The sequence below is a fragment of the Sphingobacterium sp. BN32 genome, assembly GCF_030503615.1.
Lineage (GTDB): Bacteria > Bacteroidota > Bacteroidia > Sphingobacteriales > Sphingobacteriaceae > Sphingobacterium.
Genome location: NZ_CP129963.1, coordinates 865,074 through 1,326,446 on the forward strand (window position 1 = coordinate 865,074; position 461,373 = coordinate 1,326,446).

At 41.7% G+C, this 461,373-nt stretch carries 347 protein-coding genes, 1 tRNA gene and 1 pseudogene (2 of these 349 running past the window's edge); 229 read left to right on the plus strand and 120 right to left on the minus strand.

Annotated elements, in window-relative coordinates:
• Positions 1–495 carry the 3' portion of a copper homeostasis protein CutC gene (locus QYC40_RS03690; protein WP_301992456.1) on the plus strand. Its footprint begins 252 nt before the window's first position, so only the last 495 of its 747 coding nucleotides appear in the window; its start codon lies off the left edge, out of view; the stop codon is at positions 493–495.
• Positions 496–532: 37 nt separating this feature from the next.
• On the opposite strand, the gene QYC40_RS03695 is transcribed toward QYC40_RS03690, so the two are convergent.
• Both QYC40_RS03695 and QYC40_RS03700 read right to left on the minus strand, forming a co-directional pair.
• The gene (locus QYC40_RS03695; RefSeq protein ID WP_149525346.1) at positions 533–712 is read right to left on the minus strand and encodes a spore protein; all 180 of its coding nucleotides are present in this window, start codon (positions 710–712) and stop codon (positions 533–535) included.
• Positions 713–743: 31 nt separating this feature from the next.
• Positions 744–814, minus strand: a tRNA-Cys gene (locus QYC40_RS03700).
• Positions 815–1,128: 314 nt separating this feature from the next.
• Here QYC40_RS03700 and QYC40_RS03705 point away from each other — a divergent pair.
• Positions 1,129–1,764, plus strand: coding sequence for a porin family protein (locus tag QYC40_RS03705; protein WP_301992457.1), 636 nt, complete (start codon positions 1,129–1,131; stop codon positions 1,762–1,764).
• A 261-nt stretch (positions 1,765–2,025) separates the two neighbouring features.
• Here QYC40_RS03705 and rpsJ read toward each other — a convergent pair whose 3' ends face one another.
• From rpsJ to rpsL, 4 genes are all read right to left on the minus strand, one after another.
• Positions 2,026–2,331, minus strand: a complete 306-nt coding sequence (gene rpsJ / locus QYC40_RS03710; protein ID WP_013667229.1) for a 30S ribosomal protein S10 — start codon at positions 2,329–2,331, stop codon at positions 2,026–2,028.
• 74 nt (positions 2,332–2,405) lie between these two features.
• Positions 2,406–4,529 (minus strand): elongation factor G, encoded by a 2,124-nt coding sequence (gene fusA, locus QYC40_RS03715; RefSeq protein ID WP_301992461.1) that lies wholly within the window; start codon positions 4,527–4,529, stop codon positions 2,406–2,408.
• A gap of 128 nt (positions 4,530–4,657) precedes the next feature.
• A complete protein-coding gene (rpsG, locus tag QYC40_RS03720; protein WP_149525350.1) occupies positions 4,658–5,125 on the minus strand; it encodes a 30S ribosomal protein S7 in 468 nt (155 codons plus the stop codon).
• Positions 5,126–5,144: 19 nt separating this feature from the next.
• Complete coding sequence (gene rpsL / locus QYC40_RS03725) at positions 5,145–5,552, minus strand: 30S ribosomal protein S12 (RefSeq protein ID WP_103907777.1); 408 nt, start codon at positions 5,550–5,552, stop codon at positions 5,145–5,147.
• 370 nt (positions 5,553–5,922) lie between these two features.
• On the opposite strand from rpsL, the gene QYC40_RS03730 reads away from it, so the two are divergent.
• Positions 5,923–7,485, plus strand: a complete 1,563-nt coding sequence (locus QYC40_RS03730) for a discoidin domain-containing protein (RefSeq protein ID WP_301992462.1) — start codon at positions 5,923–5,925, stop codon at positions 7,483–7,485.
• A 182-nt stretch (positions 7,486–7,667) separates the two neighbouring features.
• Here QYC40_RS03730 and rnr read toward each other — a convergent pair whose 3' ends face one another.
• The 3 genes from rnr to fsa form a co-directional block, all read right to left on the minus strand.
• Positions 7,668–9,797, minus strand: coding sequence for a ribonuclease R (gene rnr, locus QYC40_RS03735; RefSeq protein ID WP_301992463.1), 2,130 nt, complete (start codon positions 9,795–9,797; stop codon positions 7,668–7,670).
• Positions 9,798–10,353: 556 nt separating this feature from the next.
• On the minus strand, positions 10,354–10,812 hold the full coding sequence (locus tag QYC40_RS03740) for a Fur family transcriptional regulator (protein WP_301992464.1): 459 nt from the start codon (positions 10,810–10,812) through the stop codon (positions 10,354–10,356).
• Between the two features lie 86 nt (positions 10,813–10,898).
• Positions 10,899–11,558, minus strand: coding sequence for a fructose-6-phosphate aldolase (fsa, locus tag QYC40_RS03745; RefSeq protein WP_301992465.1), 660 nt, complete (start codon positions 11,556–11,558; stop codon positions 10,899–10,901).
• Positions 11,559–11,902: 344 nt separating this feature from the next.
• Between fsa and QYC40_RS03750 the strand changes: the two genes are divergently transcribed.
• On the plus strand, positions 11,903–13,132 hold the full coding sequence (locus QYC40_RS03750; protein WP_301992466.1) for an MFS transporter: 1,230 nt from the start codon (positions 11,903–11,905) through the stop codon (positions 13,130–13,132).
• Here the strand turns inward: QYC40_RS03750 and QYC40_RS03755 are convergent.
• The 4 genes from QYC40_RS03755 to QYC40_RS03770 form a co-directional block, all read right to left on the minus strand.
• On the minus strand, positions 13,099–13,551 hold the full coding sequence (locus QYC40_RS03755) for a retropepsin-like aspartic protease (RefSeq protein ID WP_301992467.1): 453 nt from the start codon (positions 13,549–13,551) through the stop codon (positions 13,099–13,101). The genes QYC40_RS03750 and QYC40_RS03755 overlap by 34 nt on opposite strands.
• A gap of 27 nt (positions 13,552–13,578) precedes the next feature.
• Positions 13,579–14,523 (minus strand): malate dehydrogenase, encoded by a 945-nt coding sequence (locus QYC40_RS03760; protein WP_301992468.1) that lies wholly within the window; start codon positions 14,521–14,523, stop codon positions 13,579–13,581.
• 118 nt (positions 14,524–14,641) lie between these two features.
• On the minus strand, positions 14,642–16,963 hold the full coding sequence (locus QYC40_RS03765; RefSeq protein ID WP_301992470.1) for a BamA/TamA family outer membrane protein: 2,322 nt from the start codon (positions 16,961–16,963) through the stop codon (positions 14,642–14,644).
• Positions 16,929–22,196: a translocation/assembly module TamB gene (locus tag QYC40_RS03770; RefSeq protein ID WP_301992471.1), complete on the minus strand. Its 5,268-nt coding sequence runs from the start codon at positions 22,194–22,196 to the stop codon at positions 16,929–16,931. Before QYC40_RS03770 ends, QYC40_RS03765 begins: the two co-directional genes overlap by 35 nt.
• Positions 22,197–22,418: 222 nt before the next feature.
• Between QYC40_RS03770 and QYC40_RS03775 the strand changes: the two genes are divergently transcribed.
• Positions 22,419–22,844, plus strand: a complete 426-nt coding sequence (locus QYC40_RS03775) for a Dabb family protein (protein ID WP_301992472.1) — start codon at positions 22,419–22,421, stop codon at positions 22,842–22,844.
• A gap of 467 nt (positions 22,845–23,311) precedes the next feature.
• On the opposite strand, the gene QYC40_RS03780 is transcribed toward QYC40_RS03775, so the two are convergent.
• Both QYC40_RS03780 and QYC40_RS03785 read right to left on the minus strand, forming a co-directional pair.
• A complete protein-coding gene (locus tag QYC40_RS03780; RefSeq protein WP_301992473.1) occupies positions 23,312–23,620 on the minus strand; it encodes a DUF4342 domain-containing protein in 309 nt (102 codons plus the stop codon).
• Between the two features lie 154 nt (positions 23,621–23,774).
• A complete protein-coding gene (locus QYC40_RS03785; protein ID WP_301992474.1) occupies positions 23,775–24,560 on the minus strand; it encodes a sulfite exporter TauE/SafE family protein in 786 nt (261 codons plus the stop codon).
• Between the two features lie 188 nt (positions 24,561–24,748).
• On the opposite strand from QYC40_RS03785, the gene QYC40_RS03790 reads away from it, so the two are divergent.
• The 10 genes from QYC40_RS03790 (at position 24,749) to pstB (ending at position 33,430) form a co-directional block, all read left to right on the plus strand.
• Positions 24,749–25,297: a YeeE/YedE family protein gene (locus tag QYC40_RS03790; protein WP_301992476.1), complete on the plus strand. Its 549-nt coding sequence runs from the start codon at positions 24,749–24,751 to the stop codon at positions 25,295–25,297.
• 7 nt (positions 25,298–25,304) lie between these two features.
• Complete coding sequence (locus QYC40_RS03795; RefSeq protein ID WP_301992477.1) at positions 25,305–25,718, plus strand: DUF6691 family protein; 414 nt, start codon at positions 25,305–25,307, stop codon at positions 25,716–25,718.
• A 137-nt stretch (positions 25,719–25,855) separates the two neighbouring features.
• Positions 25,856–27,232: a rhodanese-like domain-containing protein gene (locus tag QYC40_RS03800; RefSeq protein ID WP_301992478.1), complete on the plus strand. Its 1,377-nt coding sequence runs from the start codon at positions 25,856–25,858 to the stop codon at positions 27,230–27,232.
• 10 nt (positions 27,233–27,242) lie between these two features.
• Positions 27,243–27,869 (plus strand): Crp/Fnr family transcriptional regulator, encoded by a 627-nt coding sequence (locus QYC40_RS03805; RefSeq protein ID WP_301992479.1) that lies wholly within the window; start codon positions 27,243–27,245, stop codon positions 27,867–27,869.
• Between the two features lie 134 nt (positions 27,870–28,003).
• Positions 28,004–28,546, plus strand: a complete 543-nt coding sequence (locus QYC40_RS03810) for a TlpA disulfide reductase family protein (protein WP_301992480.1) — start codon at positions 28,004–28,006, stop codon at positions 28,544–28,546.
• Between the two features lie 119 nt (positions 28,547–28,665).
• Positions 28,666–29,811 (plus strand): Sb-PDE family phosphodiesterase, encoded by a 1,146-nt coding sequence (locus QYC40_RS03815; protein ID WP_301992481.1) that lies wholly within the window; start codon positions 28,666–28,668, stop codon positions 29,809–29,811.
• A 331-nt stretch (positions 29,812–30,142) separates the two neighbouring features.
• The gene (locus tag QYC40_RS03820; RefSeq protein WP_301993688.1) at positions 30,143–30,967 is read left to right on the plus strand and encodes a PstS family phosphate ABC transporter substrate-binding protein; all 825 of its coding nucleotides are present in this window, start codon (positions 30,143–30,145) and stop codon (positions 30,965–30,967) included.
• Positions 30,957–31,847: a phosphate ABC transporter permease subunit PstC gene (gene pstC, locus QYC40_RS03825; protein WP_301992482.1), complete on the plus strand. Its 891-nt coding sequence runs from the start codon at positions 30,957–30,959 to the stop codon at positions 31,845–31,847. The genes QYC40_RS03820 and pstC overlap by 11 nt, the downstream gene beginning before the upstream one ends.
• The gene (gene pstA, locus QYC40_RS03830) at positions 31,837–32,694 is read left to right on the plus strand and encodes a phosphate ABC transporter permease PstA (RefSeq protein ID WP_301992483.1); all 858 of its coding nucleotides are present in this window, start codon (positions 31,837–31,839) and stop codon (positions 32,692–32,694) included. Before pstC ends, pstA begins: the two co-directional genes overlap by 11 nt.
• Positions 32,684–33,430, plus strand: coding sequence for a phosphate ABC transporter ATP-binding protein PstB (gene pstB, locus QYC40_RS03835; protein WP_301992484.1), 747 nt, complete (start codon positions 32,684–32,686; stop codon positions 33,428–33,430). The genes pstA and pstB overlap by 11 nt, the downstream gene beginning before the upstream one ends.
• A gap of 69 nt (positions 33,431–33,499) precedes the next feature.
• Here pstB and QYC40_RS03840 read toward each other — a convergent pair whose 3' ends face one another.
• Positions 33,500–35,050: a SulP family inorganic anion transporter gene (locus tag QYC40_RS03840; RefSeq protein WP_301992485.1), complete on the minus strand. Its 1,551-nt coding sequence runs from the start codon at positions 35,048–35,050 to the stop codon at positions 33,500–33,502.
• A 240-nt stretch (positions 35,051–35,290) separates the two neighbouring features.
• Between QYC40_RS03840 and QYC40_RS03845 the strand changes: the two genes are divergently transcribed.
• Positions 35,291–35,737: a hypothetical protein gene (locus tag QYC40_RS03845; protein WP_301992488.1), complete on the plus strand. Its 447-nt coding sequence runs from the start codon at positions 35,291–35,293 to the stop codon at positions 35,735–35,737.
• A 98-nt stretch (positions 35,738–35,835) separates the two neighbouring features.
• Here the strand turns inward: QYC40_RS03845 and QYC40_RS03850 are convergent, their stop codons facing one another.
• Entirely contained in the window at positions 35,836–36,414 is a 579-nt protein-coding gene (locus QYC40_RS03850; RefSeq protein ID WP_301992490.1) for an arylesterase, read from the minus strand.
• 149 nt (positions 36,415–36,563) lie between these two features.
• Here QYC40_RS03850 and QYC40_RS03855 point away from each other — a divergent pair, with 149 nt between their 5' ends.
• The 4 genes from QYC40_RS03855 (at position 36,564) to QYC40_RS03870 (ending at position 42,300) form a co-directional block, all read left to right on the plus strand.
• Positions 36,564–37,232 (plus strand): ABC transporter ATP-binding protein, encoded by a 669-nt coding sequence (locus QYC40_RS03855; protein WP_367652318.1) that lies wholly within the window; start codon positions 36,564–36,566, stop codon positions 37,230–37,232.
• Positions 37,229–39,760, plus strand: a complete 2,532-nt coding sequence (locus tag QYC40_RS03860; RefSeq protein WP_301992492.1) for an ABC transporter permease — start codon at positions 37,229–37,231, stop codon at positions 39,758–39,760. Before QYC40_RS03855 ends, QYC40_RS03860 begins: the two co-directional genes overlap by 4 nt.
• Before the next feature lie 147 nt (positions 39,761–39,907).
• Positions 39,908–42,037, plus strand: a complete 2,130-nt coding sequence (locus tag QYC40_RS03865) for a catalase (RefSeq protein WP_301992493.1) — start codon at positions 39,908–39,910, stop codon at positions 42,035–42,037.
• Positions 42,038–42,114: 77 nt separating this feature from the next.
• Positions 42,115–42,300: a CsbD family protein gene (locus tag QYC40_RS03870; RefSeq protein ID WP_153511941.1), complete on the plus strand. Its 186-nt coding sequence runs from the start codon at positions 42,115–42,117 to the stop codon at positions 42,298–42,300.
• A gap of 111 nt (positions 42,301–42,411) precedes the next feature.
• Here the strand turns inward: QYC40_RS03870 and QYC40_RS03875 are convergent, their stop codons facing one another.
• The 3 genes from QYC40_RS03875 to QYC40_RS03885 all read right to left on the minus strand — a co-directional run bounded on the left by QYC40_RS03875 (position 42,412) and on the right by QYC40_RS03885 (position 46,745).
• Positions 42,412–43,050: a response regulator transcription factor gene (locus QYC40_RS03875; RefSeq protein ID WP_301992495.1), complete on the minus strand. Its 639-nt coding sequence runs from the start codon at positions 43,048–43,050 to the stop codon at positions 42,412–42,414.
• Positions 43,047–45,263, minus strand: coding sequence for an ATP-binding protein (locus QYC40_RS03880; RefSeq protein WP_301992496.1), 2,217 nt, complete (start codon positions 45,261–45,263; stop codon positions 43,047–43,049). The genes QYC40_RS03875 and QYC40_RS03880 overlap by 4 nt, the downstream gene beginning before the upstream one ends.
• Positions 45,264–45,359: 96 nt before the next feature.
• The gene (locus tag QYC40_RS03885; RefSeq protein WP_301992497.1) at positions 45,360–46,745 is read right to left on the minus strand and encodes a WG repeat-containing protein; all 1,386 of its coding nucleotides are present in this window, start codon (positions 46,743–46,745) and stop codon (positions 45,360–45,362) included.
• A gap of 105 nt (positions 46,746–46,850) precedes the next feature.
• Here QYC40_RS03885 and QYC40_RS03890 point away from each other — a divergent pair, with 105 nt between their 5' ends.
• Positions 46,851–48,497, plus strand: a complete 1,647-nt coding sequence (locus tag QYC40_RS03890) for a sulfatase (RefSeq protein WP_301992498.1) — start codon at positions 46,851–46,853, stop codon at positions 48,495–48,497.
• 60 nt (positions 48,498–48,557) lie between these two features.
• On the opposite strand, the gene QYC40_RS03895 is transcribed toward QYC40_RS03890, so the two are convergent.
• The 8 genes from QYC40_RS03895 to QYC40_RS03930 form a co-directional block, all read right to left on the minus strand.
• Positions 48,558–50,501, minus strand: coding sequence for a hypothetical protein (locus QYC40_RS03895; protein ID WP_301992500.1), 1,944 nt, complete (start codon positions 50,499–50,501; stop codon positions 48,558–48,560).
• Between the two features lie 34 nt (positions 50,502–50,535).
• Positions 50,536–52,098, minus strand: a complete 1,563-nt coding sequence (locus QYC40_RS03900) for a DUF4886 domain-containing protein (protein ID WP_301992501.1) — start codon at positions 52,096–52,098, stop codon at positions 50,536–50,538.
• 77 nt (positions 52,099–52,175) lie between these two features.
• On the minus strand, positions 52,176–54,215 hold the full coding sequence (locus tag QYC40_RS03905; RefSeq protein ID WP_301992502.1) for an FAD-dependent oxidoreductase: 2,040 nt from the start codon (positions 54,213–54,215) through the stop codon (positions 52,176–52,178).
• A gap of 9 nt (positions 54,216–54,224) precedes the next feature.
• Complete coding sequence (locus tag QYC40_RS03910) at positions 54,225–55,907, minus strand: RagB/SusD family nutrient uptake outer membrane protein (RefSeq protein ID WP_301992503.1); 1,683 nt, start codon at positions 55,905–55,907, stop codon at positions 54,225–54,227.
• A 10-nt stretch (positions 55,908–55,917) separates the two neighbouring features.
• The gene (locus QYC40_RS03915; RefSeq protein ID WP_301992504.1) at positions 55,918–59,211 is read right to left on the minus strand and encodes a TonB-dependent receptor; all 3,294 of its coding nucleotides are present in this window, start codon (positions 59,209–59,211) and stop codon (positions 55,918–55,920) included.
• 238 nt (positions 59,212–59,449) lie between these two features.
• Positions 59,450–60,643 (minus strand): FecR family protein, encoded by a 1,194-nt coding sequence (locus tag QYC40_RS03920; protein WP_301992506.1) that lies wholly within the window; start codon positions 60,641–60,643, stop codon positions 59,450–59,452.
• 213 nt (positions 60,644–60,856) lie between these two features.
• Positions 60,857–61,396: an RNA polymerase sigma factor gene (locus QYC40_RS03925; protein WP_301992507.1), complete on the minus strand. Its 540-nt coding sequence runs from the start codon at positions 61,394–61,396 to the stop codon at positions 60,857–60,859.
• Between the two features lie 50 nt (positions 61,397–61,446).
• On the minus strand, positions 61,447–62,481 hold the full coding sequence (locus tag QYC40_RS03930) for a Gfo/Idh/MocA family protein (protein ID WP_301992508.1): 1,035 nt from the start codon (positions 62,479–62,481) through the stop codon (positions 61,447–61,449).
• A gap of 439 nt (positions 62,482–62,920) precedes the next feature.
• Here QYC40_RS03930 and QYC40_RS03935 point away from each other — a divergent pair, with 439 nt between their 5' ends.
• The 8 genes from QYC40_RS03935 (at position 62,921) to QYC40_RS03970 (ending at position 75,712) form a co-directional block, all read left to right on the plus strand.
• Positions 62,921–66,097: a TonB-dependent receptor gene (locus tag QYC40_RS03935; RefSeq protein WP_301992510.1), complete on the plus strand. Its 3,177-nt coding sequence runs from the start codon at positions 62,921–62,923 to the stop codon at positions 66,095–66,097.
• A 5-nt stretch (positions 66,098–66,102) separates the two neighbouring features.
• Positions 66,103–67,827 (plus strand): RagB/SusD family nutrient uptake outer membrane protein, encoded by a 1,725-nt coding sequence (locus tag QYC40_RS03940; protein WP_301992511.1) that lies wholly within the window; start codon positions 66,103–66,105, stop codon positions 67,825–67,827.
• A gap of 84 nt (positions 67,828–67,911) precedes the next feature.
• Positions 67,912–69,066 carry a prolyl oligopeptidase family serine peptidase gene (locus QYC40_RS03945; RefSeq protein ID WP_301992512.1) on the plus strand — a complete coding sequence of 385 codons (1,155 nt, stop codon included), beginning with the start codon at positions 67,912–67,914 and terminating at the stop codon, positions 69,064–69,066.
• 84 nt (positions 69,067–69,150) lie between these two features.
• A complete protein-coding gene (locus QYC40_RS03950) occupies positions 69,151–70,857 on the plus strand; it encodes a GMC oxidoreductase (protein WP_301992513.1) in 1,707 nt (568 codons plus the stop codon).
• Entirely contained in the window at positions 70,857–72,386 is a 1,530-nt protein-coding gene (locus QYC40_RS03955) for a PQQ-dependent sugar dehydrogenase (RefSeq protein ID WP_301992514.1), read from the plus strand. Before QYC40_RS03950 ends, QYC40_RS03955 begins: the two co-directional genes overlap by 1 nt.
• A gap of 6 nt (positions 72,387–72,392) precedes the next feature.
• A complete protein-coding gene (locus tag QYC40_RS03960; RefSeq protein WP_301992515.1) occupies positions 72,393–73,625 on the plus strand; it encodes an Nramp family divalent metal transporter in 1,233 nt (410 codons plus the stop codon).
• 9 nt (positions 73,626–73,634) lie between these two features.
• The gene (locus QYC40_RS03965) at positions 73,635–74,648 is read left to right on the plus strand and encodes an NAD(P)-dependent oxidoreductase (protein WP_301992516.1); all 1,014 of its coding nucleotides are present in this window, start codon (positions 73,635–73,637) and stop codon (positions 74,646–74,648) included.
• On the plus strand, positions 74,648–75,712 hold the full coding sequence (locus QYC40_RS03970; protein ID WP_301992517.1) for a dihydrodipicolinate synthase family protein: 1,065 nt from the start codon (positions 74,648–74,650) through the stop codon (positions 75,710–75,712). Before QYC40_RS03965 ends, QYC40_RS03970 begins: the two co-directional genes overlap by 1 nt.
• Before the next feature lie 25 nt (positions 75,713–75,737).
• Here QYC40_RS03970 and QYC40_RS03975 read toward each other — a convergent pair whose 3' ends face one another.
• Entirely contained in the window at positions 75,738–76,928 is a 1,191-nt protein-coding gene (locus QYC40_RS03975) for a M20 family metallopeptidase (RefSeq protein ID WP_301992518.1), read from the minus strand.
• A 201-nt stretch (positions 76,929–77,129) separates the two neighbouring features.
• Here QYC40_RS03975 and QYC40_RS03980 point away from each other — a divergent pair, with 201 nt between their 5' ends.
• The 7 genes from QYC40_RS03980 (at position 77,130) to QYC40_RS04010 (ending at position 85,708) form a co-directional block, all read left to right on the plus strand.
• Positions 77,130–78,599 (plus strand): sodium:solute symporter family protein, encoded by a 1,470-nt coding sequence (locus tag QYC40_RS03980; protein ID WP_301992520.1) that lies wholly within the window; start codon positions 77,130–77,132, stop codon positions 78,597–78,599.
• Between the two features lie 10 nt (positions 78,600–78,609).
• Positions 78,610–79,854: an AGE family epimerase/isomerase gene (locus tag QYC40_RS03985; RefSeq protein ID WP_301992521.1), complete on the plus strand. Its 1,245-nt coding sequence runs from the start codon at positions 78,610–78,612 to the stop codon at positions 79,852–79,854.
• A complete protein-coding gene (locus QYC40_RS03990) occupies positions 79,844–80,851 on the plus strand; it encodes a Gfo/Idh/MocA family protein (RefSeq protein WP_301992522.1) in 1,008 nt (335 codons plus the stop codon). Before QYC40_RS03985 ends, QYC40_RS03990 begins: the two co-directional genes overlap by 11 nt.
• Before the next feature lie 11 nt (positions 80,852–80,862).
• Complete coding sequence (locus QYC40_RS03995) at positions 80,863–82,209, plus strand: Gfo/Idh/MocA family protein (protein ID WP_301992523.1); 1,347 nt, start codon at positions 80,863–80,865, stop codon at positions 82,207–82,209.
• 181 nt (positions 82,210–82,390) lie between these two features.
• Entirely contained in the window at positions 82,391–83,455 is a 1,065-nt protein-coding gene (locus tag QYC40_RS04000; protein ID WP_301992524.1) for a LacI family DNA-binding transcriptional regulator, read from the plus strand.
• 101 nt (positions 83,456–83,556) lie between these two features.
• Entirely contained in the window at positions 83,557–84,327 is a 771-nt protein-coding gene (locus QYC40_RS04005; protein ID WP_301992525.1) for a glucosamine-6-phosphate deaminase, read from the plus strand.
• A 7-nt stretch (positions 84,328–84,334) separates the two neighbouring features.
• Positions 84,335–85,708 (plus strand): putative oxidoreductase C-terminal domain-containing protein, encoded by a 1,374-nt coding sequence (locus tag QYC40_RS04010; protein WP_301992526.1) that lies wholly within the window; start codon positions 84,335–84,337, stop codon positions 85,706–85,708.
• 443 nt (positions 85,709–86,151) lie between these two features.
• On the opposite strand, the gene QYC40_RS04015 is transcribed toward QYC40_RS04010, so the two are convergent.
• Together QYC40_RS04015 and QYC40_RS04020 are read right to left on the minus strand one after the other, a co-directional pair.
• Complete coding sequence (locus tag QYC40_RS04015; RefSeq protein ID WP_301992527.1) at positions 86,152–86,505, minus strand: type II toxin-antitoxin system HigA family antitoxin; 354 nt, start codon at positions 86,503–86,505, stop codon at positions 86,152–86,154.
• A 2-nt stretch (positions 86,506–86,507) separates the two neighbouring features.
• Positions 86,508–86,801, minus strand: a complete 294-nt coding sequence (locus QYC40_RS04020; RefSeq protein WP_149525418.1) for a type II toxin-antitoxin system HigB family toxin — start codon at positions 86,799–86,801, stop codon at positions 86,508–86,510.
• A 451-nt stretch (positions 86,802–87,252) separates the two neighbouring features.
• Between QYC40_RS04020 and QYC40_RS04025 the strand changes: the two genes are divergently transcribed.
• The 11 genes from QYC40_RS04025 (at position 87,253) to QYC40_RS04080 (ending at position 109,443) form a co-directional block, all read left to right on the plus strand.
• Positions 87,253–90,312, plus strand: a complete 3,060-nt coding sequence (locus QYC40_RS04025) for a TonB-dependent receptor (protein ID WP_301992529.1) — start codon at positions 87,253–87,255, stop codon at positions 90,310–90,312.
• A 9-nt stretch (positions 90,313–90,321) separates the two neighbouring features.
• Positions 90,322–91,788 (plus strand): RagB/SusD family nutrient uptake outer membrane protein, encoded by a 1,467-nt coding sequence (locus QYC40_RS04030; protein WP_301992530.1) that lies wholly within the window; start codon positions 90,322–90,324, stop codon positions 91,786–91,788.
• A gap of 4 nt (positions 91,789–91,792) precedes the next feature.
• The gene (locus QYC40_RS04035) at positions 91,793–93,406 is read left to right on the plus strand and encodes an arylsulfatase (RefSeq protein ID WP_301992531.1); all 1,614 of its coding nucleotides are present in this window, start codon (positions 91,793–91,795) and stop codon (positions 93,404–93,406) included.
• A gap of 106 nt (positions 93,407–93,512) precedes the next feature.
• Positions 93,513–94,388: a DUF808 domain-containing protein gene (locus QYC40_RS04040; RefSeq protein WP_301992532.1), complete on the plus strand. Its 876-nt coding sequence runs from the start codon at positions 93,513–93,515 to the stop codon at positions 94,386–94,388.
• 216 nt (positions 94,389–94,604) lie between these two features.
• On the plus strand, positions 94,605–98,180 hold the full coding sequence (locus tag QYC40_RS04045; RefSeq protein ID WP_367652319.1) for an alginate lyase family protein: 3,576 nt from the start codon (positions 94,605–94,607) through the stop codon (positions 98,178–98,180).
• 142 nt (positions 98,181–98,322) lie between these two features.
• Positions 98,323–101,451: a TonB-dependent receptor gene (locus QYC40_RS04055; RefSeq protein ID WP_301992533.1), complete on the plus strand. Its 3,129-nt coding sequence runs from the start codon at positions 98,323–98,325 to the stop codon at positions 101,449–101,451.
• Between the two features lie 11 nt (positions 101,452–101,462).
• Positions 101,463–103,121 (plus strand): RagB/SusD family nutrient uptake outer membrane protein, encoded by a 1,659-nt coding sequence (locus QYC40_RS04060; protein ID WP_301992535.1) that lies wholly within the window; start codon positions 101,463–101,465, stop codon positions 103,119–103,121.
• 1 nt (position 103,122) lies between these two features.
• A complete protein-coding gene (locus QYC40_RS04065; protein ID WP_301992536.1) occupies positions 103,123–103,662 on the plus strand; it encodes a hypothetical protein in 540 nt (179 codons plus the stop codon).
• 124 nt (positions 103,663–103,786) lie between these two features.
• Positions 103,787–108,001: a hybrid sensor histidine kinase/response regulator transcription factor gene (locus QYC40_RS04070; protein WP_301992538.1), complete on the plus strand. Its 4,215-nt coding sequence runs from the start codon at positions 103,787–103,789 to the stop codon at positions 107,999–108,001.
• A gap of 198 nt (positions 108,002–108,199) precedes the next feature.
• Positions 108,200–108,598 (plus strand): transposase, encoded by a 399-nt coding sequence (locus tag QYC40_RS04075; RefSeq protein ID WP_301990012.1) that lies wholly within the window; start codon positions 108,200–108,202, stop codon positions 108,596–108,598.
• A 35-nt stretch (positions 108,599–108,633) separates the two neighbouring features.
• Positions 108,634–109,443 (plus strand): IS3 family transposase, encoded by an 810-nt coding sequence (locus QYC40_RS04080; RefSeq protein WP_301990011.1) that lies wholly within the window; start codon positions 108,634–108,636, stop codon positions 109,441–109,443.
• Between the two features lie 317 nt (positions 109,444–109,760).
• On the opposite strand, the gene QYC40_RS04085 is transcribed toward QYC40_RS04080, so the two are convergent.
• Both QYC40_RS04085 and QYC40_RS04090 read right to left on the minus strand, forming a co-directional pair.
• Positions 109,761–110,918 (minus strand): exo-alpha-sialidase, encoded by a 1,158-nt coding sequence (locus QYC40_RS04085; RefSeq protein WP_301992540.1) that lies wholly within the window; start codon positions 110,916–110,918, stop codon positions 109,761–109,763.
• A 10-nt stretch (positions 110,919–110,928) separates the two neighbouring features.
• Positions 110,929–112,158 carry an ROK family transcriptional regulator gene (locus QYC40_RS04090; RefSeq protein WP_301992541.1) on the minus strand — a complete coding sequence of 410 codons (1,230 nt, stop codon included), beginning with the start codon at positions 112,156–112,158 and terminating at the stop codon, positions 110,929–110,931.
• A 257-nt stretch (positions 112,159–112,415) separates the two neighbouring features.
• Here QYC40_RS04090 and QYC40_RS04095 point away from each other — a divergent pair, with 257 nt between their 5' ends.
• The 17 genes from QYC40_RS04095 to QYC40_RS04175 all read left to right on the plus strand — a co-directional run bounded on the left by QYC40_RS04095 (position 112,416) and on the right by QYC40_RS04175 (position 138,659).
• On the plus strand, positions 112,416–113,711 hold the full coding sequence (locus QYC40_RS04095) for an MFS transporter (RefSeq protein WP_301992542.1): 1,296 nt from the start codon (positions 112,416–112,418) through the stop codon (positions 113,709–113,711).
• Between the two features lie 183 nt (positions 113,712–113,894).
• Positions 113,895–115,757 (plus strand): FAD-dependent oxidoreductase, encoded by a 1,863-nt coding sequence (locus tag QYC40_RS04100; protein ID WP_301992543.1) that lies wholly within the window; start codon positions 113,895–113,897, stop codon positions 115,755–115,757.
• A gap of 19 nt (positions 115,758–115,776) precedes the next feature.
• The gene (locus QYC40_RS04105; RefSeq protein WP_301992544.1) at positions 115,777–118,986 is read left to right on the plus strand and encodes a TonB-dependent receptor; all 3,210 of its coding nucleotides are present in this window, start codon (positions 115,777–115,779) and stop codon (positions 118,984–118,986) included.
• A gap of 9 nt (positions 118,987–118,995) precedes the next feature.
• Complete coding sequence (locus tag QYC40_RS04110) at positions 118,996–120,690, plus strand: RagB/SusD family nutrient uptake outer membrane protein (protein WP_301992546.1); 1,695 nt, start codon at positions 118,996–118,998, stop codon at positions 120,688–120,690.
• Between the two features lie 19 nt (positions 120,691–120,709).
• On the plus strand, positions 120,710–122,386 hold the full coding sequence (locus QYC40_RS04115) for a DUF5018 domain-containing protein (RefSeq protein WP_301992547.1): 1,677 nt from the start codon (positions 120,710–120,712) through the stop codon (positions 122,384–122,386).
• A gap of 65 nt (positions 122,387–122,451) precedes the next feature.
• A complete protein-coding gene (locus QYC40_RS04120) occupies positions 122,452–123,846 on the plus strand; it encodes an alpha amylase family protein (protein ID WP_301992548.1) in 1,395 nt (464 codons plus the stop codon).
• 9 nt (positions 123,847–123,855) lie between these two features.
• Positions 123,856–125,169 (plus strand): alpha amylase family protein, encoded by a 1,314-nt coding sequence (locus tag QYC40_RS04125; protein WP_301992549.1) that lies wholly within the window; start codon positions 123,856–123,858, stop codon positions 125,167–125,169.
• Positions 125,170–125,178: 9 nt separating this feature from the next.
• Positions 125,179–126,357, plus strand: coding sequence for a copper amine oxidase (locus QYC40_RS04130; protein WP_301992550.1), 1,179 nt, complete (start codon positions 125,179–125,181; stop codon positions 126,355–126,357).
• Between the two features lie 75 nt (positions 126,358–126,432).
• Positions 126,433–127,848 carry a DUF5009 domain-containing protein gene (locus QYC40_RS04135; RefSeq protein WP_301992551.1) on the plus strand — a complete coding sequence of 472 codons (1,416 nt, stop codon included), beginning with the start codon at positions 126,433–126,435 and terminating at the stop codon, positions 127,846–127,848.
• A gap of 31 nt (positions 127,849–127,879) precedes the next feature.
• The gene (locus QYC40_RS04140) at positions 127,880–128,557 is read left to right on the plus strand and encodes a GDSL-type esterase/lipase family protein (RefSeq protein ID WP_301992553.1); all 678 of its coding nucleotides are present in this window, start codon (positions 127,880–127,882) and stop codon (positions 128,555–128,557) included.
• Between the two features lies 1 nt (position 128,558).
• On the plus strand, positions 128,559–129,242 hold the full coding sequence (locus QYC40_RS04145; protein WP_301992555.1) for a GDSL-type esterase/lipase family protein: 684 nt from the start codon (positions 128,559–128,561) through the stop codon (positions 129,240–129,242).
• Positions 129,242–130,177, plus strand: coding sequence for a DUF4434 domain-containing protein (locus tag QYC40_RS04150; RefSeq protein ID WP_301992557.1), 936 nt, complete (start codon positions 129,242–129,244; stop codon positions 130,175–130,177). Before QYC40_RS04145 ends, QYC40_RS04150 begins: the two co-directional genes overlap by 1 nt.
• A gap of 9 nt (positions 130,178–130,186) precedes the next feature.
• Positions 130,187–131,362, plus strand: coding sequence for an AGE family epimerase/isomerase (locus QYC40_RS04155; protein ID WP_301992558.1), 1,176 nt, complete (start codon positions 130,187–130,189; stop codon positions 131,360–131,362).
• Between the two features lie 189 nt (positions 131,363–131,551).
• Positions 131,552–132,475 (plus strand): bestrophin family protein, encoded by a 924-nt coding sequence (locus tag QYC40_RS04160; protein WP_301992559.1) that lies wholly within the window; start codon positions 131,552–131,554, stop codon positions 132,473–132,475.
• A 526-nt stretch (positions 132,476–133,001) separates the two neighbouring features.
• Entirely contained in the window at positions 133,002–133,904 is a 903-nt protein-coding gene (locus QYC40_RS04165; protein ID WP_301992560.1) for a dihydrodipicolinate synthase family protein, read from the plus strand.
• 53 nt (positions 133,905–133,957) lie between these two features.
• A complete protein-coding gene (locus QYC40_RS04170; RefSeq protein WP_301992561.1) occupies positions 133,958–137,137 on the plus strand; it encodes a TonB-dependent receptor in 3,180 nt (1,059 codons plus the stop codon).
• A 10-nt stretch (positions 137,138–137,147) separates the two neighbouring features.
• On the plus strand, positions 137,148–138,659 hold the full coding sequence (locus QYC40_RS04175) for a RagB/SusD family nutrient uptake outer membrane protein (RefSeq protein WP_301992562.1): 1,512 nt from the start codon (positions 137,148–137,150) through the stop codon (positions 138,657–138,659).
• A 301-nt stretch (positions 138,660–138,960) separates the two neighbouring features.
• Here the strand turns inward: QYC40_RS04175 and QYC40_RS04180 are convergent, their stop codons facing one another.
• On the minus strand, positions 138,961–139,650 hold the full coding sequence (locus tag QYC40_RS04180) for a FadR/GntR family transcriptional regulator (protein ID WP_301992563.1): 690 nt from the start codon (positions 139,648–139,650) through the stop codon (positions 138,961–138,963).
• A gap of 188 nt (positions 139,651–139,838) precedes the next feature.
• Here QYC40_RS04180 and QYC40_RS04185 point away from each other — a divergent pair, with 188 nt between their 5' ends.
• The 12 genes from QYC40_RS04185 to QYC40_RS04240 all read left to right on the plus strand — a co-directional run bounded on the left by QYC40_RS04185 (position 139,839) and on the right by QYC40_RS04240 (position 153,689).
• Positions 139,839–140,966: a sialidase family protein gene (locus tag QYC40_RS04185; RefSeq protein WP_301992564.1), complete on the plus strand. Its 1,128-nt coding sequence runs from the start codon at positions 139,839–139,841 to the stop codon at positions 140,964–140,966.
• Between the two features lie 38 nt (positions 140,967–141,004).
• Positions 141,005–141,907 (plus strand): succinylglutamate desuccinylase/aspartoacylase family protein, encoded by a 903-nt coding sequence (locus tag QYC40_RS04190; RefSeq protein WP_301992565.1) that lies wholly within the window; start codon positions 141,005–141,007, stop codon positions 141,905–141,907.
• Between the two features lie 2 nt (positions 141,908–141,909).
• Positions 141,910–142,719 (plus strand): SDR family NAD(P)-dependent oxidoreductase, encoded by an 810-nt coding sequence (locus tag QYC40_RS04195; RefSeq protein WP_301992566.1) that lies wholly within the window; start codon positions 141,910–141,912, stop codon positions 142,717–142,719.
• Entirely contained in the window at positions 142,716–143,822 is a 1,107-nt protein-coding gene (locus QYC40_RS04200) for a pyridoxal-phosphate dependent enzyme (RefSeq protein WP_301992569.1), read from the plus strand. Before QYC40_RS04195 ends, QYC40_RS04200 begins: the two co-directional genes overlap by 4 nt.
• Positions 143,823–143,825: 3 nt before the next feature.
• Positions 143,826–144,203 carry a RidA family protein gene (locus tag QYC40_RS04205; RefSeq protein WP_301992571.1) on the plus strand — a complete coding sequence of 126 codons (378 nt, stop codon included), beginning with the start codon at positions 143,826–143,828 and terminating at the stop codon, positions 144,201–144,203.
• A 5-nt stretch (positions 144,204–144,208) separates the two neighbouring features.
• Positions 144,209–145,681: a M81 family metallopeptidase gene (locus tag QYC40_RS04210; protein WP_301992572.1), complete on the plus strand. Its 1,473-nt coding sequence runs from the start codon at positions 144,209–144,211 to the stop codon at positions 145,679–145,681.
• A 1-nt stretch (position 145,682) separates the two neighbouring features.
• Complete coding sequence (locus tag QYC40_RS04215; RefSeq protein WP_301992573.1) at positions 145,683–147,416, plus strand: aldo/keto reductase; 1,734 nt, start codon at positions 145,683–145,685, stop codon at positions 147,414–147,416.
• Entirely contained in the window at positions 147,404–148,207 is an 804-nt protein-coding gene (locus tag QYC40_RS04220) for an SDR family oxidoreductase (RefSeq protein ID WP_301992574.1), read from the plus strand. The genes QYC40_RS04215 and QYC40_RS04220 overlap by 13 nt, the downstream gene beginning before the upstream one ends.
• Before the next feature lie 12 nt (positions 148,208–148,219).
• The gene (locus QYC40_RS04225; protein WP_301992575.1) at positions 148,220–149,326 is read left to right on the plus strand and encodes a hypothetical protein; all 1,107 of its coding nucleotides are present in this window, start codon (positions 148,220–148,222) and stop codon (positions 149,324–149,326) included.
• 1 nt (position 149,327) lies between these two features.
• On the plus strand, positions 149,328–150,626 hold the full coding sequence (locus tag QYC40_RS04230; protein ID WP_301992577.1) for an aspartate aminotransferase family protein: 1,299 nt from the start codon (positions 149,328–149,330) through the stop codon (positions 150,624–150,626).
• Between the two features lie 37 nt (positions 150,627–150,663).
• Entirely contained in the window at positions 150,664–151,917 is a 1,254-nt protein-coding gene (locus tag QYC40_RS04235) for an MFS transporter (RefSeq protein WP_301992578.1), read from the plus strand.
• 98 nt (positions 151,918–152,015) lie between these two features.
• The gene (locus tag QYC40_RS04240) at positions 152,016–153,689 is read left to right on the plus strand and encodes a hypothetical protein (protein WP_301992579.1); all 1,674 of its coding nucleotides are present in this window, start codon (positions 152,016–152,018) and stop codon (positions 153,687–153,689) included.
• A gap of 206 nt (positions 153,690–153,895) precedes the next feature.
• Here the strand turns inward: QYC40_RS04240 and QYC40_RS04245 are convergent, their stop codons facing one another.
• Both QYC40_RS04245 and QYC40_RS04250 read right to left on the minus strand, forming a co-directional pair.
• Positions 153,896–155,026, minus strand: a complete 1,131-nt coding sequence (locus QYC40_RS04245) for a glycerate kinase (RefSeq protein WP_301992580.1) — start codon at positions 155,024–155,026, stop codon at positions 153,896–153,898.
• Positions 155,026–156,006 carry a D-glycerate dehydrogenase gene (locus tag QYC40_RS04250; RefSeq protein ID WP_301992581.1) on the minus strand — a complete coding sequence of 327 codons (981 nt, stop codon included), beginning with the start codon at positions 156,004–156,006 and terminating at the stop codon, positions 155,026–155,028. The genes QYC40_RS04245 and QYC40_RS04250 overlap by 1 nt, the downstream gene beginning before the upstream one ends.
• 359 nt (positions 156,007–156,365) lie before the next feature.
• Between QYC40_RS04250 and QYC40_RS04255 the strand changes: the two genes are divergently transcribed.
• Positions 156,366–156,881, plus strand: a complete 516-nt coding sequence (locus tag QYC40_RS04255) for a ferritin-like domain-containing protein (protein WP_301992582.1) — start codon at positions 156,366–156,368, stop codon at positions 156,879–156,881.
• 378 nt (positions 156,882–157,259) lie between these two features.
• Here QYC40_RS04255 and QYC40_RS04260 read toward each other — a convergent pair whose 3' ends face one another.
• Positions 157,260–157,754: an RNA polymerase sigma factor gene (locus QYC40_RS04260; protein ID WP_301992583.1), complete on the minus strand. Its 495-nt coding sequence runs from the start codon at positions 157,752–157,754 to the stop codon at positions 157,260–157,262.
• Positions 157,755–158,259: 505 nt separating this feature from the next.
• On the opposite strand from QYC40_RS04260, the gene QYC40_RS04265 reads away from it, so the two are divergent.
• From QYC40_RS04265 to ligD, 3 genes are read left to right on the plus strand one after another with little or no spacing between them, the layout of a single operon-like run.
• Positions 158,260–159,339, plus strand: a complete 1,080-nt coding sequence (locus tag QYC40_RS04265; protein ID WP_301992584.1) for an ATP-binding protein — start codon at positions 158,260–158,262, stop codon at positions 159,337–159,339.
• A gap of 3 nt (positions 159,340–159,342) precedes the next feature.
• Positions 159,343–160,002, plus strand: coding sequence for a response regulator transcription factor (locus QYC40_RS04270; protein WP_301992586.1), 660 nt, complete (start codon positions 159,343–159,345; stop codon positions 160,000–160,002).
• A gap of 60 nt (positions 160,003–160,062) precedes the next feature.
• A complete protein-coding gene (ligD, locus tag QYC40_RS04275; protein ID WP_301992587.1) occupies positions 160,063–162,543 on the plus strand; it encodes a DNA ligase D in 2,481 nt (826 codons plus the stop codon).
• On the opposite strand, the gene QYC40_RS04280 is transcribed toward ligD, so the two are convergent.
• Positions 162,540–163,295 carry a Ku protein gene (locus QYC40_RS04280; RefSeq protein WP_301992588.1) on the minus strand — a complete coding sequence of 252 codons (756 nt, stop codon included), beginning with the start codon at positions 163,293–163,295 and terminating at the stop codon, positions 162,540–162,542. The genes ligD and QYC40_RS04280 overlap by 4 nt on opposite strands.
• 127 nt (positions 163,296–163,422) lie before the next feature.
• On the opposite strand from QYC40_RS04280, the gene QYC40_RS04285 reads away from it, so the two are divergent.
• A complete protein-coding gene (locus QYC40_RS04285; RefSeq protein ID WP_301992590.1) occupies positions 163,423–163,917 on the plus strand; it encodes a CinA family protein in 495 nt (164 codons plus the stop codon).
• Here QYC40_RS04285 and QYC40_RS04290 read toward each other — a convergent pair.
• The 8 genes from QYC40_RS04290 to QYC40_RS04325 form a co-directional block, all read right to left on the minus strand.
• The gene (locus QYC40_RS04290) at positions 163,914–164,804 is read right to left on the minus strand and encodes an SDR family oxidoreductase (RefSeq protein ID WP_301992591.1); all 891 of its coding nucleotides are present in this window, start codon (positions 164,802–164,804) and stop codon (positions 163,914–163,916) included. The genes QYC40_RS04285 and QYC40_RS04290 overlap by 4 nt on opposite strands.
• Positions 164,805–164,862: 58 nt before the next feature.
• Complete coding sequence (locus QYC40_RS04295) at positions 164,863–166,065, minus strand: PAS domain-containing sensor histidine kinase (RefSeq protein ID WP_301992593.1); 1,203 nt, start codon at positions 166,063–166,065, stop codon at positions 164,863–164,865.
• Between the two features lie 109 nt (positions 166,066–166,174).
• The gene (locus QYC40_RS04300) at positions 166,175–166,633 is read right to left on the minus strand and encodes a PA2169 family four-helix-bundle protein (RefSeq protein ID WP_301992594.1); all 459 of its coding nucleotides are present in this window, start codon (positions 166,631–166,633) and stop codon (positions 166,175–166,177) included.
• A 90-nt stretch (positions 166,634–166,723) separates the two neighbouring features.
• Positions 166,724–167,764: a DNA topoisomerase IB gene (locus QYC40_RS04305; protein ID WP_301992595.1), complete on the minus strand. Its 1,041-nt coding sequence runs from the start codon at positions 167,762–167,764 to the stop codon at positions 166,724–166,726.
• 266 nt (positions 167,765–168,030) lie between these two features.
• The gene (locus QYC40_RS04310) at positions 168,031–168,627 is read right to left on the minus strand and encodes a hypothetical protein (protein WP_301992596.1); all 597 of its coding nucleotides are present in this window, start codon (positions 168,625–168,627) and stop codon (positions 168,031–168,033) included.
• A 6-nt stretch (positions 168,628–168,633) separates the two neighbouring features.
• Positions 168,634–169,194 carry a biliverdin-producing heme oxygenase gene (locus tag QYC40_RS04315; protein WP_301992598.1) on the minus strand — a complete coding sequence of 187 codons (561 nt, stop codon included), beginning with the start codon at positions 169,192–169,194 and terminating at the stop codon, positions 168,634–168,636.
• Between the two features lie 19 nt (positions 169,195–169,213).
• Complete coding sequence (locus QYC40_RS04320; protein ID WP_301992599.1) at positions 169,214–169,918, minus strand: HmuY family protein; 705 nt, start codon at positions 169,916–169,918, stop codon at positions 169,214–169,216.
• 5 nt (positions 169,919–169,923) lie between these two features.
• Positions 169,924–172,272 (minus strand): TonB-dependent receptor, encoded by a 2,349-nt coding sequence (locus tag QYC40_RS04325; protein WP_301992600.1) that lies wholly within the window; start codon positions 172,270–172,272, stop codon positions 169,924–169,926.
• Positions 172,273–172,590: 318 nt separating this feature from the next.
• On the opposite strand from QYC40_RS04325, the gene QYC40_RS04330 reads away from it, so the two are divergent.
• Genes QYC40_RS04330 through QYC40_RS04340 form a run of 3 tightly spaced genes read left to right on the plus strand, consistent with a single transcriptional unit; the run spans position 172,591 to position 175,288 of the window.
• Complete coding sequence (locus tag QYC40_RS04330) at positions 172,591–173,433, plus strand: hemin ABC transporter substrate-binding protein (RefSeq protein ID WP_301992601.1); 843 nt, start codon at positions 172,591–172,593, stop codon at positions 173,431–173,433.
• Position 173,434: 1 nt separating this feature from the next.
• On the plus strand, positions 173,435–174,469 hold the full coding sequence (locus QYC40_RS04335; RefSeq protein ID WP_301992602.1) for an iron ABC transporter permease: 1,035 nt from the start codon (positions 173,435–173,437) through the stop codon (positions 174,467–174,469).
• 3 nt (positions 174,470–174,472) lie between these two features.
• Complete coding sequence (locus QYC40_RS04340; RefSeq protein ID WP_301992603.1) at positions 174,473–175,288, plus strand: heme ABC transporter ATP-binding protein; 816 nt, start codon at positions 174,473–174,475, stop codon at positions 175,286–175,288.
• Here the strand turns inward: QYC40_RS04340 and QYC40_RS04345 are convergent.
• The 4 genes from QYC40_RS04345 to QYC40_RS04360 all read right to left on the minus strand — a co-directional run bounded on the left by QYC40_RS04345 (position 175,271) and on the right by QYC40_RS04360 (position 179,113).
• Positions 175,271–176,242, minus strand: a complete 972-nt coding sequence (locus tag QYC40_RS04345; RefSeq protein WP_301992604.1) for a helix-turn-helix transcriptional regulator — start codon at positions 176,240–176,242, stop codon at positions 175,271–175,273. The genes QYC40_RS04340 and QYC40_RS04345 overlap by 18 nt on opposite strands.
• Before the next feature lie 86 nt (positions 176,243–176,328).
• Positions 176,329–177,144: a siderophore-interacting protein gene (locus QYC40_RS04350; RefSeq protein WP_301992605.1), complete on the minus strand. Its 816-nt coding sequence runs from the start codon at positions 177,142–177,144 to the stop codon at positions 176,329–176,331.
• Between the two features lie 43 nt (positions 177,145–177,187).
• The gene (locus QYC40_RS04355; RefSeq protein ID WP_301992607.1) at positions 177,188–178,327 is read right to left on the minus strand and encodes an alpha/beta hydrolase; all 1,140 of its coding nucleotides are present in this window, start codon (positions 178,325–178,327) and stop codon (positions 177,188–177,190) included.
• A gap of 126 nt (positions 178,328–178,453) precedes the next feature.
• Complete coding sequence (locus QYC40_RS04360) at positions 178,454–179,113, minus strand: DUF6266 family protein (RefSeq protein ID WP_301992608.1); 660 nt, start codon at positions 179,111–179,113, stop codon at positions 178,454–178,456.
• Between the two features lie 304 nt (positions 179,114–179,417).
• On the opposite strand from QYC40_RS04360, the gene QYC40_RS04365 reads away from it, so the two are divergent.
• The 4 genes from QYC40_RS04365 to QYC40_RS04380 all read left to right on the plus strand — a co-directional run bounded on the left by QYC40_RS04365 (position 179,418) and on the right by QYC40_RS04380 (position 185,348).
• Positions 179,418–182,555 (plus strand): DUF6493 family protein, encoded by a 3,138-nt coding sequence (locus QYC40_RS04365; protein ID WP_301992609.1) that lies wholly within the window; start codon positions 179,418–179,420, stop codon positions 182,553–182,555.
• Positions 182,556–182,559: 4 nt separating this feature from the next.
• A complete protein-coding gene (locus tag QYC40_RS04370) occupies positions 182,560–183,894 on the plus strand; it encodes an SWIM zinc finger family protein (RefSeq protein ID WP_301992610.1) in 1,335 nt (444 codons plus the stop codon).
• Positions 183,895–183,964: 70 nt separating this feature from the next.
• A complete protein-coding gene (locus tag QYC40_RS04375; protein WP_301992611.1) occupies positions 183,965–184,150 on the plus strand; it encodes a hypothetical protein in 186 nt (61 codons plus the stop codon).
• 313 nt (positions 184,151–184,463) lie between these two features.
• The gene (locus QYC40_RS04380) at positions 184,464–185,348 is read left to right on the plus strand and encodes an SMP-30/gluconolactonase/LRE family protein (protein ID WP_301992612.1); all 885 of its coding nucleotides are present in this window, start codon (positions 184,464–184,466) and stop codon (positions 185,346–185,348) included.
• A 14-nt stretch (positions 185,349–185,362) separates the two neighbouring features.
• Here QYC40_RS04380 and QYC40_RS04385 read toward each other — a convergent pair whose 3' ends face one another.
• The 5 genes from QYC40_RS04385 to QYC40_RS04405 form a co-directional block, all read right to left on the minus strand.
• Positions 185,363–186,646, minus strand: coding sequence for a sensor histidine kinase KdpD (locus QYC40_RS04385; RefSeq protein ID WP_301992613.1), 1,284 nt, complete (start codon positions 186,644–186,646; stop codon positions 185,363–185,365).
• Between the two features lie 109 nt (positions 186,647–186,755).
• Positions 186,756–187,070 (minus strand): hypothetical protein, encoded by a 315-nt coding sequence (locus QYC40_RS04390; protein WP_301992614.1) that lies wholly within the window; start codon positions 187,068–187,070, stop codon positions 186,756–186,758.
• A 755-nt stretch (positions 187,071–187,825) separates the two neighbouring features.
• On the minus strand, positions 187,826–189,631 hold the full coding sequence (locus QYC40_RS04395) for a hypothetical protein (protein WP_301992615.1): 1,806 nt from the start codon (positions 189,629–189,631) through the stop codon (positions 187,826–187,828).
• 49 nt (positions 189,632–189,680) lie between these two features.
• The gene (locus QYC40_RS04400) at positions 189,681–189,848 is read right to left on the minus strand and encodes a hypothetical protein (RefSeq protein ID WP_301992616.1); all 168 of its coding nucleotides are present in this window, start codon (positions 189,846–189,848) and stop codon (positions 189,681–189,683) included.
• 378 nt (positions 189,849–190,226) lie between these two features.
• On the minus strand, positions 190,227–193,934 hold the full coding sequence (locus QYC40_RS04405; protein WP_301992617.1) for a two-component regulator propeller domain-containing protein: 3,708 nt from the start codon (positions 193,932–193,934) through the stop codon (positions 190,227–190,229).
• Between the two features lie 322 nt (positions 193,935–194,256).
• On the opposite strand from QYC40_RS04405, the gene QYC40_RS04410 reads away from it, so the two are divergent.
• From QYC40_RS04410 to QYC40_RS04460, 11 genes are all read left to right on the plus strand, one after another.
• On the plus strand, positions 194,257–195,282 hold the full coding sequence (locus QYC40_RS04410; protein WP_301992618.1) for a GntR family transcriptional regulator: 1,026 nt from the start codon (positions 194,257–194,259) through the stop codon (positions 195,280–195,282).
• Between the two features lie 192 nt (positions 195,283–195,474).
• Positions 195,475–196,797 carry a glycoside hydrolase family 28 protein gene (locus tag QYC40_RS04415; RefSeq protein ID WP_301992619.1) on the plus strand — a complete coding sequence of 441 codons (1,323 nt, stop codon included), beginning with the start codon at positions 195,475–195,477 and terminating at the stop codon, positions 196,795–196,797.
• Positions 196,798–196,907: 110 nt separating this feature from the next.
• Positions 196,908–198,671, plus strand: coding sequence for a rhamnogalacturonan lyase (locus QYC40_RS04420; protein ID WP_301992621.1), 1,764 nt, complete (start codon positions 196,908–196,910; stop codon positions 198,669–198,671).
• A 57-nt stretch (positions 198,672–198,728) separates the two neighbouring features.
• On the plus strand, positions 198,729–199,490 hold the full coding sequence (locus QYC40_RS04425; RefSeq protein ID WP_301992622.1) for a rhamnogalacturonan acetylesterase: 762 nt from the start codon (positions 198,729–198,731) through the stop codon (positions 199,488–199,490).
• Positions 199,477–200,268 (plus strand): SGNH/GDSL hydrolase family protein, encoded by a 792-nt coding sequence (locus tag QYC40_RS04430; RefSeq protein ID WP_301992623.1) that lies wholly within the window; start codon positions 199,477–199,479, stop codon positions 200,266–200,268. The genes QYC40_RS04425 and QYC40_RS04430 overlap by 14 nt, the downstream gene beginning before the upstream one ends.
• Positions 200,269–200,272: 4 nt before the next feature.
• Positions 200,273–201,859 carry an arylsulfatase gene (locus QYC40_RS04435; RefSeq protein ID WP_301992624.1) on the plus strand — a complete coding sequence of 529 codons (1,587 nt, stop codon included), beginning with the start codon at positions 200,273–200,275 and terminating at the stop codon, positions 201,857–201,859.
• A 263-nt stretch (positions 201,860–202,122) separates the two neighbouring features.
• Complete coding sequence (locus QYC40_RS04440) at positions 202,123–203,355, plus strand: glycoside hydrolase family 88 protein (RefSeq protein WP_301992625.1); 1,233 nt, start codon at positions 202,123–202,125, stop codon at positions 203,353–203,355.
• 8 nt (positions 203,356–203,363) lie between these two features.
• Complete coding sequence (locus QYC40_RS04445) at positions 203,364–206,318, plus strand: DUF4982 domain-containing protein (RefSeq protein WP_301992626.1); 2,955 nt, start codon at positions 203,364–203,366, stop codon at positions 206,316–206,318.
• A gap of 12 nt (positions 206,319–206,330) precedes the next feature.
• Complete coding sequence (locus QYC40_RS04450) at positions 206,331–209,072, plus strand: glycosyl hydrolase (protein ID WP_301992627.1); 2,742 nt, start codon at positions 206,331–206,333, stop codon at positions 209,070–209,072.
• A gap of 61 nt (positions 209,073–209,133) precedes the next feature.
• On the plus strand, positions 209,134–212,313 hold the full coding sequence (locus tag QYC40_RS04455; RefSeq protein ID WP_301992628.1) for a TonB-dependent receptor: 3,180 nt from the start codon (positions 209,134–209,136) through the stop codon (positions 212,311–212,313).
• A 3-nt stretch (positions 212,314–212,316) separates the two neighbouring features.
• Positions 212,317–213,825 (plus strand): RagB/SusD family nutrient uptake outer membrane protein, encoded by a 1,509-nt coding sequence (locus QYC40_RS04460; RefSeq protein WP_301992629.1) that lies wholly within the window; start codon positions 212,317–212,319, stop codon positions 213,823–213,825.
• A 32-nt stretch (positions 213,826–213,857) separates the two neighbouring features.
• Here QYC40_RS04460 and QYC40_RS04465 read toward each other — a convergent pair whose 3' ends face one another.
• Positions 213,858–213,995, minus strand: a complete 138-nt coding sequence (locus QYC40_RS04465) for a hypothetical protein (protein ID WP_301992630.1) — start codon at positions 213,993–213,995, stop codon at positions 213,858–213,860.
• A 268-nt stretch (positions 213,996–214,263) separates the two neighbouring features.
• On the opposite strand from QYC40_RS04465, the gene QYC40_RS04470 reads away from it, so the two are divergent.
• From QYC40_RS04470 to QYC40_RS04500, 7 genes are read left to right on the plus strand one after another with little or no spacing between them, the layout of a single operon-like run.
• The gene (locus tag QYC40_RS04470) at positions 214,264–215,667 is read left to right on the plus strand and encodes a glycoside hydrolase family 28 protein (protein WP_301992631.1); all 1,404 of its coding nucleotides are present in this window, start codon (positions 214,264–214,266) and stop codon (positions 215,665–215,667) included.
• Positions 215,668–215,669: 2 nt separating this feature from the next.
• Entirely contained in the window at positions 215,670–219,251 is a 3,582-nt protein-coding gene (locus QYC40_RS04475; protein WP_301992632.1) for a DUF4450 domain-containing protein, read from the plus strand.
• Positions 219,252–219,281: 30 nt separating this feature from the next.
• Positions 219,282–221,429: a hypothetical protein gene (locus tag QYC40_RS04480; protein WP_301992634.1), complete on the plus strand. Its 2,148-nt coding sequence runs from the start codon at positions 219,282–219,284 to the stop codon at positions 221,427–221,429.
• A gap of 2 nt (positions 221,430–221,431) precedes the next feature.
• Complete coding sequence (locus QYC40_RS04485; protein ID WP_301992636.1) at positions 221,432–222,568, plus strand: glycoside hydrolase family 88 protein; 1,137 nt, start codon at positions 221,432–221,434, stop codon at positions 222,566–222,568.
• Positions 222,569–222,613: 45 nt separating this feature from the next.
• A complete protein-coding gene (locus QYC40_RS04490; protein ID WP_301992637.1) occupies positions 222,614–225,856 on the plus strand; it encodes a TonB-dependent receptor in 3,243 nt (1,080 codons plus the stop codon).
• Positions 225,857–225,867: 11 nt separating this feature from the next.
• Positions 225,868–227,676: a RagB/SusD family nutrient uptake outer membrane protein gene (locus QYC40_RS04495; RefSeq protein ID WP_301992638.1), complete on the plus strand. Its 1,809-nt coding sequence runs from the start codon at positions 225,868–225,870 to the stop codon at positions 227,674–227,676.
• A 12-nt stretch (positions 227,677–227,688) separates the two neighbouring features.
• Positions 227,689–228,882, plus strand: coding sequence for a glycoside hydrolase family 105 protein (locus QYC40_RS04500; RefSeq protein WP_301992639.1), 1,194 nt, complete (start codon positions 227,689–227,691; stop codon positions 228,880–228,882).
• A 93-nt stretch (positions 228,883–228,975) separates the two neighbouring features.
• On the opposite strand, the gene QYC40_RS04505 is transcribed toward QYC40_RS04500, so the two are convergent.
• Positions 228,976–230,739, minus strand: coding sequence for a hypothetical protein (locus QYC40_RS04505; protein WP_301992640.1), 1,764 nt, complete (start codon positions 230,737–230,739; stop codon positions 228,976–228,978).
• Positions 230,740–230,795: 56 nt separating this feature from the next.
• The gene (locus tag QYC40_RS04510) at positions 230,796–230,969 is read right to left on the minus strand and encodes a hypothetical protein (RefSeq protein WP_301992641.1); all 174 of its coding nucleotides are present in this window, start codon (positions 230,967–230,969) and stop codon (positions 230,796–230,798) included.
• A gap of 528 nt (positions 230,970–231,497) precedes the next feature.
• Between QYC40_RS04510 and QYC40_RS04515 the strand changes: the two genes are divergently transcribed.
• The 17 genes from QYC40_RS04515 to QYC40_RS04595 all read left to right on the plus strand — a co-directional run bounded on the left by QYC40_RS04515 (position 231,498) and on the right by QYC40_RS04595 (position 254,489).
• The gene (locus tag QYC40_RS04515) at positions 231,498–234,110 is read left to right on the plus strand and encodes a glycoside hydrolase family 88 protein (RefSeq protein ID WP_301992642.1); all 2,613 of its coding nucleotides are present in this window, start codon (positions 231,498–231,500) and stop codon (positions 234,108–234,110) included.
• Between the two features lie 21 nt (positions 234,111–234,131).
• Positions 234,132–235,622, plus strand: a complete 1,491-nt coding sequence (locus QYC40_RS04520) for a tagaturonate reductase (protein ID WP_301992643.1) — start codon at positions 234,132–234,134, stop codon at positions 235,620–235,622.
• 4 nt (positions 235,623–235,626) lie between these two features.
• Positions 235,627–237,273: a UxaA family hydrolase gene (locus QYC40_RS04525; RefSeq protein ID WP_301992644.1), complete on the plus strand. Its 1,647-nt coding sequence runs from the start codon at positions 235,627–235,629 to the stop codon at positions 237,271–237,273.
• Positions 237,274–237,283: 10 nt separating this feature from the next.
• On the plus strand, positions 237,284–238,684 hold the full coding sequence (gene uxaC / locus QYC40_RS04530; protein WP_301992645.1) for a glucuronate isomerase: 1,401 nt from the start codon (positions 237,284–237,286) through the stop codon (positions 238,682–238,684).
• A gap of 334 nt (positions 238,685–239,018) precedes the next feature.
• Entirely contained in the window at positions 239,019–240,032 is a 1,014-nt protein-coding gene (locus QYC40_RS04535) for a LacI family DNA-binding transcriptional regulator (RefSeq protein WP_301992646.1), read from the plus strand.
• A gap of 66 nt (positions 240,033–240,098) precedes the next feature.
• On the plus strand, positions 240,099–240,968 hold the full coding sequence (locus QYC40_RS04540; RefSeq protein ID WP_301992647.1) for an AraC family transcriptional regulator: 870 nt from the start codon (positions 240,099–240,101) through the stop codon (positions 240,966–240,968).
• A 199-nt stretch (positions 240,969–241,167) separates the two neighbouring features.
• Positions 241,168–242,670, plus strand: coding sequence for an acyl-CoA dehydrogenase family protein (locus QYC40_RS04545; RefSeq protein WP_301992648.1), 1,503 nt, complete (start codon positions 241,168–241,170; stop codon positions 242,668–242,670).
• Between the two features lie 655 nt (positions 242,671–243,325).
• Positions 243,326–243,763, plus strand: a complete 438-nt coding sequence (locus tag QYC40_RS04550; RefSeq protein WP_301992649.1) for a hypothetical protein — start codon at positions 243,326–243,328, stop codon at positions 243,761–243,763.
• A gap of 53 nt (positions 243,764–243,816) precedes the next feature.
• Complete coding sequence (locus QYC40_RS04555; RefSeq protein ID WP_301992651.1) at positions 243,817–244,488, plus strand: hypothetical protein; 672 nt, start codon at positions 243,817–243,819, stop codon at positions 244,486–244,488.
• 228 nt (positions 244,489–244,716) lie between these two features.
• On the plus strand, positions 244,717–245,853 hold the full coding sequence (locus QYC40_RS04560) for an NAD(P)-binding domain-containing protein (protein WP_301992653.1): 1,137 nt from the start codon (positions 244,717–244,719) through the stop codon (positions 245,851–245,853).
• A gap of 657 nt (positions 245,854–246,510) precedes the next feature.
• The gene (locus QYC40_RS04565) at positions 246,511–247,101 is read left to right on the plus strand and encodes a hypothetical protein (RefSeq protein ID WP_301992654.1); all 591 of its coding nucleotides are present in this window, start codon (positions 246,511–246,513) and stop codon (positions 247,099–247,101) included.
• 421 nt (positions 247,102–247,522) lie between these two features.
• On the plus strand, positions 247,523–247,654 hold the full coding sequence (locus QYC40_RS04570; protein ID WP_301992655.1) for a hypothetical protein: 132 nt from the start codon (positions 247,523–247,525) through the stop codon (positions 247,652–247,654).
• Positions 247,655–247,699: 45 nt separating this feature from the next.
• Positions 247,700–249,607 carry a hypothetical protein gene (locus tag QYC40_RS04575; RefSeq protein WP_301992656.1) on the plus strand — a complete coding sequence of 636 codons (1,908 nt, stop codon included), beginning with the start codon at positions 247,700–247,702 and terminating at the stop codon, positions 249,605–249,607.
• Between the two features lie 184 nt (positions 249,608–249,791).
• Positions 249,792–249,992: a hypothetical protein gene (locus tag QYC40_RS04580; RefSeq protein ID WP_301992657.1), complete on the plus strand. Its 201-nt coding sequence runs from the start codon at positions 249,792–249,794 to the stop codon at positions 249,990–249,992.
• A 10-nt stretch (positions 249,993–250,002) separates the two neighbouring features.
• Positions 250,003–251,952 (plus strand): fimbrillin family protein, encoded by a 1,950-nt coding sequence (locus tag QYC40_RS04585; RefSeq protein ID WP_301992658.1) that lies wholly within the window; start codon positions 250,003–250,005, stop codon positions 251,950–251,952.
• A 389-nt stretch (positions 251,953–252,341) separates the two neighbouring features.
• Positions 252,342–252,533: a hypothetical protein gene (locus QYC40_RS04590; RefSeq protein ID WP_301992659.1), complete on the plus strand. Its 192-nt coding sequence runs from the start codon at positions 252,342–252,344 to the stop codon at positions 252,531–252,533.
• A 9-nt stretch (positions 252,534–252,542) separates the two neighbouring features.
• Positions 252,543–254,489, plus strand: coding sequence for a fimbrillin family protein (locus QYC40_RS04595; RefSeq protein WP_301992660.1), 1,947 nt, complete (start codon positions 252,543–252,545; stop codon positions 254,487–254,489).
• Between the two features lie 120 nt (positions 254,490–254,609).
• Here the strand turns inward: QYC40_RS04595 and QYC40_RS04600 are convergent, their stop codons facing one another.
• Entirely contained in the window at positions 254,610–255,221 is a 612-nt protein-coding gene (locus QYC40_RS04600) for a Crp/Fnr family transcriptional regulator (protein WP_301992661.1), read from the minus strand.
• 269 nt (positions 255,222–255,490) lie between these two features.
• Between QYC40_RS04600 and QYC40_RS04605 the strand changes: the two genes are divergently transcribed.
• The 14 genes from QYC40_RS04605 (at position 255,491) to QYC40_RS04670 (ending at position 269,896) form a co-directional block, all read left to right on the plus strand.
• Positions 255,491–255,967, plus strand: coding sequence for a c-type cytochrome (locus QYC40_RS04605; RefSeq protein WP_301992662.1), 477 nt, complete (start codon positions 255,491–255,493; stop codon positions 255,965–255,967).
• A 38-nt stretch (positions 255,968–256,005) separates the two neighbouring features.
• The gene (nosZ, locus tag QYC40_RS04610; protein ID WP_301992663.1) at positions 256,006–257,994 is read left to right on the plus strand and encodes a Sec-dependent nitrous-oxide reductase; all 1,989 of its coding nucleotides are present in this window, start codon (positions 256,006–256,008) and stop codon (positions 257,992–257,994) included.
• Between the two features lie 11 nt (positions 257,995–258,005).
• Positions 258,006–258,602 carry a hypothetical protein gene (locus tag QYC40_RS04615; RefSeq protein WP_301992664.1) on the plus strand — a complete coding sequence of 199 codons (597 nt, stop codon included), beginning with the start codon at positions 258,006–258,008 and terminating at the stop codon, positions 258,600–258,602.
• 2 nt (positions 258,603–258,604) lie between these two features.
• The gene (locus tag QYC40_RS04620; RefSeq protein ID WP_301992665.1) at positions 258,605–259,054 is read left to right on the plus strand and encodes a nitrous oxide reductase accessory protein NosL; all 450 of its coding nucleotides are present in this window, start codon (positions 258,605–258,607) and stop codon (positions 259,052–259,054) included.
• 43 nt (positions 259,055–259,097) lie between these two features.
• On the plus strand, positions 259,098–260,315 hold the full coding sequence (locus QYC40_RS04625) for a nitrous oxide reductase family maturation protein NosD (RefSeq protein ID WP_301992666.1): 1,218 nt from the start codon (positions 259,098–259,100) through the stop codon (positions 260,313–260,315).
• Positions 260,312–261,049, plus strand: a complete 738-nt coding sequence (locus tag QYC40_RS04630) for an ABC transporter ATP-binding protein (protein WP_301992667.1) — start codon at positions 260,312–260,314, stop codon at positions 261,047–261,049. Before QYC40_RS04625 ends, QYC40_RS04630 begins: the two co-directional genes overlap by 4 nt.
• Positions 261,042–261,809 (plus strand): ABC transporter permease subunit, encoded by a 768-nt coding sequence (locus tag QYC40_RS04635; RefSeq protein ID WP_301992668.1) that lies wholly within the window; start codon positions 261,042–261,044, stop codon positions 261,807–261,809. Before QYC40_RS04630 ends, QYC40_RS04635 begins: the two co-directional genes overlap by 8 nt.
• 30 nt (positions 261,810–261,839) lie before the next feature.
• A complete protein-coding gene (locus QYC40_RS04640) occupies positions 261,840–262,805 on the plus strand; it encodes a DUF542 domain-containing protein (protein WP_301992669.1) in 966 nt (321 codons plus the stop codon).
• A 30-nt stretch (positions 262,806–262,835) separates the two neighbouring features.
• Positions 262,836–263,621 carry a FixH family protein gene (locus tag QYC40_RS04645; RefSeq protein ID WP_301992670.1) on the plus strand — a complete coding sequence of 262 codons (786 nt, stop codon included), beginning with the start codon at positions 262,836–262,838 and terminating at the stop codon, positions 263,619–263,621.
• A gap of 58 nt (positions 263,622–263,679) precedes the next feature.
• Complete coding sequence (locus QYC40_RS04650) at positions 263,680–265,698, plus strand: TonB-dependent siderophore receptor (protein WP_301992671.1); 2,019 nt, start codon at positions 263,680–263,682, stop codon at positions 265,696–265,698.
• Between the two features lie 181 nt (positions 265,699–265,879).
• Positions 265,880–267,994 (plus strand): ribonucleoside triphosphate reductase, encoded by a 2,115-nt coding sequence (locus QYC40_RS04655; protein WP_301992672.1) that lies wholly within the window; start codon positions 265,880–265,882, stop codon positions 267,992–267,994.
• A complete protein-coding gene (nrdD, locus tag QYC40_RS04660) occupies positions 267,978–268,163 on the plus strand; it encodes an anaerobic ribonucleoside-triphosphate reductase (protein ID WP_301992673.1) in 186 nt (61 codons plus the stop codon). Before QYC40_RS04655 ends, nrdD begins: the two co-directional genes overlap by 17 nt.
• Positions 268,144–268,821 (plus strand): anaerobic ribonucleoside-triphosphate reductase activating protein, encoded by a 678-nt coding sequence (locus tag QYC40_RS04665; RefSeq protein ID WP_301992675.1) that lies wholly within the window; start codon positions 268,144–268,146, stop codon positions 268,819–268,821. The genes nrdD and QYC40_RS04665 overlap by 20 nt, the downstream gene beginning before the upstream one ends.
• A 139-nt stretch (positions 268,822–268,960) precedes the next feature.
• Positions 268,961–269,896 carry an AraC family transcriptional regulator gene (locus QYC40_RS04670; protein WP_301992676.1) on the plus strand — a complete coding sequence of 312 codons (936 nt, stop codon included), beginning with the start codon at positions 268,961–268,963 and terminating at the stop codon, positions 269,894–269,896.
• A 19-nt stretch (positions 269,897–269,915) separates the two neighbouring features.
• On the opposite strand, the gene QYC40_RS04675 is transcribed toward QYC40_RS04670, so the two are convergent.
• From QYC40_RS04675 to QYC40_RS04700, 6 genes are all read right to left on the minus strand, one after another.
• Positions 269,916–270,482, minus strand: a complete 567-nt coding sequence (locus QYC40_RS04675; RefSeq protein WP_301992678.1) for an HmuY family protein — start codon at positions 270,480–270,482, stop codon at positions 269,916–269,918.
• A gap of 177 nt (positions 270,483–270,659) precedes the next feature.
• Complete coding sequence (locus QYC40_RS04680; protein ID WP_301992679.1) at positions 270,660–273,896, minus strand: TonB-dependent receptor plug domain-containing protein; 3,237 nt, start codon at positions 273,894–273,896, stop codon at positions 270,660–270,662.
• A 10-nt stretch (positions 273,897–273,906) separates the two neighbouring features.
• The gene (locus tag QYC40_RS04685; RefSeq protein WP_301992680.1) at positions 273,907–274,692 is read right to left on the minus strand and encodes a hypothetical protein; all 786 of its coding nucleotides are present in this window, start codon (positions 274,690–274,692) and stop codon (positions 273,907–273,909) included.
• A gap of 3 nt (positions 274,693–274,695) precedes the next feature.
• On the minus strand, positions 274,696–275,454 hold the full coding sequence (locus QYC40_RS04690; protein WP_301992681.1) for a hypothetical protein: 759 nt from the start codon (positions 275,452–275,454) through the stop codon (positions 274,696–274,698).
• On the minus strand, positions 275,438–276,889 hold the full coding sequence (locus tag QYC40_RS04695) for a S8 family serine peptidase (protein ID WP_301992682.1): 1,452 nt from the start codon (positions 276,887–276,889) through the stop codon (positions 275,438–275,440). The genes QYC40_RS04690 and QYC40_RS04695 overlap by 17 nt, the downstream gene beginning before the upstream one ends.
• Before the next feature lie 23 nt (positions 276,890–276,912).
• Positions 276,913–277,539: an HmuY family protein gene (locus QYC40_RS04700; protein ID WP_301992683.1), complete on the minus strand. Its 627-nt coding sequence runs from the start codon at positions 277,537–277,539 to the stop codon at positions 276,913–276,915.
• 353 nt (positions 277,540–277,892) lie between these two features.
• Between QYC40_RS04700 and QYC40_RS04705 the strand changes: the two genes are divergently transcribed.
• From QYC40_RS04705 to QYC40_RS04720, 4 genes are read left to right on the plus strand one after another with little or no spacing between them, the layout of a single operon-like run.
• The gene (locus QYC40_RS04705) at positions 277,893–281,777 is read left to right on the plus strand and encodes a response regulator (protein WP_301992684.1); all 3,885 of its coding nucleotides are present in this window, start codon (positions 277,893–277,895) and stop codon (positions 281,775–281,777) included.
• A gap of 3 nt (positions 281,778–281,780) precedes the next feature.
• The gene (locus tag QYC40_RS04710) at positions 281,781–282,140 is read left to right on the plus strand and encodes a response regulator transcription factor (RefSeq protein ID WP_301992685.1); all 360 of its coding nucleotides are present in this window, start codon (positions 281,781–281,783) and stop codon (positions 282,138–282,140) included.
• Between the two features lie 7 nt (positions 282,141–282,147).
• Positions 282,148–283,224: a HEAT repeat domain-containing protein gene (locus tag QYC40_RS04715; RefSeq protein WP_301992687.1), complete on the plus strand. Its 1,077-nt coding sequence runs from the start codon at positions 282,148–282,150 to the stop codon at positions 283,222–283,224.
• Entirely contained in the window at positions 283,212–286,616 is a 3,405-nt protein-coding gene (locus tag QYC40_RS04720) for a sulfatase-like hydrolase/transferase (RefSeq protein ID WP_301992688.1), read from the plus strand. The genes QYC40_RS04715 and QYC40_RS04720 overlap by 13 nt, the downstream gene beginning before the upstream one ends.
• A gap of 3 nt (positions 286,617–286,619) precedes the next feature.
• On the opposite strand, the gene QYC40_RS04725 is transcribed toward QYC40_RS04720, so the two are convergent.
• Positions 286,620–287,873, minus strand: a complete 1,254-nt coding sequence (locus tag QYC40_RS04725; RefSeq protein WP_301992689.1) for a YaiO family outer membrane beta-barrel protein — start codon at positions 287,871–287,873, stop codon at positions 286,620–286,622.
• Between the two features lie 150 nt (positions 287,874–288,023).
• On the opposite strand from QYC40_RS04725, the gene QYC40_RS04730 reads away from it, so the two are divergent.
• Complete coding sequence (locus QYC40_RS04730; protein WP_301992690.1) at positions 288,024–289,040, plus strand: ligase-associated DNA damage response exonuclease; 1,017 nt, start codon at positions 288,024–288,026, stop codon at positions 289,038–289,040.
• Entirely contained in the window at positions 289,037–290,617 is a 1,581-nt protein-coding gene (locus tag QYC40_RS04735) for an ATP-dependent DNA ligase (RefSeq protein ID WP_301992691.1), read from the plus strand. Before QYC40_RS04730 ends, QYC40_RS04735 begins: the two co-directional genes overlap by 4 nt.
• A 14-nt stretch (positions 290,618–290,631) precedes the next feature.
• Here QYC40_RS04735 and QYC40_RS04740 read toward each other — a convergent pair whose 3' ends face one another.
• The 5 genes from QYC40_RS04740 to QYC40_RS04760 form a co-directional block, all read right to left on the minus strand.
• A complete protein-coding gene (locus QYC40_RS04740) occupies positions 290,632–291,396 on the minus strand; it encodes a TIGR03915 family putative DNA repair protein (protein WP_301992692.1) in 765 nt (254 codons plus the stop codon).
• Positions 291,393–292,652 carry a putative DNA modification/repair radical SAM protein gene (locus QYC40_RS04745; protein WP_301992693.1) on the minus strand — a complete coding sequence of 420 codons (1,260 nt, stop codon included), beginning with the start codon at positions 292,650–292,652 and terminating at the stop codon, positions 291,393–291,395. The genes QYC40_RS04740 and QYC40_RS04745 overlap by 4 nt, the downstream gene beginning before the upstream one ends.
• Positions 292,653–292,730: 78 nt before the next feature.
• A complete protein-coding gene (locus QYC40_RS04750) occupies positions 292,731–293,237 on the minus strand; it encodes a pyridoxamine 5'-phosphate oxidase family protein (RefSeq protein ID WP_301992694.1) in 507 nt (168 codons plus the stop codon).
• A gap of 47 nt (positions 293,238–293,284) precedes the next feature.
• A complete protein-coding gene (locus QYC40_RS04755; RefSeq protein WP_301992695.1) occupies positions 293,285–293,830 on the minus strand; it encodes a lipocalin family protein in 546 nt (181 codons plus the stop codon).
• 260 nt (positions 293,831–294,090) lie between these two features.
• Entirely contained in the window at positions 294,091–294,825 is a 735-nt protein-coding gene (locus tag QYC40_RS04760) for a siderophore-interacting protein (RefSeq protein ID WP_301992697.1), read from the minus strand.
• Between the two features lie 163 nt (positions 294,826–294,988).
• Here QYC40_RS04760 and QYC40_RS04765 point away from each other — a divergent pair, with 163 nt between their 5' ends.
• Positions 294,989–295,969: an AraC family transcriptional regulator gene (locus QYC40_RS04765; protein WP_301992698.1), complete on the plus strand. Its 981-nt coding sequence runs from the start codon at positions 294,989–294,991 to the stop codon at positions 295,967–295,969.
• 11 nt (positions 295,970–295,980) lie between these two features.
• Here the strand turns inward: QYC40_RS04765 and QYC40_RS04770 are convergent, their stop codons facing one another.
• The 4 genes from QYC40_RS04770 to QYC40_RS04785 are packed head-to-tail and all read right to left on the minus strand — an operon-like array spanning position 295,981 to position 301,141.
• Positions 295,981–296,940: an FAD:protein FMN transferase gene (locus QYC40_RS04770; protein WP_301992699.1), complete on the minus strand. Its 960-nt coding sequence runs from the start codon at positions 296,938–296,940 to the stop codon at positions 295,981–295,983.
• 13 nt (positions 296,941–296,953) lie between these two features.
• The gene (locus QYC40_RS04775) at positions 296,954–299,155 is read right to left on the minus strand and encodes a PepSY domain-containing protein (RefSeq protein WP_301992700.1); all 2,202 of its coding nucleotides are present in this window, start codon (positions 299,153–299,155) and stop codon (positions 296,954–296,956) included.
• A gap of 9 nt (positions 299,156–299,164) precedes the next feature.
• Positions 299,165–299,650 (minus strand): DUF2271 domain-containing protein, encoded by a 486-nt coding sequence (locus QYC40_RS04780; protein ID WP_301992701.1) that lies wholly within the window; start codon positions 299,648–299,650, stop codon positions 299,165–299,167.
• A 6-nt stretch (positions 299,651–299,656) separates the two neighbouring features.
• Entirely contained in the window at positions 299,657–301,141 is a 1,485-nt protein-coding gene (locus QYC40_RS04785) for an ankyrin repeat domain-containing protein (protein WP_301992702.1), read from the minus strand.
• Positions 301,142–301,298: 157 nt separating this feature from the next.
• Here QYC40_RS04785 and QYC40_RS04790 point away from each other — a divergent pair, with 157 nt between their 5' ends.
• Positions 301,299–302,309, plus strand: coding sequence for a helix-turn-helix transcriptional regulator (locus tag QYC40_RS04790; RefSeq protein ID WP_301992703.1), 1,011 nt, complete (start codon positions 301,299–301,301; stop codon positions 302,307–302,309).
• 81 nt (positions 302,310–302,390) lie between these two features.
• Here the strand turns inward: QYC40_RS04790 and QYC40_RS04795 are convergent, their stop codons facing one another.
• Together QYC40_RS04795 and QYC40_RS04800 are read right to left on the minus strand one after the other, a co-directional pair.
• The gene (locus tag QYC40_RS04795; protein WP_301992704.1) at positions 302,391–303,695 is read right to left on the minus strand and encodes a DUF4374 domain-containing protein; all 1,305 of its coding nucleotides are present in this window, start codon (positions 303,693–303,695) and stop codon (positions 302,391–302,393) included.
• Positions 303,696–303,720: 25 nt separating this feature from the next.
• Positions 303,721–306,135 (minus strand): TonB-dependent receptor, encoded by a 2,415-nt coding sequence (locus QYC40_RS04800; protein ID WP_301992706.1) that lies wholly within the window; start codon positions 306,133–306,135, stop codon positions 303,721–303,723.
• Positions 306,136–306,393: 258 nt separating this feature from the next.
• On the opposite strand from QYC40_RS04800, the gene QYC40_RS04805 reads away from it, so the two are divergent.
• The 3 genes from QYC40_RS04805 to QYC40_RS04815 all read left to right on the plus strand — a co-directional run bounded on the left by QYC40_RS04805 (position 306,394) and on the right by QYC40_RS04815 (position 308,355).
• On the plus strand, positions 306,394–306,660 hold the full coding sequence (locus QYC40_RS04805; RefSeq protein WP_206366949.1) for a transposase: 267 nt from the start codon (positions 306,394–306,396) through the stop codon (positions 306,658–306,660).
• A 20-nt stretch (positions 306,661–306,680) separates the two neighbouring features.
• Positions 306,681–307,484 (plus strand): IS3 family transposase, encoded by an 804-nt coding sequence (locus QYC40_RS04810; RefSeq protein ID WP_301991380.1) that lies wholly within the window; start codon positions 306,681–306,683, stop codon positions 307,482–307,484.
• A gap of 265 nt (positions 307,485–307,749) precedes the next feature.
• Positions 307,750–308,355 carry a porin family protein gene (locus QYC40_RS04815; protein WP_301992707.1) on the plus strand — a complete coding sequence of 202 codons (606 nt, stop codon included), beginning with the start codon at positions 307,750–307,752 and terminating at the stop codon, positions 308,353–308,355.
• 346 nt (positions 308,356–308,701) lie between these two features.
• Here the strand turns inward: QYC40_RS04815 and QYC40_RS04820 are convergent, their stop codons facing one another.
• The 3 genes from QYC40_RS04820 to mqnC all read right to left on the minus strand — a co-directional run bounded on the left by QYC40_RS04820 (position 308,702) and on the right by mqnC (position 310,701).
• Positions 308,702–308,875, minus strand: coding sequence for a hypothetical protein (locus tag QYC40_RS04820; RefSeq protein ID WP_260042185.1), 174 nt, complete (start codon positions 308,873–308,875; stop codon positions 308,702–308,704).
• A gap of 130 nt (positions 308,876–309,005) precedes the next feature.
• Entirely contained in the window at positions 309,006–309,566 is a 561-nt protein-coding gene (scpB, locus tag QYC40_RS04825; RefSeq protein ID WP_301992708.1) for an SMC-Scp complex subunit ScpB, read from the minus strand.
• Positions 309,567–309,576: 10 nt separating this feature from the next.
• A complete protein-coding gene (mqnC, locus tag QYC40_RS04830) occupies positions 309,577–310,701 on the minus strand; it encodes a cyclic dehypoxanthinyl futalosine synthase (protein WP_301993691.1) in 1,125 nt (374 codons plus the stop codon).
• Between the two features lie 157 nt (positions 310,702–310,858).
• Here mqnC and QYC40_RS04835 point away from each other — a divergent pair, with 157 nt between their 5' ends.
• Together QYC40_RS04835 and dctA are read left to right on the plus strand one after the other, a co-directional pair.
• Positions 310,859–311,305, plus strand: coding sequence for an SRPBCC domain-containing protein (locus QYC40_RS04835; protein WP_301992709.1), 447 nt, complete (start codon positions 310,859–310,861; stop codon positions 311,303–311,305).
• A 137-nt stretch (positions 311,306–311,442) separates the two neighbouring features.
• On the plus strand, positions 311,443–312,696 hold the full coding sequence (dctA, locus tag QYC40_RS04840; RefSeq protein WP_301992710.1) for a C4-dicarboxylate transporter DctA: 1,254 nt from the start codon (positions 311,443–311,445) through the stop codon (positions 312,694–312,696).
• A gap of 286 nt (positions 312,697–312,982) precedes the next feature.
• On the opposite strand, the gene QYC40_RS04845 is transcribed toward dctA, so the two are convergent.
• Positions 312,983–313,999 carry a helix-turn-helix transcriptional regulator gene (locus QYC40_RS04845; protein ID WP_301992711.1) on the minus strand — a complete coding sequence of 339 codons (1,017 nt, stop codon included), beginning with the start codon at positions 313,997–313,999 and terminating at the stop codon, positions 312,983–312,985.
• Between the two features lie 236 nt (positions 314,000–314,235).
• Between QYC40_RS04845 and QYC40_RS04850 the strand changes: the two genes are divergently transcribed.
• From QYC40_RS04850 to QYC40_RS04915, 14 genes are all read left to right on the plus strand, one after another.
• A complete protein-coding gene (locus QYC40_RS04850; protein ID WP_301992712.1) occupies positions 314,236–316,671 on the plus strand; it encodes a TonB-dependent receptor in 2,436 nt (811 codons plus the stop codon).
• A 13-nt stretch (positions 316,672–316,684) separates the two neighbouring features.
• Positions 316,685–317,473, plus strand: a complete 789-nt coding sequence (locus tag QYC40_RS04855; protein WP_301992714.1) for a class I SAM-dependent methyltransferase — start codon at positions 316,685–316,687, stop codon at positions 317,471–317,473.
• Positions 317,470–318,060, plus strand: coding sequence for a hypothetical protein (locus tag QYC40_RS04860; protein ID WP_301992715.1), 591 nt, complete (start codon positions 317,470–317,472; stop codon positions 318,058–318,060). The genes QYC40_RS04855 and QYC40_RS04860 overlap by 4 nt, the downstream gene beginning before the upstream one ends.
• Positions 318,061–318,073: 13 nt before the next feature.
• Positions 318,074–318,670 carry a hypothetical protein gene (locus QYC40_RS04865; protein ID WP_301992717.1) on the plus strand — a complete coding sequence of 199 codons (597 nt, stop codon included), beginning with the start codon at positions 318,074–318,076 and terminating at the stop codon, positions 318,668–318,670.
• Between the two features lie 73 nt (positions 318,671–318,743).
• Positions 318,744–319,289 carry a hypothetical protein gene (locus QYC40_RS04870; protein ID WP_301992718.1) on the plus strand — a complete coding sequence of 182 codons (546 nt, stop codon included), beginning with the start codon at positions 318,744–318,746 and terminating at the stop codon, positions 319,287–319,289.
• Positions 319,290–319,328: 39 nt separating this feature from the next.
• Positions 319,329–320,612: a leucine-rich repeat domain-containing protein gene (locus tag QYC40_RS04875; RefSeq protein ID WP_301992719.1), complete on the plus strand. Its 1,284-nt coding sequence runs from the start codon at positions 319,329–319,331 to the stop codon at positions 320,610–320,612.
• Positions 320,612–321,280: an OmpW family protein gene (locus tag QYC40_RS04880; protein WP_301992721.1), complete on the plus strand. Its 669-nt coding sequence runs from the start codon at positions 320,612–320,614 to the stop codon at positions 321,278–321,280. The genes QYC40_RS04875 and QYC40_RS04880 overlap by 1 nt, the downstream gene beginning before the upstream one ends.
• Before the next feature lie 95 nt (positions 321,281–321,375).
• Positions 321,376–322,020 carry a hypothetical protein gene (locus tag QYC40_RS04885; RefSeq protein WP_301992722.1) on the plus strand — a complete coding sequence of 215 codons (645 nt, stop codon included), beginning with the start codon at positions 321,376–321,378 and terminating at the stop codon, positions 322,018–322,020.
• Between the two features lie 302 nt (positions 322,021–322,322).
• Positions 322,323–322,646, plus strand: coding sequence for a cupin domain-containing protein (locus QYC40_RS04890; protein ID WP_301992723.1), 324 nt, complete (start codon positions 322,323–322,325; stop codon positions 322,644–322,646).
• Between the two features lie 194 nt (positions 322,647–322,840).
• Positions 322,841–323,224, plus strand: coding sequence for a YkvA family protein (locus QYC40_RS04895; RefSeq protein WP_301992724.1), 384 nt, complete (start codon positions 322,841–322,843; stop codon positions 323,222–323,224).
• A 361-nt stretch (positions 323,225–323,585) separates the two neighbouring features.
• The gene (locus QYC40_RS04900; protein ID WP_301992725.1) at positions 323,586–325,094 is read left to right on the plus strand and encodes a TonB-dependent receptor; all 1,509 of its coding nucleotides are present in this window, start codon (positions 323,586–323,588) and stop codon (positions 325,092–325,094) included.
• Positions 325,095–325,112: 18 nt separating this feature from the next.
• On the plus strand, positions 325,113–326,570 hold the full coding sequence (locus QYC40_RS04905; protein WP_301992726.1) for a RagB/SusD family nutrient uptake outer membrane protein: 1,458 nt from the start codon (positions 325,113–325,115) through the stop codon (positions 326,568–326,570).
• Between the two features lie 11 nt (positions 326,571–326,581).
• Entirely contained in the window at positions 326,582–327,382 is an 801-nt protein-coding gene (locus QYC40_RS04910) for a DUF4843 domain-containing protein (protein WP_301992727.1), read from the plus strand.
• Between the two features lie 11 nt (positions 327,383–327,393).
• The gene (locus QYC40_RS04915) at positions 327,394–328,890 is read left to right on the plus strand and encodes a PKD-like family lipoprotein (protein ID WP_301992728.1); all 1,497 of its coding nucleotides are present in this window, start codon (positions 327,394–327,396) and stop codon (positions 328,888–328,890) included.
• Between the two features lie 84 nt (positions 328,891–328,974).
• Here the strand turns inward: QYC40_RS04915 and QYC40_RS04920 are convergent, their stop codons facing one another.
• From QYC40_RS04920 to QYC40_RS04960, 9 genes are all read right to left on the minus strand, one after another.
• A complete protein-coding gene (locus tag QYC40_RS04920; protein ID WP_301992729.1) occupies positions 328,975–329,805 on the minus strand; it encodes a VOC family protein in 831 nt (276 codons plus the stop codon).
• A 108-nt stretch (positions 329,806–329,913) separates the two neighbouring features.
• Positions 329,914–330,285, minus strand: a complete 372-nt coding sequence (locus tag QYC40_RS04925; protein WP_301992731.1) for a glyoxalase — start codon at positions 330,283–330,285, stop codon at positions 329,914–329,916.
• A gap of 77 nt (positions 330,286–330,362) precedes the next feature.
• Positions 330,363–330,809 (minus strand): VOC family protein, encoded by a 447-nt coding sequence (locus QYC40_RS04930; protein WP_301992732.1) that lies wholly within the window; start codon positions 330,807–330,809, stop codon positions 330,363–330,365.
• Positions 330,810–330,859: 50 nt separating this feature from the next.
• Positions 330,860–331,372 carry an SRPBCC domain-containing protein gene (locus tag QYC40_RS04935; protein ID WP_301992734.1) on the minus strand — a complete coding sequence of 171 codons (513 nt, stop codon included), beginning with the start codon at positions 331,370–331,372 and terminating at the stop codon, positions 330,860–330,862.
• Positions 331,373–331,513: 141 nt separating this feature from the next.
• On the minus strand, positions 331,514–331,924 hold the full coding sequence (locus QYC40_RS04940) for a DUF6157 family protein (RefSeq protein ID WP_301992735.1): 411 nt from the start codon (positions 331,922–331,924) through the stop codon (positions 331,514–331,516).
• A gap of 81 nt (positions 331,925–332,005) precedes the next feature.
• Positions 332,006–332,434, minus strand: a complete 429-nt coding sequence (locus QYC40_RS04945) for a DUF1801 domain-containing protein (protein WP_301992737.1) — start codon at positions 332,432–332,434, stop codon at positions 332,006–332,008.
• Between the two features lies 1 nt (position 332,435).
• Entirely contained in the window at positions 332,436–332,891 is a 456-nt protein-coding gene (locus tag QYC40_RS04950; protein WP_301992738.1) for an SRPBCC domain-containing protein, read from the minus strand.
• A gap of 3 nt (positions 332,892–332,894) precedes the next feature.
• Entirely contained in the window at positions 332,895–333,290 is a 396-nt protein-coding gene (locus QYC40_RS04955; protein WP_301992739.1) for a VOC family protein, read from the minus strand.
• 17 nt (positions 333,291–333,307) lie between these two features.
• The gene (locus QYC40_RS04960) at positions 333,308–333,721 is read right to left on the minus strand and encodes an SRPBCC family protein (protein ID WP_301992740.1); all 414 of its coding nucleotides are present in this window, start codon (positions 333,719–333,721) and stop codon (positions 333,308–333,310) included.
• Between the two features lie 258 nt (positions 333,722–333,979).
• Here QYC40_RS04960 and QYC40_RS04965 point away from each other — a divergent pair, with 258 nt between their 5' ends.
• The 6 genes from QYC40_RS04965 (at position 333,980) to QYC40_RS04990 (ending at position 341,593) form a co-directional block, all read left to right on the plus strand.
• The gene (locus QYC40_RS04965) at positions 333,980–334,435 is read left to right on the plus strand and encodes an SRPBCC domain-containing protein (protein ID WP_301992741.1); all 456 of its coding nucleotides are present in this window, start codon (positions 333,980–333,982) and stop codon (positions 334,433–334,435) included.
• A gap of 11 nt (positions 334,436–334,446) precedes the next feature.
• Positions 334,447–335,385 carry a DUF1801 domain-containing protein gene (locus QYC40_RS04970; protein WP_301992742.1) on the plus strand — a complete coding sequence of 313 codons (939 nt, stop codon included), beginning with the start codon at positions 334,447–334,449 and terminating at the stop codon, positions 335,383–335,385.
• Between the two features lie 517 nt (positions 335,386–335,902).
• Positions 335,903–337,018 carry an aldo/keto reductase gene (locus QYC40_RS04975; protein ID WP_301992743.1) on the plus strand — a complete coding sequence of 372 codons (1,116 nt, stop codon included), beginning with the start codon at positions 335,903–335,905 and terminating at the stop codon, positions 337,016–337,018.
• Between the two features lie 9 nt (positions 337,019–337,027).
• Positions 337,028–337,885 (plus strand): NAD(P)-dependent oxidoreductase, encoded by an 858-nt coding sequence (locus QYC40_RS04980; RefSeq protein WP_301992744.1) that lies wholly within the window; start codon positions 337,028–337,030, stop codon positions 337,883–337,885.
• 58 nt (positions 337,886–337,943) lie between these two features.
• The gene (locus QYC40_RS04985) at positions 337,944–338,684 is read left to right on the plus strand and encodes a dienelactone hydrolase family protein (protein WP_301992747.1); all 741 of its coding nucleotides are present in this window, start codon (positions 337,944–337,946) and stop codon (positions 338,682–338,684) included.
• 446 nt (positions 338,685–339,130) lie between these two features.
• Positions 339,131–341,593 carry a phosphocholine-specific phospholipase C gene (locus tag QYC40_RS04990; RefSeq protein WP_301992748.1) on the plus strand — a complete coding sequence of 821 codons (2,463 nt, stop codon included), beginning with the start codon at positions 339,131–339,133 and terminating at the stop codon, positions 341,591–341,593.
• Positions 341,594–341,681: 88 nt separating this feature from the next.
• On the opposite strand, the gene QYC40_RS04995 is transcribed toward QYC40_RS04990, so the two are convergent.
• From QYC40_RS04995 to QYC40_RS05005, 3 genes are all read right to left on the minus strand, one after another.
• On the minus strand, positions 341,682–342,530 hold the full coding sequence (locus tag QYC40_RS04995; protein WP_301992749.1) for a universal stress protein: 849 nt from the start codon (positions 342,528–342,530) through the stop codon (positions 341,682–341,684).
• 405 nt (positions 342,531–342,935) lie between these two features.
• Positions 342,936–343,172 (minus strand): hypothetical protein, encoded by a 237-nt coding sequence (locus QYC40_RS05000; RefSeq protein WP_301992750.1) that lies wholly within the window; start codon positions 343,170–343,172, stop codon positions 342,936–342,938.
• Positions 343,173–343,175: 3 nt separating this feature from the next.
• On the minus strand, positions 343,176–344,024 hold the full coding sequence (locus tag QYC40_RS05005; protein ID WP_301992751.1) for a universal stress protein: 849 nt from the start codon (positions 344,022–344,024) through the stop codon (positions 343,176–343,178).
• A 212-nt stretch (positions 344,025–344,236) separates the two neighbouring features.
• Here QYC40_RS05005 and QYC40_RS05010 point away from each other — a divergent pair, with 212 nt between their 5' ends.
• Positions 344,237–344,845, plus strand: coding sequence for an RNA polymerase sigma factor (locus tag QYC40_RS05010; RefSeq protein WP_301992752.1), 609 nt, complete (start codon positions 344,237–344,239; stop codon positions 344,843–344,845).
• Positions 344,846–344,858: 13 nt separating this feature from the next.
• Positions 344,859–346,196, plus strand: a complete 1,338-nt coding sequence (locus QYC40_RS05015) for a hypothetical protein (RefSeq protein ID WP_301992753.1) — start codon at positions 344,859–344,861, stop codon at positions 346,194–346,196.
• Between the two features lie 8 nt (positions 346,197–346,204).
• Here the strand turns inward: QYC40_RS05015 and QYC40_RS05020 are convergent, their stop codons facing one another.
• Positions 346,205–346,816 carry an HAD family phosphatase gene (locus tag QYC40_RS05020; protein WP_301992755.1) on the minus strand — a complete coding sequence of 204 codons (612 nt, stop codon included), beginning with the start codon at positions 346,814–346,816 and terminating at the stop codon, positions 346,205–346,207.
• A 51-nt stretch (positions 346,817–346,867) separates the two neighbouring features.
• Positions 346,868–348,058 carry a proline dehydrogenase family protein gene (locus tag QYC40_RS05025; RefSeq protein WP_301992757.1) on the minus strand — a complete coding sequence of 397 codons (1,191 nt, stop codon included), beginning with the start codon at positions 348,056–348,058 and terminating at the stop codon, positions 346,868–346,870.
• A gap of 97 nt (positions 348,059–348,155) precedes the next feature.
• On the opposite strand from QYC40_RS05025, the gene QYC40_RS05030 reads away from it, so the two are divergent.
• The 16 genes from QYC40_RS05030 to QYC40_RS05105 all read left to right on the plus strand — a co-directional run bounded on the left by QYC40_RS05030 (position 348,156) and on the right by QYC40_RS05105 (position 369,601).
• Entirely contained in the window at positions 348,156–348,362 is a 207-nt protein-coding gene (locus QYC40_RS05030) for an RNA-binding S4 domain-containing protein (protein ID WP_301992758.1), read from the plus strand.
• A gap of 35 nt (positions 348,363–348,397) precedes the next feature.
• Positions 348,398–349,462 (plus strand): 3-dehydroquinate synthase, encoded by a 1,065-nt coding sequence (gene aroB, locus QYC40_RS05035; protein ID WP_301992759.1) that lies wholly within the window; start codon positions 348,398–348,400, stop codon positions 349,460–349,462.
• Positions 349,463–349,464: 2 nt separating this feature from the next.
• The gene (locus QYC40_RS05040) at positions 349,465–350,190 is read left to right on the plus strand and encodes a ThuA domain-containing protein (protein WP_301992761.1); all 726 of its coding nucleotides are present in this window, start codon (positions 349,465–349,467) and stop codon (positions 350,188–350,190) included.
• Positions 350,191–350,676: 486 nt separating this feature from the next.
• Positions 350,677–353,940 carry a TonB-dependent receptor gene (locus QYC40_RS05045; protein WP_301992762.1) on the plus strand — a complete coding sequence of 1,088 codons (3,264 nt, stop codon included), beginning with the start codon at positions 350,677–350,679 and terminating at the stop codon, positions 353,938–353,940.
• A gap of 30 nt (positions 353,941–353,970) precedes the next feature.
• On the plus strand, positions 353,971–355,671 hold the full coding sequence (locus QYC40_RS05050) for a RagB/SusD family nutrient uptake outer membrane protein (RefSeq protein WP_301992763.1): 1,701 nt from the start codon (positions 353,971–353,973) through the stop codon (positions 355,669–355,671).
• A 533-nt stretch (positions 355,672–356,204) separates the two neighbouring features.
• Positions 356,205–357,503 carry a D-alanyl-D-alanine carboxypeptidase gene (locus QYC40_RS05055; RefSeq protein WP_301992764.1) on the plus strand — a complete coding sequence of 433 codons (1,299 nt, stop codon included), beginning with the start codon at positions 356,205–356,207 and terminating at the stop codon, positions 357,501–357,503.
• A gap of 40 nt (positions 357,504–357,543) precedes the next feature.
• Positions 357,544–358,863: an MFS transporter gene (locus tag QYC40_RS05060; protein WP_301992765.1), complete on the plus strand. Its 1,320-nt coding sequence runs from the start codon at positions 357,544–357,546 to the stop codon at positions 358,861–358,863.
• Positions 358,863–359,594, plus strand: coding sequence for a (Fe-S)-binding protein (locus QYC40_RS05065; protein WP_301992766.1), 732 nt, complete (start codon positions 358,863–358,865; stop codon positions 359,592–359,594). Before QYC40_RS05060 ends, QYC40_RS05065 begins: the two co-directional genes overlap by 1 nt.
• An 18-nt stretch (positions 359,595–359,612) precedes the next feature.
• Positions 359,613–360,491, plus strand: a complete 879-nt coding sequence (locus QYC40_RS05070; protein WP_301992767.1) for a sugar phosphate isomerase/epimerase — start codon at positions 359,613–359,615, stop codon at positions 360,489–360,491.
• Between the two features lie 5 nt (positions 360,492–360,496).
• A complete protein-coding gene (locus tag QYC40_RS05075; protein ID WP_301992768.1) occupies positions 360,497–361,387 on the plus strand; it encodes a hypothetical protein in 891 nt (296 codons plus the stop codon).
• Positions 361,388–361,486: 99 nt separating this feature from the next.
• Positions 361,487–363,070: a peptide MFS transporter gene (locus QYC40_RS05080; RefSeq protein ID WP_301992769.1), complete on the plus strand. Its 1,584-nt coding sequence runs from the start codon at positions 361,487–361,489 to the stop codon at positions 363,068–363,070.
• A gap of 405 nt (positions 363,071–363,475) precedes the next feature.
• Entirely contained in the window at positions 363,476–365,266 is a 1,791-nt protein-coding gene (locus tag QYC40_RS05085; RefSeq protein WP_301992770.1) for a peptide MFS transporter, read from the plus strand.
• A gap of 22 nt (positions 365,267–365,288) precedes the next feature.
• Positions 365,289–366,821, plus strand: coding sequence for a peptide MFS transporter (locus QYC40_RS05090; protein ID WP_301992771.1), 1,533 nt, complete (start codon positions 365,289–365,291; stop codon positions 366,819–366,821).
• Positions 366,822–366,944: 123 nt separating this feature from the next.
• Positions 366,945–367,676, plus strand: coding sequence for a polyprenol monophosphomannose synthase (locus QYC40_RS05095; protein WP_301992772.1), 732 nt, complete (start codon positions 366,945–366,947; stop codon positions 367,674–367,676).
• Between the two features lie 38 nt (positions 367,677–367,714).
• The gene (gene ruvB / locus QYC40_RS05100; protein WP_301992773.1) at positions 367,715–368,737 is read left to right on the plus strand and encodes a Holliday junction branch migration DNA helicase RuvB; all 1,023 of its coding nucleotides are present in this window, start codon (positions 367,715–367,717) and stop codon (positions 368,735–368,737) included.
• Positions 368,738–368,740: 3 nt separating this feature from the next.
• Complete coding sequence (locus QYC40_RS05105; protein WP_301992774.1) at positions 368,741–369,601, plus strand: hypothetical protein; 861 nt, start codon at positions 368,741–368,743, stop codon at positions 369,599–369,601.
• On the opposite strand, the gene QYC40_RS05110 is transcribed toward QYC40_RS05105, so the two are convergent.
• The 3 genes from QYC40_RS05110 to QYC40_RS05120 form a co-directional block, all read right to left on the minus strand.
• Positions 369,578–370,123: a hypothetical protein gene (locus QYC40_RS05110; protein WP_301992775.1), complete on the minus strand. Its 546-nt coding sequence runs from the start codon at positions 370,121–370,123 to the stop codon at positions 369,578–369,580. The genes QYC40_RS05105 and QYC40_RS05110 overlap by 24 nt on opposite strands.
• 1 nt (position 370,124) lies before the next feature.
• On the minus strand, positions 370,125–372,614 hold the full coding sequence (locus QYC40_RS05115) for a DPP IV N-terminal domain-containing protein (RefSeq protein ID WP_301992776.1): 2,490 nt from the start codon (positions 372,612–372,614) through the stop codon (positions 370,125–370,127).
• Positions 372,615–372,703: 89 nt separating this feature from the next.
• Positions 372,704–374,125, minus strand: coding sequence for an ATP-dependent RecD-like DNA helicase (locus QYC40_RS05120; protein ID WP_301992777.1), 1,422 nt, complete (start codon positions 374,123–374,125; stop codon positions 372,704–372,706).
• 74 nt (positions 374,126–374,199) lie between these two features.
• Between QYC40_RS05120 and QYC40_RS05125 the strand changes: the two genes are divergently transcribed.
• The 3 genes from QYC40_RS05125 to coaD are packed head-to-tail and all read left to right on the plus strand — an operon-like array spanning position 374,200 to position 375,990.
• Complete coding sequence (locus QYC40_RS05125; protein WP_301992778.1) at positions 374,200–374,985, plus strand: DUF3822 family protein; 786 nt, start codon at positions 374,200–374,202, stop codon at positions 374,983–374,985.
• A complete protein-coding gene (rsmD, locus tag QYC40_RS05130) occupies positions 374,976–375,509 on the plus strand; it encodes a 16S rRNA (guanine(966)-N(2))-methyltransferase RsmD (RefSeq protein WP_301992779.1) in 534 nt (177 codons plus the stop codon). Before QYC40_RS05125 ends, rsmD begins: the two co-directional genes overlap by 10 nt.
• Position 375,510: 1 nt before the next feature.
• A complete protein-coding gene (coaD, locus tag QYC40_RS05135) occupies positions 375,511–375,990 on the plus strand; it encodes a pantetheine-phosphate adenylyltransferase (RefSeq protein ID WP_301992780.1) in 480 nt (159 codons plus the stop codon).
• On the opposite strand, the gene QYC40_RS05140 is transcribed toward coaD, so the two are convergent.
• Both QYC40_RS05140 and QYC40_RS05145 read right to left on the minus strand, forming a co-directional pair.
• Positions 375,976–377,286, minus strand: coding sequence for a DEAD/DEAH box helicase (locus QYC40_RS05140; RefSeq protein WP_301992781.1), 1,311 nt, complete (start codon positions 377,284–377,286; stop codon positions 375,976–375,978). The genes coaD and QYC40_RS05140 overlap by 15 nt on opposite strands.
• Positions 377,287–377,811: 525 nt before the next feature.
• Positions 377,812–378,567, minus strand: a complete 756-nt coding sequence (locus tag QYC40_RS05145; RefSeq protein WP_301992782.1) for a head GIN domain-containing protein — start codon at positions 378,565–378,567, stop codon at positions 377,812–377,814.
• Positions 378,568–378,754: 187 nt separating this feature from the next.
• Here QYC40_RS05145 and QYC40_RS05150 point away from each other — a divergent pair, with 187 nt between their 5' ends.
• The 4 genes from QYC40_RS05150 (at position 378,755) to QYC40_RS05165 (ending at position 382,942) form a co-directional block, all read left to right on the plus strand.
• Positions 378,755–379,315: a Crp/Fnr family transcriptional regulator gene (locus QYC40_RS05150; protein WP_301992783.1), complete on the plus strand. Its 561-nt coding sequence runs from the start codon at positions 378,755–378,757 to the stop codon at positions 379,313–379,315.
• A 75-nt stretch (positions 379,316–379,390) separates the two neighbouring features.
• Positions 379,391–380,791, plus strand: coding sequence for a TolC family protein (locus QYC40_RS05155; RefSeq protein WP_301992784.1), 1,401 nt, complete (start codon positions 379,391–379,393; stop codon positions 380,789–380,791).
• A 3-nt stretch (positions 380,792–380,794) separates the two neighbouring features.
• Positions 380,795–381,760 (plus strand): HlyD family secretion protein, encoded by a 966-nt coding sequence (locus QYC40_RS05160; RefSeq protein WP_301992785.1) that lies wholly within the window; start codon positions 380,795–380,797, stop codon positions 381,758–381,760.
• 12 nt (positions 381,761–381,772) lie between these two features.
• Positions 381,773–382,942, plus strand: coding sequence for an ABC transporter permease (locus QYC40_RS05165; protein ID WP_301992786.1), 1,170 nt, complete (start codon positions 381,773–381,775; stop codon positions 382,940–382,942).
• A gap of 137 nt (positions 382,943–383,079) precedes the next feature.
• Here QYC40_RS05165 and QYC40_RS05170 read toward each other — a convergent pair whose 3' ends face one another.
• Together QYC40_RS05170 and QYC40_RS05175 are read right to left on the minus strand one after the other, a co-directional pair.
• Positions 383,080–383,592, minus strand: coding sequence for a GNAT family N-acetyltransferase (locus QYC40_RS05170; protein WP_301992787.1), 513 nt, complete (start codon positions 383,590–383,592; stop codon positions 383,080–383,082).
• Positions 383,593–383,596: 4 nt separating this feature from the next.
• Positions 383,597–385,663: a M48 family metallopeptidase gene (locus QYC40_RS05175; RefSeq protein ID WP_301992788.1), complete on the minus strand. Its 2,067-nt coding sequence runs from the start codon at positions 385,661–385,663 to the stop codon at positions 383,597–383,599.
• Positions 385,664–385,746: 83 nt separating this feature from the next.
• Here QYC40_RS05175 and QYC40_RS05180 point away from each other — a divergent pair, with 83 nt between their 5' ends.
• Both QYC40_RS05180 and QYC40_RS05185 read left to right on the plus strand, forming a co-directional pair.
• Positions 385,747–386,796, plus strand: a complete 1,050-nt coding sequence (locus QYC40_RS05180) for an alpha/beta fold hydrolase (RefSeq protein ID WP_301992789.1) — start codon at positions 385,747–385,749, stop codon at positions 386,794–386,796.
• 129 nt (positions 386,797–386,925) lie between these two features.
• Positions 386,926–387,444 (plus strand): hypothetical protein, encoded by a 519-nt coding sequence (locus QYC40_RS05185; protein ID WP_301992790.1) that lies wholly within the window; start codon positions 386,926–386,928, stop codon positions 387,442–387,444.
• A gap of 189 nt (positions 387,445–387,633) precedes the next feature.
• On the opposite strand, the gene QYC40_RS05190 is transcribed toward QYC40_RS05185, so the two are convergent.
• From QYC40_RS05190 to QYC40_RS05225, 8 genes are all read right to left on the minus strand, one after another.
• Complete coding sequence (locus tag QYC40_RS05190) at positions 387,634–388,755, minus strand: ABC transporter permease (RefSeq protein ID WP_301992791.1); 1,122 nt, start codon at positions 388,753–388,755, stop codon at positions 387,634–387,636.
• Positions 388,752–389,858 (minus strand): ABC transporter permease, encoded by a 1,107-nt coding sequence (locus tag QYC40_RS05195; RefSeq protein ID WP_301992792.1) that lies wholly within the window; start codon positions 389,856–389,858, stop codon positions 388,752–388,754. The genes QYC40_RS05190 and QYC40_RS05195 overlap by 4 nt, the downstream gene beginning before the upstream one ends.
• A gap of 2 nt (positions 389,859–389,860) precedes the next feature.
• Positions 389,861–390,601 carry an ABC transporter ATP-binding protein gene (locus tag QYC40_RS05200; RefSeq protein WP_301992794.1) on the minus strand — a complete coding sequence of 247 codons (741 nt, stop codon included), beginning with the start codon at positions 390,599–390,601 and terminating at the stop codon, positions 389,861–389,863.
• A gap of 1 nt (position 390,602) precedes the next feature.
• Positions 390,603–391,517 (minus strand): ABC transporter ATP-binding protein, encoded by a 915-nt coding sequence (locus tag QYC40_RS05205; RefSeq protein WP_301992795.1) that lies wholly within the window; start codon positions 391,515–391,517, stop codon positions 390,603–390,605.
• Position 391,518: 1 nt separating this feature from the next.
• Positions 391,519–392,427 (minus strand): HlyD family secretion protein, encoded by a 909-nt coding sequence (locus QYC40_RS05210; RefSeq protein ID WP_301992796.1) that lies wholly within the window; start codon positions 392,425–392,427, stop codon positions 391,519–391,521.
• A 7-nt stretch (positions 392,428–392,434) separates the two neighbouring features.
• Positions 392,435–393,715 carry a TolC family protein gene (locus QYC40_RS05215; protein WP_301992797.1) on the minus strand — a complete coding sequence of 427 codons (1,281 nt, stop codon included), beginning with the start codon at positions 393,713–393,715 and terminating at the stop codon, positions 392,435–392,437.
• 50 nt (positions 393,716–393,765) lie between these two features.
• Positions 393,766–394,395, minus strand: coding sequence for a TetR/AcrR family transcriptional regulator (locus QYC40_RS05220; RefSeq protein ID WP_301992798.1), 630 nt, complete (start codon positions 394,393–394,395; stop codon positions 393,766–393,768).
• A 136-nt stretch (positions 394,396–394,531) separates the two neighbouring features.
• Complete coding sequence (locus tag QYC40_RS05225; protein ID WP_301992799.1) at positions 394,532–395,557, minus strand: pirin family protein; 1,026 nt, start codon at positions 395,555–395,557, stop codon at positions 394,532–394,534.
• A gap of 300 nt (positions 395,558–395,857) precedes the next feature.
• Here QYC40_RS05225 and QYC40_RS05230 point away from each other — a divergent pair, with 300 nt between their 5' ends.
• The 3 genes from QYC40_RS05230 (at position 395,858) to QYC40_RS05240 (ending at position 398,144) form a co-directional block, all read left to right on the plus strand.
• Positions 395,858–396,043 carry a hypothetical protein gene (locus QYC40_RS05230; protein ID WP_301992800.1) on the plus strand — a complete coding sequence of 62 codons (186 nt, stop codon included), beginning with the start codon at positions 395,858–395,860 and terminating at the stop codon, positions 396,041–396,043.
• A 143-nt stretch (positions 396,044–396,186) separates the two neighbouring features.
• Complete coding sequence (locus QYC40_RS05235; RefSeq protein WP_301992802.1) at positions 396,187–397,575, plus strand: Gfo/Idh/MocA family protein; 1,389 nt, start codon at positions 396,187–396,189, stop codon at positions 397,573–397,575.
• A 137-nt stretch (positions 397,576–397,712) separates the two neighbouring features.
• Positions 397,713–398,144: a hypothetical protein gene (locus QYC40_RS05240; protein ID WP_301992804.1), complete on the plus strand. Its 432-nt coding sequence runs from the start codon at positions 397,713–397,715 to the stop codon at positions 398,142–398,144.
• Between the two features lie 4 nt (positions 398,145–398,148).
• Here QYC40_RS05240 and QYC40_RS05245 read toward each other — a convergent pair whose 3' ends face one another.
• A complete protein-coding gene (locus tag QYC40_RS05245; protein ID WP_301992805.1) occupies positions 398,149–398,916 on the minus strand; it encodes a methyltransferase domain-containing protein in 768 nt (255 codons plus the stop codon).
• A gap of 76 nt (positions 398,917–398,992) precedes the next feature.
• On the opposite strand from QYC40_RS05245, the gene QYC40_RS05250 reads away from it, so the two are divergent.
• Positions 398,993–399,802, plus strand: a complete 810-nt coding sequence (locus QYC40_RS05250; RefSeq protein ID WP_301992806.1) for an AraC family transcriptional regulator — start codon at positions 398,993–398,995, stop codon at positions 399,800–399,802.
• Here QYC40_RS05250 and QYC40_RS05255 read toward each other — a convergent pair.
• Positions 399,799–402,243 carry a TonB-dependent receptor gene (locus QYC40_RS05255; RefSeq protein ID WP_301992807.1) on the minus strand — a complete coding sequence of 815 codons (2,445 nt, stop codon included), beginning with the start codon at positions 402,241–402,243 and terminating at the stop codon, positions 399,799–399,801. The genes QYC40_RS05250 and QYC40_RS05255 overlap by 4 nt on opposite strands.
• 612 nt (positions 402,244–402,855) lie before the next feature.
• Entirely contained in the window at positions 402,856–405,030 is a 2,175-nt protein-coding gene (locus QYC40_RS05260) for a DPP IV N-terminal domain-containing protein (protein ID WP_301992808.1), read from the minus strand.
• Between the two features lie 255 nt (positions 405,031–405,285).
• Between QYC40_RS05260 and QYC40_RS05265 the strand changes: the two genes are divergently transcribed.
• The 8 genes from QYC40_RS05265 (at position 405,286) to QYC40_RS05300 (ending at position 419,544) form a co-directional block, all read left to right on the plus strand.
• A complete protein-coding gene (locus QYC40_RS05265) occupies positions 405,286–407,544 on the plus strand; it encodes a PQQ-dependent sugar dehydrogenase (protein ID WP_301992810.1) in 2,259 nt (752 codons plus the stop codon).
• 169 nt (positions 407,545–407,713) lie between these two features.
• Positions 407,714–408,283 carry an RNA polymerase sigma factor gene (locus QYC40_RS05270; protein ID WP_301992811.1) on the plus strand — a complete coding sequence of 190 codons (570 nt, stop codon included), beginning with the start codon at positions 407,714–407,716 and terminating at the stop codon, positions 408,281–408,283.
• Positions 408,284–408,361: 78 nt separating this feature from the next.
• Complete coding sequence (locus tag QYC40_RS05275) at positions 408,362–409,519, plus strand: FecR family protein (protein WP_301992812.1); 1,158 nt, start codon at positions 408,362–408,364, stop codon at positions 409,517–409,519.
• 10 nt (positions 409,520–409,529) lie between these two features.
• Positions 409,530–413,039: a SusC/RagA family TonB-linked outer membrane protein gene (locus tag QYC40_RS05280; protein ID WP_301992814.1), complete on the plus strand. Its 3,510-nt coding sequence runs from the start codon at positions 409,530–409,532 to the stop codon at positions 413,037–413,039.
• Between the two features lie 11 nt (positions 413,040–413,050).
• Positions 413,051–414,427, plus strand: coding sequence for a RagB/SusD family nutrient uptake outer membrane protein (locus tag QYC40_RS05285; protein WP_301992815.1), 1,377 nt, complete (start codon positions 413,051–413,053; stop codon positions 414,425–414,427).
• 6 nt (positions 414,428–414,433) lie between these two features.
• Positions 414,434–415,531 (plus strand): redoxin domain-containing protein, encoded by a 1,098-nt coding sequence (locus QYC40_RS05290; protein WP_301992816.1) that lies wholly within the window; start codon positions 414,434–414,436, stop codon positions 415,529–415,531.
• Entirely contained in the window at positions 415,521–416,672 is a 1,152-nt protein-coding gene (locus QYC40_RS05295; RefSeq protein ID WP_301992817.1) for a TlpA disulfide reductase family protein, read from the plus strand. Before QYC40_RS05290 ends, QYC40_RS05295 begins: the two co-directional genes overlap by 11 nt.
• Before the next feature lie 325 nt (positions 416,673–416,997).
• Positions 416,998–419,544: a tetratricopeptide repeat protein gene (locus QYC40_RS05300; protein ID WP_301992818.1), complete on the plus strand. Its 2,547-nt coding sequence runs from the start codon at positions 416,998–417,000 to the stop codon at positions 419,542–419,544.
• 232 nt (positions 419,545–419,776) lie between these two features.
• Here QYC40_RS05300 and QYC40_RS05305 read toward each other — a convergent pair whose 3' ends face one another.
• The 3 genes from QYC40_RS05305 to QYC40_RS05315 are packed head-to-tail and all read right to left on the minus strand — an operon-like array spanning position 419,777 to position 425,740.
• The gene (locus QYC40_RS05305; protein WP_301992819.1) at positions 419,777–421,012 is read right to left on the minus strand and encodes a DUF5689 domain-containing protein; all 1,236 of its coding nucleotides are present in this window, start codon (positions 421,010–421,012) and stop codon (positions 419,777–419,779) included.
• Positions 421,013–421,023: 11 nt separating this feature from the next.
• Positions 421,024–422,478 carry a SusD/RagB family nutrient-binding outer membrane lipoprotein gene (locus QYC40_RS05310; protein ID WP_301992820.1) on the minus strand — a complete coding sequence of 485 codons (1,455 nt, stop codon included), beginning with the start codon at positions 422,476–422,478 and terminating at the stop codon, positions 421,024–421,026.
• 10 nt (positions 422,479–422,488) lie between these two features.
• Positions 422,489–425,740 carry a SusC/RagA family TonB-linked outer membrane protein gene (locus QYC40_RS05315; RefSeq protein WP_301992821.1) on the minus strand — a complete coding sequence of 1,084 codons (3,252 nt, stop codon included), beginning with the start codon at positions 425,738–425,740 and terminating at the stop codon, positions 422,489–422,491.
• A 598-nt stretch (positions 425,741–426,338) separates the two neighbouring features.
• On the opposite strand from QYC40_RS05315, the gene QYC40_RS05320 reads away from it, so the two are divergent.
• The 13 genes from QYC40_RS05320 to QYC40_RS05380 all read left to right on the plus strand — a co-directional run bounded on the left by QYC40_RS05320 (position 426,339) and on the right by QYC40_RS05380 (position 450,901).
• Complete coding sequence (locus tag QYC40_RS05320) at positions 426,339–429,422, plus strand: SusC/RagA family TonB-linked outer membrane protein (RefSeq protein WP_301992822.1); 3,084 nt, start codon at positions 426,339–426,341, stop codon at positions 429,420–429,422.
• A 19-nt stretch (positions 429,423–429,441) separates the two neighbouring features.
• Positions 429,442–431,235, plus strand: a complete 1,794-nt coding sequence (locus QYC40_RS05325; RefSeq protein ID WP_301992823.1) for a RagB/SusD family nutrient uptake outer membrane protein — start codon at positions 429,442–429,444, stop codon at positions 431,233–431,235.
• Between the two features lie 162 nt (positions 431,236–431,397).
• Entirely contained in the window at positions 431,398–434,370 is a 2,973-nt protein-coding gene (locus QYC40_RS05330; RefSeq protein WP_301992824.1) for a SusC/RagA family TonB-linked outer membrane protein, read from the plus strand.
• Positions 434,371–434,400: 30 nt separating this feature from the next.
• Positions 434,401–436,122, plus strand: coding sequence for a RagB/SusD family nutrient uptake outer membrane protein (locus tag QYC40_RS05335; protein ID WP_301992826.1), 1,722 nt, complete (start codon positions 434,401–434,403; stop codon positions 436,120–436,122).
• A 48-nt stretch (positions 436,123–436,170) separates the two neighbouring features.
• Complete coding sequence (locus QYC40_RS05340; protein ID WP_301992829.1) at positions 436,171–437,016, plus strand: ThuA domain-containing protein; 846 nt, start codon at positions 436,171–436,173, stop codon at positions 437,014–437,016.
• A 29-nt stretch (positions 437,017–437,045) separates the two neighbouring features.
• The gene (locus QYC40_RS05345; protein WP_301992830.1) at positions 437,046–438,452 is read left to right on the plus strand and encodes a neutral/alkaline non-lysosomal ceramidase N-terminal domain-containing protein; all 1,407 of its coding nucleotides are present in this window, start codon (positions 437,046–437,048) and stop codon (positions 438,450–438,452) included.
• Between the two features lie 6 nt (positions 438,453–438,458).
• A complete protein-coding gene (locus QYC40_RS05350; protein ID WP_301992831.1) occupies positions 438,459–439,832 on the plus strand; it encodes a neutral/alkaline non-lysosomal ceramidase N-terminal domain-containing protein in 1,374 nt (457 codons plus the stop codon).
• Positions 439,833–439,880: 48 nt separating this feature from the next.
• Positions 439,881–442,022 (plus strand): PVC-type heme-binding CxxCH protein, encoded by a 2,142-nt coding sequence (locus QYC40_RS05355; protein ID WP_301992832.1) that lies wholly within the window; start codon positions 439,881–439,883, stop codon positions 442,020–442,022.
• Between the two features lie 20 nt (positions 442,023–442,042).
• Complete coding sequence (locus tag QYC40_RS05360; RefSeq protein WP_301992833.1) at positions 442,043–442,408, plus strand: high-potential iron-sulfur protein; 366 nt, start codon at positions 442,043–442,045, stop codon at positions 442,406–442,408.
• 1,066 nt (positions 442,409–443,474) lie between these two features.
• The gene (locus tag QYC40_RS05365) at positions 443,475–446,675 is read left to right on the plus strand and encodes a TonB-dependent receptor (RefSeq protein ID WP_301992835.1); all 3,201 of its coding nucleotides are present in this window, start codon (positions 443,475–443,477) and stop codon (positions 446,673–446,675) included.
• A gap of 11 nt (positions 446,676–446,686) precedes the next feature.
• A complete protein-coding gene (locus tag QYC40_RS05370; RefSeq protein ID WP_301992836.1) occupies positions 446,687–448,591 on the plus strand; it encodes a RagB/SusD family nutrient uptake outer membrane protein in 1,905 nt (634 codons plus the stop codon).
• A 23-nt stretch (positions 448,592–448,614) separates the two neighbouring features.
• A complete protein-coding gene (locus QYC40_RS05375; protein ID WP_301992838.1) occupies positions 448,615–449,793 on the plus strand; it encodes a DUF5000 domain-containing lipoprotein in 1,179 nt (392 codons plus the stop codon).
• 19 nt (positions 449,794–449,812) lie between these two features.
• Positions 449,813–450,901: a DUF4998 domain-containing protein gene (locus QYC40_RS05380; protein ID WP_301992839.1), complete on the plus strand. Its 1,089-nt coding sequence runs from the start codon at positions 449,813–449,815 to the stop codon at positions 450,899–450,901.
• Between the two features lie 317 nt (positions 450,902–451,218).
• Here the strand turns inward: QYC40_RS05380 and QYC40_RS05385 are convergent, their stop codons facing one another.
• The gene (locus QYC40_RS05385) at positions 451,219–452,535 is read right to left on the minus strand and encodes a glycoside hydrolase family 88 protein (protein WP_301992840.1); all 1,317 of its coding nucleotides are present in this window, start codon (positions 452,533–452,535) and stop codon (positions 451,219–451,221) included.
• A 102-nt stretch (positions 452,536–452,637) separates the two neighbouring features.
• On the opposite strand from QYC40_RS05385, the gene QYC40_RS05390 reads away from it, so the two are divergent.
• From QYC40_RS05390 to QYC40_RS05405, 4 genes are all read left to right on the plus strand, one after another.
• Positions 452,638–453,612 carry a DUF6443 domain-containing protein gene (locus QYC40_RS05390; RefSeq protein ID WP_301992842.1) on the plus strand — a complete coding sequence of 325 codons (975 nt, stop codon included), beginning with the start codon at positions 452,638–452,640 and terminating at the stop codon, positions 453,610–453,612.
• An 18-nt stretch (positions 453,613–453,630) separates the two neighbouring features.
• Positions 453,631–454,608: a hypothetical protein gene (locus QYC40_RS05395; RefSeq protein WP_301992843.1), complete on the plus strand. Its 978-nt coding sequence runs from the start codon at positions 453,631–453,633 to the stop codon at positions 454,606–454,608.
• Positions 454,609–454,984: 376 nt separating this feature from the next.
• Positions 454,985–456,070 (plus strand): RHS repeat-associated core domain-containing protein, encoded by a 1,086-nt coding sequence (locus QYC40_RS05400; protein WP_301992844.1) that lies wholly within the window; start codon positions 454,985–454,987, stop codon positions 456,068–456,070.
• A gap of 2 nt (positions 456,071–456,072) precedes the next feature.
• The gene (locus tag QYC40_RS05405) at positions 456,073–456,744 is read left to right on the plus strand and encodes a DUF1629 domain-containing protein (protein WP_301992845.1); all 672 of its coding nucleotides are present in this window, start codon (positions 456,073–456,075) and stop codon (positions 456,742–456,744) included.
• A 256-nt stretch (positions 456,745–457,000) separates the two neighbouring features.
• Here QYC40_RS05405 and QYC40_RS05410 read toward each other — a convergent pair.
• Positions 457,001–457,258 (minus strand): annotated as a pseudogene (locus QYC40_RS05410) (transposase); the annotation flags it as partial.
• Positions 457,259–457,317: 59 nt separating this feature from the next.
• Here QYC40_RS05410 and QYC40_RS05415 point away from each other — a divergent pair.
• The 3 genes from QYC40_RS05415 (at position 457,318) to QYC40_RS05425 (ending at position 458,846) form a co-directional block, all read left to right on the plus strand.
• Positions 457,318–457,947 (plus strand): hypothetical protein, encoded by a 630-nt coding sequence (locus QYC40_RS05415; RefSeq protein WP_301992846.1) that lies wholly within the window; start codon positions 457,318–457,320, stop codon positions 457,945–457,947.
• A gap of 7 nt (positions 457,948–457,954) precedes the next feature.
• Positions 457,955–458,170 carry a hypothetical protein gene (locus tag QYC40_RS05420; protein ID WP_301992847.1) on the plus strand — a complete coding sequence of 72 codons (216 nt, stop codon included), beginning with the start codon at positions 457,955–457,957 and terminating at the stop codon, positions 458,168–458,170.
• A 235-nt stretch (positions 458,171–458,405) separates the two neighbouring features.
• On the plus strand, positions 458,406–458,846 hold the full coding sequence (locus QYC40_RS05425; RefSeq protein ID WP_301992848.1) for a JAB domain-containing protein: 441 nt from the start codon (positions 458,406–458,408) through the stop codon (positions 458,844–458,846).
• Between the two features lie 401 nt (positions 458,847–459,247).
• Here the strand turns inward: QYC40_RS05425 and QYC40_RS05430 are convergent, their stop codons facing one another.
• A complete protein-coding gene (locus QYC40_RS05430; protein WP_301992849.1) occupies positions 459,248–459,928 on the minus strand; it encodes a hypothetical protein in 681 nt (226 codons plus the stop codon).
• Positions 459,921–461,373, minus strand: the 3' portion of a protein-coding gene (locus QYC40_RS05435; protein ID WP_301992850.1) for a class I SAM-dependent DNA methyltransferase. Its footprint extends 1,490 nt past the window's final position; 1,453 of the gene's 2,943 nt are visible here — the last part of the coding sequence; its start codon lies beyond the right edge, outside the window; its stop codon occupies positions 459,921–459,923. Before QYC40_RS05435 ends, QYC40_RS05430 begins: the two co-directional genes overlap by 8 nt.

Below are 461,373 nucleotides of genomic sequence, written 5' to 3' on the forward strand. Positions count from 1 at the left end.
GACATTCTTTATTGCAAAGAGGTCGGTTGCGATGGTGTCGTGATCGGCATATTGAAACAGGACGGAGGGATAGATAAGGTTCGCATGCAAGAGCTCGTCGATTTAGCAAAGCCAATGTGTGTCGTTTTCCATCGCGCATTTGATCGATGTGCAAAGCCGCTAAAAAGCCTAGAAGATATTATCGAGTTGGGTTGTGATCGACTCTTAACTTCCGGATTACAAAATTCGGCATGGGAAGGTAGAGAGCTTATAAAATCTTTAGCTGATCAAGCCGACGGTCGGATCGAAATTATGCCGGGTGCAGGAATCGATGAGAGCAACGTGAGAGCGATAATCGAATACACGGGTGTAACGAGTGTACATTCATCTGCGAAGGTCGTGGAGGCTTCTAAAATGGTCTATAATCAAAGGAATGTAGCCGGAATGGACGAAGCTGTCATCAGCAGTTCTTCTAAAAGAGTCGCTGAACTTATAGAACAAATAAAAAGCCTTTAGTTTTCACTAAAGGCTTTAAATATTTTAAAACAAATGCTTATTTAGCGTCAGCAGCTAATTTGTTTAAGATCTCATCATTCTTAGCGATTTGACCCTTTGCAGACATTTTGTTTTTTGAACCTAATTCAATATTACGTCCAAGTTTCAAAAACTGTACTTCAACACGTGAAACAGTTTTATTTCTTCTATCTTTTCTTTTTAAACGTGTAACTCCCATTGTTGTTAATATTTTTTCTAATGTTCAAACGAGGTCGGAAGCGGATTCGAACCGCTGTAGGAGGTTTTGCAGACCTCTGCCTAGCCACTCGGCCATCCGACCCTTTTACCCTTACAGGCATGCAAAAATAGGATTTACTTTTCACATATAAAAACCTTTTTTGCTTTTTATTCTACGAATCGCTGTTTTAATTTCTAACCTTCTGATTTTAATGGTTTTAATGGGTGATATTCCAACAATGCCTATTTCTATAAGGATTCAATAATTGATTATTCAAATTTTAAACACACATAAGGAGCTGATATTTAGGTTTTTATTAAAAATTCGTTTCGTTTTTATTTTTTTGGTCTAAACTTTGTAAGTGTGTTACCATGTCAGCGTAAAGTTGACCTATTGAAAAAGAAAAATTAAAGAATATGAAAAAATTATTACTATCATTCGGAGCTGTGGTATTATTAGCAGCAGGAGCTCAAGCTCAAACTAGCTATGGTTTAAAAGCTGGTGTTAACTTAGGTAAATACTCTAATGTTAGCGATCTTGAAAAAGATTACCAAAAAAATAACGTATCGTTTTACGTAACAGGTTATGCTGACCTTCCGGTTGCTCCACAATTTTCGATTCAACCAGGAGTATCCCTACAAGGTAAAGGCGCGAAATACGAAGCGTCTGGAGATAACGCAAGCGGATCTTTATCACGTAATGTAATGTCTATCGAGGTTCCAGTAAACGCAGTTTATTACATTCCTGCAGGTTCGGGTAATGTATTCTTAGGAGCTGGTCCTTACATTGGTTTCAACATCTCAGGTAAAGATAAATGGGATGGTTCTTTAGGAGAAACTGGTGGTTCTGGCGACAGAAAACTTGAGTTCTCTGGCGATAATAAGGACATGAACTTAATCGATGCAGGTGTTAACTTCCTAGGAGGTTACAAATTAAACAACGGTTTCTTAATTAACGCTGGTTACGGTTTAGGTTTATCTAACTTAAATCCAGGTGACGGCGAGAAAACATCAAACCGCGTATTATCATTCGGAATTGGTTTCCAATTCTAATTGAAAATAATATCTTATGTGAGAAGGCAATCGAAAGATTGCCTTTTTTTATGTTTATTAAGTAGCAATTAGCAGTTGCTAGTTAATAGTTAATCCCAATCCTGATTATCCTTTTATCTTTCCTTTCTTGGTTTAAAACTAATTCACCTTATTTGTTTCCGTCCAAACGCTAAGGTTTCAGATCTTAAATCTTATATCTAAACAAAAAAAATCCCCTTTACTTTTCAATAAAGGGGATTTTTGTTTTCTCAAAGAAATCTATCACACTTTGATTTCAACTTCAACACCTGAAGGTAATTCTAATTTCATTAACGCATCAACAGTTTTAGAGTTTGATGAGTAGATGTCTAACAATCTCTTGTAAGAACATAATTGGAATTGCTCACGTGCTTTTTTGTTAACGTGTGGAGAACGTAAAACTGTATAGATTTTTTTCTCAGTAGGCAATGGAATTGGACCACTAACAACTGCACCTGTAGGTTTTACTGTTTTCACGATTTTCTCAGCTGACTTGTCAACCAAGTTGTAATCGTAAGATTTCAATTTGATTCTGATTCTTTGGCTCATTTTATATTTGTTTTTAAAATGACCCCCGATTAGAGCTATTTATAATCAGGGATCGGTTGTTTTGTATGCTAATATTAGTCTTCTAGACCTTTTACTTTACCTTTTGATTTCGCGATAACTTCTTCAGCTACGTTACGAGGTGCTTCAGCATAGTGGTCAAACTCCATTGTTGAAGTTGCACGACCTGAAGTGATAGTACGTAATTGAGTTACATATCCGAACATCTCTGAAAGTGGTACTAAAGCTTTGATAACTTGTGCACCGTTACGTGAGTCAAGACCTTGCATCTGTCCACGACGACGGTTTAAGTCACCCATTACATCACCCATGTTTTCCTCTGGAGTCAATACTTCAACTTTCATGATAGGCTCCATTAATACTGGAGAACATTTAGGTAATGCTTGGCGGTAAGCCATTTTACCAGCTAATTCGAATGACAATGAATCTGAATCGACTGCGTGGAAAGATCCATCGATCAAACGTACTTTCATTCCTGATAGTGGGTAACCAGCTAATACACCATTGTTCATTGATGATTCAAATCCTTTTTGTACCGAAGGAATGTATTCTTTAGGAATAGCACCACCAACGATCTCATTAACGAATTGAAGAGGTGATTTAACAACATCCCAATCTTCGTCAGCAGGAGAGATAACAACTTTGATATCCGCGAATTTACCACGACCACCTGATTGTTTCTTGTAAACTTCACGGTGCTCAGATGTTCCGTTGATAGACTCTTTGTAAGCTACTTGTGGAGCACCTTGGTTAACCTCTACTTTGAACTCGCGTCTTAAACGGTCGATCAAGATATCTAAGTGAAGCTCACCCATACCTGAGATAACTGTTTGACCAGTTTCTTGATCAGATTTTACTACGAATGTAGGATCTTCCTCAGCTAATTTACCTAAAGCGATACCTAATTTATCTACGTCAGCTTGAGTTTTTGGCTCAATCGCTAAACCAATTACTGGCTCAGGGAAAGTCATTGACTCAAGGATGATTGGGTTTTTCTCGTCACAAAGAGTATCACCAGTTTTGATGTCTTTGAAACCTACAACTGCACCGATATCACCAGCACCGATTCTTTCGATAGGGTTTTGCTTGTTAGCGTGCATTTGGAAGATACGAGAGATACGCTCTTTATTTCCTGAACGAGTGTTCAATACATAAGAACCAGCCTCTAATACACCTGAGTATGCACGTACGAAACATAAACGACCAACGAATGGGTCAGTAGCAATCTTGAAACCTAATGCCGCGAATGGCTCAGATTCAGATGGCTTACGAACGATCTCTTCACCGTTACGTGGGTCAGTACCTTTTACAGCCTCTTGGTCAAGAGGTGAAGGCAATAACTCCATAACGAAGTCAAGCATTGTTTGTACACCTTTATTTTTGAATGATGATCCACAAACCATAGGAACGATTGCGTTGTCTAAAACAGCTTTACGTAAAGCGTCTAAGATTTCGCGCTCTGTCAATGAATCTGGATCTTCGAAGAATTTCTCCATCAAAGATTCATCATATCCAGCAACAGCTTCTAATAATTTCTCACGGTATTCAGCAACTTCGTCTAACATATCGTCAGGAATTGGAACTTCTGTAAAAGTCATACCTTTATCAGCTTCGTTCCAAACGATACCACGGTTGTTGATTAAGTCAACTACACCTTTGAAGTCGTCTTCAGCACCGATAGGTAATTGAAGCGCTACAGCCTCAGAACCTAACATCTCTTTCACTTGTTTTACAACTTTCAAGAAGTCAGCTCCTGAACGGTCCATTTTATTAACGAAACCAATACGAGGAACTTTGTAACCATCCGCTAAACGCCAGTTAGTCTCAGATTGAGGCTCAACACCATCAACAGCTGAGAATAAGAATACTAACCCGTCTAATACACGTAATGAACGGTTTACCTCTACAGTAAAGTCCACGTGTCCCGGAGTATCAATTACGTTTACTTGGTATTTTTTATTACGGTAGTTCCAGAATACAGTAACAGCCGCAGATGTGATCGTTATACCACGCTCTTGCTCTTGCGCCATCCAGTCTGTAGTAGCAGAACCTTCGTGAGTTTCTCCTAATTTGTGGTTAACTCCAGAGTAGAATAAGATACGCTCTGTCGTTGTAGTTTTACCAGCATCGATGTGGGCAGCGATACCAATATTTCTAACTAATTTTAAGTCTTTTGCCATATTAATTTTGCAGTTTGCCTATTGGCGTTTTTTGTTGCTTTGTTCTTAAACAAATACACCGACTCTCGATAATAAATATTCTATTATCTAAAGTCGGTGTAATCATATTTGATTCTTTATTTTCAAAATTAGAATCTGAAGTGTGAGAACGCTTTGTTAGCTTCCGCCATCTTGTGCGTATCTTCTTTCTTCTTTACAGCAGCACCTTCACCTTTAGAAGCTGAAATAATTTCTCCTGCTAATTTCTCAAACATCGTTTTTTCACCACGTTTGCGAGCATAAGAGATTAACCATTTCATTCCTAAAGCGATCTTACGCTCTGGACGAACTTCCATAGGAACTTGGAAGTTAGCACCACCAACACGACGAGATTTAACCTCTACAGCTGGCATAACGTTGTTTAAAGCTTTTTTCCAAGTCTCTAAACCGTTCTCTTGCGTTTTTGATTCTACTAATTCTACAGCATCGTAAAAAATAGAGTACGCGATAGATTTCTTACCGTCGAACATCATGTTATTTACGAAACGTGTTACCTGAACGTCATTAAACTTTGGATCAGGTAAAATGATTCTCTTTTTTGGTTTTGCTTTTCTCATTTTCTTTTCCTCCGTTTAATTATTTCTTACCTTTTGTTGGAGCAGCTGCTTGACCTGGTTTTGGACGTTTTGTTCCGTATTTAGAACGACGTTGGTTACGGCCTGCTACACCTGATGTGTCTAATGCACCACGGATGATGTGGTAGCGAACTCCTGGTAAATCTTTAACACGACCACCACGGATTAACACGATGGAGTGCTCTTGTAGGTTGTGTCCTTCTCCTGGAATGTAAGCATTCACTTCTTTTCCATTCGTTAAACGAACACGAGCTACTTTACGCATTGCTGAGTTTGGTTTTTTAGGGGTAGTAGTGTATACACGCGTACACACACCTCTTCGCTGTGGACATGAATCCAACGCTGGTGACTTACTCTTATCAACCAGAGCTACTCTACCTTTTCTAACTAATTGTTGAATAGTAGGCATTTACCTGTTTTGTGTTTTTAATTTGTGTAAAATTAATTTTTAAGTCTGCAAAGATATAAAGAATATTTGGATTCGTAAAGAGTTGTGCGATAAAGTTTTTAAATAAAACGGATGTTCTGATTGCACCGCCGTTTTCTAGTAGTTTATGATAGTTCGGCAAAGGTATTTTTATATTGTCAATCTTGCTGTACGGAATCTTATAGTGAAATCGATGAAGTGATATTCAATTTCGAACAAACTACAGCAGAAACTCCCTTTAGCTACAAATGGAATACATTTAGCGCAATCTGTCGAAATTGTGACGAAACATATTGTTTAAATAATTTATGTGGTATATAATTGAGAAACAAATTATGAAATTAAACAAATTATGAAAGAATTTGCCCTAAAAGCGATCGCTTTGCTCTTTATAGTTCTTACTGCCTGCTCGAAGGGAGAAAAAGAAACCAACAGTGCGCCGATCGTTCCTGTCGATCAGACTTTTCAATCGGATTACAGGTACAATTTAAACGTTGTCTATTTCGTCCCTAAAGATGTGGTGCCAAATCCGGGCTACGAAGAAAGGATTAGTAAAATCATGATAGCAGGACAAAGTTATTTCCAACATTGGATGGAACATTGGGGACTTGGCGCTAAAACATTCGGTCTGCTAAAAAATAAAGATAACACGCGTATCAAAATCCATTTAGTAAGAGGTGATAAGAATTCGACCGCTTACACCGACGATGCAGCTATAGTAGAACACGTCAATGCATATTTTTTAGCCAACCCGGCGGCATCTGCAAGTGATCATTATTTAGTTTTGACAGCCGTTAATAAAAAGCTCGATCAAGGGGAAGTCGTCCCGCATGAAGTGCCGTTTTATGGAACGGGAAGGTGGTGTTATGCGTTGGATTACCCCGGTATGAGTCAGGATAACCTTGGTAAACCCGGGCTCGTGGGGGAAAAGGCAACAATTTATATCGGAGGATTGCTTCACGAGATGGGGCATGGAATTAACCTTCCACACAATGGACCGACCGCCAGCCAGTATGCTAGCTCCGAATTTGGGATGACCCTAATGGGGGCAGGGAATTATACCTACGGTAAATCACCAACTTTTATAAGCTTATTCGATGCCGCAACCTTGAGCAATTGTCAGGTCTTCAGTAAAGAGGCTAAAGCGTTTTATGGATCCGCAACAATGAAAGTTGATCAAATTTCTGCGGCTGTGGAAGGATCCGAAATTGTTGTAGAAGGAACTTATACTACGAACGTCGTGCCGTCACATGTTACTATACGGAATATTTTGGAGTCCGACCCTGAAGGTTATCAGTCAATCACATTTACGAAAAAGGCCAACGAAGACAATAGCTTTAACGTGAGAATGCCAATTTCAGAGTTTCGGACCAAAGCTAATATGAATTATACGCTCCAAATCTTTCTTCACCACAAGAACGGTTCAAGCTCTTATGTCTTCTATCCTTATAAGTTCGTTAATAATATTCCTGTAATAGATATCGGAACCCGACCGCTAATAGAAAGAAAGAATTGGACGGTTGAAAGTGTCAGTTCTTTTCAAGTAGGTTATCAACCAACACGCGTACTGGATGGAAATGAAAAAACCTACTGGCATACGAGTTGGTCGAACCCTGGTAGCCACCCACATCATATCACTATTAATGTTGGAGAGAATGCGGTCGTAGCAAAAGGTGTTTCGTATTTGACACGTCCCGATAATACCGGGGCGGCGGCAAAAATTAAGGAATTTAAGGTAGAGATTAGTATGGATAATCAGCATTGGGAAGTGGCCTATTTAGGTCGTGGGGCGCTCAACGGACGTCAGTATTTTCCTTTTGCTAACTCAAAGACTTTTAGATATTTTAGAATCGTCACAGTGAATGATTTTAAAGGTGAGAATCATGCCTCTATAGCAGAGCTCGATCTCTATTAGCAGGCGATAATAAGTTGCTCGAAAAAGCTTAAAAAAGATACTTTGAATACGAAGCCCCGTCATTGAAAAATGGCGGGGCTTCGTTTTTTTTTTTTTTCTGTTATGTGAAAGACGATTGGAAAATAATATATCTTTCTATCATGTAGCTCAGCTTTGCATCGCTTTTTGTTTGACCTGCCATGCTAACTAATCAACGTAAAGTCAATCTGTCTTTTCTCAAGATCCACTTTCTTGACTTTGATTTGGACTTCATCGCCTAGTTGATATACTTTTTTCTTTCGTTGGCCGATGATTGCGTAATTTTTCTCGTCTAAGGTGTAAAAATCATCGGTGATATCACGGAGGCGAACCATCCCTTCACACTTGTTTTCTTGGATTTCTACATACATACCCCATTCCGTAACGCCCGAGACGATTCCGGTGTATTCAACGCCAATTTGATCTTGCAGGAACTCCGCTTGTTTATACTTGATAGATGCTCTTTCGGCTTCCGCTGCTTTCTTTTCCTTCAATGAGGAATGCTCGGCCATTTTCTCATAATGTTCTGCATTGATCTTGTTGCCGCCCTCTAAATAGTATTGCAGCAGACGGTGAACCATAACATCTGGGTACCGGCGGATAGGAGAGGTAAAGTGAGTGTAATAATCAAACGCTAAACCATAGTGGGATGTCTTCTTGGTGGTGTAGATCGCTTTTGCCATCGAACGTACGGCAAGGGAGGTAAGCAGGTTCTGTTCCTTCGAACCCTCGATCTTCGTCATTAAGCTGTTTAGCGATTTCGCTGTTTCTTTGTCCGACTTAATAACTAATCGGTGTCCGAAGCGCGATGCAAACTGTGAGAAGTTTGTTAAAGTCTCTGGGTTCGGAACATCATGGAAGCGGTAAACAAATGGAAGTTTGTTTTTACCACGTCCTTGCCTGCCGATAAATTCAGCGACCTTGCGGTTTGCAAGAAGCATGAAGTCCTCGATCAACTTGTGTGCCTCCTTACGTATTTTCGTGTATACCCCAATTGGCTTGCCGTTTTCGTCTAAATGAAATTTCACTTCCTCCGATTCAAAACTGATCGCTCCATTCTTGAACTTGCGGTCGCGAAGGATAAATGCGATCTCATTCAGTTTTAAAATGGCAGGTGCCAACGAATCCTCTTTACCTTCGATGATTTCCTGTGCTTCCTCGTAACTGAAGCGGCGGTCCGAGTGGATTACCGTTCTTCCAAACCATTGGTTGATTACGTTAGCTTTGTCGTCAAGCTCAAAAACGGCCGAGAAACAAAGTTTGTCTTCGTTAGGCCTAAGTGAACATAGGTTGTTAGAAAGTCGCTCAGGGAGCATCGGAATAACTCTGTCAACCAAATAAACCGACGTTCCTCTTTCGAACGCTTCCTTGTCTAATGCGGTGTCCGGAATAACGTAGTGTGATACGTCAGCAATATGAACACCGATTTCGTAATTTCCATTCTCTAGTACTTGGTAAGAGATGGCGTCGTCAAAATCTTTTGCGTCCGCCGGGTCGATGGTGAAGGTTGTGATATTTCGGAAATCTTTGCGTTTTGCGATTTCCTCGGGGGTGATAGCTTCAGGGATGGCGTTCGCTTCTTTTTCAACTTCCTTCGGGAATTCCAACGGGAAACCGAAGTCCGCCAAAATCGCATTCATCTCTGTGTTATTTTCTCCTTTTTTGCCGAGTACATGTTTCACACGGCCAATTGGATTCTTAGCATTCTTTGGCCATTCGACAATCGATACTAAAACTTTCTCACCGTCCTTCGCTCCATTCAAATTGTCGAGCGGGATGAAGATGTCGTGCAACATTTTCCTGTCATCTGGCAGGAAGAATGCATAGCTGTTGGACATGTCAATTGTTCCGGTGAAGTCGGTCTTCGCGCGTTCTAAGATTTCGACAACTTCGCCCTCGCGCTTCCGTCCTTTCTTGCGTTCATAAACATGGACTTTCACACGGTCACCATGTAACGCTTGGCGGAGTTTTCGAGGCGCAACATAGATGTCATTTTCCAGCTCATCTTCTGGTACAATATAAGCCGATCCATCGGCCGTCATATCGACCTTTCCTGTGATATATACATTGAGTTGTCGAAGCTTGAATTTGCCTCGCTCGGGTTGTTCAAACTGACCTGATCGAGTGCCATCATTCAGTATGTCGGCGATAGCAACTTTGGCGTCCGTATCTTTAACATTTAGTTTGGCGGCGACCTGTTTATAGTTGAGTGCTGTGTTTCCTGATTTTTCAAAAACGTCTACGATCAGTTGGGTTAAAACTTCTTTGTAAGGGTTTTCTTTTTTTGATTTCATATGTCTGTGTTGTGTTCCAAAATAAACGGAACGATGTTACTTGTCATAGGGTAGGAGAGGTCCTAAAATTAGTGGGTCATGTAAGGCCACTTGCCCTTCTTGACAATAGAACTAAGGTACGTAAAAACTAGTTCAAATTTCATGCTAGTTTTACGACGGTGGTACACTTCTTTTTCGGTTCGTTTATAATGTAAATTGTAAATTTATTTTAGCAAACCTATTTATCTGAATTATTGTATCTTATCATATTTTTGCTAAAATTAAATTAACGGCATAAATTATATAAATGATTGATTTATAGGTTTTTGTTAAATTTTGATGAGAATAGGCCTCTTTCTAACGCGATTTGCTAAAATTAAAATATGAATGTATTTGTTTTTGTTCGCAACTGTAACTATCTATAAAGTAAAGAAATATAATTTTCAAAGCTAAATATTAGCAAATGATTTTTAGAGGGTGTTTAGCGCGTATTTTGGCTCGACGTTGAGGCGATAGAGGTTTGCCCTCTGATATAGATCAATGGGTGGAAATTACGAAAAAAAGTCGAGTTTCCTGTTTATTTTTCTTTGCACTGCTCGCACAAACCTACAGCATTTACCGCGATCGAGTGCAAGGTGAATCCTTGAGGAAGATTAATTTTCGGGGCGTTCGTTTCGTCTAAACAGAACACCGAATTACATGCGGAACAAATGAAATGAACATGCTGATCATGGTGATGATGCTCGGTGCATTTCGTAGAACAGAGCGCATAAGTTGCTGTACCGTTCAGGTCGAAAACTTTGTGTAGAATACCTTTTTCTTCGAAGCTCGCAAGTATCCGATAGAGGGTAACTCGATCGATCTCAGTGCCCAATATTTTTTCCAATTCGGGTTGGGAAATTGCTGAAGTTTTAGTAGAAATAGTGTCCAAAACACGAAGCCTCGGCTGGGTAATTTTTAATTTATTTGCCTTTAGAATTTGAGCGAATTCTTCCTGTTGATGATCTAAATTTTCCGAGTCCATGTCCACTTTCATAAAGTTAAATTTACGAAATATTTATGTGAATAAAAAAGCCTCCTAACTTGCGGTCGGAGGCTTCAATATTTACTTATAAAGCTTGCTTATTTGCCAGCAGCTTTTGCGTGGTCAGCTAAGAATGTTGCTAATCCGCTGTCCGTCAATGGGTGTTTCAAAAGGGCTGTGATTGCAGATAAAGGACCTGTCATTACGTCAGCTCCAATCTTCGCGCAACCTAAAATATGAGCACTATGACGTACTGATGCTGCTAAGATTTGAGTCTGGAAACCGTAGTTATCATAGATCTCACGGATCTCTTCGATTAGGCCTAGACCATCTACAGAGATATCATCTAAACGACCGATAAACGGAGATACGTAAGTTGCACCTGCTTTTGCAGCTAACAAAGCTTGGCCAGCAGAAAATACCAACGTACAGTTTGTTTTAATTCCTTTTTTACTAAAGTATTTGATCGCTTTTACGCCATCTTTAATCATCGGAACCTTTACAACGATCTTGTTATCCAATGCCGCTAAAGCTTCTCCTTCTTTAATCATACCTTCGTAATCCGTAGAAATTACCTCCGCACTCACGTCGCCATCAACGATTGCACAAATCGCTTTATAATGATTAATTACGTTTTCTTCGCCAGAAATACCTTCTTTAGCCATTAAGGAAGGGTTTGTTGTTACACCGTCTAAAACGCCTAAATCTTGCGCTTCTTTGATTTGCTCTAAATTAGCGGTATCAATAAAAAATTTCATGTTGTAAAGTGTTGAATGATTGTGTTTATTCTTGTCCTAAAATAAGCTAATCGCTTTGTTGCCACAAAGGTAGCTATATTGTTTCAGATTGAAAAGATGAACATACACTAATTGACGCTTATCATTCATCTGTTCGACCAATTGTTTTAGACTGGAAAGAAAGTTTGTCTTAAATCAGAAAAGGACGAATGTGAGTATTAGCGCGTTCGAGTCTAAGTACTAAGTACTAAGTACTAAATACTAGCGATTAGTTTTCGTATGCTATATAAAAACACTACATTTATCGTATTAGGGCAAACTCTTTAGGTTGCTTTGGGTTACATTATATAGGCGACCCGATATTCATGCAGTTATTTAGATCATTAGCATATCCGAACTTTAGACTTCACGTCATTGGTCAAGCGATCTCGCTTTTAGGGACCTGGATGCAACGCATCGCCATTAGTTGGTTGGTCTACCAATTAACGGGCTCTGTTTTCTGGTTAGGGTTCGTCTCTTTTATCTCCTTATTACCTTCTTTAGTGCTCTCACCATTTATCGGAGCCTTCGTCGATCGACATAAGAAATACAGATTAGTATTCATTACACAGATAGGCTTGATGATACAAGCTGGATTGCTGGCCTTATTGGTTTATTTGAAACTCGAATCGGTACTTTATCTGTCAATTTTAGGATTTATTCAAGGCGTGATCAATGCTTTTGATGTATTGGGACGACAATCCTTGCTCGTTTCCCTGGTCGACGATAGGAAGGACTTGCCGAATGCAATTGCATTGAATTCTTCAATATTTAACGCCGCCCGCATGGTAGGGCCTGCAATTGGTGGCGTTTTGTTATCCACGTACGGAGAATTGGCCTGTTTTACGTTGAATTTCATCAGTTTTATTCCTGTTATCATCTGTTTGATGCTGATGAACGTGCAGGAAAAGGTCATCATAATTCCTAATGAAAGTGCTTTTGAAGGGCTTAAGCATGGCTTTGAATACCTGAAGCGTTCGCCACACATTATGTCCCTCATCATCATTTTAACTTTTTCAAGTCTGTTAGTCATCCCTTATACTTCCTTATTACCTGCCGTTGCTCGGGAGCTATTTAATGGCGATGAACGTACTTTTTCTTGGTTTGAGAGTGCTGCAGGATTAGGAGCGATGATCGGGGCAATTAATATGGCACGCTTAAAATCTGGCGATAATCTTCGATACAGGGTTCTTTTCTCCGCTTTAGCGATGGGGATTTCCTTAGCTTTACTGGCATATGCGCAGTATCTACCGGCAGCATTGTTCTTCACCATGGGCGTTTCTTTTGCTATGATGATGCAGAACTCGTCGATTAATACCTATATTCAGACCCACGCAATGCCTGCCTATCGTGCTCGGGCGATGTCCTATTATGTGATGGCTTTCCAGGGAATATTCCCTATTGGTAGTTTATTAACAGGAGCAATAGCAGAGATTGTCGGCATAAAAAACACCCTCTACATTATGGGTGCATGCGGGGTGCTGATATCTGTTGGTTTCTATATTTACCTAAGACTTCATATTCAACGACGCTTGTTTAAAGCTAATTTCCGTTGATTTAGCCGGAGCTCATTTTTCTTATAATCGATAATTGCTCCATAGGCTTTTAAAATATCTCCTCCCAAAACACCTATTACAGGATCTATTCCAATTTGCGTATAAGCATAATTGATTGAGCTCAAATCCAGAACGGCAACTGTGAAATTCCTCACCGACCAATTATGAAGTTTCATTTCCGGAATACTAAGCATAAAGCTTTCCATGGTATTGGTGCCTAATCCAGTAGATAGAATGTCCGTGTTTTGAAAATTATCTTCAGCTAAGCCCGAACTTAATAGCGTTTGTTTGTCCAATACAGTCTTTGAAGCACCCGTGTCGATAACAATCTTAAATGTCTTATCGTAGATCGTCATTTGGGTTATAATATGAAAGCCATCGGCTTGTAGGCCGATGACTTCAAATGGGATTTTATACATGTAAAGTATAGGTTATATGTCTGTTTCTTATTTCTTTAAAATACCCTCATCGTAAAGAACATCATTCATTTTTCGAACTGCGTCGGCGGAAGCATTAAACAGTTCTTGTTCCTTTTCAGAAAGTTCCATAGGGACTATTCTGTCCCAGCCTTTGTTATTAATGATTACTGGTACTCCAATATTAATATCTTCCTGTCCAAATTCACCTTCCAAGAAAACGGACGCTGTGAACAGTTTATTTTGATTTTTTACAATGCTTTCTACCATCGAAGCTGCCGCTGCACCTGGTGCATACCAGGCTGATGTACCGATCAATGCCGTCAATGTAGCCCCACCGACCATAGTTTTCTTAACGATCTCGGCCTCTTCTTCCTCTGTTAAAAAGGATGAAACTTTTACGCTGTTCCATGTAGCATGTTTAATTAATGGGATCATCGTTGTATCGCCATGGCCACCGATCACAATTGCGTTTAAATCATTCGCCGAAGCATTTAATTTATCACTGATTTGATATTTGAAACGTGCCGAGTCTAATGCACCACCCATTCCAATGATTCGATTCTTTGGAAGGCCACTCGTTTTCAATGCTAGATAGGTCATAGTATCCATCGGATTGGAAACAATGAGGATAATGATTTCTGGAGAGTGTTTAATCAGGTTTTCCACGACCGATTTAACGATTCCTGCATTCGTTCCGATAAGCTCTTCACGCGTCATACCAGGTTTACGAGGAATTCCGGAAGTAATAACGGCTACAGCGGAGCCTGCCGTCGCTTGATAATCATTCGTAACACCTTTGATATGCGATTCGAAGCCTAATAAAGCAGCGGTTTGCATCATATCTTGTGCTTTACCTTCTGCGAAGCCTTCTTTAATATCAAGCAGCACAATTTCTTCTGCTACATTGCGTCTTACCAGATTGTCTGCGGTCGTTGCGCCAACTGCGCCTGCACCAACAACGGTTATTTTCATAGTATTGGGGTTTGTATTTACCCTTAAATGTAATAAATTTTATCGTGAATCACTTGTAAAATCCCCTTAAAATTTCGAATAATGCGCTATGTCACAACTTGATTGGTGATTCTTTCCACTAGAATGGATAGCCGATCGCCAGGTTGAATACTAAGTTATCCCGGCGCCAATCACGCTCACGTATATCGATATACTTGAACACCCAACGGTCCCCTTTATCGCGATATGGAACACGGAACGGAATCGCAAAATCTGTCCGTATAACTAAGAAATCTAAATCTACCCGCAATCCGACACCGCCACCAACAGCAAGCTCCGATAAAAATGCTTTACTGAATTTACCGCCCGGTTTGTTCTCATCCTCACGCTGTAACCACACATTTCCGGCATCGACAAAGGCCGCCCAATGGAACATCCCTGCAATTTTTGAACGGTATTCTGTATTTAACTCCAGCTTTAAGTCTCCCGTTTGATCAGCGAAGAAATTGTCCTCTCCGATATTTTCGGGAAGGGACGATCCTGGACCTACTGAACGTGCTCTAAACGCACGTAAACCATTAGGACCACCCGTATAATATTGTTTCAGATAAGGTAGGGAACGGGAGTTACCATAAGAGTAACTTGTTCCAATCATAATGCGGGATGCTAATTGGGAAGATGCCGAAAGCTTCATATAATGACGTAAGTCAGCCTCTGCCTTCACAAATTGTGAATACGCCGTTCCGAATAATTCTTTGATATTGCCTTCTTTGTAGTCTGCCCCTTGTATTAACCCCAATATATTCCCTGACGTATTTAAGCCGGCTTTCGCATAGAAAGTGTGCTTTTTATCCTCCATGGTATTGGTGAAGGTATAGGTATAGTTAGGACCGAATGAGAATTGTGGATCAACGATGTGGCGTAGGGTAGGAACAGTATCCATTTGCGCCCTATATTCATCGGAGATCCCGCGAGGCTGTACATAGATAATCTCTGCAAGCGTTAAATTATGTTCTTTCTGTTCGTTCTCCTTCCATGCATATCCGAAGTTCGTCGTAAAAGAATTTAATGTATAGGCCGTTCTTCTGTTCAGGAATTCATATCCAACCTTTAAGAAGGTTCTAGGGATATATCGTCGTCCTGGTGCCCATTTGTAGGGTGAAAGTAATCTTGGCCAGTTAATTGAAACCTCAGTACCGTAGCGGATATAGCTGGAATTCAAATTAACATTACCACCGGTTTGCGTTTCATATCCACCGAAAACGGAAAGTGTCACCGTTTCAAAACCTTTGAAAGCATTTTTAAAGGTCCAATTGATATTGGCTTCCGTACCATTATATACTGCAGCAGTCTTTGCAATCAATTCTAAGCGCAGAGCTCTTCGCTGCATTGGTGTCAGATAATAATAAACGTCGAGCGTATTGGTTGAGTCCGGACTATCAACAAAATCGTTCTTCACAAACTTAAATGCATTTAAGTTAACCAAGTGGTTGATTGTTTGTTGATGCTCCCAACGATTATATAATTTTCCGGGCTCCAAAAAGATGTGATTTGCCAATACCTTCTTACGAAAGCGATTCTCACGATCGATGATGTAATACTTACCATCGTATTTTTCTGTGCCGCGAGGAATACGTCGTCTGTTTGAACCTGTTGTTTCCCGGTAATTAGGAAAGATATAGATATTGCCAATCTTTTGCGGTGTCTTCGCCTTTTCAGGCGTCTCCGGTTTGATCGTCATGAACATATCCACTTTATTATTCCCTATGGTACTATCCACTTCCACTAAGAAATTGTCGTCGCTAAAGTAGTAATAGCCTTTGTGCTTAAGATCATTATCAATACGTTCTCGCTCTGCTAGGATAACATCTAAGTTGTAATTATTCCCGGGTTTTAAAAAAGTCTGGTCTTTCGAGTCATGAATGGAACGCCCAATTTGTGTTGTACTGTCAATATCAAACTCTGTCTTATTAATCCGATAAATTTTACCAGGAAAGGCATCGTATCGAACCGTAGCAAATTTGCCATCGATCAAAGTATCCGAGGTAACGCGTGCTTGAAAGAAACCGAGGTTCTCCATCTTACCACGTAGGAGGTTCTGATTGTATTCACGATTGACATCGCTTAACAATACCGGTTCTTCACCGTTGCGCTTTAACCATTTGCGCACAAAGTTATTTGTCGAATCCGGACCACCGCCCATATTCCACATCCCTAATTTGAAGTAAATGCCAGCAAACTTCTTATTCGGTTTCGGCATAAGCGACGATTCTAAAAAGGTTTCAAACCCTTCTCGGCGCTCATCTGAAATAGAGTCATGATGAATGACTACATCACCTTCCTTATACAGCTTTTCGTTCTCTGCAACATATTTAGTGGGGTTACAACTGCTAAGCAATAACCCTAAAAAGCAAGGTAATATTAGTTTATTTCTCATTGGATTCCCCTTCCTCTTCTTCATTTTTTATCGCAGCTTTCTTCGGCTCGGTTACTTTGCTGGTATCAGGCAAATTCCTCGTGCTGTCTTTTTGTTCTTGTTGTTTTTTCAATTCCTCTTGTTGTTCGCGCTCGATGCGTTTTCTGTATTCAGGGCTGTGCGTCATTAAACTATCGCGAATAACCATACGAACACTATCACGATAAACTGAATCCGTATCCATACGTTCAACGTCAAATCGTTTTCTAAATCCTCGGCTGTCCGTATTGTAAGCCGCAATCGCTTTCGAGCTCATAAACAATTCTCTAAATCTGTCATAGCTCATGTTGATGATAAAACCGATACCGGTTTCAACAAATTGCCCTTGTAGGGTAGCCTGATATTGATTCTTACGATACACGCGCGCAAAATAGCGACCGTCTTTCGATAACTGATAATCAAGAGAGATATCACCCGCAATATTGGTTGCTTTTTCTCCTGGTCTAGAGTTTCCTTCCACCTCGAAGTTTGAGCCAATCGTAATCTTCAATCGATCATCAAATAACATTTTCGAGATACCGACATTCAAATCCGTACGCGTTTGCGCGGACCCTGTCAAGTAGTCTTCCTCCGAATTTAAGTTGAAATCTAATTCCACCCCTTTAATCAGATCGGATGCTAGATTATTCAATTGACTCGTTAAGAAAGAACTCACGGTACTTCTGGCTAATGATTCCGCGCCACCTCCCGATAAACTCTCAAATGGATTACTAGACATAAAGCGACCTAGCGCAATCAGCGAGAAAACCTGCTTGTTAAGCTCTGCTGGATCTTCACGTATGTTGGCTAAGGCAATATTTACCTTGCTGATGACATCTTGTGAAGCTACTGCATTATTTTCATCCACATCGATATCAAAGTTGATTTGTGGCTTGAACAATTCACCCGTCAAGATCAACTTCACGTTAAAAGGAATACGTTGTTTATAAAGATTCTGACTCTCTGCGCCAATTTGATTTTGAACTAGCTCTAATGTCGCGAATTTGCCAGAATAAAGGGCTGTGATATTCAGTCGGGCATCAAGTGGATCGCCATTCCATGTGATGGTACTACCTTTCTGGAACCTAAAGTCTTTCGATATCGGGCCGAATGAAAAAGTATAATTACCATCTTCTACCGTGAAAGTTCCAGACATTGTAATCTTATCGTTGGCATCAATAGTGGTATTGATCTCAGCGATACCTTGAATATTCAATGCATCCTGTGTTCCTTCATCGAGGATAATTTTGAACTTAGCGTCCGGATCGGTACTTAAGTTCAATGCAATGTCATAGCCCGATAGGGTAGTTGCCGTCGTCATGGAGTCCAGCTTAGCAAATACGTTAGCACGGGCCGTGTCGCTCTTATCCACGAACTTAACCACTCCATCACGCTGCGTTACTCCAGGATCGTCATTCGGTACGATAAAGTTAAAATCCGTACGATCATTAGCCTTCACATTACCGTCGATCCTAGGCTTATTTAAGTCTCCAGTGATACGCAGATTCGATGTGATGTACATTTTTCCGAAAAACATATCGTTGTCTTCACGCGTCGAATTCATGACTTCGAAATCATCGGTTGTCAGGTTCAAATTAAACACAAAGTCCGTATAAGTGGATGTTCTGATCGATCCATTCAAACGAGCAACATTGTTTCTCGAATCTACTAAGTTAAATTGACGGAAAGTAATGCCCTGATCGTTAAAGTAAATCTTCTGATTATCAATCTTCATGTTAGAGTTCAACATCGAGGCATTAATAATCGCGTCGTTGAAGGTCAAATCACCATTTATTCGCGGTGCAGCCGTCGTACCGGTTATTTTCAAAGTTCCTGACAAGTCGCCTTGTGATCCCTTAAGCTGCCCCATACTGAAGGCTTCAATCGTTTTGATGGTCATTGGTTTAAGATCCAAGGTGGCATCGATTTGCATATCGCCTTCCGCAGGGATGATGACATCAGCAATCAATTGAACATCATTTCCATTCTCCGTAATTCGAACGTCCGCGGAGTAAGTGTTCTCTTTGATGTTATTTACCTTCAGCATCACATTACCAATCGTATCTTTTCCGAAGAAGAACTTTTCAATATTCAAGTCGGATACGAAAACAGGATTTGCTTCCAACCGTGAAACCGTTGCTGTACCGTTGATCCCACCGCCTAATGTCAGGTTTTCCGAATTCAACATCCGCGTAATGGTTTCAATACGGAAGTTATTAAAGGTTAAATCGATAGGGGAATTCAGTGTCGAGTCTTTCGATTGAATAATCATCTCCTGACCATCTTTAGAAAGATGGAAATTATTCGCTCGAATGCCTGCGCTTCCGAAGGTCAATAAGTTGTTCGGATTGATGCCCCATTTCTCATAGTTCAGCATCAAGCCGTCTTCTTTTAACGAGAAATTGTAATTATTGGCATCCACCGACATATTAGCACCCAAATGGTACTGTTCTTTATCTTCTTTATCTTTTATCCAAAGACCTAGGTCAACATTGTTTTCTACGACATTCCCACTCAGTACCGTATTGCGCAACTCTACACCACTAACTTTGATATGTTCAATCAAGGCATTATAGTACATTGTGCTGTCGACGGTAATAATATCCATACCGATATTCTCCACCTCCGTACCATCGTACATCACTTTAGGAGCGAGCAGTTTTGCCATCAAGGCTTTATCCTCGCTATTAAATGTTCCGTCTAAGGTTACATCTTGTAACTCCTCTAATGCCGGGAAAAATTCTCGGATAATCCGCGCATTGTTCAAGCGAGCACTAAATTCAAATTGCTGTGGCGAGTAGACAAGCGGAGTTTGATTATTGGAAGGATTGTAATAGGTTCTGATGATATCCTGGACCGATGCGCCTAACTCCGTCAACTTATACTTACCAGCAAGATGCGCATTCAAGAACTCGGAACTTAAAATCAGAATATTTCTACCCGTATCAGCCTGAGCGGTTAACGCTACGGTATCCAACACATAGCGATCATCATTATAGGCGATAGACGAATTGGCGATCTGTAAGGAACCATTTAAATGATCTAAGTCAAATGTCTCGAAGTCGGCGATGATTTTTCCGTGATAACGTAGGTTTTCATCCATCAACTTCAGGTTCTTGAGGTTGATGCTATCGATCATCATCTCGGCGTAAAGCCTAGGATATTGGCCTTGCATATTTGCCTGAATGCTCGCATTTAGTTGAACGTTCGGGTCAGGACTGTGTAAATTAGCCGATATATCCCCGCGATTTGCGGTAAAGTCAAAATCAATATCCCGGTATCCATAGCCCATTGCATCGAAACGCTTTAAGGTTCCGGTCGCATCAGCAATCATCGTCTTAGGATTCAAGCCAGTTCCCTTCACCTGCGCCTGGGCAGCAATATAACCTAAAACGGAATCTTGCTTTAAGAACTCACCCAAATTGAAATTATCTACCGATACAAAAGCATTGTAAGTCGTATCTCTACCCATGTTCAGGGTTCCATTGACTGTAGCATTTCCCTGTTCTGTAACTAACTTTAAATCAGTGTCAAAGCCACGCATTCCACCTTTGAACGTACCAACCAAACTAATATTCCTCGGCAATTGTATACTGTCGGGCAATAGGGAAGGGGCAATCAGTCGGTTCAGGTCGGCACGGCTAGTCGTCAATTTCCGTATATCCAGATCCAGATACATCTTGTTCATATCGGGAAGTCCTTTGATATGCGCTGAGGCGATAAGATGCGTGTTATTCAAGGTTTTAAATTCGACTTTTGGAATTCTCAAATCGTTCAGTTTGCCTAATACTTTTCCATCGATATAGAATTTCTTGTTCATCAAAGGCTTCATGGTTTCCTCTTTCTCGAGGTCAGGAGCCAAATAGCGGATATCGCGCATATCGATTTGCGTCTTCTTCAGGGTCGCTTCAATAGTAACATTGCTCGGGTTTTCCGAAACAGCCGCTAATGAAGGGTAAGAGACTTTGATGTTATCTCGGATGATGGAATTCGGTGTTTCGATCAAGAAATCTTTAACGATTGCCCCGGTGTTTGTATAAACGAAATCACCTTTCAATTGCCTTAGTTCAAATCCTGAATGATCCTTTACAGCAAGATTTGCTAAATTTCCGGAAATGGAATCAGCAGAATAGTAGACATTATCCATCGCACCGGCAAGGTCGGTCAACTTCAAGTTAAAGTAATCCAGTCCCTTCATTCTCGGTTGGTTATCATCTCTAAACCAAACGTTTGTTCTGGCGATGCCAATTTTGTCAACTGATACAATCCAGTTGACAGAACTGCTGTCAGCACTATTAGATTCTGGTTTCGGAGCCGATTTCCCAAGAAATACCTCTGATTCGGAGTCTGTTAATTTTACCTCTTTCAGTTTGACCAACTCTTTGTTTAGATCAATCTGATCTACGTTCGCGATCAGTTCTTTGATGGTAAACTTGGTGTTGATGTTCGATGCCTCGTCATCGTACTGTATATAAATATTCTTCAGGCCAAGTACTTCCGTCGCCAGATTTGGCAAAAGCGAAGTTGCTTCCACACTGGGGTCATTGATCCCAAAGTCGGAGGCATCTGGAGCTTCCTCTTCCGAAACAACCTGCCATTGCTTAATCCTCGCCTGCAAACCGTCGATATTGATCTTCGGCATGTTGAATGTCATATTCTTGGTGAGGTCAAATGTTTTAATGCGAGTATCGAAATGGTTAAGATAAAGATCGGCTGATGTGCCAATCACATCATCTTTGTATACAAATTTAATCCGTTCAAACAGTACCTTATCGATATCGAAAGTTAATGCGGATGTGGAATCCGCTGTTGCTGTACTTTCTTTTTCCGTCGCAAAAGCTCCGACGATATAACTGAAGTTGAAGGTGCTGTCTGGTAGTTTACGATTGATTTTCGCGGTAATCCCTTTCAACTCAAGCTCTTCAATCTCTACCGTGTTCTTCAGTAATTTGAACATGTTGATATCCACGAGCAGCTGCTCGCCGGCGATCAATGTATCCTTAGACTGATCTGCAAAAAAAACATTTTCTAAGACTAGTTTTTTAGGAAAGGTAATATTAATATGGCCGATATCTACCTGCGTACCGATCTTATTTTCCAAGTAGTTCGTGACCTTGCCAACAATATAGTTTTGTACAGCGGGTAACCTGACGAGGAAAATAACCAGTAATAGCAAAGCGATGATGGAACCAATTATCCATAAGAAAGTTTTGATTGCAATACGGCCGAATTTATTCAAAGCTGGAGTTCTCTTGTTTTGTGATTATCTTTTTATACCTAGTATTAACATAATAAAAGGGATTTTGTTTGTTTTACGACAATTAAATAGCCCTAATATCCTTACAAATATAGCTTTTGCGAAGTAATATGTGCTAAAATATTGCTAATCAATCCGCCGGTAGAATATTCTAGTTAATTAGTATATTTATTGTTTATAACATCAATCTAAACATAACCTAATATGCAAAGGAAAACATTTATCGGAAGCCTCCTCGTGGGTGCGGCAGCAACATCCGTTTTGAACAGCTGTGCAGAACCTAAAACTAATCATACAAATATGGATACATCTCTATCAAAAGAAACGATTGTACACTCGGTGTATTTTTGGCTGAAAGAAGGCATCACAGCGGAAGAGGAAAAGGATTTCCTGAATTTCTTTGCGACGCTCGCGAAGATTGAAGGTATCAAAGAATTAAAGTATGGCAAGCCCGCCCCGACAACCCCACGCCCTGTTGTCGACAATTCCTTTTCTTATCTCCTCTTGGTTACCTTCAACAATATGGACGAAATAAATGTGTACGAGACCCATCCGGAGCACCTCGCCGCAATCGAAATCTACAAAAAATACTGGACGAAGGTAGAAGTACGAGATGCGATTCTGATGTAACGAAATGCACACCCTAATCAAACCCAAATCATAGCCCTTTCCGAACGGTTATGATTGGGGTTTGTATTGGGTTTACATTGGGTTTGAAAGGGGTTTGAGTTGTAGTTGTCTTATAGAAATAGTAGTTAGTAGTTAGTACTTAGTATTAAGACCTATGGCGGGAATAGATGTGAGATTTTAGTTGTGAGATTTGTCTTTGAACCAGGAAAGGAAGGATAAACGGATTGGCAGGATCGGGTCTAATTTCTAATGTCTGATATCTAAAATCTCATATCTAACATCTAGGTGTAAGACCATAGGTCGTACTAACTACCAGGAAAGGAAGGATAAAAGGATTGGCAGGATCGGGTCTAATATCTGATATCTAAAATCTCATATCTATTCCCGCCATAGGTCTAAATACTAAGTACTAAGTACTAACTACTATAAACTAAAAGGAGATGCATTTTGCATCTCCTTTTAGTTTATTAATGTACTTCAATGTCTCTTGGACCTTCATGCTGCTCGGGGGCAGCTTCTTTTTCAGCTTCTGTTGGTTTCTCCGAACGTTCTACTGTGATTTTACACTCCGTTAGTAATGCTGCTAGTGCACCTACGGCAGCGAATATAGGTGCTAATACCACACCGATAACGCCTAGAGTCACAGGGAAGCTCATGATTTCTTTTCCTGACTTGTCGGAAATGCTGATCTTTGTAACATTACCTTCTGCAATTAATTCTTTAACTCTTTTTAATAAGTTCTCACCTGTAATAGTGAATGTTTCTTTGATTGACATATCTCTTCTTTTTATTTGATTAACAATTATTTACCTTACTTGTTTAATTTGTTACTCAAAAGTACGTGAACTTCTTAATATGTATAAATAGGAATAGGTCAAAAGAGTATAAAATTCGGTGAATTACACATTTTATTCGGTGAATACGATGGGGCTATTTCAACTCCTGAAAAAGTATCATCATTGCCATGAACAGGACAAAGTAACCGAAGAAGGGTTTAAGCTTAGCACCGTCGACCTTTTGGCTGATCCAACTTCCGAGCAGCATGCCGCCAAGTGCGATTGCTGTTATTTCGAGCAATAGCGGCCAGTGTATCTCCTCTATATTGTTGCTGCTGACGAAACCAAAAAGTGAGTTCAGTGCAATGATCAATAGGGAAGAACCGATGGCAGTCTTTACCGATAATTTATGGAAGATAATTAATGCAGGTATAATTAAAAATCCGCCGCCGGCGCCAACGAGTCCTACTAATAGTCCAATCAATAAGCCTTGAAAGATGACTTTTCCGATTCGATTATTTGTTGGATCGATGTGGTCTGATTTTTCTTTTTTCCAAATCATATTGATGGCAGCGAAAACCATCAGAACTGCAAAAAGTAACATCAGGAGCATGTCTTTATTTAGCATCCAGCCATTAATTTCGATAATATCATTCGGTATAATAGGATGTAAATAACGCCTCGCGATAAAAACGCCGAGAATGGAAGGGATTCCGAAGAATATAGACGTTCTAAAGTCCACTTGTTTTTTCAAAGTATATGGTATAATACCTGCCAAGCTGCTAACTCCGACGATAAATAGGGAGTAGGTTGTTGCCAAATAAGGATCGATGGCAAACAGATATACCATAACCGGGACAGTTAAGATACTACCACCGGCGCCAATCAACCCCAATACCAATCCGATACCTATCGCTGCTATAAATCCTAATATTTCCATTCCTTAAATAATTTGATGGTTCAAAGGTGACAGTTTCGCTTTGCTATTTTGGTTACCTTTGTTACAGAGGAAGATTACTGACCTAGAAATGATGAATGAAGAATCGATGTTAGCTGCGAATCGGTGTAACTTATGTTACCATCGGACTAGCATAGGGGCAGTACCTTTGTAAAAAAATGAAAGGAAATATGGAATTAATTTTAGGACCCTGGCCCTGGTATGTGGGTGGATCTCTTGTCGCGCTAATCATGCTGGCATTAATTTATTTAGGTAAAAGCTTTGGATTTTCATCGAACTTCAGAAATATCTGCTCGGCGCTGGGCGCTGGAAAGTCCTGCAGCTTTTTCGACTTCAATTGGAAGGCGCAAGGTTGGAACCTTCTGTTCCTCGCGGGCTCTATTATAGGGGGATATGTTGCGGCTCATTATCTTTCCGATAATCAGATTCCGGCAATTTCTGAAGATAGCATCGCCCAATTAAAGGCGATGGGATTTGAATCTGCCGGAGCGGCGTACTCACCTTCGGAGATCTTTGAGCTAATGAGTGTTAAGAACGTTCTTATTTTAGCAATTGGCGGACTATTGATCGGTTTCGGAACACGTTATGCCGGCGGCTGTACATCCGGACACGCAATTTCGGGTTTGAGTGATTTGCAATGGCCATCCTTAGTCGCGGTCATCGGATTTTTTATTGGCGGACTGGTTATGGTTCATGTATTATTCCCCTTAATCTTCTAATAAAGTCATGAGAAAAGTATTATTTATCCTTTTAGGAATATTGTTTGGTGTGGTTATGTATAAAGCGGAGGCCGCATCTTGGTTTCGCATTTATGAAATGTTCAATTTCCAATCTTTCCATATGTATGGATTTATCGGAACCGCACTTGTTGTCGGGGTTATTGCTGTGCAGCTTATAAAGCGTTCGCAAGCAAAAGATGCAGATGGGGAAAAGATTGTTATTGCAGATAAAGCCAAATCCATTCCGCGTTACCTAATCGGTGGTATCTTTTTTGGATTAGGCTGGGCTTTAGTAGGAGCCTGTCCGGGGCCAATCTTTGTTTTACTAGGCGCCGGCGTGTATCCTATGCTTATCGTTATCGCATTTGCTTTGCTAGGTACTTATTTCTATGGTTTGTTGAAGAATAAATTACCTCACTAATCTATCTTGCTGTGTAACATTTGTAACTGTCTATGCTGAATTTAAGCTATAGCTTTGTTATATTATGAAAGTTTCTATCGCCCTTCGGTTAATATTGGACGATAGCGACAAGTTTTAAACGAAATATAAATTTAAAGATGTTTTTTCAACAAGTTTACGACAAGACGCTAGCACAAGCTAGTTATTTTATAGGCTGTCAAGCAAAAAAAGTGGCAATCGTTATTGATGCGCAGCGCGATGTTGATGTCTATCTGGAAATCGCAAAGCAAAATAACATGGAGATTACGCATATCGCAGAAACGCATATTCATGCGGACTTCCTTGCCGGATCTCGTGAACTGGCGGAGTTGACAGGGGCGAAGTTATACTTGTCGGATGAAGGCGGTGCGGATTGGCAGTACGAGTTTGCACACGAGGGATTAAAGGATGGGGATGTTATTAAAGTAGGGAACTTGAGCCTAACGGTGATGCATACCCCGGGTCATACGCCTGAAAGTATCAGTTTCATCCTTCGCGACCATCCTGCTTCCGAGGAACCTGTGATGATCTTTACTGGAGATTTTGTCTTTGTTGGTGATATCGGTCGTCCTGATTTGTTAGAGGAAGCAGCAGGCATGATCGGCACCAAGGATATCGGTGCTGAGCAAATGTTTGCATCCTTAAAGAAATTTATCGCATTGCCAGACTACGTTCAAGTATGGCCGGGTCATGGCGCGGGTTCTGCCTGTGGGAAAGCTTTGGGAGCAGTGCCAAGCAGTACCGTTGGATATGAGAAAATTCGTAACTGGGCATTCCAATTCGGCGAAGATTATGAGGGTTTTAAGAACTATCTATTGAGCGATCAACCGGAGGCTCCCACCTATTTTGCAATGATGAAGAAGCTAAACAAGGTGGATAGACCATTATTGGTAGAAGTGCCTACGCATCCTACAATTTCCATTGAGGAGGGTTTGGCGAAGTCGGATAGCATCTTAGTGGATACGCGCAATAAGGTAGAGTTTGCTAAAGGACATGTTAAAGGGGCTATTAACATTCAGAACAATAATTCGCTAGCGAATTGGGCCGGATGGATGTTGCCTTTTGATAAAAACCTAGTGATCGTAGCTGAAGAGGGGCGTCAGGAAGAAATTACGCGCAAGTTAATGCGTATCGGGATGGATCATATCGAAGCATTTGTGACCGATCTATCTACTGTTCCATTGTCAGAGACAAAATTAGTGGATGCTGACACGGTAGAGTCTTGGAAAGACAAGGAGGATACGGTATTGTTTGATGTGCGAGGAAAGACAGAGTTTGAAACCGCTCATATTCCTGGTGCGATTCATAAATTTATTGGTAACTTACCGAAGAAATTGCCGACAGAGTATAAAGACAAGAAGATCATTATACAATGTCAATCGGGTGACCGGGCTACAATTGCAGCATCTTTCTTAGAGAAGAATGGCTTTGAGCAGGTTTATAATTACGCAGGCAGTTTCATTGATTGGAAAAACAAAGGGAAAGAAACAACCTAGCAAACGCTCTATGAGTTTAATAGCAGACGCTTATCAAAATATATTAGAACCCGCCTTAATCGAAGAGATTGAGGCGGTTGCTATTATGCGGACTTTCGAAACTGGGGAAGTCATTATTGATATTGGACAGTATGTACGCTCGATGCCACTTTTGATTGACGGGGCGATTAAGATTGTACGGGAAGACGCAAAAGAAGGGGAGATTCTTCTGTATTATTTGGCGAAAGGAGAGACCTGTACGATGTCGATTGCCTGTTGCGTTGGGACGAAGAAAAGTGAGATCAGAGCACAGGCAGAGATGCCCACATTAGTGGCGATGATCCCTAATCAGTATCTGAATGAATGGCTCGCCAAATACAGTTCCTGGCGCGAGTTTATCTTGAGCAGTTATTCTTCGCGAATGAATGAAATGCTGGGTGCAATTGATAACCTGGCTTTTTCGAATATGGAAATGCGTATCATGAATTATCTGAAAGAAAAGGTACGACTTACGGACAGTCCTATATTAACACTAACCCATCAGGAAATTGCGTCGGACTTGAACAGCTCTAGAGTCGTGGTTTCTCGGATATTGAAAAAGCTGGAAAATGAAGAGCAGATTGTGTTGCTCCGTAACGAGATTAGGGTGCTGGTCTAAATGTACGTCGCAAGTTTTCCTTTGATTGATTCGATAAATCAGTGTTGCTGCTTCAGAGGATGCATGCAAGTTTTTTAAACGATAGTTTTTCCATATTTTAGGGAAGAGTCGTTTTTTATTCTAAAATAAAGTTGATGAATCTGAGATACCCAATTACCCTTTTATTTTTAGTTTTCTCTCTCTTTGCCGCCATGCCGTCAATTGCGCAAGAACAGGAGCCCGTATCGATGGACAGCAGTATTTCGTCTACTGACTTGGCGCTTATTGATCAGGATGGCAAATTGGTTAAGCTGTCGGAGATGAAGGGGAAAGTAGTTGTGCTGAATTTTTGGGCAACTTGGTGCCAGCCCTGCATTGCAGAATTACCTTCGTTAGAAAAGCTTTATTCGTCTTTAGCTTCGGAAAAGGATATTGTTTTTGCCGCGGTGGAGATGGATCAGGATCCGGAGAAAGCTTCAAAATTCTTTAAAAAGCGAAAATATAGTATTCCCTTATATTCTTTAGGAGCTGCGCTTCCGTCCCATATGCAGACAAACTCCATCCCCATGACGATAATCATCGCAAAGAATGGAGAAATGGTGATAAAAAAGATTGGTATGATCAATTTTGAATCGCCGAATCTTCGCAATAATTTGCTTCAGTTAACGAAAGAGCGGAGCGATATTTCTTATCTTTAGTTGAAAAATCTTTCGAAATAAGCTTAGAGGATCGTTTTTTTTAAATAAAATTAAACACAGATTTAATATTCTATTAATAACCTGTCTTTATTTTTGGCTAAAATAAAATAACCTCTATAATGAAATTCACTACAGCCCTAGCAAGTTCGTTGCTGTTAAGCGTTTCTTTTCTTCAGGCACAGACTGATGCTGGTATCATGCGCTTACAAGAGTTCGCATATCCTGCGAAACGTACGATTTTAAACATCCCGAATGTTAATGGCCTACAGGTATTGAAATGTGATTTCCACATGCATACTGTATTTACCGATGGACATGTATGGCCGAATGTTCGTGTTCAAGAGGCTTGGCGTGAAGGATTGGATGCAATTTCCTATACGGAGCACATGGAATACAACCCGCATTCGAAAGATGTGAAAGTGGATCATAACCGTTCGCATGATTTAGCGGTAGAGTTAGCCAAAGAGAATAACATTGTTTTAGTAAAAGGCACGGAGGTTACTCGTAAAACGCCTCCAGGACACTTTAATGCGTTGTTTATTCAAGATGCTTCGACCTTAGTTGAAAATAATGACTCTGCGTTAGACCAGGAAGCAATCGATAAGGCAGCCGCTCAAAAGGCCTTTATTTTTTGGAATCATCCGGGTTGGAAGGCAAGCAGCATAGCAGGCTCGTACGAATGGATTGATTTTGTTGAAAAGATGTATCAAGAGAAGAAACTTCACGGTATTGAAGTAGTGAATGGATTAGGCTTTCATAAAAAAGCGTTGGATTGGGCGTTAGATCGTAATTTGACGATCATTGGAAATACGGATATTCACAACCTTATTGCTCATGATTATAATATTGGACAAGAGGGGGTGCACCGCACGATGACGCTGATCATGTCAAAAGATCGTTCAGCAGCCGGTATCCGTGAAGGGTTGGAAGCTGGACGTACGGTTGTATGGTCAAGTAATTATCTTTTTGGAAAAGAAGAGCATGTTAGAAATCTCATGAATGCCTGTGTTTCTATCAGTGCTCCTTATTATGAGAAGACAAATAAAAGTGCACAAACGACCACGAAGTACTATGAAATTTCAAACAATTCTGATCTGTACTTTGAATTGGAGCTGAAATCGGGGAATGGCAGCAAACGTATTGTTTTATACCCAGAGTCTAAGCAAATCCTTACTGCGGAAGCGGGACAATCGAAACTAACTTACGAAGTCGTGTCGACATTTATCCGTAGCGATAAACACTTGATGTTTGATGTAAAATTATAATTTTCGGCTAACCTCTTACAATTCATAATCGAAGTCATCCAGCTCATGTTGGGTGGCTTTTTTTTGCAAATATCTATTTTCAAAGTTCGAGAAGCATCCTGATGTTGTCTTGTGTCGCGAGGGGAAAATCAAAGGTTTTTGTCTTTCGAGACGTCGCTCGGTACCATTTAATATACTGTTCTCATCAACTTTACAATTTCCTTACATAAATCTGATAATCTACCATTAGGATAATATTGTCTTAACATTGAGGTAATATTGAAACCTCAATTTTGTAGGGATGAAACAAAAGATTATTAACTATTTTTCAAGTTTTTGTGTTATTTCCTTATTGTTTTTCAATTCGTGCAGTACCAATACGAACTCGATAAAGATGAAAGGCTCTGATACTGAGGTGAATTTGGCGGTTAATCTTGCCGAGCAATTCACGGAACTTGATCCCACGTTCAGTATTGCTATTTCAGGCGGTGGTTCTGGTTTAGGAATAACATCTCTTATGAATGGTCAAGCCGATATTGCGAACTCATCGCGCCCTTTATCGGATGAAGAAATTGAGCAGTTTAAAGAAAAAAATATTGAGCTCAAGACAATTGTTTTCGCGGAGGATGCGACGGCATTTGTTGTTCATAAAGATCTGCCTTTGGAAGAGCTTACTGTTGATACACTAGGTTTGATTCTAAGTGGTAAGATCAAGAATTGGAACGAGATTATCGACTTCGACGAGCCTATAAATATCTATGGTAGACAGAGTAGTTCCGGTACGCATTCCTTTATCAAAAAGAAGTTGAAGATTGAGTTTGCCAATACTGCTAAGGAGATGACGGGCAATGCACAAATTATTGAGGGTGTAAAAGCCGATAAGACAGGTATCGGTTATGTGGGGGCAGGCTATGTTGCTCATGATCCGAACAGCAGTCAGAAAGTGAAGATTGTAAAGATTCGCGAGAACGCTGCTGCAATCGCTTATTCTCCGTTGGACCCGGAGGCCATCAATAATAGTAAGTATTATTTCCAACGCCCTCTATACCAATTTGTGTTGGCGAAATCTTGGGAAAAAGTACGTCCATTTATCAATTTCGAACGCGGTGGAATCGGTAGAAAGCTCATTGAAGAGCACGGTTATTATACCTTAGAAAATCAACAACATGAAATATAAAACACGACTGTCTTTAGACCTCTGCTTTAAGTATATTTTTAAAGCAACAGGACTACTGGTTCTGGCATTATTGGGCGGTATTCTCGCCATGTTAGTTTATAATTCTTTTTCTTTTTTCTTAGATGTCAAACCATTGGACTTCATCACAGGGATGGAATGGAATCCAACGGCGAACGATCCTAAATATGGCATGCTTCCTTTGATTCTAAGTACAACGTTGGTAACATTCGGTGCTATGTTGATTGCTATTCCATTAGGTATTGGTACGGCAGCATTTATTGCAGAGTATGCAAGTCCTCGAGTTAAGAATATCTTGAAACCGACTGTTGAAATGCTGGCGGCGATTCCGTCGGTTGTAATTGGTTTCTTAGGTATTGTTGTCGTAAGCCCTGGTATTGCGAGTTTGGCTGACCTATCGAATGGTTTGAATGCTTTAAATGGCGCTATCCTTTTGGCAGTTATGGCTTTGCCTACGATTATTACTGTTGCGGAGGATGCGATTCACGCTGTTCCGAAAACTTATAAGGAAGCTAGCTACGGTGTGGGAGCGACGAAATGGGAAACATTGAGAAAAGTCGTTATCCCTGCTGCTGCACCTGGTATTATTGCTGCGGTTATGTTGGGCGTGGGGCGTGCAATCGGAGAGACAATGACCGTGCTTATGGCAACCGGTAATGCTGCATTGATGCCGACCGGTTTCTTCGACTCGGTGAAGACAATGACGGCGACCATTGCAATCGAGATGGGCGAGGTGCCTTATCAGACGACCCATTATTTCGCGCTTTATGCAATTGCGACAGTTTTATTTATGATGACCCTAGCGGCTAATATGTTAGGCGAGTATTTCATTAACCGTTTTAGAAAATTCCATGCAGTATAGATCATCGAAATTATCTAAGGTTGTAGAGTGGGGTACTCTATTGACTAGTACCATTCTGGTTTGTTTCTTCTTAGTTGTTGTTATTTGGGAAATTGTTTCCAAGGGTGCGGGACAGCTTTCCTGGGAATTTGTTTCGTCGGTTCCAACCGATGGAATGACAAAGGGTGGAATCTTAACTCCGATTATTGGAACGGTCTTATTGACATTAATTACGGCTATATTCTCGATCCCTTTCGGTGTATGTTGTGCGATATATTTGCATGAATATGCGGAGGACAATTGGTTGACCCGAACGATCAGAGCGTCTATTCGTAATCTTTCAGGCGTACCGAGTATCATATACGGATTATTTGGTTTAGCCTTATTTGTACAATCGATGGAGCTTGGAACTTCCTTACTGGCTGCCGGGTTAACTTTAGGATTGCTTTCTTTACCTTATATCATCACCACGACTGAGGAAGCATTGATGCGTATTCCGAACAGTACGCGCGAAGCTGCTCTTGCTGTTGGGGCAACGAAATTCGAGACGATTAAGGATGTGGTTATTCCATCGGCGATGTCGGGGATCTTGACGGGCGTTGTATTGACGTTGAGCCGCGCAGCCGGAGAAACTGCGCCCATCTTATTCACGGGTGCAGCATTTTATATTAACGGCACTACGGGTTTTATCAATCAAGAATTTATGGCTTTGCCATACCATTTATATATGTTATCAACGCAGCATCAGTCTATCGATGAGGTTCGCCCTATTGCTTATGGGACGGCACTAGTACTCGTTGTTGTTGTCTTTTTATTGAACCTTACTGCGTTCTACATTCGTTATAAGTATAGAAAAAATGAAGTCTAAATTATCAGCTGAAAATTTGAATATCAGCTTTGGAGCAAAGCATGTATTAAAGAATGTTAATATTTCATTTGCAGAGAATGAGATTACAGCATTGATTGGACCTTCGGGCTGTGGCAAGAGTACGCTGCTGAGAAGTTTTAACCGGATGCACGACCTGTCTCCGGATGCCAAGATCGACGGAAGTTTGAAATTGGAGGACCTTAATCTTTATTCCAAAGGTGTTCCCGTAACGGAAATTAGAAAACGCATAGGGATGGTCTTTCAAAAGGCAAATCCTTTTCCGAAAAGTATTTATGATAACATTGCTTATGGCTTGAAGATCAATAATCTTCCACATGATAAGGGGGTGATCGAGAAAGCCCTGCGCGAAGCTTTCCTCTGGGAGGAAGTGAAGAATGACTTGAAGATGCCGGCAACCCGCTTGTCCGGTGGTCAGCAGCAACGCTTATGTATTGCCAGAGCTGTTGCTCTACGTCCTGAGGTGATTTTGATGGACGAACCATGCTCCGCTTTGGACCCTGTTAGTACCTTGAAGATAGAAGAGTTAATCACGCATTTAAAGAAAAACTATACGATTGTGATTGTGACGCATAATATGCAGCAGGCACAGCGGATTGCTGATAAAACCGTATTTATGTATTTGGGTGAAGTAAAAGAAGAGGGGCCGACACAACAGATTTTCGGAAATCCTCTGAATGAAATGACTGCTAATTATATTAACGGACAGTTCGGATAGAAGATAAAACTTGATATGCACATTTGATATTGATGCAGGATAACCGACTTGAAAAAGTCGGTTTTTTATTTACTTTTCGGGCATGACTTTATAAGTTGGATCTTCCTGAATATTGACTTCAATGATTCCTTTGGCATTTTCCAACAGCTTAATAGAATCTTTGCTTAAATGTCGCAGTACGACCGTTTTCTGTAGACTAGCATAGCGAGCCGTCAATTTACTAACGGCGTCTATGGCTGACATATCCACTATTCTGGATTCTCGAAAATCGATAATGATACGGTCGGGATCCTGTTCAGCCTCAAACTTATCCATGAAATTAGTGACGGACCCAAAGAAAAGCGGACCGTATATTTCGTAAATCTTATTGCCATATTCGTCGTTTGATTTCCTTGCGCGAATGCGTACAGCACTATCCCAGGCAAAGACGAGCGCAGAAATAATGACGCCGACGAGCACGGCTAATGCTAGGTTGTGTAGCACAACCGTAATCGCTGCGACTAAAATGCCGACAAAGATATCGGATTTTGGCATCTTGCTCAGCATTTTAAAGAAACCCCATTTGAATGTGGTAATGGCGACAATCATCATCACACCCACGAGTGCTGCGAGTGGTATCAATTCGATAAAAGGCGCGCCTACCAAGATGATAATAAGAATAGTTATTGCACCTATAAACGCAGATAGTTTGGTTCTCGCACCTGCATTGATATTAACTAGGGTCTGCGCGACCATAGCGCAGCCTCCCATTCCTGTGAAAAAGCCATTGACAATATTGGCTGTTCCTTGCGCAACAGCTTCCTTGTTTGAAGAGCCTTTTGAATTGGTCAACTCATCCACCATACTAAGCGTTAATAACGACTCGATTAAACCAACGGAAGCCATAATCAACGCATAAGGAAATATGATTTGCAAGGTCTCTAAATTGAAGGGCACAGCGGGTATATGAAATGGAGGGAAGTCTCCGGCGATGCTCGCTATGTCCAGCACCTTTTTCGTATCGATATCCATAAACTGAACAACTGCAAATACAATAAAGATTGCAATCAAAGAAGAAGGTACTGCTTTGGTAATTTTAGGGACTGTTAAAACGATCGCTATAGTCAATGCTGTTAATCCTAACATGGTATAGAGCATAGACCCTGTCATCCAATGCGCTACTCCGTTTTCGACGATTTTGAATTGTTCAAGTTGCGCCATAAAAATAATGATGGCGAGTCCGTTTAGAAATCCAAACATGACGGGTTGCGGAATGAGTCTGACAAACTTGCCAAGTTTAAAAGCACCAACCATAATCTGTAATATTCCCGCTAATGCTACGGTTGCAAATAGATATTCAACGCCATGTGAACTGATTAATGCGATTAAGACAACGATAGTGGCTCCAGCGCCACCGGAGACCATACCGGGTCTGCCCCCAAGTATGGAAGTCACTAAGCCCATGAGGAAGGCTCCATAAAGTCCCGTCAACGGGCTCAAGCCAGCTAAGATTGCAAAGGATAGGGATTCTGGAATCATCGTCATCGCAACGGTTAAACCAGCGAGTATCTCGGTCTTCCAATTGACTTGTCTTAGATCTTGAATCGAGAATTTGAACATGGATGCGTTTTGTTGGGCCATTAAAAACAGACAAAGATAGGTTTTAGGAATTGAAGAGATTTCAATTTCCGAGTATTTTTATTGGTATATGGGTCTGGTTAATTGTTAAATATTATCACACATTCGGATTTTGGCACGGTTGTTTCATTTTTTTAACGTATTTGATTTAAAACTCGCCTTGTGCTTTATTAGGAACATGAAAGTTTTTTGTAGCGTTATACGATTTTATACGTTTATCTAAATAAGAAAAATATATTATTTATGGGTAAATTATTGTTAGTATTAGGTGTGTCGATGATGATTGCGAGCTGCGGTTTGAAAAATTCATCTGATTCTTTTAAGGAAGAAAAGTCATTAAGAGTGGAATTTGTCGGAACAACGACACCGACTATTTCAAATACAAAAGGAAAAGCGACCTTGTTTGCGGTTGCTGCTAACCTGGCGGATGCAGCAGCGACGGAGATAGCCGTTGTTGATTTTGATGCTAAAGCAATTCCATTTAATGTGGATTTTGAGTTGCCAAAGGATTATCTTAATCTGATAGAGCCTAAAGTCAGAAAAGGAGACTCGGTAAACTATTATGTGGCGATAGCATGGGACTCAAATGCTGATGGGAAGATTGAGGATGGTGATGTGATGATCGATTTTGATAAGCAGTTTCCTCATGTGAAGCTTGGGAAACAGACTCAACAGGTCTATGTAAAATAGTTAATTTAGGATTCGTTAATATATAAAGGCCGCCTGATTCAGGAGGCCTTTTTTTTTTGAAAGTTGCTTTTTCTAATCTTGTGCTGTACCTGCTTTTACTACAGAATGCCTTGTAAATGCTTCCATACATTCTCTGCAAGGATAAGCTGGCCCTCTTTTGTAGGGTGAACAGCATCCTGTTGATTCAACTTAGCTATCCCTGCCACATTATCAAGTAAGAAGGGTACTAGGGTCATGTCTTTTTCCTGCGCAAGGGCAGGGAAGATTGCTTCGAATTCTTTAAAATAGGCTTCGCCCATGCTCGGTGGAACTTTCATACCCGCCAATACCAGTTTACAGTTGGGATAGGCTTTGATCACTTTATCGACTATTTCTCCCAGATTCTTCTTTGTTGTCTCGGGCTTGATGCCTCTGAGCCCGTCGTTCGCACCCAACTCCAATACAAAAACATCAATAGGCTCTTTCAGCAACCAATCAATGCGATCTTTTCCTCCAGCACTTGTTTCGCCACTTAAGCCAGCGTTGATACAATTATAATTCAATCCTAATGAATCTATTTTCTGTTGAATCAATGCGGGGAATGCTTCAGTTTGATTTTCTAATCCTAAGCCCGCAGTTAAACTATTACCAAAGAAAACGATGTTCTGTTTTTTCTCAGCAGCTGTTGTTTGCTGCATTACAGTATCCTGTTGTTGCTGAGAGGTTTGTTGGTTTTGGGGATTATTGCAAGCCGCAAGTAAAATTATGGCTGATAGAATTGAAAAAGACGTTTTGATATAGTTCATGGAACTAAATTAACCAAAAAAAGATATACTTTTAGTGATATATGTCTACTATGATCTTAGAATTACAGCATGTTTTCAAAAACTACAGCTTAGAAGGGAAGGATATTCCGGTTTTAAAAGATATTAATATTCAAGTGGAAGATGGATCAACCGTCGCTATCGTTGGCCCGTCAGGAAGCGGAAAGTCCACGCTTTTGGGTTTGTGTGCTGGTCTTGACCAAGCGTCTGAGGGGTCCATTCGTCTGAATGGAATTGAATTAAGCGGGTTGAGTGAGGATAAGCTTGCGCAAATACGCAATGAACATGTTGGATTCGTTTTTCAGAACTTTCAGCTCTTGCCGACGCTTACGGCGTTGGAAAATGTGATGGTTCCGATGGAGTTAAAGGGGATTCGCAACAATCAGTCAGTTGCTATGGAGCTTCTGGAACGTGTTGGTCTTGCTGCTCGAGCTAACCACTATCCATCGCAGCTCTCCGGAGGCGAGCAGCAACGTGTATCGCTTGCCCGTGCTTTCGCAAACAAACCGAAGATTTTATTTGCTGATGAACCTACTGGGAATTTGGATGCAGAAACGAGCCAGATTATCGAGGAGATGCTTTTTGAGCTTAACAGAGCCTCCGGGACGACGCTTATCATCGTGACACATGATCTTGAATTAGCAGCAAAAACACAACAGGTTATTCCCATTAAAGGAGGGCAGATTCAATGAATTGGAGATGGATTTTCTTAATGGCCTGGCGGGACAGTAGAAAGAACAGATCACGTTTATTTCTTTTTATCTCTTCTATTATTCTAGGTATTGCCTCTCTCGTTTCCCTGAACTCTTTCAATCGGAATCTGAAGGTCGATATTGATAATCAGGCGGCAGAGTTGATCGGTGCGGACTTAGCGTTGGAGAGCAATCGGAAGCCGACGGAGGAAGCTTTGGCATTTATCGACTCGCTTAAAGAGGTCAGCTTAGGATTTGCTAAGGAAGAGCGTTTTATGTCTATGCTGCGTATTCCCAAGGCGAATGCCTCCCGCTTTGTTCAGGTCAGGGCACTTGAAGGGCCATATCCTTTTTACGGCGCAGTTGAAACTCATCCGGATCAGGTTTTTAATGACTTCGCGAAACATGCAGGTCTTTATATAGACAATTCACTTTTTTTGCAATACAACGCGTCCTTCGGCGATACGGTTCAGCTAGGATCTAAGAGCTATCCTATTTTGGGAAGCATCACTTCGCAACCTGGTCAGAGTGCTTTTTCGGGCGCAATGGCCCCAAGCTTGTTTATCCCATTGGAACAGCTGAAAGACGCCGGACTACAACAGCAAGGCAGCCGCATTGAATACCATTTCTATTTCAAGTTGCCCAAGAATTTCGCCATCGATAAAAAAATAGAAAACTGGAAGGATAAGCTTAGCACGCTCCAGCTACGGAGTTCGACCATCGCGACGACGAAAGAAAACACCGGACGCTCCTTTGCTGATATGGCTAGTTTTATGGAATTGGTAGGCTTTGTTGCCCTCTTGTTGGGCTGTATCGGTGTATCTTCTGCCGTTCAGATCTACGTCCGTGAAAAGTTGATGTCTGTTGCTATTCTTCGTTGTTTAGGAACGACCGCAAAACAAGCATTCTTTATCTTTCTGATCCAGTTTGCCGCCATCGGTTTGATCGGAGGAATTATCGGCGCTGCCTTAGGCACGGCAATTCAGTACGTCATCCCGCTTGTGATGCAGGATGTTCTTCCGGTACAGTTGACTACCCAGGTTGTATGGCCTGCAATCTTTGAGGGAATCATTATCGGTTTAGTAATTGCGGTATTATTTGCTTTATTACCATTACTTTCCGTTCGGCATATCTCGCCGCTGAACTCCCTGCGCGTTCAGGACGATGAAGAAGGGCTGTTTAAAGATCCTTTAAAGGGGTGGATCTATGCTTTGATTGCTGGCTTCATCGTGATGTTTGCCAGGATTCAAATGGAGAATTGGACGCAGACCTTATTGTTCAGCCTAGGTATAGCACTGACGTTCTTATTACTCTACGGAGTAGCCAAAGGTTTTACCTGGCTGATTCGTAAATTCTTCCCTTCCAGATGGCCGTACCTTTGGCGACAGGGGCTTTCCAATCTTTGGCGCCCGAATAATCAAACCGTAATTCTGATTGTTTCTATCGGCCTAGGCACTACTTTAATCTCAACGCTATACTTCGTTCAGGATATTCTACTAAAGCGCATTGCTGTCTCCGCCGAGCAGAATGAGGCAAATATGCTTATGTTTGATATTCAACCGTCGCAACGTGACTCTCTTCAATCTATGGCGAAGGGCGAAGGATACCCAATTTTGGAGAGTGTTCCTATCGTGACGATGTTTATTGAGCAAGTGAATGGCACATCATTAAAGGACGTATTGAAAGATACGACTATTGAGATTTCTAATCGCGCGTTTCGTGGTGAGATCCGAGCAACTTACCGAGACAGCCTTTCTGCATCGGAAAAGGTGACGAAAGGGAAATGGGTGGGGCGGGTGGCCCCTTCTGATACAGCCTCGGTATCTTTGGACGAACGCTATGCGGAAGGAATTGGGGTAAAAGTCGGAGACGTATTGACCATGAATGTACAGGGAATGCGGTTAGCCGCCAAAGTGAGCAGCTTACGTCAGGTTGATTGGAATCGCTTTCAGTCGAACTTCCGTATGGTCTTTGCGAAGGGCAGTATCGATGATGCGCCTCAATTCTATCTTATGATGACCAAAGTTTCGGGAGAAAGGGAGGCTAGCCAGTTCCAGCAGAAGGTAGTGAATCAATTTCCCAATGTATCGGTAATCGATATGAATGCGATCTTGGTCATCTTAAATAATATTCTCGATAAAATCGGCTTCATCATTCAGTTTATCGGTGGTTTCAGCATCCTGACAGGTATTGTCGTTTTGATTTCATCTGTTCGAATCAGTAAATACCAACGTATTCGTGAGAATGTGTTGCTCCGGACGATAGGAGCGAGTCGGAAACAAATATTTCTGATTACCATTAGTGAATACATGTTCCTCGGTCTATTAGCGGCTGTAACAGGTTTGTTCATCTCGCTTATAGCGAGTAATATTCTAGCTATTTTTGTGTTTGAGAGCGCTTTTGTTCCTGATATCGGGTTTGTTTTGCTTCTAATTTTATTAGTTAGTGCAATGACGGTCATCATTGGGCTTTTAAATAGCCTATCGGTTTTGCGAAGATCACCTTTGGAGGTATTGAGAAGCACTTAGATCAAAATTAGCTAATAAGTTTTTAGGATATTAAGCTGCGCAGCGGAGGCCATTCGATGCGCAGGTAGTTTTTTTTTGATTTCTCTTGAACCTTTTTCATGGTGGATTGTTGTTACAACGTATTCATAAATCTCAATCCACTTTACTATGAAAAAACAGAATAAGTCAAATCCTAAAACAGCTCAGATTGATGCTCATGTTGTTGATAATCAAAATCGAACCATGACCACGAATGATGGGGTTCCTATTCATGACAATAATAATACGTTAAAAGCTGGAGAACGCGGTCCTTCTTTATTGGAAGACTTTATCTATCAGGATAAACTAGCTCATTTTGATCGCGAGCGAATTCCTGAGCGCGTAGTTCATGCGCGTGGTTCCGGAGCACATGGTGTTTTTGAAGCTACGGCAGATATGAGCAAATACACTAGGGCGAAGTTCTTACAAAAAGGAACGATTACCCCTTTATTTACGAGATTTTCTACTGTGGCGGGTTTTAAAGGGTCTACTGATCTCGCACGTGATGTACGCGGATTTTCTGTTAAATTTTACACCGAAGAAGGTAATTACGATCTTGTCGGAAACAATATTCCAGTATTCTTTATTCAGGATGCTATGCAATTCCCGGATGTCGTACATGCGGTAAAACCAGAACCAGACAAAGAAATTCCGCAAGCCGCTTCTGCCCACGATACCTTTTGGGATTTTATTTCATTGATGCCTGAGTCTGCTCATATGTCCTTATGGGTCATGTCCGACCGCGCTATTCCTCGCTCTTTGAGAATGATGGAAGGTTTTGGTGTGCATACCTTCAAGTTTATTAATGACCAAGGTAAAGCAACTTTCGTAAAGTTCCATTGGAAACCAAAGTTGGGAGTTCATCAGGTAGCATGGCAAGAAGCACAAAAGATATCAGGATATGATGCCGATTTTCATCGCCGTGATTTATGGGAGGCTATTGATAATGGCGATTTCCCACAATGGGATTTAGGCGTACAGTTGATTCCGGAAGAAGATGAGATGAAATACTCTTTTGATATTCTCGATCCGACTAAAATAATTCCAGAGGAGCTTGTGCCCGTTCAGATTATAGGAACTATGACCTTGAACCGCAATCCTGAAAATTTCTTCGCGGAAACCGAGCAGATTGCATTTGATCCAGGACGTTTAGTACCGGGGATAGACTTCAGTAACGATCCGCTCTTGCAGGGAAGAGTATTTTCTTATGCTGATACACAGAATTATAGACTGGGCGGTCCGAACTTTCACGAGCTTCCGATTAATAGGCCTGTGAATGGAAAATATAACAACCAAAAAGATGGTTTCCATAGAACTGACGTGTTAAAAGGCAATGTCAGCTATTTCCCAAACAGCTTGGGTGGAGGTTGTCCTTATCATGCCATGTTGAAAGGAGAAAAAGGTTTTGAGTCGCATGCGGAAAAAATAGACGCGAAGAAAATTCGCGGGCGTTCAAGCTCCTTCGCTGATCATTTTACGCAGGCGCGCTTGTTCTTTAACTCACAGTCCGAAGCGGAAAAACAACATATCATCAGCGCCTTTAGTTTTGAGCTGTCAAAGGTGAATTCTGTAGCAGTGCGCAAGCGAGAATTGGCGATCTTGAATCAAATCGATAAGAAATTAGCGAGCGCTGTTGGTAAAAACTTGGGATTAGAACCTCCTCAACAGTTGGATGAACTGACCTTGCAGTTTGCGCGTCAAAATCATCCGAACTACCCGATTAAACCGAATAAGCCCGAAGTCGAGAAATCGCCAGCATTGAGCATGGAAACCAAAGCGGGAGAGGGTAGTATAGCAACAAGAAAGGTCGCTTTCTTGGTGGCTGATGGCGTGAGCAAGAAATCAGTCGACAAGATGAGAAAAGCTTTGAAGGCAGAGAAAGCACAGGCCGTATTGGTCTCAACGAAAGTAGGTGCTTTGAAATATAAAGAGGGTGATACAGAAGAAGTACAGCATTCTTACTTAACGGATGCATCGGTTTGCTTTGACGCATGCTATACGCCGGATGGAGATTCTGTAAACATATTGAAGACAGAGCCGGACTATGTTCAATTTATCAACGAAGGATACAGACATTGCAAAGCTTTGGCATTTGCCAAAGGTGCAGAGTCTTTAATCGATCTCAGCTATATTAAAATGAAAGGACTTGATAAAGGCGTTGTGCTCGAATCTGCAAATAATTTAACAGGCGATTTCATCGAAGTAATGAAAGGACATCGTGTTTGGGAAAGAGAATCAGATAGAAAAGTACCAGTTTAAAAAAAAAGCAAACCTTTTTGATTTAGAACTGTTATCTATATAAATCACATTAATAAACATTAAAAAGGAGAAAGAGTATGAACAAGTTAACATGGAAAGGCCGTTGGAACGAAATCAAAGGAAAAGTAAAGCAAGAATATGCCGATCTTACTGATGATGATCTACTTTACGCAGAAGGAAAAGAAGATGAGTTACTAGGCAAACTTCAAAAGAAAACAGGGAAGACTAAAGAGGAAGTTGAATCTTGGTTAGATAAAATGTAATCGATTTAACTTCTGAGTAGTCAGATATTGAAAAGTGGAAATTTGGATGAAAACGAATAGAAGCTTTTTAAAAAAGAGAAGGGTTGTTCATTATGGACAACCCTTCTTGATTTATGATTTTAGCTCTAAGATTAGCCCATATTCATAGGCCATTTTTATGGCAGAACTCAGATTTGAAGCTTTAAATTTCTCAATTAAATTCTTTCGATGGCTCTCTACCGTGTGGTGACTGATAAACAGTTTGTCTGCAATTTGAATGGTCGTTAATCCCATTGCCGCCTCGACTAAAATTTCTCTTTCACGTCGTGTCAGTTTCGGGACGCTCTTCAACTCGCTCTGATTTTTTTTATCGACAATACTCTTGGTTTGAGAGCACATAAAACGCTTTCCATTCAGAATGTGCTGAATACCCAATAGAATTTCATCAATGGAGGAGTTCTTCTGTATATAGCCTTCTGCACCCTCTTGGAAAGCTGAATTGATAACCGCATATTCGTTATGCACACTAATAATGATAATGTGCATAGCTGGATAGCTTGCTCGTAAAGGACTGATCAGCTCTAAACTATTCGTGTCCGATAGGTTGATATCCAATAATAGAATATCAATCTTTTCATGCTTCAATGCAGCCTGCAACGCCTCAGCGTTGGGATAACATCCTACCACGGTTAAATCTTCCTCTTTCGATAGAATATTTCTTAGACCCTCTAATAATAAAGGGTGGTCATCAGCAATTGCAATGTTTATCATACCTTGTTAGTTTTTGGAAACTGAAACTCTATACTCGTTCCTTGATCGATTTCTGAATTAATTTGCACTGTTCCTTTCAAGAATTCTACCCTCGATTGTATATTATGCAGTCCGGCAGATTGGTTGATTTTAAGGGCTTCCGGATCGAAGCCTATGCCATCATCTTCCACCGTAATCTGATAATTTTTTTCTTCTTCTACCACTTGAACCAGAATCTGCGCTGGCTTGGCATGCTTAATCGCATTATTTACCAATTCCTGAATAATCCGATAAACGATGAGCTGTTTATCGATTGATAATTGATTATCGTAATGTAAAAACTGTACATCCACGTCTAAGGTATCCGTTGACATACGGCTGGCGTAGTCTGATAATGCTTCTTGCAATCCATATTTCTGCAACAGATCAGGCATCAGGTTATGGGCGACACGCCGTAGCTCATCGACTGCTAGATCCAAGTGCCCCATGGTCTTATCCATGGTGTCTTTGTTGTTGTCGGTAATACGATCATTTAATTGGGATAGATGAAGCTTTGTGCCGGATAGTAAGCCGCCTAATCCATCGTGTAAATCGCGTGCCAATCTGCCGCGCTCCAATTCTTGTCCATGTAGCATCGCCGTCAGTGTTGATATTTTGGAGTGCTGACGTTCTTGTTCGAGCGCCAGCTGATGGAGCGCATCATTCTGCTTCATATGTTTTGAACGCTGCTGATAAGCATACAATAGGACCAAAAACAAGAGAAAGATCGTCCCAAAGGAGAGGATAAAGTAGGTGTTTATCTTTTCTCTGAAATTGATTTCCTGTTGATAATTACTGATTTCGGCCGCTCTGTTCTGCGCTTCTAATTTCGACATGCGCAAGGCCTGATTCTGTTTTTCAGTCTCTAATTTCGCTAATTCCAACTCCTTTGATTGGTTGTCTTGGATAAGCTTCATGTTTTCCAGATCTTGCTTCTGCTGAATCCCAAGTGCGGCCATCAAGCTTAACTGCTGCTCCTTTTTCTCGGATTCTAATTGAAGATTCTGAACCTGTTGCTCCTGCCGTCCCTTTTCAAACTGTGCTTCCAATCGCTTGGCTAAATTTAATTGCTCCTGATCATATACGCGCTTGAAAATCTCGATATACTGCTTGTAATAATTGACGGCCTCGTCATATTTCTTCTCTTTCTCGCTGATGTTCGAAAGACTTTCATAGATGCTCATCAAAACATTCTGATCCTGATTGCTTGAGTTATTGATCTCGGAAAGCGAGGCCAATAGATATTCCTTAGCTAGTGCGGGGTTATTTTCCTGCAGGGCCATTTCCGCCATAATTCCGTAAGCCGATGACACATGATTATGCTCATTGCTCTGTTGCCCTTGCTGCTTAGCTAATTCGGCATATTTTTTCGCCTTCGCTCTGTACGATTCGGGATAAGATCGCAGATAAAGATGCGCAAGATTGCTCGATACGAAGGATAGATTCGAGGAAAACGGAATTTGATCTCTATTACTCTGATACGTTTCCAGCGCTTGCAGATAATATTTTTCAGCCAAATTCCGATGTTTCAAGTCCGAATCATCTTTCAGAAACTGTTGCTCGTGAAGATATCCTAAAGACATATACCCATCAAATATCGAAGACGGATCCTTTTGTTTTATCGCCAAGTCCAGGGACAACTTAGAGTACTTTTCCTGCAATTCGGTTTCATTCCAATTGGAATATATGGCCGTCAATTCTTTATAAACGGAAGATTTTCGACCTAACAGCGTATTTGAATTCGTTGATCGATCCAAATATTCTAAAGCGGTAACAAAGCTGCGAACAGCTTCTGCTTCCTTCAATTGCCTTGATTGAATCCACCCTTGCCCATACATAACATAGCCTTTGGTTTCATTATCCAGCGTTCGAGCCATATTCCCCCTCGCTTTCGCGATTTGGATATTCGCCTGCGCCGGGTTTTCAGCAATCTGAAAATTAATGGCTAACACCGTCTGCAGATAAGCAACGTATTTGGCTTCCTTTAGTTTTGCCGCAGATGCGATATTATCGTTCAGTAGTTTAAACGCTTCATCAACCTGATCGTTGAAAAATAAAGCTTGCGCATATTTGCCGGTCAATAAATAACGTTCCGGGCTATTCGGCCAACTTTTTTTATACTGCGTCGCCAAATTACTGAGCAGGTCCTGAGCCAGCGCAAATTGCCCCAGTGAAAACAGAACAGATAAAATCATTATCCGAACGAAGTACTTTGCTAATATGGCATAGGGTTTAAACATGAACCTGTAACAGTATTTATTCTTTTGCGAAGATAGGTCTTTCTTTCAGAATTATTTTCCTTCTACACGCTCGCCTTTCATATTAATAACGTATTGATCTTCACCGTTCGGATCCTCTGCAACGATCGCTTCACCACTCGCGAATGTTCCGGCAGCAGTGTATTTAATGGGAATTACAATTTCACCCAAAGGATTGATGAAACCGAATTTTTCACCTTGCTGCACAGTAATCAATGGCGAATCTTGCGATAGCGAGATATAGTCATAGCCATCTTTGACCAATTTATTCGTTTTTAAGTTGTAGAGCCCCATTCTTCCCTCGTGGTAAACAACGAAATTGGTTTTATTGAGTTCGGTAATCATTTCGTATTGAAACGGAATAATCGTTTTGCCCTGCGTGTCGATTACTCCCCAAAGATCATCTTTCGACACCGCTGCTTTACCATCAATCATCGTCGCAATCTGATCATATTCCGGCTTTAGCAATATTTTCCCTTCCTTATTAATTAAGCCTACCTTTCCATCTTTACTGAAAAGATACTCTCCTGAATTATAATCCACCGCAACATATTCATAAGTCAAGGGAACAACAGGCTTCCCATTGATATCAATTAATCCAAATCTGTTTTCGGAATCGGATGCGATAGCAACGCCATCCCGATAGTAATCGATAAATGTGAATTGTAAACCCGTGATATGTTTGTCATCCTCGTCTGCCAGACCATAAAGCGTGCCTTCATCATTTGAATAGATGAAGCGGTTATCCGCCAGCTGCATGCCTGCTAAGGTACCGATTGAATCCGCGTCATTCGCTTCTTCTTCCTCTAAGTCCAAAAACGTGTAGTCTTTTGGAACTTCAAATTCCGATTGCTCTAGATCAACTTTCGAAACCTGTGTTACAACAAATCCGTTTCCTGCACTGGTAAATTCCAATACCGCGCCTGGAATCAATGATAACATATCAAACTCCCCCCAATAAGCCGAGGGGATAGCCTCTGTATACCAAAAATCAATGATACTTGCCTCAACACCCTCTGCGAAAGACTCGATACGCAACTGAGCGAGTTTACAATCATAACCTGCAATTTTTTTGGTCTTTCCCTCCACAAAGTCAAAACTCATCCCTTCAATCTCTTCCATCGTCATATTTCCAGTGCTTACCACTGTATATTGTTGGGAATCTGGGAATATGATAGAACCTATATTCGACTTTTTGTCTACTAAATAAATTGGGCTTTCCAAAGTACTCGGTGACACTTTGATCAGCTTATCATTAACATAGACTGTTTGGAAAGCTTCTATCTCGGCAAATTCGGCATTCTTTGGCATTTCCGAAGCCACAAATTGGTAGTCTAATTTGAAAAGTTTGTGCATCTGAGCATAAGTAGACCCTAGTGAAAATACACATAGGGAGAGTGAAAGAAATAATGATTTCATAGTTTGCATTTATCTAAAACAAAATTGCCAAATTCTTCCAGATATCCATATCCCTGATTATGGCTAATTTGCTACCTTAGCAGAAATAAATCTAATCCAGCAGCTATGAAAAGTGTCTTTCTATTCTTGTGTTCCGCTATATGTATGTTGTCTATCGGCGCCATACAAGTCAAGGCGCAGGAGAAGAAGCCCAATATCATTTTTATATTTTCCGACGATCATGCCTATCAGGCAATCGGTGCTTACGGAAACAAGCTAGTAAACACGTCGAATATCGATAGGATTGCAAATGAAGGGGCATTATTCGAAAACTTCATGGTCACCAATTCCATCTGCGGGCCATCGCGCGCAAATCTCCTCACCGGAAAGTACAGCCATAAAAATGGCTACCTCGCCAACGAAGGGAAGTTTGATATTAACCAAACCCTGTTCAGCCGATTGATGAAGCAAGGTGATTATCAGACAGCTTGGATAGGGAAGTGGCATCTCGGATCCTTGCCAGGCGATGCCTTTGATGATTGGAAAATCTTACCCGGTCAAGGATACTACTATAACCCAGATTTTATCGATTCCAAGAATGATACCACTCGACATGAGGGCTATGTGACGGATATCATCACCGAGTTTGCGACGGATTGGATGGATAATAGGGATAAGGAAAAGCCATTCTTTCTAGTTGTTGGAGAGAAGGCAACCCACAGAGAATGGCTGCCTGCGATTGAAGATTTAGGGATTTATGATGATGTTGAATTCCCGCTGCCGGAAACATTTTATGATACCTATGAAAACAGGAAAGCCGCGGCCGATCAGGACATGAGCATCGAGAAAAGCATGCGTATTTCGGACGACCTAAAAGTACATGCCAAGTTTGGACTATCGGATGAAGAGGCTGCGGCGAAGCGCAAAAGAATAATACAGCGGCGCTATGGCAATAAAGTGTTGAACGATCGTGAGAAACAGACCGTAGAACGCTTGGTCTATCAGGGAATGTACGAACGCCTGAATAAAGAACAAGCTGCCAAGGTACAAGCATATTACGATGAAATTGCCAAAGATCATGATGCAAAAAAACGATCAGGGAAAGCTCTTACAGAGTGGAAATATCAGCGTTATCTGAAAGATTATCTGGCAACGGCAAATTCGCTGGATCGCAATATCGGAAAGCTATTGGCTTATTTAGATCAGCATGGTTTGGCGGAAAATACCATAGTAATCTATGGCTCCGATCAGGGCTTTTACCTCGGCGAGCACGGCTGGTTCGACAAACGTTTTATTTACCAGGAGTCTTTAAAAACTCCATTCCTCATTCGCTACCCCAAGGTCATTAAACCTGGAACAAGATTTAAACAGCAAGCTTTAAATATAGATTGGGCGCCGACCTTATTGGAAATTGCCGGAGTTTCCGTACCTTCGGATATACAAGGAACATCTTTCCTTAATCTATTGAAAGCGAACGGAAAGAATGTAGTGACGCGTGAAGCAAGCTACTACCATTATTATGAGTTTCCACAACCGCACCATGTTTCTCCGCATTTTGGAATAACGACAGCGCGTTATAAATTGATTCGTTTCTATAAAGGGCAGGATACTTGGGAGCTTTACGATTTAAAGAAGGATCCAAATGAGCTGCACAATATATACGGACAGAAGAAATACGAAAAAACTGTGCAGCAGTTAAAAAACAAATTAAAAGAGTTAGTGATAGAATACGACGATCAAGACGCTGCAAAGATTTTAAATCAAGCAGATTAAGCATACTCACCAACCAAATCAATTAACCTTAAATCCACGAACGAATGTCGTGGATTTTTTTTATTCCGGCGTATAGCTCCAAAGATCGGTATCCTTACGGAAGTACAGTTTATTGTCCTTTCCAAGGATCATCAGGGAGGCATTATCCCTTAGCTTTGTAAGTTTCTTACTTTTCGGGTCGAAGCTGTACATACTATCGGAAAGCGTGAAGTAGATCATGCCATTCGGATGATATACCGCTAGACCGTTGCGCCAAATATGGCTCGGATAGCTCGGATAGCGATAGACAGGAAGCTCATAGACCACTTTCTTTTGATCCGCGTCGTATTCGAAGAGCGTGCCGTCTGCGAATCCCCAGATATGTCCGTTAGGTCCGGAGAACAATCCGGATATAGACCAGTAATCGGCTATACTATCCGTCCATAATACTTGCTTGCGCTCCGGATCCCATTCGAAAATCTTTCCTCTTTTTTCTGTCGGTAGAATACCTAATCCCCCGGAGATGGATGATCCACCAAATACGCGGCCATTATGATTCAGCAGTGAAACAATGGACTGATTAGGAATCACGTTTTCAAACGTCTTGATTTGCTCCGTCGCTGCATCAAGATGGCTTATCGTTCCGCCTAATTCGCCATATGGAGGCACTGTTCCAAAGATCAATTCGTTTCTGTTCGCTAGACTGATCACCGCAAATGGTCGGTCTTGGTCTTGGATCTGTCCGAGATGTTTGGGGTTTCCAGAACCCACTTTCCACGGTTTCGTCAGGTCGTAAGAATAGATATGCGCCTTGGTGTAAATGCCGAAATACAGTTTATTGTTCAGGCTGCTCATACCCTCCGTCTGATGGAGACCCGGGTATTCTTGATGCGCTCCGGTTTTGGGGTCATAGCTTCCGTGCTGCCCTGCAAGATAACCCGCACTCCAAACCTTATCGTCCGGCCCCCAATAAATCGTTTGGATATGGATAGGCGAATTCGGCACATCGAGGGTCAGGCTATCTTTTTGCTTCGTTTTCGGATTGATACGATAGACGATTTGCGCATTGCTGAAAACCTGATATTCCCCCTTGCTGGTCCATGTTCCAGCTTTTCCCGCTCCCTTGATATTGCTAATTGCTATGGGTTCGGCGTTCTTATTTCCTAAATCTAACGCGTATACTTGAGATCGCGACGTATAATAAATCGTATTGGACTTCGGATCTTTGACCACAGATTTCATGTCGAAGGGAGGAAGCGAGCGCAGGATTTCTTTCGATTGTATATCATATACAAAACTCTGCGAGTTTGTATTGCTATTGATAAAGCCAAGGATAAGATCCTTTCCATTCACGTTGTACACAATGTCCATGTCATAGAAAAACTCCTTGAAGTCTTTGACATGAGGTAGCAAAACGGTTTTTTGCTTTGTCTTCGGGTCGAGGAGAATAAACTTGGCATTCGATCCGGTCCCGGCATAAATTTTCTTATCCTTTTTATTGTAGACCAGCCCGCGCACGTAATTCTCGCCGGCGTATATCGGTCCGTCGGAGACTTCTTCAAATCCCGTCTTGGGATGATATTTGAGTACCAAGCCATCCGGATAGGTTCCACCGTAGATTGTGCCATTTTCAGCCGGATGTAAATCCCAAACGACCTTTTGGTTTAGTTCCCCTAAGGGCACTGCGGTAGGCTTTTGATCTCCCAGCTTGTAGGAGTAGATGTGACCATTTCCTGTGGCATATAGGATATTATCCGTCGATACGGTCATATCCCAAGAACCATCAGTACCCGTTAACTCGGATTCTAATATTTTATTTCCGGTACTTAAGTCATAGCCCAATATCCTTCCTGGGATTCCACGAACCACGGTAAAAAGATATTCTTTACCATTTTTATCCTTCATGAAATGGCTTCCTTGCACTGCTTTTGCAAATACTTGAGGACCGTGATTCTTAAACTGAGCTTGGCTAGGCGTGAGGAAGCAGCAGAGGGAGAGAGCTAATAATAATGATGTTGTCTTCATGTAAGTTTAGGGTGTTCTTTAGCGGCAATAGCGCTTATTTATTTGTTAATTCGGTAATGCTTAAAGCATTGATAACGGCAGAAGCATCTGGAGCTCCTTTAGACAGTTCAAAACCGATCAAGAGTTTTCCTTCCTTTGTAGGTTTCAACGCTTTGAAGGAAATGATTTTATCTGCGTTGAAGCTTGAATTCAAGGATTCTTTCTTCTTAACGGATGCTGATTGGATGTAATAATTTACGAGAATCTGTTTGCTGTTTTGTCCAGCATAGATCCGGATTTCATAGGATTTTGAAACATCTAGACCTGCTATCTCGATGAACGGGCTCTTCTGGTTTTCCTGATCTACCTGTACCGTGAAGTAAGATTTGGAAACCTCTGCCGGCATCTTGAATTTCGTCGCAGTACGTTGCGGTCCATTGGCCGCGCGAGCATCGAAGTTCTGCAATAAACGAATAGATACATCGGTATTCTTGTTTTGACTATCGCTCAAGTCAGAAAGTTTGGTATTTGCTCGTTCAAATAAGAAAGAGTTCCATCCCGGCATGACAAGGTCAGCACCGAAGTTAACTCGCACAGTTTCAAATGGTATTTTATCCAATTTTTGGACTTGCTTTGTCGATGGGGTTTCTTTAAAAGGATTTTCCACGGCATTGATAGCTGCTTCACGTGCTATCTCAGCCTGCGCATTGCTCAGGTTGAACGGTTTGAAAGGATTGCTTTCCAAGTCTCCGAACAGACTCTCATACCATGCGCAAGCGGCAGTAAAACGCCCAATCTTTAAATCCAGATGATAGCCTTCTCTGGTGAAGTTATCCTCGATATAGGATGTTCTTCCGTTTTGAATCGCTGTTCCCGAAGGGATGAGGATATCTACCGGAATGATGTTTTTCACTTCTTTTGCCACCTCGACAATCTGCTGGAACATGTATTTCTGGTCACGATTATATTTCTCAAAGTTCTTGGTCGATGCATTCTTTGCATAAGCCCAAGTTTGGTGATACGCATATCGAACAGTGGATATTGGATAATTCGCTTTCACGTATTGGAACAGTGCCGGTAGATCTTTCTGTACGGAGGGCAAATCTCCCGATAGGAGGCTAGCTTGTTGAAAACAGATAATATCCCAATTTTCATCTTTCAATGCCATAAGGATTGAAGTCTTTCGGGTATTGATCTTTGCACCATCAATAAATGTCTTCCGGTAGTCGTAAATGGCTACATCTTCGAGCGCATTTTTAAGATGGAAATCCAATGGAGCGCCGCCGCGAAAAAGATTGCCAATCACTAATGGCTTCCCCGTTTGTTTGGCCAGATCGTGCAGGTAATATTCAACGCCGTCGTCAGAAAAGCTATTTCCAATGACCAATACCTTGTACACTCCATCATCCAAAGGGTCAGCGATCTGGAATCGCTGACCTTCGAATGAAAGGGTGCCAACTTTGTTGACAATAAATTTCGAAGCTTGGTTATTCACGGGCAGCAAATACTGCTTTCCGGACTTTTCCCATTGGCCTATTTGTTTCGGTGTTAGGCTTATCGTGTCACCTAGGAACAGCAAGCTATCTTTTTCTTGTGCTTGAACTGCTTGCGATAGCATGGATATTGAAAGGCTTATACATAAACCTATCCACTGGAGTTTCATATCAAATATTTAAGTTCGTTTAACTTATTGTATTATTTTACTTTTTTCCAAATCACCGCATCGGCAATCACTCTGCCGGAGCTCTGTACAGCTTTCACTTTCACATAGCTCTTTGCGTTCTTATTGATCTGATATTCGCCTAAATCAACCCATTCACCCGATGCCAAGCCAAGGCTTTTAATATCTGATTTATTGATAGTAACCTGCTTTTTAGACTTTCCATCAAAGATTTCAAAGCTTAATTGCGCTGCAAGTGCCTTGTCTTCGGCGATGTAAAAGTAAATACGGTATTTTGCGGTCTCTGCGATGTTCGCATGGAAACTGATAGAAGCATTTTCATCCTTTTGATCTAAAGCATACTTGTTCTTTACATATCCGCCACGGATCGTTTCCCATTTGCCAGTCACCGTAACATGATCCTTATCCAAGTTGTCAACCAAAATTTCAGGCGTACTGCCATCCGCTAGCGGATCCGTTTGCAGTTTGTTGATTAGTTTCTTGACATCAATATCTTGAACAGATTGCTTATTATCAATAGCTTGTGTCGCTGCTGTCGCCGCCGATTGCGCTAATACCATGAATACGGGCTCCATACGGATAGATCCAAAAGCGATATGCGAGGATGACATACATACTGGAACTAATAGATTAGAACACTCTTCTGCCTTTGGGGTGATCGCTTGGTAAGAGATTGGATAGGGTGCAGGTACGGGTTTCTGAACATCCCCCTCATTTTTTACCATGCCGTTCACGACCAACCGTTGTATATTATGAGAGTCCATTTGGTAAGCAGCCATGCCAATTGGGTCGTCGATTACTTCCTCGCCTTCACAGTGTTTTTGTGTCATCACTTTGCGACCGATCATGCGGCGCGCTTCGCGCACATATAATTGGTTGGAGAAACCATTGGTCTCCTTGAACTCATCTTTACAAAAGCCCCAAGATTTCATCTCCGCGCGGATATGTGCCGGAACGCGCTCATCGTGACTTAAGAAATAGAGCAAGCCCTTGGTATAGTCCTCATGCTTCTTCCAAATCGCTTCTCTTGTTTTAAAATCACCTTCCGGATAATCGTAATTCTCGCCGATCATGTCGGTTGAGAAAGCGCCAAAGTTGTTGAAGTCGGTCTTGCCATTAGGCATGTACTTAATCAAAAAGCCGCCTGTATGTCTGTATTCTTTCTGTCCATTCGGAAGATCAACGATATCCAAGTTGCTGAAGATTGTTGTCCATTTCTCTTTAGCGATCTGTCTTAATAGCAATTCAAATTGCTCTGGATTGTAGTTGTCCGGTTTGCTAAATGGAATCTGATTGTCCTTGTCTTGCGTTAGGGTCAAGCGGAAGTTGTAAGCCTGAATCTTTTTATCCGCGGAGCCATGTGCTGCGAGTTTCTCGTTCGAGATACCCCACAGTAAGCCGCTTTCCGGTTTACCAGGAATCTTGTAAGGGTCGATGCCATCAGGGAATTGGTGGATTTCTTGCAATTGTACCCCATTCTGGCTTTCGCCATATTGAGAAATTGCCTCGCGACCCACGGCATAGCTAACACCCGCTTTCGCCATCAGATCACCTTCATAGGTGCAGTCGATAAACATCTTCGCTTTAATACGCAGTTGTTGATTTGAAGCATCGTTCTTACGAACGACAATTTCTTTAATCGTATTTCCCTCTTTAATGACCTCTTCCAGCAGATAATTTTTCTCTATATCCAGCTTAGCAGCTTGAATATAATCGTTGAAGACTTTACTGGCCACATGCGGCTCGAATGTCCATTGTTCAAAGCGATTATATTCTGCGCCTAATCGACGGTAGAAATCACGCGCTAATCCGGTAATGGCGAACTTGTTCCCGATGTCTGTTGCACCTAGACCGCCGGTCGTAAGACCACCCAAGTAGTTGCGAGGCTCAATAACAAGGGCTTTCTTGCCTAATTTATTCGCCGTGTATCCGGCGATAATTCCGGCAGAGCTACCGCCGTAAATACAGATGTCGACCTCTACAGTCTTACTTCCAGCTTGAGCAAAGCTGGACATACTGAAGACCATAAAGCATATCAATAATAGCTTTTTCATAGGTAAATATTAGTAGTTCTTATTTTGTGTAAGGTTAGGGTTAGTTTCCGTTTCAATGCGCGGGATAGGCCATACATAGTCTCTTTCAGCATTAAAATTACGCTTCTCGATAACACGCATCTGTGCCCTGTTGGCCACCTGGCTATAGTTCGGCGTTCCGTTTTCATCGATAGTCGGTGCATTGGATAACCATCCGGTACGAATACGGCCTAGCAGGTCGCCCGGCATCACCTGATGCGCAATATTCCATCTGCGGATATCAAATAGGCGAAGACCCTCTGCCGCTAATTCATATTTTCTCTCTTTACGCACGATCGAACGCATCTGTGCCTGCGACTTTCCGGCACTGATTGCCGGCATCCCCACAGAAGGACGCTGTCTTACCTGATTGATAGCTTCATAAACCGAATTATCAATCTGATTCAGCTCAGTCTTCGCCTCCACGTAGTTCAATAGCACTTCAGCATATCGGAATAAAATGGCATTCAACTCCGAATTGGAACGGTCGATAAAATCCGCAGGATCAGCATATTTACGCCATAGATATCCCGAGAATGTCGCGAATGCGTTTGTTGCATCGGTGTTCGCAATGCGCTTAGGCGTCGCTTCTCGATAATCCCAGGTCATCGTACTATCCGGATGCGTTTCAAAGATAACGCCGAGCGAAAGTGTCTGCGGTAATACCACTGTCTGCGTCAGTCGGGGGTCGCGATTCTTGAATGGTTTATTGGGGTCAAATAACGGTGATTTATCGATATTCAAACCGTCTATACATTCGTAAGAATCCACTAAGGATTGAACCGGTATTTTATTCGAAAAGCCCTGCATCAATCTCGAGTAGAACTGCGAGGAGATACCATGCGTCGCTAGACCTCGCTTATATTGAATTGCCCAAATAATCTCTTTGGAGGACTCGCCAGCATATTTAAACAGCTGCTCAAAATTATTGTGCAGTTGATACTGATTCAATTCCATCACCGCCTTTGCTGCATCGGCAGCTTCCTGATATTTCTTGTTGAAAAGAGCTGACCTTGATTTTAAAGCCAAGGCAGCGCCACGTGTCGCGCGTCCTAGATTATTGCCCGTAGCGGTTGTTGGAAGCGAGCCCACGATAGCATCGATTTCCGACATAATAAAGTCGTTCACCGCTTCTTTGGATTCTCTCGTCACGTTCTTCGAATCGGCAAGGGAAATCGTTGTGGTCAGCAATGGAACACCACCGAATAGCTCGTTGAGGAAGAAGTAGTAATATGCTCGTAGAAATCTTACTTCGCTTATTCTGCTGTTCAGGGTTTCCGCAGGAACAACTCCATTCAAACCCTCGACTTTATCCAAGATGGTATTGCAGCGCTGTATCCCCACATACAGTAAGTTCCAGAAATCAGAAGTGAATTCATTGTTTGCGTCGGCATTTCCTAAACCCAGAATTTGTAAGGCATTCGTGTTTCTTTCCCAACCAATATCGGATGCGTAGTCTATCGTCAAAGGGAAAGGCATAGGTGTTGCCTTTGGCGCTTGATATAGCGCATTGTATGCGCCCGTAATCGCCATATTGAGTTCCTGTTCATTGGAGATAAAAGTCTCCGTAGAAGGGCTATCCAAAGGATATTTAATCAGGTAATCTTCACTACAGGAGTAAAGCGAAATACTGAGTAGCAGTCCTAGTGTATATGATAATGTTTTTCTTTTCATGATTCTTTAATTAAAACTTGGCACTTAATCCAAAACTGTAAACTTTCATTTGCGGATACCATCCACCGGTACTGATCGGACCTTCCGGATCATATCCTTTCCAGAAGTTGGTTTTCGTAAATAGGTTCTGTCCGGACGCGAAAATGCGTAAAGCACGCAATGGCATATTTGCTGAGGCAGGAAGTGGCACAGTATATCCTAAAGTCACATTCTTCAATCTGAGGTACGCCGCATTCTTCATCCAGAAAGTAGAGTTTTGAATGTTGTTATTCTCGTTAAAGGCGAAGCGAGGGAATGCCGCGTTCGGGTTCTCCGGAGTCCAACGATCTTTGTGTTGTTCTTGTATTGTTCCGCCCTGATAAAAAGGCATAATTCCTTGTCCATACAGGTATCCATCTGCTTTTCCTACACCTTGGAAGAATAAGGCAAGGTCGATTCCCCGATAGGAAGCACCTAAATTTGCGCTGTAAGTATAGCGTGGAATCGGGCTTCCCATAATAATCTCATCGGCTGCATCAATCTTGCCGTCGCCGTTCTGATCTTTGTATTTGAGATCGCCTGGCGCGATGTTACCAATTTGTTTTGCTGAAGTTGCTATGTCTTCCGCCGAACTGAAATAACCGATTGCTTCATAGCCATATAGCGACCCGATTGGATGCCCTTCATGGTTTACGGTCAGACCTGTACGCAACACGCCGCGCATGTCCAAAACTTTATTCTGCACATCCGAAAGGTTGACTGCAACGTTGTATTTAAAGTCGCCGATTGCATTGTTGTAAGCAACAGAGACGTCCCAACCTTTATTTTCAACGACCCCAGCATTTTGGAATGGTGGCGTAGTGAAACCCAAATATCTGGAGATGTCTAACTGTAGTAAAATCCCGGAGGTTTTTCTATAAAAATAATCTGCTGTGATATTCAGATTTCTCCATAAGGTCAAATCAAGCCCTACATTACTTACATTGGTCGTTTCCCATTGAATATCCGGATTTGCCATCGTCGTCAATGCCGCACCGGTACTGATGTTCTCTCCAAAAGCATAGTTGGTGGAACCAATATTGAAATACGAAGCAAATGAATATAGACCTGTGATATTTTGATTACCTAATTTACCCCATGAACCGCGGATCTTCATGTCGGAAACAACCGAGCTCAGGGATTCCATAAAAGGCTCCTGGCTAACGCGCCATCCGGCAGAGAAAGAAGGGAAGAAAGAAAACTTATTCCCTACAGCAAATCTTGACGACCCATCATAGCGAGCGTTAGCTTCGAAAAGATATTTCCCCTGAAAGTCATAGTTTAAGCGTCCGAATACCGAACGTAGCGACCACTCTGAGGAGTTTCCGCGCGCTAAATTATTTTCTTGATTTCCAGCATTCAACTCCTGCAATTCAGGAATCAAGAAAATCTCGCGATAGCCTGATAAGAAATTATCGCGTTGGTCTTCCTGCTGGAAACCGGCCATCACATTGAAGTTGTGGTCTGAAGCCAGTGTTTTCTCATAAGAAACCACTGCGCGGATGTTGTTGTACCAATATTGTTCATAGCTTTCCGTCAAGCTATTTTTTTGAGGCGTCAAATAGGCCTTGTCGCCATTCCAATAATAAGACTGTATGGTGTTGAAAAATTTCTTTTTGTGACTAATTTCGTATTTGGGAGAATAAACCAAATTAACAGTCATCCCATCGATTGGCTTATATTTCAAATCGATATTGAATACCGAGTTCATCGGATCCTCCAGATTCAATCCGCCATCTCTAGCTTTTGCAATCGGGTTATCGCCGTTCCATCCTTCGCCATATTGCCCTGTCGATAGCATCCCCGCTTGATTTGCCGGGATACGACGCATCCAATGAAAGACTTCGCCCGTACCACTTGCCGGCTCTTTCAATTCCGATTTGGTGAAGAAAAAGTCTAAGGCTGCACTGATCTTATTGGAGATCTGCAGATCACTGTTTAATCGAAAGTTATAGCGTCTGAAGTTGGTGTTTTCCAGTATACCGTCCTGATCAAAGAAACCTAAGGATCCCAAAACTTTTACCTTTTCCGATCCACCCTGCGCGGCGATATAGTGGTTCTGCATGAAAGCATTATCTTTCATGGTCAGACTTTGCCAATCAGTATTCGGGAAGCGGTCTGGATTGCTTCCCATACCAGCCGTATAATCATTGATCATCTGCTCGGTAAAGATTGGGCTCTTGCCGGTATTGGTATAAGCTTCATTCAATAGGTTCATATGATCCAAGCCACTAACCATGTCCGTCATTTCCGTTGGTGATTGCCAGCCCGCATAGTTATTATAATCTACTGTGACGCCTTCGTTCTTTGCTCGTTTGGTAGTGACTAAAATTACGCCGTTTGCCGCTCGAGAACCGTAGATTGCAGCCGAAGAGGCATCTTTTAGAACCGAGATATTTTCAATATCATTGGTATTCACATTGTTGATATTTCCTTCGACCCCATCGATCAATACCAATGGGTTGGCATTGCCTAAAGTTCCGATACCGCGAATACGCAAGCCCCCTTGGTCGCGACCTGGCTGCCCAGAGCCTTGTGTTACTGTCAAACCCGGCGCCGCACCTTGTAAAGCGGTAGATGCCTGTCCAACCGGTTGTTTTGTTAATTGTTCACTCTTGACAACGGCTACTGCTCCTGTTAAATTTACTTTCTTTTGCGTACCATAACCTACCACAACAACCTCATCCAAGTCGCTCACCTGCGGAGTCAAGCTGATGTTGAGCACCTGCGAAGCCGAAGTTACCTGTCGTTCCGCTGTCGCATAACCCACCAAGCTAAAGCGCAGCGTAGTAGGGAAGGAGCTAATGCTGATCTGGAAATTACCGCTCGCATCCGTGCTCGCACCTTGTTTGCTTGTGACATCCACGATGCTTACGGCCTCCAAAGCCGAACCGTCCTCCGCCTTCACAACGCCACGAAGGGTTTGCTGCACGGGAGCAGCATTTGTAATACTGCTGCTTGGCGTGGAAACTCGTCTAGCGGGTCTATTGACTTTATTGATAAGAATCGTTTTATCCTCGATGGTATATTCGTAAGGAAGATCCTTCAACAGCGTGTTAAGGAACTGCGTGACACTCGCATTGGAAATATTGATATCCATTGGCTTGAGTGATTTCAACTCTTTCAAATCATACAGGACCACAAAGTTGGTTTTGTCTTCAAGGTATTTAAATGCACTTTCGACTTTTGCGGCTTTCTTTTTATAGGAAAGCTGTTGAGAAAATGACTTCGCTTGCAGTTGGAAGCTTCCAATAACAAGGAAGATGCATAGGATTTTAAAAATCATAATTTGATATCGAATACGGGATAAAAAAGTATTGATAAAACGAATTGGATAAGGATTTATCAATCCTTGATAGTTTTTCATAATATTGTAATCTATAATGTTTTAAGTTTGGTTATTATTCCCAATAATTTTACTAGACATTATTTGGGGAGATGGGCCAACATCTCCCTTCTTTGCTAGTCTTCCGACTATCGCTATGGCGGACTTGCATTCGTTTTCATAGACATACTTGAGGTTATTATATTGGTTGTTTGTTATTTGCGTAGGCTACGGTAAGCTTCCTGTCTGCTGTCAACTTCGTCTGTATGTTGAAATTGTTTTCCAGAAACTTTTGAAAGGTGGATAATTTAAGTCCTCGGCTCATTCTGCCTCCCATTTCGATAGAAGGGATGTCGTTTTGGTAAACAATTTCCACATCATACCAGCGGCTGATATTGCGCATACATTCCTGTAAACTCATGCCATGCAGATCGATAATCCCTTCCTTCCAAGCGATTGCCGCATCCGCATCGACCGATCGGGTGGCCAAAGCATTGGAGCTGGTATTGAACAGGGCTTGCTGATTGGGTTTCAGAACCATTTGCTGTTCGTTTGCACTCACCCGCAAAGAACCCCCTTTTAGCGTCGTTTTAATTATTTTCTCATCCGAGTAGGCATTGATATTGAATTCCGTACCGAGAACACGTATTTCCTGCTCTCCAGTACGGACGATAAAGGGCAGGTTCTTGTTCTTTTGAACTTCAAAATAAGCCTCACCTTTCAGATTAATTGTTCGGTTCTGCTTGGCGAAGTCCGTCTGATAGCTGATCTCGCTCCCCGCGTTTAACCAGACCTTAGAGCCGTCCGATAATTCCAGATTATACTGTCCGCCATAGGGAGTGACGATTCTGATGGTTTTACTGCTTTGTATTCCGGCAAGTGCAACATCGCCGTCTTGATAGCTGATACTGTTATCGCCAATAATTAAACCATGCTCGCCATCTTTCAGAAGATGTTCTTCACCGTCGATGATAATCGTTGCTTTATTGCTGCCGGGTTCGATGTCGTCTAGCGGGGCTAATTGTGCCAGTTCCGGAACTTCTGCTTGCTGGAGCCCTTGGTAAGTGAAAAACCCAGCAAGGATAAGCGACGCTGCAGCTGCCCAATACCACAAAGGCTTGATCCTTCGCTGTGCTATAGGTTCTGCCTCCTGAATATCTAGGGCAATACGTCGACGAAGATTCGCATGTACCGACGAAATCCGGTTGTCGACAAACTCAGTTGGTAGCTCTGCTGTATTCTGATCGATAATTTCGCGTACCGAAGCGCCGAACGACGCATCATCGCAAGTATCGACCAAATGCAAAAGCTCTTCAAATTCTGATTTGGAAACCTTATCGTTTATATGTCGGTTAAGAAGGAACGTGATCCTTTCTTTATTCGTGTCATTCATCAAGATAATCTAAGTTTTGGTTGCTTACTTATCTTTATATACGAACGACTAGAGCGAATGCACTATTGAGAAATGAATTATTTTTAAATGATTCGAGACAGTCCCCAATGAAAGCTTTTTCAAACCCATATCAAAGCCCTTTCGAAAGAGGTTTGATACGGCTGATAAAGGGTTATGCATTGGGTTTGAAAGGGCTTTAAGCCGACGAAGCCTTCACGCGCCCTCGTATTTCGACTGTATATAATTTTTGATATCTTTCATGGCGCTGACCAGCTGATTGCTGACAGTATTTACAGAAATGCCGAGCATTTTGGCGACTTCCTTATAACTTTTGTTTTCAATATTGCATAGCGTCAGGATCTCCTTTCGTTTGGGCGAAAGGAGTTGTATCGCTTCGTTTAGGATCCGTTGTTTTTCTTTGTCGAAAATCGATTCCTCCGTGTGTAAATAAAAGCCGATGGAGGATGACCATAGCTCTTCTTGCAAGGCTTTGTCGCGGCTCGCTTTTCTGAAATGGTCGATTGCCAGGTTGTCCGATATACGGCAGAGAAGGGTTTTCAGACCCCGATCTACTTCCAGCTGCGCCCGCATATTCCAGATCTTCAGGAAAACTTCCTGGAGAATTTCTTCCACAATTTCCGGGCTCTTGATCAGTTTGAAAATTCGATTATAGAGATGCGGTGCATATTCAAAATATAACTGATCAAAAGCCGTCACGTCCCCCTTTTGCAGGGCGGTGATGAGTTGTGCCATATTTATTTCTTTTTGCATTGCCAATTTCGATAAACCTGTTTCCTAATGATTTATAAATAGATACGTTTTCCTTCCTTTGCGCTTTGATAAATAGCAGAGATAAGTTCGACCGATTTTCTGCCTTCGGCGCCGTCGATAAATGGGGCACGCGTGTTTTCGATAGCGTCTATAAAATCTTCAATCTGTAGCTGATGCGCATAGTGTCCGATAGCCATCGGATCGCTAACACCGCCTGAAACTGCGGCCGTCTTTTCATGGTTTTCGTCGGACTCCTGATCCTGAAAATCCCAAAGCGTCAGGCTGTTTTCTTCAAGGATAGCCGAACCTTTGCTGCCGATGATTTCTACACGCTTAGCCGTGCCAGGATAGGCTGCGGTCGAGCATTCAATTGTTCCCAAAGCGCCGCTTTTGAACTGTATTTGTGCTACAACCGTATCCTCGACTTCGATGTCCTGATGCAATCTGTTTGCTGCGAGCGCGGTAACATGTTCTACATCACCCATATACCATAAAAGCATATCGACGGCATGTATACCTTGGTTCATCAGGGCGCCGCCGCCATCGAGTTCCCATGTTCCTCGCCATGCTGCAGATGCATAATATGCCGGACTGCGGTGCCATTTTACATAGGCTGACCCAATGACCAGGTCGCCAAAGCCACCTTCGTCGAGCTGTTTTTCGATCTTGATGCTATTTGGATAGAAGCGAGTAGGGAAGATGGTGCCGACTTGAAGCGATTGCTGCTCGGCCAAGGAAATGATGCGATCGCATCGTTCTGTCGTTATTTCTAGCGGTTTTTCGATGAGGCAATGTTTTCCCGCGCGCAACGCTTTCTCGGCGGCTTCCAAATGGGCGCCGGATGCCGTACATATACTTATAATATCGATGTTTGGATCTTCTAAAAGTTCGTCAATGGAATGGTATGCTTTGCAAGCATATGTTTCTGCGAAGGCTTCCGCTTTTTCTTTCGTTCGGTTATATACGGCGAGCAGCGTAGCGTTGTGAATAGCCGCTATAGCTTTGGCATGTATCGCTGCAATGGCGCCGGTTCCTATGATTGCAAATCCAAAAGTCTTTTGATCCATCTTATCATATTTTTAGGTTACTCGAAAATTCAGCATTCTGCTGATGTTCACTTAGGTAAATTGTTTCACTGATTTCGGACGAGTATCATCATTTTCTGGAGGGGATTTTCCTGATCAACGGAACTTGTTACATTTTCCGTTAACGTACCCCTGTGTGATGACGTTAGATTATTGTCTAGTCAGCGATTTAGGTCGAAAGATAGAAAAATTTAAAGAAATTTCTTGTGATCAATTTTGATTTGCCCTATATTGGTCGAAATCATAATCCTAAAATCAAAATAAGATAACATATTCGTCGGGTCATTTTGTGCCTAAATGCATGAAAAACCTTGTATTGTTCGGCGGACTGTAAACGTTAACGGTAAAATGGAAATTGTAACAAACGTTCTAATTTCTGACCGATTTTAAGAGTGAATCAATAACCAAATTAAACACTTATATGATATCAATTAGACCCTTAATGCTAATAGTTTTCCTCCTTTTGTTTGAGGTAACTGCTAGAGCACAAGAGCGGAGTTCTGTGACTGGTACGGTTCGGAATTCGCAAGGAGTACCTTTGATGGGCGTTAGTGTGTCCAACATCGGCAAGAGTGGGGAGACTCAAACAGATGATAAAGGCGCTTTTCGCTTAGATGTTAATTCCCTAAACGATTCTTTACGCTTCTCTTTTATCGGATTCAGTCCCTTGCGCGTGGCAATTAACGGCCGCACGACGGTGAATGTGACCCTGCAGGATGATGCAACCGATTTGGATGAAGTTGTAGTCGTGGGATATGGTACCCAAAGAAAAGGACAGCTGACGGCATCTGTGGATGTTATTTCGAGCAAACAATTAGCCGATCGTCCAGCTACAAATGTTGCAGATCTTATTAAAGGGGCATCGCCTAACGTGAATATCGGTATGGGGATGCGCGGTGGAGAACCTGGTGCAGCGAGCTCATGGAACATTCGTGGCGTGGGGTCGATTGCAGGTGGAAGTGCACCCTTAATTCTTGTCGATGGGGTCGAGATGGATCTAAATGCGATCGATCCGGAAACTGTTGATAACGTGTCCATCTTAAAAGATGCGTCTGCATCAGCGGTTTATGGTTCTAGAGCACCTTTCGGTGTGGTATTGATTACCACCAAGAAAGGAAAGATGGAACAGGGAGCGAAGTTTGATTATTCCAATAATTTGTCCTTATCATCTCCTTTACATTTGCCGAGTTTCATCGACTCCTATACCTGGGCAACTGCGTATAATCAGGCGAATGCAAACGCCGGTTTAACCGCCGTTTACAATGAAGAGCAGATGAAACGCATCAAAGGATATATAGACGGTACTTTCCCTTATGAATATGATCCGGAAAATCCAATTGACAACGTATTTGCTGGTCGCCGAAATGGTAATGCCAATAACGACTGGCCGCATATTCTAATGGGGAAAAACTCCTTCAGTCAAAAACATAATATCAATGTTTCCGGTGGTAGCGGAAAGACACATTACTTCTTATCGGCAGGATATAATAAACAGAATGGTACATACGCATTCGGGAATGATTATTTTAAACGCTATAATTTGATGTCCAATGTTTCTACCCAAGTGGCGGATTGGTTCAGGATCAACTCTAGTTTAAAATGGGCAAATACAGCAACTAATTTCCCTATGGGCGAAACGACTGTGGGTCGCGAGCATACTTTCCGGGAGATGCTCATGTTTGCACCAATGATGCCGTATTATAACATCAATGGATCGATTCAAAGCCCCTTAGTACGTTTGTTACAAGATTCGGGTCGCGATAAGAAGAGCAATAACGATTTCCTCGCTACGATTGGAGGGGAAATTGAACCCATCAAAGGTTGGGTGACCTCGGTCAATTACAACTATAACATTAAGAATACGAAGACGAGTCTGAATCCTAAACCCGTAATGGTGGAACTTGGAAATGGCGCTTTTGGAAATATCGGAAAACCGAATGCATCGTATACTGCTGGTTACTATGAGTATGTATATAAAGTATTGAATGCGGTGACCTCGTATGAAAAGCAAATGGACGATCATTATTTCAAGGGTATGCTAGGTTTCGAGCAAGAGGAAAATGTGTACTCTGGTTTGAACGCTACAGGTACTGCTCCTGTCGTTGATGACTACCCATCTATTTCAACCTCATTGGGCGGTATTTTGGCCGACGATAATATGAGCCATTGGGCTACTCGTGGAGCTTTCGGTCGTTTGAATTATAACTATCAAGAGAAATATCTGGTAGAGCTTGCCGGAAGATATAATGGTTCATCGAAATTTCCGAAGGATATTCGATTTGCATTTTTCCCTTCGGCATCCTTGGGATATGTAATTTCAAAAGAGGATTTTTTCGAGCCTCTAAGAGATAAGATCAATAATTTAAAAGTTAGAGCGTCTTACGGTTCACTAGGTAATCAGAACATTGCGAACAACTTATATGTTTCTAAAATTGGTATCGTTCCGGAACTTGACTGGATTATCAATGAGTCAAGACCACAATCTTCGCGTATTCCGGCAATCATTTCTGATGAAATAACCTGGGAGACGATTACGACCCTAAATTTAGGTGTTGATATGTCTTTGCTTAATTCTCGTCTAGGATTTTCTTTCGATTGGTACAATCGCGAGACTGATAAAATGTTGGGAAAAGCATTCGACCTGCCTTTCATCTTAGGGGCAGCCGTTCCTCAAACCAACAATGCGAAGCTCCGTACTCGTGGATTCGAGCTTGTAGCGACCTGGAACGATAAATTGGACAATGGAATCGGATACAATTTCAAAGTAACATTGGGCGATAGCCGCACTCAGGTTTTAGAGTATTTAAATACAACGGGTCAGATTGATACCTGGTACATCGGTAAGAATTATGGAGAGATTTGGGGATTTGAAACCGATGGTATCATCCAAACGCAAGGAGAGGCAATGGCAGATCAATCAAAATACCATGCGAAATGGGGGCCAGGCGATATCAGGTACAAGGACCTGAATGGCGACGGAATCATCAATGATGGAACGCGTACTTTAGAAAATCATGGAGACTTGAAAGTGCTTGGAAATTCACTTCCACGCTATAACTATGGTATCACCGCAGGCATGAATTGGAAAGGCTTTGACTTCAATATGTTCTGGCAGGGTGTTGGTCGCCGTGATTTTTCGCCTGAAAACACCACACCGTTATTCTGGGGGATGACTACAGCATGGGGCAACTCGGGTCTATATAAAGACTCACCAGCATTAGACTATTGGCGGCCTGCTGATGAGACCAATATCTTGGGTCCTAATACAGATGCTTATTTGCCAAAACCATACTTCACTACGGAAACCAATAAAAATAGACTTCCGCAATCCAAGTATATGTTGAATGCAGCATATCTGCGTTTGAAAAATGTTCAACTTGGATATACCTTACCTGAATCGTTAATCGGTAAAATGTTCAGTCGCGCAAGAGTGTATTTCTCAGGAGAAAATTTACTGACGTTCTCTAGTATGCCAAAAGTATTCGACCCTGAAACAGCAGTAGCATCAGACAGTCGAGAAGGTGGCTATTTGACGAGCGGCGTGATCTATCCAATGAGTAGTACATTATCATTCGGTTTAAACCTTACCCTAAAGTAATGATTATGAAAAATTTTCTTAAACGATCGAGTATATTATTATTGAGTTGTGCGGCACTGATTTCCTGCAACGACGATTTTCTTGAAAGACTGCCTTTAGATGAAGTGGCAGCAGAAAAATATTTTACAAAGCCCTTGGATTTGGAGATCTATATGAATCAGTTTTACAATGCTTCTTACTTTCCAAAATATCCAAATTATGGAGCGGACTTTAACAGTGATAACATGGTTGCCGCTGTTCCCGATATCCGCTTACAAGGCACAAGAACAGTATCTCCTACCGGGAATATGGGCTATGCGAATGTGCGTAGTTTAAATTACTTTTTTAAAGAATATAAAAAGCTCGAGGGAAATCACAGTTTCGATAGCTACAAACAATACGTCGGTGAAGCCTACTATTTTAAAGCAGTTACCTATTTCAACTTATTGAAGCTATATGGTGATATTCCATGGGTGGATAATGTGTATGGTACATCATCTCCGGAACTCTATAGCCCTCGTTCACCACGAGAATTTGTAGCCGATCGGATTATCGGCTGTTTGGACTCGGCAGCGATGTATTTGAGCAGTGATAAAACGAATGGCTACAGCCGAATCAATAAATGGATAGCCTTACTGATGCAAAGCCGCGTCGCCCTATATGAGGGAACTTGGCAGAAATATCATAATGGTACTGTATTCGGCGTAGCAAACGCTAATCCTAATAAGTATTTTGAAATTGCTGTAAAAGCGAGTGAAGCGGTTATGAATTCGGGTCTCTATAGTGTTTACAATAGCGGTAAACCTAAAAGCGACTATTATGATTTATTCACAAAAAGGGATTATACAGGGAACTCCGAAGTATTGTTTTGGCGTCGTTATGATAATGATTTGTCTAGAGGGGATGCTGACTTCACTAACGACAGAAACTTCAGAATGGCTCAGCCGGTAGGCCGTTCGATGGCAAAGGAGGTTGTTGATCAATACCTGATGATCGATGGCAAGCCAATTACCGGAAATAGCCTATTCGGCGGGTATAGCACGATTACCCAAGAATTCCAAAATCGCGATCCAAGATTGGCACAGACGATTGCTACACCAGACCAAGTTTGGAAAATAGCGGCTGACGGTAAGACGCAAAACTGGTCGGTAATTTATAGTTCTTTAAATTCAAGAACAGATTTGGAAGCTCCGACAGGTTATATTATTCAGAAAGGTTATGATCCACATGTAATCTATCATGTACAGCAATATGAGGAAACACCGTCCATTCTTTTCCGTTATGCGGAGGTTCTGTTGAATTATATTGAGGCAAAAGCAGAGTTAGGCATTGCTACACAGGCGGATATTGATAAAACAATCAAGCCCTTGCGCGATCGCGTTGGGATGCCAAATTTAGTAATTGGAAGCATTGCCAATGACGCGAAGTGGGAGTTTCCTACTTTAACTCCTTTGTTGAATGAGATTAGACGCGAGCGTCGTATCGAGTTGGTCGGCGAAGGTTTTCGTTGGGATGATATCGCACGTTGGGCTGCGGCGGATGAGGTAATCGTCGGCAAGCGCCCGCATGGATTCTTAGCGAGTCAGATTAAGGTGAATCCTTTTCCAGTTGACCAGAACGGTTTCCTTGATCCTTACCAGAAGGCAATTCCTAATGGTTATGGTTTCAAGTTAGGTAGAGATTATTTAAGCCCTATTCCGGAGAATGAACTTGTCTTAAACGACAAGTTAACACAGAACCCAGGATGGTAAAGATTTTCGTTTAATATAGGTTTGAATGTCCAAAGCGGTGGTAAGTGCCAGCTTGCCACCTCACTTTGGTCTTAAGCTAAAAGAATGAGCACATTGAAAAAGACGATTCCATATTGCTACTGTTGCGCTTTGCTATTTATGGCTATGCTGCAGCCTCTTTTCGCGCAGAACAAGAAGGATAAAAAGGCTGTATGGGCAGAAATAAGTTCGTATTTCCATGCTCCTGCTGCTTTCGAGAATCAATATGGCGATTACAAATCAGTGCTCATCGATGAAGAAGGAAAGGAAATCCAGAGCAAATCAGCTTGGGCAAAGCAAAGAGAAAAGATTAAAGCGAAGTGGATGAATCAGATGGGGCAATGGCCTGCATTCTTAGAAGATCAAAAGCTTCAGTTTTTAGACACGACCGTTCGAGAAGGGTATACGGAATATGTGGTGGCTTTTGACTGGTTGCCCAATCGGAAAACTCAGGGATACTTATTGGTCCCCCATACAAAAGGTAAGAAAGCAGCGGTATTGACCGTGTTTTACGAGCCTGAAACTGCTATCGGTCGTGGCAAAGCCGAGCGAGATTTTGCCTTGCAATTATGCAAGCAAGGTTTCATTACCTTATCTATCGGTACTGCCGAAACAACGAACAATAAAACCTACTCCTTATACTATCCATCGATAGACAAGGCAGAAATACAGCCGCTCTCTGCACTGGCATACGCTGCTGCAAATGCATGGTATGTGTTGGCAAATTATAAGGAAGTAGATTCCAAAAGGATTGGTATTATGGGGCATTCTTACGGCGGCAAATGGGCGATGTTTGGCTCTTGCTTATTCGATAAGTTTGCTTGCGCAGTATGGTCAGATCCGGGGATCGTATTTGATGAAACCAAAGGTTCGGGTGTAAATTACTGGGAACCTTGGTATTTGGGGTATTATCCACCGCCTTGGCAAAATGCGTGGAGACAGACCGGAATGATTGATGGCGCAAAAGGCTTATATCCTAAGCTGATGAAATCAAAGCAAGACCTGCACGAGTTGCATGCTTTAATGGCTCCGCGCCCATTCCTGGTATCCGGTGGTTCGTCGGATCCTATCGATAGATGGATTCCATTGAATCACACGATTAAGTTGAACAAATTATTGGGATATGAAAATAGAGTCGCGATGACCAATAGACCGGAGCATTCGCCGAATGCCGAATCTAACCGTCAAGCCAATCTATTTTTTGAATATTTCTTGAAGTAAGGGGGATAAAATGGCTAGATTTAAGATAGAAAAGCACGATCGAAAGGATCGAATCGTAAGTATCTACAACCTTAAATAAACGACATGGACCTAAACAGCGAATTTGATGTAATTGTTATTGGCTCAGGAATCAGTGGTGGATGGGCAGTGAAGGAATTTACCGAAAAGGGATTTAAGACGCTCTTGATCGAAAGAGGGCGTATGGTTAAGCATATAAAAGATTATCCAACGGCGAATATGGATCCTTGGGAATTTGAACACCGAGGGCAGAAGACCAAAGCCGACGTTGCAGAGAATAAGCTGATCAGTAAGCACTATGCCTATGGCGAGGCGACAAAGCATTTTTATATTAAAGACGAGGATCAAGAGTATATTCAAGAGAAGCCTTTCGACTGGATCCGCGGATTTCAGATTGGCGGTAAATCGCTATTGTGGGCAAGACAAACGCAACGTTGGAGCGACTTTGAATTCAATGCACCAAAGAAATATGACTATGCAATAGATTGGCCGATTCGCTATGCGGATCTAGCACCCTGGTACTCGCACGTAGAAAAGTTCGTCGGCATCTCGGGTAATCGGGACGGTATTGAAAATATGCCGGACTCGGAGGTCGTTGGGGCCTTTGAGATGAACCAAGTGGAGAAAGCTATCGCAGATTCCATTGATCGGAACTTTACAGACCGTAAAGCGATCATTGGTCGTTCTGCGAACCTAGCGGTGATTAAGGACGAGCAGAAGAAGCAGGGCAGAGGGCAATGTATGGCGAGATCGCTTTGCGAGCGTGGTTGTCCTTTTGGGGGCTATTTCAGTTCTAATTCGTCGACTATCCCTTATGCCGAGAAAACAGGCAATCTGACCATCGTAACGGATAGCATCGCTGAGTCGATTATCTATGATGATAAGACCGGAAAAGCTTCGGCTGTACAGGTTATTGATGCGAACAGCAGAGAGAAGAAAATATACAGAGCGAAGGTGATCTTTCTGAATGCAGCGACATTGAATTCGAACCTAATCCTATTGAATTCCAAATCCGAGCGTTTTCCGAATGGCTTGGGGAATGATAATGGGCTGTTAGGGCGATATATTGCCTTCCACAATTATAGAGGCAGGATTACAGCCGATATTGATGGCTTTGAAGATTCTTATTATTTCGGGCGCCGGCCAACACAGGTTTTTATCCCGGCATTTAAGAATATTCACAGCGATGCGGAGACATTTAAGGGCTCTTACCTGATTGCTTATTCTGCGAATCGCGATGGCTGGGGTCGCAATCCGGGTTTGGATACTCTGGGGGCTAGCTTTAAAGATGCCATATTGGAACCGGGAGGCTGGAAGATTTCTATGATGATGCAAGGGGAAGTGTTGCCGATTTATGAGAATCATGTACGCTTAAGTCCTGATAAAAAGGATAAATATGGCCTTCCACAACTTATTACATCCATTGGGTATTCGGATAATGATGTGGCAATGATGGAGGACTTCTTTAAAGAAGGGACTTCCATTCTGGAGAAGGCCGGTTGTAAAAATATTAAGAAGCTAGATCAGCATATCGCTTTCGGGCGGCAGCCGGGTTTGGAGGTTCATGATGTGGGCGGTGTTCGTATGGGCGAGGATCCTAAGGATTCCTTGTTGAACAAATACAACCAGTTGCATCATTGCAAGAATGTATTTGTGACCGACGGGGCATGTATGTCCAGTGTTGGTAATCAGAACCCTTCGCTAACCTTCATGGCATTGACTGCCAGAGCTGTTGATTATGCAGCGGATCAATTGAAAAACGGATATTTATAATGATATTTCAACCTAAACCATTTATTAAAATTTTAATTTTCTCTTGCCTCTTCTTCACAGCATGCAGGCAAACGGATCATAACTTCACCGTCAAGGATATCCCTGTGGAATATCTTAAACTTGATAACAGCTACGTAGAAGTAAGTACCGTGGCAGAAGGTTTGTCTGTCCCATGGGGGATGGACTATGTAGACAATAAGATTCTATTTACCGAGATTGCAGGGAAAGTGAAAGAGCTGAATCTCACGACGGGTGAGGTGAGAACGCTCTTGGAGATCGAGGATGTGTTCACTAGAACGACGCCCGGCTTATTGGATATTACCATCCAAAAGAATACGAAAGATGACCCTTATGTCTTTTTAAACTATACGAAAAAGCGGGACTCTTTGGTGGTTTCAACCCTTATGCGCTATCAATACAATGGTTCTGAACTCATTAATCCAACGGAAATATTAAGCGTCGCAGGTGCCAATGGGCATAACGGAACGCGCCTTTTGATCGATAAGAACAATATTCTTTATTGGGCAACCGGGGATGTCGCGGATAACAATATGGCGCAGGATTCGACTACCCTAAATGGCAAGGTACTGCGCATGAATCTAGATGGCACTGTGCCGGCGGACAATCCTATTCCGAACAGCTTGGTATATGCCTGGGGATTCAGAAATATTCAAGGGATGACTTTAGATAAGGATGGCAATCTCTTCACTGCAGAGCATGGCGATGCTATCGAAGATGAAGTCAATTGGGTTCGACCTTTGCACAACTATGGTTGGCCTCTAATTGAAGGTAAGCACGATACGGATGAGGAGCTAGCGATTACGGCAAAGACTAAAATGACTGAGCCTATCCGATCATGGACTCCAGTGATCGCTCCGGCAGGTATGGCATATTATAACCACGATGAGATTTCGGACTGGAAGAATTCTTTGTTGCTCGTGACCCTTAAGAGTCAACGCCTTCGTGTGCTTAATCTGAATGAAGACCAACATAGCATCAAAGAAGAGCATATTTATTTTGGCAAACATTTCGGCCGTATGCGTGCTGTTTTGGTACTTCCAAATGGCGATGTGTTACTTTCCACGAGTAATAGAGATTGGAACCCTCAGCCAGGTTTTCCAAAGGAGAATGACGACCGTATCATACGCCTTCGAATTACCGATCAGAAACCACAGTCGTTTTTACAAGAGGATCCTAAAGTTACGGCTGCAGCGGGCAATAACAATGCTGCGGTATTGTATAAGAATTATTGCGCATCCTGCCATAAAGAGGATGGCAAAGGCGTCGCAAACTCCTTCCCGCCGCTCGTGAACTCTAAGCGTATAAACGACCTGACAGCGTTTACTAAGTTATTGCTGGAAGGGACAAAAGAAAAGAAACCAATTAATGGCGTAAGCTATGAGCAAAATATGGCAAGCTACTCATTCTTAAAGGATGAGGAACTCGCAGCGATAATCAATTATGTGAAAACCGAGTTTGGAGATCAGAAAACAACGACTCCGGCGGCCGTAAAAGCACTTAGAAAATAAATAAGAATGAATAAAAACTGGTTATTAAAAGGCCTATCCATATTAGGTCCGGGGATTGTAACAGCCGCTCTTGTTTTTGGGCCTAGTAAGATGACGATTACTTCCAAAATGGGAGCAGACTATGGCTTTGAGCTCATCTGGGTTATCATTCTTGCCATATTCTTCATGCTCATATTTACGAATATGAGCGCTAGAATCGGGCAATATAACACAGACTCGCTATTAACGTTGATTCGCAAAAAGATAGGGAAGTTCGGAAGTATCTTTATCGGTGCAGGAATTTTTCTTGTCGCCATCTCCTTTCAAGCGGGGAATTCCACAGGCGTTGGGATTGCGATGGGGGAAGCTACAGATACTGATGCAAAGATCTGGATCATCGTATTCAACTTGGCGGGTATCTTATTACTGTTCTTCAGATCCTTTTATCAGGTATTGGAAAAAGTGATGCTGGGGCTAGTGATCCTGATGCTTTTCAGTTTTGTGTTGACATTGCTATTGATTCAGCCTTCGTTCAGCCATATTGCTGATGGTTTGATTCCGCATATTCCTAGCGGTTCGACTGGTTTGATCGTAGCCTTTATTGCTTCTTGTTTTTCATTAGTAGGGGCATTTTACCAATCCTATTTGGTTCAGGAAAAGAGGAAAGCGAATGGTTCTGTTGCAGGCGAGCCACTCTCGGAAGATAAGCATGCACAACTAAGTAGCACCATCGGGATATTGATCTTAGGGATCATGAGTGCAGTCGTGTTAATCTGCGCGGCGTCCGTACTTCATCCAAAAGGATTGAAAGTTAACTCGGCATCAGAAATGGCGATGGCATTAGAGCCGCTATTTGGATCGAACGCTAGCCACCTGTTTCTGATAGGATTATTCGGCGCTTCGTTCTCCTCACTGATTGGGAATGCCGCCCTTGGAGGTTCTATGCTAGGAGACGCTATTGGCTTGAAAGGAAACTTGAACAATAAATACGTCAAGATGCTGATTGCGATTGTCATGGTTTTCGGAGCAATCATTTCCTTATTGTTTAGCAAGCTTCCACTAGAGCTTATTGTACTAGCGCAAAGTGTCACGATATTCTTGGTGCCATTTACCGGAATAGCGATTTATTGGATTGCCAACAGTGAAGATATCATGGGCGAGCATAAGAATAATATGTTTCAGAAGATAGTTGGCCTATTGGGTCTACTGTTGGTAATTGGCTTAGCGGTATTGAATTTTAAAGTATTAGTATTATCATAAATGTTTGTTATGGATTTAAAAAAATTGGAAGAAAAATACGCTGTACCTTCTAAAGAATTAGTGGAAGACGTAAAGCAGATTGAGGGTGATATCATGCTATTGGGCATAGCAGGCAAGATGGGGGTTAGCATGGGCAAGCTTTTAGTAGATGCGTTGAAATTAGCAGGTAAAGACAATAAAGTTTATGGAGTATCCCGTTTCTCAGATCCGAAGGCGAAGAGCCAGGTCGAAGAGAGCGGAATTATCGCCATCGCATGTGATTTGTTGAACGACGAACAGCTGTTTAATTTGCCGGATGTCGCCAATGTAATTTACCTGGCAGGCCATAAATTCGGCACTGTCGGTAATGAGGATTTCACTTGGGCGATGAATACTTATCTGCCGGGCCGTGTTTCTGAGAAATTCAAAAACGCAAAAATCGTTGCTTTCTCCTCAGGCAATATACTTCCTTTTGTGAAATTAAATGAGGGTGGTGTTGACGAGGATGCTGTTCCGGAACCTATCGGAGAGTATGCGCAATCTTGCTTAGGGCGCGAGCGTGTATTCCAATATTTCGCTAAGAAGAACAGTACAGCCATGCTAATTTATCGTTTAAATTACGCTGTTGACTTCCGTTATGGAGTGATTATGGAGATCGGTAAGTCCGTTTGGAATGGAAAGCCTATCGATTTGCGCACGGAGAATGTGAATGTGATCTGGCAAGGTGATGCCAATGAAATCGCTATCCGTTCGTTATTGCATTGTGAATCCCCGGCGAAGATATTAAACGTGACGGGTCCTGAAACCCTATCGACCAAATGGGTCGCTAAGGAATTCGCTAAGCTATTTGGCAAGGAAGCTAAGTTTGTTCATGAAGCTGAAGGAACTGCTTTATTGAATAATGCTTCCGAGTGCCATCGTTTATTTGGCTATCCAAAGGTTACAATCAGAGAAGTGATCGAGCTTAATGCTACTTGGATTCAAAATGGAGGCGAAGAGTTCGGCAAACCGACGCACTTCCAGGAAAGAGGAGGACAATTCTAATGAAAAAGCTGACAAAAGAATTAAAGGATTTCTTAATGGAAGGGCAGGTCTTTCCTGCGCATCCATTAGCATTGAATGAAGACCGTACTTTGGACGAAGCAAGCCAGCGCCGCCTAACGCGGTATTATATGGAGTCTGGCGCGGGCGGAGTTGCGGTAGCTGTGCACTCTACGCAGTTCGAGATTCGCGATCCTAATATCAATTTATTCCGCAAGGTATTGGAACTCGCTGCGGAGGAAATTGATAAAGCAAATCTAGATCGTCCTTTCCTTAAAATCGCAGGTATCTGCGGTCCTACAGAGCAAGCACTCGAGGAAGCAGCAATCGCTGTGGAATTAGGGTATGACATCGGATTGCTAAGTATGGGAGGGCTACAGGGCTGGACGGAGGAAGCCATCTTGGAGCGCGTGCGCAAAGTGGCACAGGTTATTCCGGTATTCGGGTTCTACTTACAGCCTTCAGTGGGCGGCCGTATCTTCTCTTACGAGTTTTGGCGCTCCTTTGTCGAGATCGAAGGCGTCGAGGCTATCAAATGTGCATCTTTCAATAGATACCAGACCTTAGACGTGATGCGCGCATTGGCAAGCTCATCGCGTGCTGATGACGTCGCTATGTACACAGGAAATGATGACAATATCGTCGCCGACCTATTGACAACATATGATTTCCAGGTAGATGGATTGAGCAAGTCGATCGACTTCCGCGGTGGGCTATTGGGCCACTGGGCAGTATGGACAAAAAAGGCAGTAGATTTAATGCAGCAGGTTAAACAGGCGAAAGCTTCCAAAGATTATCATCATTTAAACGCTTTATTGAGCAAAGGTGTGAAAGTTACAGACAGCAATGCGGCATTCTTCGATCCTGCACATGATTTCCATGGCTGTATTCCAGGTATCCATGAGGTACTGCGTCGTCAAGGCCTATTGAAGGGCATCTGGTGTCTAAATCCCGATGAAGTATTGTCAGAAGGGCAGGCCGAGGAGATCTCTCGTGTCTACGATAATTATCCGGAATTGAATGATGACGCGTTCGTCAAATCATTCCTAGCGAAAGATAAGGCTTAGTCCTATTATAGGAGCAGTTTCCGTCTTACAAATCCTGCAAAACGGAAACTGCACCTTTAAACATAAACTCAACCGATCTTTCATAAATTGTTTCGTCGATATCGAAAGTCGGCGTGTGTAATTCCGAAACAATTCCCTTTTCTTCATTTCTCGTTCCTACAAAATAGAATAAAGCAGGATACTGCTGCGCGTAATAAGCGAAGTCTTCCGATGCCATCCAGGTCGGAACGGATAAGCAATTTTCAGCACCGTATAGATTGGTCGCAAGCTGCTGTATTTCGGTTGTGAGTTCAGGGTCATTATATAAGGTTGGATAGCCTCGCTTTATTTCGATCTTTGCCGAAGCACCATAAGCATCTACGGTCTGAACGATCATATTCTCAATTTTCGCTAGTGCCGATGCTCTCCATTGTTCGTCGGTCGTCCGGAAAGTCCCCGCTAAATGCACCGTCGAAGGAATTACATTCGCTGCGCCATCCGCAATTACTTTTCCAAAGGATAGAACAGATGGAATCCTGGGGTCAGCATAGCGGGAAACGACTTGTTGCAAAGCAACTAATAACTGCGCCGAGATAATAACCGGATCAATATTCAGCTGCGGTTGAGCGCCATGCCCACCTCGCCCCATAATATCAATATAGATCTCATCACTGGATGCCATCGCATATCCCGACTTAAAACCGAAAGTCCCCAATGGCAACTGTGGCGACACATGTTGCCCAATTACTTTTTGAACATGATAGCGATCCAGAATACCGGACGCCACGATCGCCGACGCTCCGCCTGGAATTCTTTCCTCTGCCGCTTGGAAGATCAAAACCACATTTCCATTCAAAGTGTGCTTAATCTCATTCAGCAAATAAGCAACACCCAACAGGTTCGAACTATGAAAGTCATGACCGCATGCATGCATCACGCCTTTATTTAAAGAAGCATACCCATGCTGGTTCTCTTCCGTAATGGGCAATGCGTCAATATCGGCTCGTAGTGCGACACTTTTTTCGGACGAACCATTCCCACGAATAAACCCAATAAGTCCCGTAGGGGAAACCTGTTCATAGGGAATACCCATTTCATCAAGCACTGAAGCGATATATTTTGTTGTCTCTTTTTCCTCAAAAGACAGCTCCGGATGCTGATGTAGGTGTCGGCGCCATTGAACGACTTTTTCTAGGATATGCTTATCCTGCTTTTGAATATATTCAATAGGGGTCATGCTTTTTGTACTTTTCTGATTTTCAATATTGTAGATGAGCTTGTAAATACCTATCTTGTATTTCGAAGCCAAAGTAAATTTAAAAATAAATTCAAAAATATCTTGCAAGCTTTTCAAATTAATCTTATATTCGGGTACGTACACAGTAAGACAGCGCTGTCGCACGCATCTACAATTATAATTTAAATTATTATCAGCCTTATGCAGCCCATTGATTATATCGTCATTGTCGTGTTTTTCATTCTCTTGATTGGGATCGGTATCTACAGTTACTTCAAGGTATCTTCATCCGCCGACTTCTTTACCGCAGGAGGGAAGCTCCCTTGGTGGTTGTCGGGAATATCACATCACGTCTCCGGCTATAGCGGCGCAGTTTTCGTGGCGTATGCGTCTATCGCCTACACCCACGGATTTGTAATGTACGTTTGGTGGGCTTTGACGATTGCAATTGCCATGATCGGAACAATCGTCTTTATTGCACCCCGATGGGCAAGGCTGCGAACAAAAACCGGTATACAATCGCCAACAGAGTACTTAGCGACTCGGTACAACCTGCCAGTTCAACAATTAATGGCTTGGTGCGGAGTAATTGTTAAGTTATTTGATGTTGGAGCTAAATGGGCAGCAGTAGGGATCTTATTAAACGCGTTCATGGGCGTTCCTATCGTTACAGGTATTATTCTTTCCGGGGTAGTGACCTTATTCTATGTGACCTTAGGAGGCCTGTGGGCCGATGTACTAAACGACTTCATGTCATTTCTCATCCAGGTAGCTTCCGGCTTAGTCATGTTTTTCGTAGTCTTAATGCACTTGGGCGACGGGGCATCCGGCGTGTTTACCATGTGGGATCGTCTGCCGCCGGAAAATAGCAATTTTTTCAACTCGCCCTATACGGTAGGCTTTGCGATGGCATTTTTAGTGATCAACTTCTTCAGCTACAGTGGCGGAACCTGGAACCTCGCGACGCGCTTTATTTCATCCCCGTCGGGCAAAGACGCCAAAAAGGCGGCCATCCTTTCCGCAATCCTTTACCTTGTTTGGCCATTAATCCTTTTCTACCCGATGTTCGCTGCGCCTATATTCTTCCCGAATTTAGAAAAACCGGAGACGTCCTATTCCTTAATGGCAATGGAGTTTCTACCTCCGGGGCTTCTAGGCTTGTTAGTTGCATCGTTATTCTCGACAACATTATCAATGACCTCATCGGATGCAAATACCATCTCTTCCGTGATTACACGTGATATACTGCCCGTAATGATTAAGAAAGTGAAGACATTTGATAAGAAGAAAATGTTGCTCACGGCACGTATCACGACCTTTAGTTTTCTGGTTTTAACCATCATTATCGCCTTCAACGCACAGACATTCGGTGGTGTTATTGGTCTTATTATATCCTGGTTCGCAGCATTATTAGGCCCTATTTCCATCCCGATGATTCTCGGTCTTTTGCCCTATTTCAGACACAGCGGGAGTACAGCGGCACTGCTCTCTATCATCGGAGGTTTAGCAACCTTCGTCATCCTAAAGCTCATCGGAGGTACAGGATTGGCGGTCGAGTTAGCCGGACCACTGATTACGTCGCTGGTACTTTATATCGGCTACGCATTTGTGGTTAAAAGCCCGGTACCTGAGAAGACGGAGAAACTCTTAGAAGCTATCAACGAAGAATAATACTATAAAAATGAATAGCATACAGATAAATAGGCAGACGGCGTTCAACAATGGAACGCTAAATGAGATGCTCGAACAGTATAAAAAGTACCTGTTCGAAGACTACCTGCCTTTTATCAATGAATACCTATATGATCAGGAACATGGCGGCTACTTTTGGAATACCAGCTACCATGGCGAACAACGTAGCAGTCATAAGCGCACTTGGTATGATGCGAGAGGCACCTGGGTCTATTCCTATCTGTACAAAGTATTAGATTCGAATCCGCTGTATTTGGAGCGTGCAAAACAAACGCTGAAGCTTCTGTATCGGGCAAAAGATACACAGGCACATTTCTGGCCTTGGTCTTACGACAGGGAAGGAAATGACCTGAAAGAAAGAGAAGGGGATATCTACGGAAATCTCTTCGTCGCAGAAGCGCTGGCCGCTTATTCTGATGCCAGTGGCGAACAAGATGCCTGGCTCGAAGCAAAAAATATCCTACAAGAAGCTTTTGCGCTTTATCAAACCAAAGAATATCGTTATCTTTTGGAGTATTCACCTACGAAAGATTATCCCGAAGCAGAGGAGATATTGGGGCATTACATGATTGTATTGCACTTATGTACAACCCTGCTGCGTCTTCAAGACGATGCGGAACTCGAAGAGATTTCAGATTATTGTTTGGAAGCCCTGCTTCAGAAGCACTATGATGCAGAATTGAATCTCATGGCCGAGCTGCGAAGCAAAACGGGCAGCGCGCTTGGCGAAACTTTAGACCAGTTTGTCTACATCGGTCATGCAATTGAAACCTTGTGGATGATTATGGACGAGGCGAAGCGCCGACAGGATCAGGAACTCTTCGATCTTGCCGCCTCTCGCTTTAAATTTCATGTAGAGGTAGCGAAGGACGACCTGTTTGGTGGTTTCTTTCACTGCTTGGATCATGCGAAGGAAAATAGGTTCCTCCTAGACAAAGTCCTTTGGGCACAAGAGGAAGTTATGGTCGGATGCCTGCTTTTAATGGAGGAGCGTGCTGACGCATGGGCATACGATACTTTTCAGAACACACTGCAGTATTTGCAGCAACATTTTATACTTAATCATTTGCGCTATCGCCCTTGGAAAATCAACGGAAATAGGCAGATGAATCGACAAGAGGAGGGAACAAGGATAGAAAACTATCATCATCCGCGGCATTTAATGTACGGCATTTTAACCTTCCAACAGCTGATAAACAGAAATACCTTAAACTTAAATAGCTATGAAAAATGATGTTAGTAGAAGAGGTTTCATAAAAACTACCGCAATGGCCTCGCTCGGAATCGGCATGCTCGGTCCAAATACCAAATTCTTTGAAGGTCTTTCCACTGTACAAAAAGGAAAGCGCGTCGGAATTATCGGATTAGATACGTCGCATGCGACGGCATTCACCAAATCCTTAAATGGAGAAAATCCTGACCCAAGATTTAAAGGGTATAAGGTGGTGGCGGCTGTAGCACAAGGTAGTAAGGATATTCCATCCTCTATCGAGCGCGTTCCGAAATACATCGAAGAGGTAAAGAAGTATGGTGTTGAGATCGTTAAAGATATTAATGCACTATTGAAAAAGGTAGACGTGGTTTTATTAGAAAGCAACGACGGCAGGGTGCATTTAGAGCAAGCCATACCGGTTATCAAAGCTAAAAAAACCTTGTTCATCGATAAACCAATCGCGGCTTCTTACAAAGATGCGAAACAGATATTTGACTTAGCGAAACAAAATAATGTTCCGGTATTCTCCACTTCATCGTTGCGCTACATGGAAAAAGTAGTCGAAATAAAGGGAGGCAGCGTTGGTAAGGTGTTAGGTGCTGATACGTTCAGTCCGGCAGCTTTAGAACCAAACCACCCTGACTTCTTCTGGTATGGAATCCACGGCATAGAAATCCTATTTGCATTGATGGGTACCGGATGTGAAAGCGTAACACGCGTGCATACCCAAGGAACAGACGTCGTAGTCGGAAAATGGAAAGATGGTCGCATCGGCACATTCCGCGGCTTGCGTGTTGGAAAGCATGATTATGGCGGTACTGTTTTTGGCGAAAAAGGAAATACGACCCTGGGGCAGTTCAAAGGCTATGATTCCCTCTTATTGGAAATTATCGCATTCTTTGAAACCGGAAAACCACCCGTATCCGCTGAGGAAACTTTAGAGATCTGCGCGTTTATTGAAGCGGCAGACGAAAGCAAGCGCCAGCAAGGTAAACCTGTATCATTAGTAACATCATAAACCTAAATAAGATGGAAGAATCTCGTAGAAATTTTATCAAGAAAGCAGTCATTGGCACAACAGCCATGACCTTTGGAGGCATATTGCCGTCATTCTCGGCAAAAAGCTATAAAAATATTATAGGAGCAAACGAACGTATCAATATTGCGATGATGGGCGTCAATGCACGTGGTAAGGCGCTGGCAAATAACTTTGCCCTGCAACCCAACTCACAGATTACCTACATTTGCGATGTCGATTCAGGAGCAATCAATCGCTGTATGCCGGAAGTCATGAAACGTCAAAAACATCAGCCGAAGACCGAAGGCGATTTCCGTCGAGCCTTGGAAGATAAAGACGTGGATGCACTAGTGGTTGCGGCGCCGGATCATTGGCATGCCCCTGCCGCCATTCTTGCTTCGTCGGCAGGAAAGCACGTGTACTTGGAAAAACCATGTAGTCATAACCCACATGAGGGCGAGCTGCTGATTGAAGCCGTAAAGAAATACAAAAACGTAATCCAAATGGGTAACCAACGCCGTTCTTGGCCAAATGTTGCGGCAGGAATTCGTGAAGTGCATAATGGCGCCATCGGAAAACCATATTTCGCGAAAACATGGTACACAAACAATAGGGCGCCGATTGGAATAGGAAAAGAAGTCGCCGTACCGAACTGGTTAAACTTCGATTTGTGGCAAGGTCCCGCACCGCGCCGCGCTTATAAAGACAATATTCTTCACTATAACTGGCACTGGTTCTGGCATTGGGGAACTGGCGAGGCCTTGAACAACGGAACACACTTTGTCGATTTAGCACGCTGGGGACTACAGGTTGAATATCCAACGCGTGTGACCTCTGTTGGTGGCCGCTTTGCACACAAGGATGATTGGCAAACACCAGACACACAAACCATCGGTTTAGAATTTGGAAACAACAGTATGATTACCTGGGAAGGCAGAAGCTGCAATGGAATGAAAACCGACGGAGCGACGGTGGGTGTAGTGTTCTATGGCGAGAAGGGTTCTTTGCAGATCAACGGCGATAATGCCTACCAAATTTTCGACTTGAACAGTAAATTGCTGAAGGAAGTTCGTGATACAACAAAAGTCGAAGCGACTAGTTTAACGAATCCATCACAGCAATTAGATGCTATTCATATTCAGAATTTTTTCTCAGCAATTAAAGACGGTTCTGCCTTAAATTCAGATATTATTGGCGGACATCAAAGTACGCTGCTTGTGCAGTTGGGCAATATCGCACAACGTACCGGCCAAGCACTTGATATCGATCCGAAAACAGGGAAAATACTTAATAATAAGGATGCTATGAACAAATATTGGAAGCGTGAATATCAAAAAGGATGGGAGCCACGCGTCTAATAGGCGGGCAGTATGTTGAAGTCAGAAAGCTGAAGTTAAGCCTCATCAGGCTAATTTGATATACAATCGCTATGCGGTAAGCTACTAATTAGCATAAAAAATGTTTTTTAAGTTAATATGTTTTACTGGTTATTTAGCTATATTGTCGATCAAATCATAGGAACGGGTACATTGGATATATATGGAAAAAAAGCAAAAAGAGTTAAACGGGGTTAAGGAAATCGCTAGAAGAGCGAAAGTGTCCATTGCAACTGTCGATAGGGTACTTCATAATCGACCGGGGGTTTCGGAAAAAACAAAACAGAAAATCCTCGAGATTATCAAAGAGTTGGATTATAAACCCAATATCCTTGCCCGGCGACTGGCATCGTCGAAAACGATGCACCTCTATACGCTGATTCCAGAAAAATCCAAGGAAACTGACTACTGGGATGTGCCATTGCAGGGGATTTTTCAAGCAGAGAACGAGATTAAGCTCTATAACGTGAAGGTATCGAAGTTTTTCTACGACATGAACGATAAGCAATCGTTTATCGAGCAGACCAAGAACATTTTGAAGCAAACGGATATCGATGGACTACTTTTAGCGCCAGCTTTTGTTGACGAGGCAGTGGCCTTTACTGAAGAATGCAAACGCAGGAATATCCCATTTGTCTTTATCAACTCGGACATCCCGCAACAGAAGAGCTTGAGCTATTTTGGCCCAAACCTATTCCATAGCGGACAGACTGCGGCACACCTGATTCAATACCTGACGAAGGAAACCGATCAGATTCTACTCTTGAATATTGCGAAAGACATTGATTCCGATCACCACATCTTACGTAAGCAGGAGGGCTTTATGAACTATTTCAACGAGAACAACCCGCGAAATATCATTAAAGAAAATCTATACGACACCAACTACGCTGCGGTCAAGAAAGCCTTAGCCAAAATCGTCAAGTCAAACCCTGATTTGCATCTTATATTCGTTACGAATTCCAGGGTCGCCCTTGTTGCAAAATTTCTGCAGGAGATAGGAAAGAATGATATTTTGCTCATAGGATATGACTTTTTGCCGAACAATATAGCATACTTAAATCAAGGGATGATTGATTTTCTGATCTGTGAGAAACCACAGGAGCAGGCATACCGCGGAATCAAGGCGTTGTATCGTTTTCTGATGTTTGAAGAGGATCAGGAAAAAGAATATTTCATGCCGATTGATATTATACATCGCGAAAACCAACAATTTTATAAGAATTAGGAAGTCCGATGGCAAAGCAGTAAAAACCTTGCTGCTTTGCTTTCCCATCGGGTACCTACACTAATAAGAATAAAACCGTTAATCTAAATTTATCTAAACCTATGGATGTTAAAGAACTAGAAGTGGGTACACTAAAAGTGTACACTTTTGAAAATAGAGAGGAGCTAGGTTTGTATGCCGGAAAAAAAGCGGCAGCACGAATTAAGGAACTACAGAAAACGCCCGATAGGATTGTACGCATGATATTTGCTTCAGCCCCCTCGCAGCTGGAAACCCTGGCTTGTCTACGTACGGACGAGGGGATAGACTGGTCTCGCGTAGTTGCTTTCCATATGGATGAATATGTCGGCATCGAAAAGGCACATCCGCAAAGCTTCGCTAGCTTTTTAGAACAAAATCTTTTCAATCAAGTAAATATCGGGCAAGTTCATTTCATCAATGGCATCGCCGCCGATCCGCAAGCTGAATGCGAACGCTATGAAGCACTGTTGAAAGAAGCGCCGATTGATATCGTATGCTTGGGAATAGGTGAAAACGCACATATTGCATTCAATGAACCCCATTTAGCAGATTTCGCTGATCCGCACTATGTAAAATTGGTCGACTTGGATCTGACCAGTCGCCAACAGCAGGTCAACGACGGATGCTTCCTCACTTTGGAAGAAGTGCCAACGCATGCCATTACGCTGACCGTACCGGCTTTATTTGCTGGAGAAAGTTTGTTCTGTATGGTGCCCGGTAGTACTAAAGCGGCAGCAGTGCATGCGACCCTCACTGGAGAAATTACAACGGAAATACCATCTAGTATTTTGCGGACACATCCACAGGTATCCCTGTTCATCGATAAGGATAGTGCCGCGCATTTAAACTAATTTCAAAATGAAAAAATTAGCTATCGCCTTGCTTGTCATTGCTACTTTAAATTCCTGTAAAAGCGAAAAAGAAACATCATCGGACAAACTAACGCTGATGACACTAGATCCCGGTCATTTCCACGCGTCTCTGATCCAAAAGAGCATGTTGCCGGGCATAGACTCCGTATGCTATGTCTATGCACCTAAGTCATTAGGCGTTTCAGCACACTTGGCCTTGCTGAACGGGTATAATATTCGTGAGGAAAGCCCAACAAGTTGGAAGGTCGAATCCTATATCAATGCTGATTTTTTGGAGAAAATGCTGGAAGAGAAGCCTGGAAACATTGTGGTGTTGGCAGGTAACAATAAGCGTAAGACAGACTATATTCATAAATCTGTTTCTGCTGCGCTGAATGTGCTTTCGGACAAGCCGATGGCGATCAATAAAGACGGATTCAACCTGCTGATTGACGCCTTTGATGTCGCGAAAGAGAAGAAAGTGATGCTTTATGATATCATGACCGAGCGTTATAATATTTTTTCCATTCTGCAAAAGGAATTAATACACAATGCCGACTTATTTGGAACATTGGAGAAGGGTACCCTAGAGAATCCGGCCATCATCAAGAATTCGGTACATCACTTCTATAAGGAGGTTTCCGGCAAGCCTTTGATTCGCCCAGATTGGTATTATGATGTAGAGCAGGAGGGGGAAGGCATTGTGGATGTCACGACACATTCCATCGACTTGATTCAATGGCAACTCTTTCCAGAAAACGTATTTGATTACAAAGCAGACGTTGAAGTTCTAAACGCAAATCGCTATCCTACGAAAATTAGCTTAGCACAGTTCAAGCAATCTACTGGCGACGCCGCATTTCCTAGCTTCCTGCAAAAGGATGTCAAAAACGATACGCTAAATGTATATGCGAATGGCGAGATAAATTATTCCCTAAAGGGAGTACACAGCAAGGTGGCGGTACAATGGAATTATCAGGCTCCCGAGGGATCCGGTGATACCCATCTTTCCCAAATTCGCGGAACCCGCTCTATTGTTTCCATAAAACAGGGCAAAGAGCAGAATTATAAACCACGTTTATACATTGAACCGGCTGCAGCTACCGGATTTACAGAAGATGACAAAAAAGCAATAACGGCGGGTTTTGAGACCATAGCAAGTAAATACAAGGGGTTAATGCTCAAACCAGAAGGTAAAGGCTATGTGATTGAGGTGCCGGCAGATTTATTGGAAGGACATGAAGAGCATTTTGCCCATGTCGCTAACAAGTTCTTCGATTATGTTCGCACGGGGGAGATGCCAGAATGGGAGAAATCCTATATGCTTACGAAATACTATATAACAACAGAAGCTTTGGCAAAAGCCAAAACATTAAGATAAACGATGTAATTCGATTCTAAACCTAAAAATAAAGCGGTCCCCTCAGGATCGCTTATTTTTTTTAGTCGACAATCTGACGAGCCTTAGTCTGCTTAAAGCCCTTTCATAACCCTTTCAAAACCCTTTATAACCCAAATCAGAACCGCTCGGGATTGGGTTTGATTAGGGTCAATAAGGGTTGAAGTTTGGGAGTGGCTTGACGTAGGTATTTAGATGGTTTGTCTGAACCAGGAAAGGAAGGATTCAAGGAAGGTGTTGTTTTGAAAAGGAAAGGGTGTAAAGTTTGTTTTGAACCAAGAAAGGAAGGATTTGAGGATGAACAGGATCGGGTCTAACTACTAAGTACTAACTACTAAATACTATTTCTGGGAAAGGAAGGATTTGAGGATGAACAGGATCGGGTCTAACTACTAAGTACTAACTACTATTTCTGAAAAAGTACTTTAAGGCTTTAATTGATACTCTTGGATTAAGAAATCAGATGGGATTTTCAATAATTTCGAGAGATGCCGTATCATAGACAAGGTGAGTGGTCGTTTATAATTCAGGATCTTGCTAACGGTGCTTTTGTTTCCTAATTGAGATGCCGAATATCCGAATTCTTTCATTCGGATTTTAATCATTTCAATAGGGTCAATTTCTGTAATAGGGTATTTTTTGACTTCGTAATTTGAAATCAAGGTAACCAAAAGCATCTTTTCTTTATGTTCAACCGTACCGCGCTTTGAATATTTGATTTCTTCAAATCGTTTAAGGGCATCTTTATATTCACTATCATTTTCTAATAAATACCACATAACTAAATGTTCTTTGCATCTATTTTATCATATTCTGCATGGGTTCCAATAAAGCGAACGTCCACATAACCGTCTTTATAGGCGACTTCAATAATTAATCGGAATTTATTGCCAACAATTTTGAAACGAGCCCTATCTGCACTGATAATCTTTGCTGTTGGAAAATCGTCAATGATGTCCTGGCTTTTCAACCATTGTGCACTTCTGACTAGAATAATCCAAGCGTCAATCCCTTTTCTGCTGCTCGCATGTTTCTTTTTGAAACGATCTAGAAGTTCCAATTTCAGGATAATCATAACGCAGAGTAAAAATAAGTAAAAGTTTCCAAATTGGAAACTTTTATACAACAGTTCTAATATTAATATTCCTGACTGTTTCTCTGTTTTGTAATTTATAACTCTGTAAATCAGCTGTATATATATTGTTTTAAAAATAATCTACTAAAATAGTAGACTTTATTTTCTATTCCTGTTATATTTGTCAAAAGTTATTCAATTGGCGTTGGTAACAGCAAGTAAATTATTTATTAAACTAAATCATTCTCAATGAAAAACAATCTATCTAAACAAGCATTTTTTCCTTTCAAACAATCTCATCTTTCTGCGCATTTTGGTATGCGAATGTGTCTTTAGTTCATTCCCTAAAAAGAAAAAAGGGAAGCAACGCTTCCCTCGAATTCAATAATGAAACAAGTTTTCAATTGGCGTTGGCACTTGTAAGTATTCACTATTAAACTAAAGCAAACATATGAAAAATATTGGAGTACTTCGGTATTTCAGTTTATTGCTATGGGCGTTCAGCTTGTTCAATGTCTCGCTGCACGCGCAGGATAAACCCAAACCTATCATCAACGCATCTTTAGAAGGTGTTGTTCTTGATTCCTTGACCCGACAACCTATTGAAGGGGTCACCATACAGCTTGATGCAGTCACCCACGCGGTGAAAACCGATCAAGAAGGACGCTTTCAATTTGTTACCGGACAGAAGCTGCCCTTTACGATCAAAGTCAGCTTCCTCGGTTATAAGACGAAGAATTTAGTAATCGAAGTATCACCTACAGAAATCCTGTTAAGTCCAGCTTCGGAAGATCTGGATGAGGTTGTCGTTGTCGGCTATGGCACACAGCGACGCCGTGATCTGACAGGGGCAGTAGCTTCCGTTCCGGAAAGCTTTTTGAAACAAAAAGTAAGCTCTGTCGATCAGTCGCTAAAAGGTGCTATCTCTGGCGTACAAGTTACGCAGACCTCCGGGCAACCCGGCGCAGGCGTTAGTATCCGTGTTCGGGGCGGAGCATCCATTCAAGGAGGCAATGAACCGCTTTATGTAATCGATGGTTTTCCAGTGTACAATCAGTCGGAAAGTACTGGTGTTAACAGCGGGACGCCGATCAACCCCTTAGCGAGTATTAATCCTAGCGATATCGAAAGCATCGAAGTGCTGAAGGATGCGGCGGCAACCGCGATCTATGGCTCTCGCGGTGCGAATGGTGTGGTAATCATCAGTACGAAGAAGGGAAGGGCAGGTCGCGTACAGCTTAACTACGATGGAAGTAAAGGTTGGCAATCTGTCGTTAAACAAATCGATGTGTTGGATGCGCCATCCTTTGCCCGCCTACGGAATGAAACACTGTATGATACCAACCCGAGCAGAGGGAAATACCAATATTTATCGGAAGAGCAGATTAGCCAACTCGGCGAGGGTACCAATTGGCAAAACGAAGCTTTCCGAGTGGGAGCGGTGCAGAACCATCAGCTATCATTAACGGGTGGAGCAGAAAGAATTCAGTATTATTTAGGCGCCAATTACCTGGATCAGGAAGGCGTGGTGGTCAATACAGACTTCCGTCGACTGGGTTTTCGTTCCAACCTGCATGCTAAGCCATTCGAGCGGTTGGATGTTTCCGCCAATCTAACCATTAATAAAACGAATTCGCAGATCGCTCCGACGGGCATTATCAATTCCTTATTGATTATGCCGCCAACAGCAACGATCTATGAGGCGGATGGTTCATATACGCTACGGAATCCATTCGAGAACATTTTTGCGAATCCTATCGCAACACTACTGGAAACCAGTAATCAATCGAATAATCTGCGCGTGCTTGGAACTGCCTATGCGCAGTACGAGTTGTTAAAAGGTCTGTCTGCTAAAGTATTATTTGGAGTAGACCTGAGCAATAGAAATGATAAATTTTATCTACCGTCATATATTTTTGAGGGGGCAGGAACCAAAGGGACAGCCAACTTGGGGAACTTAGAGAATCAAGCTTGGTTGAACGAAAATACCCTAACATACAATAAGAGCTTTGGGAAGCATGACCTGAACGTGCTGCTTGGTTTTACGCAACAGGAAAGCAGAACGAACTTGTTTAATGCCGGCGCTTCAAGCTTTGTGACCGATGAACTTCTTTATAACAGCCTGCAAAGCGGGTCGGTCTTAATCCGCCCTAACTCGGATGCCTACGACTGGGTATTGCACTCCCTATTGAGCCGCGTAAATTACAATTATGCCAATAAATATTATGTTTCCGCAAGCATCCGTCGCGACGGCAGTTCGCGTTTCGGAAGTGATAATAAATGGGGTAATTTTCCATCCCTAGCCTTTTCATGGCGGGCGAGCAAAGAAGATTTCTTTGCCGGCCTATTGCCGACGATCAATGATCTGAAAGTTCGCGCTAGCTTCGGGGCAACAGGAAATCAGGAGATCGGTCAGTACCAGTCCCTCGCGACACTCTATGCGTTGAACTATTACTTTGGTAATGCGGTGCAGACAGGATTCGCCTCGCAACGTGTGCCGAATACCGAGTTAGGCTGGGAAACAACCTATCAATATGATGCGGGTATAGATTTGACTTTCCTGCAAAATCGCATACAACTATCTGCCGATTATTATTACAAGCGCACAAAAGATTTGCTGCTCAGCGTGGAAATTCCTTGGACCTCGGGCTACGCAACTTCTTTGCAGAACTTCGGCTCGGTAAGCAACAAGGGCGTGGAGCTGAGCCTCAAGAGCAAAAACATACAGGGAGCATTTAATTGGGATTCGGATCTTAATATTTCTTTCAACCGAAACAAGGTGTTGTCGATTGGCGATGGATCGGATCGCTACATCAGCGGGAATTACCTGATCGCTGTGGGAAAGCCATTAGGCACATTCTATGGAACCGTAACGGATGGTATTCTGCAAGTGGGTGAAGAATCTACTAAGGGAGTTTATACAGGAAATGCAAGCCCTAAGACTGGCGATCGTCTATATAAAGATATTGATGGCGACGGCAAGTTCACTACAGCAAGTGATCGCGCGATCATTGGAAATGCACAACCTGATTTTATCTTCGGCTTCAGCAATAATTTATCCTATCAAGGTTTTGACCTGAGCTTCTTGATACAAGGTACGGTCGGTAATCAGATTTTGAATATCAATAGGCAGAACCTGGAGATGTTTACCGGGCAGCAGAACGCATCGCTTGATGCTTTAGATCGTTGGACTCCGGATAATCCTTCGCAGGTCTATCCTCGGGCAAAGCTTGATCCTGCACCCATCTTCTCCGATCAATTTGTCGAGTCGGGAACATTCATTCGTTTGGCGAACCTACGATTTGCTTATTCCTTACCTAAAACTTGGCTGAGTTCAGCCCATCTTGATCAGGCACAAGTTTACTTTGTCGGACAAAACTTATTGACCTTGACGAACTATCGCGGCTTTGACCCGGAGGTAACCTCGGGCAGCAATGTACAGATTGGAACCGATGCTGGAATCTATCCTGTGGCGAAGACCTTGTCGCTTGGGCTTTCATTAACCTTTTAATATCCTGTCATGAGAAAAAGATATCTACCTATTATCCTATTGTTTTCCCTGCTTGCTTCTGCTTGCTCGAAGTTGGACGAGCAGCCTCGTGCTATTCTCGTGAATGAGCAGTTCTATCTCGACGAAGCACAGGCTGTTGCAGCGGTTACCGGAACCTATAGAAAACTATATGAGTCGGGGCAATCCCTGTATAATGGCTTGTTTCAGATTGGCGTAGAGATGGCAACCGACGACTATGAGGCGGGTCCGCGTGCGCGGAATGCTCATGTAAGAGCCATCAGTAATTTAACGCATGATGCTTCGAATGATCGCATGGAACAATTATGGAAGCAAAGTTATGATGCCATCAATGCTTCTAATCTTAATATCGTTGCGATAGAAAAGATTCCAGCCGATAAGATCGACGCGACGATTCAGAAGCGTTTAATATTGGAAGCGAGATTTTTGCGCGCCTTGCATTACTTCAATTTAGTGCGTTGGTTTGGCGATGTTCCGTTGCAGTTGCAGCCCATAGCAAATCTAAGTAAAGAGGAGTTGCAGGTGACGAAAAGTACGGAGGCGCAGGTCTACACACAAATTATCGCTGATTTGCAGGCAGCAGAGGCTTTACCAAATTATAAAGCTTATAGCGATACAGACAGAGGGCGCGCGAGTTCTGGTGCTGCAAAAAGCTTGTTGGCAAAGGTTTATTTGACGCAGAAAGACTATGCGAAGGCGAAAGCTAAGGCTGCAGAGGTGGTTGAGCAGGAGGGCTATGAGCTATTTGAGGACTTTGCCGATGTGTTCCATGTAGAGAAGAAGAATGGCAAGGAGCATATTTTCTCGGCGCAGTTTAAGGGGAATGTAGGCTATCAGGGCAATGCTCTGGCAGGGCGCTCAGCACCTGCTGATATCCCCGGGATCAATGGCGATTATGCGGATGCACTACATGTGCAGGGGGGCTTGTACGAGGCGTTCGAAAAAACGGACGCACGCCTTGCTGTGACTTTTACGCTCGGAAAAGTATCGCCAGTCGACGGTAAGTATTATGCCCTTCCCACGCCGCAGTTCAATAAGTATTACGATGAATCGGTTATAGGCAATCAAAACCAATCTTCGAAAAACTTGCCCATTATCCGGTACGCGGAAGTGCTGTTGATCTATGCGGAGGCAGAAAATGAATTAAATGGACCTACTGCTATTGCAAAAGACGCCTTGAACGCGTTACGTAGGCGCGCGAAGGCTAGTTTGCTGACGACTAGCATTAATAAAGATGCTTTTCGGGAGGCGGTTTTTGAAGAACGACGTAAAGAGCTGGTCTATGAGTATCAGCGTTGGTTTGACCTAGTGAGGCGCGGTGCGGACTACTACGTCGCCAAGCTGAAAGCCGCGGGTAAGAATAATGCTTCTGCTCGACATCTGCATTTTCCTACGCCACAACGTGAATTAAACCTTAACCCTAATTTGAAACAACATCCAGATTGGACAAATCATTAACATTATGAACAGAAAGAACATTTTCCTAAACACAGTGCTGATTCTTCTTTCGCTATCGGTATGGGCGCAAGATAAAAGACCAAATATTATATTGATCCTGGCAGATGATCTCGGTTATTCGGATCTGGGATCATACGGGTCGGAAATACCGACCCCTAATTTAGATCGCCTAGCGAAAGAAGGGCTTCGTCTTCGCGAGTTTTATAACAACTCCATCTGTGCGCCCACCAGAGCATCGCTGTTGACCGGACAATATCAACATAAGGCGGGCGTCGGTTACTTTTCAAATGACCTGGGACTCCCGGCATACCAAGGCTATCTGAACAAGGAGTCCTTAACCATTGCTGAGGTGCTTAAAGAGAATGGCTACATCACGCTAACCTCAGGTAAATGGCATGTGTCGGGGAAAGGACAAAGTTATCCTTGGGAACGGGGATTTGACTACGTCTATCCTCGCGATGATAAGAATGCAAACTCCGGAGCCCCGGGCTTGCGAACCCCTGAAACAGATGCGGAGGGCTATCCAACGCAAGCAACCTTTTCGACCAACTTGATCACACGGAATGCTATAAGTTTCTTGGATAGTATCAAGAGTCGACAAGAGCCTTTCTTTCTGTACCTAGCCCACACGGCTCCCCATTGGCCGCTGGTAGCTCCAAAGGAAGATATCGCCCGTTTTAAAGGTAAATATGATATGGGCTGGTCGATTCTTAGGGAGCAAAGGCTAAAGAGACAACGGGAAATTGGTTTGATACCGGCAGGACTGACCCCATCGGTTGCTGATCGCGACCTGTATGATTGGGAGAAACTGACCGGGGAACAACGGGCTGGTTGGGCTAAGAAAATGGAAATATTCGCAGCGATGGTTTATCGCTTGGATCAAAGCATCGGAGAGCTCTTAGACCGCTTGGAAAAGAACGGACAACTGGATAATACGCTTATTGTCTTCCTTTCTGACAATGGTGCACCTGCTGAAGATTTGGTTCGCTGGCATCAAGGGTCTGATAGAAATAAGGGGGCTATTGGAACAGTGACTTCGTATGAATCGCAGAGTAAGAATTGGTCCTATGCGAGCAACACGCCGTTTAAGGCTTTCAAAGACTACATGTATGAAGGTGGAATCAATACGCCATTTATCGCTTGGTTCCCGGGACGAATTCAGCAGGGGAATATCAAGCAAGGAACCGGACATATTATCGACTTGGCACCTACATTTTATGAACTGGCGAAGGCGAAGTATCCGGAAGCTTATAAAGACACGAAAGTGAATGCGCTTGCTGGTAAGAGTTTGCTACCCTTGCTTACGAGCGACAGCCAACAGGTGCAGCGGCAGGAAGGTTTGTTTTGGGAGCGAGCGGGGAATAGAGCCGCGAGGGTAGGAAAGTGGAAGTTGGTTTCGACCTGGCCTTCGCAAACTTGTGAGCTGTATGATTTGGAGACTGACCCAACCGAGACCAAAAATGTAGCGGCTAAGCATGAGCAAGTCGTGTCGCGCTTGGCACAAGCTTATGCGAATTGGGCAAAAGAGACAGGCGTTGTGGATTTTGCTGAGCTTGAAAGTAGAGAGCCGGCATCTATGAAAGAGTTCCGGAAAAGTAAAGTGCAAGAAGTGGAATAGGGCTTAAGTAAGCAGGTTGAACTAGATAAATACCGTCCTTTGTTATTTTATTTCAAACATTTCTAAATTAATTCTATTTTAGAAATGTAAAAGATAATTAATAACTATGGCATCAGGCATATTTGCAATATTGGATGATATCGCTGCATTAATGGACGACGTGGCGGTAGCCAGCAAGTTGGCAACACGTAAGACGGCGGGTATTTTAGGAGACGATTTAGCTGTTAATGCAGAAAAGGCAACAGGTTTCTTAGCAACGCGAGAAATCCCGGTGCTATGGGCAATCACCAAGGGCTCTTTTATCAATAAGCTGATCATTGTGCCAATTGCCTTGATTCTGAATGCCATATTCCCGATAGCGATTAAGTATATCTTGATCCTCGGTGGTTTTTACCTTGCTTATGAGGGTGTGGAAAAGATAGTGCACTACCTGTTTCATCGCAAGAAAGAGGGGCACGAGGTTATCCAAAAGAATGTGGAGCAGGGTGAGATTGCGGAGAACGCGAAGATAAAATCGGCTATTACAACTGACTTCATCTTGTCGGTAGAGATTGTGATCATCGCCTTAGGAACGGTATTAGACCAATCATTGCCGATTCAGATTCTGACCGTTTCAGTAGTCGCTATCATTGCAACAGTCGGTGTGTATGGAATTGTGGCGCTGATTGTCCGCATGGACGATATGGGTTATAGCCTGATCAAGCGTTCTAACGATAAAGGATTTGCCGCTAAGTTCGGGCATGCGCTAGTGAAATTATTACCCTTTGTGATTAAATCCTTAGGCGTTATCGGAACGATTGCTTTATTGATGGTATCGGGAGATATCTTCGTTCATAATATCGACTATTTGCACCATATGTTGCCTAGCCTGCCGGGCATTGTTAAATCTATTGCTGCAGCAATTGTTGGTGGTCTGCTTGCTTTAGGCTTGGTGACTGTCGGCAAAGCATTATTCGGCAAGAAAGATAAAGCACACGCATAAGAATTAGTAGATTACTAAACATAGAATAATAAAATGAAGAGAGAGTTCTTTTAAAAAGAGCTCTCTCTTTATTTTTTGTAGAATAGCCGTTTTATCGGGTTTAAATATTGTTTGTAAAGCTTTATGAACAAATACTCCCCCTTTTAAACCGATATGAACACCTGAAAATTCCGTTCAGCATGCATCTTCGTTCTACTGATTTAGAACCTATTTAATATGCTGAGAAAAACTTATCTATCGTTTATTCTATTAATCGGGCTTTCCATTGTTGGGAATCTGCAGGCTCAGACGAGTCAGCGGCTCATCAAGGATTGGGAGTTTTTGCGCTCTGATCTTGGGGGGATATGGGAAGGGAATCGTCCTGTTCCTGCCGGTGCGCCGGAGTCTGTACCTATATGGTCCAAAGTGCAATTGCCACATACCTACAATGCTACCGATGCGGTGAATCCACATGAGAATTATTATCAGGGTCCGGCATGGTATAGAACCAACCTTTCAATTAATAATCCTTATGCCGACGGACGTGTTATTTTACATTTCGAAGGGGCTGGACAGAAGAGTAAGGTCTATGTCTATGATCAGTTGGTGACAGAACATGTGGGTGGATATGATGAGTGGTATGCGGATATTACAGATGCGGTAGCCAAGTTTAAAGCGTCGGAAGATGCCAAGCGCTTCAATGGCAAAGTGCCTGTATTGATTCGAACAGATAACTCGCGAGATCTGGAGATGATACCTTCAGACCTTTCGGACTTTACGTTGTTTGGAGGGCTGTATCGTTATGTCAACTTAGTATACGCTCCGAAGTTATCGGTAAAACATATCTTCTCGGAAATCAACCTTGAGACTAATTTAAAGGGTGCTAAGGTGACACTCAAAGGGCGCTTTTGGAATCCTGTGGGTGTAAAGGAAGCGACTTTGCAAACAAAGATCTTTGATCCGAAAGGGAAGCAAATTATTAATAAGAAACAAACTGTTTCGATTTCAAATGATGGTAATTTCAATCTTGACGCTCTTGCTGTATCCAATCCTAATCTATGGAGTCCCAACCAGCCGAATCTTTATCGTGTGGAGATTTCGGCAATCGTAGGAAAGGATACAGCTATTTTAAAAGAGCATATTGGATTCCGTTCTTTTGAATTTGTTGCATCGGGTCCATTTCATTTGAATGGAGAGCGATTATTGCTACGTGGTACGCATCGGCATGAGGATCATGCAGGCGTGGGGCAAGCGATGACCGAGGAGCAGATATGGCAAGAGATGCGGATGATGAAGGCGATGGGAGTAAACTTCATACGACTAGGACATTATCAGCAGTCTAGGATCGTTTTGGAAGCCTGCGACCAGCTGGGGATATTGGTTTGGGAAGAGATTCCATGGTGTAGAGGCGGATTGGGCGGACCTGTCTATCAGGAGCAAGCTCGCCGTATGCTGACCAATATGATTGAGCAGCATTATAATCATCCATCTGTTATTATTTGGGGCCTTGGAAACGAGAATGATTGGCCTGGCGACTTTAATGAGTTCGACCAGCAGAAGATAAGAACCTTTATGACCGAGCTACATCAGCTTTCTCATAAACTTGATGACTCCAGAAAGACGGCAATTCGCCGTTGCGACTTCTGTAAGGATATTGTAGATGTCTATTCGCCTTCCATTTGGGCAGGTTGGTATCGTGGGGTATATACCGATTACAAAACTGCGAGTAGAACGGAATTCGAGCGTGTTAACCACTTCCTGCATGTAGAATGGGGAGGCGATAGCCATGCGCGCAGACATTCAGAGACACCGGATGAGGGGCTTTCGGAAGTGATGCGCAGTACTTCGGCCGATGAGCGCGCAGGCGATGCCTCGCTGTTCGGCGGGCCGGCGAGAGTATCAAAAGATGGCGATTGGAGTGAGAGCTATATCGTGAACCTCATTGATTGGCACCTGAAGGAACAAGAAACCATGCCTTGGTTAACCGGTACGGCATATTGGCCGTTCAAGGATTTCACGACGCCGGTTCGTCCGGAGAATCCAGTGCCTTATATGAATCAAAAGGGCGTGGTCGAAAGAAACTTGAATAAGAAGGAGTCCTATTATGTTTTCCAATCCTATTGGACGGAGGAACCTATGGTTCGTATCTATGGTCACAGCTGGCCAACACGTTGGGGTGATGAAGGACAGGAAAGAATGGTTAAAGTATATTCGAATGCGGAAGAGGTCGAGCTATTTCACAATGGTAAAAGCCTTGGGAAGAAAAAACGTAACTCACAAGACTTCCCTGCTGCAGGCCTTCGTTGGATGGTAAAGTTTGAAAAGGGGAAGAATGAACTGAAAGCGATTGCTAAGAAGGGGAAAGTTGTAATATCGGACGAGCTGGTTCAGGAATACCAAACAGAGAAATGGGGTAAGCCGGCAAGCATAAGTTTGAATGCTATCGAAACCAAAGGCGACACAGTATTGTTGGAAGCTAAGTTTTTAGATGCTAAGGGAGTTCCTGTGCTAGATAGTCGTGAGTATTTGGAGTTTGCATCCGCGGGTGATGGTTATCTGATCATCGATCAGGGTACATCAGATGGCAGCAGTCGCTTGCAGGCTTATAATGGACGTGCGCTGATCCGTTTTGTGCGCACTGGAAAGCATGCTGTCGTATCGGTGAAAGGAGATTACATCAAGTCTACACTTATAAATATTACAGGTGAAGATAGAGATATGATCAGCACTGTCGTCAATAGCCTTCGCCCGGAGGTTCTGACTGCTGCTGAAAATGCCTTATCGGAACCAATCAAGACGATTACTTCGGCTACTAGCGAACGTAGCTTGGGGACTAAGAATGACTTCTACTCGGAAGGCGACTACTGGTGGCCAAATGCAGCGGATAAGGATGGGCCGTATATTCGTAAAGATGGCATGAGCAATCCGGATAACTTTGTTGCTCATCGGGAGCTCGTAATGCGATACGGCGATATCATCAGTGATCTGGTATCCGGATGGTTGCTGACCAAGGACGATCGCTATGCGCAGCGAGCTATTGCACATGCAAAAGCATGGTTTGTAGACAAGGATACCCGCATGAATCCTTCCATGAATTATGCGCAAGCAATCAAAGGAGTAGCATCCGGACGAGGCATCGGTTTAATTGATGGGATTCACTTTGTTGAAGTAGCGCGCTCGCTAGAGCATTTAAAAACTGCTGGCAAGCTCAACGAGAAAGACGGAAAGGCGATTGAAGAATGGTTTGCATCCTATCTGAATTGGATGAATACTCATCCTTATGGTCTGGAGGAAAAGGCAACAAAGAATAACCATGCTTCCTGTTGGTTATTGCAAGCAGCAGCCTTCGCTCGCTATACAAACAATCAAGCGATGCTAGACTCTTGCGTTCAACGGTATCAGGAGGTGATATTACCCAATCAGATGGCTAGCAAAGGCAGTTTTCCTTTGGAAATCGAAAGAACTAAGCCTTATGGCTATTCGCTATTCAACTTAGATATCTTTGCGGGCATCACGCGTATTCTTCAGAAGCATAATCCGCAAACAGCAGCGATTACCGTAGATGGTAAGAACCTAGAAAAGGGGATTGATTTTATGTTTCCTTATGTTGTTGACAAGACGAAATGGCCATACGAAAAAGATGTGATGTACTGGGATAATTGGCCAATCGCACATCCTTTTCTGTTGTTCGGAGCATTAGATTTCCAACGTGAAGACCTGTTGAACGCCTGGTTGAAACTACCATTGGATTACAGTGAATTAGAAGTTCGTAGAAATTCGCCTATGAGGCATCCATTGATCTGGATTCTCTAGAAATAGGCGTAGGATTGCAAATAAAGCAATTTCTACCCCTCTTTGAGCAATTTCTACCCCTCATAAATATTAACCAATCAAGACATTTGTCTTACCGGGTCTGCTCGGGAACTTATTTTATCCAAATTAAAACCTATCAGTTATGATGAGATCATGCATCCACCTCAGTAGGAGCTGCTGTATCATAATTGGACTTATTTTTCTTGTTCAATTATCATATGCGCAAGCTCTGCGAACTATTCAAGGAGTGGTACGTCTGCAAGACGGAACTGCTGCTGCCAATGTCAGTGTATCCATTAAAAACAGTCAACAAGGAACTTCAACAAACGAAGCTGGGGAGTTTCGTTTGCAAGCCTCGAATGCCGCTGTTTTACAGTTCAGGCTTCTTGGTTATCAAACTCAGGAGGTCACTGTCGGAACACAGTCTTCCATCAATGTTGTCTTAGTTGAGAATCAAGAGAACCTCGATGAGGTTGTCGTGGTGGGCTATGGCACACAAAAGAAAGTTAATTTAAGCGGTGCGGTGAGCCAAGTTGCCGGGGAAGAGCTTGTCGACCGTCCGAATGTAAACCTTACGTCCGCCTTGCAGGGCGTATTGCCGGGAGTCGCCGTAACACGCAGTAGCGGTAATCCGGGGGATGAAGGTAGTGGTATCCGCGTTCGTGGATTTAGCTCCGCGAATAGTATGTCGGCATTGGTATTAGTCGATGGTATCGAGATGGATCTGAACTTAATCAATCCGGATGATGTAGAGTCTATCTCCGTCCTTAAAGATGCTTCAGCATCGGCAATCTATGGGGCAAGAGCCGCAGGAGGCGTTATCTTAGTGACGACGAAGAAAGGAAAAGCGGGCAAGCCCGTAGTGAATTACAACAACTACTATGGTATTAACATCGCAGCTCGTCGTCCGGAGCGTTTAGACTCCTGGGATGAGCAATTATTGATCGACGAGGCACGATTAAATGCAACGGGAAATCCAGAGTTCACGGAGGAGCAGCGCGAATGGTTGATGAATCCGAACTTCTCTTACAGACCTAACCCAACACAGGATCGCTGGGAGTTTTTCGGAAATAATAACTGGATTAAGGAGGGGATGAATAAGTACAGCGATATGCATAATCACAACCTGTCCCTAGGCGGGGGTGGCGAAAAAGTAACATATAATGTTTCCGGAGGATACTATAATCGTAGCGGTGTGCTACGCTATGGTCCCGACGATAACTCACGTTATACCCTTCGCACCAACCTCTCGGCGGAAGTAAACAAATACGTGCAATTAGATATCGCCGCAAATTATGTAGGATCTGAAGTTAATCAGAATGCTTATGGAACGCAGCAGATTATCAACAGAATGTACAGAAGTAGAACGCGCCAAAGCCTGTATGTTCCAGCAGAAGATATTACAGGGCAGCCGTTCAATGGCGACTTGCAGATCAACCCGATCGACATCCAGCAAAACGGAGGGCTCTACAGACGTCTTTACGAATCTTTTACGGGCAGAGCCAATTTAAAGATCAAGAATATTGTAGAGGGGCTTACCGTCGATATTATAGGTTCTAGAAACCAAGACTATTACAATATGCAGCGTGATCGTCGGACCATTATTTGGTATGGCCGTACGACAAACACCATCCGTTCTAAAGTAAACGACCCGAACTCGACAGAGCGCGCTAAAAACAGAGGCTTCCTAAACAATCTGCAGGCGGTAGCAACCTATAACTTCAAGGTTGCGGAAGATCATAATTTTACCCTGCTGGGCGGTACGTCCTTCGAGGAATATCGCAAGGATGAATTAATCGCCGGTGCGCAGTCATTGATCACCAATGATTTCTATAGCTTAAACTATGGTAATCCAGCGACAAAGACCAATGGCGATGAAATCCAGACATGGGCTATGGGATCTTACTTCGGTCGTTTGAACTATAACTACAAAGAGCGCTATCTATTAGAAGCATCATTTCGATATGACGGTAGTTCGCGATTAGCGCCAGAGAACCGTTGGGAAATGTTTCCTTCTTTCTCGGCAGCATGGCGACTAGATCAGGAAGAATTCATGAAAGGTCAAACCTTCTTCGACTTGTTGAAGATCAGAGGATCTTGGGGGCAATTGGGTAATGGCGCTTCCCTAGGATTGTACGATTATATCCCCTTGTTGTCTTCAGGTTTGCGCGAAAGTGCTAATGACAACCCTTATCTCGTGTTCAATGATGTTCGCGAGCAATACTTATTCCAGAAGCAGTTAGCATCTCCACAAAAGACCTGGGAGGTAGTGCAACAAAGCAACATCGGTCTAGACCTAGCGATCCTTAAGAATCGCCTTTCCTTTACGGGAGACTACTACGTTAAGCGCAATAAGAATATGCTGGCGGCATTGAACTTACCATCTATTATTGGAATAGATGTACCATTTTTCAACGTGGGTGAGTTAAAGAGCTGGGGATGGGAATTTGATGTAAAGTGGAAAGATAAAATCAACGAGTTCCGATATTCCGTAGGATTCAATCTATCAGATAATCAGAACGAACTGGTGCGCTTCGATGGTCGAAACATCATCAACGAAGGTGTTGTTGATTTATTGGAAGGATATCCAATGAACACCGTATGGGGTTATAAAACAGATGGTTATTTCCAAACCAAAGAAGAATATGATGCTTATAAACAACAAGTGAGCACGCCTTTCTTCCCGAACAATGCTGGTGCAGGAGATGTGAAATACTTGGATGTGAATGGCGATGGCGTTATTTCCGCGGGCGAAGGGACACCAAATAGTCCTGGAGACTTAGTAAACTATGGCACTTCAAACGGCCGTTACTTCTACGGCTTCAATATGGGCTTCCAATACAAAGGATTTGACTTCAGTGCCATGCTACAAGGAGTTGCCAAGCGCGTGTTTGTGATCTCTACAGAAACCTTATCACCGATGTTAGGTACTGCTGATCTGCCATGGACTATACATATGGACCGTTGGTCGCCGGAGAACCCGGATGCCACTTTCCCTCGCATGTACCAAACCAGCTCGCATAACTACCGCCCGTCTGATAAATGGATCCAAAACGGTGCGTACCTACGATTGAAAAATATTCAATTAGGCTATACATTGCCATTAAAGACAGAGGCAATCCGCAAGTTGAGAGTATTCTTCTCCGGACAAGATCTATGGGAAACCACGAAAGTAATGGAGGTCTTCGACCCGGAGGTTCCTAACAACGTAGGAGCGACCACCTATCCGTTTTTCCGTACCGTTTCTTTTGGCCTTAATCTGACCCTATAATCTCCTGTCACATGAAAGCATTAAATTCTATTATAACCCATTTCGCTCTTGCTGCAGCCTTAAGTATGACTGCCAGCTGTAGCTTAGACCGATTCCCGGAAACCACATTCTCCGACCAGGAGTTTTGGAATACCGAATCTGATTTAAAATTTGCCGCAAACCGCCTATACCAACAATTGGAAGGCTTTGAGCTGGATAATCGTGGCGATGACAATGTTAACCAAACGGTCAACCTGATCAGTAATGGTGCATGGAGCATCCCCAGCACCAGTTCGGATTGGTCACAGCCCTATGAAATGATATTCACGGCAAACAATATCCTGATCAAAGGCGAGAAGGCGGGTGTAGCCGAGGGAATTAAGAACAGATACTTTGCGGAAGCAAAGTTCTTCCGTGCATATGCCTATTTCCAACTGCTTCAGCGCTATGGCGATGTTCCATTCTTAACGAAGACGCTAGACTTTAATTCGCCCGAATTGAACATGGCAAGAACCCCTAAAGCAGAAATTGCAAAACAGCTTTATCTGGATCTCGATTATGCAAAAGACTGGCTTCCGACCGCAAAGTCTATTCCGGCTGCCGACTACGGCCGCGTGAGCAAGAGTGCTGCACAAGCACTAAAGGCACGCATAGGTCTGTTTCTAGGTACTTATGCCAAGTACCATGGCGGATCTGATGCACAGACCCATTTACAGCAAGCCGTTGATGGAGCTAGCTATGTCATGGGGCAGGGACATCAACTGTTCTCAGACTACGCTAAATTATTCAATCAAGAAGGTGAAGGACCGGCGAACAGCGAGAATATCTTAGTAAAAATCTACGGTGTCAATGCATCCAATGTTATCTTAGCCCACAACTACTCGCGCGATTTAGAAAATGGTCGCGTGGCGGTAACCCGTAACCTCATTCGCCAGTATCTCTATACCGATGGTCTGCCAGCCTATAACGAGCGGAATGAACTCCGACCTGTAAGATCTACCTTCTACATTGCTGAAGGTGCTGAGCCAAGCTATAATGCGGTTCTCGATAACCGTGACCCACGTCTTGGATTGACGGTATTTCGTAACGGAGAGCAGGCCTACAAGGGGCCTTGGGTGCCAACGACAACCTTGGGCGCTAGAACTGCTTATGCTACCAAAAAGGGATTCAATATACCAGATTGGCAAACCTCTGGTTCTGGAACGACTGATAGAATCCTGATTCGCTATGCTGAAGTGTTATTAACCTATGCCGAAGCAAAATACGAACTGAACGGATCCATCTCAGACGATGATTTAGACAAGAGTATCAATCTATTGCGCAAAAGAGTAGGGATGAACGTGAAACTTTCCAATGCATTTGCAGCAGCCAATCAATTGAGCATGCTTGAGGAAATCCGACGGGAAAGAAATGTCGAGTTAGCACTTGAGGGCTTTCGTTATCCCGATTTGATTCGTTGGAAGCTGGCAGAAAACGCATTGACGCAAAATATCCTCGGCGCAAAATACAACGCTACAGATTGGGTTGGAGCAGATATCAAGAATTTGAACTTAAATGCCGACCAGATTCTGATCGTTGAGGATAAAAGCACGCGTAGATTTAACCCCGCAAAAGATTATCTATACCCGGTTCCATTGAATGAGATTTCGTTAAGTGGCGGTGCAGTAGTTCAAAACCCTAATTGGAAATAACATGAAAAAGAAAATCAATCATATCAGAAATAAGGCTGCGCAAGTGTTGCTATTTTTCCTGGCGATGACAAGTCTGTTTGCTTGTAAAGAGGATCGGGAAGTATTGGCGGGTTTGCCAGAATATGAACATCATTACTACATCGTTTACATGCCGAACAATAACTCGGCGGTAACCGTTAAGCGTTCGCAGACGGCTTTACTCGAACTTCCTGTTCAATTTTACTCCGAATTTGAACGTAATTACGATGCTGTTGCGCAATATGTAGTCAGTGTAGAGGGAATCAATAACCCGGCGGAATTGGGGAAAGACTTTGAAGTTGTAGATGCCTCGGGAAACAAGATTAGTCCGATAGCCGGCAAATATCAAATGGTATTTCCCGGCGCGAAGAAAGCACAGGCTAAGATTTACATCAAATTACTAAATAACACGGCTGCTACCGGACGTCGTTCCGTTGCGATTAATCTTGTTGATAATATTCAAGAGCAATTCCGGGTCGATGTTTTCTCTACCGCGTTCAAACGTACTGTTAATATAGATTAATGGTTTTAATAGGTTAAAGCTGTACCAACCCGAGCAATTGGGTTGGTACTATTTGTTTTAGGATAAACGTAAATTTGAATATTCGCACGAAAATTCCTATTATGTTGTACCAAATAAGCCTAGTATGAGACGGATTCTGTGTTCCCTGGTATTCTTTTGTTCCTTGCTATCACTGTCGTATGCGCAGGATGCTCGCTTTTTCCACTTGTCTACCAAGGACGGATTATCGCAGAGTACGGTTTTTTCCATCCTTCAAGACCATCAGGACTTCATTTGGATCGGTACCCGCGACGGTCTTAATCGTTACGATGCCAATAAATTTAGAATCTACAGAACGGCCCTATCGGATAGCAGCTCGCTGTCGGATAGTTACATAACCAGTCTTTTCGAGGACTCCAAAAAGCGGCTGTGGGTCGGTACAGCCATCGGGCTGAATCTATATTTTAGAGATACCGACGATTTCAAACGCATAGCCATCGGCAGCAATCCTTCGGTCGAACCTCTTATTTATGCCGTTACAGAGGATAAGAAGGGCTATATCTGGGTCAGTAGTAATCAGGGCTTGTATCGAATTCATATGACAGCGGATGATATCAGAGTACAACTGGCTTTCAATGGTCGAAATATCAGTAATCAATCCTTTCCCAACAACGCCGGAAATATACAGCAACTTTATCAGGATCAGCAGAACAGACTTTGGGTAAGTACGAACGGCGGACTTTATGTATTCTCGGCGGGCGGACAAACCGGCTTAAATAAACTCATCTACAGCTTTCAACGTAAAGCAGGGCAGCTTAACAATGAGGAAGTACGCTTTGTGTATGAGATGAAACCGGGGGTATTCTGGATTGGCACAAAAGAGGGCGGAATAAACGTTTTCCATGAGGCATCGAAATCATTTTCTTATTTAACGACTAAAAGTCCCTTAAATGAGGGGGCAACATTGAGCAGCAACGATGTCCGCAGCCTAATAAAAGATAAAAGAGGCGGCTATTGGATAGGCACGATCAATGGTTTGAATTATTACGAGGAAGGTAAGGGCTTCAAAAACTATCTCAAGAAGGAAAACGACATGAGTTCGCTCGCCGATAATTCGATTAGGCCTATTTTTCAAGACCGCAGAGGTTCGATCTGGATAGGAACCTATTATGGCGGAATCAGTGTTTATGATCGCGACCTGCCGATCTTCCAGCATTACAGCAAGGATGGCCGCCCCGCGAGTCTTTCCTATAATGTAGTCAGTGGAATAGTGCAAGATAAGCAGGGTGGCTATTGGATAGGTACGGAAGGCGGAGGACTGGATTATATGAATCCGGAGAAAAAGGTTATCCGGCATTATAGCCATCAGCAGAACCAAGCGTCTTCTTTGAGCAATAATCATGTAAAGCATATTTTTATCGATAGCAAAGCCAACGTATGGATTGGAACCTATTCCGGCGGATTGAACATTCTTAAGCCTGATCAGCAGGGATTTGAACATATTAGGCATGATCCCAACGATGCGAGCTCACTTTCCAGTAATAATGTCTACAGCATTAAGGAGGACCATCAAGGTCACCTTTGGATAGGCACTTACGGAGGGGGATTGAATCTGAAGAAAGCAGGAACAACAGGCTATTACGAGCAATATATGCCCGGTAAGCGCGCGCCCTACAATCTCTCATCAGAAATGGTACGTACCGTCTTCATCGATTCGAGAAAGAATGTCTGGGCCGGCACCGAGAATGGACTGAATGTGAAGTGGGCAGGTAAAGAGGCTTTTGATGTTTTCTTCCCAAAGGTAGGAGATATACATTCCATAAGTGGCTCCATTATCCTCAGTATTTTTGAGGACAGTAAAGGAAGGTTATGGATCGGAACTTCCAAAGAAGGCTTAAACTTGTTTGACTATGAGAAGAAGCAGTTTAAACGCTATTCGCAGAAAGATGGATTGCCGGGAAATAATATTGTCGGTATTTTGGAGGATGCCAATAAACTATGGATAAGCACCAACAACGGTATCTGCTCCTTCAATCCGGAGAAGGGAGAGTTTGCTCCATTCAATATGAAGGACGGATTGTTGGGTAATGAATTCTCCATCGGGGCAGCGTTTAAAAGCAGTGATGGTGAGATACTATTCGGAGGGACACATGGTATTACCTCGTTTTATCCTCGCCAAATCGGGAGCAGCGGATATCGTCCGAAAGTGACCTTCACGGATCTTAGAATTCATAATCAACCCATCGATCCGCAACCCGGGACATTGTTGCCAATCCAGTTGGCGGTGAACCCTAAACTTGAATTGCCCCACAACAAGAATACTTTCAGTATCGACTTTGCCACGTTAAACTACGTTACACCGGAGAAGAATAAATATGCATACAAGCTCGAGGGATTAGAGGAGGACTGGAATTATGTCGATATCCCTACAGCAACATACACCAACCTATCGCCTGGAAAGTATACGCTGTTGATCAAAGGGGCGAGCAACGATGCAGTGTGGTCGCAAGAAATAAATAGATTGGAGTTGACTATTTTACCACCTTGGTGGTTAACCTGGTGGGCAATCAGCATTTATGTATTATTGGGCTTAGCCGTATTTTACATCATCATACGGTTTGTCAAATCCAAAAGTGAGCTGAAATATCAATTGGAGCTCGTCAATCTGGAAACCGCGCACGAAAAGAAAGTCGCAGAAATGAAGGCGAACTTCTTTACGAATGTATCACATGAATTGCGGACGCCGCTGATGCTAATTCTAAGCCCCCTACAACAGATATTGTCCAACACTGCGGACAATGATAGCAATAAGCCGACGCTGCGTGTGATGAAGAAAAATGCACAGCGCTTATTGCTGCTTGTAAATGAGCTGTTGGATGTTAGAAAAAGCGAATTAGGATTACTAAAATTAAAAGTTGCTCAATATGATCTGCATGCGGTTATTCTTGATGTGCTCGAATCCTTTAAAAATGATTTTGAAAGCAAGAAAATAAGCGTTCAATTGGAGGTTGAGGACGAATTACCGAATGTTTGGATGGATATCAATCAGATGGAGAAAGTCTGTTTCAATATACTTGCCAACGCATTGAGGTTTACACCGGAGGGCGGCGAGATCAAATTATCCCTGTCGCAAATCGAAGCGCAGGATAGATATCCGGAGGGGATGCTGCAACTTTGTGTTAGAGATTCCGGACCAGGCATTCCGAAGCATGAATTGGAGACGGTATTTGAATTTTTCTATCAAGGCGATCAAAACCTATACAGCAAGAAATATAGCAGCGGGATCGGCCTCTCTCTGGCAAAAGATATTGTATTGCTGCATCAGGGAGAAATCTTTGTAGAAAGTCAAAGCGAAGAAGACGGACAACCCTCGTTCAGCAGTTTTTATATCTGTATTCCACTAGGAAATGCTCATTTAAAAGCAGAGGAAATGTTGCAGGATATTCCTCAGAACCAATCCTCGCCAAACAAAGAGCTAACCAATACAATGGCACAAACTGCCACTTTGCAAGCCGACGAAGTGAGCGAGATTGCTGAGCATATTCCGTTAAAGGAAAGGAAAATGGTGCTCTTGGTAGACGACAATGAAGAAATACTACAGTTTCTTTATCGGCAATTAAACAAGAACTATCAGGTGTTATTGGCGAGAGATGGCGAGCAAGCATGGAGGCAGGTCTCGGAAAATTTACCTGATCTCGTTATATCCGATGTCATGATGCCAAACGTCGATGGTATCAGTCTTGCAAAAATGATGAAATCGAACGCGACGACATCGCATATTCCTGTAATTCTACTCACGGCGCTTTCGTCAAGCGAGGATATGAAAACAGGAATGCACGCCGGCTCCGATGATTACCTCACCAAGCCCGTAAACATTGAAATTCTGGCGCTGAAAATTCAGAACATACTCTTCACACAGCAGAGCTTCAGGAAACACTTCGTCAAAGAATATCTATTAAAAGATAAAAAGGAGGAAGAGGAAACTGCGAACGAAGAAGTGAGTTTCCTCAATAAACTCGTCAGCTTTATCGAAGAACATCTAGCCGAAGAAGAACTCAATGTAATGCAGCTCGCCAATCAGATTGGAATGAGCAGACCCGTGCTCTACAGAAAGGTGAAACAGCTGACCGGCCTCAGCATCATCGAAATGATCAATGCCGTTAGACTTCGAACCGCCAGCACACTGCTCGGAAATAAAGACCTCAGTATTGCTGAAGTAGCGTATTCGGTAGGTTTCTCCGACCCCAAATGGTTCAGTAAGACCTTCAAAGCTTTTTACGGAGTTACTCCCTCACAGTTTATTAATCTGGAAGTGGAGGAGAAAGTGAAGTTAATGAATGCGAGTAAATTGGTTAAGTAGTAGTTAGTATTAGACATAAGATATAAGATTTTAGACATTAGACCGTTTTGTCTAAGATGGGAAAGGAAGGAAAGTTTGTTTTTTGGTGTAAACAAGAAGGGGAACGTAGTGTTAAAAATAAGCTTAAGATGCAGCCTAGAAAGGAACGCTATAGTTGTCCATCCCTGAAATAGGTTGACCACAAAATGGAGGTACTAAATGCAAACAAATTTGCGGTTAATCAGGAAATCACGGGTTTATTCTGATGATTTTAAGCGGGAAATAGTTTCCCTATTTGAGAGTGGGAAGTTGAGTGTTCTACAGTTAGAGCGGCTTTATGGAATAAGTAATCCCACGATCTATAATTGGATCTATAAATTTTCTAACTTTAATGAGAAAGGACAACGTATAATGGAGATGAAATCAAGTAGCACCCACAAAGTAAAAGCCATGGAACAGCGTATCCGTGAACTGGAGCGGATGATCGGCCAGAAGCAGATCAAGATCGATTTCTTGGAGAAGATGATCGACATCGCTGGAGAGGATCTTAAGGTCGATATCAGAAAAAATTTCAACACCCCACCATCGGATGGTTCCGGGAACACGCAGGAAAAATAGATTATTCCCTCAATCAGCTTTATAGAACCGTTGGTATGAGCAAACAGGCGGTGCATCAGCGCGCTGTTCGCCATTCCCGTTATCAGGTTCAATTCGCTGAGCTGATCGAAAAAGCGGATAAAGTGCGTAAGGAACATCCCGGTTGTGGGGTGGAAAAACTGTATTATATGCTCCGTCCGGATTTTGTGGGGAGAGATCGTTTCATAGAGACCATGATGTCTTTAGGATATCGATTGAAGGTCAAGAAGAACTATCGCAGGACGACTCGCGGGCTTTCCACAGCCTACCCTAATCTGATCAATGGCTTGGTTGTAGGGACTCCCAATCAGGTTTGGCAATCGGACATCACCTACTTCTACGTGGGCGATAGGTTCTACTATGGAGTGTTCATTATCGACGTTTACACCAAAAAGATCGTTGGATATCAAGTATCCAATCATATGCAGTCAACAGCTAATCTTAAGGCACTACGAATGGCCCTTAAGAATAACGGGGCACCCCAATATCATCATTCAGACCGAGGTGCCCAATATCATGCGACAGCTTATCTGCAGCTGTTGAAAGAGAATAATTGCAGGGTGAGCATGGGCAAGAGTGCCCAGGACAATGCATACGCTGAGCGGATCAATGGAACCATCAAGAATGAGTATCTGGATTATTGGAAGCCCAAGACGTTCGAAAGCTTAAAAAAAATGGTCAATAGAGCTGTCAAACAGTACAATAAACGAAGACTGCACAACTCATTACATAGGATGTCGCCAGAGAGTTTCGAAGAAAAGTGGTTTAGGGAGATATTGTCTCCTAAACCACTAATAACTATATTTGATCAAGTTGATAAATTGTAAAAACGGTCAACACTATTCAGGGACAGACAAGTGTCTAAAATCTAATGTCTAACGTCTAATATCTAACCCCGATACATTAAATAGTATCCATTCCCCATTCACACCCATACCATAGCCCTTCCAGAGCGGGTTTGATACGGTTATGAAAGGGTTATGAAAGGGGTTTAAAAGGGTTTTAAGTTGAACGAGACTTATTCCTTTTTTGATTCAAAGCAATAGCTGATACCAATTAGATTCTCACGAATGCAGAAAAAAGAACAGCAGATATGCCTGGCAAATCTGCTGTTATCAAGATCTTGAATTATAGCGTGGAAAGTTTATTTAATATTTTCTTTCACGAAGACAATCTCTTTGTAGTTATTCTTTTCGAAGAGTATTCCGAGTTGATTTTTGTTGATCAGTACAAGATCTGAGTAGGCGGAATAATCGCCTTTCATATCTTCTGGCGCTTTGGCGACGATTTTGTTGAAATACCAAGTTTTACCCTTGTCTTTGGATAGTCTGAGGGTTAGGTTATTGCGTCGGGTTTGATCGGCGGCATTGAGATGGGCGAGGATAAAGTTCTTACCTTTTTTCCAGGAAAGTACGGATGCTTGATTGATAGGGTCGGGCAGGATGGGGTCAGCGACTGAGGAAGTCCATGTTTTTCCGCCGTCTATCGATCGCGATACGATACGCAACTTTGGATTGAGTTGTTGATTCCTGGAACTCATATAGACTTCGTTTTCATCGACCTGCGCGGCCATAGACTCATTCGTTCCGGCATAGGGCACATTTTCACTGAGTTGATATGTTTTTCCATGATCATCGGAGTAGAAGGCATGCGCATTCCAATCTTTCCCTTGCGGATCTGGTGCTCCGGCACTGTGATTTGCCGCGATATATAGGCGTCCCTTATTCGGACCGCTAACGAATTGGAAAGCGTGTCCGGGTGTATTAGCGTAAGTTCGCCAATCTTCCTTAAAGTTATATGCAGGGTTGATTTCGGGTTGTTTCGGGCGATGTGTAGAAGCCGTGATATTGATTGCTTCCGACCATGATTTTCCGCCATCGATGGAACTGATGTACCAGTTTTCTCTTAGCCCTTTTCCTTTTCGTACTTCACCCTCATGGTTGTTCCCCGTATTATAGAAAAGGAAGATTCGGCCATTCTTAAAATTCGGATCTAATAGATCGACCACAGCAGCAGGATTGCCGGCCTGCAGATTTTCATAATCTACAATTACTTGCAAGGCGCCCCAGGTTTTACCTTGATCTTTACTGATTTTACAAACGATATCGACGTTTCCATAATCGCCGGCATGGTCAACGCGTCCTTCGGCTATAGCCATCAAGTCGCCGTTCTTATTTTTTACGATGGCAGGAATTCGATAGCTGGCATATCCATCTTCGCCAGATTTGAATACAGTTGTTTCTTGGGCTATACTGCCAACATAGCAGGCTAGTGCAAGTAAGCTGAGGTAGATTTTTTTCATAGGAGGAAGGCTACTCTGTTATTTCCAACAATCGGTCGCGCAATAATAAGCAGGCACCATAGGCTGCTAATTTTTCGCCGTTGGAAGACAGAGTGATTTTTGTATCTCTGTTTACGATTGAAAGTGAATATTTGTTGATGGCATTCTTCACCGGCAGGCTCAAATATTCGCCCGACTTAGCAAGGGAGCCACCGATAATAATCAATTCCGGATTGAAAATATTGATCAGCGAAGCGATTCCACGACCTAATTTATCGCCAATATAGTTTATAGATTCAATCGCGAGGTTATCATCTTTTTTAGCAGCGAGAATAATGTCATTCAGTCGGATATCCTGTATATCGCTAAATTTCTTGGTTAGCGTGCTTGTTGCTCCTGCATTGATTTCTTCAATTATTTTCGTGCGCAGCGCACGGCCGGAAGCTTCAGTTTCTAAACATCCTTTTTTACCGCACTTACAGATGATTTCATTATCAAAGATCGGAATATGACCAAACTCGCCGGAGAATCCGGATTTGCCGTAGTATAGTTGTCCGTTGATCATAATCCCTAGACCAATTCCGTTATCAATATTGATGTAAAGGGCATCTTTCTCAGTGCCCAATATTCCGCTGGAAAATTCGGCATAGGACAATGCTTTGGTATCATTTTCCAGGTAAGATGGAATGCCCAATTCCTTTTCGAAGTAAGTTGACAAAGGATCTTCGTAGAAATTGAAGTAACTATAGGAATAACCTGTTCTATAGTTGATTCGACCGGATAAGTTGATACCAACACCCAGAATATGCTCTTTGTTGACGGATTGCTTATCGATAAACTCAGTGATATTAGCACAGATCACCTGCAAAGATTCTTCGTTGTTTTCCAGTTGGAAGGGGATATCCTCTTTTTTAGCGACCAGATCTTTCTTCAAATTGATCATGGCAATACTGAGGTTTTCCGTTCCAACCTGCACACCAATAAAATATGCCGCGTTAGCAACTAAGCCATAAGAGTTTGGTTTTCTACCCACGCTTGCTGATGTCTTGCCGTAGTCTTTGACCAACTGATCGTTGATGAGTTCTGTGACGCACTCATTTATCTTGGGGATGCTGACATTGAATTCTTTGCTCAATTCAGCAATGGTTGCGGTTTCATTCTGTGCGAAATAAGACAATATCTGCTTTTTAAGCCTAATGTTTTTATAGGCTACACCCGAATTGGCGCCGAGCTGCCTTTCGTTTAGAAAATTTAAGGTCATGATAATTTACCTATCTGTTATTAAGGGGTAATTGTATTATACTGCGATATTAGTAAAAATATTGATATTATTAAATAATTTTAAAAACAAGTTTTAGGTTTTAATATTTTTTTAATATAATTGGACGATTTTATGAACAATGGGCATAAAACATCTACCCATGAAAATCATTAGATAAAGGTAGCGTATTATTGGCGCTATCTTTATTAATGATGGCTTAATATACCAAAAATATCGAAAACCTTAATTATACTACCGTGAAAGAACAAACCAACAACAAAGTAGCGCATCCATTGACCTGGATTCCATCAACCTGGTTCGCTATGGGGCTGCCTTTTGTTGCCTTATCGACAGCCGCTACCTTGATGTATAAAAACCTAGGGGTTTCAGATGCTAAAATTGCTTTTTGGACCTCCTTGATCATGATGCCATGGACGTTAAAGCCGCTTTGGGGGCCTTTTTTAGAGCTTTACAAGACCAAGAAATTTTTTGTTTTTGTAACACAGATCTTGACGGGATTGTTGTTCGGTTTGGTAGGAATCTCCTTGCAATTAGATGCTTTCTTCAGTGTGTCAATCGGGATATTAGCCATTATCGCTATTAGCGGTGCAACCCATGATACAGCTGCTGATGGAGTCTATCTAAATGAGCTCAGTGCAACGCTGCAGGCGAAGTACGTAGGGTGGCAAGGCGCGTTTTATAATATTGCCAAAGTGTTTTCAGGGGGCGCGTTAGTGTATCTTGCAGGACAACTGGAGAAAAATATCGGTGTTGTGAATGCCTGGATGATTGTCATGTTTGCCTATGGATTGATTATGATTCTGTTGGGGATTTATAATATGCGTGCTATTCCTTCCGGACAGCCGGCTGCTCAAACAAGCTCATTAAAGGAAGGTTTTTCAACGTTAAAAGACGTGATTATTTCATTCTTTCAGAAGAAATATATCTGGTTTAGTTTAGCATTCATCGTATTCTATCGTTTTGCTGAGGGACAGGCGATTAAGATTATCCCCTTATTTTTCAAAGCCTCACGCGAGGAGGGAGGTTTGGGTTTAAGTACCTCGGAGATAGGCTTGTTGTATGGGGTTTTCGGCGCGATAGCATTTGTTTTAGGATCTATTCTGGCTGGAAATTATGTCGCAAAGAATGGACTGAATAGAAAGACCTTATTAGTGCTTTGTGCATTTTTCAACATCCCATTTGCAGCTTATGCATTCTTGGCGATCGCGATGCCAACGAATCTTTACCTCATCGCTGGAGCGGTTATCGTCGAATATTTTGGATACGGGTTCGGGTTTGTAGGCCTGATATTATTTATGATGCAAAATATCGCTCCGGGAAAATATAAGATGGCTCACTACGCTTTTGGAAGTGGTTTAATGAATTTAGGCTTTATGATTCCATCGATGATTAGTGGTTATTTGAGTGATCATCTAGGGTATAAAGAGTTTTTTATCTGGGTATTAATTGCAACGATTCCGGCATTTATCGTCAGTTGGTTAGTGCCGCTACGCAAGCCAGATGATAACGAAAGCTTAGAATCTGATCAATAGTTGTCTCGCTATCTATTTGTATAAAATATATTAATGACCAGTATGTTTTTAAAATAATTTAAAAATATATTGGTCATTATTGTTTTTATTTATAATTTAGTTCCATAATAGAACCTATTATATGATCTACCTAATTATGAGGGCTTCGATTTAATCCCGCATAGTTAAGACAACAAACCCTATATGAAGAAGATTTACTTACTGTGCTTTATTCTTTTCTTGTTGAGTTCCCAGCTTATTTCACAAATAAAGACTGATATCTTAATAATTGGTGGCGGTGCTAGTGGCACGATGGCTGCCATCCAAGCGGCGCGTATGGGCGTGAAGTCCGTTGTTGTTGAAGAAACAGTCTGGCTTGGTGGCATGTTGACCTCAGCGGGTGTTTCGGCTATCGATGGTAATCATAAGATGCCTTCCGGTTTGTGGGGAGAATTTAGAGAAAAGTTATATCAGCATTATGGTGGGCCAGAAGCGGTGGAAACCGGATGGGTTAGTAATACCCTTTTCGAGCCATCGATTGGTAACAAGATACTTCAAGAGATGGTCGCGAAAGAGCCAAACATTCAGGTCCTATTCGAGACACACTGGGCGAATCCACGCAAAACCGCTAACGGATGGATTATCGATCTAAAGACCAGCAATGGTAAATCGACCAAGGTAGAAGCAAAAGTTTTAGTCGATGCGACCGAGTTAGGAGATGTTATGGCGGCCTTAAAAGTTCCGTATTACTTGGGTATGGATAGCCAAAGCTTAACAAAAGAAAGCTTTGCATTGCCCGAAGGCAATGATATCGTCCAGGACTTGACTTATGTGATCACCTTGAAGGATTTCGGAAAAGGGGCTGATAAAACAATTAAAAAACCAAAAAACTACGATCCGGCTGAGTTTGCAGGATGTTGTGATGTGTCAGATCCTGCGACGCACTTGAAAGATAATAACGATTGCTATAAAATGCTTACTTACGGCGCCCTGCCGAATAATAAGTTCATGATTAACTGGCCGAAGAAGGGAAATGATATTTATCTGAATATAGTCGAAAAAAGTCCGGCTGAACGTGCTAAAATGTTGGAAGAAGCGAAGCAGATGACCTTGCGCTTCGTCTACTATATTCAAAAAGAAATCGGCTTCAAACATCTAGGCATAGCCTATGATGAATATCCAACCAAAGATGGCTTTCCAATGATTCCCTACCATCGGGAGTCCAGACGGTTGAAAGCGAAATCGTTGTTTGCGCTTCAGCATATTATGACGCCATTTGATACGGAAGAAGCATACTATAAGACGGGAATTGCGGTTGGTGATTATACGATCGACCATCATCATTACAAATATGGAAATGCGCCGGAGATCGATTTTGTTAAGATTCGCGTACCTTCTTATAATGTTCCGATGGGCTCCTTACTTCCTGCTGACTTTGACGGGTTAATCGTTTCGGAGAAAAGTATCGGTGTCAGTAATATCGTCAATGGGGCGACGCGATTGCAGCCTGTTGTATTAGGCATTGGGCAAGCATCAGGTGCCCTGGCAGCGGTTTCAGTAAAACAAGGAAAACAACCTTCGGAAGTTTCCATTAGAGATGTGCAAGCTGCGTTATTAGATCATCAGGCTTACATCATGCCGTACATTGATGTGCCATCTACTGATCCTCACTTCAAAATACTTCAAAAAATCGGTGCTACAGGCCTATTGAAAGGTGTTGGTGTGCCATACAAATGGGCTAATCAAACCTGGTTTTATCCGGAAAGTGAGGTTAGTCAGTACGAATTGATGCAGGGCCTTCGCAACTATTTTCCAGCGTTGAACAATAATTGGGACGCTTCTGGCGAGAGTCTCAACCTAAGCGGAATGCGCGCGATGCTAAATTTTGTGAACAAGGATGTTTCGGAGGATGCGCTTCGAGGTATCTTAAAGGGAGAGGGGATTGATGTCATCAACAATACTAGCAAGCTGAATAGAAGAGCCGTAGCGGTGATTTTAGATAAGGTCTTAAACCTGTTTGATCAAGAGATTGACTATGCAGGAAATTTGAAAAACAAACAATTTTAATAAACTAGTTAATTAAATTATGAATCATCTAAAAAAGAGTAAATCTTTGATTTTTAAGATGTTCTGTTTGATGTTCTTACTGATGCAAACGGCTGCTTCCTATGCGCAGTCTATTGTTCGCGGTTTGATCAAAGATGAACAGAACGCTCCGATCGCTGGGGCTACTGTGAAAGTAAAGGGTAAGAGTCAAACAGTGATGTCTGACGAACGGGGAGCTTTTGAGGTTCAAGTGGACGCATTGCCGGTTACCCTTCAAGTTCAGTTTCTTGGCTATCAGTCAAGAGAGGTGTTAATCAATAACGCATCGAACAACAACATTACCTTATCTTCTGAGGATAATGCGTTAGAAGAGGTGATGGTCGTTGCTTACGGAACGCAAAAGAAAGGGACGATGGTAGGATCCGTTGCTCAGATTAAAGGGGATGAGCTGAAGCGTACTCCAACACAAAATATTACAAATACATTGGCGGGTCGCTTGCCAGGATTAACGGCTGTACAGCAGTCAGGCCGTCCGGGAGCGGATGGTTCTTCGCTTTATGTTCGGGGTATTGGAACCTATGGTTCGAATAGAAGCCCATTAGTGATCATCGATGATGTGGAAAGACCTTCATCGACATTAGCGTATTTAGACCCTAATGAAATTGAATCGATTTCCGTATTGAAAGATGCTGTTGCAACAGCGGCCTACGGTGTGCAAGCAGCCAACGGTATTATCATCGTTAAGACTAAATCTGGTAAAGAGTCACCTGCGAAAGTATCGTATGATTTTTCTTACAGCATTGGCCAAAATACCCGCTTTCCAGAATTCCTGGATGGACCAGATTATATGACCTGGTACAATAAAGGTATTGAAGTTGATAATGATTTCTTAATTAATACAGGGCAGGCACCTGCGGCGCTGGTTTATTCGCAAGACCTAATAGATGCCGTTCGTAATGGTACAAATACCAACCCGCTATTTGGAAATACTGACTGGGTCGGCATGTTAGTAGGCAATAATTCACAATCGCAGCATCATTCAGCTACGATTTCGGGAGGAAATTCAAATACGCAATATTTTGCGGCAATTAACCATATGGATCAAGATGGGGTTGTGGATAATACGAACTTTAAACGTTATAACGTTCGTACAAACTTAAACAGCCGCTTAACAGACTATTTATCGGTTGGATTGAATGTTGGCTTGCGTAATCAAGTTACCAATACGCCGGGTATTTCTCCGGATAATACGGCTTATATGAATCCATTCTATCAAGCGGTTCGTACGTTGCCAAACTTGCCGATGTTTGCGCCGAATGGTCTGCCGACTTCGTACAACTCCAATGCGGGCTATGTGAATCCATTGGCAGCAGTGGAACGCTCAGGTTATCAAAAATATAATGGGAATGTGTTCCAAGGGCAAGCCAATGTTACCCTTCGCGTTCCGGGCGTGGAAGGATTACAGGCGAAAGTGCAAGCAGCATATGATTATTCGAATCAGGAAAGCAAAACTTGGTTAACTCCATATGAGACCATGGGACGCGGTAGAGATCAGGTTAGCGGAGATTACGTTGCCCTTTCCACTTTACCAGGTATTACAAAAAGCACATTGCGCCAGGGTTACTCTGCCAGCTATAGAAAGACGCTTCAGGCGAGTATGAACTATGATAAAGTCATTGCTACAGATCATAATCTATCCGTATTAGCACTCTACGAATTTTCCGGACAAAAAGGCAATTTGTTCTCAACAGGTGCAGCAAACTTTCCTATTGATATCATCCAGGAAATTGATTATGGCTCGAAAGATCCTTTAGACTATGTTATGCCTACAGGTTCTTCCGATGCAGAGCAAGCTCGCGCTGGTTTTGTAGCACGTGTTAACTATGCTTATAAGAGTAAATACTTGTTAGAAGCGGCTGCACGTTGGGATGCTTCAGCAAACTTTGCACCTGAGAATCGTTGGAAATCTTTTCCAGGCGTAGGTTTAGGTTGGGTTGTTTCTAACGAAGACTTTTTTGCAGACTTGAAAGGAATCAACTACTTGAAGTTGAAAACCTCGTATGGTAAATCGGGTAATGACCGCGCACAAGTAGGGACATTCCCTTATTTAGCGACATTCGTTCAAAATACAGCGCCTGTCGTTGTGATTGACGGCAAGCCGGTAACTGCTATTTACACCTCGAATATTCCGAATCCAGCATTGAAATGGGAAGAGTCGACCATGTTTAACGTAGGTTTTGAGTCATTCTTTTTCGATAACAAGCTAGGTTTCGATTTTGAATGGTTCTATCGTTATACAACCGGGATTTTAGGAAGTGTCGGTAGTTTGTATCCAGCCTCTATCGGGGGATATTTTCCAAGTTTGGCGAACATTGGCGAGATGGACAACCGCGGATTTGACGCACAGATTAAGTATAATGACACCTATGGCGACTTCCGTTTAGGGTTGACGGGTAATATTAACTGGTCGAAAAACAGATACCTAAAATATGAAGAACCGGATGGTACGCCTTCTTATTTAAGCGTGATTGGTCGTTCTGTCGGCGAAAAGACAGGTTTTGTTGTTGACGGTATGATTCAAACCTGGGAGGAAGCAAATAATGCGATGTCGCCGAGCTCAGGCATTATCGCGCCAGGTTCATTTAAGTTTAGAGACTTGAATGGTGATGGTCGCTTGACCCGTGCGGAGGATATGACTTTCATCGGTCGTTCAAACGTCCCTGAATTAACATTCGGATTGAACATCGATATGGCCTATAAAGGTTTTGATTTCTCAGCTTTATTCCAAGGCGCTGCTTTGGCGGATGTAACCCTAGCGGGAACTTATGAAGGTTCTTCTGGTACGACAGGTGTTGATGACAATACGCCATTTACGAGAACATTCTACGGTTTTGGTAACTCACCTTATTTCTTAGTAGAGAACTCCTGGACACCAGACAATCCAAATGCTGAATTTCCACGCTTAAGCTCTTATAAAGCGACAGGTATGTCGGCACATAATGCCAACAAGAACTCGGCATGGATTCGTAAAGGAGATTACTTACGCTTGAAGTCGGTGCAGTTAGGTTATACTTTGCCTAAAACATTAACGGAGAAAGCGAAGATCGAAAATGTTCGTCTGTTTGTAACAGGTTCCAATTTATTTACTTGGGATTATTTGAAATATTTAGATCCAGAGATGCCAAATGTGAACAATGGTTTCTATCCACAACAACGAATTTATTCATTTGGTCTTAACGTCACTTTTTAATCATTGATCATGAGAAATTTAAAAGTATTAAAATATAGCGCGATGGCATTGTTTTCTTCAGCATTCATTAGTTTGAATAGCTGTAGCATTGACGTCATCCCACAAGATAGATATGTCGAAGAGAATATTTGGGCGGATCCTTCGACCATCGAATTATACATCAATGGGATGTATGCGGAAGTGAAAAAGTTCCAGTTCGGTTTGTTTCCCAATTTAGGTTATGATAATGCGATGGATGCCTTAGCCGACGGGATGAAGTTTACTTCGAATACGCCGGGCAACGGTACAGTGAATATTTTGATATCCAATGCGAATCAGTTTTCACCGGCAAGTGTAGGACTGAACTATTGGGGCTCGGGATATGATCGGATTCGTCGTGTAAATGAATTTATTGGCGGTCTGAAAACCAAGTCGCAATTAAGCGAGGAAGACAAGGTAAAATATGAGGCAGAAGCACGTTTTATCAGGGCCTATGCTTATTTCTGGTTAGCGAAACTACATGGATCTGTTGTTATTTTTAATGACATACAGCAATATGCTACCAAGGATAACCCACGGTCTAGTGAAGAAGCGGTTTACGACTTTATCATTGAAGATCTAGATTTCGCGGCAGCAAATTTACCAAACAGCAATAAAAGTGGGCGTGCTGGAAAAGGAGCAGCTTATGCGCTTCAATCGCGTGTAGCTTTATTCGCAGGTTCAATCGCAAGGAACGATAAGAAGCAGTTTAATTCAGACCCTTTAACAGGGATTAATGAAGCGAAAGCGAACGCATATTTTACGAAATCTGCGCAAGCTGCACAAGCGACTATCGACCTGGGGCTGTATGAGCTAGATGCGAACTTCCAGTCTATTTTTACAAATAAGAATACGAAAGAGGCAATTCTTCGTGTTGATTTCGTTGCTCCAACAGTTACCCATCAATATGATTTAGGATATGCTCCGCCAAAAGATGCGTTGGGAAATACCTTAGTTTACGGAGTGCCTACTGCGGAATTAGTGAATGAGTTTGAGATGAAGGACGGTAGTAAGTTTTCATGGGATAACCCTGCACATGCCGCAGCACCATATGCGAATCGCGAGCCTCGTTTCTATGCGAGTATTCTTTATAATGGTGCTACTTGGAAGGGTAGAACAATTAATACAAGTATCGCCGATGTAAACGAAGGCTTTATACCATTTGGTCAACAGGGAGATCCGAAGCGTACGGTTACCGGTTACTACGCGCGAAAAATGTTGGATCCTAACAATACAACTTTTGTCGTAAATAAGAGTACCCAAAGTTGGATTGAACTTCGTTTTGCTGAGGTTTATTTGAACTTAGCGGAAGCAAAAGCGCAGCTTGGAGAATTTGCGGCTGCTTCTACGGCATTAACGACCCTGCGTGAAAAACGTGGCTTACCGGCTGCTTCGCTGCCAAATCTTTCTAAAGCCATGGAGGTAATAGAACATGAGCGTACGGTAGAATTAGCTTTTGAAGGACATCGTTTTTGGGATTTGCGTCGTTGGAGAAAAGCGCACATCCAGCTTAACGGCAAAAAGATGACAGGACATAAGCCAACACCGAATGGAACAAGCTTTACTTATGAAGTGGTACCTGCCGATGCAAGTGATCGCAGTTTCACAGGCAAGTTATACTATTTGCCAATCCCTGAGGGTGAAGTACAAGTCAATTTAGGATTAACACAAATTCAAGGTTGGTAATCTTTAACCAATAAAAATTATGAAAAAGATTATAAAATATACACTGGCAGGCCTTTTACTAGCACTGACATTCGGTTCTTGTCAAAAGCCAGATTATGTGGAGCCCAACAATAAGTCAGAAATCGCTGATTTTTATGCAACCTTAGAGGGTTCCGGGCGCGAAAGATTATTCAATAGTCGTATTAGCAATGATACAGTCTACGTCAATATAGACTATTATTATCCAATTAATTCGGACAATGAGGTGGACTTGTCGAAGGTGCTTTTGAAGGCTTCCATACCGGTAGATTCGCGTATTGAACCCTCACTAGAAGGTATTTCGGATTTAACAAAACCTATTAATATTTCAGTTATTGCGGGAGATGGGTCTTCGAAACAATATGTAATTGTTGCGAACAAAAAAGGGAATACGGATATCGTGAGAGCGAGCATTAATTTTGAAGATCAAACAGGTGTTCCTCAAGAAGTCGATGCAATCATTGTTGGGAATGTAGTGAACTTCTCCATAGTTCCAGGTACGCAGATGATAAATCCGAAGCTGACTTATTCCTTAAATAAACATGCACAGGGTTCCATTACCAATGGGTCTACTATCAGTCTGGCTAACACTTTGCCATTCACGGTGACTTCTGCTGGCGATGCCAAGCGTACTTACAGCCTAAAAGCTGTGGATGCGGTGAAGCTTCCTAAAGGAATTCGTGCAAACAGTGCTAAGATTATGTTTGCAAAGAAATTAAACGCTGATTTAGGGATTACAGTAAACAACATGACCAATAGCTTAGCGGTTGTTGGTAAACATTTGGTGTTGAACATTAGAGGTGAAAATTCCGTTTACATCAATGCCTTTACAGGCGAGCGGTTGGGAACGATCGATCTAGGCGATAAAAAGGGAAGTCTAAAGAACTTCAATAATACGTCTGACGATGCCGGTAATTTGTTCCTGAACAATTTGGTTCCTAATGACGGCAATGTATTCAAGCTGTACAGAGCAACATCAGTTAATGCTCCATTGCAGCCATATATTCAATGGGATGCTGCTGGTAAGAAGTTAGGAAGAAGAGTTTCCATTATTGGAGATGTGACGAAGAATGCGTTGATTACGGCTCCTTTCCACGGCGAAGGCGACAAAACCTTTGCTCGTTGGCAAGTAAAGAATGGCGCGCTGGTTTCTAACACGCCTACCATCGTTACGATAAGTGATTACCAATGGTCTAACAATAACATTGACATCATTTATACAAATCCATTGGATCCAACAAACGAGTACTATGGCGTAGGTTATTCCGACAATAGACTTGCTCGTTTCAACGGAGTGACTAACTCAGTTGCTGCAACTTTGGAAAGACTGGAGCCTAATTTTATCGCGAATTCTGTAGACTTCGTCAATTTCAACAATGGAAAATATGTTGCTTACAACCATGTCAACAGTTTTGATTGGGGATCGGCAGATCAGGTTTTCTTGATTGATACAGAGGGAGGGTTCTCAGGAAACCCATCGTTGGCAACAACACCTGGCTTGGTTTGGGCGGCGCCGAAAGGTACTTACGGTCGTAGCGGTACAAACCAACCATCCAATGCAAATGGTACAGGCGATGTTATTATGGCTGTATCGGATAATGGATTCTATCTATACTTATACTTTATGTTCACCAACGGTTATGTAGTGGGCGTTCAGTATGACTGTGTGGATTTATAAGAAAACGGATTATTTATCTTTTAGCAGCAATGAACACATTGCTGCTAATTAAAAGGAATTGAAGTATGAAATGGAAATCAATGTTCGCAGCCTTAGCAATTCTTGCTTTTGGTTCATGTTCCAAGGATTCTGGCGGAGGAGCTCCGATAGAAAAACCAGATCCTGAGACCCCAGCACCCAATGAAACCGGCAAGCAGGTCTTAGTTTGGGTCGATGCTAGATCGAACGTGTTTGGCACTTATGGGAAGTTCAATAGTAAAGAAGAAATCGTTAAAATCCTTGACATTTTAAAAGACTGCGGGGTGACAGGTTTAGTAATTGACGTTAAGCCGAGTTCGGGCTATACAATGTACAATAGTGCCTACGCCAAAGAGTTCACGAGTTTAGATGGGAAATCGAAGCCAACGGATTATGTTGAGTTTTTAATCAAAGAAGCTAAAAAGCGTGAAATGAAGGCTTACCTATCTATTGTGACCTTTGTAGAGGGAGATGGAAGCAGAAAGATTGGCCATGCGTTTGACAATGCAGATTATAAAGAGAAATATGAGTCTATCGTCGTAAAAAATACGCAAGGGCAGCTGGGTAGAATTTCGGAAACAGGGAAGAATATTTTTGTCAACCCTGCGCAACCCGATGTTCAAAACAGGGTGCTGAATATGATTAAGGAGATCGCAGGTAAATTCGATCTTGACGGTCTAATGCTCGATTACGCACGTTATACGGATATCAATGCTGACTTCTCAGAGTATAGCAAACAACAGTTTATTGCCTTCATGAAGGAAAAATATAACGATACGCAAGCCGAAAAGATGAACTTTCCAACAGATATCGTGAGCTCTTGGAAGGAACAGTCTGGACAATTATTGCCCAACACAACAGGTAAGTACTATAAGCAATGGTTGGTTTACAGAACCGGAGTAATTCAGGACTTTGTTAAGAAAGCTCGACAAGCTGTTAAATCAGTGAAGCCAGAAGCAAAGTTCGGTGCATACGTAGGGGCTTGGTATACGACTTATTACCAGGTTGGCGTGAATTGGGCAAGCAAGGATTATGATCCTTTCCAAGATTTTGAGTTACGCTTCGACTGGGCATATCCAGGTTACGGTGCGACGGGCTATTTTGAAGAGCTGGACATGTTGATGACTGGAAACTACTTTACACAGATTCGTTTAGCAGATAATCCGGCAACTGCAAGCTTGAAATATCATTGGTGGAGTATTGAAGGATCGCTAAATGGGATAGACTATATCACTAAGAAAAAAGCGCCGATATACGGAAGTATAGATGTTGGCAATGTGAATTACGCGAATAAGCAAGAAATCAGTAAGGCTATTAAATATATTCTTTCGAGAACATCCGGAGGAGTGATGCTTTTCGATGTTGTTCATATGTATGCACCAGAATATAATATGCTAAAGCAAGAATTATTTGATGCCGTTAAAGAAGGCGTAAAGAATTAAGAAGAAAACATGAGATTAGTAAGTATAGCTTTTATTTTATCCATATTATTTAGTTCCTGTGGAATCAAAAAGCAACAGGCGAGCAAGGAGAAGCCGTTTATCGATCGGAATATCCTGTGGTTTGATGCTACGGCAAACTTTGATCGATTCTGTCATAAGGACTCCATTGTTTATTATTTAAAGAAATCCAAAGAAGTTGGTGTAACGGATATTGTTGTCGATGTTAAGCCTATTACTGGCGAAGTTCTATATCCAAGTAAGATAGCCCCTGTAATGACTTCATGGGGCGAATCAAAGATTAAGAAAGATCTCTCCTGGGATATGTTGAGCTATTTTATTGAGCAAGGCCATCAATTAGGATTAAAGATTCATGCATCGACAAATGTCTTTGTTGCGGGGCATAATTACTTCGATAGAGGAGTAGTTTATGAGGATGCAAGTAAATCACATTGGCGCACGACATCCTATTTGCCGACAGGTTTTAAACTGATTACCGATCAGAAGAATAAATACTCCGCAATGATTAATCCTGTGTTGGAGGAAGTTCGTCAGTACGAACTTTCGATTCTAAAGGAATTGGTTGCTATGTATCCAAAGTTAGATGGGATTATTCTTGATCGCGTGAGATTTGATAATCTGAATGCTGATTTCTCCGATGCAAGTAGAAACGCTTTTGAGGATTATTTAGGTAAGCCATTGGCGAAATTTCCTGCTGATATCTATGAATATCATGGTGAAAAGCGCGTTGATGGTGCTTATTTCAAGGAATGGCTTACATGGAGAGCTAAGATAATTCATGACTTTATTTACGAAGCTCGCGAAGAGTTGAAGAACATCAACCCTAATATTGTATTTGGTGACTATACTGGCTCCTGGTATCCGCTTTATTATGATGTAGGTGTCAATTTCGCAAGCAAGAAATATGACCCCTCTAAAGAATTTGCATGGGCATCGCCTGAATATAAGAACTATGCCTACGCAGATGCACTTGATCTGTTTACTACCGGGAACTACTATTTTGAAGTTGATAAGGCTGAGATCAAAAAGAAAACAGATGAAAAGCAATTAGAGTCGGGACTGACAGTGGCGCAGGAAGATTGGTATACCGTTGAAGGATCTGCTGAACTGGTTAACCGTGTCACTATGGGGGATACCCCAGTTTATGCTGGACTCTATGTTGAACAGTACAAAGGTCATCCGGAGCAATTTGTCAAAGCGCTGAAAATGTGTAGAGCGAAGTCTGAAGGTTCTATGATTTTTGATATCGTCCATGTAATCAATTATGGATGGTGGGACTATTTAAAAGAAGGATTAAAAAAATAAAACATTCATATGCTAAGAAAATTTATCGCATTACTTGCTATTCCGTTCTTGTTCCAGCAGGCAACTGTTGCACAAGAAAACTTATCCGAAATTTCCAAAACGCTAAGAGCTGCTAAGGAAGGGGAGACTGTTATCCTTAAGAATTTCTTAAAACCAGATTTTAAGAAGATAGCATTCAAGCAAACTGTTACTCCAGGTCCGCAGTTTCTCATTTCTGATGATCCAGAATATATCCGTATTCCGGAAGCTATTGCTATGCAAGAGCAGGTTGCGCCAGGGGCAGTTAGACTATATGTCTACAACGTCAATGGCGTAAAAGAGCCGAGGCAAATTCCAAGAAAGATTAACGCAGTGATTAAGAACTTGGGTAAAGAAGATATGCATTTAAGGATGCTGAAGTTTTCTTCTCAGGAGCCAAGCACTAACTATTTCAAAATCGGAAAGCAAGGTTTGGAAGACTACTTCAAATCAGAAGAGGTGAATATGGTGAAAGTGATCAAACCGGGTCAAGTCGTTCCTATTGATGATCAAATGGAGAAGCGAATTGCAAAATATGATGAATTGGTACATGGTATCTATGAATTTGTTGTAGATCAACCTGCGCTAATTTCTGTAGTTCAAACTTCACCGGATCGCAATACAGCGGAAGCATTTTCAAAGATCGATACGATCATTCCGTTCAGCCATGTGAATGCAGGTCGCGGGATATTCCCCGTATCAAATTATAAGATTTTAAGTGCTGATACCTTAGATACCAAACAAGGCGTTCAACAACTAATTATCGCCGATGGAGAAGATGATCCGTGGATTACCGGAACGATTGGAGCGGACAAGCAACCAGCAAAGAATGCAGGAAATTACGGTGTATTGTATGACACGAACATCAAGTGGAAAAGCACAGATGGCAAAGGACTAGCCCTAATAACCTGGAATAGTCGTTCTGCCGATAACCAATGGTGCGGTGGTATGGGACTAACAATGGAGGTATTTGATGCGCAGGGCAAAAAGTCTGTTAATCAATATCCGTCAAATCAATTAGTGACGAGAGCAGCACCAGAAGCTATTTTGATTAAAATCTATAAGCCAGATCCAAAAAAAGAGATACAGGAGATCAACTTTACATATTCTCCTCCAGGAGCATCTTGCTTACCAACACCAATAATTCTAGTGCCAATAGATTTAAAATAACATACAGGTATATCAACTAAATCGGTACTGTTGCTGCGTCGCAGCAGCAGTACTTCATAGGAATTACGAGTTAATATGGTGAATACGTCCCATAAAAAGTATAGAAATCTCAGTATAGATCTGTTAAGAGGCTTGGCAATTGTCGGGATGGTCTTAGCTGCGGTTATCCCATGGACAGCGGAGTTTCCAGGATGGATGTATCACGCTCAGGTTGGTCCACCGGACTTTAAATTTAACCCTAATCGGCCAGGCATTACTTGGGTAGATTTGGTATTTCCTTTTTTTCTATTTTCAATGGGAGCCGCATTTCCATTTGCCTTAAAGAAGTCTTTAGAGGCAGGGCAATACGCATCTATTACAAAGATTGTACTTCGGAGGGGATTGCTACTATTGGTCTTTGCGATCGCATTAGCCTACCTAACGCCAGATAATTTAACGGGAAACAGCATTGTAAACTATCTATCCGCCTTAGCCGCTTTTGCTGCCTTTTTCTTGGTATTCATGCGCTTTGAAGGAACTGCCGTTAAAAAATACGGATTGCAAGCACTGGGTATAATAATTCTTGTCGCCTTAACATATTATCATAGTGAGATACTTGGCAATACTTTTCAAAAGGAAAAGAGCAATATCATCATACTTGTTCTAGCGAACATGGCGGTGTTTGGGACATTGCTATGGATGCTTTCGGCAAATAATATCTATTTAAGAATTGCCATATTGCTATGTTTTATGGGCGTTTGGTTTACAAAAGATATTGCTGGGAGCTGGACATCTGCGATCTGGAACTTTCATCCCAAATTACATTGGTTCTACAACTTTGCATACTTAAAATATCTGTGCATCGTATTGCCGGGCTCTATTTTAGGCGATCTAATCTGGAAGAATAAGGCTGTTTTTCAAACGGAGTTTTCGGCGTATGAACGGAGATCAACATTTGTATTAGCAATACTTGCGTTCCTATTCGTGGTATTTCACGTGCTATGCTTATACAAACGTTGGATTGCTCTAGACCTACTAGGACATCTGGTATTCGCAGTTCTTTTCTATCTATTCTTGAAGGATAAAAAAGATGAGAAAATCGTTTTCTACAAACAGCTAGTTCTCTGTGGTTTTATGTTTTCGACCGTAGGGCTGTTCTTCGAGCCGCTCGATGGCGGTATCAAAAAGGACCCATCCTCATTTAGCTATTGGTTTATCACAAGTGGATTAGCATTCTTATTTTACTTAACCTGTGATTATCTAGTTACTTTCTGTAAAGACAATATGCTTGTAAATTCCCTGGTTAGATGCGGTCAAAACCCCATGATAGCATATAGTGTTTCAGCATTCTTTATCACGCCAGTTTTGGGACTCTTGCACATCCTTCCTTGGTTAGATCAGCTGGCAGGTAGCAGTCCATATTTGGGTCTTATTAAAACTACAGTTTTTATAACACTGATGATCGCAATTACTGCTTACTGTACAAAGAAACTATGGTTTTGGCGTTCATAAATAAATAATATACACATTAACGAAATAAGAAATGAAGTTAAGATATCTCAGTTTACTCCTGCTAGGTTTGTTTAGTAAAAACTTAAGTGCCCAGGTAGCCATCGACAGCAATTATGTGTTCTCTGGTTATACTGAACGCTTAGCCTTGTTTAACAAAATGCCGATAAAGAAAGGTGCGGTAATCTTTCTGGGGGATAGCTTGACCGAAGCAGGTCGTTGGGAAGATATTGCGCCAGAATTGCCAATCTTAAACCGTGGGATAAGTGGTGACATCTCTTTCGGGGTTGTCGCTCGATTGGATGAGATTATTCGTCATAAGCCTAAGAAGCTATTTGTCATGATTGGTGTCAATGATCTGAAAAGAAATGTGCCGGTTGCTAATATTTTGGAAAATTACACGAAGATCATAAAGAAAGTTCAGGCAGAATCTCCTAAAACGAACATCTATTTGAGCAGTCTTTTGCCTATAAATGATGCGAAACTGATAGAAGCATTCAAACAGGTTAAGAATGACGATATTCTGAAGATCAATGCAGAGTTGAAGCAAATTGCCACGAAAAACAGGAATGTGACTTTCGTAGACTTGTATCCCGTAATTGCGGATGAAAAAGGACAGCTCAAAGCAGCTATGACTCCGGATGGAATACACCTCGAAGTTGCAGCTTATATTCCTTATATCAACTATCTAAAATCTAAAAAACATCTATAATATGAGAGCTAGTTTTTTATTGCTGACGATCCTGTTATGTTTCAATAAGGGATTTGCGCAGGAGAAAAGAGATTTGAGTCGTGATAGCTCATATAACAACTGGTATTATGAGTCTCGCGAGAAACTATATCAAGGTCTGAAAAACACTAAAACGGATATTGTTTTCTTTGGCAATAGCATCACAGAGCGCGGCCCCTGGCAAGAGCTTATTGCGGGAAAAAAGAGAATTGGAAACCGTGGAATTGGTGGGGATAATACCTTCGGGATGAAAGCACGTATTGCCGATGTTGTTAAGACTAAGCCGAGCAAGATATTTTTGATGATGGGAATAAACGATATTGGTCGTGGATTGCCCACAGAATGGTCCCTTAAGAATTATGAAGAGGTCATTTTGTCAATCAAAAAGCACAGCCCTAAAACAAAGATCTACGTGCAGAGTACTTTGCCATTGAATGAAGAATTATTAAAATATGATTATCTAAAAGGCAAAGCTCAGTTGATCAGAAACTTAAATGCAGGAATTCAAAGGCTTGCAACAACCTATCAGTTAACTTATGTTGAATTGGGTGATGTGCTTGGAGCGAATGATATGCTAAACAAAAACTATACTTCAGATGGAATACATATCAATACGGATGGTTATATCCGTTGGGTGGACTATCTGAAAGCTAAGAAATATTTATAATGAGAATTACAGGAACTTTTATCGACGAAATTAGCCATGATATTCCCCATCAAAATTGGGGAAGAGCGGAATGGGATCAGGATTTTGCCCATATGAAATCCATTGGTATTGATACGGTGATTATGATTCGCAGTGGCTATCGTCGTTTCATCACTTACCCGTCTCCATGGTTGCAGAAGGAGTATGGCTGCTATGCGCCTAGTGAAGATCTCGTAGAGATGTTTCTTCAATTAGCAGAAAAGCATGGCTTAAAATTCTATTTCGGACTTTACGACAGCGGTCTATACTGGGATTCTGGAAATATGCAGCATGAAATCGACGCTAACCGATATGTCATTGATGAGGTATGGTCAAAATATGGACATTATTCGAGTTTTGGCGGTTGGTATCTGAGTATGGAAATCAGCAGGAAAACGAAAGGGGCAGCGACCGCGTTCCGCGTATTAGGTGAACAATGTAAGGGGGTGAGTAATAATCTACCAACTTTGATTTCCCCTTGGATCGACGGAAAAAAAGCTGTTATGGCCTCTTCGGCATCTCTTTCAAAGGCTGATGTTGTTTCGCTGCAAGAACATGAACGCGAATGGGATGAAATATTTCATGAAATCCATCATGCAGTAGATGCCGTAGCTTTTCAAGATGGTCACATCGACTATCATGAGCTTGAAGACTTTTTCACCGTAAATAAGAAACTTGCAGATCGCTACGGAATGCAATGCTGGACGAATGCTGAATCGTTCGATAGAGACATGCCGATAAAATTCCTGCCGATAAAATTTGAAAAACTAAGACTAAAGTTAGAAGCCGCGCGTAAAGCTGGATACGATAAAGCAATTACGTTCGAGTTCTCGCATTTTATGAGCCCACAGTCTGCGTACTTACAGGCTGGACATTTATTTAACCGCTATAAAGAATATTTAGAAAAATTGAAATAAGCAAAAGATATGATGGATTTTGTGAATAAATATAAACAGGAATTGCTGCAGAATGTCCTCCCGTTTTGGACGAAGAACTCGAACGATAAGGAATACGGGGGTTTTTTCACCTGTTTAGACCGTGAGGGGGGAGTGTTTGATACGGATAAATTTATGTGGTTGCAGGGTCGCCAAATCTGGACGATGGCAACCATGTACAACGAAGTTGAAGCTAAGGCAGAATGGAAGGAGATGGCGCTTCAGGGAGCAGAATTTATCCTAAAGAATGGTCGCGATGAAAATGGCGACTGGTATTTTGCTTTAGACCGCTACGGGAAACCTTTAGTTCAACCTTATAATATATTCTCTGATTGTTTCGCAACAATGGGTTTGGCTGCGCTTTACAAAATCGAGAAAAATGATCAATACGCTGACGTTGCTGTCAGTACGTTTAACCGCATTCTCGAACGTAGAGATAATCCAAAAGGAAAATACAATAAACAGTATCCAAACTCGCGCTCATTAAAAGGATTTTCATTGCCGATGATTCTAAGCAATCTAGCGCTTGAGTTGGAACATATCATTGACAAGCAAACCGTTGATCAGCTAATTGACGAGGTGATGCATGAAGTCATGGACGTTTTCTACCAGAAGGATACCGGATTGATTATGGAGAGCGTGAATCTTGACGGTTCTTTTTCCGATACGTTCGAAGGAAGGTTAGTCAATCCAGGTCACATCATTGAAGCCATGTGGTTTATGATGGATCTTGCTATCCGAAGAGAAGATGCTGATTTAATGAACCGTTGTATTGATATCGCTATTCGAGCGTTGAACTATGGCTGGGACCAACAATACGGCGGTATCTTGTATTTCAAAGATATTTTAGATAAGCCTTTGCTACAGCTGGAATGGGACCAAAAGCTATGGTGGGTGCATTTAGAAGCGCTCGTATGTATGGCGAAAGGATATGCCTATACCGGCAGAAAAGATTGTAAGGAATGGTTCGAAAAGCTAGACGAATATTCTTTTAGCAGATTTAGCGACCCAACCTATGGAGAGTGGTATGGCTATTTAAATAGACAAGGCGAACCTTTGTTGACATTAAAAGGCGGGAAATGGAAAGGCTGTTTCCATGTGCCTAGAGCATTGTATAAGATATACAGCACACTGGAGCAAACAGAAAATGCCTTGTTCGTGCGATAATTTTCACTCACATAAGTTTAATTAGTTTTCAATGAAATCCCCGAGCTACCATCGGGGATTTTTTTTTCTGAAAGTGTCTGTTTTCAAATGCCCTCAAAACCTGCTCTTATCGTATCCCTAACTGTATTTTCCATCAAAAAGATGGTATATTTGGTTTTATCAAATCACATTACCGAGGAGAGGAGAGTTATGATCATACGTAAAAAGGAAAATTGGTTCAGAATGTTGTTTATTTGGGAAGGTTCTGTTCTTCCGCATGTATTGCCTCGTCTTCTTTTACTGTTTTGTCTGTCGGTGGCCATTGTCTATTTTCATGGAACATTATTAAGCTATAAAGTACCGCTAGACGCAACACCATTTACTTTATTTGGGTTTGTATTAGCCTTATTCCTCGGCTTCCGTAATAATGCAAGTTATGAGCGATTTTGGGAGGGTAGAAAACTTTGGGGCTCCTTATTAAATGTTTCCAGAGCACTGACGCGTCAGGTTGCGACATTAACCAACGGTAAGATCAGCCAAAATGAATTACTAACCTTCGTTCGTATAAACTCTGCCTTTAATTACGCACTCAAACACCAGCTACGTGGTACCGATGCCAGCAGCGATCTTGAATCCCGATTATCTCCGGAGCTGTTCGCAATTGCGAAAGCGTCAAAGTATAAGCCAGCAGTAATCATGCAGTTTATGGGGGAATGTATACAAGATCTAAAGCGAAGAGAGATAATCGACAGTATTCAGCAAGCTCGAATAGACCAAAATCTCGATAAGCTCTCCGATATTCTAGGCGGCTGTGAAAGAATCGCTTCAACGCCAATTCCGTTCAGTTATTCCGTGTTGCTTCACCGTACCGTTTATATTTATTGCTTCTTACTTCCTTTTGGATTGGTCGACAGCTTAAGCTGGTTTACCCCCTTTATTGTTTCATTTATCGCTTATACATTCGTTGCCTTTGAAGCCATTGCCGATGAAATCGAAGAGCCTTTTGGAAATGAAGCCAACGACCTTGCCCTAAGTACAATGAGCAAAATGATTGAAGAAACCTGTTTGGAAATGTCAGGAAAGCCTGTCGATAGAAACAATTCTCTTGATGTGCGTGTAAATGTGATACATTAGGAGGAGAAGCTTCCAGCAAGTTCTCTATCACATAGATTATTGTTGATAATTTACCATTCTTCTTCTTTTATTTTTCCAACTATATGGAAGCTTAGCTGCTTTTCGGAAGCTTCTCTAAAGATTTTTACCTTGCTTGGTATTCACGCATGCCATGTTTTGTCGATATTAACAATCAGATCGTTGAACTAACGATGATCATCGCCGTTACATAGTTTTAACGATTCTATCGAAGAGGAGGAAGTGATACGGTGCCTAGCCCTGGAAACCGCTGCCCTCCGGAAAAGAAACAAAGAGCGAAATAATTCGTCCTACAAGAAACTTTGAAAACCTCATCAGGCAAGTTTAATCCTGTTCCGAGTTTGCGTTATTGATTGCTTATACGCTTGCCGACTTGTCTTCACTACAACCGGAATACTCACCGAATTATTTTCTATTTCATTTTTTTATTTGAAAAGCTTCTTTATATTTACATATGTAATACATATTAACGTATTGCGATAGCCAATAAAATTAAAAATACTTATAAATGAATAATCAAACGCAATTTAGTGGCTTATGGCCAGCACTATTTACGCCTGTAGGTGCCAACGAACGACCTAATTTCGACCAGTTGGAAAAGTTATGTGATACATTAGTAAGAGAAAATGTAGATGGACTTTATGTCTTAGGTTCCACGGGTCAAGGCATTTTGTTTAGTGACGAGGACAGAAAACAAGTGCTAGAAACGGTAATTGCAACTGTAAATGCTCGAATTCCGGTCATGGTACAGGTCGGAACCTTGGCAACTAGAGATGCATGTAAATTGGCAGAGCATGCTGCTACTGTCGGCGCGTCGGCGGTGTCATCGGTAGGCCCAATCTATTTCGGCGGTGGAGCGAAGATGGCCATACAGCATTATTCGGAGATTGCCAAAGCAGGTCAACTGCCATTCTTTCCATACCAGCTAGGAAACAATTCTATCCCTGGAAACTTCGAGGATTTCATCGCTGCAGTATTAGAAATACCATTTATTGAAGGGATGAAGCTGACGACTGGAAATATGTTGGAAATCAGTCGAATCCATAACATCGCTGGAGATAAGCTCAAACTTTTCAGCGGTGCCGATGAATTGATCTGTCAAGCTGCGCTTTCAGGAACGGTAGGCGCGATCGGCACATTTTACAACTTGTGGGGTGCCGAGTGCAAACACGTATTGAACAGTTTTAAATCAGGCGATTTTGAGCTGGCAAGACGATTTATGCTGGAATTCCAACGTATAATCGAATATGTTCTTCCAAATATCTGGACCTTCCTGAGAGTGGCTATGAAACAGAAATATCAGATTGATATCGGTGATACCGTCGCTCCATTAGCAAAAGGGCAAGCGGATTGGAACGAAGCAGAAGTCGCCAAAATCCTAGATCAACTGGCACATACGTTAAAAGAATAACCTTGATAACCTAAAGAAATAACCAATAAGAAATAAACTCAAAAAAATGAATTATGAAAATCAATGAGAAGTTTTACAAATCAACACTCACATTTTTCCTCTTCATTCTCGCAAATTTCGCGTTTGCTCAATCTCCTATTAAGGGGCGAGTGACCGATGAAAGTGGCGCTCCATTGTCAGGCGTCACAGTAACTGAGAAAGGGACGACGAATGCAACGGCAACGGACGACGGCGGAGCATACACGTTAACCGTACGTTCAAACGCTGCGATTTTAGTTTTCAACTATATTGGAAAGCAGCTGAAAGAGTTGCCCGTTGCTGGTCAGACGACGATCAATGCGACACTAGTTGCTGATGATAATAAAGTGGACGAAGTCGTGGTGATTGGCTATGGAACACAATCTAGGGAAACATTAACCACCTCGGTTTCTAAACTAGACAAAAAGGTATTGGAGAATGTTCCTTTTGCTAACGTTGCTAGTGCCTTGCAAGGGACCTTACCAGGAGTGCGCGTTCAAAGCACTTCGGGTCAACCGGGAGCTGCACCAAGAGTAATCGTTAGAGGGGGAACATCCATTAACAATCCCAATGGTGCAACGCCTCTATATATTGTGGATGGAATCCTGCGTTCCGATATCAACAACATTAACTCCAATGATATCGAATCATTACAGGTATTGAAAGATGCTGCATCTACCGCCATTTACGGGGCTCGCGGTGCTAATGGCGTCGTCCTGATTACAACAAAATCCGGCAAGGAAGGTCGTGTTCAGGTGGATTACGGCTATGACCGTGGATTCTCTAATCTACAGGAGAAATTTGCCTTGTTGGGCGGCCGTGACTACATCTATTTTCAACGTTTGGGAATTGCGGCTAGAGCAAATCAAGACCCAAGTCAACTAACAAAATTAGGCTTGGCAACGAGCGGTGGTGCGGGTAACGACTTGACAAAGAACACAGCGTTCACAACTCAATACTTGTCCGAGGCAAATAAGCATAAGTTGAACGAAGGATGGGAGAGTATGCCAGATCCGATCGATCCCTCAAGAACGATCATTTTTAAAAGCACGGACTATCAAGACGTGTTATTTAACACTGGTCATACCAACAATCATAACTTGAGCTTTGCAGGGGGCAGTGAGAAAGCAAGATTCAACCTGGGCATGGGATATCTGGATAATGGTGGGATTGCACTGGATACCGATTACAAAAGACTTTCTGTAAATCTCAATGGAGAAGTACAGGCCGCGGAAAATGTAACGGTATTTGGTCGATTGCTGTATTCTAATATGCGGAACAAAGCGGTATTTGGGACAGAGAATAATATGTTCGGACGTTCTTTAGCATTAACGCCGGTAGCGAAGTATACTTTCGAGGATGGAACATTAGCGCCGGGTATCGGTAGCTCAATCGGGAATCCAGAGTATTACTTAGAACGGATTGATTCTAAAAACAGCAATGATAATCTAACGATCTCTGTTGGTGCCAAGTGGGACATCCTTCCTGGACTTAATTTCGCTCCTCAGTTTTCGCTATATCAGGTGACTACCGATAACCGCTTCTTTCAACAATCCTATTACAATGGGGTGAGTACTTTTGTAGACTCGCGCGACGCGAGTGCAGGGTTCACAAAATTGCAGCAACATCAAGCAGACGGGGTATTCTCATACAATAAAAGCTTCCTCGATAAGCATGAGATTGAAGCTAAACTTGGATTCTCATTCTATCAAACAACAAACTCGAGCATTGCCGCTGCAGGAAGGAAAGCAGCGACCGATCTTATTCCTACACTAAATGGAGCGGCAGAAGCCGTTTCGGTCGGAGGAACAGAAACGCAAATGCGTATAATTGGTTATTTCACAAGAATAAATTACAATTATTTACAAAAATATTTACTCTCTTTCAATCTTCGCTATGACGGAGCGTCGAACCTAGGGAATAAGAAATGGGGCTTTTTCCCAGGGATTTCCGCAGGTTGGAATGTGCATAATGAGCCATTCTGGGCGGATATTAAAAACACCATGTCGCAATTTAAGTTAAGAGCAAGTTATGGTGTCAATGGCAACATCGGTGCCTTAGGTCCATATGATGCGCAAGGGCAATACAGTGTAGGACAGCGCTACGCTGGTTCGGCTGCTATTATGAATAATACGCTTGCTAATCCGGAATTGACCTGGGAAGAATCCAAAACCTTGAATTTCGGTGCTGATATGGGATTCCTGAACGGGCGATTGAACTTAATGGTCGATGTGTACCGAAGAGTTACCGATAATTTGTTAACAAGTATGTCTCTTCCGCATTCAACCGGATTTGCAAGCATTCTTACCAATTTGGGAAGTTTAGAAAATAAAGGCGTCGAGCTAGAGCTTACCGCTAGAGTCCTCCCAGACAATTCTCCACTACGTTGGGACATTTCTCTAAATTCTGCAAAGGTCAAAAACAAAATCCTAAGTCTACCGTCAAATGGTGTGGAATTTAACCGTATCGGTGGAGACTATGTTTATGTGCCGTCAAAAGGTGACTACGCGTGGGTAGGAGGATTGCAAGAAGGGGGTAAACCGGGAGACCTCTATGCCTACCATCAACTTGGCATCTATGCAACCGATGAGGAAGCAGCAAAAGGACCTAAAGATTTAATCGTGCCGCTTTCCGATAAGACGAAATTTGGAGGTGATGTAAATTGGGAAGATATTGACGGTAATGGCGAAATCGATTCTAGAGACAGAGTGTTCGTCGGAAATATCTATCCAACTTGGACCGGTGGTTTCACCAACTCTTTCGCTTACAAAAATGTAGGCCTGTCGGTACGCATGGATTACACAACCGGCCATACGATCTACAACTACACCCTGGCAACAAGCATCGGTCAGTTTCAAGGAGAAAATGGACTTTCAACCTTAATGCTTGATTCATGGCAAAAACAAGGTGATGTAACGGATATTCCGCGCGCATACTGGGCAGACCAACAAGCAAGAAGTAATATCTTCAGAGGAAACTCTTATTACTATGAAAAAGGTGATTATCTATCCATTAGAGAGGTAACCTTGAGTTACACCTTGCCCGAGTCGATCATTGCTCCACTAAAAATAAGTCAATTAAGATTTAATGTTACCGGCTCTAACCTCCATTACTTTACCAAGTACAGAGGATTGAATCCGGAAGAGGGGGGGACAGATAACGGACGTTATCCAATTCCGAGAACAATTGTTATTGGTGCTAATTTGACATTTTAAAATGAAGACCATGAAAATGAAAGTAAAAAATCTATTAACATATAGTGCCGTGCTATTGATTTCAATGGCATCTTGTACCAAAGACTTAGAGCTGGATCCCATAAGCCAAATTTCCAACCAATCGTTTTGGAAATCTGAGGGAGATGTGACCGGCGCATTAAATGGCATGTACGTCAGACTTCGCACGCAGGCAATAGGAAACCTTTTTGCTTGGGGCGAAATGAGGTCCGAAACGATGGATCGAAGTCTGGCCGGTTCAGCAGGACTGCAAGTATTCTATTACAATGAATTAGATCGTGCCAATGTTGGATTAGCGGCAGGAAACGGAATGGTAAATTCCACTTGGCAGGGCATGTACACCGTTATTCACGACGCCAATCTATTGTTAAAATATGCACCGGATATTACGTATTCATCAGATGCTGTTAAGAACCAAATTCTGGCTGAAGCCCATGCAATGCGCGCATATGCCTACTTTGTATTGACCAAAACCTGGGGAGCCTTGCCTATCGTGACGGACCCTACGGAAGGATATAAGCCAGACGTCATTATGAAAGAGCGCTCCTCCAAAGAGGATGTGATGAAGCTTATAAAGTCGGATATTGAAACATCATTGAGTTTGTTTCCGACCGCTAATTTCAAAACGGGCAGAAATATGTGGTCTAAACCTGCTGTCCATGCATTAAAAGCTGACGTTAGCCTTTGGACTGGAAAAACAATGGGAGGCGGGGCTTCAGATTTTCAGGTAGCCTTAACTTCAATCGCCGAAATCGAGAAGGCAGACGTGGCTCTCTTACCGAACTACGCCTCTATATTTGATTATGATAATAAAGGGAATAAGGAAATCCTGATGGCTGTTCGATTCCAGGACCTTGAAGCTGGAGATAATATGTTCGCCAACCTTTATATGTCAGGCGCCTATATGACTTCTGCGGCTGATCAGGCAACCAAAGATAAATTGGGCGTGCTTGGAGGTTTGCCAATTATGTCAATGAGCAAGCTTGCGAGAGATCAATTTTCTTTGGATGATCAACGTCGCGACGCGACATTTATTGAAGTCAGCATTCCTAAAGCGGGGGGCGGAACGGAAGTTTTCGCTTCGGTAATTTCGAAATTCAGTGGAACGGTAATCGGTGGAAATAGACGTTTTATCGATGATATCGTTTTATATAGATTTGGCGATGTGCTACTGATGAAAGCCGAAGCGCAGAATGCGCTTGGACAGGATCCAACAGAGGCCATAAATAAGGTTCGCAATAGAGCGTATGGCGCGAATTACGCAAAGCATATCTATGTACATACGAGTGCGGCCAATGCGGACGAAGCAATTTTGAAGGAACGATTGTTAGAACTTGCAGTTGAAGGGAAACGCTGGTGGGATTTAGTCAGATTCAACAAAGCGTTTGACCTTGTGCCATCCTTGCAAAATAAGAAAGGGAAAAATCATTTGTTATTGTTCCCAATTTCCGAAACAACATTAAGCTTGGAGCCAAAAATACAGCAAAACGAAGGGTATTTGTAAAATACACGAGGCTTGTAATGGAAGAGGGCTGTCCTTTGGACAGCCCCTTTTATTTCTGAACGCATCTATTTTTGAGGACCGCTAGACAAACTCAAGGCACTCCTCCTTTCTTTCTCCCGAACAGGTACAAGTCTTGCACAACTCAAAACCCTTTCAAACCCAATGTAAACCCAATACAAACCCAATGCAAACCCCAATCAAAAGCGCTCGGAAAGGGCTATGATATGGGTTTGATTAGAATAAGGAATGTGAATCTCTGCTTCGAGACTTCGTGAGGGGCAGCGCTATTGTTTGAGCGGTACTATTTTATCTGTTCGAAATACTGAATCAGGTGCTTATACATCGCTTGTCTAAACTCTTCAACAGTACCCGTTTTTAAGATCCGGATTAACACTTTATGTGAAACATAATCCTCGGTTTGTTCCTGGCTACGAATGTGCAGCGTGTTTTTCATGTAGTCAAATACCGGCATTAAAATGCGTTGGAAACGTTCAATTGTATGATTTCCAGATATTTTATATAAGGTGCTGTGGAACTCGATATCTAATTTTAATATTTCATTGATCGTCTTGGCGCCCGCTTCTTTTTCCACGATTTCTTCCAGTTTCTTGATGCTCTCATCCGTCTTTCGGACATAGAGAATGTCGACAATCCCCATTTCAATAACTAAGCGTAGTTCGAAAAAATCTTGCATCGTGTCCTGATTTAACAGACGCGGATTCATCACAACGTTCATGTTCTGCAAAACGTCTGGCTCGGTCATCACCATGCCTCTATTTTTTTTCGATTCAATGATTCCTAAGGTTTTGAAACGTGTCAAGGCTTCGCGCATCGCCGTCCGGCTTACGCCCATTGCTTCTGCTAATTCTATTTCTTTGGGAATTGAATCTCCAGGTAAGAAGTTTTCATTTCGAAAATAATCGTGCAAGTTCATTTCAATTCGATCTACTTGCGTCATGTTTTCAATTGGTTTTATTCCCTGTAATTTCATGTTTGACTGATATTAATTTATTGGGTTCAAATATAAGTAATACTTATTTTAATGCGGATGTTTTTTTATAGATATCAAGTTACAATATTTAAAGGAATTTTTTAACAAAAGACTTGCTATATAATAAAATATTACCTAGTTTAGATGTATATATGTAGTACATATTAACAATAACCAAATAGATCATTATGAAAAAACATTTCTTCGCCATTTGCTTGGCCGTATGCTCCTTGAGTTTTATCGATGCTCCCCATGCACAAGCGCAGCAGGTTCCTCATTTAAAGAACAATGTGGTGCTTAAGTTATCTCCAAGTTCATCAAATCCTCGCAATAGCGAAGGCTCGTTTGTAACCTTGAAAGATGGAAGCATTTTATTTATTTATTCTCATTACACTTCGGGAAGTGGAGGAGATCATGATCCCGCTCATTTAGCGAGTAGAATTTCTAAAGATGGCGGAAAAACATGGACATCTTCTGATCAGCGTGTATTGGATAATGAAGGCGGGATGAACGTCATGTCTGTTTCGTTATTGCGCTTAAAGAATGGCGAAATTGCGCTGTTCTACTTAAGAAAAAACTCAACCGACGATTGTATTCCTTACGTTCGCTTTTCAAAAGATGAGGCAAAGACTTGGTCAGAGCCAATTGCTTGTATTCAAGATAAAAAAGGATATTTCGTGTTAAATAACGATCGTGTTATCCAATTGAAGAATGGTCGTTTATTGATGGCTGTTGCTTGGCACAAGAATCTGAATTCTGAGATGTCTGGAAATGGCAATCTATTTAGTTACTACTCGGATGACAATGGTCGGACCTGGAAGTCAGGTTCGGAGGCCTTAGGACCAAAAGGAATTATTACGCAAGAACCGGGTGTTGTGGAATTAAAAAATGGCGATATCATGATGTTCATTCGTGCTACCGGGGGTAAACAACTGGTTTCCTATTCGAAAGATAAGGGGCAAACTTGGTCTGCTGCGGTTCCATATAATCTAAATTCACCATTATCGCCAGCCAGTATCGAAAGGATTCCGAGCACTGGAGATTTATTTGCTATCTGGAACAATAACGACGGCTCCAATCCGGCAACAAAAGGAGAACGCACGCCTTTGACCATTGCTATTTCTAAAGACGATGGTAAAACTTGGCAGAAGGTGAAGAACATTGAAATTGATCCGGATGGTTGGTATTGTTATATGGGTATACACTTCGATAAACAGAATGTGCTGCTTTCCTATTGTGCCGGCAGCCAGCAAGCGCGCTCACACTTGAATGTGACGGATATTGCGCTGCTTAGTTTAAAGGATATTTATAAATAATAGATCGAGATTTCCTTTAGCATATATTTTAAAAAGAGATGGCAGATACAGCAGGGATTTGGGAAATAAGATCTGCAGAAGCAGGACCGCGGGTTCTAGTTTTGGCAGGTGTACATGGAGATGAATACGAGCCAATGATTGCAGCTTCTCAGCTAAAAAGTCAAATTGGTTCTGATTTAAATAGAGGTAGTTTAACCATAATTCCGATCGTCAACAAGAGCGCCTTTTCCATTGGCGCTCGTTGTGGCGAGGATGGATTAGATCTGGCAAGGAATTGCCCAGGGGATCCGGAGAGTTCGATTACTCTTCAACATGCAGCAAGCGTAGCCGAGCATATTAAGAATGCTGATTATTTGATTGATATGCATACAGGCGGTCAACTGTTCGATCTGTATCCCTTAGCGGGCTATATGTTGCATGAGAATGAGACCGTGTTGGAAAAACAACGCCAAATGGCGAGAGCTTTTGGTCTCCCCTTAATCTGGGGGACTGATCCTTTGCCCGAGGGAAGAACACTTTCTATTGCTCGCGATCATCATATTCCAGCTATATATGTTGAATTCGGAGGACCTGGTCCTATTAGGAACGAAGTAGTCAGCGCCTATATCCAAGGCTGTCTGAATATTCTTTCCGACTTAAGGATGTTGGATCGAGAAACTACACACGACAGCGAAGCAAAATATTTTGTTGAAGATAACACAGTGGGAGCGGGCTATTTGCAAGGAAAAATGGCATCGCCATTAGATGGCATTTTTGAGGCTAGTGTGTCTGTTGGTGAGCATATAAAAAATGGTGATCGCTGGGGTATTGTTTATGATGCGGAGACTTTAACCGCTCAGGACATATTTGCTGATACGGATGGATTAGTATTGTTTGTCAGAGCCATCCCTAGGGTTAAGCAAGGCGATTCTCTAGGCGGGGTATTAAAGATTAATAATTAGTTATGGAAAAAAGGGTAGTCATCATAACAGGGGCAGCCGGAGGAATTGGGCGAGCTTTGGTGCAGCGTTTTTTAGAAGAGGGCTATGCTTTAGCGTTAGTCGATCGATCGAAAGACGAAATCCTTCAGTCTAACCCATGTCTGGAAAGCGACGCTGCTTCATACCTCATTTTGGACGGAGACTTATCCGACGATAATTTCTTAAGATTCATCGTAGCAACCGTCTTCGACAAATGGGGGAAGATAGACGTGCTGGTTAATAATGCGATATGGCGGAAGGCAGAAAGTCTTGCTGAAAGTAGCTTGGAAGACTGGAATAGAACAATGGCGGTTGGCATAACAGCGCCAGCATTTCTCTCCAAGTATGTTGCCGAAGCGCTTCTACCTAAAAGACTAGCCTGCTGTATTATCAACCTGTCCAGCGTAATGTCTTCGTTCGTTTCGGGTTATGCTTCCGCTTATACGGTGTGCAAGGGGGCGATCGAAAGCTTGACTTACGAACTAGCCACCTTGTATGGGCCACGCGGTTTTCGCGCCGTAGCGGTACGCCCAGGTGCCGTAGCGACAGCCTTGTCTTCAGACTACGAGGGGCCTCAAGGCGAAAATATCAGCGATACTATCCAACGCGAGGTAGAAAATAGAACTGCATTATCTAGATCAGCGCAGGCCTCTGAAATAGCGGAAGCTATTATTTGGTTAAGTTCCGATAAAGCAAGCTTCATCACAGGGACTTGTTTAACAATCGATGGCGGTTTAGAGCATAATTTCAATCCCTACCATATCAAAAAACTATTAAAGCCAAATCAGTTTTGAAGAGTATCTGGAAATACAAAGAATTAATACCGCAGGTAAATGAGGATTGCCATGTGAACTTGGGTGAAGGCAATACGCCTTTATTGAAGTCGAAGCGAATCGGTAAACTATTAGGATTAGAAAACCTGTATTTTAAACTAGAGAATCTAAATCCTAGTGGATCCTACAAAGACCGCTTTGCAGCAATGGCAATTGCCTATGCAAAGGAAAATGGAAAGAAAGCAATATTAGCAACTTCGAGTGGAAATACGGGTGCTGCGCTTGCCGCTTATAGTGCTGCCGCAGGACTGAAATGCATCATTTGCCTTGTCGATGGTGCGCCCTTTGGAAAAGTTCAACAAATGGGTGTTTATGGTGCAGAGCTGCTGATGATTGAGGATTTCGGTATAAACGATCAATGTACCGTCGATGTAATGGACACGTTAAATGAGCTCGCTTTGAAGCATGATAGCTCATTGGAAATAAGCGCTTATAAGTTTTCTCCGATCGGGATGGAAGGTGTACAGACGATTGCATTTGAGATCGCAGAGGAACTGCAGCAGGTAGATCGAGTTTTTGTACCGTCAGGTGGCGGCGGATTGTTTCTTTCTATTGTCCGTGGTTTTTCGAAATGGAAGGCGTCAAGGAATGCGCAAGTGAGTCCAACGCTCTTTTGTGTACAACCTCAAGGCAATGATACCATCGCCTCTGTGCTTAGCGGAGACAGAGCGACCCCGACAGCATTAGCAAATAGTGCTACGAAGATTAGTGGTTTGCAGGTGTCGTCATTGCTTGACGTCGCTGCCATTGTAGAAGCGGGCAAAACGTCTGAATTGCAAGGGACATTGGTCGAAGATGCGGATGTTTTTGAATGTCAACAGCTGTTAGCACAACTTGAGGGGATCTATTGCGAGCCGGCAGGAGCTGTCGCATTGGCTGGATTGAAAGAGGCACTACGAGCTGGAAAAGTTAAATCAGCGGATCATATTGTCTGTATCGTCACGGGAAATGGATTTAAAGATCAGCAGGCGCTCTCAAAAATATACACGGAAAACGACTGCCTATATGTCAATCAGTCGATGAATACAAAAGAAGAAATCATTAAAAAGATAGAAAAAGAATAAGTCATGGAAAAGGAATTTGTTTTTGGAGAGGGCGTACCACAGAGTCATTTGCCGTTTTCTCCGGGGGTTAAGTGCGGTCAGTTTTTGTTTATTTCTGGACAAGCGTCCGTTGATATGGAAGGGAAGATAGTAAATGACACTTTTGAAAATGAGTGTAGACGTTCATTTGATAATTTAAAACGTATTGTCGAAGCTGCAGGACTAACGATGGCAGACATCGTTCAGGTTCGTAACTATGTGGCGGATGAAAAGGACTTGTTGAAGTTCAACGAAATCTATAGAGAGTATTTTTCTGCCCCATTTCCTGCAAGAACAACGTTAATAGGTTGTTTAGGAACAATTTTAAAGTTTGAAGTAGATGCAACTGCTTTCATAAAATAGACTTTATGAAAAAGAGGATTGCAATCGTTGGTCTTTATCATGAGTCAAATACATTCAGCTCAATCCCTACTTTATGGGAAAACTTTGCAGATGGGCATATTTTCAGAAATACGGAGATCATTGAACGCTTTGAAAATGCTCATCATGAAATCGCAGGTTTTCTTCAAGAAATCAATAACGACGATGTTGAGCTTATCCCGCTGATAGTTGCGGATGCCATCCCATCTGGTAAAATCAATAAAGATGTGGTTTTAAAACTGACTGAAGAGTTATGTCAGGCCGTAGCATCAGCTTTGCCACTGGATGGAATATATTGTGTGGCTCATGGTGCAGCTACGGGCGAAGAGATTAGAGATGTTGATGGTTATTGGCTGTCAGAAATTCGAGCTCTTGTCGGCAATAATGTATCGATGATCGCAAGCCTGGATCCACATGCGAATGTAAGCCAGAAGATGGCGAGCGCAACGGATGCCATGATCGCATATAGCACGAATCCGCACCTGGATCAGAAGGAGACAGGAGGGAAGGTCGCTGGATTAATGAAGAAGATATTAGCTGAAGGTCTTGAGATCAAACAGGAACTGCTCATGTTTCCCGCTTCCTTAAGCTTAGAACAACAGGAAACTGCGGTGGAACCCTGCTTGTCCTTGTACAATAAGGTCGCTGGCTTAATGAACAATCTACCGGTTATTTCCCACAGTATTATTCTGGGTTTTCCGTATGCTGATGTGGAGGAAATGGGGACTTCATTAATCTTGATCACAGAACGTGATTTCGATACTAGTCAACTTCAGCAAGACATTGTGGAACTATTTGAGAGCTACTACGAGCAATTTGTTGGAAAGCGTGTATTGATTGAGGATGTGCTAGAAAATGATAAAAGTTTAGAGAAGCCTGTGTTGTTGCTGGATATGGGCGATAATGTGGGTGCTGGGGCACTTGGAAATAGCTCCTTTCTATTTCATGCTCTAGAAAAGAACAACTGCTCCTCTAGCATCATCGTAATCTATGATCCCATGAAAGTTGATCATCTTAAAACTTTCTCTGTTGGCAGTAAAACCGAACTCTCTCTTAATGACGATACTGGGGGAAACCCTCTAAAGCGATATGTTGTAGAAATATTGGAAATAAGAGATGGTGAGTTTAGCGAAAGCACGCCTCGGCATGGAGGACAGACTTCCTATGATATGGGGAAAGTTGTGCTCGCCAGAACTGAATTGGGAAACTACATTGTATTTACTAGCAAGCGAGTTCCTCCATTTAGCAGCCAGCAACTTCAGCTTTTCGATATCGACTTATCACAATTAAACTGGATCGTCGCTAAAGGAGTAAATGCTCCGATCGCTGCCTATCAAAATATCTGCCCCAATTATTTCAAGATCCAAACGCCCGGCGAGAGTAATGCAGATGCAACGCAATACCATTATCAATATCGAAGGCGCCCGATGATACCATTCGAATCTTTAACAAGTAAATAACATGGATGCAAAGAAGGATATAACGATTTTAACTGATTTTTATACGGAAGGGCCTGTCATCGATAGTAATGGAAATATCTACGTAACGAACCTGTTGGGCAAAGAAATCTTGAAATACGACGGTGACAATGAATTTTCCGTATGGGCAACATGTACCAGTCCAAACGGCCAGTTTATCTCGAGTAATCAGGAACACTTTATCTGTAATAGTTTGGAGGGCAGTATCGAGCGCTTCGACCAGCATGGTAATCACATGGAGACCTACTTTCAAGGTCAGGTTGATGGACACCTTGTTGCATGTCCGAACGACCTTTGGATTGGCGATCAAGGGATGTATTTTACCGACTCTGTGCGATACGCCGGCGCCGTTCTATTTATCGATAAGTCTCGAGAAACAAGCGTCATTGCCAATCAGTTGGATTACCCCAATGGAATTGTCTTTGATAAAAAAAGAAACTGCCTTTATGTGGCAGAAAGTTATAAGAATAGAATAATCAAAATCAACCTCAACCAACCCAACCATCCGGTGAGTACCTTAGTGAAACTGCCTTCGCATCCATCTGCTGATGAAGCAAGGAATCTACCGGATGGTCTTTTTTTAGAAGAGGATGGAAAGCTTTGGATTGCACATTACGGAATGAGGCAATATCACTGCTATGATATTGAAGAGCAACGCTTAGATAGCTTCGATAGTCAGATTACACGCTGCAGCAACATATACGTAAATGATGACTGTATCGTTTTAACGGGAGGAGAAGGGGAACCTGGTCCTGGTCGAGTTCGTATTATTCAGCGAGGGAAGTCCGCCGCCGACGAAACGCAGAAAATATCAAAGTTAACCTTAGGAACGGTAGCACTAGGATTACCTTATGTCGTTTTTGACGACAATCTGCCTGTCGCTAAATCTTCTGCTTCGGATATTATTCAGAAAGCGTATCAAGCAGGAATTACTGCATTTGATACTGCTCGCGAATATGGCACGGCAGAATCATTATTAGGTAATCTAATTGAACAAGATCAGCTTAGGGATGCGGTAATTATTTCAAAGTTTAAATGGTCGAATGAAGCTTGTCATGATGATGAAAAAGCTTTAGTAGAAGCCCTTGCAAGTGTTCGAGCGTCCCTACAGCAGCTCAAGTTATCAAAATTGCCCATCTGTCTTTTTCATATGGTTTCTTCCTTTGATGTTCAATCAGTAAAAGGGATTTTGCCGAAGGTATTCGCGCGTCTTAAAGAATTGAATCTAATAGAGAAGGCGGGCGTATCCGTTGACCACCCTCTAGAAATCCGTCATTTCATCGATGATGATATCTACAGTGCTTTCCAGATACCGATTAACATTTTAGATCATCGTCTAACGTCTACAAATCTTTGGAAGGAACTCGTGGATCGCAAGAAGACGATTTTCGTCCGCAGTATTTACCTGAAAGGACTTCTCCTTCAAGATCCGGATCATTTGACCGGAAATTTAGTGGAAGCGAAGCCATTCTTAAAATCGCTCAGTGCCATAGCTGTAGATGCGCATATGTCCATCAGTCAACTTTGTTTCTCTTACATCAGAGACATGGAAGGAGTGACAAGTGTACTAATTGGACCGGATAAAGAAGAACAATTGATGGAAAATATATCCCTAGAAAACGGACCTGAGATTCCAAAGGATACATTGAATAAAATAACAACACTGTTTGCAGAAGTGCCTGAACACCTATTAACGCCGAGACTATGGAAAATGTAACAATGAATCGCTTTTTCTTAAATAATAAGGTTGTACTGATTACAGGAGGGACTGGTTTGTTTGGGAAGCCGATGTCTCATGCATTGGCGCAAGCCGGGGCAAGCCTCGTAATTGCCTCGCGAAATCTACCATCTTGCCAACAATACGCTAATAAGTTAAATGAACAAGGCTATGAGGCTGTGGCATTTCACTTAGATCTGGCCCAACAGGCATCGATAAATAAGTTGGTAGACGAGGTGATCGCACGATTTGGAAGAATCGACGTCCTGATTAATAACGCGGTAACTCGTGAGGGTTTTAAGAACCTCGCAGATATAAGTAAAGAAGAATGGGAACAATCGCAGGCGATCAATAGCACAGGTCTCATGCTTTTAACGCAGGCTGTTATTGCTACGATGCAAAAGCTTGGAACGGGTAATATCATTAATATTGGATCTATACAGGGGGCTGTGGGGCCCAATTTTCCTGTATACGGTCAGACCGGTATGACAAGCCCGATCAACTATACCTACGATAAGTGGGCGATGGTTGGCTTTACAAAATGGATAGCAAATTACTATGGCAAGTTTGGAATCCGTTGCAACTGCCTAAGTCCTGGAGGCTATGGGCCAGGCGTAGCGTCCTCCTTTGGCGAAAATGAGTTTGTCGACAACTATAAAAGATTGACTCCGTTAGGACGTTTCGCTAATGACGAGGATATTGCCGGACCAATCGTTTTCCTTGCTTCTGAGGCCTCTTCTTTCATCACTGGCCATAACCTGTTAGTTGACGGTGGATGGACAAGTTGGTAAACTATTACTCCTATGACAAAATCTATAATTACACTTATGATGCTACTTACGATGCTTTTGCACATTGAAAAGAGTGCAGGTCAAACTGTGCTGCCGTCCTCAACAGATTTTATTAGTCCTTTACCTGACGCTCGAGGGTTTGCAGGTATGTTCGCTGCAAAGGTCGGCGATGAGCTGATTGCAGCAGGGGGAGCGAACTTTCTGGACAAGATGCCTTGGGAAGGTGGGAAAAAAGCATGGCACAACCATATTTTCGTTTATTCATTTGCCAAAAAGAAATGGGAGAAGCTTAGTCTCCAACTTCCTAAAAACTTAGCCTATGGTGTTACGGTGCCGTATCGTGACGGGGCGATTCTTTTCGGAGGATCAGAACAAGACAATGTACCTTCTGCGGCTGTATACTATTTGCATAAAGAAAACAAAGAATGGAAGTTGGATACTTGGGCTGATATGCCGATTGCAATGGTGAATATGTGCGGAGAAAGGATTGGCGACTACGTCGTGCTCGCTGCGGGATCCAGTAAATTAGATGGAATGCCAACCGACCAAGTCCTGCTCTTCAATTTAAAGACAAAGGGTTGGTCAAACTTGCCTACTTTCCCAGGAGCCAAGCGGATAAATGCCGTCAGTGCAAAGCTGGACGGGGAGTTTTATCTCTTTTCCGGGATCGAGCTAGTTGCAGAGAATGATAGGAAAATTAAACGAAATATTCTGCAAGATGCTTATCGAATTAACCTGAACGATGCATCGCGAGATATTGAAAAAGCAAAGTGGGAAAAACTAGCCGACATGCCTCAAGGAATGGCCGCAGGCCCATTGTCTGCAGCCCATGACCTTAAAACTAAGGATATTCTGTTATTTGGTGGACTAGATCAGCAGACGGCGCAATATGCTGATCCCGCGACACATCCAGGATTCCTTCCTCAGGTGCTTAAATATGACACAAAAGCTGATAAATGGTCAATCATTGGCGACTTAGCAAAGGAACAAATACGATTGACGCTGCCTTCCGTTCAAGATGGGAGTTATTACTATCTGATCTCAGGAGAGGTAGGTCCGGGGGTAAGAACCAACAGCATACTAGCAATAGACTTAAAAAAACTTAAATCTAAGAAATAACATGAACCAATTTACGGAATCTAAAAAGCTCCTTGAGCGTGCTTCGAAAGTATTAGCGGGCGGTGTATCTTCAGAGTTTAGAAAATATAATCACCCGCATGCGATATTCTATAAAGAAGGAAAAGGCTCTAAAATAATCGATGTCGACGGGAATGAGTATCTAGACTTCACTCTTAGTCAAGGACCACTGATCTTGGGCCATTCGCATCCTCGGGTATTAGAGGCAGTGAATAGTTATTCTGATCAAGGGCAGCTTTACGCTGGCCAGCATATACAGGAAGTCATCTTAGCCGAAAAGATATGCGAGTTAATACCTTCAGCAGAATTGATCCGCTTTTGTCTCGATGGGTCGGAGGCCGTACAAACTGCTTTCCGCGTTGCTAGGGCAAAAACGGGAAGGAATAAGTTCTTAAGATTCGAAGGGCATTATCATGGCTGGCTAGACAATGTGGCTTGGGGAATTTCGACGCCGAGTATCGAAGATTTAGGCGATCGCTCAAAACCTACGGCTCATGCCTGGTCTAAAGGAATTTCCCCGGAAAGTAGAGACGAATTTATCATTCTTCCTTGGAATGACTTAGCGCTCCTTGAAGAAACCGTTAAGCAGCATCATCATGAACTTGCTGCCATCATTACGGAACCTGTAATGTGCAATAATGGCTGTATCGCTCCAAAGCCAGGCTTTTTAGAAGGTATCCGAAAGCTTTGCGACGACTATGGAATTGCTTTTATTCTCGACGAGGTAATCACCGGCTTCCGCTTAGGTCTAGGGGGGGCTCAAGCACATTATAAGGTTACTCCAGATCTTTCCATCTTTGCGAAAGCAATGGGTAGTGGCTATCCAATCAGCGCAATAGTCGGCAAAACTTCCTGGATGGATTGTATCTCCAATTCTCAGGTAATCCATGCTGGAACGATGAATTCCAGTAACCCGACGATAGCAGCAGCATTAGCAACAATAACGGTATTAGCGGAAGAGAATCCTTATGAACGGATGTTTCATTTGGGCAAGACGTTAATGAAAGGTATTGAAGATGCAGCGCAGAAATATAAACAGAACTTAAAAGTATTTGGTTTGGGACCAATGTTCGTTACGCTCTTTACAGATTTGGATGAACTGACCGACTATCGTGATACGCTGCGAGCAGATAAAGTAAAGCTCGGAAGATTTATTGCGGCACTTCAGGATCAAGGGATTCGCGTAATCGGAAGGGGATTATGGTATATCAGTGCCGTGCATACTGAAGAAGAAATCGATCAAGCTATTCGTGCCGTTGATCAAGCCTTAGCAGAAATGTAGAGCATATACCTAATACTTAACCAAATAAACATTCATTATGAGCTTCACCTTAACAGCCAAAAGTCCTCCCAGTAAATTCCGTGCCTGGTTAATAGTCGGTCTATTATTTATCATCGCGATGCTAAACTATATCGATCGGACGATGATTACGACGATGCGGACGTCTATCGTTGATTCCATCCCGATGAGCGATGCTGAGTTTGGATTACTAACGGCGGTATTTCTGTGGGTCTATGGTATTTTCAGCCCTTTTGCAGGCTACCTAGCCGATCGATACAGCCGCAGCCGTGTTATCCTCTTTAGTTTATTTGTATGGTCTTTGGTTACTTGGATGACCTCCTATGCATCAACTTTTAATGAGCTTTTGATTACGCGAGCATTAATGGGTATCAGTGAAGCTTGTTATATCCCAGCCGCATTAGCGCTGATCATGGATTACCATAAAGGACCGACCCGATCCTTAGCGACGGGTGTGCATATGGCCGGTATTATGTTAGGGCAGAGTCTAGGCTTTGTTGGCGGCTGGTTAGCGGAAAATCATACTTGGAACTACGCATTTACGATCTTCGGGATTTTTGGGATGTGCTATGCCGTGGCAATGTTATTTTTGATAAAAGATGTTCCTAGGAGCGAATCGGAAGTCGATACGGTTGAAAAACCTAAAGCAGGATTCTTGGAATCCTTAAAAGTATTGCTAGGTAACAGATCCTTCCTCTTTATCGTGGCATTTTTTGGATTTATTAGTATTGTAGGCTGGCTGATCGTCGGCTGGCTCCCTACATATTTCCAAGAGAAGTTCAATCTTACGCAAACGCAAGCTGGGGTTTATTCGACAGGGTATGTCTTTACGGCTGCCATATTTGGTGTATTGGCAGGCGGAGTTTTAGCCGATATTTGGAGCAGAAAGAATAGCAAAGCGAGAATCTACATTCCGTTTATAGGACTGTGTCTTGCGGCGCCTGCAATCTTTATGGCCAATTATTCCTATGTGCTGTCGATTTCGATACTCTGCTTTATCATATACTCATTTTGCAAGTCATTCGTTGACACGAACACGATGCCTATTCTTAGTATGGTCGTTGAAGAAAAGTATCGGGCGACAGGATATGGCATCCTAAATTTCTGCGGAACATTGGTCGGTGGACTAGGGCTTTATTTTGGAGGCGCACTACGTGACTCCAATATTGACCTGCATACCATATTTCAATTCGCGTCGGGAATGATTATTCTTTCGGCATTGTCCCTTTTGTTTATCCGACCGAATCCAAAACTTTTAAACCAGGGAAAGTAGGCGGTAAGCACAGGACAGTTCCCTCGTTTCAATTAACTATTATTGTATTACAAGCTCCAAGAGAGCACTGAGATTAACCCTCTCAAAAGCATTTAATAATGACAATCAACCTAAACCACAAGGCCCTATTAACGTCTTTTTTTGCTGTTCTTTTCTTTGTAGGATTCACGTCCTTTCAAGAACCCAAAGAACAGCAAAAGGCGAAGGGTTTTCGTATTATTCATAACAACGATGGCACCGATGCTCTGGCCAACATGTGGTTTAACCGCAAGGGCAACCTCTCGCGTGCAGATATCAACCGCTATGTCGACATCGTAGCCGATAGCAAGGTCGTAACCACCTACATGATGTGCACCGGTAGCGACTTTGTTTACTATCGATCCAAATACGAGCGCACCTTTGGCGATGACCTCAATGGCACGCTATCCTGCAACAAAAGCACTGCCGAGCGCGACGCTTTTAAACATTACTACAACAACTTCCTTAGTCTTGAAAAAGAAGGCACAGATATTATCGATGCTTCCTTAACCCGCGCCAAGCAACGCGGAATGGAAGCTTTCATCAGCTTTCGGGTCAACGACCTGCATTTCGCAGATACCGCAAGCAATTGTCGGGTATCCTATCCAGACTTCTGGTATAACAATCCACAATATTATACCGGCGACCCCACACAAGGGATGAATAGCGCCCAGGCATTAGATTTCACACACAAGGAAGTTCGCCAGCATAAGTTAAATCTTATCCGCGAGCAGCTAGAGAAATATCCGCAGATCGATGGTTATGATCTAGACTTTATGCGTTTTATCGTGCTATTTAAAACAGGGGAGGGACCTGCAAAATCACATCTGATCACCTCCTTCGTTAAATCCGTACGCCAAATGGTAGACTCCGTTTCGGCAGTGCGGAAAAAGGATATCCTGCTTTCCGTTCGTGTCCCGATAACGGTAGAAGGATGCTTGGAAAAAGGCATTGACATTCGCGAATGGCATCGCCAAGGATTGGTCGATTTTATTTCCATTGGCGCACATTGGCGAGGTGAAACCGCGACGCCAATCGCGAAATTTAAGAAAGACCTTTTCCAAGGCTTCAAAAGGACCATACCGGTATACGGCTCTATCGACGATGGAGGGTATCAACCACGCGAATTCTTTTCTGAAGGCATGTATCGCGGAATGGCATCACATATCCTGGGACAAGGCGGCGATGGCTTATACTTGTTTAACTTCTACTTTGAAAACGACGCAAAAGTAGACTACTCCAAAGCGCTAAATGCGAGTGGATTGGTAAGTAGAACAAGATCCCAGCGCTTATTGACCGACCTGGGGGACCCGACACTGTTAGCCAGTAGAAATAAGATTTATTGTGCTTCCGACGGCGTGACGAACGCTTATGGCGTGTTGCAAATTGCCGATTTGCCGATGGCTTGTGGTAATGGCAAGAAAAGTAATATCGGAATCTTTGTAGGAGACCATCCGAATAATAAGAACCTTCAATCCCGCCTTCTTTTTATCCGTACGGACAAAAAAGCAAGAATGGACCTGACGGTAAACAATAAAGAAGTAAAACCGTTAGACAGCAGTTTAGCCGTTCAATACGACCGCATTAAAGGTCTGCAGGATGGAGAAGAAGTATATGTTTATGAAATTCCGCAGAATGCCTTACAGCAAGGCGAAAATCAGATAAGCGTAGTCTCAAAAGCTGGAATATTTATCGTGAAGCGTTTAGAGGTTGCATTGAACTACGGCGATGTGCAACAGCATGGATATTTTTAATAAAGATCGTTTTTGTTTCAATCATGTGATGTTTTGTCGGCTGCAAACTTATAGTTTGCGGCCGATGTTTTTTGATTTAGACAGTAGATGTTAGACGTTAGATATTAGAGGCGTCTTTGAACCAAGAAAGGAAGGATTTAAGGGTTAGCAGGATCGGGTCTAATATTTAATGTCTGATGTCTAAAATCTAATGTCTAATATCTAAATCAATAACTCAACAATAAACCCAATTGTTTTGCTGTTCTTGTTAAATTTTCCGCTGTATGTTTTATCGCAATGTCCAAATCCTCCGGGCGGTTTCCGATCGCAAGTAAAGCTAAAAAATGCTCCTGCAGCTCTTTGTCAATCTGCAGTGGGATATTCCCGGCCAAGCCGATAATAGGTTTTTTGTATTTCTTTGCGAGTTGCGCTAAAACGACTGGTGCTTTTCCTTCCAAAGATTGCGAGTCTATACTCCCTTCGCCGGTAATGACCCAATCGGCTTCTTTTAACTGTTCTTCAATCTGTGTAAGTTCGAAAAAATAAGCCGCGCCTTTCTTCATTTCGGCATTCAAGAATACCTTAAAAGCAGCGCCCAGACCTCCGGCGGCTCCGCCGCCAATTACAGCATCTAACGACTTGCCGATGTTCACATCTGTTAGCTCATCGAGATGCGTCAGAAACGCTTCCAAGGTCTTCACATCCTTAGGGCTAGCTCCTTTTTGAGGACCAAATACGGCAGCTGCGCCATCTTCGCCCAATAATTTATTCTCCACATCGCAAAGCACTGTGAAGCGTGCATCTTTGACCGTATTTTTCAACTTATCGAGCGATAAGCTTTTTAAATCCTTATAGTTCTTTGCTGTTCCCTCTGTTCTTTTACCATTTTTATCCAGAAACTCCATTCCCAAGGCTTGCAACATTCCAATTCCGCCGTCCACAGTTGCTGAACCACCCAAGCAGATGACAAAATCCAAAATACCATGTTCCAAATTATGTTTGATCAGCTCGCCTAGGCCAAAGCTGCTCGATTCCACGGGACTCCGCAACTTGCCGGAAATCGATTTAAAACCCGATGTTTCGGCTACTTCGATAATGGCGGTCTTGCCCTTATTTATCAAAGCATAATTGGCCTCGGTATTTTGCAAGTAAGCACCTTTCACAGCGCGCTTTTGCATCTTGCCCTTCAAATATTTGCTGAGCAAGTAGGAGGTATGATCACCGCCATCAGCAATGGGAAACTTGATGAGTTCCGCTTTAATGTTGCTAGCCTTAAGCCCGGTTTCAATTGCTGTTGCGACCTCCTCTGCTGTAAGCGCACCTTTAAAGCTATTCGGCGCAATCAATATTTTCTTCATCAGGATTTATTGTACACTTCTGGGTTTAAACAGGTCGGCATTGGTTTACCTTCGATAAAGGCGATGATGTTTTCCGCTGCGGTTCTTGCCATGCCTCCTCGTGCTTCCACCGTTGCAGACCCGATATGAGGTAATACACAGACGCGCTCTAGCTTCAATAAGGGATTGTCTGGCAGCATGGGTTCCGGGTCCGAAACATCCAAGCCAGCGCCCCAAATGCGTTCCGACTGCAAAGCTTCGTACAGGTCGTCTTCATTGATAAATCCACCGCGCGCTGTATTGACCAGTATCGTATTCGGCTTCATCTGCTTAAAAACTGTGGCATCAAACTTACCCTTATATTCAGGTGAGTAGTTGGCGTGTATAGAAAGCACATCCGATTGCTGCAGCAACTCCTCAAAGGAAACATATTTTGCGTCAAGCTGCTTCTCCAAATCGGGATGTTGACTCCGGTTATGGTAGATGACATTCATGCCGTATGCCGCCTTACACTTCAAAGCCATCTCTACACCAATGCGGCCCAATCCAAATATCCCAAGTGTCTTGCCATACAGCTCTTGGCCTAGATTAGCAATCGGGTTAAAATACTTAAATCGGACGCCGAGACGTACTTGATTGGTATGAAAGGACGCTAATCTTGATACCATCAGCATCAATAAGAAAGCCACATCCGATGTTGCTTTGCTCAGCACATCGGGCGTGTTGGACACCGGGATGCCCCTCCTGGTTGCCTCCTCCAAATCAACCTGGTCATAACCCACCGAGAACAAGGAAACGGCTTTGACTGATGGGCATAAGTCGAAAAACTTCTTATCTATCTTATAGGCTCCGATATTAAGGATAGCGTCGCATTGCTGACAATAGCTAATCCATTCGTCATAGCTGATTTCCGGATTCTCAGGCATCAATAAGTCGATATCCGCATCTGCTAATATCTTCATGCCTTCCTGGGGAATTAATTTGTTGATAAAGATCTTCATCGTTATATGTTTTGGACGTTGGCTAGATTAACGGAATGTACGAAAAATTGAGGACAATGTGCCGTTAAAGGCGGAAAAAACTTTCATAATTCCATTAAAAATCGCCAAAAAAAGTCAGGAAAAAAGTTTTTTAAACAAAGATTGATTGGGTCAGGAGAAGAAGTTCTTTGATCATGGTACGATAAGGCTTTCGCTCGAATGAAACTAAGTATTCTACTTGCTCTATTACGCACTTTTTACCCTGTAAATAAGTAATAGTACCTGATTCAAAATTCGAGTTAACCAATACGCTTAAAACCTGTTCAGTAGGTAACAATAATTAAAACTCTTCGTGAACAAAAAAAATGAAAGGAAAAACTATGAGTAAGAAAACGAATCAAAATGGTGAAAAAATGCCTAATGCGCATTTACATGAGTTGATGGTCGACGAATTGAAAGACATTTACAATGCCGAAAGACAACTGCTGGCAGGTTTAAAGAAATTGATTTCTACAGCGGAAGGAGAAGAGTTGAAAAAAGCTTTTAAAGAACATTTAGAAGAGACCGAAGGTCAAATCGACAAGCTCAAGCAAGTGTTTCAGCTACTCGATCTTCCGGCACGTGGTAAGAAATGTAAGGCCATGGAGGGATTATTGAATGAAGCGGATGAAATTATGAGTGAGTTTGAAGGAAGTGAAGCGTTAGACGCGGCATTGGTCGCAGCAGCACAAAAAGTTGAACACTACGAGATTGCCACGTACGGATCACTCGCCACCTACGCAAAACTAATGCAACATGATGACGTAGCGGCGATTTTTGCCGAGATTCTTGAACAAGAAAAAAATGCTGACGAAAAACTAACCCAAGTCGCCATGTCCAAAGCAAACAAAAAATAGTGAAGGAATACCTAGGGAGAACCAACCTAGGACAGATAATACATCCTTTTTAATTTATTCAAACCCCTATCAAACCCGCTTCAAGACGGTTATGATAGGGGTTTGTATTGGGTTTATATTGGGTTTGAAAGGGCTTTACATTGGGTTTGAGTGGTACCAGTCTCGTGTTTCTTTTAGACATTAGATATTAGATATAAGACATCAGACCCGATCCTAATTATTATTTCACCTTTCCTTTCCTGATCAAGATAATTTCCTTTCTAAATATAAAGTTCAAAGACAGCGTATCGCTAAAAAGCAAGGGCGCCTAGTCAGCGCCCTCTAATTGTCTTACGTGTAATATCTTACGTCTAATGTCTTATGTCTAAAATCTAACATCTAAACCGAATACACCCGCAACTTTCGCTTCAGAACTTTTCTAATCGTATGGATTCTCGTTTTGATGGTGCCTTCTTTGATATTCATATGGTCGGCGATTTCGTAGTATTTGTAGCCTTCGAGGTACATGCTGATAATCTTATAATTCTCTTCAGACAGGGTATGTAAAGCGTCTTGTACATCCTTAACGACGAAGTCCGATTCTGCTTTGTTTTTTATTCTGTTATTGGCTGATTGGGTGTAGGTAATTTCCTTTTCAGCAATACGGTGGATGGCTTCGCGACGGTATTTGTTGAGATAGATGTTTTTCATTATCACATAAAGCCAAGAAACTAGCTTTGGGTGATTAACAAATTTTTCTAATGACTTTAGCGAACGAATAAACGTTTCCTGCACTAGATCTTCTTTTTCGAAGGGATCATTGGTGAAATTGTTAGCTAGCCGTTTCAGTATCGGCGAGTTTTCCAAGATAGTGGTGTTTAAGGTCGTTTTCATATCTAGTAGTCTTATAGTGTTTAATTGATGTACATATATAACGTATTGATTTATAGTATGTTTTATGGTGTTTGGCGCCTAATTTAAAACGGGTATAAATACTTGTAGTCCGAAAAAATACTGATTTGAGCTCTAAAACGAAATGCAAGAATTATTAATAGCGATTAAGCCGATTGAGGAATGCTTTTGACCTGATTTTAAATTGGATAGCAAAATAATAATGCTCATTTCCACGTTTAAATAGACTTAAGCTTTTTTATTCGGCTGAGATTATAACAACATTTTGCGTTAAATACGTGAAATAGGTTTATTAATACGGAAAACGTTTCTCTAGAGCCTTGGAGTGTAGATTCTAAAGGATAATTTTCTGTAATTTTAAGAGTTTTAGTAGGATAATGATTTTCTTATCTTATAAAAATTACCAACAAAAGGGAATGTCGTGAATCACCCTTATCTACCAATTTAAAGTATTAAAATTGTATAACGCACTATACTACACTTTAAAATGCTACCGCTGGAGGAAAACAATTTGAACAGTGATTTCAATATGAAGCAATACTCGCTCTTTGATGAGGAGTCGCAAAAAACAATGTTGAATATTGATCTATTCTTTAAAGATGGGCCTTTCGCCTATGTCTTTCTGGATAAGTTTTTTCAGGTTTTTCGCGTCAATGATCGTTTTCTAAAGCTCTTTGGTCAACAGCATCTGCAAATCCTGGGGCGTCATATTTTTGAGTTCTTGGATGGCGAAGATGCGCTAAAACTCAAAGCTGTATTTGAGAACCGAGATTCTTTATACGATCCGCTTATCCTTTCTTTAAATTTTATACAGAAGGATAATAGCTTTTTGCCTGTGGATACCTATGTCAAGAAGTTTACGAATCAGTTCGATGAGGACCAGTACTGTTTGCTGATGTTCGATCGAGGTTTTTATCCGGACCCGAATTGGATCGAGGGGAAGAAAGAGCTATACAAAACCATCATTGAGACACAAGAGCAGGAGCGTATTCGCATCGGGCAGCAATTACATGATAGTGTCGCACAAATACTCTACGCCATACGTCTAAACCTACAGCATATTGCTTCGGAGAACGACGCGCTGGCGAATGAGATCGCTCCGATAAAAAAGATGTTGAACGATGCCATCTTTCAGGTCCGTAATATCTCTGTAGATCTTGTGCCATCGGTTCTTCATGATTTCGGCCTCAAAGCCGCCATACTATCGATGTGCGAGCGGGTTTCTACTTCCGATTTCCAAGTGAAATGCTATATCTGTGAAGATCAAGAGGGGTTAGACAAAGATTTTTTGCTGGTCGTTTACCGCGTCATTCAAGAACTCTTGAACAATACAATGAAACATTCCTCCGCTAGTCAGGTTATTGTTAAGACAAGGTGTGATACGGAACAAGTCAATATTGAAGTTACCGACAATGGGGTTGGGTTTCAATCCAAGTTGGAAGAAAGTTTAAGAAATGGTATTGGTTTGCAAAGCATTAAAAGCCGGGTAGAGCGGTATCAAGGTACGCTAGAAATTCGGGATCTTGAACAAGGAACCCAGGTGAAAGTGACATTAAAAATTAAATAGAGAATGGCAGAGGTGAAGATATTATTAGCGGAAGATCATTTGGTCGTTAGAAACGGGATCAAGTTATTACTCGACTCGCAACAAGACTTCCAGGTTATCGGCGACGTCAATAATGGGAGAGAGGTTTTAAATTTACTGGCCGCTGGATTAACAGTTGATGTCATCATAACAGATATCGGTATGGAAGATATCGACGGGCTGCAATTGATTCGGGAGGTTAGCGAGCGCTATCCTCAGATAAAAGTGCTTGTTTTGACCATGTTAGATTGTGATCAACATGTGGCTAAAGCATTTGAATATGGCGCTAAGGGCTATCTGATCAAGAACGTTGGTTCGGAAGAAATGGTGTTTGCTATTCAGCATGTGATGCGGGGTGGTCGATACTTATGCGAGGAGCTGTCTATGGGTTTTATTGAGAAAGCCATCGTTCGAAACAACAATCAGCCGGTCAATTTAGACCCTAGCGAGCTTGATTTGACTTCCAGAGAGCTGGAAGTGTTAGAGCTTTTAGGTGAGGGTTATACTAATTTAGAAATCTCGAAGAAGCTATTCCTGAGCAAAAGAACGGTTGAAGGGCATAGACAGAATTTGATCGATAAGACGAAGTCGAAAAATACGCCAGCTTTGATCAAGTTTGCCGTGCAGAACGGTTTGATTCACTAATATTCTTGATTTAGCGTTTAGCACAAACTATCGCGCCATTGCCTTGTTCTTTATTCAGCTATGGCAGATTTAAAGAAATATCAAGAAAAGCGCGACTTTTCGGTTACCAGCGAACCGGAAGGGCGGACAAAAAGTTCGAAAACTAAAGCAAAGCGATTGACCTTTGTTGTGCAAAGGCATCATGCAAGCCGTTTACATTATGATTTCCGTTTGGAGTTAGACGGTGTTCTAAAAAGCTGGGCTGTGCCGAAAGGACCTTCTTTAAATCCGAAAGACAAGCGCCTTGCCGTTCAAGTTGAGGATCATCCCGTTAGCTATGCAAGTTTTGAGGGAAGTATCCCCAAGGGCAACTATGGCGCCGGTACGGTTTCTATATTCGACGAGGGTACCTATGATTTTGTCGAGAGTAAAAATGCGAAAACTTTCTTGGATGACCTGGAAAAGGGTTCTATCAAATTTCATCTTCATGGCAAACGACTGAAGGGCGAATTTGCATTGGTGCGTATGCATACCGGTGAAGGCAACAATTGGTTGTTGATTAAGCATAAGGATGAATATGCAACCGATAAATCCTATGATGCGGAAAAGCTGATCGATAAGCAGATTGTAGAGCAAGGCAAAGCTTTTAAAAAGGAAAGCAGTTCGGCAGGAAAAACGCAGGCTAAGCCCGCTGCTGCCAAGACAAAGCCTGCTACACATAAGCCTAAGCCGATGCTGGCAAAACTAGCAGCCGACTTGCCCGATGGCGACGAATGGCTATATGAGAAAAAGTTCGACGGTTTCCGATCGATCGCTGTTTGCTCGGCAGGCAAGACAAAATTGCTTTCCCGAAATTCTAACAGCTTGGATAACAAATTTCCCAGCCTTGTCAAGGAGTTGAATAAAATAAAGCGGGATTGCGTATTGGATGGGGAAATCGTGATTGAAGATAAAAGTAGGCAGGCGCACTTTCAGTTATTGCAGTCGGGAGAACCCATACCTAGAAATTTAGAACTTCATTATTACGTTTTCGACATATTGGAGTTAGATGATATCGATCTTCGAGCTTACGACTTACTGGAAAGAAAGGAGATTTTAGCGCTGTTGCTTAAGAAGGCTAACCTTTCGAATATCCTATTCGTAGATAGTCTGAACACGGACAGGGAGCAGAGCATACAGGAGGCGGAATCGCAGCGTTGGGAAGGGCTGATAGCCAAACGTAAAGACAGTAGCTATCTGGAAGATAAGCGCAGCAGTTCCTGGTTGAAATACAAGTTAAGAAACACGCAAGAAACGGTGATCTGTGGTTTTACGGAGCCGCAGAGTTCGCGAGTAGGATTTGGAGCCTTGGTTTTAGGAGCTTATGATCGTGGAAAGTTAAAGTATATCGGCAATTGCGGAACAGGATTTAACGATGCTTTGCTTAAAGATTTACATAAAGAGTTTTCCAGGCTTAGGACCGACACAAAACCCTTTGACAAGACGGTGAAGGTGGCGAATGAACGATTGGTGACCTGGTTGGAGCCAACTTTAGTTTGCGATGTTTACTATTCGGAATGGACAAAGGATAAGCATTTAAGACATCCGGTATTCAAAGGTTTGCGAACAGATAAGGCGGCGGAAGACACGAAACTGGAAATTGTTGAAGCAAAAGAGATGGAAAAGGAACGTATCATAAAGTTCGGTAGGAAGGAAGTGAAGCTGAGCAATCAGGATAAGATATATTGGCCGGATGAGGGCATTCGAAAAGGGGATATGATTGCCTATTATGAAGAAATGGGCGACTATATACTTCCTTATGTTAAAGATAGGCCGATCTCGATGAATCGTTTTCCGAATGGGATCAAAGGCAAGAGCTTTTTTCAGAAAGATGTGGAGCCCGATCAGCTTCCTTCCTGGATTAAGATAGCGCCCATGTACTCGAAAAGCAATAACAGCACGATAGATTATTTGCTGTGCAATGATTTGGCGAGCTTACTCTTTATCGCTAATCTCGGTTCTATTGAAATCAATCCTTGGTTATCGACGTATAAGAAGCCCGATAAGCCCAAGTTTGCGGTGTTGGACTTAGATCCTAACGGCGCGGACTTCGACGAACTGAAGGCTGTCGCGAGAACTTCTAAGCAGGTGTTTGACAAAGCGGGAGTCCCGGCATTTATAAAAACCTCTGGTTCGACGGGTTTCCATATTTTCCTGCATGTCAACGAGCGCTATGATTATGAAGTCGTTCGCGATTTCATCCAATTTGTCGCGCAGCTTGTCCAAGATCAGCATCCCGATACGACCAGTTTGGTTCGCGATCCGAAGAAACGAGAAGGGATGATTTACCTGGACTTCTTGCAAAATCGACAGGGTCAAACTATTGCGGCGCCATATTCATTACGTCCGAAGCCGATGGCGACGGTAAGTACACCGATTTCTTGGGAAGAGCTGGAGGAGGATATACAAATTGCCGACTTTACTATCGATACAGTGCCCGAGCGGGTAAAAGCTATTGCTGACCCTTGGGCAGATCTGATGAACAGTAAAGTCGACATTAAAAAAGCACTCAGCAATTTTTAAGCAAGGCTGGCTTTGAGTTTTTCCAGTAGATCGGATGCTTTGGTGTTTTCGACATTGATCTTTCGGATGGTCGCCCGCTTTCCTTTGCTTTTCTGTTGTATAATCTTCAGCAATTCCTTGCTATATTCGTTTTTGTAAGCAGAGATGTCGAAGGGTCTGCTATTGGCTTTGATCAGTTGCATCGCCATATCCATCTCTTCTTTTTTAATCTTTACCGACCCGCTATCTTTCAAATCTTCCGTGCTGCGAATTTCTTCTTCAAAACGAAGTTTGTTGAGCACCAGAATATTGTTTGAAGGTTTGATGATGGCCAGGTTTTCTACATTGCGCATCACGAAGGTTCCCAGGCCTGCCGTTTTGCCTTTCTCCAGTGCTTTTAGCAACAGTTGATAGGCCTTTTCTCCAGATTTTTGTGGCTCCAGGTAGTAGGGTGTATCAAAATAAACCGAGTCTACTTCCTGAATCTTAACGAAGGACTGTAGGTTGATCATTTTGTTTTTTTCGGGCATGGCATCCTCGAAATCTGCATCTTCCAGCACCACATACTTGTCTTTAAGCAGGTAGCCTTTAACAATATTTTCCCAAGCGACTTCTTTTCCGGTTTTCTCATTGACACGCTTGTATTTGATATTTGCTTGATCCTTTCGATCCAACATATCTAGATCCAAGCTGCTGGATTGTGTTGCACTATAAATTTTAATCGGAATATTCACCAGGCCGAAGCCGATTGCTCCTGTCCAAATTGCTCTCATAAAATTGATTGTTTGTCTATATAACAACTAAGCGGCTGATAGGTTCATTCGGCCGTTATTTGTTTTTCTACAACGATTTATCATCCGGCTTGTTTAATGCTATGGATATGAAATATGAAGATATATTATGGTACGTATAGATCATCAGTTATTGAATAAAGTAGCGGCTGAATTAGTGAAAAGACGCTGGACGTTGGCAACGGTGGAGAGTATGACGGCAGGTTTTTTATCGAGTATTTGGAGCCTGCAGGTCGATGCGGGCGATATTTTGAAGGGCAGTATCGTATGTTTCGAAGAATCTGTGAAGACACAGCTGCTGCGGGTACCGCAGTACTTGATCGATACCTATACCGCCGAGTCTATGGAAGTTACTAAGGCTTTGATTCCTGGTTTAAAGAAGCGTATGCCTGCAGATGTGCATATCGCTTTGACCGGAGTTGCGTATGAGGGAACAAGAAAGCATCCGACAGCTGAGGTAGGTGATGTTTTTATCGCAATTGATATTCATGGAATTCTTGTTTCGCGAGTCTATTCTCTGCCTTCCCGGAACGCTGCGGATACTTATGTAAAAGCGTTTAACGCATCATTATCTTTATTGGATGAGTTTCTTGCGATTGTCTAGATCGTAATCCTACCACCAGTAGCCGGTATGGTGGCACCCGATACATAGGATGCAGCAGCGGACGCCAAGAAGACATAGACTGGCGCAATTTCCGCCGGCTGTCCGGGTCGTCCGATCGGCGTATTGTCGCCAAAATGCTCATGGTCTGGAATTGTGCTCGGTATCAGTGGTGTCCACACGGGGCCTGGGGCTACTGCGTTGACTCGGATTCCGTTGCCTTCTTCTAAAAACTTCTGTGCAAGATTGGACGTAAAGTTCTGGATAGCAGCTTTGCTGGCGGCATAGGGCAGTAGGGTAGGATTCGGGTCATATGCATTGACGGAGGTGGTGTTGATAATACTTCCTCCTTCGCGGATATGTTTCTGCGCGTATTTCGTTAGGTAAAACATGGCACTTAGGTTAACCTCAAAGGTCTTGTTCCATTCTTCTGCCGTAATCTCTTGCAGGTTCTTATAACTCATTTGATAAGCTGCGTTATTTATTAGGATATCGATTTTTTTATAGCGTTCAACAGCGATATCAATGATCTTCTTGCAGGTTTCTTCCGAACGGATGTCACCTTTGAATAGAATGGCCTCTCTACCGGCCTGCTTCACGTAGCTTTCCGTATCTTTTGCATCCTCATCTTCGATATCATCTTTATAGCAGATCATGATATCGGCGCCTTCTCTGGCCATAGCAATGGCAACGGCTTTGCCAATTCCCGAGTCAGCACCCGTAATGATAGCAACCTTGCCTGTCAAAAGTCCTGACCCTTCGTAGCTCTGTTCGCCATGGTCCGGTCTAGGATCCATCTTCTTCGTTTCGCCAGGAGGTTCTTGTGTCTGTTTTTTAAACGGCGGACTTGGGTATAAATCTTTAGGATTTCCTTCTTTTGTTGTTTCCATTTTCTAATGTTTTTGATCTAAGTAGAGAACAACAAAGCAATGGAATCGTTCAATGAAATTAGGATTGATTGGGGAAGAAAAGACGAACTTCTGTTCCAACGTTTATTTTGCTGGAGATATTTATTTGTCCGTCAAGACGTTTTATGACGCGCTTCGCTATGAAAAGCCCAATGCCAGATCCCCTATGTTTACTCGAGTTTGATCCCCGCTGAAAGTTGTAGTAAATTTCATCGATTTCCTGCTCTGGTATGCCAATTCCATTATCCTTGATGTGATAAACGACACCCTTACTGGTTTTTTCGGAGTAAATTTGAACGGAGGGTTCTCGAACTGATGAGGAATATTTGATGGCGTTGCTAATAATATTGCTGAATAGCTGGAATATGCCGCCCTGATCGCCCAATACCGGCAAAAGAAGACCTGTTTCAATCCTTGTGTTTGGAGCATCATGTAACAGTATAGCGTCTTCACACCAAAACTTGATCTTGTCTGCAACGTGGATTAAAGTTTTTTCAGGAGAGTATGCGCGCGCTTGGCTTAGCTGAACGGTTTTATCGATGATTGTGTTCAAGCTGACCATTGCTTGATCAATGATATCATACCATTGTGTTCTTTTATCTGAATCTACTTTGTTATCTTCCCTCAGGGTGTCAATGGCAAGACGAGCGATTGCAATGGGGTTCTTTGCGTCATGGGCCAAGCTATTGGTGATTTCCTCCAAATCGTTATTGATTGAAAGCTGTTGCTCTTGCTTTTTGAGCATTTGAAGAGCTCTGTTCTTTGCCGTGACGTCAATGGAGGTATGCAGAATCGCGAAAGTTTCATTGTTGGAATCGACCAAAGCTTTGTATTCGAAGTCGAAATGCCGCGTATGGGTGAAATCCCCATCAAGAATGTCTGCCGGTGTATCCATCGCTTTATAGCTAATACCGGTTTGCCATACATTTTCTAGGATTCTTGAAAATCCCTCTTCTTTAAAATTAGGAAAAGCCTCAGAGAATGGTTTGCCTATAATTGACGGATTACTGCACCACATCGCAATCATAGCTTCATTGGCAAAAGCGATATTTAAGTCGCTGCTATCGTAAATTGCAGTAGCTAAGGGGGAATGGTTCAGTACGTCAATTAATAATTTAAGAGAAGGCTGTTCTGGCATGTAGAAGTAGCTGCTGTTTTGTTGATGTATCTCTAAAAGTACTGATTCTAGATTAGAAATCGCACATCTAAAAGTAAATCCCCAAATATTCATCTGGGGATTCATGGGATGTTTGTTGTAATAAAATTGCGTTTAATATTTCTTGGCTTCCAACATGACCAGAGAGTCTTTCGCTAGAAAGCGCAATCTGGTCAAGTGGAAATGTCTTAGTGTCTTATGAGTTATCTCGGAGCTCTTTGATGTGATCATGTGCGCCTAACTGGATGGTAAGTTGTGTTTGCAAAAGATCGACTATCTCAGGGAAGTCGGATAAGGACTCGTTGATTAAATCTTTGTATTCTTTTTTGAATTCATCTTCGCCTTTTTCGCAACTTGCCAGCACGGACTCTGAAGTAGATGGAGCGACCAATGATTTAAGGTCCATCCACGCTCTAAATAGCTTACCGCTTACCATCGTGCCATTATCAACAGTTTCTTCGAATTGCGTGATAAATGGCGCTAGCTCTGACTTAAATTGTTCAGATTGCCGTTTGTAATCGCCAAACAAGGCGTATAGATTCTCCAGGTTTTCCGACTCAACAATATCTTGTGCTTTTTGATAACCAGCAATACGCTCATTGTTGATTTCAATGGCATCTCTTAATATCTCTATCTTTCTATCTAGCGTTTCCATAATGATCTATTTTGATGGAAGAACATTTGACTTAGGGTGCTAGTTTGTTGAAGTTGTAAAACAGGTATTTATATCATTCTTAGGAGCATTTTACTTGTCGGTTAATTGTAACATGCGAAGAAGCTTTTTCGTGATATGTTTTTCCTTTTCCTTTGCCGCGGAAGGTACTTTTCTAATCCATTTGTCCAAGAGTCCTTCTTCATAGCTTTCGATGAGTCGAGGATCTATATAATGGTTTTTGGCGATGGTTTTGGTATTACCTAGCAACTTCGCGACATGCTCTATTGCCCCGTTCAATATTTCTTTGCGTTCCTTTTTTGTTTCCGGAGCAGCAGATTCTGAAAGATAATCTAGAAATGAAAAACAAGCGTTCCAGGTTCGAAATGTCTTGCAAGTGACCTCCTCCTGATAGAAAGTTTTCAAATAATGATTAAGCTGAGCAGAATCGAGCGAATATGATCGCCCATTCTTATCTAAATATTGAAATAGTCGTTGTCCGGGTATTTCCTTTACAGATCGTAGAATGTTGTATAGTTTTTTCCCTTTTAATACCTTTTGCTGTTTGATACCTTTCTTTCCAATAAATTTGAAAAATACTTTATTGTCTTGAAAGTCTGCATGTTTATTCTTAAGCGTGGTTAAACCGTAGGATCCGTTTTGCTTGCTATACTGCTCATTACCAATTCGAATCGACGTCTGGTCCATTATTTCTAAAGCTAAGGCGACTACTTTGCGTTCATCTAATTCTTTCCGTCGTAAATCTCGTTGGATTTGTTTGCGGAGAAGTGGAAGCCCCTTGCCAAACACGATGAGGTTGGCAAATTTATTGTCTTTGCGCAAAGAAGACCAGGTAGTATGGTATTTATATTGTTTGCGGCCGCGGACATCTATCCCAGTCGCCTGAATATGACCGTTTGGGCTTGCGCATATCCACACATCCTCCCATGCTGGAGGAATGACTAAACTGGCGATCCGCTTAAGCTTCTTTTCATCACTTACCGTCTTTCCCTTCGTATCTACATAGGTAAATTTCTTTCCCTTTCTCAAGCGTTTTATCCCATTCTTGTTGCAATCCACATAACGTAGTCCGTGGCTCTTCAATTCTTTTGCTGATTGAACATCCTCCTGCATCTTCTTATATTTTAATGATATCCTTGTTATAACATCTCATAATGAAATTCGTTCTCCGTTGGACAATTTCTTATTGGAATTTGCGTAATATGCTATAATGCAAATTATGGCGGGGAAGGAGAGGGGTGCATTGGACAAGCCACAATATCTCTAATCCAGCATCAGAAGAAAAGGAAAGCTCATAATGCCAGTTGAAAATATAAACTTCCATAAAAAAAGGACCACCTTTTCAGATGATCCCTCTTCACTATCCTATAATTTTAACTTTATTTAATGAATTTCTTCACATTGATATTATATGCTGCAGTCCCCTGTGCAGCAGTGATTTTTCCAGCGTTGATGACATAAAGCTCCTCTGCCTCATAATTTAATACTTTGCCTTTGTACATGACGATGTAACGATTTGGAGTTGGATAAACTGCATGGTTATTCTTAAAGTCATAGATGATCCAAGTAGCGCCTTTCGCAGGTGCTCCGGCACTCGACGCATCAATGGTAAACTCATTTGTCGCAGTGATCTTCACAGCCAAGATATCTTTCAATGTAAGTTTTTCAACGGAAGTATTTTCCATATCGAAGTAGCCCATTGAGTAGACATCATCTCGTGAGTTCTTTAAATTGGAACCATACATTCCGGATAAGTTCACCATGCTTTTTGCACTATCCTGAACGGAGTTTGTTTTGAAGTCAAAGAATACTTTTTTGTTGGGAGGCACCGTGATAGATGCTAATTCCGTCTTCGCTTCACTGTCGTTGAGTTTAGGAATAACCACGTCGTTATCATCCGAACAAGAGGTCATTGACGTCCAGGAAAACCCCACAATAGCAAATAAAAGGAAGGTAGATTTAAAGGTTTTAATCATGATGTTTTATGCATTTATGGTATTTGTGAATGTATTAGAGAATTGTTCGAAGGTGTTATGTGCACTGGCAATAGCTTCTTCGATGTCTTTTTCTTCGGCAACTTCTGTATTGATGATCTTTGTGAATTCTGCCCATTTCTCGGCAGACTCCTCGCCATAACCTTGGAAGAAGTTAAATCCGGTTTCTATCCCTTGCTTTTGAAGCATCTTGACGATGTATGGACCACCCATGATTGAGCCTTCCAATACATACAAGGCGCCAATAGCTTGGTTTTTGTTTTCAATCACCGGAAGAAAGGCCTGTGGAAGGTCAACTAAATCTGCACCTAAGACTGCGATATCTTTCGCGATATCTTTCGCACTTCTACGAACGCTGAAGTATGATTCCAATGACGCTGGAATATTGTTAGCAATCTGCTGTTCTAATGTTTCAAAGTATGAAAAGAAAAACTTTAATAAATCTGCGTAGTCTGAATTATTCTCGATTGCTTTTAAACGGTAAACTACTTGTTTCTCTAAGTTTTGGTGACCGTTTTTCGTTGCTGCTTTGATTCTTTCGCTTAACATAATTATTGTATTTAAAAATTTATTGTGTTCTTAGATTTTTACTGCCGTCTTCCTGTACGAAATATCGAAAGGTATAGTATGGCGCTTGCCAGTTCAGGTCTGTAACCACAGGCGGATTGTTTTTGTAGACATTGATAAGCTGTAGCTTCGCATACTTGCCGTTAGAGAGTCTTAGTACATAAGTCCTGTTCGGTGCGACTTGCACCAGGTGAGATGTCATATTGTAGTTATACCAACCGGCAGAGCCTTCATCAATTATCATCCCGATGTTGTAAAGTGTGCTACTATCGAATTCCGCGTCGCTAGGCGCAGTAGTAACACTCTGATAGTCCTGCTTCAGCAATATCATCTTATGCTTTGAGCCATTTCCCGTAAAAGGGACGCCTGACTGTTCGCCGTTGTTGATGTAGATATTGCTATTGTAATAATTGCTGAAAGCTAAGTCCCAATCGGCTTTCTTAAAGTGATTAGCGGAGTCCTGCGCGGTCTTTAGCCAGGTTTGCTTTTTATCGGAAAAGCGGAACAGGAAGGTATGGAAGTCACGCTTCTCTTTTCCTGGTCCAGTAGCGCCTACCGAAGCATCTACGTCTCCAGCAAGATTTTCAACTACGATGCTCACCCCATCTTCTAAGGGGAGTGACGGCCCTTCATTCGATTTACTACATGCTGTCAACGTCAAGAGCGATAGCATTAGGACTATAGTATGTTGTTTTTTATAGTTCATTGTTATTATTTTTTGATTATCCGATAGGATAGACCCACAGTGCTAAGTCTTCCCATTTGTCCTGGAATCATGTAATTGATATAGTTCGTAACATTATCCATGTTCACGCGAATGGATAGGGGGAATGCATTGAACTTCTTTTCTATCCCGAAATAGTAGATCACATGATCGTCTACAAAACTGTCATAACGATCAATAAAGCGGTTACCATTCATATCCATGAAGGGATATTTTCCGCGAAATATAGCACGCGCACTGAACGTGATATTCCAAGGCTTGTATTGATAGATTAAACCAACATTAAACTGATGCCTTGAGCGGTTCTCCAATCCCCAGTAGTCAGCAACCGTTGCGGTGTAAGAGTTCCCAGTTTTCGGGTCATGAATATTCTGACTATACGGCCATACGCCTGCCTGTATGCTATCTTTTACCGAGAGGTCTTTAGCGATCAGGTATTGGTATCCGGCAGATACATTCAAGCCTTCAAATAATTGCATCCGCATATTTGCTTCGATGCCCTTGTTGATAGCGCTAGGAAGATTTTGAAAGGAATACACCGCCATGTTGCGTTGTCCCGTAGCGACCTGTATGCTATTGATCTGATTGCGGAGCTTATGATAGAACACATTTAACTCGATATGGCTATTTTTGAAAGGTGAATAGCTGAACCCGCTGTTCAATGACATGTTCTTTTCAGCGTCCAGGGGTTGATCCAATTGCTTCAGCACAGCGCTTCTTATTTCGGACAGTTCACCTGCCTTATCCATCTGATCTAAGGTTTCACGTAAAACCTCATTGCCAAGTACATAATAGTTTGCGGAAGGATTATAAAAGACCTGATATCTTGTTCGGAAGTCGGGGGCTTTGAATCCGGATGCTATCCCTACTTTCCATTTTAAGCCTTCGCTTAAAGCTAGGGTAGCACCCAAGCTAGGGCTCAGTTGCGAGCCATAATTTACCGTATGGTCAAAGCGTAATCCTGCAGTAAGAAGCGTATATTTTCCAAGGTTGTAATTCCCTTGTCCATAGGCAGAGGCAGTCAGTTGATGGCGATTGTCGAAACCTGCATCCAGATTCATTTGCTCAAGCTGTGCCATAGCGCCAAGCGTTAGGTTAAATCCTTCGCGATGATAAGCTGCTTGATGCTCTATCTTATGCACAGCCTGTTGAAATTCATCGCTCGCCAGAGTCGCCAAGCCTTGCTGCGCACTAACATCAATATCCGATCGATAGTGTGAAAAATAATAGTTCGTCATGCTTTTCCACTGCGTATTCCAACGCTTGTCGTAAGTCAATGACGCGTTCATATCGATCTCACGTTGCTGGTCGGAAATCTCATAATCGCTGGAATACTTGCGCATCATGTTTGAGCTTCGCGTATTGGCACGTAAGCTCAGGCTTAGGAAGTCGTTAGCTTCATTTAGCTGATGTCGTACTTTCCCTTGCAGAGCGAAATTAGTGTATGGAGGAATCGTAGTTCCTGCCTCCATATATCGTCTATTATTGTTGAATCCATCTGTTCGGTAGTAATTGGTTGACAGTAATACATAGCCTTTGTTTTGGTTGAAGTTGCTTTCCGCTTCGGCGGTAATATCCGTCATGTTATAGCTGCCATAGCTGGCTTGCACATGCAATTGCGGCTGTGTATTTCCGAAGCGAGTAATGATATTGATGGCACCACCAAGGGCATCATTGCCATATAGACAGGAGGACGCGCCTTTAATGATCTCAATACGTTCGATATTGGAAACCTGTATTCTCGATAAATCCATATTGCCAGACTGCCTACCTAACAATGGTTGTCCGTCGATAAGAATCATGATGTATTGGCTCGACAGGCCTTGCATTTGCACACCTACAGAGCGGCTGCCGCCAGCAGTATTATTGACAATGGCCATTCCGGTTTGCTCGCGGAGAACTTCATCCAAGCGTCGGCTACCGAGCAATTCGAGGGTTCGACGATCGATGATGGTGACTGGCATTGCAGCATTTCGAGGATCGATGAGGGTTGGTCTTCTCATCACAGTTCCGATGACGGATACCTCTTCAATTTGCTGATCCGCTTTCGATAGGCGGAACTGGAAATCCTGCGTGTTGTAATCAAGGATAATAGTCCCCGTATCGGTTTGATAGCCGATAGCCGAGATGTAATATTTATAAACTCCAACGTATTGAGGGCGGGTTTCGAAATATCCTTTCCTATTTGTTTGTGCTTGAATTTGATCGGGTTGAAATTGTAGGGAAGCATTCGCGATAGGCAATCCCAAACTGTCGACTACATAGCCCTTTATCTTTGCTTTTTGTTGTGCAAAAACTGGAATGGTCGCATGTTGGAAAAGTACTGCCAAAAGCATAAAAGTGTATTTAAATTCTATTCGCAAACTATTTATATTGTTTCTAAATAATGATGCAATATTCACCAATATTCCCGACAATATCTTTATTCAATACGTAGTTAGATTTGTTCAAATTGTACGTTTTTTTGTGCCATTCAGATTTTTAAGGCGAATGATAATTTTATTGAAAGAATAGTAAAGCAATGATTATTAGCATTTTATAAAAATAAACTCGAGTCCATCACATTGTTGATTTTGTATATTTTGCGCAATCTGATTATTTGGAAACATTATAAATAAGTGTTCTATTTGTGCTCAATATTAGTACAACATAACATGAAAACTTATCCATTATTACGAACCCTTTTCCTCTTGTTGACCTTTGTGTCCGTCAGTTTTTCAAGTTTAGCAAACGCCCCCAAACGTATCATTTCACTTAGTGGTGCTATCACCGAAGTGTTGGATGGACTTGGTGTTGGCAAGCAAATAATCGCGGTCGATCTGACGAGCGACTATCCCGCCTACATTTCCCAATTGCCGAAAGTTAGCAAGAATAGAAGCGTTACTATTGAGGCTCTTAGTTCCTTCCGACCAGACTTAGTTTTGGCATTAAAGGGCGAGTTATCGGCCGATATCCAAGTGCAGTTGCAGAAGTTGAAGATTCCTTTTGTATTGGTGACGCAGGAGTTCTCGTCCGGCGGACTGCAAAGCTTTATCAAAACCATTGCAAAAGCTGTTGATCAGGAACAGAACGGTATAGCTTTAGCCAGTAAGTTAAGCCAAGATCTTTCCAATTTAGCGAAGAAAACGAAGCACTCTTCTCAAAAAATCCTATTCATCTATGCTCGTGGGGCAGGCCATATGAGCGTTGCTGGACAAAACACGTCCATCGATGCGGTGATTAAAGAAGCCGGATTCCAAAACGCCATGAAGGGCTTTATAGGTTTCAAAACGTATAACACAGAGGCATTAGTCGCTGCCAATCCAGATGTTATCCTCTTGTTCAGTTTTGGGATTTCAAGCCTGGGGGGCAGTGAGGGGATTCTGAAGATGCCGGGTGTGAAGTTAACCAATGCCGGCAAGAATCAGAAAATCGTCGCTATGGACGCCACATTATTGAATAATTACAGCCTTCGATTGCCAGAAGCTATTGCCAAACTACAAGACCTTGTGCTATAGCATGAAATATAAATTTATATACCTTTCGCTGTCCGCTTTGCTCTTCTGCATTATCATCTTCTCGCTCGGAGCAGGTGCCATGCAAATACCTTTCAAAGAGGTGATCCTGTTATTGTGGAAGAGCGTAGGGGGCGGAAGTTTCAGTGAAGACGACGAACTATTAAAGAATATCTTAATGGAGATTCGTATTCCGCGAATTCTCTTTTGCACGCTGATTGGCGCGATATTGGGGATAACCGGAACTGCCATACAGGGTATTTTCCGCAATCCCCTGGCCGAGCCGGGGTTGGTCGGAATTTCATCCGGAGCATCCTTTTTTGCGGCATTGACCATCGTCTTTGAAGCCAGTTTAATCGCATTGATCGGTAATTCCCTAAACCTATATTTAATTTCAATTTCAGCCTTCATCGGTGCTTCCCTCGCTGTAGTTCTTGTTTATCGCATTTCCATCGTGGAGGGTAAATCGAACATCGCGACGATGATTCTTGCCGGTATTGCGATCAATGCATTAGCGGGGGCTGCAACAGGCTTGATGAGCTATATGGCAAGCGAGCAACAACTAAGGAACATCACATTCTGGTCCTTAGGAAGTATGGCTGGCGCGACTTGGGAGTCCGTCAATATTCTTCTAATCTTCGCCGTCGTATCTGTAATTCCCTTGTTATTTTTTGGCAAGGCGCTCAATCTATTTGCCCTAGGCGAGTCGCAGGCCGAAATGATGGGATTAAATACCAAAAGACTCAAGGTATTGATCATCATTTGTTCCACGCTAGCCGTTGGGGTTTCAGTTGCCTTTGGCGGAATCATCGCGTTCGTTGGCTTGCTCGTGCCGCATACCCTTCGCTTAATCGGATCTGTCGACAATCGTTTTTTATTGCCCACCTCATTGCTCGGCGGGGCGATCGTATTGAACCTTGCCGATCTGATTGCAAGAACCATCATACAGCCTCTAGAACTCCCTATCGGAGTCATTACGGCATTAATTGGAGCGCCGGTATTTTTAGGAATTTTATTAAGAGAAAAAAGAAAGTTATAGCTTATGATACATATCCAAGGACTGAACTATGCTGTTAAGAATCGCACGATTATCAAGGATCTGAATATCTTTATCGATAAGGGCGAGTTTGTAAGTATTATCGGTGCCAATGGTGCTGGAAAAAGTACCTTATTGAAGCTGATTGCTGGAGAACTGAAGAGCAATAGCGGACAGGTTGTTTTGCGAAATAAGGATGTAGCAGATATGACGATGAAAGAGATGGCGATGTTCCGCGCCTACCTGCATCAGAGCAACGTCATGGACATTCCCTTCACTGTGGAAGAAGTTGTCGCCATGGGCAGATATCAGAAGCAAGCTTGTGCGAATGAAAAAGTAATCCTGGAAGAGTGTATTCAGATCTGTAATCTGATGCATATTCGCGATCGTTCTATCCGCGAGTTATCTGGCGGTGAGCAACAGCGCGTACATCTGGCGCGCATTCTTGCGCAGCTTTGGGACGCGGAAGAGGGTATTTTGCTCCTCGACGAACCAATTTCGAGTATGGATATTCAGTATCAACACCAAACTTTGGCTATCGCCAAAGCATTCTGCAAAGTCGGATTCACCGTGATGGCGGTATTGCACGACCTGAATATGGTTGCACAGTATAGCGATCGCGTAATCATGATGAAAGGAGGAAGGGTATGGTGGTATGGCAGTCCGAATGAAGTATTCAAACAGCAGCACATCTATACCATCTTCGGAATAGACAGTCTGGTGCAGATCAATCCTAAAAATCTATGCACCGAGATTCAAGCCATACCGATCGAATATGACCTGCAAGAATTCAATTCTGTGATGCTAGCCGCTGTTATTTGATCGAAAGATATCGCTCGGTAAGATTCCGTAATATTTTTTGAAGGCATGTGTAAAGCTTGCCTGATGCTTAAAGCCTACGAGCGTCGCGATCTCATACATATTCTTTTCCTCGTCGAGGATGAGGCGTTTTGCCTCTTCCATCCGAAGACGGGTGATAAAATTATAGATGGTTGTTCCGAAATAGCGCTTGAAACCATTACGCAGTTTAAACTCATTTAGGAGGACAATCTTGGAGAGTTGACGATGTGTCGGCGGATCAACAAACTGTTGTGTCAAGATTCGCTTCGCCTCTTCAAGCTTCAAGATATCCTCCGTTCTAATCTCTTCGGTATCTTTCGCTGCCGCCAATCCAAATTGTTCAAACTGATACATGATCAGCTCCAAGACCTTTGCATTGGTAAAAATCTGCTTTAACTCGTTTTTTTCCTTTGTTTTTGCAAGCTCTTCAATGGTATGTAGCATCTCCATGGTCGCCGGTAAATCCTGATCGAATATGGAAACAGCGTTTCTTTGCCCCATGCGCTGCTTGAACTGTTCATGAAGCGGGTTGTAGATCGTCACCAAATTATGGTAGAAGCTAGGCGTCATGACCAATAGAATGTATAAACATTTCTGCTTCTCCGGAACATTATGTTCCTCATTCAGGGTCGGTAAATAGCGGATATTATGTTTGCTGAAGGTCGGTTTATTATGCTGGTTCATGCTGATAATAAACTGACTAACAATCGCTTCACTATCAATCTCAGCTTGTATGCTCGCGGCTTCACTGAAGAACATTTCTGCCTGAATAATAAATATGCCCCGACTTAAGATTTGATAAGAGCTGATGTTAATAGGGTATTTGCTGATGCTGATGTTTTTTTCAGATAAAGCATTGGGTGCAGTTGTTTCTTCAGAGAGTTCCTCCCAAAACAACCACTCATTATGTTCCTTTATCTTCGCCCTAATTATCATTTTGCCTAGCAAAGATAACAGTTATTTATAATTAATCTAAATAAATAATAAGCTTGTTACTAATCTTTAATTCAATCCCTAATTCGTTAATCCGCTTTCTCCCTTCGTCTTTCCGTAGCCGATTGATCCTCAGCATCTCCGGCTTTCCAATAGGAGAATGCATAGAACTGTTTGTTTGTCCAGTTCAGTTCTTCACGGAAGTATTGACGCAGGATTTTTACCGTATTATATTCGCAGGCGACATAAGCGAAGCTGCTTCCATTGATCGGGACGGCTACTTCTTTTGCGAGCTCGGACAGTACGCTGCCAAGCTCCGGATGTGGATTCAAAAGCCATTGAATGTCAAAACCCGGATGCTGAACCTCGGGATGAATATCCTTTTCCGTAGCCACCTCAATTAAACAAGAGCCTTTAGCGGTCGGAGGCAGGCTCTCGAGGATGCAGCATAGGACAGGAATGGCGGTCGCATCGCCAATCAGAAAATACCAGTCGGACTCCTGATAATGTATCGTCGGTCTTATTTTCATGGCTACGCCCAATTGCTGTCCGACCTTCGCCTTAGCGGCCCAAGCCGATGCTGGCCCATTATCCCCATGATTTACAAAATCAATTGTTATTTCTTTTGTTACCGGATCGATTGCGCGATGGGTATAAGTGCGGACTATTGGTTTCAACTCCTCTGAAGGGTGAACCCAGTCGCCTTTCGCCTGATCAAACTCGGGGAAATGAACATCCGAAACGCCTGCTGGCGGAATGAAAATCTTGTTATTCGCTCCTAATGTACATTTATCAAAGTCTATGTCCTCATCCGCTTGAAGCTTGATGCGAATATAATGGGGGGTCAGTTTTTCTTTACGACTGACACGGAAAACATAACGGGAAATTTTGGGCTGCTGCATCATAGAAAGGATCGGGATTTATTATCATGTTAAATATTATTTTCACTTATTTGCTATTCATCTGTAGGCTCCAATAGTCGAAGAAAGCAGGGAAGGCCAATTGCCAATGGGCTGCTCCATGTTTACCATGTTCGTTGATATCCATGAAAATCGTTCCTTGATAATTCTTGGTCAGAAACTCCACATATTTCTCCAGCTCTTTCTTCATGTCGTTTTCTTTCGTGTTTCTATCAAAGCGCTTTTCCTTGCCACCTACATAGAAATAGAAAGTTTGGCTTTTATACTCCTCGGCACGCTTAAGCAATTGTTGCAAGGTTTTGAGATACAGCGGTTCTTCATCCATCCAGATGGAAGGGGAAAAAGACCCGATCGTCCCAAACACTTCCGGATATAGTATGCCTGCATAGATGCTGATGAGTCCTCCAATGGAGCTGCCTAGCATCGCCGTATGCTTGCGATCGTTGAGCGTGCGATAATGCGCATCAATATAGGGTTTCAGCTCATGTACGATGTCGTCTAAATACAATTGACCCTTCGGATTTTTGATTTCATCCGTTGCCGAAAGCATATATTCTTCTGCCCGAAGATCATAGTTTGCCGCATGATAAATAGCGACGACGATTGCGTCATGCTCCGACGCATCAATCGTGTCGTCTACCTTCCACTCCACAGGACCGGAACGGCCGACGGAAGTGGCTTCATCAAAAAGATGCTGACCGTCATGCATATAAATAACCGGATAGCGCTTATCCGATTGTTTATAACCTTTCGGCAAGTAAATCAATACCTTTCTGTGCACATCTAAGTTCGGAAAATAGAAATGCTCATCCAATATATTGACCTGCTCGCTCGCTGTGCTCGCTGGATAGTCATCACGCCATCCTTCAATCGTCATTTCCAATTCAGACTCCTTCGAGTGGTTGAGCCATACCGCGGGAGCAAGCTGCCCGTTTGCATCCGCAAAAAGCGTTTTAAAACTTCCTCGCGATAACTTGAGCTCATGCTCGCCTGCTTTGACTTCCTCCAAGGTGTAACTTATAGAGCCGCCTTTCTCGGGTATTGTGCCAATCAAGACCTGCTCCTCCGACCAATTATTGAAGGTCCCTGTCAGGTATAGTTTTTCGCCAACGTGCTTTTCATCCAAATTGATGATCCGTAAGTGTAAGGGGAAGTAGTGTTTCGTCATTCTCTTTAAGTTTTAGCAGCGTAAAGGCCATGGACTAGCTGTATAACTGCTTAATTTAGAGAGTTTAGACCATATTAACTAAAAATTACGCTACTTTATGACGAAACCCTGATAATGAATCCCGCTCTACATCTCGATAGGACCGACATATCGGCTATTGGTGCTCCGAATTGGTATTTCAACGGAGGCAAAGGCGATATAAATATGGTGGGTGATGGTCGAATCATAGCTTAATATCGTCAATGTCTGTTCATTTTCTTGCATATTATTGCCAGCACCAAGCCCTTGCACATTCCAATTGTCCAGGTCGCTTGGAATAATCAAGATGTACGCACGCATTTGATGTCCCCTTAAACGAAGTGCTACATCATCATCGAGCTCCCAACGAAGTGTCAACTGTTTACTGCCGCGGTTTAAAGAAAAAGAAATCTCCTTAATCGGATCGGGCATATCCCGGCTGAATGCTAAATTGTTCCAATCGATGAATGCCTCCGCTTTCTGGCTCTTAACGGCATTTCGAAGGTTATACGACATCGCACGATTGTAAGCCGTGCCATTGCCGGCACCAAATTGAAAGCCGAACTTCACAAACTGCAGCATACAAATAACATACTGCTGTACAAGTTTAAATTTGATCCGGGTCATTTGAACAATCTCGGAACGCTTCTTCTCAATGCGCCGAGCAGGAGCCGATCGCACATAACCTATACCATTACGCTCGTAAAATACAACATTCCCAACCTTGCCGGAGACGCATCCGTTTACCCCGTTTTTAGCTCTTGCCATGTTTCTATTTGTTTTAAAATATTTCCTTTAAATTAATCAATCTAGATAAATTCAGGTTTAACGAATTGTCAAACCTTTATTAACCCATATCATACCCGGTCGGGAGCGGGTTTACATGGGTTTTGAAAGGGCTTTGAAAGGGTTTTGCAAGGGGAGTGATTAGAAGGAGGGTGGACGAAGCATCGTTTGGTACTGCCACATTCTTGTAGCTAATTGAGGTTATAATAATGTTAAGGATCTGAAAATGCTTGGCATTACCTCTTTTAATTTATATTTTAATGTGTTTTATAAACTTAGGAATTATATGTTTAAGCACCTAAAATATATTGATGGTACGTCGGATAAATTCTGGGAAATACAGACCTCGGGGGATAGCCATACGGTTACTTATGGTCGGAACGGGACCGACGGGCAATCAAAAACGAAAACTTTCGATACCGAAGAAGCCTGTTTGGCCGATGCGGAAAAATTAATTCGCGAGAAAACGAAGAAAGGTTATTCTGAAGATGGGACTGTGGAGGTGCAAAAAGCGGTGCAGAAGGATGGGAAGTCTGTTGCGAAGACGTCTTCGCAGCAGCGAAAAGAAGAGGTTATGGAAGCCTTTCGCCATTTGATAAGACATCCGCAAAACGAAGCGGTGTTGCCGTTTTTGCAGGAATACGCGAAGGGCAATTTAGAATTGCTGAAAAAGGAAATTCGCGGTGCTAAGCGTTTTTATGCTTCTTATGTTAACTTGGATAAGGAGCCGGAGTATAAGAAGCATAACAGCTATTCTTGGGGTCAACGTGGAACGAAGCAGCAGATACGTATAATCAATCTTTTGGCATTGGGTACCTTCAGTTTAACGGATACGAATTCATCGCCTGAGTTTGTCGAGTTGCTGAATACGCCAAAGGATCCACAGGTTGCGGCGGTGTTAGAATGGGCACAGCACGATTGGTTATCGGATTACTTAGCGCAGCAATTGCAACGCAACGGGTGGCTGAACATTAGTTACGATAATTTGCGGGAGTGGGAGCGTCGAGGAATGATGCAGTTCAATCCGGAGCTGTATGTGAGTGTGGTGGCTTACTTTCCCCGAGCAGTGAATGATAGCGCGCATATCGACCGATATATAGATGAATTCTGTGCGGACGACATTTCGGTAAAGCGCGATATACCATTGGTTTTTGAATATCCGTCAAACATCAACGCAGTCGCTTACAAGTGGGACTACAATAGTAACGATATGCAATTGCTTTGGCATGTGGTTTTTCAAAAGCTGTTGGCGCAAGGCAAAATGGAGCGTGACTTTTTGATCCATAAGTCCTTGGAGATTCAAACTAAAAGCTGGAACAATTCACAGAAGAGCGTTTTCCGAGAACTACTCCTTCTCACAGGTTTAGATGAGGCAGAACTTATAAAATATCAGCATACAATTTTTCCGATGTTTCATGTCGAAGAGTCTGCTCCGATAAACTTTGCGATTAATTTGTTGAAGCCTGTCTTAGCGCATCCGGATTTCGATCGAGGAGAATTTCTAAGCTGGATAAGCCCTATTTTCATGCGTGCGGATTTGAAAGGCGCTGTGAAGACTTTAATGATTCAATTGGATAAGGTATTAAAGGATTATCCACAATTTAAGGAACAGGTCAGTCTATTGGCTGCCGATACGTTTATGATACCTGACTTGCAATTGCAAGATCGGGCGACTAAATTTATTCTGAAACATCAAGAAAAACCTTCGGATGAGTTAACAGAAAAACTCACGATGTATGCCAGTCAGATGTTAGGTTCCAATGCACAAGATTTGAAGCCTCTCATGGGCGACGCTGACGAATTTTATAGCGAGGAGGAGATATTATCGACTTTGACCGGCGGGGAAGCGGGCAGCTATGTCTATTCACCCGACCCGACGGTAAAGCTTCAGGAGGAAATCACCCTTCCGTCGGAATGGAATGATATTCTATTTCAATTGGGGCAGGTGCTGCATTCCAAGGATCCTATTGAAATGGAGATTTTGATGAATGCTTGGACGCTGCAGTTAGCAGACTTCCCTGCGGATTATAAGCAACAATTAACGCCTTATTTGAAGCAACTACGCGATACCTATTCGGAATCTCATTGGTATCAGATATTTTCCCATATATTCTATAGCTATCAAGAGAATAGCGAAAAAATATATGTTTACAAAAATAGATATGCAAAGACGCTTTCTTTAGTCAATCTAATGAATGATCAGATGCAGATGTGGCAGGAGCGTTGGCGAGATGGAATCCATTTGGAGGCATTGAGCCTACCAACACATAAACCGTTTTGGGTTGCGCCGCATGCCTTGGTCGATCGGATCATTGCGCATGAAAAAGCGGGGGTTCCGTTGAACTTAATCGATTTGTCTATTGCACTGAGTAGAGCCCCGAAAGAACAATTAGTGGGGATTGAAGAAAAAATTGACAGGATAGAGGATAAGGAGATCGTTTCGATATTAAAGTATGCTTTTGGTTTGAGTGATCAAATCAGCGTCAAAAAGGCGAATTGGTTTGGGAAGATAATGGAGGGTAATTCAGAAGAGAAGAATTTACTGCTAGGAATATGGGCGACGATTGCTCGCATCAACTATCCTGACGGTGTTTTTTCAGTATTTGAAAACTCTAGCCTTGCCAACGCGCCCACTGTGATCAAGCCATTTGACCCTAAACTGTCCATCCAACCACACTTTGTTCAGCAATATAACTATCAGGAGAAAGTTCATGAGCCATATTTAGTGGGCAATGAATTAATCATTGAATTTCCTGTATTTAAAGCTTATCCAAAAACCTTACTCGCTGGTTTAGATATTTTTTCGCGTGGTTCGAATCAGTACCTTGGTTATTACGCCAGCGATTTGGATGTTCGATACGTGCACAGCTTATTGCCCCAAAATACGGATAGCCTGGCGATTTTGTATACCTATGCCTATAACCGAATGGCAATTTGGGGAACAAAAGACACGAAAGCATTTTTGGAAGAGATGCTGTATCCGTTTTATGTTATTCGGGATCACTCGGCACTCTATGTGGCCAGCAGTTTTTTCAATGCCGATAAAACCGTGCGTGCGGTCTGCGTCGAATTATTTATACAAACTGTCGAGCAGAATCGTTTTCCTGTGGATCTCGTGGCGAATTATTTGCTGTTTTTAATGAACGGCGAGTACGGACCGATCGGGCGTTTGGCAGATGTGCTGGAACAAAGCAAGGATATATCGGCCAAACATAACCAGGCCTTATTGGCATTGTTGCTAGCAACTTTGAGCGGTTTGGAGATCAAAGAAAAAATGCCTACCAACTTGAAGAAGCTATTCGATCTTTTTTACGATTTGCAGCAGAAAAGCAATTTGGAGTTAACGGAGAACTTGAAGGTTTCCTTTAGGCGATTTGAGGCTTATAAGTCCCTTCAACCTTTACTGAAAAAGATATTAAAGTAAGATTATGGCAACTGTAGATTTTGATATAGCCTACAAGGGCAGTTCGGTGCTTTCGCAGCAATCTGGAATTCAGCGCTTGGTGCTATCGCATCAGGCAGAGATAAAGGAGGTAAATGAGGTTCCTTGTTTTTTCTGGGGAAGTCTAACCGATCCCTTGACCACCGCAAAATGCCTGACGGCCTTATCGAAGGTGGTACGGTCTAGTTTCGGGCCGATTCCTGCAAGTCTTCGCGATCCTATTGTCTCTGCCGGTACTGACCAGATTCGTTTCGAGGGATTTTCCTCCTGCAATGGTGTTTATGCACGTTTAGACTTGTTGGAAGATGCAATCGATGGTGAATTTCTTGCAAGTGGAACCACCAACGTCGATTTTAATGAACCGATGTTGAATGCATTGAACGCAGTGAAGAAAACTGAGAAGATGGTTTTAGGGGTAGGGAGCAAGGAGGTGTCGATCAGTACCGATAAGGGCAAAGTGGTAGAGAAGAAGGTGAGATTACCGGAACGTTGGATTAAGGGATTGACGTCCGTGCAGCTATACTTAGCGGGTATGGAGGAGAAGTTCCGGTTGAACAAAGTGCAGGTCGTCCAACTTTTTCAGAGCATTCCACGCGGTAATGTAAAAGGGGAGTTTTTTCTGCATCAGCGTGCGAGTCGTTTTGTATTGAGTCCAATCGCCGGTAAAGACTCCGTTCGGATCGGCGGTATACAACGCCTACGTTTGTTGGAAGGGATTTTGCCCTATATAGACAGCATGACGGCCTACCAGGAGGTCGGCGGGGAGAGCTGTTCTGTCGTAGCCGATTTTAAGAATATGCGTTTAACATTGGCCCTTTCGCCGGATAGTTATCGTGGTTTTTCGGGTGAAGGAAATGTTTTAGAAAATATGATACAGGCTGTTCCGGATGAATGGGTAATGGGTGTCAATTCGCTGTTGAAATCTAATGAGCTGTTTGATCCTACGATGCTTTCTATAGAGCATGATGTGGATTTTGCGACGATGGATAGTTTGACGGCATCGTTGTCCTCGGTAGGTCTTCTAGGTTATGATCTTCATAGCCATCAGCATTATTATCGCCGATTGCCTTTTAAGATGGAACGAATTCTATCTTTAAATCCGCGATTGAAAAATGCAAAGAAGCTGCTCGCTACAGAAGGGGTAGAGATCTTAAAGAATACGGGAGACTATGTTGAGGCGCGTGTTTCGGGAACCGATGTAACCCATACGGTGATCATCCAAGGAGAGCAGAGTCGCTGCACTTGTAATTGGTTTACGAATCACCAGGGCAAGCGCGGTCTTTGCAAGCATATCCTCGCCGTTAAGATAATTAGTAATTAAAAGAGAACATTTTTCTGCTTTTGCTTGTTTTATAGTTGACATCGATGGTTGAACTAAAAATCAAAAGCAGATGAGTACACATAATAACCAAGGGCGCTCCAAGGCGCCGGCAAATCATGCTACGCAAAGTAAACAGTTCCAAAATAAGGATCATTTGGATAGCCGAGAGCATGAAGAAAATGAATTCAAGGGCGAAGATATTACGCACAATAAGAAGGAAAAGAAAAGCGAGAACAAGCAGCAGAGGGACGAGTAGTAATAATAGTATAAAGGCGGTAATTTTTGATAGATTACCGCCTTTACTATGATTAATATAGGCTGAGACTCGTTACTCATATTTTTCCCGGGGATACAGGACTTTCTTTGACGACTTTGCCGTCAATTTACCATTGTATTGTTTTCATACCATACGACAGTTGGAAGTTTCACGCATTCGATTAATTTTCTTATTTTCAGTCTACAATCAAGCTAAACTACATATGAGACGACTAACGCTAATTTCTATACTTTCTCTTTTTATGTCTTATAATTTTGCGCAGACCACAAAAATAGAAGTTTTAAAACCGGAGATGCAGAAGATAATAGATGCGAAAGCTATTATCGAAAATCTAGGTGAGGGCTTGCAGTGGGCGGAGGGGCCGGTTTGGAATAAGCGTGGAAATTATCTTTTGTTTAGTGATCCTCGACTGAATACGATTTACAGATGGGATAAGGAAGGAGGATTAAGGCCTTTTATAAAGCCTTCCGGCTATGAAGGAACGGACTGGTATAGCGATGAACCTGGCACGAATGGTCTCCTGATCAATAAGGAAGGCGAATTAATTGCCTGCGATCATGGCAATCGTCGAATTACGAAAATCGACCTTTCAACGAACGCTAAATCAGCTGTTGTTGACAAATGGGAAGGAAAGCGATTCAATTCTCCAAATGATATTTGCGAACATCCCTTGGGATATTATTTTTTTACAGATCCTCCCTATGGACTTCCTGGACGTTTGAATGATACGAGCAACAGGGAAATCGTGCAGAACGGTGTTTATCGAGTTAATAAAAAGGACAATTCGGTTGAGCAAGTAATCAGCGATCTTGCGAGACCGAATGGAATCGCGGTTACTCCTGATGGAAGCAAGTTGTATGTTGCACTAAGTGATGACTCGAAACCCTACCTGATGGTATACACATTGGAGAAAGCGAACATCAAAGGAAAGGGCAAAGTTTTTATTGATTTTGAAAAGGCATTTCCTACGGAAAAACTGCGCGCAGATGGAATCAAGGTTGATAAAAAGGGAAATGTATATGCCGCTGCCGGCGATGGCGTTGTCGTTATTGGGCCTGATGGGACAGCAATTGGAAGAATTCGCTCGGGTATTCGCACGGCAAACTGTGCATTTGGTGCCGATGGATATCTTTACATGACCGCTAGCGATCGCTTGCTTCGTGTAAAACTGAAATAAACCCCAACTGATGCTTATTTCGGAAATTGAATTAGAAAAGTCGTTCCTACCTTCTGTTGACTTTGGACTTTAATTACCCCGTTATTAGCCTCTACCAATTCTTTCACGAGGAATAGCCCCAAACCAGTTCCTTTTTCACCAAACGTACCGTAGCTAGGTTCTGCGACCTGCTGAAAAAGGTTTTTCATCTTGGCTTCCGACAAACCTTTCCCCTCGTCGCTGATAGCGATCTCCAGCATGGAATTGTATTCCTTGGTCGTTATCGAAATATTTGTCCCAGGCTGACTAAATTTAATTGCATTATCGAGTAAGTTACGCAGGACAATACTTATCTGTATCGGATCGGCATCAATACTCGCTGAAGGATGGATGTCAGATATGATGTTGATACCTTTTTCCGAACGACGAACTTCAAATGATTCGACGGCATTGACAATCAAATCATGCAAATGAATCTTGTCTTTTTTTGTTTGTATTCCGCCCATGTTTATTCTACTCCACTCTAACAGGTTGTCTAAATTTGATCTTAGACTTTTAAGCTGTTTATTGATTAGCAGAATCGAATTCTCACGATTCTCGGTATCAGACTTATCGTTCGTAATATAATCCATCAACATGGAGGTAGCCTGAAGGGGCGAGTGTATATCGTGCGCAATTACTGCGAGCAGATGCTTTAAATCGTTGTTAAGTTGTAAGATCTTCAGACTTTGTTCCTTAATATGTTCTTGATATTTGTTTTGAATGGATTGGTGATAAATTACCAATGCAGCCAGAAACAAGAGCCCTAAGATCGAGTTGAGTATCAAACGGTCTCTACCTACATCTTCCATGAAAGGGAAATCGTAGATATGGAACTTTGGAATGATTACCGCCAGAGAGACCAATATAAAAACAGTGATTTTAGTCCGCTTTTGTTTAAATACCAGTAGGCCGATGGTGAGGACGATTATTAAATAATATTCTGTTAAATTAGGTGATATAAAATTAACTGAGATTAGAACAAATACAAAAACGATAAGAATCCAACTTTTTGCAATTTGGTGTTTTTGTAGGCGGTTTAATCGGAAACTGTATAGGATGCTGACGACGCAAATAAAATTGAGGATGCCAACTAATGGGAAATGGACAATATTGTAAATTCCATAGATGAAAATAATGATGGTAGTGAACAAAGCGATCGTATTGACCATTTTTATTTCTTTGCGCAAGAGAAAGCTAAAATCATCGGATACACCCGTCAATATGATTCGTTTATACACGCGATTAACCTGAGCGATAACTTTTCGTAAAAAGTTCATAAAATATATTTGCTAATGAATTGGATTTCCACTCTCGTGTGATTGTAGCTATTGAGCTACAAAACTATCTATTTTAATTTATGTTTATTCATTTTAGCATGTATTTGAATCAAAAATGACATAAAGCACTGAAATTAAAGCTTGCTTCGCCTTTGCTGTTATTCTTGAAAAATGTAGTGAACAATTCTACTAAAATTGCCATGAAGTTGGGAGTCCGTGGGGGCTGCAACGCCATCTGCTGAGATCGAACTGTAGTTCCTGCACTGTTGCCGTCATTGATGGATCCCGTTTTGTTACTTTGTATTAGAAAAGTAACATTGCTACCGTCTTTTCGCTTAACGGAATTAATGACCTTTCTCTTGTATATACCAGACTGGTCGAGTTCGGCTGCCAAAGCAGTCGTGCTAGTTAATGTCTTTGGCATAACAACAACGGTTGAACAGTATATCAAGTAGCGAAGCTCCTGTCTTTTGAAGAATTTAGATAAACCACTCCCAAGCGTCTGATTGCTTAATTCTTTACTTATTTTTTTGTCGCCAAGCATGTCGTTTTTACAGATAACTCCTTGCCAGTGATCTTACTAATCCTGTTAAATATGTTCTCTATCGTTATATTTTTCTCTTTCATGTTAATTTTAGCAAAGGTTGATTCGTAAGGAAAATGACAACAAAGTCATCAATAGGATGTCCATTATTTGCGTAATATGTAAGCTTTTCATAAGTATCGCTATACAATTTAGGGAATAGGTGTCCTTTGAATAATAATTATTATTCATAAATTAGTGGTGGATTATGGTTATTTTACTATTAATAATTCCAGAGCAAAGGAGTCGCAGACCTTTGCTCTTCTTTTTTATAATGATGGCAAGGTAGTATTTAGTAGTTAGTATTTAGTAGTTAGTATTTAGACCTATGGTGGACTATCCTCTGATCCTTAAATCCTTCCTTTCTTGGTTCAAAGACAATACATCCTTCCTTTCTTGGTTCAAAGACAATCCATCTTTCTTTTTTTGGTTTAAAACAAACGAGCAAAAACAAACGAGCAAAAACAAACGAACAAAAGCAAAGGCGCCTAATCGGCGCCCTGCTCTAATATCTGACGTCTAATATCTAAAATCTACAGCCGCCCTAGGTCTAAATACTAACTACTAAATAGACTAACTACTAAATAGACTAACAACTATTTTCTTACACAGCGAATAGGAGTAAGCGTAGTTGCTGACATATTGTGGTTAGACATCATGACGCCCTGAAAGCTACCATTTAATGACTGGGCAAAAGTTTCTTGAGTTTTTGTTCGCCAATAACCGTGCGTTTGTCCATAATTTACAGGGTCTCCAGGATTGAAATCAATCGTTGGCCCACCTATGCTTGTTTTATAGCCTATGGGTGAAAAAGATAAAAAGCCATTAGGATAAGCCGGAGCGCCAAGTGCTAAGGTGCCTGGGTTGATCTTTAAATACCAACGGTAATTACTAAGTTCCGGTTGTTCCTTATTTTGCAGATTATGAAGTTCATCGATCTGTGTTGTGGTTGGTAGATCCCATGTTCCTTCCGGGTAAACCAGTTCACATATATTTTTTCCTGTAGTGCCGATGCTGTATATATCGTTTGTGAAATAATCACCGGCCGGTACCGCAGTCCTTGTATTGTAAACTGGATTATCGTAGCGGAATTTATAGGCTTGTCTTAATCCAATCGAGGTGTTGGCCGCGGTAGCATCGCGCCATAAATCTGCTCTAGCCCATTTTGTGTTTCCGACGGTAACCGGCGATTCGACAAGCTTAATGGATAGGAGATAGCTTTTTCCGGGACGCGCAACAAATCCAGGAAAACTAAATGTTTTATTGCTGAACATTCGCTCTACCGCAGTTGTTTGAGGCGTCACAGAATTCGTATTATCTTCGTTTACACGTTGACTTGTCAATATAATGGAATCTATCGTTACAGTAAAACTTCGCGTTTCAAGCCCGTTGGTTGGTGTGTAAAAGGTGTATCGTTTCTTTGTATTCAAGTTTAAAACAGAGTCGGTTCCAACAGGTACCACGTATGCGGAGCTATTATGGTTATAAACCCTTGTCAAGCTACTTATTGATTGCGATATACTGGATAGTGAACTATCGCGTAGCGAGAAGCTCGCTGTTGCCATTCCACTGTCGTCGGTGAAACGAAGACTAGCATAAGTAACAGGCGCAAACATGCCTCGCGAATTCAATTCAACAATAATTTTTGAGGTCTTACGCGTCAATACAAGATTATTAATGGGGTTGGTTCCATTAACAACATTACTAGTTGTAATAAGGCCTTTGGAATAAGCAAAGTCATGACGGTAGCTCGTACTATTCGATGTCGGGTAAATTGGAATTGTGTACGTCGGTGTAGGTGTGTTTGCATATTCAGGTATATCTCTCGTATTGTTGTAGGTATAGGCATACCAAACATATTTGGTATTCCGATTTGCTGGGATCGATACGGCAGCCGATCCGACTATGCCTTGGGCCTGCCCGACGTAGGTGCCTGGTGCACCGCTTCCATTGTCTGTATATAGGACGACACGATAGGTTACACCGCTTTCCAGATTAACAAGAACTCTAGCAGCTTTGTTTTCGGCATTGGAAGAAGTTTTAGTCGAGGATCCGATGATTACCTTTCGCTTATATTCCTCTGGAATATCTTCAGAAATCGTCATGATCGCATCTACATCGCCTAAGCTCACAATTTCACTTTGTGCTGATACTTTTTTCACTTGTTGCAACCTGTTTCCGGATGCGCTTGCATCACCGTTACTGTGATGGTCAGCGATATCTGGCGTATCTTCAATCGAAGCTAATGAAAAGACGATTGTAGTTTCATTTTTTGCAACATACGGAATTTCGGTCTCGCTTTCAGGGCCTGTTTTTTTACAATTGCTTAAGGATAGGATGAGTGCTAGGCCAAAGAGAAAACTCAGTGGTCGATTAACACCAAATAGGTAATTCCTTTTCATGGGGGCGTTTTTAAATTTTTTTGTGTGTGTTTGAGAGTGACGCAAATGGTTACATATCGTAAGTCTTAAAACTTCCGGTCGGCGTGTTATCCCATTCTTCGATTTTTGGCTCATTGCTAGTCCCGCCGGTATTGACCGTGGCTGAACTCGTTGCGATGGACTCCTCCATTTCAATAATTGTTAATTCAATTATTGGCTGAACATATTTTACCTTCATCTCTATATGTTTTATCAGGTAGTTAAAATAATTAGTGCTCGTGTGTGATATTGGTACAAAAATAGAGAAATAGGGCCTTTAAAGAATGTGACGACGGTCACATTTAAGATTCTTTTAATGATTTTTGTAGTAATTCGATAATTCTTTGTAGATATTTATTGCTTACGCAATTAACTTTCTTAAAAAAGTAAAGTAATACAAAATAGACGTTGAGGCTACATTTTTAATCGTTTTATAAAAAACAATCGGTTGATATTTTCAAATTTTCATTGAAAATAGCTCCTTTTTTAATGAAATTGAATTTAAATTATAACGAAAAATGTATAGGTTCGATTAATAAGTTAATTGGAGGGGGTAATAATTTTACTTCAGTAGTTACTAAGAGTGACTCTTGGCATATTCACTTGGCGAGTATCCGAATTTGGCTTTGAAGGTTTTTCTAAAGTACTCAGGATCGGAGAATCCAACCTGATAGCCGACTTCGCTCACCATCCATTTTTGCTCCTTCAATAGCTGCTGTGCTCTCTTTAATCTGAGCTCTTTAATAACATCTGCTAAGCCCATTCCGGTGAGGGATTTAATTTTTCGATATAACTGAGCTCGACTCAGACCAATGGATTCTCCGATATGCTCGATTTTCAGTTCGGAGTTGCTCATGTTGCTTTCAATGAAAGAAAAGACTTTTTGTAACAGTATTTCGTCCGGCGACTGCGTCGATGTTTGACTGGGTTCCAGGCTGATGCGTTGTTGAAACAGTTCCTGTTGTCGAAGTCTTAGTATAAGTTGGTTTTTTACTTTTAGTGATAGTATTGGCAATTGGAACGGTTTAATAATATAATCATCCGCACCGATTGCCAAGCCCTCGATTTCCTGTTCTTGTAGGGACCGAGCCGTTAACAATAAAACAGGTATATGCCGCAACAGCGTGTCGGATTTTATCTGTTGTGTAAAGCTAAGCCCATCTACTTTGGGCATCATGACGTCCGAGATAATCAGGTCGGGCATCACCTTCTGCGCAGTAGTAAATCCTTCCTCACCATCATACGCTTGAAATACAATATAACTGTTACGGAAATAATCAGCTAAATAGTTATTCATTTCTATGTTGTCCTCTACAATCAGAATGCTGCATTTGCGAGGTAATATGTCGCTTGATGGTTCCAGGGAACTTGCAGCTGGCAGCATTTGATCTTCTCTACCTTTGCTAGAATCTATGGTTTGCTCTTCGAACATATCCTCCGTAAGTGGTTTCGGTAATCGAATTTTGAAAGCAGTAAGCGGTTGTCGTTCTGAATGCGATCGGCTTTCGACACTGATTTGCCCGCCTAGTAAACTTGTCAGATACTTGCTGTAAGTTAATCCTAATCCGGTTCCTCCGGCGCTTTTATGTTTCCCTTGTCTAAATGGTTCGAAAATACTTTCCAGTTCATCCTGTGCAATGCTTGGGCCGTTATTTAAAACGTCGATGTCTACATGATTATCATTGTTTTTTAAACGTACCTTTACAATGCCTTTCGGCGGCGTAAATTTCAATGCATTGGAGATTAAATTGATCAAAATTTTCTCAAGCTTATCGGCGTCAAGTTGTATGATCAATTTGGACTGGGACGGATGGTAGATAAGGTTGATGTCTTTCTTTCGTGCTTCAAGCTTAAACGATTCAATTACATTGCTTGTCAATCTATTGACGTCGGTAGGTTCGACAGTTATCTTTTCCTGCCCCGACTCCAGCCGTCGGAAATCGAGCAATTGATTTACCGTTCGTAGGAGCCGGCGACCATTGTTTTCCATCATCTCAAGCTGTTCTGTGGGCTTTTTATCCCTAGAAGCAGAAGCCCAATTTTTCAACTGCTCAATTGGTGAAAGGATCAAGGTCAATGGCGTCTTGATCTCGTGGGAGATATTCGTAAAGAACTGCAATTTGTTTTCTTGCATTTCTAGCTCCTTCTCATAAATTATGGCTTCATAGGCTAATTTAGATTTTAATCTTGTGTAACGCGTGCTATAGTAGTAAAAAATATAAAGCAGGAAGAGCCCTATCGCAAAATAGAACAAGTAGGCCAGGGGAGAGGCCCACCAAGGGGGTAAAACGTCGATTTGAAGCGTTGATGCTTTTTCTGTCCAAACGCCATCACTGTTCGACGCTTTTACTAACAGCTTGTATTTTCCGGGAGGCAAGTTAGAATAGCTAGCCTCTCGTTTGTTTGAGCTGGTATAGATCCAGTCCGAATCGAAGCCTTCCAGCATATAAGCATATTTGTTTCCGTTGGGATTCGTGAAGTGTAAAGCCGCAAATGCCACTCTAAATGTTTTGTCCGCATGGGTTAACTTGATGCGCTCGGTTAAATGGATTGGGCGTTCTAAGACAATTCTATCATTTATTTTCTTGTTGACTTCTACCGCTTCGTTTAAAATGTTGAGCTCTGTGAATACAATTTTTGGCGGCTCCGGATTCGTTCGAACGCTATCGGGGGAGAAGTGGCAAACCCCTAAATTGCTGCCGAAATATAAACGGTTCGCTGATTTGCTGTTAAATATAGCGCCCTCGATGTTATCTGTACTCAGCAAGCCATCGGTATCTGAGAAGGTGCGTACTTGCATCTTTCCTTTTTCTATCCTCGAGATCCCTTGCTTGTGGCTAACCCAAACAAATCCTTGTCTATCCTGCGTCACGCCTGCAATTGTTCCAGACGGCCACAGGTTGGAAATACGGCTCAGCGTTTCAATACGTTCGTTTTTGGTATGATAAAGGTCAAGGCCATTTCCGGTGCCTATCCAAATATCGTTTTGACTGTCTTGAAATAATGCGTAAATCCTGTTGTCGCTAAGGGTGTTTGTTTTCTTTTCTTCGTGACGCAGATGTCTGATAATTTGAAGTTTTCCTGCTGCGTTTTCTTTTACTATAAAAATTCCATTGCCTTCGGAAGCCAGCCAGATACGTCCTTGTTGATCCTGTAATATTGTCCAAAAGTGGGGTTCTGCTAAAAACTCATTGAATTTATAATATCGGAATGACTGATCTTTTCGAGTCCATTTAACTACACCTTTCCAAGTGGCTAACCATATGTTCTTGTCCTGATCTTCCATGATGCCATAGACAGGATTGCTCTTGATGGAGCTGTGATGTAATCGTTCGATTTGATCAGTAACTGGATTATATCGATCTAAGCCCCCTTGATTACCTATCCAAATGATTCCCTGAGAATCACAGAATACTTTTTTGATATAATTGTTTTGTAGGGTATTGGGGTTGCTGCTCTCGGATTTGAACTGCAGAAACTCCCCCGTCTTTTTAACGACTGTAATTCCCTTGCTTCTAGTACCGACCCATAAATTTCCCTGTTTGTCCTCCGTTAAGGAGCGTATCGTGTTCTCGGCAAGCGATTTTTTGCTTCCGGGGTTATACATAAGGGCATGAAATGGTGTAGCCTCTAGATACGCTCTGTTGATGCCGTGGGAGTAGGATCCTAACCAAAGCACATGCTGATCGTCGAGATAAACGTCACTGATGTAAGCATCATTAATAGCCCAGGGGTTAGCAGGGTCTTCAATATAGAACTTTTGTGCCCCTGTTGGCAGATATGTCTCAACCAAAGCCGTTTTATTGTTGTCCAGATGCCACTGGGTCTGTTGAAATTGGAATTTTACGTTATAACGGTGATCCCGCCTATTAATCTTGCCGAGGAGTTCCGACGGACCCTTCTCGTACGGGACGCGCGTGAAATCGTCGGTTTGGTAATTGTATTTACTCAGGGTTTTATCCTCAAAGGTGGCGACCCACAAATCGCCTTTGCTATCGACCAGAATATTATGAATTCTATTGTTAGCAATTGTATTCGGTTTCAGTGCATCATATCGGTAGATTTTGATCTGATAACCGTCGTATCGGCACAAGCCCGACCAAGTTCCGAACCACATAAAGCCATATTTATCCTTTGCTATTCCATGTATTGTGTTGTGAGGAAGTCCATTTTCGGAAGTAATATGGTCAAATTTTAAAGAAAGAAACTGAGCATTTGCGCTTCGGGTTATTCCAATTTGACAGAATAGCCAGGTCACACACAGCATATTTAGGATCTTTCTCACAGGTAAAATGTAGGTTTCAGTCTATAGAACTCTAAACTATGAAAAATATAGGAAATTGGATATTGTTTCTCTTGCCTTATTTCTGTTACGGAGCTTGGAATTTATTCGATATTGCCTTTTTTAGCATTAAATCAATTGTTTTTGATTCAATTTTCAGGGGAATCTGATTCAATTTTACGGTATCAGAGAAGAAGGCTCGCACTACCTTTGAGTTATACGAATTGAGGTAAACCACCAATTACTACCTCAGGATCGTCCATGTTAAACCTATATTCTTAATGTTATGGAGACTCTATTTTTAGCCCCTAACACCCGTGCTTCAATGCATAGTGATTTAATCAAATTTATTAAAATCAACGCATTTTCTGCGACACCCAAATATGTGCAGTTGGCAGATGCAGTGATCGATGCTATACGTTCCGGCATAGTTGAGGTTGGTGATTCTTTACCTTCAATCAATGATCTGAGCTATTTTTTACAGATAGCACGCGAGACGGTTGAGAAGGGGTATCGTAAGCTACGGAAGGAGGGCGTAATTGCTTCGACACCCGGCAAAGGATACAATGTATGCATGCGTCCCTTTATCCGCAGGCGAATTGCGGTTTTTCTGAACAAATTAAGCGTTCATAAGAAAATCGTATATGATGCGCTGGCGAAGGAAATTGGCGATCAAGCCTCTATAGATCTTTTCGTTTACAATAGCGATATTTCGCACTTAAAATCTTTAATCATGGGCTTGTCGCAAGACTACGATCATTTTGTGGTTTTCCCTTACTTCAAAGAAGGACGTGATAAAGCTGCCGAAGTGATTTCCCTCATTCCAACGGAGAAATTAGTATTGCTAGGTCGCGATGTTGAAGGCTTGACGGGCAATTTTCCAATTATTTGTGAAAGCTATGAAAACGATATTTACGATGCGTTGGAGAGCATTCGCGAACCACTATCTAAATATGATACAATAAAACTTGTTTTTCCTGATCATTCCGATTATCCGAAAGCCATCATCAAAGGATTCTATCGGTTTTGTCATGAATATGCTTTCGAGCATTTGCTGGTAGACGAGGTGGCAGAGGAGGAGATTGCTAAAAGTACCTGTTATATACTTTTAGCGGATAATGATTTGGTCGCTCTTTTAGAGAAGGTGCAGTTGAGTGGCTTGGCAGTGGGTTCTGAAATCGGCATCATCTCCTATAATGAAACGCCACTAAAGCAATTTATTCTTGATGGTATTACCACCATTTCTACAGATTTCAATCTCATGGGAGAGTATGCCGCCGCCAGTATATTAAACAATAGTCAGGCACGTCTAGAGGTTCCATTCTACACCGTGCTTCGACCTTCCGTTTAATTTTAATAATCCGTTTTTCGGGTTAACCATGCAACCTCGCCTGTTTATAGCCTCTACCGGCAGGACGGGGCGGGTTGCTTTGATCCATGAAACTTCTGTAGTTTAGAATCAATTAATCATATAAACTATTTGCCTTCTGCTGGCGCATAAAAGCATTTCAAAATTTAAACTGCACTTCTAATAAAACAATTCATGAGAAAGCACCTGATCAATTATACTTGTTTACTTTTCTTGTTGCTCGGCGGCAATAAATTAAATGCTCAGAACAAATTTCCGGATGGTTCTGCTATTCCTGCTTGGTTCAATGATTACAAAGAAACAGATGTTAATCAATTGGGAAAGCAGTTTAAGATTACCGACTACGGTCTTGTTAATGATAGTACGATTTTACAGACAGAAAAGATTCAAGCCGTGATCGACGAGGCGGCAAAGCAAGGAGGGGTTGTGGTAATTCCCAAAGGTATTTACCTCAGCGGTTCCCTGTTTTTCAAACCTAAAACTCATCTCCACCTAGAAGAAGGAGCCGTATTGAAAGGAAGTGACGATATCAGCCATTTTAAGCTACTAACGACGAGGATTGAAGGGCAAACGGTTAAATACTTTGCTGCGCTTGTCAACGCCGATAGAGTCGATGGCTTCACCGTGTCCGGCAAAGGAATGATTGATGGAAATGGTCTTCGTTATTGGAAAGCCTTTTGGTTGAGAAGAGGATTTAACCCCTCTTGTACCAATATGGACGAGATGCGACCTCGACTACTGTACGTGTCTAATAGTGATGATGTGCAGATATCAGGCATCAAGTTGAAGAACTCTCCCTTCTGGACCACACATTTCTATAAATGCAATTACCTAAAGATGTTCGATCTAACGATCACCGCTCCTGCAAAGCCTGTCAAAGCGCCGAGCTCTGATGCGATTGATCTGGATGTATGTAATCATGTTTTAATCAAGAACTGTTACCTCTCAGTGAACGATGATGCCATTGCGTTGAAAGGTGGGAAAGGACCTAAGGCACCTGAAGATCCAGATAACGGCGCAAATTATAACATCATCATTGAAGATAACAAATTTGGTTTCTGTCACAGCGCTTTGACCTGCGGAAGTGAGTCTATTCATAGTTATAATATCATCTTTAGAAATAACGTACTGGACCATGCTCGAAAAATGCTTCAATTGAAGATGCGTCCGGATACCCCTCAGGAGTATGAAAAAATATTAATCGAAAATATCTCCGGAACGACCAATAGTGTTTTGTTCATCAAACCTTGGAATCAGTTTTTTGACTTAAAAGGCGAGAAAGGAATCAAAAAATCTTATGCTCACGATATTACGATAAAGAATATAGACTTGCAATGCGATATCTTTTTTGATGTGGTAAACTCAGATCAATATGAATTAAGAGATTTCCATTTTGAAAACTTTAAAATAACGGCCAAACAAGGGGCATTGCATAAAGACTACATTAAAAATCTGACATTGAAGAATGTCAATATCAACGGGAAAATGATTAAATAATAGATTATAGGTTGAAATGCAGAGTGGCGATGCTTCAGTTTTCATTAATAAGGTTTCTTACAACATTGACAATTTGCCTTTCCATAAGCACGTTGCTTGCCCAACGACAAATGGAATGGTTAGATAGAGGGTTTGTAGGTTTGAAAACAAGCAGTCACTCTGCTTTCTTATCATGGCGGCTGTTGGCTTCTGATGCTTCAGACCTCCGCTTCTTAATCTATAGAAAAGTTTCTGGCAAGCAAAAGGAGCGGCTCACCGATACTGCCTTATGCCAGGGAACAAACTACACGGACTCATCATGTATCGCAGATCGCGATATCGAATACCTGCTATATTCAATTAAAGGTGAAAAAGAAGTTCTTGAAGCCACTTTTGTGATTAAAGGCAGCCAAGAGATTAGGAATTACTTTGAGATTCCTTTGAAAGTTCCTGAGGGTTATACTGCTGCTGATGCTTCGGTGGGCGATTTAGATGGCGACGGGCAATATGAACTTATCGTTCATCAGGTCGGTAAAGGTCATGATAACGCTCATCTTGGCTTAACGGATGAGCCGGTATTTCAAGCTTATCGTTTAGATGGGAAATTTCTTTGGGAGATCAACTTGGGCAAAAATATCAGAGAGGGAGCACATTATACACAATTCATGGTTTATGACTTGAATGGGGATGGAAAGGCGGAATTCGTGTGTAAAACAGCGGATGGAACGGTTGACGGCATTGGAAGAACTCTTGGGAATAAGGACGCTGATTACAGGGATAAGGACCCTAAATCAACAACCTATGGGAAGATATTGCACGGTCCGGAATATTTGACTGTTTTCGATGGCCTAACTGGAAAGGCAATCTCCACAGTGGAATACATTCCTGGGAGGGGTGAACCGCAAAGTTGGGGAGATCAGAAAGCGAATCGGGCAGACCGCTATTTAGCGGCCATAGCGTATCTGGACGGAAAGAAACCGAGCTTGATTATGTGCAGGGGATATTATGACCGCACGGCGCTAGTTGCATGGGATTTCGACGGTAAGAAATTGACTAAACGATGGGTTTTTGATACCGAGAATGCAGATCATCACTATGAAGGTCAAGGGTTTCATAATCTCGCGGTTGCTGACGTGGATGAGGATGGTCGTGATGAAATTATTTATGGCTCAATGACCGTTGATGATGATGGGAAGGGCCTTTATAGTTCAGGTTTAGGCCATGGCGATGCGTTGCATGTCACAGATTTGGATCCCGATCGAGAGGGCTTGGAAATTTTTGCGATACACGAGCATAAGGGATCGAGCAAAGGAGTAGGCGTATCACTTCGAGATGCCCGAAATGGAGAGCTGTTATTTTCAGCGTCAATCGATGAAGATGTAACTAGAGGGGTTGCGGCATCCATCGATCCGAACCATCGCGGGGCCTATATGTGGTGGCTAGCACGAGATTCGGCTTATAACATGCAGGGAATAGCGGTCGGTCCGAGACCTAGGTTTGTCAATTTCTTGATTTGGTGGGATGGCGATTTGAGCCGCGAGCTTTTGGATGATACTCAAATCGCAAAGTATAACGAAGGAGTCATTTTCAAAGCGGAAGGCGTAAGCTCTATCAATGGAACTAAACGCACGCCAAACCTGAGCGTAGATTTATTCGGCGATTGGCGAGAAGAACTAATCCTGCGATCGATAGATAATAAATCGCTCCGGATCTATATGAGCAGTATTCCAACTTCGTTTCGTATGACAACACTAATGCATGATCCGGTATACAGGCTGGGTATTGCTTGGCAAAATGTTGCATACAATCAACCTCCCCATACAGGATTTTACCTAGGGCCAGAAATGAAACAAGTGCCTAAACCGTACTTGAATCTTGTGAGACATAGAGATTGATTTGTTTGATGATATGATGTTATATTTATTTGTAAATCAATGTTATATATGGTTAATATGAAATTATTGTTTATTGCCGTGGCAGCCATGTTTCTTGTACAAAATCGGCCTGCAAAATTATTCATTATAGGCGATTCTACAGTACGTAATTCAAATGAAACCTATTGGGGATGGGGCAGTATTCTTCAGGAGTTTTTAGATAGTGCAAAGGTAAAGGTTGACAACCAAGCTATGGCCGGAAGAAGCACCAGAACCTTTAGAATGGAAGGGAGATGGAAAAAAGTATTGGATGAATTGCAAGCTGGTGATTACGTGATGATACAGTTTGGTCATAACGAAGGTAGCAAACCTGATACGACTCGTCAGGGATATCGTGGTGTTCTTCGAGGAATCGGAAAAGATTCGCTTGTGTTGACATGGCCCAACAAGGAAAAAGAAGTCGTATATAGCTATGGCGAATATTTGCGTCGCTTTGTGAAAGAGGCGAAAGCAAAGGGAGCTATTCCTATTATCTTATCGATGATACCTCGTAATAAGTGGACGGCTGCCGGCAAAATAGAACGTGCCGATTTAGATTTTGGAAAATGGGCGAAAGAAATTGCGCGCGAACAGCAAGTTGATTTCATTGATTTAAATGAACTCACAGCAAGTTACTATGATATGATTGGACCGAACGCAGTTAAACAACTTTATTTTCCGGGCGATCATACGCATACCAATTACGCCGGTGCGCGATATAATGCCTATAGTGTTCTTCAAGGAATAGAAAAATTGCAAAATTCTTTATCTCAAAGTGTTAAATCATATGAACAAAAGTAAAACTATCGCCGTTCTTGTCGCGCTATGTGGCGTGTTGACCCTAAGTAGCTTCCTTATAAAGCAGGAAAAACAGCGTATCTACATCATCGGGGATTCAACAGTAAGGAATGGACAAGGAAATGGCAGTAACGGACAGTGGGGTTGGGGAAGCTTTCTTGCGGACTATATAGACAATGAAGCGGTGGAAGTGTATAATAAGGCTTTGGGTGGAACAAGTTCGAGAACATATTTTACCAACAGATCGCTCTGGCAAACAATCTTGGATAGCTTGCGTCCGGGAGATATCGTATTGATGCAATTTGGCCATAATGACTCCAGCCCAGTTGTTGATTCCACAAGAGCGCGAGGTACCATTCCGGGTAATTCCAACGATTATCAAGAAGTCAATAATCCCTTGCTAAAGCAGAAAGAGATGGTATATAGCTATGGCTTTTATTTACGACAGTTTGTAAAAAATATTCAAAACCGGGGAGCTCGCGCCATTATTTGTTCGCCAATTCCAAGAAATAAATGGGAGGCTGGCGAGGTTGTCAGAAGTGAATATGCGAAGTGGGCAGAAGAGGCCGCAACGCAGTCCTCGGCGGAATTTATCCCACTTCAGGATTTGGTTATTGCAGCATATCAACAACAGGGAAAAGACTATGTCAGCAAGCACTACTTCGATGCGAAAGATGCTACCCATACGCTAAAAGAGGGTGCAGTTCTCAATGCGAAGCTTATTGCCGAGTATTTTTCGAACAAGCCTGAGTTAGGGCTAGCTCAATGGATTAAGAAATAAAACCATGAAAAAGTTTACACATGTTTTCGGAACAGCATTAGCAATTCTAATTTCTTCAGCTACGCTGGCACAACAACGACCGAATATTATCGTGATTTTGGTTGATGATATGGGGTATTCTGATTTGGGATGTTTCGGATCTGAAATTCAAACGCCACATTTGGATAGTTTGGCAAAAGAAGGAACTATCATGACGAATTTTTATAATGCAGCGCGCTGCTGTCCTTCCAGAGCTTCTTTGCTGACCGGGCGATTTCCGCATCAGGCTGGTGTGGGTGATATGATGAACAAGCGCTCGTTTCCAGCCTACCAAGGTTTTCTCAACAGAGAGTCAATTACTTTAGCTGAATTGCTAAAATCGTCTGGTTATGCCACTTATATGACCGGTAAATGGCATGTTGGACAAGATTCGATAAATTGGCCGTTGGAACGAGGATTTGACAGATATTACGGGCTGATTGACGGGGCAAACAGTTATTTTGCAAATAGACCATACCGTAGAAATCAAAAGCTCAGTATCGTGTTGGATCGGGAAAAAGTAGAAGTACCTGCAAAATATTATAGTACCGACGCTTACACCAGCCATATGATTAGCTTTTTGGAAACTCATTTTTCCGAACATCAAGAACAACCGTTTTTCGCCTATTTGGCTTATCAAACTCCGCACTGGCCGCTGCATGCCAGACCAGAGGAAATACTGAAGTATAAGGGAAAGTATATGGAAGGTTGGGAGAAAATGCGCCAGCGTCGCTTTGCCAAGCAGAAAGAACTAGGCGTTGTTCCAAAGAGCGCCAGCTTGCCGGAGATCGACGAAGCGATTCCGGTATGGGATAAGTTGACTTGGGAGCAAAAAGTCCAATGGGACGAACGTATGGCGGTCTATGCGGCCATGCTCGACCGACTAGATCAACAAATAGGACGACTGGTTAGTTTTTTGAAAGGAAATCAACAATTCGAAAATACAATCATTCTTTTCCTGTCGGATAATGGAGCAAGTCATGAAACTATCGATCACGATGGATTCACGCAAGAGATACAGTTGGCAAATAATTTTCCTGCCAGCCATCCTGAATCGTTTACTGCCTACGGCAAAATGGGGGCTGCCGTATCAAACACGCCCTATCGCTCCTATAAGCATTGGGTATATGAGGGGGGGAATTCAACGAGCTTCATAGCCTTTGGGCCAAATCATATTCCAAAGGGAGCTATTGTAGAAACGCCGGCGCATATCGTTGATATAATGCCAAGTCTTCAACAATGGGCAAATGCTCCTTATCCTAAATGGTATAATGACCATCAAATTGGAGCGATGGAAGGAAAAGCCTTATCAGAACTTTGGGGAAGTAGCGGCGTAGAAGAGCGAGCGATTTGCTTCGAACATGAAGGAAATAAAGCCATCCGAAGAGGACGATGGAAATTGGTGCAAGCTTATCCGGATAAGAATTGGCAATTATACGATCTGCATATGGACCGTGCGGAAAGGGATGATTTAAGCGACAGGCACCCTAAGGTAGTTCAGTCCTTATTAAAAGTGTATATGGATTGGGAAAAACGTGTAGGCGTAATCCCCTATGAGCAGCTCAGCAAATAAATAGGGATACCTAAATCCTGATTGCTGATATTTTTTGAGTGACTCTTTAAATTAATTTGTGATTGTAAGATGTTGAATTTCAATCTTCTATAGGTATTGTAACGAGTAAGATACAGGACACGGCAGGTTGCTATGAAATCTCAAATCTCTTAATATAGCTGTATAGCCAATATCGTAAACCGTTGCGCTTTCAGACTTCTTGTAAAATAGTTTAGCAACAGCATGGCATGCTGTTGCTAAACTAGGAAATAAACATTATCCATATGTTATTTTCTTATGAAGTTGGAGCGCTTCCAGATCGAATTCAAATGAAGAAAATAATTAAAAAGTACAATTCTTCCCGCCTTAATGGTCTGCTTATAGCATGTTTCGCCGCCTTAGCCCTCATTTTTGTCGCATGTACCGCGCAACGAACCGGCGCTGACAAAGAAACAGATAGAAAAGAAGATGTATTAAGAGTTCTACGTCAGACGAATGCCTACTTTATGGACAAATGGCCAGATACCAAAGAACCTATTTACACAACGAGGTGGCGTCCTAGTAATATTTGGACTAGAGCGGTGTATTACGAAGGTCTGATGGCGCTATATGCAATCGATCCTAAAATCGAATATTATCGCTACGCTGATGATTGGGCAAACCAACATCAATGGAATATGCGCAATGGTGTAGAAACTCGAAATGCCGACGATCAGGCTTGTGGACAAATCTATCTTGATTTATATCAGATTGATAAACAGCCGATCAAGATAAAAGCAATTAAAGAAAATATTGATGGCATTATAGCGAGTGGAAAAGTGGATGATTGGACGTGGATCGACGCTATACAAATGGCAATGCCCATCTTCGCAAAGTTTGGAAGCATGTATAATGATCCGAAGTATTACGATTTTATGCATCGAATGTATCTCTACTCCAGGAATGAAGAGGGGGGCGGACTATATAACAGGGAAGATAAATTATGGTGGCGTGATAAGGATTTTGTGCCTCCCTATAAGGAGCCGAATGGCGAAGACTGTTACTGGTCGCGGGGAAATGGTTGGGTAGTTGCTGCGCTGGTGCGTGTTTTAAACCTGCTTCCAGACGAGCATCCCAATAGAGCGTTTTATGTGCAGGATTTTAAAGATATGATGCATGCGCTTTTAAAAGTGCAACGTAAGGATGGTTTTTGGAATGTGAGCCTCCATGATCCGAACAACTTCGGCGGACCTGAAACTTCAGGAACTGCGCTCTTTGTGTATGGGATGGCTTGGGGAATGAATCAGGCTATCCTTGATGAGGCACAATTCGCCGAACCGACGGAGCGAGCTTGGAAAGGAATGGTTCAAGATGCGGTGCACCCATCGGGCTTTTTAGGATTTCTGCAAGGAACGGGGAAAGAACCAAAAGATGGACAACCGGTTCGTTTTAGCTCCGTTCCAGACTTTGAAGATTATGGACTTGGATGCTTTTTACTCGCTGGTACGGAATATTATAATTACCTATCAAAAAACTAATAATTGATATGAAAAACCTGTTTCTTATCGTGCTGATGCTAATCGGATGGTCACCAGAAATTACAGTTCTTGCGCAAAGCAATGTAACCTGGAGTTTCAATGCCGATTGGAAGTTAATGCTGGGAGAACAGGAAGATGCCTATCGACAAAACTTGGATGACAGTGATTGGAAATCAATAACCCTTCCGTATGCATGGAATGAAGGAGATGCTTTCTCGAAGCCAATTCACGAACATAGCACCGGTATTGCCTGGTATAGAAAGTCATTTGAACTGCCCGATAATGTACCGCTAGAGAAAGTTTTTTTGGAATTCGAAGGGCTACGTTTTGCTGCAGAGTTCTATTTAAATGGCGAATGGATAGCACGTCATGAGAACGGCGTTATGGCCGTTGGTTTGGATATTAGCAAGTACTTAAAAAAGGGCAAAAATGTTCTTGCTATTCGAACCGATAACCGTTGGGACTATAAGGAGAAAGCCAGCAATTCGGTATTTCAATGGAACGATAAGAATTTCAATGCCAATTATGGTGGGATACCGAAAAACGTATGGATTCACTTTAAAAACGAACTCTATCAAACCTTGCCTTTGTATTCCAACCTAAAGACCACAGGAACATATATATATGCCAAGGATATCGATGTAGCCAAAAGGAAACTAAATCTTCATGTGGAAACGGAAGTGGCCAACGAAAGTAGCGCTGTAAAAAGTGGTAATTGGGAGATTAGGGTATTTGATGCCGAAAGCAAGCTCGTGAAAACTTTCAATAAGAAATTTTCATTAGCAGCAGGATCGAAAACTATGCTATCCACGCAGGCTCTTTTAATGCAGGTTAACTTTTGGAACTGGGGTTATGGCTACCTCTATACAGTAGAGTCGAGCCTTAGCATAGATAATAAGCAAGTTGACAGCAGAAAGATAAAGACCGGTTTTCGAAAAACTGCCTTTAAAAACGGCATGCTTTATCTCAACGATCAGGTAATTATGGCGAAAGGGTATGCCCAGCGAACAAGCAACGAATGGCCGGGCGTTGGACTTTCTGTCGCGCCTTGGCTTAGCGATTTTAGCAATCAACTAATGGTGGAAAGCAATGCCAATATGGTACGCTGGATGCATGTCAGTCCCTGGAAGCAAGATGTAGAATCTTGCGATCGCGTAGGACTGATGCAAATGCTTCCCGCAGGCGACGCCGAGAAGGATGTTGAAGGACGTCGCTGGGAACAGCGTACTGAGCTGATGCGTGATGTCATTATCTACTATAGAAATAATCCTAGTGTGATACTTTATGAATGTGGAAATGAGTCCATCAGTGAACAGCATATGGCTGAAATGAAAGCTATCCGTGATCAGTATGATCCCTACGGGGGCAGAGCCATCGGATCTCGTGAAATGTTGGATAGCAAGCTTGCAGAATACGGAGGAGAAATGCTCTATATCAACAAAAGTGCGAAACATCCGATGATCGCGACGGAATATATGCGTGATGAAGCACTAAGAAAATATTGGGACGAACATACTTATCCTTTCCATAAGGAAGGAGAAGGGCCGTTGTATAAAGGCAATGACGCGAGCGATTATAATCGTAATCAAGATCAGTTTGCCATAGAGGCAGTACGCCGTTGGTATGAATACTGGCGTGTTAGGCCCGGAACTGGAAAACGCGTTAGTTCAGGTGGTTTGAATATTATATTCTCCGATTCAAATACGGATTATCGTGGTGAAGAAAATTACCGAAGAAGTGGTGAAGTAGACGCGATGCGTATTCCAAAAGATGCGTTTTTTGCCCATCAAGTTATGTGGAATGGCTGGGTAGATCCGGATCCTAAGGGAATACACATCGTTGGACATTGGAATTACGATATTGGAACAGTCAAAGATGTGCTGGTAGTTAGTGCAGGGGATAAGGTGGAGCTTTTCTTGAACAATAAGAAACTTGGAGCTGCGGAGCAATCTAACCGTTTTCTATTTACTTTTCCTGCAGTTCGATTTGAGCCTGGTGAATTAAAAGCGGTATCATACGATAGCCAAGGTAATAAACTCAACGAACAGATTCTTAAAACAGCAGGAATTCCGACACAAGTCAAATTAAAGCTGATTCATGGAGCGAACGGGATATATGCTGATGGCCATGATATGGTAATGGTGGAAGTAGAAGTGTTGGATGCGAACGGACAACGTTGCCCGACCGTGAGCCCAATCGTCGACTTCTCCTTTGAAGGTCCAATCGATTGGATTGGTGGTATTGCACAAGGACCAAACAATTGTATAGGATCAACCGCTTTACCGGCAGAGGCAGGCATCAACAGAGTCCTGCTTAGAACACAGTATGGAAAACCTGGCACAGTCCACATCAAAGCGATGTCAAATGGTTTGAAAGCCGATTCTCTTAATTTTCGAATAAACAATATTGAACAACAGGGGACTTATTTCCAGAAAGCATCCTCCGAGAACTTACCGTCCTATCAAGGACGTGGGGCGGGCTTAGATATAGGTGCCTTGAAAGTCGTCAGAACCTCATTGCCTATTGCATCCGTTACTTCCGGGGCGAACCAAACACAGGCAAAAGCCTCTTTCGATGATAACGAATTGACAGATTGGGTAAATGATGGAAAGATAGAAAATGCATGGATATCCTACAGACTAGAAAAGAAAGCCCTAATTGATGAGATCGATATGAAACTGAATAACTTCCGTTCTAAAGTATTTCCATTAGCGATCTATGTAGATGATCAGAAGGTGTTCGACGGTACAACCAGCACAAGTTTGGGATATTGGAATGTCAAGTTTCCAGCAGTTGAGGGCTCTACGGTTAAAATCCAGTTAAAAGGCAATACAGAAGGAAAGTCAGAAAACAAACATGCCGAAATCGGAGGAAAGAAACTCGATGACGGAGTTGCGCGAAATGACGCAGGAAGTACCGGCACATTGAGCATAATTGAAATAGACCTATATAAAAGACATTAAAGTTTAGCGAGCATGAAAAGATATTGGATATGGAGTATGGTTTCTATTGCGTTAATGCAGTCTCCTGCTGAAGCTCAAACCACTTGGCCACAAGTGCAGAAAGAAATGAAGCCTTGGACTCGGTGGTGGTGGCCAGGGTCTGCGGTGGATAAGAAAAACTTATCTGCGGAGCTAACGAAGCTAGCAGATGCAGGTTTCGGCGGAGTTGAAGTCACTCCGATCTACGGCGCAAAAGGATTTGAGAAAAAATACATTTCTTTCTTAAGTCCGCAATGGCTCGAAATGTTGAATTACAGCAGTCAGAAAGCGAAATCCTTGGGAATGGGACTCGATATGAACCTGGGTACCGGATGGCCTTTTGGTGGTCCTCAAGTTGAGGTTGAATATGCGGCTACAAAGCTATTGCTCGAAGAGCTGAACCTTCGTAAAGGCGAAGAAATAGTTCTTCCGTTGCGAAGCCAGGATGCAAATCAAACTTATACAAAGGCGCAAGCGATCAGCGGCTATGATCGTAATGCACGTAAAATTGATCTGAGTAGCTTGCTAAATCAAAAAACAGGGACATGGAAGGCTCCGGAAGACATGAAAGTGATGATTATGTTCTCAGGCAGAACCGGACAGAAGGTAAAACGCGCAGCGCCAGGTGGCGAAGGTTTGACACTCGACCATCTGGGTAAAGCATCCGTAGCATCATATTTTGATTTTTTCAAAAAGAAGCTCAAAGACCAACCCAGGTCTGTTAGATCGTTCTTCAACGATAGCTATGAGGTGTATGGCGCTGATTGGACAGACGATTTTTTAGTAGAATTTAAACGTAGAAAAGGTTATGCCCTAGAAGACTATTTATTGGAATTTGCAGGGAAAACCGACGATAAAGAGAAAGAAGGACGCTTGAAATCCGATTATCGCGAAGTTGTAAGTTGGATTCTCCGCGACAATTTCCTCTTGCCGTTTACGGAATTTTCAAACGAGCAGGGTGCAATCTCTAAGAATCAAGCTCATGGCTCACCAGGGAACCTATTGGATCTGTATGCCAGCACCGATATCCCCGAATGTGAAACGTTCGGATCTAGTGCTTTCGATATTCCTGGGTTAAAAAGAGATTCCGCAGATGTTAGAAACGTCGATCCTGATCCGATGATGTTCAAGTTTGCGAGTTCGGCAACAAATACACAAGGGAAGAAACTTACATCTTCCGAGACCTTTACTTGGTTGACTGAGCACTTCAAAACCGCCTTGTCTCAAACAAAACCGGAGGTTGAAGCTTTGTTTCTTTCGGGGGTGAATCACGTGTTCTATCATGGCACAACATATAGCCCAGAAGAAGTGAAATTTCCAGGCTGGTTGTTCTATGCATCAGTAAACTTCGTAACACAAAATTCCTTTTGGCCACATCTAATCGGATTAAACCAATATATCACTCGTGTTCAATCCGTATTGCAGACAACGGAAGCAGATAATGAACTCCTAATTTACTGGCCGATCTACGATATATGGCAAGAACCTGATAAAGCATTTAAGCAGCTAAGTGTTCATCATGTGGATCATTGGCTATGGCCAACGCAATTCTATAAGGAAAGCGTTCTTCTGCAGAAGCGAGGATATGGATTTGATTTCATTTCTGACGAACAAATAGAGCGAACGGAAACAAATCAAGGTAAATTAATCACGCATGCAGGAGCGAATCCTTATCAAGCGATCTTCATTCCAGACACGCAATATTTTTCCGAAGCGACGCTAGCGAAACTTTTGAAGTTAGCGGAAGAGGGTGCCACATTGATATTCCAATCGGCACCGAAGGATATTCCTGGATTTCATCAGACAGCAGAAAGAAAAGAGAAATTACAGGATGCATGGAAGCGAATAGGTTTTAAAATAGATGAGCCGAACCAGTATAAGAAATATGGAAAAGGCAAAATATATTTGACGAAGGACATTGTTTCCGCATTAGAAACGGAGCAAATCTTTGGGGAGAGCCTGACGAGAGCAGGATTGAAATTCCATAGGCGCGTCGATAAAAATGCACATTACTACTACATCGTCAACCATGGTTCTAAAACTATAGATCAATCGATAAAACTAAATGCGACTGGCAAAACGGTGACATTGTTGGATCCTCAAACCGGGAGAATAGCAGATCTGCCAATGAAAGATGGACAAGTTCGTTTTCAATTAGCGCCAGGCTATGCCTGGGTTGTGACGGTTTCCGATGAGCCAGCACAGGCAACAAAATATCATTATGTGGATCAGGAAAAAACATTAAATGTCTTCACTCAGCCATGGAACTTAAATTTTATTAGCGGTGGCCCTGTCCTTCCGTCTAACAAAAAGCTGAATAAGTTAGGTTATTGGACGGATTTGCAGGGCGCAGATTATCAAAGCTTCTCTGGATCCGCAGCCTATGAAACCCAAATAACGCTCAACAAAGAAACCAATAAAGCGTACAGACTGAAGCTCGAGAACTTATCAGAAAGTGCAAAAGTCATGATCAATGGAAAAGAAGCTGGTATTTTATGGGCGAATCCCTTTGAACTTGACGTGACGGAGTTTTTAACTAATGGCAAAAACCAAATACGCATTGAAGTGGCCAATTTAATGGCTAATCGGGTCCGCGATATGGACAGGAAAGGAATGGTCTGGCGAAACTACCATGAAATAAACTTTGTGAATATAGACTATAAACCTTTTGATGCAGGAAAATGGACAGTAGCAAATTCCGGACTCAAAGGACCTGTAACCTTAATTGCATACTAGTAAATCAAGCAAATAAAATATCAATCTAAGTAACCAAATAATAAACTAAAACAGATAAGCCATGAATTTAAAGTATTGGATGAGTACTTGCATCGTTTTCTGGATGATAAGCCTAAGCAACTTATATGCCCAGCAAACAATACAAGGTACCGTAGTGAATAGCCAACAGCAACCACTGCCAGGAGTGACCGTCAAAGTCGAGGGAGATGACGCCCGTTCTGTACCCACGAATGGCGAAGGTGTATTCCAAATCAATGCAAAGCTGGGGGAGACTTTGCTTTTTTCTTCCGTAGACTATGAAAGTCAAAAAGTCACAGTTCAAAATCAAACGGCCTTGCGGGTTGTCATGCAGGCGAAAGACGAACAATTAGACGAAGTCGTTGTCATTGGATATGGAACGCAGCGGAGAACAAATGTGACTGCGCCCGTTTCGAAATTTAACGCCGAGGGATTGGCAGAACGCCCAATCGCCCGCGTTGATCAAGCTTTAGCCGGACAAATGTCAGGTGTTCGAGTGAAACAAACCACAGGGGTACCTGGAAAGGGACTTAGCGTGCAGGTCAGAGGTTCAGGCTCTATAACAGCCGGCTCGGAACCGCTTTACGTGGTCGATGGCTTCCCGTTGGCAACAGCCTCACAAAATGGATCCGGAAACTACGGCTCCGGAAACCCTTTGGATAATATGAATCCCAATGATATAGAGTCTATTGAGGTGTTAAAAGACGCTTCTGCAGCAGCAATCTACGGTTCGAGAGCAGCAAATGGTGTTGTCTTGATTACCACTAGACGCGGTAAAACTGGGCAAGCGAAACTAAATTTCAACACCTATTTAGGAAGTTCATCAGCATATAAGAAATTAGATATGCTAAGCGGTGAAGAATGGATCGACCGCGCAAAGGAAATGATAGACGCTGCATGGGTAGCGTCAGGTGCGGGAAGAACAGCTTCCCAAACCAACGATGAACGTCGAACAATCTTGAAGCTGCCTAGCGGAACGTATAATACTTCGTTAATGTATGATGATCGCTGGCTGCAACAAGGACATCCAGGATTATATATGATCAACTGGCAGGATGAAGCCTATCGAAAAGGTTTAGTGCAGAATTATCAGTTGTCTGCTTCGGGGGGAACAGATTTCGTTAATTACTACGTGTCAGGAAACTATATGGATCAGAAGGGTATTATACAAGGCCTCAGCTACAAAAACTACAGCATGCGTGCAAATGTTGATGTTAAAGCTTCTAAAAAATTTACCGTAGGATTGAACATTTCTCCAACCTACTCCATCATGAATGACCCGGGGGTAGAGGGGAAAGATAATATCATCCACCAGATTTATTCCATGACGCCTGTTCAGGATCAACCCGCAGGTTCAGTAAATGTGTTCGATACGGAACGTTATCCTTGGAGTACTTCAACAAATGATCCTATCGCTAAATTAAACTATAACATCGGCGAAAGTAAAATAGCGAGAATTATCGCCAGCACTTATGCACAATATCAAATTATTGATGGTCTGACTTTCAAAACGACTTTAAACATCGACCATGCCGATCGCCAAGGTTTTAGTTATAGCCCATATACCATTGCCGGAACTTTGGCAAACCGCTTAGCTAACCCAAACTTAGCAACCTACGGACAAAACAGTTCGTATAGACGTCAAACTATCGTCAATGAGAATACATTGAATTATTCTTACGAAACAGGAAAGCATAGTTTGCAGGCCTTATTGGGTCATGCGTATAACTATGATCGCTTCGATAGCAATAGCATCACATCACAAGGCGGATACACGACAAGCGCAATTAAGACACTGAATGGCGCTGTTGGAACGACTTCGGGTACCAGTGCTACTAAAAACTTAATGCTTTCGTATTTCGGTCGTGTGCAATATGCCTACGATCAAAAATACTTGGTTTCGGCGAGTGTTCGCCGTGACGGATCTTCGCGCTTCGGATTGAATACTAAATGGGGCTGGTTTCCATCAGTTTCTGTCGGATGGCGAGCGTCAGAAGAGTCTTTCTTGAAAGACATCGAAAATATATCAGAATTAAAACTGCGTGCTAGTTATGGAGAATCAGGAAACAACAATATTTCGGACTATTCTGGCCGCGCCTTGTTGGGGAACTATAACTATTCCTGGAATGGTACATCCGCAGCAGGTCAGGCGCCTAGTAATATCATCAACCCGGATATCACCTGGGAAAAGTCAAGAACAGTGAATGTAGGTGTGGATTTCGGCTTCTGGAAATCACGCTTGACAGGTTCATTTGATTACTACACGAGAACAAGTAGTAGCTTACTATTGAACGTTCCGACGATGTTAGCAACAGGATTTAGCTCTTTATTGGATAATGCTGGAGAAGTGAGAAGTAAAGGATGGGATTTGGAAATCCGTACGCAAAACGTTCAGAAATCAAATTTCAATTGGTCAACTTCATTCAACTTGAGTCGTAACAGCAATGAAGTAACCAAGTTGGTTGGCGATCAGCAGCAATTGTTAATCCCTTCATCGTTCGACATTCAACATAGTATCTTACAAGTTGGTCAACCAATGTACAGCATTTATGTCGTTCAGCAAGATGGAATCCTATCGCAAGCAGATATTGATGCCGGCGCTGCTATGTATGGAACACAATCTGCAGGAGATCCGCGATACGTCGATGCGAACGGTGATGGCGTCATTGATGCAGACGACCGCGTATTAGTAGGACACCCAAACCCTGATTTCGTATGGGGTATCACCAATGATCTTCGCTATAAAAACTTCGATTTGAGCTTCTTATTTCAGGGTCAATGGGGCGGCAGCTTGTACTCGCTTTTAGGTAGAGCATTAGGCCGTACTGGGCAAGGTACAGTGGATAACGCTTTGGGATTCTATCGCGATCGTTGGAGATCTGAGGAAGATCCAGGCGAAGGTCGAGTAGGAAAGGCATATTCTACTTTTGGTCGTATCAAAAACACCGATTGGTTGTATTCTTCAGACTATTGGAGACTAAGACAGGTAACTTTGGGCTACAACTTCAAAGATCTACGTATTGCTGGATCGACTATTTTACCTAACGGTCGTCTTTATTTATCCCTAGAAAACTATTGGGGTGGCGATAAATACGATGGAGGGGTTAACCCGGAAGCTGCAAACACCAATTTAAGTGGGAGCTCCACTTATACGGAAGCAGGTGACTATGGTGGCCTAGCATTACCGAAAACAATAACCTTTGGTATTAACTTGACATTTTAAGCAATGAAGAAATTATTTTATATACTATTAGGCGCCAGCCTTTTGAGTTCTTGCGATATGGAATTGGATCAACAACCAATATCCGCTGCGACATCAGAGACTTTTTTCCAAACAGCCCATGACTTTAATCAAGGTCTTAATGCGGTATATGCGGTAACCCGCGGATATCCCGATAGGTTGTTGAACCTTTCAGAAACACGCTCGGACAACCTCTACGCAGTTTCTGACGGTGGAGTACGCGACTGGGAAGGAATCAATAGTTTTCACAGAACAATTGCTTCTAACCCCTATGTGGTAGACGCATGGCAAAGCAATTACACCGGTATTTTCAGAGCCAACAACTACCTTGAACAGCTGCAAAGTAAAGGTGAAGCTGTGATTTCTGATCAAGCCATTCGCAACAGAATGGAAGGTGAAGTTCGTTTCTTACGTGCCTTCTTTTACTTCGACTTATTGCGATACTTCGGAAAGTTACCTATCATCGATAAAGTGGTTTCCAATAATGAAGCCATGGCGATACCAAGAAGCGCACCTGCGGATGTCTATAACTTAATCATTAGTGACTTGGAGCGTGCAATTGAAACCCTTCCGGCACCAAGTGGATATGCCACGGCAGATAAAGGCAGAGCAAATAAGTTCTCTGCAAAAATGCTTCTAGGACTGGTGTATATGACACGCTCGGGTCCAGCATTAGATGTTGAAGGAGCAGGCTTGGGAAGCAATGAATGGAGCAAAGCATTGACGCAATTCAATGATATCATCCAAAGCAACGAATTTGCCTTCTTAAACAGCTACTCTTCAATTTTTAGCTATGATAACGAAAGAAACAAAGAAGTTATTTTTAATATAGAATATTCTAGCGGTAGTACTCCAATTGTAGGAAGTACCTTTCCATGGGTGTTGGTTCCTGATACCTGGTTTCAATCTCTTGGTTTCGGAACGCAGGGCGGTTTAATGATCCGACCGGTGGCAGAAGACTTACTGGCGAAATATTCTGCCGAGGATGTTAGAAAGAGTTTTAGCATCCAAAGTGGATATACTTATGGAAATGTTGTAGAACCTCGCTCGTTTATCAAAAAATTTGTAGATATCACAAAAGTTCCGAAAACCAGCCGAACAGACTGGCCAATCAACTTTATTGTTTATCGGTATACGGACCTGCTATTACTGAAGGCTGAGTGTATCTTGAATGGAGCAGCAGGCAATGCAGCTACCGAAGTAGATGCCGTCGTCAATCAAGTGCGTGCGAGAGCTGGCCTTAAAACGACATTATCCGGGGTAACAAAGGCACAACTTCTGGAAGAACGTCGGCGAGAGCTGCTGGGCGAAGGTACGCGATGGTTCGATTTGATTCGCTCGGGACAAGTTGAATCCATCATGAAAGCATGGATCGCCAAGGAGGATGTTCAGAACCAAATGGAGGACTTCAAGAAAGAATACATCCTTTACCCGGTACCTCAATCTGAGCTCGACACCAAACCTGGACTGTATCAACAGAATCCAGGATACTAATTCAGTTGCATCCAATTACATTTTTATAAATACTAGCTTAATTTGTAAGGGCTGCCCGAGATAATCGGGCAGCCTTTTTTTGATTTGACCTGTTTCGTAAGGAGATCAAAAACTTTCATCGCTGTTGCTGTTTCGACAAAGGCAGCAGCGATAAGCGCATTCTCTTTCATCCTAATTGCGAATGATTGTTTCTGACATATTTGCGATCCGAAGCTTTGCCTTATTGTTCTTTGTTATCCTGGGTAATCCTCTAAAACTTTATCAATTATTGATCAAGTTAATTTGTGTAATGTCTTGAAAAATAGTGGAATAAGTTAAAATCACAGGATAGAGCAAGACACACTCAGTATGTTCAATTTTATATCTTGTATGTCTAGAATGTGCTAAATAGGCTATTCTAACCTATGTTTTATAAACCTTACATGCAAACCTATACTGATGAAGAAGTCTTTACTACTCGGTCTATTATTATTTTCATGCATTGGGATTTCGTTCTCACAAGAAAAAGCATGGACCTCCTCAAAGCAACCCCTAGAAGAGGTTGAAATATTAAAGAAGAAAATTAGAAAGCCTGAATTTGCAAACCGTGATTTTCTGATTACAGATTTCGGAGCAATTGCTGACGGGCAGACTAAGAATACGGCTGTTTTAAGGAAGGCGATCGAAGCCTGTAGCGAGGCAGGAGGGGGACGTGTTGTGGTTCCTCAAGGAACATTCCTTACAGGCGCTATCTATTTGGAGAGTAACGTCAATTTACATTTACAGAAAGGCTCAACCTTATTATTTAGCCGTGATAGCTCCGATTATCCCCTGGTATTCACGCGTTGGGAAGGAATGGAATGTATGAATTATTCCCCGTTTATCTATGCTTATGAAGAAACAAATATTGCTATCACTGGTGATGGTTTGTTAGACGGCAATGCCGATAACAATCATTGGTGGTACTGGTGTGGTGCTAGAAAATATGGATGGCACGAGGGCCGTCCTGGTGAACAGAAGCCGGCTCGCGCCCTTCTTCATCAACAAATGGCGCAGCAAGTAGACCCTAGAAAGCGAGTGTTTGGCGATGGACATTTCCTGAGACCGAATTTCATTCAGCCCTATCGATGCAGCAATGTATGGATTGAAGGAGTTAAAATGATCAACTCGCCGATGTGGAACCTCAATCCCGTACTCTGCAATAATGTATTGATCGAGAATGTTAAAGTGGTAAGCCATGGACCTAACAATGATGGCTGCGACCCAGAAGCGTGTAGCAATGTATGGATCACCGGTTGCTTCTTCGACACTGGCGATGACTGTATCGCCATTAAATCCGGCCGAGATGAGGATGGACGAAACATCGGACGCCCGGCAGAGAACCATATTATTGAAAACTGCAGCATGCACGAAGGTCATGGTGGCGTAGTGATCGGTAGTGAGATCGCTGGTGGAGCAAGAAACATTTATGCGCTAAACAATGTGATGGATAGCCCCAATTTAGACCGCGCGCTCCGAATCAAAACCAGTTCCAGTCGAGGTGGTATCATTGAAAACGTCTTTTTCTACAATACCAAAGTCGGACAATACAGAGAAGCTGCCGTTCGTTTCAATATGTTTTATGAAAAACCAGGGGATCATATACCAACCATACGCAATATCTGGGTAGAGAATCTTGAAGTTACAAAAGGGGGCAAATATGCCATTTTATCGAGGGCATATCCTGAATCTCCTGTGACGAACTTCACCATGATCAACTGTAAAATCGACGGGGTAGAACTACCTTATCAGGTTGATCATCTGAAAAATGTAAAACTTAAGAATGTCAGAATCAACGGAAAACCTTTAAATGAATTGAAATAGCTATGCAGCACTGGAAGTATTGGTTAGGGCTAGTTCTGATGGGTTATTCATCGATCGCTTTCGCACAACAAGAAAGAACGAAGGGTCAGATACGCTCATTGCACTACACAGCAGATGGAGGAGATTTCCTCTTAAAGCAGGGGAAGAGTAGATTCAATAGAGCGCTCTATGGCGACAATCGCGCTTCGCGCGTCGAAGCTGGCGATTTACCTGAATTTGCACTATACCTGCCTGGCATGGGCGGCAATCTGCAATTCGTCTTGCAGCGTGGCAAAGAACGTAAGAAACTCAACGATGCGGATCATATTGAAACGCGCTATCGGGCAGGTGCAATGCTGTACATCATTAAAGACAAATTATTAGGCAACGGCGAACTTACACTTTATCTACTCGCACAGGCCGATGAAGAAGGCTTAGTGCTCCGGATAAGTGGTAAAAATATACAGGAAAATGCCGGACTCTACGCAGTCTATGGAGGAGCAAGTGGTAATCGATTTAGCCGGAATGGCGATATCGGCGCAGATCCGGAGTCCGGATTTTATTTATTACCGGAATACGCCAGCAAGAATATTATTAATATAAAAGGCAATGCATTCGATTTGCAATATGTTGGTCGCAAAAAAGAAGAACAGCATACGCAGGGTAGTTTTTCAAGCGGCGCAATCGTTAAACTAAGCAATGCCACAGTTTTAGATAATTTAGTACGATTGACGGATGCTGACCCTACAGGAAGTCCAATCGTATACGGCTTTTTTGCCAATCTTAATACCTCACACTGGCTGGAGATTTCGAAGGGCAAATGGTCCAAGGAGAAGTCAAACAGTGAATTGATCAAGCTGTTTGAGAAAGCTGAAGCAAAACGTCAAGCCTTGCTGCAGCGTGTTCAGCTACAAACGCCGGATCCCTATTTGAATACGCTTGCTGGCGCTTTGCTGAACGCAGCAGACGGAATCTGGGAATTCCCGACCTATCTACATGGAGCAGTGGCATGGCGCATGCCGCTAAACGCCTGGCGTGGCGCATATGTCGCCGATGTTTTGGGTTGGCACGACCGTGCAAGAGCGCATTTTGATGCCTACGCGAATTCTCAGGTCACGGAGCCCGCTCAAGGTCCAGTTGTCATGGATACGGCATTGCATCTAGCACGACATATAGAAGAGATTGGAACAGCAATGTTCTCCAGCGGTTATATTTCGAGAAATCCGAACAACAATACCATTGCGCATCATTACGATATGAACCTGGTCTTTATCGACCAGTTATTGACGCATTTTGATCACACTGGCGATAAAGCTTACATCGAAAAAATGTGGCCAACACTGGAGCGTCATCTAGCCTGGGAGAAACGTAATTTCGACCGCGATAGAGATGCCTTGTATGATGCCTACTGCGCGATATGGGCGAGTGACGGTTTACAGTATTCTGGAGGAGGAGTAACCCATACGACTGCCTATAACCTACGATCAAACCGAATGGCGGCTAAACTAGCATCAATCATCGGGAGAGATCCTGAACCTTATCAAAAAGAGGCAGACGCTATTGAAAAGGCACTGTATAGCAGATTGTGGCTGAAGGAAAAAGGACACTTCGCAGAATTTCAGGATGCTTTGGGAAATAAATTGCTACACGATAGTCCCGGCTTATGGACAGTTTATCATGCTGCGGATGCGCGCTTTATGAATCCTTTCGAGCACTATCAACAGACACAATATGTTCACAACCATATCCCGAGGATACCGATTGAGGTGGATGGGTTTGATAATCAAAACTTATATACTTTATCTACCAGCAATTGGCAGCCCTATACCTGGTCGGTAAATAACGTCGCGTTAGCCGAAAACCTCCATGCGGCACTAGCATTCTGGCAAGCAGGACGCCGAGAAGACGCGTACGCTTTATGGCGAAGCAATTTGCTGGAAAGCATGTACTTCGGCAAGAGTCCGGGAAACTTTCACCAGCTATCGCATTATGATGCTTTCCGAGCTGAGCTTTATCGTGATTTCGCCGATCCCATCGCTATGGCTGCAAGAACATTAGTAGAAGGTCTTTTCGGCGTGCAACCAAAGTTGCTAGATGAGGAAATTATTATTCGACCAGGCTTTCCTGTCGAATGGGAAGAGGCAAGTATCAAACTTCCACAATGGTCCTATAACTATCGTAAGAATGACAATGAATTAAAATTGGATTTTAAGCATAGTTACGATATCGAAACAAATTTGAATCTGCAGATCCCCTCGGCTTTTCAACAGGTGCAGTCGGTACATGTCAATGGGGAAAAGGTCGATTGGAAATATAAAGAAGATGCGGTTAATCAGCCAATCCTTATCATTAATACAGCAAAAGGCAGAGATTTTGAAGTTTCCATTACAGGAACTGGAAAATGGGAGATGCCAGCCGATAGCAATCATCAAATCGCTTTTACGGATTCATGGAATCTTCCTTATTTGGAGCTACAAGAAACTGCAGAAATTAAGGATCCCCAACAAATCATAAAAAGCCACGAAGGTAAACTCATTACTTTTAATCCTAGAACTAGGAAAGGAACCTTCTTCGTTCGAAGGAATGCTGATGAATCAAAAGTATGGCTTGCTGTGAATGTTGATTTAATTCGACCTATTCAACAGGAATGGATAAAACGGGACGACCATTATTTGCTAAAATTAACGAATCGTAGTGTAAAGCCTCAACAAATAAAAGTCTCCTCAGGAACATGGAAAGAACATCTAAACCTAGAAGCGAATCAAAGCAAAGCTGTTAAAATACCTCTAGAACAATTGTCAAGAGGCACAAATGCGATTGAATTGTCTTTGGGTAATTCGACTTGGACTACTCATCTTACGGATTGGGATCTGCCCGCTAAAGGAAAGATCCTGGTTTGGGACATGGGAAAACATTACAATGCTCGAGCACAAGAGATATTTCAGCAAAAATACCTCAGTCCAAGGCCCGAAGGTCCAACCTTGCAGCTGCCTTGGCAAGGAATCGGAAATTGGTGCTATCCATTAACAACAGCAAAGATCGATGATACTGGTCTGATGAGAGCAAGGAATCAAGGCCAACTAACAATCCTCGATATCCCATTCTTAATTGCAAACGACCAAAAGAATATTCTCTTTACCAGTCAGTGGGATAATTACCCGACGAAAGCAACATTTCCGGTAAACGTAAAAGCAAAAAAAGCATATGTATTGCTGACAGGATCTACCAATCCCATGCAATCGCAAATGGAGAACGCGGTCTTGTCCGTCCAATATACGGACGGAACTTGCGATAGTCTTATTCTCAAAAATCCAAGCAATTACTGGCCAATAGAACAAGACTATCTCGACGACAACAAGGCTTTTGATCTGCCGGACGATGAAATTCCATATCGTATCAAGTTACAAGACGCCCAAGTTTTTAAAGCTGGAACTTTAGCTGAATATGGATCAATCAAGGGCTTCAGTACCCGCGCAATTGAGGGGGGGGCAGCCAGCTTATTAGACCTCCCCCTAAACCCGGACAAGCAGGTAAGCTCAGTTCAATTGAGAGCACATACAAACGATGTGGTGGTCGGACTCATGGCTATAAGCTTCCTGCAATAAATACGCTAGATTTCAATAAACCAATAAATCATGATAAAAAAGCTTAAAATCCACTGCATCGTGATGGCGCTATGTTTCTTTGCGCCGCCATTAATAGCGCAGACTAAGATTGATAGAAAAGCCGTAGTAGAACGCCATCAGGTTCAAAATACAAGTATGGACACGCTGTCTTCACTAACGGTTGGCAACGGACAGTTTGCTTATACCGTTGATGCTACGGGCATGCAGTCATTTCCCAGATATTACCAAAAGGGTGTTTCCCTAGGGACGCAGAGTGAATGGGGTTGGAATACTTTCCCAAATACAGGTCATTATAAGTTTGAAGAAACATTAAAAGCTTACGACTTTAACAAAGACGGAAGAAACGCGCTTTACAGCATTCAAAACAAGGAGGGGCGTGCTAAGGAGGCTACAGAATATTATCGCATTAACCCACATCGCATTCAATTGGGGAATGTGGGCTTACAGATCACATTGAAAAATGGAAAGACCGCCGTAGTGGATGATATCAAACAAATTAAGCAGATCCTCAATCCTTGGACAGGGATCATCGAAAGCCATTTTACAGTTGAAGGAACCCCAGTAACGGTGCTTACTGCCGGAGATTCCAAATTCGATCAGGTGGCCGTACAGGTGAAATCGACCTTGGTCAGACAAGGTAGAATTAAGGTTTTCGTTCGTTATCCATTTCCTACAAGCAGCTTCTTAGATGAGGCAACGTATTACGAACATCCCGAAAAACATCAGTCGAGCATTATCGCGCAGGATGAAACATCGGCGGTATTATCCCATAAGCTGTCCAGCATTGAATATTTTACCCGTCTAAATTACACAGATGGAAAGATTAGCTCCGCAGCGAAGCATGAATTTCATTATCAACCTTCTGGAAAATCCGACCAGTTCGACTTTACATTTACCTTCAGCAAAAATAAAGCAACAGAAAATGAGGCCAAACTTTATCAACAGGTAGCAAGCCGCAGTAAAGAATCATGGCTAACATTTTGGCAAAGTGGTGCTGCCGTAGATTTCGAAGGCAGTACAGATCCAAGAGCACAGGAGTTAGAACGGCGGGTCGTACTGTCACAATATCTAACCAAGGTGCAATGCACGGGTGATAACCCACCTCAGGAAACGGGATTAACTTTCAACAGTTGGTATGGAAAACCGCATACGGAAATGCATTGGTGGCATTCTGTGCACTTTGGCTTATGGGGCAGACCCGAGTATTTAGAGAAATCGTTGGGCTATTATTTCAATACGCTGGAAAAAGCAAGAGCCCTTGCGCAAAGACAAGGGTATAAAGGAGTTCGTTGGATCAAGATGACCGATCATGAAGGGAATGAAAGCCCATCCTCGGTAGCGGCTTTCTTAATCTGGCAACAACCACATTTGATTTATTTAGCCGAAATGGCGTATCGCCATAAGCAGGACCCCGAAATCATTAAAAAATACAGCAATCTTGTCTTTGAAACTGCTACGTTCATGGCCGATTTTGCCGAATACGATAAGGCCAATGATCGATATAATCTCGGACTTGGCGTCATCCCTTCACAAGAAGTTTTCCGCGCTGCAGAAACACGAAATCCTAATTACGAATTAGCCTATTGGGATTGGGGCTTGCGCATTGCGCAGGAGTGGAAGAAGAGATCGGGGCAACCCATTGATAAGGACTGGCAAAAGGTAATTGACAAGCTCGCCAAATTGCCGCAACAGGATCAAATTTATCTCGCGACAGAAACAGCAACAGACTCCTATACCAATCCGAAATGGAGAACCGACCATCCCACCGTACTGGCAGCCCTAGGTATGGTTCCTGAATCACCAAAACTGGACAAACAAATTTTAAAGAACACACTCGATACGGTTTGGAAAACCTGGTTCTGGGATGAAACATGGGGTTGGGATTTCCCAATGGTCGCGATGTCTGCCGCAAGGCTCAAATTGCCGAATAAGGCGCTGGATGCTCTATTTATGAATATTCAGACCAATACCTATTTAAAAAATGGCCATAACTATCAGGATGGACGACTTCGTATCTACCTCCCTGGAAATGGTGGAGTATTAGCAGCAGTAGCTATGATGGTTGCCGGATGGGATGGAGAGGAACAGGAATTTCCGGGATTCCCGAATGATGGAACTTGGAAAATTAAGGCCGAAGGATTTAAGAAAATGCCATAAAAATGAAGAAGAACTTGATTGTCAGCGCTTGTATGATTGGCTTATTAAGCCTAGGCGCAAATGCACAAACCTTTACAACAAAGAAAAAAGTATTAGAACAAATGCGCACTGCGAACAGCTATTTCATGAAGAAATGGCCCGACCCGCATAAACGGATTATCACTAATAAGGAACGAGCAGCAAACATCTGGACTCGTGGGGTTTATTACGAAGGATTAATGGCGCTGTATCAGATGGACCCTCAAAAAGCCTATTACGACTATGCGGTGACTTGGGGCGAAAAACATAACTGGAAGCCTGTTAGAGGTGAAGTATATACAAGGCATGCCGATAATCAAAATTGTGGTATGACCTATATCGATCTTTATCGGCTCGATCCTAAGCCAGAACGGATTGCAGCGATTAAAGAAAATATAGACTCGCTAATCCGAAGCGACAGATATACCGATTGGACCTGGATAGACGCGATACAAATGGCGATGCCCATTTTTGTCAAGCTAGGGGTAACCTATAAAGATAGCAAGTATTTCGACGCCATGTACAAAATGTATCATCACATTAAGTATGTAGAAGGAGGAACAGGACTCTATAATCGCAAAGATAAGATATGGTGGCGCGATAAGGACTTTCTGCCGCCCTATAAAGAACCTAATGGAGAGGATTGCTATTGGTCGCGAGGGAACGGTTGGGTTTTGGCGGCCCTAGCCTTAGTGCTGAAAGAACTGCCGGAAACAGACCCGCATTATGCTGAATATAAACAAGACTTTATGGATTTGGCAATGGCCGTAGCTCCATTACAACGGAAAGATGGCTTTTGGAATGTCAGTCTTCATGATCCGAATCACTACGGAGGGAAAGAGGCTACGGGTACTGCGCTCTTCGTTTATGGAATGACCTGGGGGGTAAATGAGGGAATATTAGATAAGAAGAAATTCCTCCCTACCATTGAAAAAGGCTGGATGGCCATCAGCAATGAGTCTATTCAACCCAACGGTTTCCTGGGCTATGTACAATCCACTGGTAAAGAGCCTAAAGATGGGCAGCCTGTCTTGAAAGACAAAATGCCGGATTTCGAAGACTACGGCCTGGGCTGTGTGTTATTGGCAGGAACAGAAATACACCGACTGCTCGAAAAGTAAAACCTATTGAAAAGAAAATAATAACTAACCAAAATTATAAACAATATGAAATATAAGTCGACCAACCAGAGACTGTCCAAAATGCTGGGCTTGTCTTTAATGTTCCTTATGCTGTCATTCTCAACTGCGCAGGCGCAGCAGAATACCTTGCAGGGGCATATTTTGGATGCTCAGAACAAGCCTATACAGGGTGCGAGCGTTCAAGTAAAGGGAAAGCAGGCCAGCGCTCAAACGGATGCCACAGGGAAGTTTGAAATAGTGGCCCAAACGGGAGACCTGTTAATGATATCGTATGTCGGCTACGAATCGAGCGAATATACCGTCACGTCCACAACAGACATTCGGATCCAACTTGCCGCTGATGAACGGAACCTCGATGAGGTGGTAGTCATCGGATATGGAACAAGTCGTAAAAAGGACTTAACAGGTGCCGTTGGTTCGATTAAAGGAACAGAAATACAGCAGATCCCTGTTTCAACAGCTGCGCAGGCGATTACTGGAAAGATTGCCGGTGTGAACGTGGTTACACAAAGTGGTGCACCAGGAGCAGGGGTGAACATTCTCGTGCGTGGTGGTACATCGATTACAGGTTCTACTACGCCTCTTTATGTCGTCGACGGTTTTGTTATGGACGATGCCCTGACAAAAATTGATATCCAAGATATCGAGAATATTGATATCCTTAAAGACGCATCGGCTACAGCAATCTATGGCGCCCGCGGAGCCAATGGTGTTGTTTTGATTACAACCAAATCAGGTGCAGCCGGTCGTACTTCGTTGGATTATAACGGTTATGCCAGTTTTGAAGGCTTGAGCAAGAAGCTCAATCTTTTATCCGTAGAAGACTATGTCAAATACCAATATGAATTTCAAACCCTCGCGGGGAATCAACGCGCCTACGCACAGATGTATGGTGGCGACCCAGCGGCTCCGGATTTCGCATCAAGCGCTTACCAACGAATCCATAGCGATTATGCAAACCGTGCCGGAATCGACTGGCAAGAGGAAGTTTTTGGAGGTCAGGCAGTGTTGCAGAACCACAATATCAATTTATCTGGCGGAAATGAGAAAACCAAGTTTATGGTTTCCTACAACCATACCGGACAGGATGGAATCTTAGCAAAATCTGGCTTCAAACGTAATAGCGTAAGGGCAAAGATAGATCATCAATTGAGTAAAGCTATTTCATTGAATTTTAGTTCCATGTTGCAGGATGCGCAGACCGAAGGCGGGGGTTCCTTAGGAGGAATGTTAAAGATGTCAATTTTGCAACCGGCAACGGGGGGTGTCCGTTTTACAGATGAAGAACTTCTTTACTCTGATATCGCAGAGGAATTACAGGCGATAAACTCACAATATGATGTTTACAATCCAATTATCATGAATGATGCTCTAAATCGTTTGCGAGCAGCGCGATTAGCGAACGTAAATGCCGGTGTGAGCATAAAATTTTTGAGAGACTTCACTTTCCGCAGTTCTGGAACTTACCAATGGGAGCAAACAAGAAATGATTTTTGGGATGATGGAAGGACGATGAATGCGCGAAATAATCGTGGTCCTTATGGCTCTATCCGCAATGCGGAAGGCTACGAATGGCAATGGACAAATACAGTATCTTGGTTAAAGGATCTTGATAAGCATCATTTGAATCTTTTGGCTGGACACGAGGTTCGTTACGAGGAAAGTCAGGGATTAGGCCATAGCTATTACGAATTTCCAGCGAGTAACTTTGGATTAAAAGACGTCAGCTTAGCAGGACGCACCGATCGTGGAGAATCTGATGCGAGCCGCTACGGTTTGGTATCCGGTTTCTTCCGCGCGATCTATAATTTCGATGATCGATTCTTAATTACAGGTACAGTGCGATCGGATGGCGTCTCAACTTTCAATAAGGACAACCAATGGGGCGCATTTCCATCGGCATCCGCTGCGTGGAATATCCACAATGAGAGCTTTATGAAGGATCAATCCTTTATCAATCAATTAAAATTGAGAGCGGGCTACGGTACAACGGGTAATGATCGAATTGGCAGTACACGCTATGCCACACTTTACGGATCTACTGTCGTTGCGATGGATAATTCGGTGCTCGTAGGGGTCAAGCCATCCGGCACCTTAGGCAACCCAAATTTGCGATGGGAGAAAACACAGACAACAAATTTAGCTTTAGATGCGAGTTTCTTCAATAGCCGTTTGATGTTCACGGCTGATGTTTATCAGAATGAATCTAAAAACCTATTATTAGAAGCAAATATCCCGACATCGACCGGCTATAGCAAACAATTTCAAAATGTAGCGGCCTTGCAGAACAGAGGAGTCGAATTAAGCCTGTCCAGCGTCAATATCAAGAAAGATGACTTCCAATGGAGAAGCAGCCTGAACCTGACATTCAACCGCTCCAAGGTTAAAAGTTTGTTCGGAAGCGTCGGAACGGAACGCATGATAACTTCTTATGAATCTAGAGTTAGCTTCTTGACGGAAGTAGGAGGCCCGGTTAGCACCTTCTACGGATATCGTTACGATGGCGTATATACAACCGACGATTTTGATCAACAAGCCGACGGATCTTATAAGCTGAAAAATGGCGTTGCCTCCTTGAAAGGAAAGAATCGAGCAAGTATCAAGCCCGGGGATGTGAAATATCTTCCAATCGCAGGACAGACAGACGCGAACGGCAATCCTGTTTGGTCAGCAGATGACCGTACAGAAATCGGAAGAGCAGAGCCTAAATTCTTCGGCGGTCTAAATAACGAATTTGCTTACAAGGGTTTTGATTTAAGTATTTTCTTAAATTTTGCCTATGGCCATCAAGTATTTAATATGAACACCCAACGTTTTATGGGACCGTATCTGCCGAATCAGAATTCAATAGGAATAATGAACGATCGATTCACGCTGATCGACCCCAATACAGGTTTGGAAACAAAGAATCTGAATCGTTTGGCCGAATTGAATCCGAATCAAGCCGAAAAACGGCAGGTATGGAGCCTGAACTCGCCAAACAATATTGCGATTTCCGATCCAATAGATTATTACCTAGAGGACGCATCGTTCTTGCGTATCAATAACATTACGCTAGGATACACGCTGCCTAAAACACTAACCCAACAAGCCAAGATTCAACGTCTCCGTGTGTATTTAACGCTGAATAACATCCATACTTTCACAAACTATTCCGGATATGATCCTGAGGTTGCTGCTAGCGGATCTTTACTGACCCGCGGCGTCGATAACTCGGCATATCCACGAACCAAAAGTGTGGTTGCAGGATTGAATCTATCATTCTAATGAACGTCATCATGAAAAAAATAACCATCATATTAGGATTTGCAATTGCCCTTAGCAGTACTTCCTGCAAGGATTTCTTAGAATTGCCATCAGAAAAGGACTTCGATAGCTCAACGATATTCGAAGATCCGGGAAAAGTGGAAATGGCCATATTGGGAGCTTATACCAGTACTTTCAATGCAGAATTATTTTACCAGTTTGGAATGGGTACAGACGAGTGTATTTCTACAGAGGGGGAAACCAATTCGAAGAACCAAGTGTCGAATTATGTGTATAGCCCAGCCATTTCGCCGAATTCTACTTATAGTGCGATGTATGCCGGCGTTGAACAGGCCAATGTATTAATTAAGAACATTCCTTTAATGTCAGTGACAGACGAGGCGACGAAAAAGAAATTAAACGGTATCCTCGGTGAAGCCTACGCTATCCGCGCAAGCAACATGCTGAATGTCGTTCGATATTTCGGCGATGCACCTTATCCGACGATTCCTGTGGTCGACATGCCGAACTTCTCATCCTCTCGTGTTAGCCGAGACACTATTATTGACGGCTGTGTTGAAGATTTGCAAAAGGCAATTGCGTTGCTACCTTGGAAAGGCGAGTCGGGCTTGCCGGTAGAACGTATCTCAAAAAATGCCGCTTATGGTTTGTTGGCAAGAGTTGCTCTCTACGGCGCAGGATATTCCTTACGCTGGGATTTATACTCTTATGCCCCGGCATCGGTGAAATTGGCAAAGCGCTCGGACGCAAACCGTATTAAGGAGCTTTACACTATAGCGCGCGACGCTTGTAAAGCAATAGTCGATCGCGGCGAGAATACGCTAGTAAGCTATGAAAGCATTTTTAGGGATTTAGTAAACGGACGATACAATAAGGAGAGCATGTATGAATATGGGCAAAAGACAGCGGACAGGAACGAACTGCGCTTAGGTTATACCAACGGTATTTTTGCACATACGAATTCATTTTATAATAAATCACAGCCGGCGATGGCGGCATTTCCGACGTATTACTTTGAATTCGCCGATGGCGACACCCGCCGGGATGTAACGATTGCAAGCTACTCTTTAAGTGCCGATAGTTTACATCAAATGAATACCTACGCAAGTAATAGTATTGGAAAGTTTCGAATAAACTGGAAGGGGGATGTGGGAGTATCAGCAGCGCAGCGTGATATTAACTGGATACATTTGCGTTACGCGGATGTTCTGCTAATGTATGCGGAAGCGGAAAACGAATTAGCGAATGGCCCAACGCCTGTCGCAAAAGAGATGTATGAGAAAGTCCGCCTGCGGGCCTTTAATCAGGATCGTGCCAAAATAGGGCAGACACCATCCGATTACCAATCCTTCCTCGAGGCCATTATCCAGGAACGCAAATTGGAGTTGGGTTTCGAAGGATGGAGAAGAACTGATCTAATCCGATGGGGCGTGCTGACGGAAAAACTCACAGCAGCGAAAAAGGACCTGATTGATTTGGCTAACCATAGCGGGAAGTACGCGTCGGTGCCGCGATTCCGCGCTTATTTGAAAACGCCGGCAAAAGTCTTCAACGACCCGCTGACTGCTTTGTCCTTTGAAGGATTTGTGACGGAGCCGGATGCTGCCAAAAAAGCAGCCCTTGCAGCAAATAAATATACGCTCCTAGATATGTATAGTGCGAATTCAGCATTCTATGCCAATGCATTACAAGCGAATGCAACTTGGGTTCAAAATATATTTAGAGGCTTAGAAAAGAATAAGGTGGAATTATTGCCATTAAGTACCGCAACAATGGACGCAAATCCGGGACTGCAGGGGCAACAGCATCCACTGTATTAAAGCTGTATGAAAATGAGACTTAATATAAGACGGAAAACATTAATAGGCAATTTGTTGGCTTGCTTATTAATCATTCCCTTTCTACATGCATCTGCTCAAAGATCGAATAGTCCCCTCTATGAGCAGATCGCGCTGTCGGAAATGAAGCGTTTCCCCGAATTGTGGCAACTGGATCACGGTAAGCGCCTGTATTTTGCTTATTCCCAAGGATTAGGGGCGCTCGCCTTCTATAAACTGTATGAAAAAACGAAGAATGAAGTTTACTTCAATTATGTAGAGACCTGGATGGATAGCCTGATTGGCAATCGGGGCGAGATCTACTTATACAAGCCGGAGGACTTCCATCTCGATTTTATCAATCCTGGAAAGTTGCTGTTTCTCCTTTATGAGAAAACAAAGAAGGATAAATATGCGCTGGCAATAGAGAAACTCATGGATCAGTTAAGAAAACAGCCAAGGACAGCAGACGGGTTATTTTGGCATAAGGATATTTATCCACATCAGGTTTGGCTTGATGGATTGTACATGGCCGCTCCATTTTTGACATCCTATGCTAAATACAAAAATGAACCAAAATATTACGAAGAAGCGCTAAATCAGATATTAGGTGCTGCAAAGCACTTATATGATCGGAAAACGGGCTTATATTATCATGCCTGGGATGCCCTGAAAGTGCAACCTTGGGCAAATCCAAAAACAGGGCAGTCACCTAACTTTTGGGGGCGAAGTATCGGTTGGTGGTTTATGGCGCTCGTCGATGTGTTAGACGACTTGCCGAAGGATAATCCGCGACGCGATGAAGTACGAACAATCATCGATAAATTGGCTACTGTGTTACCAAAATATCAAGACAATGAAGGGCTTTTTTGGCAAGTCTTAGATAAACCGAATATTGGAAAAAACTATCAGGAAGCGTCCGTTAACAGCATGTTTTTGTATGCTTATGCCAAAGCGGTAAACAAGGGGTACATAGAAAAAGGATATCGGCAAGTTGTGGACAAGTTATTGGCAGGTTTACAGAAAAAGTTACTCGTATTAAATGCCGATGGCCTGTGGGATCTACATCAATGTAATGCTGTCGCTGGATTAGGTGGAAGTGGAAATCGCGATGGAAGTTTTGAATATTATGTAAATGAACGAATTCGCTCGAATGATATTAAAGCGACTGCACCTTTAATCATGGGATTGATGGAAATGGATAAATAGTAATTAGCGAGTGCATAGAATTTAATAAAAAAAAGAGGCCAAACTTTTGACGTTTTGGCCTCTTTGTCATGAATGTAAGATCTTAAAAATCGCTTATTTTCTAACGCAACGTACGCTGGCTAAATTAGAAGAGGTCATCGATTGGTAAACCATTGAAGTGTTATACGACAATACTGCAAAATTGGTTGCACTTTTTGTTCTCCAATAGCCTTTCGTGTTTTGGTAGTTCGCGCTATTGGGAAAAAAGTTTGTCGTGGTGCCGGTGCTAGATGTTTTGTAGCCAACCGGAGCGAAAATCAGGTTTTCATGCGGATGACCCGGAGCACCTTCGGTAGCTACCGAAGGTCTGATAAACATATACCAATTATTTCCTTCTATACCAATATACTTGGGCAGTAAGTTTGATAATTCGTTGATTTGCGTTGCAGTAGGCAAATCCCAGGTACCTTCTGGATAGATAAGTTCGCAAATGTTTCTTCCATTCGTTCCGAGTGTATAAATATCAGATGTAAAATAATCCGTTGTAGGAACACCTGCTGTTGTTCTATATAATGGATTGTCATAACGCATCTTATATTGCCAAAGACCCTCCGGTGTGATTTTACCATTAGCATCCCTCCAAGTATTACCTCGCGCCCATTTGGTCGTGCCTATCGTAATCGCTGATTCAACTAATTTGATCGAAACAAAATAGCTTTTGCCCGGCATAGCCACAAAGGTTGGGAATTCAAATGCTCTATTATAAAATTGGCGTTCAACATATCCGATAGATCCATCAGCATCTGCCAAACGTTGACTGGTAACTTTCAGTGTATCAATTGATACGACCAATTTGCGTGAAGTGGTACCATCCGTAGGGGTGTAGAAAGTATATCTCCGTTTGGTATTTGCATCCAATACCGTATCAGTATCCACCGGAACTTGATAGGCAGCATTATGATGAACCCAGACGTTTTTGGAAGCCACTAAAGGGTCTACGCCTTGTAAAGTAGCGTCTGCTAATCTAAAGTTTCCAGATATGACCCCGCTATTATCCTTAAATTTTATATTGGCATGTGTAATGGGTGCAAACATGCCACGCGAATTGACTTCGACGATAATACGTGATGTTTTGCGGGCTAAGACCATTCCGCTAATGATGTTTTGACCATCCACAACATTATCAGTCGTGATAACACCAGTTGCATAAGCAAAATCCTTACGTGTCGCAGAGCTATTTCCTGTAGGATCCAACGGTACGGTACCTACTGCTTGATTGAAAACCGGAATAGAACTCGTATTATTATTTGTATAGGCATACCAACGGTATCTGGTATTTCTGTTTGCAGGAATAGAAACCGCGGTTGAACCAACTTTGCCTTCAGCTTGTCCTACGTAAGTTACCTGTTTGCCGCTAGCGTCCGCTGTATAAAGCACAACGCGGTAGGTTGTTCCTGGCGCTAAGTCAATAGGTAAGCCAGCAGCCTTGTTGCCAGTTGATGAAGAGGATCTTGCTCTTGAAGAACTTATTATTTTCTTATTTTCTTGATATTGAGCTGGTAAATCCTCCGAAATAGTCATCACAGCATCAAACCCACCCAAACTGACAATTTCACTTTGAGCGGCTACTTTTCTTAGTTGCTGACGAGCAGGCCCTGACAATTTCGGATCGCCTGAACCTTTACTTTGTTCAACAGTGTCCATGTCCTCGATGGCATCAAGAGGAAAGACAATGACCGTCTCGTTTTTTGCTACATAGGGTTCCTCAATCGCTGTCTCGGAACTTGATTTTTTACAATTCGTTAATAACAGTAGGAATGCGACACTCAGGGTCAACAAAGAGGATTTGCGTCCGTCTAGTAATGAAAGATTATTCATTGGCGTTATTAATAGATTTTTTAGTGTTATTAGTGTGTTTTTAATACTCCTTGAATTTACATGTCGTAATTCTTAAAACTTCCGCTTGGCGTGTTGTCCCAATCTTCAATTTTTGGAGTATTGCCAGAATTGCCCGTATTGACTGTAGCAGAACTGGTTGCAATGGATTCTTCCATCTCAACAGTTGTACAGGCAATTGTTGGTTGAACATATTTTAGCTTAGAATACATCAATTGTGTTGCTATTTAAAGTTATTAGTGTGACCGTGTGATTTATTGCAAAAATAGATAAAATGCTCGTTTATAGGGGCTAGTGTTGTTCAACACAGGCAGGGTTTTCTTTTTTTGTAGATTACTGCAAATCATTTTGTAGGATATAATTTCTTATTTTGAGGAACATTTGAGAAGCATTGTAATGCCGTTCTTGGCTTTTGTTGCTATTTTGTTAATAGCATAGCATAAAAGAGGCCCCCATTTTAATTATTTAGCAATGGTTTATTGCAAATTTTACTAGACTTTAAATTATCCTATAAGGAAACATTTGTTTTGGTTGTGTAAAATTTCATAAGAACGGATAATTTTTATTTGTAACTGTTCACAACTACCCCTGTTTCTTCTCTTTTACAGGATTGGCAAAATCGATTCGGAAAATATACGCAAACGATGTCGGCATCGTTTGCGTGCATTTTTCTAGTAATCAATCGTATAAATTAGGAACTTGAGTTTAGAAGATAGAAATAAACCTATTACAAGTCACCTATGCAACACAGAGTAGTTTTTTTGATTTCAATTGCGCTATTGTTTTTCGGCCTGTGCAGTTTCGTGATACAGGAGCGAAAAAGAACAATTTGGATGATGGGTGATAGTACCATGGCGATAAAAGCAGAAAATAAACATCCGGAGACCGGTTGGGGAGAAGCATTTGCCCACCTATTCAATGATCATATTCGCATAGAGAATCATGCGAAGAACGGAAAAAGTACACAATCCTTTATTCGAGAGGGACGCTGGAATAAGGTTTATGATGGAATTCAAGCAGGTGACTATGTCTTTATCCAATTCGGGCATAATGATCAAAAAATAACGAAACCTAATCCGGAGCGCTTTATACCGCAATACAAGGCCAATTTAGCATTATTCGTAGAAGGGGTAAGGAAGAAGAAAGGCATTCCAATTCTGCTGACACCAATCGCTCGCCGCCATTTTAAAAACGGGGAACTAGTGGAAACGCATGGAAGTTATCCCGCTGCGGTTATCCGCGTGGCTGATAGTTTGGGGGTCCAATATATTGATATGACGGCAAAGACTTCGCGGTTATTAAGAAGCCTCGGTGATGGTTCGTCTAAGCATCTGTTTCTACACCTCGACGAAGGACATCCAAACTACCCGCAAGGAGTGGAAGATAATACGCACCTAAATCAGGACGGCGCTATGCAGTTGGCGAATATTGTTGCGGAGTCGCTCCGCGAGCAGAATATCCCTTTAGCAAAAGATTTGAAACCGGCTAGCTCATCGGCTACGCTGCCATTGTCGGAGCAAATGGCTCGTTCGGCTATGGCGAAGTTATTCCAAGAAAAGAGTTTCACCGATTCGGTGAAAGGGCCAAAGTGGACTTACGATGTCGGAGTGCTGCTAGAGGGAATTACCGAAGTTTGGAGAAACACTGCCGATGTACAATATTTCACTTATGTACAGGATTGGATGGATCGATTTGTTCAGGAGGATGGTAGCATCCGTAATTATCGAATGGATGAATACAATATAGATCATGTAAAGAACGGACGTTCGTTACTGATGCTGTATGAAGTAACCGGAAAGAAGAAGTATTTGCAGGCTAGTCATGCCTTATTTAATCAGTTAAAGACGCATCCTCGCACCAAGGAAGGTGGCTTCTGGCATAAGCATATTTATCCTTATCAAATGTGGTTGGATGGTCTTTATATGGCACAGCCTTTTTATGTTCAGTACGCGGGTATTATGGGCATGCCGGAGATTTATGAAGATGCTGTTAATCAGTTTTCCTATATGGAAAAACATGCTCGGGATTCGCGTACGGGATTGCTTTATCATGGTTGGGACGAGTCGCGAAAAGAACGTTGGGCAAATCCGCAAACTGGTACTTCTGCACATTTTTGGGGGCGGGGAATGGGCTGGTTTGCCATGGCCTTAGTCGATGTGCTGGATCATTTCCCGCTAGAACATCCCCGTAGGAAAGAACTTGTCGCAATTCTGCAAAGGACGATGGAGGCTGTTTGCAAAGTACAGGATCCGAAAACTGGCGTATGGTATGATATCGTCGACTTACCAAACCGCCCCGGCAACTATCTTGAAGCTTCGGCGTCTAGTATGTTTGTATATGCGATGGCAAAGTCGATTCGAAAAGGCTATCTATCGAATTCTTATCAAAAGAATCTCGAGCGTGCCTATCAAGGTTTACTGAACGAATTTGTTCGTCCTTCGGGCATCGATCGCGTTGATTTGATTAAGGTGGTTGCGGTTTCCGGTTTAGGGGGAAAAAAATATAGAGACGGAAGTTTCGACTATTATATGAGCGAACCTGTCGTTGCCAATGATCCGAAAGGGGTCGGGGCTTTCCTGTTGGCTTCAGCAGAAATGGAAGCATTCCATGCGGATAAGAAACAAAAGACTTTTCAAGTTCTGTTGGATAACTACTACAATAACGAATATAAGAAGGCTGTAGACGGCTCTATGCGCCCATACCATTACTTGTGGGACGGGCAGGACAATAATGGGTTTTCGTTTTTGGGAAGGGTTTTCGAAGAACATGGCGCCGAGCTAAAGACCCTTCGACAGGCCGGGACAAAGCATAACCTGAAAGACGCATCGATCTATATTATCGTAGACCCCGATACGGAAAAAGAAACGGAGTATCCGGATTACATAGATGAGCAACATGCCGCTGAGATTGCGCAATGGGTAAAACAAGGTGGCGTTCTATTGCTTTTGTTGAACGATCAGGGTAATTGCGAATTGGAGAAAACAAATCTGCTAGCGCAAAAGTTCGGCTTATCGTTTCAACTGGATAGCAAGAATCGCGTCAAAGGGAGAAACTTTGAAGAAGGAGCGATAATCATCCCGGAGGGAAATGAAGTTTTCAAGACAAGCAGGAAAATCTACGTCAAAGAGCTGAGTACGATTCGTTTGGAAGCTCCGGCAAAAGCTTTGCTGACGCATCAGGCTGATGTGGTTATGGCAACAGCAAAATATGGAAAAGGAACCGTCTTTGCCCTTGGCGACCCTTGGTTATATAATGAATATGTAGACGGGCGCAAGCTTCCCGCAGAATTTCAGAATTTTCAGGCAGCACAGGAATTAGTTTCCTGGCTAAAACAGCAGATAAAGAAAGATTAAACCACACTATTGGATGTCCATATGATACTAAGTAAAAACATACTCAGCAAGTTAAATCCGGAAAACGTGAGCCTGCCGGCTGCTGAGAGCTTTGATTATCCGGAGAAAGTAATACAATTTGGAACAGGTGTATTGCTGCGCGGGTTACCGGATTTTATTATTCATCAGGCAAATCAAGCAGGAGAATTTAAAGGGCGCATCCTCGTCGTTCAATCAACGGGGGCGGGCGCAGTAGATAGTTTTGCAAAGCAGGATAATTTATATACGCTGGCGATCAATGGTTTGGACGCTGGTGAAATTCGCGAAGACTACCTGATAATCAATGCGATTTCCAGAGTTTGTGCAGCTTCCGTACAATGGGAAGAGATTTTGAAAAGCGCAGAGAGTGAGGATATGCAAATCTTAATTTCCAATACAACAGAGGTTGGGATTGTAGCCAGCGATGACACTATCCAAGACATGCCGCCATCTTCCTTCCCGGGTAAAGTTTGTGCTTACTTGCAGCATCGCTATCAACATTTTAAAGGAGATCCCTCTAAAGGGATGGTAATTCTACCAACAGAGTTGATCGACAACAACGGTTCGCAATTAAAGAAGTATGTGTTGGAGGTCGCGGAACGATCGGGACTAGCGGCGGACTTTTTAACCTGGTTGGCTACAGCAAATGACTTTTGCGACACCTTAGTTGATCGTATCGTGCCAGGGAAATTAAATGCCCAACAGCAAATAAAGGCACAGCATTCTTTAGGCTATGTGGATGATTTGATGATTATGGCAGAGCCTTATTACCTGTGGGCAATCAGCTGTAATAATGAACGAACAGCGAATAAACTGAGCTTTGTGAAACAGCATGCAAGTGTACATTTGGTGCCTTCCATCAAAAATTTCAAAGAAATTAAGCTGCGCTTGCTGAATGGTACCCATACCTTCAGCTGTGCCGCAGCGATTATCGCCGGCTTTACGACCGTAACGGAAGCGATGGCTAACGATAGTTTTCGGCGTTTTGTATACCGTCTGACTCAGGAAATTATTTCCTGTATGGATGACCCGGGATTAGATAAGAAAGAACTGGAACGCTTCGCCAGCCAAGTATTAGATCGCTTCGCGAATCCTTTCCTGGAACATCGCTGGGAGAGCATTTCATTGAACTATACTACCAAAATGCGGATGCGGAACGTCCCACTCTTGTTAAAGAGCAAAGAATTGGCAGGATGTCCATTGTCGAGCATGAGTTTAGGCTTTGCTGCCTATCTGCTCTTGATGCGCAGTAAGGAATCTGCCGGACAATATATACAAGACGCTTATGGTCCAAGCATCACCCTTCAAGATGATCAAGCTGCGAAACTATTCATCTATAGTCAGCAGGGGCATGAGGGATTGGTGAAATTGCTGGAAGATCGGGAGATCTGGGGAGCAAATTTGATGGATATTCCTGATTTCGCAGAACAAGTGCAGCGAGATAAGCATGCCATCGCGCAGAATGGATTTTTAAAAGCATTTGAAGAAAAGTAAGATCATGCAACAACGAATTATACAATTGGACCCACTCGATAATGTGCTGGTCGCTTTACAGGACTTATCGGCGGGTGAGTCAGTCCTTTTTCAGGGCGAAACGTTTGAATTAAAAGAAGAAATTCCAGCCAAGCATAAATTTTTTATGCGCGATATGGCGGCAGGGGAATCGATTATCATGTATGGCGTCTTAGTTGGCAAAACCCAATATGCGGTTTCTTCGGGCGAGCGCATGAGCACTGATAATACAAAGCACGCAACCGATGGCTATGCGTACAGAGCTTTTGACTATCAATGGCAGGCACCTAACGCAGAGCGGTTCAAAGATAGGACATTTAAAGGCTATGTTCGCGCGGACGGACGAGTGGGAACGGCAAACTATTGGCTATTTATCCCTACGGTTTTCTGCGAAAACCGAAATCTCGATTTGATTAAAGAGGTAATGCATGCGGAACTCGGATACTCCGTTAGTGCGCCCTTTCGGAATTATACACAGGCATTAAAAGAGGCTTATTTGAAAGGCGACACATTGATGAATGCATCCTTTGATGAGCTGGCGCAAGCAAAACCAGATACGCATCGTTTGTTTCCGAATATCGATGGAATCAAATTCCTAACCCATCAGGGCGGTTGTGGTGGAACACGGCAGGACGCAGTGATACTTGGGAAACTTTTAGCGGCGTATGCTGATCATCCCAATGTGGCCGGCATCACCATCTTAAGTTTGGGCTGTCAGAATCTGCAATTGAAGGAACTATTGGATGAAATAAAAGCTCGTAATCCACATTTTGACAAGCCTTTGTTCAGTTTTGAGCATCAGGAAGGCTATACGGAAGAAGAGATGGTTCGCTTGGCGATTGCAAAGACTTTCCAGGGCTTAGTTGCAGCCAATCAGTTCGAACGGGAAGAGGTGAGCTTGGACAAACTGGTTTTAGGCGTAAAGTGCGGAGGCTCGGATGGCTTCAGCGGTATTTCGGCAAACCCGGCGGTAGGTTATGCGGCAGACTTGTTAGTAGCCTTAGGCGGTAAAGTATTGCTTGCAGAATTTCCGGAGCTTTGCGGTGCGGAGCAGAATCTGATCGATCGGACGATAGAGCCTGATGCAGCGAAGAAATTCATCCGTTTAATGCAAGCTTATAGCCAATCGGCTGAGCGTGTCGGCTCTGGATTTCATATGAATCCATCGCCAGGGAACATCCGCGATGGATTGATTACCGATGCGATCAAAAGTATGGGAGCCGTGAAAAAAGGCGGTACCGCGCCGATTGTCGATGTATTAGATTATACCGAGCCGGCTCAAAAAGCTGGGTTGAGCCTGGTCTGTACGCCGGGCAACGACGTCGAAGCAACGACCGGCAAGGCAGCCTCGGGCGCCACGTTAATCTTGTTTACTACGGGATTGGGAACACCTACAGGCAATGCCGTATGTCCGGTAATCAAGGTTTCCTCAAACACTGCTTTGGCAAAGCGGATGCCCGATATTATCGATATCAATACCGGGCCAGTGATTGAGGGAGAGAAGAGCATTGAGCAAATGGGGGAGGAAATACTAGAATATTGCATACAGGCAGCAAGCGGGGTGATTATTCCAAAAGCTGTGCAGTTAAACCAAGACGATTTTATTCCATGGAAACGTGGAGTCAGTTTATAAAACAACGAGAATGAAAGCATTTTTAGACCAAGATTTTTTGCTTCAGAGTGAGACCGCTAAGAAGCTCTATCATGACTACGCCAAACCTTTAGGAATTATCGATTACCACAATCATCTTATTCCTGAGCAAATTGCAAATAACAAGCAATTTGAAAACTTAAGTCAGGTATGGTTAAATGGTGATCACTATAAGTGGCGCGCCATGCGAACGCACGGGGTCAACGAACATTACATAACAGGGGATGCTTCCGATCGGGAGAAGTTTCGTAAATGGGCAGAAACTGTCCCTTACAGCATGCGTAATCCGCTGTATAATTGGACCCATTTAGAATTGCAACGATACTTCGGTATTACAGAATTATTAAATGCTGATTCTGCCGATCGTATTTTCGATCAGACCGCCGAACAGTTGAAAGACTCGAGTCATTCCGTACGTGGATTGCTGAAAATGATGAATGTTGAAGTCTTATGTACAACAGATGACCCGCTGGATAATTTGGAATATCACCAGGCATTTGCGAAAGAAAAGGAGAGTTTCCAAATGCTTCCGGCATTCAGGCCGGACAAGGCAATGCAAGCCGAAAATGTAGATGCTTTGAACGCCTATATCAATCAGTTAGAGGTTGTTGCAGATGTTTCAATTACTGATCTTCAAAGTTATTTAGATGCTCTGAAAGCACGTCATGATTATTTTGCGGAAAACGGTGGCAGCATTTCTGATCATGGTTTAGAGCAGGTATATGCTGCTGATTTTACGGAATCGGAGCTGCGTAATATCTTTTCGAAGATTCGCCAAAATTCCGCATTGAGCGAGGAGGAGGTCGTAAAATTCAAATCCGCTATGCTGCTGTATTTTGCGCAATGGGATCATGAAAAGGGATGGGTGCAGCAATATCATCTAGGCGCGCTAAGAAATAACAATGCGCGCATGTTGGAGCAGAACGGACCGGACACCGGTTGGGATTCAATCGGCGATTTCGTTCAAGGGAAAGCCCTGTCTAAGTTCTTCAATAAACTGGATGCCAAGGATCAATTGGCAAAGACGATTATCTACAATCTGAACCCCGCAGACAATGAGCTTTTTGCGACGATGATCGGGAATTTCAATGATGGTTCCGTGCGTGGAAAAATGCAGTTTGGCTCGGCTTGGTGGTTCTTGGATCAGAAAGATGGGATGACCAAACAAATCAACGCCTTATCAAACATGGGCTTATTGAGTTGTATGGTCGGTATGTTGACCGACTCGCGCAGCTTTTTGTCTTTCCCTAGGCATGAGTATTTCCGTCGTTTGCTTTGTGATATTTTCGCGAACGATATAGAGAATGGCGAGTTGCCAAACGACTTAGCATGGGTCGGAAAGATAGTTTCAGACATTTGTTATCATAATGCAAAGCAATACTTTGATTTTTAAATCGCCACGATAAACATTTCAATCATCCTAAACCAAACTTCTTTATCATAGTTTGGAGGAACGAGCAAAGAAGCTATCTGAGAAGATAGCTTCTTTGCTTATTCGAGACTTCGTCTACTCTAATCCCTTTTAAACCCAATGTAAACCCAATGCTAACCCCTTTCAAACCCAATGTAAACCCAATACAAACCCCAATTAAAACCGCTTGGTATGGGGAATGCAAGGGGGCTGAATGGGTTTATAATTGTTGCTCATTTCTTCTTTGTCGGTCTTACAGCTATTCTTCCTCGCTGTAGCGAAGTATATCTCGATATAATTATCTAAATTTATCATCATGACCCAAGACCATTATACCTTAAAAGATATAGCTAAGATTTTGAACTTGTCGCCGTCGACGGTTTCTCGCGCTCTGCGCGACAGCCACGAGATCAGTGAGGAGACAAAGCGTATAGTTTTGGAGTTTGCTACAAAGGTTAATTATCGGGCAAACCCTTTAGCGCGTGGTCTGAAAGAGCGTAAGAGCTATAGCATCGGTATCGTGGTTAGTGAGATCGCGAACAACTTTTTTTCGCAGGTCATTGATGGCATTGAGTCGGTTGCTTACGATAAGAATTACCAGGTTGTGATTTCACAGACCAACGAGTCTGCTGATCGCGAACGATTTCATGTAGAGCATTTTTTCTCCCGATCGATGGATGGGCTATTGATGGCAATGTCGTCAGAAAGTGCAGATAATACCTATCTCGAGGGGATCATAGAGCGGGGTATGCCGATTGTTTTCTTCGATCGTGTTCCTGCAAATCTGCCGAGCCATCGCGTGATCACGGATAATAAAAGAGGGGCGTTTGAAGCTGTACAGTTTCTGGTAAAGAAGGGCTGTAAGCGGATCGCTTTATTAAGTTCATCGAAGAAGTTGTCGAATAGCAAAGAGCGTCTGGAGGGGTTTAAGTTGGGTTTGATAGCGCAGCATTTGGAATTTGATGAGCAGCTGGTTCAATATTGTGAATATGGTGGATTGAAGCAATCCGAAATTGATAGAGCAATTGACAATTTAGCAGAACTTGACTATGATGGCATTTTCCTTTCGGGTGATAAATTGACTACCGGCTATTTGCAGGCGCTGCGGAAGAATGCAAAGCTGGCGAAGAAGCCTATCGAGATTGTCGGATTCACAAATTCGAATTTAGTGGATATCTTTTCGCCACGCATCACCGCCATTCGACAATCGGCTTTTGAAATGGGGAAACAAGCAGCAGCGCTGTTAATCGAACAGATCGAACAAAGAGGAAGAGAAACGTCATTTAAAACCCTGGTCTTACCCGTTGAATTAATCGAGGGGAAAGAGTAGCTAGGCTTTCTTTAGCTTTAAATTGGTTTATTTAAATTTGAAGGATTATAACGATATAAGAGGCTGATGGATAAGAATAAAATCAATGCGGATGAGTTTGTAGCGAAGTTTATGGAAGATGGACTTAAACATCTGACCTATATTCAGACGCCTATTAAAATATTTGCACTCGGTGATATTGCACCTTATTTGAAGATCCCGATTCCACCTATATTCTTTGGGTATAATTTATTAATACATATTACAGAAGGATATTTCACACACCAAATCGAATCGACGACATTCAAGGTTCAGGCGCCGGCGGTTGTTATCTGTAATTATGGGACCATATCAGCGATACATTCGGTGGATAAACTTGCTCAGGGCCATTGTATCTTAATTAAGGAGCAAGCAATGACTTCCTTATTTCGCGAGCAGGAGATTCTTAATATTTTTACCATATCCCCTTTGCTCAATCTTAGTAAGACTGATAGTAGTGATTTGGATAGTTTACTGCGACTTTTGAATAAGGAAATATACACTGAAAGTCCTTATAAGGAGTATTATGAAAGTATTTTTAAGACGGCTTTGTTGAAGATCATCAAGCTTTCGGATGCAAATGAAACGCTGGGAAGAAGAGAAGAGATTGCTATCGCGTTTAAACAATTAGTGCATCTTCATTTCAGCGAGCAGAAATCGGTAAAATTTTATGCTGATAAGTTAGCTGTTTCATTGAATTACCTAAATCGTTGCGTGTCAGCAGTGTTTAAGAAGTCTTCAAAGCAACTGATTCTGGAAGTTGCTATTATCCATAGTCAGCTGCTGCTGTTGGAAACGAATAAGACGGTAGCAACGATAGCCTATGAGCTGGAGTTTGATGATCCTTCCTATTTTACACGAATCTTCAAAAAAATAGTGGGCATATCGCCAAGTGAATACCGGAAAACAGGCAGTTAGTCATAGTCCAGTCTATGCACGATTTGTCCTATTTATTATCCTAATATACATAGTGATTAAAATGACTTCTATCTAATTTTACATATGTCAAATATTGTATATTTCGACGCGACACATCTATTGAGAAATAAACCTAGCAGTCGAATGAGCCTTAATCAGGTAGATACAATAAGTATTAAATGTAAAATTGAATTGAAACATGTCTAACGTTATTAGTCAACAAGATTACACAACCTATATTAGTTCATTCAGAGCTCATCTAAAACAGCTTTTTAGAGAAGAATATGATTATAATGCGATCAGTTTAAATCGCGACTTGCCAGCGGATTTTTTAGCGAAAATCATGGAGAAGAAACCTCTTTCTGTTGCTATCCCCGAGCTGCATGGCGGCCGAGGGGTGCAGGTGAAAGAATGCCTTGGGGTCCTATCGGCAGCGTCGTATGAGTCGCTTGCTTTGTCACTGATGTTCGGGATTAACATTGCTTTGTTTTTAGAACCATTAGCGAAATATGGCACTTACCCGGTTCAGGAACGTATTTTCAAACAGTTCTTAGAGAATAACGCTATGGGCGGTTTGATGATTACCGAGAAAGCTTACGGTAGTGATGCGCTGAATATGAAAACAGCGTATCAACAACTAGGTGAATCTTACCAAATTAAAGGTGAGAAACACTGGCAAGGGCTTAGTGGTGCGGCAGATTTCTGGTTGGTGACTGCTAGAAAACAAGCAGAAAATGGAGATCTATCGCGTGATATCGATTTCTTCGTTACCGAAAATAATAACCCCGCGCAACATATTCCAATGGTCGAGCGCTACGATAATCTAGGGCTTTATGCGATTCCTTACGGAATCAACGCAATTGATGTGGTCGTTCCGGAAGAGCAGAAGTTGGTTCCGGAGAGTACAGGCATCAAATTGATGTTGGATATGCTTCACCGCAGTCGTCTTCAGTTCCCGGGTATGGGACTGGGCTTTATCAAGCGTCTGCTTGATGAGTCGTTACAACACTGTCAGCAACGCATCGTTGGGGGTGCACCTTTAATCAATATCGATTCGGTCAAATATCAATTGGCAAGAATTCAGGCTGCTTTCACGATTTGTTCGGGTATGTGTGCCTTTAGCGTAAAGAGTAGTGGGATAGAGCACGATCTAGCGACGATGAGTATTGAAGCAAACTCGCTGAAAGCTTTGGTAACGGATATGATGCAAGAGTCTGCTCAGATAAGCCTTCAATTGGCTGGTGCTAATGGTTACCGTTTGAATCACTTGGCAGGTAGAGCGGTCGTTGATAGTAGACCTTTCCAAATTTTTGAAGGTTCGAATGAGATGTTATATGCGCAGATTGCAGAGGCGGTCTTAAAACTGATGAGAAAAGCCAAGGAGACGCACTTCTTGACTTTCTTGAAATCTTATGATCGCACGAATATCAGCGTGGATTATTTCAAGTCGCAGGTTGATTTCAATTTGGATGGCGGTTTGAACCAAAGAGATCTGGTAACCTTAGGGCGCATGATTTCACGGATGATCTGTTTCCAATTTGTGTTAGAAATGAACGGTTTTAATGAGCAGCTAGTAGAGTTGACTCGCCAACATATGCTGATGGATTTGACCATGTTAAATGGACAGTTTATGAGCAAAAACCATGCGGATCCAATTGTAGGTTACGAAGAGAATGCAGATTGGATGAATTTTATTTCGTAGAAACTTCCGCATTTAATTATTACAATAAAATACAGCATTTTATTTTGATTGCTTAATTGTGAGATAAAGAGGCTAAGTTGGAACATTACTTAGCCTCTTTTTTCTGAAAATATTTGTTTCCATAGGCCAATCGAAACGTTCGTTCCCTCCGCTGTTTCGTGCCTCCTGTTTGATTTTAAGATGATCATGATACCCATAAAAGTGAAAATGCTAGAAACTTATTTCCTGCTTTTTTATCGGTATTTCATGAAATAAAGAAAAGTCAGTCGACCTTGAGTAATCCCCTTATTCAATTGTGGCTATAATTTTACAAATGAAAATTAATAGCTTATTGCTATTTCGAATAAAAATTACATAAAAGTGAAATATAAAACTTTATTATTTCATTAATACACTTTTTGTTATTCGGGTTATTCCGTACGCATTTTATTTGTTGCTGTATTAAATTATGTTCTCGTTGTGACAAAATTGCTAAAGGTCAAATGTTTGGCTAAGTGTTTCATTTGCACTTAATTTGATGGTGATTATTTCGTCGAGCTCCAAGTGCACGATGGGATTTAAGAAGTTTATTTCATCACAATAAAACAATTAGAAACGGTGTGAACAAAAGGGTATTGTTTACATCGATAATGTACCACAAAATATTGAGAGTATTATGTTAAAAAGAATTCTAATCATTGGATTCTGTATCGGATTAATGGGCTGCGATGATGATGCAATCGTTTATCCGCCAGAGGTTAAGGAGACGATTGCCGCAGAGTTGAAAAATACGGTTTGGAAACCAACGTATGCAGCATCGAATGAGTCGGGCACTCACAAACAAGAAGGTTTAAGCCAAGCTTACATTCAGGAAATTAAATTCGTGGATAAGGTTGTGGAGCTAACTGAACGTTCAGGCGCGGTAAAACGTTATGGCTATGATGTTAGTAACGCGAATAATTCAGCTGCCATTCCGGATCCGATTCAATTGAACGTGAAAACTAACTATGCAAATTTGTATCTCACTTTACCGAGAGACTATTCAGACATGGAGATGTTCTTGAAAGTAAAAGAAAAAGAATCGCTCTTTTACGAAGCGCGATATAAGAAATAGAGAAAAGCAAACTACCTACGAGAATAACAAATCAATAATAATTTTTAATACAGATGAAAAATTCATTTTTACTTAGTGTTTTATCCTTGCTAACCTTCGTTTCTACGGCATTCGCAAATAACCCGTTAGAAGATAAATTACCTGTTTCAAAATACCAATTCAATGGTTTATCGAACTATTGGTTTTTCGGTGCAAACGTGGGAGCAAATATCTTCTTTGGAGATCATGATAAGCAATATGATTTCGGGAAGCGTATTGGTCCAGCATTCGAAATATACGGTGGTAAATGGTTTAACGACGCATTCGGAGGCCGTGTGGCACTTTCTGGAGGACGTATGAAAGGCTTAACTCAAGATGTGAGTCTTTCGAATGGGGTAGAGTACGATCCTTCTCAATGGTTGAGTGAGCAAAGATTTACATACTTCAACTTAAGAGCTGATGTGATGTTTAACTGGTCGAATGATATTTCAGGTTTTGATGCGAACCGTATTTATACCATGATCCCTTATGCGGGAGTTGGTGTATCTACTTCTTTCGATGAGCCTGCAGTGACTAGATTCTCGCCACATGTAGGGTTTTTACAAACAATCCGTATGTCAGATAAATTAGATTTTAACATTGATATCCGCGGAAATCTTCTTGGTGATGGTTTCGATAGAGAATACGGTGGTCGTAACTTCGAAGGAACATTAACAACCGCAATTGGCGTTAATTTCAAATTGTAAGGTAATTCAGAATATTCTTATTCCTCTATAATCTAAAGTCCCTGAGTTCTGCGAACTTGGGGACTTTTGTATTTATAACAGTTTCCAGATGCTGCTGTTCCGTGAAGCGCTCAGCGGGATGTCATCAAATCACTTAATTATCCTACAAAATTATGTGAACAATCAATCATTTCGTACTTTGTAGATATTCAGCAATATCCATTACATTCAGATTGAACAACAGCAGCTATGGAAAATCAAGCGATTACATTCGATTCAGCAAGTCCGCAGTCTAGCGCTGTTCGGCCGGAATTATTTTACAAGGTTGATATCGTAGTGATTGGTGCCGGGCAGGCTGGTTTATCGGCAGCCTACCACTTAAAGCGCGAAGGTATCGAGCCGGGGAAAGGCTTCGTGATCCTCGATGATGAGTTTGGACCGGGTGGTGCTTGGCAACATCGTTGGGATTCCCTAACACTGAGCAATGTTAATGGTATAAATGATTTACCCGGTTTAGGTTTTGCAGATGCTGTTAATACCCAGGATAAGGAACTGCAAGCCAATGTCGCTATTCCTAAATATTATGAGCTGTATGAGAAAACGTTTGAGCTGCCCGTTATTCGTCCGGTTCAGGTTACGGATGTGATTGACAGGAATGGTCGCTTTCTTATCCGAACGAACGGCGTACAGTTCAACGCGCGTGGTATTATCAATGCGACCGGCACCTGGAAAACCCCTAATTGTCCGAAATATCCGGGCTGGGAGAAGTTTAGAGGACGTCAATTACATACCGGTGAATATAAGAATGCCGAGGAGTTCATTGGCAAACATGTGATTATCGTAGGAGGTGGAATATCGGCTGTGCAATTGCTTGGAGAAATCTCTAAAGTGACAGAAACTACATGGGTTACTCGCAGGCCACCGGATTTTAGGCATTATGAGTTTACGCCGGAGCATGGAAGGGAAGCTGTGGCAATGGTGGAAGACCGCGTACGAGAGGGACTGCCACCGAAATCTGTTGTTTCTGTTACGGGGCTGCCGATAACGCCTGCAATTGAAGATATGCTTGAGCACGGAATATTAGATCGAAAGCCCATGTTCAAGGAAATCACCGAAACGGGGGTAAGATGGGAAGATGGGACAACGATGGAGGTGGATGTTATTTTTTGGAATACGGGATTTCGTCATTCCCTAGATCACTTGGCAGGCTTGAAACTTCTTAACGAAAAGGGCGGGATCGCTATGAGTGGTCAGTTGCTAACACAAGTCGCTGCGGACCCGCGTATTCACCTAACCGGGTATGGGCCTTCCTCATCTACGATCGGGGCAAACCGTGCCGGGAGAGCTGCTGCAAAGGAGTTGATTGCGTATCTTAATTTACGTTAGCCTTTCTTAATATTTCCTTTTTTAATCTTTCTATTAGTTAAAATTACCACATTTCAATAATGGCGTAATAGCTACATAAATTTGTTTTTTAGGCTATTTGTTTTCTCAATATTTCATTTCATAGTTTTGATTCTCTAATTTAGACGTTTGTTGATCTAGTTTATTCACACTAACAACAATCGATTATCAAATTTAAGTTTCAAATAATTCGGAGTAGTCGTTTTTGAAGTCGAATCATATTTTTCGAAAAGTATTTGATAGTTTATTTTAAGTTTTAAATCTCCTGAAAGTAAAAGTATGGGCATTGCAAAGATTTGGAATAAGATTACTAATCATCATTTACCTGCAGACTTAGATGGATTAGACCTTATCAAGGCACGAGTTTTAAATCAATATTCTTTTTTGATTGCATTTTTCTTTTTTATCGATTCGATAAGAGATTTTTTAGCAGGATATAGACTAACCTCCTTTTTTCTTTTCGTTGTTGGGATTACGTTTCTCCTGTTGTTTTTCTACACTAAAGTTCGATTCAACGATTTTTTCGTTTTTGCGGTGATGTTGTTGTGCTGTATACTGGTCTTGTTTTTTTCGTCTTTGATAGGTTTTGAAAGTGGTATATCCTTTTATTATTTTGCCATTCTCTTAGCCATAGTCTTTTTGTTTAACGAACGCAAGAATTATGCTTATGGTCTAATTTTATTCGGCGTAATTCTATCTTTCTTTTACCTCGGACAGGAATATGAGAACCCAATCTTCAGCAATAGTTTCGAGACTGCTCCTGAATTGGTCAAGACAATTCGTATACATACATTTGTTCAGATTCTTATATTCACAGCGTTTAATGCTTATCTCTTGATTTCGAAAAATAGAGAAATATCTAACTTATTCGCACAAAAGGAGCGGAGTGAGCTAATAATTGATCAATTGAACGAAAAGATTACGGATACCGATAACTCTGAACCGTTAGAGAAGCTAGTCAACTTAGCAATGAATGATAGCGCGTCTTTCTTGCCAGTTTTTAAAGATATTTTTCCAGACTTCTATGGTAATCTTGCTGCAATTAATCCCAATATGACTATAGAGGAGTTCAAATTCTGTGCTTTGTTACGTCTTGGCTTTACTACAAAAGATATTGCCACCTTTACGCATCTTGCGGTACGCAGCGTGCAGACTAAGAAAAATAGGTTGAGAAAATCTTTTAATATTCCTTCTGAAGAAGACCTGTATACCTGGGTCGAAAGCATTTAATTCCAATTTTACCTGAACGTCAGCTTTAAGGCTCCGCTCATGGTCGACAAGCATTATTTTTCGCTGTCATCTCTTATTCTGCATTCCATTTCCTGAATAGTCATTTACGTTATTCAGGGATATAAATTAGTGTATTCATGAAAAATTTCTAATGGGTATCATAAATTCCTTGTTTTAATATTTTATTTCGTTCTGTTTAAATATTTGAAAATTAGCCTGTTATAAATAGGTTGATTTTCGGTGTACCTCTGTGGTATCTTGCAGTTGTATTCGTGTAGTACTGTGTTTTTAAGCTGAAAGTTGAGAAATTCCGAAGTTTGGACAAGGTTAACCTTAGATTAAATAATTAACAAATTACAAGATGAATGCAAAAGAATTAAGTAAAAAGAGGTATAAATCCCCTCAGATAATAAAGGACATCGTGTTATTAGAAAATAGCGTAGCAACGAGTTCTGCTACGGTATCACCGGGTGGGGGTAAAGGGAATCCCAACCCATGGATTGTGGGCGAAAGCGAGGAAATGTTACAGCAGGAATGGGAGTTTTACGACTAGGGTATGATATATTGTGCACCCCTTTCGACTAATAAGACATCTAGGATGTTTTATTTTTTGTTGATGGTTTTGACCTCTGCTTCCTTACTCACGGCCTGCTCTAAAGAGAATTTAAAAAATCGGAATCTGTCTGATAAGCTGATATTTTCTGTGGGTGGGATTTCGATCGAGAAGGCTATAGCATTTAAAGATAATCCTAAAAGCATACTTGGCAACAGTTTTCGTTCAGAAATACAAAGTGAAAATTCTACATCTCGAAGTTACGATGTCGGAGAATTCACAATGGATGTTTCTGGCGCGCTTGAACCTCTATCTAGTTTGGAAGGAGAACCTGGCATGCTGTATAGAAATTCTCAATCCAAGATTGCTAGCACAAACGCTAGGACGGCATTAGTGCCTATGCTAAACGGCATAAAGTATCGTATTTTATTAGTGAATCCTATTTCAAATAGCATTGAATATTCAGGACTGGCGACGTCGGGGGAGCTATTGGAAATTGATGTAGTGAAAGGTGCCGATTATAAATGGATTGCTTATTCATACAACACTGAAGATGTTATTGAAGAACCACAGCATAGTCAAATGACAATTGATTCGAGAACAGACGCGCCCTTACTTTACGCAAGTGGGATGGTTAGATCAGCGGTCGTTGGCAGCGAACCGATTGTGATTAACTTTCAACACCAGCTCGCTCAAGTGCAGGTGGAAATCGATACCAAGGGGCTCTTCGGCGGTGTGGAGGAACTCGATGCCATGTTTGCCGGAGATTATATAAAGGTTGGGAAATTCAACATCTTAAATGGAACATTTGATCCGAATATGATCAGTGTGGATGTAGGTAATTTGTTGTTTCACAACCCGGATTCCACCTCAAATCGAGTGAAGCTTGCGAAATATTATACTGCAGACACCCAAATATCGAGCTTTAGATTACAATTTTCGAACCTTTCCATTCGATTAATAAATGATAAGGTTGAATCGCTAAGCGCGAAATTTCCCTCGGGAGGACTCCTAGAATTTGGACCGTACGCTGGGTCGAGTAAAGGCAAAATCATAAAAGGATTATTAGAAATGTGGAAAATATTTCCGAAGAAGCGGATTTTACATGTAGAAGGAAATGCTGCTTACAGTTATGCTGCATCCAACCCTCTAAAGGCCTCAGGTGCATTTTTACGAAATCCATTAAATTTTGGTTTGAAAAGTGAGTTCCTGCGTATTGAGGGATTTGAACATGAAGTCGTGGGCTCTGCAAGGAACACGCTTAAAAATCGATTAGCTGATCCCGCCAATTATCCAGATATCATCATAGCAGGGATGTTTAGCGGATTTCTAACCGATGATTACAACGCGATGGCAGAATATATCAATCGTGGGGGTGTGGTATTTCTAATGATTGAAAATTCAAATCAGTATGTGGACGCCTTTATGAAAAATATTTTAGGCCCATCGGTCTCTACAGCCAATTACGATAGCGGTGGTGCTATATATACCCTCACAACCGAAGACGCTGATGTATTAAATTGGCGATTTGGCGATGTGCGAGGAAAAAACTGGGGTCAGGATTTTTCTGCAACATTGTACGTGAAAGATATTCCGGAAGGCCTTGTAATTCCTTATACATCAGATTCAAGAAATTATGCGCCAAGGGTTGGGACGACGATGTTTCGGCACAAAACGAAACACCTATTTTTCGTTGGAGATACCGGGTTCTTATCCTGTGAACTTCGAAGCGGACAATACCCGGGCTATTTATTGGAGCCATTCGTCGTATCTACTGACGGGAAAGATCTGCCATTGCCACACAAGGCCTATGGAAATACAACCGCATTAGGGGCCTTGGACTATTATAAAGTCGGGGCGACATATGAAGCACATAATTCCATGATATTTGGCAATGTTTTTTCATTGCTGGTTGCAACCTCGCATTATAACGGTATCAATAAAGTCAAGTAACTGAAAACCATGTTGGTAGAAATAGCGCTTTTTATAGCTGCGCTATTTCTGCTTCATTTTTTGTTGTGTAGTATATATGTTGTATTGATCAAAAGTAGCCGTGTTGTACCCAGTTTCCAATTGTTCTTTACTGATTTCATTAACCTTGCAAATCTTATCCTATGAACAAATATTTATTAATGTAATGCGAACAATACCTAAAAAGCAATGGTGCAAAATGGCGTATGCCGCTCCAACAATTACTTTGAATGAGATTGAAATGGAAACTTCAATTGCTGCAAGCTCAGCGACCGTTTCTCCGGGGGGCGGAACTGGAAACAGCAATCCTTGGATAACAGAGGAAGTTGAAGAAGTGAGAAACAACGAGTGGGAATTATTTGGTTAGCGATATGGACATGATGACTACAGCTTTAATAAATAGCATATCTAGGACTTGTTATTTATTTCTGACGCTGCTATTTAGCGGTTCATTATTCTTCTCCTGTTCCAAGGATCAATTCATAGACACCTCTCAAACGGCGAAACTGAGTATAGTCGTAAGCGGGGTGATTGATGCGCTAGATGAACAGAGCTTGCCAAGAGCGATGAATGGAGGGCTCGAGGGAATGATTTCGTCGACGGCAGGTCAAGTAAACTCCATTAAAATCGATGAATTTACTATTGATATTACTGCTCGGAAAACATCGGATATCGAAGAATTAAAGCTTCCTAATAAGTTGGGCAGCACGCAAAAAAAGCAATCGGGCAACGAGCTGTCAAAAGCAGCGACGGTTGGAATGGAAGATGGTATTCAATATCGAATCCTGCTGTATAATACGTCGACAAATAAATTTGAACGATCGGAAATCGCGACATCCGGAACAGCATTGGAAATCGATGTGTATAAGGGGCAAGAGTATGAATGGTATGCCTATTCTTATAATACGGCTGATCATATCGAGGCTCCGGACATCAATAACCCACAAGTAATTAGTAAAACGGACAGTCCTTTGTTGTATGCAAGTGGAAAAGTCACGGCGACAGATATCGGATCCACGCCAATCCATATCAATTTCCAACATCAATTGGCGCAGATTAAAGTGGAGGTTGATACCAGAGCGGTGTATGGAGATATTCACGATTTAACCGCAGTTTTTAATGCGAATTATATTAAAACGGGCAGCTTCAATATTCGTTCAGGTGCTTTTGAGGGGAGCCTGACGGATGTTGCAGTAGGTGAACTTAACTTCATTACAACAGATATTAACAATAACCGCGTCAAAGTTGCTAAGTATTATACGGCCGATGTGCTGCTAAATGCTTATCAGGTAAAATTCAATAAGCTAGATATTAAACTTCCAAACGGGGCGATAGCATCTCTAGCTTCAAAATTCCCCAATGGCGGTATGACGACATTTGATAATTACGTAGGTTCTAGTAAAGGTAAAATTCTGACAGGGAATCTTAAAATGTGGACTGTATTTCCTCGAAAATCCATACTTCATGTCGAAGCCTACGAACTTTATGGAACAGCTGCTTACTACACGAAAGTTGCTTCAGGTGCCTTTATAGAGAATCCTCTAAATTTTGGGCCTAGCAGTAATTATTTCAGGATTGAAGGATTTACACATACAATGATCAATGCTGCAGCAGGAAAACTTGCTGAAGCGCTAGCGAATCCCTTGAACTATCCAGACATTATTATAGCATGCATGGAGTCGAAATTCAACGATACCGATTATACCGCGCTTAGAAGGTATATAGACAAGGGCGGGGCCGTATTCCTAATGATTGAACAAGCTGGCACAACGAACAACCAAGCAGCTTTGAACTTCTTCCATGATCTCTTTGGTACGGGTGTTTCCCTAGCCGAATACGATGCTGGAGGAGCTGTATACACAATAACGGATCAATATCAAGAATACCTGACTTGGCCATTTGGTGATGCTCGAGGATCGAACTGGGGGCAGCACGATTCAAAGACGCTGTACGTTAGTGGGCTACCGCCTAGTGATGTTGAAATTTATAGTACCACTTCAAGAAACTTTGAACCACAAGATGGCGCAACGATGTTCAGACATAAAACGAAGAATTTCGTTTTTGTTGGAGATACCTATTTTTTAGCCAATTCTTCTAGGAACTTTCAGTGGGGCTATAACTATAAAAAACCATTTGTTACCTCCGGTACAAATTCCAGTGACTTTCCTATTGCCCATACAAAATATGGCGCAAAAAGTAGCGTAGGTTCCTTAGACCACCCGACGTCAGCAGGATCATGGCAGGTCGAAAACTCCATGATCTTCGGAAATATCTTCTCGCAACTTGTTGCAACCTCCCATTATATGGGGATAGACAAAACTCCTTAGTCTATCGTGTGTTAGTGTGTAGCTAGCGTAGGACCTAATCCTGCGCTAGCTTTTGTTTTTTGACTTTCGTCAGGTCGTTAAACAGCGATTTTTTGGGTGTAAAACGCCGCAAAAATACCATTAAAGACAGGATAAAATCTATTTCTGCGCCATTTCCTCAATCATTTCTAGTTTTGGGAGGGACATAACCTCAATATGGGCGCTCAATTAACACATTGACTTACAATTTTATAGCGTTTTGATTTTTTACATGTCCACCGATAACGTATATCTGACGTATATACTATCGTATATCCTGAGTATTGAAGTATTCTTCCATATTTCCACCAATATTGACATTTGACCAGATTTATCAATTGCATAAATCGTTTACAAATTTTTCAAATACGATGGATAACCGTAAAATTTTTACTAGTAACTATGTTCCACCACGCTTAACGAGCGAAGAGCTGGAATTGGAGGGCGGAATTGCCGCGGTCTCTGCGGCAATTCGACCTGGGGGAGGGACGGATAATGCAAGTCCTTGGGTAACCGAAGAAACTGAAGAGACCATTAATAAAGATTGGGGAATTACTGACTGAACCAAGAAGATGAATTCAATATTTAAGATTTTGGTTACATCCAGGATGTTCCAAATTTGGATGGTGATTCTAGTAATGCCGATCATGCTTGGTTCCTGTCGGAAAGATAGCGCGAGTAGTTCAGGCGGTGAACCTAAATTAGTGATCAATGTTGGCGGTATTGTTGCACCAGTACAGCCTAACCCGATAAAAGCATCGTCTGCCATTGAACTTGAAGGTATCTCAGCTTCCAATACCAATGTCAAACCATCAATGAAGGTAGGTCAGTTTTCAATGGATCTACAGGCTTCTAAGGAAGATATGGATCTGAACCTTAGGCAACCGAACATGTTGAGCAGCACTCCGCGATCTGTTTCAAATAACGGTGCATTAAAGAGTGCCGTCGTGAAGATGAGTGCGGGTGTCAAATACCGCGTGCTACTTGTTAATACCCTGACACAGCAGGTGGAGATGGACTTTGTAGCAACCGCAGGTGAAATGCTAGAAATTGCTGTTGTAGAAGGTAGAACCTATCAATGGTGCGCCTATTCTTATAATTCAAGCGATGAGGCTGATCTAGGATCCGTAAATCTTGTGGCTCCAACTATATATTCCAAACCAGATAAGCCGCTGTTATTTGCCACTGGCCAAATAACCACGGTGCTAGGCACGACTCCAATCTCGATAAACTTTCAACATCAGATGGCGCAATTAAAAGTAGAAGTGGACACAAAGGGGATGTTCGGGGATATCGTAGATATTTCCGCCTCTTTTGCGGCGAATACAATTAAGGGTGGCGAGTTCAACTTATTGACGGGAGCATTCCAAGGCAACTTGTATACCGAAGAGCGCGTTGGTCTACTTAACTTCAAGAATAAGGATACGAGTTCGAATCAGGTAAAAGTGGCAAGTTTTTATACGGCAGATGTCAACTGCAATTCCTTTGAGGTTCAATTTGCAGATTTGAATGTAAAATTGATCAACGGCAATACGGAGTCTTTAGCGGGTAAATTTCCGGACGGTGGATCAGTTACTTTTGGAACCTATAACGGTTCAAGTAAAGGAAAGGTGTTAAATGGAGTGATGAAGATGTGGAAGGTATTTCCAAGAAAGACAATTTTGCACATCGAGGGAAATGCCGCCTTTAGTTATGGCGCTTCGGTTCCAACCTTGGCCTCGGGTGCATTCTTAAGAAACTCCTATAATTTTGGGCCTCAAAGTAACTATATGCGTATTGAGGGGTTTGACCACGTCGTCATTTCCCCGGTTGCAAACAGTTTAAGGGATAAATTAGCAAACCCTGCAACTTATCCAGATGTAGTCATTGCCGGCATGTTTGCTGGATTTAACGCGGCTGATTATGATGCCTTATACAATTACATCGAAAGAGGGGGAGTTGTCTTTTTAATGATCGAAACGGAAACGCCGAACGTCGAAAATTTTATGACGAAAATATTCGGCACTCCAATCGACGCAGTAATTCATGATGCCGCCGGAGCCGTTTATAAAATGACGACAGAAGATGCCGATGTGTTGAACTATTGTTTCGGCGACGTTCGAGGCGTTTATTGGGGGGAGGATGGCTCGCATAGTCTATATCTGAACGGTATTCCAGCATCATCCGTAATCAGTTATACCGGTTCATCCCGAAACTTTGCTGCGGCAACAGGATTGACCATGTTTAGACATAAAACAAAGCATTTCTTCTATGTAGGTGATACCAGTTTTTTGTCATGTAATAAACTAAATGGCGAGACAAGCAGCTATATATACTTTCCTTTCGCCACAACGACCGATGGCCATGATTTTCCAGTTCCTAAATCGAAGTTTGGGGAGCTCGCAGCACCTGGTTCGCCCGATTATCCACAATTCAACTATGTTAATTATGCCAAGGTATATAATGCTGTTATTTTTGGAAATGTATTCGCTCGATTGGTTGCGACGTCCCATTATATGGGGATCAATCGTAACCCGTAGACAATACGCTATTCGCTGTAGCTTGCGAAGGCTTAGTCATAAGGTACTTTTAGTTTTATAAAAATAGAGAGACTACTCGCAAGGGTAGTCTCTCTTTGATTAGGGTTTGCAGACGGACTGCTAGTTCAGCCCATCGGCAGGGACAAATACCTTCCCTTTAATAATTTGCAAGATTTCTTTTCTTTCCATCTGCTTCATGGTCCGGATAATCGTTTCCACACGCAAGCCTGTCATATTCGCAAGCTGTTGCCGCGTCAACATAAGCCGATGGCATTCCTGACATATGAGTCGTCGGTCTTCGTTCAATTTATGAATTAGCTTGAGCAAGATATCCTCTGGCCGGAAATTGCAGACGAGACTCGTTAGGAATTGTTTAAAATGGAGATCCTTAGCGATTTTTTGAGCAAAGAATTGGTAGAAGCAACTGTACTCCTTCAGTATTTCTTTAAATCCGTCCTTGCTAACTTTAATTAGGGTAGTGGGGGAGTCGGCGACAGCAGTAATTCCGTGAAGCCCGTCATCAAAAATTGCAACTTCACCAAATCCATCATTCGCACAGGCCACCTTGTGTAATACCTCTCGGCCATCGTCTAAGAAATTACTTAAACGTACGCGACCGGTAAGGATCTGATAGTAATAATTACTATTACTATTCTCGTGGTAGATTACTTCTCCAGCATCAACATTCTTTTTGACCGCTCCTTTTTCCAAAAGTATTTCGATTGGAATCATAGTCTAAATGTTTTAGAAATAATAAATATTAACCAAAACTATTAACAGCTACCTGTTTATCCGCTGATATGTGTCAACTCAAAATGTGATTAAAATCACAATTTCTAGCAATGCCCTCATAAATAAGGTGCTATGGTATTTTTTACCGCTTCTTGATAGAAGTCGTTTTCTAAATATGATTGAACGCATAAAATCACTGCTATTTGTCAAGATACCTTTGTAATAACAATAATACATGATCTCTTCGGAGTAAGGAAAACTGACAAACTATGAAAAAACTAATGGTATTCTGTTTGATCGCGGTGTCAATCTACGCCTGTTCTTCAAACAACAACGACAACAAAAACGCGGAGTCTACTTCAGAGGTAAGTGCTCCTGCGAGCAACGATGCGAGTGCTTACGACGAGCATCGTGGAGAGGGAAAATTTACTAACGTGGAAATCGGCGAGAAGTTAGATCCCGCAATGGCCGCGAAAGGCAAGCTCGTTGCTGATGTTAAATGTGCATCATGCCACAAACTGACAGACGAGCGACTAGTAGGACCAGGATGGAAGGGCGTCACAGAACGTAGAAAAGCAGAATGGGTGATGAACTTTGTAACAAATCCTGATCCGATGTTAGACAAAGACCCAGCATTACAAGCGCAATTAGAATTGTGTTTAGTGCGCATGCCTAATCAGAATATTACTGATGAGGAAGCACGTCAAGTCTATGAATATATGCGCGAAAATGATGGTGTCAAATAATAGATAGCACATTTTATTAACCCCAAATTCATAATATAATGGAATTTAAAAAGTATGTATTAGCAGGGTTGGCAGCGGCGACGCTGATGTCAACTTTCCAGTCCTGTAAGCCGAAAGGCGCAAGCGAAGCCGTAAGTGGCAATGCTGCCGAGAAAGCTTACGTAGCCCCCGGGAAACTCGATGAATTTTACAACTTCGTGTCTGGAGGTTTCAGTGGACAGTTAGCAGTTTATGGTTTGCCGTCGGGTAGACTATTACGCGTAATTCCGGTCTTTTCTTTGGACCCGGAAAAAGGATGGGGATTTAGTGAGGAAACCAAACCAATGTTGGAAACATCACATGGAAATGTGCCTTGGGATGACTTGCACCACGTGCAGATCTCAAAAACCGATGGTGAATATGACGGTAAGTGGGTATTCGTAAATGCGAATAATACACCACGTATCGCTCGTGTAGATTTAACAACTTTCCGTACAGCGGAGATCCTAGAATTGCCGAATAGCGGCGGTAACCACTCATCGCCATTTATTACCGAGAATACAGAGTATGTTGTAGCGGGTACTCGTTTCTCTGTTCCACCGGATGATAGAGATTGTGATGTGCCGATCAATTCTTACAAAAAGAATTTCCGTGGTACGTTGAGCTTTGTGAGCGTGAATAAAGACAACGGTAACATGGATTTAGCATTCCAGATTGAAACCCCTGGTGTAAACTACGATTTAAGCCGCGCCGGTAAAGGGAAATCGCATGGATGGTTCTTCTTCTCTACCTACAATACGGAACAGGCAAATACCCTATTGGAAGTAAATGCTTCGAAAAATGACAAGGACTTTATTCTTGCCGTGAACTGGAAAAAAGCAGAAGAGTATTTGAAAGCAGGTAAAGGTAGAAAGGTTTCTAATTTAAAATATGCGCATAACGTTTATGACGAGAAATCGCATACGGCAAAATCTGAATTCAAAACAGAAACTATTGTCTTAAATGCGGAAGAATTAGAAGGTCTTTGTTACTACATCCCATGTCCTAAATCTCCACACGGAGTCGATGTAGATCCTACAGGTGAGTACATCGTAGGTTCTGGTAAACTAGCGGCTTTGATCCCTGTATTCTCTTTTGACAAAATGCAGAAAGCTATCGCCGGTAAAAAATTCGACGGCCAATTCGGTGGGATTCCAATTATCAAATACGAAGAAGCCTTGTATGGAGAGGTTGAAAAACCAGGTTTAGGTCCATTACACACAGAATTCGACGGTAAGGGAAATGCGATTACTTCATTCTTCGTATCATCTGAATTAGTGAAATGGAACATCAAAGACCTAAAGGTTATCGATCGTGTTCCAACTTACTACTCAACAGGTCACTTAATGATTCCAGGTGGAGATACCAAAACTCCAGATGCGAAATACGTAGTAGCTTACAACAAGATCACAAAAGACCGTTATTTGCCAACAGGTCCTGAGTTATCTCAAAGTGCGCAGTTATTTGACATCTCTGGCGATAAGATGCAGCTGATTCTGGACTTCCCAACTATTGGTGAGCCGCATCATGCGCAAGCGATGCGTGCAGATAAGATTAAAGAGCGTTCATTGAAAATCTATAAGATTGAAGAAAACTCACATCCTTTTGCTGCTAAAGGAGAGAAAGAAGCTCGTGTAGAACGCAAAGGCAACCAAGTTCATGTTTACTTAACAGCTATTCGTTCGCACTTTGCTCCGGATAATATTGAAGGTATTCAATTGGGCGATGAGGTTTATTTCCACGTAACAAACATTGAACAAGACTGGGATATGCCACACGGCTTTGCTGTTAAAGGCGCTAGAAACGGAGAATTATTAATCATGCCGGGAGAGACCCAAACTTTAAAATGGGTTCCTGATCGCGTTGGTGTATTCCCATTCTATTGTACCGACTTCTGTAGTGCTTTGCACCAGGAAATGCAAGGATATATCCGCATCTCTAAAAAAGGTAGCAATGTGCCAGTTACTTATAGCGTAGGTACTAATTTGCCTGCAGATAGTGCAAACTAAAAAAACTAAAGATGAAAACTAACTACAACATGTCACCTTTGCACCGCGTCCTCATCGGACTCTGCGGGGTGGCTTTAGTAGCAGTCATCTTCTTACCTATTTGGCGTATTGAGCTGGATGCAGCTCAATACCCCGAAGGGTTAGAACTGCAAATTTATAGTAATAAGCTAGCAGGGGAAGTTGAGATTATCAACGGATTGAACCACTATATCGGTATGAAGACGCTGCATGCAGCTGACTTTATCGAATTCACAGTGCTGCCGTACATCATCGCTGCCTTTGCTGCCTTATTCCTTTTTGTTGCCATTCGCAACAAGAGAAAAGCCTTGTATTTCCTATTCTTTGCCTTCCTTCTTTTTGGGGTGGTGGCAATGGTTGATTTTTATGTCTGGGAGTACAATTATGGGCATAATCTGGATCCTAATGCGCCTATTAAAGTGCCAGGGATGTCCTATCAACCTCCATTAATCGGCTATAAGCAATTACTGAACTTTGGAGCCTATTCAATCCCTGATATCGGAGGTTGGATATTTATCCTAGTTGGTGTCATCGTCGCTTATTGTTCAGTCCAGGAATGGAGAAAATCAAAAAACACAAAACTAGATTGATTATGAAGAGCTGTAAGATTTTATTGCTATGCCTGAGTAGCGTGATGTTGCTGATGTTTGGATTGCAAGCTTGTCAAGGTAACAATGAACCTAAGCCGATTAAGTATGGATCGGATCAGTGTGCATATTGTAAGATGACAGTGAGCGACCCTCGTTTCGGCACACAGCTACTGACTAAGAAAGGACGGGCTTATAACTTTGACGATGTTCAATGTATGGTCGCTTTCGTCAAAGAAAATCAAGTGAAGAAGGAAGATGTTGCGGTATTTTTCTTACCGGATTATTCAACAAATAAGTTGTTGCCGGCGGAGAAGATGTTCTACTTAAAAAGTGAAAAACTAAAAAGTCCGATGCGCGGAGATATTGCTGCTTTTAGCGATAGCGCAGATTTGGAAAAAACAAAAGCCTCGGTAGGTGGGACTACCATGACATGGGACGATTTGTGGAAATAGTTTGAACGCGATGAGAAGTTTTGCCTTAAATATATTTAGTACAATGTTTGTTTATTTGATGGTAGCAGCGAGTTCTCATGCTGCTACCATTGAAATAGGCGTTGGAAAACCTGTAAAAAGGATAAAGGAAGGGATCGCGCTAGCCAAAGAGGGCGATACTCTATTAGTGCATGCGGGCGTATATAAAGAAGGTAATATTGTCATTGATAAACCCCTTACTTTCTTAGGAAAAGGAAATCCGACCTTAGATGGACAAAAGAAATTTGAACCCTTGTCGATCAAATCCCATGGTGTTCTGGTACAGGGATTTACGTTCAAATCCTCTGGGCACTCCTCTTTGGATGATATCGCTGGGGTAAAAATTTATAACACGTATGATGTCAGAATTATAGATAACATTTTAGATGATAATTTCTTCGGAGTCTATTCGCAGAACTGTAAGCGATTAGAAATCCGCGGCAATAAGATTCGCGCTTATGGAAAAGCCGAGCAACTTATTGGCAACGGCATTCATGGGTGGAAGTCAGACAGCCTGGACATCCGAGAAAACGAGATCATTGGCCATCGAGATGGCGTTTATCTAGAATTCGTTACGCATACACATGTATTGAACAACCTATCCCAAGATAATCTTCGCTACGGTCTGCATTTCATGTTTTCACATGATAATAGTTACGTAGGGAACACCTTCCGTTCGAATGGGGCGGGAGTAGCCGTGATGTACACGAAGAATGTGCACATGGAAAATAACAGATTTGAAGAAAACTGGGGAGATGCGGCCTACGGCCTTCTCCTAAAAGATATATCCGATAGCCAAATTATCAATAACCATTTCGAAAGAAACACTACCGGAATTTTTATGGAAGGATCCAATCGGATCCAACTTGAACAAAACAATTTTAAGGACAACGGTTGGGCAATCAAAGTACAGGCAAGCTGCATGGACAATAGGTTTAAAGACAATAATTTCATGCAGAATACCTTTGATGTTGCTACAAATGGTGCCTTATCGCTTAACTATTTCGAGAATAACTTTTGGGACAAATACGAAGGATACGACCTGGATAAAGATGGAATTGGCGATATCCCTTTTCGCCCTGTTAGTTTGTTTTCGATGCTAGTAGAGCGCTATCCCTCGGCCATGCTGCTTTTTAGGAGCTTTATGGTCACCTTATTTGATCGTACAGAGAAGTTATTACCAAGTTTAACTCCCGAGAGCCTCAAAGATGAAAAGCCTCGAATGAAATCGATGAAAGTATGATTCAGATTCAACATATCACAAAGGAGTTTGGAAAGCTCAAAGCCCTAAATGATGTCAATCTCCAACTGGAAGGTGGAGAATGTATCGCTTTGATCGGACCAAATGGAAGCGGAAAGACCACCTTAATCAAGATGATTTTAGGAATGGTGGTTCCCAGTGCTGGCAATATCTTGTTCGAAGGGCAAAATATCCAACAAAAGTGGATTTATCGCAATGAGATTGGCTACATGCCGCAGATTGGGCAGTACCCGGAGAATATGACGATTGCGCAGGTCCTGGATATGATGAAAGATATCCGCAAGATGCCGGAAAGCCAATTGGATTTAGAGCTATACCATGCGTTCAATTTGCCTTCACTGCTGGGAAAGCGAATGGGAACTTTGTCCGGTGGGACGCGTCAAAAAGTAAGCGCATGTTTAGCTTTTATGTTTTGTCCAAAAGCATTAATCCTGGATGAACCGACAGCCGGTCTTGATCCGCTATCTACCGAGATTCTAAAAGAGAAAATCCAGAAAGAGAAGAATAAAAATAAGCTGATCATCATCAGTTCACATGTGCTTAGTGATCTGGACGATATGGTTTCGCAGATAATTTATCTGCAAGATGGTCAACTGATCTTTCATAAATCATTGCAACAATTGAAAGAAGATACAGGAACTCAAAAATTATCGAAAGCGATCGCTCAGATAATGACTGTTCCAAATCACCCTAACAAAGGAGCTGTCCATGAATAAAATTGTTCGATATGTATTCGTTGACCTATTGAGGAATAAAACTATCCTAATCTATACGCTATTGTTACTTGTGTTGTCGATCAGCGTCTACAGTATGGAGGATAACTACGAAAAGGGCTTGGTCAGCTTACTGAATATAGTGCTTTTTGTTGTTCCTTTGGTGAACATTGTGTTTACGAGTATTTACTTATATAATAGCGCAGAATTTATAAACCTGCTAGTGAGTCAGCCTCTTAAGCGTACTCATATTTGGCTTAGTATGTTCATCGGACTGGCAAGTGCGCTGACACTGTCATTTATCATTGGCGTTGCATTGCCGACGTTTATTTATGCGTTCAGCATTTCCGGACTAACATTAATAGGTTGCGGAATACTATTGTCGTTGATTTTCGTCTCAATTGCCATGTGGACATCCGTATTGATTAGAGATAAATCGAAGGGAATTGGCCTTGCTATCTTATTATGGCTTTATTTTGGGTTACTATTTGACGCTTTGGTGCTCTTTATGCTGTTCCAATTTTCCGACTATCCGATCGAGAATCTAATGGTCGCCCTGTCGATGTTCAACCCGATCGATATTAGCCGCATTCTGATTCTTCTAGAACTTGATTTATCGGCGATGATGGGCTATACAGGTGCTATTTTCAGAGATTTTTTCGGAACAGCGTTAGGCATGGGAATCACGCTGTTCATCATGATATTATGGTGTGCTCTTCCTGTGGGACTATCCCTTCGTGTTTTCAAGAAAAAAGATCTTTAAGATGATATTCGGTATTAAAAATTAGGTGCCATGATTATTTCAACTACACTTGAGGTTTTTGAGTTAGAAACTCAGGAAAGACAAAAAACTATCTTTGAATATTTTGACGCGCTTTCTGAGGGCGAATCATTCATCATCAGACATGATCATGACCCCAAGCCTCTGTATTTCCAATTTTTATCAGGAAAAGGCGATGGATTTCTATGGGAATATCTGGAATCGGGTCCTCAATTTTGGCAGGTTCGGATAGGAAAGACTCATGCTGTGAAGACAGAAGAAACCATTGGAGAAATTGCGGCGAAGGACATTCGCAATGCAGCACTTTTAACCAATCTGGGTGTTGATTACTGTTGTAACGGAAAGCAGACAGTCGGCGAATGTGCAGCTTCCATCGGCCTGACCGAAGGGGAACTTCGTGATAAATTAGCGCAAGCAGCAAAGATTGAGGCGCCATCAGACTATCTAACGTTTGAGAACTGGGAATTGGATTTTCTCGCTGCCTATATCAAAAATGTGCACCATTATTATATACGTGAGCATTTTCCGATTATCAGCAATTTAGCGAACCGAGTTGCGATGGTACATGCAAGTGAACAACCGGAGTTAGTCGATTATGCAAAAGAGGTTGACACATTTTTGAATGAAATTTACGCGCATATAGAAATAGAAGAAAAGCTGTTATTTCCCGGCGCCAATAATTTAAGCATGCTAACGGTGGAACATGCTTGTCAATTAGTCCAATACCTTCGTTATGAACATGGTGATTTAGGTGTCGAATTGCAGCAATTACGCCGCATAATAAAGCATTATCTGCCACCCGAGGGGGCCTGCTATTCCTATATCTCACTGCATGCGCATCTTGAAGCGTTGGAGCGTGACCTGTGTCAGCATATACATTTAGAAATCAATATTTTATTTCCGAAACTCTTAAAAATTTACGATTCCTCGTCGAATTCAACAAACATTTTTGAGACCGAAGGCTTATGCAGCATTTAAAGCGATTATTAACACAAAATAAACAATACGATGAAAAAGATAAACTTTCTCCTTTCCCTTTGCTTGACGCTCTTATTTATGAGCTCTTGTTCCAAAGACGATCCAAGCGTGGAGATCGAAACAGATAAGCTAATTATTGCTAAGGCTACGCTGAGCAATGATGAAGAAATCACCCTAATGGGCGACCACGAGCTAACTGTTGGCTATCAGAAGGTATATATTCAGCTTACCAAGGATGGCAGACTGCAAACCTCTTCCAACATCACTTTCTCACCAATTATGGATATGGGCAGCATGACGCATGGCGCTCCATCGAGTGCTTTGAGCTATGCCAACCAAACGAATAGTTATGAGGGCTATGTGGTATTTACGATGCCATCTAGCGATTCGGGTTCATGGGAGTTGAAATTTAATGTGAATGGCGAAGAGATCAGTATCCCAATTCGGGTGAAAGCAGCGGCGACTGGCAATTTGCCCGTAAAGAGTTTTACAGCATCCAATAATAAGGGATATGTCATCGCTTTAGTTGATCCTGCAACACCCAAGATAGGGGTGAATGAGTTAGAGCTGATGATTTTTCTAAAAGAGACGATGTTTTCATTTCCGGAACAAAACGGATTAACATTGGATTTTGATCCGCAAATGACTTCTATGAATCATGGCTCACCTAATAATGTTTCGCCGGTTGCTTCTGGCAATGGTCGTTACAAAGGCAAGGTCAATTTTACGATGACAGGAGATTGGAGATTGTTCTTCGATATCAAAGAAGGAAATACCGAGTTGGCGAAAGATGTATATCTCGATGTTCTCTTCTAACTATTAATGATCTGCGCCAATGCTTTGGCGCAGCATGGTTGTCCCCAATTTACAACTTATGAACGGCATACGATATATATTAGTTTTAAGCGCTATCGCCATGACTTTCACTGCGATGGCTCAACATCATAAGGAGCAAGACTCACTTAAACATGTAGAAATTGAAGAAGTCGTGGTCACGAGTCAAGTTGGTGTCAATAAGCAACTTGAAAAGGAACAACGTGCTTCCAAACAAGCCAATATTGATCAGCTGCTGGATAAGGTAGCCGGCGTACAGATGATCCGTCGCGGTGCCTACGCCTGGGAACCAACCATACGTAGTCTAAATGCCGCGCAGACCAATCTAAGTATCGACGGAATGGCAATTTTTGGGGCTTGTACAGATCGGATGGATCCCATTAGTTCATATATCGAGCCTAGCAACCTTCAACAGATTAATGTCAATCTAGAACCCTCTTTTAATAACTACGGTGCGGGTGTTGCCGGAGGTATTAATTTTAAATTGGCGACTCCCGAATTGACGAATCTTCCTAAATTAAGCGGTTTGCTCGGAACAGGTTTCGAAACGAATGCTGAGGCTATTCAAACTTTAGCCTCCCTACAGTACAGTACAGACCGCTATGGTATCCTGATCAATGGGATATTCAGAAAAGCGCATGAGTATCGGGCAGCGAATATGCAAGTGGTACCACATTCGCAGTTCCAAAAATGGAATGGATCGCTGGCGTTCAAATATAAAATAAACGATAGAAACCAGCTTACCGCACAATATCTTGCTGACTATGGACAAAATATTGGATACCCAGCTTTGACGATGGATGTTGCATATGCAAATGCCAATATCGCTTCATTAAGCCATGTGTACTCGATGAAAGCGACAGGCATGGATCTTCGAAGTAAAATATATTTTAATCACATCGACCATGCAATGGACGATACGAAACGTCCGGCAGAAAGTGTCGCGATGCATATGGATATGCCTGGTGTTTCATGGACAGGCGGGTTCTACAGCGAAACGGGGTATCAGCAGGGGAAACATTATTTGCAAGCGCGAGTAAGCGGCTATGTGAATCGATTGACCGCAAACATGACGATGTATCCGACCCAAGGCAGCCCGATGTTCATGTATACTATTCCCGATGCGCAACGTAATCATATCGACTTAGCTATCGCCGACAAGCTTGCTGTTTCCGAACAGTGGGGAGTGGACTTCTTAGGGAATTATAGCTATTCACATTCACAACTGTACAGTGAAGCAGGAAAGGCACAACTTTCAGGAATGAAGGATGGAAATCTTAACCGTAGCAATCACCTGGCAAGCGTCAGTTTGATGGGGCACTATCAACCCAGTGCTCACTGGCATTGGATGGCGAAGATGGGTTATGCAACTCGAAGCGCGAGCTTACAGGAGTATTATGGCTTTTATTTGTTCAATCGTTTAGATAATTACGATTACCTCGGTAATATGGACCTTAAAACCGAGAAAGCTTTGCAGGCTAGCTTAGGCATGAGCTATCAATTGGCTTGGCTACGTATAGAAGCTACTGCCTACAACTATTTCTTCAAAGATTACATAGCAGGAGCCATCAATAACGATTTTCAAGTAATGACGATTGGTGCCACTGGTGTAAAACAATATGCCAATCTATCTTCGGCAAATATCATAGGTGCGGAATTTGCGCTTCGTTTGAAACCGTTTAAATTCTTAGAATGGATGAGCACGGTTGCTTATTCTGAGGGCAAAGATAACAGAGACAATTCGCTTCCGCTGATAGCGCCATTTACGAATAACAATAGCCTCCTAGTAAACTATAAGGGTTGGGCGGGACAGGTCGAACTAGCGTATTACGCTGCTCAAAATAAAGTAAGCCCTGAAGTTTACGGCGATACGCATACCCCTTCCGCAACCTTATTGAACGCAGGATTGCGCAAAACATTTTCGTTAAAGCAACATCGGCTCACTAGTAATTTCCGCGTGGAGAATATTTTCGATCGCTATTATTATCGTCATCAAGATATTATGAAAATTGCGCGCCCCGGTCGCAACTTTGTCGCACAAATAAGCCTGTCGTTTTAAGCATTTTCAATAATGCGGCTCACCCCGCATTTCAAGCTAACTTCTTTCTTAATCAGCTTATTGAACTCTGAAAATTTTCAGAAAAAAAATGAATAAGTGTTTAGCGTCATTTTAATTCTAGGTAGTTCTAGGTAGCTTTAGATAAACCCAAATTCTTGCTTTTAAAACTCAAAATTGTGATATGAAAGACGTAATTAAACGAGACGGAACCTTAGAGAAATTTCAGCCTTTTAAAATAGAAGATGCAATCAAGAAAGCCTTTCAGTCCGTGTCGATTCCATACGACGAAGAGATTATGGAATCTATACTTGCTGAGATCGGGCAATCCGCGCTCGTCGACGTGGAAGATATACAGGATCTGATTGAAAAAAAGCTTTATGTGGGTGGTCATTTTCAAGTAATGCGCTCCTTTATGCTCTTCCGACATACAAGGAAGTTGCAACGCGAGCATATCGATCGATTTATCGATTCCAGCACTTATGTCGACAGCAGCCATGCAGTAGAGGAATATATTTATCAGAATGATTGGCGAATCCAAGCGAATGCGAATAACTCTTTTTCAAATGCGGGCTTGGTTAATAACACCGCCGGAAAGATTATCGCCAATTATTGGTTAGACAAAGTTTACAATAGAATAGAAGGACATGCGCATCGTAATGCGGATATTCATATTCACGATTTAGACTGCCTTACAGGTTATTGCGCTGGTTGGAGCCTGCGGGTATTGCTTGATGAAGGGTTTAATGGGGTTCGTGGTCGTGTAGATAGCAGGCCACCGTCTCATTTCCGAGAAGCGCTAGGTCAAATGGCTAATTTTTTAGGGATTTTGCAAAGTGAATGGGCGGGAGCACAGGCTTTTAGTTCATTCGACACCTATCTGGCACCCTATGTATTCAAAGACAGATTGAGTCAGATTGATGTGAAAAAAGCGATTCGAAGTTTTGTGTATAATTTAAATGTGCCTGCTCGATGGGGTCAATCACCATTTACGAATATCACGTTGGATTGGAATGTTCCTCAAGACTTACAAGATCAGATTCCTACGAAATCAGGCACGCATTTATTCCGCGGCTTGGAAAACGAAGAGCTAAATGCCCTTGCCGCCGAGCGGGGTGCAAGTAATTTAGAAGATTTGACTTATAAGCATTTTCAAGCGGAGATGAATATGATCAATAAAGCCTATTACGAAGTGATGACGGAGGGCGATGCGAATGGGCAGCCTTTCACATTTCCTATCCCGACGGTCAATATTACCGAAGACTTTGATTGGGAGGGTGAGAATGTGGATGTTCTGTTCGAGAATACAGCGAAGATTGGTTCTTCCTATTTTCAGAATTTCATCGGAAGCCAATATATAGTGGATGAGGCAGGCGAGCGGGTCGAAAATCCGGATGCCTATAAGCCAAACGCCGTTCGCAGTATGTGCTGCCGTTTGCAGCTTGACTTGCGCGAGCTGTTGAAGCGCGGGAATGGGCTGTTCGGAAGTGCCGAAATGACCGGAAGTATAGGCGTGGTCACCATCAATATGGCAAGGCTGGGTTACCTGTACAAAGGCAAACCGAAGGAATTATATGCACGTTTGAATGAGCTGATGGAAATCGGAAAATCCACTTTGGAGAAGAAGCGCAAATTTGTACAGGAGATGTATGATAATGGCCTGTATCCATATACCAAACGATATCTTCCACACTTTCGCAATCATTTCTCGACCATTGGTGTCAATGGTATGAATGAGATGATTCGTAATTATACTGAAGACCAAGAGGATATCGTATCTCCTTGGGGCAAGGAGTTTGCTAGCAACGTCTTAGATTTTATCCGAAACAGACTTCGTGAGTTCCAGGAAAGTACGGGCAACCTGTATAACCTTGAGGCGACACCAGCTGAAGGAACGACCTATCGATTTGCTAAAGAAGATAGGAAACGCTTTGAAGATATTTTGCAAGCAGGAACGCATCCACAGATTTATTACACCAATAGTTCACAGTTGCCAGCCGATCAAACGGATGATCCGTTTGAAGCCTTGCTTTTGCAAGATGATCTGCAATGTAAATATACAGGCGGTACAGTATTGCATCTCTACATGCGCGAGCGCATAAGTACATCCGATGCATGTAAGGAATTCGTAAAAACGGTATTAACAAATTTTAAATTACCATATATCACAGTGACTCCAGTGTTTAGTGTATGCCCTAAACATGGTTACTTGAACGGGCAACATGAATACTGTCCGCAATGCGACGAAGAAATTATCAATAAACATAAATTAGATGTCACACATGAAAACTTTGAATGATGAAAGACAGCAGGTGTTGCAACAACATCAGCAAGAACGCAGTAAATGTTTGGTTTACACGCGCGTAATGGGCTACCACCGTCCTGTGGAAAGCTTTAACATCGGTAAGCAAGGGGAACATAAGGAGCGAACCTTATTCTGTGAGCAATATGGCAAATCCGCTGTTTGATATCACTCCCTTTACCTTACTCGATTACCCCGGTAAAGCAGCCTGCATCTTTTGGTTTGTGGGCTGCAATATGCGGTGCCAGTATTGTTACAACCCTGATATTGTATTCGGAAAAGGCAAAATTAGTGTGGCAGATGCAGTTGGTTTTTTGCAGGCACGGAAAGGACTTTTGCAAGCTGTCGTGCTCAGTGGGGGCGAGTGTAGCATCCATAAGGATGTCAGAACCATTGCGCAAAAGGCAAAGGATTTAGGGTACTTAGTCAAAATCGATACGAACGGTACGAGCCCCAAGACATTAACTAGCCTTATCACCGAAGGCCTTGTTGATTATGTCGCTTTGGATTTAAAAGCTTTAGCGGACGATTTTACCGCTATAACGGCGTCTAAGACTTTCCGAGGATTTGAGGAGTCTTATCATATCCTGCAAGCTTCCAATACCGCTTTCGAGGTGAGATCTACTGTTCATTCTGCACTGCACAGCCTTGCAGATATCGAAGCGATGATTGCGTATCTCTACGATCGAAACTATCGTGGGACTTATTATCTGCAAGTCGCATTGAATAATGTGAAAACTATAACAAAACTTCCTGATTCTACTTACAACATAACGAATTTAAAGTTCGAAGACACAAAATTACCTGTTGTCATCCGTGGCTGATCTTCTTAGAAAATCATTAGAATGCTAATTATTTAGAATGATTATAAATAATATTCACTATCTTAGTAGCGAATATTATTAAGTATAGAGAAATTAGATTCGGTCGGGTGAAATGATTGTTAAGAGTAGGATAATTGAGATGAACAAATGTTTGTTCGAGCAAGAGGTTTTAGATGTATATGTTCCGGAGAATCCTATCGTTGAGTGTAGAACGGAAATCAATAATGACCTTATACATATGGAGAATTTCCAACTTTCCACGAGTGGAATGTTTATTCTTCAAGCCAAGATGAATTTCGCTAAGCCGGTCCATTTCCAAACAGAGATTGTTGGGGATGCGGTAACAAGTCAATTCATCTTTTATCGGCCATCGGCCTCTCCGAATCCGATGGAAATGAGCCGCCACAATATTCGCTATATCCCATCCTTTAAATCCACTCAGGAAGTGAAGGATGGTATAGATTATCATTTCTTTATCGCTGTATTATCGAAGGAATACTATCTGAATTTAATCCATCGAGATTCGTTGCTGCATCAGGAGTTTATCCGTGAACTCAATGAAGGAAATCAGGCTTCCTACGTTAAAGAGGATTATATGGCGACTTTCGAGATGCAACAAACTATTGCGGAGCTGGTAGAGTGTAAAAAGATGGGCGAAATCCGTAGACTACATACGGAGTCGCATATTTTAGAACTCTTGATGTATCAGTTTGAGCAATATTTTTATCGGAATAGCCAGCCAGATTTTACTTTTAGCGAAGAAGATATCCTCCGATTGGAGAAAGCGCGACTGATTCTAGAAAGCCGCATCAGCAATCCCCCCACGCAGCGGGAGCTGGCATGCGAGGTGATGACTAGCGAAAGTAAACTTCGCAAAGATTTCCGCCGTTATTATTCCATGACAATCAATAATTACTTGACACAAATACGCATGGCAAAGGCGAAATCTTATTTGTTGGATGAGCGCTTGCCGGTTTATGAGGTCGCCGCATTGACAGGTTATAGTCATCAAAATAACTTTACGAATGCCTTCAAGAAGTACTATGGCTTTCCACCAATAGAGTTGAAGCCCTAATATTTCCTGCGATTATTTTTTACTCGAGTTCAGCGAATTGGAAAGTCAAGAATGTGGTTTTATCTGACGATGTTGGATAAGCTGGAGCCCCTTCATAGATACTGATCATTTTGATCTTGTAATACTTGCCATTCCCCGTTCTGAGAAATATAGTTTTTCCTTTAATAGGTTCTACCACATGCGTTTGAACATCGTATGTATACCATCCATTTTCATAATTAGCAATGTTGCCGGATTCTGCTTCGCTGTAACTAAGTGAGGGTTTTCTATCGATTTTGTCGTAGTCGACATTCAAAACTTTCATCCAGGTTCCGACTTTGCTATTACTTACTATCAGTGTGTTCGCAAGACCGGTAAAGGCGATATCCCAATCTCCGTCAGCTTTGGCTTCCGCATTCTTTTGCAGGCTGAAATATATCGGCTTTGCAATTCCGCTGGGTTGCCCCGTGCTGAAATGTCCATTATTTAAGTCTCTTACAAATATGTCCTGTGGTTTATCCGGCTCGGAGCGAGGCTCTTCGTTTTTTGAGCAGCTACTCAGTATGAAGAGTAGTAAGGCAAGGAAGTAAACTGTTTCTTTAATCATCAACATCGTCATATCAATTTTTATTGTATTTCTATTAGCGGTCTTATTCGCTACATTGGGCACCCTAGCTTTTCATGCCAACTATTCGATATGTGCGTCATATCCTTTTGCTGCAAACTAGCGATGAAAGCTTGAGGGTGCTTTTTGTAGTTATCTTAATTAAAAACGAACCTATTATTAAAATGTGAATCGCATGAACATACCGTACGTCCTGACGGGAAGCATGGCTGCATATTCAAAGGATCCGCCGTTTCTGTTATTATATGATCCGTCTGGATTTAAGTTGTAGGGTAAGCTTTTATAAACATAGCCTAAGTTCCTTCCAACAAATCCGATCTGCGCAGACTCCATGCGGAACCATCTTTTTGCTAGCTGGTTCGGCACAGTGTAGCCGACATTGATTTCGCGAATGGCGATATAGCTATTTTCGAAGATGGAGCGCTCGCGCACGCCTGCTCGCTCATGGAATCCGGCGTAGTAGTCGCTCGCTGCCATTGGCTGCAATAGGTATTCGCCATTGGCATCTTTTCCAATCAATTGCTGGGCTTCAGCGAAGCTGAGTCCGGATACGTCTTTGCCCAAAAGCTGAATATGTTCATCAAAAACACCCTGAGGGATAATCCCATCGAAACTAGATTTATAAACCGTCTGTTGTATTCCAGTTTCTGGGTCGATCTGTTGCACAGGAAGTTTTCGCTCAACTCCACCAAGCGCTTCTGAACGTCCAAATCGAGTTTCGGATAATACAGCGCGTTGATACAATAAAGCATGGGTACCAGAGTAAATATCTCCGCCCATTTTGAAGTCTAACAGCGCACCTACTTGTATGTTTTTGAAGGCTATTTTGTTATCAAAGCCGGAAATCCATTTGGCAGTGCTGTTTCCGATTTCTTTTGCCTCGCCCGATGGAACGTATTCCATATGCGAGTTCAGCAAGACTTCACCATTCCCATTTGTTTTAGCGGCATAGCCAGATAACAAAGTCCCGAAGTTTCCATTTACACTTCCGACAAGACTCACGTCGTTTTGACTTCCTAATTGGGTCAAACTATTGGTCGACGAACTGTTGATCTCTAGGAATTTGTTTCTATTTGCAGCAAAGTTGATTGTACTGGTCCATTGAAAATCTTTATTTCGAAACGGAACTGCCGTCAGTTGTAATTCCCATCCTCTGTTTCGCACTTTGGCGTGTACATCACGTAGAGGGCGATTAAACTTATCTAATGGGCTCACAATATCGTATAAGTAGTTATCGATGGTTCTATTATACCAGGTGACATGGAAAGCGAGTCGGTTGGTGAACCAACTAAAGTCCGTACCTAGTTCATATTCTTTGGCATATTCATAGGAGAAGCCAGTTTGATAGTTTCTAAGACCCCATGATCCAGCGTTGGTATAATAAGGTTTGTATACCGTTTTTAAACCAGGGTAGGGAAGTTCGAGATCATCTGTAACGGCAGATTGATAATGAAATAAGCCCGTTACATTTCCACTATGTCCATAATTTGCTCTTACTTTGGCGAAGTCTAGTGCTTTTTCGGGCAAGTTCAGCCAGTTTTGTAATGCTGAAGTGTATAAGTAAGCAGCTCCTATGGTAGGATAAAGCTGGGTCAAACTTCCAAGTTTATCTAGGTTGCTAAGTGTCTTGATGTGGTCTACCCGTGTCCCCGCGTTGATAAATAAATTCTGTCCATATTGATAGTTCAACATCAAATGGGCAGCATGAATACTTTTAGTATTCGCATGTTTAATGTTGAAATCGCTTGCTAGCGTGAATGTCGCTGGATTCAGATATTGTGTAATTACTTCTTTTTCTGATCCGAGCCTTAATCGATGTGGGTTGTTTGACATCGGTACATAGGACAATCCGCTGATCCCACCTTCGGTTTGCCAATAATCGTAGCCTAAGCTTGCTTGAATCTGATGTTGTGCGAAGACTTTATGGTAGTCTAATTCTGCTTTGGCCATCCAATCTTTGCTATATTCATTTGCGCTATTATTATAAGCGCGTTCTTGGTGATATAAGCTTTCATTACCTAACATGCGTTCGAAAAAGCCATTAGCATGCTCCTTCGTTTTAATGCCATAGTCGGCGTAGTTTGCTGCTAATTTTATATCTAATTCTGGTAGTATATGCCAATCTGTATTAACAAACAAACGAATGCTTTCCGCTGTTTTTTTGGCTTGCTGGCCATACAAGTACCATGCTGTTTCGCTCTCCAAAGGATCGTTATTGCTTGCTGCTGCAAAATCAACAGGGTACTCAATAAACGTGCGTCCTAGGGATGCAAACTTTTGAGCACCAATGCTTGGCGCATTTCTTGCCACACTGTAATTATAAATTGCTCCGAGCTCGGTTTGTACTTTGCTTGACCAGGTTTGGATCCCTTTAAACATCAGGTTGTTTTTATCTAAGGTGTTACGCTTGTAAGTTCCTTTGTTAAAGTCTGCCCCGTAGGATAGCCTTAGTTTCGTTTTCCCTTTGAAATAATTGATCGCTAATTGTCCAATTTGTGAATTCGATTGTTCGAAAGAATCGTAATAATTATCGCTGGCGGTGGAGAGCCAGGCTAAGCGAGCGTCGTTAATTTGTTGGACATCATCGTTGCTAAGTAAGGACGGCATGCCATATACTTGTCCAATACTACCTCCTACATTAGCATCAATAGATAGACCTTGCTTCATATGATGCCCTTTGGTATTGATTTCAATGACGCCATTCATTCCTCTCGAGCCATATTTTTGAGCGGCAGCTGCACTTTTTAAAACTTGAATGTTTTCAATATCATAGACATTCAGTTCTTTTAAGGTGTTTCCCCAATCTTGTCCTCCATATTGGTTGGCGCCTGAGGTCTCATTTTCGATAGGCATGCCATCTAAGATAAAAAGCGGCTGGTTGCCACCGACGAGAGATTTCATCCCACGAATTACCATGTTGCTTCCCGATGTGACACCACCTGCGGTAGCATTCATTTGTAATCCGGGTACTCGTCCGCGAAGGCTATTGATGGGATTCGCTTCAAAAGAGTTTATTAATTCAGCCCCATCAATCGTGTTGGTTTCATAGACCTTGTCGTAGTTTTGATGCGCTAGGACATACACCTCGCTGATCTTCTCAGATGATTTTGCAAGTTCAACGCGTAAGGCATCCGCTGTCTTAATCCACAGCGTCTTGGTCTCAAACCCTGCTTTTTTGAAGATCAAGCTGCATGGGAGTTGCTTTACGCTAATTTGAAACCATCCTTTATTGTTACTGTTCCCAAGTAATTGATTGCTGATGTTCATAATCTGAACCTGGCTCAGCGGGTCGGCATTTTCATTCAGCACACGACCGGTTATCGTTTGCTGAGCCAAGGCATCGGTCAATAATAAAACTAGAAACAGGGGTATTGCAATGAAAATTTTTTTTAACATGATAAAGTTGTTATTCAGTGTACAGGAAGTGTCGTTGGGATTTTAGCTGCCCATGACTATTACTTGAGGTCGGAACATCATATTTGATGTGATCATAACGATAGCTGATATCCTCGACAAGTGGTTTCTCTACACTATTGCTAATATTAGTTGCATTTTGATAAACCCTCATTAGGTTTCTCCCAGTCTTCAGGCTCGCTATTTCTTTGAATACCTGTTGTAGGGGATAGACTAATAATATGGGTAACATCGTATCCTCATTGTGGATGTATGGATTAGCATATTGATCGTAACGGAATTCGTATCCTATCTTTTTAGGCAAAAGCGTTGCACGCACGACTGTGCCATTTCCGTCAGTAAATAAGTTGAGTGTATCGATTTGCGTTGGTTTCGGTCCAGGGACGATCATGCGCGTTGTCTGAATAATCTGTATCTGATTTGGAAGGTATTTAAGCTGGGTGTTGCTTAGTTCGGGTCCGGATACTGCGGTCAATCGATTCTGTTCATCATAAGACGCTTGATATTCATTAAAGGATTTCACCTTGTCAGATCCATTATCATAAGATAACTCAAAGATGTCCGTTCCGTTGTAAACGACTTGTTTTAATCTTTTTTGCCCATCGTAAGTGTAACGTTCGAACAATTCGTTGTTTTCAGATCTAACTTCTTGTAATCTGAACTCCTTGCTGATGTTTAAGCGGTCATGCTGTTCGAAAGTAACCTGTTTATTGCACGATGTTAAACAGATAATCGACATCATCCATACGGATGCGCGTAGAAATATGGTAGTTCTCATAGCTTATTCGTCCCTATAATTAATTTTAACTTGCTCGAAATCGGCGTTTACAGCATCGTACATGGCCATGTCGATTGGAAATCCGAGTTTATTGTACTTCACATGGAAATCATCAAACTTGCGTTTAGTACCGTCAGTCTTACTCGATACGGGGATTTGTATGCTATCTTTTAGACTATTACGATTCAGGAACTTTAAGTGATCCATGATTTCAATTGTACTTCCTGATCCCATGTGTCCAGAGCCGGACCAGCCGATTTTCTTCCCTGCTATGGCTAAGGCAAGTTCGCCACCCGGAACTGTAAGTAGTTTATTTTCGCGTTCCGGCCATTGATATCTTATGTTTTTATCAGCCTTGGCTACGGTATTGTAATCTTTGGCTAAAATGACTCCTACTTTGAAGCCTCGTGTGTTGTAGGTAGAAAGGGAGTCTGGTAAGTTGCTTTTATTCTTCGCGTCATAATGAGCTTCAGCGATTAGTTGAAGTTGACTGATGTTCGCATGGCGCTCACCGCGGTAGATCTTTGCTACCTGATATTGATCGTTGTATTCGAAGCTATACTTGATCATATATAGATTTTCAAGATCCAATACATAATCAACTACGGTTTGCTTCTGCTTAAGATGCTTGATGTTGACTTCGCTATCTTTTTGGCAAGAACTTAAGGAGAATGCCGCAAGAAGGAATGCCATGCCCGCGCTGATCATCTTTTTATGCTTTGGCTTTGCCAAAGGATTTGAAGTTCTATTTGGCTTGTTCATATGCTTTTTTAAAATTTGGTATTCCATATCCCATTTTGTTGTCTGGATTATCGCTTTGACTGGCCGTTTGTTGCAACAGTTCTTTGATTTCTTTTGCATTTTTAGTTGGCAAAGCTTCCCATAGGCAGGCAATCAAGCCCGCAAGAATAGGGGGCGTGTTTGAAGTGCTATAAGAGTCGCCCCATCCATAAACGACAGGTATTTCCTGTGCCAATACAGCTAATTCAGGCTTTATCCTTCCGTCGGCAGTGGGTTTATTTAGGACATTCCACAAGGGTTTATTTCGCTTGTTGATATTGCCGGCAGTGATAATGTGCTTGGCATCTGCTGGAGGGAGTACGAAGGTGATGCCATTGGATTCCTGAGGAAACATCTGAACTGTCAGAATTCCTTTTTTGAAAGCTTGATCAGCTACCTTACTGCTGATAGAATTCCCATCAGCTTGTTGAGCTTTCAAGTCAAATTGTGGCTGATTGAATTTGACGCCATATACACAGGATGAACTGATGATGTCAACACCCAAGCTATCGGCGCGTTCAACACCAGCGACCCAACTGGTTTCATAAAAGGGCTCTTGACTTCCGTTCTGATCTGTACGTAGCAGGATGTAATCTGCTTTCGGTGATAAGCCTACGAACTTTTGCGGATTGATGGCTCCGAGCATCGCTAAGAGGTTGTTCCCATTGGTTGTGGTCGTACTGATATCGCTGCGGTTATAAAGCAAATCATAGCTGTCTTTGATTTTATTCTCTGATAATAAATGGAGGAGTTCTGGCTTCTCGTCTAAGTAGCCAAAACCTTCACTAAGTATGGCGATGGTTTTTCCTTTGCCATAGAACTGCTTCTCGTGCAATATGTTGGCTTCGTATTGTTGCAATAAACCATATGTTTTGCCGTAATTGACAGCATTTACCTTTAATGTGTCTAAGGTGTTGCTGGACGCAATCGCAGTAAAGGTCGTTTCATTTTTAATTGGGGGTACAACAGGCTCCTGGTGAGGGAGATGCACACCAATTGGTTTTATAGACGATACGAAGGATAGTGATTTAATCTTTTCTAAGTTGTCTTTGTGCTCTGGTAAATGAATAACGGCATAGTTCAACCATTTTGAGCTGTTTAACAGTTTGCCCTCGCTTACTTTCAATAGTTCGTTCAGGTACTTGCTGCTGAGGGGTAAGTCTGTAGAGTCTATAGCAATCTGTTGAGACTTTCGACGTCGTATCGCTTTCTCACTAAGGTATTGAGATGGATTTTGAAGCGTGAATTTACCATCGTTTTTATCTTTGAAATAAACAATAAGGGCTTCTTTATAAGTTGCTTCTGCTGGTTTTTGATCGATGTAAGTACCATATGGTGAAATATCCTTACGGCATGCGCTAAGTTGTGCTAGCAGGCACAGACTTAAAACAATAGACCAGTTTCTTTTAAATTTCATATGATTGGTTTGTTGTAAGTAGATTAATGGAATCTTTGTCCTTTCTCTATGTATTGATATCGGAAGGTGAAGAATCCTGCACGCGTGCTGATGGATTCGTAAGTTTCACCCTTCAGATTGGGCATATCACGATAGAAACTTAAGATCTGTAGTTTTACAAATCCTTTTTTATCGGCAGTTTGAATAAACATTGTTTTTTCAGGATAGGGCATGTAGAAATTGTTTTCGTCCATATAATACCATGTTTTTCCGCCGCTGCGATAGCCCAATGCGAAGTCGGTTCTGCCATCGTCTTGTTTTAAATCGCTTAAGTTTGGGATATCTTTGATGTTTTGGTAAGCTGTATGCACAATGATCGCTTTTGCATTTCCGGTGCGAACAGGGTTTAACATGGTTCCACCATTAATCTTCAGTTGTGCATGTTCGAAGCAAATGTCCCAGTTATCAGCTCCAGGCTTCTTAACCACTTCGCCTGTACTAAACTTAAAGTAGGGCTTGGTCATATAGTCCGCCTTAAGATTTCTGATGACTTTTTCCCCTTGAATGGGATCAGGAGGGACTGTTGGTTTGTCTTCCTTTTTGCATGAACCAAAGAGGAGGAGACAGCATAGAAAGGCTTTGGAAAGCCTCGATAGATAGTAAATGCTCATCTTTCTTGTTTGTAATGATTCTAAATTACCGCAAATGTACGTCGAGCGAAAAAATATCTACCTATGCATAATGGCATTTAGGTTATGCGTAATGATATATCGATTTCAAAAGAAATAGGGATGTCGTTATTTTAATCATTAGTTTAATATTCTTCTACAAGATTTAAAACTATTCTAATAAGGGTTTGTCAGCACTTAGATTGCGGGCAATGAAACAATAGATAAGTTTTAAGTTGCTAAAAGAGAATTTTAAAACTATTCTGCAAGTTTGGCTGTTTTAATCAAAAATACGCTATTGTGCCGCGATATATAGCTATCTTGTGGCGCATTAATTACTACCTATAGAAAGCAACATGAAGTCTCAGTGTACTCCGGCAAATGAGTCAGAGCGCTTGGATATGTTATACTCTTTCGGCTTAATGGGTCTTGGCAAAATGCCAGAACTCAATGTTTTTGCCGAATTGGCGTGCAAGATAACTGCATGTCCATCTTCCATCATAGCGATAATGGAAGAAGATATACAACGTATTCAAAGCTGTTTTGGCATTAACTTAGAAACTGTAGAAAGGAGGAATACCGTCTGTCAATATACCATGATGAGCGAAGTGCCGCTCATGATTGAAGACACTTTCCAAGATCCTCGGACGAAAGATAATCCATTAATTCAAGCTTCTGGAATACGTTTTTATGCCGGCGTCCCACTTTTAGACGATCGAGGCTTGGCTCTCGGAACTTTGTGCGTTATAGATTTTGTTAGCAAAACTATTTCCGAGGAGCAGCTTTCGGAACTTGCAAAGTTAGGGGAGGCGATTGTTTCGATACTCTTAGCTAAGCGTAAATCCACGCAGGCCAACTATTTCAAACAAATACTAGCGGTCACACAAAATATGATCTGTGTTTTGGATGACAACTTTCTAATCAAAGAAATAAATCCGGCTTTTTCTGAATTAATGGCATTTTCGGCCCGTGAAGCAGTGGGACAGAGTTTTTTAGAGGTATTACAGGCTAATGATGCTATTCGAGAGGCGCTGCGGACTACGGTAGAAACTGGGAAAGAAGTACAAGTACAGACGCGAACCGAAACCCCAACAGAGGAAGAAACTTTCATCAATTGGAATCTTAAATATAATCCAGATAGTAAAGAGGTCTTTGCATTTGGTCGTGATATCAGTAAAGAAAATGCCGAGAAGGTGAAACTGTTGGTTTCTGAGCGTAGGTTCAGAAATTTCTTCGAAAACGGGATTGGTCTGATGAGTATGCACGATCTAGACGGCAATATTCTTCGAGTCAATGAAATGGGAAGAAATGTCCTAGGTTATTCTGCAGATGAAGTTCAAGGGCTTAACCTCGTTGATTTAGTACCTTTAGAAAACCGATCGCTCATTAAGCCATATCTGGAACGGATAAAGCATAAGGGTGAAGATAGTGGAATGATGGTGCTTTGTCGGAAAGATGGCGAGTGGATTTATTGGTTGTATAATAATATCTTGGAGATAGATGCCGATGGCAGTGCGTATGTTGTGAGTTCAGCTTTGAATATGAACGAGCGCATCATGCTAGAGAAAGATCTTCAGCATACCAAACAAATTCTAGAGCAAAGTAGTCAAGTTGCGCAAGTTGGGGGTTGGGAAGTTGATCTTGCTAAGAATGAAATTTATTGGTCGGGCCCGACGCGCGATATTCATGGTGTATCAGATGATTTTAATCCCACGCTTGAGAATGTTTTCTCGTTCTTCGACGATGAAGATAGCGAAATGATAGCGGAGCTCTTTACATCGGCTGTTTTATCTGGTCAACCTTATGATATCGAAACCCGACTTCAAAAAGCAACGGGCGAACAGATCTGGATTCGAATTAAGGGAGTCCCTGAGATGGAAGACGGGAGATGTACGCGGGTTTTCGGGATTATACAAGATGTTGATGAAGCAAAGCGCCTGTATCTGGAGCTGGAGCGTAAAGAATCAATGTTGCAAACGTTCGTTGATTATGTGCCGGCCTCTGTAGCGATGTTTGATCAGGATTTGAATTATCTAACCATTAGTAAGCAGTGGAAGGAAGAATTCCATTATGTAGAAAATCACGTGCCTAATCGAAATCTTTACGATGTGTTTCCCAATATTCCCGAACGGCGAAAGGAAATATATCGTAACGCATTGGAAGGAATTCCTTACAAGAATACTGACGAGATCGTTATGCGCGAAGAATATGAACATGCGCAACACTATAATTGGGAAGTAAGACCCTGGAGACTACCTGATGGAACCATTGGAGGGATCATCATCTTCTCGCAAAATATCTCCGAATTAGTCGCTAAAAATGAAGAGCTTAAAAATGCCAAAAAGCTAGCCGATATTGGGAGCAAGGCCAAGTCGGAATTTTTAGCGAATATGAGCCATGAGATTCGTACGCCTTTGAACGGAGTTATCGGATTTTCCGATCTTTTATTGAAGACTCCACTAAATGATCTTCAAAAGCAATATTTGAAATATGTTAATGAGTCAGGAAATAATCTATTATCGATTATCAACGACATATTGGATTTCTCAAAAATTGAATCCGGTAAATTAGAATTCTATATCGATCATTACAATCCTTATGAACTCGTCAATCAGGTTATTCATGTTATTCTATATCAGGCACAGAATAAGGGCATCGAGCTGCTTTTAAACATCGAGCAGGGGCTACCTGATCTGATCTATATTGATGAGTCAAGAATTAAGCAGGTTTTAATTAATCTCTTAGGCAATGCCGTGAAATTTACCGAGACGGGGGAGATTGAGCTTCGCGTCGAAAGAACCAACATTGAGCAGGATAAAGTGAGACTTCGATTCTCTGTCCGCGATACGGGGATTGGTATATCTGAAGAAAAACAGCATCGTATTTTCGATGCCTTTACGCAAGAGGATAGCTCGGTCAGCAAGCGTTTCGGTGGTACCGGGCTGGGTCTGACTATTTCAAATAATATTTTGCGCTACATGGGCAGTGAGCTTTCGCTTGTCAGCAAAGTCGATGAAGGATCGACCTTCTCTTTTGAAATTGAAGTGCCCTATGAATATACCGAAGAACAGAATGATGACCTTTCGGTTGAGACTGTACTTATTGTTGATGATAATGTAAATAATCGTGTAATCCTGGAGCATATGCTCGCCTATAAGGGCGTAGCGACAACTTCTGTGGGGAATGGATTTGAAGCTATACAGCTTTATCTCGACGGGAAACGGTTTGATGCTATTTTAATGGATTACCGCATGCCGATCTTGAATGGTTTAGAAACCATCGCGAAAATCAAAGAATTCTTGCTCCAACAAGGTGAGCCTATTCCACTTTTAGTGTCGCATTGCTCCTCGGAAGACCAGGAAGTCATGACACAGTTCCGTCAAGAGCAGAATTCCTATTGCCTGACAAAACCTATTATTTCCGAAGAACTATATAGGGTCTTGCGACAATCCTATACCACAGAAAGCCCGTCGATTGAAGAATATGAAACTAGCAATCACTTGGAAAAGGCGTTTCGGGTGCTCGTCGCGGACGACAATCCAGTAAATATGGCGCTGAATCTACGACTTGTGGAAGGGGTTTTACCACAATGTGAGACCGCTAGTGTAGAGAATGGTCTGCTTGCAGTTGAAGCTTGCCAAGCATCTATATTTGATTTGATTCTGATGGATATACAGATGCCATTGATGGATGGAATTGAAGCTACGCAACGTATTAGGACGCTTAGCGGCTATGAACAGGTTCCGATTATAGGAATTACTGCGGGGAATGTTATTGGCGAGAAGGAAAAGTGTTTAGAGGTTGGGATGACTGATTTTCTGACAAAGCCAATTAAAGCTGGGGATTTCATGGCGATGGTGACCAAAGCGATGCAGTCCTTAGAAGCAGAATTAGTTAATGAGATGGATATTTCGGCACATTTTGACGAGAGGGTCATGGATGAATCCACCGACCATGATGCCGACTTTAAACAAGAGTTTATTGGGATTGTGTTGGGAGAGTTGGAGTTACAGAAAGAACGGTTGAACCTCGCTCGCCATGAAAACGATGTCCCTCAGATCAAAAAACTGCTGCATAAGCTACGCGGAACATCCAGTACGGCCGGATTAACCTTATTGAATAGCATGACTGTTGACATGGAAGCAAAATTTGTAAATGGAAATCTTCCATTTGACGAAATATCGAATTTGATCAATGAAATTGAATTATTACAGAAAGTATTAATAAACTTAAAAGCGTAAAAGATGGTTGTGTTATTAGCCGAAGATGATGAATTGATTCTTAAAACTATTGAGCATAAACTAAAAAAAGAAGGATTTGAAGTCATTCTAACGCGGAATGGACAAGAGGCTATTGAATTGATTAGAACCCAACAAATGGATTTAATCATAAGCGATATTATGATGCCTTTTGCTTCTGGAATAGAGATTCTCGCAGAAGTAAAGCAATTAGAGCGACCAATTCCCATCATGATGCTCTCAAGTATGGGGCAGGAGGATATTGTAATTGAGGCTTTCCAATTGGGAGCTTCTGATTATATGATCAAGCCTTTCAGCCCTAATGAATTGATTCTGCGTATTAATAAATTGTTGAACAGACCGTAGGAGGAAGATGGAGTCGGTACTCACGCTACACGAACTGATGATCGGAATCTTAACTATTTTGATTCTCGTATTTTTGTTGATTCTTACACTCTTGATTTTTAACTTTCGCGCCTATAAGATCGTGGAAAGCAAGCAACTGTGGAAGAAGTTGGTGGATGAGTATCTTGCTAATGTGATCATAGAAAGTTCAGTAAATGAACTTGATATAGAAAAAGATATCAACCATTACTTAAAGTATCCTGAGTTTAGGCGTTATTTCCTTAATCGATTGGTGGAGTCTGAACGTAAGTTTTCCGGTGTTGCTGCTGAGATCTTAAAACGTGTGTTCTATCACTACCGTTTGAATGAAGAAGCTTATGCTTTGTTGCGCAAAAAGAAAGCATATTTGATAGCCCGGGGAATTCAGGTATTAACGCTGATGAAAGCAGCAGAAGCTCTTCCAGAAATAAAGTCCATGTTAAATCATAAACATGTCCGAGTACGACAAGAAGCCCAATACGCCACTGTTTATTTCGAAGGATTTGGAGGATTATCTTTTTTGGATGATTTTGATGGGGTGTTGTCAGATTGGCAACAGCTACGCATTATCAGCTTTATCAAAAAATTGCCTAAAGACGCTATTCCACAATTGTTGAGCTGGCTATATAGCGATAATCCCTCTGTTATCATTTTTTCACTAAAGCTTGTTCAGAAATTCAAATTATTGGAACTACACACAGATTTAATTCAGATATTAAGCTTTCCCGACCCTGACGTACAGCTCGAAGTGATACGAAGCATGTTCAGTCTTGACGTTTATGATACATCAGAACAGCTTATAAATCGTTTTCCATTGATGGAAGAAGCGCAACAGCAGGAGATAATCAAAGGTTTGGGCTATACCCGAGCACGGGATCAGATTGACTTCTTAAAGAAGGAGTTGACAAGTTATCCAACGGAGGCTGGGAGGGTGAATATTGCTGATGCACTTCTTTCTATGGGGGAATTTAACTACTTAAATAACTTGAAGTTATCTCTACAGGACGGAGATCCGAATTTATTAGTCATTAACCACGTATTAGATAATAAGCGATGGACGAAATAGCAAAGATTATATATGAGATTTTTGTCTGGCTATTCTTGCTCTATTCCATGGGAATATTCAGTGTATATACTTGGATAGCCATATTTTCCTATGGTGCGGTCACTCGTTATAAGTACGGTAATATCTATACAGATTATTCCTTGATCGCAAGCAATCCGAATGCCCCGAGTTTTAGTCTAATCGCACCAGCCTACAACGAAGGCAAAACCATCGTAGAGAACGTCAGGTCGCTACTCTCTATCTATTATAATAAATTAGAAATTATAATTGTCAACGATGGATCTAAAGATGATTCCATCGACAAACTTGTTGAAGCATATCATTTAGAAAAAGTGAGCTATGCCATCAGCGGGAATTTGAAAACTCAAGAAGTTGTTCAAGTTTATAAAAGTAAAAACCCTGCCTTCAAGAAGTTAATTGTAGTCGATAAAAAAAATGGGGGCAAAGCCGATGCACTCAATGTTGGGATCAACATTTCTAAGAGCGATTATATAGTCTGTATCGATGTAGACTGCATAATCGAACAAGAGGCAATACTAAAACTTGCTAAACCTTTTTTGGAGCAGGAGGATAAGCGACTTATTGCCTGTGGAGGTGTAATTCGCTTAGCGAATAATTGCAGAATTGAAAACGGGAAAGTGGTCGAGGTCAATCTGCCAAAAAGCTGGTTGGGTAGAAGTCAGGCGCTGGAGTACATTAGAGCATTTGTATTAGGTCGGATGGCATGGTCAAGAGCAAGCGGTTTAATTCTCATTTCAGGGGCTTTTGGAGCCTTCGACAAGGAGATTGTGTTGGCTTGTGGAGGATATGATCACAGCACCGTTGGAGAGGATATGGAGCTCGTAGTTCGTATGAGACGCTACATGATAGAGCAGGGGCTTCCGCATCAGGTAATCAATATCCCGGATCCATTATGCTGGACGGAAGTGCCGGAAAACAAAGAGATCTTAAAAAAGCAAAGAAACCGCTGGATGAGGGGCACGATGGAAACATTGTGGACACATCGCAAACTGATGTTCAACCCCAAATATGGTAAATTGGGGATGATCAGCCTTCCATATTGGTTTCTCTTCGAGTTCTTAGGCCCTTTTGTCGAGTTTACAGGCTATATTATCTTTATTCTTTTCGCTTTATTTGGAATAATAAATTGGACATTTTTCTTTGCCTTATTCCTCCTTGTTGTTTTTTCCAGTGTACTATATTCGGTTTATGCGATCTCGCTGGATTTGGTTAGTCATCAAGTTTATTCTAAGCGAAAGGATCTAACCACGCTGATTGCCACAGCCGTCTTAGAGCCGTTTTATTTCCATCCCATGGTTGTACGCGCTGGAATTGCAGGTATGATCGATTACTTCCGAAAAAAGAATGGGTGGGGAGAAATGACAAGACAAGGATTCGCACAAGAGAAGGATGAAAGCTTCAAGGAAAAGGCTACGCGCTATAGCAAATGGTTGATGGAGCAATTTAGTCCTGTGGCACTCGTTTATCTCGTATTTGTTTTGTTTGCAAGCGTGGCAGAATGGCTCATCTACGGAAACAGCGTTCAGCAGTTTAAAACAATGGAATCATTCGCTGTTTTGTTTGCTAACAACACCTTAGCGGCACTCGTTTTTCTATTGCCCTTAGCTTTAGCTTACCTAATCATTTCTCTATTCAACGAGCGTTTAGCGAACTGGATACTACCCATTATTACCTCCGCTGCCATTATCATACAATTAGTTTTAGCCTTTTATTTTATTGAGTCGAGAAACTTGTTGGGAACTGATCTGTTTTTCTACTCTTCCGACGAACTCATCGGAATACTTCGTGCAAGTAACGTCCTTAACTGGTTGAATGTGTTTGTTTTAATATGTGGTCTAATAGCGGTTGTTGCGAGTGTAAAGTTCCTGATTAGCAAAATAAAAGGATCATCTCTCCAGGCGCTATCTGTACTAGGGGCTGGAGTAATTGCATCGATTTATTTATCTGTATTTGGTGTCGTCACGAGCCGTTCAGAAGATGATTTCATGCAAACGGCAGAACGAAGCAAAATAGGCTTCTTTCTTTATAGCAATGCCGGTTTATTAACGGATCATATTGGAGATCGTGTATTTGCCAATGCTATTGAGCCCTCCTTTGATTCATGGAACGCGGAATACCCCTTTTTAAAAAATGAACAAACTCACGACGTGCTGGGGCAATACTTTCATCATGCGGATAAGACGCCTAACTTGGTTTTGCTTTTAGTTGAAGGCTTAGGAAATGCTTACAGCAGCGCGAATGGCTACATCGGCGATTTTACGCCTTTCCTCAGTCAACTAAAAGATAGCTCCTTAGTTTGGGACAATAATTTGAGTTCCTCCGGGAGAACATTTTCTGTTTTGCCGACAGTCTTAGGTTCTCTGCCGTTTGGAGCATCAGGCTTTCTTGAACAAAAAGATTATCCCAAACATTTTAACCTGCTGAATGTGATGGCTTTTAATGGTTTTAAAACGGGGTTTATTTATGGCGGAGATGCTGATTTCGATTATATGGCTAAGTACCTAAAAGCTAATAGCATCGATGAACTAATCGATGAGTCCAACTTTCCAAAAAGCTACCGACGCCTTCCCAGCAATAATGGTGAAAGTTGGGGGTTTGAGGATCAAGCTGTATTATCGCAGCTGAGTGCTTTAGCACGCACACAAGCTGCGCCTTATTTTCATATAGCATTGACGCTCTCCACGCATAATCCTTTTCTGATCAACGACGTGTCTAGGTATGAAGCACTTTTTGAATCGCGCCTGAAGCAGCTTAAACTATCGAAAGCCAAGCATAATATGGCCCTGGAAAATAAAAAACAGCTTACATCGATAATGAATCTGGATGACGCCCTTCGTCAATTCTTTGCTACCTATCGCCTGCGCGAAGAATTCAAAAACACCATCTTTATCATTACTGGCGATCATGCGATGCCGGAGATACCCTTGCAAACGAAAATCAATCGCTATCACGTTCCTTTGGTTATTTACTCGCCACTATTGAAAACTAAACGTAGGTTTCAACATACAGTAAGCCACTTCGATATTGCTCCGTCTATTCTTGCTTTTTACCGTGAAAACTATCAGTTGAAAACACCTGAGCAGGTGACCTGGATAGGAAGGGGGCTGGACATCGGGGCTTCGCAACCAAGTATCGGTGTTCCGATGATGCAGAGCAAATCGCAGTTGATAGACTTCGTATATGACGATATGCATATCAACGACAACAGGATGTTTAAGTTGGACAGTAAATTAAATGAAGAACCTTTTGGCGATGCAAGTGCAGATCAAGCCATGAAAAAACGATTTGATACTTTCCGCGAGATGAACAAGCAGTTTATCAAATCGTCTTCTCTATTGCCAGATTCAGTGTACAAGAAATTCTTTCAGTAGCTTTTAAAATCTACGTTTATAGCCGACAGTGATGTCTATCTGGTTGTCTTTAACCTCCGGGAGATACTCTACATTATAGTATGTTCCAGAGATAGAAAATAAGTTTTTCTCCTTGACGCTCAAGTTGTATTCCAAACCAGTTTTAAAGGTTTTTAGCTTGTAGCTATCGCCTACTAATAAGTTTTCTCTATTTTCTTCGGGGCTGATACCAGTACCAACGATGAATCCAAAATAGTCGTCTGCACCCTTGGTATAATAACGTACTGTACCTGCATACGAATGGGAGATGTTGCTATCGCCAGGAGTCAGATACGTTCTAGCGTTGAACCAAAAGTTCTTATAATATTTACCCACAGAAGCAGTATACATCCAGACATTTTCCGTGAATTTCAATTGTCTGTAACCTAGCTCGGCTTCAAAACTTGCGGGCAAATTAGCATATAAGGATGCTCCCGTTCTAAACTTAGGGAAAAGACCTTCGCTATTGGAGTAGCCTGTTCCTAAATACATATAGAATATTTTAGATAAACGGGGATAAGCTTCAAGTTCAAACTGTGTTCCGCTACTGCCAAACTTGTTCGCTAAGTTCGTTCTAAAGATGAAAGATCCAATAGATGTGCGCCTCTTATAGCTTAATCCTACAATGTGCCAATCATCGGCAAACTGCTTGTCGAAGTGCATCCAGTTATACGTGACACCTACCTCGTTGCCACCCACTTGCTCGCGGATTGAGTTGACTAACTCCCGGGCGCCGCTATTTTTCGGGTCCACAGCGAGGAGTTCATTTAACTGTTCATTAGCCTCGGTATAACGTTTGGATGCATTGAATATCTTGGCTTTCAATAATAATAAGTCAGTAGACTTTGGATGAGAAGAAAGACCACGGTTCACTACACGGAGCGCTTCTTCATTTTGGTCTTCCCAATATTCCATCGATCCATACGCCAAATGAAAATCCTCATCGGTCGTATTCTGTAATTCTAGTTGCTTAAATATCATTCTTGCCGAATCTGGCTGATCCATCCAAGTGTATAGCCTGCCTAAAAAAACACCGATATCGGTATAATCTGGACTTTTTTGTAGCGCCTGTTTTGCTAGTCCCACAGCTGCAGGATAATTCTTGTTGTCAAACGCTTCGGTACGCGCTCGTAAGAATAGTTCATCCGAATTCAGCGTTCCATCTTGTGCGAAAAGGATAGTAGATTGAAGAGTGCATAGCAGGGCTAAGGCAAGAATGCCAATTAGTGTTGATTTCATAAGTAGATACTTCTGTAGATGAAACAAAGTTACTTGTTTTTACGGCTTTAAATAAAGAAAAGCCGATTTATTTGTTGCACCTTCCATTTGTTAACAGGATGGCACGATTGCTATTGCAAACAATTACGTAGGGTTACTCGTTCATTTGATATGCAGATTATCGAATTTCGACCACAAGGCATTTACTGTATACCTGGTAAGTTTTATATAGACCCATGGCTTCCTGTAGATAGAGCGGTTATTACACATGGGCATGCTGATCATGCTCGCCCTGGAATGGGAAGCTATTTATGCCATCGATTTACCACGCCCATTCTCAAAATACGAATTGGAGAAGCTATACAGGTTCAGGACGTAGATTATAACGAACCTGTATCCATCAATGGAGTCGAAGTTTCCTTGCACCCGGCGGGACATATTATTGGTTCGGCTCAAGTAAGATTAGCATATAAAGGTAAAGTCGTGGTTGTTTCGGGTGATTATAAGTTGCAAGATGACGGACTAAGTACGCCTTTTGAACTTGTGCCTTGTCATGAGTTTATCACGGAAAGCACCTTTGGACTCCCAATTTATCAATGGGAAACGGTGGAAAATCTCAATAAGCAATTGCAGAATTGGATTATTAGAAACCAATCCTATGGAAAGACTTCGGTGTTTGTCGGATATTCATTAGGAAAAGCACAGCGCATTATGAGAGCGGTGCAGGACATGGCGCCCATTCATGTGCATAGCTCTATCGCGCGATTAAATAAAGCGTACGAAAGCGTGGGCATCGTATTGCCCGAATATCAAACCGTGGATCTTCGCGAAGATCTGAAGTATGTAGATAAAAATATTGTCATCCTGCCGCCTTCGCTTGTTGGAACCCATGTTATCAAGCGCATTCCGCATATGGCTTACGCTATTTGCTCGGGCTGGATGTCGGTGCGTGGAGCAAGGCGATGGCGAAGTGCAGACGCTGGTTTCGCGGTAAGTGACCATGCCGATTGGAATGATTTATTACGTGTTACTCGGGAAACCGGTGCCGAGAAGGTTTATGTGACGCATGGGCAAACCGCAGTATTCAGCAAGTACCTCAATGAAAATGGAATCCTTGCAGAAGAAGTAAAAACCGATTTTGGGGTGGAAAAAGAAGAGGCATTGATGAATGAAAATGAAGCCATATGAAAGAATTTGCTCAACTGATCAACAGCTTGGACAGTACCAATAAGACATCGCTTAAAACGGAAGCGATCGTGCAATATTTGGAGCATGCCGAGAACCGGGATAAACTCTGGTTTTTGAGCCTGTTCACAGGGCGGCGCCCAAAGCGACAGGTCAGTACAGCGCTAATGCGCGAGTGGGTTAAAGAAATCGTGGATATCCCAGATTGGCTTTTCATGGAGTCCTATTCATCCGTCGGGGATCTTGCAGAGACTATTTCTTTATTGTTGCCCAATCCCACCGGCAGTGTTGATTTGGCATTGTCCGAATGGATGGATAGAATTCTAGATCTGCACGATAAAAGCGATGAGGAAAAGAAAGCTTTTGTGCTTCATGCCTGGCAGGGTCTGCCGCATCAGGAACGCTTTATTTTTAATAAACTGTTAGGAGGTAGCTTCCGCGTTGGTATTTCAGCGAAAAGTCTAATCAATGCGATTGCACTTTATAGTGGGCTCGATGCCTCTGCCGTTGCTCATAGCATTATGGGAGAGTGGTTGATAGATGATGTAGATTTTGATTTGCTCATCAAAGGACAGTATGTCAATACCAATCTTTCGAAACCCTATCCATTTTGCCTCGCTTACCCCTTAGAAAATCTTGAAAAAACTATTGTTGATCCGCAAGAATGGCAGGCAGAGTATAAATGGGATGGCATTCGTGGACAAATAATTAAAAGGGCGGATGAAATTTTTATCTGGTCGCGAGGGGAGGAACTTGTGACCGATCAATTCCCGGAATTAGTGCGGGAATTTAGTAACTGGCATGGAGATTTCGTTCTGGATGGTGAGATTTTAGCCATCCTCGATGGAGAAGTTTTAAACTTTACGTTTCTGCAGAAGCGACTGAATCGGAAGTCAGTCACAGATAAAATGCAACGGGATATTCCCGTTAGCATGTTGCTCTACGATTTATTAGAGTTAAATCAAGAAGATCTTCGACACACAGCGATGGCATCGCGACGGGAGAGACTAGAACAGCTATTCCAAGAGAATCAATCCAGTTCCATTAGACTATCCCCCTTGATCGAATTTCAAGATCTTGATACCCTGCATGCCCTGCGTGCTTCTGCGCGGGAGAACAATAGTGAAGGCCTGATGTTAAAACATAAGAATTCTATTTATCACGCCGGAAGGAAGCGTGGCGATTGGTGGAAATGGAAAATTGACCCCCTATCCATCGATGCCGTGTTAATTTATGCGCAAAAGGGTAGTGGACGACGTAGTGGATACTATACGGATTACACATTTGCGGTGCGTGACGGGGACAAACTGGTCAGCATCGCCAAAGCCTATTCCGGGCTGACGGATAAGGAAATTCAGGAAGTAAGTCGTTTTATAAATAAAAACGCGATTGAAAAGTTCGGACCCGTACGAACGGTCAAGCCCGAGTTGGTATTCGAAATTGCCTTTGAAGGAATTGGATGGAGTTCGAGACATAAATCAGGGATAGCCTTGCGATTCCCTCGTATTGCTCGCTGGCGCAGAGACAAGACCGTAGAAGAAATTGACGAGTTGGAAGAAGTAAAGAAATTGATCAAATAGTAGTCGAATTTAGACTAATCCTGTTTTTCGACTAAATATTTCCAATAACGCTTCGGGACGTGCTGTACATGCAGCTTAATATTCTTACGTGCTACGATATTAGTTGCTTTAAAATAAGCTTTCCATAGCTGCTGATAATGTGTTTCTTGTTGATCCAATTCGATCTGAATCGCCAAGTCTCCATTGCTGTTGGAAGCATCGGAAAGTGTTACTTCTTGTATATCCCGCAAATCGTAGAGATAACCGTAACGACGTTTCACATCGTAGATTAACCAACGCTGATCGGCAAATCGCTTTTTAAAGAAGGAAATAATCAGCGGCAAGACATTAAAGTCAGGTTCAATAACGGTACTATATAAATCATCTGCAGATTTGCTGAAGCGGATGAAAGCTTTCATTCGATGTCTCTCTCTCCCCATTTTTTTAATCGATTGGGAAAAAGCCAGAGCGTCCGCATCGGCATAGTTCTTTAAGATATTGGGATTATTTGTGAAGATACTCCGCATTAATTTGAATCCGATACGCCATGCATGTACATCTTCCGAAAGAAAGTTTCGATAAAAATCATGAACACGATCTTTCGCTATATGCTTTTCCAACCCCTTTAAAATCCGCTTAGCACGTTCATGATCTGTGTTGATATAAACTTTCGTAGCAAATAAACTTGATTCCAACTTCTCTTGAATCATGGGTACTGCCTCCAGTTCTCTATCTTGAAAGGAATGGAAAAATGCAGTTAGATAACCTAGGTAGCTGCCATCAAAAATATAGTAGGTCATGCAAACAAACTTAATTGATTATTCGGAGTCTTCGGGAGATATTTGCTCGTTCCGGTAGCTAATATTGAGCTTTTCACAGACGCCATTTGCAGGTCGCCCCAATTTCGTGTGGAGTCAGCATAGCGCATAAAATACTTTGCACGATTGAAAGCGATGCCAATTTTTTTCAAATGATGCTCATAGAGCTTTCCAAACTTCCTCGCCTGTATAATTTTCAGTGCCGAGCCCCGACCTACACCAGGAATACGCAAAATCATGGCATAGTCTGCTGTATTAACGTCGATTGGAAAGAGTTGAGGATTGCGCAAAGCCCAGCTTAATTTCGGATCAATATCTAAATCCAAATCTTGATGGTTCGGATTGAGAATCTCATCCAGCTTGAAATTGTAAAACCTTAAAAGCCAATCAGTCTGATAGAGTCTATTCTCTCGAATCAGCGGAGGAGCAGTCCCGACCTGCGGCAGTATGCTATGATCTTGATTGATGGGAATATAGCCGCTGTAGTAGACGCGCTTAAGGTGATAGGTTTTGTAAAACTCGGATGAGATTTTCATGATGTCATAATCCGTCTCTGAAGTCGCCCCAACCACCATTTGCGTACTTTGCCCTGCCGGAACAAACGTAGGCACATGCTTCATCAACTTTTTTTCTTCAGCAAGCATGATCTTTTGCTGATCAACGAATTGCAGCGGTTTCCGTACAGACTCATGATCTTTTTCCGGCGCTAGTTGTTTTAGTCCCTCCTCCGTAGGAATCTCTAGATTTACACTCATCCGATCCACATAAAGTCCTGCCTCCTTGATAAGCTCTTCACTCGCGCCGGGAATTGTTTTCAGATGTATATAGCCGAAGAAACGTTCCTCTGTTCTCAACTTTTTTACAATACGCATCAAGCGCTCCATCGTGAAGTCTGCCGATTTAAAGATGCCCGAACTTAAAAAAAGACCCTCAATATAATTTCTTCGGTAGAAATTCATCGTTAGTTGAACGACCTCATTCACTGAAAATGCAGCTCGCTGAATATCGTTGCTGCGGCGACTGACGCAGAATGCGCAATCGTATATACAATAGTTGGTAAGCAAAATCTTTAAAAGGGAAACGCAGCGCCCATCTTCTGTATAGGTATGACAAATACCCGAACGAGATGAGTCACCGATTCCGCCCTCATTTTTCCTCTTCCCGCCGCTGGAACTACAACTGACGTCATATTTCGCTGCGTCTGCTAATATCGATAGCTTTTCCTCTGCTGTAATCATAATTATAATAGATGATTACAACAAAAATACTAAAAATATTAGTAAAAGAAAAGAGCTTCTTCAAAAGTTTTATTTTGCTTAAAGGGATAGCTTTCCATCTCTGCCGACGTCGAAATTGTTACCCGTTACTGCGTTGGCAGCTACTTTCAACAAGGTAACTAGTTTGCTCGACTTTTGGTCCCAATAATAAGCGTCATTAGGAACAACCTTTAGCACCTGAATGTTGGGGTCATCTTTTCCTTTTTCGAACCAACCCTCCATCATCTTGTTCCAGTACTTTTCAATGCGTGCTTCATCTCTAGAAATTTCAGCATGCCCATTGATAGTCAAAAACTCATAGTCTTTAGGTTGTGCATAGATTAACGAAACTTGTCGGTCGTCTTGGAGATGCTGATAAGTTTCACTTTGTTTCGAAAACAGATACCATATATTGCCCTGCTCATCAACCTCCTGTCGGCTCATTGGCACAGCATGCGGTTGCTTTTCGTCTTTTTTAAAGCTGCACAGCATCCCAATATCAATCTTATCGACCATCTCTCTTAATTTATCGATTGCTTCTTTGTTATTTAAGTTTTCAGTACTCATAGTGTAGATTTTTGCCCGAGGGCGCCTAATATTTTATTTATGTTATCTTATTTTTGTTCCGTCCAAACAAGTCTGTTCATATCGTAGCCTGCGTCCATCGCTTTCTTTACAAAGGCCTCCTTTACACGTTCAGGCATAGTCTTATTACGAGACAAGAACCAAATATAGTCTGTGCTTTCGCCGAAAACCAGAACATTCTCGTAGGCAGGATCCATAGCGACCACATTATAGCCGGAATAAAAAGGACCAAAGAATGAAACTTTTAAAGCTCCTTTGGTCGGGTCGCCAACGAAATCCGCTTTCCCTTCAGATTCTTTCCACTCTCCCTTTTTTGTGTCATAACCTTTATTCAAGACTTTAATCGTTCCATCCTCATTCAGTGAATATTCGGCCGTCACTTGATTCATATCTTTTTCGTGCTTAAAATCAAAGCGTGCGATTTCATACCACTTTCCTGCGTAAGATTTTATGTCGAAATTGTCGACAACATTTACTCCAGGAGGTACTTTGACGGTTTTACATGAACTAATTAAAAATGGGGCGATCAGTATTGCGGAGCCCAACGCTATTTTAAGACAGGTCTTATAATTCATATTGTGATGTTTCTTAATGAAACAACTCATTGTGCATAATAGTTTGCTACGACGGTAAAATTTGGAATTGGTTGGATAGGCTGGCTAGTAGGTTGAGAGATCTGGATTGCCTGCATTTATATAGTTAAAACCTTAATCCTGCCCGATCCCAGAATTAAATTACTAATAAGACTAAACGTCAATTCAGGACCAGGCAAGTTTAAGGAAAACTAATAGAGCAAATTGTCTTTTTCAATTCGCTGTTTAAACAAAAAGTAATTCTAGAGGCCGATTTTCCCCTCGGCCCAGTAGGGATAAGTTTGTATTTGTTTGTTGCTATATCCTTTTCGTATCAGTTCCTTGCGAAAGCGCGCTATGGTGTCGGTATTGCCCGACAAGTAAAATGCGATATAGGAGGGTAGGATATTATTGTTGTCAATCCATTCAGCATACTGCCGAAAAGCCTCTTCCAGCGCGCTCGGACATAGTGGGACATAGCTGCTATCCTCCCAATTAATCCACTCGAGCCAACTACTATGTTTTCGCTGAATTTCAATAAAACAAAAGCATGGGCGCGATTTCAGCTTTGAAGCATTGCTAATGCTTTGCATTAGCCCGATGGATGTTTCATCACCAATAACCACATGTGCACTCGCATATTTGACAAAAGACATTTTGCGACCCGGGCCCAATAATTTTACCTGATGACCAATGCGCAGTTGTTCGGCCCAACGGCTGCCGGGACCTTTGTCGTGCAAATAAAAAAGTATATCGCAAATTCCTTCTTCTCTGTTGAAATACGAAGGGGTATAATGTCGAAATTCTGTCTCATTTACTCTAATTTCTACAACATTTCCCGCAACAAAATCTGTCTTAACCCCCGAAAAATCGCCTTCGAAGCGTACGTATTTAAGGGTAGGGGCAAGGTATTCTATTTCTGTGACTCGAGAGGCATGGTAACTGCCGCTAAAAAATTTTTCCATGGCGTCTGCCATCCATTGAGGGATTCTAGGCATATCGTCTAATTTTTTAATTCTTACTTTCGTTAGTTTTCTTATTAATACTAAAAATCATTGTGAATTAATCTTATATTTATACAAATGTAACCTAAACAAAAATCAATAAGGTTTGGATAAGGGAATAAAAGGTCTAAATAAGGGATAACCTAAATACTAAAGAATGAATCTCAAGGTTTATGATAGCGAGACGGGAAATTTAACATTTAATAAAGAATTTATTAATCAAAAATTAGTTGGAAAGCAGGAACTAATGGAAGATATAGTCAACTTGAATCAGCTGGTAGATCAGGGGTATTATCGCGAACTATCTTTTGAGGGCGTACATATTGGTTATGGGTATTTATCACATAGGAAACGGATCAGGTTTAGTTTTGAAAGTGATTTCGAAACGATCGAGATGCATTTCGCATTGCAAGGGCATAGCGCTGCCCAGGTAAATTTGGAACATGGAACAGTTGAATACGTAAATTTCGACCATAATATCATTTATGGCAATTGTTTATCCGGAAATATGTTATGGGATAGCCCAGAGTTGCAAGTATTTGAAATTAACTTTACACCCTCATTTTTCAAACGGTTTTTACCGGAGGGGAGTGAAGTCTTCGATCAGTTTAGAAATCGAATCGAGCAACGTAAATCGACTTTATTCGGACAAAGGAATGCACGCATCAGTGCTAAAATGTTTCAAATTATTCAGGATATCTTAACTTGCAAACGTCAAGGTGTCTTTAAGCGAATGTTTTTAGAATCCAAAGTCATTGAGTTACTGATGCTGCAGTTCGAACAGTTTTCAAAAGAAGAAACTTTCAATAGCGCCTTAAGTCGAAGTACCGTCGAACGGATCTATGCTGCAAGAGATATTATTGTCAACCGTATTGATGCCGATTTGACATTAATGGATCTGGCACATCAAGTCGGGACCAATGAATGTACGTTGAAGAAAGGTTTTAAAGAGGTTTTTGGTACCACTGTTTTCGCTTTTTGGCGTGATGCGAAAATGGATCGGGCTATAGAATTGTTAGAGGGGGGAGAGTTGCGTATTGCAGAACTTGCGGAACTATTAGGCTACAAGAATCAGAAACATTTCTCAACAGCCTTTAAGTCAAGGTTTGGAATTAGTCCCAGCCAATTTAAAGGGTAGAGCAGTTTGAATTATCGATATATCCTTTTATTGTCAGCAATAATGATGAACTTATATTTCGGGAATTGCTTAGCCAATTTTCTACCTTCTTTAACGCCCAATACCATCATGGAGGTGGAAAGGCCGTTGGCAAACTCTGCCGATGGACCATAAACCGTCACACTTACGACTCCAGTCGCAGGATAACCCGTTTTGGGATCGATGATGTGGGAATATCGCACATCATCAAATTCTACATATTTCTCATAGCTACCCGAGGTGGCGACCGCATGTTCATGAAACTTTAGCACTTTAATCATCTTATGCGATCTGAAGGGATTCAATACGCCGATAGACCAAGCTTTGCCATTTACTTGTTGACCCCAAGAAGCTATATCGCCCGATGCATTGATCATGCCTGCTTGCACGCCTAGGTCTTGCATCAGCTGTCTACCTCGATCGGCTGCATAGCCTTTTCCGATAGAGCCAAAGCCAATTTTCATATTTGGTTTCTTAAGGAATATGGTTGAATGGACGCTGTCGATTTCGATATATTGATAGCCTACATGAGCAATGGATTTTTGTATTTCAACTGCGCTTGGCTTTTCTTCCATACTGCCGTCAAATCGCCAAACTTTGTCAAGTGCTGCAATGCTGATGTCGAATGCGCCATCGCTTATTTTCGAAAAATATAAGGCTCTTTGGGTCAGTTCTAACAGTTCCCGGTCCACTTGTACGGCTTTAATTCCAGCGTTCCGATTAACTTCAGCAATTTGCGTATGCGAGCGCCATTCCGAAATCAAATTCTCAATGCGCTCGATCTCAGCGACGGCTTGATCAATGCGGCTATTTGCGATACTGCTGTCCTGATCGACCAGGGTTATCTCAAATTGGGAGCCCATCAAGGTCATCGCGCGACGAATCTGCACCTGTGCAAAGCTAATCGGTAGTCCGGTAACAATAAAAATAATGCATAATAGGGCTCGCTGCATGATCTAGCTCATATTAATAACAGTCGTGAAGAATTTGTTTGCTGTCGTGATAGAACGTTAGGGGTTGACCATTTCTTTCTTTTACAATGTGGTTTAAGACATTCTCTACATCGCGAAGCATTGCAAGGGATCCACAAATCATAATACAGCCATTATTGCGTAGAAGGTTTGCAAATCGTTCAGCATCCTTCTCAATTAATTCCATAACATATTGCCCAGGAATTTTGCGGGAGTAAGCGAATTGATAATCAATCAATTTCTTTTTCTGCATATTTGATTCTGCAAACTTTTGATATTCCTTAACCCAATCGTTTTCATGACGAAAACCCCCGTATAGGTAGAGTGGGATTTGCCTATTGTTTTCATCAATCATCCCTAGAAACGGCGCAATACCGGTCCCGTTAAATATCATGGCTACCTCCTTAGCTTTCTTTGGAAAGTTAAAGTCCTTATTTGGCATCATACGCGCTTTAATAACCTGCTCTGATTGCAGGTCATGTAGAAAACCCGAACCTAATCCGAACTCATGTTTCTTCACGATCAATTGCAGCAAATTATTGCATCGACCGATGGAATATAAACGCTCGCGCTGATCGTTCGCAGGATAGATGGCCAACAGGTCACCTGAACTAAAACTCACCCGAGAGAGAGGTCTCAAGGTGACGCGGAAGGTGCTATTATCTGGAGTAACAGCCGTTTTTTCAATCACTTTCCACTTATGCAATTTCTTCTGTTTCTCCGCATAGACCGAGGCTGCTGTCGCTAAGGCTAGCAATGATTTCTCACTATAATTGTTGATCCAGATCAGAAAATCGTCTATGGAGCGATCATTAACAACATGGGCTGGGAGATAGGGACTTGCCCATTCCTGAACAGAAAGTGCTTTATCGACTTCTAATGCAAATGCACAGAAGTCGGCATAGGCTTTAGATCCGAAACCTACGACGCTGTATTCTACCTGTTGTTTTTGTGGAAACTGCTGCAATAGCTCGAAAAATTTACCAGCGTTGGACGGAGGATCTCCAAGTCCATAGGTGGAAGTAAAAACGAGTAGCTGCCTAGCTTCGGGGTAAGTCTGGTATTGATTTAGACCCGTAATAAATGACTTCTCGCCGGCGGCAAGTAGTTGTTGGTGAACCTTATTCGCATAAAACAACGTGCTACCATTCTCCGATCCATATAGAACAATAATCTGTGCCTGTTCCGCTTTATATTTGTTCTTGATCTTGGTTTTGCTTCTTTTTAGCGTGATGACAAAACCTGTATAGATAAAGGCCAGAATGTTGATGGAGGCGATGCCTAATATAAATGCCCAAATCATGTTGGTTCTACCGGTATGCATATCGAGATTCCAGCTTTCCCATCCTTTTTGCTTCGGAAATAAGGTCTGCTCGGTAATAGCGCCACTGATTTGGTTGACACTGATGGATTGATCTTTCAACTTGATGATGAAAAACTCATCAGGATCGTCTGGAATAAATGGAAAGTCAATTTGTTCCACATCTTTCAACAATGTTTTTTGAAAGATTGGAAAATCTTTTGTTGCTACTATTTGTTCATCTTCCGTCTCTTCTATAGGTATATTTACCTCTTGGTTTTCACCTTGGAAACTTGCTAATCGTAATAGAAATAGGCAAGTCCCTGTAAATGCAATCAGTAGAATGGGAATAAGCATCCAGCGTCCGGTGACAACATGGAAATACTGCGCAAAGAAGTCGTTTTGGATTTTTGCAAAAAAGTGAAGAATCCCTTTCTGGCGTTTAAGAATCAGCGCAATACCGCTGATGCTGATCAGGATCAATAGGAATGAAACAATGGCTACGATGGTACGTCCGGTTTCTTTAAGAAATAAGGAACGGTGTAGCGCAGTAGTCCATTGTATAAAAGCACTTTGCTGAACAATAGGGGCGATCTTCTCGCCACTATTGACATCGATATAGCCTTTTATCGATTCGCCATCCGCGTCGATAGCATCGATGCTGACGAACCCTCGGTGGTCTACCGAGATGGAAATGATCTCCGGGTAAATCTCCTGCAGCGTTGGAATAACCTGCGCGAGATTTACCGTTTCAAAATTATCGACTTGGAGATCGGGAGTTTTTTCATATATGGCATTTACCGATAGGATAACTCCTGTAAGCGATAAAATAATCAGGAAAATTGAAGAAATAATCGCTAGGGCAAGATGTGCATATCGCCAAAGGGATAATACCATATCAAATTATTATTGAACTTTACTTAGTTTAACGAATCGTAAATAACCTGTTCCAGCTGCACGCTCAGTGATACCCTGCGTCGTTAAAGGGATTTCGATATCCTTTACATGGTACTTCTGTTCTTCTACAGCGGTTTCAAAGCGCAACTTATAACCTTTATTTAATTTGCTATCCTCGATACTAATGGTTTTGATTGCTCTGTCACCACCACCGATAGAAGCACTCGTTACAGCACTTAATTTCTCTTTTGATTTTGTTTGAAACTTGTACCATTCTTTTAACGTATTGTACCATTGCTTGTCAGGACCAAGTACAGCAAGTGTTTTCTCATAGCCACCGTTCGGGTTGATTAATGAGATAACAACATAGGCCGCTTCACCTTGGTAGCTGTTCATCTGCAACATACATTTGTATTTGCTCGATTGTGCTGAGGAAGTCCCCATGCCAAGCAGAACGAAGAATAGAACCGTAAATACTTTATATAGTTTATTCATTTTTTGTTATTTAAGAAGATCTAAAGCCGCGTTATTTTCTTTAATGAAGTCGTTTTCGCTTGCTAAGTCAAATGGCGTTTCATCAAACTCTGTTTTCAAGTCTTTCTTCGCACCAAGCTCTACAAGTTTCTTCAAGAATACATCATCTTTCGCGATCAAAGCTGCCTTGTGTAATGCCGTCATCCCGTCTTTATCTTGTGCATTGATATCCACGTTCAATTCTGCTGCTTTATTGATCAAGTCCATATTCTCTTTCGTAATCGCAATGTGGTATAGGGTACTGCCGTTTTCCTGTGGTTTAGCTACGTCTAGTCCCGCTGCTTTTAAGATTTGCAATTTCTCCGTAAAGGGGTCGGATTTCTGCGCTGCGGATGCAGGAGATGGACGGAACGAGTTAAACCAATGGAATGCCAGGTTGTTACCATCTTTATCCAATACATTAATGTCTGCTTTATTTTTCAATAAGGCTTGAACGATTTCTGGCGCACCAGTTGTCACGGCCTTCGTTAATGCGGATTCACCTTTTTCGTTCCTCGCATTAATATCTTTTGTTTTTGATATTAATAATTCCACAGCAGCTAAATCACGGCCAGCAGCGGCACCCATTAACGGTGTATTTCCCTCTCTGTCTGCAATGTTAGGATCTACTCCTTTGGCTAAGAAATAGTTGATTACAGCCATGTCAGGGCGACGAACCAATGAGTTAAGAATCGTCGCACCGTCTTTATTCGTAGTTTTCGGATTCAGTTTTAAATCCTCTACTAAATATTGATACGTATCTAGGCCGTTTGATTTTTGTCTGGATCCCATTGCAGCGAAGAATAACGCGTTGCCCGTAGGTTGTACGCCTTTTGCAATTAACTTCTGAATTAATGCTTTATTACCAAAGCGCGAAGCGTAATCTGTAGCAGTAGCACCATTAGCGTCCTTATCCTTAATTGACAGACCCTTTGTCGTTAAGTAATCAGCAATCTTTAAGTCCTCATCCATGGCGATAGCTAACAATAAGATATTTGCACCGTCATCATAGGTTTGTTTTGGATCGACACCAGCTTTAAATAGCGATTCGTAGATGGCGAAATTGGTTGTTCCAGAGCTAGCCGCAGATCCTGCAATAGAGGCACCGTGGCTATCCTGATACTTAACATCAGATCCTTTAGCAATTAGATAATCAACTAATTCAGCATTTCCGGAACCTACTGCCCAATGAAGATAACTTCTGCTATGGTGCGTTTTTTTATCGATGCCATTTCCTTCTTGTTCAATCATGTACTTTAATACATCTGTGGATGCGCCGTTAACAATAGCAATAGATACAGGATCCCATGAACCCGCATTGGGTTGCGACGGGCTATTCCCTTTCTCAATCTCTGCTTTCACAGTATTAAGGTCAGGTTTTGTTTTCCAGAAATCATGATTTAATAGGCTGCTTTGTTGTGCACTTGCACAAAGTCCAAAAAATAGGAAGGCAGGTAATAATAGCTTTTTCATTTTTGTTTTTTTTATCTGTCTACGCTTATTATTTCATAGTAAAGAATGGGAGTATCAACTCCGGGAGCAAATCTAGTAAATTTTAAGTACTTTAATTAGATTAAATCTAAATTAATTACTTTTGTTGATATTAATTGATTGAATTTTTTTAGTTCTTATGCACCTCTATTCTAGAATTCCAGAACTCGACTCTGTAACCTACGATTTGGAAATTCCTGATGGATTTTGTCAAAACGCTAAAATACAGCATGAGAATATTGCTTTCGAACGCTTTCATGTGGCGTCCATACATTTAAAACAGCTATATTCATCAGGTTTCTTCCTCGAAGAATGTAAACTTAAAACCACGCAGATCCTTTCGGAAGAATTTTCAGCGACCGGCGATCATGTCCGTTTTTTCTTTTATTTAAATGGGAAGACATCAGTGCAAAATGGCGCTGGACTGCAAAATTACGCACACCGGATAGGGATGTTGCTCCATAACTATTTAAACGAGCAAGGCGGAGGAGGAAAGATAAATATTGAGCCAGATAATGAATTGAACTACATTGTTCTGAAGATGTCCCGCGAATACTATCTCAAGCTAACAGAAGGGGAGACTTGGTTAAGAAACGATAGATTTCACCAATATGTAGAATCCGGAGTTCCGGAAAACCGTCCCAACGAGTCGTTTATGCTGGACTTACAGATGCTGAAGGTGATCGAAGAAATCTTTCATGGCCCCGAACGCTTTCCCTATAACACCTACATGTATATCGCGATAAAGTTGAAGGAGTTGCTTTTTTTAGTGCATCAAAGTCGTAATTACGCGCAAATCAATCAGATCGACGCACCGTTTCGGGAGACACTGTTAAAGATAAAGTCTTATTTGGAAGCGAATCTAGAAAGACCACCAAATGCGCATGAACTAGCTTTTCATTTTCGGTACAACGAAAAGAACCTGAAAAGAGATTTCAAGAACTTGTTCGGTACGTCAATTTATGCATATATTGTGAAGTGCAGAATGGAGCTTGCCCGTAGTTTACTCGGAAATAATTATAACGTCAATGAGCTGTCAACGCGACTGGGCTATCGAAGTGTATCGCACTTTATCAAGGTGTTTAAGCAGCATTTCGGATATACACCGAACGAACTGATGAAGCGGGAAAACTGGAATAGCCCGCACTAGCGCTTCCATGTTATGCTGTGATAGAAAGAACGCAGGCCGAAGCCCGCGTTCCGAGGGTATATGGATAGAATGGTTAATACCTTATTTGCTTAGTTTTCCGATCGCAGTAATTTCGCTTGCTTCGACTTCTAATCCTTTGCTGGCTGTACCGCTTGCTGCATCGATAATATAAATCGCCGGGTTTTTGCCCGTTTCTGTTACGGGTATATAAAGTTTTCCATCCTCCGCGATTGCTAAACCAAATGTTGGATTAGCATTGAAATCTGGAAGCCCCTTCACCCATTGGAAAGTTTTGGTAACAGCGTTTAAAATGGCGATGTCATTGGGTTGTGCTGGTCCCTTTTGCGTGGTAGTGCCCGGACGTACATATGTTAATGCAAAATAGTCACCATCAATATGATACACTCTTTGGAATTTTATTTTCGGATCAGCAGAACCTGCCGCCGTTACGGCGCTTTCTAGGTTCCAATAATAAGATTTATCAAATGTTTTGCTTCCGGCATTGATACGGATAACCCCGGCAGGTTTTGTTGATCGAGAGTCGTTCGCAGGCGAAAAAACATAAACATTATTTTTGCCATCCTGAGCAATAGAAGAATAATATTGCGATCGAAAGCGACCAGACGCATATCCAATACGATCATCTCCGTAGATATGCTTTATATTCAGATCCTTATCATACGAAGCAATCCACACCGAATCGGGGTAATTGGACTGCCCAGTCGAAGCACCGCCGCCCCCTGTATTTGAATTAATAACAGAAGGTACTAATGCCGTTAAGAACTCTTTCGGTCCAAACGGTACTACGCCGGATAGCGTCGCATATTCTCCGTTGCCGGTCAGATTCGTCGTGTTCTTTGTGATCGTAGTAACGGCATTGCCGTTTGCGGGATCGATGAAATTGAAAGTCGAATAAATGTTCTTGGTATCATCCGCTACTTTGACGCCACCTACGATGGATAGCACTTTGTCTTGGAAAGGACCATAGGTAGTAAATCTTGATTTTATTTGGAACTCACTTCCGCTCTTTACAATTTTTCCATCGGGACCTAGCGCAACGCCAATCCCAATGCCTGGATCACCTTTTTGGTATTTTAAGCCGATAGCAACTTTAGGAGTAGGGAATACCCAAGCCGTATAAGCATCAGCCTCCAAACCTTTCCCCTTGATAGTGGTTGTGCCTTTCGTTACATCGGGAACCGCAAGTAGATAAGATGCCTCACCTTGTGTTGCAGCGATAAAGAATTCAACTTTCTCGGACTCACGTGGCTGGTCCTTAGGTACTTCTTCATCAGAACAGCTTGCGAAGCTTGTTCCGATGGCTAATGCGCAGATGGCAAAAAATAATCTGCTATTTGTTTGTTTCTTAAATTGAGTTTGGAACATAATGATATGATTGTTGTTGAAAAAATTACATGATAAAATAGCGTAGCTTGACGTTGAAGCTTCTTCCTGGCTTTTGTAAGCTATAATTATCGTATAGGCGTTGGTCGGTAATATTTCGTCCTTCTAAGCTGATATTGTAGCGTCCTGATTTCATCGCGTAGGAGGCAATGATATCATGAGACAAGGTCTTCTCGATGCTGCTTTTCTCGCCTGATTCGCCTAAACTAGGCCAACGTAAAAAAAAGGAATGCACATATTGCAAGTGATACCCCAGTGTGAATAGATTGGCCTTTCCACCTAAGTGCGGAATGCGTATTTCCGCTTCGCCATTGGCGTAGAAGTAAGGCTGGTTTGGCATACGATCGTTATAGGTTTGCGACAATTGCGCATTCTCATATTTATCGTATTTTTCTTTGTTGATTAAGCTTTGATAAGTGAGCGTTCCGCCCGCACTGAAGAAACGCTTGTAGTAATAGCGTCCTTCAAAATTTACGCCTATGTTTCGCACCCTTCCATGGTTAACACTGCTGGCCTCGCCGGTACGAGGAACGATTTGTCGCTGAATAAAATCGGTAACATTCCGGTACAAGCCGCTGGCATCAAAATAGACAGCATGGTTTTTTGCAAAATCCTTCTGATAAGATACACCAAGATTGAAATTCTCACTTACTTCGGGTCGTAGCGAGGCGTTGGCACGTTCAAGCACAGCATCGCCCATGAGTTCCATAGCAGAGGGCATACGCAATGCTTTTTCAACCGAAAACTTGTATTGGAAGTCATTCTGTAAATAGCTGCTCGCTAAGCCATAGCCAAAAGCGTCAGATTTTGCTGTCATCCGTTTGTATGTTGGGAAAGACTCACTCTCGCCAACATTGACCATGCCTGTTGTACTTTGTATAAAATGCTTTCCGAAGACAGTACTAACCCACTTTTTATTGTAGTTGTACTTATAGGATACACCGACGACATTTTTATAGTTGCTTGAATTGTCCTTAGGCAAGGTGAACTGATCTTTGATGATGTTCTTATCCGCATTTTTACGTCTATAAGTAGACCAATTATCGTTCAATGCAAAGCTATGTTGTTCGTTGATTTTGTAAATTAAATTCAGTGAGGAGTTGGCATTATTGTTATAAAATTCCGCCATCGAGTTGACGCCTTCACCGACCGTCTTTTTTTGGACGAAATGGCCATACCAATTGTACTCACGCGTTGCAGTATCCGTATTTTGGTTATAATTACGATTATAGTTTCCGGTCAGCGTAATATCAAAACCTGTAGTTAATAGGTTTTTTTTCGTATAAATCAGTGAGGGCATGACGGTTGTTCCCTTTCTGGACTTTTCACCGTAGACAATCTTCATGATATTGGAATTTTGGATATCAGAATAATCCTTTCCCAAAGTAATTCCGACAAGGAATTGGTCCGCCCATTTTTTATTTACAAACCCAGTTTTTAGCACTGCGGTTTCGTTATGGTAGTTGTTATGGAAAGCTTTAGTCCACACACTGTCCTTGGAAATAATGCTGGTTTCGAAATCACGCACTTGCGTATAGACAGGATAGTTGTTATCTGAATAGTTTTGGAAAGCATTTAATAAAATCGTAAATCCAGACCTTGTCGTATGCCCTAAATTGATGTTAGTCTTATGTGTATTAAATGATCCGTATGCGTAAGATACCTCAGCGTAGGATTTGTTGTTTTTGTTACTGATGATATTGATTGCGCCACCTAATGCGTCGGCACCCAATTCGATAGGTACTACGCCGTTGTAAATTTCTATTCGCTCCGCGAGATTGATGGGGATGTTGTTTAATTGAAAAGCAGATCCCATACCCTCCACTGGAACACCGTCGATAAAAATTTTAACATGGCGTCCGGAAAAGCCATTCAGACTGATGGAACTGCGTGAACCGAGACCTCCATTCTGCCTAACTTTTATTCCCGACGCTCGATTTAATACGTCAGTTAATTCGACTGGGCTGTTATGGAATTTCTTAGCATCTAAAACTGCGACATTGAACGGGCTTTCTTTAACGTTTTTTATCGCCGATTTGCCCTCAACGACAACCTCCGCAATTTTCGTCTGTTCATGTGCCTCCAAATAGATGGGTGCTTGTTCGTTATTGCCACTCTTCAAATGTATCGTTCTTTTGATCGGTTTATAACCTGTTAATGAAATCTGAAGGGTCTGCTGTCCTGATTTGCATTTTAGCGTATAAAAGCCTTGTTGGTCGGTTGTGGTCGATTGCTTGCTGCCTCGGATAATAACCAAGGCATTTTCTATTGCATTGTGCTCCTTGTCGAACACCTGCCCGCTAACACTTATTGCTGTTGACTGGCTTCTGTCTTGCCCCCATACACTGTTGGAAGCGCAAAGTGATATGAATAAAAGAATAATATAGATTCGGCCGCATGTTTTTACCCAATGTTTATGCATTTACTTTCTTATTTAGATTAATTATAAATAATATCTCAAAGATATATTTTAAACTATTAGTGTATTATCGATTTTAGGGGTAGATTTTAGCGAAAATGGGGTGCGTTCTACAAAACTAATAAAGCCGATGTTATCTACTTTTTAATAACTCGAATTTTGAGGTAATTTTAAAAGTAGGATTATATTCGAATTAATATGTAACCCTCCCGAAAAGTCGGACTGTTTGAAATGCGAAAATTCGTAACTTAGAACAGTACAATGAAAAAGACAAGAATCAGCGAGAGCCAGATCGTTTCGGCGATCAAGCAACATGAATCAGGTAAATCCACTTCTGATATCTGCCGGGAGTTGGGTGTCCACCAAGCCACATTTTACAACTGGAAGAAGAAGTATTCCGGGATGGACAGCCAAGAGCTGCGACGTATGAAGGAACTTGAGGAAGAGAACCGCCGTCTCAAACAGATGTATGCGGACCTTGCCCTAGATCATAAGATCCTCAAGGACGTACTATCAAAAAAGTTCTGAGGCCCTGCCAGCGCAAGGATATGGCTGCTTATGTGATTTCGACGCACCGGATCAGCATCAGCAGGGCCTGCAAGATTGTCAATCTTCCCAAGTCAATGTATTATTACAGGAACAAGAAGGATGACAGCGAAACGATAGCGAAGCTCCGAGAGCTGGCCGATCGGTATCCAACCGAAGGACAGGACCTTTACTATTCACGGATCCGACACGAAGGACTGAAGTGGAATTACAAACGAATACGCAGGGTGTATCAACTCTTGGGGATGAACCGTCGCAGAAAGACCAGAAGACGACTTCCGGCCCGGGTAAAGCAACCATTGTCGATTCCAGAAAAGCCGCTTAGAACATGGTCTTTGGACTTCATGAGCGATGTACTGACCAATAAGCGCAAGTTCAGGACACTGAACATCATTGATGACTTTAACAGGCGGGCAATAGCTATTGAGGTTGCACATAGTATGCCAGCAAGCAAAGTAACCTATCTATTGGAGCGCATCATAAAAGAGCAGGGAAAACCTTCATGTTTCCGTACGGATAATGGTCCAGAATTTATCAGCAGGGAATTTCGAGATTGGTGTGCTGGCAAAGAAATAGAGATACAGTATATCCAACCAGGCAGGCCTATGCAAAACGCTTACATTGAACGTTTCAACCGCACATTTCGGGAAAGTATCCTCGATGCCTACCTCTTTGAAGACACTCTACAAGTACAGATACTTGCAGAAGAATGGATACAAGATTACAACTACAAAAGACCACACGAGTCATTGGGAGGGAAAACCCCAATGGAATACGATGCCCTGCCGGCGGCATGTTATCAATAGGTCAACTTTAAAAAAGATTGACCTATTGATAACAACTATATTTAAATTTGAAAACTCGCCTGGATGCCAGTCCGAAAATAGGGAGGGTTACAAATAGAGTCGAAATCGATTGACATTATAGGAAAATTTTATAGATGCTATTATAAATATTGTGTACATCCTAAGTAATTAGTATTATCTTTATGAAGACGCTTCTACTTAAGTAAGCGAGGCCCTAGACTGTCGACCAACAGCGATCAGTCATTATGAAATTTAACAAACCAATATGAAAAAATTCTTCTCAACGATGGCTTTGGTGTTAGCCATGACAACTGGCCTTTTGGCTCAAAACAATTTTGGAATCCGCGCGGGTTATAATTTAGCAAATCAGTTTGTACGTGAAGGAGACCATTCTGCCACTACCAAGGTGGCTTCCCGATTTCATGTCACAGGTTATTATGATGTCCGCGTATCTCCAGGTTTCTCCATACAGCCTGGGCTTTCATTGGAAGGTAAAGGGGCTAAGTCCAAGATTCCAGAAGGGACTTTCATCGACAAATTTCTTTATTTACAAGTACCAGTGAATTTCTTAGGCAGAGTGGAAACCCGGAGCGGGGATTTCTTTTACGGAGGGGGACCTTATTTAGCGTATGGCGTAAGTGCAAAAGTGACTAGCGGTAGACAAGGTATTGATATAAACTGGGGAAGCGGCGTAGACGAGCTTAATCCTTTCGACCTCGGTCTGGGCGCTATGCTCGGCTATAGATTTATGAATGGTTTCGTGCTGAGTGCGTCAAGTACGGCAGGTCTCATCAATATCTCCAATACAAGCACGAAATACTTAAATCGCGTAACCTCTATCAGCGTAGGCTACGAGTTTGGAAGAAAGTAGTGGTAAGTATTTAGTAGTTAGTATTTAGTAGTTAGTATTTAGACCTATGGCGGCCGATAAGGGTCGCCATTTTTTTGTGGGTTTTCTTGAGGATGATATGATTGACTTTCAACTAGGAAAGGAAGGGTTTTAGGATGGGCAGGATCGGATTTATTGTCCTTTCCTGATTCGAACAAATTTAACCCAATGCGAAGCTAGGCATCTAATCTCTTACATCTCACCTCTAAAATCTAAAAAAAAGCCTGGAATTTCTTCCAAGCTTGCTCAATTTCTTTTATCCTTTATAAGGCCACACATAGCCCTCCCAACTTGATGTATTGGTAAAAGTGATTCAGATTAACCGCGATTAAAAATCGTCGTCTTCATCGTCGTCGAAGTCATCGTATCCTCCGCCGATAGCATCGATATCGTCTAATTCGAAATCGTCTTCATCGCCATCGAAGTCATCAGAATCATCATCTGGACCGTTGAAGTTGAATACTCTTTCTTCAACCATTACATCATTTTCAATTACTTGCATTGTCGCCATTTTGTTAATTATGATATTGTACTTTGTATCTTTTGTATGGTAAAATTATAGAAGATAATTCAATTCAAAAATATTTTTTTGAAATTATTTCCTACTGTATAATCTTTAACATTTACAAATTTTATTCAACAATTTCACCAATGCTATTCTCCTCAGCCACAATGTCTTTCAGTTGCGGAAGCTCTTTTGTGCTCCGCAATCCAAAATGCTGCATAAACTCGAAACTTGTGGCGTATAGAAGCGGTTTTCCGATAGAATCAGCTTTCCCAACAATGCTGATCATGCCCTTATCTAGGAGGCGCTGAATGGTATAATCACAGTTGACACCACGTATCTGTTCGACCTCTAATTTTGTAATTGGCTGACGATAAGCAATGATGGCTAAGGTTTCAAGACCAGCCTGCGAAAGCTTCCTTTTTTCCTTATGCAATTGTAATTGGTTAATCGCAGGATGATAGACGGCTTTCGTTAGAAACTGATATTGTTCATTGATCATATGCAACTCGAAAACCAGATCCTCCGCAGCATATTTTTGCTTTATTTTCCCAACAAATTCGTCAAGTTCTTCCTTCGTAATCTCTATTGCCAAAGCCTCCTGCAGCACCAAGCGCAAATCATGAAGATTAATGCCCTCTGCGGATGCAAAAATGATGGCCTCAATATTTGATAGAATATCTTTCAATGTGACGTTATTAATAGTTAATCACTTGCTCTTCCATATTCACCGGCAGTTCACGGTATTGGTAAGTCTGCGTTCTTAGTTGAGGTTCAAAACCAGCCTCAGCGATTGCATCCTGAATAGATTTCGATGTAAATCGATGCGGAGCACCAGCAGCAGAAACTACATTCTCCTCAATCATAATAGAACCAAAGTCGTTCGCACCGGCATGCAGACATAGCTGTGCCGTCTGCTTACCAACGGTTAACCAAGAAGCTTGAATATTTTTTACGTTTGGTAGCATGATACGACTTAGCGCGATCATGCGCACATATTCGTCCGATGTTACATTGTTCGTAATCCCTCTAAGGCGCTTCAACAGCGTACCATCGTCTTGGAATGGCCATGGGATAAAGGCGATAAAACCATAGTGGTCTTCCGGTTTTTCATCCTGGACCTCTCTGATCCATACCAGATGCTCAAAACGTTCTTCTATAGTTTCGATATGACCGAACATCATTGTTGCAGATGTCGGTAGATTTATTTTATGCGCTGCACGCATAACGTCTAACCATTCCTGGCCGCCACACTTACCTTTGGAAATCAAGCGGCGAACGCGATCGTTCAATATCTCCGCTCCAGCACCCGGTAATGAGTCTAGCCCCGCCTCTTTCATTGCTGTCAGTACATCTAAATGACTCATGTTTTCCAATTTAGCAACATGAGCAATTTCTGGCGGACCGAGAGAGTGAAGTTTCAGGGTAGGGTATAGCTCTTTCAGTTTTTTAAATAAATCGGTGTAGAACGCCAATCCTAAATCCGGATGGTGCCCACCTTGTAGCAATAACTGATCGCCACCATATTTAAAAGTCTCTTCTATTTTTTGCTTATAGGTTTCTATATCCGTGATATAACTTTCGTCGTGTCCCGGTCTACGGAAGAAATTACAGAATTTGCAGTTCGCAATACAAACATTCGTCGTGTTTACATTACGATCGATTTGCCAAGTGACTTTGCCCGAAGGAACTTGAATTTTACGAAGTTCATTCGCAACGAAAGCTAAATCGGCCGTAGGCGCATGGTGATAGAGAAAAACTCCCTCTTCTTTCGAGAGGAATTCAAAATTCAATGCGCGTTCAAGTAAGCTATTTACATTCATCACTAACAAAGATACGGAGTTTTTTACAAATCGAAAGGCCAGACGAGGCGAAGGAAAGACCAAGCTGTATGACAATTTTTTTACAGGACTTTAACCCACGCTTAATAAATTGTTGGAGAGTAATGCTTATATTTAAAACAACACAAAGGAGGATCCTATGCGCCAGCAAACTATTCACATTGAACGAACTTATCCTATCGCCCTAGCAGATTTATGGCAAGCCATCACCAATAAAGAAAATATGAAGGAATGGTTTTTTGAGATCCCCAATTTTACGATGGAAATTGGTGGTGAATTTGAATTTTACCGCCATAATAAGCGCGAAGATTCGCTTCATCACTGCCAGGTGCTCGATGTGATTCCGAATGAGCTTTTTAAGTTTACCTGGCGCCATCCCAAACAGAGCAAGGGTACTTCTATCATCACCTGGCGCTTGATTCCTCGCGGAGGTGCGACAACTTTGCACCTGACGCATGAAGGGCTTGAGAACTTCCACGACGCCGGTGAACAGTTCAGTCAGGTACGCTTTGAAAATGGTTGGAATTACCTGTTGAACGAATCACTCAATAAATATGTTGATAAGCTGACGGTTTCTAATCAATAGTTTCGGCAAAAACTTACTAAAGCCGTATCTCTTCTTCCAATTATTTGCAAATAAGTTTGCAATACTCTTTCTTTTTTGCTTTAAATTTAGACTTTTGTAGATTCTAAACCTTAATTGAGTAAGCCACAAAAGTAATTATGAAGAAGATCCTTTCGAGCTTGTACGTCCAAGTCATCCTCGCTATTATCATCGGTATTCTTATCGGTATTTTTTATCCAGATTTTGCAGTCAAGATGAAACCTCTAGGCGACGGTTTTATCAAACTAATCAAGATGGTCATTGCACCGCTGATTTTTGCGTCTATCGTAATCGGTATTGCCGGTATGAAAGATGTGAAGAAAGTTGGAAAGATTGGCCTCACAGCGATTATCTATTTCGAAATCATGACCACAATAGCCTTGCTCATTGGTTTAGTCTTTGTCAACTGGATTCAACCGGGTACCGGCATGAACGTTAACCCATCCGAACTGGATCCGACAGCGGTCTCCGAATATGTATCGAAATCTAAAGAACATAAAACGACGATGGATTTTATCATCAGCATTATTCCAGATAACGTCGTTGCTGCAGTTGCTTCTGATAATTTGCTGCAAGTGCTCTTGTTTGCTGTGTTATTCGGGGTAGGACTAACGAAAATAGGCAAGAAGGCCTCGGAGCCTGTATTGAATGTATTAGACTCCTTTCTAAAAGGGCTATTTGCAGTGATCAAAATCATCATGTATTTGGCGCCGATTGGTGCCATGGGGGCTATGGGCTTTACCATCGGTAAGTACGGTGTCGAAGCTCTATCCTCGCTCGGCTTATTGATGATCAGCTTTTACCTCACCTGTATTATATTTATCATATTCATTATCGGTGCTGTATTGCACTTCTACGTGGGCGTCAATATCTTCAAGTTTCTGAAATATATCAAAGAAGAGATTTTAATAGTATTAGGGACTTCATCATCCGAGTCAGCACTTCCTGGCATTATGAAAAAGTTGGAGGATGCGGGCTGTTCAAAGCCTATTGTCGGACTCGTTATCCCGACGGGTTACTCCTTTAATTTGGACGGGACCTGTATCTACCTCACAATGGCTGCGGTATTTATCTCGCAGGCTTTGAACATGCACTTGAGTTTAGAGCAAGAAATAACACTGCTTCTTGTGCTTTTGTTAACATCAAAGGGTGCCGCAGGTGTCACCGGAAGCGGTTTTGTCACATTGGCTGCGACCTTGCCCGTTGTCGGACATATACCCGTGGAGGCCGTCGGAATAGTACTTGGAATCGATCGATTTATGAGTGAAGCGCGTGCAATTACTAACCTGATTGGAAACGGTGCTGCAACACTTGTCGTGGCGAAATATGAAAAAGGCCTTGATAAAGAATTGTTGCGAGAAAAACTGGGCTAGAGGTAGATTATTGGTAAAAAAAATGATTTCAAAAGGAAGAAATCAAGGGGTTATACTTTCGTACAACCCCTCTTTATAAAGTTATTTCTTTTTTTTGTTAGCATCTCTGCTATCTTAAAAATAACCTTATTTGTATTATTATAACGCCGTAATTTTCGGAATATTGTGTGGATGTTAATTTTTTATTAAACTTTCATCCTGAAATGGCCGTAGACCTTGAAAGAGCGGCTGCCGAATCTGGGCAGCAAGAGAAAATAAGAGATATCTGTACGTTCATTCCGCAGATTTAACCGATCATTCCTGTAGGCAGAAAACCAAAATGCTTTTTGAATGCTGCAGAAAAATGTGATGGGTTTTTATATCCCAGTTCAATAGCCACATCGCGCATTTGCATATTTTGCTTCCTGATCATCTGGTTTGCTTTTTCCATCCTGTACTTTACAACGTAATCATGGATTGTACACCGAACAAGCGCTTTAAACCCTTTCTTTAACTTAAACTCATTTACACCGACCATCCGTGCTAGTTCCCTAATTGTTGGTGGAGTATTGTAGCACTCTTCCAAAATTGCTTGGGCAATTCGGATCTTTTTTTCATCGTCTTCATGCAATACCTGCCGAGGAAGAGATTTTTCAACCATGTCATGATATTGTTCGAACTGCAATAGCAACAACTCCTGCAATTTAATTTCCAGGCAGAGTCTGTGAAAACTACCCTTGCGGGTACAGCTTCTTAGTTTATTGATTATACTATCCATTTCAAAATTCATCGGAAGATAGTTTGGAGACAGGCTGGCACTGATACCGCCTTTAACTCGCTGCGCAAATTCATTACATAAACTGTTTGTCTTGCCGATAAGTCTAAAATAGAAGTCCTTGCTCATGAAAATGCAGAAAGAATCGTACTCACAATTTCTGCGCAGCAGATACTCTTCAACAAAATCGGCACTGTATTGTAGGTTGTGCCTGCCATAAGCACAGCCTGATATCTCATTGGTTTCTACATGATCCTCTTTCTCGGCCTTGAACAGGAAATTCATTACCACACAATCGTCCATAGCTGCGATTTTCAAAACAGAATCTTCCCAAAGTTGGAGCCTGTAGTCGTGAATCACGAGTCCATCCGTCCTGAGTTGTCTGATAATCGGGTCACTGCCAAAATAAGGAAGGTCTGCTGATAACGAAGCTTGACTTATAATACTCTCTGCAGTAGATTCTTCCGGCACTTCTGTTTTCAGCAAAAAATAGTATTCGGAAAAAGTTTCAAGTTTTATTGGGCTCAATAATGCATGTACTGTCATCATCCATGATTCTTAAAATTAATCTTCAAAGCATCAACTTTATTTCACTCCTATACTATTTAAATCAATCAACGAGTAGTAAATATTCCCGTTTTGGGTAATAATACTCCCGTTTTGGGTATCGAGGAAAGAGCGTCTTTTATAGCTTTGTGTAAATATAATGTTTATTTATACTAATTCTAAATAACAATGAAACAAACAGGATATCAATGCTAAGTAGACGATTGTTAACAATGGTTATGGTTGCCATACTTAGTGTTTGCTGTTTCCATTTTGGAGCTAAGGCACAGACAGATAAAAAAGATATGAGGATAGAAGGCTATGTAACGGATAATAAAGGCAATGTAATCGAGGGGGTTTCGCTATTTCTGAAAGGATCGCCATCCGAGGGGATAATTACCGATTCCAATGGCTTTTTCTCCCTTTTGTGTAAGGAGGGGATTCATATTCTGGTTTTCAGCCACAGCGCTTATCGACAGTTGGAAAAGGAAATAGACGTACGGGCAAATGAATTTGGAAAACGAATTTACAAGATCACACTAGTCGAAAAGAGCGTACAGCTAGAAGAAGTGGCAATAACAGGATGGACTATTTCCACAGCGCCTTCTCTTGAAGCGATCAAACGGCAGCACAAGCTGATAGCAGGTGGAACCTCAGTTGCCGTGATGACTCCGGAGGTGCAACGCTTGGAAACCATTAAAGACGCATTAAAGTATGAACCCGGCGTCGTGATACAAGAATTCTTTGGAGCCAATGATCAACCAAGGTTAAGTATCCGCGGTTCCGGCATCCAGAGCAATCCGCAGCGACGAGGGGTTTACCTCTTACAGGATGGTATTCCGGTCAACTTTGCTGACGGTTCCTTTATCATCGGGGTTATGGATCCTGCCATTTCCGAAACGGTAGAAGTGTTCAAAGGTGCAAATGCGCTACGCTACGGAGCCGCTACATTGGGTGGTGCCGTCAATTTTAATTCCCACAGCGGTAGGTATTCGCGTGGAATACAGCTTAAAACTGAAGGAGGATCCTTCGGCTATGGACAAGGGAACGTAATGATGGGCGATCATTGGAACAAATCCGATGCTTTCCTTTCCGTATCGGGAAGCCGTCAGGATGGTTTCCGCCAACATAACCGTAACAAAAAGCTCAATATTGCAGGTAATTATGGTTATCGCTTTTCCGGAAGTATAGACAGCCGCCTATATGTAAATTATTCCTATATCATTTTTGATGTACCTGGGCCCTTGACCATGGCCATGCTGAAAGAAGATCCTAGACAGATCAACAGAGGAATTGAACTTCCTTACTACATGGGGCCGAATATAGAAAGGGATAGACCTGAACGCGAGGCAGAAGTATTGCGTATTGCTAACCGTACGGCCTTTCGCTTATCATCACAAACAGATTTGACAGTATCAGCCTATTACCAGCTGATTAATGACAGGTTTGTTTTTCCCATCGTATTATCCACACAACGTTCAACAGGAAATGATGCCGGTATAAGTATACAGGCAGTCCATCGCCTGGAGAAGGGAACCTTCAGGGCAGGCTTTTTAGAAAGCCATGGCGATATTGATCGCAGAGGGCATATTAATTTGAATGGGATGGACTCCTATATGTTCAGTAAGGATAAGCTGAATGCTGTCAACTTGAGTTTTTACAGCGAATATCATCACCGTTTTAGCGACAGATTGCACGTTATAGGAAACATACAAGCCGTAAACAATGAACGAAATAGTGAGGATGTATTTCCTGATCCGGAATTGCGCCCCTGGTACAGCCATTTTTCGCATATGTATCGTTATTTCCATTCGTTCAGCCAATCGCTGAATCAGCAGTACAGGGCTATCAACCCAAGGGTTGGAGCAATTTACAATGCTGGGAGCAATAGAGACTTCCAGATTTTCGGGAATGTGAGCGCCAGCTACGAACCTCCCACATTCGACGAGTTGGTCGGAACCAAAGTCACTGAGAACATCAATACCAGTCCTAAGGAATTCTTTGCCATAAAGTTGGATAAACAATCGGCAACCACTGCCGAGATTGGCACACGGTACGAAGGAGCACTTTTTGGATGGAATATTTCCCTCTATCGTTCCTGGATCAAAGATGAACTGTTAGAGATAAAGGATTTTGTGCTTGGCGTTAAAGAAACCAAGAACTATCCGAATACTATCCACCAAGGGATAGAGTTTGGAGCGATGGCCATTCCTTTTCAGGGACTTTTAAAGACAAATGATAAGATATCGGTGAAAGCCATGTACACCTACAGCGATTTCTATTTCAGCTCAGGGGATTACAAAGGCAAAAAACTCGCAGGTGTACCAGCTCATTACCTGACTGCATCGATCGAATATAATAATCCCGGCAAGCTGTTCTTTTCTTTAAATGCGGAGAGTCAACCAACGAAAAGCCCGATAGATCATAGCAATACCGTGTATCAGCCTGCTTTTACCATTTTCGGAATGAGGGCAGGAGTTGAGGGATGGAGGAATTTCTCTTTCTACGTAGAGTGCAAAAACATGTTGAATAAATATTATGCGTCAAGCTACGTGATCAGTGATCAGATACTGTTGCCCGCGATCCCATTTCCCGAATTTACGGTGGATAATGTGGCGTTTTTTATGCCGGGTCAAACACGAGCCTTATACGCTGGACTAACCTATAAATTCTAAACAACAATTAACAATGGCAATAGAAGAAAAACTAAACGAAAAACAGGGTCACTGGATCCTTGCAAAAGCGGGCAAGAAGGTGCTACGCCCCGGAGGTCGAGAGCTGACCATGCGATTGATGAACAACATGGACATCAATCCGTCGGACGATGTTGTAGAATTTGCTCCTGGACTGGGGTTTACTGCAAACGTCGCTTGTGCCAAAAAGCCTAATAGTTATACAGGTGTAGACAACAATAAGCAAGCGTCCGAGCTGGCGAGCAAAAATGTCAATTACCATAAGATGTCCATGATCATTGCCGATGCCTCCAATACGACATTGCCGGACAACTATGCTACAAAAGTGTATGGAGAAGCCATGCTCACTATGCAAACCTTGGAGCATAAAAAGGAAATCATTCGTGAAGCTGCTCGTATCCTGAAACCGGGAGGTTTTTATGGTATTCATGAGCTTGGGCTGCAACCAGACGACATCAGCGAAGAGATCAAGCAAAGTGTTTATAAAGATCTAAGTGCAAATATCAGGGTTCACGCCCGCCCACTTACCGCCAAAGAGTGGTGCCAATTGCTAACAGATGAAGGGTTTGAGATCGTAAAAATAGACTCAAATGCTATGGCACTACTGGAACCAAAAAGGGTGCTGCAGGACGAAGGATTGTTCAGAACACTTAAAATCATGTTCAATGTGTTAAGCAACGGCGACCTGCGAAAACGGATACTGCAAATGCGCCGTACGTTTAGTAAGCACAAAGAGGATATTAATGCCGTGGCTATTGTTGCGCGTAAGAAAACAGCAATATGAGAAATGCTCTGATTATCCTACTGTTTTCGTTTGCCATGGCTTCCTGTATGAAAGACGACTACGATTCTCCTCATTTGAGCGATCCTAGCCTCCTGCCAAACCGTGCAGACTATCTCACGGATAACTACGGTACTCGGGAATTGGCTAGAGAAATTTATGAGGCATATCTCGATTATCAGGATGACAGCGTAAGCATAAAAATGATGATGTATGATAACAAAACCCGAACTCAGCCCTTATTGACCTTTACGGAAAGTAAATGGCCTATACGTACGCAGTGGCTGGCAAACGGATCGTTAGATTTTGGCTTTCGAAAATTTCAGACCGAAATGATGCCCCTGAAAATGACAACGAACATTAATATGCTGTTGCAATTGAACGCGACAAAGGATACCATATTTCTGCGTGGGAGGGATGGCAGGGTTCGTACCGAAGCAACGTCAGAACAACCGATTGGAACCCCCTTACCTCAAAGCGACGATGCGGAACTTGAAGGTTATTATGTACGCAAAAGCAAAAAGCTATATGTGCTGTTTGATTTGATGCTGCCGATTGCAATGAAAGCGCATATAACGGGAACTAAATAATATTGGAATAAGAATGAATATAAAAACAATAAACCGAAAGATAGCCCTGATACCCCTTTTACTCGGGTTGGCAGGAATTATATTTTTTAGCTCCTGCAGTAAGAATGATGACGATGTTGGCGGAGATACACTGATCAAACGGTACGGACTGACTGGTAAATATCGTTTTCAAGTTACACCGACGATGATGGAGCTTTTTCCAGTTACTACCGGAAGCATCGATGGGACGGTAACTGACGAAGGCAATGGAGTATTACGACTTCGTTTCAGCAAATTCCGGGCAAATCCTATGCCCTTTGATATGACTGTTGATGCACAGTTTACCGTGGCAGAGACAGCAAAGGGGCTTAGAATACATAACGTTGAAGGTACAGGCTATTTTGATGCCGACCCACCTGTAGGAGGTGTTGAAAAGGGCGAAAACCCAGGTTTTGAGATTTCCGAAGAAGCCTTGCAGCAAGGTTTGCACAGCAATGGTAAAGCAAAACTCACGGGGCTGTTTGAAAAAAATCCAGATGGTTCCGGCAGTATGCAATACGATCTGAAGCTAGATCCCGGTGTAGCCTTGCCTGTCGTTGTTATGATAAAATCCATACAGAAACTCAATTAATTAAACGCAGTCTGTACAAACTGTTCGTCTGCAGTAGTCAACCATTTATTAATAATTTTTTAAATATAGTTTTATGAACATAACCCAAAATCAGCACGATCCAAAAACGACCGTTGCACTTACTGGTATTTATCAAGTGAAAGTCGCTTTTGAACCAAATAGCTTTACGGCAACCCTAGCCAGTTACATTTTAAAACCTGATGGTGATCATCATATTAAACTAAGTGATGTGGGCAGCGGTATCACTAAAATAGAATTTTCCGATGCCAGTGGAAATACCAGCGGTTTTGAATCGGGCTCGCCGCCATCAAGTTATGGGGATTTCGCTCATGCTACAACGAAACATTACTGGAAAAACAGCATGCCCTTGGCATTGGCTTTCCAGGATGTGACCTTTAAGTTCGATCAAGTGACTGGTGAAATTACTAACGGCAATGGCGTACTTGCTATTGGCAGACGCAATGGAAACGGTTCAATACCGCCATTTATTAATGCTAATCAAAATTCTAATAACAGCGCTGCAATTATCACTACAAAAGGCAATTCCGCTTCAGCATTTTCGATTCGTATTAAATTGGGATTTCAGTTGGATTTCTCCCTGTTGCTGACTAAAATCTAAATGACGCTTTCATCTTTAAGAACGACTACAGTGGACAAAATGAGTGGCATATTGGTTTTTTTAGCTTTACTACTGGTTTCCTGTGAAAGGGAGGAGTTCCCTCCGAACGCCTCTTTTTTTGTCATTTCGGATACCGATAGCCGTACGCTGATTTATAAAGGTGTAAAGGCTGGAGAATTCGCTAATGCGGCTGAAAAAGCAGACTGGAAAGGCGTTCGCAAGTTGATTATAAGTGGGCATGTGAACAATAAAGACATCGGTGTCATAAAGCGTTATCTGTCTGAAGCATTAAATGGCGATTTAAGAGAGGTCGATTTACAGGATGCAGAGATCTTTGAAGGCCAACTGATCAATTCCCCATTTACGAATAAAAATCTGGAACATCTTACCTATCCGCGAAAGATAAAAAGTACGGGTAACTATGTGACAACAAGTTCGAATGCAATCGACGGCGCATACTGGGTTCGGGAGGTAATTATTCCGAATGAAGTAGAAATTATCGGTGCATTTATATTTGAATCGGTAAGCAGGCGTTTTTGGACAACAGGAAGTACGCAGACAGTTCAGGTTGATCTGCCCTATATGAGCAAAGAAAAATATCAATTGCCCAATATGGTAAAAGAAATTGGTGAATTTGCCTACAGGTATTATCCCTATGAAGATTTGCAGTTGCCGGAATCTGTGGAGATTATAAAACGTGGATGTTTTACGAATACTAAATTGACCAGTTTTACCTTTCCTCCAAAGGTAACGGCATTGCCCGATGAATGCTTTTTGCAGAGCTACAATCTAAAAACTATTGTTTTACCTGCAGGTTTAACATCGATAGGTTATTTCGCCTTCGCCGGGACAAAAATCGAGGAACTTATATTGCCCGATGGCGTTACGCAGGTAGGCGAAGGCTTTCTTTCTGCAAAACGATTGAAGAAGATTAAATGGCCTAAGAACCTAACAAAATTAGGAGATCGCAGTATGCGACAAAGCAGTTTTGAAAATCTGCATATTCCCGAACAAGTTACATCACTTGGAGAAAGTTGTTTTTACGAAAGTAGCACTAAGCGTTTATGGTTGCATAAAAACATTAGCGAGCTAGGGCGTGGTTTTATTAATGGCATGGATAAACTAGAGGAAGTGCATGTCGCCTGGACAATTCCTCCGGAAAACAACCAGCTCTTTAACGATGTGCTGATAAGCCCCCTAGGCCAACAAATTAATAAAAGCCACGATTTTGATAAGGTAAAACTCTATGTGCCTCGAGGTACTGCACATACGTATAGAAATGCACAGGGATGGAAAAGGTTCAAACAGATCATAGAAGAATAATGCAGACGCTAGTAAAATACGGGATTCTGTCCATAGGACTTTATTTAAGTACGGCAGTACATGCGCAGGAAGCTAATCGTCGAACATTTTCTATTAAGCTTTACAGCGGCTATTCTGTCAGCAACGAAACTAGTTTCCTCCATCAGGTAGGCGGCCACTTTCAATTGGATAATTCTCTTGTAACTGGATTTGGGATGGCATGGTTCCTTACTTCCAATTGGTCGGCAGAAGTTTCGGCATCTGCGAGCAGATACCGAGTCAACATGACCGGAGGAGATTACAGCAGTATGCAGATCCTACGGGATGAAATCCCCTTGGGCAATGTCATGCTTGTACCGGTAAGTCTTTCAATAAAATACCATATCACTAGATGGGAAAGAATTACACCTTACCTAGCTGTAGGCCGGACGTTTTTGCTTTTTGATGATCAGCACCCAGGCTGGGCTGTTGATGCGGTAGAGTACCACAGTCGTGCAGGGTTGCTTTTCGGAATGGGCATAGATTATTATCTAACAAACCGATGGTTTTTACAATTAGACGGCAAACATTTCTTGGCAAACCGCGCTGAGGTGAATGCCGATTTAACCAAATCGGTCGGCTGGAAGCTCAATGGCCAGCTCAAGCTGGATCCTAGCCATTTGACGTTGGCCATAGGCTACCGTTTTTAATTTTTGAAATGGGCAAAGACGGAAGGAAACTTCACTAAAAAAATATCAAACAGAATAATTAAACAAATCAGTATTAATAATTAAAATTAAAAGTCATGAATAGAAGGCAATTCAGCAATAGTTTAATAATAGGTGTGTTCTCCCTTGCAACATTCGGATTGAATGCTTGCAGTAAAGACGACGATCCGGTACCAGTGCTACCTAAGACAGAAGAAGAGATTTATCTTGAACTTAAAGAAGAGTTGAAGACTACGATGAAATTTAACACGAGTTATAAATCTGTGTTCTACAGTCCTTTGAATAATCCAGAATTTAAAAGTGCTGCAGATTTTAACAGGTCTCTACGAACCTCCGAAGATCATAACGAAAATACGCAATGGATGGCCCCTTCTTTATTGATAAACAATAAAGGAAATCTAGTTTTCTCAAATGGCGGCGACTTCTATTTCTATGAGAAATATACATTGAAAAAAGACGGGGATATCGTAAGTATCAAAGGCGGTCATGAAGACGCGTGGCAGTTTTCAAAAGACGGAAAAGTCAGCAAATCCACGGAAATGAAATTTGCATTTCACGCAACCTATAATCTCAAAACCGGTGAAAGCTTAGGTATTTATGAAGCATGGGTGAATGATGCTATTTTTATGGTGATGGCCTATGAGTGGGTACAGGATAAAAGTATATTGAAGCCTATTGGCCGAACTACATATGTAGACCCTAGCACTTTCATCTTTCAATAATCCACATTAGACGGATGCTGCTAATTGCAGCGATCAGGGACATAGTATGGGTTTTTATTGTTAAATTGAGGAATCAGCATCTTGCCTTTCAATGATTTATCCCAAATCATAAGGCATTATAGATGACTATGTTGTTAGATAACCGAGCTGAACCACATAATAAAGTAGCAGAAATATTGGAGAGCGCTGTGCACTTTTACGATGTGGGGATCGAGATTATAAGAGTAATTAACCTGTGTAGTACCAGGATTCCTATTGCTACACAGGTTAACTTGAATTAATATAAATCAAAAAGAATAAAAATGACAACTAAAGAAACAGGTTTAGTTTTTTCTCCAAGGGAACGAATCGACTATTCAAAAAACAGTGTGGTCAGCCAACAGATCACCAAAAGTAAGACCGGCAACATCACGCTCTTTGCCTTTGATCAAGGGCAGCAGTTGAGCGAGCATTCTGCACCCTTTGATGCTGTCCTTCAGGTATTGGACGGTACCGCTTTGATTCACATTGCCGAAGAGCCCCACGAAGTACATGAAGGTGAAATGATTATCCTACCGGCCAATATTCCACATGCGGTTTATGCCACTACCGCATTTAAAATGATCTTAACCATGATACGTGGTTAAATACAATGACAAAACTGTTCTCCCAAAAGATTAGCTAAACTCTACCTAGCTGCATATCTATACCGGCTTATAAACGAAGTGCTGGCCTTGCTGAAAACATTAATTAATAGTATTTCAATCCTTTTAATAATTTTTATCCCTATTAAACCGTTTATTAGAAACACTGTCTTATTGATAAAATGACGAAAGAACAAATGAAGAAAAACTATTTTAGCAGAGCACTTCTGTTATTCAATACCTTTAAAAATCGTAAACTAACGAGAGAGGAGATCGATTTGGCAGAGGATAAAGCTCAAAACCTAGGGGAGAAGAGCAGCGATTTTGGTCTTTTAATATCGATGATCAAAGATACATTTGCTGGTCGATATAAAATGAATAAGTGGAATATGTCGGTCATTGTAGCAACTATTGTCTACGTTGTATCCCCTTTAGATGCCATACCGGACATAATCCCGGTATTAGGTTGGTTGGATGATGCTTCGATCGTAGGTTTCGCGATTTCAAAACTAGCGGATGAAATACTTCGCTACAAGAAGTTTAAACGGATGAAACCGGTACAATTGCCGGTTACTGAATAGGCGTTGTGGGAAATGAAGTTTGGGAGCTGTCTGAAGAAGACAGCTCCTTTTTATTTGAATAGTATTTAGTAGTTAGTACTTAGTATTAAGACCTAGGGTGGGTTGTTAGATGCTATTGTCTTTCAAAAGAAGAAAAGTTTGTCTTGAACCAGGAAAGGAAGGATTTAAGGATAAACAGGATCGGGTCTAAAATCTTATGCCTAATGTCTAAAATCTAACAACCCGCCATAGGTCTTAATACTAATTACTAAGTACTAACTCTCCCAGAAACACACTCTACAAAGATATTCCCGACGTTCGGCAACGAGGCCTTTACATAATCAATGCTGGCAACGGCATCAATTATGCAGGTACCGCAATAATGACCTTCGCTAAGGTCTTTGCAAAAAAACATGCTTTATCGGCAAGCGGTGTATTCGAGTTAAATAGTTCAAAGAATTCTTCTAACAGCACCACGCTTGCGGGTTTTGCAGACGATAGGTTCGTGAGTCCTGCACTCGCATTGAACTATAAAGATGACACACGATATAGTTACACCAACGTTCCTGAGCGTCGTATTGGTTTTATGGGAACTGCAAATTATATATTCGACGAACGTTTTTATCTAGACCTTTCTCTCCGGACAGACGGGTCTTCGAAGTATGGAAGAAATAAGCGCTATGGCAATTTTTGGGCGTCGGGCGTAGGTTATAATCTTCATAAAGAAGATTTCCTCAGGGATAATAAGGTTATCAACCTGTTGCGTGTTTATTACAATATGGGTATTAGCGGCACAGATAATTTAGAAGCATCGCTGACCAATACGATTTATAGCGCAGGTTTCAACAGCCTCTATAATGAACAAATGGGTTTTTATTATGTATCCGAGGGTAACCCTAATTTAAGATGGCCTCAAATTAAGTCTTACAGCGCGGGTATCAATTCTGCGTTGCTCAACAACCGTTTAAATATTCGACTAGAAGCATATAAAAGATTGACGCATAATATGGCAACACCTATTAGCGTCGCTCCTTCTGTTGGAATAGCGAACTCGACTTACACAGAAAACTTGGGTAAGGTGGAGAATAAAGGCTTCGAGGCTCAGATTGATGTGAAGCCCTACGAATCGAGTGATAAGACATTCAACGTGATACTCCGTTTCCAAGGAGCCTATAATAAGAGTAAGCTATTAGAAATCTCCGAAGAATTGAAAGCTCTGAACGATATTTCCAATAAAAGCAATACAGGATATCAGGGTGTCAATGCGAAGGTAGTTCCGCAAAGTGTTTACTATGAGGAAGGCCAGTCGCTTCAAACCATAAAGGGCGTGCGTTCCTTGGGTATCGATCCGGCAACCGGACGTGAAGTATTTTTGACCTTAGATAACAAATTGACCTATGTTTGGAGCCCTAATGATATACAAATCATTGGAAACAAGGAACCGAAGCTATTCGGTAATATCTCTGGATTCATCAATTACAGAAACTTTAGTCTGGAGGCGTATTTCAATTATACCATTGGCGGTCAACTTTACAATCAGACGTTGGTGTCTAAGATAGAGAACGTGAAGGTCTGGGATAATGCCGATAAACGTGTTCTTTATGAACGATGGAAAGAACCCGGCGATCAAACACTCTATAAAGGAATCACCGACGTGAGTACCACTCAACTATCATCGAGATTCGTTCAAACAGAAAATTATATCCGATTAGGATCTGTCAACTTCAATTATACGATGGGACAGCAAGTTACCCAGAAATTAGGTTTACAGCGTGTTAGGTTCAATTTTTCTGCAAATGATGTATTTCGATTTAGCACTGTCAGGATGGAGCGCGGCTTAAGCTATCCTTTCTCGCGCAGTTACAACTTAGGTTTGCTCGTACAGTATTAACTTTTACCCTTTAAGAAAATGAAAAATATTAATATAAAACTCATTACTCTGCTGTTTTCTGTATTTGCGCTTGCATTTGGGTCATGTTCCAAGTGGTTGGATGTAACGCCGGAAGATAACGTTTATGCTGATGATGCCTTTAAAGATCTGAAGGGCTTCGAATCTGGGTTGGCCGGAGTCTACAACTCGATGACGACGAGTAATCTGTATGGAGCAGAATTGAAGTATAACTTTGCGGACGCCTTAGCGGGCTATTGGCAAATCAGCAATTCATCGAATAGTAACTATTACGTTTCGAATTATGATTTTGCTGAGCAGGGCGTTCAAAATCGCATCAACAATATTTGGGCGGAACTTTACAAGTCTATCCATCAGGTAAATATTATGTTCGATTACTTGGATAATCTAAAGGGAGGTAAAGAAAAGAATCTAGTTAGAGGCGAATTACTCGGACTACGTGCGTTTCTTCACTTAGAGGTTTTCAAATGGTTTGGGCCCGTGGTAAAAGTGGAAGGCATTAACTCGAAAGCGGTGCCTTACTATACAACATCGAGTAAGAAACCTCAACCATTTTTAATTACAGCAACGTTTTTCGAACAGGCTGAGAAGGATCTGCTCGAAGCAATAGACCTGTTAGCCGAGGATCCAATAAGTGAAATTGGTCGTGTGGGGAATGGTAATTCGAACAGCTCATCCTTAAACTATTCCTACTTATTAAACTACCGTGGTGCGCGTTCTAACATTTATGCGGTTCGTGCAATGCTCGCACGATTGTATGAGCTGAAAGGCGATAATTTAAAAGCAGGAGAGACCGCTAAATTACTGATTGATGAGCTGAAGGCAAACCCGAAGATTGATATCGCGCTGATGACGGAGAAGGATGTGAATAATACGGTGTCGGATAAAGACATCCGCTTTAGTAAAGAGAACTTGTTTGCAATTATCAAAAATGAGAGCCATACAAGCAATCTTCCATACTTCGGCACCGGCAGAACGCTGATTCCCGCATATGCAGGATTTCTCCAAAACTTATATACCAAGGGGTCGGGAGCATCTTCAGATTACCGCCTGATACAATGGAAAATCTCTGGCGCATTCAGTAAGTTTTTAAATCCGGATGCTATTTCCAACGCATCTGTCAGAAGAAATGAACTGAAGTTGATCAGTCTGCCTGAACTCTATTTCATGACTATAGAAGCTAATCTGGGAGTCAATCCTGCACTGAGCGTGCAGTTGTTAAACGAACTCCGTGCAAAGCGTGGCTTATCGGCAATTACTTATGATAATAGCGCTAAGCTATTGAATATTTATATCGATGAAGTGCGTAGAGAGTTTATCGGGGAAGGGTTCCTGTTCACTTTCTATAAACGCATGTTTCATTCGATCTATAAACCATCGGGTGAAGTTGCTCCATCGCTTAATATTTTCAAATTGCCTGTACCGTTAGATGAGGAAACTTTTAATAAAAGCAATTAAAAATGACTGTAATGAAAAATTTAAATAAACACATTAAGCTGGTCATATTCGTTGTTTTCCTGCTGTTGTTGCAGTCTTGCAAGGAAAACGCTGACTTCGTCAGATTCAATGCGGATGACGCCTACGTCTATTTCTCTCTGAAGAATACTAACCTCGGCTTCAAAGAAGAGCTTTATATGGATTCGCTCTCTTATTCATTTGCTCTGGAAAAGGAAGAGGAGCGCGACATTAAAACATTGACAATTCCCTTAAAGATTGCCGGAATCCCGGAAGATCGGGATAGAGAAGTTTCTTTCGATATTGTAAAATCCGAAAGTACGATTGACTTATCCAAAGTCAGCTTAGGGCGAGGGATTATACCTGCCAATAAGGTCGATGGAACATTGGAAATTACATTGACAAATTACCCCGCATTGCGCGAAGCCAATTCTGCACTGAAACTTCTCCTACATGAGAATCATGAATTTAAAATCGGCAATGAGTATAATAAATCCATGAAGATTATTGTTTCGGATCAGTTGACGGAGCCTAAATGGTGGAAAACATGGTCGAGATACTTCGGCCCCTACTATCAGGAGGTGTATCAAAAATGGATGGAACTCTATTATCTGGGCGCAGACCCTAGTCCGGAATTCTATAATCCTGTGCAATTCCCAGGGCCATATTATTATTGGGATAGGATGCCCGAGAATGCAAGTAGAGGCATGCATCCAGTGACATTCCTCTATATCAGCAGACTAAAAACCTATTTTCAGGAGCATATCATTTATCCAAATGCTGATCCCACCTTGCCAAGGATTCTTTTACCTTAATAACAAACACTATGAAATTCAGTAAAATATCAATCGTTATAACTTTATTTCTATTAATCTTTTCCGGCTGTAGTAAAGATTTAGGGAATTACGATTATCAATCGTTGAACAAGGTAGATTCGGTACTTTTAAGACCAGGAGTGCCTTTGGCGTCGAATGTATTTTCTGTCATTGTCGGAGAAACGCTAAAGATATCACCACTTGTATTCGGTTCTAAAGACAATAAAGACCAATATGACTTCCTTTGGGTAATTGGAAAGGATACAGTTGGTCAGGAGAAAGACCTGGACTTTAACACGGAAGGCGTAAAGCCAGGCACACTATTGTCCAATCTATTTATTACCGATAAAAATACCAACGCTACATATAACATTCATTTCACGGTCAATCTTTCAGCCAGCGTAACACGCGGATACTATTTGCTAGCCGAAGATGCGGATGAGAATGCTTATTTGTTTTTCAAAGGAAATGACCTGACGAGCCATTTCTTTCATATTAACAATTTTGATGGCTATGTCTTTGGGAAAAAGCCGCTAAATTTACAATTAGAACACTACGCAACCTCAGCCACAAATGGTATCTTCTCCAGTATCACCGTTGCCACCAGGGAAGGCGAATACCCTATCATCGTAGGCGATACGAAAAGCAGCCTGGCGACGCTATTATTTAGCCGCGATAATCCTTTGAGTGTCGATCCGCTTCCTTCAGGGTTTAACCCATCACGAGTGAAATTCGAGGGAACGGGTGGAACAGCAATCATAGATGGGAAAGTACGAGTCTTAAATAGGAATGTTATTGGAATGGATGTGTATGATGACCCCTTGGATTACGACTTCCGGGACGGCGACTACTATATCAATGAGATGAGCTTCAGTGGGTTGTTTCTGATGGGCTATGATTATAAAAATGAGCGATTGCGAGTGTTCGCAAGTCCTGCCGATGGAAACTCGAATTCTTATGAGACCGATTTGGGTTATTTGATACAGGGTAACTTCAAAGGCCATGAGGTTGTTGGTGGTGTGGAAGATTATGTCACTTGGGTAAATAATTTTGTGCTAACAAAAAACGGAGACGAACTGGCTATTCATCGATTTGACTACTCTGCAAACTCTACTAACGGGTATATGCCGGAGAGTTATTTGTTGGTAGGAAGAAAGCGTATTCCTGAAGCGCAAAATGCCGTTGGTTTTAGGTATAGGACAGGTTCCGGATTCTGGTATTTTGCCAAAGGCAGGAAGCTATATCGATTCTCAAATTCAGGACTCGATGTGCAAGAGGTGCTCTCGCTTCCAGACGATGGAACAGGTGATATCACGGCTTGGAATTTTGATTATAATATGGCCGGACAATTTAGCCATATTGTGATCGCAACATTCAATCCGAATGCTAGCAAACCTTATAAAGGATCCGTTTATACCTATGGAATTAATGGCGCTCGACCCCTCAATATCGAAAAAGAGGTGACCTATAAAGTCGTCGATCTTAAATGTGGCTATCTCCCATACTAGTTTGATAACTATAGAACCACTTACAGAAAATAAAAGCCCATCAAGTGCTTAGGCTTGATGGGCTTAATCATAAAAAGAATTTCTTTACCCCGCATGCAGCAAATCATCGATCACGATCTTCTTCATTTTCATCAATGCAGCACCTGCATTTGGATTAACCTCCAATAGTTTGCTAATATTTTCAGGTACAATTTGCCATGATACGCCAAAAGGATCCTTACACCATCCACATTGACTTTCCTTTCCGTCCTTTGTGAATGCATTCCAATAATAATCGATCTCTTCCTGATCTTTACAGGTAATACTGATCGAAACAGCTTCATTAAATGTGAAATCTTGCGGATAACCGCTATCCATCGCTGCAAGCGTCAACCCGTTGGCAATAAACTGAGCATGCATAATCTGCCCCTTCACATCGCCCTCGGGATAGGGGCGAGCGCCCTGTTGCTCAAAATTTTTGAAAACATGTTTGTAAAACGCCAGGGCATCGGCACATTTACCTTGCTGCTCTCCACAGAACATCAACGTTGGGATAACGGCCTGCCCATTTACATCTTCCAAATTTCCCAGGTACAACTGCCAGCCAATACCGTATTTATCGGTTATCCAACCATAATACGGGCTCCAAGGGTAAGAATCAAGTGCCATTAAAACAGTGCCACCCTTGCTAAGCTGTTCCCAAATCCTATCAATCGTTTCGCGATCCTCCAGAACCTGCATAAAGGAAATTGCATTATTGGGTTTAAAATGCGGTCCACCGTTAATTCCGATGAAGTCTACTCCCATAATAGATCCTTCTACCACAATAGGGCTGTTCTTGTAAACTGTACTGTTCGGAAAAACTTCCGAGTAAAACTCAAAAGCTTCCAACGCGTTATTGTCAAACCAAAGGGAGGGTATTAGCTGATTTTTCATGATCGCCTTTTTAATTTTTCTGTAAAATTGATTAAGTAATATGATTTCTTGGAGAATCAAAGTGTCGGCTGTTTTACTTCTATTTTTAATAGGTAGGGTTATAATCGCTTAAGCTTTTTGTCGCAATAGAATAATGTTTCCTGCAGGGTCTTTAATCCAATGCGCATTCGAAGGCAATTGCTCTAAGCTGTCATCCTGTTCGACATTATTGGCAGACAAATATTCCATCGCCGCCTGAATCGAATCGGTCTCCAACTCAAACCAAAGGTCTTTTTGTGAGAGATCCTCAATGCCATCGATCCAAAGCGTCATGTCATTAATGTTTACTTTGCAGGTTTTAGCAACTTGCGGATGGTTAAGTTCTACCTCTTCAGTCTCTAAAAGCAAGATGTCGCGGTAAAAATGTACCATTTCATGATACTTTGCTAAGGGCACCTTCATAGCCATATTCTTCCCAGGTTGAAATTGTGGCTGCTGCATGATCTGTTAGATTTAATAAAGATTAAAAATGCGATATCAAATTGTACGATATCGCATTTCTTATCATTCCATAGAAATTAACCCATTTTCTTATTTCCTTCAAAATGGATCATCCAGCAAATACCGAACTTATCCTGGAAGGAAGAAAAAAGCTCCGCGAAAAATGTTTCGCCCAATTCCATCTCTAATACTTTAGCATCTTGCGCAAGCCCCGCATGAAGCTTTCTTGCTTCATCAGCATCTTTCGCATCAAGCATGATATATGTCGCATTTCCATTGCTAAGTTTCATTCCGAAACCTTCGACAACATCAGCTCCCATCAACATCGTTGCATCGTTCAACGCTATTGAAGTATGCATTACTTTTCCTTTTGCGCTCTCCGGAAGCTCTGGCGAACCAGGTTCCGAAGGCATATCGTCATAAAAATATGTTCCTGTCACTGGAGAATTGAATACCTGTGAATAGAAATCAAATGCTTCTTTACAAGTGCCATCAAAATTTAAATAAGCATGAATCTTTGCCATAATTTTTCGTGTTAAGTGTTTTTAATATGTTTTAATTGATGTTTTTCTTTTTAAGTTGAGGTATCGGGATTTTCATCCAACCAGTCTATTAAATTCTGTTGTCCCATTTCATACCCTTCTTTAAAGCCCATGTCTAAGATAGCGCGTAAATCTTCCGGGCTTTTAAACGTAATTACATTGCTAACCTCGGTTTGATCTCCCAATGAAGTAAACTTCGTTTCCCAGATTGAAGTAGGGTGTTCATTGCTGATATTACCATTCTCATCCGAAAACGCATCTAATACCTTGTAGCTAATCTGAGGGTTTATCTGTTGATATTCGGCAACAGACCACATTTTTTCACCTTCAGGACCCACCATAGCATATAGCCATTTGCCACCTTTTTTAAACTCTTGCGACTTAGTTTCCGATTTCCAGGGCTTGGGTGCCCACCATTGATCAAGTATGTTTGCATCAGTAAATGCACGCCAAACAGTCTCTAATTTTGCCGGGTATACTCGTTTAATTAGCAAGCTGTTATTTGCTTCGTCAATATGGAATTGATAATCTTTTGAATTTTCCATAGCATATTAGTTTATGTGATTGTGAATGCTTTTTTGTCAGACTTTCTGACGCTCTCTAAGCATTCATTATCGAGTTAGAATCAATTAACAATACTAAGTTAGCGAGGAAATAATCAAACCAACTTGGCTTATGACAAGTTTTTACTTTTTCGTACTTCGCATGGCTGGAATTTTCTTAATTGACTCATCATCAAGTAGTTTTTGATATTCATCACTTGCGGAATCAATAAGTTTCATTTTTCCTTCTTCATTAAAATAGATGCCCCAACCATAGGTTTTTGTCAGTGGGCTTGTGCGCAAGCATGCCTGACCTTTGGAGAAAAATACCTCTCTTTCTTTCTCATGTTCCGATGCCACGATATCCTTCCGAATCGCATGCGTATTAAAGATGACCTCGTCGGAATCCAATTCTAAAGGATTTTCATTGATCATCTGGAAATGATAATTCGCTACCGTAAGCTTCTCCGGATTCTCTTTTGGAATGGTTCCCTGATCAACTTTACAATCCTCTGCTACGGTAATTAAGCTGTTATAGTAGTTCGTGCTATGCATAATAATTCGGCTAAAGTTTAGTGTTCATATTCAAATTTAGAAGTGGCTAATGACAGCTGTATGTCAACAGGAAGATCAATATTAATTTTTTATGCGTTGATATTTTTGACTGGTAAACTGAATGGAATCTTTCATCATATCCTCAAGTACATACAAATCGATATCGCTCAACTTCTTGACATAAATGCAGGCCTTGCCCATCTTATATTTCCCCAAGGATGTTAAGAGCTCGTCCTGATGCTTTCCACCCGTATAGACGTATAAAGATATAGCCGCTTTTCTTGGCGAAAAGCCCAATAGCGGTGCGTCTCCCTCATGTCCGGAATCATATTGATAATGATATTGCCCAAAGCCAACGATCGAAGGGCCAAACATCTTAGCTCGCTCGCCCGTAGCTTTTTCCATCAGCGAAATCAGCGTATAGCTGTCGTCTCTTTTCTGTTCATTGTCGACACTTTCGATGAACGACACGACATCTTCATCGGTAAAACTTGTCTTAACTTTTGCCATGCTAACTTCGTTCGCAAATGTCTTTTAATATTTTCAGTGCCTTAGGCCACATCGCGGCAAACATTTCCTTATGTTCATCGCTATCAACTTCCAGGGAACATAGAAGCTCGGTTTGCTCGCCTACCGCTTTGAAGCGATAGATTTCCAGCGAGTTCTTCCAGGGCTCAACATGCTCGCCCTCATAAAGCTCTCCTTTATCCGATAGAATACCGACATGCCGAATGATTACGATTTCTCCCGGAATATTAGTTTCCACACGAGCAATCATGCCCATGTCTTTTTGATCTTCTTCCGTCGACACAAAAAATATTTTAGATCCTGAGCTCCAATCACCTTGGAAGGTCGATGTTGGCGAGAAAGGTTTGGTCCATTCCTCATAGCTCTTTTTGGAAAGCATCAGATTGTGCACCTTGCTTGGCGATGCATCAATCACTTCTTTAAAATATAATGTTTTCATAGTTTATTGCATTCTGCCGATGCCAAATACAGCACCCGCGGGGTCTTCAACGATAATAAAATTGTACTTACCATCCTTTCCTTTGTTCGAGTGGATTAATTTTCCCCCTAATGCCAACACCTTGTCTAATCTCTCGTCGACATCTGGGGCAAAGATGTACATAATCCATTGCGAAGGGATATCCCTATTTACGCCACGTTTATAACAAATACCGCCTGCTACCTCATTATCCTCTCGCAGCATCGCATAATCATGATATTCGCCATCCGCATCTTGCATTTTTATGGGATGTTCCTTCCATCCGGCAACTTCTTTATAAAACTCTTTCAGGCTATCCGCCTGTTCCGACGTATAGTCTGCCCAAACAATTTGTCCAACTTTGTACGCTCTGTCTTTCATCGAAGGTATCTGTTAAATTACTTTTCTACGTGATTTTTAAAACTGTCTAGGATAGCTTGCCAGCCCTCTCTTTGCATTTCCTCAGGGTTCATCTGTTCAGCATCGAAATCTACACTGATCAGGGTATTGTTGCCCTGCTCTGTAAACTTAAGATCTGCGGTTCGTTCATCCGCCATCACGTAAGAAATGGAGTTCAGCGGCGTCACTTCGGTATAAGTCCCTTCAAAATCAAATTCAAAGCTGCCATCCTTCGCTGCCATTTTGTTCTTGAATTTACCTCCGACTCTTAAATCGTTTTCCGAAGAAGGACAGTGCCAATCCGGGGATGCTTGATTCCACTGTTTAATATCTTCAGGATTATTATATGCCTCCCAAACTTGTTGAATAGGGGCGTTGACCAAGGTTTCGATATGAATCTTTTTGCTGCTCATAATTTTTGATTTTGTTTATACGAAGTTATCGCTCTTTGTACGATATCCGCTTGCCCTATGACAAGAATATCATTTGACGGCATCGAGCTTTTTACCTTTTTAGTTAGTGCTGCTTTTGTTCTCGCTAAATTGCAAAATAATAAGTCAGCATGTATTAACTAAACGAATATTTTTCGATAATGATTTTGTTAATCATAAATTATTTCTTCATTTGTGTAGGATTACGCGTGTAATCAAAAAGCCTAATAAGATTACTTTATGGAAAATATTCTCACAGCAAAAGCATCTATACAAATTCAAAAGCCTGTACACGAAGTCTTCGAAGCTATTGTTCAGCCGGAGGGGATGAGTAAATATTTTATTGAAAGCTCTACCGGACCACTGGAGAACGGAAAGACCGTGACCTGGAAATTCCCCGAATTTGAAGATACCTTTCCGGTAACTGCGAAACATATAGAAAAAGATCGATATATATCTTTTGATTGGAGTGGGGGTGCTGAAGGGATGCTGGTGGAGATACATCTTCAATCGCTTCCAGATGGGTCGACCGTCGTTCGTGTGGTAGAGGGCTCGATGAATAACGATGAAGAAGGAGTTAAGCAAGCGATTGGACAGTCGGAAGGTTGGGCAAATTTCCTGGCTTGTTTAAAAGCGAGTTTAGAATACGGCATCAACCTGCGCAAAGGGGCGTTCGACTTTATGCGTCCTCAATAATTCGATAGCTTATGAGCAAGTCATTTTCAACTATAAACGAATATATTCAAACCGTAGATCCTGTTAGACAGGCATTACTACAGGAATTGCGACAGCTTATTTTGAAGCATGCACCTGAAGGAACTAGTGAAACGATAAACTACGGGATGCCAACCTTTCGTTATCATGGCAATTTAATCCATTTTGCATTGTTCAAAAACCATTTAGGGCTTTATCCAGGCTCGGATGCAATCGAAGAGTTTGCCCCCTTGCTATCAGCTTATAAGACTTCCAAAGGTGCCATACAATTGCCATTAGATAAACCATTGCCAGATGAGCTAATCAAAGCATTGCTAGATTTTAACGCCGAAAAACTAAAAGATAAAACGGCACCGAACTGGCATAAGAACTATGCGCGTTGGGAAGAATGCGTAGAATTGATGCATCAGTTGATCGTTAAGACTGCTGAACCTTTGCAGAAAGAATTCAAATGGGGAACTGATATCTATACATTCCAAAAGAAAAATGTGATCGGATGGGGCGGTTTCAAAGATTTCTTCTCCCTATGGTTTTATAACGGAGTTTTCTTAGCGGATCAAGAGAAAGTTCTGATTAGTGCTTCAGAAGGAAAAACGAAAGCCCTTCGGCAGTGGCGCTTTACCGATGTGAAGGATATGGACGAGAAAAAAATCCTCGCTTATATCAACGAATCTATTCAAACGATCAAAGACGGAAAAGAGATCAAGATAGAGAAAAGTGCGCCAAAAGCCATTGAAGGTTTATTAAAAGATGCATTGGAAAATGATGCTAATGTTGATCTGGCCTTCAAAAAGCTTACTCCCGGCAAACAAAAAGAATACATCGAGTATATCGAAGAAGCTAAGCAAGAGAAGACCAAACTGGCTCGTATAGAAAAAATAAAACCCCTCATACTGGGCGGAAAAGGTCTGCACGACAAGTACAAAAAATAGAGAAATTGCTTAAGCTTGTTTCTCAAGAATGGAATGACTTGTCTTTGAACTAGGAAAGGAAGGGGGCAAGGATAGACCTTCTTTTACTTAAAGTCCTTTCAAAACCCTTTCACTCCCCTTTAACAACCGTATCATAGCCGCTGTCAATGGGCTATTAAATGGTTATGAAAGGGCTATGATTGGTATATTAGTAGAAGATGCTAAATACAACTCGTTATAGAGATTTGATATAAGATTAGAGGCATCAGATGTTGACCGTCGTTTTTGAATCAGGAAAAAAAAGATTTAAGGAAAAACAGAATCGGGATCTAATCTATTTTCTAATGTTTAAAATCTATAGCCCGCCCTAGGCCTTTATACTAAGTACTAACTACTAGATACTGGTTTTGAACCAAGAAAAAAAGGATTTAAAGGTAAACAGGATTGGGGTCTATTATCGATTTTCTAATGTCTAACATCTAAAAACCCAACAAAAAGTGCGACAAACTGTTGTCTATATAGAACAGTTTAAGGTTTTATGCAAAGAAGAACATTTATTCAACAGGGTAGTTTGTTGGCCATGTCGTTAGCAACCTTGGGGAAATCGAGCGCTTTTGCGGAGATCTATGCACAAAATCAACATAATCAAAAGCAAAATTTCATGGGAAAATTCGGACCGAAAGATAAAATAGGAATGGGCGGTGTTGCAATTGGCAACGGATTTCAGGAAAATCCGGATATCGAATGTTTGGAAAGTATGGAAGCAGCATGGGATGCTGGTGTCCGTTATTTTGATACCTCGCCGTGGTATGGTTTGGGGATTAGTGAGCGAAGGATGGGCATGTTCTTGAAGGATAAGCCTAAGGAAGATTATATCATCTCTACAAAAGTTGGGCGGATATTGAAGCCACACGACAATTTTAAGCAGAAAGGTTTGATGTGGAATGGGCGAATGAATTTTGATTATACCTACGATTACTCGGCTGAAGGGACCCGTAAAAGTGTGGAGGATAGCTTGCAAAGGTTGGGTCTCCCGGCAATCGATATCGTGTTTATACATGACCTCTCACCCGACAATGGCGATATGGGCAATGATTGGGTAAAATATTATGATATTGCAAAGTCAGGAGCGATGAAAGAATTGACGAAAATGCGTGAGGAAGGCATCATAAAAGCCTGGGGGTTTGGTGTCAATACAATCGACCCTATACTTCGGGCAATTGAAGATTCGGACCCGGATATCTTTCTTTCGGCCTGCCAATATTCGTTGATTCATCATATCGACGATCTGGATAAGGTATTCCCGAAAGTTGCTGAACGTGATATGTCGATCGTGGTTGGAGCGCCTTTATGTGCTGGTTTTTTAGCTGGGAAGAATAGATACCTGTATGGTAAGGAGATTCCCGAATTTGCTGCGAAGAAATTAGTGCAATTGAAAGCGGTCGCCCAACGCCATGACGTTGATCTGCTGGCGGCATCGCTACAATTCTGCGCAGCTCCCGATGTGGTTTCTGCCGTCATCCCAGGAGCCCACAGCGTAGCTCAAGTTAAGGAAAATGTAGCTGCTTTTAAGAAAGAGATCCCCTCAGCATTTTGGGAGGACTTGAAAAAAGAAAAGCTCATCGCTACGCATGCTCCGGTTCCAAATGCGTAACTTAGGCTTATGAACCATAAAGAACGAATAGGATTTATCGGATTGGGAAACATGGGGCATCCCATGGCTAAGAATCTCGAAAATGCGGGTTTCCCATTGTCCGTTTACAACAGAAGTCCGGAAAAGGCTGCCGATTTTGCTGCCAAATCACAGATATGTACAGATATTCCCACGCTCGTTTCGGAAAGCGATATCGTTTTCACGATGCTGAGTAACGACGATGCCGTGCATGCTGTTTATGAAACGATATTGCAACTACCTATCGAGGGAAAGCTGTTTGTAGATATGAGTACCATTTCTCAGGACTGCTCGACAGAGATTGCCAAGCTATTGGCAAGCAATGGAGCAGGTTTTGTCGATGCGCCCGTTGCCGGCAGTACACAGCCTGCGAAAGACGGGACATTGATTTTTATGGTAGGCAGTGCGAACGGATATTTATTGAAAGTGAAGCCCTACCTGGACGTTATGGGCAAGGAGACGCTGCACCTAGGCGATAATGGGAAGGGTATTGCAGCGAAGCTTTGCATTAATTATTACCTGTCGATCCTGTATCAGGGTATGGCAGAAACAGTACTTTTCGCCGAGAAGATGGGTATCGCTGCTGAGGACATGATGCGAATAATCAATGAGAGTGCAAGCGGCAGTGGTGCCAGCCGAGTAAAGACAGCATCACTGATAAACAATGAATTTCCCCCGGCTTTTGCTTTAGACTTTATGTTGAAGGACGTTAAATTGGCGGCGAATGCTGGAGCAGATTTTCCAATGACCGATACGCTGCTGAAAACCTATCAGGGCGCGCATGATAAAGGTCTTGGCGAAAAGGACGTCATGGCGGTAATTGAGTATCTCCGGAAACAAAGTTATTAAGATAAGGATATCCGCTTGTTGAGGGGGGAATTGAGTTAGTCACGCTAAAAACAGATATATGAAATATGCAACAATCGTATGCTTATTCGGGATGCTTTGCAGCATGAACGGAAATGCGCAGGAACTGAAGTCGATAGATTATCAGGATGCTGATCAAAAGCTGAAAGGGATGATTACTTCCAATGCCGGCAGTGCTAAACCTGGCGTGGTGATTCTGCCCGCCTGGAAGGGGATAGATCAGGAAGCAAAAACAGCAGCGCTCGAATTGGAGAAGCAGGGCTATATTGCATTTATCGCCGATATCTATGGCGTTGGCAATACACCCGCTGATAACCAGGCTGCATCGGGTTTATCTTCCAAATATAAAAACGATTATAAGCTCTATCAACGACGGATTCAAGCCGCATTAAATGAGATTAAGAAACATGGTGCCGGAAAAGTTGCTGTAATCGGATATTGTTTTGGCGGTACGGGTGCCTTAGAGACTGCTCGCGGAGGACTACCGGTAGAGGGGGTTGTCTGCATCCACGGCGGACTAGCGAAAGCTGCAGATCGTCCGAATGCTGCAATTCGTGCGAAAGTATTAGTGGAACATCCTGCGGATGATGCTAGCGTTAAAAAAGAGGATATGGAGCAGCTAATCAACGAAATGAATGAGGGAAAAGCCGATTGGCAGATTATTACATACGCCAATTCTAAGCATACTTTCACTAATCCCGAATCACCGGATTATAATGAAGTTATGGCCAAACGAGCTTGGAACCATACCTTGTTGTTCTTGCAAGAGTTGTTGAAGTAATCATTTCAATAAATTTTCCTTCCTTTTGGTTTAATCTGTTTTTTCATTAGGATATACCAAAGGGAAGTAGCTACCCAGCTATAAAATAACAGCCATTCGCATGATAAGTCAAGATTACACTTCCTTGATATGACAATGCAGAAGATGAAGAATAACCAAAAGAGTGAGCAAAAGAATAGGAATATCTTCATAATATATTGATTTGTAGTAAAATACCTGTAGTTAATTTAAAAGTAAATATTAAAGCATAAAAGTGAAAATTATAATTAAATAATTTTTCAAATCTTTTTTGTTTTAATTTATTGTAAACCAATTTACATTGACCGCATTAAATTGTGATGGCTTTCATGTTAATTCTTTGTTTAGTCCTGATTGCTTCATGAAATAATCTCTATATTGTTCAAAAATTAATCTATTGTTTGAAATCTTCCTAAAAACAGTACTTTATGGACTCTAGAAGAGACTTTTTAAAAAAAGCTTCCTTATTAGCTGGTGCTACAGCAGCGACACAGTTTATGCCTGACTCGATTCAGCGCGCTTTGGCCATCGATGCACCTGCGGGTTCAACCTATCTTGATGCTGAGCACGTCGTTTTCTTGATGCAGGAAAACCGCTCTTTCGATCATAGTTACGGAACATTAAAAGGCGTACGCGGGTTCAATGATCCTCGCACAATTTGCAACCAAGGGATGCCTATTTGGCTGCAGAAAAACGCACAAGGAAAATATTATCAACCTTTTCATCTAGACATTGAAAAAACAAAATCTACCTGGATGGGGTCGCTGCCACATGGTTGGCGCGACATGGTATATGCCCGAAACGATGGGAAGATGAATACCTGGCTGGAAGCCAAAAAGGCCGGTAATCCGGATTATCAACACATGCCCTTAACCTTGGGGTATTATAATCGTCAGGATTTGCCATTTTACTATGCCTTCGCGGACGCATTCACGGTTTGCGATCAGCACTTCTGCTCTTCATTGACCGGCACAAGTGCTAACCGTTCGTATTTTTGGTCTGGCACTGTTCGGGAAGAAGCGCGCAATCCCGAGTCGGCGGCACATGTAGACAACGGACAGATCAACTACCGTGATGTGGCTTGGAAAACTTATCCGGAACGACTACAGGAAGCTGGGATCGATTGGCGCGTTTATCAGAATGAACTCAGTGTACCGGTAGGATTTGAAGGCGAAGAGGAGGATTGGCTTGCCAACTTCACAGACAATAACCTGGAGTTTCATAAGCAATATCAGGTGAAGTTCCATCCGGCATATTATGAATATATAAAGAAAGAAATTCCTAAGATCGAACATCAGCTGATGACGAGCCGCTTTGCAAGCGAGGAGGCTTATAAAAAGGTGCTGGATCGATTAGAAGGATATAAAAAAGACGTAGTGCGTTATTCTCCGGAGAATTTTGCAAAGCTCAGCAAGCAGGAACAGGAAATACACAAGCGCGCATTCACAACGAATACGGGTGATCCAGACTATCACAGCTTAACAGATATTACTTACTCGGACAACGGTAAAGAAAGAACGGTAAAAGTGCCAAAAGGAGATTTGTTTTATCAGTTCCGAAAAGACGTAGAAGAGAATAAATTACCGACAGTTTCCTGGTTAGTGGCACCTTGTCGTTTCTCAGATCATCCCGGATCGCCATGGTTTGGCGCCTGGTACGTTTCGGAGACCTTAGATATTTTGACGAAGAATCCTGAGGTATGGAAGAAGACAATTTTCATCCTAACATACGACGAAAATGATGGTTATTTCGATCATATTCCACCATTTGTTCCGGCGTTGCATACGCGTCCGGAGACGGGTGCTGTGCCGAAAGGAATGGAGACGGCAGATGAATTCGTGACGAACGAGCAGGAGAAGAAAAGATCGGGAAATAAAGATAGCACGCTTGATTCGCCAATCGGATTAGGTTTCCGCGTACCATTGGTAATCGCTTCGCCATGGAGCAAAGGTGGCTGGGTGAATTCTGAAGTATGCGATCATACCTCGACGCTACAGTTCTTAGAACATTTTATTGAGAAAAAGACAGGCAAAAAGGTTTTGGAGTCGAATATAAGCGCATGGCGACGTTTGGTTTGTGGCGATTTGACATCAGTATTCCGTAAACCCGAAGATTCGAAGCGTCCTACCATCGATTTTGTTGATCGCGATGCAGAGGTTAGCCGAATCTATAAGGCGCAGGCGAAAGGCTTGCCCGAAGATTTTGATGTAATGGACAGCTTAGAAGATGCGAAAAGTATTTCTTTTAAAAAGGGAAACAATGGGCTGCAGCTTGCGGAAGCAGGAACGAAGCAGGCCTGTGCAATTCCATATGATATGGATGTGAACTTCGTTGTCGACCGCGATAAACAAACATTGACGATAAGCTTCCAAGTGGGTGGAAAGTTGCCTGCACAAAAGGTTGTTGGTGTTCCATTCTTTGCGAAATCGGCTGTTCCTTTCGGGGAGCAGTCGGAACTTGATCGCGTTTTTAATTTTGCTGTCAAACCAAGTGAGTCGATCCATTACAAATGGGCTTTTGATAAGTTTGTGGGTGATAAGATCGATATGGAGGTTTATGGGCCAAATGGCTTCTATCGCCGTTTCGCATTCAGCAAAAAGAATGTGCCGGCGGCAGTCACGGTGGTCGCTGCGGATCACCATCGTGGTCTGCAATTGAAGACTAGTCCGTCATCAATCGGATTGTCTATTGAGCATGCCGCCTATGGACACGCTGCGAAGCAAGTTACCAAAGGTAAAACTTCCGCGCACACTTGGGATCTAACGCGTTCTTCCGGCTGGTATCATTTGGAAGTTACAAGCAAGGAGGATGATCAGCTGTTATTGATTTATGCCGGGCATCAGGAAAACGGAAAGCCAAGTATAACCGATCCGATTATGGGCGGTAAATAATAGGAAAACTATCAGACGGATAAATAAGAAGAGCCCTCGATCAAAGGGCTCTTCTTATTTATGTCGTTTCTTATGAAAATAGGGTATACTAATCTACTTTTTTGAAAAAAGTAGGAACTTTTAAATTATTCGCGATCACCTTTGGAAGGCTTCTTGAAAACAAGTTACGGAAAAAACTCTTTCGTGTGTAAGAGACCAGTAACACATCAACATCTTCGTCTTCAACCAACCTTTCGACTGCATATGTAATCGGTATGTTTACATCCAGGCGATTGACCATTTCGTAATCGTGGTAAGTTACCTCATTGCTGCCCAACGCTTTCATCACCTTCTCTTTCCAAAAAGTTATATCTTCGCTATTGGGTCTTCGTGGAGCTTCATTGATATGTAGCAGGGATACTTTCAGACTTGGACTGGTTCGTGCAATGAACTCATCTAATATATCGATGTCGTTGTCTTTAAAATTGGTTAAAACACCGATTTTTTCTAATCTAAACTCGCCGTAATTTGCCGGAACAGCCAGCACGCCAATCGGTGAATGGCGTATCAGCTCGTACGTATTGCTACCGATAGCGACATTGACCAATCCACTGGCGCCTTTTGTGCCCGTCACAATAAACTTAATCGAGTTTTCATCAATTAGACTGAGAACGATATCATTCAGGTTGCCTTCCATGCAAGCTGCTGTGCTATCAATATCTGGATAGGCTTCTTTAAAGCGATTGTAGAAAATTTCCATATCGTCTTCCGCGGCAGCGATATTGTGTTTGCTTACTTCATCTTTAAACTCTTGTGTGGCAAGCAATCGTGAGAACGTTTGATAGACATGGAGAATCTGAATATTCCAGTCATACTTCTTCGCTAATTCTGCAGCGTACTGGGCAGCAACCCATGCATTCTCTGAAAAATCGGTAGGGACGAGTAAGGCATGTTTCATGATGGGAAAATTAAAAGGTTATTATCAAATATACCCAAATCGTTGGCTGGAAGCAAATTAACGGGATGGGAAATGTGGTTATATTGCCACTTAAAATGGTTTTCTTGTTAAAAATTGTTAAGGTGAAGCGTCAAAAATACGATAGGGGAGATCGCCTCGTTATTATTATAGCAAAAGCGCACAGCAAGTGAGTAATAAGAGTAAGTAATTTCATAATTAGGTTAATAATTGGTTTGTTAAAAATCCTGAGGCCCCCAACCTCAGGATTTTTTATTTGTGAATATTTTCCAACAAACCACGATCATAAATTTTGCACGCTAATGTCTAAAATCTAAAATCTAATATCTCAATTCTCCCCTCTACTTCCCTCCCTAGGTCTAAATACTAACTACTAAATACTTACTACTACTTCAGCATCATGGCTTCTTTATGGTTCAACACCTGTTGGTAGGTTGGATCACCATGTAGAAATAGGCTTTCATGAAAAGGAGCGGGAATCAAAACCTTAGCTTCGAACTTATCGAGCGGGATAAAGAATAACACGCCGTGTGAAACCGATTTATCATCGATTATCTGTGTGTATTTGCTGGCCTTGTCTCCAAGCTTTTTCTCTTTCTCTAGTTTCTTTATCAATAGTTGCATATCTTATTTTTCCTCATGGAATACTAAAATAGGAACTTTGGAGTGAAATGCTAGGTTATTGCTAATGCTATTGTTAAACATACGATCGAAAAAGCTCCTATTGCGTTTCACAACAGCCAAGATGTCAATATTGTTTTCCAATAGGTACGTTGTGATGGTATTTTCTATGCTTTCTACTTCGTCGAGTAATACATAATTGATGTCTTCGTTAGGAAACTCATGTCGCCAGTTTTCTGTCTGCAATAAAACATCAGCGATTTTTGAGTTGTGAAGGATGTTTAAGCAATCCAGTCTGGCATTGACTGCTCTTGCCATGATTATTGCTTCACGGAGTGCTGGTTTATCTTTTTCGCGGAAGAGCGTAGTGAATACCACACGTTTGATACCTTGGTATTTTGCATGAGGAGGCACCGCTAATACTGGGTTTTGTATGTTTTTGATCACATTGACGGTATTCGATCCAATGATTTTGGATAGGAAACCACTTTCTCCGTGGGTACCCATCACGACCAGGTGTATTTTCTCGCGATCCACAATCTTTCTCACCACTGAAGCCACAGGTCCTTCCTCAAATAGGAAAACTAGCTCTACATCGGAAGCATCCTCCGCTTCGGCAATCTTCCGCATGCCCTGGGTTTTCTTTTTATACGTTTCGAATTGGTTCAGCTCGATGGATTGATAAACCTCTCCAATTAATTCAGGCTGACCGGCATGTGTCGCGGATAATACGGGCTCTACATACGTGTATAACACATATATCTTTGCATCGATCGACTTGGCGATGTGCAAAGCATAGACGAATGCATTTGTTGCAATGTCTGAAAAATCGGTTGGGAATAATAGGGCTCTCATGGTCTTTCTTTTTTGTGTCACTTAAATTTACCAAATATTAAGCAGATTGATAATGATAGCAGTCATTATTTCAGTTTATCCTGTAGCATTTTGCTAAGATTTTACGTACTCCTAATAAAATAAGTAATTTTGAGGTAATGTTATGGAATAAGGCTAATTAAACGATTTTAGGAAGAGAAGAAATTATGTCAGTATTGGAGCTTAGATAACCAGTGGGAATTTTAAATAAATACCTTGGAAATAGCACCCCATTGAACCTTAGAGTTGCTTTGGATAAGTGTGCTGTGTCTAACTCAGAGAAGGGCAAAGCTTACTTGTACAAGAAGTATTATGGCTATGTGATGGCTATTGTATTTCGTTACATGAAGCATGAGATGGAAGCAGAGGAACTGACGAATGAGTGTTTCGTAAAGATATTTTCTAAGATCGAAAGTTTTAGCGTTCATGAGGATGACACCATTCTGGAGAAGACCTTTAAAGCCTGGATCGGGCGGATTGCTGTAAATACCTCAATTGATGCACTTCGCGTTCGCAAGCAGATGTATATGCTCGACGATCTGAACGGTAGTGACACCTTACACTTTTCGGTCGAAGCGGATACCCGTTTAGAGTACAACGACATTATTGCGCTAATTCGCGAACTGCCGGATATCCAACGAACGATATTCAATATGTATGAAATTGAAGGCTACTCACATGATGAGATCGCCAGAGAATTAAGCATACCAGAGAGCACATCAAGAACTTATTTGACAAGAGCGAAGCAAAAGCTAAGGAAGCTTTATGCAACGCGTATTGATTTAGAAAGAATACAATCCTGATTCGTAGAGAAAAATGGAAAGCAACAAGAATAAAGACATTATTGATCACATTGTTAGGTCGTTAAGGGATAAGGAGGAGCTACCTTATCGCGAAGGTGCTTGGGAGAAATTCCAAAGCACCCAATTTGCACCTAAGCGTACAAAGGCCGCCTATTACTATTGGGCTGCTAGTGCAGCTGCCGCCCTTTTAATTGCGTTTTTTGCAGTTAATAGATGGTCAGAAGCGCCTATGGGAGATCATACGCTTACATCGAACGATTCTAATCCGACCGAGCAAACGACGGACCTGCCGGAATTAAATGATTCGCCGGCTGAAACGCCTCATGATTTGTCGGCAGCAAACTCCCTTAGCTCAGGGGTGATAACTGCCCAATCTACAGGGAATTTAATAGGTTCCAATTCATCAATTACGAACAAGTATCCTGTTGGAGATTTGCAGTTAGGAAGTTTACAGGCTGCGCATGTTGCTTTTGCGCCCTCCATGATGAATATTCCTACTTTGAAGGCCGAAGGCGTTGAAGTAAGAAGTATCGTAAATTTAACGAATACTAAACCTGTTCGTTCAGGAAATATAGAACATAGTATGGCTTATCAAGCTGGCCAATTTGCCATGCAAGCAGATGGGAAAGAGCCGAAGATAGGGCAGAAGAAATTTAGTTTTTCCGAAAAGTTCGATTTAGGATTATTCGTTTCTCCGAGTTCGACAAACGAGCAGATGAACTTTGGAGGCGGTATGCTATTGGGCTATAACATCAGTAAAAATTTGAGCGTTCGCACAGGATTGGCTTATAATCAATATGAAGTTGGCTTAATGAAAGACCCGATTGGAGCCCCTGAGACACAGATCCTCGCGACCTCAGATGTCTTGGAACATGATGCTAAATATAGCATGGTCGCTACCCAAGCAAGCCGTACGATGGTTTTGCCGAATGTGAATGCAGTTAGTGGGAATGTTCAGGCTTTTGAAATTCCTTTAGAGGTGAAATATAAAACCAATGCGGGATTATATGCATCTACAGGTATGACCTATGCTGTGGTACTCAATCAGAATCGTTATACCCACTTTATTGAAAATGCAAATGCTGATTTGTTCGAAAAAGGCTTGCCTACCACGTCGAAAGAAATGAATGATGCTGTACAGCCTGTGACGCGTAAGGTGAAAACTGACGAAGAAAATGTGAATACCAATAACTTCGGTGGCTTCGTGAACTTTTCTATTGGAAAAGAGATGCGCGTGAATAAGCGGTTGAACCTGTCAGTCGAGCCTTATGTAAAACTACCTGTAGGTAGCTTTAAACGAGCGGATATGAATTATACAAACGGCGGTATCCGAATTATTACGAACTTTTAAGTCGAAGTCTATAGTTGATCGATTCTAACCCAGGACATTCCTGCAGCGATGGCGCCTTGAACCCCAGGGTCGCCGTCCTCGAATACTAAACAGTCTTTGGGATCTACCTGTAAATGTTCTGCCGCCAATAGGAAGGGTTGAGGTGATGGCTTTCCAAACTCCGTGTCTCCTGCGCAAACTAATGTTTCATATTTCCCTTTCACATCAATAACATCTAAGGTGATATTTAATGTTGAGCGTGTCCCGCCAGATACAACACCTATTTTCTTAATGCCATGGTAGTCCAATAACACTTGGCGAACGAAGTCTACGGGTTGGGTTTGTTGGATAAAGTCTTGAATGAATATGGCAGATTTCCTTTTGGCAAAAACTCCATAATCTAATGCTACATGATAGCGCTTACTAATCTCTTCAGCAACGGCAATGGTTGGCCATCCAGCAGTTTCGTCGATCAAGTCGGGGTCTAAATCAACACCATATTCTTTAGAAACAGCAACATAAGCCGCTTTGTGCGCGTAGATATTGTCGGCTAATGTGCCGTCGACATCAAACAATAAAGCTTTGAAGGGAGAGGAGAGTTCTTTTAGTTTAAGGTATTTGTGCAACGATTGTTCATTCATGGCACAAAGGTAAGAAAGTCTCCGCAATTGGGAGACTTTCTTCAAGTTGAATTATCTTGATGCTTTACGGCGTTTAAGCTCTTTCATAATTAAGCTTAACTCGCGTCCGGTCTGTCCTCCAACCGAGGTGTTTTCTTGCGCACGACGGAATAGATAAGGCATTACAGATTTCACAGGGCCGTATGGCATGTATTTAGCGACATTGTATCCCGATGCACCTAAATTGAACGACAGGTTATCCGACATTCCTAGCAATTGTGCGAAGAACACATGCGGGTGGTTATGTGGGATATTACGTTTTTCTAGTTCTTCCGTTAGGATTCGACACGATTCTTCGTTGTGCGTACCTGCCATGAAGCCGATACGATCGATATGATCCAACATAAAGTAGATCGCGTCGTTGTAGTCTGTATCGGAAGCCGGTTTGTTGGGTTGAATTGGCGATTGATAGCCATTTTCTTTAGCTCTTTCACGCTCAATTTCCATATAAGCTCCACGTACGATTTTAGCACCCAAGAAGAAGTTTTGCGTCTCGGCGTATGCAAAATCAGCCTTCAATGAAGCTAACTTGTCGTGTCTGTATAATTGATAGGTGTTATAAACAATCGGTTTTTGCTGATTGTATTTTTCCATCATCTCTCTAGCGATATCGTCGATAGTGTCTTGGATCCAAGAGTGCTCCGCATCGATAAGTACAGGGATATCCGCCTCATAACAGGCTTTGCAAATTTGATCACAACGATCGTACAATCGCTCGTACTCTGCTTTTTCCTCGCTTGTTAAAGGCTGTTTAGCATCAATTTTCGCGAATAAATCAAATCGACCAAGTCCCGTAGGCTTGAATACACAGAAAGAAATCAACGGATTTGTTTTTGCAGAAACAACGGTTCTAAGGATCTCTTTGCAAGTTTCGTCGAAACTAGCTTCCGAATCTTCGCCTTCCACGGAATAATCTAGGATCGTCGTGACATTCCCTTTACCTAGATCTTGGATGGCTTGATAACAGTCGTCGATACTTTCGCCACCACAGAATTGTTTATAAATTGTGTTTTTAATGATTCCTGTTATTGGAAGTCCAATATTCAGGGAGAAATTGGTAATGGGAGTACCAATTTTAATCAAGGTATTGCTTGCTACCATTTTGAACAACCAATAAGCCTTGTTTAAATCTTTGTCACTTTTGTTTTTAAAAGCGATTTCGGTATTGTTAAAGTCAAGCTTTGTAGGCGTTGATATATCCATGATACTATATTTTATATATTCTGCAAAAGTAGTTAATTAATTGTAGATTATTTTAATGTGAAGGTTGTAAAAAGTTGGCAATTGCATATTTTTGTTTATGCAAACGTTTACATTAAAAGGGGAGTTCATTCAGATGATCCAATTATTGAAAGTCATGAATTGGGTTGAACATGGTGCTATGGCTCAATGGGTCGTAGAAGAGGGCTTGGTTAAATACAATGGCGAGGTCGATCTGAGAAAGCGCTTGAAAGTGAAAGTAGGAGATGTCGTCGAATTTGATGGTAATAAAGTAAAGATAATTTAACGTTAAAAATCCTATCTTTAGGCTGAAATTACATTATGAAAAAGATAACAAGCTTAGGTTATGACGTGGTGTTTGAAGATGATTTGAACGAACTACAGTCTTTTTTGATTGATCATGACTACTCCCAACTATTAATACTTGTAGACCGTAATACCAATGATCACTGCTTGCCAGTGTTACAGGCGTCCATTCCAGACATCTTGGATTATGACATTATCGAAGTAGATCCCGGCGAAGAAAACAAGAATATCGATTTCTGTATCGGTGTATGGAAGACCATGCTTGATTTCGGCGCTGATCGCAAAGCTTTGATGTTGAATCTCGGGGGCGGCGTTGTTACAGATATGGGTGGATTTGCTGCAGCAACTTACAAGCGTGGGATAGACTTTATTAATGTGCCGACAACATTGCTATCGCAGGTTGATGCTTCAGTAGGAGGAAAGACAGGTATTGATCTAGACAACGTAAAGAATATCATCGGAACTTTCACGCAGCCTCAAGCTGTATTTATCTCTACAGCATTTTTGAAAACCTTAGATGAAAGACAGATACGTTCCGGTTTTGCAGAAATCATCAAGCATGGCTTAATTCAAGATAAAGATCTATACAATAAATGTAAATCTCTAACCTTGCCAGTCGTGCCGAATGAGATTATATTCGAGTCAGTACAGATTAAGAATAAGGTAATTACGGAAGATCCAACAGAAAAAGGATTGCGTAAAATCTTAAACTTCGGACACACGATAGGGCATGCAATTGAAGGATATTCTTTAGTGAATGATCAGTCCCCGCTACTACATGGCGAAGCTATTGCTATCGGGATGATCTGCGAAGCGTACTTATCCCGCCGAGTAAATAATCTTGATGAGACCGAATTGGAGGATATTTCGCACTATTTGAACGCTATCTACCCGTCCTACTCAATCGATCCATCAATATATCCTGTACTGATAGACTTGATGCGCAATGACAAGAAGAACGAGAATAACCAATTAGGCTTCGCCTTGTTGAGAAATATTGGCAACTGCGATTACAATAAATATATCGATGAAGATCTAATAATTGAAAGTTTAGATTACTATAGAAACTTAACCAATTAAGGATGAAAAAGTATGCGGTATTCATAGTGGTATTATTCACTACGATCTTCGGGTTATCCGGCATCAGTTATGCTGCAGCCAAAAAGGTCCTGATTTTTACGAAGACCGCAGGCTATCGACATGATAATATTGAGAAAGGTGTAGAAGTTTTAAAGAAACTTTATAACGATATTGGTATCCAAACGGTGCATTCGGAGGATGCAGATCTATTCTTATCAGATTCTCTAGCGACCTTTGATGCCGTACTTTTCTTCAGTACCACAGGTACGATCTTTAATAAAGAGCAGAAAGAGGCATTTCAGAAATACATGCGTTCCGGCAAAGGCTTTATGGGCATCCATGCTGCTACGGATACTGAATTCGATTGGCCTTGGTATAATCAGCTGGTTGGCGCTTATTTCTTGAGCCATCCAAAAGTACAAGAGGCGAAACTCCAGGTCTTAAATCGAATACACCCTGCAACCAAGCATCTAAACAAGATATGGCTGCACAAGGATGAATGGTATGATTTCAAAGACGTTCAACCAGGTCTCAATGTCTTAATGAATCTGGACGAGGGCTCTTACGAAGGTGGCAAAATGGGCACGGTGCATCCTATAGCTTGGTTTCGAAAGTTTGAAGGGGCTAGAATGTTTTATACTGGATTAGGACATACTAAAGAATCTTTTGATAGTATGGCTTTTCAAAAGCATGTCGTTGGAGGAATGCGCTATGTGCTAGGCATGTAAGAAACAAGTAGAAAATACTAAAGGAGGCTCAATCAGCCTCCTTTTTTTATCTGTAAAAAAAATGTTGCAAAAATATTTTTTTTATTCAAGGCTTTCCGTAACTTGTAATATAAAACCTAATAATTGAGGAGGGGCGGATAGGATTCACCAATTTGAAAGTCCGCATCGTAGTGAGGCCATTTATAAACATTCATAGCTAATTTAAACGAACAAACATGAAACACGCTTACACCCTTTACCTTCGCAAAAGTACTTAGTGTAATTCCCACACGATTTGCATTTTTATCCTAGCTAACGTATTTCGATGGCATGGGACACTATTGCGCAAAATTTTGGGAATCGACCAAGATATCATAACCTAATAAAGTCTTTCTTTCGTATCAAGGATTTATTGTAATTATTAGGGCATTCTTTAATTAAAAATATTTGCATATGTAACCATTACCCAACTCAAAAAAAACAACAAAACAACTAATATATTAAACTATGGGAAAATCAATTAAATCCATTAGTGGCTCCTATCTTCCTAAAGGGCTACTAAGGGGTGGTTTCCTGCTTTCTTTGGGACTTTTGTCAATCAGCAATATGGCTGTTGCCGAAGGCAACCTTTGGAATAGGATATCAACCCATCCACTACATGCGGTACAATCTACCGTAAAAGGCCGTGTATTAGATGCTAATACGAAAGAGCCTATTGCCGGAGCTACTGTTAAAGTGGTCGGCAAATCGACTGCCACTTCCACCGATGATGCTGGTAATTTTGAGATTAGCGCTTCAGCAAACGATGTGCTTGAAGTATCCTATATTGGGTATCTGAAGGCTTCCTCGGTGATCACTTCGGCTTCTCAAAACATTACGATCGAAATGGCTGTTGACAAAACGACCTTCGAAGAGGTCGTGGTAACGGGCTATGGTGCTCAGCGCAAGAAAGACTTGACGGGTTCTGTTGCTGTCGTAAATGTCAGTCAATTAAAATCTCAACCAGCAGCAACTGCAGTAGAAGCCCTGCAAGGGCGAGCAACAGGGGTACAGATTGTAAATGATGGTGCTCCGGGCTCGACTCCTCAAATCCGTATTCGCGGTTACAGTACGATCAACAACAATGAGCCTTTATATGTTATCGATGGTGTTCCGTATGAAGGAAAGCTAAGCTGGTTCAACCAGAACGATATCGAGACCATGCAGGTACTGAAAGATGCTTCTGCGGCATCCATCTATGGTGCGCGTGCGAATAATGGTGTTGTAATTATTACAACAAAATCGGGAAAAGCAGGTAAAACCTTGGTCAATGTTGATGCTTATGCTGGCGTCGGCGTGCCGAATAGAGGGGCATTTCCAAAAATGCTAAGCCCGCAGCAAGTAGTCGATATGAAGAATACCCTGTTCAAAACGAATAACGTAGTGCCCGATTATCTATTGGCTGGTGCAAAAAATAAGGATATCACGGCGGCAGACGTGGACATGGCTAAATATTATTATAACATAAAAGATGCAAACAACTTCTACCAAATAACGAAGGCCAACAAAGAGGGAACCAATTGGTTCGATGAATTGTCGCAGAACGCGCCTATACAATCTTATCAAATTGGAGCAACTGGCGGTAGCGAAAATGCTACCTACGCATTCTCCGGTGGCTATTTGGATCAAAAAGGTACGGTTATCCACACCGGCTTCAGACGTTATAACGGACGCACAAATACCCAATTCTCGGCATTAAATAAGAAACTACGTTTCGGTGAGAACTTACAATATAGTTATACCGAAGGTTATGGCTTCGGGGTAAACCCGAATACTGCCGGAGGGTATATCGGTGAAGGTTCGGTAATGGGTTTTGCATATCGTATTCAGAATGTTGTTCCGGTATATGATGAAGGTGGAAACTTCGCAGGTACGAAAGGCGGATGGGGTAATGGTCAGAATCCTGTAGCGATGTCCTACCGCGCGAAAGATAATATGAATCGTCAGAACTTTTTCTTCGGAAATGCCTTTGCAGAATACGATATAATCCAGGGATTGACTGCAAGGACTAGTTTCGGTATCCGTTATGAAAATTATAATGGCTTGAGCTACAACTATCCGAACCCTGAATTCACGGAAGGATCGTTCAACAACGGTATGAGCGAATACCATGGCTATACCACCGAATGGACTTGGACCAATACTTTAAACTACAAACCAAATCTTGGCGAAGACCATAGCTTAAATGTGCTCGTTGGTACGGAAGCAATCAGCAATCGCAATAGAGGTATCAGCGGCTCTAGAAATGGTTATTTCATTTTGAACAGTTTGGACTATTTCTACCTAGATGCTGGTAGTACAAATATCAATAATGGTGGCTCAGGTTCGGTTGGCTCTATGTTCTCCTTAATGGGTAAGGCTGATTACTCGTACAAAGACCGCTACCTATTGAGCGCTACAGTTCGTCGCGACGGTTCGTCTAACTTCGGTGAAAACAATCTATATGGGGTATTCCCAGGTATCAGCGGTGCATGGCGTATTTCGCAAGAGGAATTCGCGCAGGGCGCAGAATGGTTAACTGATTTGAAACTACGTGCAGGATACGGGGTAACAGGTAACCAACGCATCAGTGCATACGAATACTTAGCACGCTATAGAGCTTCTTTAACCCAGTCATCTTATCCGATTAATAATGAGGTGGTGACAGGTATTTGGAAAAGTAACTACCAAAATCCGGATATCAAATGGGAGCAAGTAAAATCATTGAACTTGGGTATTGACTTTGCTGTTCTTCAAGGCGACTTAGACGGTTCCATCGATTGGTACAATAAAGCAACAGAAGACATGTTGTTCCGCGTTCCTCTGCCTGCAACTTCAGTAGGTCGTGCAACTTCGCCATATCAAAATATTGGCGAAATGCGCAATCGCGGTATCGAGGCAAGCTTAGGATATCACTATGGCCGCCGTCAGGAAAAACCTTTCACTTTAGATGTTACCGGTACGATATCAACCTATAAGAACGAGGTCGTATCCTTAGCGCCTTCTATTACGCAAGTTAACTATGGGGCATTCCGCAGTATGCAGACCTCCTTACTCAAAACAGGGGAAGAGTTCGGTGCTTTCTACGGTTACCAAGCTGATGGAGTTTATAACGACGATGCAGAGCTTAAAAACTCTCCAATATATCCAGGAGCGCGCTTGGGCGGTGCAAAATACAAAGATATCAACGGCGATGGCAAGATTGATCCTGCCGACCGTACGATCATCGGTAGCCCGCACCCTGATTTCGTCTACTCTTTAAATCTTGCAGCAGCTTACAAGGACTTTGATTTAACCTTATTCTTCTACGGTTCTCAAGGTAATGACCTTTACGAAGCAACGCGTTACTTCACAGATTTCGGTGTTTTCAATGGACAGTACAGCACACGTTTATTAGATGCTTGGAGCCCGAACAATACAGGTAGCGAAGTTCCATCAATCATCGGTCAGGGCGATCTTAATGAAATGGAGGTAGCTACTTCATCACTATACATCCAGGATGGTAGTTTCCTAAAGCTTAAAAACTTACAGATCGGTTATAATTTAAACACAACCAAATTGTTTGGACAGAATACGTCGTTCAATAAAATGCGTATCTATTTTGGAGCAACAAATCTATTCACGATTACGAAGTACACAGGTCTAGATCCAGAGATTTCAGCTACACCATCGGATTACCCGGCATTGGGTGTTGACTTTGGGGTTTATCCGCAATCTAGACAGTACACTTTAGGCGTGAGCTTAGGATTCTAGGATTTTTATTATTTCAAAAGAACAAATATTATGAAACGTTATAAACTATATACCTATCTAATCGCTGGCGCCTTAGCGCTGAGCTCATGTGGGAAGGACTTCTTGAAGAAGCTACCCCAAGGGGAGCTTTCTGAGCCACAGGTAGGAAATAAAGAAGGAGTTGAAGGTTCCCTTTTAGGAGCCTACAGCATATTAAATGGTAATGTAAGTGGAACCTGGGGCAATTATGCATCTGCGCCTAGCCAATGGCTTTTTGGCGAGGTCGCTTCTGATAATGCGCATAAAGGATCAGAAGGTGGTGACCAACCTTACATGGCTAATATTGAAAGTTATAAAGCAACGAGCGTCAATGATAACTTGAGCACCATGTGGCAAGTTTATTATGAAGGGGTATTGCGCTGTAACAATACATTGAAACTGCTCGCTGCCGATCAAAGCGGTAAGAAAGAGATTACTGAAGAGCGAGCAAAGCAAATTCAGGGGGAAACCAAAATGCTGCGTGCGCATTATTATTTCTATTTATGGCGCATCTTCAAAAAGGTTCCATACCTGGATGAAAATACCACCGCCGATGAAGCATTGAAGATTGGTAACGACGTTGATGTGCTTCCGAAAATCGAAGAAGACTTGCGCTTTGCCGTTGCTAACTTGAGTGAGCAGAAATATAATAACGATGCCGGACGCATGAATAAGCGTGCTGCGCAGGCTTATCTTGGCAAAGTGCTTTTGTATAATAAAAAGTATCCAGAAGCGCTCACCTTGTTTAATGCGGTGATGGCAGGAACAGATTTGACAAGTATGCCTTTCTGGAATAACTTCGATGTAACCAAAGAAAACGGGCCAGAAGCGCTTGTCGTTTCTAAGCATGCGATCAATTCTAACGGTAATGCAGAGAATGGTAATGTCGGCGATATGCTTTCAGGTTTGTCAGGAACTGCGCCAGTAAACTGCTGTGGATTTTATCAACCAACGATTGATCTTGTCAATGCCTACAAGGTAGACGCAAATGGTCTTCCCTTGTTAGATAACTACAGAACCAACCCTTACGTTTCTGACTTCGGTTTGCCAGCAGGCCAAAAAGAAGGCTATGAGTTAAACGTCGATTTGTCGTTTGACCCTCGTTTAGACTATACCGTTGGTCGTCGAGGCGTACAATACCTTGATTGGGGTGTTATGCCAGGCGACTCTTGGATTAGAGAAGCTGTAACGGGTGGTCCGTTCGTAGGAATCAAAACAATGATACCAAAGTCGCTTTTTGCTGCACAAGCAGCACCAGGCGAGCCATATATCACAGGTTTAGATGTTAACATCATTCGTTTAGCAGATGTGTATTTAATGGCTGCAGAATGCGAAATCGAAGCAGGAAGCTTAGCGAATGCATTGAAATTAGTCAATGCGGTTAGAACACGCGCAGCATCCTTAGCGCCGAAGAAAACTGAATCTGGCGTAAATGCAGCGAAATATAATGTTAAACCTTATCCATCCTTCCCCGATAAGAATTTCGCCCTTAAAGCGGTGCGTTTCGAGCGTCGCCTAGAGTTAGCGATGGAAGGACACCGATTCTTCGACTTAGTGCGCTGGGGAATCGCAAAATCGACGCTGGAAAGCTATTCAGCATTCGAAGGCAATATCATCCCGACCTACAAAAACTTGGTGTTCAATGCGAACAACGAGTATTGGCCGATACCGCAAGAAGAGCTTGATAGAAATAGCAATTTGAAGCCTAATTAAATGAAAAGCTGCCTGAAAAGGCAGCTTTTTCATTTAATTAGGCTTCAGTATTTAGTATTTAGTAGTTAGTATTAAGACCTAGGGTGGGAATATACGTTAGATATAAGGTGTGAGATTTTTGTTTTGAATACCAAGATAGGAAAGATGTAAGGATATGCAGGATTTTTGTCTTGAACCAGGAAAGGAAGGATGAAAAGATTAACATGATCCTGTCAATCCTTAAATCCTTGTTTTCTTGGTTCAAGACAAAACTCATCCTTCTTTTTCAAAGTTTAAAGACAAACTTTCCTTCCTTTCCTGTCAAAATCTTATATCTAATATCTTATATCTAACGTCTAAACCCGACCTAGGTCTAATTACTAACTACTAACTACTAAATACTACCCAATTCAAACCCCAATCAAACCCGCTCAGAAGCGGGTTTGATTGGGGTTTGAATTGGGTTTACAATGGGTTATCAAGGGTTGTGTCTAATCTTAGGTATCACTTTAATCTATTTCTCTTATATTTACCGATTATTGAAAATCAACCTTATGAAAAGAATCGTTGCGACTTGTTGTACATTACTGGTCTCTATCGCTGTTTTTGCACAGAACTATAGTGAGCTCAGTGGGCTTTTTCAGAACTCTACGGTGCTGAACAAGCATTATGTGGGTTTCAGTTTATACGACTTGTCGAGCAAGCAATTTGTTTATGGGCAGAATGAGGATAAGCATTTCACGCCGGCGTCCAACACCAAAGTCTTTACGCTTTATACGGCATTGAAGCTGATAGGAGACTCTATTCCAGGCTTAGCCTATGTGGAGCGCGGCGACTCTTTAATATTTTGGGGGACGGGCGATCCGACGTTCTTGCATGCGAAGTTTAAGGATGCTAAGGTTTTCAACTTTCTGAAAGATTCTAAGAAGCAGTTATATTATGCGGCGACAAAATCGCAGGAGCCTTTCTACAGAAATGGTTGGTCGGTAGAGGATTATGAGTATTATTATCAACCGGAGGTTTCGGTACTTCCGATGTATGGCAATGTGATCTTATTTAAAGAGCAGGCCGGAAAACTAGAACTTACGCCGCGGTATTTCGATCGATATCTTAGTTATAAGCAGGACACGACGTCTAGGTTCTTGATACACCGAGATTATGGTTCGAATGTGATGGACTATAATTCCGTTCCATTGCCAAAGGGATATATCAATGAGAAACCTTTTCATGTTACGGATTCGTTGCTGATCAATTTGCTTCAGGACACGCTGAAGAAGTCTGTTGCTTTGCTGCATGCTCCTTTGGCATCAGATGCGAAAATTATATACTCGGTAAAAACGAGAGATGTGGTACGCGAGATGATGCTGCCGAGCGATAATTTTCTGGCCGAGCAATTGAACATGGTTGCGTCGTTCGTAAAAAACAGAGCTTTCCATACCAAAAGTCTGCGGCAGCATATGCAAGATGAGTTTTATCGTTTCTTTCCCGATACGATCGAGTTGAGGGATGGTAGCGGGCTGTCTTCATATAATAAGATTACGCCTCGGAGTATGGTAACCTTATTGAACTGGATTCATTCCGACATTCCGAACGAAGCCGATAAGTTTTATCTTTTTCCTGCAGGCGGCCTTGAGGGTACTTTAAAGAATGTTTATCCAACGCCGGGAGGGAAGCCTTATGTTTGGGCAAAAACAGGCACAATCAATTCGGTTCATTGCCAGAGTGGCTATATCGTCACGAAAAAGGGTACTCGTTTTGCTTTCTCATTTCTAAACAATAACTTTCTCGGGAGTGCCAGCCCGGTTCGTAAAGAAATGGTGAAAATAGTTAATTATATCTACGAAAACTATTAGTCGTAATTCAATACATTTGGGTATATTCGCTTAGCATTTTATGAAAATTATCAAGAAAAACGATAAGCGATTAATTCGTTCATGGTCCATGTATGATTGGGCTAATTCAGCTTACAATTTGGTTATCACTTCAACCATTTTTCCTGTTTATTATACAACGATTACAAGTAATAAAGAAACTGGCAATGATGTCGTTTCTTTTTTTGGTATTGAGCTTGTCAACACGGCATTATCGAATTTTGCCTTGTCTATCGCATATCTCTTAATGGCGATATCGCTGCCTTTTATTTCGGCCTATTCCGATGCAGCGGGGAAGCGAAAGTTCTTTATGAAATTGTTTACTTATATAGGCGCAATCGCCTGTATGGGTTTGTTTTTCTTCAAAATCGAAACCCTAGAGTTGGGTATTATATTCTTTGCGCTCGCCGCCATGGGATACATTGGCGGGGTGGCCTTCAATAACTCGTATTTGCCGGTTATCGCGACGCCCGATCAGCAAGATAGGGTGAGTGCTCAGGGATTTGCCTATGGCTATGTAGGCTGCGTAACTTTGCAGCTGATCTGCTTTGTTTTTGTGTTCAAGCCCGATTGGTTCGGCATAACCGACCCCTCTTTACCTGCCAGAATATCCTTTTTCTTGGTAGGTCTTTGGTGGATTTCCTTCGCACAGATACCTTTCCGATTTTTGCCTAGAAATAAGCCTACGATAGAGAACGAGAAGTTATCCTTCTTTGTCAAAGCGAAAAAGGAGTTTATGTCTGTATTGGGGAAAATTCGTCAGATTCCTGCGATCAAGCGCTTCTTGCCGGCTTATTTTTTTTATGCCATGGGCGTGCAGACGATTATGATCGTTGCTGCCGCATTCGGTGAAAAAGTATTGAATTTGGGCGCAACGAAGCTTATCGCTTCTATTTTACTGATCCAGTTGGTTGCTATCGGTGGAGCCTTTATTATGTCGGGTTTGGCGAAGCGATTTGGGAACATTAAGGTATTGATTTTTGTTGTTACGATTTGGATCTTCATCTGCATCGCTGCATACTTCCTGAGCAACGAATACCAATTCTATGGAATGGCATTTTTAGTAGGCTTATTGATGGGAGGGATACAGTCCCTTTCCCGATCGACCTATTCCAAGCTTATCCCTACTGATGTTGAGGATACTACCGCATTTTTCAGTTTCTACGATGTTTCCGAAAAGCTAGCGATTGTGATCGGACTGTTCACTTTTGGGATGATCGAGCAGCTTACGCATAATATTCGTTATTCAGCACTTTGTATGTCTGTATTTTTTATTATTGGGCTATTGTTGTTGTTTCGTGTTTTAAAATTTAATAAATTACAGATTATTCAACGCTATTAATGCATAAAGTCGAGCTATTTATACCTTGTTTTATTGATCAACTTTATCCGGAAACAGCCTTCAATACCATTAAGTTATTGGAGAAGGCTGGCTGTGATGTGATATATAATACAGAGCAAACCTGTTGTGGTCAACCTGCCTATAACGCAGGGTTTTGGGATGATGCGAAGTCTATTGGCCAAAAGTTTCTAAACGATTTTACGGAAGAACATCCTATTGTTTCGCCATCAGCCTCTTGTACGGGGATGGTGCGTGAGGGATATGATGATCTTTTCACGAATACAACGGACCATAACCGTTGTCGCGGTATTCAGCGCAATATTTTCGAAATATCGGACTTTCTGGTCAATGTGATGAAGAAGGAGTATTTCGGTGCCGAGCTGGTGGGTAGGGCGGTTTATCATGATTCCTGCTCCGCGCTTCGCGAGTGTAAAATAAAAGAAGAGCCACGGGTCTTGCTTAGCCACGTTGGCGGGTTGGAGATTGTCGAGATGCGCGATCAGGAGACCTGCTGCGGTTTTGGCGGTACTTTTGCGGTGAAGTTCGAAGGGATTTCATCGGCGATGGCAGAACAGAAGGTGAAAAATGCCTTGGCTGTCAACGCGGAATACATCATATCGACCGATGCATCTTGCTTGCTGCAATTGCAAGCTTACATTGATAAACATCAGTTAGCGATCAAGACGATACATCTGGTAGATGTACTGACGTCTGGATGGGCTAACATTTAAAACACTAATATTTAAACTATGAACTCAAGAAGAGAATTTTTAAGAAATCTAGGGTTAGTTGCAGCTGGGGTAACCATTGCACCTTCTTTGGATGTTTTTGCAGCGAAGAAAAGCTGGTTTGATATTTCTTTGGCTGAATGGTCATTGCATAAGAAATTGTTTAAGGGTGATCTGAAAAACATCGACTTCCCTGAGTATACAGCGAAGAATTTTGGTATTTACGGAGTTGAATATGTAAATCAATTCTTTAAGGATAAGGCGCAGGACATGACCTACTTAAAGGATTTGAACAATAGAGCAAAAGACAATGGCGTAAAGAACGTATTGATCATGATTGATGGCGAAGGTTCTTTAGGCGATCGCGATGAGAACAAGCGTCTAAAAGCTGTAGAGAATCATCATAAATGGATTGATGCTGCAAATTTCTTAGGATGCCGTGCAATTCGCGTCAATGCGGCGGGTGAGGGAACGAAGGAAGAGGTTAAGGACCAAGTGGTAAAAAGTCTTTCTTCATTAGCAGATTATGGTAAGAAAGGAAAAATCAATGTTATCGTTGAGAACCACGGCGGCATTTCATCGCATGGCGACTGGTTGGCTGATGTGTTGAAAACGGTAAACAAAAAGAACTGCGGTAGTCTTCCAGACTTTGGCAACTTCTATGAATACGACCGTTATCAAGGGGTTACCGATTTGATGCCGTATGCAAAAGGAGTGAGCGCGAAGTCGCATGCTTTTGATGCAAAGGGCAATGAAACAGGTATTGACTATGCTAAGATGATGGATATCGTGAAGAAGGCTGGATATAGAGGCTACGTGGGAATTGAGTTTGAAGGCGATAAAATCAGTGAAGACGAGGGTATCAAATTAACGAAAGCCTTGTTGGAGCGTTTTAAATAGACGTGGTGAAGAAGTATTTGCATAAAATACTGATACTAATTTTAATAAGCTGTGCTACAGTTGCTCAAGGGCAATCTAAAGAAGCGAAGCTTCAAGTATGGCAAGACAGTTTAGCAGGTCTGGGGCGCGCTATGTTCTCCAGACTTTCTGAACCTGAGCGGATGCAGAAGAACTTTACCTTTGTGAAGACCCTAGTTTCTGCATTGAAAGAAAACAACTCCTATCAGTTTGCTTTTCCAAAGCTCAAGATGATTTCTATTCTGAACTCTCCGGATCAGAATTTCCGTATTTTTTCATGGAATTTACCTTTAGATGATGGATCCTATCTTTATTATGGTGCCATTCAATTCGCAAGCAGTAACGGCGAGTTGGAGTTGATTCCGTTATTAGATAAGACTTTTGAGATCAAGGATCCTTCGAAAGCGATGGTCAAGGCCGATAATTGGTATGGCGCGCAGTATTATGACATCCGGAAATTGGGGGCGAACGCTTATGTTCTACTGGGTTGGAAGGGGCATCATGCTGATTACACGCAGAAAGTGATCGATATTGTGGAATTGCAGGGACCTAAACAGGTTGTCTTTGGTAAAAATGTTTTTACAGACGATCGGACTTTATCGCGAAAGATATTTAAATATACGCGTCAGGCGAGTATGTATTTGCTGTTTAATCCAAAGGCGAACCGTTACGAATTTGATCATTTAGTGCCTGCGGATCCCAAATTAGAAGGCAATTTTAAGTATTATGGGCCCGATTTATCCTATGATGCCTATTATTTGGACAAAGGCTCACTTCGTTTCGTATCTGACGTGGAAGTATCCAATGCCACTCGTGGGGATGAAGATAGCTTCTTGGCACCAAATCGGAGGGAGATCAAAAAGGAAAGCGGTTTTTAAATCCTATGGAGATTGTGAATAAAAATTTGTTTATTTGCTTTTTCAATAAAATTATGTTCTGTAGATAATCACACATAAAACTAAATTAAACGATAATATATGAATCAAGAGAGAGACGCAGATTTAGTCCAGCACCTTGCCAAACAAGGAGTTGACGACAAGATGGTTATGGGCCATCCAGCCAGTCTTTTTGTACTCTTCTTTACTGAGATGTGGGAGCGTTTCAGTTATTATGGGATGCGTGCATTGTTAACTGTATTTTTAATTACAGAGATCGCAAAAGGCGGTTGGGGTTGGACTAATGCTGAGGCCATGAATTTATATGCATGGTATACAGGACTAGTATATTTAACGCCATTGATCGGTGGTATGATTGCCGATAAATTAACGGGGTATAGAAAGGCGATTATCTTAGGTGCATTGATCATGACGCTGGGTCATGCTTCGATGGCATTAGAGACCTTCAATAACTCATATTTCTACATCGGATTGGTATTGATGATCTTAGGAAATGGTTTATTCAAACCAAATATTTCCTCAATGGTAGGTCAACTATATCCGGATAGTAGCTCTAAGAAAGATGCAGGTTATACTATTTTCTACATGGGTATCAACTCGGGAGCTTTCCTAGGGATGTTATTATGTGGTTATATTGGTGAGAAAGTAGGTTGGCATTATGGTTTTGGACTTGCTGGGGTATTTATGTTCTTCGGTATGATTCAGTTCTATTTTGCACAAAGAATATTTGGTATCATCGGTGAAAAACCGGGTACTAAACATAATCCAGAGGATAAATTAGTAAGCGTTCAAGAAGAAGATCATACACCTGCAAACGTGGTGAGAGATCGTCTGATCGTTGTTGCTGTATTGATGATTGCGAGTATCTTCTTTTTCTTTGCGTTTGAACAAGCGGGTGGTTCAATGACCATTTTTGCAAAAGATTATACGCAACGGGTGCTCTCAGGTAATTCTGGTGAGATCTTTAAGTGGGTCGATGCCGCTTTAACGATCTTCCCGATCATGATCGTGACCTATGTACTCTTCAAATTATCGCAAAAGATTGTCGCTAAATACCCGCTAACGGTATTATTTACAGCTATATCATTCGCCATTATTTGGGGATTGGGTATATGGAAGGTTTACAGAGAATTTAGCTTAGACCAGACTGAAGTAACGGTTTCCTGGTTCCAAATTTTGAACTCTTTCTTTATTATTACGTTAGCTTCCTCATTCAGTAAGCTATGGGAAAAGGTGTGGAATCCATCAGGACCGGTGAAGTTTGCCTTCGGATTGCTATTAGTAGGCGTGGGTTTCTTGGCTTTGGCCTATGGATCGATGTCTATCCCTCAGGGGGCAAAAACAGCATCGGTTAGTATGATTTGGTTAATTTTAGCCTATTTCTTCCATACAACTGGAGAGCTTTGTCTGTCGCCGGTTGGTTTATCTTATGTAAGTAAACTGTCGCCTAAGAAGTTCGCGGGACTATTATTTGGTCTTTGGTTTACAGCTTCGGCTATTGCAAACTTTATTGCAGGTAAAACAGGATCGTACATTGACTATATCGTTCAGACGTATTCGATGACGACTTTCTTTCTGATCATTGCCGCATTACCAGCGGGAGCAGCTTTATTATTATTGTTGTTCAATGGTAAATTGAAGAAGATGATGCACGGTATCAACTAAAGATATCTCGTTAATAGGAAAGCCGGTTTGTTTTACAGACCGGCTTTTTTTGTGAAAGCGTCTGATTTCAAAGATCTTTAAAGCCTTTCATTCCTTTTGTCGCTTCACTGGAAACATGAAAGTTTTTCTGAACATGTTTGTTTTCAAGGACCATTCTTATCCTCATTTTTGTTGCTGTTTCATTGGAAATATGGAATTTTTGCATGGAATTATCCAATTAATCAAATAATAGTTCGCTTAAATTATTACTTTTACACGTTTGAATAAAATTGATGTTTGGGAGCATCCTTTTTATTTCTTGCGATTGTGATCTTCTGTCATGCGTTTCGCTCGATGGGAGTATTGGCGGAGGCTATGGCCATTGTTGTTTGAACAATCGTATATTAATCTAAATAGTAATTTTTGATGAATCGAGAATCAGAAGCTTCATTTTCGGAAGAACTAGTGAAGCAGGGGATTGATGGCAGTCTAGTTTTAGGGCATCCATCGGGTCTTTTTGTGTTGTTTTTTACGGAAATGTGGGAGCGTTTTTCCTTTTACGGGATGCGCGTATTATTAATTAACTTCCTTACGAGTGCGGTTATTTCCGGGAGTCCGTTCTCCGGTTGGGGCTGGGATCCAGTACAGGCAGGAGCATTATATGGTACTTATGCCATGTTATTGTATATCACGCCCATCTTCGGGGGGATAGTTGCCGACAAGTATCTGGGATATCGCTACGCTGTCGTCGTCGGTGCCGCGATTATGACCTTGGGTCACCTCTTCATGGCATTTGACACGCCATTGTTTCTATATCTGGGTTTAGGTGCCTTAGTCCTTGGTACCGGCTTCTTCAAACCTAATATGACTTCTATACTTTCCGAGATGTATAAGAAATTCCCACAGAAGAAGGATGGAGCATACACTATTTTCTATATGGGTGTAAACTCTGGTGCTTTCTTCGGGATGATGCTATGTGGATATTTGGGAGAGAAAGTAGGCTGGCATTGGGGATTTGGTCTTGCGGGTATCTTCATGTTCTTAGGGACACTGCAGTTTTGGTTCGCAAAACCCATCTTTGGTAAGGTCGGCGATCCACCAAGTAAAGAGTTGGCTGCTGAGAAGGCTGCTGTTGTTAATACAGACTTGCCGGAGGATAAACCTAATCCTTTTACCAAAGTAGATTCTATTCTAATCTTTGTGATGACTGTTTTAGGATTGGCGTTCGCTTTCAACGATCCGCTTTCGAAGATTGCTGGTGTCGATGTGCTTTCGAACTTTCAAATTGGATCGATGGCAGGACAGAATGTGGCAATCCTGATTGCGCTAGCATTGTTTTTGTTTGTGGTAATCTCCAGGTTAACTAGATATACCAAAGTTGTTCGAGATCGCTTGATAGCCGTTATTATATTCGCCTTTTTCGTGGTGTTTTTCTGGATGTCATTTGAACAAGGCGCATCGTCCTTGGTGATTTTTGCCCGCGAGAATGTGGATAGAAGTCTTTCTGGTAGCTCGTTGACCATCTTTAATATCATCAATACCTTACTTACTGTTGTTCCTTTGGCTTTAGTGACTTATGTAGTCGTGCTATTGACAAAGAAAACCTATGGCAAGGCGCCACTGTCTAACGTTGTGCAGTTTATTTGTTTTGCCGGTGTTTGGGCTGTTGCGCTATGGATGTTGTATAACGAGTTTACGGCGGAGTCTTCGGAGATTACGGTTTCCTGGTTCTCCATTATGAACTCATTCTTCATTATCACCTTTGCAAACTTTGTTTCTAAAATTTGGGATTCTAAATATAATCCGCCAGCGACCTTTAAATATGGCTTTGGTCTAATCATTATGGCAATTGGATTCGGGTTGCTCGCATTCGGTGCTTATGGTATTCAGGATGGTATCAAGGTATCCATGGTATGGCTGATATTGGCTTACATGTTCCATACTTTGGGCGAGCTATGCCTATCGCCGGTGGGCTTATCCTACGTTTCCAAGCTGGTGCCTGCAAGAATGATCGGATTTATGTTCGGTATGTGGTATCTGGCGATTGCAATCGGTAATAAGTTGGCAGCCATCTTAGGTGGACAGATTGAGGTTATTACCAAACAATATTCTTTAAGTACATTTTTCTTGATCTTTACGATTGTTCCAATAGTAGCTGGGTTATTGGTGATGATGCTTCATCCGGTAATCAAGAAATTAATGCATGGCGTAAAATAATTTAAATACAATAATTAGCATTATGGCTACAGGAACACACAATACGCTTGAAGAAATTCAAGACTTTAAAGGGAAGTATCCAAAGCAGATCTGGAGATTGTTCTTCTCGGAGATGTGGGAGCGGTTCTGTTTTTACGGAATGCGCGGTATGTTGGTTTTTTTCATGATTACCCAACTTAATTTCGGGGAGAAAGAAGCTAACTTACAGTATGGAGCAACGCAGGCATTTGTATATGCCTTTACATTTATCGGCGGGCTTTTCGCAGATAAGATTCTCGGGTTTCGGAAATCGCTGTTCTTCGGCGGATTATTGATGATTATCGGTTCAGTATTATTATCGATCGATACCCATCAGTTTTTCTTCTTCGGGTTGGCATTTATTATTATCGGAACGGGCTTTTTCAAGCCTAACATCTCGACAATGGTAGGGGAGCTGTATAAAGATGGCGATAGCCGTCGTGATGCGGGTTTCTCTTTATTTTATGCGGGTATTAACCTAGGTGCTTTCCTAGGGGGATATATCTGCGTGGCTATCGGAAAAGGTTACATGCTGAGCTCGGTAATCGATGAGGCACATCGTTGGAATGTCGCATTTGGTTTGGCGGCTGTCGGAATGTTGATCAGCTTGATCAATTTCCAGTTTACCAAGCATGAGCTAGGACCTATTGGCTTGCAACCCGGGCATCCCGATGCCATTGTCAAGTCTAAGCCTTTGCCGAAATGGGTTGAATATGCGGTTTACATCGGAACCTTGCTGTTAGTGCCATTGATTCAGGTCATGGTTTCAAAAACAGAGTATACAGATTACTTTATGTACACGATCGGCCCCTTGACTTTGATCTATCTGTTTTTTGAGATGTCAAAAGTGGAGAAAAAGGAACGTCATAAGCTAATCGCTGCCCTGATCTTTATTTTATTCTCGATTGTATTCTGGGGAATATATGAGCAGAGTGGGGGGTCCTTAAGCATCTTTGCTGCCAAGAATTTAAATGATTCAGTATTAGGTGGAGCATTCCGTTTAGATCCAAATGGAGTTAATAATTCCGGAGGAGCCTTCTTCATTATCATTTTAGCGCCTGTATTTGGCCTACTTTGGTTGTGGATGGCAAAGCGCAAGATCGAGCCAAATACGGTTATTAAGTTTGGTTTAGGGTTCTTGTTCTTAGGCTTGGGATTCTATGTGCTGTATGCTACTCGCTTTTTCGCAGTTGACGGAATGACATCTTTAGACATCTTTACGCTGGCCCTATTAGTCATCACGGTTGGGGAGTTATGTTTGTCTCCCATCGGATTGTCGATTATGACGAAGTTATCGCCTGCGAAGTTGCAAGGTATTATGATGGGGATGTGGTTCCTTGCGAGTGCCTACGGACAATATGTGGCCGGATTAATCGGCGCAAATATGGCCGAAGCAAGAGAAGGCGATTCGCTTATGGATAAATTAATCACTTACACGGAGGGCTATAAGCAACTCGGATTGTATTCTTTGATCGCAGGAGTGATCTTAATAGCACTATCACCGATGATCAAAAAGTTGATGCATGGGGTAAATTAATCCTTAAGATCTTATATATAAGCCGGTTTGTAGTAACAAATCGGCTTTTTTGATTTTTATGCCTTGCTAGAAAGGGTTAATAGTTCGGCTAAATTATTACCTTTACATTTCAAAAAGTATACAGTGTCAGACAGTATTGTTATTATTCCGACTTACAACGAGAAGGAGAATATAGAAAGAATTATCAGAAAAGTGTTTTCATTGGAGATTCCATTTCACATTCTAGTGGTGGATGACGGCTCTCCCGATGGTACTGCTCAAATTGTAAAAAGCTTACAACAAGAGTTTCCCGGCGAACTGCACTTGGAAGAAAGAAGAGGTAAGTTAGGATTAGGAACAGCATACATTCACGGCTTTAAGTGGTCTTTGCAGCGGAACTATGAGTTCATCTTCGAAATGGATGCAGACTTTAGCCATAATCCGGATGATTTGATGAGATTGCGTGCCGCCTGCTTAAACGATGGCGCTGATATGGCCATCGGCTCAAGATATATTAAAGGTGTCAATGTTGTGAACTGGCCAATGAAGCGTGTTTTGATGTCCTACTTCGCTTCTGGATACGTGCGCATGATTACGCGCATTGATATTCGCGATGCAACTGCGGGTTTCGTATGTTTTAGAAGAAAAGTACTAGAGACAATTAACTTAGATAAGATTAAGTTCGTCGGTTATGCTTTCCAGATTGAGATGAAGTTTACAGCGATCAAATATGGGTTCAACGTCGTTGAAATTCCTATCATTTTTACTGATCGAACCCTTGGTACTTCGAAGATGAGTACTAAGATTTTTAAAGAGGCATTTTTCGGAGTGATCCAGATGAAAATTGCTAGTTTTTTCAAAAATTACAATAAATAACGAATTTTTCTGTTTTATTGAGTAGAGTTGTCCAATATATGAACGAAAACCTTGACCCAAATCCCGAAAGATTGACCCCCACAGATAAAGACTTGGAGCGCGTATTGCGGCCCCAGACTTTTGATGACTTTACGGGGCAAGCTAAGATTTTGGAGAACCTTTCGATATTTGTTAGAGCGGCAAAGCTTCGCGGAGAAGCTTTAGACCATGTTTTGCTACATGGCCCTCCAGGACTTGGTAAGACAACCCTGTCGCATATCATTGCAAATGAGATGGGCGTGGGGATTAAGATTACCTCCGGACCTGTATTGGATAAGCCTGGAGATCTTGCAGGACTACTGACAAATCTTGATGAAGGTGATATCTTATTCATTGACGAGATACACCGGTTAAGCCCCCTAGTTGAAGAATATCTGTATTCTGCCATGGAGGACTTCAAGATTGACATCATGCTGGAGACAGGACCTAATGCACGTTCTGTTCAGATTTCCTTGAATCCATTTACCTTAGTCGGTGCAACGACGCGTTCAGGTTTGCTTACAGCGCCATTACGTGCTCGCTTCGGTATCAACTCAAGGTTGCAATATTATGATGCGAAATTGTTGACGGATATTATCATGCGCTCAGCAATGATTCTTAATGTTCCGATATCCGAGGAAGGAGCATTCGAGATTGCGCGGCGCAGTCGTGGTACACCACGTATCGCAAATGCATTGTTGCGCAGAACGCGTGACTTTGCGCAGATCAAAGGGAATGGTTCTATCGATATGGCCATCGCTCAGTTCGCACTGAACGCATTAAATGTAGATGAGCACGGTCTTGATGAGATGGACAACAAAATATTGAGCACAATTATTGATAAATTTAAAGGTGGTCCGGTGGGCGTGAAGACGATAGCGACGGCAGTTGGAGAGGATGAAGGCACCATTGAAGAAGTATATGAGCCCTTTTTAATACAAGAGGGATACCTAATGCGAACCTCTAGAGGTAGAGAGTGTACAGAGCTTGCATTTAAACATTTAGGAAAAACAAATCATTACAAAGGAAATACATTGTTTTAAGTTATGCAGTTGAAAAAAATACTAAGCCTAGGTCTCATCTCGATTCCGTTTCTAATAAATGCCCAAACGCTAAAATGTCCTCCTGTAGATCGTTACGGAAATGCTAATCAGAAGTTTGATCTAACAGTTGGCGCTGGTCCTACGTTTCTTTATGGTGATATCAACCATAAAACAAATACCGGTTATGCGGGCGTGTTGAAGTTTGATTATAAACTTTACAAAGGCCTATATATCGGCCTTGAAGGACAGTTAGGACGATTAACGGCCAGAGGCAATGACAATGTATTAGAGCCGGATTGGGATCCGCGTTTTGTAGAAAATCAGTTCTATGTAACTGGATTGTTTAATGCGACAGTTTACCCGTACCGCTTTTTTGTCAATGAGCGCGATTTGTTCAGAGCAACGGGAATTGAGAAATATGTGTTGAACGGCTTCTATGTCGGAATAGGAGCGGGCGCAATCTTCAATAATTACGCTAAAATAGAACGTGGTACATCCTTTAGATTTAGAGCATCTGATGGAACTGAAATTGTTCAGGAAATTCATGAGGGTATCGTGAATGGTCCTTACGAGTTAGTTGAGCGCTATGATGAAGCTGGTAATTTAGTTGCTGAAAAGCAATTCAAAAATAAAACAAGAGACTTCTTGTTCCCGGTTGTTAGTGCAGGTTTAGCGGTGCCATTAAATAAGTATAGCAGTTATTACAGAGCGGGATATTACAGCCTCGTTGTGAATACACAATTCACGTTCTCACGAGGCGAAGATGTCGACGGATATGATCCTGTGGCAGCTGACGGAACTACCGCGAGCAAATATAACGACATGTATAACTTTACCTCTTTAGGCGTTCGTTATACGTTTTAATATTCGGTTACCTCGGCTTTTCAGCGCCGGGGTAGCATCTTTTTCTAAAGCCAATTCTATGCGCAAGCGCAGCTCATTGGCTATCCAATCATGTTTCTTGTTGAGATCAGCTAAGATATCCATTACATTGACTTGAACGGCGACAGGACAGTCACTATCATCCAGTATGTTGAAGGACTTTTCTAAGATACACTCTTCCTGATCCTCATTAATCGTGATCTTATCGTTTTGCTTAGACAGCATCCACATCACTAGCTTGCTGTAGCTTCTTAAAACACTCCAATTGCTCGTATTGCAATAGATGCGGATAATTTCCGAAGCGTAATCTGCGAAGAATGCTGTTTTCTTTAAAAAGAAATGCTCCACATACCAGGCAGATCGGAAAGCCAGACGATAATCTGCTGTTTGTTCGCTCCATTCGATCAATTGCGGAACGGAGAATGATTCGATGGTCTGCTCAGTAATGCCAGCAGCACTATTGTTCAATAGTGCTGCTAACATTTCCTCTTTGTTTATTTTCATATTATCTTCTTACCGGGCGATCTCTATTAATCTCCGTCATATCGACTTCGTTAATCTTTGACTCGCCTAATAGGTGTTCGCTAAAATAATCGGCCATACGCCAGAAGAAGTATTCTGTCATCTCTCCAAAAGCATGGCGTTGTCCTGGAAGTAACACAAAATCAAAGCGTTTGTTTGCTTTAATTAACGCGTCAACCATACGGATTGAATTCGCCGGGTGCACGTTATTGTCAATATCTCCAGTGACGATTAATAGCTTACCTTTTAGATTCTTCGCTAAATCCGAATTACGTTCAATCTGATAGTTAAATGTTGTATCTCCCTTGGTAGATACAGTTTCTTTCACCCCATGGTGTCGCTCGCTCCACCAACGGTTGTAAATATTGTTTTCGTGGTTACCCGCACCCGAAACAGCAACCTTAAAGAAATCTGGATAGACTAACATTGCCGCTGTCGACATAAATCCACCTCCGGAGTGACCTGTAATCCCCACACGGTCGATATCGATAAAGCTGTATTTGTTTGCCAGTTGCTCCGCAACTACCTTTTTATCTTCCAAACCATAATCTCTCAAGTTGCCATAACCATAAGTATGATACCATTTCGAACGTGAAGGATGTCCACCACGGTTACCAACAGACACAACGATGAAGCCCATTTGTGCCAGTCGGTCGATACGATCCATGCTTCTTCCGAAGCTCTTGTTCACAGCCTCAGTTTGCGGTCCTGGGTAAACATATTCAATAATAGGGTAGGTCTTAGTCGAATCAAAGTCAAAAGGCTTGTACATCACGCCGTATAGGTCCGTAACGCCATCTCCAGCTTTTACTTTGAACGGTTCAGGGAATTTATAGCCGGCAGCGAATAACTGTGACAGATCCGACTCCTCTAATTTCATGATCAACTGCCCATTGGAATTGTATAAATTGCTAAGCGGCGCCGTATTCACACGTGAGAAGTTGTCTACGAAGTAGTTTCCACTTTCGCTGGCAGCAACCTGGTGGTCAAAATCGCCAGGTGTCAGCAAGCTAATTCTTCCGCCGTTCTTATTTACGGAGTAGAAATACGTGTAATATGGATCGGAATCTTTCTCCTTACCGTTTGCTTTAAATAGCAAATTGCCGGTTCCCTCTTGATAAGCCGTAAGCTCATCACAGTGGAAATCCCCTTTAGTAATCTGATGGATTAGTTTTCCAGAGATGTCATATAAGTAGAAATGACCCCAACCATCACGTTGTGACCAATGGATAAATTGCTTGCCATTGTTAACAATATAAGGCTTCTTGACGTCCAGGTAAACATTAGAGCGCTCTTCCACTAAAGTTCTCACCTTACCATTAACATCCACAGCGACGATATCAATGCGTTTTAAATCTCTGCTTGAACGCGCAATATAGAACTCATTATCATCACCATGCCAGTAGTTGATAAAATATTTTCCTTTAAAGCTTTCCTTGCTGCGATCCTTATTCCACAGGCTAATCGTCTGGTTTTTGAATGCTTGCACATCTACACGCTTAGGCTTCAGGTCGGCAGCGTCGAAGATAAACAAATCAGTCTCGGTAGAGTCTAATTCGCCAGGCATAAGATACTTGTAAGTCTCTAAAGTCGGGCGCTTTCCACCTACATTATTGATTACCCATAAAGCGCTTAAGTTTCTGTTATCCTTACGTGTTATGGCGAAGTGCTTTCCGTTTGGCGACCAGTTTAACCAAACCGCATTACGCTTTTTCTTTTCTTCGTCTTCCGACTTTTTATCACCAGTAGTTACGCTGTACGGCTCACCGCCCCAACTATAATACTGCACACCATCTGTTGTGATCTGGTGTTCCACAATAGTCGAGTCTTTCTCATCTTTGATTGCCTTTTGGTAGTTCGCGTAATCCATCCAATACAGATTGTAATCCTTGCTAAAGAATACTTTCGTCGTGTCTGGATTGAAGCTTCCCCATGATAGACGATCCTTTTTCTCCGTCGTATCGCTAATTTCCTTCAGATTATTGTTAGAAAGGTTGTACTCAAAAAAGAAAACCTTCTTCTTTATTGTATCGCTTTTATTGGTCAGCTTTTTAATCTCTTCTTTCGATTTTACCGTGTCTTTAGAACTCTGCACTTCAAAGCGGACAATATTGTCGCTGTTATCTTTAAAACGTAGATTTTGAATCGCTAGATGTTGCGCATCGAATGGATTTCTGACAATGGAAGTGATTCTAGCCGCCATCTCTGAGCGGTCGAACATCTCTTTTTTAGAGCGAGCCTTCGGGTCAACAATATACCAGTTCTTTCCCTGCGGGCTACTGTACTCATACCAGAATTTGTCGGAGAAGTTAATCCAGTTCGGGGAAACTTCTGTAGAGAAAATCATTGTTCTTAAGCGTGCCGGTGAAAACTTGGCTGCTTGTTGGTAATTTGGTTTCGCGAGGGTGCTCTTTTCCTGGGCGAAAAGTATCCCTGTGCAAATAAATAATAGGCTTAAATAAACTTTTTTCATTTAATAATTATAGAAATTGAAGAAACAGCGAAAATATCTCTTTTTCCAGTCAAAAATGCATTCTATCTGTATCATTTTCGATAGGCAGATTAGGAATAGAACTTTTCGTTAAAATTCACCAGAAATAGCTCTTGTGTTGCCCGAGTGATTGCCGTGTACAACCAGCGTAAAAACTCGGTATTCAGCATCTCATCGATCATATAACCTTGGTCTACAAATACCAAGGGCCATTGTCCACCCTGCGCTTTATGGCAGGTAATAGCATACGCAAATTTGATTTGCAGGGCATTATAATACGGATCCTTCTTGATGGCTTCCAATCGGTCTTTTTTGTATGGAATGTCCGCATAGTCTGCCGCAATTCGTTCGTATAACTCTTTCTGCTGCTCGTAAGGCAGGTTTGGCGAGTCCACATACAGACTGTCTAATAAAACTCGGCAACGGATCGCGTCGCCCTCGTTATTATCCATAAACTCTAGATAAAGATCGGCGAAGCGGAAACCATGCATATCATGCACATTGCTGACCTTTTTGATGACAGCCATATCGCCATTGGCGATAAATCCTGTATTCGTTTCATCGTTATCCTGAAGCCAATAATAGTTGTTCCGTACCACCATGATCAGGTCGCCGCCTGTAATCTCTTCCTCACGAAAGAGAATCTGATTTCGGATATGACGATTGTACAGGTTGGCCGACTTGTTCGAGCGACAGATGACCATACAGTTTTCCAATCCAAACTTGTCGTAAGCATAATGTAGCCCTTCGATCAGCCGGTCTCCATTCATCCGGAAGATATCGCGGTAGCTGCTAGTTACAAACTGTGGGTAGCTGTACTCTGGCGCTTCCTCTTCCAAACGTATCTCATTCCTGATCTTGGTGGCATTAAAAAGAATTCCAGAATTTTTATCCTGTCGAACAACATCAGTGAGCTCGTAGTGCATTACCTGCAAGCCGAAAACATCCGAAAGATAAGCAGGAATCAATGCGGGACTCTCTTCCAGACCCACAGGAGGAAGCTGGGCAATATCGCCCACAAACATGATGGAGCAATTTTCGCCAGACTGTACATATTGCAATAAATCTGCCAATAAGCCGTTGGAAAACATAGAGATGCCCTCGTTTGATATCATCGATGCTTCATCTACAATAAACAGCGTGTTCTCGTGTATATTGTCGCCTAGTTCGAAATCCATCTGAATGCTTGCGGCTGATTTCTTTCTGTAAATTTTCTTGTGAATCGTTAAGGCTTTCCTACCCGAATAGGCAGACATCACTTTAGCGGCGCGCCCCGTCGGAGCCAACAAAACCGATCGTTTCTGCAGCCTTGGCAAGGCATTCACCAATGCGCCGATAATCGAAGTCTTTCCCGTACCGGCATATCCCTTCAAAACGAAGCAACTATCTTCAGCGAAGGTATGTAAGAATTCCTCCAACAGCTGGAATACTTCCAGCTGCTGTTGAGTAGGTTGATGCGAGAACTGTTGACGTAGGATATTTTGAATGTGCACATTCCAAAGTTATCTAAAAGGTTGGTCAATCCAATTTTAAAAACTATTTTTGTGTTCCTAGCAAAGGCGAAATAATGAATTATACTGCAGCAGATTTTCATCTACACTTTATCGCAAAATACACCCTAATAGTCAAAGCAAACTTCGTGTATGATATTCTATATGTAATTGACCAAGAAGGGCAATTGCTCGTTTACATGAAGTATGATAGCAACAAGCCTTCTGAAGAAGCACTGAAGCTATTGAGCTTGCCTTTTCAGCAAGTGTATGTGAGTTTACCACAAAGCAACCTAACCTTTATCCCGGCGGATCTTTACCAAGAGGACGACCAGGAGCTTTATCAGGACTTTATGGAAAACCCGAATCAAGCAATTGAAGTCGCAGATTTGGACTACCTGCAGATCAAAGCCGTGTTCCAGTATGATGTGCTTTTAGCACAGCGTTGGAAATCCTTATTTTCTGAAGCACACCTAATTCCTGAGTTCAAACTGAACCTGATGCAGGTAAGGCCCCATGTTCCCTTAAAAGGAGAGGTATTAGGCGTTGTGTTCAATGATACAAGCACAGACTTGTTTTTATTCATAAACGGACAGTTCCAGTTCTTCAATAACTTTGAAGTAATTACAGAAGACGACTTAAGCTATTTCATCTTAAACCTATTTCAGACCTTCGGCATTCAAGACAAGGTAACCAAAGCGATTGTCAGTGCGGTAGACCTGGAACCTTCTTTCCAACATAAGTTGCAGCAATTAGCAGACGAGGTATTGATTATTAAATCCAATACCAGCGTAAAAACTAACGATGAAGTACCGTCGGAAGTTACTAGCAGTTATCTATTAGATTTACCCTTATGCGTATAATAGGAGGGAAAGCTGCGGGCTTAAGGATTAATCCGCCAACAAGCTTGCCAGTACGACCTACGACAGATATTGCCAAAGAGGCACTATTCAATATTCTCAATAATCGTATCGACTTTGACGAGATCGAATGCTTAGACCTATTTGCCGGCACGGGAAATATTTCTTTTGAATTAGCATCCAGAGGCGCCACGTCGGTAGATTCCATCGATCAGCATGCGAAATGCATTCTCTACATTGCTGAGACTGCCAAAAAGCTTAATCTTACGCAGATCAAAACACGTCGTGCCGATGTATTCAAATACATCAAATCGGCTAAGAAATCTTATGATTTTATATTTGCCGATCCCCCTTATGATATCGGGCAACTCCCTCAATTGGCACAGATGATCTTAGAAAATGATCTATTGAAACCCGGTGGGCTATTGGTTGTGGAGCACCCAAGTGCTAGAAAATTAGTAGAAAGTCCGTATTTTGTAGAAACAAGAGTCTACGGAAACTCTTCTTTTAGCTTTTATACCAAGTAATATGAAAATTGCAGTCTTTCCAGGGTCTTTTGATCCCTATACATTAGCACATCATGATCTAGTCGAACGCGCTTTGCCGATGTTCGATAAAATATATGTCGCCATTGGAGTTAATAGTTCTAAAGTGGGGCTAATGGATGTCGACACAAAAATGGACGCTATAAAAGAGCTTTATGCTTCCAATCCAAAGATCGAAGTGACAACTTACAAAGGCCTTACGGTAGATTATTGCAAGGAAGTTAATGCGCAGGTTATTTTACGTGGTCTTCGCAATACGACAGACCTTGACTATGAAAACATCATCGCGCAAAACAACCTATTGCTTAACCCGAGTGTGGAAAGTTATTTCTTGGTGAGTAGGAGCGGGTTAGCGCATATTTCCTCAACCATTGTGAGAGATATATGGCGAAATAACGGGGACATAAAGCCCTTAGTTCCCGCTCAAATTCTAATACATATTGAAAAGTTAGACCGTAAATAGTCTAACTTTTTTACCTTTTATCTTCGTGTTGTTTCCAGCCTTGGCAATCGCCGATGCTTTATCGCTTGCCACAGCCACATAAGACTCAAATTCCTTCAGATTAATAATTCCCACGTCTTCTTTCTCCATTTTAGCCAATGAGTGCAAGAACCCAACAATATCTACCTTATTAATCTTATCTTTTTTACCCGCCGAGATACGTAGGGTCTTGAATGCCGGAGCATCAGGAAGTGGATAGAACTCGTCTAGTTGCAGGACCTGCGCATCTTCAAAATATTCCGGAAAGCGATCTTCAGGCGTAAAGATTCCATAAACTGATCCAGAACTCTGATTCCTGCCCGTACGTCCATTTCTATGGATAAATTCCTCCTCCTTGTATGGAAACTGGTAATGAATAACATGCTTCATTTCCGGAATATCCAAACCTCGCGAACCTAAATCCGTCGTAACGAGGATATGCTCACTGCCGTTCTTAATTTTGATGATCGCCAATTCGCGGTCGTATTGATCCAATCCGCCATGGTAATTGATACATTCAACGCCTTTACCGATCAGTAAGCGCTGAATGTGGTCTACCGCCTCGCGATGGTTGCAGAAAATCAAAATCTTCTCCGTACCGATCTTGCAAATCAGCTTGAAGAGGGATTCCAGCTTCATCTTGCTGCTAGCTTCAACTTGGTAATAACTCAAATTAGGCGTCAATACGCTGTCCGCAAGAAAGTTTAAGGATACGGGATTGTTCAGCTTCAAGAAAGGCGGGTACTCCTTAATTGCCGTAGCGGAAGTCATAATCTGATTTTTGATATTCGGGCAAGCCTTCAAGATAAGATCCAACTGATCATGGAAACCCAGTTCCAAAGATTTATCAAACTCATCTAAAACTAAGATTTTAACATCTTTCAACAGATCCGGATTGCGGTCGATATGATAAATGATACGACCCGGCGTACCAACGATCAAATTGGGAACTATTTCCAGTTTTTTGCGTTCAGCACGTGTATCGCTGCCACCATAAACACAAACTAAGGTAATATCCTTCGTTAATGCTTTAATTACTTGTTCGATTTGCAAAGCCAGCTCACGCGTAGGAACAATGACTAGGGCCGAGGTGCCTTTCTGTTTTGCTTTTTCCATTAGCTTCAACATTAATAATGCGAAGGCTAAGGTTTTCCCACTTCCCGTAGGTGACAAAAGCATGAAGTCTCTATGGTAGTCAAAAGCCGCCAGAGATTCCTCCTGCATGGCATTTAACTTCTCGATGCCTAAGTTTTTTAAATATTGTTCTAATGCTAGCATACCGCAAAAGTATCAAAATTTGTTTAGAATAGTATTTAGTAGTTAGTAGTTAGTAGTTAGTAGTTAGACCTATGGTGGGAAATTAGAGATTAGATATCAGACATTAGATTTTAGAGTCTGGTGTCTTTGAACCAGGAAAGGAAGGATTTAGGGATTAGCAGGATCGGGCGTGTTGTGTTGAACCGGGAAAGGAGGAAGTGCATGCTTGCCATAGGTCTTAATACTAACTACTAACTACTAACTACTAAATACTTACTACCACTCAAACCCATTGTAAACCCAATACAAACCCCTTTCATAACCCAATCAAACCCGCTAGGAAAGGGCTATGAAAGGGGAGTGAATTGCTTATCATATGGGAGTAATTCGAAGAAGGTAGTAGCGTGTCTTTTAAAAAATGAGAAAATTTATAGGTTCAATAACTTTGGCACACAAATTGTTTATTACTTAGTATTCATAATTTAGGTTAATAATTGGTTAGTTAAAGCTTGTAATCTCCCCGATTACAAGCTTTTCTTTTTTATCTTAATTTGCGTTATGGATAGTTCCGCCGCTAGATTTTTCGAAGTTTGTTGTTTTTGGGTGTCCTGCATAGTTGACTGTTCCTCCTGAAGAAGCTTCTGCTTTCAAGGTTTCGCTAACATGTATGCTGATTTTCGCTCCGGTGCTTGCATCTGCGGATACAGTTTTTGCATCTACCTTTGCTGCATTCACGTTTGCATTCGTGCTTGCATCGATGGATGCGATTCCAGTTAGGCCTGTTAATACGACCGATGCTGCTGAGGATGCTTCAATATCCAGTTCGTTTACTTTGATCGAGCCGATAGCTAGTTTTGAAGCCGAGCTTGCATCGATGGATAGTTTACCGGTAGAAATATGCTTTGTTTTTAGGACTCCTGCTGAGGAGAGTGCTATATCTAACGTACGAACTTCTAATGGAACGTTAATCTCTAAACTACCTGCTGAGGAAATTTCAATATGATGTAAATTCGGATTGATGTAAACCGTCGCTTTTAGATTTCTAGAATTTTGAATGTTACTATTTCGCTTTGCGCGAATAATTAATATGCCATCCTCTATTTTGGTCTCGACTCTGTTTATTTGATAGTGATTTTCAGCCTCTAACACGACTTCATTCTTGTCGGATTTGACGATTTTTGCTTGAATGCCTGTTGAGACAGCAATTCCGGACGGATTGATTCCAAGTTTTCTGACTTCGGATTGTTGAGCGTGGACAAGAGTAGTAAGCAGGATCAATGCCAAGGTTAATAATTTTCTCATAATCACTTATACTTTATTAATATTATTGCAATTTAAGAATTGGTTATTGCAATTTCTTGTAGATTTTTGTCTAAATTATTTAAAGTATCACTTTACCGAATCAACAGGGATTTCTCGCCTGAAGGTTTGTTAAGACAGATAAAAAAGCATAATTTCAACCGATTATTAATCGCACCACTAAAGACCGATGAAATTAATAGAGCATTTTAGAAAGTATTATCAAATTGATGATGAGCTAGAGCAAAAGTTAGACATGATTATTGAAACCAAGGAGTTCAATAAAGGAGATGTTATTTTCGAGCCTGGCACCTATCTGAAACATATTTATTTTATCGAGGCGGGATTCACTCGAATCTTTTATTATAAAAATAAGAAAGACATTACCCACTTGTTTTTTGGTTCCAATTCGTTCAGTACGGGTATCGAAAGTGTTTTTTATCGGAAACCTGCTTTCTTCGGTTTTCAGGCGCTAGCGCCTTCCACCATAAGTTCTATGCCATTTGCTGTTATTGAAGAACTTGCGGAAACGAATATAACGATGAATAAAATAATTCAGAAAGTCCTGTTGGACAATCTGATTCATTTTTCGAACCGTTTCTACAATACGCAATTTGAAACGGCCCACGAACGTTACAATTCGCTTATCCATGAGAACCCGGAGCTATTTCAAAATGCCACACTGGGTCATATTGCCTCTTATCTCGGGATTTCACAACAAACCCTATCAGTAATACGCGGACAGAAATAGATTTCATTTTTTAAGATATCTGAAAAATCTTTCAACAAACTTGTTAGACCTTTGTGTTGTTAATCAAAAAACACAATGAAAGAAATGGAGTTAACAATGAAAGGTATTTTTCTCGGTTGTGCTATCACACTCTCGGCTGCGTATTCTGCGACTGCGCAAGAGGGCTTGGTATCATTCAAGGAGCCGGTAGAGAAAGCCATCAACTACAACAAATCCATTAAAAATGCGAAGTTAGAAAACGAAAAGGTAGCCCTGGATCGAGAGATGGTGAAAGGGAAGCTGCTGCCTACGGTTTCTGCGAATGCTATGTATGGATATGTGAATAGCTTGATCGACCTCGATCTACCGACACAGACCTTGCCAATCACGGGAATTAATTTGTTTGAGGGCAGTCAGAAAGCAAGAGTATCCACACAACTGGGGCTTGCTGGCGTGACTGCTACTCAAGTAATTTTCTCGGGTTTGCAAATTACTAATGGACAGAAGGCATTAGAGCAGAAGTATAAAGCTCAGCAATACCTCAGCGAGGCGAGCTACGATGTGGTCGCTCAAGATGTTGTCATGAGCTTTGACCAACTAATGCTGTTAAAGGAAGTCGATCTGTTGATTGCGGATTCGGAAAAACGCTTGAACAAGGAACACCTGAAGGTGATTCAAGCGATTGACAACGGATTAGCAATTCCTTATGATCGCGACAAATTGAAATTGGCGATCCTTGAGTTGGAGAGCAAAAAAGCGGAAGTAGAGAGCAATCGAGAACTGTTGTATTTCAAATTAGAAGAATTGACAGGCATGCCGGTCGACGAGTTGAAGGCTATACAGTTCGAATTGTCGGAGATTCTTTTGGATAAAGAAACTGCTACGGAGATGAACCGAAAAGAGTTACTGGCATTGGAGGCATCGCAAAAGGCGTATGAATACGTTTTGAAGAAAGAGAAAGGGGCGAAGTTACCGCAGGTGTTTGCTTTTGGAAATGTGTCATATTTTAATGCTTTCGGTACGAACATGAATGTTAAAGATTTGCCTGTAGTAGGCGATTTAAAGTTATCGAGCAATCATCTGCGCATGGCGCCAAGCTATGCAGTTGGGGTCGGTGCGAAGTGGACGATTTTTGAGGGAAAGACGCATCAGTCTTCGATAGACAAAGCGAAGCTTGATATGCAGATCAATGAGAACAAGCTTGCTGATACGAAGGAAAAGCTGTCATTGTTGCAAAGAAAAACGCTTGTTGATTACGATTTGTCGATGAAGAAAATTCAGGTCAACCAACAACAAGTGGATATTGCGAAAAACAACCTACATTTAGCGTCTAGACAATTTGAAGAGGGCTTGACCGATGTGACTGAGCGTCTGGAAGCAGAAAATGAGTACTACAAACAAACGTTAAACTATTACAATCAAATCTTAAACCAACGTACTGCTGCTTTAGAGCTGCTTAAGGCAAATGGCAATCTGTACGAAACAATAACTCGATAAATCATGAAAAAACTAACATATATCATCGCTTCGCTTGTTTTTTTGCAAAGCTGCTCGAATAAAGAAGGGGGCAAACAAGTAAAGTTAGAGGGAAAGATAGAACGTGATCAATTAGCTGTAACGACAAAAATACCGGGTAAGATTCAACGAATTTTGGTTGAGGAGGGACAGCAAGTCCAAAAAGGAGATACCCTAGTGATCCTGGAGTTTCCGGAAGTAGACGCTAAGTCGATACAAGCACAAGGTGCGCTTGATGCGGCGCAGGCTCAATATGAGATGGCGCTAAAAGGAGCGACCGACGGGCAGATGAAGCAGTTGAACGCGAAAGTTGCTGGTTTGAAAGAGCAATTTGACTTTGCGCAGAAATCGCTGGACCGCATGAACAACCTGTTGAAGGATTCATTGGTGGCACAACAGAAATATGACGAGGTGTATGCAAAATACCAGGGTGCGAAGAACCAATATTTAGCTGCACAAGCTGAAGTTGCCGACGTACAGCATGGCGCTCGCGTAGAGCAACAAAGAATGGCATTGGGACAGAAAGAACGTGCGATGGGCGCTGTAAGCGAGGTCAATGTAGCAGCAAAAGAACGTTATATTCTGGCTCCTCAAGACATGACGATCGAGAACATCAACCTGCGCGTTGGCGAGTTGGCATTGGCTGGATATAGTTTGGTTTCGGGCTATGTTGTAGACGGTACTTATTTCCGTGTCACTGTGCCGGAAAGCAAAGTTAAAGACTTTCAAAAAGGAGCAGAGAAGACTTTAGTATTCCCTTATTTGAATGATAAGGAGATAAAAGCTCGCGTAGAAACGATCAAATCGTTGAGCTCTTATGCAAATATCAGCACCGCCTATCCTGATTTCGAAGAACAGGAGACGCTTTTCGAGATCCGCTTAAAGCCAGTTGATTTACAAGGTAGCCGAGAATTATTGACGAAAGCGAGTTTTGTTGTTAAACAAGACTAGGGAGGAGGGGTAATGAAGAACTTTTTAAGTTTATTGAAACGCGAGTTTAGGCTCTTCTTTCAAAATAAAGTACTGATGGTGTTGTTTTTAGGAGCACCAATTATGTATGGCGTTTTGATCGGCGGGGTTTATAAAAAGGGTAAAGTGACGAACCTACCAATTATTGTGGTCGATGAGGACAGAAGTCCTTTGAGCAAGCAGTTGATTGATATGTTCAATGAGAGCGAGGTGATCTATGTCGCTGATGTATTAAACGATGCATTTAAGGCAAAGGAGCGTGCGCTTGAAACGGAATCAACGGTTGTTGTGCAGATTCCGAGGAATTTTTCATCGAACATCAATTACAATAGAAATACTGAATTGACAATGTTCGTGAATGCTTCGAACACCTTGACTTCGAACTATGCGATGATGGCAGCGAATGTCGCTGCAGGAACGATGAAGGCGGGGATACAGATTAAGGCGCAACAGAAGAAAGGTGTGCCTGAGTTTGTCGCAACGCAACAATATGAACCCTTCAAAACGACCATCATCAAACAGAATATCCGCAGTGGAAATTATCTGTACTTTATGCTGCCGGGGGTGTTATTCACGGTTTTGCAACAGGTTATGATGCTGGGTTTAGCATTAAGCTTTGCTTCGGAATTTGAGAAAGGCACGTTTGGAGAGCTGGTTGGTCGTTGTAAAAATGTATTCGGGTTGATCCTAGTGAAAATTTTGCCTTACATATTGATGTCGATCTTCATCTTCTTATTGTACTATGGCTTCTCGGTTTATTACCGCATGCCTTTGCATTTAGAAGGTTTTGCGTTCTATGGCTACACTTTGCTATTCCTGCTGGCGGTTGCTTTTATCGGTATTTTGGTCAGCATCGCTATACCAAGCCAATTGAAGGCTACGGAGATTCTGATGGTTATTGCGACGCCTAGCTTTATCCTGAGCGGTTTTACTTGGCCATTAAGTCAAATGCCGGATTGGATTGTTGCCATTGCCAAGGGAATTCCATTGACGCATTATCTGCAGATTTTCAGAACCATGGTCATTGAACAGGGAACTGCTGCAAACGTAAGCAGCTCGGTATGGGGATTAGCAATTATTGCGGGAGTTACCTTATTGCTATCCGTAATTTTATTGCAGTTGAAAATTAAAAAAGTGACGACAAAAGTTTCAGAAGATATTTAAAAATCCGAATTACTGCGCACAGGGAATAACTATAGCCATAATCCTTGTAATGGTGATTAGTTTACTTACATTTCTTTCATTTATGTTCCCTGTGTTCAGTAATTCGGATTGTTTTTTACGCTTAGCTAGCCGATAGCCTATCTTCTGTTTGAGGCATCAATGCGATAGATCAGGCTTGGATCTTCGTTTTGGAAATCACTAAAATAGTCTACCAATTTGAAGTTACATTTTTCAAGTACATGGATCGACGCTGTATTGCTAGGACGAACCAAGGCGTAAATATCCTTTTTCTTAAGCTGATCAAAACCATAGGCTATAGATGTCTTCGCCAACTCAGTGGCATATCCTTTTCCCCAGAACTTTGGCCCTAAGCGATATCCTAAATTGGTTTGTTGCTTGTCTTGGTATAATTTATTGGATAAACCACCAAAACCTATTATCTCTGGCCTGTTGAGCTCTCTAACCATCCAAATGCCATAATTACTGATGTTCCAGTGAAGTAGAATATTATGAAAGACTTCATGTGCGGTCGCAATTGTCATAGGCCCATGCGGATTATGCAGATTGGTTTGTGGATCAGCGTTGATGGCAAAGTATTCTTGAAAATCATCTTTGCAGGGCCGATGGTAGGATAACCTCTTCGATTTCATGGACTCAATTTGTTTCTACGGTTGATTGCAGCATAATCTCTTTCTGTATGTCCAATATACGCTTCTTTAGCTGAAAGTAATTGTCATTTAACAAGTAGTAGTATTGATCCAAACCTAAGCCTAGAAGCTCTAAATTCTCGTTGATGTAGGCGGCTCCGTCGAAATAGTCGAAGGTATTGCTTATAAAGCGATTTAATTTACCCTCGACCTCTGTATCCAATGTGTTGCTATTGGCTTTGTGTATCGCTATTAGGTTCTTCAACTCTTCCTTGAAAGCGAGTTCTGCTTTCTTCACTTCCACGGTATGGTAAGCAATTTCAGAATGCGAATGGTTTTGATAAAAGAAGTTGGTCTTTTGTACCAAATCGAAGTAAAGGTCCATTTGTCCGCTATAGGTTTGCTCGGCGGACATAAAATTTCCATAAGCATCTTTAAGTTTTGATGCCAAAGGCTGTTCTTGAACGCAATAGTAAAAGTAGTCGAAGACATCACGATTATAACCTTCTATAATTGCTTTAAGCTCAGCAGACTCTCCCTGCAGTTTCTCTATAACTTCGCTGGTTTCCGTACGCTTGTACTTGATGCCATCGTAATCGAACGTTTCGATATCGATGGTTTTGTTCTCTATTTGGCGCAACGTTTCGATGTCAGTCAGGTAAGAATTTAGAAGAAATGTGTCGTTTACTCGCGCAGGACCAAACAAGGTTTCAATGTTCTGCTGTTCGCCATTTTCCATTGATAACTCATCTGCCTTGAAAAATGGATTGTTGAATGTATAGTAGTCATTGAAAATAGCATCGAAAGACTCGCTGTCAAACCATGCTTTAAATTCCTTTGCAAACTCTTCACTAGCCATCCGGCTGGGTTCTTCTGTATAATTTCCCTGTGAAAAGATCATTCTGGTAAACCATTCTGAAGAGCGCGATTGGTTCTGTAGGATCTGGAGCGCAGGTTCATCGATTGTGTTGCTGAGCTTGATATTGAGCTTGTCAACAGCGGCTATACGATCTGTTTCTGCAGGATGTGATGCCCATTGGTTTGTAATGACGAGCTTGGATTTATCAAATTTGTTGAACTCGGCCATGCTGATTTGCGGAATTCCATTGACTTCCGGATAAGCGAACTTGTTACTTAGGTAATGCGTCGCTGCCCGTTGATCGGCATAGATATCCGCGCTGATGCGGTTTTTTTGCATTTGGGCGCCATAAAAATTGAATACATTGTTAAGACAATAATTAGAGAAATTGGATCGCAGGAGGGATGTTTCTACGGCCTTGGAGCCTGCGACTTGAGCAGAGATCGCATCGGCATGGAATTCCATTTCTCTCGATAATGCCATGTAATTTTTATTGATCACCTCGTATTGTTTTTGAAGAATCTTCTGCATAACGCCAATGATTGTTTTTGGAAGCCACTGAAAGGCTGCCGCGTAATAGCTGGTGTTATACCATTTTTCACTGAGCCTGTTGAGCGACTCATTGTTATAAAGCATGTTGTAGATTGCATGATTGGCATGATACACGTAACTGCCGACGCGCATGCTCCGTTGTGAAAAATGGCCAAATTCATGTGCTAAAACCCCTTTCAGTTCTTGATATGTTACAGAATTGATTAGACCCATGCCGACAATTAGGTTTTTACGAACAGGGAAGAACATGCTCCAGAAACTCGAGTTGTAAAAAACAGAAGCATTGACTTCGCTAGACAGGTAAACTTTTTTGGGTGATTGTGTTTCAACTTGTTCTACGATTTCCTCAATCAGTGCGAAGAGCTTAGGCTCGGTATCTTGATCGACTTCAAGCAGATGGCTGGTATTCATCCCTTCGAACGAAAAGATAAACTTAATCAAGAACACAAAGACGAACAGCGAAGAGACAATTAAGCTAATCGCTAAGAACAAGAGTATGAAGTGGGGGAATTTTAAAATTAGCACATAGGCGACATAGATTATGGCGGCGCAGAGCCCTATAGTAAATAGTACGAGCAGTAAATAGATGAGTCCAAAACCGACGATGGAATACAAGGTTTTATTTGCTTGATGCTTGAACTCTGGGGAGATTTCAACTTTCATTGGTTAAATTTATTTCGATTCTAAAATAAAAAATTATATCAATAGTACTTTGTATATTCCCTATTTTTAAGGTTAATTAAGCTATGCGTCTACAGCTAATTTCTTTTTTCCTGCTTCTCACGCCATCGTTGTTTGGCCAAACACCGGACTCCCTTCTATATGAACAATATAAGAAGGATCGCGTGCGCTATGCTGAGTTTGAGAGTAAACATCGGAGTTTCGTTAAAGGGAAGTTTACGACCTTGTCTTTTCTTCATTGGGGGCATGCATCCGAGAACACATTCATTTGGCTTCATGGCAGTTTTTTAGATGCTTATGATTTCGAACCGTTCGCAAATAAGTTAGTAGAGCTAGACTATCAGGTTATCTCTGTTGATCATTATGGTCATGGGAAGACTGGGTTTCCAGATACGGATTTAAGTTTCGAGGACTTTGCAGATGATTTGTCAGCGTTGTTAGACAGTTTGTCCGTCGAGAAAGCGGTCATTGGAGGGTTTTCTAGGGGGGGATATCTGGCTACTAGTTTTTATAGTTTTTATCCGAATCGCGTTAAGGCGCTTGTATTGGAGGAAGGAGGTTCAGCGAAGTTCTATGGGCATTTCTATAAACAGAACAAACAAGAGCAGGGAAAGATATTGAGTGAATTTAACGTCCCTGAGGATGTTAGAGAATTGTATTTTGGCGAAACGGATACGGAGTTTGAACAGTACAAGCAGCTGTATGAGCCGGGTGGCGCCGCATCGCAATTCCAACTCTTAGGATTGATCAAGAAAAAGGGCGCTAAATACATTACTTATCAAGGACTGGATACGTACTACCAATTAAAAGATTCGTTGCAAGCAGCACAAGCTTTGCTGGTACCCGAGCGCATCTCTAGGTACGGGAGATCTATCGTAGAGCAGGAACCTTTGGAAATATATCGAAAACTGACAGTGCCGCTTTTATTATTAGAGGCGACTAAACAACCCGATGCCTTCCCGCAGGAGGAAGAAAACGAGCTATTGCTAAAGCGGCATCCGCAATGGATTACCCATGTGAAATTTCCGAATGCTTCACATAATATTCACTATGAAAGTGCTGAGGACTTTATAGCGGTATTAATTCCTTTTCTTTCGGTAATTATTAATAAATGATTCAGATTTTATTTATTATTTTAATAATTGAATAAAAATCGTGTGAATATAACTATCTTTGGGTGCTCAGAAGATTGAGGTGTCTACAAACCTTAATCCTTGTTAACCATATTATTAGAGGAAGAGAATATGAAATTAGTAGCGTTAAAGCCGTCTTCGATTATTGAATTGCTTTTCGTCGTGGCTATCTTACTAAACATTGCCAATTACCAGTTGATTCAACGTACTTTGATTCCTCTTGAATGCGTTGCTTATTACTTCGTTATAGGAATATTTGTTTATTTACTCTTTTCGTCCTTGTGTAAATTTCAGTGGATGGGCCGCTTTGAGCTGTTCATGTATTTCATCAGCATATTCGGAACCTACTTAACCTTTCTTTGTTTAATGGTGAATGTTTTGTTCTCCGGATCAAAAGTACAGGTCAAGAATTATAAGATGCAACGAATTACCAATAGGCTAGTCGGTCGAGATTTTCATACGCAAAGACAGCAAGTGGGGCTGGTCACTTTTGAGAATGGAAGAAACAAACGCGTTTATCATGAGCAAATCGTGGGAGCAGAGAATGAGATAATCGACTCTATAGCGGTGCATTTATCTGAGGGGCTCTTTAATTTTCCAATCATTCGAAAGATTGAAACCATCGATTAGTATTGATCTTGATAGAACTTCATAAAAAAACTCCTAAAGCGGGGAGCTCTAGGAGTTTTAACTAACCAATTATTAACCTAAATTATGAAATTTAATAAGATAATATCAAGTTCTGTGCCGAAGTTCTTCTGAATATTCCATTTAACATTTGTTAACAATTAAATGAAGACTCTCCGCTTTATTTAAATTTTAGGTAGTCTTTTTGTATTTGATCAAAGCCCATCCGTTCAAAATGAGGGCGAAAATGATGATGATGACAAAATGCCATCGTATATCCATTAGTCCACTCCCTTTTAGGACTAGCATTCTTGTCACGTCGATGAAATAGGTGACAGGACTGCAGTATGCGATCAGTTTTGCCCAATCGGGCATACTGTCAATTGGCGTGAATAAGCCGCTCATAAGCATAAAGATCATGATAAAGAAGAAGGCGACGGACATGGCTTGCTGTTGGGTATTGGCCATAGTGGATATCAGAAGCCCCATTCCGAGCAAGGCAATAAGGTAGATAGCTAAGAATAAATATAGCAGCAGTAAATTGCCGAGCGGCACAATACCATAAACCAAGCGTGCTATGACGAAAAGTCCGACGCTAAAAATAAAGAGGCCAATAAACCAGAAAGGAATAAGCTTGCCCAGAATGAACTGATATTTTTTAATCGGTGTTACGTTTATTTGTTCTATTGTTCCCACTTCTTTCTCTTTGACGATGTTTAAAGCGCACATATAGGCGCATATCATCGTGACGAGAATAACTAAAATGGCAGGAACCATGAACATGTTATAGTTCAAGTGTGGGTTGTACCAGAACGAACTGCTAATCGATATCTGCCCGGGACTGATCTGCTCTGCAGAGGGTATCCACTTAAAACGTATTTCTTGATTGAAATCAGTAAGTATCTGTCCAATGTAGGAACCACCTAAGCCGGCTTTTACTCCATTGATGGCATTGATTGCGACAAAGAGATCTTGCTTGTTTTCCCGAATCAGATTTCGTTCAAAGCCGATCGGGATTTCTATGATCAGGTCGGCTTGATCGGCTTCTATCTGTTTAAGGGCATCCTTGTAAGAACTACCATAGCCCACGGCTCGAAAGTACCCGGAGGATATGATTTTATGATACAACTGTTGCGACATGGTCGAGTGATCATGATCGACGAAGCTGATATTGATATTCTTTACTTCATAATCTGCAGCGAGTGGTAAGATCAGGAGCTGGATAATTGGCGCAATAAATATTAATGGTAACAATGCCTTATTCCTAAAGATTTGCTTAAACTCCTTCTTGAGTAAAAATAGTAGGGTTCTCATTGCAGTCGAGTTTTGAATTTTTTAAAACTTAGAAATAAGAGCAGCAATGCCATGCCGAGCAGGATTAACGTCTCTTTCCAAATCGCTGTTATGCCTAAGCCTTTGATCATAATAGACTTCACGATAATATAATACCACTTGGATGGGAGGAAATTACTGATGAGCTGCAAGGGAACTGGCATGTTTTCAATAGGAAACATAAAGCCCGTGAACAACATCGTAGGAACCAGCATACCCATCATAGCGATCAGCATAGCAGCCTGCTGATTTGCGGTGCTATTGGATATCAAGAGTCCCAGCGCAAGCGCTGTAATGATTAGTAAGGTGCTTTCAGCTATCAGCAAGAGTAAGTTGCCCTGTATAGGCATGTCCAATAAAGTCACGCTTAAAGTGAGGATAACAGCAAGATTGACGAGGGAAAGCGCAAGGTAGGGGACAGCCTTCGCGATGATCAGCAGGAACGGGTTTACCGGCGACACCAGCAGTATTTCCATCGTGCCTTGCTCTTTTTCTTTAACGATGGATATCGACGTCATCAGCACGCAGACCAGCATGAGAACCAATGCCATGACGCCAGGGACAAAGGTCGGGGCACCTTTCAATTCCGGATTGTAAAGCATCCTGGTTTGCGGAATAATCTGTAGCGGAATATTCGAACTTGCTAATAAGTTTTGCTGATAACTCATGATGATTGCATTCGCGTATCCTTGGAGTGTACTTGCTGTGTTAGGATCGGAAGCATCAAATTTGAATTGAATAGAGGCCTTCTTGAAGTGCGTTAGATCTTCTTCAAAATTAGAGGGTATAATCATTAACATCTTGATCTTTCCTTCCTGAAAGGCTGCTTCTATTTGAGATTCTGAAGAGATGCTGTTCTGCAGGCTGAAATACCGACTTGCAGCGAATCGGTTGATGATCTGTTGTGAAGTCTGGTCTTTGGCTTGATCGAATATGGCGATCTTCGCATTTCGAATCTCGTTAGAGAGTGCGAATCCGAACAAAACAATCTGGACGATTGGCAATCCGAATAGCATGAGTAAGGTTTTGCTATCTCGGAAAACATGAAAGAATTCCTTGCGGATGAATGTTATAAACTGATTCATGGTTAATCTCCTTTACGTTGTGCTCCGCGAGCTAGCTCGAAGAAAACGTCCTCCATCGAACTGGCGTTGAAACTCTTTTTAAGGTTGTCGGGCGTGTCTAATGCCTTAATGACACCATCGACCATAATGGACACGCGGTGGCAATACTCCGCTTCGTCCATGTAATGCGTCGTCACAAAGACTGTGATGCCACGGTCGGAAGCATCATAGATTAGATCCCAAAACTGTCGTCTAGTAAGTGGATCTACACCGCCCGTAGGTTCGTCTAAGAATACAATTTCCGGGTTATGGATCGTCGCAACAGAGAAGGCTAGCTTCTGTTTCCAGCCTAATGGAAGTGTACCGACAAGCTTTTTGGCGACATCATTCAATCCTAAGTTGCTGATCAGCTGCGCACCACGCTCTTTAATTGCTTTGTTCGATAGGCCATAGATGCCCGCAAAGAACTCGATATTCTCAGTTACTGTCAGGTCTTCATATAGCGAGAACTTCTGACTCATATAGCCGATTCGCTGCTTAATGCGCTCAGTTTCTTTGTAAACATCAAAACCAGCAATACTAGCCTCTCCCGAAGAAGGGACCGAAAGACCGCATAGCATCTTCATAGCGGTGGTTTTACCAGCGCCATTTGCACCCAAGAAGCCGAATATCTCTCCTTTGTAGACATCGAAGGTTATTGCATTCGTTGCGATGAAATCGCCAAATCGCTTGGTTAGCTTATTGGTGCTTATTACCTTTTCCATGTTAATGCATTAATCGAATAAAACAATCTTCTATCGTTGGCTCGATCTCTTTTAACGTTAGGTCATGATGCCCCTGCTGTTTCAGATAGCTTTCCAGTAATGAATAGTCTAATGTTTGATTCTTTTTCCAGGTGATATGATGATACTCTCCAAAGGAATTGCAGGAGCTTACTTCCGGACAAGCACATAGATCCCGAATCAGCTTAATCATATTTTCTGATTTAACAGCGTATAGCGGGCTAGGATAGGAGTCTCGTATGTCTTGAGGAGTATCAATCGAAAGAATGCTTCCACTTTGCATCAGCGCAATACGTTCGCATAGGTTAGCTTCATCCATGTAGGGTGTAGAAACCAAGATACTGATACCCTGTGACTTTAGATGCTTAAGCATATCCCAGAACTCTTTGCGAGAAACAGCATCGACGCCCGTCGTCGGTTCGTCTAAAAAGAGTACACGAGGTTTATGAATCAATGCGCAGCATAGCGCCAGCTTCTGTTTCATACCGCCGGAGAGCTTTCCTGCCCGACGATCTTTAAACGGTTCAATCTGCACGTAGATATCTTTTATCAGATCATAATGATCGGCAACCTTGTGTCCAAACACAGAGGCGAAGAAGGTCAGATTCTCCTCGACCGTTAAATCCTGATATAAAGAGAATTTGCCGGGCATATAGCCCACCTGCTTACGGATTTGCTTATAATCTTTGATGATATCCATGCCATCAACAGTCGCTGAGCCCGAATCAGGAAGTAAGAGCGTGGTCAGGATTCGGAAAATGGTGGTCTTTCCAGCACCGTCAGGACCTATCAATCCAAAGAGTTCGCCTTCCTTGACCTCAAAGCTTACCGAGTTAACCGCCGTCAGTTCCCCTTTATTAAAGGTCTTATGTATCTTATCTAGAGTTACAGCAGACATGTTAATTCAACTTTATTTCACCATACATCCCGATCTTATAGCTACCATCGTTCTTCACCAGAACCTTCACAGCATAAACCTGATTAGCCCGTTCGTTCTTGCTTTGAATAGTCTTTGGCGTGAATTCCGCTTTGTCGTTTATCCATGTAATTGTACCTTTCGTTTCCTTGAAACCGCCATTGCCATCATCCGTAAATACTTTAACCTGCTGATTGAGTTTGATTAAAGGAAGTTGATCACCACTGATATAAACTCGTAGGATCAGGCTCGAGAGGTCTGCTATCTTGTATAGCGGTTTACCAATGCTTGCCATCTCATTTGCTTCGGCGTATTTCGTTAATACGGTACCAGCAATAGGATTAACAATCTTGCTTTTCTGAAGCTGATCCTCAATCTGAAGCATCTGAACTTCAATTGGCTGCACGTCTTTGTCTATACTAGAAACCGAGAGGTCCAATGTAGATCGCTGTGCTGCAATCTGCTTACTGATTAAATCAATCTGCGCATTGATGTCGTCTAATTGCTTTGCCGGAACAGCATCATCTTTTAATAGATTTTGAATCCTCACGCGCTCGCGTTGGGCAGTATGGAGTTGAGATTGTAGAGCAGCTAACTGTGTATTTACGCTGGGTTTCTTCCCCAATACTGCCTTAGCCTGACTTTCAAGCTGTCTTTTCTTTAGATACAATTGCACGCTGTCAATGTAGCCTACAAGTTGTCCGGCCGCCAATTGTTGGCCTTCTTGTATGTCAAATGTCTTCAGTGTTCCGTTAGCTTCTGCGGAAATAATTGTTTCGACAGCTTCGAATGTTCCGGTGGCATCAAATTCGGGCTCTTTCTTTTTACAAGATGGAAAGAGAAGGAAGCCGATTAGGCAGCTGATCATTAGTGGAGTATGTGTACTTTTCATAAGTTCTTTAATTGCCTGTGGTTATTTTTTGATTGTATTGCGATAGTTGGAGCTGTATCTGATGCAGTACCATGTTCTGACGCGCTTGGTCTTCTTCCGTCACTGCGGTCATGTAATCATAGGTACTTGCCACGCCATTCTTTAATTGTGCAGCAGTTGCTTTCTTTACCAGCTCGCGTAATTGGACAATCTCATTGTCCGTATCGATCAGCTTCCGATATTTATTCGTCTCTTCCTTTTGTTGCAAGAGCGTTATGTCGACGTTGAAGAGAAAGGTCTCTTTTTGTTTTTCCAACAACTGTCTGCTGATATCAATATTTTTTTTATCGTTCTTGTAGGTGTACAAGCTCGATAGGTTCCAGTTCAGGCGCAGCCCTGCAATGTAGTATCCCTGCATATCAGGATTAAGCATATTAAGTCCGGGTCTGCCTACGCCGCCCTGCACAAAAGCACTAAATCTCGGCAAACTCCTATTGTATAATAACTGATTTTGAATGGCAATAGCATCGTCCTGATCTTGAAACAATGATAATTCAGGGCGATTGATCGCGTTGTCATTTACAGTTCCTGAGCTAGCGATAAGTTCGACGTCTTCAGATAGCGGCTTTCCAATAAAGTAAGCCAACATCTGTAGATAAGCATTTTTAGCTGCTTGTTGTTCCGTTTCCCGTTGTTCGACCTTGAGGAGCTCAGCCTGTAACTTACTGAGGTTACTTCGGGTTGAAGTACCATTTCTTACCGCCGATTCAATCTGTTGTATACCATTTTCTATGTCAGACTTCATCAGGTTAGTTTGTTTTATTTGAGCATCAAGCAACAGAATACCAAAGAATAGCTGTGTTATTCGATCGCGGAGTTTGTATAGTTCCACTTCAATCTTCTGTGATTCGACCTTATTATTAGCTTCTATCAACTTATGCTGATCTTTGACAAGAAACATATCCGATAAAGCCTGATTCACTTCTGCGTAGGCTTTGTATTGATCCTTAGAAAGGCTTGGGATACTCATCGAAGGGATAGCAATAGGCACCTTAGTCACATCTGACTGATAAGTAGCTGAGCCATTGATGGAGACTTGCGGGAGGTATGCCTTGTTGGCATTATCTATCGAAAAATCTTTAGATTGCTGTAGTAGTCCCAATTGATTAATCAATGGAAAGTTTCGCTTGGCCATTTCAAAGCAGGAATCTATTTGTAAACGGCGTATTTCTTGAGCAAGGACTGTGGATGACACAAAACTCAGCAAGGCTGCGATGCTAAGTGATCTTAAGGCAATTATTCGATTCATTGTTTATAATTGTTTAATCATTTGATTAAATAAAGTGCAAAAGAAAAGACCTAGGGTCTAATCATATTTTTTACCCACTGCGGGATTAAAGCTTTCCTTTCATTCATCATGTCTTGGAATTGTTTCTCTTTAGTTCCTGTGACATTTTCGAAAATAGGCTTCGCGATGAAAGGGAAGATGATAAAACCCATGAGGTTCAATAATAACTGTAAAGGATTCACATCGCTAATCTCATTGCGCTCTTTTTTCTCTAGAAATTGCTTATAAAATACCGACTGCAAGACCATGTTCTTAATAGGGATTTTATTGGCAAAGCTCTCCGGATTGTTTCGTACAGCGGATATAATGAACAACGGAATATCAGGCTCATTGCTAAGGAAATCGATGTATCGACTTGCTAATGCCTCTATTTTCTCTTCGAAACTACTGCTCTCATCATGGAAAACAATCCCTAAGGTGTTCATAAAATTAAAGAGTGTTTCAAAGCTGATGATCTCAAACAATTTCTCTTTACTTTTGAAGTAGTAATTCAGCAGCGCTAAATTAAGTCCGGCTTCCTCCGCGATGTCGCGCGTTCTGGTCGCGGCATAGCCTTTCTGATGGAACATCTTACGAGCGGCTTCCTTAATAATACTTTCTGTCGAGCTATCTAATTCTTTCTTCGGTCTACCTTTTGCCATGCTGATTTCTCTAGTTGAATAGTAAAGGTAAGACAGCTGGTTTACATTTCAAAATTTAATTAATCATTTGATTAAATATATAAACTGAAAAAGGGAAAACACTATAGCGTTTTCCCTTTCTTCTTTATTGAAAACTTTACGCGGTTGGTTTGTCTATTTCCTTTCCGAAGTTATAGCTAGCAAATCGTCCGGAGTCTTTCGGATTCACAAGGTCAGTTTCCTTGTCACCCCAAGGCCATCCACCAAATTCAGTGACTTGGTACTCGCGGAATGCATCCTGCAATTCTTGCTGCGTATTCATTACGAAAGGACCATATGCTGCTACCGGCTCATTAATCGGCTCACCTTCTAAGATTAAGAATTGCGCTCTGCTATCGCCATTTTTAATGATGATTTCCTCGCCACCATCTAAATCTGCCAAGTGATTGCTCTGCATTTTATAGCTGTCCAGTTCGATGATGCCAGCGCCATCGTAGAATAATACAAACCTATTCATCGTGCTGGATACTGCCGGAAGTACAAACTCAGTATTCGGATCCATGTCCACTAATGCAACGCCTACATGGTTCTTAGGATCTGCCGCCCAAGAATGGGTCAACGCTCCACTATCTTTTGTTCCGGCATATTCTCCCAAAATAACCTTAACAGTTACTCTCTTTCCATCGCCTTGTTCAAGCACAGCGGTTGGAATCTTCTCAGCCCAAAGCATTTTATAATTCGGATCGGTCAATTTGTTTTTACCCGGTAGGTTCAACCAAATCTGAAATAAGCGCAAAGGGTTTGGTTTATCTTCATGAATCAATGGGAACATTTCTGCGTGAAGCACGCCCGAGCCTGCACTCATCAACTGCACGTCGCCTTGTCCATAGCGACCTTTAGATCCTTTGGAGTCAAAGTGGTCGGCATAACCTTCCGGAATAATGGTAATAATCTCAAATCCTCTGTGCGGATGGTGCGGGAACCCAGGGATAGTCTCCCCATGATACATGCGCCACTCGTTTTTATTATCAAAGTCACTTCCAATATTACGACCGGCTAAGGAAACCTTAGGTCCGAACTTTCCATTGCCCTCCGGGTATTTATCAAAGTGATAAGCACCCATAATATATGGATCGCGAATTGGTAATCTGCCTTCGATTTTGCTAATATTCTTTACTTTCATGATATTCTCCTTTTTTCTAATGTACTGTACAAATCTAACGCCATCGCAGGTCGAAATGGCATGGAGTTACCCTTCGGTAACTAGTTAACTGATGGTAACCACTGCCTTTGCGAGCTGTGGAAGGCACCTGTTCTAGTTAACTCATTGGCGGTTCGACAATGACTATTGCCATTATGACAGCTTCCTTTGTCCTACTTTATGAAAAAACTAAATACCGTCAGTTTTGTTTAATAAGAAACATAGATAATGAAGCGTGTATACTAGCCTTCCTTTTCGGGAAGTAGTGAAAGGAAAACAATTATGGAAGAGAACAAAGAATATAACGAAAACGAACCATTGCAGGAGCAGAAAGTGCCTGAGGTGGTAAAAGAGGAAAAAGATGATGCACCTGCCGGACGCAATATTTGGCGATCCATTATCATTGCTATTATCATTATGGCAATTGTATATTTTATCTATGTACAGATGCGCGATGGTGCCTGGTAGAATAAAATAAACAGAACTTTCATCGGGACGGCTTGATATTCAATACATTTGATTATATTTAATCAAGCCTATAATAACAATATGAACATAGTGCAGTGATAATAACCAAATCCTGCGCTTTTATGAACTTAAACCATTACCCGATGAAAGATAATTTTTCAAGAAGGCAATTTATTGCGGCTTCCAGTCTATTGCTAGGTGCTGCCGCACTTCCGGCATCCGCTGCAGCGAACACTCAGGATTTACTGAATACTTGGCATCCCAATTCTAGAGGCGCAAAGTTACGCGTCGCATTGATTGGCACTGGATCTAGAGGTGCAGGGATGTGGGGCCGAGACCTTCAACGGAATTATTCCAATGAACTCAATTTTGTAGGCTTATGTGATAAGAATAAAGGCCGCCTAGCCTTTGCCAAGCAGTATATTGGCACAGATTGCCCAACTTACACGGACTTTGAGAAAATGATGAAGGAAAGTAAGCCCGACTTACTTATTGTCTGTACCATGGATTCGACGCATCATAATTTTATCATTCGTGGGATGGAATTGGGCGCCAATGTTCTGACCGAAAAACCAATGACCACCGATGAGAAGAAGGTGCAAGCTATTATTGATGCCGAAAAACGAACCGGAAAGCAATGTCGCGTTACATTCAATTATCGCTACTCGCCGCATCGAGCAAAGATTTGGGAATTATTGCAGGCAGAGGAGATTGGCGAACTCACGTCCGTGGATTTTCATTGGTATCTCGATACCTCTCATGGCGCGGATTATTTCAGACGTTGGCATCGCAAAACCGAAAATAGCGGATCGCTGTGGGTACATAAGGCCACGCACCATTTTGACTTACTGAACTGGTGGATCGAGAGCGACCCGGAAACTGTATTCGCATCCGGATCTTTAGATTTCTACGGCAAGAACGGGAAATTCCGGGCAGATAACTGCCGCGAATGTCCCCATACCAGCAATTGCGACTTCTATTGGGATGTGACCAAAAATAAATATTACAAAGACCTTTATGTAGATAATGAGCAATACGACGGCTACAAGCGTGACGGATGTGTCTTCAAAGAAGATATCAATATCTATGATAAAATGGCTGCCACTATCAAATACAAAAATGGGGTCCAGGTATCTTATTCGCTCACCAGCTATTCCCCCTACGAAGGCTATCGGATCGCGTTCAACGGGACGAAAGGTCGTATAGATGCCTGGATCGAGGAGTCCAACAAATCCAATAATGCGGACTACGATGAAATAGTACTCTGTAAGAACTTTGGCAAGCGAGAATATATCCGTATTCCACATGGTACCTCAGGACATGGTGGCGGTGATAAACTGCTGCAAGATCAAGTCTTCCTTCCGAATGTTCCCGACCCATTGAAGCAATCGGCAGGGGCGAGGGATGGCGCATTATCTTGTCTGATCGGAATCGCCGCGAGAAAAAGCATCGAAACAAAGGGCGTAGTAGCAATCAGTGAACTCACCGATATTGTCTTACAAGCCAAAAAGCCCTATCAACGAATGGTTTAATTAGTATAGTTTATTAACTACAAAATAAACCAATCAATTCAAAAGTAATGCTTATCATTTTGTATTGCTTGAAATAACCTTACTATTGTTAATCCCTTTGAGGGAAATCGACAAGGTTATCTCAAGCAATTCTACTTATGAATAAGATTCTCGCCGCGTTTTTTATATTCAGTCTGCTATTTATTTCTTGTAAAAAAGAAGAGCCTATTATTCCTGTGAAGACTTCCAATATTACGGGTACTTGGAAGTTGAGCCATTCTCATTTGATCATCGATAAGGATACCCTTACACAAATTGACGAAGATGAAAATCGAATCACCTTTCGCGCAAGCGAATTGTATAGCTGGTCTGGCTATGAAGATGTGATCGTCGATGGGCAGGAAGTACGGAAAATGGTGACAAAAAAAGGTACCTACAAATTTTTAGAGGGTTTGTCATTATTCGAGCTCAAAGAATTTGACGGAACAACCTTCACCTTCTCCTGTGTAGAATCGACTGGAAGCTCATTCGTTATCAAACTTCAAGAGGAGGGAATGGCAGTTCAATTCCATTTCTTGAAAGAAAGCTAACAGCTTAGCTTTTTACAGCATACATTAAGATCCGTTTGAATGGGTATATCGCAGGGAATCGTTTGAAATGATCCTCAATACGTGCAAGGAACGTCTGTCTTAATAGCGCTTGTGCTTTATCGTCCAGTTTTTCCATATAAGGAATTAATGTCGATCCAGATATAAAATCATACAAATCTTTTGCGTTGTCTGCAATAATCGGGTAGGTGCGAACGCTAATATTGATATCGCTTAATCCATTCTCAAAGAGTATCTGCGCGTATTCATCTATGCTAAGAAGCGGCGATTCTCTTCTGAAACCGTCTAATTCTTTTTGGAAGGGTTCTTCCTGAACTAGTTTATTCAGTAATTTATTCAAGGTATTGTCTTTCTGCAAGGGCATCTGCACCGCCAACTGCCCGTCTTTATTCAGCTTAGAAATCAAGGCAGGAAACAACTTTTCATGATCGTCGACCCATTGTAATGCTGCATTACTAAAGATCAAATCCCAACGGCTTTCATCAGCGAGAAAGGATGCTATATCTTGTTGTTTAAAGCTTAATCTATCATTCGATAATTCCTTCGCTTCAGAAAGCATTTCCGAAGATGAATCAATCCCTAAAAAACTGGTCTGCTTAAACTTCTGAGATAGTAAAAAGGTTTGTTCGCCGGTCCCACAACCTAGATCTACCGCCTTTGACTGATGATCATCTATGAGCATGGCCGACAGATCATAAAACGGCTTATATCGAATTTCTTTATACTGATTGTAAACTTCCGGATTCCAAGGCATAATAAATTTTTGTTTAATTCGAACTAAAGACGTGCCATGATTTAAATAAAACACGCATATATCGTACTTTTAAGCTATGATCAACAAGGCAATCGCTGTAAAAGATAAAACGGACCCTGCAAAATTAATTAAAGTAGCGCTCTTCGATCAAAAGAAGCGTATTACGAAGCCACACAAGCATAATGGTTACCTGGAGTTCGTGCTATTGGAGCAGACGCAGGGAAAACACTATATCGACGGTCAGGAAATCCAAATTAAGGCGCCCTGTTTATTGATTATCCGTAAAGACAATGTACACCATTGGGAATTCGACGAACCGGTTCAAGGTTATGTTCTCTTGTTGAAGCGTGAATTTGTGGAGAATTCCTTGGATTTAGAAATCCGACGCCTCATCGATGAATTAGCGGGATTAAATACCATTAATTTTACAGACGTTTTTACGCTACATTCGCTGTTTTCCTTACTATCGGCAGAAGAGCATCGAACAGTACAGGAAGCATTGCTAAAGGCAATCCTGGCGAAATCTGTGCAGCAAGCAGGAGCAGGAAAAACTTTAAAAATTAAATCGAAAAACTTGTTTCTACAGTTGACGCAGGTGTTAAACAAAGAAAAGCAGATATTGAATAATGTTGCATATTATGCAAACCTGTTACATACCAGCCCGCAAAATCTGAATGCTGCTTGTCAGAGACATGCAGATAAATCCGCTTCAGAGGTTTTATCTGGTTATATCATTTCGGAAGCGAAGAGATTGCTTTTCTATACGAACAAAACCGTAGCTGAAGTAGCCTTTCAACTCGGCTTTGCCGATCAATCCAATTTCTCTAAATACTTCAAACGAGCCGTAGGACTCACCCCACAAAACTATCGCAAGTCGACAGCTTAAAATTCCTTTTCGCCGAATTCGCTTTTCGGTAGTTTAAGCACCTGATTCAGGCGTTGTAGATTAATGTTCAGGTTTAATAAGAACACATTCTTCTCGTAGATATAATTTGTTGTGGTATAAAAATCAGGTGCAGAGGTCGTAATTCGTTGCTCATTAACGCCCCAATTCCCCAATTCGATAAATTGCCATTGCAATTGTGCAGTCATCGCGCCTTTCCAGAAGGATTTACTCAGGTTAAAGTTGGGCGTAAGAAAGCGCGAGTCCATCCCTTGGACGGTAGGTCTTTCCGATAAATAATTCACTTGCAGCCCTGTACTCCAGCTTTTTGGAAGGCTAGCCTGCAATCCGGCGTTGATGCTATAAACCCAATCTTGATTGCTGCGAACATGATCGTAATCCAAAACCTTTCCTGAGATTTTATAATTATAGAGATTGATGCCTCCATTTATTTGCAGCCATTGGAATAGCTTGCCTTCGCCACCAAGCTCAACACCAATGCGGTTCGCATAATCTGCATTGGTGAATACGCGATGCAAGATGGTATCCGCATAGACCGAATTTACCCGTTGAATAGGGTTTTTACTATGTTGAAAGTAGGCATTCATAAACAAAGAACCTTTGTTCAGTTTTTTTACCAAGCCGGTCTCCGCTTGGCTAATGAATTCTGGCAGTAGCTCCGGATCGCCCTGTTCCAAAGTCTCCGAGTGTTCACGCTCGGGGATCGGGTTTAGCTCAAAGTTGTTATTTCTTTGTACACGACGCGACGCCGCCATCTTCCATGACCAACCTTTGCCCAAGTCACGCATCAAATTAATCGAAGGGTATAGCTGATGAATCGAGTAGGGGAAAGACTGCTGTGTATGTAGCAAGGTCAAATCTCTTTGATAGTACTCATAGCGCAAACCCAGGGAAAGGCTGAGCTTATCATACTTCTGATCATATTGTGAATAAACAGCATGAACCGTATTGGTCGCTTGCATCTTTCCGGAGAAGTCGGTTATCAAACTCAGTTCCTTCTCATTTCGTTCTGCAGCATAATATTCAAAATTCCCATCCTGCTCGTCTCTTCGCAATTGGTAACCACTATTAATCTTTGCATTGCCGACGTTCCATTGGTGATTGGCTGACAGGCGAAGACCTTTTAATGGGTTTGTGTACCTGTTGTAGGTACGCTGTATGGTATCGATTTGATTCTCTATATTGCTATTCTTGGTCGAACCATAGATGTCTGCATATTCATAAATTGCACCGAGTTGTAGGCTATGTGCCGTATTGATTTTCCAATTATATGCCAGATCTAGCAAATAAAATTTACCCTGCTTATTTTGTAAGTTAGGGTTAAAGTAATCTAACGTCGATATGGTTTCGCCGGTCGAACGTCTAATGCTTCGATTATTATAATGAATATCGGCAACACGGTCTTGGAATCTACGCGACGCTAATGCGCCCAGGCTAAGCTGATGTTGCTCGTTCAGTTCATAGTTTGCATTCAGGCGCAATCCATAATTGTACTTGTCAAAGCTGCGCTCACCTTTGGATGGAAAAAAGGTCTGTTTATCAGCAATAATCGTATTGACATCGCCGTCTCTGAATCCGGCATTATCGTTTCGCAGATAATTCGCCGAAGCGCTAAGGTCTAATTTCTCTTTTCTATATTGAAACGCGATATCTGCACCATAACGTTGTTGCTTTTTAACATTATCGTAATCGTCGATACTCGGTAATCCTGCTTGTACATTCATTACCCAAGCAAAACCTGATGCAGCAGCTTTCTTCGTTTTTATATTGATAATACCGCCTTTACCATCTGGATCATATTGGGCCGAGGGACTACTTATATATTCCACTTCACTGACATCATTTGCCGCTATCTGTGTCAGGATGGTAGCCGGATCAACAAGCGAAGGCTTGCCATTCACTAAAATTAGCATACCGGAATTTCCACGAACAGAAATATTTCCCGCAGCATCGACTGTCGCAGCAGGAAGGTTTTTTACGATGTCTAGCGCTGTTCCACCTACCGCATTCTTGTATTGACTTGCTTGATAAACCTGTCGGTCTGCGCTATGTTTCTGTGCTGCCGTTTGCCCCTGTATATGCACAGTTTCCAGAGTTTCACTCTCAGCAGATAATAGAATAGGGTTAAGGTTTATCTGATTTTGAATGCTGAGATCAATCGCTAATTGCCTTTGCTTATAGCCCAATGATTTGATCTGCAGAAAATAATGCTGCGCCTTTAAATTGGAAAACACAAAGCTTCCGTTCGCATCTGATATTTGTCCTTCGACAATCTCATTCTTGCCATCTACCACAGCAATACTGACGTATGATAGTGGCTCTTTTGACAAAGAGTCTTGAATAATTCCGCTTAGCTTTTTATTTTGAGCATGGGCAATAGTCGAAAGCAAGAATAGGCTAAATAGCAGTAATGTTTTTTGCACAGGATTAAGTCTTTTCTACAAAAATAGAAAAGTATAGCTGCGCAGTATAGGGAATTTTAGAATGTACTATTTTATTTTCAAATAAACCGATATTTGTAGTAGTTAGTATTTAGTAGTTAGTATTTAGACCTAGGGCGGGAATAGATGATAGATATTAGATGTGAGATATAAGAGTATGGGCGCTTGTCTGAACCTGTAGTTTAAACAGAAAGGAAGTTGGTCTGAACCGGGAAAGGAAGGATAAAAGGATTGGCAAGATCGGCAGGATCGGGTCTAAATACTAAGTACTAACTACTTTATACTGTCTCTGAACCAGGAAAGAAAGGATAAAAGGATTGGCAAGATCGGCAGGATCGGGTCTAAATACTAAGTACTAACTACTAATTACTATTACATCTAACATCTAATCAATAACTCGCTCCCTTATTTGACTCCTTTTACAACCCAATCACACCCGTTCCAGAGCGGTTATGATTGGGTTATGAAAGGGCTTTGTATTGGGTTTACATTGGGTTTGAGCGGAACAAGGTATCAAGCATTTCCGATGATGGAATGACACAAAAAAAAGGCTACCCACAATCAGTGGATAGCCTTTTGTAAATGTTTATTTGTCTACTTCTTTAAATATTGATTGAAGTATTTAGCGATTTTATCGTACATATGGATTCTATCTTTTCCCATGACGTTGTGTTCGTGTGTAGGATAAAGGAAGTAATCCACTTGTTTTCCGGCTTCTATACATTTCTGTACGAACTCCATGCTATGTTGTTGTACAACTACAGGGTCCTGTGCACCATGGATAATCAGTAAGTGACCGTTTAACTTATCTGCTTTGTTTAGCATCGAAGTTTTTTCGTAGCCTTCAGGATTCTCTTGCGGAGTATCCATATAGCGTTCGCCATACATGATTTCGTAGTATTTCCAGTCCATTACTGGTCCGCCGGCTACCGCAGCTTTGAAGATATCGTTGTGTTTGGTCATCAGCGAGCTGGTCATGAAACCACCAAAGCTCCAGCCGAAGATTCCCATGTTTTCTGTATCGACGTATGGTAGCGATTTCAGGTAGTTGATACCTACCAATTGGTCTGCCATTTCGGCCTCGCCTAGGTTGCGGTGTGTAACTCTAGTAAAATCGCGTCCTCGTGCATCTGAACCTCTGTTATCTAAAGTAAAGACGATATAGCCGTTTTGTGCCATATACATATCAAAATAACCAAGTCCGCCTAACCAACGGTCGGTTACCAGTTGCGCATGTGATCCACCATATAGGTAGACCATCACCGGATATTTCTTATTTTGATCGAAATTCAATGGGTAAGTGATACGCGCGTTTAAAGGCGTCTTTCCATCGGGAGAAGTGAATGATTTGAATTCGATTTTTGGAAGGTCTACTTTTCCGGTAAAAGGATTGCTCGCTTGAAGAATCGAGCTGGCTTTATTTCCTTTTGTATTGATAACCTGAATCTTATTTGGAGTACTTAAATTACTGTACTGATCCAATACATACTGTCCGCTGCTGCTTACCGACGCATTATGTACGCCATTCGTTTCCGTTAATTGTATCGTTTTGCCAGATTTGATATCTACTTCAAACAAGTGGCGTTCCATACCATTGTTGGTTGCTGCAACGTAATAGGCTTTAATTCCCTTGCTGTCAAAGCCTTGGAAATTAGTTAATACGACATCTTTAAAACCAAGATTCCGCAGTAGCTTTCCTTCCGTATCGTATAGATATAGGGAATTGAACCCGTCTTTATCGGTTTGATATAAGAACTGTTTCGGATTGTTTGTTAGGAAGATTAATGGTTGTTGAGGTTCAACCCATGTTGTTGACGATTCTTCAAAAAGGGTTTTTACAAATGCACCAGTTTGTGCATTGTATTTATTCAGCTTTAAATGATCTTGACCACGGTTCAAGACGCCAACATACACAAACTCGTTGCTTGGATCCCAGGTCACGATCGTTAAGTACTGTTCCTTGGGTTCGCCCGTTTGCAATTGTATATTTTTTCCAGTTTCCGTGTTGAATATTTGTAAGGTTACTTCCTCACTCTTCATTCCTGCCATTGGGTAGCGGATATCTTTTACGGTCGCAACACGCGTATCCCATTGCGGTAAGGGGTATTTCGTTACCATGCTTTCATCCTTTCGGTAGTACAATAAAAGCTTATCATTTGGCGACCACCACATGCCTTTGTCGATACCGAACTCGTTACGGTGAACTTTGTCCGTTCCATTTACGATACCATCAACAGTGTCTTTCGTTACGATTACCTTTGTGCCATTTTGATCGATGATCTCAATATTATTGCCATTCAGGTAGGCGGTTTTCGATTGGGAATTGTTCGTTGTCGCTGATTCTAAATCGTTAGGAAAGCCTGCTGCCACTTTCGCTTGTTTTTTAGCAAGGTTGTATTGTATGTTGTAGGATTTTTTCTCTCCCGCGACATCGAAAGCAATCGTGCTTGCATCGACCCAGTTGTAAGAGGTTGGGAATCGGCGCAATTCAATCTTATCCGATGGAATGACAGCAGCGATCGCGTTTTGTAAATCGGCTTTGCTTATAATTTGTTTTGCTTGCCAGTTGCTTTTGGCCTCGCGAATTAATAGGTTTTGATAAGTACTATCTAAACTCGAAAATGCATCGGTGTTCTTGACCCATTTAGAACCGGTAATAGTCTTAGGAGCGAATTTACTAGGACCAAAGACGGTTTCGTCAATGGTTAGGCTTCGCTGTCCGTAGGCTACCGATGAGCTTAATAGAAATAGTATCAGTAGTTTTCTCATTTTAATTTTATTTATGCTGACGAAATTAGGGATAAGTTTTTGGAAATGGGAACGGAAAATTTAAATGGCGGGGGATGAGATGTATACTTTAACGATTAGATTATTGTTATGAAATTAACCGCCTGTAATTCTCTTTAATCCTTGTCATTTTCTTTTCTAAAATATCTATATTTAAAAAAATAAACTCGAGCTATTCGTCTAGTCTCGAGTTTATAGAATTTAGTCAACAACCTAAACACTTATAAACTCTAGAAAATGACATCCCATTTCTTTAAAATTCTTGTGCTATTTTTTTGTGTAGCGAGTTTTGTTTCTTGTCAACAAAAGCGTGCTGGAGATCCTAGGATCTTAGTCTTTACCAAATCGGATAAGGACAGCTTGCGGGCAAATTCCGATGCCGCTGCTACGATAATGAAACTAGGAGAGGAGCATAAATTTGATGTAGATACTACTTCAGATGCGGCTTGGTTTATCGAAGATTCGCTAAAAAACTATGCTGCGGTAGTCCTGCTAAACACATCGGGCAATATTTTGGATAAATATCAGGAAACTGCCTTTGAGCGCTATATTCAAGCAGGTGGCGGTGTGGTTGCCATCGAGTCAATAAAAAACACTGAGATTGACTGGGGTTGGTATCAGCGTTTATTTTCTTCAAAATATACGGATGCTTTATCACAACAGGAAGTAGACGGAGGTCGCGCTGTTTCTTTAGAAAAGAAGGACGCATACTCGAACTCTCTATTCTCCGATAAAAATTACAAAGGACAATTCATTAAAGGATTGGAGTATGCCATTGGTAAGAATTACGTTCTGGATTATAAAAAAGCAAAAGCGAAGCCCGTTCCTGCAGATGCGGATTTTACAAAGGTCACGATGGCGAAGGGCGATCTTTTTGAGCCTACGGAGATGGCAATTCTTCCTGACCTGTCTATTTTGATTGCACAGCGCCGTGGTGAACTGTTATTGCTCGATCAAAAGACAAGTAAAGTGGAGCAAGTTGGTTTTTTGGATGTCTATCACGAAACAGGAAACCCAAAAGTTAATGCAGAAGAGGGCTTTATGGGCTTGACCTTAGACCCCGATTTTAAAAAGAATAATTATATCTATGCTTTTTATAGTCCCAAAGATACGTCAGTGAACCGTCTTTCCAGATTCGTCTTTAAGAATAAGAAATTGGATATGAGTTCTGAAAAAGTTATTCTTCAGTTTTACTCCCAGCGTTATATTTGTTGCCATACAGGTGGGTCATTGGCCTTTGGCAAAGATCGATTACTGTACCTTTCTACGGGAGACAATTCAACTCCATTTAACGAAGAAGGACAGAAATATGTTAGTGATGGTTACTCTCCTAAAGATTCACGCGTAGGGCATGAGCAATATGATGTGCAGAGAACATCCGGCAACAGCAACGATCTCCGTGGTAAGATTCTTAGAATCCGAATGAATGAAGATGGTAGTTATTCAATCCCCGAAGGAAATTTATTCAAAAAGGATCAGGCGAATACACGACCTGAGATCTACGTGATGGGAAATCGAAATCCGTATCGTATTTCGGTGGATGCCAAGACGGGTTATCTCTATTGGGGGGAAGTGGGGCCGGATGCGAGCAAAGATTCTGTAGGTCGCGGGCCGCGGGGGTATGATGAAATCAACCAAGCGCGAACAGCAGGATTCTTCGGCTGGCCGTATTTCATTGGAAAAAACTATGCATATCATGCACATGACTATGAGACCGGGGCAAAGGGAGCTGCGTTTGATCCCAATAAGCCAATCAATGAGTCAAGAAATAATACCGGATTAAAAGAATTACCTGCAGCACAGCCAGCGTTCATTTGGTATCCATACGCTGATTCGCCGGAATTTCCACAACTCGGAAATGGTGGACGGAATGCGGAGGCGGGACCTGTTTATTACTCCGCAATGTTTCCGAAGGAAACGCGTTACCCTGATTATTACGATGGCAAGCTATTTATTTACGATTGGATCAGAGGTTGGGTGATGTTAGTTTCAATGCAGCCAAACGGTGATTTTGACAAGATGGAGCCTTTCATCACCAACATGAAATTAGCTTCCCCAATCGATATGGAGGTAGGACCTGATGGGAAGATCTATGTATTAGAGTATGGCAGTGGTTGGTTTAGCAAGAACCTGGACGCCGCCGTTGCACGATTTGACTATCAGGAAGGTTCATCCAAAGGTTCTCAAAATGGAACCTCGCCTGCTGGGGATGCTGCAAACCCTGTGGGGCATCAGCTAGCGAATATTCCTCGCGGACAGAGCTTAATTGAAGCTTCAGATTGTAAATCTTGTCACGCAATAGATAAGAAGTCTGTTGGACCATCTTATAAAGAGGTTGCAAAATTTTATAAAGAAAATAAGGACGCCGAATCTATCCTGATTAAAAAGATAAAGAATGGCGGAAGTGGGGTGTGGGGTAAGGTCGCCATGGCTGCGCATCCCAACCTTAAGGAAGAAGATGTTAAAGAGATGGTTGATTGGATCTTAAAGCAATAATTTCCGTCTATTAACTACTGGTCTTATCGGTACTGAAGATATTTTTTAGATGACTACACAAAACTTTCATCTCGCAATGCGAAGATGAAAGTTTTGTTTTCGTTCGTTGTTTTCCTAGTTTTGAAGAGAATCATTTAATCACACCAATTTTAATTGCGATAAGATTCCAATGAAGGAAAGTAAGATTCGGGAAGAGGATTTGGCTAATCTCGTGCGGGAGGGGAATGTTATGGCGTTTGAGATCGCCTTCAAGCAGTACAGAGAAATCTTATTTAAGCATGCTTTTTATGTAGTTAGGGACATGGATGAAGCGGAGGATGTGATTCAGGAGGTCTTTACCACACTTTGGGAAAAGCGAGCATCAATTCCTATAGACGCAAAGCTTTCTAGTTTTCTTTATCGGATGACTCGAAATAGGGTATTGAATAAGCTCAGTCATCAGAAGGTGATGGATAATTATATTCAGCACGTTCTTGTCGAGCAGTCTGAACAAACTAGCAATAGCGATTTAGATCTCATTGGGAAAGAGTTGGCCGCAATTATCGAATCCGAGATCAATAAACTTCCTACTCGCATGCGCGAGGTTTTTAATTTAAGTCGCAATGAGGGGCTCAGTCATAAGGAAATTGCGGAGTTGCTGCAAATTTCGGAAGGAACATCTAAACTTCAGGTTTCCAAAGCTTTAGCAATTCTTAGACAACGTGTTCTTAAAGCCGTTATTATCCTGTTAGCAGGTTAACATAATTTTTTTCATTTTCTTATATATCCTTCGGCTGGGTTAGCTGTCTTTATGATACTAGGCAATTAAAAAATAACCATGCTACCTGAAGAGATAAAAAATTTAATTGGCAAATATCAAGCGCGTACAATATCCGAGACTGAGCAAGAACGGCTTTTTCGCTGGTATAACGAGCAAGCTAGATCTGCGACTAGCATCGACAATGCCGAAATGCAGATTCGTCTGCAAAGGATCGCCGGGCAATTACCTGCGTTGAAATCGAAACCGGTTCGTCAAATTTCTTGGGTAAAATGGGCAGCTGCAGCGGTTATCACCCTGGCGGTAGGCCTGGCGATTTATACTTCTCAACAAAGGGACCATCCACTAGACATTGTTGTTCAGGCTGACTCAACGCAAGCAGCAGAGTTGGTATTGGCAAACGGGAAAGTTATTTCCCTTGATGAAGTCGGGCAAGGAGATACCCTTGATGCTGACGGCAGCAAGCTATATAAGACAAGTGACGGTTACATCGCTTATAGTTTTGATGGCGATTTAAATGAAGCGAGCCAAAATTACAGCTTCCGAACACCCGTGGGTACCGAGACCAAAATATTATTACCGGACGGTACGCGGGTTTGGTTAAATGCAGCATCGGAATTGAGCTTTCAAAAGCAATGGGCTGTTGAAAACCGCGAAGTGTATTTGAAGGGCGAGGCTTACTTTGAAGTTAGTAAACAAAGAAATCCGCAGGGTCGTTCTTATACGCCGTTTAAGGTGTATTCTGCCGGCCAGGCTGTCGAAGTGCTGGGTACGAAGTTCCGCATACAGAATTATCAAGAGGAACTTTGGAGCACAACAAGCTTGTTCGAAGGGTCGGTGAAGCTAGAGATATTAGCGTCCGACAATCAAGTTGATAAAGCGGTGATCTTAAAACCGGGCCAACAAAGTTTGTATAACCACAAAAGCAGACTATTAGATTTCAAAAATATCAGTCAGGATGTGCCGCAAAGTTGGCGGGATGGATACTTCAGTTTTCAAGGTGAGAACTTAAGGGAAGTCTGTGCGCAATTGGCGCGTTGGTATCCCTTTACTTTTGATATTGATGCTAATCTTCCTAAGGGCGAGTATCATGGAGATATTCCTAAAACGTATTCGCTCAATGAGGTGTTGGATATCCTCATTCATGATAACATGAATTATCAATTTTCTAATAAAGATAACCAAATAAAAGTACGCTTAAACCGAGTAAAGAAATAACCAATTTTTTATGAAGCATTTTACTAATTACAAAACCTGGGGAGGTTTAGACTATCTCTTTGTCAAAAAAGCAGCAATGGTATTGCTCATTGCAGGCTTGTTTCAAAGCAATTTAGCATTAGCATTTGGGCAGGATTTAAAGGTTCATGCCAAGCAAGAACGATTGAGCCAAATATTTGAAAAGCTCAAGAAGGAAAATGGATATCATTTTTTCTGGGAAGGGAAAGACTTCTCCAATATGCTAGTCAATGTTTCCGTTGTTGGCAATATCGAGGAAGTATTGGCTGCATTGTTTAAAGACTTGCCCGTTGAATACCGATTGCACAAGAAAACGGTGATAATTCGTGTCGACAATGCGAAGCTATCCCAAGCGGCAAGCGCTCAACAACAGCTGGTGAGAGGTCGTGTTATCGATGAAGAAGGCAATCCTATGGTAGGCGCCACAGTGCGCTATAGCCATTCGGGGACCTATCATACCCTCGCGACAGGTTCAAAAGGAGAATTCGAGTTTCCTTCAAGCTCGTTCCCTGTCCATATCATGATTACGAACTTGGGTTTTAGACCCCAAGAGTATAGTATAGCATCCGCTAACGATGCGAATCTGATACAGTTGCTTAGAAATAACGAAGTGATTGAGGATGTCGATATTGTATATACGGGTTATCAGGCTCTTAAAAAGGAAAGTTCCTCCGGCTCTAGCAGTGGGCTTTCAAAGGAATTCATTTTGGAACGGAATAACAACTCCTTAGATCGTATTCTAGAGAATGCAATTCCAGGTCTGAACACTTATACCACGCCCGATGGAAAGACGGATATGCGTGTACGTGGGGGTAGCTCATTGCGCGCGGGGACTAATCCATTGATCGTCGTGGATGGTTTTCCTAGCGAAATTATGCCTGATGTCAATGAAATTGAAAACATTACGGTGTTAAAGGATGCGGCTGCTGCCGCAATTTGGGGCTCGCAGGCTGCAAACGGTGTAATCGTTATTACAACGAGCAAGGGGAAAGCGGGAAAACCGGTAATCCAATATTCAGGAAATTTGCGTGTAGAATCAAGACCGGATTATACGGCATTGCAAAGAGCAAGTGCCGCGGATGTTATTGATTATGAGAAAGAGCAATATGATAAAGGGTATATCATGGCGCCTATTTTTGATAATTCTTCCACGGGATATTCTCAATCCATAGGAATTTTCAACGATTATGATCGGAAAGACATTGATTTAGCAGAACGCGATAAGCGATTGGGGCTATTAGCAGGCTTAGATAATCAGTCGCAAGTAAATGATCTATTGTTGCGTCAAGCAATCAATCAGAAGCACTTTCTATCCATCAGCGGCGGTTCCGACCGTTTCTCTTACTATTCGGGATTTAACTTCGCGCAGGATTTAGCGGGGACAAAAGGTACTCAAGCGAAGAGCACATTAGTGACTAACAGACTGTCATACCAGCTTGCCAATTTCCTTACGCTAAGAAGCAATATATCCATGGATTATAATTGGGGAAATCAGGGGATAAATAATCTTGCGGGCGAAATTCGGGCATTGCAACCTTATCAAATGTTACTGGATGAACATGGAAATCCCATCAACAATTACTTCGGATACAACAAGGTTGAAAACGACCGTTTATTAGGTTTAGGTTATTTGGATCATGGCGTCAATTTATTAACAGATAATGACTTGGCAAACAATAAATCTACCGGTTTTGGCATTCGTAGTATTTTCGGGATGGATTGGAAGCTGATGAAAGGCTTGCGACTGACGAATGATTTGGTTTATGAACGTTTGAACGGCAGACAGCGAAATCTTTACAATCAAGATTCTTATTTTACGAGAAGCTTAGTCAATAGATTTACTGCATATGATGACGCTGCAAAAGGCTATGTAAAACATATTCCATACGGTGATATCCTCGATTTAAACTATACTAACGCTAAGCGTATGGCGTCGCGTAATCAATTAAACTATGAAAATACTTTTGCGGAGCGTCATTATTTGAATGTAATTGCTGGGGCGGATATTAGTAAGCGAATTACCGATAATGGAAGCCAACGAATGTTGGGTTTCAATGATGAGTTATACAGTTCGCAGGATATTGATGCGAAAAAACTGGCATTGGGTGTTAAAGACTGGGAAGACCGAACACAGCGCTATGTTGCAGCAGACTATAACAAATTAGCTTATTTGGAAAACAGAGAGTATTCGTTCTATTCCTCTTTGGCCTATACCTATGATCATCGCTATACCTTTACGGGTAGTTATAGAAATGATTATTCGAATTTATTCGGTGCAGACCCTAAGCTAAGGAGAACCCCTTTATGGAGTATCGGTGGTAAATGGTTAGTACACAACGAAGCTTTCTTTAACAATGAATGGATTTCGGAATTGAGCCTTCGTTCGACTATCGGTGTTACGGGTAACTTCGACCGTAACAATTCCACAACGACATTTCTTACGGCTACACGCTTTTTCAATAATATTGCTAATGATTTTGTTGCGAGACTTCAAACTCCTCCAAATCCGAAGCTGCGCTGGGAGAGCTCGCGTACCTTTAATGCGGGCTTAGATCTAGGCCTCTTAGCGAATCGTTTTGTAATCAATTTAGATTATTACAATAAATTCAGCTACGATTTACTTGGCAGTCAGGAGTTAGATCCTACCGTTGGTTTAACGAATGCCTACGTGAATGCTGCAGAGCTATCGAATAAGGGTGTTGAGCTTGGTATTCAGGCTAATATTCTTCAAAACCGTCCGTTCGAATGGTCGAGCCAATTGAATTTTGCTTACAATAAAAGCAAAGTGATCTCTAATAAAATTACCGATACGAATCCTAGGCTAAATCGTCCGAAGGATGTAGTCCCATTCTTGGAGGGATATGAGCGGGAGTCGCTATGGAGTTACCGCTGGGCTGGATTGGACGAGAAGGGAAGACCACAGACTTATGGAGCTGACGGGGAGAAGGTACTTGTGCCAGTAGAAGAGTCTTTAGAGTTAAATGGTACAACAAGACCACGTTATAGCGGATCATTTAATAACACTTTGAGATATAAGGGATTTAACCTATCCATCTTTACTGTATTTAACTTCGGACAAGTTGCTCGCATGGAAATGCCAGACATGTATGGTTATGTTTGGGATAGCTCTTATAATAATAAAATTGCCAAACGTTGGAGACAACCGGGCGATGAGCACAAAACAGATATCCCGGCCATCCCTGTGATGGAAGATTTTTATGAACTTGCCGATGACTACACCCGATTGGCGACACTTTCCAGCAACTCGGTTTTCGATGCTTCTTTCTTAAGAGTAAGAGAAATTCAACTAGGTTATACTTTGAGCGATTCTCAATTCTTGAAAAGCCTTCCTTTCAAATCCGTTCGCGCAGTGTTGCAAGTGAATAATGTGTTTCTCTGGAAAGCTAATAAATCGGGTCTCGATCCGGAGGCTGTTGTTAATAGGATGTACTATTTACCAGAGCCCATGGTTTATACATTTGGACTTAACCTAACTCTTTAATTTAACTTAAGATGAAAAGAATATATTTAGCATTTGTACTTCTGGCGGCGTCTTTAAGTAGTTGCCAAAAATACCTGGATATCCGTCCTAAAGGAAAGTTTATTCCTCAGACTATCCAAGATTATGAGGAGTTGTCATCAAATCCATCCTATGCTGGAAATGGCAATGCCTATTTAGAGCGTCTTTCTGACGGTATCTATCTCCCGCAGGCTGTTGTCAATAGCGGCATGAATGGCGTAGGTTCTAAAACTTATATATGGGCGCCGGAATATTACTTAGAGACAGAGAGCGACCGTACATGGAATGATAATTATAACAATATTTTCAACGCCAATATCATCTTGCAAGATATTGATGGCGTTGAAGATGGTACGCAAGAGCGTAAGAACCTGGTGAAAGGGAATGCACTTTGCAATAGAGCGCAGGCCTACATGAATCTTATACTTTTTTATGCGCCTACTTACAATGAAAGTACAGCGGCTTCTGAGCTAGGAGTACCCTTAGTGAAGATTCCGGACCTGGAAGCCAAATCGAGCAGAGCTACAGTAAAAGAAGTATATGATCAAATTATTAGTGACCTAACGACCGCGTTGCCTCTTCTTCCAGACAAACCGAAGAATGTATATCGCCAAAGTAAAGGCGTTGCGAACGGACTTCTTGCTCGCCTGTATCTTAATATGGGACAGTATGAAAAGGCATTGTCTCATGCAAATGAAGCATTGAAAACAAACAATACCATTTTTGATTTCAATGAATACAGATTTATTAATCCAGATCGTCCGGCTTTAGGGATTGCTAATCGTGCGCTCGCTCAAGTGCATCCGGAGATGATATCTTATATGACCACTTCATTTGGTAGCATTTTGACGGGTAGTTTCATCGATCCCGATTTGTTAAATCAATTCGATCCGAAAGATCTTCGCCTTAAATTTGGTTGGTCAAAAACGGACCGCACCGGTGTTCCGGTTAAGGAGCCTTATCCACAATATATCAATACTGACCTGAACTATAATATCGCCGTTCCAGAGATGATGTTGATTGCTGCAGAGTGCCAAGCGCGATTGAATCAAAAGGATCAGGCACTAAAGCTGCTGAATACCTTAAGGGCAAAACGTTTTACGAAGGAGGATTTCAAAGCAGTTGAAGCAGCCACAGCAGAAGATGCATTAAAATTAGTGATTAGAGAGCGCAGAATAGAGTTGTTTGGTAAAGGTTTGCGTTGGTTCGACATGAAGCGATTGGACAAAGATACTCGTTTTGCAAAAACCTATAAGCGTGCTAATGCCGGACAAACTTATACCTTGGCTCCAGGATCCTCGCATTTCGTTGCTCAGATTCCAGGTTTGGTCATGAAATTAAATCCTAATATTGTTCCAAATCCTAGATAAGCTGATATGATAAAATCTAGGTTAGTTTTGTTTTGGATATGTATTTATTTGATTCCGCTCGCTGTAATCGCACAGGGAAATTATCAAATTAATGGACAGGTTATTAGTGATAAGAATATTACTCGAGCCTATCTATATACCTTCGATAAGGGTCGAAAATTATTGGACTCTGCCGAGGTTAAGAGCAATGCTTTTCAGTTTAGCGGACAAGTGGGTAAGCCCCTTGCGGCGAGTATTGGATTTAAAGGATCTAAGCGATCCGTTCATTTCATTTTAGAATCCGCACAAATGCAGGTGCGAGTACAAGAGGACTGGAATCAACCAAGCACCGTAATCGGGGGAACTCAGAATGCCATCAAGAAAGGTTATGAGCTCGACGTGGCGAGTTTTCAGGATAGTATGCGGTCGCTTGGTGCGGCCTATGAGCATGCAGACGAAGAGGGTAAAGTAAAGTTAGGGACACAAATGCAAGTTTGGAATCAGAAGGTCGATTCTGTACGTAAGGATTACTTAATTGCTCATCCGTCTTCCTTCGCGGTATTGGATATTTACAGACCTTATTTACCAACGCTAAATTATGTGGAGCTTCAGGAATTAGTTGATCGATTCGATAAGGGTTTGGCCTATTCGCTAGTCTATCAGGAATTATTAGGGATTTATGAGCGTAAAAAGGAGCGAAATCTAGTAGGTAAGCAAGCGCCTGCGATCCACAGTAAAACAATTGAGGGAAAGGTTTTCAATTTATCCTCGTTGAAAGGAAAGACGGTGCTGATTGATTTCTGGGCTTCATGGTGTGCGCCGTGTCGTATTGCAAATCGAAAACTTGTACCTACCTATGAGAAATATCGTTCAAAGGGTTTTGAGATCGTGTCGGTTTCGATGGATGACAAGTATCATTTGTGGAAGGCTGCAGTGGAAAAAGATGGTATTCCTTGGATACAGATAGCAGACTTAATTGATTTAAAATCGAATAAGGCGGCTGCAGCCTATCACGTTGAGCAATTGCCGACATTATTTTTGATGGATGAGAACGGCGTCGTGATTAAACAAAACATGAATCACGAAGAACTTTTAGAATTTTTAAAATTAAAATATGATGAATAAGCAATCTATAATATGCGGTATGTTGGGCTTAGCACTTTTTACCAGTGCGCATGGTCAGGAAAAATCGGTAGAAATTAGCGGACAAATTAAGGGGGTTGGGAATGCCGAGATTAGAGTCTTAGATCCCGTGAGAGGTGAGATCAAGCGTTTTAATGCTTCGCAAGATAATTTTAAAATCCATCTGCCTGTATATACAAACGACCAACGATTCTATACTTTACATTTACCTTCATTAGGGGATATGGGTCCATCGATGAAGACCCCAGCATTATTTTTTATGGTCGACAATGATCCCATCGATATACAGGCGCATATCGAAGACGGGAGTCTGAAGACGGATACGATCATAGGGGCGAATGATTTGAATGCATTTAATTCGACCTATAAGCAATTGAAGAGCACTGGAAAGCTTATGCAGGCTAGTGAGGAGTATAATAAAGCGTTCAATGCTTATAACAATGTGGCGCAAACAGAAGAGAATTTGCAAGCATTGAAGGCAGTGGGCGAGAAAATTGAAGCAATTTATACCGAGCAGGGGGAGGAAATCACTGAACTAATCGCATCGAATCCGAAGTCTTTAACGATTGCTACCTTAGCGAGTCAATATACGGCGCCGGATATGACAGTAGATGCGATTGCTGAATTTCTTTCTCAATTCGATCAGGGTGTCGTAGCGCAAAGCTTCTACTTGAAAGAGCTGCAAACCAAGTTAGCAAAAGTGAGTCAATTGGAAGTAGGGCAACAGGCGCCAGATTTTTCAATAAAGGGAATCGATCAGAAAACTATCAAATTGAGCGATTTCAAAGGTAAATATGTTTTGTTAGACTTTTGGGCTTCCTGGTGCGGTCCTTGTCGGCGTGAAATGCCTCATGTGAAAGCCGCTTATGAGCAGTTCAAAGGAAATAACTTTCAAGTGTTTGCAGTTTCGATTGATCGGGATGCTGCAGCTTGGAAAAAAGCGCTAGCAGAGGATAAAATGCCATTTGTTCATGCGCTGGATGCTAAAGGAAAAGAAAGCGTAAGTGATTTATATATGGTTAAAGCGATTCCGACAAACTTTTTGTTGGATGCAAAGGGTAAGATTATCGCAAAGAATTTGAGAGGGGAGGAGCTGAGCAAGTTTCTAGCGACACAGCTGTAAGGTTTTTTAAATGCAATTTTGTATTTGACTGAGAAAGGAAGGATGAGCGCATCCTTCCTTTCTTGGTTTGAATCTAATTGGTTGTTAGGGTGTATTTCTTTCCTCAATCAAAATGCATTGGTAAAGCCAAACTTGCTGTTATGGAAAGTAGCATTCAGTTAAATGTAAACTGTAAAAAGCAAAAGGGGTTACTGATCGATATTGGCTGACTTTTTGCTAAAATTACTCGTTCAGTGATTGATAATGCAAGTTTTTATATCTCGATGACATTGGATATCTTAAAGCTTATTATCTTCACTTATTTGATGGTTTCAAAATATATTGGATGTATAAAATGACAATGCGGGTGAATCGAAAGATTAATTATGATTATAAAAGCTGTATTTTAACAGGTGTCCTCTCCATGTTAATTTTAGGGGGCTACGCTCAGGAAGACAAAAAGCAACAGCATAAGAATGAGCAAGTAGGGGGGCAAGTGGACCGAACTCAACCTCGTGTGATGGATTCTATTGAAGTCGTACGGGAATATCGTCCAGTTCTTGCTGATGCGGTAAAGATTCGTAGAACGCCGGATATGAAGATCGATCGGGCAACGCTTGCGCAGGAATTGCGTGAGATTGCAGCGAGCATGTATTTTTCACGAAATAATTATAAACAGCCGTATCATAGTCCGCTTCCTCAGCGTTATCCCAATGCTTCGCGCGACAATATTGATAATAACCGGATTGGTATCATTGCATATTTAGCGGGTGAATATGAGAGAGCGGCGTCTATTTTGAAAAAAGTGGAACCAACAGACGCATTTTACCAGAGTTCATTAATAGGGCTAGGCAATATCGCGCTCAAAAGTGGTGATAAGCAAGCTGCTTTGGTAGCCTTTCAGAAAGCTGCCGAATTAAACTATGACCAAGAGGTAAAGGCTGACGGTCTATTCAATTATGGTAAAATTTTATATGAATTAGATTCTGTCCGCGACGCTTTACAGCCTTTGCAAGAATACATAGGATTAAATTTTAAAGATCAGGATACAGAACAAGGTAAAGAAACTACAGAGTCGAGAATTAGGGAGGTTTTAACAGGTACCAGCAATTTTCAGGCAGGGGTTTATTTGCTGGAATCCTTCAAGAATAGGGAAGAGAAGGCCGAAATGATCTATCAGAAGGTGACCTATTATCGAGGAATGGAGTTTTATAACGAGCGGGCTTTTGAAAACAGTATCTCTATGTTTATGCGTTCCGAGAAGGTTCCTTTCGATCCGGAGATGGCCGCATTAGCTACCTATTGGAAAGCAGAGGCGATGTATGAGGTTCGTAAATACGGCGAAGCAGTCGACAATTTCTCCAAGTTTCTTCAACTACCGGCCGCCCGAAATACGAGTGTTTACAATTATGCAAATTATGCCTTAGCGTATGCTGCCTTTCGTATCAATCGATATAGTGTTGCGGCGCAATATTTTGAACGTTTTTTGGCGTCGGAGGAAGGCTCTTTGGACAAGAAAATACGTCACGATGTGATAGCTCGTCTTGGTGACTCTTATCTGTCAACCCGAAATTATGGGCGTGCAAATGAGTTTTATAGTCAATTGATTAAAGAGAAAGCTCCAAATGAGGATTACGCCCTCTTTCAGCAGGGTATTATCAAAGGGCTTCAAGGTGACAATGAGGGTAAGCTCAATACGTTGCGTGCAGTGGTCGAGAAATTTCCGAATTCAAATTACGCCGATGATGTAGCTTTTGAGATCCCCTATTTGTCTTTTACAACCGGTGATTACGAGTCCGCCATCGCGGGGCTTCAGCAAATGATTAAACGTTATCCGCGAAGTAGTTATGTCCCTAGAGCATTGATGACAATCGGTCTTGTTCAATACAACAACAATGATAATGAGGCAGCTATGGCTACTTTCCAAAAAGTAGTAAAGGATTATTCAACGACGAGTGAGGCGGCGCAAGCGATGCTATCTATTGAAAATATCTATCTCGACCAAGGGGATGCAACAAGCTACATCCATTATGCTACGAGTAATAATATTGCAGATTTAAGTGTTTCGGAACAAGATAACTTAGCGTTTCAGGCCGGTCGTACTTTATTTTCTCGTGGGCAATATGGACCGGCTGTGGAAGCAATAAATGCTTATTTCGACAAGTTTCCTAAGCCGAGACAAGAGAAATATGCACGATACATTAGAGGGGTGAGCTTATATCACACAGGACATCCTCGTGAAGCTTTGCACGACTTGAATATTATTTTGAACGATTGGACGAGTGAGTATACCGAGCAAACCTTGATGACGGTCGCAGCATTGTATCTAAGTCTGAAAGAATATAACGAAGCGATTGTGCATCTTAAAAAGTTAGAACTTAATTCCGACTATAAGAAGAATTATGGCTACGCAGTGACGAATTTAATGATCTGTTATTACGAGATTGGTGATTTTGAGCAGATGGAGAATTATGTTGAACTGATCAAGAATTACGATAAAGCGTCGGATGCAGAGATCGCTGCAGCGCACCTTTATAGTGCGAAAGCCGCTATAGCGAAAAAAGACAAAGCTACTGCGCTAAAAGAGCTGAATGTAGCTGCATTGAAAAGCAAGTCAGCCGCAAGTGCCGAGGCAAGGTATAACGTAGCGATGATGCAGTACGAAAATAAGGAATACAGTAAGGCACAGAAGTCCGCATTTGATGTCATTGAGAATATGGATGAGCAGGATTATTGGGTTGCAAAGTGTTTTATTTTGCTAGCAGATACTTATGCTCGAAAAGGGGATGTTGTGCAGGCGAGAAGTACCTTAGAGAGTGTGATTGAGAATTATGAGGGTGACGATGATATATTACCAACTGCAAAAGCTCGTTTGCAAAAATTAAAGAAGTAGAAAGGATTCTTTAAATTCGCCGACAACGCAGGATCACGCTTGGCGAAGAGATGCTCGAAATGAGCTTAGTTTCAAGCTTAGTAGGTAGTGCTTTATTAATCCAATTTCAATCTACTCACGTTATTGCTCAGTAAGGTTGATTGTCCTTTTAAAGGAATGGAAGCTAGCCCAATAAAAAGTAGGGCTAGCTTCCATTGTTTTATTTTGATCTAGTTCATTCTAGATCCTCGCGTTAATTTTGATAAACGGCTATGTCGTCTATGGTTATCCTTTTTTCTGAGTTGTCTTTTCGTATTCTAAATCTTATGCCGCCTTTTAAATTTAGTTGCTGATCAAAAATATATTTATTATTAAGCTCGGAGATGACTAAATCGTCACCAATTTGAGTCCAAGTCTTTCCTGAATCTTGCGAATACTCTGCGTGTAGAACGATTGGGAATACATTATCAGTTGCTGTCGCTGCACCGTATATAAATGTTAGTCTAGATGCACCAAATGGCAAGTTGAAGTTCATTGTCACGGAGCTTTCTTTGGCTCCCTGACTCATCATTCCGTACGATCCGGAAATATTTAGGAAACCACTAGATGTTAGGCTTCGCGAGTTTTCCAAATACCACTCACCGCTTAAGTATTTCTCATATGCGGAAGTAAATGATGTTTTTCTAGTTCCCACCACTTTTTCCCATCCTTCAGGGAAGTTTGCATATAGCTCCTTTGGTCGATATGGTTCCAAATCTTGTGCCGCATAGTCGCTTTTGCTTCGAAGCATCAGGTATGGATTTTCTTGGTTATCGTTTAGAAGAATACCTGTGTAATCGGCATAGCTAGGGACGGTCAAAGAGGCGAAACTAGCTTCCGGACGTGTTATTAAGCGTAATTCATTCGACCAATCGCTGAGGTTCACTGTTCCGGAAAAACGTCCATCCGGGGCGATGGCACTCTTGACGGATACTAGGGTGCTTTCGAATTCTTCTTTATTGTTAAAGAGGTCTGAAAATGTAGTTGCAGAGAAGTTGATTTTCTGAGCATTTTCTGTCGACACTTTTGTAATATCGGAAGCTTTTAATCCTAGGATCTGCGTTAATCCATCCTTCTTGTCGAGTATTTTGCCACTCACATTGACGATAACTGAATCCCCCATTTGAAAGTTTTTACTGTCGGCACCCAATTCTAAAGCGATTCCTCTTAGGATTTTTCTCTTGAAACTTTGTAGGATCACTAAGCCATCCGGCTCATTCTTGTTCGCAGGGTCTGAAATAACCACGCCGGTAATCGATGTTGCCCCCTGCATATTGCTTTCGCTGAGCGTAATTGCGGATCCCTTGAAAAGAGCACGAAGGTCGTTTAGTGAAATAATAGGACTTGCAACCCCCGTAATTTTTATTTCTTTTTCACATGCTGTGAGTATCATGATCAGGCAAATCCCAACCAGTAGCGTCATTTTTTGAAAAATATATATTGGTTTCATAATTTCTTCGTTTAGGGTTTTTGCCACCACATTAATGTTTGTAAGTTGTCTTCTCCTTGTTTACTTAGCACATCATTATAGTTCTGCAAATTCGTTGCTTGAACGGTAAGAGGATAAAACAGGCGTGTCGGCATTATTCCATCATTTAGGAGTCCTTGCCCCTTGGTTAATTTGGGATATCCGGTTCTTCTGTACTCAATCCAAGACTGCATATCTGTCATGAAAAGCGCTAGATATTTTTGCCAAAAGATTTTTTCCATTTTTTGTTCGACGGTTTCATTTTCATTCCATGCGATTGCTGGACTTGTGAGGTAGGATCCTGTTGTTTTTCCCCAATAGGAGATCCTGCTATTGATTCCCTGTTCATAGTAGTGTGCAACGGTCTGTTTCGTTTCCCATCCTTTTAGTGCAATCTCCGCGAGGATGAATTGCAGTTCAGCATAATTCAAGATATTTCCCATCATCGGGCTGGAAACTAAGCTCCGTGGTAGGAGCGAGCGACCTTCAGGTGTGGCGCCAAAAATATAACCGCTTGGTATTCCTTCGTAGATGCCGTCAATTTTTGTTGCCCATTCGCCGATACATGGGTCGTTGGTCTTATCAAGCTTTTCAACGAAAAAGCTACACATTTTCGGATAGTTCCAAGATGGCTCGCGCAGGGTTACCCAAGGAGATACTCGCGGGCTGACGCCGGTCCATCTGAGGATAGCAGAATCATCATTGGACATCATAACCGGATAGCTGGCATTATTTGGAGTTGCTATCTCTTTAAGTTTTGGGATTACGACGTCTGCGACTTCTTCTTTATGGGCAATACGGAGCAACAGTCGTAAATAAAGTGAGTTTCCAAATTTTCTCCACTTCGCCACATCACCTGCGTATATCGGATCATGACCTACTGAAATATTTTTAGCACCGTTTAAAAGGGTATTGGCTTCCTCCAACATCTTGAACATTCCGAGGTATATCGTTTTTTGATCATCAAACGTTGGTGTATATACCCCTTCTTTACCTTTATTTGAGTCGGTAAATGGGGTGGATCCGTAAGTATCGGTCAGCATGGAATGAACCCATGCTTGTAATATTAATGAAACTCCCATGTATGCTTTGCTATTGGCATCCGCGGTGTTTTCTGCGGCCAAATTGTACATGTCTTTGATATTGGTAAGTTGTGTGTACCAGGTATTCCAAGGAGCATCGGATATATTACGACGGATATCATATCGGAATATCCGATCGACTTCGACCAGGGTGTTCACAGTGACTTGCATAAGTTCATTTGTGATCACTCGGCTTCGCTCCATGTTGTTGCTCACAGTTTCAATTAAAGCCCGTTCTAGTAGGTTTTGGGGTAATACTTTTGCTGATGTATTGGGATTTGTATTGAGCTCAGAGAATTCCTTCGTACATCCCGCAAAAGATACAGTAAGTAATATCGCTAATCCAATTTTTAATTTCTTTTTCATGTTTAGGAGTTTATATACCAACAGTTAAATTAATACCGAAGCTTCGAGTGGAAGGGAATTGACCTATTTCAAATCCTCGATTAATATCCGAACCACTCAGTGTTCCGAACTCGGGGTCGAAGCCCGGCCATTTCGAGATGATGAGCAGGTCACGGCCATATAGGCCGATGGTGGCACGTTGAAGCTTTAGCTTTTTAAGTGTTGCACGATTGAAACTGTAGTCAATTCTAGCTTCGCGAAGTTTGATAAAGTCAGTAGAAAAGACTGAGCCTTCTACATTGCTGACACCAAAGTGATTATCATAGTATGTCGATAAGTCTTCGGCAATTACGGTGTTTGGACTGTAGGAACCATCGCTATTAAGCATCACACCGTCTCCAATAATTCCATTGTAGCGTCCAGGTAGTGTTGAGCGAGTTTTGCCCTGCACAGCCATTTTTCCTTGCGTCAGTGAGTATGCTTTCGAGCCATATTGGGCGTCAAATAAAAAGCCCATAGAAAAGCCATTGTAGCGGAATTTATTGTTAATGCCGCCTTTCCATTGCGGCATCGTGTTGCCTAAATATTTGATATCCTCCGACAGCATCGGCATTCCATCCTGATAAACAATTTGTCCGTCCGGGGATCTTAAATAACCTCTCCCGTACAAGTCTCCCATACTACCTCCAACATACGCGATGATAAAGCCGTTGCTTCCAGGTCCATTTTGCAGCGTGAAATTGTCCAGGTCGTCGTCGAGTTCCATAACGATATTCTTATTAGCTGAAAAAGTAACACTAACATCCCATTGTAATCCTTTCTTTTGCTTTATCGGAGAACCTTCCAGTGCGAGTTCGATCCCTTTGTTCCTTACGCGTCCTGCATTGGCAACTACACGGCGATATCCTGTCGAGGCGTCAAGCAGTGAGGTGAGTATTTGGTCCTTGGTGTCAGATAAGTAAAATGTAAGATCTAATCCAATGCGACTTTTGAAGAACTTAGCTTCTAGCCCTGTTTCATAGCTACCGGTAAATAAAGGTTTAATAAACGGATTATTCAAGGTCGTTGGATTATACAGACCACCATTGTAATCGGGGTCAGCACTATATTCAATAGATGTCATATAAGGCGTATTTCCGCCGCTTCCCACACCTGCAAAGGATCCCCGCCATTTAAAATAGTTAATGTTCTTAGGGAAATCGAATATCTCCGATAATACTAAACTACTATTAATGGAAAAGTATGCTGGGATTTTGACACTCTTTTGTGTATAAGGAGATGCGAGCGTACTACTCCAATCTTTGCGGACCGTTAAATCGACGAAAGCAAAGTTTCTGTATCCGACAGTACCTAAGCCATATACGCTATTAATTGCATATTCTGATTTGTAAGGGCGGTTCCTCAGAGCTCCCGCACTGTTTGCGAACGTATATTCTCCTGGAAACAATAGGGAGTCCGCTCGCACCTCATTACTGGAATAGAAGTTCTTCAACATCGAGCCCCCCGCGGAAATGTCGACATCTAAATCTTTATTGATCTCTTTTTTGTATTTGATTAAAACGTCATTATTAATTTCTCTGGACACGACATCTTGATTTCTGTACATTCCTTTTGGAAACCTATTCGTATCAAACGGACGCTGTTGGGATCTCGAGTCGTTTGCCCAGTCAATTGCCGAACGAATAGTTACATTAAGGTCTTTTATAACTGTGTAAGTCGCATCCACACTACCAGTTAACGAGTTCCTGTTTTGTGTATTGAGCATTTCATATGCGATAAAATAAGGGTTGTCTGGTCCCGTCATCAAGGGCGTGCTTTGCTGGCCATTTTTCTTGCCACCTTCCCAATAGTTTTCCATCCAGGAGATTGGGGCATTTGGTTGCCAGAAAATATAACCATACATGATTGTTTGGTTATTGTATCCTCCCGTTGGCAAATTGTCGGACTTTTTACTCGTATAGTTTGCTTTCGATGAAATCTTTAATTTTTTGGCTGGATTGGAGGTTGCAGAAATGGCGACGGTATTCCTGTCGTATCCGGTATTTGGAACAATCCATTTATTGTTAGCATTCGTGTATGAAAATCTCGCGGTTGTTTTGTCGCTTCCTCCATCGATGGAAATACTGTTGGTATATGTTTGAGATGTTTCAAAGAATTTATCGTATCCTTCTCCTTCGTACGGTCTCCATAAGGTTCTTTCAGTTCCGGTTTTACCAGTTACAGGATCATACTGGAAGAAATATTGTCCATCAAACTTAGGTCCGAATGCTTTCGATGTTCGATTCGTTGCTTCACCATCTTCGGACGCACCATGCGAATAATAGTTTATACCGTCGTTTCCTTGTCCATATTCGTACTGTAAGTCTGGCATTCGGTTGATCATCCCAATAGACGTATTGCTATTTACCGTTACGCCCAATCCCTTTTCTCTTTTTTTGCCTGATTTTGTGGTGATCATGATCGCACCATTTGCTCCTCGAGAACCATAAAGTGCCGCCGCGCCAGGACCTTTTAGCACGCTGACATCTTCAATATCATCAGGATTGATGTCGTTTAAACTAGTACCGTAATCAATTACGGCTTCATCCAAATAAGCACCTGAATTTCCAACCATGCGACCACTGCCTCCATTAATAATCACACCATCAACGATAATTAATGCGTCGTTACTTCCGGTCAAATTGTTCTCTCCACGCAAAATAATCGAGCTGGATCCTGTGGGACCAGCGTTGGAACGAATTAGGTTTAGGCCAGGAACTTTACCGGACAGAGCATCGGTCCAGTTATTGGAAATTGCGTTAGTTAATTGTTCATTTGTAACCGTCGTTACACTATATCCAAGTGATTTTTTCTCTCTAGAAATGTTTAATGCGGTAACCACAACTTCTTCTAGCTGCGTGTCAGATTTCTCCATTTTGATTGTAAGATCTTTAGACACTTCAGTAATCTTTTTGCTCAGGGTCGTATAACCTAGAAGCTTTAGTGTCACATTCGAAGAGGCTTGTATTTGAATAAAAAAATAACCCCCTACATCTGTTACACCTAATACTTTTCTTTTTTCATCTTCTAGTTTGACACCCGCAAGCGGGGTTCCCTTCTCACTGTCAATGACGCGACCTTTGACGTTAATATTTGCTTCTTGCGATTTCGAAGAAATGGGAAAAAGGAACAATGCTAATAGTGGAATGATCAGGATTTTCGGGATCCTGAAACGGGACCAAATACTGCTGTTTAAAAAACCCAATTGCAGTTCAACTGAACGTTTGGAGTAAGGATAATTCATTGGCTAGTGATTTTAATTGATATAATTTAGTTTAAATAGATTAATATGTGGCGAAACTAATAAAGCGTTTTAAAGTTTATTTAAAAACTGTGTTAATAAATAATTAACATTTTAAAAGTTGCGATTTTTGTATAAATCCTTAAAAAAAAATAGTAATCGGCGATAATTGGTTTATAATTCATTAAACAAGAATGTCAACTTTCTTTTCGATATATTGAACATTACTGTAATAATAGACGAAAATAGAATTTTTTTATCAATAAAAAATAAGAAAAAATAAAAAAAAGAAATATTTAAAAATTTTTGCTAGTAGGTGAGGGGTTAACTTTCAGAAGAGTTAACTACTAAATCTTTGAGAGTGCTTTAAACTTATGATTATTGACAGCGAACAAGAATTGAATCAAATATTGACTAAACCCTTACTTTTCGTTTTTCTGAAAGATTTAACAAATTTCAAGTGTATACGAGTTTTAATGACAAAACGATGACAAAAACACAGTATTGCATCCTTCCATTAAAAGATTATAAACGTTATAATTGTTGTAACTAATTGAATACTAGACCGGGTACGTAAACAATTCCTAAACTAACCAAAATTATGATGAAGAGAACAAAATTTTTTCCTCCCATCTTTGCGTTTCTATTCTCCTTAGTCTTTCAGTTGAATGCTCAACAATTGAGTATCAGAGGAGTGATTCGGGACAGCGAAACGTCGGAGGCAATTGGAAATGTGACAATTATTTCGGGTAGAAATAGTTCGCAAAGTGATCAATCTGGAAGTTTTACAATCGATGCAGCAAAGGGATCGAAAATTAAATTTACCTCAGTGGGTTATCGATCGTCTGAGATTGTCGTCGATTCGTCCTTTTTAGAAGTGTTATTAACTAGGGACTTTGCGGACATCGACGAAGTTGTGGTTGTTGGATATGGAACGGTTAAAAGATCGGATTTAACGGGGTCTGTGACTCGAGTAAATAGCGAAACTTTTAAAAATCAACCGATGACTCAATTTACAGACATGCTATCGGGAACTGTCGCTGGATTTTCTTCTAAGCAATCAACCGGCGCGGCAGGGAAAGGTTCTATGCAAATAAGGGGACCCAACTCTATAAAAGCGGGGAGTTCACCTATGATCGTATTAGATGGTGTTATTTTTAATGGCTCTATCGAAGATATCAACCCCAACGATATCAAAACAATAGATATTTTGAAAGACGCGAGCTCAGCAGCAGTTTATGGTTCGCGCGCAGCCTCGGGAGTTGTGCTCATCACAACTGAAAAAGGCCATTCCGGCGAACCTTCGATTAATATTTCCTCTTCAGTCGGAGTATCACAACTATTAAATCCAGGATATTTTGCTAGAGATCCTCAAAACTATTTAAACATGCGTCGCGATTTCTTTCGCAGTCGTGAGTCTAACAAATTGCCGGACTATCACTGGCTTTCTCCTTCAGATTTTCCAGCCGGTGTCAGCATTGAGGATTGGCGTAAAACGGTAAACAACCCCGATCCGGATGATGAAAAGGAGTGGTTGCGACGATTGAGCTTTTTTCCGACGGAAATCGAGGGCTATAAAAATAATCAAACAGTTAATTGGGTTGACGAGGGTTTTAGAACGGGACTACGTCAGGATTATAACATAGGAATATCTGCAGGTTCTGAGAAATCAAAACAGTATTTTTCTTTAGGATATGTAAATAATCAAGGAATACTGCTCGGTGACAAGTACAAGGCCATTCGCGGTCGTGTAAATCTAGATTTTGATTTAAGCTCTTGGTTGAAAATCGGTACGAATCTACAGTTTTCTCGGCAGGACGAGAGTTCGGTTCCAGCCACTCTGGATAGAATTCAGATTATGAGTCCATATGCTAGTTTATATGATGATAAGGGTAAATTGAACTGGTATCCTCACGGCTATTTAGGAGGGCCGACCAATCCGCTTCTTGATCATTACGGACAGGAGAAGGAATACATAACCTACAATCTTTTCGGCTCAGTATTCGCCGAAATCGCTTTGCCATTTGGAATCCAATATAAAGCATCTTTCCAGCCGTTAATTGAGACCTATCGAGATTATAACTATTGGTCGCCGGAAACTCAGACTGGTGGACATACCTATTCGAACGGCTATGCAACAAGAGATGATTTCACGCTTTCTGAATGGATGATCGATAATTTATTGAAATGGAATAGGGAGATAGGAATTCACAACTTCGATGTTACTTTATTGTATTCTGCGGAAGAAAGGAACACGTGGCTTTCACAAGCAACGAATCAGAACTTTTTACCGAGCCCTATTCTAGGATTTGGCGGTATTCAGTTTGGGGATAAGCCAGGCATTTCTGCCAACGACGAAAAAAGAACAGGCGATGCATTTATGGCTCGCTTGAACTATAGCTTATTGAAGAAATATTTATTGACCCTATCTATACGTCGAGATGGATATTCTGCTTTTGGTCAAGAGAATCCCAAAGCGTCTTTTCCTGCCGCTGCATTTGCATGGCAGATCCATAATGAAGAATTCTTCAAAGTTAAGTCGGTCAACGAATTGAAGTTAAGACTTTCTTGGGGTGTCAATGGAAACCGAGACATCGGGGTTTACTCAGCTTTGGATAAAATTGGTTCAAACCCTTACTACAACGGCTCTGGAACCCAACAGGGGGTCGTAACATCAACCTTGCCTAATGCTGCGCTTCGGTGGGAAGAAACGGAAGCTTTAAATCTAGGCTTGGACTTATCCATGTTTGACTACCGCTTAAATCTTACAGCAGACGTTTACCAAATGAAAACATCCAATCTGCTTGTTAATCGATCATTGCCGACCATTACAGGTTTCGTGGATGTGATGACCAATATTGGACAACTCGACAATAAAGGTTTGGAACTTTCCGTCTCAACGAAGAATATCCGCAAGGAAAATTTTGATTGGACTTCCAGCCTAAACTTCTCGCTCAACCGAAATAAAATAAAAACCTTATTCGGTGATCAAGCGAAATATATTCTAGAGGGTAAGGAATATTATGGAGAACTTCCGGAATATGGAAATAAATGGTTTCCAGGTAAGTCTCTAGACGCTATTTGGGATTATAGTATTTTGGGTGTTTGGCAGAAAGATGAAGCCGCTGAAGCGTTGAAATATACATTGTATCCGGGCGATTACAAAGCAGAGGACTTGGACGGCAATGGAAAATACGAAGCCTTGCAGGACAAGAAGTTCATAGGCTACACGGAACCTCGGTTTAATATAGGACTTAGAAATGAGGTCAATTTTTTTAAAAATTTTTCTGCTTCAGTTTTTATCAGAGCAGATTTAGGTCATAAACGTCACTTCAACCCCTCATTAGTTGATGTTACTGCGCTTGATCGATTGAGTACTGCGAATTTCCCATACTGGTCACCCGATAATCCGACAAATGATTGGCCTCGATTAGGTTTCCGGAGAACGGCTTACGGAGGTGGTATCATGCCTTATAAATCAACCTCTTTTCTTCGTGTTCAAGATGTTTCTTTAGCATACAATGTGGGTAAAGAGTATCTGCAGGCTTTGAAATTTACGAGTCTTCGTGCATTCATTTCTGCTCGTAACCTATTCACTTTCGATAAATGGCCGGGCGCAGATCCCGAATCTGGCTTTGCTCCAATGCCGCGAACATTCTCGGTGGGTCTAAACATTGTTTTATAATCTAAAAACGGCGATAATCATGAGAATATATAGAGATTTAAAGCACCGTAACATCGTATTTTTTATGATGCTTGTTCAGTTATTATTGATAGGTTGCTCGGACGATTTTTTGAAACCTAAACCAAAGTCCTTCTTCACCGGGCAGAACGTCTTTGTAAATAAACAGGGCTATGACGCTGCGTTAATTACACTTCGCAAGAATTTAAGTATGGAGCAAACCGGGCAGAAGAACTTCTTAGCCCATCAATGGATGGCTTCGGAAGCCGGCTCTCCTTATTTGCCGGGAAGCACTGATTGGCGCTTGCTAACACCTACCGTAGAAGGACATCAAAAGTTTGTTTCTCAAATTAACGAGATGTTTATTATTGTCAAAAACGCTAATACCATTATCTCTCGGATAGACAATATTGAGTGGGAGAAGGAGTCGGACAGAAATCAGATTCTTGCTGAAGCGCTCTGGCACCGATCGTATTGGTATTATCGTTTAATCGGAAACTACGGCGACCTGCCGTTTGTAACCGAAGAAGCGAAAGGCGCCAAATTAGATTATAAGACCCACTCTCGTTGGGCCATATTAGAAAAAATCAAAAAGGATATGGAATGGGCGGTAATCAATATGAAGGAAACGGGTGCTGCGGGTGTGCCGACAAGAGGGGCCGGATATCATCTACTAACGAAAATCTATTTAGCCAACTTAGAATGGGATAAAGCAATTAGTGCCGCGACAAATGTAATCAACGGACCTTATAAATTGATGGCGGAACGTTTCGGGGCCGACGCTGCTGATCCGAAGAAGAATTATATCTGGGATTTACACCGTCCTCAGAATAAGAATATTGCTCAAAATAAGGAGACTATCCTCGCTTTCATCGACCGATACGAAGCTCCGGACGGTGCCAGATCGCCTGGCTTATTCACGGCGCGGGTTTACCATCCAACATGGTGGCATTCTGCAGAGAATGCTCGAGATAAAGATGGCGGCTTAGGATTTATTGATAAGGGGCCGCTTTATGATAGCTTGGGTCGAGGCAATCCAGACTGCTTGTTGAATGACTGGCATGCATACGATATTTGGAAGGATAAAGAGCAACATACCTGGAAGAACACACCAGACTTGAGAAGAGCAGATATTAACTGGTTTGATAGACATGAGTTTATTTACAATAATCCCGCTTCCTCACAGTACGGGAAACCTTTCGACCCACAGAATTTGCCGCATCCTGCAGAACACTTTATTAGAATATATCCCATCCCTTTCTATAAAACCTATGTTCCGAACCATCCGCAGCAGACTAGTCCGCCCATGGGCAGTAACGGTGACTGGTATATCTTTCGCTTAGCGGAAACCTTCCTATTAAGGGCAGAAGCTTATTTCTGGAAAGGCAATACCATGGCTGCTGCGGAGGACATCAATAAAGTCCGCGGAAGAGCAAAAGCGCCGTTAATTACAGCCTCTGATGTTAACATTGATTTTATTTTCGATGAGCGCGCGCGTGAGCTTTTTGGTGAAGAACCTAGACAAAACGAATTGAACCGGGTTTCCTACATTATGGCAAAGCTGGGGCTCAACGGCTATTCCCTAACAAATCTGCATGAGAAAAACTGGTTTTATGATCGCGTGTCGAAGCTGAACAATATTTATTACAACGCCAACTTGATTATTTCAAATACCTACCACATCGAACCCTACAACTTCCAATGGCCAATTGACGATAAAATTATCAATTCCAATACCATGGGAAGAATTAATCAAAATAAAGGATACGTAGGAGCAGAACGTAACGAAGAACCTTTAACGACTATCGATGAATAATATGATTAGAAATACGGTTTCCAGTCAGAAACTCGATTCATCCTAAGTGGATCGCTTGCCTTTCGTTTTACTGATTGTGTTAATCAAATTATATATAACCTAAGCTATAATCAAGATATGATGAAAAATACAACAACAATTCTCTTATGCCTTTGTTTTTGCATGGCTTCTTTGCTGGCCTATGGGCAGGAAGCTAGAAATTACAACGGCGTAGTACAAAATGCGGAAACGGGAGCTCCCTTATCTGGTGTTTCGATCAGCGTGAAGGAGGCGGCGGTGCAGACTGATGAACAAGGAAAGTTCACCATACAGGCAAATCCAGGCGAAAGCTTATCGGCCAGTTTATTAGGTTATGAAACCTTTCGCGTACAATTGGGTAATCAAACCACCTTGCAAATATCATTAAACGAAGTGTCCGCAGAATTAGAAGATGTCGTCGTTATCGGTTATGGTACTGCCAAGAAATCCGACCTGACTGGGGCTGTTGTCCGAGTTTCTATGGAGGACAAAGCGCTACAGGCAAATACCAATTTGCTGCAGTCATTAATCGGTGCTACCTCCGGTGTCAACTTAGAGTCCAGAGGGGGAGCAAGCAGCGAACCATCCTTGTCAATTCGCGGACAAACATCTTTATCGGCTTCCGATAGACCTTTGATCGTTCTTGATGGGGTTATTTACAATGGAAGCATCAATAATATCAACATGAATGATGTAGAAACTGTCGATATCTTGAAAGATGCCAGTGCTGCTGCCGTTTATGGTTCCCGAGCGGCAAATGGAGTGTTATTGATTACAACCAAAAAGGGAAAGACGGAAAAGCCAGTAATAGCTTTCAATACCTATGCAGGAGTCCAGGACATGACCAACAATCCGATGCGCGTGATGGACGGGGAGGAGTTTGCCGTGCGCTTGGTAGACTGGGATTGGCAGAGTAAGGTGTATAATTGGTATAAGACGAAACCAAAAGATGCGTCCACAAGACCGGTGCGTCCGGATGTGAGCGACAGGAATGTGGTGGCTAACTATTTGAGAACCTTGGAGGAAAAAGAAAACTATCTGGCCGGGAAATCAATTGACTGGGTGGACGAGGTTCTACAAACTGCTCCGATGCAATATTATAACTTAAGTTTGCAGGGAAGATCCGACCTCTCCAACTATTACATATCAGGTTCTTATTCGGATGTTGAAGGTATACAGTTGAATGACCGCATGAAGCGATTGACCCTCCGCAGTAATGTGGAATCAAGAATCAACGACTGGTTAAAGATCAATCTGAATACCTCCTTTAGTAATATTGACAATTCGGGCATTCCGGCAAGCTTAGCGACCGCTAGAAAGGCAAGCCCGTTGGTTAATAATTATGTCGGACAAGATAACTATGATATTTATTTGGGGGGCGAGCTATTCCAACCCTATCCTTTAGTCAATCTTTATATCGATAATTCGGACATCAGCAAAGAATTCTTTGGATTAGGCGCTGTCAGAATCGATGCGCCTTGGGTAAAAGGCTTAGCCTACGACTTCAACTATTCTTACGTTTACTCCAATCGAAATAACAACACGTTTAACTCGAGTAGAACCCCTGCTGGAGTAAGCAATCGTGGTGAGGCCGTAAAAGCACCGTCCGAGGGAAAAGATTGGGCTGTAAACAATATACTCAGCTATAGCAATACGTTTGGTAAGCATCAGATTAACTCGACGCTATTGCTGAGTACCGAGGGTCGAAGTGGAAATGGATCATCCTTAAATGCTTCAGGGTTTAATAATGAAGTACTCGGCTATAACAACGTTGGTTTAGGCGAAGTGGCGACTGTTGCTTCGAGTGCCTACAAGGAGAATAGTATATCCTATATGGCGCGTGCCAACTACAGCTTTATGTCGCGTTATCTATTCACAGCGACGATACGTCGAGATGGGTTTTCGGGTTTTGGAGCGAAGAATAAATGGGCAAATTTCCCGTCTGCATCGGTGGCTTGGGTCGTTTCAGAAGAGCCTTTCTTTAAAAGAGACGATATCTATTTGAAGATCAGAACATCCTATGGAAAGAACGGTAATCAGGGGATCGGACGATATTCGAGCCAATCGAGAATGGGAACACGTGACTATGTGTATGGACAAAATACCGCTATCGGTATTTACCCAAGCACCTTAGGCAATATTGAATTAGGTTGGGAAACAACTTCGGCAGTAAACGCAGGGTTTGATTTCGGATTTTTGAAAAATAGAATTACCGGTAGTCTGGATCTATATTCATCAAAGACGACCGATATACTTGTTAGAAGAAAATTACCTCGCATGGCTGGTTATGCCGACATATGGACCAATATTGGCGCAACAGCGAGTAAGGGGATTGAATTAGACCTTAAGTCCATCAATCTGAACGGTGCATTTCGTTGGGAATCCAACTTAACCTTTGCCTTAAATAGAGATAAGTTGACTAAGCTTTATGGAGATGGCAATGATAGGGATATTGGTAATGCCTGGTTTGTGGGCGAGCCATTAGGTGCAATCTACGACTATCAGATGGCAGGAGGCGTATGGACAGAAGAAGAGTTCTTTAGTGGGCAAGTGTTGGAAGGCTGGTATCCAGGTCAATTTAAATATGTAGATCAAGGTACGAAGGATGGGATAATTGATCCAACAAACGACAGAGCGATTATTGGCTTTACATCGCCAAGCTATCGATTCAGCATCAATAATACTTTCCTTTATAAGAATTTTAGTCTCTCCATTTTTATTAACTCTATTCAAGGAGGCAGCAACCGTTATTTGGCGAACAATGTAGAGAATGTAAATCCGCTCTATTATTTCCCAGATCGTCACAACAACTCAGCTGTAAATCCATATTGGAGTCCATTAGAACCAACGACGAACACGACTGGTATTTATAACGTTCCGCTTCGACAAAGTGGAATCTATCAAAGCCGAAGCTTTGTTCGCATTCAAGATGTTTCCTTGGGATACAGTTTGAAAAGTGAGCTGTTGCAAAAGTTGAAGATGCAATCCGCACAGGTGTATATTTCGAGCAAAAATCCTTACGTATGGACGAAGTGGCAGGGATGGGATCCAGAAAGTGGAGCAAGCGATGTCCCGGTCATGAGAAATGTCGTACTCGGCCTAAATGTATCTTTTTAACCTGTTGATTATTATGCAAAATTCTTAGTTATGAAAACGATCAAGAAAATATTTTACAACATACGCGTACTCAGCTTATCGATATTAACGCTGGCTTTCGTAGCTTGTGATAAAAGCTTGTTGGACGAAAAACCTTTAGACTTTTTGTCTCCAGATAATGCTTATTTAACCGAGGCAGGCGCATTGCAGGGTGTGACTGCAATTCACGACCGCGTGCGTTCTGCATATTATTCGTTTGGTGAATTTGGTGTCATGAATTGGGCCACACATGGTAGCGACTTAGGCTATAATGGTGAAACACCGGCAGCCGGGGGAGTTTACTTAAATTCCTATGAAGATATGACGCCGATTTGGCGTAATGTCGTAGATCCTTGGAATGTAGGATTCGAAGTCATTCAATGGGCAAACGTATTAATCGATAAGGTCGGTAAAGCTGATCCGAAAGATTTTACGAATGGAGAGAAGGGTAAAAATGTATATATCGCTGAGGCTCGATTTTTCCGAGCATTTATGTATAGGAATCTAGCCTCGACCTACGGTGATATTCCAGTGCTCACGGAACCTATTCAAACCGCAAAGGCCGACTTCGTGCGAGATCCCATTCAAAAAGTCTACGAACAAATGCTGGAGGATTTCAAATTCGCCGCGGAAAATCTACCTAGACCGACACAAGAAGCAGCGCCTGGAAGAATTACCCAAGGCCCAGCATTACACTTCCTTGCCGAAACTTACCTGGAGTTGAAAGAACCGGCCAAAGCGGTAGACGCATTAAACAAAGTCGTTAATGATTATCATTATAACTTAATGACCCGTCGTTTTGGTGGTCGCTTAGGTAATGATGTCTTCGGCTCTGGAGACCCATATTACGACTTGTTCGGCTATGGTAATCATAACCTCCCTGAAAATACAGAATCCATGTGGGTTATCCAGGTCGAGCCCTTTATTAAAGGAGGAGGTAGAATTGCAAGTGCCTATATCTTTGGACCGCGCTATTTCGACATAGGACTAACGCCCGATGGCAAGAAAGCCATCCTTGGCGAATTGTACAATGGAACTTACACGGGATACACCGATACGCTTGGACGTCCAACAGCCAATGCAAGGGGAACCAATTTAGTGTACTATTACATCTGGAAGGACAACTGGAACAATGATACGAGAAATGCAGAGCATAACTTGAAAAGAAACTTTTACTACGATAATCCTCAATCGGCTTATCATAAAAAGAAGATCGATTTTAGTCTATACAAGCCGGCGAGGACAGATCCTCGAGCAGATACGCTAAAAATCCTCTTTCCGATCCATACAAAATTTACGGACCCTTTGAATTATTTCTTAGAGCCAAATCGCTCGGGTGGAGGTATTACGCATAAAGACTGGTATGCTTTGCGCTTTGCCGAAACGTTGTTGTTGCGCGCAGAAGCTTATCTAGCGACAGGACAAAAAGATTTGGCAGCTGCAGATGTCAACAAGGTTCGACAAAGATCAAATGCGAAGCCTGTTTCTGCGGCAAATCTGGATATCGATTATATACTAGACGAACGCGCTAGAGAATTATATGGCGAAGAATGGCGCTTAATTACCTTGAGAAGGACTGGGAAGCTTATTGAAAGGGTACTGAAGTATAATGATAATCCGCTATGTCCTGGAGCATTTATTAAGCCTCATAATTTCCGATGGCCAATACCATTAGCAGATATTGATTTAAATATTGATGCTGATTTCCCGCAAAATCCGGGCTATGATCAATAAGGACAGGATAGTTAAAGAATTATTCATGTTCAAGGCGAATTTAAACTAATGAAAAAAATTATGGTACAGATGTTTTTTAAGTGTGATCCGATAGTGATTAAACGATTTGTGCGAATTATCTTCTTGCTAATGGTCATGATTGTGGAGGCAACGAGCGCCTCGGTGAAAGCGAATGCTAAGAGCAAAATACCGCACATCGTATTTTTGATAAGTGAAGATCCCGACAATTATGAAGCTCATCTTACTATTCCGGGCTTTGCAAAATCCCTATCTGAAAGCGGACGATATAAAACATCTGTACTTCAAGGCAGTTCGAAGCGTACCTCTTATCGTTTTCCAAATTTTGAAATCCTTAAAGAAGCGGATCTGGTCGTAGTTTTCGCACGAAGATTGGCTTTGCCTAAAGAACAAATGGATATTCTAAAGCAATACCTCAAAAATGGAAGAGGGCTTGTCGGTATAAGAACAGCAAATCATGCATTTACGCTATTGAAAGGAGACGTTGCTGAGACGGGTTTCGTACAATGGCCCGAATTCGTTTCTACGGTTCTAGGTTGTGAAAATAGAGGTTATGGACCGGCTACGGCCAAAACAGAAGTAAAGGTCAATGAAAGCTTCGAAAACGATGAAATTCTAAAAGACATAGGGGACAAAAGCTGGATTAGTGATGGTAATCTTTACCTCGTAGCGCCACTCCTTGACAGAAATGCGAAAGTGTTATTACATGGACTGAGTGACCAGAAATCACAGCCTATAGCATGGACGCGTCAATATGGCAAGAGTAGGGTTTTCTACACCTCTTTGGGCTATCCATCGGATTTTAAAAATCAGAACTTTATCAAACTGCTAGAAAATGTAATGGATTGGACATTGAATAGAAGCGATAAACATTGACGAAAAGGATGTAACCAAAATTTGAAAGCATGAATTTATACAGTCATAATACTACACCCCGCGCTTCCGTAAAACTTATACGGCCAATGCTCATTTTTATGCTGCTGCTTACTGTATTCGGATTCTCCAGCACATTTGCTGCGGAGCAGCTAAGGGTAGGAATTGCCAAAAGAAATATCACGCCAAGTTCTGATGTGAAAAATTGGGTAACAGGAAAGCCATACCGGGTTATTAAAGATTCAATCTTCGTCCGTTCGCTAGTGCTTAAGGATAGCTTAAATAACACATCGGTTATCATTTCTTGGGATTTGGTTGATGCGAGTGAATCAGCGACGGAGGAAATCAGAAAAAAGATTTCTGAATTTGCAAAAATCCCCATGAAAAATATTCTGGTCAATGCTACGCACAACCATTCTGCGCCCTGGTCGCCCGTTTACAATCAGGGATTTCGTGGACGAGAAAATGAAACTTGGTGGACAACCCGTCATATTGAAAACATCAATAGTGATCCACACTTTGCCGCGTGGAAAAAAGATTTGATTAATAAAACTTTAGAAGCAACAAAAGAAGCTATGAAATCCGTTCAACCGGCCTCAATTTGGGTCGGACGGGTCGATGCTTCGGAATTTATGAACAACCGAAGACCACGAGCGGCAAAATGGGGCATAGAAGAGAGTAACACGCCTGATGGTTACAATTACAAGCACAAAGATTGGAACCCGAAGGTACTCATGGGCGCTGCAACTTTCGGTCCCATGGATCGCGCAATGTCCTTAGTTTCTTTTCGCAGCAAAGACGGAAAGAACATCGCAACTATTTTCCATTTAGCAATTCATGCCGTGGCTATCTATCCGTATTCTGACGACATTTCAGGGGATTGGCCAAGCGCTGCAGCTGCCCAAATGAATAAGAAACTCGGTGGAGAATCCATCTTTCTACAAGGCGCTGCGGGAGACATTAACCCTTGGCGTCGCGGCCCCGATGCGGTCAAGGAAATGGCTGCCGGACTCGTTGTCTTGGCGGGATTAGCCTATCGTTATAGTGCGAAGATTTCTATTTCCCCGCTCCAAACATTTCAACGGAAAGTAAGTCTACCAACCTCAGACCGAGGAAAAGGTAGAACAGGCTTAGAAGCTATCGAAGCGGAAGTTCAGCTCATAACATTGGGGCCATTGGCTATTGTCGCCTTGCCTGGCGAACCTTTGACTTCTTTAGCGGACGAGATAAGAAAGAATTCACCCTTTCCGCAGACACTTGTCCTTGGTTATTCAAATGGCAATGGCGTCCATTACGTCTGTCTGCCGGATGAAAAGCCTCATGGGGGATACGAAGTAGAGGAGGGTACTTCCGGGGCTCCAATGGCGGGATTGGAACTGGTAGAGTTTGCCAATCAAATGTTAAAGGAGGCCAGAGCCGATATGAACATTAAAAACTAAGAAATAATGAACAGAACAATCATACATGCAATTAGCCTTTCCTTCATGATATTGAATATAGTTTTATACAGTGCCTATGCGCAGGATGTAAAAGGGAAAACCTGGATGGTGGGGCTGGCGACTGCGAATATCACACCCGAAAAGCCAATGTGGTTGGCAGGTTATGCCAGTCGCACAAAACCCTCTGAAGGGAGTATTCATCCATTGTCGGCAAAATGTATTCTCTTTGAAGACGCGCAAGGAAAAAGGTCTTTACTCTTAACTCTTGAAGTTGTTGGAATCGGCAGTAATTTTAGTGACGAAGTGCGCCAGGCCATTAGTAAAGAAACAGGTGCACCCCTCGAAAGCATCATCATTAACTGCTCCCATACGCACTCTGGCCCTGTGCTCGATCATGTTTTAACGGGCATTTATCCCTTGGATAGTTCCAATAAAAAGGTCATCGTTGAATATGGTAAATGGCTTAGAGCAACATTAATTCAATTAAGCAAACAAGCGCTTCAGAATTTGGAACCTGCCAAGCTGTATGCTAAGAATGGTGTTTCCAGGGTTCAAGTAAATCGGAGGTCAAATCAGGAGAAAGACATCGCTAGTTTGAAAGAACTAAAGGGACCTAATGATTTCTCTGTTCCCGTATTTAAGGTCGAGACAGCTTCTGGAAAATTGAAGGCTATTATATTTGGATATGCCTGCCACCCTACAGTGCTATCGGGATATCAGTGGTCTGGAGATTATGCTGGTTTCGCACAGGCGGAATTAGAAAAGCTATATCCAGGAGCAAAAGCGCTATTTTTTCAAGGTGCAGGAGGAGATCAAAACCCATTGCCTCGACGCACCCTGCAACTTGCCAAGCAATACGGTAAATCATTGGCGGCCTCGGTCGAACGCGTCATCGAAGAAGATATGAACGCATTGGCTCCGAATTTTAAATCAGTAGCTGCTGTTATAGATTTGCCCTTGACTACGCCGCCAACACTATCGGAATTAGAGACAATCAAGAAAGAAGCCGGTTCGGGCTATATTTATGAATGGAGTTCTAATTTGATTGACCAATATAAGTCAGGAAAACCAATTCTAAAAAGTTACCCGAATTATCCAATTCAGGTATGGGATTTCGACGGACAAAAGCTAATCAGCTTAGGAGGCGAAGTAACGATAGGTTATGCCGTCAAATTGAAAGAGAAATATGGAGAGGACATTTTCGTCATGGCCTACAGCAATGACGTGATGGGATATATCCCGACTGAGAAAGTGCTGGAAGAGGGGGGCTATGAGGGGGATACTTCGCAAAGAGCCTATGGCTTACCTAGTAAATGGGCAGCAGGAATCGAAGGTCGTATATTATCCACGATCGATGTCTTGATGAAGAAAATAAGATAATCATAGAATAAGCTAACGAATACATTAAATCTAATTTTTTGAAAAACAATGAAGAAAATCACTAGCAAGTTTCAGGTAGTTGGCTGTCATGCCTTCGTGGCAACAACCGTATTATTGGGGTTATGGTCCTGCAATCAACCTAAATATCCGGGGCCTAAGACTCCTGAGGAGTCGATAAAAGCAATGAAAGTTCATCCAGATTTTGAAGTACAAATATATGCAACAGAGCCATTTGTAAAGGATCCGATAGCGATGACCTTTGATGAGAAGGGGAATGCTTATGTGGTCGAGATGGCAGATTATCCTTTTTCCGACATGGAGCCCAATCCGCCGGGCAAGGGCAATGGCCGAATCGTTTATTTGAAAGATAATGATAAAGACGGGGTTGTTGATGAGTCTATCGTTTTTGTCGAGGGGATTTCTGAGATGACGAGCGTAATGGCATGGAAGAATGGTCTTTTAGTAACTGCAGCTCCTGATATTTTCTATCTGGAAGATACAGATGGTGACGGCAAATCCGATCATAAGGAGGTGCTCTATACCGGTTTCTTTACGAATAACTCTGAAGCACAAATTACCAATCTGACTTTCGCAATCGATAACTGGATATATGCATCGAATCACGGTCAAGCCGGGGAAATCACATCGACACGTGAAGCGGATGCACCTCCATTATCGGTTGGAGGTTCGGACTTCCGCTTCCGCTTGGATAAACAGCTTTTTGAAAGAGAGACCGCCCCGGCACAATTCGGACAAACATTGAACGATTGGGGACACCGCTTTATGACACAAAACACGTTACATATTCAGCAAGCGGTGATGCCAGGGCGATACATGCATAGACATGAATTCCTGCCTTCGCTGAAAGGCGTTGAAAATATTTCCGATCATGAATTGAGAATGTATCAGGTTACGCCGGCTCCGTATTGGCGAGCGGAACGTAGTCGCAGGCGTCAAGAAGCTTATGATCAACAAGGGAAGGGACAGGTGGAACATGCTGAAGGCCACTTTACTGGTGCTTCAGGAGGTACAGTCTATGGCGGAGATGCATTTCCAGATGGCTTTTATGGAAACATTTTTACTGGAGAAGTGGCTGGAAATTTAGTGCATCGGGATGTAATTACACCGCACAAAACGAGTCCAAAATACGTTGCCTCTCGCGCTGCTGAAGAAAAAGAGAGCGAATTTATCACTTCTACGGATTCTTGGTTCAGACCTACTAGTTTTGCTGTTTCGCCGGACGGGAATCTATATATGGTCGATATGTACCGTCAGCATATCGAGACGCCAATGTCTATACCTGAAGACTTGGTTGCCGAAATGGATTACAAGCAAGGGATGGATATGGGAAGAATCTATAGGATTGTACCTAAAAAGAAAAAGAATCTGGACCGCAGTTTAACGTCGAAAGAAAATAAATCATCGGCTGACTATGTGAAGTTATTAGCGCATGAAAGCCAATGGTGGAGATTGCAGGCACAACGTAAGTTGATCGAAAGCCAGGATAAAAGTGTGGTTCCTGCTGTTGTGGAGTTGTTCAATAGCAGCAATGATGCTCGCTACAGGCTGCATGCGCTCTATACCTTGGAGGGGCTTGGTGCATTGAATAGTGAATTGGTTAAAAAGGCATTGGCAGATAGGCATGCAGGTGTTCGAGAGCATGGTGCCATTTTATCGGAGCGCTATCCTGAAACTAAAGAGGTGCTAGCAGGTCTTTTAAATGATCAAGCACCGCGGGTTGCTTTTCAAGCTACCTTGAGTTTAGGACAGTTCAATGATGCGAGTACGATCAATCTTTTGACTAATATCCTTGAAAAAAACAGCGCTGATCCCTGGTTTAGAATGGCTGTGCTAAGTTCTAATGCTGGCTCATCTTATGAGCTATTCAAATCGCTGAATAAAACAGCTTTTTTTGATGCGTATAATGATGATAAGGCTCAACTTATTAAGGACTTGGCATTTATCTTAACAAAAAGAGACCAGTCTGTCGATAAATTCGCGAAGGACCTTGAAGCCATCTCGAAAGGGAAAAACGAAAATAAATGGTTGTTGGGAGCGATAGAAGGTATGGAAAAAGCAAGCAAAGATGGGCTGAAAAACCCAGCTTTTAAAGCGACCCTGCAGTCAATAATGGAATCTACCACAGATCAAGATGTTAAAACGAAATTATCTCAACTACTTAAATCATAACTATGAAGAATAACACGAAGATGGAGAGACGAGAGTTTATTAAAGGCACCGTTTCTTCTTCATTAGCTCTAATTTTGGGAACGGCATACCTGATCACGGGCTGTAATAATTCAGGGAAACAAACTGAAAAGACTGCTGATGGTAAATCTCAAGGGAATGCAGTGAGTTCATGCGATGATTACTCAGGCGTGGATGAGGTAAACTTGAGAAAAAGAGAGCAGCTGGGCTATGTTAAACAAACTCCTAATCCGGAACATCAATGTGATAATTGTAAGTTATATATTGCGCCAAAAGATGGGCAGCCATGTGGAGGATGTATGTTGTTTACAGGTCCCGTCTTTGCAGAAGGCTACTGCACTTACTGGGCACCACCTGATGAGGCATAAATAGAAAGGAAATGATTGGGAAGAATTGTTAAAATTAGTGTCCTAATTTACCTGTAGTGAGCTATAACCTCAATTTTTGATGTTTTTAAAATTGATAATTGAGGTTATTGGGTTTATTAGATTTTATTTTCAATGGCGCGCTATTGATAGCTACATCTAGCATTTGCCGACAATTGTACGACTCAAATCCCTTATAAAGCCCTTTCAAACCCAATGCAAACCCCAATCAAAAGCCTTTCGAAAGGGGAGTGATATGGGTTTGATAGGGTTATGGATGGATTATCATCTATTTAAAGTAGGTAGGTGTTATATGCACTTACTGGGCACCAGCAGATGAGGCGTAAATAGGAAACGATAGCATTGGGAAGTGATACCAATCAAAGGAGTTCATGTTAATTGACATGGGCTCTTTTTTATTTTAGAATAACCTGAGGGAATTGCATAAAACTCAAATGTATGATCACGTCAATCGCTGCTATTTGATTTGCTAATAAGTGATCAAAAACCTTCAAATAATAGATTTTACCTAAAACTAAGACCCAATCGCCGCAAGACCAATATAGTTTAAGTAATGTATGATTATTCCTTTATGTATAATTATGATTCTCCAAATAGCTAGTAATCAGGTTTATATTTAAAATTATTACGCTGTGTTACTGTTTAAGAATATTATTTATCTAAAAAGATGTCCTTTAATCAAAGAATCGCAAACTTAAATTAGTGTTAGTAAAACCAATTGACAAGCAACTTTGCTCAATGACCGAATAAGCTTCAACACTAATTATTTTTTTAGGCTTCAAAAGAAAGGAGATTATGAAATAGAAAAATATGACGCTTCTATAACGACTTAACCTAGAGAAGAATTGAATTAAACTTTAAGAGAAATCAAACTTAAAACCTCAAGAATATTGTGGTTCCACACAGTGTATGGCGTCAATGATCGAGGAATGGCTTTAGTGTTTCGTTATAGTTGTTTTTTTTAACCAATTAATGAGTATTGTTTAAATCAGTCGTTCAAGCGTCGCAATATTGTGGTATTTGACGATAATCAACTAAGTCCTAAATTATGAAAAACAAATTCATGCTCCTCACATACATGCTGATGTATGGTGCCACCTGCAGCTATGCAGATGATGGCCACAGTCGGGTGCTAATAAAAACAAAAGATAGCGATAATGACATGGTTTTAATCGCTAGCCAACGGATTGTGACCGGAACTATTTTTGATGAATCCGGAAAACCTGTCGTGGGAGTTAGCATACGAGTTAAAGAGTCTACACGAGGGGCTGTTACTGATAAAGATGGAAATTTTGAAATCCAGATCAACGATGACTCCGAAGTACTTGTTATTTCCTCAGTTGGTTATGTGACTCAAGAAGTGGTTGTAGGAAAGGAGAGTGTGCTTCAAATCAAATTAATTGAAAATGCGCAGAATTCTTTAGAAGAAGTCGCAGTTGTAGCATTCGGAACTCAGAAAAAAGAAAGTGTCATCGGTTCCATTACGACCGTTAGTCCGAAGGATCTAAAGATTCCTTCCAGCAATCTAACACAATCGCTTGCTGGACGTGTTGCCGGGGTGATTGCATATCAGCGAAGTGGAGAACCTGGTGCTGATAATGCCGATTTCTTTGTACGCGGTATTACCACTTTTGGAAATAATACCAGACCATTGATTCTTATTGATGGTATCGAATTGACGGCTACAGATTTGGCAAGGCTACAGCCGGACGATATCGAATCCTTTTCGGTTATGAAAGACGCAACGGCGACAGCGCTTTACGGTGCTCGCGGAGCCAATGGCGTTATCCTTGTTATCACCAAGCAGGGAAAAGAGGGCAAGGCAAAAATATCCATCAGGGCAGAGAACTCGACATCAGCAGCGACGATGAATGTAGAACTGGCAGATCCAATTACTTATATGGAAATGGCCAACGAAGCCACGCTGACCCGAAACGCATTAGCGGCATTGCCATATCTGGAGGAAAAGATAGAGAACACACGCAACAACGTCAATCCTTTAGTCTATCCAGCAAACGACTGGAGAAAAATGCTTTTTAAAGATTATACAAATAACCAGCGTTATAACTTGAATGTCAGTGGAGGGGGGGGTGTCGCTCGCTACTATGTTGCTGGAGCTTTTACACAAGATAATGGAATGCTAAACGTTGATAAACGCAATAATTTCAACAGTAATATCGATTTAAAAAGTTACTCTCTTCGCGCAAATGTCAATATCAATCTTAGTAAAAGTACCGAATTGATTGTTCGGCTCAGCGGAAATTTCGACGATTACAAGGGGCCAATCGATGGAGGAGAAGACTTATACCGAAAGGTAATGCGTTCTAACCCCGTATTGTTTCCCGCATACTATCCATTGGATGAAGATCATCAACATGTTGGGCATATCATGTTCGGTAATTACGATTTGAACAACCGCTATGTTAATCCATATGCGGATTTAGTAAAAGGCTACAAAGACCAAAGTAGAGCACAGATGCTTGCACAGTTGGAATTAAAGCAAGACTTGAGCAGCATTACAGAAGGCCTTTCGATCAGAGGGTTATTGAACCTCACACGCCTCTCTAATTTTTACTACACGCGTGCCTACAATCCTTTTTATTATGAAGTAGGATCATATGATTTTATAGCAAATACTTATAAAATTAATCAAATGAACCTAAATGGAACCGAATATTTAGGGTTTAATGAGGGACCGAAGACCCTAAATTCAATGTTTTATTTTGAATCCGCTTTAAATTACAACCGCACCTTTCGCGAGAAACATAACATAGGGGCATTGCTGGTGGCAACAGCCAGAGAAAGTTTAAATGCTAACGCTGGAGATCTTCTTCAGTCGCTTCCGTCAAGGAACATGGGCGTGTCAGGAAGGGCTACCTACGCCTACGATCGTCGCTATTTTGCTGAATTCAACTTTGGATATAACGGCTCCGAGCGCTTTGACGTAAGAAATCGATTTGGATTTTTTCCTTCAGCGGGCTTGGCATGGAGCGTTTCGAATGAAAAGTTCTTTGAACCTTATCAAAATATCATTAGTAAACTCAGATTTAGATACACCTATGGACTAGTTGGAAATGATCAAATTGGAGATGTGAGCGATCGATTTTTTTATTTATCGAATGTCTCCATGAATGACGCTTCTCGTTCTGCAAGATTTGGACAAGATCTTTCTGAAACCAAAAATGGTGTGTTGGTCACTCGCTATGCCAATCCTAATATTACTTGGGAAAGAGCTACTAAACAGAACGCTGCGATGGAACTTAGTTTATTTAACAAGGCCAACCTAATCGTAGAGTATTTTACAGAGAAAAGAGATAATATATTGATGAACCGCGCGAGTATTCCAAATACGATGGGATTATCCAGTATCTCCAAGTCAAATGTTGGCAAGGCCAGTGGTAAGGGTATGGATATATCGTTTGACTATCAACAAGCTTGGTCAAAAGATCTATGGGCTTCGGTAAGAGCAAATTTCACCTACGCTACGAGCAAATATGAAGTTTATGAGGAACCCCTATATGCAGAGGCATGGCGATCGCGCGTTGGTACATCGTTGAACCAAACCTATGGCTACATCGCGGAACGCTTATTTATAGATGATGAAGAGGCTGCAAATGCACCTAGACAAGAGTTTGGAAACTATGGTGGTGGCGATATAAAGTATACTGACGTCAATCGAGATGGGAAAATTAATGAAGCAGACCGCGTTCCTATCGGAAACCCGACCGTGCCTGAGATTATATATGGATTTGGATTCTCCCTTAGTTATAAAAAAGTCGATTTATCTGCCTTTTTTCAAGGCTCAGCAAACGAGTCGTTTTGGATCGACCCGGCATCAACTTCCCCATTTGTAGCTTATCATTATAATACAACGGAAGCTAGCTCAGGCAGAATATTCATGAATCAACTTTTAAAGGCATACGCTGATAGCTATTGGTCGGAAGATAATCGAGATATTTATGCCACATTGCCTCGCCTGAGTAATACGCTTAATATCAACAATAGCCAAACAAGCACCTGGTATATGCGTAATGGAAATTTCATCAGACTTAAGCAAGTCGAGTTGGGCTATACCTTCCCTCAAAAATTCATCGACCGTATAAAAGCTTCTAATTTCCGCATGTATGTCAATGGATCTAACTTATTGCTATTTAGCAACTTCAAACTGTGGGATGTGGAAATGGCCGGAAATGGTCTAGGCTATCCACTGCAAAGAGTACTAAATGTTGGACTTAATTTAACCTTTTAAATCGAACGACCATGAAATTCTTTAATTTTTATAAAAAGTACCTGACCGTCATGTTGTTGGTTTTGACGCTGACATTCGGTGCTTGTAATCGTTATCTTGATATTATTCCTGATAACATACCAACCTTAGACCACGCCTTCGCAATGCGATCGGAAGCCGAAAAATACTTGTACACCTGTTATTCTTATATGCCCAAGGATGGAGGCATGGCAAGCGATCCAGCTATGTTAGCGGGCGATGAAATCTGGACGAACGACCTTTCAGGCAGCTATCGATTTAGCCATATCATGTTCAATATTGCCAATGGGCGCCAAACAACAATAAATCCGGCGGGAGAAGCGATATGGGTCGACTTGTATAAAGGTCTGCGCGATTGTAATATTTTTTTAGAAAATATCAAAAGAGTTAAAGATATGACCGAAGAAGAGCGCAAAGAATGGATTGCTGAGGTCAAATTTCTAAAAGCATATTACCATTTCTATTTAGTGCGTATGTACGGTCCAATACCACTCGTAAAAGAAAACTTACCGGTAGACATTAATGTCGCTGATGTTCAGATATCAAGAGCGCCAGTCGACAGTTGTTTTCAATATATTACTCAACTGTTGGATGAGGTGAAGGATGATTTGCAACCTACAATTACAGATCCGATAAGGATGATGGGGCGTATTACAAAACCCATTGTATATGCTTTAAAAGCAAAAGTCTTACTGACCGCTGCAAGTCCACTTTTTAATGGAAATAAAGATCAAGCAGCATTAAAAAATCGCGATGGTTTGCAGTTATTTAATCAAGTCTACGACGCACAGAAATGGAAACTTGCTGCCGATGCTTGTAAAGAGGCCATCGATCAATGTCATGATGCTGGAATTAAGCTATATGAATTTATACCAGGAGGAGTGACAACGAATATCTCTGAACAATTGAAACTACAATTGAAACTTCGCAATGCGTTCAATGAGCGTTGGAATTCGGAAATTATTTGGGCAAATACGCAGAGCATTGCAAGTAATATACAGCTCTGGGCAACTCCCCATTTGACGACTTATTTGGATAATCCAAACGTTACTTACGAACTGGCAGTGCCGTTAAAAATCGTTGATATGTTCTATACGAAAAATGGTGTGCCTATAAATGAAGACAAAACTTGGCAGACGAATATCACCACCCGAGTAGGGGGTATTGAAGATCAGCGACTAATTCGGTTGAACTATGAAACTGCAGAAAGCAACTTCGATCGTGAACCGCGTTTCTATGCCTCCTTGGGTTTTGATGGAGGAGTCTGGTACGGACATGGTTATTACAACGACGAAGTTCCTTCCGGGATCTACTTTGTAGAAGGAAAACTAGGGCAAAAGAATGGAAAAAAAGGAAGCTTTGGCTCAATTACAGGGTACTTTGTGAAAAAGTTTGTCCATTACCAAAGTACACAAGCCAATAATGGTGGATACTCGACAGTTAATTATCCGTGGCCATTAATTCGACTTCCGCATTTATATCTAATGTATGCTGAAGCTTTGAATGAAAATGCAGGGCCAACTGAAGAGGTTCATCAATATATCAATATCGTGCGAAAACGCGCCGGCTTACCTACCATTCGTGATGCATGGGACAATTTCGCAACAAACACCAAGTACAGCTCCCAGGCAGGTATGCGTGAAATCATACGTAGGGAAACATTGATTGAAACAGCTTTTGAAGGTGTGCGGTTTTGGGATATGAAGCGTTGGAAGACTGCTCCCGATGAATTATCGAGGCCTATAGAAGGATGGAATGTCTTTGGACAAACTACTGAGGCTTACTATAAGAAGCAATTGATTTATGCCCAAAAATTCTCTATGAAAGATTACTTCTTTCCAATCAGAGACGCCAACTTGTTAAGTAATAAAAACCTAGTACAAAACCTAGGTTGGTAATTAAATTCCATAATCGTTAAGTTATGAAAAATACTGTTAAATTATTTGTCCTATTGATTATCAATTTCGTTGTTCAGAGCTGTAAAGAAGAACCACGAATGGACTATATAGACAGCAATGGGGGAGCGCCTGCTCAAGTGTCCAATGTTGTTGTTGAAAATACTCCTGGTGGGGCAATTCTGAAATACAAGCTGAATAAAGACGTTAATTTATCCTACGTTAAAGCCGTTTATGAAGTTACCCCCGGTGTTCTCAAAGAAAGCAAATCGTCAATTTATTCAGATACATTAAGATTGGAAGGCTTCGGCACTACAGAAGAACAGGAAGTCAAGATTTTCAGTGTGGGGCGGAATGAAAAAGTTTCCGAGCCTGTCTTAGTGAAAGTTAAGCCCTTGAAACCACCAGTATCAATCGCCTATGATGATCTGAGCATTGAAACTGCATTTGGTGGGGTGCGTGTCAGAATTAAAAATGAATTGAAAGCATCCCTCGCAATCGTTATTGATGCTGATACGGCAGGGAATGGAGTATTAAGACCACTGCAAACATTCTACACCGCTGTCGACTCTGGAGTGTTCACTGTGCGCGGATTGTCGAGTAAAGCAATGAAATTTTCGGTTTACCTAAGAGATCGCTGGGGCAATAAATCACTCGCTGTCGTAAGGGACTTGACGCCGCTGTTCGAAAAATTCGTTCCAAAACCATTTGCTACATATGAATTGCCTACCGATCAACCTGCGCTATCCGGTAGCTACGCATTAAGCAATATGTGGGATGGAGTAGCAAGCGCAAGCATATACGCCTCCAGAAATAATACGCCGATGCCACAATGGTTTACGGTCGATTTAAAAGTTCCCGTCGTTTTGAGCCGGATGAAAGCACACCAACGGGTTCAGAATTTTACCTACAATTATTCCTGTGTGAAGGCCTTTGAATTATGGGGCAGCAATAATCCGTCGAGAGATGGAAGTTGGGAGGGATGGACAAAGATTGGCGCTTTCAATTCTTTCAAGCCTTCAGGAACTCCTGTTGGTACTTTGACGGCTGAAGATATTGCTTACGGATATACAAACGGCGAAGATTTTGAAATGCCTTTCACGCCACCCGCTTACCGATATATTCGTTTTAAAACAACGGAGACTTGGGCGGTAGGAGCTAATCAGGTCACCATTTCGGAATTATCATTTTGGGGAGAGTTTTAATGTTTTAAAACAAGAAAATATGAAGACTATTAAATATTTAATATTGGGATTCATTGGATTGTTGTCATTCACGGCATGCAAGAAAATGGATAGCACCTATAAGGAATACGTTGTTCCTAGCGGCATTATTTATCCAGGCAAGGTACTCGACGCAGAAGTTAAATCTGGCTTAAATGAAGCAAAATTAACATGGAAACGAGGCTCCGATCCAAAAGTAACAAAAGCGAGAGTTTACTGGAATTATTATACTGACTCGATGGATGTTGTTATGCCTGTAGATCAAACACAGGTCTCATGCCTCATCAAGAACTTGGAGGAGAATTTCTATACCTTCGTGATCAAGACTTATGATGAGGAGGGGCATGTTTCTGTGCCGGTTGAAGTATCAGGAACCATTCACGGGGAGCGTTATCAAGCATCGTTACTCAATAGGACAGCGAAAGCTCGTGTAAATGTGGATAATACGATTTATATCCTTTTCGATCCAGTAAATTCATCGAGTGACATCGTGAAGTCGGAAGTGACCTATACGACAAAATCAAATCAAGAGAAGACGGTTAGTGTAAATGCGAATGAGAACTCGGTGATCTTATCCGACTATAAGCTAGGAACTTCCTATAATATGCGAACTGTCTATCTGCCAGCAACAGCATATAAAACGATGGTGAGCGATGAGGAATTCTTTGAAGTCAATAAGTTAAATAAACAACAATGGAAAATTGTCGGTTATTCGAGCTATTATAATACGGATACACCTGCAAAAATGATTGACGGAAATCCGGCAACTCGATGGGGAACTCTTTCACCTCATACTTATCCTCATTTTTTTACTGTTGATTTCGGTGTTCCACGCATCCTCACTTCAGCAAGTCTTTGGCGACAAACTCCGACCAATGAAGAGGGGCCCGATGAAGTCCAGTTTCTTGGAAGCAATGACAATGTCAACTTTGTTGTCCTCGGCAACTATCCTTTCAACCGCTTAAGCAACGCTGAACAGGTTTATACCCTTACGGCAACAAATGCTTTTCGTTATTTCCAGGTGAAGCAAATTAGGGGACCGAAGAATTATGTTGTAATGGGTGAGTTCGATGTCACCGCTAAATTTTAGAAAAAGGATTTAGAAAAATTGTCGCTGAAAAGGCAGTGAATAGTTTTCAGCATTTTTCTTGAAATTAGAATGCCAACTTTTAAAATAAGAGTTGGCATTCTTGTTTATTGCTACCTGTGCGCAATATATAAATAGTCGCAGTTGGAATAACTTGCCAGGCGATCAATATTGAATTGTAAATTCCTGACTAGACAATCACTAAAATCTACTTTCTATCCTTTGTTGCAATAAGCTAGTACCGTTGATGATGGATTAATGGTTAGACAAAAAAAGGAGCAATCCAATGGATCGCTCCTAAATAATTATCACTATCAATTTTATTTTAATTCCTGAAGCCTAGTTAATGCCTCTAGATAATAATAATCTGCGTAGGAAAGTGGTACATCTACTTCTGAATTATGTGGCAAGCTTCCTACACTGTGCTTTAAAAGAAACCCACCGTTCGTTTTGTAATCAGCAAAATATTCAGGGCTAGATAAATTCTTTAGGCTTTGTTTTGCAAAATTTAAGAACAACGTTTTGTCGCTGCCTTTCGAAAAAGTAGAGAGTTCTATTAAAGCTGACGCGACTATTGCTGCAGCCGATGCATCCCTCGGTACAGGAGAGATATTTCTTCCTGTGAAGTCAACATCTGATTTAAACCCTGCTTGATGAGCATTAAAGTCCCAATTTGGAATTTTATCTGAAGGAAGGTTTGGATGATTTATGTAAAATTTCGCAGCATTTTGGGCAGTTTTTAAATATTCGGTTTTCTTTGTTTCCCTATACATCATTGTAAACCCATATATTGCCCATGCCTGTCCACGTGCCCAAGTCGAATTATCAGCATAGCCTTGATTTGTTTGACGGTGTAAAGCTTTTCCGTTCTTATCATAATCAACAACATGATAAGTGCTGTAATCTGGGCGGAAATGATATTTCATCGTTTGGTTGGCATGGCTGATCGCTACTTCCTTATATTTAGGGTCACCTGTTATATCTGAAGTATAGCACAACATCTCCAAATTCATCATGTTGTCGATAATAACGGGGTATTTCCATATGGTCTTATTGTCCCAGGCTTTCTTTTCATTCCATGACTTGATAACTCCAACCTTTTCATCAAATCTTTTCAATGCAGTGTTCGACGAATGGATAATAATATCTTTATATGCTTTTACCTTCGCTGGATCTTTTGAATATTTAATTGCATTACCATAGGAACAATACATGACAAAACCAATATCATGATGTTGGTCTAAATCTTTGGCTTTTTCTAATTTTTCTGTCCATTTAATTGCTTCAGCTTTTGTATTTTCATTTGCCGTTTGATGGTATAAATACCATAATGAACCTGGGAAAAATCCTCCAGTCCAATCCCACTCGTCTGTACCTACAAGTTTTCCCTCTTTAGTCGTTCGCGGGAATTTGTTCAACGCATCGGCTTCTTTGGTTAAGTAATTATATTGTCTGTCGGCTTTCTTGAAAATTTCAGGAATGAAACCCTCTTGATGCGGTTTCATACTGAACAACAATACTGAGACCGAAGCAGCTATTAACGAAGTGATTTTGATTCTCATATCTGATGGTTCTAATAAGTTACGTAATAATCTTTTAGAAATTATGCCATTAAATATTACTGAGGAGTTTCCCAACCCGATAAATTCGGCCGAAATATCATGGTTATACTACATTAACAATTAGGATTAAATAATGTTATAAATCACATCTACCAATTTTAATAATGAAATATTTTTTTGACTATTCTTAAAATACTGTTTCTTGGATTAACAATTTTAAATGCTCAAAATCCAACGTTGGGGAAAAACTATATTATTAGTAAGCAACCATTAAGGCCTTATAAGTCATTTGTTGAAATAACTGGTAAGCCAGCAGATTCAGTTCGCACACAAATTATATATTTTGATGGTTTGGGTCGCCCTGCACAAATAGTTGGTTGGCAGGCAAGCCCATTAAAAAAAGATTTAATTCAATATTTTGAATATGACAGCATTGGAATGGAACGGTTTGAATATCTGCCCTATGCAGATCAAAGCGGAAATACTGGGAGTTTCAAAAGTAACGCAAAGTTAAATCAATCTGCATATTATAGTTCTGGAAGCTGGGATGTTTCTGTGACGAAAACATCAAAGCCCTATGCTGAAACAATTTATGAGAACAACACACTTAAAAGGATAAAACAACAGGGGTTTCCTGGAGAGGCATGGCAACCTTCAAATACGAGAGGTGCGACTGGTCGGACTTTGGTCTATGAATATTCAACAAATTTAGACGATGGGATTGAAGGGGTAAAACTGTGGAAAATCAAGTCTGGAAACTCGGGTGCTGAATCAATAAAAAATTATCCCGCTGGATCGTTATATAAGACAACCTATAAAGATGAAAACTGGATGTCAGGTAAATCCGGGATAAGAGAAAAATTTATTGATTTCAAAGGTCAATTGGTATTAAATCGTGTATGGAAAAATGACACAAAAAAAATAGACACATATTATGTCTATGATGATTTCGGAAATTTACGATATGTAATCCCTCCAATTTTTCCAGGCAATATTTATTCGGAATCAGACTTGGTCTTTAAAGAACAGATTTACGCCTATAAGTATGACAGCCGTCAAAGGTTAGTAGAAAAGAAAATTCCTGGAAAAGGTTGGGAATTTATCGTATACAACAAAAATGATCAGATAGTATTGACTCAGGACTCGATGTAAAGGAGTAATAACAAATGGATGTTTTTTAGAACTGATGCTCTTTTAAGAACAACCTCCATTGGCATCTACTCAAACCCATTAATAACTAGCAGAATTGCTATGCAACAATATGTGAATAGTCATGCTGGTTTATTATATGAAAACAGAAACGGAGATTCTTCTTATTCAACTACAACTTTTCCAACGATTGAGCAAGGAACAACTATTTCCTACTTGGTCATAAATTACTATGATGATTACAACTTTAAACCTAACGGTCTATTAGAAACCTCGGTTCAATCTGACACGTCAAGCAATGTAAAGACATTACTTACTGGACGGAAAACATTCAAATATGACGGTTCGTCTCCTTTGCTTTCAGTATTTTATTATGATGATTTTGGAAGATTAATTCAATTAGCGGAACAGAATCATTTAAGCACTACAGGTACAGACTACGTCACAAATACTTACAATTTCATTGGAGAACTAGTTAATAGCAAAAGAGAACACACTCCATCTTCAACTACTAACCCTACTAATATTATAGTTTCCTATAAATATGATCATGTTGGCAGAATTAAAGATGTTTTGCATCAAATGAATTCAGATCCAAAAATAATTTTATCCCGAAATGAATATAATGAAATAGGACAGCTAAAATCTAAAAAACTACATAGTGTAGATAATGGTACAACCTTTTTAAGTAATATAAATTATTCCTTTAATGAAAGAGGATGGATAACAGGCTCCTCATCACCACAATTTTCATTTCAACTCAATTATAATTCTGGTATTAACCCACAGTACAATGGTAATATTGCTCAACAGCTTTGGGGGCATGGTGCTAGTACACCTAATACATTTAATTACACTTATGATTCCCTAAACCAACTTACAAAAGCATCCAGTACTGGTGTGCAAATGTATGAAAGGCTTGAGTATGATGATATGGGGAATATAAAGAAATTGGTTAGGAATAATCAAATGGTTTCCGATACCGCATCAATCAATTAGAATTACACAGTCAACTCATTATTAACAAATAGATTACAGACACTAACTGGAGGTATTTCGGCCAGTTATGTTTATGATGGAAATGGGAATGCAATCAAAGACAGAACTGGAATGGATGTAGGTTATAATTCTAAATCTTCCAAAATCTGCGAGTAAGACAGGGGTAAGTGTAGGGTACACATATAATGGATTAGGACAAAAGCTGAGAAAAAATTCTTCAATTGCTGGAATAAATACTCAGTATGATCACATAAAAGGACTGGAGTATATTCAGGTTGGTGTAAACTCACCTTCGCTAACAAGAATTGCTTCACCAGAAGGATATATTATACCAAACGGAAATTCTTTCATTTACTACTATGTTCTGAAAGACCATTTGGGAAATACTAGATCAGTAATTAAAAAAGGAAGGTCTTCAAATACAGTAGACATTGTTCAACAAAATGACTATTACGCTTTTGGGAAAAGACATGCTAACAGTAATTATATATTTAATGACAATCGCTATTTTTACAACGAGAAAGAAAGACAGAATGAACTCTCAGGCGGTTCACATTCTTTTGGAAGTTCTTATACACTTGAAGGTTTATACGATTATGGTGCAAGATTTTATGATACTGAAATCGGGCGTTGGAACGTAATAGATCCACTTGCCGAAAATCATTTTGATCGCAGTGGTTATCAATACGTTCTGAATAATCCTCTTAGTTACTTAGGCCCTTTAGGAATGGATACCCTCTCTTCAACTGAGGATTTCATGAAAAGATATAAAGAAGGGGATGTTGTTAATATAGAGGAGATATTAGTTATCGGCAAAATTGATGCCCCTTGGTATCAAAAAATTAATAATAGTCTGAGAGATGCCTTCACTTTGGATGGATCAAGTTTACCTGGTTATTTTTATGGATCATCGAGTGGGATATACCGACCCTATAAATTTACTAATGAAGATTATAGGGTTATTGGAGATGTTTTAACTTATATCCCACCGACGGCGTTATTAGGAGTTACCTTTCAATTAATTGGCTCAGAATCCGCTGGAGAGGGCGTATTTGCTTTAGCCTCAAGTCTACCCATAGCTAAACTTGCTAAAGGAGCAAAGCTAGCTGCAAAGTTAACTGGAGAAATTGCCGAAACTGGAGTGGAAGTTGCTGCTAAGACGAGTACAACGGTTTTTCAGAAGCATCATATAATTCCAAATCAAGTATATAAAACATTTCAGACGGATTTAAAAGCAATTGGTTGGAAACAAAATGACATGTTTAATCTTAAAAAGTTACCGACACCATTTCATGGCAATCATCCTTCTTACAATAATTTTATTATGAATGAAATGAATATGCTAAAGCAGTCTGGAAATTTAAATTTGAATTCAATGCAAAACTTACAACACAAAATGAGGTTGATGATTGGTGATGCATATCGTTCAGGGGGTACGTTAAATCAATATTTCAAATTCTAAATATGTACTACAATTTAAGATTAGATTGGGATCCAAAAGTTATTGGAGTTAAAAATGGAATTTACCAGGTAGAGCTTGATAAAAAGTCATATGATAAGATGGTCTACAAAAAATTAGACAATCTTTTTATAAGCAGCGAGTTCACGGCTAAACAGGAATATCCAGAATTAGATTTCAGGTTTTGTTTTAAAAAACTTAAATCAGCCAAGAAAACAAGTTTCATGAGTTTTTCGCCATACCTTAAACATGGACACTTTTTAGTAGAGAAAAAAACACTTGAATTATTAGAACATTTTAATATTCAGAAGCATAAAAATTATGAAACTGAAATCTTCGATTCTAATTATGAGAGTTATGATGATAACTATAAGTTATTTTACTGTGTTTTACAAGATTGGGATGTAATTGATTTCGAAAAATCAATTTTCAAATCGGGAGGTTTTGGTAACGAACCTGAAATTGAATTTAAATTTAAAGATGAAAATGAATTGAGAAATTTCAAGGGGATAGCTAAAGTAAAAACTTTGGCACTAACAAATCGATTTGATAAATCGCTTGATTTTTTTCATACCCGTTTGGGAGGTTTGTTTGTATCAGAAAAATTAAAACTTGAATTTGAAAGAAACAATACAACAGGCATTAAATTTACGGATGAAGTGAAAGTTCTAACTTAACTTGAATAACTGAAACTGGAAAATGAAGCTATTTGTTTTTAAAATATTGTTTTTTGTACTCGGAATATTTGTAACTATTGTTTATTTCGGAATTAACGGGCCACTTGTAATCGGTAAATCAGAATGCAGCATAATTGGCAATAATAAATACATAGTTCATCTTTTGGGACATGATGTCCCAAAAGAAAAAATAAGCTTTGTCTTAGCAAATAGACAAAGTTACTATGAACTATTATTTAAATAACGTGAGTTCGGTTTAAGCAGCAAGGAATAATTGATTTTCTTGCTGTTCAAATTGAATATTTAAAGAAGGCTTTTTCGGGAAGAAAGCATATGCTGCTAATGCTCCCAAAATATTCAACAGGAAGTTACTTACCGATCTATGTCTGGTATGCTGCAGCTTACAAATGTTTTTAAGTTCATCGTTGACACATTCAATAATTGCTCGTTTCCTGAGCATTATTTTATCAGTTTGACTCAGGTTCATTCCTTTCATGTTTTTTCTTGGTTTGGTTGTATCCGTCCGACCAAGTACATGTTTTATAAAGGGTATCAAGTTTCGATCTTTGTTGCATGAGCATACAAGAAAAAAGAGAAAATATGCTATCGATGATAGCAGACTGGCAGCAGAGCGGAAAAAGGAAGAAGGCATATTGTGCTGAAAACGGGATCAATGAGGCCAAGTTTTATTTATTTAAAAACTATTTGCCAGAATCGTCCCCCAAATCCGAACCAATAAAAAAAGAGAAATCAAAAAACAATGACTGTCATGTCTCTCAAAATAAAGGAGCGGAAGGGATTACAATTACATTTACAAGGCCTGAACCCATAGGCGAGGATGAAAAAGTAATAATAGGGACATCAATTCAAACAGATGGAAAGGAAAGCTTTTTCCTTACAAATCTCCTAAAATCAAAACATGAATTACTAAAAGCTAAAGGAGACTTATTTATTCGCTTTGATAACAATGAATCCAGTATACTAAAACCAATCGCAAATGAGGTGGTAAACCAAAATGGACAAACAGCAAACATGGTATTATATCTTCTAACCAAAGATGATATAAAAAAAGTTAAAACACTTAAACTTATATCGTTTGGTACTAAAAGATCTGATGAATTGATGCATCTAATTAATATTTCCAATAAAGACTCAGGGTTGTTACAACATCATCTTAAATGCATTGAAAACACCCTTAAATAAACCGAAAATGAAAGTTATATTTAATATTTTTAAAATTTTACTAGGAATAATACTTTTTATTTCTTCTATCATGTCCTTAATGGAAGAACTTAATAACACGACGCCAGCTGGTTTCTTTGGTGCATTAATAGCCTGCGTAATTTTTCTTGTTATTTCTTATTTGTTGGTTAATAGTGGTTTGAAAAGTTTTACTAAAGAAAACCAAGGGAAAATCAAATCATAACGAAATATAGATGGAACTACTTAAACTTCTAATATTTTGGATTTGTATAATTATCCTCTATTATCAACACACTGAAGCTAAAGAGGGCAAGAAAATAGGTTGTCTTTCCACCGTCATTATAGTTATAGCTATATTGACAGTATTAATGCTATTGGGAGATTTCCTTGGTAGAGGTTATGACCCTGATTCTATTGAAAACATGCCTATAAGACGATGAATAAATAAATTTAATAATATGAACTTATCAGAAATATCCATATCATTTAAACCTAAAATAATGGCAAATGATAGAACAATAGTTAAAAGCTCTGTAGATGCATACAGAGCTTTTTTATTTAAATGGGATGACGGACTAATCAATTATCAAGAGGAGTTTAAATTACTCCTGTTAAATAGTTCAAATCAAATCTTGGGAATTGTAAATCTCTCAAAAGGAGGAATGGATTGTGTACAAGTTGATTTTAAAATCATGTATAGTATAGCTCTAAAATCAGGAGCTAGAAAACTGATACTTGCCCATAACCATACTTCAGGAAAACTAATTCCAAGTGAAGCAGATAGAGCATTAACATCTAAAGCAAAGGAGGCTGGTAGACTTTTAGATATTGAAGTTTGCGACCATCTAATTCTAACAGATGAAAACTATTATAGCTTTGCTGACAATGGAGATTTATAAACCATAGAAAGGTGGTGATTTCTCTTCTTTATAAGGGGATGATTCAATTAAAAGTGAGTACAAAAATGAGTACAAGCCCTTCTAATTAGCGTTAAATCAATTAGATTTTTAAAATCAGCCACATACAGTATTATACTATTAAAATTAAGAAAAAACCCCTAATCAGTTGATGATTAAGGGTTTTTAAGTGCGCCCACCTGGGCTCGAACCAGGGACCAAAAGATTATGAGACTTTCGGTCTGTACCTTTTTACACGGTGCAAAATCGTCGTTTCCGACTTGCAGAAGCAATATATGAACATTTTTTTGAATTGTGAAATTTTGCTCCGTAACACATTTGTAACGGTCTTGATTAACGAATGTCATTTCAGTAATTAGGACAGATCGATAATACCTCAAAGTTCACGTCGTTAGATCAATAAAATAATGCCAAAGTGAAATACTGTCTTTAAGTGTTTTTCTTGTATGGCTTGAAGTATATTTTTCTACAGAAGAAAATGAAGCATATTGGGATAGTTGTTCAGTCTCCAACCAATCTATTGAACTATCGGTATTCGTATTGAATTGATTAGTTAGCCAACCATTTACTTTACTAAACCATTCTTCAATAGTACGACTTTGAACATAAGCAAACATTCCACACACCTTTAGGTGTGAAGAATGATGACCTCTTTTGAAACGTTCAATTCCGCCACGATCTCCATATACATATTGCTCGTTACTGGAACTTTCCGAAAAACGCTTCGCTTCAAATTCAATAAGGGGTGATGGTTTTCTTCCCCTTGTCAATACAAAAACACCAATATCTGTTTCTTTTCCTGAACTTGCTTGGGTTGGATTTTTTCTAAAATCGTATGGAAAATAATCCTGATCATTTTCAGTTTTACAAAGTTGAAAATGATTTACCAAGAAATCACTAATCCTATTTTCTCGATCTGAATCTTTAATGGTTTCATAATAAGCAGGAAACTCAGGTACATAATTATCTACAAATAACAAGATCTGTTCTACCTCATGATTATTGGGTACAGATAAATCATTCGGTTTAGGTAATTGATATGGAGGCAGACTATCTCTAAGCATCTTGATAACGGGCTTTTACATAGTCAGCAAACACTTCATCAGCATCTCGTAGGGCAATAGAGGGCAACCAATAGCGTAATTGCTTTGGTTTTACCAAAATAATACTATCCCTACCATACACTTTCATTATTTTCTGAATATGCACGTGTTGTTGGTTAGTATCTCTTTGAGGAATAGCTTCTTTTATATATTGCTCTAAATCTGATATTTGCTCTTCTAAAGGAGTAATAGTTTCTTCGCTATATTCAAAATGTATTGCATAGTAATTTTCTGTATGTAAAATTTTGTATAATTGAAAGTGGTTATTACTGATACGATAGATGCTATTTAAAGTTGTACAAAAGATATCTGAAAAGTTATCCAATTCTGTTTTTGATACATTGATATGTAATCCAAATTCATTATTGGTTATCAATGAGAGTAAATCATCAATAACGATATTTTCTGTTTCTGATAATTTATCTCCCTTTAAATAGGGAAGGTTCATTATATCTTTTTGTAAAAGAGTATAGTTCGATCTACTAATTCCAGAACGAGAACTTGTCAACATAAGATAGGCTCTAAAAACTTGATTGTTTTTTAAAGTAGCTTCAAGCTCTTTTAATTCATCAATATCTTCTATTGGAGCATGAATTCCTATTACTTCATTCCTATATGAAAGCGGTTCATGAACTAAAACTACAGGAATACTTTCTTTTCCTATATTTTTCTTAATTAAAAGAGTAGGAGCTTGAAATAAACTTTCCTGTCTTGGCCATTGGAAATATTTGTCTGTTAGTATAAATGTTCTTTTTATTCCTTCTTCATCAAAGTCCTCGGGATTAAAGCATTTTGACCCTGTAAGGTATTCAGCTGTTGAATACCCACCCTTTTTCTTTTCAAAATCAGAAGCAACTAACTCATCATCAGGTTTACCCTTAATAAACCCATCACCAAATACCCATTTATTTACTTGTCTTTTATTTTTTAAGAAATCTCCTAACGTAGGTAATGCACTTAACCTGTTAATCAATTCTACAAGTCTTCCACCTCCAGATAAATTTGCTTTCCATATAAATGGATTATAAATAAGATCTGACTTATTTAAAAAGTGAAAATCGTAATAATCAAACTCTAAAAACAATCTGTTTGTATTGGAAAAGGTTCGATTTGCTATTAAGTGTAAAACAAACTCTGAGTCTGGTTTGGTGTTTTGTAAAAATATAGCAGCAGTTGCAACATTCTTTCTCCCCCAGAGCTTATCAGCTAGTTTAGTAAAATCAATTACCTGCAGAAGGTTATAAGAAGAAAAAATGTCTTTTTTGAACTTTATATCTTTTTGATATAGCAAAGGACCAGAAGGTTGAATCATAGACAATAGACCTCCTTCTTTTAGTATCTTCATAGATTGTACTAAAAAATGAAGAGCAAGGTTCTCATCAGGAATTTTTATTTCACTTTTGTAT

Bases quoted from the DNA above. Each gene is read 5' to 3' on its own strand.
- rpsG (WP_149525350.1), bottom strand. From the start codon at position 5,125: ATGAGAAAAGCAAAACCAAAAAAGAGAATCATTTTACCTGATCCAAAG.
- QYC40_RS04230 (WP_301992577.1), top strand. From the start codon at position 149,328: ATGAACCAATTTACGGAATCTAAAAAGCTCCTTGAGCGTGCTTCGAAA.
- QYC40_RS04170 (WP_301992561.1), top strand. From the start codon at position 133,958: ATGAAAATCAATGAGAAGTTTTACAAATCAACACTCACATTTTTCCTC.
- QYC40_RS04595 (WP_301992660.1), top strand. From the start codon at position 252,543: ATGAATTCAATATTTAAGATTTTGGTTACATCCAGGATGTTCCAAATT.
- QYC40_RS04665 (WP_301992675.1), top strand. From the start codon at position 268,144: ATGGCAAATCCGCTGTTTGATATCACTCCCTTTACCTTACTCGATTAC.
- QYC40_RS04650 (WP_301992671.1), top strand. From the start codon at position 263,680: ATGAACGGCATACGATATATATTAGTTTTAAGCGCTATCGCCATGACT.
- QYC40_RS04265 (WP_301992584.1), top strand. From the start codon at position 158,260: ATGCTACCGCTGGAGGAAAACAATTTGAACAGTGATTTCAATATGAAG.
- QYC40_RS04685 (WP_301992680.1), bottom strand. From the start codon at position 274,692: ATGAGAACTACCATATTTCTACGCGCATCCGTATGGATGATGTCGATT.
- QYC40_RS04680 (WP_301992679.1), bottom strand. From the start codon at position 273,896: ATGTTAAAAAAAATTTTCATTGCAATACCCCTGTTTCTAGTTTTATTA.
- QYC40_RS03915 (WP_301992504.1), bottom strand. From the start codon at position 59,211: ATGATTTTTAAAATCCTATGCATCTTCCTTGTTATTGGAAGCTTCCAA.
- QYC40_RS04730 (WP_301992690.1), top strand. From the start codon at position 288,024: ATGCAGATTATCGAATTTCGACCACAAGGCATTTACTGTATACCTGGT.
- QYC40_RS05155 (WP_301992784.1), top strand. From the start codon at position 379,391: ATGAAAGAAATGGAGTTAACAATGAAAGGTATTTTTCTCGGTTGTGCT.
- QYC40_RS04030 (WP_301992530.1), top strand. From the start codon at position 90,322: ATGAGAAAAAGATATCTACCTATTATCCTATTGTTTTCCCTGCTTGCT.
- QYC40_RS04025 (WP_301992529.1), top strand. From the start codon at position 87,253: ATGAAAAATATTGGAGTACTTCGGTATTTCAGTTTATTGCTATGGGCG.
- QYC40_RS04360 (WP_301992608.1), bottom strand. From the start codon at position 179,113: ATGGCAAGAGCTAAAAACGGGGTAAACGGATGCGTCTCCGGCAAGGTT.
- QYC40_RS03880 (WP_301992496.1), bottom strand. From the start codon at position 45,263: ATGATTTTATCTGTTCTGTTTTCACTGGGGCAATTTGCGCTGGCTCAG.
- QYC40_RS04090 (WP_301992541.1), bottom strand. From the start codon at position 112,158: ATGACCTTAAATTTTCTAAACGAAAGGCAGCTCGGCGCCAATTCGGGT.
- QYC40_RS04575 (WP_301992656.1), top strand. From the start codon at position 247,700: ATGTTTTATTTTTTGTTGATGGTTTTGACCTCTGCTTCCTTACTCACG.
- QYC40_RS03945 (WP_301992512.1), top strand. From the start codon at position 67,912: ATGAGCACATTGAAAAAGACGATTCCATATTGCTACTGTTGCGCTTTG.
- QYC40_RS04210 (WP_301992572.1), top strand. From the start codon at position 144,209: ATGAAAAAGAGGATTGCAATCGTTGGTCTTTATCATGAGTCAAATACA.
- QYC40_RS04140 (WP_301992553.1), top strand. From the start codon at position 127,880: ATGAAGTTAAGATATCTCAGTTTACTCCTGCTAGGTTTGTTTAGTAAA.
- QYC40_RS04735 (WP_301992691.1), top strand. From the start codon at position 289,037: ATGAAAGAATTTGCTCAACTGATCAACAGCTTGGACAGTACCAATAAG.
- fusA (WP_301992461.1), bottom strand. From the start codon at position 4,529: ATGGCAAAAGACTTAAAATTAGTTAGAAATATTGGTATCGCTGCCCAC.
- QYC40_RS04710 (WP_301992685.1), top strand. From the start codon at position 281,781: ATGGTTGTGTTATTAGCCGAAGATGATGAATTGATTCTTAAAACTATT.
- QYC40_RS04315 (WP_301992598.1), bottom strand. From the start codon at position 169,194: ATGTTAAGCGAAAGAATCAAAGCAGCAACGAAAAACGGTCACCAAAAC.
- QYC40_RS03800 (WP_301992478.1), top strand. From the start codon at position 25,856: ATGTTTTTTCAACAAGTTTACGACAAGACGCTAGCACAAGCTAGTTAT.
- QYC40_RS05290 (WP_301992816.1), top strand. From the start codon at position 414,434: ATGATAAAATCTAGGTTAGTTTTGTTTTGGATATGTATTTATTTGATT.
- QYC40_RS05025 (WP_301992757.1), bottom strand. From the start codon at position 348,058: ATGGATATATCAACGCCTACAAAGCTTGACTTTAACAATACCGAAATC.
- QYC40_RS04550 (WP_301992649.1), top strand. From the start codon at position 243,326: ATGTTAAAAAGAATTCTAATCATTGGATTCTGTATCGGATTAATGGGC.
- QYC40_RS04460 (WP_301992629.1), top strand. From the start codon at position 212,317: ATGAAGAAATTATTTTATATACTATTAGGCGCCAGCCTTTTGAGTTCT.
- QYC40_RS03805 (WP_301992479.1), top strand. From the start codon at position 27,243: ATGAGTTTAATAGCAGACGCTTATCAAAATATATTAGAACCCGCCTTA.
- QYC40_RS05415 (WP_301992846.1), top strand. From the start codon at position 457,318: ATGAGCATACAAGAAAAAAGAGAAAATATGCTATCGATGATAGCAGAC.
- QYC40_RS04870 (WP_301992718.1), top strand. From the start codon at position 318,744: ATGAACATAACCCAAAATCAGCACGATCCAAAAACGACCGTTGCACTT.
- QYC40_RS05310 (WP_301992820.1), bottom strand. From the start codon at position 422,478: ATGAAAAAGAAATTAAAAATTGGATTAGCGATATTACTTACTGTATCT.
- QYC40_RS03950 (WP_301992513.1), top strand. From the start codon at position 69,151: ATGGACCTAAACAGCGAATTTGATGTAATTGTTATTGGCTCAGGAATC.
- QYC40_RS04495 (WP_301992638.1), top strand. From the start codon at position 225,868: ATGAAAAAAATAACCATCATATTAGGATTTGCAATTGCCCTTAGCAGT.
- QYC40_RS03900 (WP_301992501.1), bottom strand. From the start codon at position 52,098: ATGCTATCGCAAGCAGTTCAAGCACAAGAAAAAGATAGCTTGCTGTTC.
- QYC40_RS04785 (WP_301992702.1), bottom strand. From the start codon at position 301,141: ATGAAAAAGCTATTATTACCTGCCTTCCTATTTTTTGGACTTTGTGCA.
- mqnC (WP_301993691.1), bottom strand. From the start codon at position 310,701: ATGAATGTAAATAGCTTACTTGAACGCGCATTGAATTTTGAATTCCTC.
- QYC40_RS04850 (WP_301992712.1), top strand. From the start codon at position 314,236: ATGGTTGCCATACTTAGTGTTTGCTGTTTCCATTTTGGAGCTAAGGCA.
- QYC40_RS05230 (WP_301992800.1), top strand. From the start codon at position 395,858: ATGGAAGAGAACAAAGAATATAACGAAAACGAACCATTGCAGGAGCAG.
- QYC40_RS04795 (WP_301992704.1), bottom strand. From the start codon at position 303,695: ATGTTCCAAACTCAATTTAAGAAACAAACAAATAGCAGATTATTTTTT.
- QYC40_RS05300 (WP_301992818.1), top strand. From the start codon at position 416,998: ATGTATAAAATGACAATGCGGGTGAATCGAAAGATTAATTATGATTAT.
- QYC40_RS04940 (WP_301992735.1), bottom strand. From the start codon at position 331,924: ATGCATAGCACGAACTACTATAACAGCTTAATTACCGTAGCAGAGGAT.
- QYC40_RS04225 (WP_301992575.1), top strand. From the start codon at position 148,220: ATGACAAAATCTATAATTACACTTATGATGCTACTTACGATGCTTTTG.
- rnr (WP_301992463.1), bottom strand. From the start codon at position 9,797: ATGAAATCAAAAAAAGAAAACCCTTACAAAGAAGTTTTAACCCAACTG.
- QYC40_RS04010 (WP_301992526.1), top strand. From the start codon at position 84,335: ATGAAAAAATTAGCTATCGCCTTGCTTGTCATTGCTACTTTAAATTCC.
- QYC40_RS04790 (WP_301992703.1), top strand. From the start codon at position 301,299: ATGCACCTCTATTCTAGAATTCCAGAACTCGACTCTGTAACCTACGAT.
- QYC40_RS04120 (WP_301992548.1), top strand. From the start codon at position 122,452: ATGAAATGGAAATCAATGTTCGCAGCCTTAGCAATTCTTGCTTTTGGT.
- QYC40_RS04980 (WP_301992744.1), top strand. From the start codon at position 337,028: ATGAACCATAAAGAACGAATAGGATTTATCGGATTGGGAAACATGGGG.
- QYC40_RS04630 (WP_301992667.1), top strand. From the start codon at position 260,312: ATGATTCAGATTCAACATATCACAAAGGAGTTTGGAAAGCTCAAAGCC.
- QYC40_RS04340 (WP_301992603.1), top strand. From the start codon at position 174,473: ATGATACATATCCAAGGACTGAACTATGCTGTTAAGAATCGCACGATT.
- QYC40_RS04875 (WP_301992719.1), top strand. From the start codon at position 319,329: ATGAGTGGCATATTGGTTTTTTTAGCTTTACTACTGGTTTCCTGTGAA.
- QYC40_RS05185 (WP_301992790.1), top strand. From the start codon at position 386,926: ATGAAATTAGTAGCGTTAAAGCCGTCTTCGATTATTGAATTGCTTTTC.
- QYC40_RS03840 (WP_301992485.1), bottom strand. From the start codon at position 35,050: ATGGCCCAACAAAACGCATCCATGTTCAAATTCTCGATTCAAGATCTA.
- QYC40_RS03890 (WP_301992498.1), top strand. From the start codon at position 46,851: ATGAAAAGTGTCTTTCTATTCTTGTGTTCCGCTATATGTATGTTGTCT.
- QYC40_RS03975 (WP_301992518.1), bottom strand. From the start codon at position 76,928: ATGACCCCTATTGAATATATTCAAAAGCAGGATAAGCATATCCTAGAA.
- QYC40_RS04470 (WP_301992631.1), top strand. From the start codon at position 214,264: ATGAAGAAGTCTTTACTACTCGGTCTATTATTATTTTCATGCATTGGG.
- QYC40_RS05215 (WP_301992797.1), bottom strand. From the start codon at position 393,715: ATGAATCGAATAATTGCCTTAAGATCACTTAGCATCGCAGCCTTGCTG.
- QYC40_RS04800 (WP_301992706.1), bottom strand. From the start codon at position 306,135: ATGCATAAACATTGGGTAAAAACATGCGGCCGAATCTATATTATTCTT.
- QYC40_RS04745 (WP_301992693.1), bottom strand. From the start codon at position 292,652: ATGATTACAGCAGAGGAAAAGCTATCGATATTAGCAGACGCAGCGAAA.
- QYC40_RS04815 (WP_301992707.1), top strand. From the start codon at position 307,750: ATGAAAAAATTCTTCTCAACGATGGCTTTGGTGTTAGCCATGACAACT.
- QYC40_RS04130 (WP_301992550.1), top strand. From the start codon at position 125,179: ATGCTAAGAAAATTTATCGCATTACTTGCTATTCCGTTCTTGTTCCAG.
- QYC40_RS03765 (WP_301992470.1), bottom strand. From the start codon at position 16,963: ATGAAGAAGAGGAAGGGGAATCCAATGAGAAATAAACTAATATTACCT.
- QYC40_RS03895 (WP_301992500.1), bottom strand. From the start codon at position 50,501: ATGAAGACAACATCATTATTATTAGCTCTCTCCCTCTGCTGCTTCCTC.
- QYC40_RS04775 (WP_301992700.1), bottom strand. From the start codon at position 299,155: ATGGTATTATCCCTTTGGCGATATGCACATCTTGCCCTAGCGATTATT.
- QYC40_RS04715 (WP_301992687.1), top strand. From the start codon at position 282,148: ATGGAGTCGGTACTCACGCTACACGAACTGATGATCGGAATCTTAACT.
- QYC40_RS04330 (WP_301992601.1), top strand. From the start codon at position 172,591: ATGAAAACTTATCCATTATTACGAACCCTTTTCCTCTTGTTGACCTTT.
- QYC40_RS04950 (WP_301992738.1), bottom strand. From the start codon at position 332,891: ATGAAAACATTATATTTTAAAGAAGTGATTGATGCATCGCCAAGCAAG.
- QYC40_RS04020 (WP_149525418.1), bottom strand. From the start codon at position 86,801: ATGATTATCCTGAAATTGGAACTTCTAGATCGTTTCAAAAAGAAACAT.
- QYC40_RS04625 (WP_301992666.1), top strand. From the start codon at position 259,098: ATGTTTGTTTATTTGATGGTAGCAGCGAGTTCTCATGCTGCTACCATT.
- QYC40_RS05065 (WP_301992766.1), top strand. From the start codon at position 358,863: ATGCATAAAGTCGAGCTATTTATACCTTGTTTTATTGATCAACTTTAT.
- QYC40_RS04705 (WP_301992684.1), top strand. From the start codon at position 277,893: ATGAAGTCTCAGTGTACTCCGGCAAATGAGTCAGAGCGCTTGGATATG.
- QYC40_RS04085 (WP_301992540.1), bottom strand. From the start codon at position 110,918: ATGAAAAAAATCTACCTCAGCTTACTTGCACTAGCCTGCTATGTTGGC.
- QYC40_RS04975 (WP_301992743.1), top strand. From the start codon at position 335,903: ATGCAAAGAAGAACATTTATTCAACAGGGTAGTTTGTTGGCCATGTCG.
- QYC40_RS04885 (WP_301992722.1), top strand. From the start codon at position 321,376: ATGAATAGAAGGCAATTCAGCAATAGTTTAATAATAGGTGTGTTCTCC.
- QYC40_RS04905 (WP_301992726.1), top strand. From the start codon at position 325,113: ATGAAAAATATTAATATAAAACTCATTACTCTGCTGTTTTCTGTATTT.
- QYC40_RS05105 (WP_301992774.1), top strand. From the start codon at position 368,741: ATGCAGTTGAAAAAAATACTAAGCCTAGGTCTCATCTCGATTCCGTTT.
- pstB (WP_301992484.1), top strand. From the start codon at position 32,684: ATGAAGTCTAAATTATCAGCTGAAAATTTGAATATCAGCTTTGGAGCA.
- QYC40_RS04820 (WP_260042185.1), bottom strand. From the start codon at position 308,875: ATGCAAGTAATTGAAAATGATGTAATGGTTGAAGAAAGAGTATTCAAC.
- QYC40_RS04545 (WP_301992648.1), top strand. From the start codon at position 241,168: ATGTCTAACGTTATTAGTCAACAAGATTACACAACCTATATTAGTTCA.
- QYC40_RS04035 (WP_301992531.1), top strand. From the start codon at position 91,793: ATGAACAGAAAGAACATTTTCCTAAACACAGTGCTGATTCTTCTTTCG.
- QYC40_RS05060 (WP_301992765.1), top strand. From the start codon at position 357,544: ATGAAAATTATCAAGAAAAACGATAAGCGATTAATTCGTTCATGGTCC.
- QYC40_RS03985 (WP_301992521.1), top strand. From the start codon at position 78,610: ATGAATAGCATACAGATAAATAGGCAGACGGCGTTCAACAATGGAACG.
- QYC40_RS04270 (WP_301992586.1), top strand. From the start codon at position 159,343: ATGGCAGAGGTGAAGATATTATTAGCGGAAGATCATTTGGTCGTTAGA.
- QYC40_RS04690 (WP_301992681.1), bottom strand. From the start codon at position 275,454: ATGAACAAGCCAAATAGAACTTCAAATCCTTTGGCAAAGCCAAAGCAT.
- coaD (WP_301992780.1), top strand. From the start codon at position 375,511: ATGAAAATTGCAGTCTTTCCAGGGTCTTTTGATCCCTATACATTAGCA.
- nrdD (WP_301992673.1), top strand. From the start codon at position 267,978: ATGAAAACTTTGAATGATGAAAGACAGCAGGTGTTGCAACAACATCAG.
- QYC40_RS04555 (WP_301992651.1), top strand. From the start codon at position 243,817: ATGAAAAATTCATTTTTACTTAGTGTTTTATCCTTGCTAACCTTCGTT.
- QYC40_RS04455 (WP_301992628.1), top strand. From the start codon at position 209,134: ATGAATTTAAAGTATTGGATGAGTACTTGCATCGTTTTCTGGATGATA.
- QYC40_RS05370 (WP_301992836.1), top strand. From the start codon at position 446,687: ATGAAATTCTTTAATTTTTATAAAAAGTACCTGACCGTCATGTTGTTG.
- fsa (WP_301992465.1), bottom strand. From the start codon at position 11,558: ATGAAATTTTTTATTGATACCGCTAATTTAGAGCAAATCAAAGAAGCG.
- QYC40_RS04415 (WP_301992619.1), top strand. From the start codon at position 195,475: ATGAGAAAGCACCTGATCAATTATACTTGTTTACTTTTCTTGTTGCTC.
- QYC40_RS05045 (WP_301992762.1), top strand. From the start codon at position 350,677: ATGGGAAAATCAATTAAATCCATTAGTGGCTCCTATCTTCCTAAAGGG.
- QYC40_RS03905 (WP_301992502.1), bottom strand. From the start codon at position 54,215: ATGAAAAAGCTATTATTGATATGCTTTATGGTCTTCAGTATGTCCAGC.
- QYC40_RS04585 (WP_301992658.1), top strand. From the start codon at position 250,003: ATGATGACTACAGCTTTAATAAATAGCATATCTAGGACTTGTTATTTA.
- QYC40_RS04385 (WP_301992613.1), bottom strand. From the start codon at position 186,646: ATGAACTTTTTACGAAAAGTTATCGCTCAGGTTAATCGCGTGTATAAA.
- QYC40_RS03730 (WP_301992462.1), top strand. From the start codon at position 5,923: ATGAAAGAATTTGCCCTAAAAGCGATCGCTTTGCTCTTTATAGTTCTT.
- QYC40_RS03990 (WP_301992522.1), top strand. From the start codon at position 79,844: ATGAAAAATGATGTTAGTAGAAGAGGTTTCATAAAAACTACCGCAATG.
- QYC40_RS05070 (WP_301992767.1), top strand. From the start codon at position 359,613: ATGAACTCAAGAAGAGAATTTTTAAGAAATCTAGGGTTAGTTGCAGCT.
- QYC40_RS03860 (WP_301992492.1), top strand. From the start codon at position 37,229: ATGAATTGGAGATGGATTTTCTTAATGGCCTGGCGGGACAGTAGAAAG.
- QYC40_RS04110 (WP_301992546.1), top strand. From the start codon at position 118,996: ATGAGAAATTTAAAAGTATTAAAATATAGCGCGATGGCATTGTTTTCT.
- QYC40_RS04280 (WP_301992588.1), bottom strand. From the start codon at position 163,295: ATGAGAGCAATTTGGACAGGAGCAATCGGCTTCGGCCTGGTGAATATT.
- QYC40_RS03785 (WP_301992474.1), bottom strand. From the start codon at position 24,560: ATGGAAATATTAGGATTTATAGCAGCGATAGGTATCGGATTGGTATTG.
- QYC40_RS04540 (WP_301992647.1), top strand. From the start codon at position 240,099: ATGGATAAGAATAAAATCAATGCGGATGAGTTTGTAGCGAAGTTTATG.
- QYC40_RS04115 (WP_301992547.1), top strand. From the start codon at position 120,710: ATGAAAAAGATTATAAAATATACACTGGCAGGCCTTTTACTAGCACTG.
- QYC40_RS04190 (WP_301992565.1), top strand. From the start codon at position 141,005: ATGGCAGATACAGCAGGGATTTGGGAAATAAGATCTGCAGAAGCAGGA.
- QYC40_RS04410 (WP_301992618.1), top strand. From the start codon at position 194,257: ATGCATAGTGATTTAATCAAATTTATTAAAATCAACGCATTTTCTGCG.
- QYC40_RS05030 (WP_301992758.1), top strand. From the start codon at position 348,156: ATGCAAACGTTTACATTAAAAGGGGAGTTCATTCAGATGATCCAATTA.
- pstA (WP_301992483.1), top strand. From the start codon at position 31,837: ATGCAGTATAGATCATCGAAATTATCTAAGGTTGTAGAGTGGGGTACT.
- QYC40_RS04645 (WP_301992670.1), top strand. From the start codon at position 262,836: ATGAAAAAGATAAACTTTCTCCTTTCCCTTTGCTTGACGCTCTTATTT.
- QYC40_RS03965 (WP_301992516.1), top strand. From the start codon at position 73,635: ATGGATTTAAAAAAATTGGAAGAAAAATACGCTGTACCTTCTAAAGAA.
- QYC40_RS05395 (WP_301992843.1), top strand. From the start codon at position 453,631: ATGTTTTTTAGAACTGATGCTCTTTTAAGAACAACCTCCATTGGCATC.
- QYC40_RS03875 (WP_301992495.1), bottom strand. From the start codon at position 43,050: ATGATAAACATTGCAATTGCTGATGACCACCCTTTATTATTAGAGGGT.
- QYC40_RS05375 (WP_301992838.1), top strand. From the start codon at position 448,615: ATGAAAAATACTGTTAAATTATTTGTCCTATTGATTATCAATTTCGTT.
- uxaC (WP_301992645.1), top strand. From the start codon at position 237,284: ATGAAAGCATTTTTAGACCAAGATTTTTTGCTTCAGAGTGAGACCGCT.
- QYC40_RS05350 (WP_301992831.1), top strand. From the start codon at position 438,459: ATGAACAGAACAATCATACATGCAATTAGCCTTTCCTTCATGATATTG.
- nosZ (WP_301992663.1), top strand. From the start codon at position 256,006: ATGGAATTTAAAAAGTATGTATTAGCAGGGTTGGCAGCGGCGACGCTG.
- QYC40_RS04835 (WP_301992709.1), top strand. From the start codon at position 310,859: ATGCGCCAGCAAACTATTCACATTGAACGAACTTATCCTATCGCCCTA.
- QYC40_RS05205 (WP_301992795.1), bottom strand. From the start codon at position 391,517: ATGTCTGCTGTAACTCTAGATAAGATACATAAGACCTTTAATAAAGGG.
- QYC40_RS04100 (WP_301992543.1), top strand. From the start codon at position 113,895: ATGAAGAAGATTTACTTACTGTGCTTTATTCTTTTCTTGTTGAGTTCC.
- QYC40_RS05140 (WP_301992781.1), bottom strand. From the start codon at position 377,286: ATGCTAGCATTAGAACAATATTTAAAAAACTTAGGCATCGAGAAGTTA.
- QYC40_RS04390 (WP_301992614.1), bottom strand. From the start codon at position 187,070: ATGCCAAAGACATTAACTAGCACGACTGCTTTGGCAGCCGAACTCGAC.
- QYC40_RS04480 (WP_301992634.1), top strand. From the start codon at position 219,282: ATGATAAAAAAGCTTAAAATCCACTGCATCGTGATGGCGCTATGTTTC.
- QYC40_RS03930 (WP_301992508.1), bottom strand. From the start codon at position 62,481: ATGGATCAAAAGACTTTTGGATTTGCAATCATAGGAACCGGCGCCATT.
- QYC40_RS03815 (WP_301992481.1), top strand. From the start codon at position 28,666: ATGAAATTCACTACAGCCCTAGCAAGTTCGTTGCTGTTAAGCGTTTCT.
- QYC40_RS05250 (WP_301992806.1), top strand. From the start codon at position 398,993: ATGATCAACAAGGCAATCGCTGTAAAAGATAAAACGGACCCTGCAAAA.
- QYC40_RS05150 (WP_301992783.1), top strand. From the start codon at position 378,755: ATGAAATTAATAGAGCATTTTAGAAAGTATTATCAAATTGATGATGAG.
- QYC40_RS04325 (WP_301992600.1), bottom strand. From the start codon at position 172,272: ATGCTTTTGGCAGTACTTTTCCAACATGCGACCATTCCAGTTTTTGCA.
- QYC40_RS04910 (WP_301992727.1), top strand. From the start codon at position 326,582: ATGAAAAATTTAAATAAACACATTAAGCTGGTCATATTCGTTGTTTTC.
- QYC40_RS04375 (WP_301992611.1), top strand. From the start codon at position 183,965: ATGAGTACACATAATAACCAAGGGCGCTCCAAGGCGCCGGCAAATCAT.
- QYC40_RS04655 (WP_301992672.1), top strand. From the start codon at position 265,880: ATGAAAGACGTAATTAAACGAGACGGAACCTTAGAGAAATTTCAGCCT.
- QYC40_RS04355 (WP_301992607.1), bottom strand. From the start codon at position 178,327: ATGACGAAACACTACTTCCCCTTACACTTACGGATCATCAATTTGGAT.
- QYC40_RS04755 (WP_301992695.1), bottom strand. From the start codon at position 293,830: ATGAATTATAAGACCTGTCTTAAAATAGCGTTGGGCTCCGCAATACTG.
- QYC40_RS05260 (WP_301992808.1), bottom strand. From the start codon at position 405,030: ATGAGAAAACTACTGATACTATTTCTATTAAGCTCATCGGTAGCCTAC.
- QYC40_RS03885 (WP_301992497.1), bottom strand. From the start codon at position 46,745: ATGAAATCATTATTTCTTTCACTCTCCCTATGTGTATTTTCACTAGGG.
- QYC40_RS05180 (WP_301992789.1), top strand. From the start codon at position 385,747: ATGCGTCTACAGCTAATTTCTTTTTTCCTGCTTCTCACGCCATCGTTG.
- QYC40_RS04335 (WP_301992602.1), top strand. From the start codon at position 173,435: ATGAAATATAAATTTATATACCTTTCGCTGTCCGCTTTGCTCTTCTGC.
- QYC40_RS03755 (WP_301992467.1), bottom strand. From the start codon at position 13,551: ATGTATAAAATCCCATTTGAAGTCATCGGCCTACAAGCCGATGGCTTT.
- QYC40_RS05360 (WP_301992833.1), top strand. From the start codon at position 442,043: ATGGAGAGACGAGAGTTTATTAAAGGCACCGTTTCTTCTTCATTAGCT.
- QYC40_RS04125 (WP_301992549.1), top strand. From the start codon at position 123,856: ATGAGATTAGTAAGTATAGCTTTTATTTTATCCATATTATTTAGTTCC.
- QYC40_RS05315 (WP_301992821.1), bottom strand. From the start codon at position 425,740: ATGAATTATCCTTACTCCAAACGTTCAGTTGAACTGCAATTGGGTTTT.
- QYC40_RS03795 (WP_301992477.1), top strand. From the start codon at position 25,305: ATGAGAAAAGTATTATTTATCCTTTTAGGAATATTGTTTGGTGTGGTT.
- QYC40_RS05270 (WP_301992811.1), top strand. From the start codon at position 407,714: ATGAAGGAAAGTAAGATTCGGGAAGAGGATTTGGCTAATCTCGTGCGG.
- QYC40_RS04055 (WP_301992533.1), top strand. From the start codon at position 98,323: ATGATGAGATCATGCATCCACCTCAGTAGGAGCTGCTGTATCATAATT.
- QYC40_RS04855 (WP_301992714.1), top strand. From the start codon at position 316,685: ATGGCAATAGAAGAAAAACTAAACGAAAAACAGGGTCACTGGATCCTT.
- QYC40_RS04250 (WP_301992581.1), bottom strand. From the start codon at position 156,006: ATGAAGATCTTTATCAACAAATTAATTCCCCAGGAAGGCATGAAGATA.
- QYC40_RS05040 (WP_301992761.1), top strand. From the start codon at position 349,465: ATGAAAAAGTATGCGGTATTCATAGTGGTATTATTCACTACGATCTTC.
- QYC40_RS03925 (WP_301992507.1), bottom strand. From the start codon at position 61,396: ATGGCACAACTCATCACCGCCCTGCAAAAGGGGGACGTGACGGCTTTT.
- QYC40_RS04635 (WP_301992668.1), top strand. From the start codon at position 261,042: ATGAATAAAATTGTTCGATATGTATTCGTTGACCTATTGAGGAATAAA.
- aroB (WP_301992759.1), top strand. From the start codon at position 348,398: ATGAAAAAGATAACAAGCTTAGGTTATGACGTGGTGTTTGAAGATGAT.
- QYC40_RS05210 (WP_301992796.1), bottom strand. From the start codon at position 392,427: ATGAAAAGTACACATACTCCACTAATGATCAGCTGCCTAATCGGCTTC.
- QYC40_RS04990 (WP_301992748.1), top strand. From the start codon at position 339,131: ATGGACTCTAGAAGAGACTTTTTAAAAAAAGCTTCCTTATTAGCTGGT.
- QYC40_RS04380 (WP_301992612.1), top strand. From the start codon at position 184,464: ATGCAGAAGATAATAGATGCGAAAGCTATTATCGAAAATCTAGGTGAG.
- QYC40_RS04810 (WP_301991380.1), top strand. From the start codon at position 306,681: ATGGCTGCTTATGTGATTTCGACGCACCGGATCAGCATCAGCAGGGCC.
- QYC40_RS04450 (WP_301992627.1), top strand. From the start codon at position 206,331: ATGAAAAGATATTGGATATGGAGTATGGTTTCTATTGCGTTAATGCAG.
- QYC40_RS04515 (WP_301992642.1), top strand. From the start codon at position 231,498: ATGCAACACAGAGTAGTTTTTTTGATTTCAATTGCGCTATTGTTTTTC.
- QYC40_RS04260 (WP_301992583.1), bottom strand. From the start codon at position 157,754: ATGAAAACGACCTTAAACACCACTATCTTGGAAAACTCGCCGATACTG.
- QYC40_RS04760 (WP_301992697.1), bottom strand. From the start codon at position 294,825: ATGCCTAGAATCCCTCAATGGATGGCAGACGCCATGGAAAAATTTTTT.
- QYC40_RS04805 (WP_206366949.1), top strand. From the start codon at position 306,394: ATGAAAAAGACAAGAATCAGCGAGAGCCAGATCGTTTCGGCGATCAAG.
- QYC40_RS04605 (WP_301992662.1), top strand. From the start codon at position 255,491: ATGAAAAAACTAATGGTATTCTGTTTGATCGCGGTGTCAATCTACGCC.
- ruvB (WP_301992773.1), top strand. From the start codon at position 367,715: ATGAACGAAAACCTTGACCCAAATCCCGAAAGATTGACCCCCACAGAT.
- QYC40_RS05405 (WP_301992845.1), top strand. From the start codon at position 456,073: ATGTACTACAATTTAAGATTAGATTGGGATCCAAAAGTTATTGGAGTT.
- QYC40_RS04290 (WP_301992591.1), bottom strand. From the start codon at position 164,804: ATGGAAACAACAAAAGAAGGAAATCCTAAAGATTTATACCCAAGTCCG.
- QYC40_RS04435 (WP_301992624.1), top strand. From the start codon at position 200,273: ATGAAAAAGTTTACACATGTTTTCGGAACAGCATTAGCAATTCTAATT.
- QYC40_RS03865 (WP_301992493.1), top strand. From the start codon at position 39,908: ATGAAAAAACAGAATAAGTCAAATCCTAAAACAGCTCAGATTGATGCT.
- QYC40_RS04985 (WP_301992747.1), top strand. From the start codon at position 337,944: ATGAAATATGCAACAATCGTATGCTTATTCGGGATGCTTTGCAGCATG.
- QYC40_RS03790 (WP_301992476.1), top strand. From the start codon at position 24,749: ATGGAATTAATTTTAGGACCCTGGCCCTGGTATGTGGGTGGATCTCTT.
- QYC40_RS04220 (WP_301992574.1), top strand. From the start codon at position 147,404: ATGGAAAATGTAACAATGAATCGCTTTTTCTTAAATAATAAGGTTGTA.
- QYC40_RS05005 (WP_301992751.1), bottom strand. From the start codon at position 344,024: ATGAGAGCCCTATTATTCCCAACCGATTTTTCAGACATTGCAACAAAT.
- QYC40_RS04205 (WP_301992571.1), top strand. From the start codon at position 143,826: ATGGAAAAGGAATTTGTTTTTGGAGAGGGCGTACCACAGAGTCATTTG.
- QYC40_RS04365 (WP_301992609.1), top strand. From the start codon at position 179,418: ATGTTTAAGCACCTAAAATATATTGATGGTACGTCGGATAAATTCTGG.
- QYC40_RS04070 (WP_301992538.1), top strand. From the start codon at position 103,787: ATGAGACGGATTCTGTGTTCCCTGGTATTCTTTTGTTCCTTGCTATCA.
- QYC40_RS05345 (WP_301992830.1), top strand. From the start codon at position 437,046: ATGAATTTATACAGTCATAATACTACACCCCGCGCTTCCGTAAAACTT.
- QYC40_RS04245 (WP_301992580.1), bottom strand. From the start codon at position 155,026: ATGAAGAAAATATTGATTGCGCCGAATAGCTTTAAAGGTGCGCTTACA.
- QYC40_RS04965 (WP_301992741.1), top strand. From the start codon at position 333,980: ATGGAAAATATTCTCACAGCAAAAGCATCTATACAAATTCAAAAGCCT.
- QYC40_RS04970 (WP_301992742.1), top strand. From the start codon at position 334,447: ATGAGCAAGTCATTTTCAACTATAAACGAATATATTCAAACCGTAGAT.
- QYC40_RS03870 (WP_153511941.1), top strand. From the start codon at position 42,115: ATGAACAAGTTAACATGGAAAGGCCGTTGGAACGAAATCAAAGGAAAA.
- rsmD (WP_301992779.1), top strand. From the start codon at position 374,976: ATGCGTATAATAGGAGGGAAAGCTGCGGGCTTAAGGATTAATCCGCCA.
- QYC40_RS04235 (WP_301992578.1), top strand. From the start codon at position 150,664: ATGAGCTTCACCTTAACAGCCAAAAGTCCTCCCAGTAAATTCCGTGCC.
- QYC40_RS04370 (WP_301992610.1), top strand. From the start codon at position 182,560: ATGGCAACTGTAGATTTTGATATAGCCTACAAGGGCAGTTCGGTGCTT.
- QYC40_RS05125 (WP_301992778.1), top strand. From the start codon at position 374,200: ATGAATTATACTGCAGCAGATTTTCATCTACACTTTATCGCAAAATAC.
- QYC40_RS05115 (WP_301992776.1), bottom strand. From the start codon at position 372,614: ATGAAAAAAGTTTATTTAAGCCTATTATTTATTTGCACAGGGATACTT.
- QYC40_RS04175 (WP_301992562.1), top strand. From the start codon at position 137,148: ATGAAAATGAAAGTAAAAAATCTATTAACATATAGTGCCGTGCTATTG.
- QYC40_RS04895 (WP_301992724.1), top strand. From the start codon at position 322,841: ATGAAGAAAAACTATTTTAGCAGAGCACTTCTGTTATTCAATACCTTT.
- QYC40_RS05170 (WP_301992787.1), bottom strand. From the start codon at position 383,592: ATGAAATCGAAGAGGTTATCCTACCATCGGCCCTGCAAAGATGATTTT.
- QYC40_RS04640 (WP_301992669.1), top strand. From the start codon at position 261,840: ATGATTATTTCAACTACACTTGAGGTTTTTGAGTTAGAAACTCAGGAA.
- QYC40_RS04860 (WP_301992715.1), top strand. From the start codon at position 317,470: ATGAGAAATGCTCTGATTATCCTACTGTTTTCGTTTGCCATGGCTTCC.
- QYC40_RS05160 (WP_301992785.1), top strand. From the start codon at position 380,795: ATGAAAAAACTAACATATATCATCGCTTCGCTTGTTTTTTTGCAAAGC.
- QYC40_RS05365 (WP_301992835.1), top strand. From the start codon at position 443,475: ATGAAAAACAAATTCATGCTCCTCACATACATGCTGATGTATGGTGCC.
- QYC40_RS03850 (WP_301992490.1), bottom strand. From the start codon at position 36,414: ATGCAGCAAACAACAGCTGCTGAGAAAAAACAGAACATCGTTTTCTTT.
- QYC40_RS05110 (WP_301992775.1), bottom strand. From the start codon at position 370,123: ATGAAAATAAACAAAGAGGAAATGTTAGCAGCACTATTGAACAATAGT.
- QYC40_RS04920 (WP_301992729.1), bottom strand. From the start codon at position 329,805: ATGAAAAATCAGCTAATACCCTCCCTTTGGTTTGACAATAACGCGTTG.
- QYC40_RS04695 (WP_301992682.1), bottom strand. From the start codon at position 276,889: ATGAAATTTAAAAGAAACTGGTCTATTGTTTTAAGTCTGTGCCTGCTA.
- QYC40_RS05090 (WP_301992771.1), top strand. From the start codon at position 365,289: ATGGCTACAGGAACACACAATACGCTTGAAGAAATTCAAGACTTTAAA.
- QYC40_RS03995 (WP_301992523.1), top strand. From the start codon at position 80,863: ATGGAAGAATCTCGTAGAAATTTTATCAAGAAAGCAGTCATTGGCACA.
- QYC40_RS05425 (WP_301992848.1), top strand. From the start codon at position 458,406: ATGAACTTATCAGAAATATCCATATCATTTAAACCTAAAATAATGGCA.
- QYC40_RS05380 (WP_301992839.1), top strand. From the start codon at position 449,813: ATGAAGACTATTAAATATTTAATATTGGGATTCATTGGATTGTTGTCA.
- QYC40_RS05280 (WP_301992814.1), top strand. From the start codon at position 409,530: ATGAAGCATTTTACTAATTACAAAACCTGGGGAGGTTTAGACTATCTC.
- QYC40_RS03970 (WP_301992517.1), top strand. From the start codon at position 74,648: ATGAAAAAGCTGACAAAAGAATTAAAGGATTTCTTAATGGAAGGGCAG.
- QYC40_RS04945 (WP_301992737.1), bottom strand. From the start codon at position 332,434: ATGGCAAAAGTTAAGACAAGTTTTACCGATGAAGATGTCGTGTCGTTC.
- QYC40_RS04525 (WP_301992644.1), top strand. From the start codon at position 235,627: ATGCAACAACGAATTATACAATTGGACCCACTCGATAATGTGCTGGTC.
- QYC40_RS04510 (WP_301992641.1), bottom strand. From the start codon at position 230,969: ATGTATTCTAAGCTAAAATATGTTCAACCAACAATTGCCTGTACAACT.
- QYC40_RS04955 (WP_301992739.1), bottom strand. From the start codon at position 333,290: ATGAAAGACAGAGCGTACAAAGTTGGACAAATTGTTTGGGCAGACTAT.
- QYC40_RS04240 (WP_301992579.1), top strand. From the start codon at position 152,016: ATGACAATCAACCTAAACCACAAGGCCCTATTAACGTCTTTTTTTGCT.
- QYC40_RS04420 (WP_301992621.1), top strand. From the start codon at position 196,908: ATGGAATGGTTAGATAGAGGGTTTGTAGGTTTGAAAACAAGCAGTCAC.
- QYC40_RS03810 (WP_301992480.1), top strand. From the start codon at position 28,004: ATGAATCTGAGATACCCAATTACCCTTTTATTTTTAGTTTTCTCTCTC.
- QYC40_RS04310 (WP_301992596.1), bottom strand. From the start codon at position 168,627: ATGATTAAAACCTTTAAATCTACCTTCCTTTTATTTGCTATTGTGGGG.
- QYC40_RS04165 (WP_301992560.1), top strand. From the start codon at position 133,002: ATGAATAATCAAACGCAATTTAGTGGCTTATGGCCAGCACTATTTACG.
- QYC40_RS04295 (WP_301992593.1), bottom strand. From the start codon at position 166,065: ATGAATCCCCAGATGAATATTTGGGGATTTACTTTTAGATGTGCGATT.
- QYC40_RS05225 (WP_301992799.1), bottom strand. From the start codon at position 395,557: ATGAAAGTAAAGAATATTAGCAAAATCGAAGGCAGATTACCAATTCGC.
- QYC40_RS04015 (WP_301992527.1), bottom strand. From the start codon at position 86,505: ATGTGGTATTTATTAGAAAATGATAGTGAATATAAAGATGCCCTTAAA.
- QYC40_RS04700 (WP_301992683.1), bottom strand. From the start codon at position 277,539: ATGAGCATTTACTATCTATCGAGGCTTTCCAAAGCCTTTCTATGCTGT.
- QYC40_RS03705 (WP_301992457.1), top strand. From the start codon at position 1,129: ATGAAAAAATTATTACTATCATTCGGAGCTGTGGTATTATTAGCAGCA.
- QYC40_RS04935 (WP_301992734.1), bottom strand. From the start codon at position 331,372: ATGGAAAATTCAAAAGATTATCAATTCCATATTGACGAAGCAAATAAC.
- QYC40_RS04465 (WP_301992630.1), bottom strand. From the start codon at position 213,995: ATGAAAGAGAATGCGCTTATCGCTGCTGCCTTTGTCGAAACAGCAACA.
- QYC40_RS04490 (WP_301992637.1), top strand. From the start codon at position 222,614: ATGAAATATAAGTCGACCAACCAGAGACTGTCCAAAATGCTGGGCTTG.
- QYC40_RS04720 (WP_301992688.1), top strand. From the start codon at position 283,212: ATGGACGAAATAGCAAAGATTATATATGAGATTTTTGTCTGGCTATTC.
- QYC40_RS04080 (WP_301990011.1), top strand. From the start codon at position 108,634: ATGAGCAAACAGGCGGTGCATCAGCGCGCTGTTCGCCATTCCCGTTAT.
- QYC40_RS04425 (WP_301992622.1), top strand. From the start codon at position 198,729: ATGAAATTATTGTTTATTGCCGTGGCAGCCATGTTTCTTGTACAAAAT.
- QYC40_RS04475 (WP_301992632.1), top strand. From the start codon at position 215,670: ATGCAGCACTGGAAGTATTGGTTAGGGCTAGTTCTGATGGGTTATTCA.
- QYC40_RS03910 (WP_301992503.1), bottom strand. From the start codon at position 55,907: ATGAAAAGAAAAACATTATCATATACACTAGGACTGCTACTCAGTATT.
- QYC40_RS04040 (WP_301992532.1), top strand. From the start codon at position 93,513: ATGGCATCAGGCATATTTGCAATATTGGATGATATCGCTGCATTAATG.
- QYC40_RS04770 (WP_301992699.1), bottom strand. From the start codon at position 296,940: ATGCAGCGAGCCCTATTATGCATTATTTTTATTGTTACCGGACTACCG.
- pstC (WP_301992482.1), top strand. From the start codon at position 30,957: ATGAAATATAAAACACGACTGTCTTTAGACCTCTGCTTTAAGTATATT.
- QYC40_RS04350 (WP_301992605.1), bottom strand. From the start codon at position 177,144: ATGATGCAGCAGCCCAAAATTTCCCGTTATGTTTTCCGTGTCAGTCGT.
- QYC40_RS04400 (WP_301992616.1), bottom strand. From the start codon at position 189,848: ATGAAGGTAAAATATGTTCAGCCAATAATTGAATTAACAATTATTGAA.
- QYC40_RS04765 (WP_301992698.1), top strand. From the start codon at position 294,989: ATGAATCTCAAGGTTTATGATAGCGAGACGGGAAATTTAACATTTAAT.
- QYC40_RS05165 (WP_301992786.1), top strand. From the start codon at position 381,773: ATGAAGAACTTTTTAAGTTTATTGAAACGCGAGTTTAGGCTCTTCTTT.
- QYC40_RS05220 (WP_301992798.1), bottom strand. From the start codon at position 394,395: ATGGCAAAAGGTAGACCGAAGAAAGAATTAGATAGCTCGACAGAAAGT.
- QYC40_RS03750 (WP_301992466.1), top strand. From the start codon at position 11,903: ATGCAGTTATTTAGATCATTAGCATATCCGAACTTTAGACTTCACGTC.
- QYC40_RS03980 (WP_301992520.1), top strand. From the start codon at position 77,130: ATGCAGCCCATTGATTATATCGTCATTGTCGTGTTTTTCATTCTCTTG.
- QYC40_RS04150 (WP_301992557.1), top strand. From the start codon at position 129,242: ATGAGAATTACAGGAACTTTTATCGACGAAATTAGCCATGATATTCCC.
- QYC40_RS04580 (WP_301992657.1), top strand. From the start codon at position 249,792: ATGCGAACAATACCTAAAAAGCAATGGTGCAAAATGGCGTATGCCGCT.
- QYC40_RS04445 (WP_301992626.1), top strand. From the start codon at position 203,364: ATGAAAAACCTGTTTCTTATCGTGCTGATGCTAATCGGATGGTCACCA.
- QYC40_RS05275 (WP_301992812.1), top strand. From the start codon at position 408,362: ATGCTACCTGAAGAGATAAAAAATTTAATTGGCAAATATCAAGCGCGT.
- QYC40_RS04620 (WP_301992665.1), top strand. From the start codon at position 258,605: ATGAAGAGCTGTAAGATTTTATTGCTATGCCTGAGTAGCGTGATGTTG.
- QYC40_RS04995 (WP_301992749.1), bottom strand. From the start codon at position 342,530: ATGAAACATGCCTTACTCGTCCCTACCGATTTTTCAGAGAATGCATGG.
- QYC40_RS04045 (WP_367652319.1), top strand. From the start codon at position 94,605: ATGCTGAGAAAAACTTATCTATCGTTTATTCTATTAATCGGGCTTTCC.
- QYC40_RS05285 (WP_301992815.1), top strand. From the start codon at position 413,051: ATGAAAAGAATATATTTAGCATTTGTACTTCTGGCGGCGTCTTTAAGT.
- QYC40_RS04600 (WP_301992661.1), bottom strand. From the start codon at position 255,221: ATGATTCCAATCGAAATACTTTTGGAAAAAGGAGCGGTCAAAAAGAAT.
- QYC40_RS05430 (WP_301992849.1), bottom strand. From the start codon at position 459,928: ATGCTTAGAGATAGTCTGCCTCCATATCAATTACCTAAACCGAATGAT.
- QYC40_RS04075 (WP_301990012.1), top strand. From the start codon at position 108,200: ATGCAAACAAATTTGCGGTTAATCAGGAAATCACGGGTTTATTCTGAT.
- QYC40_RS05420 (WP_301992847.1), top strand. From the start codon at position 457,955: ATGAAAGTTATATTTAATATTTTTAAAATTTTACTAGGAATAATACTT.
- QYC40_RS05050 (WP_301992763.1), top strand. From the start codon at position 353,971: ATGAAACGTTATAAACTATATACCTATCTAATCGCTGGCGCCTTAGCG.
- QYC40_RS04590 (WP_301992659.1), top strand. From the start codon at position 252,342: ATGGATAACCGTAAAATTTTTACTAGTAACTATGTTCCACCACGCTTA.
- QYC40_RS03955 (WP_301992514.1), top strand. From the start codon at position 70,857: ATGATATTTCAACCTAAACCATTTATTAAAATTTTAATTTTCTCTTGC.
- dctA (WP_301992710.1), top strand. From the start codon at position 311,443: ATGAAGAAGATCCTTTCGAGCTTGTACGTCCAAGTCATCCTCGCTATT.
- QYC40_RS05085 (WP_301992770.1), top strand. From the start codon at position 363,476: ATGAATCGAGAATCAGAAGCTTCATTTTCGGAAGAACTAGTGAAGCAG.
- QYC40_RS03740 (WP_301992464.1), bottom strand. From the start codon at position 10,812: ATGAAAGTGGACATGGACTCGGAAAATTTAGATCATCAACAGGAAGAA.
- QYC40_RS04725 (WP_301992689.1), bottom strand. From the start codon at position 287,873: ATGAAATCAACACTAATTGGCATTCTTGCCTTAGCCCTGCTATGCACT.
- QYC40_RS04740 (WP_301992692.1), bottom strand. From the start codon at position 291,396: ATGACCTACTATATTTTTGATGGCAGCTACCTAGGTTATCTAACTGCA.
- QYC40_RS05355 (WP_301992832.1), top strand. From the start codon at position 439,881: ATGAAGAAAATCACTAGCAAGTTTCAGGTAGTTGGCTGTCATGCCTTC.
- QYC40_RS05330 (WP_301992824.1), top strand. From the start codon at position 431,398: ATGGCTTCTTTGCTGGCCTATGGGCAGGAAGCTAGAAATTACAACGGC.
- QYC40_RS04215 (WP_301992573.1), top strand. From the start codon at position 145,683: ATGGATGCAAAGAAGGATATAACGATTTTAACTGATTTTTATACGGAA.
- QYC40_RS03940 (WP_301992511.1), top strand. From the start codon at position 66,103: ATGAAAAATTTTCTTAAACGATCGAGTATATTATTATTGAGTTGTGCG.
- QYC40_RS04135 (WP_301992551.1), top strand. From the start codon at position 126,433: ATGGTGAATACGTCCCATAAAAAGTATAGAAATCTCAGTATAGATCTG.
- QYC40_RS04060 (WP_301992535.1), top strand. From the start codon at position 101,463: ATGAAAGCATTAAATTCTATTATAACCCATTTCGCTCTTGCTGCAGCC.
- QYC40_RS04670 (WP_301992676.1), top strand. From the start codon at position 268,961: ATGAACAAATGTTTGTTCGAGCAAGAGGTTTTAGATGTATATGTTCCG.
- QYC40_RS04395 (WP_301992615.1), bottom strand. From the start codon at position 189,631: ATGAAAAGGAATTACCTATTTGGTGTTAATCGACCACTGAGTTTTCTC.
- QYC40_RS05015 (WP_301992753.1), top strand. From the start codon at position 344,859: ATGGAAAGCAACAAGAATAAAGACATTATTGATCACATTGTTAGGTCG.
- QYC40_RS05295 (WP_301992817.1), top strand. From the start codon at position 415,521: ATGATGAATAAGCAATCTATAATATGCGGTATGTTGGGCTTAGCACTT.
- QYC40_RS05145 (WP_301992782.1), bottom strand. From the start codon at position 378,567: ATGAGAAAATTATTAACCTTGGCATTGATCCTGCTTACTACTCTTGTC.
- QYC40_RS05305 (WP_301992819.1), bottom strand. From the start codon at position 421,012: ATGAAACCAATATATATTTTTCAAAAAATGACGCTACTGGTTGGGATT.
- QYC40_RS04780 (WP_301992701.1), bottom strand. From the start codon at position 299,650: ATGAATAAACTATATAAAGTATTTACGGTTCTATTCTTCGTTCTGCTT.
- QYC40_RS04960 (WP_301992740.1), bottom strand. From the start codon at position 333,721: ATGAGCAGCAAAAAGATTCATATCGAAACCTTGGTCAACGCCCCTATT.
- QYC40_RS04320 (WP_301992599.1), bottom strand. From the start codon at position 169,918: ATGAACTATAAAAAACAACATACTATAGTCCTAATGCTATCGCTCTTG.
- QYC40_RS05245 (WP_301992805.1), bottom strand. From the start codon at position 398,916: ATGCCTTGGAATCCGGAAGTTTACAATCAGTATAAAGAAATTCGATAT.
- QYC40_RS04160 (WP_301992559.1), top strand. From the start codon at position 131,552: ATGATCATACGTAAAAAGGAAAATTGGTTCAGAATGTTGTTTATTTGG.
- ligD (WP_301992587.1), top strand. From the start codon at position 160,063: ATGGCAGATTTAAAGAAATATCAAGAAAAGCGCGACTTTTCGGTTACC.
- QYC40_RS04345 (WP_301992604.1), bottom strand. From the start codon at position 176,242: ATGATAATTAGGGCGAAGATAAAGGAACATAATGAGTGGTTGTTTTGG.
- QYC40_RS05325 (WP_301992823.1), top strand. From the start codon at position 429,442: ATGAGAATATATAGAGATTTAAAGCACCGTAACATCGTATTTTTTATG.
- QYC40_RS04845 (WP_301992711.1), bottom strand. From the start codon at position 313,999: ATGATGACAGTACATGCATTATTGAGCCCAATAAAACTTGAAACTTTT.
- QYC40_RS04890 (WP_301992723.1), top strand. From the start codon at position 322,323: ATGACAACTAAAGAAACAGGTTTAGTTTTTTCTCCAAGGGAACGAATC.
- QYC40_RS04750 (WP_301992694.1), bottom strand. From the start codon at position 293,237: ATGAGTACTGAAAACTTAAATAACAAAGAAGCAATCGATAAATTAAGA.
- QYC40_RS03855 (WP_367652318.1), top strand. From the start codon at position 36,564: ATGTCTACTATGATCTTAGAATTACAGCATGTTTTCAAAAACTACAGC.
- QYC40_RS04255 (WP_301992582.1), top strand. From the start codon at position 156,366: ATGAGTAAGAAAACGAATCAAAATGGTGAAAAAATGCCTAATGCGCAT.
- QYC40_RS05175 (WP_301992788.1), bottom strand. From the start codon at position 385,663: ATGAAAGTTGAAATCTCCCCAGAGTTCAAGCATCAAGCAAATAAAACC.
- QYC40_RS04535 (WP_301992646.1), top strand. From the start codon at position 239,019: ATGACCCAAGACCATTATACCTTAAAAGATATAGCTAAGATTTTGAAC.
- QYC40_RS05080 (WP_301992769.1), top strand. From the start codon at position 361,487: ATGAATCAAGAGAGAGACGCAGATTTAGTCCAGCACCTTGCCAAACAA.
- QYC40_RS04925 (WP_301992731.1), bottom strand. From the start codon at position 330,285: ATGCAGCAGCCACAATTTCAACCTGGGAAGAATATGGCTATGAAGGTG.
- QYC40_RS04430 (WP_301992623.1), top strand. From the start codon at position 199,477: ATGAACAAAAGTAAAACTATCGCCGTTCTTGTCGCGCTATGTGGCGTG.
- QYC40_RS03960 (WP_301992515.1), top strand. From the start codon at position 72,393: ATGAATAAAAACTGGTTATTAAAAGGCCTATCCATATTAGGTCCGGGG.
- QYC40_RS04615 (WP_301992664.1), top strand. From the start codon at position 258,006: ATGAAAACTAACTACAACATGTCACCTTTGCACCGCGTCCTCATCGGA.
- QYC40_RS04560 (WP_301992653.1), top strand. From the start codon at position 244,717: ATGGAAAATCAAGCGATTACATTCGATTCAGCAAGTCCGCAGTCTAGC.
- QYC40_RS04900 (WP_301992725.1), top strand. From the start codon at position 323,586: ATGACCTTCGCTAAGGTCTTTGCAAAAAAACATGCTTTATCGGCAAGC.
- QYC40_RS04285 (WP_301992590.1), top strand. From the start codon at position 163,423: ATGGTACGTATAGATCATCAGTTATTGAATAAAGTAGCGGCTGAATTA.
- QYC40_RS05190 (WP_301992791.1), bottom strand. From the start codon at position 388,755: ATGAGAACCCTACTATTTTTACTCAAGAAGGAGTTTAAGCAAATCTTT.
- QYC40_RS04105 (WP_301992544.1), top strand. From the start codon at position 115,777: ATGAATCATCTAAAAAAGAGTAAATCTTTGATTTTTAAGATGTTCTGT.
- QYC40_RS04880 (WP_301992721.1), top strand. From the start codon at position 320,612: ATGCAGACGCTAGTAAAATACGGGATTCTGTCCATAGGACTTTATTTA.
- QYC40_RS04000 (WP_301992524.1), top strand. From the start codon at position 82,391: ATGGAAAAAAAGCAAAAAGAGTTAAACGGGGTTAAGGAAATCGCTAGA.
- QYC40_RS05000 (WP_301992750.1), bottom strand. From the start codon at position 343,172: ATGCAACTATTGATAAAGAAACTAGAGAAAGAGAAAAAGCTTGGAGAC.
- QYC40_RS03935 (WP_301992510.1), top strand. From the start codon at position 62,921: ATGATATCAATTAGACCCTTAATGCTAATAGTTTTCCTCCTTTTGTTT.
- QYC40_RS04440 (WP_301992625.1), top strand. From the start codon at position 202,123: ATGTTATTTTCTTATGAAGTTGGAGCGCTTCCAGATCGAATTCAAATG.
- QYC40_RS04185 (WP_301992564.1), top strand. From the start codon at position 139,839: ATGAAAAAACATTTCTTCGCCATTTGCTTGGCCGTATGCTCCTTGAGT.
- QYC40_RS05195 (WP_301992792.1), bottom strand. From the start codon at position 389,858: ATGAATCAGTTTATAACATTCATCCGCAAGGAATTCTTTCATGTTTTC.
- QYC40_RS04505 (WP_301992640.1), bottom strand. From the start codon at position 230,739: ATGAATAATCTTTCATTACTAGACGGACGCAAATCCTCTTTGTTGACC.
- QYC40_RS05240 (WP_301992804.1), top strand. From the start codon at position 397,713: ATGAATAAGATTCTCGCCGCGTTTTTTATATTCAGTCTGCTATTTATT.
- QYC40_RS04155 (WP_301992558.1), top strand. From the start codon at position 130,187: ATGATGGATTTTGTGAATAAATATAAACAGGAATTGCTGCAGAATGTC.
- QYC40_RS05320 (WP_301992822.1), top strand. From the start codon at position 426,339: ATGATGAAGAGAACAAAATTTTTTCCTCCCATCTTTGCGTTTCTATTC.
- QYC40_RS04500 (WP_301992639.1), top strand. From the start codon at position 227,689: ATGAGACTTAATATAAGACGGAAAACATTAATAGGCAATTTGTTGGCT.
- QYC40_RS04300 (WP_301992594.1), bottom strand. From the start codon at position 166,633: ATGGAAACGCTAGATAGAAAGATAGAGATATTAAGAGATGCCATTGAA.
- QYC40_RS05235 (WP_301992802.1), top strand. From the start codon at position 396,187: ATGAAAGATAATTTTTCAAGAAGGCAATTTATTGCGGCTTCCAGTCTA.
- QYC40_RS05020 (WP_301992755.1), bottom strand. From the start codon at position 346,816: ATGAATGAACAATCGTTGCACAAATACCTTAAACTAAAAGAACTCTCC.
- QYC40_RS04930 (WP_301992732.1), bottom strand. From the start codon at position 330,809: ATGGCAAAGATTCATGCTTATTTAAATTTTGATGGCACTTGTAAAGAA.
- rpsJ (WP_013667229.1), bottom strand. From the start codon at position 2,331: ATGAGCCAAAGAATCAGAATCAAATTGAAATCTTACGATTACAACTTG.
- QYC40_RS04145 (WP_301992555.1), top strand. From the start codon at position 128,559: ATGAGAGCTAGTTTTTTATTGCTGACGATCCTGTTATGTTTCAATAAG.
- QYC40_RS04065 (WP_301992536.1), top strand. From the start codon at position 103,123: ATGAAAAAGAAAATCAATCATATCAGAAATAAGGCTGCGCAAGTGTTG.
- QYC40_RS04005 (WP_301992525.1), top strand. From the start codon at position 83,557: ATGGATGTTAAAGAACTAGAAGTGGGTACACTAAAAGTGTACACTTTT.
- QYC40_RS05055 (WP_301992764.1), top strand. From the start codon at position 356,205: ATGAAAAGAATCGTTGCGACTTGTTGTACATTACTGGTCTCTATCGCT.
- QYC40_RS04865 (WP_301992717.1), top strand. From the start codon at position 318,074: ATGAATATAAAAACAATAAACCGAAAGATAGCCCTGATACCCCTTTTA.
- QYC40_RS05200 (WP_301992794.1), bottom strand. From the start codon at position 390,601: ATGGAAAAGGTAATAAGCACCAATAAGCTAACCAAGCGATTTGGCGAT.
- QYC40_RS04915 (WP_301992728.1), top strand. From the start codon at position 327,394: ATGAAATTCAGTAAAATATCAATCGTTATAACTTTATTTCTATTAATC.
- QYC40_RS03780 (WP_301992473.1), bottom strand. From the start codon at position 23,620: ATGTCAATCAAAGAAACATTCACTATTACAGGTGAGAACTTATTAAAA.
- QYC40_RS03920 (WP_301992506.1), bottom strand. From the start codon at position 60,643: ATGAATGACACGAATAAAGAAAGGATCACGTTCCTTCTTAACCGACAT.
- QYC40_RS03760 (WP_301992468.1), bottom strand. From the start codon at position 14,523: ATGAAAATAACCGTTGTTGGTGCAGGCGCAGTTGGCGCAACGACCGCA.
- QYC40_RS04520 (WP_301992643.1), top strand. From the start codon at position 234,132: ATGATACTAAGTAAAAACATACTCAGCAAGTTAAATCCGGAAAACGTG.
- QYC40_RS03845 (WP_301992488.1), top strand. From the start codon at position 35,291: ATGGGTAAATTATTGTTAGTATTAGGTGTGTCGATGATGATTGCGAGC.
- QYC40_RS04485 (WP_301992636.1), top strand. From the start codon at position 221,432: ATGAAGAAGAACTTGATTGTCAGCGCTTGTATGATTGGCTTATTAAGC.
- QYC40_RS05335 (WP_301992826.1), top strand. From the start codon at position 434,401: ATGAAAACGATCAAGAAAATATTTTACAACATACGCGTACTCAGCTTA.
- QYC40_RS04675 (WP_301992678.1), bottom strand. From the start codon at position 270,482: ATGATTAAAGAAACAGTTTACTTCCTTGCCTTACTACTCTTCATACTG.
- QYC40_RS05265 (WP_301992810.1), top strand. From the start codon at position 405,286: ATGACATCCCATTTCTTTAAAATTCTTGTGCTATTTTTTTGTGTAGCG.
- rpsL (WP_103907777.1), bottom strand. From the start codon at position 5,552: ATGCCTACTATTCAACAATTAGTTAGAAAAGGTAGAGTAGCTCTGGTT.
- QYC40_RS04195 (WP_301992566.1), top strand. From the start codon at position 141,910: ATGGAAAAAAGGGTAGTCATCATAACAGGGGCAGCCGGAGGAATTGGG.
- QYC40_RS03775 (WP_301992472.1), top strand. From the start codon at position 22,419: ATGCAAAGGAAAACATTTATCGGAAGCCTCCTCGTGGGTGCGGCAGCA.
- QYC40_RS03695 (WP_149525346.1), bottom strand. From the start codon at position 712: ATGGGAGTTACACGTTTAAAAAGAAAAGATAGAAGAAATAAAACTGTT.
- QYC40_RS04180 (WP_301992563.1), bottom strand. From the start codon at position 139,650: ATGAAATTACAGGGAATAAAACCAATTGAAAACATGACGCAAGTAGAT.
- QYC40_RS04305 (WP_301992595.1), bottom strand. From the start codon at position 167,764: ATGCAGGAGGATGTTCAATCAGCAAAAGAATTGAAGAGCCACGGACTA.
- QYC40_RS05340 (WP_301992829.1), top strand. From the start codon at position 436,171: ATGAAAAAAATTATGGTACAGATGTTTTTTAAGTGTGATCCGATAGTG.